Source organism: Caproiciproducens sp. NJN-50 (genome assembly GCF_004103755.1).
Taxonomy (GTDB): Bacteria; Bacillota; Clostridia; order Oscillospirales; family Acutalibacteraceae; genus Caproicibacter.
Window position 1 is genome coordinate 171603 of sequence record NZ_CP035283.1, and the last position, 452308, is coordinate 623910.

Genomic DNA, 452308 nt, shown 5'->3' on the forward strand with positions numbered 1-452308 from the left:
TTTGCGGAAGCGATGAGGCAGGTCGCCGCAAGACCGATCAGCAGAGGAGCGGCTTTTTCCCAGGGCATATGCTGGGAGGTTAGAAAAAACGCGAAAAAAGAACCCGGCAGCAAAAAGAGGTTTTTGATCCAGTGGTCGGGCCGTGCGATCTTAATATAATTTCTCAGTTCGGAAGGTCGATGCGTTTCCTGCATGAAATCAGATTCCATTCTCCGTTAAATTGATTGACCGGCTGATAGTGACCTCCGGGGCGGCTTCTCCGCCGTCCGTGCCCGGAGGCTTCGATTCCCCGGATCATCTTCCGTCTCATATCAGATTTTAATACTTCTTTTCCTTTCTTTCAACTAAAAGTATCATGAGTATTTTGCCGGCGCGCCGGAATCGGTCCCCGATCCCAGTGCGCCGGCGGGAGAGTTACGGAAAAAAGGGAACGGCCCGCCTCAGGCGGGCCGTTCCCTTTATATAGGAAGATATGTAAAGAATCTTATAATTGAATGAAGTGCAAGTCAGAATCTGGAAAAATAGGAGGATGAATCGCCGTCGCGGTTTCCCGCCGCCGCAAGGCGGATCGAAAGGCGCGTTTCCAAAAGCCGCAAACACGCCCTCCTGCCGCTCTTTTATGATTGCAGGGGCAAATTCACACGACGCTGAACAGCAGTTCTCCATAGGTCGGGTACGGCAGGTAACCGGAGCCGATCAGCGGCTCGACCTGGTCCGCGACGGCGCGGGTCTCGGACATCTGGGCGAATACGGTGTTGCGGAAGTATTCCGCCTCGTCCAGAGCATCCTTAAATTCCCGATCCGTGCTGGCGGCGGCTTCAAGAGCCTCCGTCTTCCTGTACAGGTCGGTGACCAGCGGAGCGAGTTTTTCCAAAAGTCCCTTTTCGAATCCGCAGCACAGATCCGGAGAAAGCTGTTTTTTGCTGTTTGCCGTTTCGCTCAGGTCTTTCATGTAGGCGGCGGCGGCGGGGAGAAGGTCCTTGCGGATCATGTCGGCCATGGCGAGCGCCTCGATGCTGACCTGTTTATAATAGTTCTCAAGCTGGATCTCATAGCGGGAGTAAACCTCCGTTTTCGTGAGGACGCCGTGCTTTTCAAACATCGCGACATTTTCGGGCTTAATATAGTACGGCAGCGCTTCCACGGTGGAGTGCAGGTTCAGAAGGCCGCGCTTTGCGGCTTCGTCGACCCATTCGGGCGCGTAGTTGTTGCCGTTGAAAATGATGCGTTTGTGCTTTTTAATGACTTCCTGGATCAGGGCGTTCAGTTCCGCTTTGAAATCGGACGCCTTTTCCAGACGGTCCGCGAAGCAGCACAGCGTATCCGCAATGATGGTGTTGAGCATCATGTTTGGGCAGGCGATGGAATCGGAAGAGCCGACCATGCGGAATTCAAACTTGTTGCCGGTGAAGGCGAACGGGGAGGTGCGGTTGCGGTCGGTCGTGTCCTTCGGGATTTTCGGCAGCACGTCGGTGCCGATCTCCATGAAGACGCGGTTCTTTTTGCCGCAGGGAGCGCCGCTTTCAATCGCGTTCAGGATCTCTTCCAGGTCCTCGCCGACAAACATCGAAACGATGGCGGGAGGCGCTTCATTTGCACCCAGGCGGTGGTCGTTGGCCGCGCTGGCGACGCTGATCCGCAGAAGGTCCTGGTGCTCGTCGACCGCCTTGATGACGGCGGCGAGGAAAAGCAGGAACTGCGCGTTTTCGCTGGGCGTTTCTCCCGGTTCCAGCAGATTTTCGCCCTTGTCGGTGGACATGCTCCAGTTGTTGTGCTTGCCGTTGCCGTTGATGCCGGCGAAGGGCTTTTCATGCAGCAGGCAGGTCAGGCCGTGCCGGATGGCGACCTTTTTCATCAGTTCCATCACAAGCTGGTTGTGGTCCGTCGCGACGTTGCTGGAGGTGAAGATCGGCGCCAGTTCGTGCTGAGAAGGCGCAACCTCGTTATGTTCAGTTTTCGCCAGGATGCCGAGCTTCCACAGCTCCTCGTTCAGGTCCGCCATGAAGGAGGCCACGCGGGGCTTGAGCGCCCCGAAGTAGTGGTCGTCGAGCTCCTGCCCCTTCGGAGGCTTTGCCCCGATCAGCGTTCTGCCGGTGTAGATCAGGTCTTTTCTTTTTTCGTACAGCGCCTTGTCGATCAGGAAGTATTCCTGTTCCGGGCCGACCGTGGTGGTCACGCGGGTCGCCTCGGTGTTGCCGAACAGCCGCAGGATGCGCAGGGCCTGTTTGTTCACGGCATCCATTGAACGGAGCAGCGGGGTTTTCTTGTCCAGGGCCTCTCCTCCGTAAGAATAAAAGGCGGTGGGGATGCAGAGGGAACTTTCCTTGACAAAGGCGTCGCTGGTCGGGTCCCAGGCGGTGTAGCCCCTCGCTTCAAACGTAGCTCTCAGCCCGCCGGACGGAAAGCTGGAAGCGTCCGGCTCGCCCTTGATCAGTTCCTTGCCGGAAAATTCCATGATGACCTTTTCCCCGTCCGTGGGAGAAATAAAGCTGTCGTGCTTCTCCGCGGTGATGCCGGTCATCGGCTGGAACCAGTGGGTGAAGTGGGTCGCGCCTTTTTCCAATGCCCATTCCTTCATGGCGTTTGCCACCACGTCGGCCACTCTCGGGTCAAGCGTTTTGCCCTTTTCCCTTGTCTCCTTAAGAGCCTTATATGCCGATTTTGGAAGCCTAGCTTGCATTACGGTGTCGTTGAACACCATGCTTCCGAACAATTCCGGAACATTGCCCATCAGAAATCCACTCCCTATATAAAATACGTTGACAATGAAAAAAGATGCTGTGGGGGCACTTACAGAAAGCCCCAACAACATCCTCGTTGTATATTCCTATTATATGGCGGTCAGGGCAAAAAGTCAATCTTTAATTGCCGGCAAATGCAAAAAGGAAAGAAAAAAAAGTCGGAAAGCGTCATTCAACCTCTTCTTATGAATTTTGGATAACAAATTCCGCCATTTCGGTAAAAATCTCAGAAACACTTGACTTTATCGGATAAACATTATATCATGGGAAAACGTACAAAAGTAAAGTATTTTTAAAAATAAGTTTATATTATTAACAAAGCCCTCCGTTTTCAAATTCAGACCAAAAGGCAAAAGAAAACGGTAAGTCTGTTTCCTGCAGGGAGGCTGAAGGAAAAATGCAAAATGAGGGGCAAATCAGAATTCCGTCCGGATGCGCGATCACGGGCGTGATTTCAAAAAGCGGCGAACGGTTCAGCGGCGAAACGGCCATCCGGTCCATCGAGCCGATGCATGACCGCTCAAACGGGCTGGGCGGCGGCTTCGCGGCCTACGGGATCTATCCGCAGAATCGCGATCTTTACGCGTTCCACGTCTTTTACGACAGCGCGCGCGCCAAAGACGAGTGCGAGGAAATTTTTCAGTCCAGCTTCGACGTGTCCGTCGCCGAAAAAATACCGACCCGCAAAATTCCGCAGATCACGGATGAACCGGCCGTCTGGCGCTACTTCGGCCTTCCGTACGACAAGCTGCTGCAGAGCACAGGCCTTGACGAGCGCGAATTCGTCGCGCGCTTTGTCATGAAGATCAACACGCAGATCACAGGGGCCTATGTGTTCAGCAGCGGGAAGAACATGGGCGTGTTCAAGGCGGTCGGCTTCCCGGAGGACGTGGGCCGCTACTACCGGCTGGAGGATTACGAGGGCTACTGCTGGACGGCGCACGGCCGCTACCCGACGAACACGCCGGGCTGGTGGGGCGGCGCTCACCCGTTCAGCCTGCTGGATTACACGGTGGTACATAACGGGGAGATTTCCTCCTACGACGCGAACCGGCGGTGGATCGAGATGTTCGGCTACCGCTGCACGCTGCTGACCGACACGGAGGTCATCACCTACATTATCGATTATCTGAACCGGCGTCAGGGAATGAGCCTGACTGAGACCGCCGACGTGATCGCCGCGCCGTTCTGGAGCGAGATCGACCGGATGAGCCCGGAGGAGCAGAAGCGCTACACCTATCTGCGGAATGTGTTTTCCGGCCTTTTGATCACCGGCCCGTTCTCGATCCTGCTCGGTTTTACCGGCGGCATGATGGCCTTGAACGACCGCCTGAAGCTGCGCAGCATGGTGGTCGGCGAAAAGGGCGACCGCGTGTACGTCGCGAGCGAGGAATGCGCGATCCGCACGGTGGAGCCGGAGCCGGACCGCCTGTGGTCCCCGCGCGGCGGGGAGCCGGTCGTCATCCGGGTCAACGAGGGGGTGCGGGTTTAATGGCGATCAACTATAAAATCCCGGAATACGACGTTCTGCGCGACCCGCAGCGCTGCATTGCCTGCCGTGTCTGCGAGCGCCAGTGCGCGAACGAGGTGCATTCCTTCGACCCGGATTCCGGAACGATGAAGAGCGACGAAAGCAAATGCGTCAACTGTCACCGCTGCGTCGCGCTCTGCCCGACGCATGCGCTGAAAATCGTCAAAAACCCGGACACGTTCCGCCTGAACGCCTACTGGGGGCAGAGCGACATCAGCGAAATTTACGCCCAAGCGGAAACCGGCGGCATGCTGCTTTCCTCCATGGGCAACCCGAAGCCCTATCCGATCTACTGGGATAAAATGCTGATTAACGCCTCCCAGGTGACGAATCCCTCCATCGACCCGCTGCGCGAACCGATGGAGACCCGGACCTTCCTCGGCAAAAAGCCGGACCGCGTCGAGCGCGGTCCGGACGGTAAGATCAAAACCGACGGCCTGCCTCCCCAGCTCAAGCTGGAAGTTCCGATCCTGTTTTCCGCCATGAGCTACGGTTCCATCAGCTACAACGCGCACGAGAGCCTCGCGCGGGCGGCGCGGGCGCTGGGGACTTTTTACAATACCGGAGAGGGCGGGCTGCACGAGGACTTTTACGAGTACGGCCCGAACACGATCGTGCAGGTCGCGTCCGGCCGGTTCGGGGTGCATCCGGACTACCTGAAGGCCGGCGCGGCGATTGAGATCAAAATCGGCCAGGGAGCGAAGCCCGGCATCGGCGGGCATCTGACGGGGGCCAAGATCACGGACGCCGTTTCCAAGACCCGAATGATCCCCAAGGGGACCGACGCGATTTCCCCCGCGCCGCATCATGACATTTATTCCATTGAAGATCTGCGCCAGCTGGTTTATTCGCTGAAAGAGGCGACCGAATATCAAAAGCCGGTAATTGTCAAGATCGCGGCGGTACACAACGTCGCCGCCATCGCGAGCGGCATCGCGCGCAGCGGCGCGGACATCATCGCGATCGACGGGTTCCGCGGCGGCACCGGCGCGGCGCCGACCCGCATCCGCGACAATGTCGGCATCCCGATCGAGCTGGCGCTGGCGGCGGTGGACGAGCGCCTGCGGCAGGAGAAAATCCGCAGCAATGTGTCTTTGATCGTCGCCGGCGGCATTCGGAATTCGGCGGACGTGGTCAAGGCCATCGCGCTCGGGGCGGACGCGGTCTATATCGCGACCCCGGCGCTGATCGCGCTCGGCTGCCACCTTTGCCGCACCTGTCAGGTCGGCAAGTGCAACTGGGGCATCGCGACCCAGCGCCCCGACCTGGTGAAAAGGCTGAATCCGGAGATCGGTTATCAGCGCCTTGTGAATCTGGTTTCAGCGTGGCAGCATGAAATCATGGAAATGATGGGCGGCATGGGTATTAACTCGATCGAGTCGATGCGGGGAAACCGCCTGATGCTGCGCGGCGTGGGACTGAACGACAGAGAGCTTGAGATCCTTGGAATCAAGCACGCGGGGGAATGAGCGATGAAACGGGTTTATGTAAACGAAGAATGGTGCCTGGGGTGCCATCTGTGCGAATACAACTGCGCGTTCGCCGCGACCGGCGAACGCGATATGGCGAAGGCGCTCAAAGGGATGGAAATCCACCCGAAGATCCAGATCGAGGGGGACAATCGGATCAGCTTTGCGGTTTCCTGCCGTCACTGCGACGATCCGATCTGCATGAAAAGCTGCATCGCGGGCGCAATTTCCCGAAGGGACGGCGTGATCCACGTGGACAAAGACAAGTGCGTCGGATGTTTTACCTGCATCCTGGTCTGCCCCTATGGGGCGGTGCTGCCCGCCCCGGACGGGCACGCGGTCCGGAAATGCGAGCTCTGCACCGACAACGCGTGCGGGGAGCCCGCCTGTGTCGCGGGCTGCCCCAACGGCGCCATCGTCTTTGAAGAGAGGTGAACCGAATGAAATATGTGATAATCGGAAATTCCACCGCGGCCGTCGGCTGCGTCGAGGGAATCCGTTCCGTCGATCAGGAGGGGCCGATTACGGTGATTTCCGACGAGCCGTATCCCGCCTACTCCCGCCCGCTGATTTCCTATCTGCTGCAGGGGAGCACGACGGAGGAGAAGATGAGGACCCGCCCCGCCGATTTCTATGAGAAGAACGGCGTGACGCTCCTGTCCGGAAAAAAGGCGGTCCGGATCGACGACGCCCGGAAGACGGTCGGACTGGAGAGCGGGGAATCGCTCCCTTACGACCGGCTGCTGATCGCGGCCGGCTCCCGGCCGTTTATCCCGCCGATGGCGGGGCTGGACCGGGTGGAAAAGAAATTCACCTTTATGAAGCTGGACGACGCGAAGGCGCTGGAAGCGGCCCTGACCCCGGAAAGCCGCGTGCTGATCGTGGGCGCCGGGCTGATCGGCCTCAAGTGCGCGGAGGGCATCCGAGGGCGGGCCGGTTCCATCACGGTTGTCGATCTCGCGGACCGAATCCTGCCGAGTATCCTTGACGAAACGGGCTCGAAGATGATGCAGGAGCAGATCGAATCGAACGGAATCGGCTTCCTGCTCGGAGACAGCGTCGCGGAGTTTGGGAAAGACCGGGCGCATCTGAAAAGCGGGAAAACGGTGGAGTTCGACCTTCTTGTCGTCGCCGTCGGCGTGAGGCCGAATACGGAGCTTGCCTCACAGGCGGGCTGCGAGGTCGGCCGGGGCATCGCCGTCGACGAGCGTTCCGCAACCAGTGTGCCGGACATTTACGCGGCGGGGGACTGCTGCGAATGCCGCGACATCACGACCGGGCAGCGGCGCGTCCTGGCCATCCTGCCGAACGCCTACCTGCAGGGGGAGGCGGCCGGAGTGAATATGGCCGGCGGCGAAAAGAGCTTTGCGAATGCCGTGCCGATGAACGCAATCGGCTTCTTCGGGCTCCACGTCCTCACGGCGGGCAGCTACGACGGGGAAGAAATCGTGGAAACCAAACCGGGCGTTTACAAAAAGCTGGTGGTGAAGGACAATCTGCTGAAAGGATTTATCCTGATCGGAGAAATCGCCAGGGCCGGAATTTACACATCCCTGATCCGGGAACAGACTCCGCTCGATACCGTCGATTTTGATCTTCTCAAACAGAAACCGCAGTTGATGGCGTTTACGGCCCGGCGCCGGGCGGAGAAACTCGGAGGTGCGAAATGAACCGGATTGACGCGGACGGAAGGGATTTTCGGGCGCTGAACGAGGAGATCCGCGCGGCGGCGGACCCGGACATCCTGGTTGAAAACTGCATGGGGCAGCGTTATATCGGCGCGGGAATGAGCGGGAAGAATCTGACGATCCGCGGAATTCCAGGCAATGCGATGGGATGCTATCTGAACGGGAGTTCCATTCATGTCTGCGGCAACGCGCAGGATCAGACCGGCGACACCATGAACGCGGGGACCATCGTGATCGACGGCTCCTGCGGCGATGCGACGGGCTATTCGATGCGCGGAGGAAAGATTCTGGTGCGCGGCAATGCGGGGTACCGCGTCGGCATCCATATGAAGGCCTATCGGGAGCAGAAGCCGCTGATCGTGATCGGCGGGGAGACCGGGAGTTTTCTCGGGGAGTACCAGGCCGGCGGAACCATCATCGTGCTGGGGATCGGCTCCAAAAGGAAAGCGCCGGTCGGAAACCTCTGCGGGACGGGGATGCACGGCGGGAAGATGTTTCTGCGCTGCGAGGAACTTCCCGCGGACCTTCCCCCTCAGGTGGCGGCGGCTCCGGCCACGGCGGCGGACCTTGAGGAGATCGGCGCATATCTGGACGAATTCTGCGCGGCGTTTTCGGTTGACAAACAGAGCTTGTTCGGCCGTCCGTTCTTCGTGCTGAGCCCGAATTCCAATAACCCCTATCAAAACCTTTACACGTTTAATTAATTTCAGACAAAGGCGGCGCGGCCCCGGAATCTTCCGGGGCCGCGCCGCCTTTGCCGTTCGTTCAGGAATTCTGCGCGTTCTTGATCCCCGCGAAATGAGCCGCGATCACGCGGTCGCACCAGGCGTCGAACTCCGGGTCCGGCACCTGCATCTCCGGGTGGGAAAGATAATATTCCACGCTGCTGCGGACGCCGTCCGCAAACCGGATGCCGGCCGAAAAGCCGGGCACCAGGCGTTTGATTTTGGAGTTGTCGAACACGGCGCAGTACGCCTTGTCGCCCAGCAGTTTGCCGAGCAGCTCCGGGTCGAACGCCGCGAGAAAATCCGATGGGATGTGGACCAGGTTCGGCTTGACGCCGAGCGCCGTGCCGATCGACTCCAGCGCGTCGTTCCAGGTGATCGCCTCGTCGCTGGTGATGTGGACCGCCTCTCCGATCGCGTGCGGATTGCCCAGAAGCCCGCAGAACCCCTTTGCGAAGTCGTCCGCGTGCGTAAACGTCCAAAGAGTCAGCCCGTCGCCGTGCACGATGACCGGCTTTCCTAAACGAATGCGCGAAAGCACCTGCCAGCCGCCCTTGCCGCCGAAAAAGGGCAGAGGGACTTTCCTGTCGCAATAAGTGTGGCTGGGACGCACGATGGTGACGGGAAAGCCATGGGACCGGTATGCCGTTGTGAAAAGCTCCTCGCAGGCGATTTTGTCCCGCGAATAGCGCCAGAACGGATTGCGCAGCGGCGTGCTTTCCGTGATGGGATACCGCACCGGCGGTTTCTGATAGGCACTGGCCGAGCTGATAAACAGGAACTGCCGGGTTTTCCCGGTGAAAAGGGAGATGTCCCGCATCGCCTGCTCCGGCTTCAGAACGGTGAAGTCCGCGACGGCGTCGAAGATTCTGCCGGAGAGCAGCCGCTCCATTTCCTCTTCGTCCGAAATATCCGCTTTCAGCAGTTCCGCGCCCGAGGGCGCGAGTTCCGGATGGCTGCCGCGCGTCAGCAGCGTCACCTGATCCCCGCGCGCCGCGGCGAGAGAGGCCGCCGAAGCGCTGATGACGCCGGTTCCGCCGATAAACAATACTTTCATCTTGCACACTCCTGTTTCCTGTATTATAATATAATAACATCGAAGGCTGCCGTCCCGGACATCCGGGAGGAAAGCGGTTTGTATATTTGCCCGTAAGGCTGCATAAAAATAAACAATTCTCAAGAATCGAAGAAAGGAAGTGACCGCGATGCTGAAAAATTTATCCTTTTTGAACATGCTGGTCTGGAATCTTGTCATTGCAGGGCTTTGGCATCTGGTCGTATTCCTGATCTGCATCAGAATGCCGAAATCCGCTTTTGACCCGGAAAAGGGGCGCTACGCGCCGAAACAGTGGGAACACGGCGGCCGCTGGTATCGGGATACACTGAAAATTCAGTTCTGGAAAGACAGGGTTCCCCAGCATATCGGGAAAAACGGATTTTCCAAGCAGCATTTGACGGAAATGTCGATCGACTATCTGGATGAATTCATCGTGGAGACCTGCAGGGGGGAGTGGATGCATCTGAAAAACTGCATCTGCGCCGTTGTCACGCTGCTCATCAACCCGCTGCTGGTCGGGATCGTCATGTCCTTTCTGATTATGCTGGCGAACGCCCCGTTTGCGGCCGTTCAGCGCTACAATCGTTTCCGTCTGCTGATCCTCCGGAAAAGACGCCTGCGGGACATCCGGTCTTCCCAGATGGAGCAGAACGCCGTCACCGCCTGATCCGAAACATTTTGTATTCTGTAAAACAGCCATGCCGTTTGCGGTACGGCTGTTTTTTGACTGCTGCCGGGGAAGGAAAATCCGATGAAAAAAATCCGTCTTCCCATTCTAGCCTGCCTGTGCTGGCTGCTGGCACGATTTCCGACGGTTCCTGCGTCCGCAGACTCCGCCGCCTACTTTTCCTATTCGATGAACCCCGTGTCCGCATCGGGAGAAGAACTGGTGCGCCTGGACGTGGCTGCCTACAAAACGGAAGAGACGGCGGCGGGGTTTCGGCTGAAGATACAATATGACGAGGACAAGCTCGATTATGTCAGCACCGAGACATCCGGCGCGGTCAAGAGCGGCACGATGCAGACAAACGGAGGTTCCGGCCTGGTCAGCAGCGTCTATGTCTGCAATACGGAAAACGGATACGCCCCCAAACTTTCCGGCACGGTCGCGTCCTTTGTGTTTCAGGTGGAGGCGGGTGCGAAGGCGGGAAACACGGCCCTGACCGTTTCGGCGGACCAGGTCTGCGATTATGATGGAGATTCCCTGGACGCGGACCAGGCGGAAACGAAGCTGAGCCTGAAGATTCTGCCTTCCCTTTCCTCAAAAGCCGCCCTGACCTCGCTTACCCCTTCGGCCGGAAAGCTCGAGCCGGATTTTTCGCCTTCGGTCCGCAGCTATTCTCTGGCGGTCGGCAGCGAGGTCAGCACCGTGGAGCTTCGGCCCGCCGCGGCGGACGGAGGAAAGGCCTCTGTCAGCCGGAAAACACTCAACGGGGCGGGAAAGGAGACGCAGATTGCCATCACGGTCACATCCGAGGACCGGTCGCAGACTGCGCAGTATCTGGTTACGGTCCAGCGTGCCGCAAAGGGAGACGGCGCCGTATCCGCAACGGGAGGAAAAGGGGGAGTCGAGAGCCCTGGCGCAGGCGGGGACCGCAAAAAGCCGGTATCGCTCCCGGAAGATGCGGGCGAAGTTCAAAACCAGGACGGCCCGGGCTCGCAGGTCCGGCCGCCGGAGGCGGAACAAGCCGCGGATTCGCCGCAGGCCGCTGCGGAAGCGCCGGGGAACGGGGAACAGAAATCTTCCGGGGACAGAACGCTGGTTCTGGTCGGAGACCGGATGCCCTCCTTTTTCACCGGGATGCTGGCCGCGGCCCTCTGCATCACGGTCGGCATTGCGATCAGCCTTTGGCTGCCGATCCGGCGGCAGCACTGAGACTCAGGCCTTGCCTGATAAATAAAAAACGCCGGATAGACAAATTCCTTCATTTTTCACACGAGGCCTAGGTCTTTTTTGTGAACTCCGTGTGGCAGACCGGGCAGGTGATCACGATTTTCCCCTTGCCTTTCGGCACACGCAAGGTGTTCTTGCAGCTTGGGCACCGGAAATACCGGTGCGTTTTTTTATCGTTCATCCGGTACAGGGTCCTGCCCCGCCAGCCTTCAAACCGGCCGGAAGCCGTGCGGAACCAATGGGTGATCCGGCCCCAGTACTTTAAAAACACGGCGTTTTCCTGATAACGGCGGGAAGTATTTCTGGAAAAGATCCGGAAAATTCCCCAGACCAGAAGCGCGAGAGCCAGAAAAGAAAGAATCGGCAGCCCGAGCAGTCTGGCCAGAAAAACCAGCACAAGATAAATCACAATCAGCCCGAGGCCGAGCTGGTCGGAGCCGTACCGCCCCGCCATCATCCGGCTGTACCAATAAGAGAAGCGCATAAGCCAGTTCAAACTTTCACATCCTTTCGCCGTGGAATTTCTATCATTATCATAGCATAGAAGCCCCGGAAAGAATTGAATAAACTGTAAAAACAAAGCTGCCGCGTCTCCTTTGCGGCAGCCTGAAACTTTATTGGATCACAACCGCAGTACCTTTCGGAATATGATCGTAAATCCATTTGGCGTTCTCCGTTTCCAGCCGGATGCATCCGTGGGACGCCGGGGTTCCGAGCTTCGCGGCCTCCTGCGGCTCCATGTCCTCGTTTTCATCGAACGGAAGGCTGTGGAACAGATAGGTCTTGTAAAAACGGGTCCAGTAATAGGCGCCTTCCTTTACCGCGGGATTGTAGAAGGATTCTCCGCGGTCGGTCACGGTAAAGGTCCCGGTCGGCGTTTCGCTGCCCTCCTCGCCGGAGGAACAGGCGAATTCCTTGACCAGCCGGTCCTTTGCATCCAGTACGCGGACTTTCTGGTCCTTCAGCGACACGTCGATTTTCAGCGGCTTTTGCGCTTGCTCCAGGGAAACGGCCGGGGTTTCCGGACCGCTGGAAGCGGGAGGCGCGGATTCCCGGCTCTGCGCGGGTGCGGACGACGCCGGAGAGGAGGATGCGTCAGCCTGGGAGGACGGCGGCGCGGAGGACTCCGGTTCGGCCGCCTTTGCAAACATGTCAAATTTCAGCCATTCGACGGCAACGGACATTCCCTCGCTGAACTGATCCGGCTTCAGCGAGGCGTAAGTCGCGCCCGCGCCCACGAAAAGAATCAGGGCAACGAGAAGAATGTGTTTCAGCGGTCCTTTTCCGCGTTCCTTCATCGGGAATCGGCACGTCCTTTCCTTTTTCGTCAGAATCCCGCCGCGTCCGGCGGCAAGTTCGAATTTCACTTCTTTTATTTATATTATAAAACCACGGACGCGGTTTTCCAACGTCCGTGAAAGAATTCATAATAATTTTACATATAGAGAAAAAATCGGACTGTTTTCGTTCGTTTACGACGGATTTGCGACCACGCCGAGAAAGAGGGGAAGGTCCGTCGAAGTGTCAACCACGGCGATGACGAACGGCCGGTCAAACTGCAGGACATGATCGGGCCGCGAGGATCCGGCCATGCCGACGGAGGTCACGGCTCCGGCTTTCAGACCCTTTTCGTCGGCCTGGATGAATGTTTTCTGCAGGACCGAATTGATAAACAGCTTGCCGCTTGGCGAACTGCCCATCGCCGAGAAATCCGCTTTCGCCGAATCGAACGCGTCGGAAAGGCCGAGCGATTTCAGCGCGTCGTTCAGGCCCAGCGTGCAGTCGAATTTGAATTTCGGCAGCGACGCCGAAGCAAATGCCTGCCCTCCGGAGCGCATCAGGCTCAGAAAGCTCTCTCCCGTCAGGCCCTTGAGATATTCATTCAGCGCCGTCCCGTTTTTTGGCAGGATCGCCGCGAAGGCGTAGCGCGGGTCCTTCAGCTGCTTGAGGATTCCCTCCGCCGCGCCGTCGCTCAGGTACGTTTCCATCGACCCCATCATTTTGGCGGTTTTGTCTCCGCCCGGCGCGTGAAACGTGTCGTCGGTGCATCCGTTATAAGCGTGTTCCCAGTCCTGCTCCAGATAGAGCGCGTTCATGAGAAACATCATGTCCGAGGGGTCGATCTTTTCGACCATTTTCTTGATGTTCCCGTCCGTGCTTTTGCTGACCCAGCCGTTGATCTTTCCGACGGAGGCGGGGTCCTCAAAGTCGAGCCGGAATGCATCCGAGCCGAAATAATCCGCGTTGGCCTGTAAAAACGGCTTTTCGACGGTCAGGCTTTTGTCCCGGTACCAGATCGAGTTGGCAAGCAGAAGCTTTCCTTCCGAGACGGATTTGAGGGCATTCTGCTCCGAAGCGAAATTTCGGTTCAGCGCCGAAAGATCCATTCCGCCGCCGAGCAGGGCCTCGAACTGGGAGAGCGTGTCTCCCTTTGCGCCGTTTGCCGTCATGCCGAGCGCGAGCGCGGCGGAAGCGGGCGAAACGAGGGAGTTTTTGTCGGCGGCGGCCGTCTTTTGAAAAAGTTTCACCGCGAAATCTGCCTGTGCCGAGACAAAATCGGAATCCGGTTTTGTCGGGATTTCCCGCTTTTGCGCGCTGATTCCCTCCATCAGGTTTTCCTTCGCCTCCACGGTGACGGTCGCCGGCTTCAGAAGCGGAGAAAAAGCCAGAACGCAGACAAGCGCGGCGGCCAGCGCGCCGGTGATCATCCAGCGTTTTTTTCGCGGTCGCCCTCCCGCCTGTTCCATCCGGCCGGCGGTTTCCCGCGTCCATTCTTCGGAAACATGGATGCGATTGCATTCTTCCCGGTATTTTTCCCTGTTATTCATCGTCAAAACCTCCTGTCAGCAGGTCTTTCAGCGCGGCGCGCGCCCGGTGCAGCCAGGAGGAAACCGTGTTTTCCCTCCTGCGCAGGATATGCGCGATTTCCCCGACGCTCAGACCCTCGTAATAATGAAGATAGATCACGTTCCGGTAGGGAACCGGCAGGCACAGGACCGCTTCCATCACTTCGGAGCCCCTCGCTTCGCCCGGCGGGTCCTCCGAAAGCGGGACCGCCCTCCGCTGCGCCGACCTGAGAAAATCCCGGCACTGGTTGACGGTCACCCGGATCATCCAGGCCTTTTCATGCTCCGGCGAAACGAATGCGCGGCGCGCGGTGATCCGTTTTAAAAACACCTCCTGTGCGATGTCTTCGGCGTCGGCCCTCGATCCGACATTGTGCAGGGCGATTCGCAGCACCATGCCGGAATACCGCTTCAGGAGTTCCTCCGCGCGAGTCTCTGCAGCCTCCATTCCTTTCTCCCCTTTCATTGATAATACGACGCGGAAGCCGGTTTTCTTGCGCCGCTGAAAAATTTTTTTGTTTTTCGTCCGGCCGTAAAAGCGGCCGGGCCCAGAGTTTAGAAATTATTTTCAGTTCGTTCATATTTAGGCTTGCAACGGGGCATCCCTATGGTATAAAATAAAGGGGTAAAAACAAGTGCGAACAACGAACGCAATTGATTTGGGCAAGGAAGTCCGACACGCTGTGCCGGCTTTTTTTGGCTTTATTTGAAATTTTGCCGCCGGGAGGTATGCGGAGTGGGCCATTACAGCAAAGAGGATATCTACAGGCTGGTGGAAGAAAACGACGTCACGTTCATCCGTCTGCAGTTTACGGACATCACGGGAATGATGAAGAACGTCGCCATCACAAAGAGCCAGTTGGAAAAGGCGCTGGATAACCAGTGCGTTTTCGACGGCTCTTCCCTGGACGGATTTGCGCGCGACGCGGAAGCGGACATGTGCCTGCATCCGGACCGCGACACGTTTACCATGCTTCCCTGGCGGCCGACCCACGACGGAGTGGCCCGCCTGATCTGCGACGTCTATTCCCCCGAAGGGGAGCCCTATGACGGGGACCCCAGGCAAATCCTGAAAAAGGAAATGAAAAAGGCCGCGGAGCTTGGGCTGGAATTCAACGTCGGCCCGGAATGTGAATTTTTTCTGTTTGAAATGGACGACTACGGCAGGCCGACCACGCAGACGCGCGACACCGCGGGTTATTTTGACCTCGGCCCGATCGACATCGGCGGCGACATCCGGCGCGAGATCTGCCTGACTCTGGAGAACATGGGCTTTGAGCTGGAGGCGTCCCACCACGAGGCGGCGGTCGGCCAGCACGAGATCGACTTTAAATACGACACCGCGCTCAAGACGGCGGACAACATCATGACGTTTAAGATGGCGGTCAAATCGATCGCGAAAGCCTCCGGCGGCTACGCCACTTTCATGCCGAAGCCGCGCTCGGACGTGAGCGGCTCCGGCATGCACCTTCACATGTCGCTGATGAGCGGCGGAAGGAACCTGTTCGACGGGCCGGACGATCCCTCGGAAAACGGGCTGAGCGAAACGGCATACCGGTTTATGGCCGGCCTTCTGGCCCATGCCGGGGCGCTGACGGCCGTGTGCAACCCGACCGTCAATTCGTACAAGCGGCTGGCCTCCGGCTATGAGGCGCCCGTGCACATCACGTGGTCCTGCCGCAACCGCAGCCCGCTGGTCCGCATTCCCTCCGCCAGGGGGAGGGGCTCCCGCATCGAATTCCGTTCCCCGGACCCGTCCGCCAACCCGTACCTGACGCTGGCGTGCTGCCTTGCGGCAGGGCTGGACGGCATTGAGAAAAAATTGACGCCGCCTCCCGCCACGGACCGCGACCTCTTCGATCTGCCCGACAGTACCGTTGCGGAAATGGGCATCGGGACGCTTCCGCTCAGCCTGATGGACGCGGCGGAGGAACTGAAAAAAGACCCGGTCGTCTCCGACGTTCTGGGGGAACACGCGCTGCGGAACTTCCTGCTGGACAAAAAGCGCGAGTGGGGCCGCTACACGCGCGCCGTCACCGACTGGGAAATCGAAAATTATCTTCAGAAATACTGATGACGCGCGGTGCCTTTTCACGGTTTCGCTGATTCCGCACGCTTTGCCCCGGTTAATACGCCGCTGCATTCATCCCGGCTATAGGGGCTCTGACCGCTCTCCCGCCAAACATGTCTTCCGGTTTCATTCCGGGCTGAATGGCGGGGCTTTTTTTATCCGGTCTTGAATTCGGCTGCGCTGCGCGTTAAAATAGGAGCATCATTGACACGGAAGGAAACGGATATGAGGGAACAAAAAAACATCCTTGCCGTACACGATATCTCCTGCGTCGGAAAATGTTCCCTGACGGTGGCGCTGCCGATCCTCTCCGCCGCGGGCTGCACGGTCAGCGTCCTTCCGACGGCGGTTCTGTCCACGCATACGGGGGGCTTTGCCGGGTTTACGTTCCGGGACCTGACCGGGGACCTTCCGGGCATTCTGGAACACTGGAAATCGCTCGGGCTCCGGTTCGACGCGATCTACACCGGCTACCTCGGCTCGTTTGAGCAGCTCCGGCTGGTCTCCCGGGTGGTCGCCGAATTCCGCGCGCCGGGCGCACCCGTCTGCGTCGATCCCGTCATGGCGGACGGCGGACGCCTGTATGCTTCCTTCGGACCGGATTTTCCGCAGGGGATGGCCGCCCTGTGCCGGAAGGCGGACCTGATCCTGCCGAACCGGACGGAGGCGGCGCTGCTGCTGGACGAGCCCTACCGGGACGGGACGCAGGAGCGGGCGGAGACGGAACAAACGCTGCGCCGGCTTTCGGCGCTCGGCCCTCGCCGCGTGGTGATGACCGGGGTCTCGTTTTCCCCGGAAAAAACGGGCTGTGCCTTTTACGACCGGGAAACAGATCGGGCCGGATACGCGTTCTCGCGGAAAATCGAGGGCTTTTACCACGGCACGGGCGATGTGTTCGCCAGCGCGATGATCGGCGCGCTGATGAACGGCCTGCCCCTGGAAGAGGCGGCGCGCGCGGCCGTGGATTTCACGCAGGGCGCGATCGCCCGCACCCATCTTGCCGGAACGGACGTCCGGTTCGGCGTGAATTTTGAGGAAGGCCTCCCCGCCTATGCGCGGATGATGAGTCAGGCCTGCCCGGAGGAATGAACCATGAAAAAGAATCCGTCTAAAATCGACATTATTAAAACGGTGATGAAGGACGTGGAAGAAGACGTCGGAAATGAGGAAATGATCCACCTGATCCTTCAGCGGCAGTTTTCCAAAAACACCGACAAAAGGGTGAACGAACAGCTGACCTTCGGGCAGCGGGCGGCGGACGCGATCGCGCGCTTTGCCGGGAGCTGGACCTTTATCCTGATTTTTACCGCCGTCATTCTGGTCTGGGTCGGCGCCAACGTCTATTTTCTCGCGAACCCCTACGACCCGTATCCATTCATCCTGCTCAACCTGGTGCTTTCCTGCATCGCCGCGGTGCAGGCCCCGCTCATTATGATGAGCCAGAACCGCCAGGAGGAAAAAGACCGGCAGCGCGCGGAAAACGACTATATCGTCAACCTGAAAAGCGAGATCATCGTCGAGGACCTTCACCGCAAAATCGACGAGCTGCTGAAAAACCAGAAGAAAATCCTGAACGGGGAAAAATCCGGACAGAAACAGACACAGAGCGCAAAAAAGAAAGGCGACGGGGATGAAGCATAAAATCCGCACGGAAGCGTTTGACCTGATGCAGTATTTTTACTCTTCGGCGCACGATCCGCTGATCCGGGCGCTGATCCGGTTTTCGGGGCGGCTGGACCCGGACGTGCTGCGGCGCGCCGTCGATCTTTCGGCGTCCTCCGTGCCGCAGATCCGCTGCGTGTTTTCGGCGGAGTCGCGCGGCTGGGAGGACCGGGGCTTTTCCGCGAACCGGATCGTCCGCGTGACGGAGGCCGGAGAGAAGAATGCGGCGGAACGCCTGCTGCTGGATACGATCAAGCTGGATTCGGAGCCGCAGCTGAAAATTCACCTGGTCCGCGGGCCGGGATCGGATACGCTCTGCGTCATTTTAAGCCATTTGGCCGCCGACGGCACGGGTTTTAAACAGTACCTGTACCTTCTGGCGTCGCTGTACCGCCGCTGTGCGGAAACCCCCGGGACCATCGTGCCGCCGGAACCGCTGGACCGGGGCGTCGGGCAGATCTTCCGCGGGATGGGCCTGACGGAGCGCCTCCGGATCCTGCGCGCCCCTATGGATTGCCGGAAGCAGGAAAAAGAAATGTATCTTCCGACCGAGGAGGAGCAGGGGGAGCCGGTCACCGTGCTGCGCCGCGCCGGCGGCGAGCTGTTTTCCGCTTTAAAACAGTACGCGAAAAAGGCGGGGGTCACCGTCAACGACGTTCTGCTGACCGCCTACGGCCGTGCGCATTTCTCGCTGACGGGATGCGCGGACCTTGAGATTCCCTGCCCGGTGGACCTGCGCAAATACCTGCCGGACGGCGCGCGCTGCGGAATCTGCAACCTGACCGGCAATTATGTTTGCCGCGTTTCCCCGGAAAAGGGAGAACTGTTCCGGGAAACGCTGAAAAGAGTCGCAGCCCAGATGTCTGGGCAGAAAGGGAGCAGGAACTGCCTGAAGGGCCCGATGCTTCTGGATTTTCTGTTTACCGTTCTGCCCTATCCGGCAAGGAAAAAGGTCTTTGACCGGAATTTTTCCATTCCGGTGATCTCCTTTACCAATCTGGGCGTTCTGGACGGGAAGCGGCTGGACTTCGGGAATGGAAAAATCGAGGACGCTTATCTGACGACGGCGGTCAAGCACCCGCCGAGCTTCCAGATTTCGGTCTCCACGCTCGGCAATTGCTGCACGCTGGGCAGCAGCCTGTACGCGACGGAAAAGAACCGCAGCGTCGCCGAGCGCTTCCTCGACGGGATGATTTCGGAATTGGAGCTGGCCGTCTCGGAAAATCCGCATAAAGCCCCGCCAAAGAGCCAGAATAATGCCGGAGGTGGTTCCCGTGCCAAAGGACAGCCAGCCGGACGGCAAAAAAAGCCGGCTTCGGAAAGCAAACGGGCAGACTCCCGTCACAAGGGAGAACAAAAATCAAAACAGGAGCGAAAAAAAGCAATCCGTTAAAAACAACGACGTTTGAAAGGGGAGCCGAGATGGCGAAAGCGGGAATGCGGCGCCCCGATTCCGGGGAGCCGACGCAGAGCAGCAAAAAGGCCCATATGCCGAAGAATACACATCCCGTGCCGGAACTGCAGGGCAGGGAAAAGCACGGGGAAAAGCGCGCGCGGCCAACGGAGTAAGGTGCGGTTTGGCCGGCGTTCCAGGGGGAAAAGCGGAGCCGCTTTTCCCCCTCTGCGCATCAGGGCGCATGGGCCGCCAAAACAAACGGATCCCGCACTCTCCCCTTGACAGAGCGGCCCGTATTTTCATGCTGGACCGGAGAGCTTCCGCGCTGTCGGCGGGAGTGTCCCCGGTCTCTCCCGCCCGGCGAAGCGAACGGCATTCCCATGCGGACCGGGAACCGGAGCTCCCGAACTGTCAGCGGGAGTGTCCCTAAACTCTCCCGCCAAACGGAGCAAATGATGCTATTCTTGCTGACAGGCGGGGCGTGCCTGCAGGCTCAGCCCGCCTGTCAGGGACGGATGTAGGCGTATCCCTCCTCCTGGCGGAGCGCCAGCTCCACCACGCCGGAAGGAACCGTTTGAGCCAGAGGAAGCAGATCGCCGGGTTCTATGTTCAGGCCGCGCATCGCGTTGCGGCAGCCCGCGAATCGGACCCCGGACCGGGCAAGCTCTTCCATGCGCTCCGTAAGCTCCGCCTGGGCAGCCGCCTGGGCGGTCAGCTGGCGGACGGCTTCGGAATTCGCCAGGATTTCGATTTCGAAGAGGACATGCTCCGCGCGCGCGTACTTCATCATGCTTTCCGCGTTGGAGAGGACCATCGGCCAGCGGCCGGATTCATCCACGTGAAAAATCACTTTTGGCATTTTTATCGCATCCCTTTCCTGTTTTTACCACTATAATACAAAGCCCGGAATTTTGCAAACACGGAAAGAAGCAATGTCCAGGGAACTTTTTGCCGGTTTTATGCTATAATAAGACGAAAAACAGAGAAACGACTGAATCGGGGGCGCCGCTATGGGCGAAATCGTAACCATCTATCGGATCAATTGCTTTTCCGCTCCGGAACCGGAATGGGAAGGCGAAAGCTGTTCCCTCCTGCCGTGGGGGGACCCGCCCGGCCTTCGCGGACAGGACGACGGAGGGCGGGAGTACGTCCTGCCGGAGCGTTACGCCGAGGGGATCGCCCCGGGCGGGAGCCCGGCGGTGTTCAGCGAGGAGGGCGTTCTGTGCGAACTGATGCTCCACAACGGCCGCCCGCTTCTGATTGACGGGGAAAAGCGCCGCGCCTGGCTGCTGGAGCCGGTCAGGAAAATCGCGTCTTACCGCCAGATGTCGGGCATGACGCTCTCCGAGCTTGCCGAGCGCATTTCCGTCGAACCGAAGCTCCTCTACGAGTGGGAGAATCTCGAGCGGGAGCCGGATGAGGAGGCCCTTTCCAGAATCGCGTCGATTCTGGGCTGCAAACCGTCGGATTTGCGTTAAAAATTTCTTTTGGCGCTTGCAAAGCGGAGTATTTTCGTCTATAATATAAATGCACATCAAATTAGTATACATTAAGGGCAAATGCCCTTTTCGTCGAACAAAACCGGAGAGGTGGAAAAATCAGTGCAGCTATTGGAAATCAGGGATCTGACGGTCAGCGTGGAGGGAAACCGGATTCTCCGCGGGCTGAATCTTGCCGTTGGCAAGGGGGAGGTTCATGTTCTGATGGGACCGAACGGCGCGGGGAAGTCCACGCTGGTCAACACCGTCATGGGGCACCCGCAGTACCACGTGGACGGCGGCTCGATCCTGTTTGAAGGAAAAGATATTACGAACGAGCCAGCGAACGAAAGGGCGAAAGCCGGAATTTTCCTGTCCTTTCAGAATCCGGAGGAGGTTCCGGGCATCTCGCTGGAAAATTTCATGCGGACCTCGCGCTTTGCCGTCACGGGCAAGCCGGTGAAGCTGTTCGCCTATAAAAAAGAACTGGCGCAGAAGATGGAGGAACTCGGCATGGACGACGAATATGCCTCCCGGTACCTCAACGTCGGCTTTTCCGGCGGGGAAAAGAAAAAGTCGGAGATCCTTCAGATGCTGATGCTGAACCCCAGGCTCGCGATTCTGGACGAAACGGATTCCGGCCTGGACGTGGACGCGGTCAAGATCGTTTCGCAGGGTGTGAAAAAGTTCCGGACAGGCGAAAACTCCCTGCTCATCATCACACATAACACCAAGATACTGGATTACCTGCCGGTGGACGCCGTGCACGTCCTGATGGACGGCAGAATCGTGCGGACGGGCGACCGGACGCTGATCGACCGGATCAACGCTTCGGGCTTCCAGGGCCTCGCGGCCCCCGCCGTCTGAGAACGCGGAGGGAAATAAAGTTGAACGCACTGCATAAAAGAAAAACACAGGTGGAGGACATCGACCGCACCGTCTACGACATCCGCGACAGGGTCGATCCCTCCTACCAGGTCGGACAGGGCCTGACGGCGAAGATCGTCAATGAGATTTCCGCCGCGAAGAACGATCCGGAGTGGATGCGCCTGTTCCGCTTAAAGTCGCTTCAGGTTTACAACCGCCTGCAGCTTCCTGGATGGGGCCCGCCGCTGGACGGGCTGAACATGGACGAGATCGTCACCTACATCCGCCCGAACACCGGGATGAAGGCCAAATGGAACGAGGTGCCGGACGATATCAAAAATACGTTCGAGCGCCTCGGAATTCCGGAGGCGGAGCGGAAATCGCTCGCGGGCGTCGGGGCGCAGTACGACTCGGAGGTCGTGTATCACAACGTGCGCGAGGAAGTAAGCCGTCAGGGCGTTGTCTACACCGACATGGAAAGCGCCATCCGCGACCCGGAATACGGTCCGATGGTCCGCAAGCATTTTATGAAGCTGGTTCCACCGGAGGACCACAAGTTCGCGGCGCTGCACGGCGCGGTCTGGTCGGGGGGATCGTTCGTCTACGTTCCGCCGGGCGTGAACGTGGAGATCCCGCTGCAGTCCTATTTCCGGCTGAACGCGCCGGGCGCGGGCCAGTTCGAGCACACGCTGATTCTCGTCAGCGAGGGCGCGAGCCTGCACTTCATCGAGGGCTGCTCCGCGCCGAAGTACAACGTCGCCAACCTGCACGCCGGGTGCGTGGAGCTGTTCGTCGGCAAAAACGCGCGCCTGCGCTACTCGACGATCGAGAACTGGTCAAAAAACATGTATAATCTGAACACCAAGCGCGCGGTGGTCGAGGAGGGCGGAACGATCGAGTGGGTGTCCGGCTCGTTCGGCTCCCACGTATCCTACCTGTACCCGATGAGCATCTTAAAGGGAGAGGGCTCCCGTATGGAGTTTACCGGCATCACGTTCGCCGGAAAAGGCCAGTCGCTCGACACCGGCGCGAAGGTGGTCCACGCCGCGCCGCACACCTATTCGAGCATCAATACCAAGTCGATCTCGAAGGACGGCGGCCGGTGCACCTACCGCAGCGCGGTCAATATCCTTCCGAACGCATACGGGTGCAAGTCGTCCGTCTCCTGCGAATCCCTGATGCTGGACGACCGCTCCCGCTCCGACACGATCCCCGTCATGGACATCCGCAACGACGACGTGGACGTTGGGCACGAGGCCAAGATCGGCCGCATCAGCGACGACGCGATCTTTTATCTGATGAGCCGCGGCATCTCCGAAGAGGATGCCAAGGCGATGATCGTGACCGGCTTTGCGGAGCCGATTGCGAAGGAGCTTCCGGTGGAGTACGCCGTCGAGATGAACAACCTGATTAAGCTGGAAATGGAGGGCTCCATCGGCTGACGGCCGGTGAAAGGGATGTTACCATGAATCTTACACTTGCAAAAGTCAATTCCCTGCCGGTCCCCACCTGGTTCCGGCTGGGAATCAACGATACGCAGCTTTCAGAGACGATCCCGGAGGTTCACCCTTACGAAGGGGAATATCTCTCTGCGGAGCGGCCTGAAAACGTTGAAATATCCTTTGATCCGTTCCCTGCGCCTGATCTTTCGACCGGCATGGGCGACGGGGCCAGAAATTTTACGGAGGACAACCGCACCTGCGGCGTCACCGTCCGGGTGCCGGACGGCGTAAAGGCGGGAAAGCCGGTTTTCCTTACGTTTCATCTGGACGAAACGAACCCGTCTGTTCTGGACGTCAACACCGTGATCGCCGGAGAGGGCAGCGAGGTGACCGTCGTAATGAGCTATGAGTCGCGGTCGGACTTTTTCGGCTTTCACGGCGGACTGACCCGGCTTTACGCCGAAAAAAACGCGGTGATCCGGCTGATTCAGGTGCAGATGCTCGGCGACGGGTGCCTGCACTATGACGACGTCGGCGCGCAGTGCGGCGAAAACGGGGAAGTCAGCGTGATTCAGGCGGAACTCGGCGGAAAAAATGCCGCTGCCGGGCTGAAAGCCGTCCTGAAAGGCAGAAAGAGCCGGCTGAATCTGGACACCATTTATTTCGGCGACCGCGGCCGTTCGATCGATATCAACTATGTGGCGCAGCACGTCGGAAGCGCCTCGCGCAGCGAGATCCACGCGAGCGGCGCGCTGCTGGACGAAAGCCGCAAGACGTTCCGGGGGACCATCGACTTTCTGAAGGGCGCGAAACGCGCGGTCGGGCACGAGAGCGAGTACAGCCTGCTGTTCAGCCCGAAGGTGGTCAACCGTTCCGCCCCGCTGATCCTGTGCGCGGAAGAGGACGTGGAGGGCCAGCACGCGGCATCCGCCGGAAAAATTGATTCCAACCGGCTGTTTTACCTGATGTCCCGCGGCCTGAGCGAGCTGGAAGCGAGAAAACTGCTGATCGAGGCGCAGTTCCGCCCGGTGACCGACCGGATCCCGGACCCCGCGCTGCGGAGCGCGGTTTCAGATTATGTGAAAGTGAGGCTGGAAGCCATTGAACCCGTATCTGAATGATTTTCCCATATTAAATGAAAAACGGGACGGCAAACGGCTTGTCTATCTGGACAACGCCGCGACTACCCAGAAGCCGCTTTCCGTGATCCGCGCCGTGGACGAATACTACCGTAGCTCCAACGCGAATCCGCACCGCGGCCTTTACGGGCTGAGCATCCGCGCGACAAAGATGTACGAGGATTCCCGCGCCGCGGTTCGTGAATTCATCAACGCGGAAAAAGACTGCGAGGTTCTGTTTACCCGCAACGCTTCGGAATCCCTGAACCTTGTGGCATACAGCTACGGGATGAATTTTATTAAAGAGGGCGACGAAATCGCCCTGCCGGTCTCCGAGCATCACAGCAATCTGCTGCCGTGGCAGATGGTGGCGAGAGCGAAAGGCGCAAAGCTCGTCTATCTGTACCCGGATAAAAACGGGCGCCTGACGGAACAGGAGCTTGACAAGATCGGACCGAAAACCGCGCTGGTGGCGGCTGCACACGTTTCAAACGTGCTTGGCACGGTGTATCCCGTGGAGGAAATCGTCCGCAGGGCGCATAAAGCCGGGGCAGTGGTCGTTCTCGACTGCGCGCAGAGCATCCCGCACTACCCGGTCGACGTAAGAAAGCTCGGTGTGGATTTCGCCGCGTTTTCCGGGCACAAGATGCTGGCCCCGATGGGAATCGGCGTGCTGTACGGAAAAGAGGAGCTGCTGAACAAAATGCCGCCGTTCCTGACCGGCGGCGAGATGATCGAGTACGTCAGCGAGCAGGACGCGACGTTCGCGCCGCTGCCGCAGAAATTTGAAGCGGGGACTCAGAACGTCGGCGGGGCGGTCGGGCTGGCCGCCGCGATCGATTATATCAATCAAGTGGGGTACGATACGATCATCAAAACCGAAGAGGAGCTTTTGGCCTATGCGCTCGACGGTTTGGCGAAAATCCCGCACTTAACGGTTTACGGCGACGCAAAAGCGGGCGAGCAGCGCTGCGGCGTGATCTCGTTCAACGTGGACGGCGTCCACCCCCACGACGTCTCCTCCATCCTGGATTCCGACGGCGTGGCGATCCGGGCCGGGCACCACTGCGCGCAGCCGCTGATGAAGTACCTCGGCGTGAATGCGACCTGCCGCGCGAGCCTGTATTTTTACAACACGAAAGAAGACATCGACGTTCTCCTTGAAGGCCTGAAAAAAGTCAGGGGGTGGCTCGGACTTGGGGATTGAGAACATCTACACCCAGATCCTGACGGAGCACAACAATTCGAACCGCAACAAGCACCACATCGAAAGCCCGACGGCGGTGCTCAAGGGGGTCAATCCGAGCTGCGGGGACGAGATCGAACTGGAGCTGCGGGAAAAGGACGGGGTCATCGAGGACGCCGCGTTTACGGGCGTCGGATGTGCGATCTCCCAGGCGTCGGCCTCCATCATGATCGACCTGATCAAGGGCCAGACCAAGGAAGAGGCGCTGCGGCTGGCAAACCTTTTTTTCGGCATGATCAAGGGGGAAGTGAGCGACGAGTCGCAGCTGGAAGACCTCGACGAGGCCATCGCCCTAAAGGACATCTCCCACATGCCCGCGCGGGTAAAGTGCGCCGTGCTGGGGTGGCACACGCTGGAAAACGCGATCCGCGGGGAAAAAGGATCCGATTAAAAAACAGAAGCGGAAGAAATCCGCTTCTGTTTTTTCATCCGTGCAGGGCTTTCGGGTTCCAGTGCCGGATCCGGTATAAATTGGTCCGTCTTTTAAAGATCGAGGCGAGATAAAGGAACGGGACGCCGAGCTTGATCAGAAGGGCCAGCCCGATTCTCCGAAGTCCGTACTGGACGCCGAAGATTTTGCCGATGCGGAAAGAGGAAAAAAAGCTGTAGAACCGGCGGACGGCGTGAAAAAACTCCTTTTGAAGTCCCCATGGGGTGAGCCGTTTCGGCAGAAACGTCACGTTCATCATGTCGAAAAGGGACCAGTCCTTTGTGAGGATGCGTCCCTCGCGCTCATATTGCTCGAATACCTTTGTGCCGGGAAACGGAGTCAGAACCGCCGGCTGAAGCTGGTACGCGTTGATTTTCCTGGCAAAGTCGACGCTGTGCCGCATCTCTTCCCTTCCGTCCGTGTCGATCCCGAGGACGATGCTGGCGATCAGGCGGATTTTATGCCGGGACAGAGCGGCCGCGCACTGTTCGATGTCCGCGATGCTCTGCCGCTTGTTGATCTCGTTCAGGGAATCCTGGTTCAGCGACTCGATTCCGACCAGCGCGCGGGTCAGGTGGGCCCTCTGGAGCAGGTCCAGCATTTCCTCGTCGTTCGCCATGTCCGTTCTTCCGAAGAAAAAGGTTTCTTTGAACACGAGGTCTTCCGCAATCATCCTGCGGCAGATTTCCTTGGCCCGCTCCTTGTTTGCCGTAAAGTTGTCGTCTTCAAAATTCATGTACCGGAACCCGAGCTTTTTGTAATATTTCAGCTCGCCGATCACGCTTTCAACGCTTCGCTCCCGATAGGGACGGAACATGCGCGAGGTGGTGCAGAACGAGCAGCAGAACGGACAGCCTCTGGTCGACAGGACGTTGGCGCATTCGCATTTCGTTTTCAGAAGGGAGTAGTCCGGATAAGGGGCCTCATCCAGATTTTTCAGGCAGGGCGAGCGGACGATCCGGTCCGTGATCTTTCCTTCGATCACGTCCAGGATCACTTTTTCCCCTTCTCCGACGATCACCTGGTCCGCGTGCAGGGCAGCCTCCTCCGGCAGTACGGAGGCGTGCATCCCTCCGATCAGCACACGGGCACTCGTCTCCCGGCGGATGCGGTCCGCCAGCAGATAGGCCCGCGGCGCGGTCGACGTCATGGTCGAAAGGCAGACGACGTCGGCATTCTGAAAGACGGAAAAATCCACGTCCTGATAAAGCTCTTCCCAGACGGAAACGTCGTGCCCCGCGTCTTTCAGGATGCGGCCGAGCACCAGCGGGCCGGTGATGGAATTGGAATGGCCGTACAGCGAGTTCCCCATCCTGTAAAACGCCGACCGCCTGACGTCGCCGGCGGGAGTTAAAAACACAACCCTCATTTTTAAGCTTCTTTCCTTAAAGCTGCAGAAAATCAAATCTGTTTTTTCATATCATAACAGACAGTTTAGTGCCTCGTGAAAACATTGTCAACCTACAAAAACGCAGGAGTGACTAAAACAGCACAATCTGTCATGAACGGCGGGGACGAACATCCGGCGACAAAAAGAAGCAGGAAAAATCCTGCTTCTGCTTTTTATGGGTGTTTTACTTTCAGTTTAGAGATGAGATTACAAAAGAAATCCAGAAGTTTTGAAAAAATGTTCTTAAGGAATTCACATCGAAGAAGGAGATTTGTATAGATTTTTGTCAGGATCATAACACCGGCTAAATTAATTGCGACGCCGATCGTGATACGGATGAAATCCTTGACTTTTTTCACGCTTCAGATTTCCATCGTCCCGACCAGACTCTTCATGGCGTCGATCGTCCGGGCCATCAGGTCGTCCAGGCTCCAGCCGAGCAGGTCCGCGCCCTGCTGGATGACGTCCCGGGAGCATCCCGCGGCGAAGGCCGGGGTCTTGAATTTTTTCTTTAACGATTTGAGCTGCATATCCGAGACGCTTTTGGAGGGGTGCATCAGGGCGACGGCGCCGATCAGCCCGGTCAGCTCGTCGGTGGCGAACAGGATTTTTTCCATGATATGCTCCGGTTTGACGTCGACCGTCAGGCCGTAGCCGTGGCTTGCGACGGCGTGGATCAGCTTTTCGTCGATTCCCCGTTCCCGCATGATTTCCTGCTCTTTGATGCAGTGCTGCTCCGGGTACTGCTCGAAATCAAGGTCGTGCAAAAGCCCGGCCACTTTCCAGAACTCCACGTTTTCAGGGTCGTACTCCTGCGCGAAATACCCCATGACGCCGGATACGACTTTCCCGTGGTGCAGGTGAAACGGGTCCTTATTGTATTCTTCCAGAAGCGTCTGCGCTTCTTCCAGATTCGGTATTTTTCCCATTTTTAACCTCCGATTTCCAATTTTCCGGCAATAATCCAATTATTTTACTCTCTATCCTATCCGGTCTTCCCCGATTTGTCAAGGGCAGACTGAGCCTGCGCGCACGCCCCGCCGTTTGGCACCATGCGAACCGCAGGTTTGGTCTGGCGGGAGAGTAGGAAGAGGCTCCCGGAATCGTTCTGCTCCGCAAAGCTGAAATCGTGGGCAGCGTGACGCTGCGTCTTCGGCCCGCCGGTCAGAACGGTAAAAATCCGTTTGTTTTGTTTGGGGCGGGACGGAGGCTGGCATCTCCCGACAACGAAAGCTGGAAACGCCGCAGGCGCGTCCTGGCAGGAGGACCTTGCCGACGAATATGGATTCTGCTATACTGAAGAAAAGAATCCGGAAAGCGGTGAAGAACATGTCAGAAAAGAAAAAGCCCCCGCAGGCGGCACCCGGCGGTGAGAAATCCTGTTTCGTTTACGACACGGAAATCGGCCCCCTTACGATTGCGTCCGACGGGGAGGCAATCACCATCGTGCATTTTGGGGCAGAACCGCGCGCGGCGCTCCGGCGCACGGAACTGACCGACCGCGCCGCCGCGGAGATCGCGGATTATCTGTCCGGAAAAAGGACCCGGTTCGATCTTCCGTTAAAGCCCGAAGGAACGGCTTTTCAGAAGCGAGTCTGGAACGCCTTATTGGACATCCCTTACGGGGAGACAAGGAGCTACCGCCAGATCGCGGAGCGGGCCGGCAGCCCGAAGGCTTTTCGCGCCGTGGGCATGGCAAACAATCAAAACCCGGTCGCCATCCTGATCCCCTGTCACCGCGTGATCGGGTCGGACGGCTCGCTGGTCGGGTATGCCGCGGGGCTTGAGATCAAAAAGCGTCTGCTGGCGCTGGAACAGACTCACGCGGAAGACCTTCCGGCCGCACCGGGAGGTCGGGGGGATGGCGGCCCGCTTCCCTATCGCCGCCGCGTGCAGTATTATGAAACGGACCAGATGGGGATCGTCCATCACTCCAACTATATCCGCTGGATGGAGGAAGCCCGCCTGGATTATCTGGAGCAGCTCGGCTGGGGATATCAAAAGCTGGAGAGCGGCGGCCTGACGATTCCCGTGACGGAGGTGTCCTGCTCCTATCGGAGTCCGGTGCGGTTCGGGGAAACGGTGCGGATCGACGTCCGGGTTTCCGCCTATCAGGGCGTCAGGCTGGCGCTGGAATACCGCATCACGGATCCGGAAACCGGAAAGTTTCGGGCCGCAGGCAGAAGCGGGCATTGTTTCTGCAACCGGGACGGCAGGCCGATCCGGCTGAAAAAGTTCAGCGAGGCGCTCGACCGCCTTCTTTCGAAGCTGTCCCGCGGGGAGGAGAAATGACGTCCGCGTTTTCTCCCGTGCGCCGGAATGAAACAGCGCCGGAATCCGGGCGGCTGCCGCAGCGCTCCCGGTTCAGTGACGGATAGCAATATTGCAGAATCGTTTGAAGGCGCCGGCGCGCCTTTTTCAGATGCCTGGACACCGTGGACGGCGACAGCCCCAGCTCCGCCGCGATTTCACTCACGTTTTTCCCTTCGCCGTAACACAGGCGGACGCACTGCATCTGCCGCGCGGTCAGCTCCCCCTGTGCCGCCAGCATCATGGTCCGCAGCATCCGCCTGTGCTGCCCCCCGTCGTCCAGGCCCTGCCTGTCCGGATTCAGCCTGTCCCCGAACAGATCGAGACTTAAATTGGATCCCCGCCTCATTCACGGTCTCCCCTTTCCAGCAGGTGTTCTCCCGTGTGGTGCAGTTCCAGATACATTTCTCCAAGCATGGAGGTCCGCCGGAGCAGCAGGACGGCGTCTTCCCCGGCAGCGTCTTTCAGCTGCTTCCGCAGGGGGCGCAGACGATCCTTGAGCCGCTGCGCCTCAAGCAGATATTCCCTTCCCCATTCGCAGTAATTCATAAAGCTCCTTTCTGTGCACGAAATGTGTAGCTGTTGGATCGTAAATTACGCCGATTGAAATATACCGGCGTTGTTGATTCCTATCATATCATGGGGGAATAGGGATTTCAATCATTTTTAGAACATTTGTTCTTAAATTCAAAGCAAAGGGCCATTCCTGGGACTCAGGCGTCCGGGTTATCCAAAAGCCCTTGAAATAACACGATATGTGTGCTATAATACGGAGCCAAAGGAGTGGTCCCAATTGCTGAATGAAAAGATCCGGCAGCTTCGGCGCGAGCGGGGCATGACCCAGAAAGAGCTGGCCCGGCGCCTCGGCGTTTCCCCGTCGGCCGTCGGCATGTACGAGCAGGGCCGGCGCGCGCCGGACAGCGCGCTTTTGCCGCGCCTTGCGTCGGTGTTGGAGTGCACTACCGACGAACTGCTGGGAACGGGATATTCCGGCGATGTTGGGGACGTCATCGACAGCTTTGCGCGCACGCTGGAACGACAGCCGGGGCTGATGTTCAACGGCGCGCCCATCAGCCGCAGCGACCGGGAGAAGCTCGCGAATGCCATCCGTGTCGCCGCCGCTCTGTCTTCGCCGGAAAAGCACGCCGCGGGGAGGTAAAAATGAACGGGATAGAAAAGCTGGCGCACCGCATCACCAAGCGGTTCGGGAGCAGTTCGCCTTTCTGCCTTTGCGACTGCATGGGCGTCCAGGTCCGCCGGCTGGACCTGCCGGAACGGGTGCGCGGGTTCTGTTTTCGCACGGAAGCCGGTCAGCCGATCATCGTTTTGCAGGAGACCCTTTCCAAGACGGAAAGCGGATATTGCTGCGCGCACGAGCTGGGGCATCTTCTTCTTCACCCCGGGTTGAACGCGCAGGTCGTCTCCGACCTGACAAATCTGTGCGCCCCGCGCTATGAGAGGGAAGCGGATCTTTTCGCGGCCTGTCTCCTGATTGATCCGAATTTTGAAGAGTGGAGCCAGACGTACAATCCGCTGACGCAGGAGCAGATTGCCAGGCTGTCCGGCCTTCCCCGCAGGGTGGTCGGCCTCCGTTTTGAAAAATAAACGGATTCGATGAAGTCTATGTTCAAGCGCGGGAAACGGATGATATCAGAGCGGGCGGGGAGGGAAGCTGCTATGAAAAAAATCCTACCGGTGCTCCTGGCGGCGTTTCTGCTGCTGTGCACCGGTTGCAAAACAGCGTCGAAACCGGAACCGGACAGGATCGCTGGCGTCTGGAAGGATTCTTACGGCCTGACGGAATACCGGTTTAACCAAAACGGAACCATGAAGATCGAAGCGCTGAATTTCGGATCCTTTAAAGGGACCTACAGCATTCAGGGCTCGCAGATCACGATGCAGTACAAGATCGTGGTAAAGAATGTCAAGGAAACCTATGATTATCGAATCGACGGGGACACCCTCTATTTGGACGATCAGGCGTTTAAGCGAAAAAAATAGGACCCAGCCTGACGACAAGGCCGCGCGGACGCAAAAGTGCTTTGCAGTCTGCAAAGCACTCCGAAGCCTTTTATTTTCTCAGTTCCCGGAAAAAATCGGTGAGTAAAGCGGAACATTCCGCCTCCAGCACTCCGCCGCGCAGTTCCGGCCTGTGATTGTACGGAAGTTCGAAAAGATTGACGACCGACCCGCAGGAGCCGGCCTTTGGGTCGTGTGCCCCGAACACGACGCGGCGCAGCCGCGCATTGACTGCGGCTCCCGCGCACATGGGGCACGGCTCCAGCGTGACGAACAGCTCGCACTGCCACAGCCGCCATCCGCCCAGCGCGCGGCAGGCCCCGCCGATCGCTTCCAGCTCCGCGTGGCAAAGGGCGTTTTTTCCGGCTTCCCGGCGGTTTCTTCCCGCCGCGACGATCACGCCTTCCCGCACGACAACGGCGCCGACCGGGACCTCCCCCTCGGCGCCCGCTTCCCGTGCCAGCCGGATGGCCTCGCTCATAAAATCCTCATCGCTCCGCATATACTTTACGTACCTGCAAGGACATATACCGAAGTGACCACGGCGTAGATCGTGACCATGATGACGCCCGGGTTGGAAAACATCGCGCCCAGCTTCTGGGAAAAGCGGAGCGGTGAAGCGGGGCCGCCGAAGCTGAAAAAGCGCTTGTCCCGGAACAGCAGATAAAGAAGGGAAAGCAGGCCGAGCGCAAGCAGGACAACTGCCCTTTTGTCTCCCACCGCCACGGCTTCCGCCTCGCCCCGGTACCGCTCGACCATCTGGATGGCAACCGCCGAGGCGTTGTTGACCGCGTGGACCAGGATGGCCGGAAGGAGGGAGTTGGTCCGGATCACGACGAATCCCAGAACAAGGCCGCACAGGAATGCGAAGACCGTCTGGGCCAGATTCCCGTGGTAGAGGCCGAACAGCGCCGCCGAAGCCACCACCGCGAATCCATCCCCGAAGCGGCGGAGCCCCTGCAGGATCATGCCGCGGAACATCATTTCCTCCACCATGGGAGGAATGACGACGACGCTCAGCACATAGAGGGCCAGCACGGCGGGATCGTCGTTCAGAGGCATGTCCGGAATCGTTCCGCTGAATCCCATGGCCTGTTCCAGGCTGACGATCATACTGGCCGGGAAATTGGCGAACATGCAGCCGGCGCTTCCCAGAAACACGCAGGCCAGGGTTTTGACCGCGCCCGCCCTTTCGAACGGGAGTCCCGCGGCGAGCGGAATCCTGCGCACGGCAAAATAGAACAGCACGGGGACGGAAATCCCCACCGCATAGCCCAAAGCGGAGATCAGGTAGTACAGTACGGGATTCAGCCCGCCGAAACTCGCGAAGGCGGGCTGATAGGGCTGCAGCATGCGAAAATAAAGGACGCCGCCGGTCGAAAGGACCGTGAGAAACACGGTCCCCAGAAACGCGGTCCAGCCGAGACGGTTGGCCTCCCTGCGGATCTGCCTCTTTTCTTCCTGCACGGCCAAATAATATCGCGGGTCCCCATAGAGCCCGAACGGGCCGTACGGCGCATCATATCTCATAGAAAATCTCCCAAGGTATTTGTATTAATCCGAAGAAAAAACATTTCCCCGGATCTGTATCTGGATCTTCATTATATCACAAAGCCCGGATAATATCATTATGGGCATGTGAACTTTCATTCTCCCTCATCGAAATTTCATCCTGAAATTTTTGCCAAGAGCCCATTCTGCGGTATAATGATAGTATCCGCCGATCAAGGGAGGAAATGCTTTGGATGTAGAGGAGATAAAAAAGCTGGACAAGCGTATCCTGGAAATACAGAATCCGTTTGGAAATGGCTTCCCCGCGCTGAGAAAGGTTTTCGAAGAGACTGCGGAGAAAAATCAGTGCCCCGTGGCAGACGTTGTCCGGCGCTACCTGATCTGGAAATGGAGAAAATGAGGGCGGATAATTGCCGGAGCGGCCGGCCGCATGGGCGGAGGCTCCGGTTTCAGAATGGAGACAGTGCGTACAGCGCGGTGAGGGCAGTTTAAATGCAGAAGGCCGCAACCCTCTGGGGTTGCGGCCTTCTGTTTGGCGTCCCCGAGGCGATTTGAACGCCTGGCCTTCCGCTTAGGAGGCGGACGCTCTATCCAGCTGAGCTACGGAGACAGAAAGAATTGCCAGTCTGCCTGTTTTCACCGAAACCGCAGACGCAAATCTCAATTATTATAAAACAGGCGGGCCGTTTTGTCAATGGCCGCCTGAGAAGTATCTTTCAAAATTAGTCCTGTGCGGAAAAAATCCCCGGCAAAACGCTGCCGGGGAAAATGTTTTGTTTCTAGCTGGTCCGTTTGACCGCGTCGGAGGAAAACATCTTTTTCAGCGTCGCCGGATCCGCAACTCCCGTGACCGTCATCCCGTTCAGGTACTGAAAATCCTTCACGGCCTGAGCGGTGGCCTCGGCGTAAAGCCCGGTGGGCTTGACGAACATATATCCCAGTTGCTCCAGGCGGTTCTGCATTTTCAGCACATCGTCGCTCTGCGTTCCGCTTTTCAGCGTCTGGTTCAGATTCAGATCCGTGCCGACCTGTGAAGCGGCAGAGGAGGACGGGGAAGACGAATCGGACGGTTCGGAAGACGAGACGCCCTGAAGCAGCTCCGGATGCACCGTCCCGGCCATAAAGCTGACCGCCTGGATCAGTTCCTCCCCCTGCAGGGTCATCATACCGGGATCCATCTCGTAGACCCGCTTCTCCTTGACCGCCGTCAGCTTGCCGTATTCCGCCGAAGCCTCCAGCTCCGCCTTGACGCCTTTCGCGCAGAAGATGTATTTCGGGTCGGCCGTCAGAAGGTCGGAAACCTTAAAGGTTCCGTCCTTTCCGCCGGAAGCGGAATTCGTCAGGCCGGCAGCCTCGACCAGATGCCCGGCGAGCATGTCGCCGGTGGCCGCGCTTCCCTTGGCGTCGTACAGATAGGCTGCGGTGACGGGAGTGTCGCTTTCGGGAATCGCGCGGGTAATGTCGTCGATGGTCTGGTAGATTCCGTCTGCGGTGTCCTTTCCCTGCTGATACCCTGTGCGCGCGCCCTTGAGGACGGAACCGACGTTGGAGTAAAGCCGTTCCAGGTCTTCCCGGCTTGTGGCGCCGCCCAGGGTCAGGACCGTCAGCCCCGCCTTTTCCATTGCCGACTTCTGTGATTCGGTCAGGGCATCCGCAAAGACGACGTCGGCCCCGAGGTCGTGGATTTTCTGCGCGTCGTCCGCCGTCACGACCGGCAGGACGGACAGGTCGCTCTGCGAGCAATCCGCGCTTCGTGCCTTCAGGCTGGCCTCGTATCCGACGGATAGAATCACGGAGGCAATGCTCGGCGAAAGAACCGCCGCCCCGGCGGGTTCCTTCTTGATGACCACGTCTCCGATTTTGGCGGGGTAGTCCTTGTCCCCGGCGCCGGAGGCAACATCGCTTGCGTGGCTGCAACCGGACAGGGAGGATATCGCAAGCATCGCGGTCAGGAATACGGCCAACAGTCTTTTTCCCATTTCTGACTCCTTTTCTTGTCTTAAGTTCACTCCGGCGCCCTGCCGCTGCGGATGCGCGCCTCAGCGGCGCGGATATACTGCTTCGCGCAGCGGGGCGAGCGCCCTCCGCGGCCGATCGCCCAGCGCTCGGCCCCCTCCTCAAGTTCTCTCATGTGGTTCCCAAGACCTCTGCGTTCCGCCAGAAGACGGACAATATCCAGGTATTCGTCCTTGCCGGGAAGGCTGAACCGGATGGAGAGGCCGAACCGGTCCGCCAGCGAAAGGCTCTCCTGAATGGTGTCCCCCCGGTGGATCTCGTCGCCCTCCCGGTCTGAAAATGTCTCCCGAAGCAGATGCCTGCGGTTCGAAGTCGCGTAGATCAGCGTGTTTTCCGGCCTTGCCGCAAGGCCCCCCTCCAGAACCGCTTTCAGAGAGGCGTAGGTTTCATCCTGCCGTGAAAACGACAGGTCGTCGATGAAGATGATGAACTTCATCGGCAGCTCCGCGATGCGGTCCGCCAGGACCGGAAAATCCGGCAGGGATTCCTTCGGCATTTCGATCATCCTCAGGCCTTTGGAATAATATGCGTTCAGGATCGCTTTGACGGTGGAAGACTTGCCCGTTCCCCGGTCGCCGTACAGCAGGCAGTTGTTCGCGGGGAGGCCCCGCAGGAACGCCAGTGTGTTGTCGATCGCCTCTCCGCGCTGCAGCTCGTAGCCCGTCAGCTCGGAAAGAGAGGTCGGGTCGGGGTGCAGCACGGGATGCAGCTCCCCGCCGCGCCAGATAAACGCCCGGAACCGCGCGTAAACGCCGCACCCGTTTTCACGGTGAAACCGGGCTGCCCGGTCCGCAAGCGGTCCGGAGCCGCCCCGAAGCGCGGCGGGCAGGTCTCCCGTTTCCCAGCGCGGCAGCCTCAGCGCGGGCAGATCGTCCGCGAAGCCGCACCCGGCGAGCAGCTGCTCCGGGGTGACGGACGCCGCCTGGAAAATGACGTCCAGGTCGCGCCCGGCCGCGGCATTCAGGACCTGAGGAATCTCCGCGCCGCGCGCCGCGGCCAGGGAAAATGCATTTTCGTCGCACAGGATTTCCTGCGCCAGGCAGCCGAGCAGGCCGCCGCTTCCGCCCTGCCCGCACAGGGCGGAAAAAAAGGCGCCCCACGCTTGTGCGAACGGTTCGCAGGAAAGGCCCGCCGCGTTCAGCAGGCGGCAGAGCGCGCGCGGCACCGGGCGTTCCAGAATTCCGCGGTATACGGAAAGGGAAGCCATGGAAAGCGCAAGGTTTCTGATCTGATTCATGGGGGCAACATCCTTTACCCGATCGGGACAGGCAGATTACAATCTGTAAAATCGGTTGATTTTTCATCTATTTTACGCTGTTTTGTCGCCGGCTGTCAAGTTCGCGGGGAGAAATCCTGGTTGCGGACAGCTCTCAAAGACATTATAATGGAAACAGATTCCATGGAAACCTGAAGAGAGGTATAAAATGAAACGAGTAAATCCCTTGTTTCCCGCGCTTCTTTTCCTCGCGGCCGCAGTTCTGTTCGGCGGCTGTTCGCATGGTCCGGACGCCGGCGTGCTCCTGCGCGAGGCGGAATCGAACGCGGACTCGATCCGGAGCTGTGACGCCGGCGTTGGTCAGGAACTGGTTTTTACGGCGGACGGCGCCCAGCACGCCGTTTCTTCTTCGAATCAAATCACTTATGCGGCGGAGCCGTTCGCGTTAAAATCGGTTCAGCAGACCCGGAACGACGGCGCGGACAGCACCGGCGAAACCTACACGGTGACCGAAGACGGGAAGCTCTGGTTTTACTGCAGGCCGAACGGCACGTGGCAGAAGACCGGCGCGGGGAATCTCGACACCTCCCCCGCCGCCCAGGTGGACATTCTCCGGATGCTGAACAGCGCCGAGGATCAGAAATACGTGCGGGAAACGACGATGGATTCCCGAAAGGTACATAAAATCGAGCTGAGGCTCAGCGGCGAAATCCTGCGCCCGGCGGTGGAAACGATCGCGGCCGTCACGGGGATGTCGGACGGCTCCGGGACGGTGGTCCAGACCCTTCTCAACAGCGCTCCGGATCTGTACGGGTACTGTTATATTGACGCCGGCACAGGGCAGCTTGTGAAAATCGAGGCCGACCTGACCGACGCGGCCAACCAGATTTTTCAGAAAATCGACGGAAGCAGCGTTTCCGTTCATGTAGTAAAATGCGAACTGTCGGGAAATATTTCCGACATTGGCTCCGCATCCTCCGTCGTGCTTCCGGACGGCGCGAAGAACGCCGCATCCGTTCAGGCCTATGGCTGACGATTTCCCTCTATGTGTGAATTCCCTTTCCTTTGTCCAAAAGCCTCCCGGCGCTGAATGAAAGCGCCGGGAGGTCTTTGTGTGGGAGAATATAGGTACGCAGCTGATAATTTCAGCGTAATAATGATAAAAAATAGAACCGCGGAGGGATGCCGATCAGCATGGAATTCCTGCCTGTTTCACATTGTAACGATCAGGTTGAACGGCCCCGGACCATGTGCTATAATATGGCATATTGAAACAGCTTTTATGCCGATTAAGGATGTTGATGCTATGTCAAGAATTAAAATGACCGTTATTGCACCCTATGAGGGACTCAAAGGGTTGGTCCTCACACTGTCAGGCCAATATCCTCAGTTTGATATTCAGGTCGTGGTCGCAAATCTTTGGCAGGGCGTTCAGGCCGCGGAAGCCCTCCATGTCAGCGGCGCCGATATCATCCTTTCCCGCGGAGGCACGGCGGAACTGATTGAACGGCATGTATCCGTCCCCGTTATCAGCATCGATATTTCCGGATATGATTACATCCGAATGATCACCTTGGCGAGCGGCTTTTCCGGGAAATCCGCCATGGTCGGTTTCCGCAGTATTACCGAAGGGGCACAATCCATCAAAAAGCTGATGGATAATCCGATCGATATTTTCACCATTGCTGATTCGGAGGAATTGTCGGCCCTGCTGGACCGGTTAAAGAGGGAAAATTACCAGGTTATCCTCGGGGACGTGGTCACCTCGGAGGAAGCGCACAAAATGGGGTTCACCTCGGTTTTGCTTACCTCCGGGGAGGAGAGTGTGAGAAAAGCCTTTTCGGAGGCGGAGCGGGTTTATCGGTACCTTCAAAAGGTCAGGTTGGATAATATCCTTGAAAAGCAAGTCCTGGCAAACGTTCCGATGTATTATGCGGTACTGGACCGGGACGGCGGCGCCCTGTTCCAAAAGCTGCCCGCCGATCAGTCGGATGCCATCCTGAAAAGACTGGCCGACGAAGCGGGGAACGTATTTCAGAACGAATCGAAACGTCAATCGCTTTTTCAGCTGGACGATAAGGTCTGGTCCATATCTGAAAATCAAATCCGCGATGGAAATGGAAGAACGTATGCGGCGTTTTATTTGTCCCTGTGCCCCGTTGAAATGAAAACGGTTCCGGGCCTGGCGATTTCGTCCCCGAAGACGCCCTCTGATTTTTCGATCTCCACTTTTGGCAGAAACAGCAACTACCTGAAAGGCACCTATGAAAAAGTGAAGGAATACACCGGACTTCACGTGCCGGTCCTGATTGTCGGAGAAATCGGAACGGGCAAGGATGCGCTGGCGGAGCTGATCCGCTTTGTCGGAGCGGAGGCTTCCCCGTTCCTCACATTGGATGGTGAAACCGCGAACTCCGCCAGCCTGATGAATTTTCAAAAAATTCTGAGGACAAACGATTCTGCGGCGGTCTATCTGCGGCAGCCCTGTCTGCTTAGCCTGGATAACCAGCGGCTTCTCCTCTCGATCCTCAGTGACCCTGGCTTTTTTGAAAGACATCTGGTTGTTTCGTCGTTTTGTGAACTGCCGGAATCGCTGGTCTCCTCGGACAGGCTGCTGGAGGCGCTGGGCAGGTTGCTCGGCAAATACCGCATTCGTCTTCCCAGCCTGCGGGAACGCCCCGGGGATATGAGAGATCTTGTCAGCAACTATATGAATGAAGCTAATTTTCAATTCGGAAAGCAGGTTGTGGCAATCGAAGACGAGGCGCTTCGATTGCTTGTAAAATTCAATTGGACCACAAATCTGGAACAGCTTCGCCGGGTAACGGATCAGTTGGTCCTTCTGGCGGATGAACCGACAATCCGGTCTGGCGTGGTTGCCCGCGTGCTCGGGGAGGAAAGCGATTTGAATCAGCCCCGCGAAGATATTCCGATTGCGGGCAAATCGCTGGATGATCTCGTGGACGAAATCATCCAGCGCGTGATCCGAGAGGAAAAGGGGAATATGGCAAGGGTCTCCTCCCGGCTCGGAATCAGCCGTTCCACGGTTTGGAGGCATATGAAAAAACAGAAATAAAAGTCTTTCGATCCGGCCGACAGCCGGCTGAAGGGCCGCGGCGGCAATCGTGAACGTTACGGGTGCGGGCGGCGCGGCCGGGATATGATTTTCCGGACATACCGAAATCTTCGCGCATTACACAACACCCTTTCCTGCGGGATGCTGATGGCAGAGCGCAGATTCGGGCATTTTCGTTTCTTGCAAGGTCCCCGATATGTTCAAATTCGTATCTTCCAAGGGAATATTAGCAAGTTTTGTCAAATAGCCATATTATGTACTGAATCCAAGAAAGGGGGAGACGAATCGATGTGTTGCTGGAACTGTGGCCGCTGGGGATCCTGCGGCCGCTGGGGCTGCTGCAGCCGTTGGGGGTGTGGCTGGCGCAACCGTGGCCGTTGGTGCAGGCGTAATTGGTTCTGACCTTTAAAAGATACGGGGGACGGCCTGCAAGGGCCGTCCCGAATGCTGGCAAGGATTTTTGCCCTGACAGGGACTGCACTTTCCCGTGAACGTCTCGGCACGCTGACCGCGCATTCGGATCGTCCGCAGACGGGCTGAGGACGGAAAGTTTCGCGTGGCTCCCAGTACTTTTTGTGAAAAAAGGCCGGGCGCGAAGAAAAGTCGCGCCGGCCTTTTTCGGCAGCCGCTTTGGACCGAATTCCTATTTGTCGAATTGAGGATTGAACGCGTAGAAATTCTTGGAGTCCAGGCTGTCGGTTACAATTCGCAGACCTTCGCCGAAACGCTGATAGTGAACGACCTCGCGCTCGCGCAGGAAGCGGATCGCGTCGCGCACGTCGGGATCGTCGTTGCAGTAGCGAAGAATATTGTCGTAGGTCAGACGGGCTTTCTGCTCCGCCGCCAGGTCCTCGTTGAGATCGGCGATCGAGTCGCCGGTGGAATCAAAGGTCGCCGCGCTGAATGGCACACCGGAGGCGTCCACCGGATAGATGCCGGTGGTGTGGTCGATGAAATAAGCATCAAACCCCGCTTTTTTGATCTGCTCCGGGGTTTGGTTGCGCGTCAGCTGGTAGACAATGGTTCCGACCATTTCAAGATGCGCCAGCTCTTCGGTGCCGACATCGGTAAGAATCGCTTTCAGTTCCGGGTTCGGCATGGAGTAGCGCTGGCTCAGATACCGCAGGGATGCCCCCATTTCTCCATGCGGCCCGCCGAATGGCTCCGTGTGATGTGTTTTTACCGGTAATAAAGACTGATGCGGTTCCGACCGCGGTCAAATACGATCTTTCGGATCAGGGAGCGCAGCAAGGCGTTTTTCTGTTCCGGCGTGAAATCATTTCCGCGCAGCAGAAGGATCAAATCCCGCCTTTGGCTCCGCTGCTCCGGCGCCGCGTCCGCCGGCCGGTTCAGCCGGGATTCCAGATTTCGGCAGGCGAGTTCGGTCTCCCTGTATTCCTTCGTGTACCCGGCAAGCGGTTCCACGCCGTTCAGATATGCTTCCCGCAGCCTGGAAAGGCGCCCGCGCTCTCTGTCGAGCCGGTGCTTTATCAGCACGCGCTCTTCCCCCTCATCCGAGGAAAAGGCTGAAATCCGCAGCGAGGTCACCTGCAGGTCGTTTGCAAGCATTGCCGTGACCATGGCTTCCAGCTTTCGCATGGAGATGCTGTGTGAGACCCTGCACGACCCGTGGGAATATCCACAGCACTGCATGCTGCCGGAGGAGGACGGAACCAGCAGCGAACCGCAGCTGGAACAGTGCACAAGCCCCCGCAGCATGCACGCGGGGGCGCTCCTGCGAAGGGCCGTCCCGGGCCGGAAGCGGCTCTGGGCCGCGCTCCAGAGTTCCGCCGGCACAATTGCCTCGTGGGAATCCCCTGTAAGAAGGGTTTCGGCTCCGGAGGAGCCGCGTCCCAGCGTCCCCTCCGGGTTCCACCTCAGCGCGCCGCGGTAAACGGGATTTTTCAGGATGTAGCGCACGGCCCTCGCTTCCCAGCGCCCTCCGCGCCGGGTCCGGATGCCCGCTGCGTTGAGTTTTTCCGCAATTTCGAGCGGCGGGGTCCCGCGAAGAAAATCGGCGTAGATCAGCCGGACCGCGGCGGCCTCGTCCGGCACCGTCACAAAGCGTTTCTCCTTCATCCGGTATCCGAACGGCGGGGCGGTGACCGGCTCTCCGCGCGAAATTTTTTCCCTCATGCCGCGGCGGACCTCCTCGGCAAGGTTGACGCTGTAATATTCGTCCATTGCCTCGATCATCGCCTCCACCAGAATGGAGGTCTTGTCGTCGCCGAGCGGTTCGCTGACCGACACGACGTCGATTCCCAGGCGGCGCAGCAGTGTCTTATAGAGGACGCTGTCCGCCCGGCTGCGGGCGAACCGGCTGAATTTCCAGAGCAGAACGCAGTCAAACGGCCGGGGGCGGCGTTTCGCCTCGGCGATCATGCGCTGGAACTCCGTTCGCTTTGCCGCGCCCCGGCCGCTCACGCCGTCCTCTTCCCGGAAAATATACTTCTCCGGAAGCAGATAACCGTTCTTCCGGGCGTAGTCCCGGATGCATTCGAGCTGGCTGTCCGGGCTGTACTCCATCTGATCGCTGGTCGAAACGCGGATATAGGCGGCGGCGGTTTTCATGAAAATCATCCTTCCGGCGGGAAAATCAGGGATAGGACGAACCCTGTGCCCCATACCATGGAAGCGGGGGTGGGCGCATGGGAAAGAAGCCGTTCCGGTTTACGGGCGAGAGCTATTCGGCGGATGGTTCCGGAACATATCATTTGAGGCGGGAAACAATGTTTGAGTCCGCCAGCGATTCGGAAGGAGATGAGTTCCGGGAAGTGTCCTCCCGTGAGGTCATGTCCCGGGAGGAGCAGCTCCGTCAGGACACAGAACGTCTCGGGAGAGCGGAGAGAGAATTTGCCGGGCACCCCTGAACGGGAGAAGCGGCCCGGACGCCAGTCTCATGCCCGGGCACCGGCAATGTGCAGGTAACGGATCCGGGAGAAGAAGTAGCCGTCCAGCGGTTTCAGGTAAACGTCGTAGGTATGTGCGGCGACGTAGATAGCGCCGTTTTCGACCGCGACCACAACGGGCGTATGATAAAAATGGTCGCCGCTGCCCAGCTGCACCAGGTCGCCGGGCTGAATGCCCGAGGCGTCGGTTTCCACGGCAAAGGGGCCGGTTCCGGTGTTGTTCCCGATGAGGAATTGGTACAGGAACCCGACTCCGCTCCAGGAAGCCGTGCGGTCGCCCGGGCTGTTGTAGTACCAGCCCACGTCTTTTGTATAGTTCATAACGCCGCATCCGGCGAAGACGCACTGGGAGGCGAAATTGGTGCAGTCTCCGCCCATCCCGTCGAAGCTGTAAAAGCGCGGGTTCCGGCTCAGGGCCCATTGTTTTGCGTAAGCGGCAACCTTCTCGCGGTCGTAGGAAATTTTTTTCAGCAACTGAATCCCTCCGATTCTTCGGCAACGCTTTTTTCAATCCTATGCCGCATCAAACGGAAAGTTTCCTGTCATACCCGGAGACCATGCGGCCCTCCATATTGCGATATGATCAGTTTTGCAAGCGCCGGGTTCGGAGTTGTAATTTTTACGGGGTACTGCAGTCTTTTCTCATAAATCCACATTTATTTTTCCTCCTCGTTTAGTTCCCAGGGCCACGGTTCCGCAATCCAGGCCCAACGGTTGGTGTTCTGGGTGGTTTCGTTGATCGGCCCGTAGGCCGCCTCGTATTTCGCCACAAGATCATCCGTGATTTTCCGGTATTCCTCCATCTTCGCGGCCGCGGTGCAGTCGCCCGGATGGGTATCGAGGTAGATGTGAAGTTCCCACATCGCAAACTGATTTGCGTTGATTTTGCGCATCAGATCTTGGCGTTCGTTCATTTTTTCATCCCTCCGCCCAAAAATGGTTTATTCAATTCGGGAAAAATTGTTCCGTAATCCAACCCCCGCTCAGCGGGATAGGTCGTATCGAACTGCTGGAATGGAACATATGCCATCGCGTATGGGGTTTCGTCCGGGAAACGCGTCCGGTTCTTCGTGCATCCCTGACCGCTGACAAAATTATTTGCTTTCATGGTCTGTGCCGGGGACACCATGCTGTTCATTTGATTCTGCATGCCGCTGTCCTTGGAGGTGGCCGGGGACACCATGCTGTTCATTTGATTCTGCATGCCGCTGTCCTTGGAGGCGGCCGGGGACACCATGCTGTTCATTTGATTCTGCGTGCCGCTGTCCTTGGAGGTGGCCGGAGACACCATGCTGTTCATTTGATTCTGCGTACCGCTGTCCTTAGAGGTGGCCGGGGATACCATGCTGTTCATTTGATTCTGCATGCCGCTGTCCTTGGAGGTGGCCGGGGACACCATGCTGTTCATTTTGTTCTGCATGCCGCTGTTCGAAGAGGTGGCCGGGGACACCATGCTGTTCATTTTGTTCTGCATACCGCTGTTCGAAGAGGTGGCCGGGGATACCATGCTGTTCATTTGATTCTGCATGCCGCTGTTTGTGGAGGTAGCCGGGGACACCACGCTGTTCATTTTGTTCTGCATGCCGCTGTTCGAAGAGGTGGCCGGGGATACCATGCTGTTCATTTGATTCTGCATGCCGCTGTTTGTGGAGGTGGCCGGGGACACCATGCTGTTCATTTTGTTCTGCATGCCGCTGTTTGTGGAGGTGGCCGGGGACACCATGCTGTTCATTTGATTCTGCATGCCGCTGTTTGTGGAGGTGGCCGGGGACACCATGCTGTTCATTTGATTCTGCATGCCGCTGTTCGAAGAGGTGGCCGTGGACACCATGCTGTTCATTTTGTCCTGCATGCCGCTGTTTGTGGAGGTGGCCGGGGACACCGCCCTGTCCGATTTGGGGTTCCACCCGCTTGAGTATTCGGAGACAACTCCGCTGTTGCTGCCGGTAACTGCCGGGGACACGGCTCCGCCCGATTTGGGATTCCGGCCGCTCGAGTATTCGGAAACCACCCCGCCGTTGCTGCCATACGTTTTTACGGTGTTGGCTTTCCCCGCCGCTTCCGGTGCGTTCTGGGCACTGTTATTATATTCTGACATCACATTATTTGAAGCTTTTCCATGGTCTAGCATAATGTTTCTCCTTTCGCGAAACTGGATGTTTCTTATCACATATTATGCAAAAGACAAAAGACGGTGAAGCGTAGAGAAATAAAACTGTCACAGGCTGGCGTTTTTTGCCAAATTTGAAAAATACAGTTAAAATCGGCCTTAAAAAATAAATTCCGAGACCGCAGGTAAGGAAAGGATTTCGATTCGACTTGTATAATCGGGCAGGATGTTATAAAATATATAAGTTATAGTCGGAAAAACGATGGATTATGGAGTTAAAGTATGGCGGAAAAAAAGAAAAAGTTCGGAAAGAATCTTTTTGTGGCAATCACCCTGATCCTTTCCATCAGCATCCTGCTGTATTTTCTGTTTACCATGGGCGGGGGGATCGAGACACTGGCTCGCATCTCGAAAACGCTTCGCCGTTCCTGGCTGCTCGCCGCAGTGCTGGCCGCGGTTTCCTGCTGGCTGCTGGAAGGCTATGAAATCAATTTGCTCTGCCGGCACCTGAAAAGCGGGTGGAGGTTTTCTGATTCCTTTTCGACGGGTATGATCGGTTTCCTTTACAGCGCGGTGACCCCGTTTGCCACCGGGGGCCAGCCAATGCAGATGTACACGCTCAGCAATATGGGGATGGACACCGGCATGGCCGGTTCCGTCGTCGCGGTGAAAACCCTGATTTATCAGGTCGTAATGGTTCTGTACGCGCTTTTGATGGTTGCGCTGAAGCTCCACTATTTTCAAACCAGCGTGACCAACTTTGCGTTTCTGACCGTGATCGGCCTTTTTACCAACTGCATTTTCATCGCGGTGGTGGTTCTGTTCATCGTCAGCGAAAAAACGACGGACCGGATCCTCCGTTCCTCGCTTTCCCTGCTGCACCGGATGAAGCTGTGCCGCCACCCGGAGGAGCGCTATCGGAAAATTCACAGCCAGCTTCAGGTGTTTCACGACGCTTCCAAGCTGATGGGGAATTCCGCGCCGCTTTACCTGAGCGTCATGGTTTCCACGGTGCTGCAGATCACGCTGAACAGCCTGATTCCGTTTTTTATTTACCGCAGCTTTAACATGCATGGGGCTTCTGTCACCACCATGGTCGCCGCTCAGGTTTTCGTGGCGATGGTTTCCGCGTTTGTGCCGCTTCCGGGCGGCTCCGGCGGAGCGGAAAGCAGCTTTTATCTGTTCTTCAGCCTTTATTTCGGGGCGACGGCGATTTTCCCCGCCATTCTGCTCTGGCGCATCATCACCTACTACGCGAATATTGTATTCGGGGGAGTTTTTGCTTACCTTGGGAGCAGAATGCAAAGGATGAAGCGTTTTCAATAAATTAACCGTTGACAAAGAGGAAAAGGGATGTTATACTGTGACTGTACTAACATTAATAATACAGTAGGTACAGCGAGGTGATCAGGATGTTCGTGCTGGATTATAAAAGCAGGCTGCCAATCTATGAGCAGCTCTACAGGTCCATTACGCGGATGGCCGCTCTCGGCGCGATGGAGCAGGGGGAAGCCCTGCCGAGCGTCCGGGCGCTTGCTCAGGAGCTCGGCGTAAATCCCAACACGGTACAGAAAGCGTATCAGATGCTGGAGCGGGACGGAATCATTTTTTCGGTGCAGGGCAAGGGGTCGTTTCTGGCAGGAGACGAGTCCGCCGTCAGGCTCAGAAAGGAACTGGCGTTGGGAAAAGTGCGCGACGCGGCGGCGGAAGCGGCCGCCTGCGGAGTGGCAAAAGAAGAAATTCTGGCGCAGATATCCGGCGCTTATGAGGGAAGGGAGGATCGCCATGATTGAGGTCGACAATCTGACAAAGGAATTCGGCGACAAAACCGCGCTGGATGGAGTGACGTTCACCATCGGCGGCGGCTCCGTTTTTGGGCTGGTCGGTTCCAACGGCGCGGGGAAATCCACGTTTCTGCGCACCTGCGCGGGCATTTATTTCCCGGACGGGGGGAAAATCCTGGTGGACGGCGGGGAACCGTTTGAACATTCGGAGGTCAAGTCCAAGATCTGTTTTATCCCGGATTACCCCTATTTTCTGCCGCAGGCCACGCTGACCGATATGGCAAAATTTTACGCGGGAATCTATCCGAAATGGGACGGGAAACGCTTTGAGGATCTCTGCAAGCTGTTCCCAGTCGGCAAAAAAGAGCGTATTTCCAACTTTTCCAAGGGAATGCAGCGCCAGGCCGCGCTGATCTGCGCGTTTTCGGCGCACCCGGAGTATCTTCTGATGGATGAAATTTTCGACGGCCTGGACCCGGTGATGCGGCAGCTGCTGAAAAAGCTGATTTCCGAGGAGGTTTCCGGGCACGGGATGACCGTGATCATCGCGTCGCACAATCTGCGCGAACTGGAAGACCTGTGCGACCATGTGGGACTGTTTCACAAGGGCGGAATCCTGTTCGAGAAGGACATCGACGCGCTGCGGCTCGGCGTGAGCAAGGTCCAGGCGGCGTTCCGCCCGATGCCGGACAAAAGCGCGTTTGAGCCGCTTGAGATCCTTCAGTGGGGAACGCACGGCTCGCTTTTGAATCTTGTGGTGCGCGGCGGACAGGAAGAAACGATGAAAAAACTGGAATCTTTGCATCCTCTTTTCGCGGAAGCGCTCCCGCTGACGCTGGAGGAGGTCTTTATCAGTGAAATGGAGGTGGCCGGCTATGACATCAACAACATCCTCTCCTGACGCATTCGCTCAGTTTCGCCAGACCTATTTCTGGTCGCTGAGAAAGAACTTCGGCATGGCGGCCCTTCTCGCGCTGCTTCTGTTTCTGGCAAATCCGCTGATTCTGCTGGTCACCCTGCCGGGCGAAGCGGATTCCCTGGCGCGGCAGGCCGGGTTGTCGCAGGCGGAGAGACTGGAAGACCTTTCGCGGAGCTATACCAGCGTGGCCAGCAGCGTGGCTCCGGTTCTCGCGGCGGCGATCGTCCTGCTGTTCTGCGCCATCCTCTGTATCAGCCTGTTCGGCTACATGCAGAAAAAGCGCAGCGTGGACCTTTTCCACGCGCTGCCGGTCAGCCGGGAATCCCTGCTGCTCGGCCGTTGGTGCGCGGGCCTGACCATTCTGTCTGTGCCTGTGATTCTCGATTTTCTTTCCCTGTGGATCATCGGCGCGGCCTACGGCGTTTCGGTGATGCCGGGGTATCAGACGCCGCTTGCGCTGATGCTGTGGGTTTTGCTGATGGGAGCGGCGGCGTTCACCTTCTGCATGTTCATGATGATCTGCACCGGCACGACGCTGGACGCGGTGCTTTCGGCCCTCGGCATTAACGCCGGTTATCCGCTTCTGATCTTCTGTGTCTACAAAATTGCCGGGATGCTGCTGCCCGGCTTTCCCGGAGACGCTTTTCAGCATCTGGCCGTCCTGACCGCCTTCGCACCGTTCGCCGCGGCGTTTGCCGCCGTGATGAAGCTTCAGTCCCTCTGGTTCCTGGTCTGGTGGCTCGCCATGACGGGGCTGCTGCTGAGCGGTTCCGTCCTGCTGTATCACAGGAGAAGAAGTGAGTCGGCGGAGGACAACTTCGCGTTCCCGCTGCCGAAACTTTTGGTCCGATTCCTGGTGACGGCGGTCGGAGGACTCGGGTTCGGCCTGTTCCTTTGCGGCACTGCGAACGCGAATACAAACTTTTTCATCGGCGTGATCTTCGGCTCTCTCGCGGCGCATGTGATCGTCGAGGCGCTTTATTCCCGCGGGTTCCACAGAATGAAAGGGAGCTTTGCGTGGTACGGCGTTTTTGCCGTTGCGTTTGTCGCTTTCTACGGGGTGCTGTGCACCGGGCTGTTCGGTTACGACACGCGGGTACCCGATGCTTCCCAGGTGGAAAGCATCGGAATCAATTCGGACAGCTACTGGACCGGGTCCGGCAGCCAGCTGGTTTACAATGAAAACTTCCGCAACCGGATCTATACATTGTCTCCAGCCATCCGTCAGGAGGAAAACATCAAGACGGTGGTCGGGATTCATCAGGATCTGATCCGGCAGTACCGCTCCGGGTCTGTCTATACCCTGAAGAAAAACATGGGCAACAGCCTGACGCTCTCCTATCGGATGAAAGACGGGAGCGTCTTCACAAGAAGCTACCGGAGCTATTCCGATCAGATGAATCTGGAGAAAATACTGGCTCCCGCCTATAGCAAGCTGAACGGCATGCGGGAATTTGTGGAGACCAGCGACCTGATCTTCTATCTGTCACCGGAAAACATTAAAAATGTCGAAGTTTATACCGGCAAGGTGGAAAGCAAAACTTTTGTGCCCGATGTGGAAAAAGCGAAGCAGTTTCAGGAAGCAATCCTTCAGGATTTTCTTGACGGAAAGATTAACCGCAGCTATGAATCGCCACAGCCGTCGGAATACCTCAATATCGGCGTGGATTACCGAGAAAATTTTGAACCGGGCGAAAAGCTGAAGGCGCTGCTCGGCGGATACGAGGGAAAAGTCAACCTTAACGGCGGGAACTATGTCTTTTCAGATGAAAGCTCGGCCACTTGGAAGCTCCTGAAGCAGTGGGGCTGGGCCTGAAAATTTTAAGAGTACAACGATATGCATCATAAAACTAACCGAAAGGACCGCGGGCATTTGCCCGCGGTCCTTTCGGTTTAAAAATTTTATAAATGAAATGCGTATTGAACCCCAAGCGAGGTCAGGGACAGGACAGCCCAGCAGGCCGCTCCGAGCAGGATCGGCTTTACGCCGCTGCGGATCAGCTTGATCAGATTGGTGTTCAGCCCAATAGCCGCCATCGCCATGACGATCATGAACTTCCCCGCCTTGGAAAGGAATCCGCAGAGAATCGCGGGAAGGGGCAGAAAGGTGTAAGCGACGGAAGCGGCGGCAAAGCCAAGCACGAACCAGGGGAAAATTTTTTTAAGATCGTAGCTGCCTTTGCCGGAGGCCGCACTTTTGCGGGAGGTGTAAAAGGCAAGCGCCAGCGTGACCGGAACGATCATCAGCGTGCGGGTCAGTTTGACGATGACCGCCAGATTGCCGGCTGCGTTGCTGAAGGAGTAGCCCGCCGCGACGACGGACGAGGTATCGTTGACCGCGGTTCCCGCCCACAGGCCGAAGCTGTGGTCGCTCATGCCCATCAGATGCCCGAGAAACGGGAACAGGAAAGCGGCGATTACATTGAACAAAAAAATGGTGGAAATGGAGTGAGCTACATCTTCGTCTTCGGCGCCGATCACGGGCGCGGTGGCTGCAATGGCGGAGCCGCCGCAAATCGCCGTGCCGACTCCGATCAGCGTCTTCGTATTGCCGTCCAGCTTCAGCGCTTTGCCGCAGAAAAAAGCGGTGGAAAAGGCGGCGGTCAGCGTAAACGCCATCAGGATCAAAGTCTGGCCGCCGACCTGGAACACGTGAAACAGGTTCATTTCAAAGCCGAGAAGTATGATCGAGTACTGGAGCAGTTTTTTGGATGTGTAGCGGACTCCCTCATCAAACAGGACGGGCCTTTTCCAGAAGGCCAGCAGAAGGCCGAACAGAATTCCGAACACAGGGCTTCCGACGACGGGAAATGCCGTCCCAAGCAGCCAGGCGGGAATCGCTATGACGACCGTCAGAACGATGCCGGGAATGGCAGCGGCTAATTTTTTCAAACAGTCCTCTCCTTTCTTTTCTTTCATCATACCCCTTGATTTATGATAAGTAAAATATTAATATCTGATTATATCAATAAGTGAAAGGTTGTGGAAGTTTGACACTTCGTCATTTTAAAATTTTTATTGCCGTCTGTGACAGAATGAATATGACTTCCGCCGCAAAAGCCCTGTTCGTGTCGCAGTCCGCCGTCAGCCAGGCAATTTCGGAGTTGGAAAAATTCTATGGGGTCCGCCTGTTTGACAGGCTGTCGAAAAAACTGTATCTGACCCCGGAGGGAGAAATGCTGCTCGGTTATGCTCGCCAGATGCTGCGCATGAACGAAGAAATTGAAACGAGCATGAGGACCATGGCCGGCAGCGGAATCGTGCGCGTCGGCGTGAGCGTCACGGTGGGGTCGACCATTCTGCCGGAGCTTGTGCGTCGGTATCAGGAGGCCAATCCCGCGGTGGAGGTAGAAGTGTATGAGGATAACACGGACCGGATAGAAAAAAGGATCTTGCGCGATACCACAGATATCGGCCTTGTCGAAGGCGAGATCAGGTCGCCGGACCTTTGCAGCCGCCCGTTTCTGGAGGACGAGCTGGTCCTGATCTGCGGGGCGCGGCACCGCTTCGCGCGGCTTTCCTCGGTCGGGCCGGAGGAACTGGAGCGGGAACCGTTTATCATCCGGGAGGAAGGCAGCGGGACGAGAAAAACGTTTGAGGACGGCATGAAGGCGGGAGGATTTTCTTTCCGGACGGCATGGACCTGCAACAATACGGACACCATCAAGGCGGCGGTCGCCGCGGGACTGGGAGTCTCCGTTATTTCACGCCGCACGGTTGAGGAAGAGGTGAAAACCGGTGTTCTCTGCGCGAGGAGGGTCGATGGAATCCGGTTTACCAGGCAGTTCAAAGTCGTTGTGCATAAAAATAAATTTCTGACTGAACCGATGGGGAAGATGATCAGCCATTGCCTGTCCACGGAAAAATGGCAGAAATAAAAAACGCCCGGTAAGCACGCAGCATACCGGGCATCAGCATTTGATTTCAGGGTTTGATCTGAGCCGCAACCTGTTCGGCGTACTCCCGCGCGGAGGAAAGGTCCTCCGGCGTCGGCATGAAGTTTACCCTCAATCCGTCGCCGACAAATTTGAATTTCAGATGTTCCAGCCGGCTTTTCATCATCGGAACGGCCTCGCCGCTCCAGCCGTAGGATCCGAATGCGCCCGCCGGTTTCCCGCGGGTATTGATCGGATCGATGCTCGCCAGCACATCCCATACGATTTTCGGGGCGTCCCGGTTAATGGTGCAGGAACCCACCAAAAGGGCGTCCGCCCGGTTGACAAGCTCCGCGGATTTTTCAAACGGCTCAAAAACAATGTCGACCAGCCGCACGTCGAGCGATTCATTTTTGCGCAGCTCTTCTGCGGCCGCACAGGCGAGCCTGCCCGTGTAGCCATAGGCGGACGCATATAAAATCCCGACAATTTTTTTCTCCCGGGGCGCGGGCGTGCTCCACCTGCGGTAAAGCTCTTTGCATTTCCGGATGTTGTCCGTCAGGCACGGCCCATGGCTGGTGCAGACCAGCTCGACGGGGAGCCCCTCGATTTTGTCGAGCCCCGCGAGGACGTTCTGCCCGAACGGTGCCATAATGCATTTGTAATAATTTTCAAATTCATCCCAGTATTGCTGCGGATAATGGACCGACGAGTCCTTCAGGGTCGGCTCACAGTAATGGCATCCCAGAAAATCGCAGGTGAACAGCACTTTCTCGGACGGCATCCAGGTGAACATGGTATCCGGCCAGTGCAGCAGCGGAGCGACGATGAATTCCAGTTCCCGTCCGCCAAGGTCCAGTTTGTCCCCCTGCTTGACAACTACGCTCTGAAATTCCCGGTTCATGATCGCGGTGAGGTTTTTCTTCGCAGAAAAAGTGGAATAGACGACGATGTTGGGATTCAGGTCCAGAAGTCTAGCGATGGAGCCGGAATGATCTGGCTCCGTGTGATTTACAATCAGGTAATCGATTTTTGAAATTTCCACTATGCTCTGAATGTTTTCAAGGTATTCATCGAAGAAAGATTCGAGAACCGTATCGACCAGAATGTTCTTTTCGCCGGTAATCAGGTAGGCGTTGTAGCTTGTTCCGTATTCGGCATGCATAATAATGTCGAAAACACGCATGCCCGGATTTAAAACGCCCACGGAATAGACGCTTTCCGTTAATTTCTTGACGCTCATAACAGCAGCAGACTTCTTTCCTCAGTCTTCAGGTTCAAACATGTCTTTTCCCGCTCCGCATTCCGGGCATGTCCAATCGTCCGGCAGGTTTTCAAACGCGGTTCCGGGTTTTACGCCATGCTCTGGGTCGCCATTCGCCGGGTCATATACATAACCGCACGCGGTGCAAACATATTTTTTCATTTTGCCACTCCTTACGTCAGTATCTTTTTTAAACATTATAAATGAGTGAATCTGTTTTGTCAATCGGAGCAGCTGCCATACGCCAGGTCCTCAAGAATTTCGCAAAGATTTTCAGGAAAAACTTTACAGCGACGGAGCTGGCTTGCGAGGTCCAGAACCTTGAAGAGATTTCTTGAGACGAAAAGCCCTACAAAGTCGTCTTCCGAACGGATGATTTTAATTCCATATCCTTTCCTGCGATCCCCATATACATAATACTTCAGGCAGATACCCGGGATATCTGCGCACCCCACAAATCTGAACATGCACCACCATCCTCTCTGTGAATATTGATCACCTTTTACCTGATTATGGTAATATGATAATTCACATAAAGGAGATTATCAAGCGAAAAAGCTCTAATTTTGGTGCCAAAATAAGAAATACGCAAGATATATCGTTCTTTTACAAAAGTAAAATGGATATTGTGTACAGGAATTAAAGTTAAATTTTACAATTTGTATAAATAAATGACAATAAATGCGCATAATACGCCAAGTAATGAACCGAGAATCGTGTCGGAAGGATAATGCACAAAGAGAAAGACCCTGGAAAAAGCAATTAACAGCGCAAGAATCAAAGCGGCCGTGCCGAACCGGCTGCTGAAAAGCCAGATGACGGTCGCGGCTGCGAAAGAAGAAGCCGAATGCCCGGACGGGCACGAATAGCCGCCCGGGGTGTGAATCAGCAGGCGCGCGCCTGGGCTTCGCACAAACGGCCTGGGCCTGCCGATGATCGGCTTTAAAATCTGACTGATGATATGCGCCAGCACCATGGAAAAAAACAGCATGAACGCAAAGCTGCGGGTATGCCTGTTGTACCCCAGAAGAATCGCGGCGGCCAACCAGACTGCGCCGGCATTGCCGATCCTGGAGAGCAGCGGAAAAATAAGATCGGTGATTCGGTTATGGCAGTGAGTTTGAACATATCTGATGATTCTGACATCCATTCCTGTTCCTCCGGTCAGAGTTGTTCAGTGATTATTATACCATATTTTCCGCGGCTTGCGAATATACTTATATAAAAAACAGGAGATGATACGGATTGGAATGGCAGAGCCTGACAAAAGAAGACTGTGCGGAAAAACTGAAAACCAGCCTGCGGAAAGGTCTCACGCCGCCGCAGGCGGCCGAGCGGCTGCGCGAGTATGGAAACAACGAGCTGACCCGGCCGAAAAGGAAAAGCCTGTTCCTCCGCTTTGTGGCTCAGCTTTCCGATTTTATGGTGATCATCCTGCTCATTGCGGCGGGCGTTTCGTTTGTGACCTCCTGGCTCCAGCGGGACAGCGACTATATCGACGCGATTATCATCCTGATTATTGTCGCGGTCGACGCGGTGACGGGGCTGATCCAGGAAAGCCGGGCGGAACGGGCGATCGAGGCGCTCCAAAGGCTTTCCAGCCCGAAGGCCCGCGTCATCCGGTCGGGAAAGGAATTCGAAATCCCGGCGGAGGAGCTGGTCCCCGGCGACCTTGTCGCGGTGGAAACGGGCGACCTGGTGCCCGCGGATCTCCGCCTGACCGAATCGGTGGACCTGAAGGCGGAGGAAAGCGCGCTGACCGGGGAGAGCCTCCCCGGGGAAAAGGACGCCGATTCCGTATATCCGGCCGGAACGCCGCTGGGCGACCGGCATAATTTTTTGTATTCCACCAGTTCCGTCACCGCCGGCCGCGGGCGCGGGATCGTCGTGGAGACCGGCATGAGCACGCAGGTCGGCAGGATCGCGCACATGATCGGCCGGGAGGCCGCGCCGCAGACTCCGCTCCAGAAAAAGCTGGCGCAGACGGGCCGCATGCTGGGCGCGGGCGCGCTCGTCATCTGCCTTGTGATCTTTATCATGGGGCTGATCCAGAAAATAGACCCGCTGGAGATGTTCCTGATCGCCATCAGCCTTGCCGTCGCCGCAATCCCGGAGGGGCTGCCCGCGGTCGTCACCGTCACGCTTGCCGTCGGAGTCCGGCGCATGGCGGCGAAACGGGCGATCGTCCGGCGAATGCCGGCGGTGGAGACGCTCGGCAGCGCAAGCGTGATCTGCTCCGACAAAACGGGCACGCTGACGCAGAACCGCATGACGGTCGTGGAGCTGCAGAGTGCAGCGGGCAGGCTCGCGGCGGATTCGGCGGAAGGCCGGCTGCTGCTGGAAACAGCTTCACTTTGCACGAACTGCGTCAGTTCCGGCGGCAAGCTCCGGGGGGATCCCACCGAGACCGCCCTAGTCCGCGCGGCGTCCGCCGATCCCGGCAGGCTGGAGCAGCGGTTTCCCCGCGTCAGGGAGTTCCCGTTTTCCAGCGAGCGCAAGCGGATGACCACCGTGCACCGTCTGCCGGGCGGGCGCTGCCGGATCGTCACTAAGGGCGCGCCGGACGTCCTGCTGCGGTACTGCTCGTCCGGAACCGAGGGGATGGAGCGCAGAAACGAGGAGATGGCGTCGCGGGCGCTGCGGGTGCTCGGCGTTGCCTGCCGTGACGCGGACCGCCCCCCGCAGAGTGCCGAGGAGGCCGAACAGGGCCTTGTTTTTCTGGGGCTGGTCGGAATGATCGACCCGCCCCGCCCGGAGGCGGAGCGGGCCGTCAGGATGTGCAAACAGGCCGGGATCCGCCCGGTCATGATCACCGGAGACCATGCGGCGACGGCTGCGGCGATCGCCGTCCGCCTCGGGATCGCGGAGAGCGCCGGAAATGTTGTGACCGGTCCGGAGCTGGACCGCATGTCCGACGCGGAACTGAGTGGAAAGGTCAGCCGTCTCTCCGTGTTTGCCCGTGTTTCTCCGGAGCATAAAGTGCGCATTGTCCGGGCGTTCCAGTCCCGCGGCGAGGTTGTGGCGATGACCGGCGACGGCGTCAACGACGCCCCGGCCCTGCGGGCGGCGGACATCGGCTGCGCGATGGGGATTTCCGGGACGGACGTGGCCAAGGCCGCTTCCGACATGATCCTGACCGACGACAACTTTGCCACGATCGTCGCGGCCGTCCGGGAGGGGCGCGGGATTTATCAGAATATCCGCAAAACCGTGCATTTTCTGATCAGCTGCAATATCGGGGAGCTTCTGACGGTGTTCGTCGGATTTTTGCTGAGGCTGCCCAGCCCTCTTCTCGCGATCCAGCTTCTCTGGGTGAACCTGGTCACCGATTCCCTGCCGGCACTCGCGCTCGGCGTGGAACCGATCGGCGGCGACGTGATGAACCAAAAACCCGTGCGCCGCGGCGAAAGCGTTTTTTCCGGGGGAATGGGTTACAATATTCTGGTGGAGGGCTGCTTGATCGGCTCGCTTTCCCTGCTGGCGTACAGCATCGGGCGCGCGTTTTTCGACGTGGACCCGGCGTCCCCGTTTATCGGGCGGACCATGGCGTTTGCCGTTCTGAGCCTTTCACAGGTGGTACATACGTTCAATATGCGCTCCGACAGCTCCGTGTTCCGCGCCGGTCTGTTTGCCAACCCAAAGCTGGTTCTGGCGGCCGTCGCCTGCGTCTTTCTTCAGGCGGCTGTCATCGCGGTGCCGCCGCTCGCGGCGGTTTTTAAAACGGCGGTGCTGACGGGCCGGCAGTGGGCGGTTGTGGCGGCGCTGTCGCTTGCGCCGCTCTTTGTGGTGGAGGCGGAAAAAGCCGCCCGGCAGCGTGCCGCTGCACCCGCGCCCCGCCGTTTTACCCGGAGAGAACCGAAAGTTTAGGCTGGCGGGAGAGTTGACAAATGCTCCCGAAACGGCAAAGTTGGGAACAGTCTGGAGAATTGTCCGGTGCTGCGGATTTTCCCTCTCAGAGAAAGCGCGGTCTCACTGGGCGGTTCGGAGGGTAAAGGCTCCCGCAGGGCCTTCGTGTCAGCCGTAGGTGCTTCCTGTCCGGAGGACCGGCCGTGGCTGAAAAGCTGGGAGCGGTTCGGAGAATTTGTTCGGCACTGCGGGTCCGCCCTCTCAGGAAAGCATGCCTCATTGGGCGGGACGGGGGATAAAAGCTCCCCTTACAGGACCCAAAAACGAACGGACCCCGCTGAAAGGGACATTGTCCCTTTCAGCGGGGTCCGCAACCATGAATGCCTCAGCGCTTGCGGTTGATATCCGCGGGTTCTTCAAATCCTCCGCAGCTGCCGCAGTCACCGCCGCAGCCGCCGTGACTCAGGGAATCCACCGAATGGAATCCCAGGAACGCGAGCGCGGCAACGATCAGACTGATCAGAATCCAGGCCGCCATTCGATCACCTCCCACGACAGAATCTGTATGATGAATTTTTCAGGGCGTTCCACGCGGGAACGCCCGCTGGTTAGCTTGAACTTACTGTCTGGATCCAGTGTATCACGGTTTCGTCCGGCTGTCAAGCGGAGGCTGTTTGGCGCCGGAGGAACTTTCGCGGTGCTCGAACAGGGTGGGAAGCTTTCCGGATTTTGTCAGCGTCTGGTACAGAATCATCAGCAGCGGAATATAGATCAGAATCCAGAAATTTTTGGCGACCAGGGCGAAATAGATGGCGGCCAGCATCGAAAGAGGGTGGATATCGATGGAGGACGAGACGATTTTCGGCTCGATGATCTGCCGGATGGCGGTGATGATCAGCCAGCACACAAGAAGGGCGCCGGCCGTGAAATAGTTGCCTGTGAAAAGGTAGAAGCAGGAAATTGGAATGTAGATCGTCCCAGGGCCGAGGACCGGCAGGATATCCGCGATGCCGGTGATTAGGCTGAATACGAGGGGATACGGCACGCCGAGCACGATAAAAACAATGAGTGTCTCCACAAACGTGATAAAATAGATCAGGAGATAGGAACCGATGTATTTTCCGCTGAGGCTGCGCCCGTTGCGGGAGTAATTGCGAAGGTCGTCCGCGCCGCCGGCCGTGAAAAGCCCAAGCAGCGAATTCTTGATTTTCCGCATGTCTTTGGAAAAAAAGTAAGTGGAAAAGATCATGACGATGAACATGGTGAAAATGGCGGGAAGGGAGGTTAGAAAGCCGAGGACGGCGCTGAGCGTTTTGGTCGCGAGGGAAAGGCCCGTCTGCGCCAGGTTCAGCATCTTCTCCTGGTTCTGCTGAAGGAATCCCGCGTCAAAATGATTGATGGCGTCGTTGAACTGCTGGATCAGGGAGCTGAACGGCGAGGTCAGAGGGCCCAGGTCCGACGGTTTCAGGGTGGAGATATAGGCGATCAGATTGCTGATTTCACGGATCAGCCACAATCCGATCAGGAACAGCAGGCCGAACAGGACCGCGTAGACCGCGAGAGTCGCCACCGCCGCGGCCGCGGTCTGGTGGAAATGAAGCCTGCGGCGCAGGCACTCGATCAGCGGCTGGGCCAGCAGGGCCAGCAGAAAGCCGGCGAGAAACGGAAAGGTGTATTTCAGTGTTGCCGCGAACAGAAGAAACCCGGCGGTATAACAGACCAGAAACACCAAAAGAGGCCTGATCCGGATCAGCTGGTGCTTGTCGAACAACGAAAAACCCCCTTGTCAATTGAATCGGAATAGAGTATATTCATTATAACGTACAAAAGCGGAAAAAGAAAGAAAAAAAGGGCGTTCCGCACCGGGCTGCGGAACGCTCTCACACCGGAACTTATTTTTCCCTGCCCAAAAGCCAATCCACAGAAACATTGAGGATATTGGCAAGCGCCGAAAGCTCGAAATCCGTCACATAACGAATCTGTCCTTCCAGTTTGGACAGGCCGGAAGCATTCATGTCGACTCCGTTGACCTGAAGCTGAGCCAAAAGCTCTTTTTGCTTCATACCCTGATTTTTGCGTGCCATTTCGACGCGCGCACCCACCAAGTTGCGGGTTCCAAGTGCTTGTTTGCGCAATCTCAATTCGTTCATCTCCTCGTAGCATATTTTGGTTTTGCATACACTTCTTTTTCACAAGACTGTGTTTGCCGGCAGGATTCGGCAAAACAGTTCTTTTCCGGGACCGAATCTACCAATTTTACCGACAGTGCTTAGTATAATATCTTTTTGTTATTATTGCAATAAAAAATGGATTTTTTTCACCTGATTCGCCATATTATTAGAAAAAGTTTATAATTTAGACTAAGTGCCAAAATACAATATTATTTTACCAGGGCATGATAAAATTATTCTTTATTAGGAACTTAAATTTGAGCTTTGCTTTGACTGGCCGGACACCGCAGAACGAACGGCCGTAAGTTCCGGCCATTTCCTGCTTACTGTCCTGCGGACGGCAGCCGGCCCGGCCGCAGGGGACCGGACGGACCCATGCCGCCGCTAAGCCTGTGACACGCCGTTGTGCGATTGTCTCAAGCTTTCGTGTCAATCTATAATATGTCGGCCTGAGGATTGGAAGTCACAGTAATTTTTGAATCATAATTTCGGGGGATGTTTTTTTGGAAAAGAACAGTGAAAAAAGTAAGAACCTGACCATGCTGACCGATTTTTACGAGATCACCATGGCGAACGGGTATTTCACGAACGGGTACCGGAACACCATTGTCTATTTTGACATGTTCTTCCGTGAAATACCGGACAGCGGAGGGTACGCCATTATGGCGGGCGTTCAGCAGCTTGTGGATTACCTGAAGAACCTGAAATTCACGCCGGAGGATATCGACTATCTCCACAACTGCAAAATCTTTAATGAGGAGTTTATCCGCTACCTGGAGAATTTCCGCTTCTGCTGCGACGTCTGGTCGGTGCCCGAGGGAATGCCGATCTTCCCCGGCGAGCCGATCCTCACCGTGCGCGGGCCGGTGATCCAGGCCCAGTTCATTGAGACCATGATCCTGCTGACCATCAATCACCAGAGCCTGATCGCGACAAAGGCGAACCGCATCTGCCGCGCGGCGGAGGGCAGGCCGGTCATGGAGTTCGGGTCCCGGCGCGCGCAGGGCGCCGACGGCGCGATCCTGGGGGCGCGCGCCGCTTACATCGGCGGCTGCTGCGGCACGGCCTGCACCATCTGCGACCGGGAATACAGCGTTCCGGCCCTCGGCACGATGGCGCACAGCTGGATCCAGCTCTTTGACACGGAGCTCGACGCGTTCCGCGCCTATGCGCGGGAATACCCGCAGAGCTGCACGCTGCTGGTCGACACCTACAATGTTCTCAAATCGGGCGTTCCCCACGCGATCCAGGTGTTCCGGGAGGAGATTCTGCCGCGCGGCTTCCGGCCCGCCGGCATCCGCATCGACAGCGGCGACATCACCTATCTTTCCAAGCGGGCCAGAAAGATGCTGGACGAAGCCGGCTTTCCGGACTGCAAAATCTGCGCCTCCAACTCGCTGGACGAATATATCATCCGGGATATGCTGATCCAGGGGGCGAAGGTGGACAGCTTCGGCGTCGGCGAACGCATGATCACTTCGTCCAGCCATCCGGTGTTCGGCGGGGTGTACAAGCTCAGCGGGGTGGAAAACAGGGACGGCGGCGTCACGCCGAAAATCAAAATCAGTGAAAATGTGTCGAAAATCACCACCCCGGGTTTCAAAAGGCTCTGGCGCCTTTACGACCGCGCGAGCGGCAAGGCGCTCGCGGATGTCATCACTCTTTCCGACGAGGTGATCGACGACACGCGCCCCTATGAAATTTTCGACCCGGATTTTGTCTGGAAGCGCAAGACTCTCCGGAATTTCAGGGCGGAGGACATCCGCGTTCAGCTGTTCCGGAACGGGAACAGCCTCACGGAAAAGCAGTCCCTGAAGGCTCTCCAGTCCTTCTGCTCCCGGCAGGTGGATACGCTCTGGGACGAGGTCAAGCGGTTTGAAAATCCCCACCGCTATTACGTCGATCTGTCCCGCAAGCTGTGGGATGTGAAGAGCAGGCTGATTTCCGAATATTCCTTCGAGCCGGACGCTTGACATTTTCAGCGGAATCGTTTAAAATACACAGTACTATGCGAGCAGGCCGGGCAGCCGCGGGCGCAGCGCGAAAGCGCGCGTGCGAGGAAAGTCCGAGCTCCACAGGGCGGAATAACGGCTAACGGCCGCCGGGGGCGACCCCAGGGAAAGTGCAACAGAAAGAAACCGCCGCATTTGCGGTAAGGATGGAAAGGCGGGGCAAGAGCCCACCAGCGCGCGGGAGACCGCGCGGCTCTGCAAACCCTATTCGGAGCAACACCGCAGAGGGACGTTGCGCGCCGGCCCGGCGCGTCCCGAGAAGGTGGCATCGAGCCGCGGTGGCGACACCCGGCCAAGATAGATGGCTGCTTAAGACAGAACTCGGCTTACAGGCCTGGTCGCATTCTTAAACACTGAAACCCCGCTGTTTTAGCGGGGTTTTTGTTGCTTCGGCGGTCTTCGGCCCGCGGCGTCGGGAAAAATACCGCCTTTTTATTGACACATATGTTCGATTGTGATATCATATCGCGTAGGATGGATGGAACGGAAAGGGGGATTGCGGCATGACGCGCTGCGGCTGGTGCGAATCGGACGATCTGTACCGCGCCTATCACGACGAGGAATGGGGAGTTCCCGTCCACGACGACCGGAAGCACTTTGAATTTCTGGTGCTGGAATCCGCTCAGGCGGGGCTGAGCTGGATCACCATCCTGCGCAAGCGGGAGGCTTACCGGACTGCGTTCGACGGGTTCGACCCGGAAAAGATCGCCGCCTACGGCGAGGATAAACTATTGGAACTGATGAAGAATCCCGGCATCATCCGGAACCGCAGAAAAATAGAATCTGCGGTGAACAACGCCCGCCGGTTTCTGGAAGTACAGAGGGAATTCGGAAGCTTCGACCGGTACATCTGGAATTTTGTCGGGGGAAAGCCGGTGGTCGGGCACTACGGGACGCTCGATGAAATTCCGGCGAAAACGGAGCTTTCAGAGGCCGTCAGCCGGGATCTGAAAAAAAGGGGGTTCCAGTTTCTCGGTCCGGTTATCGTCTATTCCCACCTGCAGGCGACCGGGCTGGTCAACGACCACCTGGATTCCTGCTTTCGGAAAAACTGTTCGGAACCGGCGGCAAAGCCGGGATGAACCGCGCGGGAGGCCTCTGCGGCGGAATATTAAGAAGGGGCGCGGGAGAGTTTCTCCCGCGCCCCTATTTTTCTGCGAGCCTCTTTTACCAGTCGGTCCGGTCCGGCGCGTCCGTTCCCCGGTCAGCCGGAAGAGGGGACAGCGGCATCTCCCAAAGCTGATGGTCCGTATGCAGCAGTTCGTGAGCCCGGTGCGACAGCGGTTTTTCCATGTAATCCCGGTACAGGCGCAGAACGGCCGGATTCTCATGGGAAAAACGGACCGCGTTGTTCCGGTCGAGACCGTAAAGGTTCTTCGCGCGCTCGCCGGCGGGTTCTTCCCCCTCCCGGATCGGCTGCCCGCCGCCGCCGGAACAGCCTCCGGGACAGGCCATGACCTCTACAAAGTCATAGCGGGCCCTGCCGCGCAGGACCGCTTCCACCAGCCGCCTCGTGTTCCCGAGACCGCTGACGACCGCGACCCGGAGCGGCGTGCCGTTCAGCTCGAAGGAGGCTTCCTTCCAGCCGTCCATCCCCCGAACCCCGCGGAACGCGTCCGGGTCCGGATTTTCCCCGGTGACCAGATAATACGCGCTGCGGAGCGCGGCTTCCATCACCCCGCCGGTCGCGCCGAAGATCACGCCCGCGCCGGAACCGGCTCCGAGCGGAGCGTCGAATTCCTCTTCTTCGAGCTCGTTTGCCCGGATGTGTTCCGCGCGGATCATGCGGTCCACCTCGCGCGTGGTCAGGACCACGTCCACATCCCGCTCCGTCCCCGCGCTGTTCATGGAGGGAAGGGCGGCCTCGTGTTTCTTTGCGATGCAGGGCATGATGGAGACGCAGCAGATGCGCTCCGGTTCCACATTCAGAAGCTTCGCGTAATAGCTTTTCGCAACCGCCCCAAACATCTGCTGCGGGGATTTCGCCGTCGAAAGCTGCCGGACAAGCTCCGGATACTGCGACTTGACAAACCGGACCCAGCCGGGGCAGCAGGAGGTAAACATCGGCAGGGGATTGTCCCCGCGCGTTTTCAGCCGTTCCAGAAATTCGCTGCCTTCCTCCATGATGGTCAGGTCGGCGCTGAAGGTGGTGTCGAAAATATAGTCGAAGCCCATATTCCGCAACGCGGCGACGAGCCGTTTGACGGTCGCCCGTTCCCGCGGCAGGCCCAGCGACTCGCCCCATGCCGTCCGCACGGCCGGGGCGATCTGCACGACCGTGACCATGTCCGGGTCCGCCAGCGCGGCGAACGCCTTCTCCGTATCGTCCCGCTCCCGCAGCGCGCCGACCGGGCAGTGCGTGATGCACTGTCCGCACAGCGCGCAGTCAGAATCCTCGATGCGGCGGTTGTAGGAAACGTCGACCGTCGTGCGGGACCCGGTGTTCGCGACGTCCCAGATCCCCATGCTCTGGATCCGGTCGCACACCTGGATGCAGCGCATGCATTTGATGCATTTGGAGAAATCCCGGATGAGGGGGAAATCCTTGTTCCACGGGGAATAAGGCAGCTCGCGCCGGTACGGCAGCTCCAGAATTCCCAGGTCGTTCGCCATGGCCTGCAGACTGCAGTTGCCGCTGCGCGCGCAGGTGGCGCAGTAGCAGTCGTGCTGGGAGAGGATCAGCTCCACATTGGTACGGCGCGCCTCCCGCACGCGGGGGCTGTTGGTGCGGATGACCATGCCCTCTTTTACCCTGTTGTTGCAGGCGGTCACCAGGCGGTCGGTTCCCTCCAGCTCCACCACGCAGACGCGGCAGGCCCCGATTTCGTTGATTCCCTTCAGATAGCACAGGGTGGGGATCGCAGCTCCGGCCGCGGAGGCGGCCGTCAGAATCGTGGCCCCTTCCTCCGCCTGAAAGGGAGTTCCGTTGATTGTGATATTTACCATTTCGCGATTCTTCCTCCCTTGAAAATCCCGTAGCCGAAGTGGTCGCAGCGCAGGCAGCGCGACGCTTCCTGCATGGCTTCCTCACTGGTCATGCCGTGTTCGATCGGCTCAAAGTCGCACGTCCTCTCCCCGGCGGGACGGAGCGTCATGTTCACCCTGCCGCAGGGGGGCCGGTCGCTGAGGTTCGGCTGGGGGATCTCCACCCCCGCCGTGATTTCGTGGTTGAATCCGAGATAGTTGTCGATGTTCGCCGCGGCGACCTTTCCGGCGGCAATCGCGCGGATCACGGTGGCGGGTCCGCTGGCGCAGTCGCCGCCCGCGAACAGATTGGCGACGTTTTCCACCTTGGCGCTGTTCTTTGCCTGGATGGCTCCGCGGCTGACCGGAACGCCGAACTCCGCGAACGGTTCGTACTCAATGCTCTGCCCGATGGCGACCACGATCAGGTCGCAGGGAAAGCGCAGCTCTCCAACGTCCGCGTTCCTCGGGGACGGGCGTCCGGCGGAATCCACTTTGCCGATGATCTGCGGCTTGAGCCACAGCGCGCAGGCGTTTCCGTTTTCATCCGCCTCTATGCGCGACGGGGCGTGCAGGCTCAGCACCTCGCATCCTTCCGCAAGGGCTCCCTCGACCTCCTCGGGCAGGGCGGTCATATCCTCCTGCCGGCGGCGGTACATGATCCCCACGCGGGAGGCCCCCAGACGCACGGCGGACCGGGCCACGTCCATCGCCACGTTTCCGCCGCCGATGACGGCGACGTTCCGGCCGCTGAAATCAGGATTGCGGCCGTTGCCGATTTCGCGCAGCATTTCGACAGCGGAAACGACCCCTCGGCTTTCCTCGCCCGGAATGCCCAGCTTTTTGTCGGAATGCGCGCCGATGGCGATGTAAACCGCGTCATATTGGCGCGTCAGCTCGGCGATCGGCAGACCGCGGCCCACTTCCACGCCTGTTTTCAGTTTCACGCCCGCCGACAGGATCGCGCCGATGTCCTGCTGAAGCATTTCGCGCGGCAGCCGGTAGCTGGGGATGCCGTAGCGGAGCATGCCGCCAGGCAGCGGCTGCTTTTCATAGACCGTGACGGAGTGACCCATCAGGGAAAGGTAATATGCCGCGCTGAGTCCGCCCGGCCCGGCGCCGACGACGGCGACCCGCTTTCCGGTGGAGTCGGCGCGCGCCGGCACGGGGACTTCTCCCGCATGGTCGGCCGCGTAGCGTTTCAGCCCCCGGATGTTGATGGAATCGTCGATCATGTTTCTGCGGCAGCGCGCCTCGCACGGATGCTCGCAGACGTATCCGCAGGATGCCGGAAACGGATTGTCCTTTCGGATCAGGCGGATTGCGTCCGCGCTTCTTCCTTCCGCCACCAGCGCGATATAGCCCGGGATATCCACCCCGGCCGGGCACAGCGCGACGCACGGCACGGGCTGGTTCAGGCTGCAGGTGCACCGGCCGTTCACGATATGCTCCACATAGTCCTCGCGAAAGCCGCGGACGCCGCGCAGCACCATTCCCGCCGCCTCCCAGCCGATCGCGCAGTCGGCGGTAGAGACGATCACGCGGGCGGTTTTTTCAATCAGGTCCAGCGTCCGCAGCGTTGCCCGGTGTTCCAGCACGTCTTCCAGAAGGGTTTCCAGCTGCGCCAGCCCAACGCGGCAGGGAACGCATTTTCCGCACGTCTGCGCCCGGCACAGTTTCAGAAAGGAAGCCGCCAGATCCACCGGGCAAAGCCCGGGCGGGCTTGCCACGATCCGGCGCTCCAGATCGCGGTAAAGTCCCTCCACCGCCGTCTGGGCTTTATCCGGCGTCGCTATCACCAGTCTGCTCAAAATTATTTCCCTCCAATTTTCCCCATCAATCCAAAAGCTCTAATTTGTTAAAAATGTAACGATTAATCCCGCGAATTTTTGTCAAAAAAATATCAAAGAATGTTTTAATTATAACGAATATCCCCAAAGATGTAAAGTATCGCAAAGAATTTTGTAACAAATCCAGGCATGCTAATTCTTCCATTTTCCCTGCGCGGACACGCGCCTGATGATTTTAAATCCGGGACATGATATAATTAAGGATCAGAAAGGGACAGGAGGAGATCGGAATGGCGGGAACAAGAAGAATGCCGGCGGAATGGGAACCGCACGAAAGGACGCTGATCCAGTGGCCGGTGCGCCGGTCGCTGATTCATCCGGAGAACAATGAGGAGGTCTGCGCCGGTTATGCGGCCGCGGCGCGGGCAGTCGCGGAGTTCGAACCGGTCACGGTCGTCGCGGCGGAGGACACCGCAGGGCGGGCCGAACGTCTCTGCGGCGGCAGGGCGGAAATCTTTACCGCGCCCCACAGCGACGCCTGGGTGCGGGACAGCGGCCCGACCGTCGTACTGGAAGAGGACGGCGCGCGGCTCGGCGTCCGCTGGCGCTTTAACGCCTGGGGCGGAAAATACGCTCCCTGCGAACCGGACCATGAGGCGGCGCGCGCCGTGCTGAAGCATTTGGGAATCCCGCGCGCGGACGCCCCGATCGTCCTGGAGGGCGGTTCGATCCACACGGACGGCGAGCGGACTCTTCTGACCACCGAACAATGCCTGCTCAATCCGAACCGGAACCCGGACCTCAGCCGCGAAATGATCGGGGAAACGCTGCGGGAATTTCTCGGCGTAAAGAAAGTGATCTGGCTGAATCGGGGCCTCGCGGGCGATGAGACGGACGGGCACGTGGACAATATCGCTTGCTTTGCCCGGCCCGGCACAGTCCTTTTACAGGTCTGCGACGATCCGGAAGACGAAAACTGTGAAATCACGGGGGAAAACCGTAAAATTTTAAATACCGCGCGGGATGCGGCGGGGCGCCCTCTGCAAGTGATCGAGATTCCCCAGCCGCCTGTGCGCTGCTTTGACGGGACCCGCCTGACGCTCAGCTACCTCAACTTCTATCTGGTCAACGGAGGGGTGGTTCTGCCCGTGTTCGGCGGGGATGCCAGGAAAACGGACGAGGCCGCGGTAAAGATCCTTCAGGAGGTTTTTCCGGATCGCAGAATCCGGACGGTGGACGGGATCCCGCTTGTGCGGGAAGGCGGGAATATCCACTGCATTACGCAGCAGATCCCGGCGGCGGGATCTGGCGGAGAGGAGAAGGCGGAATGAGAAATGTGACGGTGGCTGCGGTGCAGATGAGTTGCGGCGAATCCCCGGAAGAAAACCGGGACAGGGCGGAACGGATGGTGCGCCGCGCCGCGGAGCGGGGCGCGAACATCGTCTTGCTGCAGGAACTGTTTGAAACGCCCTATTTCTGTCAGTGCGAGGACGCGGCGGTGTACGGCTGGGCTGCGGAAACGGAGCGGAACCCCGCCGTGCGGCGTTTCCGCGCGGTTGCAAAGGAGCTTGGCGTGGTGCTTCCGGTCAGCTTCTATGAAAAGAAAAACAATGCCCGGTTCAACTCCGCCGCGATGATCGACGCGGACGGGAGCCTGCTCGGCGTCTACCGGAAAAGCCACATCCCGGATGGGCCGGGTTATGAGGAAAAGTTCTATTTCAGCCCCGGAGACACGGGATTTAAAGTCTGGGATACAAAATTTGGGCGCATCGGCGTCGGCATCTGCTGGGACCAGTGGTTCCCGGAGGCCGCCCGGTGCATGGCCCTTCTCGGCGCGGAGCTGCTTCTTTACCCGACCGCGATCGGTTCGGAACCGGAGGCCCCGGAGGTCGATTCCAAAGATCACTGGCAGCGGTGCATGGTCGGGCACGCGGCCTGTAATCTGGTGCCGGTCGCCGCCGCGAACCGGATCGGGAGGGAAACCTTCGGGTCCTCTTCCATCGAATTTTACGGCTCCTCTTTCATCGCCGGGCCGACCGGGGAAATCCTTGCGCAGGCTGGCCGCACGGAAGAGGCGGTTCTGACCGCAAAATTCGACCTGGACGCGCTCGAGGCGCAGCGGGCCGAGTGGGGCGTGTTCCGCGACCGCAGGCCGGAGCTTTACCGCCCGCTTCTGACGCTGGACGGCACGGGCGGAAGGGAATAATAAAAAACAGGGGGCGCGGCGAAAGCCGCGCCCCCTGTTGAAAATAATCGCGCCCTATTTTGCTTCCGAATATCCGAGAATGCCGGAAATCTCGTCGGCGGCCGCCTTGATGGCCGGCGCGTAATGCCGCACGAATTCGTCGCTGATGTGGAACACGGTGCCCGTCACGCTCAGCCCCGCCGCGATCTTCCCGGTGAAATCGCGCACGGGGAACGCGACGCACCGCGCCCCGATCTCGCATTCCTCGTTGTCGAACGTATAGCCCCTGCTGCGGGCCTGTCCCAGCGCGTCCAGGACGGCCTTAGGTTCCGTCAGCGTGTTTTTTGTGAAGCGCGTGAGCGTCTGTTCCCGAAAAAAGCGGTCGAGCTCTTCCGGCGAGCGGTTGAGCAGCAGCAGCTTGCCGACCCCGGTGCAGTGCAGCGGCGAACTGCTCCCGATCCTCTGGAGCGAGCGGACCAGATGGTCCGGCCCGTCCACCACCTCGACGTAAACCGCGCGGTTTTCCTGCTCGACGGCAAGACATACGGATTCCCCGCACCGCCGCGCCAGAGTTTCCATTACCGGCCTGGCGATCCGGTTGAGGGGACTCGCGTCGCGGATCTGCCCGGCCAGGCGGCACAGCCGGAAAGTGAGAAAATATTTCTGGCTCTCCGGGTCCTGCCGGACATAGCCCAGCTTCATCAGCGTGCGCAAAAAGCGGATCGCCGTGCTGGGAGGACAGCCGGTCAGTTCCGCCAGCCGCCTCAGCTGCACAGGCTCGCGGCAGGACGCCATCGTCTCCAGAATGAGGAAGACCTTTTCCACGGACTGGTTTTTTCCCGATGAGCCGTTGCGCTCAGAGAGTTCCTTTTTCATCAGATTTTGCAGAGATTTTCCGGTCTGCCGGCGAGGAAGGCCGTCACGTTGCCGAATTCGATCTTCGCTCGGCGCAGCATCGATTCCTCCGAGGCGAACGCGACGTGGGGCGTGAGAAGGACGTTCTTCGCGTGCAGCAGCGGGTAATCCTCCGGGATCGGCGGCTCCATGTCGAAGACGTCGATGCCCGCGCCCGCGATTTTTCCGCTGTTCAGCGCTTCGGCCAGCGCCTCGTTGTCCACGATCGCGCCGCGCGCGCAGTTGAGAAAGACGGCCCCCGGCCTCATTTGGCTGAACTGCTCTTTTCCGAAGGATTTTCTGGTTTCGGCGTTCAGCGGAAGATGAAGCGATACGATATCGCTGTTCCGCAGCAGTTCGCCGAGCCCGACAAACCGGATGCCGGCGGCTTTCGCCTCCTCCGACTCGTGGCGCGCACAGCCGAGCAGCTTTGCGCCGAACGCCCCGAACAACTGGGCCGTGCGGATCCCGATGCGTCCGGTGCCGACGATGCCTACCGTGCGTCCGCAGATTTCACGCCCGGTCAGCCCGGCCGAGGTTTTGCCGGTTCTGGCCGCCTGGTCCGCCGGGAGGATGTGGCGCAGGACGCCGACCGCCAGGCCGACCGCCAGTTCCGCAACGGTCTCGTTCGAGTATCCGGCGCAGTTGCAGACGGCGACGCCCTTCTTTTTGCAGGCCGCGAGGCCCACATGGTCGATTCCCGTGAAGGCTACGGCAAGCATCTTCAGCCTTTCGGCGGATTCCACCACTTCGTCGGGATACGGGTTGTTCGCGATCATCACGATGTCGGAGTCTTTGGACCGCTCCGCCAGCTCTTTTTTGTCGGTCGTCTTTTTGTCGTAGCAGACGAATTCATGTCCGGCCTTCGTCAGCTCCGAGGACAGCCCGCGGATTACGCTCTCCGGCACGCCAAGGGGTTCCAGCAAACTGATTTTCATGGTAGTCTCTTCCTTTTCATCCTTATTCGCCTTTGCAGTCAGACGTTTTAAGACCCCGCCGGTCTGATTGGATTCTGTTCCGCATACTGAAATTACATTCTGATATCTGCAATCATTGTAGCATGGCAGATTGATCCTGTCAATTTCCTTTCAGATCCGCGGTGCATATTTTCAAAAATCCTTCATAGAATACCAACGGGTGATGAAAATGGATTACTCTGGATACCATGAATTTCCTTTTCCCTCGAAACTGAGTGAAAACGAAGAGAAGCTGAAGACGTACTTTATGTCCCTGCCGGATGCGGAACAGCTGCGGCTGTTAAACGGGAGCCATTCCTATGAAGATTTTCGCGGCCGCGTCCAGAAAAGCATGCCCGCCGTATAAACGGTCCCCGGCCGCTTTTTGTTTTCTTCGTCCGAATCGGAACAGTCTTCGGCAAAAACCGCCGCCCCGGCCGTGCCGGGGAATTTTTTTTATCTTTTTTCCGGCAGCCGGCCCTATACCAGCGCGAAACGCCGGGGCGGATTTTCGGCGCTTCTGTTCAGGTAATCCGCCAGGATTCCGTCGAGGTTCATGGCGTCTTTCATTTCGTAAATCCCGGTTTTGTCCTGAATGAATTCCGCCGCATACAGCGCTCCCTCCGCGAACGCATCCCGCGAAAAACTCTGGTGCGAAATCTCGACCATGTCGTTCTTGCCGACCAGCATGACTTTGTGGCAGCCGACGATCCCGCCGGCACGCACGGAAGCGATGGGGACTTCGAGTTTTTCGCCGGGGGGCGAGGTTTCGCGAAGGCGGTCCGCAAGCTTTGCGGCGGTCCCCGATGGGATATCCGCCTTGCGGTTGTGGTGCATCTCAATGATTTCGACGTCGTAGCCGTTCAGGATCCGCGATGCAAGCTCGGTCAGGAACATCAGCGTGCTGACGCCGCGCGTGATGTTCGGTGCGTAGATCAGTCCGGCGCCGTACCGGTCCGCGAGCGCATAAAGCTCCGCTTCCTCCGCCTTGGAAAATCCCGTGGTCCCCATCACGACGCGGACGTTCAGGGAAAAGAATGCTTCCGCGTTCGCCAGCGCGGCGGACGGCGTGGAGAAATCAAGAACAAGATCCGGCCGGGTATTAAAAACGCAGGATTCGATCCGGTCGGAGGGGTAAACCTGAATGCCGGCGCTGCGGCAGCCGACGACTTCTCCGAGGTCCCGCCCGGCTTTGACGCTTCCGGGACTGCAGATCGCGGAGACGGGCTTTGCCTGATCTCCGGCAAGCAGATATCTGGCGATTTGGCTGCCGGCCCGCCCCAGCCCGGAGATACATACCTTCATCATTCCAAACGCTCCTTTCAAATTCAACAATTCCATTAAAAGTTGCAGGTTGTCTGAAAAAATCCAACAGTTCTCTCTTTTTGAAGCGATCGGGAAGAGAAGCCTGTTATTAACATGAATTACAAAAATTTACAAACAACTTTTTTATGAATGGTAAGTTGTCAATTGATATTATACGGGGATTGGTTTGAATTGTCAAATGAAAAAATTTCCATGATTTTGAAAAAACATTAAGATAGTCAAAATACATAGAAGCGGAGCGGGTAAATTTACCGCGCTCCGCCAGGATTGAACTCAAAAAATTACTCCGGAGTACCGGTCATCGTAATCCGTTTGTTTTTCGCAAAAGTGAGATCGTCAAATGTAAGATATGTTCCAATAACGTCATAATTTGATGAAAATGTTACGCTGTATTTATCTGACGACACAGACGATTCCGTCGAAATATTATCTGTCCTGACGTTTAACTCGGTAAGGTTTTCAAAGTCCATCGTATCATAATCAAACGACAAGGTTGGATCAGAGCATCCTGTAATTTTACCGGTAGTGAAATTATAGGTAAATGATGCGCTTAATGTTACAAAGCATTTTATTTTTATTTTGTCATCGTATACGGAAGACTTTGCAGACGCAATATAACTGTCTTCTTTTGAAATATGTCTGGTTGTAAATGCGTTAGGAACCCCCAAATTTGCTGCTTTGGTAATTGTGGTTTTAGAGAAACAGGATACGTTTTTTAAGGTATAAGATTCAATAGAATTATAATCTGAGGATTGATAGCTTTTGATGTTGTCGAGATAAAATGCATTACTGATGTCATCGCCGTTTTTATTGATAACAGCGTAAGAATTAGTTTCAGCAAAATAATCATTCATTAAAGATCCAAAGTTCTTTGTAGTTGACTTTGGTATTGCCGCAAAGACGGAAGTTCGTACAACTATTAAAGTGAAAAGACAAAAAATTGTAGATATCAATATTTTTTTCATTATAAATCCTCCAAATTCTAAATTGGTCGAATCTTTCTCCATATAATTTGAGAACCTTCCAGGAGGAAAAGCCAAATTACCGTGAAAGCAAGGCGAGCAGCGTAATCCAATAGAACAACAGACAGGTAGGGTTGAAAGGCAAAATGGATTAGCATGGAAAATATCAATGGACAGAATGTTCCGAGGGCGGCGTAGTGAAAGGCAATGAATTCGTGGACAATCAGCCAGCCGATATAACAGAGGAAAAGGAAGAAGAGTACCCGCCATCCCACTTCGCCGATTTGGTTGAGCCTTCCAAGCAAATGCATTTTTTGATAAATGCTTTTTGGCATGGATTTGTCGGCATATGGTTGCCCCATCGCAATAGACCACGTGCGGACCCACTGTGTCATGAATTCAACCAAAGCAAGTAAAATGGCGGCGACTGAAAACACAACGATTTGTTTCTTTTTCATTTGTTCTTCCCCCTTCAATTCAAGATAGTTATTCAGGAGTTCCTTCCAACTCGTCATAAACATGGCCGTAATCGTAAATTACCCCGTATGAAGTTCCTTTGACATCGAAACTACCTGTAAAGGTAACTGTGTATTTATCTGAAGATAAATGAGCTCCAGTAGACGTATTCTCGGTATACACACTCCATAACCGGTATTTTGAAAATCAACATGGAGCTTTGGGCTTGAGTATTCGGAGATTTTTCCGGTATTAGCATTGTAAACATAAGTACCAGTAATTGTATCCCAAACTTCAACAAATCGGTCACCTATATCAGCTGTTAGGGGGTGATAAAAGATATCAGAAATCGTTTTCTTCACAAATGATGAATTTGGTGAGGCACTACTATCGAATTTTTTAATTTCAGTATGCTTGCAAACAGAACTTACTTTATCACAAACAAATATTTCTATTGCTTTGAAATCTGATGAATGATAGTAATTTAAATTATTCTTATAGAAACTTTCGTTGATATCATTTCCTGTTCTATCCAAAACGCTAAAAGAGCTGTGATTCTTGAAATAATCTGTAAAAAAATCAATAAACCTTGTCGAAGGATTTGGGATTTTTATATTATCTATGGAAATTCTATTTTTTTCCGCAGCAAATGCCGGGGCGCAGGCCGTTATGGACAACGCGAAAACCAGAAGCAAACTGATTGATTTCTTCCAAGTCCTTAGCATTTTTCTACCTCCTAAGTTTTTAAGTAAATAGGTGTACAAAAAGGTGGTTGCTAGGGGAATAGTGTCATCTTTTTTTATGACCCATCGGTGTCATCCTCTTTCATATATGCACATTGAAATCGGTATGTATGGGATATGTAAATTTCCCCTTCTGCTTACATACCGTTTAAGAAGCCTGATTTGTTACACTTTTTTAAAAATTTTTATAAAATAATTTTTATAACCAAAATGGCACCGGCGGTTTTTAAGCCGCCGGTGCATGAGTGTATGTAAGAGAAATGAACGACTCTTATAATCAGATAAAAGATGGAAGGATAAAGATTATCCGCAATAGTCGCTGTCGGATTCAGTGATGTATTCCACGGTCCCGTTCCGGTACACCTGTGCGTTGATTTCGAAAATATAAGTGTATCCGCTGGAGACGTAATATGATTTATCAAAGTAGAAATTTGCTCCGCTTGCGCTCAGGCCCGTCCAGGCTTTGACCGTCGTCGTCCCGTTGCTGTTGACCCGTTTCAGCAGCGCGGTGGCGGTGATCTTGGATGTGCCGTCCTTTCCATGAATCGTAGATGTGCACTCAGCACGGTCGCCGTAGAAATTGACATTTGCAGTCGCAATATCTGTGTTCGTCCACATAATATGGATTCCCGAATCCGTTGTAGATGTGGTTGCTTTTGTTTTTTCCGAAGCGAATGCCGGAACTCCCGCCGAGAATACCATGGAAACAGCCAGAATCAGCGCGAAGATTTTCTTTTTCATAATGATTCTCCTTTTCTTTTATTTTTGGCTTCCTATAGTATTACCGTTTGAGACCCCCGATTTGTTACACTTTTTTCTAAAAAATTTTTAAAAATTTTTCCTATTCCATGCTTTCCGCTATTTTGACCAGTTCTTCAGGAGCAATTTTGGAACTTAATAAAAAACTTCTGGAATCATAGCTCCAGATCAAATAGGATTTATCATCAGGGGAATTGGCGATAAACAAAGATGCATTTTCGCCTTGAATTTTAATTTCTTTCCGTGTGGTATGTTCCGTATCGATCCCGGTATTTCCCCCTTCCGGCATTGGATATTGCCGCAAAAGGATGGTGTCGCCCTGAGTGTTTTGGTAGGTGACTTCGGTTTCAGAGCCGGTTTCCACCGTCCCCGCTTCAAAAAAGCCCTCCGGCAAATATTTGGGCTTTACGGCGGCAACGCCGGAAGACGGCTCGGAAGAGGAGTTTCCACCCTCCTGATAATGGATGTCGATATGGTCGGATTTCCAGTCCATGAAAGCGTTGAAAATGGCGTTCCGCGTGGCTTCGACGCTCAGAAGGCTCCCGAGGGCGACCGGGATGATGACGGCGAGAAGGACGGCGACCCGCTTTGCCGTTTTCCCGGCACGCCGGGCGATGGAACGGCGATAACTTTGATGGATTGCCTTTTCGATTTTGCTTTTGGCGGCGGGGGAAAGCTCGCAGCCGTCCGTCAAATCCTTTTCCGAAGGCAGGTCCCGCAGTTCCCTTTCAAAATCCTCGTTGACTGCCGCTTTCAGCATGGCTTCGAAAATCTGACGATTCAGTTCTGATCTATTCATGGCGGTTCCCACCTTCCTTCAGCGCGCGCAGCAGGGCCGTCTTTGCCCTGTGGACCCGGACCCTGACATTCTCCTTTGAGATGTTCAGAAGCCGGGCGATTTCGTCGTCGGAATATTCATAAACATATTTCAGCTTTAAAATATGACTCGATTTTTCGTTCAGCCCGGAAAGAGCCTCCACCAGCGTTTTGTAATTTTCCGCCGACAGCAGGGATTCATAAGGAAAATCTTCGGAGCCCGAGGGCAAATCGAATTCTTCCAGGTCGACCGGCCTCTGGCGCGCATCGGCCCGGAGCATGTCATAGCAGATGTCTTTCACTAATATACCGATGAGACCCCTCGTTTTGTTACAGTCTTCGAAAGAAAATTTCTGAAGTTTGTCAATAATCCTGAGAAAAGCCTGCGAAACGGCGTCCTCGGCTTTGCTCTGATCTTTCAAAATTCCGATGGCTATGTACATCATTGTTTTGTAATTTTGCCGATATAGCCGCTCCACCGCATCGCGGTCCGTTTCATTCTGGATTGTCATGCATAACAACATGGCTTTCTCTGCCTTTCTTCGGCATTATTATACCATCTTCGCGAAATATTTTTAAAAATTCTGATAAAAATCCCCGCGTCACGGAAATGCGGGACGCGGGGGAAAAACCGTATTGAACAAAAAAAAGAACGCTTCTCAGGAAATGCCGTTGACGAAAGCGTTGAACCGTTCGATCACGTTTTCATCGCCGACGATCAGCACCCGGTCCGACTCGCAGAATTCGTAATAGGGACCCGGCGAAAGGATGATGTCCTTCTGCTGCACCACGCCGATGATCGTCGCGCCGGTATTATGCCAGATCTCCAATTCCCCGATGCTTTTCCCGATGAGCGGGGATTGGCGGGGAAGGGGGATTTCCACCGGCGTGATCAGATCGGACCGCTTGTAGCGGTACATGTCGATGATCTGTTTGGTCAGGGTCAGAATTTCCTCGTCCATGCTGTTGCGCTTTTCCATCAGCTGGGCGAGCTTCAGGCGCAGATCGGCGACGCGCTCGTCATCCTTGAAGCTTTTGACGAACTTGATCGCGTTTTCCTTGGATAAGATCACGATTCCGCTGCCCAGCAGAATTTTCAGCACGCTTTTATCGGATAGGATGGACGTGGACCGCCGGATTGTTTCGGGCGAAACGTTATATTCCGTCGCCAGTGTGGACCGCCCCTTCAGGCGGGAGCCTTCCGGAATTTCACCCGACGCGATCCGGGCCGCCAGGTCCATTGCAATTTTCAAATATCTCGGTATGGTGTAGCTTTCCCAACCCGCCATGTTTCTCAGTCCTCCGTTTGGGTCCGGTTGATCCGCGATCCGGCTGTGCAACTGGAACCAAGACCGATTATAGCATGATTCCGCCCGGCGGGCAAATGATTTTTCATATTGCCGGAAAAACAGTCCGTTCTTGAATGGGCGGGGCCTTTATTGAGAGACGGTCGGCAGGCTTCCAAGGTTGTTGTCCTCCGAGCCGTCCGGAAGGGAACGCAGGTATTCGGTGCCTTTTTTCACGGCGACCGCGACGCCGCGGATCTGGTTCTCCCTGGTCATCCGCACGCCTTCCTCCCGGGTGATCTTTCGCCCGTCGGAAAGCTGGTACCCGGTGATTTTGCCGGAAGACTTGACCAACCCCGTAATGGAGAGCGCGTCCGCCTTCGGGTCCGGCGTGAATTCATTGATGGATTTCGGCAGCGGCCCGCCGCCTTCCATGTGGTCCTGTGCCATATGCAAACCTCCTTTTTTGGTACTGCTATTTTGTGCGGAAGCGGTGCGGTTTATTCCCGGCGGCGGAATTGCGTGCGGGCCGTTTCGGAGGGCATCTTGAAATTGCGGAGGAAAACCTTTACAATTGGGATATAATATCTATATAAAGAAAAGCAGCATCGCTGCGGTCCTGTCCGCTTTGAAAAGCCGTTCAAAGCGGCGCGTTCAGAATGAGAAGGAGGTATTTTCAATGTCCGATTTTCAGGAAATCCCGGTTTCACAGCTTTCGTTCAACCCGTTCACCATGATCGACAAGGAATGGATGCTGGTTTCCGCCGGCAGCGAGGAAAAGTGCAACACCATGACCGCCAGCTGGGGCGGGCTCGGCATCCTGTGGAACAAGCCGGTTTCCACCATTTATATCCGCCCGACCCGCTATACGCTGGAGTTTTTGGACCGGGAGCCCCGCTATTCGCTCTGCGTGCTCGACGAATCCCACCGCGCGGCGCTCAACTACTGCGGCAGCCACTCCGGGCGCGACGGCGACAAGATCAAGGCGGCGGGACTGACCCCGCTGTTCCAGGAAGCAGCCCCGTATTTCGCCGAGGCAAAGCTGGTCTTTCTCTGCCGCAAGCTCTATCAGCAGAATATGGACCCCGCTTGTTTCCTCGATCCGGCGATCGACAAGGCCAATTATCCGAAAAAAGACTACCACAGAATGTTCATCGGCGAAATTGAAAAAGTCCTGAAAAGGGTGTGACCTTGTCCGCCCTGAAAAAAGGTTTCCCGCTGAAACGGCTCTGGACGGCGCTGCTTTGCGCCGCGCTGGCGGTCCTTTCCCCGGCGGAGGCTTCCGCAAACTCCGGGCCCGTCCGGATGCAGGCTTCCCCGTCCTTTGCCGTTACCCCGCTTTCGGATTGCCCTGTGGCCGTGACGGGGGAAGACCTTTCTTTCGATTTTTCCTCACAGGAGAGAAGCGATTACAGCCCGCTGGCAAAAGCCTCCGCCCGCTATGAGATGAAGAATCCGTCTTCCGGCGCGCTGAACGTGCAGATGGCGTTCCCGATGATCGCAAGCCTTTCCGATCTGTCCCGGATGCAGGGAATCGGGATCCGGTCGGACGGCAAAGACCTGCCGTTCCGATTTTCCATCGGAGAGGAGCAGTCGGTCGATTCGCGCCCCCGCGCGTACTTTTCGGACGACGGGACGCTGGATTCGGCGGTTCTGCCCTCTTTCGGGGAGATTTTAAAAAGCGCGTCCAAGCCTTCCGGGACTCCGGAAGCGTTAAAGGGTCAGGGAACGCTGTACCGCTTTTCCTGCGCCGGTCTCGTCCGCCTGAAAGTCGGCCTGAAGGAGATGGGACAGAACGCCGCGGTCCTGACGACAGGCGTGAACGGTTATTCCCGGACGGATTCCGGCATCCTGCTGGACGGCATGTGCGAACCGGGGGCCGGCATGTCCGTTCTCGCGGTGGGGGATGTTTCCAGGCCGGACGTGAAAACCTACACGGAAAACGGGGAAAAGGAACTCGACGCCGAGGTGCGGACCACGGCGACAGAGCAGGACGCGGCCTCTTTCCTGCGGGAAAAGCTGAAAAACACCGAAGCCTATCGGGCGTATCCGACGGAGGAATTCCTATCCGAGCTGACCGCCGCGGCGCTGCGGGCCGCGGGAGACATCGCAAAGCAGGGAATCGCGTTCGGGGACGGGGAGCTGTACGACTTTCTGGCGAAGCAGCGGATTCTTCTGCTGACCTATGAGGTCCCGTTCCCCGCCGGAGGCGCGCGGCAGGTCTCTGTCCAATATCCGGTGAGCGGCGAAATGAACGCGGAAAAGACCGCTTCTCCGGTTTATTCCTACGGATACCTGCTTGATCCGGCGAAGAACTGGGCCAGATTCCAAAACCTGTCCGTCCGGGTCGTTCCGCCGAAGGAAGCGCCTTACGTGGTGAGGAGCAGCCTCCCCATGACCCGCTCGCAGGACGGCTCCTACACGGCAAAGTTCAATTCCCTGCCGGACGGCGACCTGACTTTTTCGCTTTATCCATCGGAAAAGCTCACGCCGAAGAACGGAGGATACCACACGGGACGCCATGTTCTTTTCCGGGCTTTCACGCTCGCGGCCGTGTGCCTTCTGTCATTCCTCTATTTCCGCTTCTTCCGCAGGCGAAAGAGAAAAACATAGAAAACCGGACGGCGTTTTCGCCGTCCGGTTTTCTGCGGTCCCGCTCCGATTTTTACGCCGCCTTTTGCTGCCGCACCTGTTCGGCCAGCCATTTTGCGCCGTCGATGACGGTATCGCCGTCCGAACCCGTTCTCTTTGCCGAAAGGAACGCCTCCGGCATTTTGGCTTTGAATTCGCTCTCCGTCAGGCGGTTGCCGCTGAAATCCACCCGATACGTTCCGTCGTCCTTCTCCGGGGAAAGATTGGTCCAGCCCCAGCTTTTGAAATCCGGCAGGGAGGAGAGCCGGTTGCCGGAAGCGTCCAGGCAGACCAGCCCCTTCCCGTTCGTCCCGTCTCCCTTGATTCCCTTGATAAAGTTCAGATCCGTCAGATCGTTGTCCGACAGATACAGCTGCGTGAGGAACGTTCCCGAAAGGCTTTGAACGCTTTCGATCCGGTTGTGGGAAAGGTCGAGGTAGAACACGCCGGTGTCGCAGCTTCCGATCTTTGCGATCCGGTTGTAGGAAAGATCGAGGACCTCGAACATGGTCCCGTTCAGCAGCGCGTCGACGTTCTCGACTTTGTTGTGGCTCAGGTTCAGATTTTTGATTCCCGCGTCTTTCAGCAGGCCGAGCGGCGAGACATCCGTGATCTCATTCCCCGAAAGGTCGAGCTGGTCGATCTGGATGCCCATTTTGCTCGAAAGCAGGATCGGGGCGGTCAGGGAGTACAGGTTATTCACCTTGTTTCCGTTCAGATACGCGCAGACCGGGTCCTCGCCGGTTTTTACCTTCAGGGCGCGCTTCACCAGCGGGGAAAGATCGGTGATCCGGTTGTTTTCCAGATGGATTTCGACGGCGTTCAGCCGGTCGATCCCCTGGACCGACCCGATCCCCTTTTTCTCCCAATGCGCGATGTAGGGCACGGACTGTGCCTCTTTGACCTGCAGCTTTCCATCCCCGTTTTCGTCCACGGGTGTCTTTCCATTTTCTTGGGGCGTTTTCAGAACCGCCTGGTAAAAGGCCTTGTCGGGGATTCCGTTCGCGTCGTTCGAGATGACCGAATCGGGGGATCCGGAGGAGGATGCCCCTCCGCTCTGCTGGCCGGAGGAAACAGGGACGGACGAGGACGATTCCTGCGCCGATGCGCTCGTGGAAATGGGCTGCTTGCCGCAGCCTGACGCCAAAACAAGAAAAAGAGCCGAAAAAACCATGGAAAAGCTGACGCGGACGATTGCTTTCATGGCGTGCGCCTCCTTGCAAAATCAGAAAAAGGCAGCGGTCCGGGCGCTCCGAAGCACCCGCCCGATGCCGGTTCGCCGGCCGGAACGCGGCTTGCTGCACCGATCTTTTAGATTACAACTGTTATCGCTTTTATCTGAAAACTTCCTCTCACATATACTTCGCACGTCCCGACCGGCGGGGGCGGCGTGATGCCGCACCCAACGGCCCGCCGTTCGGCGAACAGCAGAACAGTCGGCTGAGACGGGCGGGACGGAGGGAAGACACTCCCGTTTTTGGGAGATTCCTAGACCGTCCTGCGCCAAACTGAGCCTCCGGTTTTCGCCGTTCCGTATGGCAGGTCGAAGATGCGGCGGCACGCTGCCGCCCGCAAGGTTCAAAAAAGCGCCGGTACGGAATTGTGTCCCAATCCATACCCGGCGCCGACGTGCGAAGCAGGCTTTTCTCTCCCCTGTACAAAGATGAAAAAAGGAAGTATAATAACCTTGCATCGCGCGGTATTACCGCTGCGTATGGAGGGTGGCTCTCCGTATGCAGGGGACAGGGTGTTCCCGCACCCTGTTCCTGCTTTGCACTTTTTATTTTGCCTTGCAGGTACATTATACCTCCGTTTCCAAAATATTGCAAGGAGGCAAAGCCTCTTTCGCGGCTCCGCCGGGCACGGTTTGAGAAATTTTTGATTTTTTGAGCGTATCGCTGTCCCGCGGGGGAGGCGGACGGATAACAGGGCGGGCTCCGCCGGGCGGAACGGTGCGGGGAATCTCCCAAAGGCGCGCCGAAAATTTGGCTGACAGGCCGCTGTTCCAAGGAGGAATCAATGGATGACCGAAAAAATGACTCTGAATAAATTACGGGAAAATTTGGACTTTTTTAACAAAATGTATGACGCGGTGCGCCTCGTGGACCCGATTCGGAAGCGGGTAATGGAATGCCGCGGCAACAGCACGGGAGAAACCTGCGAGGTGTGTTACGACTATTGGGGAAACGGACGCATCTGCGAAAACTGCGTCTCGGTAAGGGCTCACCGCGAGCAGAAGAGCTTTATGAAGTTGGAGCACAGTCCCGGCGCGGTCATGCTACTGACCGCCCTGCCGGTTGAATCCGCCGAGCCGCCCGTGGTACTGGAGCTTTTGAAGAACGCGACGGACACCATGCTGATCGGTTCGGGCGAGTACAACAAGGGAGAGAAATTCTTCGACGCGGTCCGGGACATCAACAATATGGCGATCCGGGATGAACTGACATCCCTGTACAACCGCAGGTTTCTGGATGACCGCCTGCCGGTCGACATTGTAAGCGCCGTGGCGGAACAAAAGCCGCTGTCAGTGATTTTCGCTGACATTGATAACATGAAAACCGTGAACGATACGTATGGCCACGCGGCGGGAGACAAGCTGCTGCGGCGTGCGGCGGACACCATTCGGACCTGCATCCGGACCGGCGCGGATTGGGCGGCCCGCTACGGCGGAGACGAATTCGTGATCTGCCTGAAAAACACCGGCGGTGACGGCGCCCGCCGCATTTCAGAACGGATCTATCGTGATTTGGAAAAAACCATGATGTCTATAGGGGACTGTGATATTACGGTTATGGTTTCGCTGGGCGTTGTAACCATGCCGGCTTCCGGCCTGACCGCGAAAGAGCTTGTAGAGATGGCGGACAGGGAGATGTATCGGACAAAAGAGCAACATAAAAAGTCATCGTCCTGATCCGGGCGACGGCCGAATTGCCTGTTGCGGCGGAACGGTGCGGGAATCTCCCGGAGAACGGAAAAAACAGAGGAATATGCAGATGCAGAAAAATCGCCCGGCGCCGCCGAGGGCGATTTTTTATATAGTTATACATAATTAGAATTATTTATCTGAATTATTTTGTGAAAATTGATTCTTGATTGTCATTATAATAGGTGTATGATAATTCTTAGTTGATATTCGAATATCAAACAAAAAGCAGAGGGGACGTTAAAGAAGGTATTTGCTTAAAAAAGAATAAGCCATATGTGCCATTCATCTCCGATTCAAAATAACGAATTCAAGGGAGAGTAGTCTCATGATCACTTTTTTCGTATCTCTCATATTGCTGATCGTCGGATATTTTACATACAGCAAAGTAGTCGATAAGGTGTTTCAGCCTTATCAATCCCCGACCCCATGTGTTGCGCATCCCGACGGGGTGGACTTTGTGCCGATCAGCACGCCGAAGGCGTTTCTGGTCGAACTGCTCAATATCGCCGGCCTGGGGCCGATATTCGGCGCCCTTCTGGGCGCGCTTTGGGGACCCGTCGTCTATTTTTGGATTGTGCTCGGCACCATTTTCGCCGGCGGCGTGCACGATTTTGCGAGCGGAACGCTTTCCATGCGGCAGGACGGCGCTTCCATTTCCGAGGTTACCGGCAGGAACCTTGGCAAGGTGATGCTGCAGATCATGCGTGTCTTTTCCGTCATTCTGCTTGTCCTGATCGGCGCCACCTTCACCACGGGGCCCGCCGGTCTCTTTGCGCAGCTTACCCCGGCTTCCCTGACGAAGAACTTCTGGGTCGTGATTCTGCTGATCTATTATTTCCTGGCGACGCTTTTCCCGATCGATAAGATCATCGGTAAGCTGTACCCGATTTTCGGGGCGCTGCTTATTTTGATGTGCCTTGGCGTCATGGGCGGCATCCTGTTTACGGGGAATTATACCGTGCAGGAGATATCGATTGCCAACCAGCACCCCGCGAAGACGCCGATCTGGTCCATGATGTTTATCACGGTGGCGTGCGGCGCCTGTTCCGGCTTCCATTCCACGCAGGCCCCTCTCATCGCGCGCTGCGTGGATGACGAGCGCAAGAACCGCAAGATTTTCTACGGCGCGATGGTGGCCGAGGGCGTCATCGCCCTGATCTGGGCGACGGTCGGAATTGCCTATTACGGCGGGACGCAGGGCCTTTACGACGCGGGCAACGCGATTCACAACAATCAGTCCGCGATGGTTTACAATATCGGCAAAGGGCTGCTCGGCCCGGTCGGCGCAGTGCTTACCGTTCTTGGGGTCGGCGTGTGCCCGGTCACTTCGGCGGATACCGCGTTCCGCAGCGCGAGGCTGACGATCGCCGACTGGTTCCATATCGACCAGAAAAAGGTTTCCTACCGCCTTGCGATTTCGATTCCCCTGTTTGCGGTGGGAGCGCTGCTGACGCAGCTGGACTTCAGCGTCGTCTGGCGCTATTTTTCATATTCCAACCAGACCCTGGCCATGATTGTCCTCTGGTCCGCCGCCGCCTATCTCTGCAAATGGAAAAAGAATTCCATGGCTTCGCTCGTCGCGGCCGTGCCTGCGACCTTTATGTCGGCGGTGACCTGCACTTATTTCTTCATGGCGCCCGAATGTTTGCACCTTTCCACCGCGATCGCCTATCCGGTCGGAATCATCTTTGCCGTAGTCTGCGCGGGCATTTATGTCGTCAAAGGCGTGATTCCGAACTGGAACGGAAAGGAGACGCCTGCCGGCAGCGCCGAGGCCACCTGACAAAATTTATTTTCTTAACAGCTTGGGCCTGCTGAAAGACGAGCGGAGCGTGCCCTCACGGGACACGGGATTCGCCTCCGTCTTTCGGCAGGTTCCTTCTGCTTTCGGAGGGATTCCGACGGGGACATGCTCCGACTCGTATTTTTTTATTTTTTCGGTCAAGATCTGTGGACCTCGGTGGTATTACAGGTGAAAGGAGGGTGAGGGAATGGCGTTTTTGATGGAGCCGGAAATGGCGCTGGAGCGGTATGGAAGCATGGTGTACCGGCTCGCGCTTGCGCGGACGAGAAATTCGGCGGATGCGGAGGATGTCTTTCAGGAGGTCTTTCTGCGGCTGGTCCGTTCCGAGCCCCGGTTCGAGAATGAAGAACATCTGAAAGCCTGGCTGATTCACACGGCGGTCAACTGCGGCCGCAGCCTGTGGAAATCCATCGCGCGGCGCCGGGAGGAACCCCTTCCGCCGGATGGGGAGCTTCCGGCGCGGGAGGCGGAGGAAAACGCCGGGGTCTATTACAGCGTCATGCGCCTGCCGCCCAGGTACCGCACCGTGATTCATCTGTTTTATTACGAGGACATGCCGATCGAAGAAATCGGCCGCGCGCTGCGCATCAGCTATTCGGCGGCGGCAAAGCGGCTGAGCCGGGCCAGAGAGCTTTTGAAGCGCGACCTGATGAAAGGAGAAGAATATGAGGAGTTTTCGGAGCGAATACAAGACGGAGGCCAATCTCCGGCCCATTCCAAATGATCTGTTCAGCCGGACGGGAAAAGCGATGCGCCAGGCTCCGCGCCGCGGGAAAATCCGCTGGGGCATTCTGATCCCGGCCTGCGCGCTGGTCGCGTTCGGCTCCGTCACCGCCGTCGCTTACGGCATCCGGCAGTTCGCAAAGTTTCCGGAACCGATCTATCAAAAGAAAATCACTTCGTCTGTCCCGGCGGAGGTGGAGAACGCGGTGGGGAAAAGCATTCAAATGACGGCACAGGCGGACGGCCTCACGATCACCGTGAACCGGACGGCCTGCGACAACCAGAGGATGTATATCGCCTTCACGGTAAAAAGCACGGATTCGACGCCGCTTCAAGAGTCCACCGCGACCCGCAGGTCGCGGCTGCAGGAATTTGCCGAAGCGAGCGTTGGCGCCGGAGAAAAACAGTATAACTGCTTTACCTTCCGCACGGATGACGCCTCCGTTCCGGACACCGCGCAGTTTGAAGCGATTGCGGAAGGGGATTTTTCAGGACAAAACGGCAAGCAGGTGACTCTGTCGCTCAAGGATTTTACCGATGAGGTGAATTCCTGCGAAGACGCCGGGTTCCTGTTCAAGAATCTCGGCGAGCTGTACCGGAAAATGTCGCCGGAGCAGCCGGAGCATTTTCTCAAGACGGGACTGTTCGACGTTTACGCGGACAAATCACTGGTTGCGCCCAGCTGGACCATTCCGGCGGGGAAGCAGCATGTCGGATTTTCCAGCCTTTACCCCGGATCCTATCTTGACAACATCGGGTTCCACGAAACCGGGGAGTACGGCTGCCAGCAGAATCTGCTCTATCTCAGCATCACGCCCGGAAACAGCACGGAAGCATCCGGGCTGAAAGAGCTCTGCTTCCAGAACACGGAGACGGGAAACCCGGTCAATTTCGAGGATGAAATTATCACCGGGAACGGCGTGGAGCATGTGGGCTTTGACAGCGAGGAAGCCTATCAGAACGCGGTAAAAAAGGATAAGGACCAGAAACTTGCCCTGAACAGAGGGAGAATCGTCCTCGCGCTGAATCCGAGGCTGGACGACAACCGTCTGACCGGCGACTGCACGGTGAACGACCTGGACCATTACAGGATCGCCCGAAATTTCAAATCGAAAAGGCTGACGCGTTTTCCCGGCAAATGGGAAATTCCGTTCACACTTTCCTTTGCCGACACGTCGCGGACCTTCCATCCGGCTCAAAGCGGCACGACCCCGAACGGGCTGCATCTCACGGTCCAAAGCATCACGATTTCCGACCTGTCGATCTCTTTCTCCGGAACCTGCGCGGAGGGAGGGCAAAAAGCACTTTTTCCGAACACGCCCATCAAACTCTTCCTGAAAGACGGCTCGACCGTGACGGAGAGTGAAAATAAAATCGGCGGAAGCGTGGATCCCGACGGAGATTTTGAATTTTCCGGCAGCCTCGAAACGCTGGTCGACGCGAAGCAGATCGAGTCGGTCGAACTGTTCGGAGTCCGCGTGCCGCTCACAAAATAACAGCAAAGCCGTACAGAAAGCAAAACGAACTCCCGGAATTTTGTTCCGGAAGTTCGTTTTTTCATTTGGGCCGGCCTCTATGATTCAATTTTGAATTTGCCGACCAGCGATTTCAGTTCCCCGGCCTGGCCGCTCAGCTCCTCGCTGGAGGCCGCCGCCTCCTCCGCGGTCGCGGAAGTGGTCTGCACCGCGGAGGAAATCTGGTCCAGTCCCTGCCGGATCTGCCGGATGGAGCCGGTCTGCTGCGCGGTGATTTCCGCGACTCCCGCCATCAGCTCCGAGGTCCTGTGTACGCTGTCGCCCGCTTTGGAAAAGGCTTTCCCCGTTTCCTCCGCGACGGACGCGCCGTTGTTCACGCTGCGCAGGGAGGCTTCGATCAGAGCCGAAGTGCTCTTTGCCGCCTCGGAACTTTTCGCGGCAAGGCTGCGGACTTCATCCGCCACAACGGAGAATCCCTTTCCGGCCTCCCCGGCGCGCGCCGCTTCCACCGCCGCGTTCAGGGCGAGAATGTTGGTCTGGAAGGCGATGTCGTCGATGGTTTTCAGAATCTGGCCGATCTGCCCGGAAGAATTCCTGATCTCCTCCATCGCCTTCGTCAGTTCCGCCATCCGTTCGTTTCCGGTCCTCATTTGTTCGGAAGCGGCATCCGAAAGCAGCTTTGCTTCTTCCGCGCTGCCTGCGCTGCGCTCCACGCGCTCCTCCACTTCCGTGACGGAGGCGGAAAGCTCCTCCACGGAAGCAGCCTGCCCGGCGGCCCCCTGCGAAAGGGACTGGGAGCCGCCCGCCAGCTGCGCCGAACCCGCCGCGACTTCGTCGGCCGCTTCCGCAATGCCGGCGAAGGTATCCGAAAGCGTGCCGCGGATGTGCAGCAGAGACTGCCTGATTTTGGAAAATTCACCCTCGTAATCGCATTTCAGGTCGTAAATCAGATTTCCTTCGGCGATCCGGTCCAGCACGGAGGAAATTTCGTCGATATAACGGATGTACTCCCGGAGCCTGCCGACAATGTTGGAAATGGCGGAACCGACCTGTCCGACTTCGTCGGAAGCGTGAAGCTCCACGGAGACGTCCAGGTCTCCGTCGGCAATTTTCTGCGCCGCGCTTTGCAGCTTTTTCAGCGGCCTGACGATGGTGAGCGAAAGGAAAACCAGCAGGATGAGAAGCAGGAGAAGCGAAATCCCATATACGGCGGCCATGGTTGTCTGAACGGAGGAAACCGAGCTGTTGTACTCGTTTTCCGGCAGCCCCGTCGTAACCGCCCAGCCGGTTTTTCCGACCGCCGCGACATACCCGTAATTTTTGCCGCCCAAAGCGTCGTATTGGACGATTTCCGAAGTCCCGCCCAAGATGGCGGAGATCAGATTAGCGGGAAGCCCGGTTTTCGATATGCTTTTGTTATTCCAGTCCTGATTAGGCGAGCTGACAACCGTTCCGTTTTTGGAGGTCAGAATCAGAAATCCGTTCCGGCCCAGCTTGTATCCGCTCACAAGGTCGTTGAGCCTGTCCAGGGTGACGTCAAGTCCCGCAGCGCCGATGACCTTGTCGGTATCTTTCTGATAAACCGGGCATACGACGCTGACAATCTGCCGGTTTGTCGCCGCGTTCTGGTAAGGCTCAGTCAGGACTTCCCCTTTTTCGCTGGTCATTTCCCGGTACCACGATGCCTGTTCCAGATCAAACCCGGATGAGACCACCTGCCCGGTGGATTCCATCATCTGGTTCGAGTCGGCGTCGGCCACCCACGCCGCCACGATGTTATCCTGGTCCGTGTCCTGAATGTTCTGCAGCGTCTGCAGAACCGCCATGTATTCTTCGCTCTGCATGACGGAGGTCCCCTCCACCGTGTCGAGAAACAGAGACTTTACCTGCGTGCTTGCCGCAAGGCTTTCCGCCGATTTCATGTAGCCGGTGAAAAATTCGCTGATTTCACTGGAAACCGACTTTGACTGCGCGGAAAGCTGGACGCCGATGATCTGTGCAACGGATTGCCGCACGCTGTTCAGCACGAGCAAAGCGGCGGCGCAGAAAAAGCACAGTACGGGAATTCCGATCCAGGCCAGCATTTTAACCGTCAGACTTTTTCCGCCCCCAAAGTGGAATCTTCTCTTTTGCTTCAATTTTGAGTTCCGCTTTTTTTCCCTCTTCCATTTTCCCTTCATGGCTGGTTCTACTCCTTTTAGACTGAAATCAAGTTCTGCTCTTTCTTGAATTCTGTTACGGCAATTTTAAATGGATAATTATTTATCGGTTGAAGGGGAGAAAAATTTGATAATTTATCCAAAATAAGTGCTTTATTATAAGCCGGACACGCTTAAAAGGTGGGGGGCCTGCGGAAAAAAACACTCCCGCGAAGGGGAAAAAGGACCGATTTTCGTCGATATAAAATGGAATTCTGCTTGGCTTCAAAGCTGTTCTATGCAGGATGCTGAATTTTAAGAAAAACAAAAAAATCAGAAAAACCTCCGCGAGAAATCGCGGAGGTCACATTGAAATTCTTTATTCAATTAAAAACCGGCTCAAGACCCCGGAAAGCCCGGGCGGAATGCTCGCGGTCAGCATAAAGCCGTTTTCGGTGTATTCCTCGCTTTCCACGTTGCCGCTCTTTCGGATTTCGGCTTCCAGGCCGGATTCGGTGAAGGGAAGCAGCAGCCGGACCCTTAAAGACGGTTTCGGGAGCTTCTCCTCCATTGTGGCGAGGAGCTGATCCAACCCCTCGCCCGTCCGTGCGCTGACGCGCACCGCCTGACCGATCATCGGGATATCTCCGATGTCCGGGATCAGGTCGCATTTGTTCAGGACCGGGATGATGGGGCGATCCCCGCAGCCGAGTTCCGCGAGAAGCTTTCTTGTCACTTCCAGGTGGGCGGGAGCCTCCGGACTGGAGGCATCGCAGACGTTCAGGATGATGTCCGCTTCCACAGCCTGCTCCAGCGTGGAGCGAAACGCCTGCACCAGGTGATGGGGCAGGCGGCGGACAAAGCCGACGGTGTCGATCAGCATCACCGTTTCGCCGCCCGGCAGCCGTAAGGTGCGTGCCGTGGGGTCGAGCGTGCAGAACAGCATGTCTTCCGCCGGTACCCCCGCGCCGGTCAGCGCGTTCATCAGCGTCGATTTTCCCGCGTTTGTGTAGCCGACCAGCGCCGCGGTGACAAAGCCATCCTTTTTTCTTCGCCGGCTGATCTGTCTGCGGTGCAGTTCCACGTCGTGAATCTGCCGCGTCAGGGAATCGATCCGGCGGCGGATGTGCCGGCGGTCGGTTTCCAGCTGGCTTTCTCCGGGGCCCCGCGTTCCGATTCCGCCTCCCAGGCGGGAAAGCTCACTGCCGTGCCCCCCGAGGCGCGGCAGCAGATATTTCAACTGGGCGAGTTCCACCTGAAGCTTGCCTTCCCGGCTTTTTGCCCGCGCCGCGAAGATGTCCAGAATCAGCATGGTCCGGTCGATCACGCGCACTCCGCTCAGCCGCTCGGTGTTGCGGATCTGGGTGGGGGACAGCTCGCGGTCAAAGATGATAAGGTTCAGTTCGTATTTTTGTACAAAATCGGCGATCTGGCTCATCATTCCGCTTCCCACGCAGGTGGCGGCGTCCGGCGACGGCCTTTTCTGCGTCATCGCGCCGAATGGCTGCGCGCCCGCGCTGCGGGTCAATTCGTACAGCTCCGCCAGAGAGGACTGCGCGTCGTATTCCCCCGTGTCCACTTCAACCAAAAGGGCGCGTTCCTGTTTCTCCTTGTTTTCGTGCATTTTCGATCAGCCGCTCCTTTTCTGCGGTTTCTTCGTCCGTTTCCCTTGTCTTTTCTTCTGTGTCTTTATCAAAATACCGCAGTTTTGGGGAAATTGCAACCAATTTCTGTCGAAGCGGACGCTTCCCCGGGAATACGGTTATTGTTTCACGAAACGCCGGTGAAATCCGATTCGGCCGTCAAATGCGCGGGAAAAAATATTTCCAGCTTTTTTTGTGCCTCCGCTTCCCCGCAGGCTGGCAAAGAGAGAAAATGCGCGATGATTTTTGAATCCGCCGGGTCTTCCTCCAGACGGACCGAAAGGCCGAACGCGGAAAGCGCGGCTTCCAGACCTTCCTTCGTGCAGGTTCCGGGGAACACCGCGCAAAGCTTGAGCAGCGCCCCGCGCCGCGCCTCCGCGTCTCCGGAGGGCGGCAGCGCGAACGCGCGCTCCTTTTCCCGAAGTCCGTAATCGGAGGCCGTCGCGGCGTAGCTTTCGGCCTGCAGACTCAGAAGCTCCGCACACAGCGGGTTCAGCCCTTCGGCGTAGGCAGCGAGTTCAAAATCCACCGTCGTCGTCCCGTCCAGCCGGTAAAGCCCGGTTGGGGCGAGCTGGTTTTTCATCGATTCCAGAGTATCCAAAAAGCTATCCCCCCTGCGTCACGGTCACCGTTATGGTCCCGCAGACGGCCATCTGATTCTGTGAAACGGATGCCGTACCCACGCTGAGCGTGCAGTTGCGGATCATGCCGGTGGAAAACAGCGCGGCGTTCAGCGCGGCGGGGACGACCGGCTCCGAAACGCCGAGGCCGTCAAAATAATTTCGGACCGCCGTTTCGCACGCCGCGCTTACTTCGGAGGAGTCCAGCCCGGCTGCCGCGGTCACCGAGGCCGTCACATTGACCGGAAGCATTTGCGCCGCCGCCACGGTCACCTGCGTGCAGATTTCCCTCGCGGCGTTCAGGTCCCCCGAAATTTTGGCGACGACGGCGTCCGACGGGGCGCATCCCCTGCCGCCCAGATACAGCGCGACCGTCCCGGCGCCGTTTGCGCGCGGCACGACGCTGGCGGAATCGACCCCGTCGCAGGAGAGCGCGTAATCCCGGTAGTACGCCGCGTTCGCTCCGTTGGAAGCGGAGGCGCTGCTTTGCAGCAGGCGGGACCGCAGCGCGCTGTCACTCTCCTCATCCTCTCCGCCCGCAAAGGCGGAGGCATTGTTCACGGCCTGGATGCCGGTGGGGATCGTGACGGCGACCGTAATGCTTCCGGCCTCGGCGTTTCCCGCGCTGCCGCCTTCCTCCGCCTGGGCGGGCACGTCCACGCTCAGCGTGTTCGCTTTCAGGACGGCGGCCCCGGTCGTCACATACCGCACCGGGTTTGCCCCTGCTGTGGAGCAGACTGTTCCGGCCGCGACCGGCACGTCGAACCAGATCGCCGAGTCGCGGGAAAAGGTCAGGATGCCGTGCGCCTGCACCGGGTTTTTGCGCGAAAGCCCGCGCTCCTGCGCGCGGTATTCCAGCTCCTGCCCGTTCGCGGTCTGCGCGAAGGACTGGCGCTTGAGCCAATCGACCGCGGTCCCGATCGAGTAGATCTCTCCCGCCAATAACCGGATTCGGATTCCGATATCCGACGCGTCGTCGGGAGAGTACCCGGCGAGGTCCGTGAATTTTTTCTTCATGCGGGACAGAATCGCATCGTAGCTGTCCGTCAGAGCTTCACCTCCACATCGCGGCTGTCGCCGCCGTAAATCAGCGTGATTTTAACCTTGGAAGGGTCGTCCTCCGGAAAGGACGCCTCCGCCACGGCGAGCTGCGGCAGCCCCCGCAGCGCTTCCTGTGCCATGGAAAGAGCTTTTTCCTCCCGCAGCGGCGTGTCGGCCGTCAGCGTATGCAGACGGCTGCCGAGCGCGGGGTTGCAGGCAAACGACCCGAGCGGCACGGACAGCCGGATCCCGGCGCGCTGGAACAGCTCCTCCGCCCCGGTGACCGTTTTGGGCCTTCCGCTTTCGTCCGCGGCGAAATCGCCGCCGGAAAGTTCAAGATCCATCTTCCGCCTCCTTCTGAAAGACCTGCCCGTTGATGACAATGTCTCCGTTGTTCTTTAAATACAACTCCGCGCCGCCGGAGGAATACAGCAGCAGTTCCCCCGGCTTTAAGTCCCGGCCGGCAGCCATCGTCCCGATGCAGGCGTCCCCCGCGCTGGTCGAGACAATCACGGCCTGAGCCGCGTTCGGCGGCTGATAGGCGATTCCCCACGGCCCGGCGAACGGCAGACCGCGGTATTCATTCACGCCCTGGGCCGCGGCGCTTCCGGTCATTTTCGCCAGTTCGGCGGAGGGCTTCGCCGACTGCGCGGCGATGATTTTCTGCGAGATCCACATGGTCATTCCCTCCTCAGGGTAATTCTGGTGTGTTCTCCCTCCGCGTCGAGCAGGTAGCGAAGGGCAGAAACGCACAGGCTTTTTTCAAAACCGGACGGGGGTTCGGTGATCCGCGCCGGAGAAAGCAGCGGCGCGGAAACGGCGCCGGGGCAGTCCAGAACGCAGGTGAACGCGCTTTGCCCCGCCTTTTTCAACACGGCGGAGACGTCCGTTCCTGCGCTCAGGAAACGTCTGCGCGCTACGCTGAGCGCCGCCGCGTCATCGCTCCTTGCGGACAGCGTATAGGTTCCGCCGTCCGGGTCCATCATATACAGCTCCGAATACAGTTCGCAGTACCGGCCTCGTGCCAGCCCGGAGCTGAACCGGATTCCGCTTTTTCCGAAAACAAATTCATACTCCGGGGCGGAGCCGGAGGCGTCGAATATTCCGTTTGCGATTCTCGGCTCCGTTTTTAAAAAGCGGGAGCAGAAAGCCGCGGCCGCGGCCCATTCGCTCATTCCTTTGGTCACGGCCAGCGTTCCCGTAAAGGACTTTTCGTCCCCCAGGAATCGGGTGAAGCCGTAGGGGCGGATATGCCGGTCAAAAACGGTCGCGAGCGACGGATTGACATAATTCTGCGGCAACGCCTCGTTATCCAGCAGCAGCGCCGCGCGGCTGCGGCCGGACAGGGAGAGAGTGCCGCCCGTCAGATCCTCTTCCTGTTCGTCGACGATCCCGTCGAAGAAGATATTCCCCGTCTCGTCGTAAACCGTCAGCCCGGTCATTTGACCGCCGCCGGCAGGCAGCGGAAAGGTCCCCTCAAAACCGTCGGCCGGCGCGTCCGCGTCCCGGTCCAGCCGGATGCGGACAGGCGAGGGGAGAGTGATTTCTCCCGCGGGTCCGGTTGCAAGATAGATCACGGCACGATCACCGCCGTTCCCTCCCCGGGAGCGTTCGGCCACTGAATGTCCGGGTTGCACGCCTGAAGGGCATCCACGCTGATTCCGAAGGAAGCCGCGATGGAGAACAGGGTGTCCCCCGCTTTGCAGAGGTAGGTCTTCGGGTCGCTGACGACCGATTCCGACTCCGGGGCCGAGCCGTCCTCCCAGAATTCAAATTCGTAGCCGATGCGGTCCGGGCGCGGGTCCCCCTTCCGCGTCAGCGAGGAGAACACCGCCGAGAACGGCGCCATGCCCGGCAGAAGAAGCTGTCCCACGCCCTCTTCGGCGAAAACGGCGGAAAGCTTCTGAAATTCCTCCGCGCACCCGGAACCGGAGAAAGCGCCGCTTCCCCTGACGGTGCGGCTTCCCATCCCCAGATCCTGCAGCACATTCCCGGCGCGGGGAATCGGATATTTGCCGATGTTTTTCGCGCGAGCCACCGTCACGGTCTCCGGGTTGCGCGGCCAGATATAGTCCTTATAGCTCATCGGTGTCAGCCGCATTTTCACCCTCCTCCAGACTCAGATTTCGCGGAAACCTCAGACAGTCGCGCTCGATGGCCCTTGAAATTTCTTCCGCCGCGTTTTCCGTCACGATACCGCCTCCTCTGTTTTTTCTGCCGCCAGAATCAGAAGAGAGCGATGCGGCGGAAGAAGCCGTCCTCCTTTTTCCGTTTCGTCCTTCACCCGGCAGCCGGAATAGGCTTCCGTGCGCGCGGTCCCCCTGATCTCCACCAGAAATTCCCCCAGGCTTGAAAAAGAAATCCCGTTCTCCGGCAAAACATCGTACAGCGTCAGTTCATAGGAGGTTTCCCCTTCTCCGATCTCCGCCGGGCTTCCCTCGCCCCAGGAGCGGATTTCACATCCGTCCCTCAGAATTTTTGATTCGTAGCCCTTCGCGTGCGCCAGCGCGGTCCCGTCCGTGGAAAGCAGGACGATCTCCGTGTCCGCCGAGACGGGCAGCTCCTTCAGTACCGCCCATTCGTACAGCGCTTCTCCTCCCAGCACCGCGGTGCCCGACCGGCGCACGCTGTACGTCAGGCCGTCGGACACCAGGGTATCCCCGCTCGAAAGCCGGCAGCCCGCCGGCCCGGTGTAACGGTAGCAGAGCCCTGAATCTCCGCCGGTCAGGCTGCTGTCGGCACCGGACTGAATCTGAAGGGGACGGATGACCGCCTTGACCTGCGTCCCGTTCAGACTTGCCGTGGAACCGTACTTTTTCAGCATGGTTTCCACAGCCGAGTGCCTGCTCACGGCCGGATCCTTCCAAACAGAAAACATCCCGTGTCCGTAAGATAAGGGGCGGCTGCGGCCGCCGCCCCTTCCCATAGTCTCCGTGCGGATTCGGTGTTCCCGGTCCCCGAGGTCACCTTGACGTCCCCCGCGGAGAAAGACTCCACCCCGGTTCCCGCGTATGCCAGAATATACCGGTAAAACGCGAGAGCCGCGGCTGCCGCGGTGAGAACGTCGCGGCTTTCCTCTCCGCAGGATGCGCGCTCGCCGGCCCTGATTTCGGAAGCGGCGTCGGAACACAGCGCCTGATACGCGCCGGTGTCCTCTCTGCCGCACAGCATGGAGAACCGGGCAAACACATCCTCAGTGCGAATTTCAATCACAGTCAGGCTCCATAGGTCAGAATGCGGACCGCGCCGTCAAACAGCCTGGCGAAACCGGCCGTCACGCTGATGGCGGTACGTTCAAGCTGACGGTCGATCAGCCGGTCGGAATCGGTTGTCACGCCGCCCGCCTGCACCATTTCGAGCGCGCAGGTTTTGTCAAGGCCAATGACTTTACCGGATTCCATCTGCGGCGCGTGCAGCAGCTTTGCCCCCAGAGGGCTGATCAGTTTGCCGGTGCCCTGGAAGTTCAGCCCCGCGACCGCGTCCTTGAATTCGGATATGGACAGCAGGTCCTTTGTCGCGGCGGTCGACACGAGCAGCGTGTTCAGAGTATAGGGGGAAAGGCTGCTCCACAGGTTCACCAAGTCCCCGTAATCCGGAGCCGCGCCAGAGGCGGCTACCGTACCGGCGGGTTCGTTTCCGTCGTCGCCGTTGAGCAAAACGCCGATCGCGTCGGAAAGCTGGCTGCGCGCGATGGCCGACCCGATCTGCCGCAGCGTCACGGTGAACAGGTCCAGACGCTGGAAGCGCAGCGCCTCGTAACTCGCCGTCAACATCCTGCCGCGCTTGTTCAGGCGCACGAGCTGGCTTTTGATTTTGATATTGGTCTGCGGCAGCTGTGCGCCTTCCGCGACGGGCTTCAGGCTTTTGTCGTCCTCGGAGGGGTCCGACTCGATCGTCCGGTAATCCATCGAGTCGATCTGCGTCGTGGCCGCGACCAGTTCGGGCAGCAGGTTTGCCTGCTCCATGCCCTGACTCACCGCGCGGGAGATATATTCGGGGAACAGCGCGGAGGAGTCACCGGTCTGAAAGAACTTTTCGATTTTATCGGAGGCGGGGCCGCCCACCCTGATATCGAAGCGCTTGAGCTGGCGCTGGTAGGCGTCCAGACCCTCCAGCGGGGTGCCCGCGTAGTCGGCGGAGGGGTCCAGACCCTCCAGAGTCTGTGTAAAGGATTTTCCCGGTACGCCGTACATGCCTTTTTCCAGACGGATGGATTCGTATTTCACTTCACATTCCTCCTTTTAAAGAATAATGCCGCAGGTTTGGGCGGCTTCGTCCACGTCGGTGACGAGCAGGTTTCTTCCGCCGGTTTCCGCTGTCTTGATTTTGCCGCCCGCCGCGGCGCACAGGTTCTGGTACCCGACCGCCGGAGCCGTCCCGTCATAGGGCAGGCAGGCGTAGCCGGCGAGCTGAACCGCCGCGAAGCCGCAGCGTTCGTTTGCCGCCACGCCGCAGAATACGTCCCCATCCGCGCACGGGCCGGCGGTTCCGTTTGCCGTCAGTTTGACCGGAACGCCGGCCGTAAGGCCGTCTTCCGCTTCAAAGGTCACCATGGATTCCCGGAATCCGTTTAAAGACACGTTCATTTTTGTATCCTCCTTTATATTTTAAAAGCCGAGTTGCCGTCTGCCGGAATCTGTCTTTCCGCCCCGGCCAGTTGGGGCGTCAGCGGCACCAGACGCTCCGCGTCCCGGCGGAATGCCGCCGCAAAGCATTTCAGGTCGTCAAGGTCCATTCCGTCCGCCGCGCGCCGGAGGGCGCCGGTCGGAATTCCGGGCTTGGACAGCGCCGCGCTGCGCACAAAATCCTTCGTCAGCTCCTCCCGGTAAACGCGCCCGCAGGCGGCTTCCCGTTCCAGAACCGCGATTTTTTCCGTCAGCGCCTCTGCTTCTTCCCGCGTCAGCGAGACGGGCCCGCCGCGGCGCAGGGCCTTAAAAAGATCCTCCGATCCGGTCCCGGCCGCGTCGGAATAACTCTTGACGACGCCCGCTTCCCGCTGGGCGGGCACGGCGACGAACGACCATTCGTAGGCGTCGGTCGGGTCGTCCAGTATCGTGCAGCAGAGGGAGCCGCCGTAAGAGCGCCCGCGCTCGTGTTCACAGGAACCGGTTTTCAGGTCGGCGCCGCAGATGCTGCATGTCGCGCTTCGGACGGCGCACCCGACGCTGACCTCCTTTTTGATGCCGCTTTCAAGCCCGGCGATCAGGTCCGCGTTTTTTTCCGTGCGGGGCAGGTAAGCGCTTGCCTTCAGGTAAGTATAGGGCTCGCCCGCCGAGGTCCTGCGCGAGGGGTCGTTCTCCACGAGGCAGTCGAAGATACGCGCCGCCTGGTCCTCTGCCTTGCCGCTGTGGTTAAAGATTCCCGTCTTGCCTACGAACAGCCGAGAGAGCTTTTCAAGCGCGGGAATGGAAAAGCGCTCGCCGTCCCGGTCGATCTCGTTGTCGCACAGAACGATTGGAAAGATGTAGAGCTCATCCGCCGAGAAATCCCGGCGTGTAAAGCGATTGACCTTTTCAAGCGCGTCCGCGTCCGGAACCGATTTGTTTCCGGGCGTTTCCGAATTTTGCGCATAAGATTTTGTCAGAATACGAATTCCTCCTTTTCATAAAATAGAGTGAGTTTTAATAACCTGTCGTTGTTGAGATTTAACCCTTCAATTATTGTTGTTTTCTTTTTCGCCCTCAAGCCTTGACGACGAGGGCTGGATGGGATTTTTGCCGCTTTTGGTCGTGCTTTTTCAAATTCCGTTAAAGAAAGGCGTTCCTGTCGGGAGTGTCCCAAGACAGTCCCGTCAAACACAGAGAAGGCTTTGCGATGTTCTAAATGACGGGCCGTTCCGGCCGGATGGTCCGCTCAAGCTGGGCGGCGCGGGCGTTCTGATAGCGCGCCGCGGCGAGCTCGGTTGTGTCCTGGAGCGTGATGTCGTCCCACTCGACGGAAAATTTCGGCGGAAACCCGTTCAGCCGCAGCCACATGCTGCAGATTCTGTAAATAACGGGATTCAGAAGCCGCCGGTACGATTCCAGCTCGCTTGTCAGGATATCCGCCTGCTGGCTGGACATCCTTTCTGTGGAAGACCACGTCAGGCCGAGCAGGAACGGCGGAATCCCGAGCTTGGCGATAATCTGCTCCAGAATCTGCCGAACCGGGACCTCGCTGTCCGGAATCTTCACATCCGAGCCGATCGCCCGGATACTCACGTCGCCGACCGCGATAAAGTCGCTCACACTGTCTCCGCGCATCGCCCGCCCCCATTCCGTGGCGATCTGCTCCGCCCGCTCCCTGGCGAACGCCTGGTCCGCCGCGTCGGAATCCGGCTTGTAGGTCACCGCGAAGCGGACTGCGCCCAGACGTTCCCAGTTCACCCCGACGGTGTGGAAAATCTGGACCAGGATCCGGCTGACGAACGGCAGCCCCCGCAGAAGAGAGACCCCCTGCGCGCTGCCCGGCGGGGGGTTCAGCGCGGAGCAGAAAACCAGTTCCGGAAATTTCACCGGCACGCCGACTCCGTTTTCCCGTCGGCGCACCTCTACGGCGAGCGGCGACGCGGCGCGTAGCTCCACGTCGTCCAGAGAAGCGTTGTACAAAGCGCGCAGTTCCCCACCCTGCACCACCATCTCCCCGACCGCGTTCCCGTAGGTCAGAAGCTGGTCGAGATAAGTGGACAGAAAGCTCGAAATCCCCTGCCGGGCCCCGCCGGCCTGCACGGATTCAAGAAACCGGTTCAGTTCGCGCTGCGCTGTGCCGTCCGGGCAGAGGACCGTAAAATTGCCGACCAGGCGGAGGATCTTTTCAATCGCCGCGTCGATGATCGGCACCGCCTCGCGCAGCGCGTCGTACAGGCGGCGCTCCCCGGCGCACAGAGGCACATAGCTGGTCAGATCCGAGAACGGAGCGTTCCGCTCCGCCGTTTGGACCGCGCGAACCGCCGCGCCGTTTTTCTTATGGGAAAACAGCATGTTTTCCCTCCTTTTCTCTCGGTGCCGCGACGGCGAAAAATCCGTTGTCCGCGCGTGGAAGAGACGTGACAAAATAGCGTATGTCGTCCATCGCGTGGTCGTTTTCCTTCACCGGCACGTCCCCGTTTTTTCTTTCATCCCAGCGGTACAGCCCGAATTCCCGCTCCGCGTCCGCGCAGCAGCGGCAAACCCTGATTTTTCCCTGCTTGAGCGCGGCGGCGGTCCTGCGGATGCCGTCCAGCACGGCGTTGTCCGCCTTCCGCGCGCGGTATTTCCCGTGCCGTCGGATGACCTCCAGAAAGCTCGCGGCGGAAGGGTCGACTACCACGCGTTCGATGGTTCGGTTTCCGCAAAGCCGTTCCAGAGCGGCGTAATGCTCTTCGTCGGTGCGCTGCTCTCCGGTTTTTCGGGAGTCGTAATAGGACTCTTCGATGCGGTACCAGACGCCGTCCCGCAGCCCCCAAAGTCCCATGGAACAGGGGTTCGAGGTTCCGTAATCGCACGAGACGGCATAGCGCGAAAAGCCGCCGTCCGGCACGCCGTAGAACATGTTTTGCGTCATAAAGGGATAGATCAGCCCCTCTGCCGCAACCCATTTTCCAAGGACAAACCGCTCGTAAAAGGTGCCGGTGTAAAGAGACCGGTACCGCGAAAGAATTTTTCGGCTGAGGGACGGGTTGTCCTCCATTGTGAAATGCAGGCGCAGCGCGTTTTTTTCTTCCGCCTTTAAAATCCATTCCCTGTAGAACCAGTGCCGGGGGCTTTCCGGGTTGCAGCTGAACCAGAATTTGGAACCATCCACCGAGCAGCGCGCCAGCGCCTGCTCCACAAATGAACGGGGCATCAGCGCGACTTCGTCGAACAGCACGCCCGCGAGCGTCACCCCCTGAATCAGCGCCGCCGAGCCCTCGTCTTTTCCGCCGAACAGGTAGAACCGGTTTCTGCTTTTCCCAAAGGAAATGTCGATTCGATTTTCTCCCGCGTGGAGGACGCAGGAGAACCCGGCTTCCGTCAGCGCCGGCAGCAGGGTCGTCACCAGGTTCCTCCGCAGCGAGCGGATGGTCTTTCCGCAGAGCGCGAACGACCGCCCGTCGAACCGGGCGGATGCCCACAGCACGAACGAAAGGCCCAGGCAAAGCGTTTTTCCGCTGCGCACCGCGCCGTCGCAGATCACCGCGTCCCGCCCGGCGTGCGGCGATCCCGGGCACCACCAGCAGAGCGCTTCCCGCTGGCGCGTGGAAAAGGAGTTAAATTCCATCCTTTTTTTCCTCCCGCGTCTCCTGCGCGCATTTCTGCAGCGCGCGGTACAGTGGGGAATCCCCCGCGCCCTTTTCGCTCAGGCTGCGCAGACAGTCCAGCGCCCGGATTCGGTCGTAAAACTTGATTTCCAGACCGCCGTCCTTCAGGCGCCGGATCTCCGCGATGTTGCTGAAATCCATGGACTCCAGCTCCTGCGGGTCCGGCTCTTCTCCAAACAGCAGACGCACCGCGTCGTTGACGCTGCCGAACGCGAGCTTTTCGTACCCGCTTTTCAGGCTCGCGTGTTTTTTCCCGTTCCGAGTCAAAGATCAGGCCTCCTTTCATTCCACCGCCGCATCTCCTCCGACTTTTCGCTGAAAAGGCCAAATCGAAAAAAATTTCTTGACTTTTTCAATTACAGATGATACTGTGTATATATGATATATACAGTTAAAATACGCGGGCGGTGATGCGCACTGGACATCGTAATCAGCAATTCCGATGCAAGGCCAATCTATGAGCAGATCACCGCGCAGGTCAAAAACCAGATTCTTTCGGGCTCGCTGCGCCCGGGGGATCCTTTGCCGTCCATGCGGCTGCTCGCGCGCCGGCTTCACGTCAGCGTCATCACAACGCGCCGGGCCTATTCCGACCTAGAGGCGGAAGGATTTGTCGAGACGGTCGCGGGAAAGGGCTGTTTCATTGCTCCGAGGGACGTCGAATCCATCCGCGCCGAACAATGCCGCCGGGTGGAAGAATTGCTTCGCCGGGCGGTGGAGCAGGCGAGGCAGAGCGGAATTTCGGCGGAAGAACTGCGCGGGATTTTGGACCGCCTGTACGGCGGAGAAGATTAAAAGGAGATTTTTTATGGAACCGTTGCTGGAACTGAAGGGCGTGTGCAAAAGCTATCCATCGTTTTCGCTTCAGAATGTCGGTTTTACCGTTCCGGAAGGCAGCATTATGGGTCTGATCGGGGAAAACGGCGCGGGCAAAACCACGACCATCCTCCTGATTTTAAACGAGATTCGGCGCGGGGGCGGAACCATCCGGATTTTCGGGAAGGATAATATCGAGGACGAAACCGCCGTCAAGGAGCAGATCGGCGTCGTGCTGGACGAAAACTGCTTTTCCGGGGAATTCCGCGCCAGGGATGTCAATCTGATTCTGAGCAGAATATTCAGAACCTGGGACCGCGATCTGTTTTACCGGTATTTATCCGACTTTTCGCTTCCGGACGACAAAAAGATCAAGGATTATTCCCGAGGAATGCGGATGAAGCTGAATATTGCGGCGGCGCTCGCGCACCGGCCCCGCCTTCTGATTCTGGACGAGGCGACCAGCGGGCTGGACCCGGTCATGCGGAGCGACATTCTCGACCTTCTGCTCGACTTCATTCAGGATGAACGCTGCGGAGTCTTGTTTTCGTCCCATATCACCTCCGATCTGGAGCGTGTGGCGGATTCCATCACCTTTCTTCATGAAGGGAAAATTGTATTCAGCCGCGCGAAGGATGAGTTGGAAGAGCATATGGGTCTCCTGAAATGCGGCGCCTCCCAGTTTGAGCGGCTGGACCCGGCCGATTTTCTGCGCGTGCGCCGGGGAGCTTTTCAATGCGAGGCGCTGGTGGCCGACCGGGCCGCCGCCGGGAAAAAATACCCGGACCTTTTGATCGAGGCCGCGCCGCTCGATGAGATTATGCTTTTATATGCGAAGGGGGAAACGGCATGACCGGACTGATTCTGAAAGACCTGCTGTACTTGAAACAAACGGCGAAAGTGCTGATTTCCCTTCTCGTCTTTTATCTGGCTCTTTTTACCGCGACCGGATCGAAGGACTCCGCGTCCGGCATTCTTTCCGGCGTGGTTATCATGCTCACCATCATCCTGTCCTCCAACGCATTTGCTTACGACGAGGCCGCCAAGTGGAGGGTTTACGAGCTCAGCCTCCCCGTCGCGAAAAGCCGCATTGTTCTGGCGCGCTATCTGATCACGCTGATTTTTTCCACGGCTCTGGCTTTGCTTTCCCTGTTTTTGGAGCTGATTGTTTTCCGCGGCGTCACCATGGAAACCGCCGCCGCGCTGTTGGCCTCGTGGAGCCTGTCCCTGCTGTTCTGCGCCATCCTGTTTCCGGCGATGTACAAGTACGGCACTCAGAAGGCGCGCCTGCTCTTAATGGCGATCGTTCTTCTGCCGGTTCTGGGCCTGATGCTGCTTTCGAAGGCGAACCTGCCCGTGCCGAGTGAATCCGTTCTGCTGCTCGGAATCCGCCTGATTCCGTTTCTGTCTGTCGCGGCGTATTTTATTTCTTACTGGATTTCCTGCCGCGTCTTCGCCCGAAAAAAGGAGGGCTAAGGCATTCCTGGCTTTCCGGCAGAACATGCCGAAAATCGCGCGGATCAAGATTTTCCCACGGCGGGATCAAGCCGCGCCGGCTGCAAAGGAGGAAACGACGTGACCGGACTCATTCTGAAAGACCTGCTGTACCTGAAACGGACCGGCAGAGTGCTGATCGCCGTGACCGCGTTCTATCTGATCGTGTTCCTGGCCACAAGTTCGGGAAATGCGGCCTCCGCCATCCTGTCCGGCTTCATCGTGATGTTGCCGGTCATCCTCTCCGTCAACGTGTTCGCCTGCGACGAGTTTGCCAGATGGCGGCGGTACGAAGGGAGCCTCCCCGTCTCCGGGAGCCGGGTCGTCCTCGCGCGCTACCTGTTTGCGCTGATCTTTTCCACCAGCCTCACGCTGCTGTCGTTTGCGCTGGAGCTGTTCGTCGGCCTCACGCAGAAAGCCGCCCTGGCTTTTCTGGTTTCGTGGGGCGCTGCTCTGCTGTTCTACGCCGTCCTGTTTCCGATCTTTTATCGGTTTGGAACGCAGAAGGCCCGGCTGGTTCTGATCGGCGTCGTTCTGCTGCCGACCTTCGGCGTCGCCCTGCTCAGGCAGATGAACCTGCCCTTGCCGGGCGGGGCCGATCCGGAGCGTTGGCTGCCCCTGCTCCCGCTGCTCGCCGCCGCCCTGTTCCTGCTCTCCTTCCGGTTTTCCTGCCGCGTCTTTGCCCGAAGGGAAGACTGAACGGAAGCATCCCGGCTGCCGCCCGATTGCTATTTTATTAGACGTCACATCGTCTTGAACATAATATTTTCTGATTTTAAAGACTATTATTTCCAACGAAATAAGACAACAATTGCATAATCCGTCAAGCGGTGATAGAATAATAAAGATATCATATTTTAGATAACAGAGGAGAAAACAATGGCGGATTATGTGATTGTTACGGACTCTTCCTGCGATTTGCCGGACAAGCTCGCCAAGGAGCTTGAAGTGGTCGTCCTGCCCCTTTCCTTTCATATGGACGGAAAGGACTACCGCAATTACCTGGATGAGCGTGAAATGCCGATTTGTGAATTTTATTCACGCATCCGCGCCGGCGGGATGTGCACCACTTCCGCCGTGAATGTCGATGCCTATAAAAGCGCGATGGAGCCCCTGCTTCAGCAGGGGAAGGACATTCTGGATATCGCGTTTTCCTCCGGCCTTTCCGCGACGTATGGGTCCGCGAAGATCGCCTGCGAGGAGCTCGCCGAAAAATATCCGGACCGAAAGGTTTTCGCCGTGGACACCCTCGCCGCTTCGCTTGGCCAAGGTCTGCTGATCTCCCTCGCCGTGGAGCAGAAGCGCGCGGGCAAAAGCGTCGGGGAACTTCGGGACTGGGTGGAGCAGAACAAGCTGCATATCTGCCACTGGTTTACCGTGGATGACCTGAATCATCTCAAACGGGGCGGGCGCATCTCCGGCGCGACGGCGCTGTTGGGAACCGTGCTGAGCATCAAGCCGGTCATGCACGTTGACGACGAGGGCCACCTGATCCCGATGGGGAAAGTCCGCGGCCGCCGCGCCTCGCTGGACGCGCTTGCCGACCACATGGAGGAAACCGCGGTCGATCCTGCCTCCCAGACGGTTTTTATCAGCCACGGCGACTGCCGCGAGGACGCGGATTACCTCGCGGGGGAAATCAAGCGGCGCATGGGAGTCAAAAATTTTGTAATAGGAAACTGCGGCCCCGTCATCGGGGCGCATTCCGGCCCCGGAACCATGGCGCTCTTTTTCTTCGGCACCAGGCGCTGACCTCTCCCCCCTCTGCGGCGGTCTTTGGCCGTGCCTTTCCAAAGCCGTTTTTTCCCCGGAAGCGCAGCGCGCGCTTCCGGGGAATTTTTGTAATACGAAAACTCCCGGCTGTGCCGGGAGTTCCCAAAAAGCTTTAGCGGTGATAATAGTAAAAAACCTCCTTTTGATATAATAAAAGCTGCGGTCTGCCAACTGCAACAAAACATATCAAAAGGAGGCACATTCGACATGAAGACGAATGACATAGATAGTTTAAACCATACGAGCTGGAATTGCAAATACCACATAGTGTTTGCACCCAAGTATCGTAGAAAAGTAGCGTACGGAAATATGCGGGCTGAGATAGGAAAAATACTGCGGGAGTTATGTAACTGGAAACAGGTGGAAATCATGGAAGCAGAGGTGTGTCCGGATCATATACACATGTTGGTAAAAATACCACCGAAGATGAGCGTTTCCGGATTCGTAGGATTTATCAAAGGAAAGAGCACTTTGCTGATATTTGAGCGGCACGCGAATTTGAAGTACAAATATGGGAACCGGACATTTTGGTGTAGAGGCTATTTTGTAGATACGGCAGGGAAAAATGACAAAGCAATAGCTGAGTACATTAAAAAATCAATTGGAAGAAGATCAGGTTGAAGACCAGATGACGCTTAAGGAGTATGCAGACCCGTTTACGGGTAGCAAGTAACAAACTTTTGCAATTGGCAGACCGTACCAGCGCCTTGAGGCGCAGCCAGTAATACAGGGCTTTGCCCGCATATGAAGAACCCCCGGCTTTGCCGGGGGGTAACTATTTGCCGTCTGAGAAGATTCCTCGGCGTAAAGCCGGAGACCGGGTGAAACTGTAAAATTCATCCCACATTTACCCTGTATTTTTATACAAATCGCAGAAGTGAATAAATATGCAAAAATCACTTGATTTCTTGTATAATCGGCGTATAATAAAACACAGGAACGAACAGACGATGACGAGAGAAAAGGTGGCTGTGCACAATGAAACATAAAATCAAAAAAGTGGTGCTCGCGTATTCTGGCGGGCTGGATACCTCGATTATTATCCCGTGGCTGAAGGAGAATTTCGACGGATGCGAAGTAATCGCCGTCGCGGCCGATGTGGGGCAGGGCGCGGAGCTTTCCGGCCTAGAGGAAAAGGCGAAAAAGACGGGAGCCTCCAAGCTGTATATCGCGGACTTAAAAAAGCAGCTGGTGGAGGATTACATCTGGCCGACGCTGAAAGCGGACGCGAAATATGAGGAAGAATATCTTCTGGGCACGTCGTTCGCCAGGCCGCTGATTGCCAAGCGCCTGGTGGAAATCGCCAAGGCCGAAGGCGCGGACGCCATCGCGCACGGCTGCACCGGCAAAGGCAACGACCAGGTCCGGTTTGAGCTTGCCATCAAGGTGTTTGCGCCGGACATGAAGATCATCGCGCCGTGGAGAATCTGGAACATCAAATCCCGCGACGAAGAGATCGACTACGCGGAAGCGCACGATATCCCGCTGAATATCACGAGAGCGACCAACTATTCCAAGGACAAAAACCTGTGGCACCTGTCCCATGAGGGCCTTGACCTGGAGGACCCGGCAAATGAGCCGCAGTACGACCGGATTCTGGAGCTCGGCGTTTCGCCGGAACAAGCTCCCGATCATCCGGCCTATGTGACGGTCACGTTTGAAAAGGGAGTTCCGGTCAAGGTGAACGGCGAAAAGCTGTGCGGCGTCGATCTGATCGCAAAGCTGAACAAGGTCGGCGGGGAAAACGGAATCGGCATCATCGACCTTCTGGAAAACCGCCTGGTCGGCATGAAGTCGCGGGGCGTGTATGAGACTCCCGGCGGCACCATCCTGTACCATGCGCACCGCAAGCTGGAGGAGCTGTGTCTCGATAAGGACACGTTCCATTTCAAGCAGATTGTCGGTCAGAAATTTTCCGAGCTGGTCTATGACGGAAAATGGTTCACCCCTCTGCGCGAGGCGCTCTCCGCCTTCGTGGATTCCACGCAGGAACAGGTGACGGGAGAAGTCAAGCTGAAGCTGTACAAGGGCAACATCATCGACGCGGGAGCAACTTCCCCGTATTCGCTGTATGACGAGGAGATCGCCACATTCAGCGAGGACCACGTCTACAATCAGGCGGACGCGGAGGGCTTCATCAATTTGTTCGGCCTGCCGATCGCGGTTCAGGCGATGAAAAAGCAGCAGCGGTGACGCTGCACCCAATGGCCCGCTGTCTGGCTCAGAAAAATAAAATTAGCTGAGTTTGGCGGTACGGGGACGCTCCCGGAGCATCGCTCCGCCGAGCGGGCATATAAAAAATTTTCCGGCGCTTCCGGGGAGGGGCTGTTCCCCCTCCGGCTGCGCCGGACATGATTCTTACACCGGGGAGGCAAATCCATTGAAGCTTTGGGCGGGCCGGTTCCACAAGGAACTCGACGGCAAGGTCAACGATTTCAACTCCTCGATTTCTTTCGACAGCCGCATGGCCGAGGAGGATATCGAGGGGAGCATCGCGCACGCGGCGATGCTCGGCGAATGCGGCGTGATTGAACGGAGCGAAGCGGAAAAAATTCAGGCGGGCCTGAAGGGAATCCTCGCCGACCTGAAAAGCGGGGCGCTTTCGGTCGATCCGGCGGCGGAGGACATCCACACGTTTGTGGAAGGGGAGCTGACCGCCCGCCTCGGCGACACGGGCAGGCGGCTGCACACCGCGCGCAGCCGGAACGACCAGGTTGCGGTGGATCTGCGGCTCCACCTGAAAAAGCAGTGCGCCGGGCTGAAAAAGCAGATTGACGGCCTTGTTGCGGTCCTCTGCAAAAAGGCGCTGGAGCACAGCGGAGACGTGATGCCCGGTTACACCCACATGCAGCGCGCGCAGCCCGTCACGTTCGGGCATCATCTGCTCGCCTACGCGGAGATGTTCCTGCGCGACGCCGGCCGCCTTCAGGACGCGGCAAAGCGCATGGACTTCTGCCCGCTCGGCTCCTGTGCGCTGGCGGGAACCACTTACCCGATCGACCGGGAGCGCACCGCCTCTCTGCTCGGCTTTTCCGGTCCGACGCAGAACAGCCTGGACGGCGTTTCCGACCGGGATTTCTGCCTGGAGCTCGCCTCCTGCATCGCGATCGCGATGGTACACCTCTCCCGCTTTTCGGAGGAGATCGTTCTCTGGTGTTCGTGGGAATTCAAATTCATCGAACTGGACGACGCGTTTTCGACGGGGTCCAGCATCATGCCGCAGAAGAAGAACCCGGATATCGCGGAGCTGGTGCGCGGCAAGAGCGGACGCGCCATCGGCGATATGACCACGCTGTTCGCCATGATGAAGGGCCTGCCGCTTGCCTACAACAAAGATTTGCAGGAAGACAAGGAAGCGATTTTCGACGCGGTCGACACGCTTCGGATGTGCCTGACGGCGTTCACTCCGATGATCGAAACCATGAAGGTCCTTCCGCAGAATATGCGCGCCGCCGCCGCGAAGGGCTTCATCAATGCGACGGACTGCGCGGATTATCTGGTCGGCAGAGGGATGCCGTTCCGCACCGCGTACAAGATCACGGGGGAGCTGGTTGCCCTGTGCATCGAAAAGGGCCTGACGCTGGAAACGCTTCCGCTGGAGGAATACCAAAAGCAAAGCGGTTTATTTGAAGATTCGATTTACGGCGCGATTTCTTTGGAGCGCTGCGTGAACGGCCGAAAGGTCCTCGGCGGTCCCGCTCCTCAGAACGTGGAAGCGCAGGCGAACCGGATTTTGAAACTGCTGGAGGCGAACGGGGATGATTAAGGCGGGAATCGTCGGTGCAACCGGCTACGCGGGCGCGGAGCTGGCGCGGCTCCTCACGCAGCACCCGCAGGCAGAGCTTGCGGCGGCAAGCTCGGTCAGCTTTACGGGGAAGTGCCTCAGTGAAATCTATCCTGCGTATACCCGGCTCTGCGACATTGTCTGCGGCAATCAGGAAGAAGTCATTGAAAAAAGTGACGTTGTTTTCGCGGCCCTGCCGCACGGGCTTTCACAGGAGCTTGCGGCGGACTGTTTTGAAAAAGAAAAGGCGTTCATCGACCTCGGCGCGGACTTCCGGTTAAAAGACGAAGAGGGTTACAAAAAGTGGTATAAAGGGACATTCACACACCCGGAGCTGCACGAACAGGCGGTTTACGGATTGCCGGAGCTGTTCCGCGAGCAGATCAAAGGGAAAAAAATCATCGCGAATCCGGGCTGCTTCACCACAGCGGTCCCGCTCGCGCTGGCTCCGGCTCTCCTGGCCGGTTTCATCGAGCCGGACGGCATCGTCGCGGACTGTAAGAGCGGCGTGACCGGCGCGGGGCGCGGCCTCACGCAGAACACACATTTCGCGGAGCTGAACGAGGGTTTTTCGGCCTACAAGGTTGCAAATCACCGGCACAATCCGGAGATGGAACAAACCCTGCGCCTGATCTCCGGCAAAGACGTGGCGATCACGTTCGTGCCTCACCTTCTTCCCGTGAACCGCGGTATCCTCGCGACGTGCTACGCGCGCATCAGACCCGGCGTGACGGCGGAACAAATCCGCGCGGCATATGAGGCGCGGTATGCGCACGAATATTTTATCCGTCTGCTGCCCGATGGAAAGGTCGCGGATATCAAAAACGTCCGGTTGTCGAACTTCTGCGATATTTCTCTCCATTTTGACCCGCACGATTCCATGCTGATCGCAATTTCGGCGATCGACAATATGGTCAAGGGCGCGGCGGGGCAAGCGGTGCAGAACATGAACCTGCTCTTCGGTTTGGATGAGACAACGGGCCTCACGGCCCTTCCCCCCGCTTTTTAGGCGGGAAGACTCCTGAACGCAGAACGTGTGTCCCGGTTATTTCGCCAGACGCCGAATTAACATACTTAATGGTAGATACAATCATAGATTTATACAGATATTAATATATTCAGTCGGTTTCTGGGACGTCGGTGAGCCTTTCCGTGCGGTCAGGGATCGTACGGGAGGCAGTAAAAATGGCAGTACAGTTTGTGGAGGGCGGCGTCGCCGCCGCGCAGGGATTTACCGCAGGCGGAGTCCACTGCGGCATCCGGAAAAACACATTGAAACCGGACCTTGCGATGATTTTTTCTTCAGTTCCGTGTTCGGCCGCGGCGGTTTACACGCAGAACCTGGTCAAGGGCGCGCCGATCCTAGTGACAAAAGAACATCTGAAAGACGGGAAAGCCCGCGCGGTGATCGTCAACAGCGGCAACGCAAACACCTGCAACGCGGACGGCGTGGAAAAGGCGGAGCGGATGTGCAGAGCGGCGGCAAAGGCACTGTCCGTAGAGGACGGCGACGTGATCGTGGCCTCCACCGGAGTCATCGGCGTGCCGCTGCCGGTTGAGCCGATTGAAAGCGCCGTGCCGGAACTGGCGGCGTCTCTGTCGAAGGACGGCTCTCTCGATGCGGCGAAGGCGATCATGACGACCGACACCGTGGTCAAAAATCTGGCGGTTTCCTGCACTCTGGGCGGCAAAACCGTGAAGATCGGCGGCATTGCGAAGGGTTCCGGCATGATCCACCCGAACATGGGCACGATGCTCTGCTTCCTCACGACCGACGCGGCGGTTTCCGCTCCCGTGCTGGATGCGGCGCTGCGCGCGGCGGTGGACAAAAGCTTCAACATGGTCAGCATCGACGGGGACACCTCGACGAACGACACCTGCGCGGTCATGGCCTCCGGTCTTGCGGGGAATCAGGAACTGACGCAGGCCACCGGAAAAGACTATGAGACTTTTGCGGATGCCCTTTTGCAGCTCTGCACCACACTCGCGCGGATGCTGGCAAAGGACGGGGAAGGCGCTTCCCGGCTGCTGGTCTGCACCGTGACCGGCGCGAAAGACGAAGAGAACGCAAAAATCGCGGCGAAGGGCGTCATCCATTCCACCCTGTTCAAGGCGGCGATGTTCGGTTCGGATGCGAACTGGGGCCGCGTACTCTGCGCGCTCGGCTACTGCGGCGCACAGACGGATATCTCGAGGGTCGGGGTTTCGTTCTCCTCGAAGGCGGGCAGCATCGCAGTCTGCAAAAACGGCGCGGGAATCGAATTCAGCGAGGAGTCTGCGAAGAAAGTTCTCTCCGAGGACGAAGTAACTATTTTGGTGGAACTGGGAGACGGAGACGCGCAAGCCACGGCGTTCGGCTGCGACCTGACTTATGACTATGTGAAGATCAACGGGGACTACCGCACCTAAGCAGGCGCGTCTCCGCTGCCAACAGCCCGCCGCCCGGCGCGGGGGAGACCGTTCGCTTTGTTTGGCGGGACGGAGGTTAGAACCCCCCGAAAGCGAAAGTCAGGAACGCCGTAGGCGTGTCCCGGCTGGATGGTCGTCATTCATCGGATAATACCCCAAGTCTTAAAACGGAGGACAAAGCGACATGCAGATTTCAAATACGGACCGGGCGCAGGTGCTGGTGCAGGCCCTGCCCTACATCCAGACTCACGCCGGGCGTACCGTCGTTGTTAAATACGGCGGCAGCGCGATGGTGGACGAAACGCTGAAGGAAGCCGTCATGAGCGATATCGTGCTGATGCAGCTCGTGGGCATCCGCGTGGTCGTGGTCCACGGCGGCGGAAAGGAAATCAGCGCGATGCTGAAAAAGATCGGCAAGGAAAGCCGGTTTGTAAACGGCATGCGCTACACCGACCGCGAAACCGTCGATATTGTCCAGATGGTGCTGGCCGGCAAGGTGAACAAGGATCTGGTCCAGCTTCTGGAGCGGCACGGAGGGCGGTCCATCGGCCTGTGCGGGCTGGACGACGGAATGCTGACCGCAAAGAAGCTGGAGGAGGGGGAAGACCTCGGCTACGTCGGGGACATCACGAAGGTGGACCCCGCGGTGATCCGCAACGCGACGGAAAACGGCTATATTCCGGTGATTTCGACCGTCGCGGGCGGCGAAAACGGCGAGGTTTACAACATCAACGCGGATATCGCGGCGGCCCGCGTTGCGGCGGAGCTGAAAGCGGAAAAGCTGATCCTGATGACCGATGTGCGCGGGCTTCTCCGCGATCCGCATGACGACGGCACGCTGATTCCCGTCGTCAACGTCAGCGACGTGCCGAAACTGAAAAACGAGGGAATCATCGGCGGAGGAATGATCCCGAAAATCGACTGCTGCGTGGACGCCGTGCGCAGGGGAGTCGCGCGGGCCCATATCATCGACGGCCGGATTCCCCACTCGATTTTGATCGAGCTGTTCTCCGACGAGGGGATCGGGACCATGCTGTGCTGAAACGGAGGAAATTAATATGACCTTTGAAGAAATCGAACAGCAGGAACAGCGGAACATGATGCCTGTTTTTTCCCGTTTTCCGGTGGCGCTCGTCTCCGGAAAAGGCGCGACGGCAGTCGGTGTGGACGGGAAGGAATACGTCGATTTTACCGCCGGCATCGGCGTCAATTCGCTCGGTTACTGCGACCCGGAGTGGTCCGCGGCCGTCGCGGGGCAGGCTTCGGCCATCCAGCACCTGTCCAATCTTTATTACAGCCCCGTTCAGACGGCGGCGGCGGAAAAGCTGTGCGAACTCAGCGGCATGTCGAAAGTGTTTTTTGCGAATTCCGGCGCGGAGGCCAATGAATGCGCCGTCAAACTCGCACGCAAATACGGCCGGGATTTTCTCGGATCGAGCTGCACGGAGATCGTCACGCTGAAAAATTCATTTCATGGCCGCACCGTCACGACGCTTGCCGCGACCGGGCAGGATGAGTTCCACGCGTGTTTCACTCCGCTGACCTCCGGCTTTTCCTATGCGGAACCCAACATGGAAAGCGTCAAGTCCGCCGTGACGGAAAAGACCTGCGCCGTCCTGCTCGAGCTGATTCAGGGCGAAGGCGGCGTGGTGCCGATGCCGGAGCCGTTCGTCAAGGAGCTGCGCGCGTTCTGCACGGAGAAAAAGATCCTGCTGATGGTCGACGAGGTCCAGACCGGCGTCGGCCGAACCGGGGCTTTCTACTGCTACCAGAATTACGGCATTCTGCCGGATGTCGTCACCAGCGCGAAAGGCATCGCCTCCGGGCTGCCGCTCGGCGCGTGCCTGTGCGCCGAGCCGTTCGCAAACGTCCTCGGCCCCGGAACCCACGGCTCGACCTTCGGGGGAAACCCGGTCGCCTGTGCCGGCGCGCTGGTGGTGCTCCGCCGCCTCGCCTCGCCCGAATTCCTGAGCGGCGTAAAGGCGAAGGGAAAATATCTTTCCGAAAAGCTCGCGGAAATGCCCGGCATTGCTTGTGTGCGCGGGATGGGCATGATGATCGGCGCGAAGCCGTCGCACGGCGCCCCCGGCGAAATCGCCGGAAGATGCGCGGAACGCGGGCTTTTGATCCTGACCGCGAAGGATGTTCTGCGCCTGCTGCCGCCTCTGGTCATCACCAAGGAGGAAGCGGACCGGGGGCTGGCGATTCTGAGGGAAGTGCTGGACACATTCAAATCATAAATACGACAGGAGGGACCGTTATGAACCATTTACTGAAAATGATGGATCTGACCGCGGGGGACATCACGGAGATCCTGAATCTTGCGGATCAGCTCAAGTATGAACAGAAGCACGGCATCGCGCATCCGCGCCTCGCGGGCAAGACGCTCGGCATGATCTTTGAGAAGGCGAGCACGCGCACGCGCGTCTCGTTCGAGGTCGGCATGTATCAGCTCGGCGGGCTGCCGATTTTTCTTTCGTCCGACGACCTGCAGATCGGCCGCGGGGAGCCGGTGCAGGACACGGCCCGCGTACTGTCGCGGTATTTAAGCGGCATCATGATCCGCACCTACAAGCAGTCGGAGGTCGAGGCGCTGGCCGCCAACGGCACGATCCCGGTCATCAACGGCCTGACGGATTATTCCCACCCGTGCCAGGTGCTTGCGGACCTGATGACCATCCGTGAATACAAAGGCGCGCTCGAGGGGCTGAAGCTCTGTTTCATCGGCGACGGAAACAACATGATGAATTCGCTGATCGTCGGCGGACTCAAAATGAAGATGGAAGTCGCGGTCGCCTGCCCTTCCGGTTATAAACCCGCGCAGGATGTCTTGGACTTTGCCGTGACTCACCCGGCGTTCAGCATGACGAACGACCCGGCCGAGGCCGCGAGGGGCGCGGACGTCGTCATTACGGACGTCTGGGCCTCGATGGGGGAAGAAGCCGAGGCAGGAAAGCGCCGGAAGGATTTCGCCGGATACCAGATCAATGCGGAGGTTTTGAATGCCGCCAAGCCGGACGCGGTCGTTCAGCACTGCCTGCCCGCCCACCGCGGGGAGGAGATCACGGAAGAGGTTTTTGAAAGCCACGCGAAAGAGATTTTCGACGAGGCGGAAAACCGTCTGCACGCGCAGAAGGCCGTGCTGGTCAAGCTGCTGGGGAAATAGCTTCGGAGGATAAGGCCGGACCGGTTTCGGCCCGATTCCTGTCTGTGAGGTGACTGCGATGGAAATCAGACAAATGCGGATTCAGGACTATGAGGAGGTCCGCCGCCTTTGGGCCGGCATGCCGGGGATCGGCCTGCGCGGGCTGGACGATTCAAAAGACGGAATTTCCGGATTTCTTGCGCGAAATCCCAAAACCTGCTTTGTCGCTTTGAACCGGGGTGAAGTGATCGGAGTGATTCTCTGCGGAAACGACGGCAGAAGAGGGTATATTTACCATCTTGCGGTTTGTCCCTCCTGCCGCGGAAAAGGAGTCGGCCGGTCCCTGGTGGGTGCCGTGGTCGGCGCGCTGAAAGAGGAGAGGATCAATAAGGCGGCGCTTGTCGTGTTCCGCTCGAATGACCTTGGGAACCATTTCTGGAGCTCCATCGGTTTTGAAGAGCGGGAGGACCTGATCTATCGGGATGCGGTCCTTGACGAATCGAGGGATATCTGACGGGGATGTCCCCTGCGGCGGCTTTCCACGCTGCCCGGACAAAAGAACAGAACCCGCCCGGTCCGTGCCGGAAGCCGCAAAAGAGCGGAACGCAGAAAATGCGCTCCGCCCTTTTTTCAGGTTTTCCGCGTGTCACCGCGCCAGCACGCCGTTGTCGGACGACTCCAGAATCAGGATGTCTTCCTCGTAGCCGGTCTTGGCGTTGACATACACCAAGACGCGGTCGCCGTTTTTGCCGGTGCACTGGAATTCCCAGCACAGCACTTCATTCAGGCCGGGAGTCGGGATCAGCGCCAGCCGGCTCAGGTTGACCGTCAAATTCGGGCTGACCTTTTTCTGCGCGTCGGCTGAGGAAAGCGATGCTTTCAGAGTGCGGGAAGTGTGGTTCATGAGATAGCCCGTCGCCTGAAAGCGGACGATATCTCCGTTGTCCAGTGCGACCCCCACCTTGACCAGGTCCGGATAGCACAGAACGCCGTCCTGCAGATAGGCGTAGTTGATCATGCAGATTCCGTCGTTGATCACGTAATAGCTTTCCTTCATGTTCTGGATGCCCCTGCCGTCCAGAAACGCGCGCGCCTTTTCGGAGGCCGCCTTGTAGTCGAGCGTCTTCGTTCCGACCGCGCGGGTGTTCGCCATCTCGGAGACATAGCCGCCCGCCTTGGTGACGGAAATCCGGATGCCGCCGTCGTTGGCCGTAAAATTATAGGTCGGCATGTTTCCCGCCGTATCCTGCGAGTGGGACAGTCCGGACTGCTGCAGGCCGGTAAAATCCGCCGCGATATTCTGCGCGTTGCCCTGCGGGATCGTCTGTTTCCCCTGCGTCAGTTTCGGTTTCATCTGGCTGACATGGTCGGAAAACGGGCCGTCGTAAATCAGCGACGGGAAATTCGTAAAGTCCTGCTCCGTATTTTTCAGGGAATCGTTGAAGTTTTCAGAGCTGAAATCCGGGTCCACGTCCTGAAGGTCTTTCTGCAGCTTTTTTGCATAGGCCTCCAGATTTTCCATCGATTTGAATTCATCGGAGCTGATCGGCTTTCCCTCCGAGATCTTTTTCGACAGGCTCATCGAAAAATCGCCGACCTGAGTGATGAACCTGCTCACATTGTCGATGGAGTTTTCCGTCAGCGGCAGAACGGAGATCGCCGCTTTCGCCATGCCGGATTCCCGCATCAGCTTCGCGGCCAGGCCGTTCTGTTCTGTCGCGGTGTTGGCGTATACCGCCTTGTTCAGAGTGATCTGGATATTGTCCACGCAGTCGCGCAGGTCGCTCAGTGAGCGCGTGTAGCCGTACTGTAAATCCCTTCTGTAACGCTCCGCCTGGGAATAGCCGTATACCGTCGCTCCGCCGAGAGCGCAGATGATGGTCATGACAATCGCAAGCGTCGCGATCCGCTTTTTTTTCATAGTTTCACCCCTGCGCTTATTTTCAGACCGAAAGGCTGCAAATATACGCTTTTTGTGAAGGAGCCGGCAAATCTTCCTGACTTCACAGCTCCTTTCGTCTCTTTAGTCAAATCCGATAATTTCGCTGTTGGGCTTTTGAAAATCCTTGTGGTTGTTCCTGAATCTTACTGTTTTTAATTTTTAGCACTGTACATTCCCTGATTGCTGGATTATAATGGATGTTGTTAATTATAATAAAAATTAATATTCTTTCAAGTATGTTTTATACAGGATGACTGTGTTTACCCCGACAGGGCCGCACGCGGGGTGACGGGGCCGGAGCTCCGGCGTCCGTGACCTGCGGCGGTCCGTTCTTCGAAGGCTGTGTTGTAAGAAAAAACTTTGGGAAGTGATTCTGATGCCGGATTCAGAAAACAGTCAGTCGAGGGACGGCCTTTCCGGGCGGCTGTTTTACGGTGCGGGCCGGAGCGGCAGGGAGCGGCGCCGGTTGGAGGAATGGCTGAACGACGCGATCAAAAACGATCGGTTTGAGATATATTACCAACCCCTTTACACCGTGTGCGACGGCAGCTTTACCGAGGCGGAAGCACTTCTGAGGCTCAAGGGCCCCGACGGCGAATATATCCCGCCGGACGAATTTATTCCCGTGGCGGAGGAGACCGGCCAGATCATCGAAATCGGATGGATGGTTCTGAAACGCGTCTGCAGCTACATTAACTATTTGCTGTCCTGCCGCATCGATGTCGACACGATTTCCGTCAACCTTTCCGTCGTGCAGCTGATGGGCGAGGACGCCGTGCCAAGCCTTTTGAAAATCATCCGAGACAGCGGAATTTCGCCGAATCGCATTCTGTTTGAAATCACGGAAAGCATTCTCATCAGCAATTATACACTGATCGCGGAGAAAATCCGCGAGCTGAGCCGCACCGGCATTCAGTTCGCTCTGGACGATTTCGGGACGGGGTACTCCAACATCACCAATGTGATCGACCTGCCGTTCGACGTGGTCAAGATCGACAAAAGCCTGATCTGGGATTCGATGAAAAACCGCCGGTGCAACATCATGATCCGGGAACTGACCCGCACGTTCCGCAACATCAATCTGCTCGTGACGGCGGAGGGCGTGGAGACCGAGGAGCACGACCGATTTGTCCGCCAGTGCGGATGCGATAAAATCCAGGGCTTCCGCTACGCGAAGCCGATGCCGGTCAGCCGCGCCGCGGACTATTTCGGGCGCTGCGCCGTTTAGCGGGGATAGTCAGGATGCCGCTCTTTGGAGCGGCGTTTTTTTCCCTATGCGGATTGTTTTTTCCCGGCCCGTCGCCCGTTTTCCCTTGATATTTCCATCGCTCGCAAGTATAATAAAAACAATTGCCTATCCAATCTTTGGAGGAAGTGGAACAATTCTTATGGATATTCGGAAATTTTACCGGATGATAAAAGGGAGGACCGTCGCGTTCTGCGGCATCGGCGGAAGCAACCTGCCGCTTGCGGTCGCGTTTGCGAAGCAGGGAGCCGTTGTTACGGCGAGGGATAAACGGACGGAGGACAAGCTGGGCGAAGCGGCTGAAAAGCTGACGGAAGCCGGGGTCCGGCTCAGATGCGGCGAGGACTATCTGAAAGACCTCGATGAGGAAATCGTTTTTCGCACGCCCGCCATGCGTTACACCCTTCCGGAGCTGGATGCCGCGCGCGCGCGGGGGGCCGCCGTCACCTCCGAGATGGAAATTTTCTTCGAGACCTGCCCGTGCCAAATCTTTGCCGTGACGGGCAGCGACGGAAAGACCACGACAACGACCGTGATTTCAAAAATTCTTGAAAGCGCCGGAAAAAGGGCGCACCTCGGCGGAAATATCGGCGATCCCCTGCTGCCCCGCGTGGAGCAGATGGCGCCGGAGGACGCCGCGGTCGCGGAGCTGTCCAGCTTCCAGCTCATTTCGATGCGCCGCAGCCCTGATGTTGCTGTCGTGACGAACGTGACGCCGAATCATCTCGACGTACACAAGGACATGCAGGAATATATCGATGCCAAGCGAAATATCATTCTGCATCAGGACGCGTTCGGCCGCGCGGTTCTGAACGCGGACAACGAGATTACCGCCTCGTTCGCACGGGATGTGCGCGGGCAGTGCCTGCTGTTCAGCCGCAGGCATCCGGTGGAACACGGCGCTTATATGGATCCCGACGGCGAGATCTATTTTGTGAACGGGATGCAAAAAACGCGCGTCATGAACGCTTCCGACATTAAAATTCCGGGAAAGCACAACATTGAGAATTACCTCGCGGCGATCTGCGCCGTCTGGGGTTACGCGGGGGTCGACGACATCGCCCGCGTCGCGAAGAATTTTGCCGGCGTGGAACACCGCAACGAACTGGTCCGCGAATTCGAGGGCGTGCGGTACTTCAACGATTCCATCGGCACAACGCCGAGCCGCACGATCAGCGGCGCGCTTTCGCTGTTCGATCAGCGCATTCTGCTGATTGCGGGCGGCTACGACAAAAATATTCCGTTCGAACCGCTCGGGCCCGTCGTCGCGGATAAGGTCAAGGTTCTGGTGCTCATCGGCCAGACGGCGGACAAGATCGAAAGGGCGGTGGTTTCCGCGCCGAATTACAGACCGGAAAACCTGAAAATCTTCCGTGCGGACACGCTGGAAGAAGCGGTGAATCTCTGCCAGAGAGAGGCCGAAAGCGGCGATGTCGTTTCTCTTTCCCCGGCCTGCGCCAGTTTCGGCATGTTCCCGAATTACGAAACGCGCGGCGAAATTTTCCGCGAGCTTGTCAACGCGCTGAAGTAGGGAATCCGAACGATGGGAGGAGTGGCTTTTTGAAGGAGCTAGAACAGCTTGTGTTCCGCCTCTGCGCGGCCCCGGGAACTCCGGGCGGGGAACTGCCCGCCGCAAAGGCCGCGGAGGCGGAACTTTCGAAAATCGCAAAGGTGAGCATCAGCCGGATGGGCAATCTGACGGCTGAATTCGGCGACCCGGGCGCAAAGGAGCATGTTCTGCTCGACGCGCACCTGGACCAGATCGGACTGATCGTCACCGGGATCGATGAAAACGGATTCCTGAACGTCGGCCGGTGCGGCGGGGCCGACGCGCGCGTGCTGCCGGGGACCGCGGTCACTGTGTATGGAAAAGAGACGCTTTGCGGCGTCGTCTGCTGCACTCCGCCCCATTTGCAGGAGGGCGGGGAGGACAAGGTGGAGCCGGTCGATAAAATGGCGGTGGACGTCGGCCTGACCCGCGGCACGGCGGAAAAACTGGTCCGCCCCGGAGACCGCATTCTGTTTTGCACACAGCCGAAGCGCCTGCTCGGCGCGAGAGTCTCCGCGGCGGGGCTGGACGACCGCGCCGGCGTTGCGGCTTTTGTCCGCTGCGCGCAGATTCTGTCCGGTGAACCCCTGCGCTGCCGGGTTACCGTCCTTTGCAGCACGCAGGAGGAAGTCGGGGGAGCGGGCGCGAAAATCGGCGCGTTTTCCGCGGAGCCCACGCAGGCTGTTGCAGTGGACGTCAGTTTCGCTTCTCAGCCCGGGATTCCGGACGTCAATCTTGGAAAACTCGGCGGAGGGCCGATGATCGGCATCGCCCCGGTTCTGGACAAAAAGATCACGGATTCGCTGATCCGGCTGGCGGAAAAGAAAAAAATGCCCTGGACCCGCGAGGTGATGGGAGGAAACACCGGCACCAACTCGGATGAAATCGCGACTTTGGGGCGGGGCGTGCCGACCGGCATGGTTTCCATTCCGCTGCGGTACATGCACACTCCGGCGGAGGTCGTCGATCTGAACGATATTGAAAACACGGCGCAGCTGCTCGCCGCGTATCTGCGGGAGGTGGGGAAGTGAGCCGGTTTGAACTGCTCCGGGAGCTTTGCGCGGCGCACGGGATTTCCGGGCGCGAGGACGCGGTGCGGGAGATCGTCCTGCGGGAGATCGGGCCGCTTGCCGATTCGGTCGAGGTCACCCCGCTTGGGAATGTGATCGCGTTCAAAAAAGGAGAAAAAAGGCCGAAAACCACGCTGATGCTTGACGCGCATATGGACGAGGTCGGGCTGATGATCACCGATTATACGGACGCCGGACTGCTGAAATTCGCGGCGGTCGGCGGAATCGACCGCCGCGTTCTGCCGGGAAAAACGGTCTGGATCGGGGGCAGGCTTCCCGGCGTGATCGGCATTAAGCCGATCCATCTCCTGGAGGGGGACGAAAAAGGAAAGAGCGTTCCGCTCAAGGATCTGTACATCGACATCGGCGCGGGCAGCCGGGAGGAGGCCGAGAGACAGGTCAGGCCCGGCGACGCGGCGGTATTCGACTCGGTGTTTGACCTTTCGCACGGCATGGTGAAAAGCAAGGCGCTGGATGACCGTGCCGGCTGTGCGCTTCTGATCGAGCTGATGAGAGACGGGCTCAAATACGATACGACGTTTGTGTTCTCCGTGCAGGAAGAGGTAGGATTGAACGGCGCAAAAACCGCTGCATTCGCAGTCGCGCCGCAGGCGGCCATTGCGGTGGAATGCACCACGGCGGCAGACGTCGCGGGGGTCGAGCATGGCAGGGATGTCTGCCGGCTAGGGGACGGCCCGGTCCTATCGTTTATGGACCGCCGAACCGTCTATGACCGGGACTATTACAGGATGGCGTTCGAAGCGGCGGAAAGCGCGGGAATCAATTGCCAGCCCAAGCGCGCCGTCGCCGGGGGCAACGACGCGGGGGCCATTCATTCCTCTCGCTCCGGCGTCCGGACGGCGGCTGTGTCACTGCCGTGCCGTTACCTGCACTCCCCGGTCGGCGTCATCGCGCAGGAGGACTACGAAGAAGCAAAAAAGCTGCTTGCCGTTCTGGCCGAAAGGATCGCTGAAACAGATACCGTATGATAAAACTCATAGAATCAAAAAATGACATCACCGCTTCCGAGGACAATCCATTCGGATGTAAAATCCGGTCCGTGGCGGAGGCCTATGGGATTGAAGAGGCTTTTGCCCAGTTCTGGGTTCAGGACGGCGGCTCCTCTCTGGCGAAGCTGGACGATACCGCCGTGCTGGAAGACCGGGAATCGGACTGGGACGAACTGGCCGGATTCCTTCGGATGCTGGACGTGAAGACCGTTTCCTGTTCGGAAAAGGCCGCCGGATGCCTGGGGTTCCCGGTGTCATCACGGGGGGAGATTATGCTGCTGCGCGGGACGGCTGACAAAAACCATTCGTCAGAGGCGGAGCGAAACCCGGGTCCGCGCGAGATTTACGCTCTGCTGTGCGCGGCGCGCAGCGATACCTTTGTTCCGCCGGAATTTGAGCCGTTTTATATGGATCTGTCCTATCGCACGCGGCACGGCGCCGCCATGTCCATTGGAATCCGCTCCGGCGGAGTGCTGGTGGCCTGCGCTCTCTGTTCTTCCATGACGGAACGCGCCGCGGTTCTTTCCGCCGTTGCTGTCCTGCCGCAGTTCCGGCACAAGGGATTTGGCCGCTCGGCGGTCACCGCGCTGACGGGCCTGCTGAACCGCGAGAGGATCTTCCTTCTCAGGGCGGATGGCGCGAATGAGGAATTTTACCGGTCCATGGGCTTTGTACCCAGCGGAAGATGGGCCGAGATACACTTTTAAGGAGGATTCATGAAAGAAAAACGCTTTGAAGTTGTTTATTCCCAGGGAACTCTGGAAACGCTGAAAATCATTCGGGATACCCGGACCGGCGTGCAGTACCTTGCGATGCAGTCCGGCTATGCGGGTGGGCTGACGCCGCTTCTGGACCGCGAAGGGAAACCGGTTTTGACTTCCCCTGACGCGGAGGGCGAACACTGAAAAGTGGGAGACACACGAAGAAATAGAAATAGGAGTCGATCTTTTGTATCCTTTTTTTAAAATCAGTCAGAGAATTCTTGATTCGGCGGAATGTGCTGAAAAAATGATCCGGCCGCAGGTGGAATGGATCGACCGGACGACGGAGTACAATCAACAGAAAATGCTGGCCGCGTTTATTAAAAACGGAGTGAGCGAAAGCCATTTTGCCGCTTCTACAGGATATGGCTACGGGGACCGCGGACGCGACGCGCTGGACCGTGTCTTTGCGGACGCGCTCGGCGCAGAGGACGCACTGGTCCGCCACAATTTTGTCAGCGGCACGCACGCCCTGACCGTTGCGCTGTTCGGCGTGCTCCGCCCCGGCGACACGATGCTGAGCGTGACGGGCCTTCCCTATGACACCCTTCGCTCGGTCATCGGTCTGACCGGAAACGGGATCGGATCGCTGAAAGAATTCGGCATCCGGTATGAGCAGGTCGAGATGACTCCGGACGGAAAGCCGGATTATGGAGAGATCGAACGCAGGGTTCACCCCGGAATCCGTATGGTTTATCTGCAGCGTTCCCGCGGGTACAGCCTGCGTCCGTCGCTGTTTGTCGAGGAAATTGAAAAGATAGCGAAAATTGCGAAAAAGAAGGCACCGGACTGCATTGTAATGGTTGACAACTGTTACGGGGAATTCGTGCAGAATGAAGAGCCTGTTTCTCGTGGGGCAGACCTGATGGCGGGTTCCCTGATTAAGAACCCGGGCGGTGGGGTCGCGCCGACCGGCGGGTATATTGCCGGGAAAAAAGAGCTTGTGGAAAAATGTGCCTACCGTCTGACCGCGCCGGGCGTCGGCCGGGAAGTGGGGGCAACGCTAGGCAACAACCGGGAACTTTTCATGGGTGCGTTCCATGCTCCCCATGTGACGGGAGAGGCACTGAAAACCGCGGTATTCACCTCGGCATTGTTCCAGCTTCTGGGGTATGAAGTAACGCCGAAATGCGATGAGCCTCGCGCGGATATCATTCAGACGTTGCTTCTGGGAAGCGAGAAAGCTTTGGTTGCCTTTTGCCGCGGCGTACAGCGCGGCGCGCCGGTGGATTCGTTTGTGATTCCGGAGCCGTGGGATATGCCCGGCTATGACTGCAAGGTTATCATGGCGGCGGGAGCGTTTACGCTGGGCGCCTCGATCGAGCTTTCCGCAGATGCTCCGCTGCGCGAGCCTTATGCCGCCTGGATGCAGGGCGGACTGAATTACCACAGCGGCCGTCTCGGCGCGATGCTTGCCGCTCAATCAATGTTGGACGAGGGCGTATTGAAGGATTGACCCCTTGCCAAACCGCTGCTTTTGCGGTATAATACAACAATCCGGTTTTTCCGGGCCTTACGCGGGTGTGGTGGAATTGGCAGACACGCAAGATTTAGGTTCTTGTGGATTATTCCATGCAGGTTCAAGTCCTGTCACCCGCACCACAGGCTATAAAGTCGCATGAATGCTGAATTATTCAGTGGTTTGTGTGACTTTTTTTCTTTGCCTGTTTGACCTTAAATTTTCGTCCATACGACACTTGTACGACACCTGTACTGAGTTTTAGCCCTTTGCGCAGTACGTCCATTTCATTGTGAACATATATTTCCGATGTCATTTTAATGTCTTTATGCCCCATGATTTTCTGAATCGTATAGATGTCTACGCCTCTGCGGCGAAGTACTGTTCCAAATGTATGCCGCAACTCGTGCGCCGTAAGCTCCGGCACGTCTGGATGGGCTACGTGAAGCGCATCCATAAACCGCTTTAACTTTTGTGACCATGTATTTGGGCTTTGTACGGAGCCGCTACGGCCTGGGAAAATGTAATCCCCGTTATGTGGCAGAGAACCTATGAATTCCGCGCAATCATTATCAATCGGAATTACCCGATAGCTTTTCCATTTTGGAGGGTTTGTCTTAATTGTTTCAAGCTTACGATCTTCTTTTCCCTGAACGTCAGCAATCGCCCGGTTTACAGATATAGTTTTTTCGGCAGCATTAAAATCTGCCCATTTTAGCCCGAGCAGTTCTCCACGACGTAGGCCAGTGCAAAGCGCAACATATACTTCCGGCATGCTGAGTTTTGCAGAAGATTTTACAACCTCAATTTGCTTATCAGAATATACCTGTTTGACGTTCTTTTTTTTATGGCTTTTTACAACCGTGTGGCGAGTCGGATTCTTTTGGCATACATCATTTTCAATCGCAGTTTCAAATATACCGTTTAAACACATATGAAGCTTTTTCAGCACGGACTCTGAAAAATGTGAATTGCTATCAAAAAATTCCTGAATGTTAACCGGCTTTATGCTTTTAATATCAGCCTTACCAAAAAAAGGTATTAGATGATTATTTACATTCTGCTCGTAAGTCATATGGTAAGTATTAATATCCACGTTGGGCTTTTTATAGATTTCCAGCCACTTTTTTGCCCACTCGGAAAATGTTACGTCCTTTTCAATAAATGCTTCTCCGGTCTGCTCCGCTACCTTCTGAGCGATTATCCATTCTTCGCCTTGCTGGTTTGCATCGGCTCTGCTTGTATCGCTGTAGAAGCTCTTACGGATCGGATCACCGTTCAGACTATGACCGACTGTCTTTTTAACCTCGAAATATTTGCCGTGATTCGGCTTTTCTTTTTTTGGTCTGCCCATGTTGCTACCTCCTGACGGCCATTTTTTGGACTTTGCTATATATAGTAATTAAAAATCTATATGTTGTGTTGCAAGATTATGGGAAAAGTGCTAAAATAAGCGGGAAATTAAAAACATATGTTCTTTTGTAAAACAGGAGGATGCAATGGAGGATGAAGAAATTCCGAGAAGACTTGCAGAAATACTTAAGGAAGCAAATTTAGAATCGCTTGAAAGCATTAAAACAAAAGCTATTTGTCTGACTGATGGTCTACCTTGTACCGAGCATAGTCTAGCAATTCCTTTTGTTTCTCGAGAGGTAATTTCTTAACCAACCGAATTATTTCATTGGATAGCTCGTCACGTTCTGTGACGGGCTTATTTTTTTGCTCTTTTCCAAACAATAAGAAGTCCGCGCTTGTCTCTAAATATTTGACAGCCTTTGCAAGCATATCTCCGTTTGGAATAGCTTTCCCGTTTTTCCAACGACCGATTGTAGCTTCTGGAATGCCTGTATCTTTAGACATGCGGTAAGGCGTTATGCCCTTGGATTCCATCAGATTAGTAAGCCTTTGTGAAAATGACATAAAAATTCGCTCCCAACATTAGCACTAATACCAACAAAAATGTTAGTAAAACCTCTTGACTACTAACATCAATGTTGGTACAATAGCATTGTAATAAATGATTACTCAATCAGACAACAACAAAGAAAGCACTTCTGAAATTGGCATTTCAAAAAGCGCGATAACAATTTGTCCTCAACACGCAAATTGTAAATGATTCGCTAAGATATGTCAATAGAGAAAATTGGAAAGAAAGTGATTTTCTGCCAATTAACCAAAACCACAAATGAATTTTGTGTAGTTTGGGACGTCAACACCGTGCGGCGTGACCGTACTCCGGGGCCGGAACCGGAAAGAGTCTCCCGGCAGGCACCCGGCGGATTGGCCTGTATCCGGTCCGCTATCCAGAAAATTAGAAGGAATGGGGCCAGAGTTTAAATAGTTCGTTGTGCAATAGCGGCGTTTCGGCAGCGCGGGCGCCGCAGAAAGGAGGGCAAATGGTAATAGGCGAAAAAAATTGCGATCAAATCGTCATTACTTCCGATAACGGCGAAGTGATCGCGGTAATTTCAGACGGAGAAATAATTGAACTTAAAGGTTATCGGGTTACGCTATCCTAAATTATTATTTTTGCTGCAGTCTGGATTTGAACACGGAGTTTTTACGTTGTTAATTTTTCTTACATGATAATCTTCGTAATTCCCTTTTTCAATTGATTTAACAAATTGCTTCCGGTTCATGTTGCGGTTTGTTTGATTATCATGAAAAGTTTGATTTCTGCCATTAGAATCTTCCGCGTTTACTGTAACTCTTGGATTGCTCAATATACCACCTCCATTCCGCCACAATTCTACTCCGGAAATGAAAATCTTACAAGAAAGGAAGTATTGCGTGAAAAAGTTTTTTAGTGAAAACTGGATACCCATTCTTGTATCAGCGGCCACAACCATTTTAATCCGTTTATTGCTAAATTGGTAGCTACACTAACCAAAATCGGGATCCAGGCATTCTTTATCCAAAGCTCTTTATTCCTGCGCTTTTTAACGTCAAAATACATTAATCCATCAGGCGTTATCCGGATGTTATGCGGACCGTCGCTAAACCAACCGAATTTGATTAAACCATCATTTTTTAAAGCAAACATCAAATCTTTTACGTCAGGCCCTAATGCATCAGTAAGCAGTTCATAAAGACTTTTATCATCCGGATTTTCAATTCCGCCCGCATGATTCAACAAATATCTTAACGCATATTCTTCCTCTTTAATTGTCAACCGTATCATCTCCAATTTGATTTTACATCAGCAAAAATCCATTTTCAAGAAAGGAATGATTCTCACGATTAGAAAAATCAAAAATAAAATCTGGGACCGCTCTTCCGCACAGGAATACATTCAGAAGGTCAACCGTGGCAGAGCAAAATTCGGCCTAACCTATCTTTCGGCTTGCGATTATCTCGGCCTGAATCCGAATAATGCGGCTACGATGAAAGGAATGATTTGAACGAACGAAATTATCAAGATCAACCGCACGGACCTCACTGTCAAAGAATACCACGGTCAACGTGTCGTTACCTTCAAGGATATCGATGCTTGCCATAGCAAGCAAGAAGGAGCTGCCCGGAAGCGGTTCAACGAAAACAAGCAGCATTTTGTAAAAGGCACGGACTTTTTTGAAATCAGTCGTTCCGATGTCGGTGACGATTTCGGACGGACATACGGATTCAGCAACAAGGCACCTAAAGGAATCATCATCACCGAATCCGGTTATCTCATGCTTGTTAAATCCTTTACAGACGATCTCGCTTGGGCGGTTCAGCGGCAGCTTGTGAATACATACTTCCGCAAGGTGCCGACGGCAGATTTAAAACTTCAAATGCAGCAGGAACGCGTTCATGCAATGTCGATGAATGCAAAGACACGCGCTTTGAAAGTGCTCATGAAGACAATCGGCGATAAGCATCTTTCCGCAATCGCCGCGCAGGTGTTCGGCCTGACTACCATTGAAGAAGTAACCGGACAAAAAATTGGCGCTCGCCCGGAATGCGGAAAGCTCTACAGTGCCCAGGATATTGCGGATGAAGTTGGAAGCAACCGGATCACCGTTGGCAAGAAAGCCACGGCGGCAGGGCTGAAAACGGACGAATATGGCATTACCACACTGTCAAAATCCGAACACGGGCCGAAGCAGGTTCCGACATTCATGTATAACGAGCGAGGCAGGGCGAAGGTAAAGGAGTTGTTCAGCAATCATGGAAATCCCTAATGAAGTCCTTAGCCGTTTTTCAGAACTTGATGATCTTGTTCATACCTATCCACGCTCGATACCGGTAGATATTGCCGCAAAATTCCTTGGCATTTCCGGCTATTGCCTCCGGTCCTGCCTGATGGGATACAATCCAATTGGCCTGGGCTGGAAGGAAAGCGGAAAGGCAAACAGGGGGTTCAATATCCCAACCGGAAAATTTTACGCATGGTATCACAATCTGGACGCGAGAAAGGAGGCGTGACTTTTGGAAGGGCTTAATATCCAGATCAGACTAAAGAAAATTCATTTAACCCAGCGCTGGCTTTTGCAGCAATTACACGAACGCGGATTTGGGTCCCTTTACGAGCCTCTTCTTTCGAGCATTCTTAAAGGGATATATACCGGACCGCTTGCAGATTCAGTGATTTCCGCCTCTGAGGATATTTTAAAAGAACAGGAACCGTAAATCCAACGACGTTCAAAAGCCACTCCATTATTTTTAAGGAGATGCTTTTATGAACAATCCGCAAACAGCCGCAACCAATTTTGAGCTGATCGAAGCTCAATCAGCCTATATGAAATCGCTCCGCAGAAACGCACATAAGCGAACCGTGCGGGCAATTAAGGCAGCAATTAAAGCCTCCAAACTGCAAGGCAATGTCTGGATGGAAAGTCTGCTGAAAAGATGTCTGCGCATTTACCGCACGGGGTACGACCTATGAAGCCTGTTTGTATCGCCGTGACGCTGATCCTTTGGGCCGGGTACGCTTTTGGGCACGACAAGAAGCCAGTCCCGCGCTGGAACCATATCGCAATCCATTTGATTTATGCAGCATGTCTGATCGGGGCGGTGAGGATGCCGTGAGTAATGTGATTCCGTTCCCAGTGGACCAATCCGAACATTACACCATCGACTATGATCCGGTTTCCCACGCCGTGGATATCCCACTAGTGCCTGATGAAGTAATGCCGGCCGTCTGCATCCTGGTTGTTTTTATTGAACTGCTGATTGGCCAGGGCACATTGACCGCAGATGAAATTTTACAGGTTGTGCTACAGGCAACCGAATTTTGTGAAAAGAATTGAAATACCGCCGAGAGGCGGGGAAGGAGGGAAAAGCATGGAGAAAAATGTTAAGGAAACAAAGTTTTGCGTTTGCCCGAAGTGTGGCAAGCAATGGCATTTACCCGAAGCAAAATACTGTGGAAACTGCGGAGCGAAATTAAAGGAAGCCTCTGCGAAAGGCTCCCTTTAGTTGCTGGATTACTTGTACGGCTTGCCACAATCAGGACAGAATTTGTAGGTGTTGTCTTCGATTAATGCCTCGCAATTAGGACATTTTCCGATCATAGGAGACCCGCAGTAAGGGCAAAACTTTTTCATCTCAGTAATTTTTGACCTTCCAGCTACAATTTCCGAACCATACATTTGATGATAAGTGCAATTTTTTGAGCTGCAAAGAGCATAGTGCATCATCAATATCACCTCCCTTCCGACAATATTCTACTGCGGAAAGGGAAAATTTACAAGAATAGGAGGAAATCTGATGGAAGAACTGAAACCGTGCCCGTTCTGCGGGGGCGAAGCCTGGCAGGAAGTTAATTCTAAAAAAGCATGGACGAGATGTGCTCAATGCGGAGCAACAACGGCCGGATTCCAAGACTTCCACAATACGGACGGAAGTATCATCGACCGGCGAGTGATGGCTGCCGGGGCTTGGAACCGCCGCGCCGCCCCGGAAAACAAACCGCTGACGCTCTACCAACTCCGGCAGATGGACGGGGAACGCGTATGGACACAGTTCCGAGGGCTGGGCATGTACGGGCTTGTCGCCTACCATTCAGACCCGGATGGTGACGACGGGGATGATATTTACATCACAAATAATCTTGGCGGCCGGAGTACATTTGAAGAAATTTTAAGCCAAGGCGGAATGGTTTACGCCCGCCGCCCGGAAGGAAGCGAAACAAAATGAAATTCATTACCCGCCTTATCTCCGCCCACCATATCCGCAAGGCCCTGCGCTGGAAACAACAGCGGATCCACAGCAACCGTGACGCATACCGGCTTGGATTCCGCAGAGCGGAGAAGTATCATGTATGACCCGTGCGCCCGCTGCCCGTGCATCCTGCGGCAGGAAGTTTGCCGAAAGTTCTGCACGGCCTATAAAGCTGCTGTCGAAGCAGACGTACATAGCGGGATGGTGCAGATGGGCAGAGACCTACATGATCGGATTGCCAGAAAGGACGGCCATAAATGAAGTGCAATCACAACTGTTTTCACTGCGAATATCCGGATTGCGTTTGCGGGTATGACCGTATTTCTCCAGAAGTCAGAGATATTAACAACGCCCTGTTCGGGTGGGACTTTGAAATACGTAAGAAACGAGTAAACGAATTATTAAAGCATGGGTACTCGGAGGTCTGGATTAAAGCGGCTATGAATTTGACTAATGGTGAATTCCAAGCCTGTATAAAAAGCGCCGCCAAGCGGCTGGCACCCGCATGACGGCAAAACGATAAATCTACACCGCTATTATAGGCGGAGAAAGAGAGTTTGTCAAATGAAAGCTTACAAGGGCTTTAATAAAAATTTACAGTGCCGTGGGCACCAATATGAGATCGGGCGGACCGACGAGGAGCCAGATGCAGACCTTTGCGAGACGGGGTTTCACGCCTGCGAAGATCCAATTGACGTTCTGGGATACTACGCGCCTGGTGCCGGAAGCCGGTATTGCGAGGTTGACCTCGATGATGTAACCGGTCAGCGTAAAGATGATTCTAAGCGAGTAGGAAAGAAAATCACGGTTGGCGCGGAGATTGGTATTCCTGGGCTGGTAAAAGCCCATATCAAATATGTCAAAGCGCATACCACATTCGAGCATACGGACCCGAAACAGGCCACTGCGGGCTATCGTGGCGCTGCCACTGCGGGCGAATCCGGCGCTGCCACTGCGGGCTATTGTGGCGCTGCCACTGCGGGCAAATCCGGCGCTGCCACTGCGGGCAATTATGGCGCTGCCACTGCGGGCAATTATGGCGCTGCCACTGCGGGCTATTGTGGCGCTGCCACTGCGGGCAAATCCGGCGCTGCCACTGCGGGCAATTATGGCGCTGCCACTGCGGGCAATTATGGCGCTGCCACTGCGGGCAATTATGGCGCTGCCACTGCGGGCGAATCCGGCGCTGCCACTGCGGGCTATCGTGGCGCTGCCACTGCGGGCGAATCCGGCGCTGCCACTGCGGGCGAATCCGGCGCTGCCACTGCGGGCGAATCCGGCGCTGCCACTGCGGGCGAATCCGGCGCTGCCACTGCGGGCAATTATGGCGCTGCCACTGCGGGCGAATCCGGCGCTGCCACTGCGGGCTATTGTGGCGCTGCCACTGCGGGCGAATCCGGCGCTGCCACTGCGGGCAATTATGGCGCTGCCACTGCGGGCTATTGTGGCGCTGCCACTGCGGGCAAATCCGGCGCTGCCACTGCGGGCAATTATGGCGCTGCCACTGCGGGCAATTATGGCGCTGCCACTGCGGGCAATTATGGCGCTGCCACTGCGGGCGAATCCGGCGCTGCCACTGCGGGCAATTATGGCGCTGCCACTGCGGGCGAATCCGGCGCTGCCACTGCGGGCTATCGCGGCGCTGCCACATCCCGCGGCTCGGTGTCCGTCGGAGAAAACGGCGTCGGCCTGGTCCGCGGGGATGGCGTAAAAGCAAAAGGCGGTCTCGGGGCCGTTCTGGTGATCTGCGAGGAAAACAAGGACGATTGCGGCATCAAAACGTGGAAAGCCGTTGTAGTAGACGGCAAGAAGATCAAAGCTGATACATACTACCAGCTGAAAAACGGCGAACTTCTGGAGGTAGTGAAATGAGCAAAGTAAATCAGCTTGTCCTTGACTGTGCGGCTAAAGTGCTCCGTATCAATGAGACAACGGAAGCGGAAATACATTTTGAAATCGACGGTACTGGAATTGAGTGCTGGGGATACAAGCACGGGTATGATAATGCTCCTAAAGTTGGGAATTATCCAGAACCTGATTTTGTCCCGCTACCAACGCCAGCAGAAAACGGAACTACATCATTTGTTGGGAAAATTTATATAGCTGATGATCTTTTCGCAGACGCAGAAACACAGCTTCGCGCCCTGCTTGAATCCCTGAACGCGCTGGAAAAGGAACTGCTCACGAAGGAGGAAAAATAATGGCATCGCTTTATGAAATCAATCAGACCTATAAGGCGTTTTTGGATCAGATTGCATCCGGTGATATTCCAGAGGAAGCCATTGCTGACACGCTGGAAGCGCTCGATGGAGAGTTTGACGATAAAGCGGACAATATTGCATGTTACATAAAATCGCTTCTGAGCGATGCACAGGCTATCAAAGCAGAAGAAGACGCGCTTGCAGAGCGCCGAGAAGCCAAAAAGCATAAGGCTGACAGCCTACAAAACTACCTTTATCAGCAATTCAAACTGCGCGGAAAGGATAAATTGGAAACGCCTCGCAACGTTCTTAAAATCCGAAAGAATCCACCTTCGGTGCAGATCGACGATGAGGACGCCTTTATCGAGTGGGCCAAAACTCAGAAAGACACGGATATGCTCACCGTAAAAGACCCGATCATCAACAAAACATCCGTCAAAAACGCGCTGAAAGCCGGGGCCGAAGTCCCTCACGCGCAGCTCGTGGCAGGCGAAAAATTGTCGATTAAGTGAGGCGTGAAATGAATATCTACGAAAAAATCCTCGCGATCATGCAGGATGTCCAATATCTTGCCAAAGACGATCATGTCGAATTTGGAAAAACCAATTACAAGGCGCTGTCTGAGGAAAAAGTAACAGCCATTATGCGCGCCGAGCTTATCAAGTACAACCTGATTGTCTATCCATTCCAGCAGGACTCCAACCGCGCGGGCAGCATCACCCACGTTGACACAAAATACCGGATGGTAAACGTGGAGGACCCGAAAGAATTTATCGAAATCGCTTCCGCTGGCGACGGTGCGGACTCGCAGGATAAAGGTTCAGGCAAGGCCATGACATACGCCTTTAAGTACATGTGGCTTCGTGTATTTGCACTTCCAACCGGGGAGGACCCCGACAAGATTTCAAGTGCCGAATTGGATGATAAGGCCGAAAAAGAGGCAGAAAAAGCCCAAAAAGCCGCTCCTCAGTACATCGGCGAGATCAAGCAGACCGTCATACTCAAAGAGTTGCACCGTACCGGATGGAACGCAAAAGAAATGTTGGCGTACCTCGGCAAGAAGTTCCCGCACGACGTGCCCGATACCATCGGCCACATTACAGAAGCACAGTTTACGTTTATCGTGAAAGCTCTGGAAAAGCGCCCGGATAAGGACGCTGAACCGGCATGAGGATACAGTTTGACCGTGCACGATGGGCGCAGGACGGCGATGGTTTTTGGCTCTCACTCCGCACCAGAGCATCGGAGCAGGCGAAGATGTTTCTCGACGATATGCAGAACGGAAAGCTCTATGATGCTGAGATAAAAATCCACCGTGAAAAACGGTCGCTCGACGCCAACGCCTATGCATGGCTACTCATGGATAAACTCGCATCAAAACTCCATATATCTCCGGAGGAAATCTATCGCCTATATATTCACGATGTAGCCGGTAATTTTGTTATCCAGCCGGTTCGGGAAGATATGATTGAGCGATGGGATAAGATATGGTGCTCCGGTCACGTTGGCCGCATGACGGACGATCTCGGGGAGTGCAAGCATACGCCGGGATACCACAATATCCGTTGTTACCTCGGCTCCTCGGATTATGACTCCGCGCAAATGTCGCGCTTGATCGAGCTTATCGTTGACGATTGCAAAGCGCAGGGCATCCAAACCGATACGCCGGAGGAGATCGCAAAGAGGGAGGCGCTATGGACTTAGAACAAACAGCAATAAAACGGATTCAGTATGCCGCCGAGATTTCTGAAACGTACTATAATGCTCCGCTGATTGTTACATATTCCGGCGGCAAGGATTCAGAAGTCAATTTGGAACTAACAAAAAGGGCTGGAATTGATTTTGAAGTTCAACACAATCATACCACGGCGGATGCGCCGGAAACCGTGCGGCATGTCCGGGAAACATTTCACAGGTTGGAATTGGAAGGTATTCAATGCACGCTAAATCTTCCACGGTATAAATGGCAACCGGCTAGCATCTGGGGACTGATTCCGTCTTTTGGACCTCCAACACGAATCTTTCGATGGTGTTGCAAAATTTTCAAGGAATCTGGCGGTAAAAATCGTTGTGTTACTACTGGGGTACGCTGGGATGAAAGCACAGGCAGAAAGGCTAACCGTGGAGCGCTTGAAGCGGGAAGAGACAATTTATTTTTTGATGATAATGACGAATCGCGCAAAGATTTTGAAGCGTGTCCAATAAAAGGCACCACAACAATAAATCCAATAATTGAGTGGAAAAATTCAGATGTTTGGAGCTTTGCAAGGTCTGAACATTTATGTATGAATCCGCTTTATGAATGTGGCTTTTCTCGCGTTGGGTGTGTTGGTTGCCCGATGGCGCAGAAGCATCGTTACGATGAATTCCGAAGATACCCAAAGTATGAATTAAATTATCGTCTCGCATTTGGAAGAATGATTAAAAGGCGAAAAGCAGCCGGAAAACCTACGCAATGGAAAACCGCAGATGAAGTTTTTGATTGGTGGATGGAGGACAAAAACCTTGACGGTCAGATTGAATTTGAAGGGGTGAAATGACAATCAAAAAGGAAGAATTTTGTATTGTTCCTCCCGGCCCGTTTTGGACGAATGAGCGCCGCCCAGGTTTTGCCCGCCATGAAATTTTTTTCGGGCCGTACCGTCAGAAGTCAATCAAACTCGGCCTTGTCGTTTTTTTGACTCACGAAATGCACAACACGGGGCCGTATGGCGTACATAACAACCACGAAAACGACCTGATTTTGAAACGTGCAGGGCAACGCGCCGCAATGAATTATTACGGATGGGATACGGCACGGTTTATAAACGAATTTGGTAAAAATTATTTGTAACGCCGCTTTACGGCTGAAAGGATAATGAATGGCACCTAGAAACCTGCTAGGCAATGTTTTTGGCAGACTTACCGTAATAAGCAAAGCAAGCAATAACATTCACGGGAAGGCTCAGTGGTTATGTAAATGCGAATGCGGGAAAGTCAAAATAGTTTTAGCAGATAGTTTGATTTCTGGGAAAACTAGGAGTTGTGGATGCCTGCAAAAAGAAATTGCTCCACTTAATAATCCACCAAAACATGGTATGTCAAGAACGCGCCTATGGACTATTTGGTGCGGAATGAAAAGTAGATGCTATTATCCAAAAAATATCGCTTACAAAGATTACGGTGGGCGCGGAATAAAAGTATGTGACGAATGGCTACATGATTTTTTATCTTTTTTCAAATGGTCTATGAAAAACGGATATGCTGAAAATTTGACAATTGATCGCATCAATTACGATGGAAACTATGCGCCTTCAAATTGTAAATGGTCAACATATGAGGAACAGGAAAACAACCGAAGGGATACGGTTTTTCTAACGATATCAGGAATAAAGCTTCCTGTTTCTGAATGGGCCAGAAAAGTGGGCATTTCAGCAGCAACACTACGGTGGAGAATTGACAACGGATGGAAAGAAAATGAAATTTTGATGCGCCCAAATTTGAACAACAAAAACATTAGGAGGCAAATGTAATGCTTAACTCCGTGAATCTTCAAGGCAGATTTATCGCAACGCCTGAGCTGAGACACACACCGAACGGTATTTCCGTTACATCATTTTCTCTAGCAAATGATATTGGATACGGTGAGAAAAAGAAAACCGCATTCATCGATTGTGTCGCTTGGCGCGGTACCGCTGAGCTAATTTGCAAGTGGTTTCAGAAGGGCGACATGGTAATTGTACAGGGTTTCATCCAGACGCGGACCTACACGGACAAGGATGGCAATAAGCGCAAGGCCGTGGAGATCGTCGCTGATGCGGTTCATTTTGCGGAGCCGAAGCGCGACAGGGATTCCAATAGCGGCAACAAAAATACATATGAACCCGCGCACGGATCAGCGGATATTGACGCCGGAGAAGATATGGGAGATTTTGAAGAAACACCGGTTCCGGATGATCTCCCGTTTTGAGGCGGCGCCATGAACATCATTGACTATATCCCCGTCGGTTCCGCCAACGCGATCAGCCGCAAGCAGCTCTGCGCCGTAACAGGGCTGCCGGACCGGCTCATGCGCCGGGAGATCGAGCGGGCGAGAAAAGATTACGCGATACTCAACATTGACGGCTCCGGGTACTTCCGCCCAGCAGATGGCGAGGCTTATCTTACCGAGAGATGGCTCAAGCAGGAGCGCAGCCGGGAACGGCATGTCAGGGATGCCACTAGAGGGGCCGAGAAAGCGCTTTTAGGTTCAAACCGTGAGTTGATACCGGTACACTCCTACGTGAGGCGTAAGCGCCGTGGAGAGGACGAGAGGCCGCAGATTGAGGGACAAATGAGACTTTAGAAGGTGAGAAATTGCCGAACCGAATTTTAAAAGAATCAATTTGCACAAGCGACAGCATAGACCATCTGAGCATCGAGGCGGAACGTCTCTTTTATCGACTAATCGTAAATTGTGATGATTTCGGACTGCTGGATGCCAGGCTCCCAATCGTCAAAAGCAAGTGCTTCCCGCTGAAATCATCTGATATCACAGACGATCAACTGAAATCATGGCTTTCCGAATTGGAAGCGCAAAATATGATCTTTTTCTATGAAAACTCCGGCCATGAATACCTGAAAATGTCAAGCTGGGAGCGGCACCAGCAGACCAGAGCACACCGCTCGAAGTGCCCGCTCCCCAATGATGAAAGAAGCCACATGAAATCAGATGATATCATCGGAAATCAGATGTTTCAAAAATCGCCCGATACACGATACACGATACACGATACACGAAATACCCCTATAGCCCCCACAGGGGGCGAGAAAGAGGGACCTCAAGGCGAGAGCCTACCGGTTCAAACGGCCACAGGAGCGGAGAAATTCGCTGGCCGCTCCATGACTCTCGAGGATCGCTTTAATCGCTTCTGGAAAGCATATCCAAAAAAAGTTGGCAAGGGCGCGGCTGAACGCTCGTTCAAAAAATACAAGCCAAACGAAGTTTTGCTTGTTGCCATGTTGGAGGCCCTGAAGCTTCAACGACGATCAGATCAGTGGCAGCGCGACGGCGGGCAATACATCCCGAACCCGGCGACCTGGTTGAATCAAAAGCGCTGGGAAGATGAAGCCCATCCGGGCAGAAAGGACGATTTTTTACCATGATCATGAATATTGAGGCCGAGCAATCTCTGATCGGCAGCATCCTTCTCGGAGGGGCCAAAACGATGGCGGAGATTCAGTTGATCATCGAGCCAACAGACTTTCAGGTTCCGGAAATGCAGACGATCTACGCGGCATGCCTAAAGCTGTATTTGCAAAACAAGCCGATTGATGCTGTTTCCGTGCTAGCGCTGACTGGGGAAGAATACAAAACCACCATCATCCCCGCCGCTCAGATTGTACCTTCCGCCAGACATGCCGCAGAGTACGCGAGGATCGTCCGTGAGGCCGCGCAAAAGACACGGGCTTATAGTTTGACCATTGAGCTTGCCGACGATTTACAGCGCAACACAGAGGCGGGGGAATGCCAGCGGAAGGCAGAGGAAGTTTTGAAATGCTTCGATGAGCCGAAACAGGAGGACACCGTTTCCGCCGAGGAAATGTATATGCGCTTCTTCGACCGGCAGGATAGCCCGAGGGAGTACATACACACCGGATTCTCAAGACTGGACAAATACACTTACATCGAGCGGGGGGATTACATCATCGTCGGTGGCCGTCCGAGCGCAGGGAAAACCGCTTTTACCCTCCAGATGATGCGGAATATTTCCAGAAAATACACCACAATTTATTTTTCGCTTGAAACAAATAACGAAAAGCTCGGGGACCGGCTGATTGGCGGGTTCAATGAGGTCTCACTTTCAGGAATCAAAACCAATTCAATCACCGACGAGGAATGGCAAAGGATTACAAATGGCTACAATGAATTTAAAAAATTAAATTTTTACACAGTCCGAGCAGCGGGGTATTCCCTAGCACAAATTCAGGCAAAGGCATTACAACTTCACGCGGAGGTAATTTTCATAGATTACGTTACCCTGATCCGGCAAAGCGGCGAAAGCCTCGTGGACAGGGCCACAAAGATTTCAATGGGCCTGCACACCTTAGCCCAGCGGAACGGGATCACAGTCTTTGCCCTCTCGCAACTCAACCGCGCCGGTAAAGCCGCGCCTGATATGACGGCCCTAAGAGATTCCGGCCAGTTCGAGCAGGATGCCGATGATGTTTTTCTTATAGAGTACGACGAGGATAAACCGGAGGAGCGCGTTTTGAAGATCGCAAAAAATAAGGAGGGGCGCTGCGGTTGCATTCAACTGGAATTTCAACCGAAGATTCAGAAGTTTTCGGAGGTTGAGACAAGATATGACGAAACTTGAGGCCCTGAAAGCCTGTGTTTGGCTTGAATGCATCGTAGAGTCTGGTAATCGCAGCAATATTTTCGAACGCGAAGAGGCAATTAAAAAGATCAGGGGAATTCAATCCATGCTGGCAAGGCTCCCGGATGAGGCGGAAGAATGAGCACTGTATTTATTCCAGGATTTAAATTTGGAAATCAAAGGCATAGCAAATACAATGCCGTTAAGACAACGGTTGATGGAATTACATTTGACAGCAAGGCCGAGGCGAAGCGGTACACAGAGCTAAAGCTAATGCTTCGGACCGGCCAGATCAAGAGTTTCAATCGGCAGCCGTCGTTTATCCTCTCTGGCGGGATCCGCTACCGCCCCGATTTCATAGTGTGGGATGGGTCTAGGGTATGGGTTGAGGATGTCAAGGGGATGGAAACCGCAGCATTCAAAGTCAAGGCTGCGGAATTCCGGGAAAAATATCCATATTTTGAACTGAGGATCGTCCGATGAAGCAATACACCGAAGTCTGTTATCACTGCCACCGCGAGTATCCATCCTGTGAAATCCGTACTTGCCCGGTAAAGCAAAAGCCGGTATGCCGGTACTGCTGCATGAAGTGTGGAAAGCATACGGAAGTTGGTACCGGAATCGGGTGCGAATTGATTGAGGCGAAAAAATGAAAGATAGTCGAATATTTGATGCTGAAATTTCTGCATTTTTTCATTCTTATTTAACTTTTCCAAAGCAAGATTACAATACGTTTGGAACACTTACCCAGCAAGCGCTACGGGATGCAGTACATGTTCTTTTGACAAATCGAGTATTTTCTTCAAAAGAGGAAATGAAATCCGAGGCTCTCAAAGATTTTGGGGTAATTTTGCCAAATGAAATATTTATAGGGTGAACATCAAATGAAAAGTAAACAGCGTCATTCCGGCGGCTCATACCGCCGTATGAAAACGATGATATCTTATCACGCAAAGGCCGGGAAAGACCGGCAGAAAGCGAGGAAAAAGCATGGAGAGAAATTATGTAATTGTATGCAATGAACATAAGCCACTTTTACCTGAAACCCTCTTGTTTTGGGGATTCCATACGGAAGATTCGGAAGAGCGCAACTTTGGGGGCTATACAATCCAGATTGACAAATGCGAACGGTACACCCGTGAAGAGTTGGAATCATGGCGTGGGTACTTGAAAAAAGAATATCCGTTTTATGATGAAATCAAGCCGCACAGTTTCCGCAAACATAGCGAAGTACTGATTAGCATTGAACAGCTTGAAAAAATGGGATACCGCGAAATGCACGTAATGTGCCAGTAAGGAGAAAAACAATGCTGAACATTGAAGAGATCAAGGCCCGTGAGCAGGCGGCAACGCCGGGGCCGTGGATTTCGATATTTGACATGAAAGGCTTTACCGTTTTTGATATGATCGGTGAAAAAGGCAAAATGATAGCGAGACTGTTTAATTCAAACAAAAAATACAAACGCCCAGATGCGGATTTTATCGCCCACGCCCGCACCGATATTCCGGCGCTGATAGAAAACAACGCCGCCAAAGACCAGCAGATCGCCACGCTGAAAAAGGCGCTTATGCAGGCTATCCGAGAGGGGCATACGGATTTATCTCCCGCATCGCATCAAAAGCTGTTTGACCATTACGTTCAGGCGCAGGAACAGGAGGGAAAGAAATGAAAGTTGAAGAAATTGTACACAATTACGGCTCAAAAAGCTCTATAAAGAGCAAACAACAGTTCTCGGAATATAGATGCCCCACATGTGGACTTATCCTGCTCGCGCACCCGAATTTCTGCGGGAAGTGTGGTACTCTCCTCGAATGGCCGGATGGGGTAAAAAAGCAATTTGAGGATTGGCAAAAGGAGGCCACAGATCATGCCTGACCTTACGCCGCTTGAAGCGGCTGAAAAGCTAGAACAGTATGCAAGAAGCGCGCACCTATTTGGATGTATTCCAACGTTTGACAAAGGGGAAGAAGTATTTAATTTTGCCGCCTCCTACCTACGCAAAATCGCCGCAGGAAAGTATAAGCCGGTGGTGCATGGGCACTGGATTGGTGGCTACGCGCACAAAGACAATGTATGGACTTATACACAGCCAAAATGCAGTAATTGCCACAATACGGTAACGGGCGGTACAACAAAATATTGCCCTTCCTGCTCCGCTCTGATGGGTGGAAAGGATGATAGCCATGAGACCGATTGATGCAGACAAAATTGAATTTCTTGGGTTAAATAATCGTGTGTGCCCGGACTTATCTGCAATGGATGTTATAGACGAGCAGCCGACCGTTGACGCTGTTCCGGTGGTGAGATGCTTTGACTGCCAATATCGAAATACGGTTCAATGCCCAGCATATCGGAAACTGGATGATACCGGAGAAATAATTACGCCGCAATATGTGAGATTTTGCAGCTACGGCGAGAGAAAGGACGGAGAAAAGTGAAACCAATTTATGAACCAAAAGCACGGGCGAAAGAATACGGCGATCTTGCAATCAACATTTACACAGGCTGCCCACACAACTGTTTTTATTGCTTTGCGCCGTCTGTATTGCATAGGAGCCGCGAAGATTTTAGCGGTCATGTGGAGCCACGCAAGGATATTGTGAGAGCCGTAAAGCGTCAACTTGAATCGGAGCATATCACTGGAAAACTGATTCATCTGTGCTTCACTTGTGACCCGTACCCGCTGGGCTATGATTCTTTCTCAACACGCGAAATTATCAAAGCCATAAAAGCGGCGGGCAACCATGTTCAGATTCTTACGAAGAATGGAACTGACGCGATACATGACTTTGACCTTTTAGACAGAGAAGATTGGTTCGGCGTTACATACGCGGGCTACCCGAATCTCACGGACGGCATTTCGCCCGCAGAGCCGGGCGCTGGCACTCCATTCTGGCGCTTGCAGGCTTTGAAAGGCGCGCACGCCGCAAAAATTAATACGTGGGTATCCTGCGAACCGGTTCTTAGCGCGAGCGACGTTCTTCTCCTGATTGAAAAAGGCAATTATATTGACAAATTCAAGATTGGGAAAATGAATTATCATCCGTCAAATATCGACTGGAAAGCATTTGGAGAAGCGGCAGAAGCGGCATGCAAGAAGTATGGCAGGAATTATTACATCAAAGAAGATTTGAGAAAGGAAATGGAAAACCATGCCTGACCTTATCCAGCAAATCCGCGATACATACTCCACAGATAAAGCCGCAGCGCTCAATATGTTGCCTGAACTGTTTCAACAGTACGACGAGGGGAAGATCGTGGAGTTGCCGTGCAAAGTGGGGGATAAGGTTTTTGTTAGAGCCGACACATGGGGAAATACATGGAATTTCGTGACGGTCGATTACGGAAAGCTTTTGGTCGGAGAAATTATCGGAATTGTCAAGACCAGAAAGCAAACGCTCATGAAAATTCAAGTCGAGCATCATGTTTCGTGGAAGAAAGAACGTAAGCGGTATCCGGTCGGCGCAATTGGAATAACTGTCTTTCTAACTGAGAGTGAAGCGAAGGAGCATCTTAAAAATGTGCAAAAAGGATTTTAGTGAATACAAAGGAAAAAGATATGGACGTCTTATAGTAACTGATGTTATTTATGTTCATGGAAGCAAAACGCGTTTCAAATGCAAATGTGATTGTGGAAAATCGTTTGAAACGAGTGCAGACAACATCTTGAGGGGACGTACGCGGAGTTGCGGATGCTTGAGACATGAGGTTAGAATTTTCAATGGGGAAAAATCGGTAATACATGGTTTTGTAGGGCACCCGCTTTATAGCGTACATAATTCGATGATAGAGCGGTGTGAAAACCCAAATAACCACGCCTATAAAAACTATGGCGGAAGGGGAATTCAGGTTTGCAAAGAATGGCATGACATGGGTGAATTTGGAAGATGGGCGTTGGCTCATGGATACAAGCGAGGGCTATCTATTGATCGTATTGACAACGACAAAGGTTATTCACCAGAAAATTGCCGTTGGGCCACAATGAAAGAGCAAGGGAATAATAGAAGAACTTGCTTAAACTACAGACACACCCGTGAAGCAGCCGAAGCCGCGTTGAAGGAGCGTAAATCATGATTTTCCCTGACCGTCTTCGCCAGCTCCGCGAGGAATCCGGGCTGTCGCAAAGGCAACTTGCCGATAGAGCCGGATTATCACTGACAATGATCCGTTTTTATGAATACGGAAAAAGCGGCCCTCCTGGATACTCTCTATTCCATCTGGCCGACGCTCTGCATGTCTCAATGGATTATCTTTACGGAAGAACCGATAGGAGGGATGTTGATTGACGCGAGAACAGCTTGAGAACTATCACGACATCATTGTCCGCTTGAAAGACCTGAAAACGACAATCGTCACAGACTCGGTAAAGGGTTCGCTTGACGAGTATCCATACATAAACCACTCAGTTACGCTCCACGGGGTCCGCAGAGACGAGAAAGCACGGCAAGAGGTGAAATTACTCGAACAGGAAAAAGATGCCATAGACGGGTTTATAGACGGCATTGAGGACGTGCGCGTTCGTAACATCCTTGATTGGAAGTATCGCAAGGGTTTTGGATGGAATGAAATAGCGGCGCACAGTGGAAGAAGCATTAGCGCCGAAAAAGAATATTCGCGCAGATTTTTTAAAAGAAATTTGCAAAAGTGACCATTGTGACGATAGTTACGATATAATTAAAAATGAAGAGTTGTAAGAGCGTTTACAAGGAAACATTTATCCATATCGAACTCGCCTCCCGGCGGCGGGAATAATAGCCGGGTCCTCCCAAGCGCCGCTCGACTTGCTACGGGCGGCGCAGATATGCCAGCATAAAGGCCAATTCAAACGGATTGACTGCGGCGTGTTAACCGGATGCTGACACTACATACCCGCCGGAAGGCTTGTCAGGCTGTATCGATCCAACCGAGGCGCACGGTTTCGGCGGGCGCGCTTGAATATTCTAGCGTATCGCTTCGGCGGTGCGCTTTTGTTTTGGTGAACTATGAAATATCATTACATACCAGAATTCAATTCGTATCTATTTGGGGCAGCGGAGGCCAGAGCCGATCGTTATTGGAGGGATAGACTTGGATATTCCAGAAAGACGGCAGGAGATATACAAAGCAATCCTGAATCTGAAAAGCAAGCCGTCCCTCGCAAGGGAGGAACGAGCGGAACTGGCGGAGCTGCAAGCGGAATGGAATAGGCTGATATGGTGCGGGAGAAAAGCATGAACATACCTCAATGGGGCTATTTAATAATACTCATTGTTATGATAGTTTTCTTTAGGAATAAATAGTAAAGCGAGGTGAGAGGCGGTGAGTTCCAAACTTACAGCAAAACAGCAGAGATTCATTGATGAATATTTAATTGATCTGAACGCTACGCAAGCCGCCATTCGCGCGGGATATAGCCCCGTAGCGGCGACGGTTCAAGGAAGTCGCTTGTTAAGCTATGCTAATATTCGTGCTGAAATTGATAAGAAAATGCAGGTCCGCAAGGATGAAACGATTGCAGATCAAAATGAAGTTCTCCAAACGCTCACCCGAATCCTTCGCCGTGAGGAAAAGGAAAACACCGTTGTAGTCACGAAAAAGCATAAAAGTTCTTATGACTCCAACGGTAAGAAAAAGATCGTTGACGAGGAAACACCTGAAATCGTTGAGATACCGGCAAAGCTTTCAGACGTTAACAAGGCCGCTGAACTTCTCGGGCGGCGCTACGCTCTCTTTACTGACAATACGCGGCTTGACGCAGATGTCGGGGTGACAATCGTTGATGATATCCCAGAATCAAGTAAAGCTGACTGATATTATCGCCCCTGCGTTCTACCCGGTCCATCATGATATAAAGCAAGGCAAGCACACCTATTACAAATTAGACGGCGGGCGCGGCTCTACAAAGTCCTCATTTGTGAGCGAAGAAATCATAAGCGGCATGATGCGGGATGCGGCACAGGGCAAGTACACGAATGCAGTAGCTTTTCGCAGGTACAAAGAGAATCTTCACGATAGTGTTTATGAGCAGCTTATATGGGCGATTGATAAATTGGGCGTATCGGGATACTGGAAAGATACAATATCACCGCTGCGCCTTACTTATATTCCAACCGGCCAGCAGATCCTATTTCGCGGCGCTGATAAAGTCAAAAAATCGAAGTCAATCAAAGTTTCAAAAGGCTATATTAGATATCTATGGTTTGAAGAACTGGACGAATTCGAAGGATCTGAAAAGATCAGGAGTATCCAGCAGTCGGTTGTTCGTGGTGGAGAACAGTTCACAGTATTCTACACTTACAATCCGCCAAAGTCTCAAAGGAACTGGGTAAATGATCCGGTTGAATTCTCCATGCCCGACATGCTGCAACATCATAGCAATTATTTAACCGTTCCCCCTGCGTGGCTAGGAGAGCAGTTCATAGTTGACGCGGAGCACTTAAAAGAGGTTAAGCCAGAAGCATACCGGCATGAATACCTGGGCGAAGTAACCGGGACCGGCGCGGAAGTGTTTACAAACCTGACGCAACGCACGATTACCGACGAAGAAATCAAGAGGTTTGATAGGATTCATCGTGGCCTTGACTGGGGATATGCTTCGGACCCGTTCGCTTATGTGGCTTGCCAGTACGACAAGACGCGCAAGCGACTTTTTATTTTCGATGAAATATATCAGGTTAGATTAAGCAATGGCGCATCTGGAAAGCTCGTGAAGCAGCATAACCCATTGAATCAGGAAGTAACGGCAGATAGTGCCGAACCGAAAAGCATAGCGGATTACAGAGAAGCGGGAATTCGCATTCGCGGGGCAAAGAAAGGTCCAGACAGTGTTGACTATGGTGTCAAGTGGCTTTCGGATGAATTGGAAGAAATCATAATTGACCCGGACCGCTGCCCTAACACATGGCGTGAGTTTTACGGCTATGAGCTGGACCGGGACGCAAACGGGAATTTCAAGGCAGGGTATCCCGATAAAGATAACCATACGATAGATGCCGCACGGTACGCAATGGAAAGCGAAATGCATCGCGGCGGAACAACAATAGGGTGGTGATTAAATGCAGGATTTAAACGCAATCAGAAAGTACATTCAGAATACAGAGGGCGAATATGCGCACTTCGCGGTAGTGGCGCAAGAGGGATTCGACTATTATTCCAACCATGACAAAATCAAGAATACCGGTGCCGCCGCAATTGACGAAGTAAACGGCTATCTGAAATTGATCGGAGCGAACCCTCTACATAGCGCGGACAACCGCGTATCGCTGAATCGCCACCGCCTTGTAGTAGATCAAAAGATTGGTTATTTATTCTCTGAACCGCCGCAGATTGACGTACCGGAAGACGATAGCGGAACGGGTGATGATCCGCTACTCAAACAGGTTCAGGATACGATGGGTACGCAGTGGCCGAAAGTAATTCGTCAGCTTGGCCTTGATGCTTCCAACACGGGCAAAGGATGGCTTGAATATTGGTCAGGCAAGGACGATACAGGCAAGAATGTATTCGACTATTGGTATATTAACCCGCTGACAGTTCGGCCCATATACGACCGCTCAACGGCAAAGAAAAAGCTATTGTATTTGATTAGGGCTTATGCGTTTCTAGACGCTGGCGGTAATCCGGTAACGCGCTATGAGTTTTGGGACGATCAGGAAGTAGCATATCTCATTAAGCCGGAAGCAACAGCCGAATGCAAGGCACCTACGATTGACTTTGAGACGCTTCCCGACGGAACGTATAACATTCAGCCGCACGACTACGGCAGGATACCGTTTATTGAGTTCCAGAACAACGCTCACGCCGACAACGACCTTATCATGTACAAAGATATCATCGACGCGTTGGATAAGCTCGTGAGCGGCTTTGCAAACGATATTGACGATATTCAGGAAATTATATGGGTGCTAAAAAACTATAACGGCGAGCGTGAAGTTACGGCATACAATCAGGATGGTAGCCCAAAGCTTGACAATGATGGGAATCCAATTAAGCGCCCGGTTGACCCTGTGCAGATGATGAAACTGAAAAAGTTTGTATCTGTAGATGGAGATAACGGCGGCGGGGTTGAACCGATTCAGGCACCTATTCCTTTCGAGGCTCGTTCAAAGTTCCGCGAAATCCTCAACGAAGAATTCTGGTTTTCTGCAATGGCAGTCAATCCGAACCCCCCGACTTCGGGCGATCAGTCAGGGGTGTACATTTCATACCTTTATGGGCAGTTGGAGGAAAAGGCCGGGTTAATGGAAACCGAGTTCAGGACCGCAATTGATGAATTTTTGAAAGCGATTCTTCACTATCTCGGTTCTGATGAATCCACACAATTCAACCAGACGTGGAAACGGACAAAGCCGCAGAATGATACAGAGATTTCAGCAATTATCGCGCAGACGCCGAACACGGTCATGTCGGACGAGACTAAGACCAAGGTTCACCCGCTGGTTGATGACTGGCAGGCAGAGCGGGCGCAGATCGAGAAGGAGCAGCAGGAGCGAGAAAAGAACCTGCTCGACCAATACAACCAGCAGGCGGGCGCTCCGGGGCAGGAAAAGCCTCCCGGAAAGCCGGAGCCGAATGCAAATGATGGGGGTGAAAAGGAATGACGAATAAGACTTTTTTTGATGGCCATTCAGAAAAAACTTATACGCAGGAAGAATTAAAAGATGCCATTAACAAGGCGACCTGTGAAGCGTATGAGCGCGCTAAAACTGAATCCGAAAAGATTCGAACCAAATATAACGCCCTGTTGTGCATACTGCGTGGTTTGGACGATGCTTTCGGCGACGGTGATCTCTGATGCCGTCGTACTGGGAGCAGCGCTCGATTGACAGCATAGGCCGCATGGAGAAAGCCGTAAACGGTCAGCTCCCGGACCTCATAGCATCGTTTGAGCAGGCCAAGCGCGACCTCAACGGCACCGTGTTCCGCTTCTATGTCCGATATGCGAATAACAACAAAATCTCGCTGGACGAGGCGCAGAAGATCCTTTCTCTTTCCGAGTTGCGGGAGTTTCGCGGCGACTTGGCGGAGTTTGAAAAACTCGCAAAGGATTCCATCGGCACGTTCAACCTTCAAGTTGACAACCTGTCCGTGAAAGCCCGCGTGACCCGCTATGAGGCGCTCCTGACACAGTGCGACGCCACTCTGCAAAAGCTTTATCAGGAGCAGCGGCAGCAGATTGAGAGCACGGCAACACAGATTTACACTGAGGAGTATTACCACAGGCTTTTCGACATTGAGCAGTACACAGGTTTTCAATTCAAGTTTTCAAAACTGGCAGACAGCGCAATTCGAAAAGTGATTGAGCAGCCGGTTTTCGGAATGGATATTTCAGAACACCTATGGCGGCAGGACATTGATACAGGCTTTAAGATCCGGCAAACATTAACAAATATGTTTGTCACTGGCAGACCTCCGCAAGACTTTTCCGAAGAACTTCAAAAGCAGATCGGCGCTGTTCGCGTTGATAAGCAAGGCAATGTAACCGGAACCGGCAAGAAATACGAATCTTACCGACTTCTTTACAATGAATCGTCGCACGTTACCGGTCAGGCCAATTATCAGGCATATGTGGACGATGGCATAGAGAAATATGAAATCGTCGCAGTGCTGGACAAGGCAACATGTAATATCTGTGCTCCACTTGATGGCAAGACATACGATCTATCAAAAAAGATTGAGGGCATTAATTACCCACCTTTCCATGTGAATTGCCGGTGCGTTGCCGCGCCGCATGTCGATGTTGAAGGGTTCGACAGTACACGAATAGCCCGTGACCCTGAAACAGGCAAATCCTATCAGACAACAGCGCAGACATATGAAGAATGGGCGAAAGGAAAAGGCATATGAAGTATTGCCCCTACAATTTAAAAATTGAGCAAGTCACTGAAAATACATATGAGTACAACGATGATAATCTCAATACAATGCATACCCAAAGCTATTAGAAAAGCAAGACCGTATGCCATGCATTGGGAAAGATTGTGGTGCTTTTTATGATGGCCATTGTCACTATAGGGGATGAAAGGCGGTGATCCGCTTATCTCGCTTGCCGCGTAACGGCTGAATAAATAAAAAGGATTGATTATTATGTCAGAAGATATTACCCGTGCAGACCTTGAATATATGTTCAATACGGCGGCTGAAAAGTTTTTCAAAGAATTCAAGGCAGCAAGAATTGAACCGGTCATCAACATAAATTCCGGTTCTACTTCCGTAAAAGAAATCAGCAAGCAGCTTGCGCAGATGTTTCGGGAATCAGCGGATTCCGCAGCGGGCGGGTGCTATTCGGAAACTTTTTCTCGCGCAACAATGGCCAAGCAAATCAAGAGAAGCGAGCTTATAAAAGAAATTCACGATGCGGTTATCGAAAGTTTGTCATCTAGCATCACAATTGATCTGGATGTCCCTTCTGCTTCTTGCAAAATCGGGTATCCTGTCAATGCTGCTGAACGGGCGGCAGAGAACGTGATAAAGCGATATATTGGTGATATTCAGGTTATTGATTGAAAACGTCCCGCCTTACGGCAGGGCGTTTTTTAATACCAAATTATCCGTGGTGCGCGGAACAAAATAATGCACACCGCAATGCGGGGACTGGCCCGAGAAAAAGGATAGCGGGTAAGGAGTTACAATGCTCGAATGGCTAAAAACAATCTTAGGTGATACGTACACCGAAGATATTGACAAAAAAGTATCTACCGAAATCGGCAAAGGATTTGTTTCCCGCACTGATTTCAACACTGCAAACGAGGCAAAGAAGACCCTTGAAGGTCAAATCGCCGACCGAGACAAACAGATCAAAGGCTTTGAAAAGTTGGCCGGTGACAATGAAGCCTTGAAAACGCAGTTGACACAGGCGCAGGAAGCAAACAAGACAGCCAAAACCGATTATGAAGCCAACCTGAAAAAGGTCACGCTTGACAGCAAGGTTGAAACTGCTTTGCTTGGCGCAAAAGCCAAAAGCACAAAGGCCGTCCGCGCTTTGCTGGACGAAAGCAAAATTTCAATTGACGGGGATAACGTCCTAGGCCTGAATGAACAACTTGAAGCCTTGAAAAAGGATTCGGCTTATTTGTTCGGGGACGCGCAGACGCAGAATCCGCCGCCGCCGGTAAAAGGCGATCCGCCTAAGACCGGTGATAATGATATGGCACAATGGGCAAAAGAGGCAGGAGTAAAACTGCCGAAAACATAAGGAGCTGAATATTAAATGGCAATCAACAGTTTTTCTGAAAAAGTAACAAAGTTTATCCCTATCCTTGACCTGATTTACGAGCAGGCTTCCGTAACGTCCGACATGGACGATGCGACGCTTGCGACGCAGTTCGTTGGAACCAACAAAATCAAACTGCCGAAGATTTCCGTTGACGGTGCTGGCAACTACGACCGTGATACCGGATACACTCAGGGCGCGGCTTCCGTAACCTGGGAGGAACACACACTACAGTATGACCGTGGCCGTAAGTTCCGTATCGACGTGATTGACAATGATGAAGTAGCGTTCGACCTTTATCGTCAGGTAGCGTCTGAATACGTGAGAACGAAAGAGGTTCCCGAAATTGACGCTGTTCGCTTCGCTGAAATCTACTCGGCGGCTACTCGCTCCGGCACCCTTGCGACAGTAGCAACAAAAGACCTTACGTCTTCCGACAGCATTATTTCCTTGTTCGATGTCGCGGAATCCGCCATGAATGAAAAAGATGTTCCGCAGGAAGGACGCGTTCTGTACGTCACCAACGAAGTTTACCGGATGCTGAAATCCGATGCTGCCATTTCCCGCCGTATCGACGTTGGTCAGGCGAATACAGACATTGACCGCCGCATTGAAATGCTAGACGGAATTACGCCTATCGTGAAAGTACCGCAGACCCGTTTCAACAGCCTTATCCAGTTGAATGATGGTACTACGGCTGGCCAGACTGCGGGCGGGTTCCAGACGATTACGGGCAACAAACCGATCAACTTCGTGTATGCATTGAAGTCCGCGATTCATGCGGTGATTAAGCGCAATGCCGACAAGATCATTACTCCTGATGCGAACCAGTCCGCCGATGCTTATGACATCTTCTATCGTATGCACCATGACCTGATTGTCAAGGACAACGAAACCGCCGGTATTTACATTCATACCAAGGCAACCGCACAGGCGTAAGGGGGAAAATAATGACTTACGTTAAGCGAAGGGGAATGGTTCTTCTTGTGGACGATTCCCAGGTAACGAAATACACCGGAGAAGGATTCGAAGTGCTGAACCCGGACGAGCAGAAAAAGGAAGCCGGTGCAAAGGATGGCAAAAACAGTAAGTGATGTATTGACGGAGTGGACGGCGCGCGGCTATATAGCAACATCGCCGTCCGCCGATGATACGGCGAAATACACATCTTTCATCAATCAGGCCCTGCAAAGCATTTGCGCATACTGCAAACTTCCGCAAGACATGACCGGCTTACCCGATGGCTTGTTCTATGCGTGGGTTGAAATCTCATGGTCAATTTTTAAAGGCGGCGTATTCCAGCAATCAAGCGGTACAGTTAAGTCGGTTTCAGAGGGCGATACGTCGGTAACGTTCAATACGGATACGAACAAAGCAACGGCTCCGATTATTGACTATTCTTCCACGTTAAACGCATTCAGAAGGTTGTGGTAGTATGAATTTACCAATAGATACTATCGCAAGCTGTAAATCGGTCATGCAAGCACAGTGGGACGATTACGCGACGGTGACACGGGATGTAGATGTAAACCAGTCTACAGAGACACAAACGGTTTACGAAAACATTTTATGTCACCTGTCCGAAAAGTCTGCGCCGGTTCTCAATACCGACAATGCGGCCGCAATGACGGAACCCGTTTTTACTTTGCTTGTCGATACTGCCGTAACGCTTAAGCAGAGCGATTCAATTACGGTGTTGCACAAAGGTCAAACGTTTACCGGACTTGCTGGGCTTCCGTTTAACCGCACATTCTCGAACAGCGTTGTGCTATCCGGGGTGAAAATATCATGAGCGTTATTGGATTTCAGCAGTACATGGAGCAACTAAAGCAATTGGGAGCTGACCTTGACGATAGCGCACAGCGCGTTTTGTCTCAAATGAACGCAAAGGCAATGGCAGAAACGATTAAGCAGACACCCGTAGGGAAATACCCAAAGGGAAGCGGCAAAGTAGGAGGTACGCTACGCAAAGGTTGGATTAACGGCGGAACTCATAAAGTAGGAAACGGGCACGAGAGCAAATATCACAATAGTGTGTACTATTCGCTTTATGTAAACAATGGGCACCGCATCGTCAGCAAAAAAGGCGAAACGACCGGATGGGTAGATGGAATTAGGATGCTGGAATACGGCCAAAATTCCGCTCAAGAATCAGCGCAATCTATTTTCAATAAAGAAATTCAGCGAGTAAAGAAGAAAGGCGGGTGGTAATGTGACTATTCCAACCAATATATGGTTTAACCCGAGTTTGAACGCTCGGAGGCTTGCAAGCACATTAACCATCGCTGACAATCTTTTGATAGGGACCGCCGTTGTTATGGCAAACCTGTTTCCGACTATGAAAGTTGATATAGGGAACCGAAAGTCCGGGGTAAGCCCTCCTGAGCTTGCGGTTAATCTTTATCAGCAGCAGAATTCAAAGCGGCTGGCAGACACAGACGAATTTACTTTTGGCCTTGAAATAACCTATATTCCAAAAGATTCAACAGATCGTGCTGAGATTTCTCACACGATTTTTTTATTGCTTCAAAACCTTGACGTGATTCCTTCCGACATCGGCACGTTTCGGATGCTTGATAAAAGCTCGGACATTACCGACGGATTAGGACACGTGACCGGAAACGTCACGGCGTGGGAGATCCTGCCTGACGATTCCGCAATTATCCAGAAAGCTACAAAGGAGGTTAACATATGATCCAGATTTTACCCGGAACAAACGTTACAGTTCAGGCTGGGGAACGTGCGGCGGAGCTTGTCGCAACTGGTATCGTTGCTATGCCATTCGCCTTGAATTGGGGCGATACGGTGACGGAGATCAATGCCAGCGATGACACGCTTTATTCGCTCGGATACAAACGCTCTGATTATACCGGCGCTGGAATGAAACTCGTTGCCGAAGTTCTTCACAGTGCAGATAAATTGATTCTTTATCGGTCGAATACCGATGGCGGTGTAAAGGCTACTGGAACAGTAGTAACCGGAATTACGGCAACAGCAAAGTATGTCGGTACCCTTGGCAATGACATCACTGTGACGGTAACGGCAAGCGGCGAGTCCTGGGTGATCAAAACATTGGTTGGAACTACTGAGATTGATTCTCAGATAGTTACCGATGAATCGGAATTCGTCGCAAATGATTTCATTTCAGTCTCAGGCACCGGCACGCTTGCGGCGGCTTCGGTCAAACTGACCGGCGGCACAAACGGTACTCCACGCTCCACAGAGGCGGATTTGTGGCTTGCAGAGATGGAGAAGTACACATTCAATGTAATCGCCTACTGCGGAAGCACGGCGGCAACAATTACCGCGCTTCGCGCATTTGTAGCGGATCAGAGAGCAAAGAACAACATGATTCAGGCCGTAATGAGCGGCGTTGCTGCGGACAATGTTGCCATTTACAATAATACCGTGGGCGGAGGCCCTGACGATTACGATCTGTCTGCGTTGGAGGCATGCTCCACAATTGCGGGACTGGTTGCCGAAGTCGGGATTACAGGCAGTTTGACCCACCACCAAATCAGTTGGTGGACAAAAGTTAGTCCCAGCCTTACGCATACGCAGCAGGAAACCGCCGTGCAGAGCGGGCAGCTGATTGTCGCATTGATTTATGGTGTCCCCACCGTCGTGTATGACATCAATTCACTGGTTACATACACCGACGAGGCCCCGAAGGATTTCCACAAAGGGCTGATTATGCGGACGCTTGACAACTACGCTATGAATCTGCAAAAGCTCCTGGACACGAAGTGCATCGGCAAGATCAGGAACAGCGTAGAGGGTCGCGCTCAGATCAAAGCGAAAGTCGTAAAACTCACTACTGAAAATTATCTGAATCCCGGTTATCTGGAAGATTTCACCGCAGACGATGTAACAATCAATGCCGGAACCGATTCCGACAGCGTTGTTGCAACGGCAAACATCAAAGTCGCTGATACGGTGGATAAGATTCAGATCACCGTTATTGCGTAAGGAGGCGTAAAGAATGAACAAAGAGAATTTACAGGATATTCCTTCTGGCCATGATGGGAAAGCGTACTTTACGCTGGACGGTGACCGGCTGGAAGCATTCCGAATCGCAAAGATTGAGGGCCGTGTAGAAACCACCAAAGAAGATAAAATGTTTCTCGGCTCCAGAACGCAGCAGCATGCCGTAAGAGGCATGAATATTACGGGGGACTTATCTTATTACAATGTGTCAAACGCGTTCGCAAAGGCGTGGAGAAACTACAAAAACGGCGGAGACGTACCCGATATTGAATTGCAGTATTACTCCGATGCCGGTACAGACAACTCAAACCGCGTCGAGGTTCAAATGACCGGCGTTATCCCGGATAAAATTTCATTTGGCATTCTGGACGATTCCAGCACCGACGCACAAAAATTGGACTGTACCTATACCGCGAACGATTTTGATGTACTTTAAGGAGGACATATGGATAAAACCCTAGAAAGCTTCTTGCACCCGCACAGAAAACCTAATTTGAAAGTCCGACTGAAAGGATTCGATGAAGAATTTGAATTTCGGCAGCTTTCTGCAAACGAGGGAATCGAAGTTGCAAAGGATTCGGCAAGCAAAGATTTACCCGGTTCTTTGCCGCTTGTTCCGACGATGGCCGCCGCTATGGTAAAACCGAATCTGCGGAGCAAGGAACTGCAAGACGCGCTCTCCGAAAAATGCGGCCACAAAATCATGGAGCCTTATGACGCATTGATCGAACTGATTACCGATTCAGAACTTGCCGAACTGATGAAAGCGTATAGCGATTTCGTCAATGCAAATGCTGACTTCATGGACGGGGTAAAAGAAGCAAAAAACGCATAGAGGGAAGCTGCCGGGGACATGGTGATGGAATGTGGGCTTACGCTCACTTGGTATTCCAGAACCACAGCATTTTACCGGCGACTTTCCTCAATCTTCCTGTTGTTGACCTGACCATGCAACGTGCGTTTATAGTAGCAAGTGACCTTGTGGCGCAAGAACACATGAGAGAGAAATAAAAGCGGTGGGAGTTAACCCGCCGCTTTATTCGTTGTAAGTTAGCGTTATTGTTTTTGCAACCATTGAACCATTGTACACCGGAGCAGAAACAGGAACAACACTGATTATATTTTCAGCAGAAATATTATTTTCCTTAATAAAACTATTCACCATTTTATCAAGGTTTGTGTGAAACATAGTTTGCTTAAATGTTTTTACCTTAACCATATATTCCCATCTCCTTTTATAAAAGGATATCACAAAAAAATCACCATGTAAAGGGGTGATAGCTTGGCAAATACATTAGAATCCATTATGCGGCTTACAGATCAGTACACCGCAACTATGAGCAAAATCATTAATTCCGCGCAGCAAGGCGAAAAAGCGACAGAAAACGCATCTAAAGGCGCAAAAACGCTTGGGGAAGCGTTTCGAAACATCCAACCACAAACTGTAAGCGCGGCAACTGGAATTACAGGCATAACCGGAAAACTTGCAACCATGATTTCTACGGTTTATCTCGCCCGTAAAGCGTTCGGGTTTTTAAAAGAATCTATCCAGACGGCGGCGACACAGCAAATCCAGCAAACTACACTCCAATCACTGATGGGAAACAAGCAGTTAGGTACAGACCTTTATCAGTTTGTTTCAGCATACGCCAGCAAATCAGCTCTTGACCGTGAAAATTTATCTTCTGCAACAACTTCTTTTTTGGCGTACACCAAAAATATTAATCAGCTTCAACAGCTTCTTGACCTGACTCAGCGCCTTTATTTGTTCAACCCGGCGCAGGGAGCCGAGGGCGCAGTATTTGCTTTGAAAGAAGTCTTGTCCGGTCAGACAATGAGCCTTAGAAACCGATTTAACATGACTGGAATTTCAGCCGATACAATTCAGAAAAACTTTCAAAAAGGCGATATTGCTGGGACGATTTCCTATCTTGACAAAGAATTTAATAAATTTGGTGCTACGCAAGGCGTTGTTGATGCGAATTTTAAAAGCCTTTCTGTACAGGCAGAATTATTCAAAACAAACCTAATGTCGGCTATTGGGGACCAATCTAATGGAGCTGTACAAAGCTTATCCGGCACATTCCAGCAACTAAACGCAGATATGGACGCTGGAAAATTTCAACCATTTTTTAACGTTATGGCGCAGGGAACGCAAATGCTTGGACAAGGACTTTCATGGATTGCACAAAACGCCTATATTTTGGTCCCTGCCGTTGGCGGAGTAGTAACTGCACTTGTAGTATTTAATTCCGCTATGATGGTTGCCCGGACGGTTGCACTATTAACCGGAACAACAGTTAGTCTTGTGGCTGGTCAATGGATTACGGCGGCTGCGCTTATTGCAGGAGCAGCGGCAACGATTGGGATAGCTTCTTCACTTTCAAAGCAAAATGACGATTTGAAAAAATCTGCCGCGACGTTATCTGATGTTAAATCTTCCGCAGCAAAGTTCGCCGCCGAACAAAAAAAGCTCGGCGCTTCCACACTTGGAAATTCTACGCAATTTGGATCCATTCCTACCACAATAAATAACAAAGACCCGATCAAAGTATCCGGCACGGTAGAAATCGAAAAAGAAAACCTGAAATATGTCTTTGAGGCATCGGCGGCTAAGTTCTTCGCGACGTTCAACGCGCAGAAAATTGAACCGTCCGTAAACATTGCGAACCAAACGGTAAATAAAACCGCTGACCTAGACGAGGTAGACGGCTATCTAGGGAATCTTCTCGCAGGTCGCGCTTCTGCCTCCGCCGGAGGTAAAATGCTATGACATTTCATTACTATGTGTCCTTCGGAGGGTTCTCCCTTTACGCGGTGGAATCCGTCCAAGACAAAAACGGGCGTGATCTTGAAACATACGACGGGGTAGGGGCGGGGAAGTTTAATGTTCCAAATGCGAAAGACCCGGAAACGTGGTCTATTCAATGCCAACTATATGAGAATGCGACAGAGGCTTCAAAGTATAACCAATGGAGAGCATCAGAAATATTCAATGCATGTAAATCTTTGCTAGGAAACACAACAGACCCTTCCCGCCTTGTCATAACAAACATTCGCAATTCATCCGCTAACCTGTCAGTATTGGCCTGGTTCAAATCCTATGATTCGCAGGAAACCTCTCCGGGGGTTTACACCGTCACATTTGAACTGGAGGAATACAAGCCTGTCGGCGTGAAAACGACGAACATACCGACGGTAGCGCGTCCCGGAAAAGTGCCAACTCCGCCTAAAGTAACTCTTTCATCAAGCAATACGGCATATAAAAATTATAAAAAGACCGGCGTCGGAACAAAAACAGACGCGGAGATTTATAAAAGCAAAGCGGCTATTCAGGAAAAAAAGCACGATTATCTTACCCTAAAAAGCAGTGGGAAGCCGGTAACAAATGCGGCGACAGTAAAGCCTGGAACGATTTACGCGCCAAAGACCGTGAATAATATTTCCCCATACTCCGGCGCAACTGGCAACAGTGTGAGCGCCAAAGCACAGTTGCAGGGCGTAGCCGCCGTTGTGAGTGGCGCAGGTACGGCAATCAAAAACGCTTATTATGATGCTGTCAGTTGGCTTGACAAGAAGCTGAACGGGTGATGCTATGCTGACGATTAACGGCGAAGATGTATCCGAAATTGCATGTAATGTCAAATATGAAACACGCTGGAACGACGGGGCCGGGAAGTTTACGTTTGAATATCCTGCGGCGCTTGGGAAACTTTACCCAAACGGTTCAACAGTCATTTTCTATTTCGGCTCCGTCAATGTGTTTTACGGGTTCCTTTTTTCCACAAAAAAAGACAACAAAAAATATTCCTGTACGGCATACGATCAACTGCGCTATTTTAAAAGCTCAAATTCAATCATCCGGCCTAACGGAACGACGCTGACAAGCTGGGTAAACACGGTAGCCTATGATTGCGGGGACCGGATCAGGCTTGGCACGATAGAAAGCACGGAATATCAGCTTGGAAAGTATCTTTATGACAACAAATCCCACCTGGATATGATCTATATGTCGATTCAAGACAACCTTGTCGGGAATGGATATTGGTACGTCTTCCGTGACAGCTTCGGCGCGCTGGAACTGCGGGATATTTACAATCTTCGGCTGCCTATCATCATCGGGGACGGATCGCTTGCGAAGGATTACGAATACGAAAAGTCGATTGACAGCGACACCTATAATTTCGCGGTTGTGGCAAAAGACGATTCCAGTAAAGGGGTACGGAATACTTACGTTGCAAAGGACGATAGCACCATTAAAAAATGGGGTAAACTGATGATCTATGACAAGGTTTCCGCAGACCTGAACGACGCGCAGCTTGCTTCCCGTGCCAACCGGCTTCTCGGGATCAAAAACCGTGAGACTGAAACGCTGGAAAACGTCGATTGCGCCGGAGATTCAAGGGTAATGGCCGGAAACAGTATCCGCGTGGTTATTTCATCCATTGGCCTTGACGCCTGGGCTGTTGTAGATCACGCGGTACATGAATACAAAAGCACGGAACATACGATGAAACTTGACCTAATGTTTTCATATGCAGGAACGGCGGTGAGCTGATGGACTTATACAACGCGATCAAACAGATTGTTGATGAATATCTGGCTGTCTATCAGCCGGCAGATTTAGTTTATGGAATTTGGGGCGCATCCAGCGTGAAGATTGACGGAAAGCCTATGTCTGTACCTATTGACATGGTGGACGTACCGGAAGGAACAACCGTCACAATTGGGAAACGCGTCACGCTGATGATGAAGCAGGGCGGTCAAAAGTACGCATTGATCGGGGTGTTGGGATGAGTGTTTTAAAAACCTACGGATTAGAAACAGAAGATATCTTCCATCCATCAAAAACGTGGAAAATAGACGGGGACCATATCTATGGCACGGCTGACGGAATCGATGCAGTGTTACAGGCCGTACAACTCATTTTATCCGTAGAGCGATTCGAGTATCCGATTTATTCAACGGACTACGGGATGGAATCGTCAGACCTGATCGGAAAAAGCCGTGAATATGTCAGCGGAGATTTGCAGCGCAGAATATCTGAAACGTTGGCAGAGGACGACCGCATAACCGGAATTTCTAATTTCGATATCACGTTTTCCGGTGAAACCGCAACAGCCACATTTACCGTAAATACCATATTCGGAAATATAGAAAATCAGGAGGTGACGGTGCAAAATGGCTAGTCTTCCGTCTATAGATGATTACGATTACAACACGATTTTATCTGAAATGCTTGCGCTGGTCCCTGACACGGTTGACAAACGGGAAGGAAGTATTATTTATAACACTTTGTCCCCCTGTGCGTTCCTGATGGCGCAGCAGTCCTATATGATTGCCTACCTGATGGCCTTGATGTTTGCTGACACGGCGGAAGAGGAATGGCTGGACCGGGTTGTTACAGATTTTGGCGTTACGCGCGAAGCAGCTACTTACGCCGTTCGGCAGATCAATTTATTTGACAGCTCCGGCGCGGCAATGGATGCGGCAATAGGCAACCGATTTCAAATTAACGATGTTTCATTCGCGCTGACTGAAAAAATCACCACAGGCCAATATAAGGCCACTTGCGAACAGGCCGGTTCTTCCGGCAATCTGTATTCCGGGGCAATTCTTAACGCAGACAACATCAATAATTTTGGGAGCGCCACATTGATAGCGACTCCCTTAATTTCCGCCCGTGATGATGAAACGGACGATGATTTAAGGACAAGATTTTATGAAAAGGTCCGCCAATCCGCTTTTGGCGGCAACATTGCGGATTATGAAGAAAAAGTCCTTGCAATTGATGGAGTGGGTGCCGTTGAAGTATTTCCGGCGCATATCATGGGGACCGCCGGAGCCGTTGGACTCGTCATAGGCGACGAAGACGGCAAAACCGCATCAAGCACATTAGTGAATACCGTTCAGACCGAAATGGGAACGGACGGCGACGGGATCGCCCCAATCGGGCATACGGTTACGGTCGAAACATCAACGGATCTGACGATTGATGTTTCCGCCGAGATACAGATCAAGACCGGATCTAGCTTCGCCACAATCCAGCCTGTGGTTGTTCAGGCGATCACAGATTATATTAACGCTGTCGGGTTTAAAGACCCGACAATTTTTTATGCCAAACTTCAAGCGGCGATCCTAGACAGCCACAGCGATATTGTAGATATCGGCGCGGTTACGATCAATGGAGCAGCACAGAATCTTGCATTGTCAAAAACATTCGCGTCGTATCAGGTTCCGGTGGTCGGCACGATCACGGTCACGGAGGTGTCTGGCTGATGTTTTACGATGAACAGTCAAATTATCTCAACCAGCTCCCGGAACGGCTGCAAGGAATTGTTGAGGTCAACGCGATAGCCGGGTCGGTTGATTTTGAAATCGACAAGCTGTCCGCCGCCGTAAAAAAGGCAGTAAATAATAAGTTCCCGTCAACCGCAGACGAAGACGGATGCGCACGATGGGAAAAGATACTGAGTCTATCCGCGCCGCTCAATGGCACGTTACAGGCCCGCAGAGACGCAATCAGGGCAAAGATCATAACAAAGCCTCCAATCAATCTCATGGTATTAAAATCCATTGTTGAGGCTTACATGGGCCTTGAAGTTGATGTATCGCTCGATGGGTATCAGGTACACATTAAGTACCGCGGCGAGTCCAGAATTGCCGACCTCAATCCTCTGTACGCTACCATGTGGAAAACGATACCGGCTAACATGCTGGTGGATATTGCTTATCTCTATACGATATGGGATGAACTGGATGCGCAAAGCCTGACATTTGACGAGCTGGACGCTAAAAATTTGACTATGAATGCTTTTGAGAAAGGAGAGTGGATTTCGTGAACGCAATCACTGAATTTTTAGGGACGGACGGAGCGACACGGGCGAATTTCAATAGCCGAATCTCAGAAATGAACACTGCGTGCGTCCAGACTTATACTTACACCAAATCCAGCGGCGTATATGCCTTGTCAGGATCAGGACCAAACGGAAAATTTTATGCCAATGACGATTACGCGGAAGGGGACACGTTTACGGTCAACGGTACGGCGGTCACGGCGCAGTTGCAGAACGGGGACAGCTTGCCGGACGAATTTTTCAAGGCCGGGGCGACAGTGCCGTTCATCTACGACGCGGAGAATGCAAAGCTAAATTTTAAGCAGTCCGGAGGTACGAAATTAAATCTGTTTGTGCAGCCGGACGAACCAGAGAATAAAAATGGTATCTGGATTGAAGCGCCCGAAAAACATTCCGTAAACAGGATCACAGACAAAAACAGCTTTACCATTGGCGGAGAGATCAGGACGTATGATAGCTCACTGAACGCTGGAACTGCATTTAATACAGTAAGTAATCTTGATAGGACGGTTGCTCTTTCATATAATGGCGATATCTATCAAATACGAGGGCATTTACTTGGTGCAACATTATATTTGTATATTTATCGTTGGAATCATTCCACAAATACGGTATCAACTGTTTATTCTCATACTATAACTTTATCCAGTTCTGGTTCAGCTCCTGGCATTTCCGCCGTTATTGCCTGTATCTCTGGTACTACCTTATATGCGGCGGTATCCTGTGTTTATGATGATACCGTTGGAACGATTATCTGCAATTTTGATTTAACAACACAAATAGGGACTACAACAACTGATGCAGCACATGATTTATTAACAGGCCAAACAGGAAATGTTAGCTATATGTTTCCTTCTGGTCAAGTGGGAGCTAAAGGCACCATTGTCTATTTTGTCTATAGGGCTAACTTTCCAAATACTCCTTCTTATTATACTGCTTTGCTTTCTTTTGATTTTGCTACAAATACACATCATACTATAAAAACAATCAGTTCAAATACTACATCTCAAGATAATGAAAAATCATTATCCGAAGGTGTCCTAGTCGATGACAAAATTTATTATCAGTGCTTTACTGATTCATCCGATACTTCACAAACCACAATCCGAATTTTTGACACGACAACAAACACTGAAACAACACAATCATTAGGCGGGTCGTTGCATCCGCTTCCTTCAATTTATGGTATAACTGCTTATCAAAACAAACTGTATTTGCGTTGTACTGATTCAACTGCATCATTGCATGAATTTGAAATTGGAGTATGGACAAACCGGACAATTTCCCCATTTGCTACTGCAATTGTCGCTGTTATTCAAATCGGCACATCATTAGCGGTTTTATATTCTTCAGGAAATATCCAGTATTACGACTTTGCTTCTGAAACGCTTGCGGAAAATACGCTGGCGATTTTGGACGGAATCAGCCGAAATACGCAGTTAATTTCTACCAGCAAAATGAATGTTCCGTTTCGTTTTCAAGATGCCTGGTGGTATTCAACCGATTTCAACGAATACCCGACATACATCGGTGACGGGTCCGCATGGACAAAGTATAAGAATTAGGAGGTCTTACAATGGCTTATCAATCATGGCGGGTTTGGGATGGTACGTCTGCTTTAGCCGGTGTTCCACAGGCCACGCCGGAAGCTCTGACAAAGGCGTACAGCCTTGACAGCACAAAGCAACTTATCATCTACAAGGACGCGGACGGGAACGAGGGCAATGTCAGGGTATACGCCTCGACGGTATCCACGGAAACCATTCAGGCGGATTTTGACGCGGAAGTGGCGCGGCAGGAAGCGGAGGCCGGTAATAAAACGGATTTACAGAAACTACAGGAGCAGGTTGCCTATACTCAGGCGGCGCAGCTTGCAATACAGGCTTATATAGCTCAGCAGGGAGGTACAACATGACTTGTAAAGCAATGATCGAAATTTTGTTTAATACGGGGCTGTTTTCTACGGTATACAAATTGTTGATGGTCATTAACTGCTGGATTTCAGGGCTGATTTCGCTGACCGATGCGCAAGATCTGTGCACGGCATGCGGGTTCACTTTTACCAAACCGGCCGCTACGGGCCAAACGGTCCTTACGGACGGCACCGCTGCATATACGCTGGTATCTTTGATTACAGACTATCACGACAATGCTTATTCAAAATCGATATCGATGGAGATCGAAATACATAGCTTGATCGATACTTTGCAAAAGGCCGGCTATCTTACGACAGATGAACAAACATCCCTGAAAGGGCTGGAATGGTAATGCAGAAATTCGCCGCGTGGATACGGCGGCACAAAACAAAATTTATTGATACCGGAATCGCATTAGGGCTTGTGCTTTTGGCATGGGCCTATTTTAATGCGCCGGTCAATATCAACCGCATGACAGCCGCAGACTGGCGGGATACGCACATTCAGAAAATAGGCGCGGTTACAATTCAAAAGCTGGAATCGAACGGGGCGTACCAGGACATTCGGGAAGTCGACGCGCTGCCAGGAATCGGCCCGGTTAAAATGATACAGATTCGGCATTACTTTACCACATGGGATACGGCAAAGGCCGACGTATGGTATTGGGGGCTGCTGGCAGGGCTGATTTTAACATTCGGCTGCGGGCTTGCGCGGCATGTTGTCAGATCGAACAAGCGGGAGGCAGCGCGGAGGCTGGAACGACGGTTAGGGCTGGATGATAAAAACGTGAAGCGGTGATAATGTGGGGGCAATTGAAATCGGAACGATCATTGCAATTGTCGGGTGCTTTGTCGGCCTCGCTGGATGGCTGAACGGAAGAGACAAGCGCATCGCGGACGATGGGGAATGGAAAGGCTCCGTCAACGCGAAACTGGATTCTATCCATAACGATATTTCCGGCGTTGGAAAAGATATTTCAGAAATAAAAAGCGCGCAGGTTGAGGCAAATAAAAAACTGGAAAACCATGAAACCCGAATTACTGTCCTTGAAAGTAAAGTGGACGGAAAGGAAAAAACAGCATGAATTATACTCTTGGAATTGATGTATCCCACCACAATGGCATTTTAAGCCTTGCGAAGCTCAAAGCAACGGGGCACTGTCAGTTCGCGATCATCCGCGTCTGTCACGGCACGACGATGGACCGGCAATTTTCCACGAACCTCGCGGCCTGTAAGACGCTGAGAATCCCGTATGCCTTTTATTGGTATGCGGAATCCGCGACGGTTTCCGGAGCGCAAGCGGAGGCAAGATTTGTCCTGTCGAAGATTGCAGGAACATCGCCGTTGTTCGTCGCCTACGATGCCGAATGCGACGCGCTTGCGGCGCTGGGAAAGAATCAGACCACGGATACCGCTTGGGCCGCGCTGGAGCTTGTGAAGAACGCTGGATATGATCCGTGGGTTTATAGTAACGAGAGCTGGAAGCGGAATGAGATTGATATCCAGTACCTGAAAAACAAAGGCGTAAAATTTTGGTACGCACGGTACACCGGGCAGAACCCGGACGAAGCAAGCTATGCCTCTCTGTGCGACATGTGGCAGTATTCCAGCACCGGCAAGCTCTCCGGGAACGGCTCGCAATATATAGACCTCAACATCTGCTACAATTCAGCGCTGAATGTGAAGATCGGCGGCGGGGGGATCACGGTCGGTTCTTCTTACTGCGATACGACGATGGACATTAAGATCAAGCGCGGCCAGACTTACACTTTGGCCACTGGTTCTAAAAACGTCACGACCGGAAATAGCACGGTGATTCAGACGGCGGGACAGACCGTCTCCGGAGGGAAGTATCTCACCACTCTGAAAGCCGCAGGGGCCGTTGGGCAGGGAGCCGGGGTATTCGTCAACGGCGTAAAGAAGTTCGTCGCGACGGTCGTATGAAGCGGCACATGAGGAAACGTACAACCCACAAGCTTATTACCAATGCGGTCCATCTGGCATGTCTCGCGGCGGCGGTCTACATCTTTGCCGTCTGGCGGACCGGAACGGTCACGGATGCCCCGCAGATGCTTCAATACGTCGCGTGGGTAGAGATCGTCAACCTGTCGCAATATGCCGCGAAAAGCGGATATGACCATCATTGCGGCGTGTTCGATAATCCTGCAATTCAGGCGGCGGTTCAGGGCATGCAGACCGGCGACCTGTCACAGGCCGCGCAGGTGATCTCCGCAGCGCAGGACAGCCAGACCGATTCTGGCGGAAATAATAACATGGCCGGTTAACCCGGCGGAAAGAGGTACATATGACAATCGATATTACTCAGGTCATTGTTGCGATCATCGGAGTGGTGGGCACCGCACTCATGGGCGCTATCACTGCCTACCTGGTCCCCTGGCTGAAATCAAAGCTCACGGCCAATCAGATATCTGTGATCTCCGGGCTGGTCTACAATGGCGTTAAGGCGGCGGAAACGTTATTCACGGAAAGCGGCAGCGGGGAAAAGAAATTTCAATACGTCATGGATTCGGTCAAGGCGTTTTGCGAAAAGTACCGCATCACTTTTGACGAAACCGCCGTGAAGAATGAGATTCAATCTGTCTGGAAGGATTTATTCAGCCACGATACTGAAAGCGGGGCGGTCGCGTCCGGCACCACGGGCGCGAAATAACATACAGATATGATTATGCCCTCCTGACCGTGATGGTTGGGAGGGCATTTTTTATTTGTATTTGCGCTCTAATTCAAATATCGCCCATCTTAGCACTGCCGCTGTATCTGGGCCTTTGCGCTCAATCTGATGGAGCAGGGCATACAGACGTTCAATGCGTTTTTGTTCAAGAGTCATAGGTTTTTCCTTTCTGCCCGTCTGGCCGTTAGCGAAGCCTGTATAATTTATTCGGATATGTCGATAGCAAAATCTTTAATATTCCATCCCATTGACTTTATGCAAGATTCAGCGTTTTGCCTGATATGGCTTCTTTGCTCTTTGTCCAGAAATCCAATAACGAAATACGGATTACTTTTAAAAACCGCAACAATATTTCCCCTGTCATAATAAACTCTAATCATACTGTTATCCTTTCTGCCGGGAACGTTGCCCGGCGCGGCGCTATAATGAATCGTAAATTTCTCTGAGCGTTGCTCGAATCTCATAATTTTTTACTGGATGCCAAACACCTTTGTATAGCCACATTGCAACACAACTTTTAACTTCGATATTTGGACCTGTCATGCTGGGACCGTTGGTTTCGGTTAATGCAATGATTTTGTATTGCTTCCCGTTGCGCTCAAGCACAAACGGAATATTCTTCTGTTTCTTCATCATATCTAACAGCCCCGCGCGATTCTAATTCATCAGTAATGACGGCAAATACCAACCGCTCGTTTGCTTCCATTGCGGTACCGTTCATGAGCGTAAAGCAATTTAAAAGCATTTCCGTACCCTGCTCTTTTATGTTTGCCTTTATTAGTTCCATCCTTGACCGCCCCTCTCTTAATTTCTGTACTCATTATAATACTAATAACGTTATTAGTAAACAATAAATACTGCCAAACTTATAATAGCGTTATTAGTAAGATTGACTAATTGCGTTATTGGTGCAAAAATGATATGCTATGGTAGAGGTGAGAATGTGGAAAAGCGTAAACGCGATATGAAAAAACAAACAGAATGGAGCCGCAACTATAATGAGAAATCATATGATCGGCTGTATATTACCGTTCCCAAAGGGCAAAAGGCAGAATTAAAGGCTTATGCAGCTTCGCAAATGTCTGAAGAATATCCGAATGGCGAAAGTCTAAATGAATTTGTAATTATAGCGATTAATGAGCGCATAGAGCGCCTTGACATTGACAAGATTTTAAATAGAAAACATGATCCAGATGTCGTAAAGCGTGTAATGGGCGCAATTGAGAATAAAAAATAGCCCACACCGAAGCATGGACTATTGCAATCTGGAATAATGCGGCTATAATGGAAGTTGCAAAGGGTCACGGACGGTTATCCTCCGTTCTTAGGAAAAAGCTCTTTCAACGCTTGGGGCACAATACCCCGAGAATGGAGGTGATTGCATGGAGATTCTCTATGCGGCTATCTTCCTTGTCGTAGCGACGGGATACATAATCGTAGTCGCGCAACAGGCAAAAAAATAACCGCCCCCGGTTCAAAGGTTAGCGGTTATTATCGCGCTTTGGGCTGTCTACTTCGGTAGATGGCCCTTTGCTTTATCTTCATTGTATGCGTGGCATTCCGATTTGTCAAGAAAATTTTATGTGTCTGTTTCGCATCTATCAGGGAAGTTGCGGAGGATATAGGAGGGGCAAACTCAGTGATTTATAACCCGATTTTGTACGACACTTGTACGACATAAAAAGCTATTTATTTCTTACGGATTCTTATGTACTATTTTAAGAATGGCTATCCAATGCGGAATTTTGAAGAAATTTATAGAAATATTCAACGCGACTTAAAGATTTAGGTTCTTGTGGATTATTCCATGCAGGTTCAAGTCCTGTCACCCGCACCATGCCGAGTGTTCTTATAGTATTTGAAAGTGCTGTAAGAACACTCGGCTTTTTATATGCTTATCCTGCCATTTGCGCTTGGGAGTAGCTTACGGCTACTCCTTTTCTTGTCTGTATCAGAACATCCGGTTCCTGTAGAGATGAAACATCCGGTATTTCAATGGAGCCGATACAATTATAATGAATAGTCAGCTTCTGGACGTATACGCCGTTTACCTTCTCAGCCTGATGGACTTCAATGTGATCGATCAGTTCGTTCAGCATACGCGGTGTGAGCTTTCTGGCTCTGGTATATTTACGCACAGTGGCAATGAACATATCCGTGCCCACAGATTGACGGCTTTCTTTATCAAGCTCGGCCCTCAGCGTTTTTATCCGCCCTGCTAATCCGCTCTGCTCATCTTCATACTGCTTGGTCATTTTTGAAAACCGCTCGTCGGAAATTTTCCCGGCCACATTGTCCTCATACATTCGATCAAACAGTCGGTCAATCTCTTTATCGCGGGCCAACAGAGCATTGTATCCTTTTTGCTTTTTCTGCCGCTCAAGTTCCACCGTTTGCTGAGAATGTCCCATAACCGCTTTGACAAATTCATCTTCATACTTGCTCGCAAATTTTGTGAGCCTGTGGATTTCTCCCAGTACGACCTGTTCCAGAAAGTCGACACGGATATAATGGGTAGAAGCACAAGTACCCCGATTACCTTTGTAATTGGAACAGTTGAAATACTTGATGTCCGGGTTGCCCTGATTGAAGTGGTAATGCAGATTGTGACCGCAGTCGGCACAGACAAGCAAGCCGGAAAACATATTGGTTTCTCCCTCATTGGTTTTCCGCTTACGGATTTTGCCGCGCTTCTGCTGTACTTTTTCCCATGAAGCGCGGTCAATGACCGGATCATGCACATCCTTAAAGATAACCCAATTGTCACGGTCGTTCTCAATTCGCTTCTTATTCTTGTAGGATTTGCTGTACGTCTTGAAATTGAGAACGTCCCCGCAATACTCCTGTAAGGAAAGAATCTTCGTGATAGTTGAACTGTTCCATTTCGTGGGCGGTGCGTCTTTATGCTTGCCAGGGCGGTTGACACCTCGTGTTTGCCAATAAGATATTGGAGTCAGGATGCTATCCGTCGCATCCATCGAATCATCCGGTGCAGCGGCCTCCGGTTTTCGGTCTGCCGGATTGGATTGATACGTATTTGCTCTATCCGTATTTGATTTTTTAGGGATATTAGTTCCCTTAGTATTTAATTGCGCGGGATTTTCCGTATCCGGTTTTTCCATATCCGGGGTATCCAGATACGGCTTTTCCGTATCTGGTGAATCCGTATCTGGGAAAGGCGTACCCGGCGGCTTGCGCGGCTGCTCATAGATGGTATATTCGGTATCCGTGATGCGCCCGTCTTTGCCGCGAAGCTGTTGGCGCTCCATATAGCCTGCGTTTTCCAGCTCCTTGAGTGCTTTTCCGATGGCGTCCACACCTTCCCGGCAGATGGAGGCAAGGCCCCGCGTGGTGTAATCCCAATCGTCCGGAAGGGAGAGCATCATGGACAGCAGCCCTTTCGCTTTCAGGGACAAGGCCCTGTTCTTCAGGTGATGGTTGCTCATAACCGTGTAGTCCCGCGTCCGCTCCACACGAAAAACCGCCATTTTGTATCACTCCCTTCCATGTGACCGGCTTAATCGGTAATCGTGAAGTTTAATATCAGTTCATGGGAAACGGTTCGCGTATTCACCCAGGCTAAACCGAATTTAGCGGTAAGCGCCAGATTCCCCAACGCTCCGTTCGCGCCGAGCGTTCCCAACGGGACTTCCGACGCGAGATCACCCGTATAAACAGGCGTTTCCCGGTCAACCGCCGTCCAGCCCGAACCGGATGTTTTGCTGATTCCCACGCCGAGCGCGATTCCGCTTCCGGTCTGCGCCGCGGTCAGGCTGTTCCAGTCCAAATAGGACGTGGGGGCGGCGTCACCGATGCCGGATGTCGCTTTCAGGTCCGCGACGGAAACCCGGACGGGGAAAGTGGAATGGTTGGTAATCGGAATATCTGGCGCGGTGAACGGCGTGTTGCTGTTTGGGTCGATTGAATAGCCGATACTGACCGGATGTGTGACAGATACCAGCTCGTCCACAGGATAATGAGCAACGGATAAAATATTCTCGGCCTTGTCTACGGCGGCAATATGAATGTAAAAGCTGCCTCCGGATGGACGGGAAAAAGTATAGCTGTTTGATGTCGTTGTAATGCTCCCGTCCGGGACGGTATCGGGACTGTTGTCCACTACGATAGAATAGTCTTTCATCCCTGTTTTCAAAGAAGCGGAAACAACCGGGGAATCGTATTTCACGCCGTCGTTCTGCCCTGTGGCCTCCACATAGTATTGATAGCCGGTCGCGTTGTCCTGAGAAGAATAATTGACGGTGTACTGTGTCCGTTCGGAATTGTGCGTAACGCCAGAAATGGTCGGTTCATCCGGCGCGTCCAAATCCTGACCTTTATGATCGTTCCAGCTTGTGTCGGTCGTAATCTGAGCGAGGTAAAACAGGGTGTCGGCCGTAACGCGCTGTTCGTCAGACGTAGCTTCACCGTTGGAATGGCCAGCCTGAATCATGGCACAGTTCGACCAGCTTGTCAGATAAAAGGTGTTGGTGCCCTGCCCGCCGGAGCCGGTGGCCTCCGCGCTATTTTGGTAAGTGTAGGGCTGCTGATACGTCATCCAAACATCCCCGAAAGCAAGTTGATTGGAATGGGACATCGGGACGTTCAGGACCGTACCGACGTCCCCGATTTTCCACGGGTAATTGGTGAGCAGGCCCTTTTTGGCAACTTTGATCTGTGTGCCGCCGAGTACCGTGTATTTTGGGATGGTCTGAATATTGCAGTAGTGAGCAAGCTTGTAGAAATTCGGCATTGAAATTCGGTCGTTGCTCACCATTGTGTCATGCCCGAACAGGACGCCTCGACCGGTTTTGATAAAGGCATCAGTTTTACTCTCCGCAGTAACAGATAAATCCTGACTGCCGTTGGAATCCCACGCTCCGAAATACAGCACGTCGTATTTGTAGCTGCCGTCCGCGTTTTTCAGATAAGCGTCCGGGCTGGCGTTGAAATCCGAGATCGAAACAGCGTCCACGGAAATGAGGCCCTTGCCGTAGCCTTTGGAATCGTACTCGTTCGGCGTTTCCATCCACATTTTGAGGGATGCCGACTTCGGCAGGGTGTAGCTTTTGCCCTGCCACGTTGTAAAGGAAACGGTCGGCGTGACAACAGGATAGATGTTCAGAACCTTCGCGCGATCTTTTGCGGGAATGCTCTGAAAGGTTGATTCATGCGCGGATTTGGAATAGAGCATATAGCTGTATGGCTGGCTTTTGTCGCTGTTTGTCCAGTTCAGCGCCACATAGTTCCCGGGCGGGTTCGGCGTCGCGGTCAGCGACAGAACCGATGCGGCGGAGGCCGCGAATGCGGGTGAAGCGCCGGACAGCAGAATCCCGGCAGTAAGCAGAGGGACGAGAAAAAGCCGCCTGAATGATTGCTTCAAATAGAAACCCTCCTTTCGGCGTGGAAGGTTGGCCGGGAAAATCCCGGCCAATTCCCGCGCTTCTGTTCTTATGTGAGCTGGAACTGGAAAACAAGCTGATGGTTTGCCGTGTACGCCCCGTCGAACGCAAGACCGTAGTCCGCCGTCAGGGACAGCGCGCCGGAAGTGTTCGGATTCAGCGTTCCGACCTGTAATGGCGAATCGCTCACCGCCCAATGGGTGGATGTGCTGTACCCGCTGTTCCAGCCGGAATTGCCTTTTGCCGCAATGCCGAGCGCGATGTACTTTTTGGAATCCGCGAGGTTGAGCGAACGCCACGCTTTTGCGGACGGATCGACGTCGGTGAAGGTAAGAGAGCCACCCGAAGCGGCTTTCAGGGATTCCACCGTGGCAATCACAGCGACTTTGGTGTTGTTGGTCACTTTGATGTCAGGCGCGGTAAAGGTTTCGGCGTCCGGGCTGATGGCGTAGGCCACGTTGATCGGGTGTGTGACAGAAATAGTCAGCGGCGAGATGGAGCCGTTGATCGTCACATTCCCCGTAATGTTGCCTGTGCCGGTGTCGGTTTTGTCGGCGGCGAACGCCGGGACTGCCGCCGTCACGCCGAGCACGGCAAAGGTGATGATACCTGCGAGGACCTTTCTGAGTTTGCTTTTCATTGAGAAGCCTCCTTATGAACTTTTATATCAACCGGACTATCCGGCTGATTACGAAACGGAAAGACGGATTTTGTAGTAGGCCATTCCGAGGTAAGCCTTGGTATCCTTGTTGTAATACCGGATGGTCGCCGTCACACTGTGATTCCCGGATGAAACCTGACGGGACAGGGTAAGCCCGTCGATGTGCTGCCCCGGATAGATCGGCGCGGATTTCGCCACGGTTTCGCCGTTCAACACGATTTCACACTGCATAATGACGGTATTGGAAGACGGATTCTCCACTTCCCATGTACCGGAAGTCCCTTTCGACCCGTTGAGGAAGGACGCCTGTGCGCTCACCTTGTCGGTGACGGTGACTTCCTGTTTTTGAAGTCGGGACAGGATTTCCTGCCGCGACGGGGTGCTGCTACTCCCCGGCTCCGCGCTTCCGGCATCGTCCAGAGACGGAGCGGACGACGAGGGAACGGAACTGGAAGGCGGCGGGTTCGGACAGGGGTGCTGATTTCCGCAGCTTCGCAGCAGGAGAAGTAATAGAAGCAGCAACAGCAATAGAAGCGCAAGAATGTACGGCCATTTGCGTTTTCGCTTTTCATCCTCCTTTTTACCTTTGCTTTCGTTGATTTTTTCAGTTGTCATGCGGTTTCCTCCATTCATTCAGACATGAAAAAAGGCGTCCCTTTCGGAACGCCTGAAACGACGGTTATTATCTTTCCTGATCTCGCTGCCGCTTTTTCTGCCATCCGTCCAGCAGCCGGATAATGACCTGTTCCATCTGCTGCGGGGTATACGACTTGGGGAAATATTTTTGGAGCTTATCCGCTTTGATGGTCAGATCGTTTTTCTCCGGCTTCTTTTCCTCCGACATGATCGCCAGCATACTGTCTTCGTTCAAGTGGCCCTCCGCGCTGAACTTTTTCAGCCGCTGGGCCTGCGAGAGCGAGGGGGTGGCCTGTTCGCTTTCGATGGTGTCGAGCAAAAGCGTCTGTTCCTCCGGTTTGAGATACGACAGCTCCACGGCGGGGGTCATGGCAATTTTCTTGTCGTCCACCATCTGCTGAAGCTGCGGCGTCAGCTCGTTCAGCCGGATAAAACGCTGCACCTGCCTGCCGCTTTCACCGGCTTCTCTCCCCACAAGTTCAGCACTTTCTAAAGTTTCCAACTTCCCGACAACTTGTCGGGAAGTTAAATCCGTCCTCGCACCTTGCCGTTTTATGGCCTCTAACTTCATTTTATACGCTTTAGCCCGTTCGCTCGGCAGGATGTTTTCACGCTGAATATTGCTGTCAACCATAATAATGGTCGCGGCGTCATCATCCAGAGTGCGGACAATGACCGGCATGGTGGGAAGCCCCGCCAGCTCACAGGCGTGTTTGCGCCGGTGGCCGGAAATAAGCTCATAGCCGCCGTCCGCGCGGGGACGGACAATGGCGGGAACCAACACACCGTATTCCTTAATACTCTCCACGGTTTCTTTCATGGAATCATCGTCCCGCACCTGAAACGGGTGGTCGGGAAACGGGTACAGTTCCGAAAGCGGCATATCCGTGACCTTTTCGCGTTTGGCGTCCTCACGGGTTTCCTCCGTGGAGAAAATATCATCGTAGCTGTTCAGACTTATGTTTTTGGCGCTGCTTTTCAATCTTCAACACCTCCTTTGTCAGCTCCCGATACGCCTCGGCAACCTTACCCTTTGGGTCGTGGGCGAAAATACTCCTGCCCTCCGCGCTGATCTCAGCGGCGCGGACTGAATGTGGAATCTCCACGTCGAATACTTTCAGCTTTGAGCCGTAGGTGTCCCGCAGCAGGGCGCTGATTTCTTTGGCATAGTTGGTACGGCTGTCTACCATCGTCAGCAGAATACCATCGATTTTGAGCTTCGGATTGATCTGCCGCCGCACCTTGTTGATTGTCTGCAAAAGCTGTTCGAGGCCCTTGGCCGGAAGGTACTGCGCTTGAACGGGAATGAGCACGCTGTCGGCTGCGGCCAGAGCGTTAACGGTCAGCATTCCCAGTGAGGGCATACAGTCCAAAAGCACATAGTCGTATTGCCGTTTTACGCCGTCCAGATACTGCTTCAGGATTTTTTCACGGCTCATGGCATTGACGAGCGATACCTCCATACCGGAAAGCTCGATATTGGCGGGCATGAGATCAATGCCCTCGTCGTGATGAAGAAGGCCCTCTTTGGGGTCAATGGCTTCTTCGGTGAGAACCTTGCCCATTACCGTTGCCAGCGTCACGGATAGTTGATCAGGCTGGGGATTACCCAAACTGATTGTCAGAGAGCCCTGTGGGTCGCTGTCCACCAGCAGCACCTTTTTTCCTTCCTGCGCCAGCCCGATGCCAAGATTGGCGCAGGTCGTGGTCTTACCGACACCGCCCTTTTGATTGGTGACGGCAATTACATTGGTCATGTGACTTTTCACCTCCTGAAACAAAAAAGGACGTTCCCTTTCACGGAACGCCCTTAAAATATGATGAAGTTATTCAATTTTTAGGAGTAAATACTGCTTCTTAATTGCCCGTAAGCCCTTGATATTACTGACTTTTTTGAATAAATGCCGTAAGAATACTCGCACCAAATCATTACTCAAAAAGTGATACAATGATAGCCACCTTGAAAAAGGTGGCTTTGTTGTTTTTATGGCTATTTCACTGGACTTTCTGGGTCTTTGACCCTGAAAAGGTGCTCGCTCCTGCGGCATAAGCCTTGATTTTCCACTGTTGACTGCAATCGTTATCACTGATTTTTGCACACCTTTGTTGGGGTGTGCATTTTTGTTATGGGGGTGCGCAAAGTCCTTTTTATGGTACCGGTCAGGTAATATAATTAGAAAGTGGAAACATGCTCTTGCAATTGTTCGACATGTAGAATATACTAAACTCTATACTGGTACAAGGTGGTAAAACAATGGAATATATTACAGCACAAGAAGCTGCTGATAAGTGGAGCATTACAAGGCGGCGTGTCCAGATTTTATGTGTTAACGGACGAATCGAAGGTGCTATAAAAATGGCAAATTTATGGCTGATACCTAAAGATGCAGAAAAACCCGCCGATGGCAGATTGCTGAGATATAAAGACCGTGGATAGTTTAAAGATTAAATGAAATGTGGAGGAAATGATATGCCGGAATCTTTAATAGAAATGCTTCCAAAAATTGTAGCGGAAGGAAAAAAAGAAGTCGAGCAAATTATGGAACGCTTAGAAAGTCCTTATAAACTAGGACTTCAAACAAATGAATATGTCGTTCCGTCAAAAGCACAGGGCGACTTATTTAATGTAGTAAAATATCCGCAGGAGCAGCAGGAATGGACAAACCGTCTTATTTATGGAGACAACCTTTTAACTATGCAGGCGTTGCTTGCAGGCGATGAAGAAAGCGGGCTTCCTTCCATGCGTGGAAAAATTGATTTGATTTATATTGACCCGCCGTTTGACAGCAAGGCGGATTACCGAACAAAAATCAAGCTTCCAAGCGGTGACCTAGAACAGAAACCTTCAGTAATTGAGCAATCAGCATATGCTGATACTTGGAAAGATGGTACAGTTAGCTACTTAAGAATGTTATATCCTAGATTGGTATTAATTAAGGAGCTGATGTCAGAAAAAGGAAGTCTTTATGTTCATTTGGATTGGCATATTGGACATTATGTTAAACTGCTTTTAGATGATATTTTTGGGAAGCAAAATTTTGTCAATGAAATCGTTTGGGGATATAAAGACATTGGTTCACGTGCGGTATCATATTTTAAGAAAAAACATGATGTGCTTTATCTGTATCAAAAGTCTGATAATAGGATATTTAATATCCAAAGGCAAAAATTATCAGATAGTACCATGCAACGATATGGTTCATACTTTGATAAGAATGGTTATATTACTTATAGATGGCTGAAAAATAATAATCCTGGCGTTTTTGCAAAACTAAAAGGTCAACCAGAAAATTTAGATCAGCCTTGGCTTGATATTAACAATGGGCAACCTTTATCAGATTGGTGGGATGATATTTCCCCGCTTAAGAGCCATTTTAACGAATCTACAGGCTACGATACTCAAAAACCGGAAGCACTTCTTGAACGAATTATAAAGTCATCCTCAAATGAAGATTCGATTATTGCGGACTTTTTCGCAGGCTCCGGCACAACAGGTGCAGTTGCCGAAAGACTCGGACACCGATGGATTATGTCTGATTTGGGAAAACCAGCTTGCATGATTATGAGGAAACGGCTTGTTGATATGAATGCAAAGCCATACTTATATCAGGCGGTTGGAGAATATCAAAAAGAGGTTTTTGCATCTAATAAGATTTATAAACGTGTGGGAGATTTGGCCACTGTAGTTTTGGGCCTTTATGGAGCAATACCATTTACAAAGGAACAATGTCCTTCGCGTAATCTTGGCTACATAAAAGGCGGGAAAACACTTGTAATTGTCGACTCCCCCAATAAACTGACTGGTGCCTCGAGCATTAAAAAGGCTCAAGAGCTACGTGAAACTTATCTCGGTGGGTGGGATAAAGTCATTGTACTTGGCTGGAATTTTAGCTTCGATATTGGGCGCATCTTGCAGGAATTGCAAAATAAAGATAATCGTATTGAAGTGCAAGTTATTCCTCCGGATTTACTTGAAAAGTTGACAAAAAAGTCAGGATATGAAAAGCTAGTCAAAAGCGGTGAAATCCGTTTTTCAAGTCTACAGTATCTTACAATTAAGTCCGTACAAAAGATTGACTACGGAGAAGATACAGAGAAACTCACAATCATGCTCGATAATTATATTCTTCTGTCACCGGACGCTCTGCCACTAGAGGATAAGTACAAACAGGCTCTACAAGAAATTATGGCAAATGACCCTCTTTCCCTCATTGAATACTGGAGTATTGACCCAGATTATGATGGAGAGACTTTTGTAAGCGTTTGGCAGGATTACAGAGAAAACGAAGATACGGATAGTGATGCGTTTAAGGTAGTAAATCAGACAACTCTTACGGTAACAAAGAAACAAGGGAAACGCACAGTATGTGTAAAAGCAGTCGACATATTTGGCTTTGAAAGCATAGCCACACAGGAGGTACAGTAATATGCCTAACATGAAAAATACTGGTACCGGAGACATCCCTCTCAAATTTGCGATACGATTGACGCAAATTGTGAATGAATCGTATGAATCAGGCGAAATGCTTGAAAAAGTTACAGCGGTAACAAAAGATTTACTCAGATATTGGTTTAACCCTGCTTTTACTGAAACACGGCCATATAATTTTCATGTGGGACAGCGGCAAGCAATTTTAAATATCATTTATGTACATGAAATTCTAAAGGCAAAAAACGTATTTAATATGTACGAAATGGTAGATGATGAATTGCTTGCAGAGCTTGGTGTTGCGGAAGTCAGCGCTGAAAAATATAACTGTCCAAAATATGCTGTTAAAATGGCAACAGGTACTGGTAAAACATGGGTTATGCACGCACTTATGATTTGGCAGTATTTGAATGCAAAACATGAGGACATGCCATCAGACCTATATTCAAAAAACTTTTTACTTGTAGCTCCGGGCTTGATAGTATATGAGCGGTTGCTGGACGCTTATCTTGGTAAAGAAAATGAGGATGGAATCCGAAACTTTGAAACTTCTGATTTTTATAAATTTCAGCAGTTACTTATTCCAGATGCCTACAAAAATGCTCTTTTTGCCTTTATTCAGAATAATGTGGTTAAAAAAGAGGAAATCGGTAAAAAGATAACCGGGGATGGCATGGTTGCAATTACAAACTGGCACTTGCTGGCTGGCGGGGATGAAGAATCCGAAGACGAAAATGATGATCCGTTTGCTAATCCGGCCGCTATCATAAAAGACCTGTTGCCAATAACGCCGGGTACAACCGCTGGACATACTCTTGAATCGCTGGACAACCGTTATTTTAGCGGAAGTGAAATTGAATATCTTTCGAACCTTAAGGATATTGTCGTATTTAACGATGAAGCGCATCATATCCATGAAAACAAGGTGGACGGTGAAGATATTGAGGTTAAGTGGCAGCAGAGTCTGTTGAAAATTGCTGAACATAAAGGTGACCAATATACACAGGTGGACTTTTCTGCTACACCCTATAATGAAACAGGTGGGGGCAAAAACCGGACAAAGCATTATTTCCCGCATATTGTGGTGGATTTTGATTTAAAAACTGCCATTCGGAAAGGGCTTGTTAAGACAATTGTATTAGATAAGCGCAATCAAATTGCATCACAGGATCTTGCGGAGCTGGATTTTAGGGCTGAACGGAACGGAAATACAGTTATTGGACTCTCCCAAGGACAAAAAGTGATGCTTCGCGCAGGTTTGCAAAAATTGCAAATTCTTGAGCAACAGTTCTTGGAATATGCTGATAAAAAGAAATATCCTAAAATGCTCGTCATGTGTGAAAATACACAGGTATCCCCTTTTGTTGTAGATTACCTCAAAAATTACGAGGGTTTGGCGGAAAATGATATACTACAGATCGATTCGGATAAAAAGGGTAATATTCCTCCTGATGAGTGGAACGAAATCAAGCAAAAGCTTTTCAATATTGATGCCTTATCAAAACCTAAGGTTATTGTTTCCGTTCTCATGTTGCGTGAAGGCTTTGATGTGAACAATATCTGCGTCATTGTACCTCTGCGTGCAAATTCGGCTTCTATTCTATTGGAGCAGACGGTTGGCAGAGGCTTACGGCTTATGTGGCGTGAACCTGATTATCAGGATATTAAAGAGGAAAACCGAATCCGCTTACTCAAAGAAAAAAAATCTCCAACGAATTATTTCGATATTCTAAGTATTGTAGAGCATCCGGCTTTTATGGATTTCTATAACGACTTAATTGATGATGGCTCTGTTATAGAAGTCGATGAAATGAAAAATGATAAGAAGAGTATTGTCGGAGATATTATCGACGTGCCATTAAAATCGGATTATAAGGGGTATGATCTCTTTTTCCCAATTATAATAAAAGATAAAGAAGAAACCATAGTCAGTGGTAAACTGTCTTTGGATAAAATGGAAAGTTATCATACATTTTCTTTCGATACTCTTAAGAAATTTACATCTCAGAAAGATGATACTTTTTACTCAGAAGAGATAACGGTTAAAACAAGGTTTGGCAACTACATTGTCAGTGCACAGGTATTTGATGCAAAAAGCTATAATGATTTTATTGCAAAAATCATTGGAGCAATTTCAACGTCCATTGAGCGTGTAGGTATACGTAAAAAAGAAAGCTTTCCCTTTATGCAGATAAATACTGCCGAACTTGCCGGAGTAATAGATACCTATATTCGCACTAAATTGTTTGGAAAACTTTTCAATCCTTTTGAAGATAACAATTGGCGTGTGCTTTTGCTTAGAAAGTCCTTGATTGTGGAGCATGTTATTAAAGAAGTTAGCAAGGCAATTTATGAGATGCAGAATAACATTGAAGTAAAAGATGCAGTTATATTAAAAAAATATTTTTCAGAAATTGGTTCCATGAAAATGCGTGAGAATTATTCTATCCCAGTTGCAAAGTCCATTTATGAAAGGCTGCCGTATCCAAGCAACAAGGGTGAATATGAGAGAGCGTTTATGGAGTATTGCGACAATGATTCTCAAACTGAATCTTTAATAAAAATTAAAGAGAATTATCATACTTTTGCGTATTTAAATTATATCCGAGATGATGGTATGATTTCACACTACTTCCCCGATTTTATGGTCAAGCTCGGCGATAAAATTTATCTTGTTGAAACCAAAGCGCAGAAGGATGCAAATAATGTAAATGTACGCAGCAAAGAAAAATCTGCGCTTGACTGGATAAGAAAAATAAATGAACTAAAGCCAGAAGACCGAATGAATTGTAAGTGGGAATACGTTCTCGTAAGCGACTCGCTATTTTATCAATTCAAAAACAATGGCGCGTCAATCTCAGAGATTCTTGAATATGCAAAATTAACTCAGAATACAACGGATAACGGGCAAATAGCATTTTTTAATGAAGGAGCAGAATAACTATGCCAGATATAAAATTTGAGATAACAGAATCGCTTGGTGTTTTATCAGAAAACGCCAAAGGGTGGAAAAAAGAGCTCAACCTTGTCAGTTGGAATGAACGCGATTCCAAGTACGACATTCGCGACTGGTCGGAGGGACACGAGAAGCTTGGCAAAGGGGTTACTTTGACCGGTGAGGAAATCAAGAAATTGCGGGATATTTTGAACGGGATAGAGCTGTAAATATAATGTGGGGGTGTAATAATGCCAACAGCAAATAATTTTGATGAATTATTTAAAATGCTAAATAATGAAGATGTCTTGTATGATCAACTAATTGGGCAGACGATTGATTACACATGCCCCAACTGCAATGAAGTTGTGAAGCTTAAGCTGCTTAAGGGGGAAAAAGCTATATGTCCCTCTTGCAAAAAAGAAATAAGCGTAAAGCTGGATATTAAGTAGCTTTGAAATTTATTAGATATCATAATAATAAAGTTAGGAGAGATGATCATGTCAAAAATGAAAATTGCAGATTTTTATTACGGCGCGGTGTTGTCCATGCTCTTTAACAGCCATATCAAACCGGCGCTAGTTGAGGGTGACGATGACAGGCAGATTTATGATCTCACTACCAATACTGGAGAATGCCGATTTTTTATTAAATATCGCGCCGATAAAGAAAATCGCAAAACCGAGGATTATAGTAGCTGGGTGTTTAACCTAACCAACAGTGACAAACAGGAAATACTGAGTTACATAGATAATGGTTATAATCTCGTGCTCGCTCTTGTCTGTGGCGTAGCTGGGCTTTCGGACAGTGAGATTGCAGTTATTGATAAAGATCAAATAAAAGAACTGCTGGCTCTTGGTAAAAGTTCGATTACGATCAGCATTAAAAAAGGTGAACACGCTTTCAGAATTTCTGTTGGCGGCGGCAGAGAAAATGCTATGAAAATCAAAACAAATCGCTTTGAAGAATTATTTTAAGGGGAGCATCTGATGGATAAATTTCAATTGAGAAATTATGATTTTGACATATGCCCTAAAACGGATAATCCTATTATACGGGGAGACTGCGACAATTGTAAATACTATGCTGGTTTTCAAATGGCTAATGGTTTTCCTTGCGTAGAATGCACCTACAATTATTCGGAAGAGGAGTAGTGCACAGTGAGATATGGTATCAGAAAGCCAAGTCTCAATAAAATGATAAGTGCCCGGACAAGTCCGAAACGGTTTATCCGGCATAATCTCGGCTTAAAGGCACCTCGTGGCTATGGTTGGATAACTAATCCAAAGAAAGCCGCATATAACAGGGTTTATAATCGGACTTCAGTTAGCGTTTTTAGCTTATTTAAAAAGTTATTCAAATGATAGTAATATTTTGCCATAATCCAAATGTATTATGAATACGATAAATGCCTAACAAGCCGTTTCCCAGCTTACTAGGCATTTTTTGTGCCAAAATTAATATTATTGCCAGTTTATAAAAAAATATACAAATTTTAGCTTGACATTTTTTTCGGTTTGTTTTAGAATATAAAGCATCATCTGATTGGAAATAATTCCTTATTGTTTGATCCCCCAATTTTATATTACTAAATATTCTATTTAGACTTAAGCGAAACTTACATATTTATAGTTACCAATTGAACAGTTCTTAGTGTATTTTGCACTATAATTCTGTTTATTTGATACTATAAGATATGTAGGTTTTTTATTTTGTCAAAAATTGAAGGAGGAAAATCAGATGGAGAAACAAAATGTATTTTGTAAGAAAAATCACAAGAGGCTTTTAGATGTTCAAGCGGGTTCCCGATTAATTATCAGGATTAAGTGTAGTAATAGCAGATGTAAATGTAAAACGACTTGCGAAAAGAAAGAGATTATTCGCATTGGCAATCTGCAAAATGCGTGGCCCGTTGAATATATCCCTCACCGGTGCCCTGTTTGTGGGCAAAGACTCTTTGATACTTCATCAGACAGCTGTGGGAAAGTGACCATTAAATGCATCCGATGCCGGAACATTGTTGACATATCAATTGGCGATATTAAAGAATCCGCTTACGCGGCATAAAATCGAGTACACATTTTTTAGTGAGCGAGCAATCAGAGCATAACAAAAACTATAGCTAACAAAATTAAGTAATTATATCATGAAAAGGAGAAGATAGTATGGCTAAGGAACAACAGAATGTAACCTCTCTTAAAATTAAAGGCAAACCCAAATGCCCAATTTGCGGACGACCGCTTAACTTCGTTTATGATGATGTAGGATATGGTCACATTAATGAAAAGTGCAAAAACTGCGGTAGGAGCGCAATTGTAGACCTATCAACATTGTTAGCGGTTCCTGCTTAAAATATTGTACTGAGCAACCGGAGCATAGCAAAGCTATAGCTACCAAACGCCAGACAAGAACGTAATTGTTTTTGTCTGGCGTTTTTTAATTTTTATATCAAAATATTAACCATACCAAGGAGCCGAATGAGCTACCAAGGCTCCCTACAAAATAGAAAATTAAAAACATACTTCGTACAGAGCACCATCCGATAAACCGAGATAGGAGCCTGACAAGTAGCTGTAAAGCTATGCGTCAGACTCCTTTTTTTGTTTTCAGCTGCTTGTCATGCTCTTGAAAAAATTCAAGAGCTATAAAAATCATTGCAGATACGTCCCAAATAAGCAAACAGACGTGTTTTTAAGCAGTTGTGTATTAGCTCTTGAAATTAAAAAATTCAAGGAGCTAATGACATGAAAATCACGTACAAATTTGCAACTGGTGAAGCAACCACAATTGAAGTATCTGACGAAATTGGAGAAATTCTGATCGACCTTGACCGTAAGGAGTACAACGTCAATCACAAAGAAACCCGCCGCCACACCTCATTGGACGGCCTCGATTTTGAAGGGAAGCTGTTTGCCGATGACATTGACATTCCACACCTGCTGGAGCAAAAAGAAACTGTCCAAATGGTGCGTGCTGCCGTGGAACAGCTCAAACCCAAACAGCGTGACTTGATTTACGCGTTGTATTTGTCGGACAAGCCAGTTTCACAGGCCGAATACGGCAGGCAACTCGGCATTGCTGAAACCAGCGTTCAGCAGAATGCCAGAAGGACAAAACAGGCTCTCAAAGAAATCCTTGAAAAAGTGTAGGGGTCAGGCCCCTGCCCTGGCCTAAGTTATGGAGGGTAACAAAACACATCCCTCCAGAAAGAGGTGAACGGTGTGAAACATGAACTCAAGATCAGCGTTTCAAAAAAGCCGCAGACCGGTGGCATCGTCCGATGTCGTAACGTGACCCTGCGTGAGCATGCGCTGCGCCGCCTGTTTGGCGAAAAACAAAAGCTGATCGTTTTGATTCCTGGCGACAGCGTAGAATCGCTGTCAATCAAAGAAATTGAACCACAAGGAGGTATGACCCATGAGTCAAATAAAACTACTGCTCAATGTTGCATCTGATTTGCGCAGCTTAGCAGACAGCCTGCAAGCCGTGGCCGGTGCCACTGATCAGGATGAACCAGCACCGGAAACAAAACCTGTCAAGGAAAAGGTATCACCACTCGCGCCTAAAGAATCGCCCGTTACGATTGAGCAGGTGCGCGCAGTACTAGCCAATAAGAGCCGCTCGGGTAAAACGGCTGCAGTCAGAGATTTGCTTGGTAAGTTCGGGGCCGCAAAGCTCAGTGAAATTGAGCCGGACAAGTACCCTGCCCTGTTGCAGGCGGCGGAGGAACTGTAATGGGTCAGCATGGCAAAATAAATCGCGACGCGACAGTTGGGACGACACGGCAAGGCAAAGAGCGCGTGAAATGAACGAGAGGAGGAATAACCCATGGCAGCAACAGCAAGAGCAGTAACCGTCATACAGCCTACGGTTATTCACCGGATTCCATTCAGCGCGGAGAACCGTACCGCACGAAAACGTGTGGCCGCCTATGCCAGAGTATCCACTGACAATGAAGAGCAACTTTCCAGTTACGAGGCACAGGTTGACTACTATACCCGATATATCCACGATAATGAAGAATGGGATTTCGTGGAGATTTACACCGATGAGGGTATTTCAGCCACCAACACCAAAAAACGTGACGGTTTCAAACGCATGATTGCGGATGCACTGGCTGGAAAAATTGACCTCATCCTCACAAAATCAGTTTCCCGGTTTGCCAGGAACACCGTTGATACCCTCACAACCGTTCGAAAACTGAAGGAAAAGGGCGTTGAGGTATATTTCGAGAAAGAAAATATTTACACGCTCGACAGCAAAGGTGAACTGCTGATTACCATCATGTCCAGCCTTGCACAGGAAGAATCGAGGTCAATCAGCGAAAATGTTACCTGGGGCCAGCGGAAACGCTTTTCCGACGGCAAAGTCAGCCTGCCATATAAGCACTTTCTCGGATATGAGAAAGGCGAGGATGGTTTACCAAAGATTGTAGAAGCGGAAGCCCAAACGGTGCGCTTGATTTACAAGCTATTCATGGAAGGCAAAACGCCGTCTGGCATTGCCAAGCACCTGACAAAAAGTGGTGTACCTACCCCATCCGGAAAAAGCAACTGGCCATCTAGCACGGTGGAGAGCATCCTCACCAACGAAAAATACAAAGGTGACGCTGTCCTTCAAAAAACATTTACAGTGGATTTCCTTACCAAGAAGATGAAGGTAAATGAGGGTGAAGTTCCCCAGTATTATGTAACGAACAGTCACCCGGCCATTATTTCGCCCGAGTTGTTTGATTTGGTGCAAAATGAAATGAAGCGGCGCAAATCCACGGCAGGCCATCAAAGCGGTACGGGGTGCTTTTCCAGCAAAATCATCTGCGGTGAATGCGGCGGAGTTTACGGCAGCAAGGTGTGGCACTCCACCAGCAAATATCGCCGCACAATATGGCAGTGTAACAACAAATTCAAAAATGCGGAACCCTGCAAGACACCCCACCTGTATGAATCCACACTGAAGCAGGCATTCGTGAATGCTTTTAACAGCCTGATTCAAAACAAAAGTGAAATTCTGGACGGTTATGATACCATTATTCAGTCTCTGACCGACAATACCGCTCTGGATGCCGAAAGCGCCGCCCTTCAAGAGGAATGCGATGTGGTGATGGAACTGATACGAAAATGCGTGGATGAAAACGCCCACAGCGCCATCGACCAGTCCGATTACCAGCAACGATATACCCCGCTGATTGAACGTTACGAAACCGCAAAGGGCAAATTTGAAGCGGTGAATGAACAGCGGCAGGAGCGCACGGTAAAGCGCGAGAAAATGGCTGGGTTTATCCAAACACTGAAAAAGAGCGCTACTCTCCTCACTGAATTCGATGAGGAACTATGGTACGCGACAGTGGACAGGATTATCGTTCAATCCGAGCACGAAATTACCTTTCAATTCAAAGACGGCACCGAGCTGCCGTGGATAATTTAAGATTTTTAAAATACAACTCCCGCAGGGCTGGCAGTAACGTCAACCTTGCGGGAGCTTTTGTCATTTATGGGGATTTACCAATTGAAACCATGTGGTGGTTATTGCTTCGTTACACTATATATAAATGATATAATTTCTCGTTGCCTTTATTTGAGGAAACTTAAGGTGCAGGCATGCACCGCACGAGCTGTGAGCATCTGACAACGGTAAAAAGGGGGTGATAATTACGAAAAGAAAAATTGAAATAGGCAACATTCAGAAATGGGAAAAATCATCAAAGGCAAATGAAAAACGGCAAGCGCAAAAGGAACGTATCCGGGAGGCTTACAAAAATGGCACTACGGTTGAGGTGATTCCCGCAAAAGCGGAGCAAAAATCAGATAACATGAGACGCTTGCGGGTAGCCGCATACTGCAGAGTTAGTACGGATGAAGATGCCCAAGCCAGCAGTTATGAACTACAGCTTCAGCACTACCGGGAGATGATAATGAATAATCCCGATTGGGAGCTGGTGGATATTTATGCTGACGAGGGTATCTCTGGTACCTCAACAAAAAAACGTGCTAATTTTTTGCGCATGATTGATGATTGCTATGCTGGAAAAGTAGATATGATCATTACAAAAAGTGTAAGCCGCTTTGCAAGAAACACACTGGACTGTCTGGACAATGTGCGTAAGCTAAAAGCGCTTGATCCTCCGGTTGGCGTATTTTTTGAAACAGAAGGCTTTAATACTGCTGAAAGCAAAAATGAATTTACACTTGGCATTATGAGCCTTGTCGCTCAAGGAGAATCAGAGCAAAAAAGCGCAAGCATACGGTGGTCTATTATCCAGCGCTTTAAGAAAGGAATACCCATAATTCCAACGCAATGCTTATTAGGTTATGACAAAGATAAATTTGGCAATTTGTTCATTATCCCTGAAGAAGCAGAGGCTGTAAAATACATATTTGCCTGTTATCTGGATGGCTTGAATGCTCGTGAAATCGCAAATGCCCTAACAGAATCCCATGTACCCACAGCAAAAAACAATGCAGTCTGGAGTTCAAGCGCGGTATTAAGCATATTGCGCAATGAAAAATATTGCGGAGATGTACTGATGCAGAAGACCTATACGGTCGATTGTTTCACGCACAAAGCGGTAAAAAATACGGGTCAGGTTCCGCAATACAGACTGCGTGACCATCATCCTGCCATTGTGCCCCGTGATGACTGGCTTCTGGTGCAGGAACAGCTAAAGCATCGGAGGCATTCCTCCCAAAAGAAAGAAGTTCCCATTGAAAAGAAGTTTTATGTTCATCGTGTCAAGGGTGGATTGCTTCGTGGATTTGCAATAATCAATCCAAAATGGGACAACCGTGAAGTAGCTCTGTTTTTACAGAAAATTAAAAAATGAAAGAGGTCAATACAATGTTCAAAGAATTTAATCAGTTTAGTTTTAATGTTATCGATGTTACTCTTAAAGGCGAATCCGACATACTTATCAATACAAAAGGAATCACTATCAGCAGGGGCGTTGTTGAAGAAATGGGCTACCCGTCTCATGTGCGCATGATGATTGACAATGAAAACAAAGTTTTTGCTATTCAGGCTTGCAAACAGACCGATGAGAATGCGTACAGATTTTCAAAACCAAAGGGCGAACAGAAAAAGCCAGTTTATTGCCACATTATAGCCATTAGAAATATTATCCGTGATTTGATGGCAGACAGCTGGTCGGAAAAAGATTCTTATCGCATAAAGGGAATCTATTACAAAGATGCCAAAGCTATGGTTTTTAATTTAAAGGCTGCAACCCGGCAGGAACCTTATTCTGCACCCAAGAAAGATTAATAGCTTTTTGTATTGTTAGCAGCAGCCGCCTGAATCGAATTTCGGGCGGCTAACTGTATGTTTGGTTCCCATGTTTTCGATACACTTTTTAGCGATACCTATACATTTTAGCGAAAGGTATAGGCATTGCTAAATTGTATCAAACTTTACGCCCTTAGACATGCGGAGTGTCCTTATAGGATCTGAGTATCCTTATAAGGACACTCCGTTTTTTATCCGGCTTTTGCTTGGGAGTAGCTTAGTGCTACTCCTTTTCTCGTTTTTAGGCGTACATCCGCTTCTGGGATGCTCTCGCGCTCCGGTACGGTAAAAGCTCCGATGCAGTTGTAAAAAATTGTGATGCGTTGAACAGTCTGCCCTCCGACCTTTTCGGCGTGATATACGTCGATGTGGTCGATCAACTCCGTCACCATCCGCTGTGAAAGCTCCCGGGCGTCGGTATACCGGCGAATTGTTTCCAAGAAATTGTCGGCGGTCATGAGCTGCCCGCCCGCTTTCCGCAACTCCGATTTGAGCGCCTTAACTTTGGCGGCGTTCTCTCCCTGCTCCTGCTCATACCGTTTGGCCATTTTGGAAAACCGTGCATCGTCGATCTTGCCAGACACGTTATCTTCGTAGAGGCATTCAAAGAGCACATCCAATTCCTTGTCTCGCGCCAGCAGGCCGTCGAGCTCCCTTTGCCGCAGCGAGCGTTCACATGCCGCCGTCTTTGCCGAATGTCCGATTATCTCTTTTACGAAATCATCTTCATACTCGTCGGCAAACTGTGTGAGACGGTGTATTTCCTGCAAAACCACCTGTTCCAGAAAATCCAACCGAATGTAATGGGTGGATGTACATTTCCGGTATCCGGTGTTATGGTTGCAGCAGCTAAAAAATTTGATGTCGTGGTTGCCCTGATTGAAGTGATAGTTGAGATTGCCGCCGCATTCAGGGCATTTCAGCAGTCCCGAGAATATGCTTCGTTCGCCGCTGACCGTCGGTTTCTTCCGACGGGTGCCGCGCCATAAGCTCTGAACCTTCTCCCATGTTTCCCGGTCAATGACGGCTTCGTTGACGTTGGAAAATACGACGCGGTTTTCCTCGTCGTTGGCGATACGCTTTTTCATCTTGTACGACTTGGAATAGGTTTTGAAGTTGATTACATCTCCGCAATACTCCTGCATGGTCAGAATTTTTCTGATTGTGGTATGCCCCCATTGCGTGGGCGGAACGGAGCTTTTCGTCCCGCCGCGATTGATTCCCTTGCTTTGCCAGTAAGACATGGGATTGAGGATTCCGTCCCGCGCCAGCGCGGCGGTGATTTCAGAAAGGCCGTATCCGTCAAGCGCCATCTGGTAGATGCGGTGAACGACAACGGCTGCTTCCTCGTCCACAAGCCAGCGTTTCGCGTTATCCGGGTCTTTCATATACCCGTAGGGCGGGGGCGAAAGCGGAACGCCGGAATTGCCTTTGAGCTTATTGACAATGCGGCGCTTTTTGGAAATATCTTTCGCGTACCACTCGTTCATGATATTGCGAAACGGGGTAAATTCGTTATCGCCTTCGTCGCTGTCCACCCCATCCGAAACGGCAATCAGCCGCACATCGTGGGCGGGAAAGAATTCTTCAGTATAATAGCCGACTTTCAGATAATCGCGTCCGAGGCGGGAAAGGTCTTTCACAAGAACAGCCGAGATATAGCCCGCTTCAATCGCTTTTATCATTTGCTGGAATCCGGGGCGGTCAAGGGTCGTTCCGCTTATCCCATCATCAACGAAAAACTGAATATCCTCGTACCCTTTTTCCTTCGCCACTTTTTTCAGAATGGCTTTCTGGTTCGTGATGCTGTTGGATTCGCAATCAAGATTATCGTCGCGGCTCAAACGGCAGTACAGAGCGGCGGTATCCATGTTGTGCTTCTTATTGTTTGACTGTTTCAAGACAGCCTCCTTTCCGGCAGTCAAACAAGCAGTATTTACACTTATAGTATACCGCTTCCGTCCGCCCGTGTTAAGGATGTCGCCGCCGCACAAACCCGTTCTGTATCAGCTTCCATGAGCTTTAACAGAATCGCCGCGATTGTTTCGCCTCGGTCTTTATATACCGGAGTCACAACAAAGTTGATTTTGTCGACCTGATAGGTATATTGCTCTGCTTCTGATCCTTCCGGCATACTGTCTCCTTCCCATAGCTATGTAAATATTTTTAAGCCTCCCCGTGTCCCGTGGGGAAACACCAAAGGGCAGCACCATAGCCGGTGCTGCCCTCTAATCTTGCTCCACACTTCGGGCCAAGTTCGAGGTGTTGACAAACCCCATCATTCGGGACGAAGCCATGAGAAATCCAGGGGGAACAGGCAAAAAAAGAAGCGCCTTGGGACTTATCCCAGGCACTTAACCATGCGCTTTAGGTTTAAGGCGGTTGCCGACAAGAGGCAGTGATCTTCCGCCGCCTCGATTCCCCGTCTGAACAGACGTCTTAAGTTGTGCATCCATTTCTGGGCCGCAAAGCTGCCCTCACACCAAATCTGGCGCAGACTCAGGATATGTTTGTGGGTGAATGTACCATCCGTGTCCCGCTGCTTTTTTACGGATTCCTCAAAAATATTCTTTCGGATCGCGCGGCTTTGATGGCTGCCACTTACACACTTGCTTAGCATCGGGAGGCCCGGCAGTTTTTCTTTTCGGCTCTGTATACCCGGCAGACGTTGTAGTGCTCCCTCTCAAGATTCCGCAGGGTCAGTTGTTTTCCAGCAGGGCAAATAAAGCAGTCCTTTTCCGCATCATACTGAAAATTCTCGCGCCTGAACTCCACCTTGTAGGTTGCCCCGCCCGTTGCTGCGGGCGTGTACAGCCAGATGCCCATATCGTCCATCGCCCGGTAAATCATGCTGGTGCCATAGGCGCTATCCGCGCCGGCTGCTTGAATATCCAGTCCCAAATGCTTCCGCATGTATTCAATGCGTCCCAGGTATGGCTCCGAATCGTTCACATTTCCCGGTGTCACTGCCACATCCACCACAATTCCGTGAGCGGCATCCACGCTTTGATGATCCAGGTAATGCATTCCTTCCGGTTTTCCGGGCCGCTGCAGCATTTCAGCGTCCGGATCGGTGGTGCTGACCGTCTTTTGCACCTTTTCGCTTTCCTTTTTCTCACGCCCCGCGCGCTGCGGCTTGATGGCGCCGGATGACTCCAGCCGCGCACGTTCCTCCACTTCATACTGATCCAGCCGTTCCATATAGTCCGTTGTCTCGCGCTGGGCCAGTACTTTTGTATTCGCCTTAAATGAGGCATTCGCTTTTACATGCGTGGAATCCGTCAGAATGATCTTTCCATCCACCAATCCCTTTTCCATGCATAGATGCAAAATATGTTCAAACAGGTGACGGTCACCTCTTTTCCATGAAACCGTCTGCGCCGATTCTGGGAAATTGTAGAATGATCGGGCACCCGATCATCCAAATCCAACCCCAGGAACCACCGGTAGGCCATATTCACCTGAATCTCCTGCTCAATGCGACGCTCCGATTCGATACCGTACAGATATCCCACCAGTAGATATTTTACCAGCACTACCGGATCGATTCCGGGCCTGCCGTTATCCGGGCAGTACAAATCCCGAACCTCGTCGTAGATGAAGCTGAAATCCACGGCGTTTTCCAGCTTGCGCAAAAAGTGCTCCTGCGGCACCAGGTCCTCAAGGGTGACACAATGCATTTTTATCTGTATCCCGTCTCGCTCCGTCAGCATTCCCAAACACATCCCACTGCTTTTTCTTTGCCTACATTATACCATTTTTGCCTCTCCTTTTGGAACTTTGTCAACACCTCGAACTTGGCACGAAGTCGCTGAAAATATCTCAGAATGTGACAAACCCAACGCGCAGCGGCGCCATGCAGAAGCTGACCAACTTGACGCCGGGTACGGTTTATACGCTGTCCTCATACGTAAAGGCTACAGACACAAGCGGAGGCAACGGAGCCTGCCTATATGTTGCTTTTTTCGATAGCAATGGTAACGGTGCCGGACCTGTAGCCGAGAGTAAGGGAATTTCCAAATCGACAGGAAACGAATGGCAAAGGCTTTCTGTGACCTTTACGGTTCCGACAAACGCAACCCGGGTAGAGGTATACGGCGGTTTGAGCTATGCGAACGGGACCGCCTGGTTTGACTGTCTCCAACTGGAAATTGGAAGTGCTGCCAACACCTACAACATGCTGGAAAACGGGGATTTCAATTATTACAATGAAAGCTACCAGCCCACAAGCTGGGGAACAACAAATTTTGCTTCGGGTGACGGCGTGTCCAACGGTTGGCTTCAGATTAACGGAGGAACAGCGATTGCCAAAAATATTTATCAGGATGTTTCCATCAATAAGCCCGCCAGCCAGGTAACATTTTCCGTATCCGGCGAATCTGAGGCTGATTCTGTCCCCTTAGGTGACAGCTCAACTTCCGGACGCTATTATGCGATTGATCTCGGACTCTTTTATTCGGACGGGACCCACGAATGGCAGTATATCAACTTTAATCCGGATACCAGCGGGATACAATATAACAGTGGGCCAATTTCTGCGTCCAGCCAACATCAGGGAAAGACCATTACCAAAGTAACCTATGACATCATTTATTACAATAACTCAAATACCGCATTATTTAAAAGATTGACCCTGAATTTTGATCTGTCGAAAACGACCAACGAATACAACAGCAATGGGAACCTGACAAAGACCACTCAAGTCAATCAGGGTTCCGCTACCTATACATATCAGAATAACGAGGTAACGACTGCCATCCAGCCGGACGATACCGGAGGCGTTTACACTTATGGCGGGAACGGGCATCCGGACGCTCCTCCCAAACCTCGCTGGGCAGCGTCTACTCGCATGATGACTATGGGAATGTCACAGATACGAAAACCGGAACCGTCAGCGGCGGAGCATTGGCCGGCGGGTCTTTCCTTGAAACCTCTCAAGCCTATGATTCGACCGGAAACTATGTGGCTTCCAGCACGGACGAGCGCGGAAAAGCAACCGCATATAACGTAAATTCGACAACCGGATTGCTCACATCGGTTGAAGGTCCCCAAAAAGAAGACGGCACCGATGGGACCCAAATCACTTATTCTTATGATTCCCTTAAACAGCTGACCGGCGTCTCCGCTGCGAATGGGAGCCAGACGGTCCAAAATCGATACGGATACGATGCTGCGGGCCGTCTGACGCAGATCACGCATAACGGATTCAATTATACCATCGATCATGACGGTTACGGAAACGCGACAATATTTAATGCAGGCTCAAGAAACCTTCTCACCAAAATCTTTGCTTCCGGAAACGGGAATCTTCTTTCGTTAAAGTATAAGAATAACTCCGGCGATTTTGTATGGGGATACAATTACGACTCGCAGGACCGCGTGACCTCCGTTACGAAAAACGGCGCGACCGCTTATCTTTATCTCTACGACGCCCGTGGAAATCTCGCCAAGGTAACGGATCAAACGGTCTACGGAGGATTGACCACCACCTATTCCTATGACCCCAGCAATTACCTGATCAAAAGGGAATCTTCCAGCGGCGACACAATCGAATACAGCTATGACGATAAGAACCGCCCGAACGGCGAATCGTATGTGTTTGACGATCAGAATGTTTCGACCGGCTACACCTACGGCAACGATAACCTGAAAGGCGTTACGAATCTGTCGACGGGCGACGTCGTTTCGCACGCTTACGATTCGCTGAACCGTGAAATAGAAACCTCCATTCATTCCCCCGCGCCGCTTATGCCTTATCTTACAGCTCAGCGCACTTATGTCAGCGTCCCGGACAGCTCCAATAACAGGACGTCTTCCCTCATCGCCGATTATACAAATGCCACAGCCCCTTCGGATGGCGGCACGGCAACCGAACTTTCCCAATATAATTATACCTATGACAACAATGAAAATATTAGGACGGTAACGGATCAGGACGGGAACGAAACCCGGTATACCTACGACCAGTTGAACCAGCTCGTCCGCGTGGACGACCAGAAGAACAGCGTCAGCACGACTTACAGCTATGACGGAGGTGGAAACATCACCGGGACAAGCTCCCACGCTTACACCACGGGGACCCTTGGGGCTTCCACCGGGAGCACCTCCTATGCCTATGGGGACTCCGACTGGAAGGACCTGCTGACCGGCTACAACGGTCAGGGAATCACCTATGACGGCATCGGAAACCCACTGACCTATCGGAACGGGATGTCCTTTACCTGGGAAGGTCGGGAGTTGGTTTCAGCCGTTGCAAATAATCATCATGCGAGCTATACTTATGACGACAGCGGAATCCGCACTCAAAAGGTCGTCGACGGAACGATCACCGATTACTTTACGGAGAACGGCAGGATTCTGGCCCAGCGCAGCGGCGACGACGTCATGTGGTTCCAGTACGACAGCGACGGGACGCCGGTCGGCTTCACCTCCGGGGACGACGCCTACTACTATACCAAAAACGCGCAGGGCGACATCACCGGAATCGCCGGAGTCGACAACGGCGAATACAGGCTGCTGGTGGAGTATGACTATGATGTTTGGGGCAAGCTGCTCAGCACCACCGGAGAAAAGGCGGACACGCTTGGGGTGCAAAACCCGTTCCGTTATCGCAGTTACTACTACGACAACGAGACGGGACTCTACTACCTCAACAGCCGCTACTATGACCCACAGACCGGGAGATTCATCAGCGCGGATGATGCCGAAACTTTGCAGTCATCCCAGGGTGATGTACTTGGAACAAACTTATTTGCATATTGCGAGAATAATCCTGTGATGAATAGTGATCCGGATGGATATCTTTCTATTCCAGCTTGGATTGTTGGTACGTCATTGGACGTATTGTTTCTTGCTCTAAACTCCGCGATGATGGCGGGATATCTTTCTTTTAGTGGAACGATCTATGCCCTTGCAAGAAACCCATTTACAAAGAAACTTGCAATAAATCTAATTACGGATAAAGTAATTCCCGTGTTTGTCAGGGGCTTTTATAATCCAGCATTAACACTGATGCGAAAGGTAATGTGGAGGATTGCCGGGGTGACATTTCAACTGGGTAAAGGTAAGGGAATTGATTTCCTAGTAAATTCATTGAAAAACGGCGCGATGAATCATTTAGCTTCATTTGTTACAAGTATGTTATCTTGGGGTGGGATAATATCAATGGCTTTTGATATGGCAGATGGAAATTGGGATGGATACGTTACGGTTTAAACGAGGTAAGGTATTATGGGTAATATGAAAATTGAATGTTATCATAAAATAGGAATTACTATTTTGCTAAAAATTGATGATGATATGGTCGAATTTAAGGATGATAAAAAGAGCAAATCATTTATTAACTTAATTTTAGAAAATGGAAATCATGAAATAACATTTACCAAAGATTCATTTCTGAATCATTGGTATTGGTGGTTAAACATCTTTAATCCAATTTATGTGCTTTTGTTTCTGAAAAATGTAACAAAAGGAAATTTGGGGTATGACGATGATTTCGCCTCTTGTACAGTTCATTTCACTGTCACCAATAACAAGGATATGAGTTTAAAAGCTGAACTAATTTCTCAAGAACACAACAAAAATGGAAAACAGGGGGACTATTTTAAATTTAGTAATATAAAAGGCAAAAATGTTAATATTAAGTCTATAAAGACTAATAGGATGGAAAAAATCTTAATAAAAAGATGGCGCATTTCAAAAGGATTTCCTATTCCTTTTTACTGTATCTTAACTTATATAGCTTTAGCCATCAAGATGGTTAACAGTGAATTAGCATCCAACATTCCAATTTTTATTTATATTCTGTTTTCTGCTATTTATTCTGTATACGCTTTAATTTCGGTATTCAAGAAAAGGAGTGTTGAAGAAAATTTGAAAGGTGCTAAATAGAACACAAAAATACTACAGTACTATCATCCTGATGGTGCAGTACCCTTTTTATTAAAAGCAAGGACTGGTTTCACTTATACAAAACATCTAATACTGTTATCTCTATCACCGGAATCGCCGGAGTCGAAAACGGCGAATACAAATTGCTGGTGGAGTACGAGTATGACGCCTGGGGCAAGCTGCTCAGTGTTACAGGGGATGAAGCGGACACCATCGGCGTGCAAAACCCCTTCCGGTATCGCGGTTACTACTATGATTCCGAAACCGGGCTTTATTACCTCAACAGCCGCTACTATGACCCGGAAACAGGAAGGTTCATCAACGCGGATGATGTCAGCGTCTTAGGGGCAACACAGGGAGATGTGCTTGGGGCAAACCTGTTCGCGTATTGCGGAAATAACCCCGTTGTGAATAGTGACCCAAATGGAAATTTAAGAATCCCTGCATGGTTTGTGGGTACAGCATTAGATGTCGCGTTCGCTGCTTTGAATGCCGCAATGATGGCTGGGTATCTTTCGTTTAGTGGTACTATTTATGCACTTGCACGAAATCCTTTCATTAAAAAACTTGCAATAAATTTAATCACAAGCAAGGTGATTCCTGTGTTCGTTAGGGGATTTTATAATCCAGCATTAACGTTGATGCGAAAGGTAATGTGGAATTTTGCTAAAGTCTCCGTCCAATTTGGGAAAAGCATGGGTGAAGATGCTCTGATCAATAAATTAGCGAGAGATGCAGTCAACAATTTGATTTCATTTACTTCAAGTATGACTTCTTGGGGTGGAATAATATCAATGGCATTCGACATGGCTGATGGCAACTGGGATGGGTATATCACAGTGTGAACGAGGTAAAGCCTTTATGTGCAATCTTGATATTGAATGTTTCCACAACGCAAAGACTCCAATTTTACTAAAGGTTGATGGCGTTCCCATCAACCTTCAAACCAATAACACGAAGTCCGCTACCTGTTTGATGCTGGAGAATGGCGATCATAAAATAACGATCACAAAGGATTCTTTTATCCTTCATTGGTATTGGTGGCTTAATATATTAAATTTAGTTTACATTTTTATACATCTAAAGAATATGACAAAGGGAAATTTGGGATATGATGATGATTTTGCTTCTTGCACAATCAACTTCGTCGTAAACAATGATAAGGGCGCGAGTTTGAAAGCCGAGCTATTCCTGTGCGAATATGATAAAGGTGGAAAAAAAGGAAATTATTACGAATGGGGAAACATTAAAGGTCATAACATCAAAATCAAAAATGTTTGTGTCAACGAGATGAAAAAAGCACTGATCAGTCGATGGCGCATAGCGAAAGGGTTTCCATTTATCTTTTACTGCATCTTAGTTTATGTCATCTTTGCAATCAAGATTGCAAACAAAGAACTGACCTTTGACGTGCAAACTCTTATCTTTCTTCTGGCTTCTGCTGCCTATTCAATTTTCACTGTTATTTCGGTCTTTAGGAAAAAGAGTGTAGGAACTAATTTGAAAAATTCCCATCATCGTTAATGCCTATATGGATAATAGGCAATATGGAAAGGGCGGTTGAAATTAAAGTCTCAGTCGCCTGTGATCGTACTGTTATTTAAACAGTCCTGTCTGGACCTTGGGGTTTATTTGGGGTTTATGCCTGCAAAAACCGGCCTTTGACTACCAAAGCTGGCGAAATAAAAATTGCAAAAAACTGCATAACACCGCCATTTGTTAACGTTCACCACATTGTACTGAAATAGAATTTTCGGTTTCAAGTGTCCTGTCACCCACACCATGCGTAATGATCCTCGAGTGGTCATAACGACAAAAGCAGGCTGATGATATGTCAGTCTGCTTTTGCGTTGTAGCTTTAGCGAATAACAACTGCCAGCTATGCTGTGAGCATAAAAAATCTTTAGATGCAAGAAAATCTCCTTTTGTTAGAATAGATGCAGGTCTGCCAACCGCATGAAAGAACAAAAGGAGGTTTTGTGGGACGCTTGCCTGTAATATGCCTTTTCAGGGGCTTGTGCATACCGCGCGTTCAACGCGTGGTTTTGATTAAGCACAATAATCCACCAGTAAAAGAAATTTAGATTACATTATCATGATCTGAGTTTTTATATGATTTGAATCACGGTCCCTCGTTGTGCATTCGCGACATAAATCAAAGGAGGAATTAGGCGAATGTCACAACCAACCTCTGGGGTATACCATTAAAATAATATACCTTGTCACGAAGAAAAAGTCTATACTTTCTTGAAAAAATCTCTATAATTTAAGTTGCGAAGGGGGCTATTGAATGTTCAATCAAAGTGAAGCCGAAGAGCAGCGTTATCTTGAAATGATACTAATTAAGCTTAGAAAAGCGTTTCAAGATATAGATGATAAGATTACAAACCAGGCTCACGAAATCCGTGAAAAGAAAAAATATATCTGGGAAAATCTTTCCCAGCTTGACTCAGTGGAAAAAGCGGACAACCGGATTGCTGTGAATAACGCGATCACTTTCGGTGAAAACGCGATTCTACAAAGGCAAAAACTCTCCAAGCTGATCGACTCGCCCTACTTCGGAAGGGTCGATTTTATCAGGGATGGAAAAAACAATGAAAACACTTTTTATATCGGGATTCATAACTTTGCGGAAGAAAGCGGAAATAAAATATTGATTTATGATTGGCGGGCCCCAGTTTCCAGCTTGTTCTACGACTTTGAGGCCGGACCCGCCTATTATATAGCGCCGGCAGGGAAAATGGAGGGGAGAATCACTCTAAAACGGCAGTATAAAGTCAAAGGCGGCCAGATGGAATACATGATCGAAAGTTCCCTCAATATCGACGACGAGGTTCTGCAAAAAGAATTGAGCCAGACCTCCAGCGAACATATGAAAAATATCGTTGCAACCATTCAAAGGGAGCAAAACGCCATTATCCGGAATGAACAGTCGAGGGTATTGATCATACAGGGTGTGGCGGGCTCCGGCAAAACCTCCATCGCCCTGCATCGGGTGGCCTTCCTGCTTTATCGCTTTAAAGACACGCTGACTTCAAAAGACATACTGATTATTTCTCCGAACAAAGTTTTCGGTGATTATATCTCCAATGTCCTGCCGGAACTTGGAGAGGAAGAAATCGCCGATATCGGATTCGAAGAAATCGCGGGTAAGGAGATCACAGGCAGGATAAAATTTCAGACTTTTGAAGAGCAAGTATCCGACTTAGTTGATAACCCTGACAAAGAACTGATTGGTCGCATCCAGTATAAAGCGTCGGCAGATTTCGTGAATTCGCTCAAATCCTTTTTGGGACATGCGGATACAGAATACTTCCGTCCAACCGACCTCAATATCGGCTCGATTGCCGTCGGTAAAGAAGAGCTGCAAAAAGGCTATGAAGCGATGAAGAGGCTGCCGGTCAGGCAGCGCCTCGAAAAAATGGCTGCTAATATTATCACCAGAAGCAAAAATGAGATGGGAAAGAAAATCAAAGCGGCAACCACGATACAGGTGAAAGCGGCTATCATGAAAATGTTTGAATTTCAGGATACGCTGTCTCTCTATTGTCATTTCTTCCATACGATCGAAAAGCCGGGGCTTTTTCAGTTTAAGCGAAAAAACACTTTGGAATTTGCCGACGTCTTTCCTTATGTTTATGTAAAAATATTCTTTGAGGGGGCCGAAGGGGATTACCGGCGAATCAAGCATGTATTGATTGATGAAATGCAGGATTATACGCCAATACAATACGAAGTCCTGGCGAAACTGTACCACTGCAAAATGACGATTTTGGGTGATGCCAGCCAGTCGGTCAATCCTTATAGTTCGTCGACGATGGAAGCAATCAGGAGCATTTACCAAGATGCCGATTGTGTGGAGCTCTGTAAGAGCTACCGCTCCACGACCGAGATCATGAATTTTGCTCAAAAGCTGAAGCGGAACGATCAATTGATCTCTATCGAGCGGCACGGGGAAGAACCGACTGTCGGGAAATGTTCCTCCGCGGATACCCAATTTCGCCAGCTTAAAAAGAAAATTTCACAATTTGCCGGGTCCAATTACCAGTCCCTGGGGATCATCTGCAAGACGCAAAAACAGGCGGCTGAGCTATACGGACAGATTAAGGATCAATTTCCCAAAGTCAGTTTATTGAGTTTCAGCAGCACGGAGTTTCAGGACGGTGTGACAGTGACAACGGCCCACATGGCGAAAGGTTTGGAATTCGATCAGGTAATCGTCCCATTCGCAGATGCTTTCACCTATCGGACGGAAATGGATCGGAGCATGCTGTATATTGCCTGCACCCGGGCAATGCATAAGCTGGACCTGACATATTTTGGCGACCTTTCGCCGTATTTAAAAGGGTAAGGCTTTTGCTTTTAATAGGGCTTCAAGCTCAGAGTCCGCTCTGAACTTCGTATTGGGCCGCAAACTGTATCCGGAAGGGGAGAATGAATTTCGCGTGCAGTCTAAGCGCAAACTGCACGGTGTGTATTCAAGGGGACCGCCAGCCGCCGCGTAACATTGATGTGATACCAAACCGCGATTTGCTCTGCCGCAGTCAAAAGATGGCAGGCCGTCATCGGCAATTAGATGCCGGAAAATAGCAAGGAGGTCCGGCCAAAATGCTGGCCGAACCTCCGAACTGCGTGAAAAAATACGGCTCCGAAGAGCGTATTTGGGGCTTTACCGCCGCTTTGAGAAGCAGTCGCTGCAATAAACCGGACGGCCTGAAGACGGCTGAAACGGTACTTTGCAGGGCTTTCCGCAAGAAGCGCAGACCGCGTCATACATTTCGCGCCGGGAATGCCCGGAATTTTTACGGGCATCGCGGCAGGATTTACACCTTTGCGGTTCGTTCGTGAATCCCTTTTCTTCGAAGAAATCCTGCTCGCTTGCAGTGAATACAAATTCTTGGCCGCAGTCTTTACAGATTAGCGTTTTGTCCTGATGATTCAATTGGCATTCCTCGTTTTAAAAAAATATGCCCGACTACACTGGTCAGGCACTTACACTCAGTATAGATGAAGCAAAGATAATTGTCAAATGTTTTTTATGAGGTCTTTAAATTTCCGCGCAGCGCGACCGCAGGGAATGATTGCTGCCGGATCACATGGAAGAATCGTAATATCTTCATAACCCGTCCGGCTCCCCGCGGTCCCGGCCTTTTCCGAGAAGAGGGAGCAGCTTTGCGGAGAGCAGGGAGACGAGCGGCGCCGTCAGGACCACGGCGGTGCTTCCGGTCAGCGCCTGCAAAATCTCCGCTGTGATCGAATTGGAATTCATCACCTGAAAATACGGCATGTTGTAGGTGTAGATCTGGACCAGCATAACCAGGGAGGAGCCCGTGAACGCGAGGATCAGCGTGTTGGCCATGGTGCCCAGCATGTCCCGGCCCACATTCATGCCGGAGGCGAAAAGGGCCTTTCCGTCGGCCTGAGGGTCCCTCGCATGGATTTCGTTGACGGCGGCGGCCACCGAGATCGCGATGTCCATCACCGCCCCGAGCGATGAGATCAGCACGGCGGCGAAGAACAGGCTGCCCACCTTCAGCCCGCTGTGGGAGGAGATTGCCAGAAGCGAGTCCGTGTCCGCGAACGTGTATCCGGAAGTCCGCGTCAGCATGCCGAACAGGGCTTCGATCCCGGAAGCGGCGGCCACGCCGCCCACCGTGCCGAGGATGGCGACCAGGCTTTTCCACTCGAAGCCTCCCACCAGAAAGAGTGTGACGCAGGCCGTGACGGCGGCGAAGATCAGCGCCGCGGCCGCGGGCGCCACGCCGATATAAAGCAGCGGAATAAAAACAAAGACCGTGCTTGTTACCGTAAACCCGATGGCGAGGACGGACTTGAACCCGCTTCTGCCGCCCGCCCAGCACAGAAGCAGGACGAAAATGCCCGCCAGGAGATAGAGGAAAGGCGTCCTGTCCGGAGAATTGACATTGACGTTGATGGTTTTTCCGTCGCCGGTTTCACTGACGGATACAATGACGGTCTGGCCGGGTTTCACGTAATAGTTCGTGTCGTAATTCAGATTGTTGATGACTGGAAAAGTGCTGCCTTTGCGGCCGCCGGTCAGAAGCCGCACTGTGATGTTCTGCGAACCGATCAGCAGACCGGGATGCTTCTCATCCTTTTTGGCTTCTTCGGACTCCACGGAGACCACTTTCGCTTTCTCGAACGAGATCTTGTCGTTGCCGGACAGGCTGTAAGGGTCGTAATAGGCCTGGTGCCGGCTCGCGGCGTATGCGACGAAAAGATAGGCGCACAGCAGAAGCAGTGAGGCCCCCGCTTTCCAAAAATTTTTGATCGGAATGTTCGGCACGCCGGTTTTCCCCCCTTGCTTTAATAAAGAGGACAACCCCATTGCACGGATTGGTGTAATGAGGCTGTCCGAAAAGATGCCCGCCTCGTTTTACGGGCCTTGAAGCGTCAGCCGCGGGCCGCTTTTTTCCGGAGAATCATGACGGCGCTGAGGAGCGCGGCCAGCAGGGCGACGGCGGCAATTGCGAAGACGGCGCTGTCGCTGCCTTTCCTGTCGCCGGTTTTCGGATTGGAAGCTGTTCCGGCCGGCTTGACGGAGGCCGCCGCCGGAGCCGCCGCTGATTTCGTGATCGTGTAGGTGTCGATCGGCGTATCGGAGCTTGTGGCGTAGGTCGAAAGTGAGATCGCGCCGTCCGTCACGCTGACGTAAGTGTAGGTCGGCACGTTGTTCTGCCAGCCGAACGCGCTGAAGGAGTGGTCGGCGGTCGTGTTGTATTTGTAGTATTTGCTGCCGCTGCCGGAGTCGAGGGTGAAGTAGACGGTGCCTTTGGGATTGGTCACCTTGTTGGTCTTGACCGTATTCACGGGGGAACCGCCGTACATCTGGAACGAGCGGGTATAGTAGTGGTCGTGGCCGTTCAGCACAACGTCGACCGCGTATTTATCCATCAGCTTTGTCCAGTTGTTGCGCATGAACATGACGTCGTCGTCGGAGCTGGTCGCCCCGTCGTGGTTCGCCTCGCTGTAGGGGGCCTGATGGAACGAGACGATCTTCCATTTCGCGTTCTGGTTGGCGCTGATCGCCTGCTTCATAAACGCATCGTGCGCGGAGACATCATAGAAATTGTTGCCTTCCAGAACCATGAACAGGGTGCTGCCGTACCGGAACCAGTAGTCGCCGTTGTTGTCCGGGACATTGTTGGTCTGGGTCTGCCCGAGCGTCGAAAGGTTGGGCTGGTTGTAATGGAAGCTGTAATACCTGCCCATCTGGAAATCATGGTTTCCGGAATACGCCGCGAGAAGGTGCGTCTGAAGGTAATTGACAGATGATTCCGGGTTGAAAAACGCTTTATACTCCTGCTGCTGGGTATAAAGATGGTCGTAGTCGTTCACCTGGTCGCCCATGGAGAACAGGAAGTTGACGTTCGGGAATTTCGAATAGACTTTATTCAGCGTGTTTGCCCATCCGGCCTGGTCGTTGGCGAGATTTCCGCTCGCGCCGACCTGCGGGTCGCCGAACGCCGCGAAGGAAAATCCCTTTGCCGTGCTCTTTGTTTGGAATGTATAAACGGGGCTCCATGTCGTCCCGTCCCCCACGCGGTACGAATAGGAGGTGTCCGGCGCAAGGCTCCCGACCGTCACCTGGCTGGAATATTCATCAGTCAGGGCGGCGCCGCCGGCGTCTGTGAAGGAACTGACCGGATGGTCGGTGTTGCCGGGATTGTCCAGAACGCCTTCGGTGGCTGTCACCAGTTTCGTCGACGCCTGTTTGGCGGCATTGGCTGGAAAGCTGCCGCCCTTTACATCTCCGGTTTTGGCGATCTGAAGCTCGCCGGCGGCGGAACTGCCGCTGATCCAGCAGAAACGGGTTTCCGAATCGCTGCTGCCGACCCCGACGGTGATGTTGTAGGGCGAACCGCCCGCCTCTGCGGCGTGCGCGGCGGTGCCCTGCGCGACGGTGCCGCACAGGACCGCCAAAGAGCACAGGGCCGCCGCCATGGCCCGAATCGTTTTTTTGTTCGTAGGCATGGAAATTTACCTCCTCATATTTCAGACATTTTTATTGTCGATAAAATTGTACCGTATCTTCATTCTTGGAAAGTTATGCCGGTGTTAAAGCCGGTTTAATATTTGAGGAAGGAGCGTTTTTCCGCTTTTTCAGTAAAAAGAAGTCTGCCCCGGATGTTTTTCGGAATCCGCCGGTCCGGTCATTTAACCGGATTTTAAACAAACAGCGTTTGATCGCCGCGCCATGCCGTGCTACGATAAAGATTACGGAAGGGTGGGAGTCGATGAAAATAAGATCACCAAAGTTTTCCCGGCGCTTCCGGCGCATCGGAAGCGCCGTCCGGCGGGGAGCGGACCGGCTGAAAAGAGAGGCGTTCCGGAGAACTGCCCTGTTAAAGGAAGCGGCTTTTCGGAAAACCGTCCTTCTGAAAGAGGCGTCTTTCCGGCAAAATGCCTGGCATGCCGTCTTTTTCCTCAGCCTGTGCGCGTTTGCCGTTTGCTGCGGCATTCTGTTCCACCGCCTGTACACCCTGCCGAAACAGTCGGATGAGGGGCTGGCAAAGGCCCGGTCGCTCTATCGCGGCGCTTCCTCGTCGGTGCCGCAGAGTTCCTCCTCTGCTTCCTTTTCTTCCGCGCCGGAGGAGAAAAAGCTTTCTTTTTCCGAGCTTCAGGCGGCGAACCGGGATGTGAAAGGTTGGATCACGATCCCCGGCACGGCTATTGACGACCCGGTGCTTTGCCCTCCGAAGGACCGGCCGGATTATTACCTGACGCACGACTGGGAGGGCAATGAGACGAAATACGGAAGCATTTTTCTGTATTCAGGTTCTACAAGTCAAAAGAACATCATCCTTTACGGGCACAGCATGAAAGACGGAAGAATGTTCGCGCCTCTGCTGGATTACCAGGAACCTCGCTTTTATGACCTGCATCCCGTGATTCAGTTCCGCCTTGGGAACGATACGGCCGCCTGGAAGATCTTCGCGGTCATCAAGGTCAATACGGACCCTTCGCAGGGAGAGCCGTTCGATTACCAAAAAACCAAATTTGCTTCCCCGAAAGATTTTTCGGACTTTCTCGGCCGGGTGCGGATCCGCTCCGTGCTCAACATCCCCGTTGATCTGAAAACATCGGACACCCTTTTGACCCTTTCCACCTGCTCGTATGAGTTCGACGGATTTCGCACCGTGATTTTTGCAAGGCGGCTCCGGCGGGGGGAGAATGCGTCCGTGGACACGCCGAAGGTTTCCGAAAACGCCGGCGCGCTCTATCCGGATTGCTGGTACGCAAAATTCGGCGGAAAAAGGCCGTAAACATTTTGCCGCTGATACCGGCGTTTATTCCCGAAAAGGGAAGGTTTCTCTTTTCAGATAAAATCAGGAAAAATAAATATTGCAATTAATGATTGATAACGCGGGAGCGGCATGCTATAATCGTTACGTTGCAAAGTTCAGGCTCATAATTGAATATTGAAATACTCCATATAAGTCCACAGATACGGTGTGGACGTTTCTATGTGGCAACCGTAAATTGCCTACGCTATGGTGTTCTTATTTGTCGTCGGACAGGGCAGCCGAAGAAAGGTCGCTCTGTCGGCTTTTGTCATTTTGTCTGCAGGCAGGCTGGGAACACCGTTCCCGGTCTGCTTTTTTATTTTTACAGGGGGCTGGAAGATGAACGAAACATATGAACTTCACGTCGCGGGCCTGACGAGGAAGCTGCCGGTGATCAGAATCACCGATTCCCTGTCGATCGCGAGCTTCGTCATTCTCGGGGACGCGGAGCTGGTGATCCGGGCGGCGCAGGAACTCAGCGGGAAAATTCCGGAAGTGGATTACCTGATCACCGCGGAGGCAAAGGGAATCCCTTTGGTGCAGGAGCTTGCGCGTCTTCTCGGCATGAGCCGGTATTTCGTGGCGAGAAAGAGCATCAAGCCTTACATGACGGATCCCGTCGTCACGGAAGTCTACTCGATCACGACGCAGGCAAAGCAGATCCTGTGCCTTGAAAAGGAGGAAAGCGAGCTGATCCGGGGAAAGCGGATCCTGATCGTCGACGACGTGATCAGCACGGGGGATTCCGTCAAGGCCATGGAGGCGCTGGTGAAAAAAGCCGGAGGCAAAATCGCAGGAAAAGCCGCAATCCTCGCGGAAGGGGATTCGGCGAACCGCAGCGATATCATTTTTTTGGAAAAGCTGCCCGTGTTCCCGGTCAGGCCGTCCCGGTGAGCCTTAGGCACGAATTACGATAGGAGATAAAAAATTTGGGTTTCTCGATTAAAAATATCAGCTATCAATACAAACCGAATGCGGAGGCGGTCCTGAAGGACGTCAGCTTTGAAATCCGCGAAGCGCAGGTGACCGCGATCGTGGGGCCGAGCGGATGCGGCAAGACAACTCTGGTGAATATCCTGAGCGGCGTCATCCCCGAACTGATGCCGATGGGCGTTTATGAGGGCAGCTTCGACGTGGGAAAGGACATCAGCATTTCCGTTGTCAGCCAGTCCCCTGAAAACCAGCTGTTCGGCTACGGCGTGGAGGATGCGATCTCGTTCGGAATCGAAAATATGGGGCTGGAGAGCGGGAAAATCGCGGAGCGCGTGGAATACGTTCTGGACCTTCTCAACATTCAGCACCTGAGGCGGCGCTCGGTCGCCACATTGTCCGGCGGTCAGCGCCAGGCTGTCTGCATTGCCTCCGTGCTGGCGATGCGCCCCGACATTCTCATTATGGACGAGCCCGTCAGCTCCCTGGACCCGGAGGGGAAGAGAATGATCCAGTCGATCCTGAACCAGCTGAGGGAAACCGGGCAGACCACCGTGATCGTGGACAACAATCTCGACTGGTTTTCCGGAATTGTCGACCATGTCATCGGGCTTTCCGAGGGGCGCGTTGTGTTTAACGGGACGAAAGACGAATTTTTCAGGGATTTCGCGATTCAGGAAACGCTTGGGGTGACGGTTCCCCAGGAAGTCGAAATCTACCGAAGGCTCTCGGAAAAGATAGAGGGACTGGAGCTGTTCGACACCGTGGACGGAGCGAAGCGGGTTCTGGGCCGCTATCTTCCGTCGGGGAAACCGCGGCCGATTCCGGCCGCATCGTCGGATGACGGGGATGAAATTCTCAGGGCGGAGGGAATCAGCAAGACCTTTCAGGACGGTTTCCACGCGCTGATTGACGTGAGCGCCGGATTCGGGCCCGGAAAGGTGATTTCGATCATCGGCCAGAACGGTTCCGGAAAAACCACTTTTGTCAAACATCTGAACGGCCTGTACCGGCCCACCGAGGGGACGGTCCGGTACAAGGGGGTCGGGACCGCCGGCAAATCGGTCGCGCAGATCAGCCGCGACATCATCCTGGTGTTTCAGAACCCGGAGCACATGCTGTTTGAGGAATCGGTGATGAAGGAGCTGACGTTCTGCGCGCGTGCCCAGGGCGTCGAGTTTTCCGAGGCCGAAGCTCTGGACGTGCTGGAGCGGTACGGGCTGCTCGAGGTGAAGGACGAGCTTCCGCTCAATCTTTCCATGGGCAAAAAGCATCTGCTGACCATTCTGTCCGTCCTTTTTTCCAGTGCGGAGGTCGTGATCCTCGATGAGCCGACGCTCGGAATGGACCTGCACATCAAAAGTCAGCTGGAGAACATCATCCGGAACTTGGCACAAAGAGGCAAAACGGTCATCATCATCAGCCACGAGATCCCGCTGGTCTTCCAGGTGTCCGACCGGATCCTCGTGCTCAACAACGGCGTGAAGCTGGCGTATGCTTCCAGGGCCTCCATGGCGGAACGGGATGAACTTTTTGAAAAAATCAACATCTCGCTACCGCCCGTTGTGCTGCTGTCGAAATACTTCGGTTTTTCCGAGGTTTGCTGCGATGTCGGCTCCTTTGTCGGAGAGGCCGCCGGCAGGATTTCCGCCTGCCGTTCTGATGCGGCATGGAGGGATCAAGAATGAATGATTTTTTACAATATGTGGAGATGGATTCCTTTCTGCACCGGCTGGACCCCAGAACTAAATTCTTCTTTTTTATCGTTATTTCCGTATTGACTTCTTTTGTGAAAAGCGGCGTATCGCTTCTTTTTCTGTTCCTCGTTTTTTTGGTCATCTGGGGGACCAGCCATATCGGAAAATACATTGCCGTTCTGGCCGCGAAGGTAAAAGTCCTTCTTTTGTTTATCTTCCTTCTCTGGCTTGTTCTGGGCGCCTTTACGGTGAACATCGGTCCCGTATTGTCCCGCCGGGCATTCTCCCTGTTCGGCAGGGACTGCATATTCAGCCTGGAATGGTTCGACCTTTACAAAGGCGCCGTCTTTGACATGCGGGTCTTTCTGATGATCTCCGTATTTTATACGGTGATCCTGTCGACGAATTTCAGCCAGATCATCTCAGGCCTCCGTTTGTGGAAGGTGCCTTATTCGGTTGCTTTCGGGGTCGGGCTTGTCTTTCAGATCATCCCCATGATCATCAAGGAATTCGACACGATCATGGAAGCGCAGAGTTCCCGGGGACTGGAAGTGGAAAAGTGCGGCGCGTTTGCGAAAATGAAAAATTATGTGATCGTTTCTCTCCCGCTTCTGTTCCGCGTGTTGGGAAAGGGACACAGTATTTCGCTTGCCATGCATTATTACAAGCTCGACTTTAAGGTCAGGCGCTCCTCCTATAAGGTGATCCGGCCCACCTGGAGGGATACGGCCTTTGTTGCCGTCACGGTTGTCTCCACCGCCGCGGCGGTTGTTCTGCAAATCATGTTCTACATCAAACTGTAAGAAAAAGAGGAGAGCAATTATGATTGCCAAATGGGAAAATCTGACCCGGGACGAAATCGCGCAGCTTGACAAATCCAGGACGATTGTACTGCTGCCGACAGGCGCGACGGAGCAGCACGGCCCCCACCTTCCCGTGGGAACGGATTCGATCATCCTTTCCGCGCTGATCGACCTTATCGTAGAGAAGCAGGACTTCGACGAGGGAAATCTCATTTTTGCCCCGCAGCTCTGCGTGGGAAAAAGCAATGAGCATATGGGCTTTCCGGGCACCATCACCTTTGGAACGCAGACCTATTACTCGCTGCTGCACGATATCGCGGCAGCCGTTTCAAAGAGCGGGTTTCAAAAGCTCGTGCTGTTCAACAGCCACGGCGGGAACACGGACATGCTGAATCTGATCAGCCGGGACATGAGGATCGACTTCGGGCTGGACGTCTTTGTTTTTGACTGGTGGTTTACGCCGTTCTGGAACAAGGGGCTGAAGGGCCTGAAACAGTCGGGGACCTACGGCGTTTTTCACGCGTGCGAGCTTGAAACGTCTCTGATGCTTGCCATCAGGCCGGAAACGGTGCATATGGAGCTTGCGGTGGACGAGGACCCTGTGGAGAGCCTGAGGGACAACGATTATGTTACCATTCTGGGTCCGTACACGGCTGGCTGGAAGACAAGCGATGTGACGAAAAGCGGCGTGATCGGGGCGCCGACCTATGCGACGGCGGAAAAGGGCAAAAAGCTGCTCGACTATGCGGTCGGGGAGCTTCACAATATTTTTGCGGCATTTTTAAAAACAATTTATTAAGGAGAGTAGTTATGGCTACAAAAAGGAAATTCTCGTTCGTCAACATCATCTTTTTCGCAATTTTCGGAGTTTTTACAGGGGTTCTGTGGGCATACGGCAGCCCGATCCCCCTGATTCCGGGCGCGGTCCATTTCAGAACGTTCGCATTTGTCATCGTGACCATCGGGTTTCTTTTCGGGCCCGTCACCGGCTTCTTCTCCGGCTATATCGGCACGCTGGTCTGGTCGCTTCTGGGCGGGTACTTCATCGCGCCCCACACGCTGCTGGCGGACGGAATCACGGTTGGGCTGAGCGCGGCGCTTCCCGCGCTGATTATGCTGAAGAATAAGACCCTTGACGAGTACATGGAAAACAAGAAGGGGTTTATCGGGAAATCGATGTTCTGGTCTCTTCTGTTCGGCTGCCTGATGATTCTCACAACGAGCTTTTCTCTCTCTTTCTTTTCCGGGCTGGGTTACTGGTACTGCGTTGTCTGGATCGGCATTGCGGATGTTGTGCCGATTGCGCTCACCCCGTTCGTCGTCGTTCTCCTGGCGCCAAGACTGCAAAAAATACAGACGATTATTCCAAGGATCTGAGTTCCTTCGCTCTTTCATGGCAAAGTGCAAAAAAGTTTCCCGCCTTTTTAAAGCGGAAATTTACAACAGAGGTCCCCTGCAGCCATTCCTGCTGCAGGGGACCTCTGTTGTAAGCAATGTGCCGAAAAGAACCGGTCGCCGGAGGGCAATCCGATGCGGCAAATTCTCCTGACGTATGGACCGGAGATTTTCCTTAAGGACAGTCAAAGGGGAGAACTGGTGCTTTGGATCTCGTTAAGCAGGTCTGAAATCTCCTTGATTTTCTCTTTGACTTCCAGCATCCTGTCCTTCGGAATATTGTGGGTCATAAAGACGTCCTTGATCTTTTGGGCGGAATCGTAAAGACTCTGGTTGACGGCGACAAATTCACCGAACACATTGCTGTTGCTTGCGTTTTTGAATTGTTTGATGTCGTTTTTAATGTACTGTACAATCTCCTGCGGTTTTGAAAAGACGCCGGAAGCCGCAGGGTAAGGCTTTACCATCTGAAGAAAATACTTGTTTTTCGCGTTGATGTTATATACATAGAGCAGTTCCGTTTGATCAAAGCTGAAACGGATAAAACTGATGATTCCGTGCAGGCTGGTCACGTTGGCCCCCATCTGTGTCAGCTTTATATCGATTTCTTCCTGATCGGCAGACAAATTATTCATAGACTGCATCCCCCTCACCTCCTATTATAGCAAATAAAACAAAATAAGATAGAGGGTTGACAAAATAATTGACACGATCATCAAAGGCATGCCGTATTTCGTGAAGCGTGCAAAGGTCAGCTTGTAGCCGTGCTTTTCCGCGAGCCCGGCCACGACCACGTTGGCCGAGGCGCCGATGAGCGTGCCGTTTCCGCCGAGGCAGGCGCCGAGGGAAATCGCCCACCAGAGAGGCGAGATGTTCATGCCCTGGGCTCCCATCGCCTTGATAAGCGGGATCAGCGTTGCCACGAGAGGAATATTGTCCAGAACGGAGGATGCCAGCGCGGAAAACCAAATGATGATGATTCCGGTCAGCAGCAGATTATTCTTTGTCAATTGCACGATGACGGTCGCCAGGCTGTTGATCAGGCCGACCTTTTCCAGGGAACCCACGAGGATGAAAAGGCCTCCGAAAAAGAACAGCGTCGGCCATTCGATGTTTAAGAAGACTTCATCGACGCTTTCGCGGCTCAGCAGCAGGAGAAGAGCCGCGCCGCTCAAAGCGACCAAAGCGGAAGGGTAATTGAGCTGCTCGTGGAAAAAGAAGCCGAGGATCACAAGTACCAGCACGGCCAGGGACTTTTTCAGCAGGGAAACATCCTTGATCGATTTTTTTTCGTCGAAGCTGAGAATTTCCAGCTTCTTTTCCTCGCTGACCTGAAGCTGTTTCCGGAACAGAAAATAAAACAGGAAGAAGGTGACGGCGAAAATGATGACGACAATGGGCCCCAGGTTCGCAAGAAAGTCCATAAAGCCCAGGCCGGAAGCGCTTCCGATCATGATGTTCGGCGGGTCCCCGATCAAAGTCGCTGTGCCGCCCAGATTCGAAGCAATGACCTCCGGAATCAGAAAGGGAATGGGGTCGAGCTCCAGCGTGTCCGTGATGACAAATGTCATCGGCACGATCAGAAGAACGGTTGTGACATTGTCCAAAAAGCTGGAGATCACGGCGGTGATCACGCTCAGGCTGAGGATAATTTTCCAAGGGTCCCCTTTCACCCTTTTGGCCGCGAAAATGGCGAGGTATTCGAAAACGCCCGTATCCTTTACGATGCCAACGATGATCATCATGCCGACCAGAACGCCCAGCGTGTTAAAGTCAATGTAGCTCAGAGCCTCGTCAAAGGTCAAAATCCTCAATAATAGAAGGAGAGATGCGCCGGCCAGAGCGGCGATGGTCCGATTTACCTTTTCGCTCATGACCAGCGCCATGACAATGACGAAAATAGTTAAAGAGGCGATCAATTCCATAGATGAAGATTCCTTTACTTAATTTATGTTCGTGTGTTCCAGAAACCGTTCATATGATTGAGCAGAGCGCGTATTCACGGTAAATCGCTAGCAGGGACAGGGTTTCATGGAATCGTTTATTAGAAATCTGCACCCGGATTCATTCAAAAGATTCAAGTTGCCAATCCTGCAGGTCTGTCCGCGCTTTTTGAATGATATCATAATACATACGTCCCTTCAAACTGCTTCCAATAGCGGATAAAAAAACAAAAAACACCGGGCACTCCGCTAAAATGAATTGCAGATTCATCAAAGGGAGGTAAGACCGATGGCTTTTCTAAAGATACGAATTATAGCTTGAACATCCCAAAAATCCGTTGCGGATATTCCGAGATCTCATGCCCGTTTTAACCGGTTCGTTCAAACTCCGCCAAGTGTTTTGCTGTTTTAGGCAAGGAGTGAGATCGATTCGGGAGACACACCTTCATATGCCATCCTGTATTTGCCGTTCTCAAAAAAGATGAATAGAAAGCTTCATGAATGTGTCTAATCATAGCAACACAAATTCCATTTGTAAAGGCTTTTTATAACATTTGTAACTGTAGCTTGTTTGTGCGTTGGAGATGTTTCTGTTTTTAGTCAATTTTATAATCAGCCTGGCCGCTGCTGATTCTGCGGGTTCCGCTCATGGCGTCGGAATGCGGTTTCCGTTTGGAACTGGCCGCAGCGCCCTGCCTCCCGGACACACCGGGCCCGAATTTTAGAAAATACTTTTCATCCTATGGCCTCAATGATATAATATTGATAAAAATCAGGATCACATCAATTTCAGAACTGTGTGGGGGATACAGGATGGGAACTTCAAAAGTATATTTTGCCGATATGCACGCTACCCTGAACGAGAACCTGCTTCAAAAGCTGAAGAGGCTGATGATAACTGCGGGCGTTGGGCAAATTGATTTTAATAGAAAATATGCCGCGATCAAAATCCATTTCGGCGAACCGGGAAATCTTTCTTTTCTTCGCCCGAATTACGCAAAAGTGGTGGCCGATGTTGTCCGGGATCTTGGCGGCAGCCCCTTTTTGACCGACTGCAATACCCTTTACGTCGGAGGCCGGAAAAATGCGCTGGATCACTTGGATTCCGCGTATGGAAACGGCTTTTCCCACGATTCCACCGGGTGCCATATCCTGATCGCGGACGGGCTGAAAGGGACTGACGAGGTGCTGGTACCAGTCGAAGGCGGGGAATATGTAAAGGAAGCCAAGATAGGGCACGCCATTATGGATGCGGATATCATTATTTCACTGACTCACTTTAAGGGACACGAGTCGACCGGGATCGGGGGCACATTGAAAAACATCGGTATGGGCTGCGGGTCGCGCGCAGGAAAAATGGAAATGCACAGCAGCGGAAAGCCCCATGTGGATCAGGAGGCGTGTGTCGGCTGCGGATCGTGCAGGAAAAACTGCGCCCACGGCGCCATTTCCATCGAAAACCGAAAGGCTTCCGTTAACCATGACTTATGCGTCGGCTGCGGAAGATGCATCGGCGTTTGCCCCATGGATGCTGTCTTGCCTGCCTCCGACGAATCCAATGATATTCTGGACAAAAAAATAGCCGAGTATTCCTACGCGGTGCTGCATGACCGCCCTCAGTTCCACGTCAGTCTGGTGGTCGATGTCTCTCCGTACTGCGACTGCCATGCGGAAAACGATATCCCGATCGTGCCGGACGTAGGGATGTTTGCGTCTTTTGATCCGGTCGCGCTTGATCTCGCGTGCGCCAGGGCCGTCAACCGGCAGCCGGCCCTGCCCGGCAGTCTGCTGGAGAAAAGCGAAAAGGTCCATCAAGACCATTTTGCCGATGTTCACCCAACAACGGACTGGAATGTTCTGATCGACCACGCGGTCAAGCTGGGACTCGGAAACCGGGATTATGAACTGGTAAAGATATAAGCGATAAAAATAAGAAAATCTGCGGCGCAACCGGCTTTTGCCGGCGGCGCCGCAGACTTTCTATAAATCGATAAAAATTATTTCTCTATCGCCGTGTTCGTTTATTCCAAGTCGGTGTCAAGCAGACAACCTGAAGGGAACTCCGGAGAGCACCAGCCCTGCGGCTCGTTGGATGGATCGAACGGATCGCTCTCAACGTTCAGATTCCTAATATCTTTTTCTTTCATACCTTGTGCCTCCTTTTTATTTTCTATTAATACTATAGAATAGAGTTTGAGAGAAATCAATAGTAACAATAACGATTATTGTTACTGATTTTTGAGCTGTTTTATCTATATTTAAGATACGCGGTTTTCTGACGAAATATCTTGACAAAGACACGGTAAAATGTTATAGTATTCAAGCGCTGTAAAAAATCATATCCAAGAATACATGTGCTGGCGTAGCTCAGTTGGTAGAGCAGCTGATTTGTAATCAGCAGGTCGGGGGTTCAAATCCGTCTGCCAGCTCCAGTTCAAAAGGAGCTTTGCTTTCCAACAAGGCTCCATATACGGAGGAGTTCCAGAGCGGTCAAATGGGGCAGACTGTAAATCTGTTGCTTTACGGCTTCGATGGTCCGAATCCATCCTCCTCCACCAAAAATCAGACAGGCCCTTTTGGCTTGCCTGATTTTTTATGCAGAAAGGATGGATTCGGAAGGCCGTAAAGAAAACGTGCCGGCGGCACGTTTTTAGGCCGTGGACTTTTACCGTGGTATAGAATTCCGATAACAGCAGCAAACGTGACGATGGTTTTGCTTTTTCCCATTCCATCCTCCTCCACCAAAAATCAGACAGGCCCTTTTGGGCTTGCCTGATTTTTTATGCAGAAAGGATGGATTCGGAAGGCCGTAAAGAAAACGTGCCGGCGGCACGTTTTTAGGCCGTGGACTTTTACCGTGGTATAGAATTCCGATAACAACAGCAAGCGTGACGGTGGTTTTGCTTTTTCCCATTCCATCCTCCTCCACCAAAAATCAGACAGGCCCTTTTGGCTTGCCTGATTTTTTATGCAGAAAGGATAGATTCGGAAGGCCGTAAAGAAAACGTGCCGGCGGCACGTTTTTAGGCCGTGGACTTTTACCGTGGTATAGAATTCCGATAACAGCAGCAAACGTGACGGTGGTTTTGCTTTTTCCCATTCCATCCTCCTCCACCAAAAATCAGACAGGCCCTTTTGGGCTTGCCTGATTTTTTATGCAGAAAGGATGGATTCGGAAGGCCGCAGAGGCGGCGTTATCCGGGTTCTTCCAGGCGCTCTAAAGGCTATTTAAAATAGCTTGGAAACTTCGCTTTGGCCCTGTCGGCTATATTTGATATCGTTTCGAGATGATCCGCCATCTTTTTCTGTGCCAGCAGCATATTTTCCGCCTTGATCGCTTCGACGATCGCGCGGTGCTGATCGATCAGCGCCGGAATTCTGTGATCGAACGCAACATCGAAGTTCCTCCATCTCGCGATATGAAGCATGTCGTCGGCCAGCATCTCGACGAGGGAATACCGGCCGACGCTGTCGATCATCGTTTTATGGAAATCCGAGTCGATCCACGGAAATTTCCCGTTGTAATCCGGTTCATTGCGGCATTTTTCCTGCTCGGCCAGATTCGATTCCAAAGCATTCACAAGGGCGGCCCGATCCTTCTTTTTCAGAGAGGTGAACATCTCGTAAATAACTTCTTTTTCCACCGCGGTGCGCAGCATGAGAAGATCGGAGATATGATTCAGATCAATCAGGCTGACATATGTCCCGCGCTGAGGATAGATTTCAATAAACCGTATTTGCTGAAGGCGGACAAAAGCGCTCCGGATCACGGAACGGGAGACATTGTATTTCTGAGACATCTGGTTCTCACTGATCATCTGCCCCGGTTCCAACTGCAGCTTGATGATGCTCCTTCGTATTTTTTTGTACACTTCATCCGCAGTATAGGGCTGAACGTTTCTTGGCTTTATATTTTCATTCATCTAATTATCCCGCTCTCTTAAAATAAGATCCTATTCCCTTTCCTTAGTTTACTATATGAAAAGAAAAAATGGAATAGGGAAAATATGTTTCGGCTTACTCATGGACCGGCTGTGTGCGGACCACAGGGGAAATTCCGTGCAGAACGGCCTTCAATTCCGGATTTATCGGTCAAAATGCCTTTTTATAATCCAAATATAGGATGCGATTTATGGAAAATGAACAGTTATAATCGGCATATTCTATCCAAAATGGCTATTTACATCGGGAGCATCTATTGGTACAATAGATTTGCAAAACAAACTTGTAGACATGTATACTTATCGACATGTATGGCTAACGAAGGTAACACCTTCAAATCGAAATGGGATAATTAGCAGATAATATGTATACAAGTATACTTATCGACATGTATGCCATTCTGCGCCCTGATATGTCAAAAAAATAACAATATCGGGCGAACGATAGCAGGTGAGGAATTTTTATGTTTACATTGGGCGTTGATATTGGATCGACCACTGCAAAGGCGGTCATTTTAAAGGACGGGAAAGATATCGTTTCTTCCTCCATTGTGGTTGCCACAGTGGGCACGGACGGTGTTTCCCGCGCCATGGAGAATGCGCTTCGGGAGAGCGGAGTCAGACGGGAAGAGATTCGGTTCACGGTCGCCACGGGGTACGGAAGAAAAACCTTCGCGGGCGCCGACCTGCAGCTGAGCGAGCTGACCTGCCACGCCGTAGGCGTTCATCGCGAATTCGGCGATGTCAGAACGGTGATCGACATCGGCGGACAGGATGCGAAGGTGTTGTCGCTGAACGAGGAGGGGCGCATGGCCAACTTTGTCATGAACGATAAATGCGCGGCGGGAACCGGAAGGTTCCTGGACGTCATGGCCAATATCCTCCATCTTGATATTTCACAGCTTGAGGTGGAAGCGGCCAGGGCGGTTCATCCGGCGAATATATCCAGCACCTGCACGGTGTTTGCGGAGTCGGAAGTCATCTCTCAGCTTGCGTCGGGCGTCCGGATTCCGGACCTGGTGGCCGGGATCTGTCAGTCGGTTGCCGCGCGCGTTGCCTCTCTGGTCAAAAGGGTGGGAGTGCGCGAGCAGGTTTGCATGAGCGGCGGAGTGGCGAGAAATGCAGGCGTTCGGAATGCCATGGAAAAGGAACTGGGGGTCAGAATAGTGTACAGCGAACATGCCCAGCTCATGGGCGCTCTTGGCGCGGCGCTGTATGCTTATGATAAAGTTCAAAACGACAATTTATGAAGGAGGTTTTCATTGATGGGTGAAGAAGTTAAGAAGAAAAGACCTGCGCCGGACCCGAATTCGGCAAAGTACAAATTGGGTCAGATTGCGGCCAAGGCTTACAGCGACTGCATGGAGGCGAAGGCGCGGGGCGAGATGGTCGGGTGGTGTGCAAGCAACTTCCCCGTGGAGATACCGGAAACCCTGGGCCTCTCCGTCTGCTATCCGGAAAATCAGGCCGCAGCCATCGCCGCGAGAGGCGGCGGCGAGCGGATGTGCAGCGAGAGCGAGGGGGACGGTTATTCCAACGACCTCTGCGCTTACGCAAGGGTTTCCCTTGCGTACATGAAACTGAAGGACGCGCCGGAGCAGAACATGCCGATGCCGGACTTCGTCCTTTGCTGCAACAACATCTGCAACTGCATGATCAAATGGTATGAGAATATTGCCAGGGAACTGGATATCCCCATGATCATGATCGATATCCCGTTCAACCCCGATTATGAGGTGTCCGACGCGGAGACCGAGTACATAAGAGCCCAGTTCTGGGGTGCGATCCATCAGCTGGAGAAGATTACGGGCAAAAAGTGGAGCGACGAACGGTATAAGGAGGTCATGGAGATTTCCGGGCGCTCCAGCCGCGCCTGGCTGGCGGCGACCTCCTGCGCCAAGTATCTTCCTTCGCCGTTCAACGGCTTCGATCTTTTGAACCACATGGCGGTCATGGTGACCGCGCGCGGCAAAAAGGAAGCAGCGGAAGCGATGGAAACTCTTTTGAAAGAATACGAAGACAACCATGAAAAAGGCGACTCGACCTATCACGGCGAAGAAAAGTACCGCATCATGTTCGAAGGGATTGCCTGCTGGCCGTGGCTGAGGGTTACCTCGACAGGCCTAAAGAGCAGAGGCATCAACATGGTAACCACCATCTACGCGGATGCGTTCGGGTTCATCTATGACGATTTCGACGGCATGTGCCGCGCCTATGCGAGAGTCCCGAATGCAATGAATCTTGAACTTTCCAGGGATAAAAGGATCAAACTCTGCAAAGACAATCACGTGGAAGGCCTTCTGGTGCATACAAACCGCTCCTGCAAGCTTTGGTCCGGGTTCATGGCGGAAATGAGCCGGCAGATCGGCAGGGCCTGTGACATCCCGGTGGTCAGCTTTGACGGCGATCAGGCCGATCCGCGGAATTTCTCCGAGGCGCAGTACGACACGCGCGTTCAGGGCCTGATGGAAATTATGGAAGCAAACAAAGGAGGCCGTTCAGATGGCAATCGATGAATTATTGGCTCAGTTTCATGAAATTGCTGCGTCTCCGAGAAAGCAGCTCGGCAAGTACCTTGCGCAGGGCAGGAAAGTCGTCGCTTGCGCGCCGGTCTACACCCCGGAGGAGATCATCCATTCCATGGGCCTTGTCCCGATGGGCGTGTGGGGCGCGGAGATGGAGGTCCATGAGGCCAAGAAATATTATCCCGCGTTCATCTGCTCCATTATGCAGACGGTGCTTGAGCTTGGGATCACGGGAAAATTTGAGGGGATTTCCGCGATCGTCATTCCCTCGCTGTGCGACTCTCTCAAAAGCCTGGGCCAGAATTGGAAATATGCCGTCCCCGGCATTCCGTTCATCCCCATGACCTATCCGCAGAACAGAAAACCGGATTACGGCGTCAAATTCACGAAGGCGAGCTATGAGAAGGTCATCAGTGATCTCGAGATTGCGACCGGCGCCAAGTTTTCCGAAATTTTGCTCGCGGAGTCCAACCGGATCTACAACGAACACAATGCGGCGATGCGCGAGTTTGCGGAAACGGCTGCGGACCATGCGATCACCGCGGTCCAGAGGAGCGATGTCTTTAAGAGCGCCTGGTTCATGCTGAAGGAAGAACACACGGCGTTGGTCAGGCAGCTGACGGCGGAGCTGAAGAAAGCCCCTGCGGACGAAGGCAAAGTCCGCGTGGTGACGAGCGGCATCCTCGCCGATTCCCCCGGCCTTCTGGAGATTTTCGACAAGAACGGGATCAAGATCGTTGCGGACGATGTTGCCCAGGAGTCGAGACAGTACCGCACGGACGTGCCGGAGAAGCCGAATCCGCTGGATGCGCTCGCGCAGAAGTTTGCCGATATGGACAACTGTAGCGTGCTGTATGACAGGGACAAAAAGCGAGTTGGTTTCATTGTCGATCTGGCCCAAAAACACAACGCGGCAGGTGTGATTGTCCTGATGACGAAGTTCTGCGATCCGGAAGAGTTCGATTATGTTCCGATCAAGCGGGCCTGCGACGCCGCCGGCCTCAGAAATGTGAACATCGAAGTCGACTGCCAGATGGTGAACTATGAACAGGCCGGCACCATGCTTCAGGCATTCAAGGAAATGGGCTGAAAACGCGTCCTCAATGATTACGTCGGCTTTCAAAATGATGAATGGGGTAGAATTAACAAAAGGAGTAGAATTGCCATGATCAATAAAAATAAGATGCCGGTCGCGATTGGCGTAGCGTTTGTCTGGTTTACCACGCAGTTCGGCGGAGGCTTTGCCTCGGGCGCCCAGCTGTATTCTTACTTTGTCAAATTTGGAATTTGGGCACTGATTACACCGGTTCTCGCACAGGCTTTCGGCGCGTTCTTCCAGTGGTACGGCCTTCGCTATGCCAAGAGGCACGAGACCTATGATTATCGTACTTTTACCGATAAGTTTTACGGCGATTTCGGAGAAAAAGCCAGACCGATTTTTTCGAACCTGTACGAGCTCGTTTACCTGTTCACCATCTGCCTGGCCCCGTCGGTGGCCTTTGCGACGGGCGGCGCGACGCTGCACGCGCTGACCGGCATTCCGTACATTGTCTGCACCGTGATCATCGGCCTGATTATTTTCGTACTGACTATTTATGGGACCGACCTTGTCCGGGCGGCGGCTTCCACCGTTTCGGTCGTGATCATCGCGGGCCTGCTGCTGGTCTATGTTCCCAACATCTTTGCGCAGTGGGGAACGATCTCGGCCAACATCGGCCAGATGGCCGCCGCTCCCGCACCGGCGGGCCCGGCGTTTTGGAGGTGCTTCGTGTACGCAGCTTTCCAGCTGGCGTCGATCGGCCTTCTGATGCAGCATGCCGAGCCGTTTAAAGACGAGAAGGAAGCCAAGAAATCAATGGTTTACGGCTTTATCGTCAATGCCTTCATCATTTTCATGTGCACGGTCGGCCTGATTGCCATTGTCAACAACCCGGATCTGAAAACCGCTCAGGTTCCGACCCTGCTGATGGTCCAGACGGGCGTCGGCGCCTCGTTCCTCACCCCGGTCATCTCGATCCTGATCATTCTCGGCGCGGTGTCGACTGCCGTCAATATGATCGCGGGCGTGATTGCGCGCTATGTCAACGCCTGGAACAGGAAAGACGCCTCGCCGGAAGTGTCCAAGCAAAATCTGATGAAGCGCACCATTATCATCGCGGTGATTTTCACGCTGCTGACCTTTGCGATCGCGCAGTTCGGTCTGATTCCTCTCGTCAACACGGGATACGGATATCTTGGCTATCTGACGATTATCGTTGTCGTTGTCCCGTTTGTTGTCCACATGATTATGACGAAGAATGGGAAAATCGACGCGGAATACAAGAAAAACTGATTGAAAGCTACATTTATGATACAAGGAGATAGATCAATATGAGCAAACCGTTGGAAGGAGTCCGGGTCGTCGAACTGGCGAATTTTATCGCGGCGGCGGCCGCCGGACGGTTTATGGCAGATCTCGGCGCCGACGTCGTCAAGATTGAAGCGGCGAAAGGGGACCCGCTCAGATATACGGCGCCGTCCGAGGGCAGGCCGCTCGACATGGTTGAGAACACCACGTGGGACCTTGAGAACGGCAACAAACGCTGCATCTCTCTCAATATGAAGGACCCCGCCGGCAAAGAGGCTTTTTTCAAGCTCCTTGACACGGCCGATGTCCTGATCACCAACTGGAGAGTCCAGGCCCTCCAGAAGCTGGGACTGGACTATGACAGCCTGAAGGGCAGGTATCCGAAGCTGGTTTACGCCATCTGCACCGGATACGGCGAATACGGCCCGGACAGGAACCTTCCGGGGTTCGATTTCACGGCGTTTTTCGCCAGGGGCGGATATCTCGATTCGCTTCGCCAGAAAGGCACCGTCCCGATGAACGTTGTCCCCGGGCTCGGCGACCACAATGTCGGTATGAACCTGGCGGCCGGGATCCTGGCGGCTCTGTATCAGGCAAAAATCAAAGGAGTCGGAGAAAAGGTTGAAACATCCCTTTTTGAAAGCTCGATCTATAACATGGGCATGATGGTTGAGGCCTCCAATTACGAAGGCATCGCGCAGCAGTACCCGATCGACGTCAGGAAATCCGCCAACCCCTTCAATGCGGCGTGGAGGACCAAGGACGACCGTTTCATTCAGACCTGCATGCCGGATTACAATACATACTACAAGGCGTTTATCACGGCTGTCGGCAGGGAGGATCTTGTGGGCAGCGAGAACTATTTCCCGATTCTGACCTGCCAGGAGAAGGGCCTCACTTCCGAGGTTTACGATATTGTCATGGATGCGTTCAGCAAGAAAACCGTCGAGGAGTGGAAAGAAATTCTGGTGGCGGCCGACGTTCCGTTCTCCGTTGCCCAGAACTGGGTGGAAATCAGGAACGACAAGCAGGCCGAGGCAAACAACTGCTTCTACGACATGAAATACCCGAACGGCCATATCAGAAGACTGGTCAGGCTGCCGGTCAAGTTCCAGGAAATGGGCGTCCCGGATTACAGGCCGGGGCCGATGATCGGCGAGCAGGGGCCGGAGATCCTGAAAGAACTGGGATACGATGACGGGCAGGTCAGGGATATGTTGGAAAAGGGTTCTCTGTATGTCTGGAAAGATGAACATAAGAAGTAGAGATTAGTGAAGCGGCAAAACGGACTGTTGTCGATGGAGACGGACCCTTCGAAGACGGTCCGTTTTGCTTGAATTCACGATTCCGCAGGTGAGAACGATGGAACTTATCAGTAAAACAATCGGCGAATGCTTAAAAGAGCGCGTCCATCTCAGCGGAAGGTGCACAGCGATTGAAATGGGCGGCTTTCACTGCACGTTTGAGCAGCTGGATCGGTTTTCGGACTTTGCCGCGGCCCGGATGGAAGAAGACGGGGTCGGAAAAGGGACCCATGCGGGGATCTGGTGCGCCAACGGTCCGGATTGGGTGCTCGCTTTTCTGGCGCTTGCGAAGATCGGCGCCGTGCCCGTGCTGATCAACACCTGCTTTCGGGACGCGGAGGTCACACGCGTCCTCAATTACGCAGATGTGGAGGTCCTGTACTACGGTGCAGGCAATGAAAGCCTGATCGAGAGGATCAGGAGAAAAACAGCGAGAGTAAAAAAATTTATTCCCATTGGGGAAAAGGGAGCCGGAACCTGGGCGGGCAGCCTTGTCGGAACCGCCCCTCCGCCGCCGGCCGATTTGAAAAGGGTGGAAGGGAAAAAGAAAGCGGTGAGACCGGAGGATCCGGCCTGCATGATTTTTACTTCGGGAACCACGTCCTTCTCCAAGGGAGTGCTTCTCAGCCATTACAGCCTGGTGAACAATTCCCGTGCCATGGTCGAAGCCATGCATTGGAAGGAAGACGATAAAATGTGCCTTACGGTCCCTCTGTTCCACTGCTTCGGGATCACGGCCGGAATCCTTGCCTGCCTGCTCAGCGGCGCGGAAATGGACCTGCTGCCCTGCTTTAAAACGGCCTACGTATGGGATGCGCTGGAACGCGGGCGCTGCACCATCCTGAACGGCGTCCCGAGCATGTTCCTGGCGCTGATCCGGAAGTCGGAGCATTGCGGACGGCGCGCCGACACCCTCAGGTCCGGCATCATCGCGGGTTCCCCCGTCACGCCGGAAGAATACGCGGAAATCTGCCGCAGGTTCCCCCAGATGCATCTGCAGCCTTCGTACGGCCAGACGGAAACTTCGCCGTGCGTGACGATCGCCGGCTGGGATGATCCCGGGGAAAAAAAGGGCGCGTCCGCCGGAAGATTGATCGACCATGTCAGCGCGCGCATCGCCGACCTCAAAACCGGCGGCGTTCTGGGGCGGGATCTCGACGGCGAAATTCAGGTGAAGGGGTACAATGTGATGCTTGGGTATTACAGGCTTCCGGAAGTGACGGCCGGAGCCTTTACCGAAGACGGCTGGCTCAGGACGGGAGATATCGGGAACTTTGACGGCTCCGGGGAGCTTCACGTCACCGGAAGGCTGAAAGAAATGATCATCAGGGGCGGAGAGAACATCTCTCCGCGTGAAATAGAGAGAGTCATCAAAAGGCTGAAATGGGTGGATCAGGTCAAGGTCGTGGGCGTCCCGGCCGACGTGCTTCAGGAGGAGATCGCGGCGTGCATCATACCGAGGCAGGGGTGCGGCATCAACAAGGATGAACTTGTGGATTTTTTAAAGCCGCGGCTGGCGCGGTATAAAATGCCCGCTTATATTTTAGAATTTGACGGTTTCCCAGTGAATGCGAGCGGCAAAATCGATTTAAAGGGCCTGAAATCAAAAGCGGCGGCCATGGCCGGCGAAGAAAAACGCGTCCGGAAAGACGGCGGCTGCGCGAAAATGAAATTTTAGCTAAACGGCGGATGGCCTTATTTACAGCAGGAGGAAAGAAATATGGCAGATGCGTATTTTACAGAGCAACATGAATTGATCAGGAAGTTGGCGAGCGAATTCTCCGAGAAAGAATTTACTAAAGATGTATTGGATCAGGTGGAGGCGACCGGAGTTTTTCCGGAAGAGCTGCTCGATAAAATGGCCGCGGCCGGATTTTTCGGGATCAAGATCCCGAAGGAGCTGGGAGGGCAGGGCGCGGACGCGCGGGCCTATGTCCTGGTGATGGAAGAAGTCGCGAGGGTGTCGGGCATCGCCAGCATCTATGTGTCGACTCCGAACTCCCTTTCGGGCGGCCCGCTGCTCCTCGCGGGCAACGACGAACAGAAGGCGAAATACCTGACCCCGGTCGTGACCGGGAAAAAGAAGCTGGCGTTCGCCCTCACGGAGCCGGGAGCGGGGTCCGACGCGAGCGGGATGGTGACCTCCGCGGTGAAGGAAGGGGACCATTACATCCTCAACGGGCGCAAATGCTTTATCACAATGGCTCCTCTTTCGGACTACGCCGTCGTCTTTGCAAAAACCGATATGAAAAAAGGAAACAAGGGGATTTCGGCGTTCGTGATCGATATGAAGGCGCCGGGCGTGAGCTGCGGCAAGCCGGAGGACAAAATGGGCATCGTCGGATGCGCGACTTCGGATATTATCTTGGAAAATGTCGCCGTGCCGGAAGCCGACCGCCTCGGGGAAGAGGGGGAAGGCTTCAAAATCGCCATGAAGACGCTGAACACCGGCCGCCTGGGCGTCGCGGCCCAGTCGATCGGCGTCGCGCAGGGGTGTCTTGACGCGGCGGTCGAGTACGCCAAGGAAAGAAAGCAGTTCGGCAGGCGGATCGGGGACTTCCAGGCGATCGGGTTTATGATCGCGGAGATGGCCACCAAGCTTGAGGCGGCGAAGCAGCTTACCTACAAGGCGGCGTATCTGATGGACACCAAACAGGACGCCACACTCAATGCGTCCATGGCCAAATATTACGCTTCCGAGGTCTGCAACGAGATCGCGGCCAAAGCGGTGCAGATACACGGCGGATACGGCTTCATCAAAGATTATAAGGTGGAGAGGATGTATCGCGACTGCCGCGTATTCACGATCTACGAGGGCAGCAGCCAGGTCCAGGAGATCGTCATCAGCAGGCAGCTGCTGAAGAAGTAAAAGGGGGATAAGCGAACATGAAGATATTGGTATGTGTCAAGCAGGTCCCGGACACGAATGAGGTGAAAATCGATCCCGTGAAGGGAACCCTGATCCGTGAGGGCGTTCCCAGCATCCTGAATCCGGACGACGCCAACGCGCTGGAAGCGGCGCTCCGGATCAAGGACCGGGACCCGGGCACGCGGGTCGCGGCACTGACCATGGGGCCGCCGCAGGCCGCCTATATGCTGAGGGAATGTCTTGCGATGGGCGCGGATGAGGCTTATCTGCTGAGCGACCGCGCGTTCGGAGGGGCGGACACCTGCGCGACTTCCACCACCATCGCGGCCGGAATCCGAAAGGTGCCGGGCGTGGACATCATCTTCGCCGGCCGTCAGGCCATCGACGGCGACACCGCTCAGGTGGGGCCGCAGGTCGCGCAGCGCCTGGGGATCCCGGTCGTCACCTATGTTCAGGACATCCGGCTGGGCGACGGCAAAGCGACGGTCCAGAGACAGATGGAAGACGGATACGAAAGGATCGAAGTCAGAACGCCATGCCTCCTCACCTGCGTCAAGGAATTGAACGAGCCGAGATATATGTCGGTCGGCCGGATCGTGGATGCCTATCAAAAGGAGATCGCGGTGTGGGATCATGCCGCGGTGGGACTTGACGGGAAGGACTGCGGGCTGAACGCCTCCCCGACGCAGGTGTTCCGCTCCTTCACGCCGCCGCAGAAGGGGAAGGGTGAGATGCTTGCGGGGTCGGTCGGCGAGATGGCGAAGTCCCTGATCGGCAAACTGGATGAAAAGCATCTGATCTAACATAGGAGGATGAAATCGACATGGCAGTGGAAGTATTAAAGGATCAATGCAGAGGATGCACAAAATGCGTGAAGTCCTGTCCTTTTGAGGCGATCACGATGGAAAACAGGATCGCCGTGATCGGCCCCGCCTGCACGGGCTGCGGCCAGTGCGTCGAAGCGTGCCCGTTTCACGCGATCGAAAAGACGGAGGACGGCAGGGCGGCCGCGGATTTAGGCGCCTATCGCAACGTGTGGGTCTTTGCGGAGCAGCGGGAAGGAAAGCTGATGCAGGTGGCTGTGGAGCTGCTGGGCGAGGGGAGAAAACTTGCCGGCGCCCTGGGCTGCGAGCTTTGCGCCGTGCTCTGCGGCTCCGGGGTGGAGCCGCTCGCGGGCGAACTTTTCGAGTACGGCGCCGACAAGGTCTATTATGCCGACGCGCCGGAGCTGAAACAATATACCACCGACGCATACACCAAAGTCATTCAGGAAGCCATAGAAAGATACAAGCCGGAGATCGTGCTTCTCGGCGCGACGCACATCGGGCGGGATCTTGGCCCGTGCCTTGCGGTCCGCTGCCAGACGGGCCTCACGGCGGACTGCACAAAGCTTGAGATCAATCCGGACACCAAGAAAATCATGCAGACCCGCCCGGCGTTCGGCGGGAACCTCATGGCCACCATCCTCTGCCCCAGCCACATGCCGCAGATGTCGACGGTGCGCCCCGGCGTGATGGAAAAGGCGGTCAGGGTACCGGGCAGAAAGGGCGGGCTGATTCGGCTTGACGTGCATTTTGCCGAAGGGGATATCCGGACTAAAGTGCTGGAGGCCGTTAAGACTGTGCGGGAAGCCGTGTCGCTCACCGACGCGGACATCATCGTATCCGGAGGAATGGGTCTCGGCAATGCCGAAGGGTTCCAACTCCTGAAACAGCTTACGCAGCGGCTCGGCGGCACGGTCGCATCCTCCAGAGCCGCGGTCGACGCGGGATGGATCGACCACGCGTACCAGGTCGGGCAGACCGGGACGACCGTGAAGCCGAAAATCTATTTTGCGTGCGGCATATCGGGCGCGATTCAGCATGTTGCCGGCATGCAGAATTCGGGGATGATCGTCGCCGTCAACACCAATGAAAACGCTCCGATCTTCGACATTGCCGATATCGGAATTGTCGGGGACCTTTATCAGGTGATCCCTGCCATCATGGAAGAGCTCGACAAGCGGCCGGTTTAAGTTCGGTTAAACAGGCAAGGCGGTCCGGCGGCTCCAGGGTGGAGCGGTTCAGGCAGAATAAACCATTTTGAATTACGTAAGGAGGAAAAATGAAAATGAAAACCCCATTTTTTACCGAAGACCATGAAGACATCCGCGAAATGGCCCGCGACTTTGCGGAAAAGGCCCTGGCGCCCATCGCCGCCGACGTTGACAAAAACGACGCGTTTCCGCGGGAGGTTGTGGAGACCATGGCCGGGATGGGCTTTCTCGGCCTGAAAATCCCGGAGGAATACGGCGGGTCGGGCATGGATATGCGCAGCTATGTTTCCGTGATGGAGGAAGTGGCCAGAAAGTGCGCCACCGCCACTATTTACATCTCCTCCGCGAATTCCCTTTCCACCGCGCCCATCATCCTTTCCGGCACCGAAGAGCAGAAGCGGAAATATCTGCCGGGAGTGGCTTCCGGAGAAAGCATCATCGCGTTCGGCCTCACCGAGCCGGGCGCCGGCTCCGACGCCGCGTCCCTGGCAACCAAGGCCGTGAAGGACGGGGACGACTATATCCTGAACGGGCGCAAGTGCTTTATCACCTTCGCTCCGGTGGCAGACTATACCACGGTTTATGCCAAGACCAGTCCGGAGAAGGGCGCGAAGGGCATCACCGCTTTCCTCGTGGACATGAAGCTGCCGGGCGTTTCTACGGGAAAACCGGAGGAGAAGATGGGCCAGCGCGGCGTGCCGGTCAGCGACGTGGTGCTGGACGACGTCCGCGTTCCGGCGGACTGCATCCTCGGCGAAGTCGATATGGGTTTCATCAACGCCATGAAGACGCTGTCCGTCGGCCGCGTCGGTGTCGCTTCCATGTCGCTGGGCATTGCGCAGGAGGCGCTGGACCTCGCCGTGGAGTACACCAAGGCACGTGTCCAGTTCGGCAAACCGCTGGCGAAAAACCAGGCCCTGCGGTTCATGATGGCGGATATGGAGACCAAGCTCAACGCCGCCCGCATGCTCACCTACAACGCCGCCTGGATGATGGACAGCAAGCAGGACGCCACCAAGGCCGCCTCGATGGCCAAGTATTACGCCGCAGAGTCCGCCTTTGACATTGTGAACAAATCCCTGCAGCTCCACGGCGGCTACGGCTATTCCAAGGAATACGAGATCGAGCGCCTCTACCGCGATATCCGTATCACCAGCATTTACGAGGGCAGCTCCCAGGTGCAGCAGATGGTCATCGCGGGGCAGCTCCTGAAATAAAGCTCTGACCGCGCCGCAGTGTTGCGGAGGACGGGGAAAACGGGGAGAGAATATGGATAAAAAGGAAAATCCGTCCGCCGCCTGCGCGGCGAGGTGGGTCTATTTGCTGGCCGGCACGGTCAGCATGCTGTTCGCCGGAATCATCTATGCCTGGTCGATTTTAAAAGCGCCGCTGGCCGAGGCCTTCGGATGGACGCCGTCCGGCCTGGGATTGAATTTTACGCTGACCATGTGCTTTTTCTGCATCGGAGGCGTGGTTTCCGGCTACCTGACCAGACGGACGTCCCCGAAAGTTCCGGTGATTGCGGGAGCGCTTCTGTTCTTCTTCGGATTTATGATCGTGTCCCGCATGTCGGGCGGCGGGATCGCCTTACTGTACCTTTCTTACGGCGGCATGGGCGGGTTCGGAATCGGGATGGCCTACAACGCGGTCATTTCAACGACCAGCGCCTGGTTCCCGGACAAGAGGGGGATGTGCTCCGGCTTCCTGATGATGGGCTTCGGGCTCAGTGCCCTGCTGCTGGGCAACCTGGCCGGCAGAATGATCGGCGCGGGGTCCGTCGGCTGGAGAAACACCTATTTCATTCTGGGCGCCGCCATCGGGGCCGTGCTCCTGCTGACCGGCCTGATGATCCGTCTCCCGCCTTCCGGCATGCGGTTTCCGCAGCCGAAAGCGGCCCGAAAGGCGGAGCCGGAGGAAAATTTTGAGCGGAAGGATTACACCACGGCCGAGATGGTCCGGCGCGCGACCTTTTGGAAGTTTTTTCTCTTCTGCATCACGACGAGCGCGGTTGGCAGCACCGTCATCAGCTTTGCAAGGGACCTGACCATGTCCGTCGGGGCCGCGGCGACTCTGGCGACCGCGCTCGTCGGCGTTCTGTCGGTCTGCAACGGACTGGGTCGGATTTTTGCGGGCTTTTTGTTCGATGCGCTGGGCCGCCGCCGCACCATGCTCGCCACGAGCGCCATTACCATTCTGGCCGCCGCCGTTCTGCTGGTTTCGGTCCTGAACCGTTCGCTTGCCCTTGGGATCGCGGGGATCTGCCTCACCGGCGTTTCTTACGGCTGTTCCCCCACCATCACCCCCGCTTTCGTCGGAACATTCTATGGGATGAAGCATTTGGCGGTGAATTTCAGCGTCGCCAACCTCATGCTCATTCCGGCCTCCTTTACCGCGACGCTGGCCGGCTCGCTGGTTGCTTCAACCGGCTCCTATGTGCTGCCGTGCGCCGTTCTTCTCGTCTTTTCAGTGGTTTCTCTGCTCCTGTGCCTCGGAATCAAGCGGCCGTGACTTTTTCCCTTTCGGGCTGTTAAGCTCCCGGAAACATACCAAAAGTGTAAAAAGCGCCTTGGAGACGGAAGCCGTCCCCAAGGCTGTTTTTTTCCGGCATGGATTTCTCCGCTGAAAGCAAGCTGATTTTTTCCTGTAAAAAAAGACGGTTTGGATTGCCATCGCTTTTTTACAGGAATATAATAAAACGTAAAAAGGATTGTTTCCTGAGTGTGCCGCGATTTTTCCCCCTGTCGGCGCATTGCAGTAAAAAATTCAATTGGCTGAAATACGAGGACGATAGGAAGAGGATACATAGCGTTGAATAACCAATATGAGGAACGACTTGGCACGGGCCGCATGCTGCCGCTGATTTTTCAAATGGCACTGCCGTCCGTTGTGGCTCAGCTGATCAATCTGCTGTACGGCATTGTTGACCGTATCTATATTGGCCATATCCCCGCGGCCGGGACGGATGCTCTGGCGGGCGTCGGCGTTACCAATTCCGTTATCATTCTGATTTCCGCGTTTTCTCAGATCGTTGCCGGCGGCGGGGCGCCGCTTGCTTCGATTGCGCTCGGGAAAGGGGACCGTGAGCGCGCCGAAAAGATTCTTGGGAACGGCTTTGTCATGCTGCTGGCTTTCACGGCGATAACGGTGTCGCTGTCCTATCTTTTCATGGAACCGGTCCTGCGCCTGACCGGCGCGTCGGACCGTACGATCGGATACGCGACGGAATACCTTTCCGTTTATCTGACCGGCACCCTGTTCGTGCAGATCACGATCGGCCTGAACAATTTTATCAGCTGCCAGGGAAGGCCGGGCGTTGCGATGTGGTCCGTGCTGATCGGCGCGATTCTGAACATCACGCTGGACCCGGTGTTTATTTTCGTATTGAATATGGGGGTGGCGGGCGCTGCGGTTGCAACGGTGATCTCTCAGTTCTGCAGCGCGGTGTGGGTGACCTCATTCCTGTTTTCCAAACGTGCTTCCCTGCGGATCCGGCCGAAATATTTAAAGCCGGACCGAAAGGTGATCCGCTCGGTGTTTTCGCTCGGCGTCTCCCCGTTCATCATGGCAAGCACGGAAAGCCTGATCGGATTTGTACTGAACGGCAGCCTTGCGAATTTTGGCGACATTTATGTCAGCGCGCTGACCGTCATGCAGAGCGCCATGCAGATTGTCAGCGTGCCGCTGACAGGGTTTGCGCAGGGCGTCATTCCGGTTATCAGTTTTAATTACGGCCACGGGAATCCGAAGCGGGTGAAGGCGGGTTTCAAGATTTTGCTGGCCACCATGTTCTCCTGCAACTTTGCACTGATCCTTTTGATGATTCTATTTCCGTCCGCGATCGCGAGGCTGTTTACCGACGACGCGGCGCTGATCGGCGTTGTTGCGAAAGTCATGCCGGTATTCCTCGCCGGAATGAGCATTCTCGGCCTGCAGCGCGCCTGCCAGAATATGTTCGTCGCGCTGGACCAGGCGAAAATTTCCGTCTTTATCGCGCTGCTGCGAAAAGTCATTCTGCTGATTCCGCTTGCGCTGATCCTGCCGCATTACATGGGCGTTATGGGCGTCTATTCCGCGGAAGCGATCGCGGACGCTACGGCGGCGATCCTCTGCACCGTGATCTTTTCAGTGGAATTTCCAAAAATTCTGGCGTCAATGACAGCCTGAGAATCATCGCGGACTGAAAAACGTGCGGCCGGAAAGTTTCCAAAGCTGCGTGCCGGACTCAAGTTTTAACGGTTGGGAGAGTGTACAATATGGAAATATTGATTCGAAAATACGAAAAGAGCGATGTATCGAAGATGGTGAAAATCTGGAATCAGGTTGTCAATGACGGCGTCGCCTTTCCTCAGATCGAACCTCTGGATGCGGAAGACGGCGAAAAGTTTTTTAAAGCGCAGTCTTACTGCGGCGTTGCGGAAGATCCGGACGCCCGGGAGGTGATCGGATTGTACATCCTGCATCCCAACAACATAGGAAGATGCGGACATATCGCAAACGCAAGCTATGCTGTCGGTCGTGACGCCAGGGGCCGCCATGTGGGTGAAAAGCTTGTGATTGACAGCATGAAGCAGGGGAGCGGACTTGGATTCAGAATATTGCAGTTCAATGCCGTGGTTCAGTCGAACGTCAATGCCAGGCATCTTTACGAAAAATTGGGGTTTCATCAACTGGGCTTGCTGCCCAAGGGGTTTCTGATGAAGGACCGCACCTATGAGGACATTGTCCTTTATTACCATGAGCTGTAGCGGATAACAATGGCGAAAATATGAAATGCCTGTTGCAAGAGAGGGCGAACCGCAGAAGCCTGTGGTTCGCCCTTGCCTGCTTTTCAGCCCGGCTCCGCCCGAAGAACAAAAAGTCTTCGTCATCTCTGAATAATGAGCTTGACAGCACGGCGGATTCTGATTATACTGTTGTATATGAAACTGTCATAGATACAACATTACTGGACAAAAAGGACAGGAAAGAAATGAGAAATGAGAAAAATAAGAATCGGAATGGAACTTCGGTCGCTGAACAATCTGATCCGGCGCTATTTTGAGTTTTCCTCCCATAAAAAAGAAATTGAAACCGTTACCGGCAACAACGGATGGATCATCGGCTTCCTGTCAGAGAATGAGGGCAGGGAGATCTACCAGAAGGATTTGGAGGACCGTTTCACCATAACCCGGTCGACGGCTTCGAAGGTACTCAGCCTGATGGAGCGGAAAAACCTGATCCAGCGGCAGGCAGTCACCCAGGACGCGCGCCTGAAAAAGATTGTTCTCACGGAGAAAGCAAGGAAGATCGCAGGGCTTATGTGCAAAGATGCGGAAAGGATGGAACGGACGCTGCTGCGGGGATTCACCCAGGAAGAAACGAAAATGCTGTACTCTTATCTTGAAAGAATGAAAAAAAACATATCGAATACCAGGAAGGACCGCTAAGGAGAATTTTCCATGATAAAAAAGCTTTTATCCAGCGTGGGGGAATACAAAAAGGACACGATCCTCGCGCCGGTTTATGTTACGTTTGAATCCATTTTAGAAATCGTGATTCCCACCTTGATGGCGTATCTGATCGACAACGGAATCAGCAAAAACAATATGTCCTATGTCCTCTGGATGGGGTTGGTGCTGGCGGCCGCCGCGATGCTCTCGCTGCTGACCGGATTTCTTGCGGGCCGCAGCGCGGCGATCGCCTCCGCGGGCTTCGCGAAGAATCTGCGCGGGGATATGTTCCACAACGTTCAGGAATTTTCATTTTCCAACATCGACAAATTTTCGACCGCCAGCATTATCACACGCCTGACCACCGACGTCACCAACGTGCAGATGGCTTATCAGATGCTGATCCGCCTCGCGGTCCGCGCGCCGATGGTGATCGCGTTTTCCCTGATTTTCTCCTTCCGGATCGATGTCCATCTGTCCCTGATTTTTCTCGCGACCATTCCGGTGCTCGGCTTTGGCCTGTGGCTGATCATGTCGCATGTGCACCCGATTTTCGTGCGGGTGTTCAACACCTACGACAGGCTGAACAGCGTCGTGCAGGAAAATCTGCTCGGCATCCGGGTCGTCAAATCCTATATCCGCGAAGAACATGAGGAAGAGAAATTCGCCGGCATTTCACAGTCCATTTTTCAGGATTTTACAAAAGCGGAAAAGCGGCTGGCGTTCAATATGCCGCTGATGCAGTTCTGCCTTTACGTCAGCATGCTTCTTCTCTCCTGGTTCGGCGCCAGGGAGATCGTCGCCTGCGGCAACAATCCCGTTCAGGGGCTTTCGACGGGCGAGCTGACCAGCCTTGTCACCTATGCGATGCAGATTCTCATGAGCCTGATGATGCTCTCCATGGTGTTTGTCATGATTATCATTTCGCGCGCTTCGGCCGAGCGCATCGTCGGGATTTTAAGCGAGGAAAGCGACCTGAAAAACGGGGAAAACCCCGTGCGCGAGGTCAAAGACGGGTCGGTCGCCTTTCAAAACGTCACGTTTTCCTATGCGAGAAAGGCCGACAAGCCGGTCCTGGACGGGATCAGCCTTTCCATTGCGTCCGGGGAAACCGTAGGAATCCTCGGCGGCACCGGCTCTTCCAAGTCGAGCCTGGTGCAGCTCATCCCCCGGCTTTACGATGCCACGGGCGGAAAAGTGACCGTCGGCGGCGTGGACGTGCGGGACTACGACCTGAAAGCGCTCCGCAACCAGGTGGCGATGGTGCTGCAGAAGAATGTCCTTTTTTCTGGCACCGTCAAGGACAATCTGCGCTGGGGCAACGAAAGCGCGACGGATGAAGAGATGGTTCACGCCTGCAGGCTCGCTCAGGCCGACGGGTTTATCCGGGAGTTCCCGGACGGGTACGACACCTATATCGAAGAGGGCGGCACCAACGTCTCAGGCGGGCAGAAGCAGCGGCTGTGCATCGCGAGGGCGCTGCTGAAAAAGCCGAAGATCCTGATCCTCGACGACTCCACCAGCGCGGTCGACACCAAGACCGACGGGCTCATCCGCCAGGCCTTCCGGGAGGAGATCGCAAACACGACGAAGATCATCATCGCGCAGCGCGTCTCGTCCGTTCAGGACGCGGACAAGATCATCGTCCTGGACGACGGCAGAATCGACGCGGCCGGCACGCATGAAGAGCTGCTGAAAACCTGCGAAATTTACAGGGAAGTTTATGAATCCCAGAATCAGGGAGGTGTTCTCGATGAGTGAAATGCCGGCGGAAAACGCTTTAAAAGACCAAAACAGGCCGCCGGTCCGGCGGTTCAAGCCGGGCACGATCAAACGGCTGTTTTCCTATATGGCCGTTTACAGGCTTCATCTGATTTTTGTCGTTGTCTGCATTCTGGTCAGCGCGGCCGCGAACGCGGGTTCCTCGCTGTTCCTGCAGACCCTGATCGACCGCTACATCGTTCCGCTGCTCGGGCGGCCGAATCCCGTCTTCACGGGACTTTTGCACGCGCTTGCCATGATGGCCTGCATCTACGCGGCGGGCACGCTCGCGACGCTGCTTTACAACAGGATGATGGTCGTCGTCGAGCAGGGCACGCTGAAAAAGATCCGCGACGAAATGTTCACCCACATGCAGACCCTGCCGATCCGGTACTTTGACACGCACACCCACGGCGACGTGATGAGCCGTTACACCAACGACACCGACACGCTGCGCCAGGCGATTTCCCAGAGCCTCCCGCAGATGTTTTCCTCCGTCGTTTCCGTGTCGGCCGCATTCCTCTCCATGCTTTATCTCAGCGTCGGGCTCACCGCTTTCGTCGCCGTTTTCGCCGTTGTCCTGCTGAAGGTCATCCGAGCCATCGTGGGCAGAAGCGGAACCTATTTCATGAAGCAGCAGCAGTCGCTGGGCGGCGTGAACGGCTATATTGAAGAAATGATCAACGGGCAGAAGGTCATCAAGGTCTTCTGCCACGAGGAAAAGGCCAAAGAGGAGTTCGACAGAAAGAACGAAGAGCTTTGCTATTGCGCGACCCAGGCGAACATCTACGGCAACGTCACCATGCCGGTCGTCGGCAATATGGGCTATATGCTCTACGTACTTCTCGCCATTGTCGGGGGCGCGGCGGGGATTGCGGGGATTCCGAACCTGGGCCTGACCGGAGTTCACGCGCTGACGATCGGAACGATCATCTCTTTTCTCACCCTGTCCCGCAGCTTCATCAACCCGATCGGCCAGATTTCCATGCAGTTCAACATGGTGGTCATGGCACTGGCCGGCGCTTCCAGGATTTTTGAACTGATGGATGAGGAGAGCGAGCAGGACAGCGGTTACGTCACCCTTGTCAACGCCAGAGTGGAAGACGACGGGACCGTCGCGGAGTGCGAGGAGCGCACGGGGAACTGGGCGTGGAAGCATCCTCACGGAGACGGCACGGTGACTTACACGCCGCTCCGGGGCGACATCCGCTTTTTCGACGTGGATTTCGGCTATGAAGAAGGAAAGACCGTTCTGCACGGCATCACGCTCTATGCGGAGCCCGGCCAGAAAGTGGCTTTCGTCGGAGCGACCGGCGCGGGAAAAACGACGATCACGAACCTCATCAACCGCTTTTACGACATTGCCGACGGGAAGATCCGTTACGACGGCATCAACATCAACAAGATCAAAAAATCGGACCTCCGCCGTTCGCTCGGCGTCGTCCTCCAGGACGTGAACCTGTTTACAGGGACGGTGATGGACAATATCCGTTACGGCAAGCTGGACGCGACGGACGAGGAGTGCATCGCCGCCGCGAAGCTGGCGAACGCCGACGGATTTATCCGCATGCTCCCGGAGGGGTACCAAACCGTGCTGGAGGGCGACGGAAGCAGTCTTTCCCAGGGGCAGCGGCAGCTCATTTCCATCGCCCGCGCCGCAGTGGCCGACCCGCCCGTCATGATCCTCGACGAGGCGACGTCCTCCATCGATACCAGAACCGAAGCCATCGTTCAGAAGGGAATGGACGCGCTGATGAAGGGAAGAACGGTGTTCGTCATCGCCCACCGGCTTTCCACCGTGCAGAACTCCGACGTCATCATGGTGCTGGAAAATGGACGCATCATCGAGCGCGGGAGCCATGAACAGCTCATTCAGGAAAAAGGGAAATACTATCAGCTTTACACGGGCGCCTTCGAACTGGAATAAACGCCGCGCCTCTGTGATTTTTCCCTGAGATATTCTGAAAAAAACCGCTGCGTTTCAATTTCGACAGCGGCTTTTTTATGGTCAGAATCGGTTGTGATTTTCTGTCCCGGATGTTATGATAAAAAAAGCGGGAGGGGGGCCTTGGATGTTTGAGATTCGCAAAGCAGTTCCGGAGGACGCGCTGGGAATTACGATTGTTAACGTGTATACGTGGAAAACAACCTATACGGGGCTGATGCCGGACGATGTGATCGACGCGCGGATTGCGGAGCTGATGGAAAGGACCGAAAAATGCCGGACCGAGATAGAGGAAAATGACAATTTCATGGTTGCGTCCGTTGAAAACAACATCATCGGCTTTTGCCGCTGCGGAATCTCCAGAAACCCGGCGTATCGGGATTCGGGGGAAATCTATGCCATTTATGTCCTGCGCGGTTTCCAGGGGACGGGCGCGGGAAAGGCCCTGTTTTCGGCGGGCGTGCGGGAGCTTACCGCCGCGGGGTGTTCTTCCATGATCGTCAACTGCCTTCAGGGCAATCCTTCGCTGGGCTTTTACCGGCATATGGGTGGAAAAGTCGTTGCGCAAAGACGGGATGAAATCAAGAACAGAACCATCACGGAAGATATGATCTATTTCAATCTAAAATAAACGGAAAGAATATGGAGCGCGACGATGACGCATTCAAAGGCTTTTTACGGGAATCTGACGGCGATTCTTACGATTCTGATTTGGGGAACGACATTCATTTCCACCAAAATACTGCTGCGGAGCTTCACTCCGATTGAGATTCTGCTGATGCGGTTTCTTCTTGGGTACGCCGCTCTCTGGCTCATGCGTCCCCGCTGGTTCTCAATCAAGCCGCTTCGGCAGGAAATTTTGTTTCTGCTGGCGGGGCTGTGCGGGGTCACGCTCTATTACCTGTTTGAGAACATTGCATTGACGTATACGCTGGCGGCGAACGTCGGTGTGATCGTTTCGATCTCTCCCTTTTTTACCGCCCTGCTCGCTCATTTTTTATTAAAAGGCGAAAAGCTGAGAGTCCCCTTTCTGATCGGTTTTCTGACGGCGATCCTTGGAATTTCGCTGATCGATTTCAATGGGGGTTTCGTTTTAAAAATAAATCCGTTCGGGGATTTCTTGGCGTTATGTGCGGCGGCCGTCTGGGCGGCCTATTCGATTTTGATGAAAAAAATCAGCAATTTTCAGTATCCGACCATCGAATGCACGCGCAGGGTGTTTTTTTACGGGATCCTTTTGATGATTCCTGCAGCCTGCGCTTTTGGAGTCCATGTTGAGATCAAAGAAATGTTCACCCGGGTCAATCTGTTCAATCTTCTGTTCCTGGGCCTGGGGGCTTCGGCCCTCTGCTTTGTGACATGGAATCTGGCCGTCAACGCCCTGGGCGTCGTGAGGACCAGCATCTATATTTATCTGGTGCCGGTGATTACGATTACCGCGTCGGCCCTGATCCTTCGGGAACGGATCACCTGGATCGAAATCGTGGGAGCGGCGTTTACCATGGCCGGCCTCTTCGTTTCCATGGCGGGATCGAGGGAGAAGGTTCCGGAGCTTCCGCTGAATTCCAGAGGGACCTCCCTGTAGAAATGAAAAGAAATTCGAGGTGATTGTATGAGCGACATTCATATCGATCCAAGAGTATATCACGAGAAGCCGGCAAACGTCCGCCTTCCGAAGGAAATGGCTGTCTATGAGCTGCTGGACAGGCTTGAAATCCCCTATGCGCGCCTGGATCATGACGCGGTGGGGCATGTGGAATCCTGCGGGGAGATCGGCAGGATTCTGGGAGTCGAAATCTGCAAAAACCTGTTTCTGTGCAACCGTCAGAAAACGGAGTTCTATCTTCTGATGATGCCGGGCAGAAAGGAGTTTCATACGAAGGTTCTTTCCCAGCAGACCGGCAGTTCCCGCCTTTCCTTCGCGGGGGAGGAGTTTATGCAAGAATACTTGAACGTCACTCCCGGTTCCGTCAGCGTCATGGGTCTGATGAACGACCGGGAGAACCGGGTCAGGCTGCTGATGGACCGCGACGTTGCGGAATCGGAATTCATCGGGTGCCACCCCTGCATTAATACGTCCAGCCTGAAGATCAAAACAAAGGACCTATTTATAAAATTTTTCCCCTTTTCAGGCCATGAGCCGACGATTGTGACACTTTAGAAAAGGAATCGCCGATTTTGTTATCTTTGCGGCGGGCCTGAAAGGCTCGGCGCCGGGACGCAATGCGGCGGGGAGGTACCCTATGTTGAACTTAGAGAAAGCGGAAGAAAAAATCTCAGAAGAACTGTCCGGACTGGCCTGTGATTCCGAAGCGTACTGGGGCTATGACAAGAATTATATGGATCAGTTCAGAAGATATTATAACGTCACGGCGGATTTTATCCGGTCCAATCCGGTCCGTGTTTTAAAAGAGGGAGACCGAACCGTCGGATTTTTCGGGCTCCAGAGCAACGAATCGAACTGGCAGCTTGAATTTTTCTACGTTTGTGCCGCTTCCATTGGAAAGGGATACGGGCGGAACTTGTGGAATGAACTGCTTGCTTTTTGCAGGGAAGAAAGGATCGGCCGGTTCGAGTTCGTAACCAGCCCGCAGGCGGTGCCGTTCTATGAGAAGATGGGCGCGAGGGTCGTCGGGGAAGAGGCGTCGCTGCTAAAAAAGGGGCGAACGATCCCCAAACTGCTGTATTCGCTGGAAGAATAAGGCCCGGATACGAAGGGGAAATCTCCGTAAAGTAGTTTAACTTTAAAAAGGCTGACACCCCTTGGGGTGTCAGCCTTTTGGCCTGGAAAGATGACGCAGTGCCGGTCCTTCTGTGAAAAAGAAAGTCCTTACTATTTTCCCAGGGCTTGTCTGCCGGCCGTGTCGGCGTCCCTGACGGCCTGCATGAATCTTTCTTCGGTCGGGTTTCCGGGGGCATAGGTCCACTCGACAACCGAGGACGCTTTTTTTGCGACGACCGGAAGGTCGGCCTGGGTCAGGCCGATTTCAGCCATTGTAACCGGCAGCCCGACGCTTTTGTTAAACGCGAGAATCCGGTCCCGCTCCTCGAACTGGCGGTCGTAAGTGAGAAGGCACAGCACGCCGAACGAAACGATCTCGCCGTGCAGGTGTTTTTCGCACGCCGGAACCAGCGAACTGCCGTAATAGACGCAATGGGCGAGCGAACTGTTGTAATAATAATCGTCTTTGGGATCGGGCTGATTCTGGTGTACGGTACAGTTCGATACGATGCCGGTGAGCATGATGATATCCAGCGCAACCTGCTCAAGCGCAAACGAGACCTTGTTGTTTTTGCAGTCTTCAAGAGCCTGCGTTCCGAGGCTGAGAAGCGGCGAGGTGCACGTTTTTGCAATTCCGAGCCCCAGAAGCGGAAGATGATGAAGCTTCTTGTCGCGGCAGGCAAACACGACTTCGTATTCCTTGGAAAGCGCGTCACCGATCCCGGCCCAGAACATGTCATACGGTGATTCGGCGATGATCCTCGTGTTGATGAACGTGTGGCAGGCGGGCTGTTTCTGATAATAATACTCTTTGAAGGAGCCGTCCTTGTTATAAATCACGCTCAGGTTTGTGCAGCTCGCGCAGTTGGAAGCAAGCGTCGGAAAGGTGAAAACCGGTTTGTCCAGCATGTCACCCAGGGTTTTGACCGTGTCGCAGGCCCTGCCGCCGCCGACCCCGAACAGCATCTCCGCCTGCTGAACGAGCGGGTCCTTCTTCAGATTTTCAACGTTTTCAAAACTGGAGTCTCCGCCGTACCACAAAAAACCGAGGAGGCTGACGTCCGAACCGGCCACGCCCGCCCGGATCGCTTCCTTTGCCTTTGCCATTGCCGTCTTTCCGCCGATGACAACCGCTTTTTTGCCGAAGTTTCTTGTGATGAAAGGAATTTCACGATAACAGTCTTCTCCAACGCTGTAATGGGGTAAATAGATGTTCTGGTTTGCCATTGTCAAGACTCCTTTTTATCGTTTTAAGTGAAAAATAAAAACAAAACGAGCGATTCATCCCATTAGGACGAATCGCTCGTGATACCACCTAATTTCGTATGAAAGCGTTACTTTCATACCTCACACAGCACGGATCATTTAAGATCGATGCCGCTTCCCATTTCTACGGCGGGCTTCCGTCAGAGCCTAATCAGAAGCACGGCCTCCTTTTGGTCTGCAGCTCCAAGATGATTTCGATTTCTCCGCCGGCGAAGCGATCCCACCATCCGCTTCTCTCTTTGCCCGGTAGGGGAGAACCTACTCTTTCTTTTCTCAGCTTTTTTATTTAATTTGTTCTTTATCATAGAACAGTTTTCCGCGTTTGTCAAGAACGGTTTGGGATGCTTTTTGCTTACCCGGCGCCGCCGCCGGGCCGAAATGGAGTGCGAAGCGGCAGCACGGAAAAGAAACTTTGTAAGATTCAGAAAATTCCCGGAAAAAGTTTATATAATTTGAAGGGCACAAACTTTTGTGAATCATTCGTATTGATTTTCTTTAAAAAGTATGCTACAATTCCTTTATCATATTGTTTGGCGATGGAGCCGGCGATTCCTTTTCAGGGAATTGTCGGTTCTGTTTTTTTATTGCGGGAAGGGTCCTGAGGCGCCTGATCCGACCCGCGGGAATTGAAAATAGGGGATGTTTTTGATGAACCACGGTGACGCAGCCTGGATGCTGACAAGTTCCGCCCTGGTCCTGCTGATGACGCCTGCTCTCGCGCTGTTTTACTCCGGCATGACAAAAAGAAAAAATACGGTCAATACCATTATGAGCTGCATTCTGACCATGGGCCTTTCCGCGGTGCTCTGGGTCCTTTTCGGGTTCTCTCTTTCCTTCAGCGGAGACGTGGGGGGATGGATCGGGAACCTGAACTGGGCGGGCATGAATTTCAGCGCGATGAACGATTCGACCTATCCGCCGGATACGCTGATCTTCGCAATCTTTCAGATGATGTTCGCGGTGATTACCCCGTCGCTGATCGTCGGGGCCGTGGTGGAGCGCATGCGGTTTTCCTCCCTGTCCGTCTTTGTGGCGGTCTGGTCCGTTCTGGTCTATTACCCGATGGCGCACATGGTTTGGGGCGGCGGGTTCCTGATGAAGATCGGTTCGGTCGACTTTGCGGGGGGAAATGTGGTCCACATCACTTCCGGCGTCAGCGCGCTCGTCCTTTCCATTCTTCTGGGCAAGCGAAAGAACTATGGGAAGATTTCCTATCATCCGCACAACGTGCCGTTTGTTTTCCTCGGCGCGGCGCTGCTCTGGTTCGGATGGTTCGGGTTTAACGCCGGCAGCGCCGGGGCCGCGAATGAGCTGGCGGCGCATGCCTTTCTGACGACGAACACCTCCGCCGCGGCCGCGATGCTGACCTGGATCCTTGTGGAAAAAGTGAAAAGCGGGATGCCGACTCTGGTTGGGGCGTCCACAGGGCTGGTAGTCGGCCTGGTTGCGATCACACCGGGCTCCGGTTTCGTGCCGGTCTGGGCCTCCCTTGTGATCGGCGGCCTTGCGAGCCCGATTTCCTATTTCTTTATTTCGGTCGTCAAAAGAAAATTCGGCTATGACGACGCGCTTGACGTGTTCGGCTGCCACGGTATCGGCGGCATCTGGGGCGGAATCGCGACCGGTCTGTTTACGCAGACCTCCGTCAACTCTTCCGCGAAGTGGAACGGCCTGTTCTTCGGCAGCGCGGATTTATTCCTGCGGCAGCTGGCCGCCATCGGCGTGGCGATCCTGTTTGCGGTTGCCGGCACGCTGATTTCAATTGCCGCGGCGAAGCTGGTGACGAAACGGATCCGTGTTTCCGCGAAGGAAGAGGAGATCGGTCTGGACATCGTGGAGCATGGAGAACCCGCTTATCCGGCGTTCAACGGCATGGATTAGCTGATTTGGAGGAGAAAAATGAAGAAGATTGAAGCATATATCCGGCCGGAGCAGCTGGAAGACATCAAGGAAGCGCTGAAATCGCTGAACGTCAACGGCATCAGCGTGACGCAGATCATGGGTTCCGGGTGTCAGCGCGGGTACCGCGAATTCGTTCGCGGCACGGAGGTGGACTACAATTTTTTAAAAAAGATCAAAATCGAACTTGTCGTTTCGGACTCTCGCCTGGAGGAGATCCTTGACAAGATCGTGGAAACCGCCAAGACCGGTCAGGTCGGCGACGGTAAAATCTTTATATCGGAAATTCAGGACGCTCTGCGCATCCGCACCGGCGAGCGCGGAGAAGCGGCCCTTCGATAAAGCTGCCAAATGGAAAGAGGTCAGCCTGACTATTCGGCTGGCCTTTTTTGTTTGATTAAGATCGTGAAACGTCCCGGCTTGCAAAGGGCGACCGCCCTTTTTTCATCATTGAAGTCGGCCCTGGGATAGAATATAATAAGACTGGACCGGCTGAAATTTTAAAAATTGGAATGTTTCTCACTGATTTTAAAAAGAAGCATGAACCTTTCTATTGCCTTTGCGGAGGGACATGATATGGGGCATCTGGGCTTTTCTTACGTTGGATTCATTTTTTTGCTGATGCTGACCATTCCCAACCTGATCTGGACAAAGCACCGGCCCAAAGGATACAGCAGCAGACAGGAAAGTCCGGTTTTGCTGGTTTTTGAAAAAGCGGGACAGGTCTGCGTGACCTGCACAGCGCTGATTTTTACCGATTTGAATTTAAACGGATGGTCTTTGTGGGATTTTTGGCTGGCCGCGGCGGCTGCTTTGATGATTCTTTACGAATTCTGGTGGGTCCGCTACTTTAGAAGTCATCAAACACTGAAAGATTTTTACAGCGGCTTTTGGGGGGTACCCGTCGCGGGCGCCACATTGCCGGTCACCGCGTTTCTGTTCCTTGGAATCTACGGAAAAGTGGTCTGGCTGATCCTCTCCGCCGTGGTTCTGGGGATCGGCCACATCGGCATCCATTTGCAGCACCGGAAAGAAATACAGCCGTAATCAGGAAGATTGAGTCATCGGGGAGCGCGGGCGGAGCGGTCGCCGATTCCGGCGTGAAAGCAAACGAAAAGAAAGGAATCCTGTCGTTATGAGTAAAATGTATGAAATATTCGGAAACGACGCCTATTCCATGACCAGAAAGCTCATGGAGGCGGCGGAAGTGATTAAAAAAATTCCATCGGGCGCCAACGTTGCGCTCAAGCCGAATCTTGTGGTATCGAAGTCGCCCGATTCCGGAGCCACCACCCACGCCGGAGTGCTGGCCGGGGTGATTTCGTATCTACAGGACCATGGGATCCGGGACATCAGCGTCATTGAGGGTTCCTGGGTCGGGGACAGCACGGGCCGCGCGTTCCGCGCCGCCGGATACGAAGAGGTGGGCCGGAAATACGGCGTGCCGCTTTACGACCTGAAACAGGATCAGACCCGGACGGTCCAGACTCCCCTGAGGCCGATGGAGATTTGCGGCCGGGCATTGGACGCCGGATATCTGATTAATCTGCCCGTTCTCAAAGGCCACTGCCAGACGGCAATGACCTGCGCGCTGAAAAACTGCAAGGGCTGTCTCCCCGACCGGGAGAAGAGGCGTTTTCATGCGGAGGGGCTGATGAAACCGATCGCCGCTTTGGCCAGTGCCCTGCGGCCGCCCCTCACGATCGTGGACAGCATCTGCGGCGATCTGGATTTTGAAGAGGGAGGAAATCCCGTTTACACCGGACGCATGATTCTTGGGGAAGATCCGGTTCAGCTGGACGCCTACGGGTGCCGTCTGATGGGGCTTCCTCTTTCCGAAGTTCCGTATATCGAGCTGGCGGAGCAATGGGGAGCCGGTTCTGCGCAGGTGTGCGGGGAGGATATCTTGCGCCTGAACGAACCGTCCCAGGGCGGCCGTTATCCCAAGCCCTCCGCGAAGGTCGCGCGGCTTACTGCCGGCGTGTGTCAGGACAGCGCTTGCTCGGCCTGTTACGCCAGTCTGGTCCGCGCGCTGTATTCCTGCGGCGGAAGCCATGGGACTCCCATTGCCATCGGGCAGGGCTGGAAGGGCAGAGAATTTCAGGGCCTGGGCATCGGCCGCTGCTGCGACGGCGCCTCCAGGCAGGTGAAAGGGTGCCCTCCCACCGCGGATGCGATTGCTGCCGCGCTCACGGGGAAAGAATAAAACCGCCCCGGTCTGCCTGCGACGGAAATCAGCCCGACTCGATTTTTGAGACGGCGTGTTTTGATACGGAGCGGACATAAGGAAAACCTAAGAGGGATGATATATGATTAATTCAAGAGAATTTGCCGCGATGCTTGGAATCTCGCAGTCCACCGTTTCCAGAGCAATGAACAACAGCCCGCTTGTGCCCTTGGAAAAGCGCCAATATATTCAAAAGATGGCCGGGCAGTACGGCTTTGCTCTGAACAATCAGGCGCGGGGGCTGAAAACCAGAAAGACAGGAATCATCGGAATCTTATTTCCCACCTTTTTTGAGAGCCTCAGCAAGAATATGATGTTTGCCTATGTCTACGATGTGGTGCAGCGGGAACTGATCAAAAGCGACTATGATATCATGATGGTGTACGATTACGATGAACAGGCCGGCATGAACGCATTCGAGCGGATTGTGAAAAGCCAGAAAGTGGACGGATTTATCACGCTTCGTTCTATTTTATCCGAGCGCGACAGGGAACTGATCGAGCAATATCATATCCCCTGCGTCGCCGTTTATAACGCTCAGGAGGAAGGGGCCAATTTCCTGCTGGACGGATATGATGCCGGACGTCAGGCCGGGGAATTTTTTGGAGAACTGCGGGATTATCATTATGGATATGTTACAGTCCCGGTGTCGGAAAAAGAAGCGCAAAAGCGCTTAAATGGATTGAAAGACGGTCTTTCGCGGCGGAATAAAACAGTGGATCCGGATCGGATTCTGGAGTGCAGCCTTTCCATGGAGGCTGCTTACCGGGCGGTGATGGGGCATCGGGACCGGTTCATGGAAGGGAAAAGCGCCATGTTGGTTTATAACGACATGATGGCGATCGGAGTCGTCAATGCGCTGAAGGATCTTGGGATTCCCGTTCCGGGACAAGTCCAGGTCATCGGAATGGATGATCTCCCAATCGCTTCCTGGATTCACCCTTCGCTGTCGACTCTCCACGCGCCGATTTATGAAATGGTGCACAGCGGTTGCTCCATTTTATACCAGATGATTCATGGGCAGGAAGTGGGACCTGTGAACCAGAGTTTCCGCTATTCTTTCATTCACAGGGAGACGACGGAAGCTTTTTTGGCGGAGTAAACTGGAAACGAATCTGTGGAGTATCAACAAAACGGAATGATATATGTTGTAAAAAAGATAAAAAGAATGAACTTACATTGACAGGAAATGTGAAAAGTGATATATTTCAATTAATGAATACGTAGTCATTAGCACGGTACTGACAAATATTACCCTTGTCGTGCCACGCGGAAAAGGGCCGGGAAAAAACAACGGAGGCGCAGTAGCGCGGAAAGAGGAATCAGTAATCCATGAAGAAACCAAACGTACTTTTTATCACGACAGACCAACAGCGCTATGACACGATTGCGGCTCTGGGGAACCGGGAGATTTATACCCCGCACCTGAACTGGCTGGCGGACGAAGGGATCTCCTTTACGAACTGCTATTCCGCCTGTCCGCTGTGCATGCCGGCCCGTGCCACCATCATGACCGGGCTGCAGGCGCAGCATCACGGCCTGACCGGCAACGACAGCAACGTGCTTCCAATGAAAGGCCGCGCAACCCTGCCCGGAATACTGACGGCGAACGGCTACCAGACCAGAGCGGAGGGAAAAATGCACTTTGCGCCCATGCGCGCCTGCTATGGATTTGAACACATCGAACTGCCGATGGACTACTTCAACGAGAAGCGTCGGGAGGGAAAAGCCAGCACCCGGCTGCACGGCGTCGGGGAGAACGAGGTGGAACCCGTCATCAACTGCATGGAGGAGCGGGAGACGCTGACTCACTGGATCGCGGACCGATCGGTCGACTTCGTCGAGAACCGCGATCCCACAAGGCCATTCTTCCTGTGGACCAGTTTTCCGAAACCGCACCCGCCCCTCGATCCTCTGCTGCAATATTGGAAGCTGTATGAAGACGCTCAGATTGCCCCGCCCGAAGTGGGCGACTGGGCGACAGACCTGAGCAGGGCCCCTCTGGGGTTTTACCGGGCCACATTTGCCCTGAACAACAGCTGGCGGATGACGGAGGAACAGCTGGTCCGGTCCAAAAAGGCTTATTATGCCTGCATCACGCAGATCGATTACAATCTGGGGATTCTTTTCGCGCGGATGAGAGAGCTGAATCTGCTGGAAAACACCTGGATCATTTTCACCTCGGACCACGGCGACATGATGGGAGACCACCGCATGGGTGCAAAATACAATCATCTGGAAGGGTCCTGTCATGTGCCGCTCATCATCAAGCCGCCTGCGGAATTCGGCAGCTCCGTAAAGGAATTTGCCGGGCAAAGGTGTGAAAAAACGGTCACTCTGGCCGATCTCATGCCAACGATTCTAAGCATCTGCGGCGCGGAATATAACGGGGAGACGGACGGAACCGACCTGCTGCGGTACCGTAAAACTCCGGAGGACAGAATCTTTTTCGGGAGCTGTGAAAACCGGTATTTTGCGGTGATCGACAAGGGTTGGAAATATCTTCAGACGAACTGCAACGGCGACGAACTGATGTTCCACCTGGAGGAGGACCCCAAGGAACTGCACGATCTTTCAAAAGACGAAGCGTTTGCCGAAAAGAAAGAGGAACTGAAAGCTCTCCTGATCCGGGAGGTGGAGAGGAGCAACCCGGGGCTGGTGGAAAACGGACGGCTCAAAGTAAAAGATCATTTGAATACCATAGGGGACGTCCCCCGCTTTCCGGGTCTGAACACAACGGTTTTCCCGAGAGATTCCTTCCATTAAAGCGCAAAAAATGCCGCCCCAAAGGGGCGGCATGAAAGAGGGAGGAGTATTGAAAAAGTATATAAAGTCCTCGTAAGAGGAACTTATTGTTCGTCTGCGGGCCTGTGGTCCGGTATTCCGTCCTTGCCGCAGGCCCCGCGCAGTATATTTTTTCGATTTTCGTTTTCCTTTTGGAATGATACTAGTATAGGCGGACTTTGTTACCCGCTTATGAAACCTCTTTGAAGTTTTATGGGATTTTTTATGAATAAATCATAAACATTGCCCTCCGGGCTGCGCCGGACGGCTTTCCCGCCGCGCATAACAAAAGCAGTCCTGCCCAAACGGGCGGGGCTGCTTTGTGGATTATTGGTCTGTCGATTGATCTCATTTTAATCGGAGCAACGGCATAAAGATATCGTCGACGATCTCCGTTATGGCCGCGTCGGAAATTTCCTGCTTTGCGATCAGCTCGAACCGCAGCAGATCCCACGGCAATGAGATGATCCGGGGCGTCAGCTTTTCAAGGCGGACTTCTCCGCGAAGTTCGGCGTTTTTCAAAATCCCCATCAAAGCCTCCGCCACCTTGTCCTTGCTTTCCGCCCTCGATCGGATGGCCTGGGACATAGCCGCCCTTATCGTGTTCCACATCAGTGGTTCCATCATAAGCCCCCGGATCGTCTGCGCGCCGATGGATTTCATCGGTTCTGAAAGCCCGCGCAGATAGGCGTATATGTCGTCGCGCAGGCTGCCGGTATTCGGAATCTCCGTTTTGATTTTGGGCATATATTTTCGCAGGGCGGCCATCACGAGCTCCGTCTTATTGGCCCAGCGTCGGTAAAGTACGGCCTTATTTGTTCCCGCCCGTGACGCGATGCTTTCCATCGTCAGATGCGCATAGCCGGTTTTGTCGAGTTCATCCATCGCGGCCTGCAGGATTGCCTCTTCCAGGACTTCCCCGCGGCGGCGCGTGTCCCTTTTTTGTTCATCCATCGTTTATTTTTTCCTCCAAGCCTCAGCGCTTCCCGGGACTCTGTTGTAAAAATGCATACAGGAAACGTGAAAGTTTCTTATTTCTATGTGGAGCATGCCACTTGAAAAAACTCTGCGCTTATTCTATCATGTTCGCATAAGAAACGCAAACGTTTTTTAAACAGCAAGGAGGACTTCTCATGAGTGAAACGGAAGGAAAACCGGCAAAAGAAAAACTCGATCCGGCCGTGCTCAAAGTTGCCATCATTCTGGTTGTCGGTGCGCTTGCGCCGCTGTTTGATTCGACGATGATCAATGTGGCGATCCATACCATTGCGGCGGATATGAAGGCGGACATTTCCGTCGTGCAGTGGATCACGACGGGATACGTTCTGGCGATGGGGCTGGCCGTCCCGATTTCGGGATGGACCACCAAACGATTTGGATGCAAACGATCCTACACGCTCAAAGGGCTGTCCCTCATCAGCGTCGAGGGCATCGACGCCATCCGCGAGGCGGTCAGAGAGCTGGAGCGCGCCGGTTATATCGTCCCGCTCCAGAGCGCGCAACGAAAAAGGCCAGCTCATGGGTGCCGAGTATGTTATTTACGAACAGCCGCATCTGCCGGGTCAGCCGCCTGCGCCGGAAAAGCCTATGTTGGAAAATCCAACGCAGGATAAGCCTGCATTGGATGCTCCTGCGCAGGGAAATCCAACGCAATTAAGAACTAACTTATCAAGTACCCAAAAATCAAATACGCATGGAGCAAATCCTTATCCATCAAATCCGAGCCGGGCGGGAAACCCCGGATCGGATGGGATCGGATACGAGGACGCGGCGCAAATCCGGGAAACGGTCAAGGAGAACATCGAGTACGATTTTCTTCTTCAGAACCGCAAAACCGACCGGGAACGGCTGGACGAGATCGTCGATCTCATCGTGGAAACGCTCTGCTCCGCCAATCCGACGATCCGCATTTCCAGCGACGATTACCCCGCAGCTCTCGTCAGGGAAAAGTTCCTGAAGCTGAACAGCGCGCATATCGAGTACGTTTTCGACTGTCTGGACAAAAACACCACCTACGTCCGGAACATCAGGAAATATCTGCTGGCGGCGCTGTTCGACGCGCCCAGCACGATGGACAACTACTACTCGGCGCTGGTCAAGGGACATTCGATTAGTACCTCTGGCAGACCGTAGAAAATAAGCAAAAATTCATTTCGCAGATCATGACCAGCAAAAGTCCTGTCCGCTCCTGCGAGGACATTGACGAAACGGCGCTCTCCTACGCCGAAATCAAGGCGCTGTGCGCCGGGGACGAGCGGATCAAGGAAAAGATGGACCTCGACATGGACGTGGCCAAGCTGAAATTGATGAAAGCCAACCATCAGAGCCAGCAATTTCGGTTAGAGGACAATCTGCTCAAATACTTCCCGGAGGAAATTGAGCGCAACAAAGGTTTCATTAAAGGTCTGGAAGCGGATATGGCGACGCTGGAAGCGCACCCGCACCCGAAGGACGGGTTTGCCGGAATGGTGGTATGGAGCGATTCCCTTACCGACAAGGACAACGCCAGTGCCGCCATTCTGGAGGCCTGTAAGGAGGTCAAGGGATTGGAGCCGATGGAGATCGGAAATTACCGGGGCTTTACCATGTTGCTGTCCGTGGAGGGGTTCGGACAGGATTTTATTCTTACCCTCAAAGGGCAGATGACCCACCGGGTAACTCTTGGTAAGGACGCGCGCGGCAATCTGATCCGTATCGACAACGCGCTTTCCGATATGCCGAAGCGGTTGCAGAATGTTCACGCACAGCTTGAAAATCTCCATTTGCAGATTGCGGCGGCAAAGGCTGAGATTGGCAAGCCGTTCCCGCAGGAGGCGGAGCTTGCGCAAAAGAGCACCCGCCTCGCGGAGCTGAACGCGCTGCTGGACATCGACAGCCGCGCCCCCGCCCAGCGGCAGGCGTCGGAGGTCATGGCGAAAAGCGAAAGTCCCTCCGTGCTGGAGAGCCTGAAAACGCCCTGCGTCTGTGGGACTGGAAAAAAACTGAAACATGAATTGGCACGATAGAGAAACGGCCCCGGTACGGAATTATTTTGTGTCTGAGCCGTCGTTCCGGGCGGCTGCGGCTTTTGCCTTGCGTTTCTGCTTTTGCTCGGTTTTCTTCCGGCGTTTTTCATCTATTTCATGCAGCCAGATGCTGACCGGCACTTTCCACGGCTCGCTTTTATTGGGGATGTTTTTCACAAGGCTGCGCGGGTTCAGGCCGAGGCATTGTTCAACCGGCATTTCTTTTTCGCGTCCTGCCACATCTGTTCGCTGTATGCCATTTTTTCACCCCGCTTTACGTTAAATATCTTATCACATAATACTTGATTTTGAAATCAGGAGGTTTCATATGAATACGATACCCGTATACAAATATCCCGCCGCCTATGCGCGGGGACATGGAGAGATAGAACAATACCGCGCGTCCCACAAGGCGAACATTGCCTGCCGGGATGCCATTGATGACGCCATCCGGGACAATTACCGCAATAATTGTCTCGGCAGCGACACCGCAAAACAGGTCATTGCCGAGTTTGGGTTTGACCGCACTCTCTATGTGCTTGCAAACACGGTCCGGGAGAAAGATTGGGATGGGCGCATTGACCGCAGAAATAAAGATTGGGCGCGGACGATTCCTGTCTTTGACGATGAGAACGGCTTTGGGGATAATCGAAACCTGGAATTTATCGTAGATAGAGCGCACCCCGGTCTGGTAGACCTTTTCATCAACCAGGCGCGGCGTGAATACCTGCTGACCCAGCCCCTGACCAAAGAGGACATTCAGTCGGAGGCCGCGCGGCTGCTCCGGCGTCTGCAAGCCGAGCGAGAACCGAACAGTCCCGGCGGTACGCATTTTATGGCGCAGCTCTCGCCGGATTTTCTGCTTCGCGCTTCCACCAAAGATCAGGACCGTCTGTTTGCTATGCTGCCATTCAAGTCCCTGACCTTCTCCGCGCTCAAGGATCGGAAAGGGCTTTTCGCGTTCATCCGGAAGGATGAAAACCGCGACCAGCCCCTCCGTCTGCCGAAACCGTCCGTCAGAAAGAAACTGGAGAGCAACCGAACGGCCCCGACGCCGCCCACCACAAAGCGGGATGCCCCGGAGCGTTGACGATGGCAAAACGAGAACGGGAGATTCAGCTCAAATTCCGCGTGACCCCGCAGGAGCGGGAGCTGATCGAGCAGAAGATGGCGCAGCTCGGCACCCGGAACATGGCAGCGTATCTCCGCAAGATGGCGATGGACGGCTATATTGTCAGGCTGGAGCTGCCGGAGCTGAAGGAGGTGGTTTCCCTCCTGCGCCGGTCCAGCAACAACCTGAATCAGCTCACCAGGCGCGTGCATGAAACGGGCCGCGTTTACGACGCGGATTTGGAGGATGTCCTCCAAAATCAGGGGCGGCTGTGGAGGGCGGCGAACGATATTCTCGCCGCATCCTTGCAAAAGAACGCCCACTGCGTTATGGTAGAATTAGGAAACGAAAGGGAGGTCGAAAAGATGAGATGATATTGAAAATACTGGTCGCCCCGGTTATCGTGGCGCTGACCCTGCTCGTCTGGATTTGCTCCGCCTTGCTGTACTGCTCGGCGTGGGTGTTCGGCCTCGCAGGGACACTGCTCGGTATCTTCGGGGTGCTGGCGATGATTGCCTTATTTCAAGTCAATCGTATTTGTGAGAACAATCACCTTGATACAGCGGTTCTACTGTACTGCCGGAATAGTCCTTAATCTCACCACTTGTTAAAGCATCTTTCAAATCCAGATATCTTTTTTCACCATTCACTTCGACCAGTGCCCAAACACGGGTAAATTGATTTCCAAATTCTTCTGCATATTCCACAAAGCCTTTCAGTTTATCAACTGAATCTGCAAGGTGAGTGCCGTGAGGATCAATCAGATACGGCTTTACATCACTGCCGACTTTCTCAAAGAAGATAAAGTCGGGGTGCATGGCCCTCTTGCCGCCCTTGGCCGTATCTTGATACATAACAGAGAGAGCATGGTCGCTGCCGTTACTCGGATTACGGTACCATGCGATTGCTCCGCGTCGCAGTTCTCTTGCAACAACAGCTTTTTCCAGGATATCCAACTCAAGCGGAGCAAGATGCGTTGTCGGATTATTCATAACGTGCTTCGGATAGCTATCCTGGTCACCGTCATAAATATCCTCAATCGGCTTAACGAGCTTAACAATTCTCTGAATACCGTTGATATACATCTTTGCAGAGAAATCTGCACGTGCCGCTTCTCCGAGCGCCGCGACAACCAGATCATACTTGTGCTGCAATTCATCGAGAAGTTCTCTTGCTTTTTCCGTTACGGCAGAAACGATTGCAGGAACGCTGGCCGCTGCCGCAATACTAATATTCGCTTCTCGATTAGAAATGCCTTTGCCATGTTCCTGGGCAAAATATTTATTTGTCAGAGCCAGCTCAAAGGAAGAGTCTGCCTTTTCTCTTGCGTGTCTTACAGCATAAGCATCGGCGGTATCAGTTCTTGTGTTTGTAGAAACGCTGGTTTCATCAAACATTTTGAAAACGACATCGGTGCTTTCAATTTTGGATAGCGCATTCTTCGCCTTCTCAAATTCATCTTTGAATGTCAGTATGGAATCGTTCAGCTCACGGAGCAATTTGTCCATCACATAATCTTCAGCGTCCAGATCAACCTCGTACTTGAGAAGAAGCCCGGTATAGTCCAGTAACCCCTTAATATAATTTCGCTTCTCGGCGCTGCGCTTTCTTGACATGATGGATTCAAATGCGTCATCAACACCAAGATCCGAGTCCCACTCCACCGTAACGGGATTGACGATAACCTTCCGTCCGGAATTGCCGGAGCTGGAACCATCGTCCTCACCGCCGTCTTTTGTAAGCCGATCAACAACTTTCTGAACAGTCTGAGGATCAAAATGCGGCAGGAAACAGGATACAGAATTCAGCGTATCAATATCCACACGCCTCGCAAGCGGAGTACGCACCATACGTCCAATGAGCTGTGAGATATAGGTATCGTCGCTATGCGGTCTCATGGAGTAGATAACCTCTGCACGTGGGCAGTCCCACCCTGTTGAAATTGCCTCTTTTGCAAACAAAACAAGAATATCTACATTCTCCTGAACTGACTCAGGTGCTACATACGGAATATCAAAGCTACCGATATGTAAATTTGCGTGTTCTCCAAACACATTTGCAAAAGATTTGTTCGGGTCTATGAAATCCAGCTTTGAGGCGATCTCGGAACAAAGACTATTCAATACCCGTTCACTCACATTATCCGGTACCTGTACGACCATTAGCGCCACAATTTCAGGCGCATCTGGGTTCTGTGCACACCAACCCGCCCATGCCTGTCTGGAGTTGTTCAGAGCAGTGCAGGCATCGCTGAGATACATACTGCTAACGGGGTCTTTCGCAGCCGGAACACGAATTAGAATGGTATCTTTCAAAAGGCCGGATTCCTGCACATCACGCGGTTTAATGCTGGTCATTGGAAATGCCACACGGTCTTTCTTGCCGTTCATAGCATCCTGGAAGCGTTTGATTGTCGCGGACAACCCGATAACAACCGGCATCGGACCGAGAGAGCCAAATCCGTCAATCAGTTGGGAATAAATTGTTGCCTTATCCCGATCTGTAACTGCTGAGGAGCCAAGTCCTCTGTGCGCTTCATCGAGTACCATGTAGACATGCGTATTTGACTGGTATGTGTTTTGCAGGAGCTGCCAGAAAGTCAGATGCTCTCCGCCCTTGACAAGCATACCCGTTTTCGCCAGCTTTTGTCGGTTTAGAAAGTACACATGACCAGCGTCTAACTGAAAATGATTATCAGTAAAGGTGTTCTCAATAGTCTCAATGAGGGATGGATCAAGATCTGTCGCCGCCTTGAATTTATCAATCGTCTGGTTATTCAGCGCAGGAGAATCCGTAACCCAAAGGACACAAGCCTTCGGGTCTCTCTGAATACCGAATTCCTGTGAGCCATTGAAGATAGCTTCGATAGCGGAGGCAGCCATAACCGTCTTACCGCTGCCGGTGACAGCATAAAGGCCGCAGCTTGTTGGCTGATTGGCACCGTAATAGGTGTCGCAAGCAGCAGTTATTCGCTTGAGTAGGTCACTAACGCCCTCAATTTGGAAAGGCTTTAATTCGTATTTCATGCTTCTTCACCCCTCGCTTGAGATTTCAAAGGAACGCAGATACGATTCGTAAAGCTGCGTTACGTTCCTGTCCGGGAAAGCAGCGCACATATCTCTGTACCGAGCGTCGTGGTCGGTCACAATGAAAAGGGTCTTTACTTCAGGCTTTTTCTGTACCTCACGGGTAAAGGCACCAATGTAACGATAATTAAAGAGAACAGCATAATTCTCAGAGATGTCGTATTTTTTCCCGTGTTGGATAACACGGCCTTTGCTGCCCGCTTTCATCCATAACAGCGGTGCGATCTCGTTAAATGCCATATCTGCCTGAACAACGGACGGTTCCAGGTAATCCAAATCAAAGAAGATAGCGTTTTCCTTAAATCCATCTGCCTTGTTTATACCAACAAGTTCTGGGTATAGGGGCTTTTTGACTTTTTTATACATTTTCCCTCGAACTTTTTCATCTGTCTCCGGGTCAAAAACATCTCCCTCAAAGGGTTCGTATTGATCTGTTTCGCATCCGTAGTTTCCGTCGATACTTACTCCGTTAATCGTTACCTTTTTCACTCCCCTGCAGGCCATGTGGTTTTCTTTTTTATTATCCTGGCTGGCGGGAATATTTCTGGGACTGCTGATCTACGCTTTCAACATTATATTCGAAAATAGATTTTTAGGAATTCTATGCGGCGCTTTTTTTGTGTTTCTTGATACGGCTGTAAGAAGCCAGGCAAAACTGGTTTGGTTTTCCCCTATATCCTGGGCAATGTTGGATAATATCAACATTGGCGAAAAAGTAGCGACGCCAAATATTCAATATGTCCTAACAATGTACGCTGTTTTAATTCTATTCCTCGGCATAACAGTGATTGTAAAAAGTAAGAAACAGGCGATTGAAGTCATGCCGCCTATTTAAGAGAAGGTGTAATAATGGAAGGCAATTTCATCGAAATTAATAATGTAAGCAAATCCTTTCAAGAAGCGAAGGTCCTGAAAAACATATCGGTATCTTTCAGCCGGGGTAAAATTCATGGCCTGATCGGTCGTAACGGGTCAGGAAAGACCATGTTGCTAAAATGTATTTGCGGTTTTGTAAGACCATCCTCTGGGGAAAGATATCGATGTTCCGGAAAGCATGGGGATCATTATTGAAGCACCGGGCTTTCTACCCAATTACAGCGCATACGAGAATTTGCATCTACTGGCTATGATTAAGAATCGGATCGGCAAAAAGGAGATTCATGAGGCTATCCGACGCGTGGGGTTAGATCCTGTCAGTAAAAAACGTGTCGGCAAGTATTCTTTGGGAATGAGGCAGCGCCTCGGCATCGCGCAGGCGATCATGGAAGATCCGAGTATTCTTATTTTGGATGAGCCTATGAACGGTCTTGACAACCACGGCGTGGAGGATGTGCGAAAATTGCTTATGGATCTGCGGGATGAGGGAAAAACAATTCTGATCGCCAGCCACAGTGCCGAAGATATTGACGTTCTATGCGATACCGTTCATGAGATGGATGCCGGTGTGATGCAAACGGTAAGATGATTTTTCAATAAAGAAGGGCGTATTTTGGCAGAGGGTGAATTGTCAAGTGAAGTGCAACAGATAAGAAGAAATGACTTCAGCAGGAGTTTTCCAATTCAAACATTTACGCGGGCGGTCGTTGAGACGCTCCATGACAAATGCCACGGCTTCTGGGGTAAGTTCTGTAAAACGGGTTCCTCTGGGGAAAAACTGACGAATCAATCCGTTCGTATTTTCCACAGTTGGCTTCTGCCACGGAGAGGCTGGGCGAGTGTAATAATACAACGCTTCAAAGCGGCTCTCAAATTCACGGTGGCAGTTGAATTCGATCCCTCGATCCGACGTTACCGTGCGGAGCGGAACCTTTCCGCCTTCAAAGAAGAACTCAAAGCCCCGCATGACTTCTTCCCGTCTGATGTTGCGCAGGACGGCCAGGCAGCAGTATCGACTTTTTCGGTCGGTCACATTCAGCAAATAAGCGCGTTTTGCTTGTCCGAACCCGATCGTGTCAGCTTCCCAGTCTCCAAGTCTCTTTCTGCGTAGAGCTTCTTTGCTTCTCTCCCGGATTTCCCGCGCCCCGGCCTTGTACCCACGAGTTTCTCCATGCTGACGGCCATAGTGACGCAGTTTCATCGTAAGTTGTACGGAACGTGGCAGCAAGTCCGCGCGTAGCGACCGATATATGCTGCTGTGCGAGATTTTCATGTCCCGGTCATCCGGATAGTCTAACCGGATTCTTCCGGCAATTTGTTCGGGCGACCATGACAATTCAAGCTTTTCGGATATGTAAGCTGTCAGACGTGGGTTTTGATACAGCCTCTTCCGGCGGCATTCCATTCGCCGTTCAAGGTACCGGGCCCGTGCCGGAACGCTAAGATATTTTTGTCCCGAACGGTTCCTCTTGATCTCCCGGCTGATTGTGCCCGGATCCCTTTGCAACCTGCGTGCAAGCTGCCTCATACTGATCCCGTTATTCCACAATTGGGCTATCAATGCGCGCTCTTTTGGTGTAAGATGGTGGTAGTCCATAAAAAGCCTCTCCTTCAGTGGTGTCTTTTCAACTCCTACTGTATCATGGATTTGGCTTTTTGTGGACTCTTTCTACCCTCCTGTTGCACTTGCTATTTTAATTCACCAGAGTACAGAAGACGCAGATACGGACGAAGGGTACGGAGAAACCGTTTTTTCTTATTGCTTGGCTGTGGATTGGTAATGACGGCGGCGCTCGGATTTATCAATGCCATTCAAAAAAATCTTATCACGATACCACGTAGTGATCAGAGCATTCAAAAGAAGATCATTGACGTACCGTACATCAGTCAGCAGGGTACTTTGGCGACAGGGTGCGAATTGGTCAGTTCCATGATGATTTTAAAGTATTACGGCTATGACGTCACAGCGGACGAGATCATAAGACGGACACCTCAGTCGGATTTAACACAGTCAAATAATGGGCTGACAGGAGCTCATCCCTCTGAGGCGTTTATTGGGGATCCCCACTCTCCCAACGGATTTGGCTGTTATGCGCCGGTGATCGCCTCCGTGATGAATTCGTTTTTTGAAAGGGATGGAACCAAGAAAGCCGTTGATGTGACAGGTACGGATTTGGAATCTTTGATACATAACTATATTGAGCATGACACTCCTGTTATCATCTGGGCGACAAGCAATATGAAGCAACCCAGGGCGGGAAAAAGCTGGACTATAGAAAATACCGGAGATACTTTTCAATGGATTTCGGGGGAGCATTGCCTCGTGCTGGTTGGATATGATCAGGACAGTTACTATTTCAATGATCCTTATGAATCAAACGGCTTGATTGCCTTTGAAAAAGGCATAGTAGAGGACCGTTTTCAAACGTTGGGACAGCAAGCGGTCGTGGTGAGTTCTTGAAGTTATAACTGATCGAGGTGACAGGACTTGAAGGCAGTGCAGTTCAGGGCCGCGTTCCGCGTGCCCCTGCTCCGGGAGTCAGAAGAGGTTTCCTGTTTTTGGTCCTCCGGGCTGCACCGGCAGGTTCTCGCCTGCCGCGCACAACGAAAAAGGCCGCCCGGCCACAAGGGCCGGACCGCCTTTTTGGTCGAGGTGACAGGACTTGAAGGCAGTGCAGTTCAGGGCCGCGTTCCGCGTGCCCCTGCTCCGGGAGTCAGAAGAGGTTTCCTGTTTTCGGTCCTCCGGGCTGCACCGGCAGGTTCTCGCCTGCCGTGCACAACGAAAAAGGCCGCCCGGCCACAAGGGCCGGACCGCCTTTTTGGTCGAGGTGACAGGACTTGAACCTGCGACATCCTGCTCCCAAAGCAGGCGCGCTACCAACTGCGCTACACCTCGAAAATTCATTTGGCTTTCCCAATTATAGGGGAAACAGTCAGGGATGTCAAGATGGTGCCGGCTGTAAATAGAAAATGAAATTTTTCTAAAATTTTGATTCAAAGGTCATGGTTTGTCTATATCTATGCTATAATGAAACCATAAGCATTAAGGAATGAAAGTACAGGAGGGCTGAACTTGAAACTCAGAACTTATCGCCGCCGCGGTATTGCGGCTTTATTGGTTTGCGCTCTGGCGCTTCAATTGACCGGGTGTGCAGCATCCGGACGTCTGACGTCCGCCGTTCCATCGTCTGCTGTGACGCAGGCTTCTTCCCGGGTGCCCTCCTCTTCTTCCGCTGCGGAGTCTTCGCCCTCCTCTTCTTCCGCTTTGCTGAATTCGTCGTCGGCTTCTTCGGCCTCGTCTTCCGTCCGTAAACAGACTGCATCCGTGAAAAGTGAAGTGAAAATTCCCCTGCAAGTATCGGAGACGAAAAAATCGCAGACGGTGGAACGGAAAAGCGTGCAAAAACGCGCCTTTTCGTCGGGCGGCTACTCTACGGTGGCCCAGACCGGCGGCTACCAGTCCTTGAAGACCGATGCGGAAAGAACCCTGTATCAAATGATCGGGGACAGTGTGTATCAGGTGGCGGTTTCAAAAACGGAACAAGGTTATGCTCCGACCGGGCAGATCGCCGTTCCGGGAAAGCTGACGGAGGCTCAGATCCGTTTGGTGACGACGGCTTATCTGGACGATCATCCCGAGGTATTCTGGATCGCCAATGCTTATTCATATGGATACCGGAACAACCAGACGATTTTGCAGCTTTACTCAGAGTTGACGCAGAGCGAATGCAATACCGCCCTTCTGGCATTCAATGGAAAGATACAATCCATCGTTCAGTCGATTCCATCCGGCCTGAGTGAATTCGACCGCGAAGAATACCTGTTTGATTACATAACGAATGCCTGTACCTATGACAGCGCGGCGGTAAATGACAGCAGCGACTGGAAAGCCTTTACGGCCTATGGCACCTTGATGGACGGAAAGTCGGTGTGCGAAGGTTACTCCAGAGCCATGCTGCTGCTCTGCGGTTATGCCGGCCTCTCCACCGTTCTGATCCGAGGGACCGGCAGCGGTGTTGGCCACATGTGGAATGGGATTAAAATCGACGGGAACTGGTATCACATCGACCTGACCTGGTGCGACAGCACGAAACTGATCTATAACTATTTCAATATTGATGATCAGACGATCAAACTGACGCATGTCATTGCACCTGCCGCTTCCTCTTTGACGGATGCCCAGATCTGCGGTGACAGTTCGATCTATAATCTGACCCTTCCCGTTTGTTCTTCCATGAAAGAAAATTATTTTATTGAAAAAGGAATTGTGATTTCAACGCTGAATGATTCCGGAGACAGCGCGGTTGTTTCCGCTATCGCGGCGGAAATGAAATCCAAAAAAGCGACGCTGGCATTCCGAATTGCTTCCGGCGATTACGATGGGACGGTAAAAGGGCTGACTTCCGCGTCGCCGTTCAAAATGGCGGCTTATCTTCAGAAAGGCGCCGCGGCTGCAGGGGTATCCCTGAACCCGAAGGATATCTCTTACGTGACGGATCAATCCGATTCGGGCTTGAATGTCTTTGTCTCTTACCAGTAAGGACGGCCTTAAAAAGAAAGCTGCAAAAAAAATGAAAAAAAGGGTTGACAAGAGGAGGTTGTTTTGGTATTATAGTGAAGCGCCTTGCGAAAGGGGCGCTGCGGAAAGAGGGTCTGAAAGGGCCGGGAAGCCGCATGGGACCTTGAAAATTAAACAACGAGAGACAGAAGAAGGAACCCGTAAAGGACGAGAGTGAAAAGTACTTTCGGACAAAAAGAGACGGAAAACTCTTTCAAAAAAATCACAAGCGATACGTTAGTGTATCGGACTTTAAGAGCCGAAGACGCTCTAAAAGAGATATAAACGCCGGAAGGCGAATATATACCAAATTTTAGAGAGTTTGATCCTGGCTCAGGACGAACGCTGGCGGCGTGCCTAACACATGCAAGTCGAACGGAACCATTTTTGAGCTTGCTTAGAGATGGTTTAGTGGCGGACGGGTGAGTAACGCGTGAGGAACCTGCCTTTCAGAGGGGGATAACGTCTGGAAACGGACGCTAATACCGCATGATATTCCGGAGTCACATGGCACTGGAATCAAAGGAGCAATCCGCTGAGAGATGGACTCGCGTCCGATTAGCCAGTTGGCGGGGCAACGGCCCACCAAAGCGACGATCGGTAGCCGGGCTGAGAGGCTGAACGGCCACATTGGGACTGAGACACGGCCCAGACTCCTACGGGAGGCAGCAGTGGGGGATATTGCACAATGGAGGAAACTCTGATGCAGCAACGCCGCGTGAGGGAAGAAGGTTTTCGGATTGTAAACCTCTGTCCTCAGGGACGATAATGACGGTACCTGAGGAGGAAGCTCCGGCTAACTACGTGCCAGCAGCCGCGGTAATACGTAGGGAGCAAGCGTTGTCCGGATTTACTGGGTGTAAAGGGTGCGTAGGCGGCACTGCAAGTCAGGTGTGAAAACCATGGGCTTAACTCATGGATTGCACTTGAAACTGTGGTGCTTGAGTGAAGTAGAGGCAGGCGGAATTCCCGGTGTAGCGGTGAAATGCGTAGAGATCGGGAGGAACACCAGTGGCGAAGGCGGCCTGCTGGGCTTTAACTGACGCTGAGGCACGAAAGCATGGGTAGCAAACAGGATTAGATACCCTGGTAGTCCATGCCGTAAACGATGATTACTAGGTGTGGGGGGTCTGACCCCTTCCGTGCCGGAGTTAACACAATAAGTAATCCACCTGGGGAGTACGACCGCAAGGTTGAAACTCAAAGGAATTGACGGGGGCCCGCACAAGCAGTGGAGTATGTGGTTTAATTCGAAGCAACGCGAAGAACCTTACCAGGTCTTGACATCCAACTAACGAAGCAGAGATGCATTAGGTGCCCTTCGGGGAAAGTTGAGACAGGTGGTGCATGGTTGTCGTCAGCTCGTGTCGTGAGATGTTGGGTTAAGTCCCGCAACGAGCGCAACCCTTGTGATTAGTTGCTACGCAAGAGCACTCTAATCAGACTGCCGTTGACAAAACGGAGGAAGGTGGGGACGACGTCAAATCATCATGCCCCTTATGACCTGGGCTACACACGTACTACAATGGCCGTTAACAACGGGAAGCGAAGCCGCGAGGTGGAGCAAAACCCCAAAAACGGTCTCAGTTCGGATCGCAGGCTGCAACCCGCCTGCGTGAAGCTGGAATTGCTAGTAATCGCGGATCATCATGCCGCGGTGAATACGTTCCCGGGCCTTGTACACACCGCCCGTCACACCATGGGAGCCGGTAATACCCGAAGTCGGTAGCCTAACCGCAAGGAAGGCGCCGCCGAAGGTAGGATTGGCGACTGGGGTGAAGTCGTAACAAGGTAGCCGTATCGGAAGGTGCGGCTGGATCACCTCCTTTCTATGGAGACATGAGTCATGAACAATGGCTCAGACATCCTAGGTCGGTTACGGAAGACGACTTCTGAACAATCGTTGTTTAATTTTGAAGGCCCCAAGCTGAGCTTGGAGGCACGGCCCGCCGGTGAGAACCGGCAGGAAAGTGCCTTTAAGTGGCGGGACAGTCTGAAAAGGCTCCCGGAATCAGTGTAGGGAACTTCAGTGAGAGAGAACTGAGAAGAACCAGACAGTTGAATCACTTCCATATGGGGGTATAGCTCAGCTGGGAGAGCGCCTGCTTTGCAAGCAGGAGGTCAACGGTTCGATCCCGTTTATCTCCACCACGGACAGACGTCCGTTTCGTCGCGCACAGAACGGGCTGGAAACAGCCGGCAGAGTGCCCGCGCAACAGAAGGAAGTCCGAAAAGTGAACAGGGTGAAGGGTAAGAACCTGAAACCGGCGTTGGAAATGCGAAGGATTGGGGATCAAACCTCTAGCCAGAGCGTCCGACAACAAAATATGGGCTTATAGCTCAGCCGGTTAGAGCGCACGCCTGATAAGCGTGAGGTCGGTGGTTCGAGTCCACTTAAGCCCACCAGCGCACGACAGTGCGCTCGGGATTAATCCATACGAGAACCACATAAGCCATTCAGGCAGAGTGTGACTCGAGGATTAAGCCCACCAGCAGACTGAGTCTGCATGCACGGCCCGCCGTGAAGAAAAGAGCGGGAGACAAACTGAATCGGGCGGGACAGTCGGAAGACGCTCCCAAAAGGTTCACAATTACATATGGTATTTTGAATCCGCGACCGTGAGTCAGGGAAACCGACGGGCGAGAGCGCGACGAGAGACACTGTGTGTCAATACATATGATGTTCCGGTTCATGAAAGTGAAAAGGAATGTTGTGTGTAATCTGCAGGCTGGTAAAGGTCGCGGCAGGTAAGGTTCTTTGAACTGAAAGCTGACCCGCGACGTGCGTCAACCTCAGGTTGTACCTTGAAAACTGAATAAAGCGAGAAGCAGATAAAGCGAGAAAAGTTGTTATTCTAAAAGATTAATCTGATAGAAAAACTACAATTTTGAAGAACCAAAAAATCACATGGTCAAGCTACAAAGAGCGCAAGGGGAATGCCTTGGCACTGGGAGCCGAAGAAGGACGCGGCAAACTGCGAAAAGCTATGGGGAGTCGTAAGCAGGCTTTGATCCATAGGTGTCCGAATGGAGCAATCCGGCCGGAGTTATGTCCGGTCACCGTAAAGTGAATTCATAGCTTTACGGGGGGAACCGCCTGAACTGAAACATCTAAGTAGGGCGAGGAAGAGAAATCAATTGAGATTCCGCAAGTAGTGGCGAGCGAACGCGGAAGAGGCCAAACCGGAGGCAGCAATGCCTTCGGGGTGTGGACAGCCAAAGAGTCTGCGATCCCGAGCAGAACGGCATGGAAAGGCCGACGAGACAGTGTGAAAGTCACGTATGCGAAGGGAAAGCGGAGCGGGCTGTATCCCGAGTACTGCCGGACACGAGAAATCCGGTGGGAACGTGGGGGGACCACCCTCCAAGCCTAAATACTACCCAGTGACCGATAGTGAAGAGTACTGTGAAGGAAAGGTGAAAAGGACCCCGGAAGGGGAGTGAAAAAGAACCTGAAACCTTGTGCTTACAAGCACCGAGAGCCCGTCAACGGGTGATCGGGTACCTTTTGTAGAATGGTCCGGCGAGTGAATGTAACTGGCAAGGTTAAGTCCTTAAGGGACGGAGCCGCAGGGAAACCAAGTCTGAACAGGGCGCATGAAGTCAGTTGTATTCGACCCGAAACCGGGTGACCTACCCATGTCCAGGTTGAAGTGGGGGTAAAACCCCATGGAGGACCGAACCGACTCCCGTTGAAATGGTAGCGGATGAGGTGTGGGTAGCGGAGAAATTCCAATCGAACCCGGAGATAGCTGGTTCTCTCCGAAATAGCTTTAGGGCTAGCCTCGTATCAGATTACCGGAGGTAAAGCACTGAATGGTCTAGGGGCCGAAAGGCTACCGAAGCCTATCAAACTCAGAATGCCGGATAATCGATATACGGGAGTCAGACGGTGTGAGATAAGTTTCATCGTCAAAAGGGAAACAGCCCAGACCCACAGCTAAGGTCCCCAAACACGGTTAAGTGGCAAAGGATGTGGGGTTGCACAGACAACCAGGATGTTGGCTCAGAAGCAGCCATTCATTAAAAGAGTGCGTAATAGCTCACTGGTCGAGTGACCCTGCGCCGAAAATTCAACGGGGCTAAAATCGTGTACCGAAGCTTGGGATGCTCAGTCATTCTCCATAACCTCAATTAGCGAAAGTGAAGAAGGAATCTGGCGGCGCGCAGCGACGCGAAATTACTTAAAAGCTGAAAAGGATTGAGAGCGTGGAGAATGGCTGAGCATGGTAGGAGAGCGTTGAATGAGAGTTGAAGTCGGAGCGGAAGCGCCGGTGGATTTCATTCAAGAGAGAATGCCGGAATGAGTAGCGAGAAATATGTGAGAATCATATTGGCCGAAAGTCTAAGGTTTCTGGAGGAAGGTTCGTCCGCTCCAGGTGAGCCGGGAGCTAAGGTGAGGCCGAAAGGCGTAGCCGATGCACATACGGTTGACATTCCGTAGCCGCAGAAGGATTTAAGTAAGATGACACCTGCAAAGGGCATGACCCGGGCGTTGGTTGACCCGGGCGCAAGGGACCGAAATTTAGTAGGGAAGCATGCTTAGAGCAGGGCGAGAAAAGTCTTATGGGATATCCGATGCGCCCGTACCGCAAACCGACACAGGTAGACAGGAAGAAGATTCCAAGGCCAACGGGAGAAGGGTAGTTAAGGAACTCGGCAAATTGACCCCGTAACTTAGGGATAAGGGGTGCCTCAGAGATGAGGCCGCAGAGAATAGGCCCAGGCGACTGTTTAGCAAAAACACAGGTCTCTGCCAAATCGAAAGATGACGTATAGGGGCTGACACCTGCCCGGTGCTGGAAGGTTAAGAGGAGATGTGCAAGCATTGAATTGAAGCCCCAGTAAACGGCGGCCGTAACTATAACGGTCCTAAGGTAGCGAAATTCCTTGTCGGGTAAGTTCCGACCCGCACGAAAGGTGTAACGATCTGGGCACTGTCTCAATTACCCGCCCGGCGAAATTGTAGTACCGGTGAAGATGCCGGTTACCCGCGACAAGACGGAAAGACCCCATGGAGCTTTACTGCAGTTTAATATTGGGTTTCGGTAATTTATGTACAGGATAGGTGGGAGACTTTGAAACTCTGGCGCCAGCTGGAGCGGAGTCGTCCTTGGGATACCACCCTTAAGTTGCTGAAATTCTAACCTGCGGCCGTGAATCCGGCCGGGGGACATTGTTAGACGGGCAGTTTGACTGGGGCGGTCGCCTCCAAAAGCGTAACGGAGGCGCTCAAAGGTTGGCTCGGCACGGACGGAAACCGTGCGGGAGAGTGTAAACGCATAAGCCAGCCTGACTGCGAGGATGACGGTCCGAGCAGAAACGAAAGTTGGAGTTAGTGATCCGGCGGTATGAGAGTGGAATTGCCGTCGCTCAACGGATAAAAGCTACCCTGGGGATAACAGGCTGATCTCCCCCAAGAGTCCACATCGACGGGGAGGTTTGGCACCTCGATGTCGGCTCATCACATCCTGGGGCTGTATTCGGTCCCAAGGGTTCGGCTGTTCGCCGATTAAAGTGGTACGCGAGCTGGGTTCAGAACGTCGTGAGACAGTTCGGTCCCTATCTGTCGTGGGCGCAGGATATTTGAGGAGAGCTGTCCTTAGTACGAGAGGACCGGGATGGACGCACCTCTGGCGCACCAGTTGTCATGCCAATGGCACAGCTGGGCAACTATGTGCGGATCGGATAAACGCTGAAAGCATCTAAGCGTGAAGCCGACTCCAAGATTAGATATCCCACAGCATAAGCTGGTAAGGCCCCTTGTAGACTACAAGGTTGATAGGCTGCGTGTGTAAGCACGGTAACGTGTTCAGCTTGGCAGTACTAATAGGCCGAGGGCTTGACCATATTTTTGGTTTGCCCGTTCAAGTTCGCTTTTCCCTTCTCAGTCTTTATTCAGTTTTGAAGGTACGATATGTATCTGAAAAAACAGTGCGGGAAAACCCCGTAAGCCGATGGCATGATCGCCGGAGGCGCGTGCCGACCGCATGGTCTATGCACCATTAGCTCAGTTGGTAGAGCACCTGACTCTTAATCAGGGTGTCCCGGGTTCGAATCCCTGATGGTGCACCAAAAGGTAAGCCGGAAAAGGGGTCAGGGACCCTGACTTCCGGACCGGCCGAAAGTGTCGGATTTGATATGGCCCGTTGGTCAAGTGGTTAAGACAGCGGCCTCTCACGCCGTTAACGTGGGTTCGAATCCCGCACGGGTCACCAAGATTTCTAGAATTCTAAAGCGGATTCGAACTCGAGAGGGTCTGAGCGTTAAGAAGTTTTGCCGGTGGTAGAACTTTAGCGAAGAGTGGTGAAGCGCGAAAGTGCAAGCCGGAAGGATGCGGAGCATCCGGTCGAATCCCGCACGGGTCACAGGATTGGTGTTTGATAATTCAATAGGTTGGAATTTAGTTGGTGCCGATTGCGATGAGGGTACACCCGTTCCCATTCCGAACACGGAAGTTAAGCTCATTTGCGCCGAAGATACTTGGCTGGTAACGGCCCGGGACAATAGGTGGTGCCAACATTTTCATATTCCTCGTTAGCTCAGCTGGTAGAGCATGCGGCTGTTAACCGCAGGGTCGTTGGTTCGAGTCCAACACGGGGAGCCAAAATCAGCAGTTCATGCAGAGCATGGGCTGCTGTTTTTTTCTTGCGGCTTTAGCAATAAAAGAACCACTAGCTTTGCAGGTGAGATGAGAATCTTTAGATACAAGAAAATCTCCTTTTGTTAAAATAGATGCAGGTCTGCCAACCGCATTAACAACAAAAGGAGATTTTGTCATGAAAGACATACAAAGTTTATCACATTCAAAGTGGAGATGCCAGTATCATATTGTATTTGCTCCAAAATATCGCGGAAGGGAAATATATGGGCAGATAAAAGCGGGGCGATGTATCCAGGTTGGGCGCACCCGGTGCGGCGGAGTCACTTTTGCAACAATATGGTTTCAGCCGCGGCCGCCGTAGGCGAGTCCGGACCGGACGGCTCTGATCGAATTTGGGCCGTTGGTTTGTTTCCATCTGCTCTGTTGCCAGCCGGTTTGGACTTTATGATATTAGGGCTGACTCAGATACATATTGGGCGGAGCATTATATTCGTCCAGAACATAAAATGTCTGAATGCTGGAAACACCCTCCATTATACTGAGCTGCCCATGATATTTTTGAAGATTTTCCGAAGAAGTTGCAAATATTTCGATTAAAAAGTCAAACTCTCCTGTTAGATACAAACAATGGCTCACATACGGCAGGGCGGAGACCTTTTGAAAAAACACTTTATGGTACCTTGAATGCTCCATGGCGATGCCGACCAGCATATGAATATTTAATCCGAATGCTTTTGGATTCATTTGCACCGTATAACGCAAAATAACATTATTTAATAATTTATGTATTCTCTCGTTTACGGCTGAGGTTGACAAACAAACCTGCTGTCCGATCATTGCAGCCGAGGTTCTTGAATTTTCTGATAGAAGATCCAAGATTTTATAATCGATTGCATCCAAGCGATCCCACTCACTCTCTTCTTATCAAATTGGTTATGATGCCCTAGTTATATTTTTGTCGGATTGCCCATGCGGTTGATATACAAGGCAACAAGAGGGATGGGAAATTAAATACCCCTACCGCTGCAATTGTTAACTTAATTAGCTTAAGGCCGCATCTCCTTTTGAACATTACAAGCATACACTTTTTAATTTTAAAAAAGTATATAACTTAAGGGATCATTAGTCAAGATGAAATTTTGTCAAAAAATTGCAATATAACATAAAAGTGATCCACATCAAAATAATTTTTTGTGGATCACTTTTATGTTAGCTTTTTTATTTTACAGCAGCGTGCTGGGATTTGTGTAGTCGAGCTTCAATGCGTCCGAGACGCCGGCAAAGGTACATTTGCCGTCATAGCAGTTTAAACCGCTCATCAATCCTGCGTCCTCTTTCAACGCGGCCTTCAGTCCTTTATTCGCGATCTTCAGTCCGTATGGAAGCGTTGCATTTGCCAGGGCCAGCGTAGAGGTGCGGGATACGGCGCCCGGCATATTGGCAACACAATAATGGACAATTTGATCGACAAGGAAAACGGGATCGTCATGCGTGGTGGCATGGGAGGTTTCGAAGCATCCTCCCTGATCAATAGCGACGTCGACTAAAACCGCGCCGGGTTTCATCAGTTTCAGGTCATCCCTGCGTACCAGTTTGGGCGTCGCTCTTCCCGGAAGCAAAACCGCGCCGATCACGACATCCGCTTTTGAAATTGCCGACAGAACGTTGGCACGGGTACTGTACAATGTGGTGATCTTTCCGAAGAAAATATCGTCCAGATACGCAAGCCGTTTGGCGCTGATGTCAAGCACCGTTACATTTGCCCCCATGCCGACGGCCATTTTGCAGGCGTTTGTACCTACGCCGCCGCCGCCCAGGATCACGATGTTGCCGCGCTCCACTCCAGGAACGCCGGCCAGCAGCGTGCCCCTGCCGCCGAATGTTTTTTCCAGATATTTTGCGCCCTGCTGAACGGAAAGCCGCCCCGCGATTTCACTCATGGGGAGCAGACAGGGAAGACCGCCATTGGCGTCAAAAATCGTTTCAAATGCAACAGCCCGGACTTTTGACTTTAATAAAGCCTCTGTGAGAGGACGATCTGCGGCTAAATGAAAATAGGTGTAAATAGTCTGGCCTTCTCGAAAATACGGATACTCTTTTTGGATGGGTTCCTTTACTTTGTAAATCATGTCGGCTTTTTCCCACACATCCGCTGCTTTGCCCAGGATCTGCGCGCCGGCGTCCCGGTATTCTTTGTCGGTAAAACCGGAGCCCAGGCCCGCGTTTGTCTCTACCAGCACGGTGTGGCCCGCATCGCAAAACGCTTTTGCGCCGTCCGGTGTCATACCCACGCGGAATTCGTTGTTTTTAATTTCTTTTGGCAAACCGATAATCATGGAAAGTCCCCCTTTAAAATATATTGTTGCAATGCTTTCTTGAAGCATATCGGAAGCGTAAACATCAAGAGCCAAATCCGCTGCAAAGGAAACGCCGGTCCCATTGCCCTTGCACGGCTTAACTTTCTTTGACTGAAAAATGAGCCTTTGTCATTTTGATGACGACACCGGACAGACCCAGCAATGCGATCAGGTTTGGTATCATCATAAGGCCGTTAAGCGTATCTGAAATGTCCCATACAACGCTGAGGTCCATGGTGGAGCCGAAGAAGACCATAAGGACGTAAATCACCCGATAGATGGGAATGGACTTGCTCCCGAAAAGATATTCGCAGCAGCGGGCTCCATAGAGCGCCCAGCCGACGATGGTGGTGGTCGCGAAAAGGATGAGGCCGATCGCAATGATCACGCTCGCCGCCTGATTGCCGAACACGGTCGCAAACGCGGTTGCCGTCAGGTCGCTTCCGACTTTGCTGCCCCATGGGATCGACCAGGTTACCGCTCCGGAGGCATCCTTGGAAACGCTTGACGAAAGCACAGCAAAAGCGGTGAGGGAGCATATGACGATGGTATCGACGAAGACCTCAAAGACGCCGTACATCCCCTGCTTCACCGGGTTGGTTTCACTTGTGGCCGCGTGGGCGATCGGCGCGGTGCCAAGCCCCGCCTCATTTGAGAAAATTCCGCGCCCAGCGCCGTATTTCACGGACTGGACGATAGTGACGCCGAATGCGCCGCCCATCACGCCCGACGGAGAAAATGCGCCTTTGCAAATCGCGGCCAGAACCAGGCCCAAATAGTTGATATGGCCAAATACGACCACAAGCGCGGCAAGAATATAAATAATTGCCATAAATGGCACGAGCTTTTCCGCAAACGCGCCAATGCGCGAGATGCCGCCGATGACGACCAGTCCGACAATCACTGCGAGAATGATTCCGATGACAATGCTGATGGTGGACGAAGACCCCTTTGCATCTGGATGGAAGCTTTGAATGGCGGTGTTGATCGAAATGGCAATTGTATTGCTCTGCGTGATATTCCCGGTGCCGATGGCCGTAAGAGAACCAAGGATTGAGAACACTACCGCGAGCCATTTCCAGTTCTTCCCGAGTCCGTTCGTTATGTAGTACATCGGCCCTCCGACCCAGTCGCCCTCTTTGTTCCTCTCCCGATACTTTACGGCGAGTGTTACCTCAGAGTATTTGGTGACCATGCCTACGCAGGCGGCAACCCACATCCAGAATACCGCTCCGGGCCCTCCGAGGGCGATGGCCCCGGTCACCCCGGCGATATTCCCCGTGCCGACCGTAGAGGCCAGCGCGGTAGAAACTGCCTGAAACGGGGTGACCGAGCCTTTGTTCCTTTCCTGCTTTTGGAAGATCCTGCCGAAGGTGTTGCGCATGATATAGCCGAATTTCCGAAACTGGATAAATCCCGTGCGGATACTGAGATATAATCCTGTTCCGATGAGCAGGATAAGCGTCGGTATGCCCCACACGATGCCATTTAACCAGCTATTTGCGGACAAAATTGCTTTTACAAATGAGTCCAATGGCTTTTCCTCCTCGTTTTACCGATTTTCGTTCAAAACAGCGTCCCCGCTCCGCAAATGAGAAATCCATGGGATTCCGAGCGAACACACCATAGAACTGCTTGTTAAAATGCTGTCAATTTGTATAATATTTTTATTAATATGATCGATTTTTTATCTGGTTAAGTTATACAACACGCGATCCGGATTGTATAGTAAGGATTTTTTTTTAAACAAAATAAAATAAAATAAACGGAAATTTTTATTGCTAACAGGAAAATTTACAAAATGGTTACGCGATTGGCCACCGAAGGTCCCTCCACACAGAAAGACATTTAGGTAACATGCTCTTTGCAAATGGCGGCCGTACCAGCGCCTTAGGCGCGGCAGTGAAATAGAACTTTTACCTGCATATAAAAGAACCCCCCCGGCTGTGCCGGGGGTGACGATGTAATAACTCCCGTATGAGAGCGTTCCTTATCATACGGGAGTTATTTGTAATATATTTTATATTTCCCAGGGCTCGGCTAAAACACAATATTTGCCTCAGCCGATGCCGCCGAGAATGGCGCCGGCGATCAAAGCAATCAGCGCGCAGACGCAGTACACATATTTTGCCAATGGATAGAACCAGCCGCCGATCGGCTTTTTGATCCCCTCGCTGACGCTTTCGAGAGCGAACTTCTTTCCGGCGACCCACAAAAACATGACGCCGGCCAGCAGAGCCCCCAAGGGGCAGATGTAGATGGACACGACGTCCATCCATCCGGATACAATCGCCTGGATGCACAGCGCTCGCTGGCAATCGTTTCTTTTAAGGTTCCCCGCAACACTTGCATTTGTGTGGGAATCGTTATTTCTATGAAATAAACTGACAAGCGGGATGCATCCTTATTGCTCATCTGCTTCCGGCTTGTTCTTCGCCTTTAATTTGGCCGTATAACCTTTAAAGATTTCCAAGAACTTTGGACTCAACAGCAAAAGGGCGATCATATTTGGAATTACGATAAAGCCTACCGCCATGTCGGCGAGGTCCCAGATCTGTTCAACTTCCAGAGTAACGGAAAGGATTGGCAGCGCGAAGAACAGCCATTGGAGATATTTGACGGATTTTTCACTGAACAGGAATTCCACACAGGTCCGGAACTCAACAAAAAAGCCGATATAGCTGGAATAGGTAAACAGAACAACCGCGATACAAAGTATGATAATGCCGATTTGGCCCCAGGTGCTGCGGAATGCGTCAAAGGTAAGCACGACCCCTGAGTCGCCGCAGCTCCATACGCCGCTGCACAGAACGGTAAGGCTTGTCAGAGTACAGATGATGATCGTATCAATGAATACTTCCAAAATGCCGTACATACCCTGATGGGCCGGGTTGTCTGTCTGAGCGGTTGCATGAACAGTCGTGGCGGTGCCCATGCCGGCCTCATTGGAAAAAATGCCGCGGGAAGCGCCCCGCGCCATTGATAGGGAAATAGTCGAACCCGCAAAACCGCCAACGGCCGGCGCCGGAGAAAAGGCGTACTGGAAAATCATGCCGAACGCATGGGGAATCGCACTGGCGTTGCTGCAGATGACAACAAGACATCCTATAATATAAATAATAATCATAGGAGGCACAATTTTTCCGCAGAAATCACCGATCACTTTAATGCCGCCGGAAAGGATGACGATAATGCTGATTCCGACAACGATAATTCCGCAAAGGATCATCGGAACGTTGAACACATCTTTTACGCAGGATGCCAGCGTGTTGGTCTGTACGAAACAGGCGTCTGTCAGAACGTCGATAAACAATGCGACAGCATAAATGCCGGCCAATACAGGGCCTAGTTTGCCAAGGCCGGATTTCATATAGTGCATTGGGCCGCCGTAATATTCGCCGGAAGGGCTCTTTTTACGGTAGGCTACGGCGAGAGTCACCTCCGTCATTTTTGTCATCATTCCAACGATGGCGATGATCCACATCCAAAAAACAGCGCCCGGTCCGCCGATGGCAATGGCGGCGGCGACACCCGCAATATTGCCGCTGCCGACCGTTCCGGCCAAAACCGTGCTGAGCGCCTGGTATGGTTTTAGCTCTCCTTCACCGGCGTTTTCATTGCTATTCTTTTTGAACACTTCACCGATCGTATGTTTCCACCAGGTTGGAAGGTGCAGAATTTGAAAAAATCCGGATCTGATCGTGAGATAGAGGCCTACGCCAACCATCAGAATCATAAGCGGAGTTCCCCAAAGAAATCCAGTTAGATTATACAAGGCTTCCCACATAATAGCTCCTCCTTAAGTTCCCAAGCATTTTTGCTTCACTGTCCGTTAAAAGCTCGGATACAGGCCATCCCATACGATTCTGCGATAATTTTCCGTGTCGGTATCACCCTCCGTGGAAAAGCAGAGAATCCTGGAGCTTTTGTCCAACCGGAGCTGATCTCTCAGCCAGTCCAGACTTTTATTTTGCAATACTTCCGTCACAAAGCCCATTGTTGCGGCACCGCTTTCGCCGGAGATTACCCGAGGGTCGCTCCCGATTGGATTGCCCAGGACCCGCATTCCTTTGGCTGCGGCATAATCCGGCATAGAAACAAAATTGTCCGCGTGGTCGTGCAGAACTTTCCAGCCTATCGTGCATGGTTCCCCGCACGCAAGCCCTGCCATAATCGTATTCATCTCGCCTTTGACAAAGTGCAGCGTGCCGTCATCCGCCTTTGCCGTTTGGTAAATACAGTCCGCTTTATTGGGTTCAACAACCGTAATAATCGGCCTGTCCTGATCGCCGTAAAGGTCCGCGAAAAATCCGGTGACGCCGCCGGACATTGCGCCGACGCCCGCCTGAAGGAAAATGTGAGTGGGGTTTTCACCGTTTAGCTGCTGAACGGCCTCATAGGCCATTGTTGTATATCCTTCCATAATCCAGCCCGGAATATCTTCATACCCCTCCCAGGCGGTATCCTGCACCATGACCCAGCCGTACTTTTCCGCCCCTTCGTTGGCCAGGCGCACGGCGTCGTCATAGTTCAGATCGGTGATGGAAGCGTCTGCTCCAAGAGCCTGGATGTTCTTTAACCGTTCAGGCGCGCTTCCCTTTGGCATGTAGACCACGCTTTTCTGCCCCAGGCGGTTGGCCGTCCATGCCACACCTCTGCCGTGATTTCCATCCGTCGCGGTTACAAAAGTGATTTCGCCGAGTCTGTCGCGAATGTCCTTGCTGATCATTCTGGAATAGGGAAGCTCACTGATGTCCATAGAGAGCCTTTTGGCAATGTAATTTCCAATCGAGTAACTGCCGCCCAACACCTTAAAGGCGTTCAGACCAAATCGGTAACTTTCGTCCTTAACGTGGATACTGGCAACTCCAAGCTTTTCTGAGAGAGACTTCAAATTTGCCAGCGGAGTCATCGAATATTCCGGAAAGCTTTCGTGGAATGCGTGAACTTTTTTTGCTTGCTCCGGGCCGAAGCGTTTGACAGGGTACAGGCCGCTGCCTGCTTTACGTTCGTAATGCACGGATTTGAAACACTCGTTCATCTATCTTCCCCCTATTTTCCATTTTTTGCTGGCATTTGTTTACGTGTTTTGAACCCCTCCTTCTTCATTTCGGCAGGATTGCAATTACTTCGATCTCTATGGCAGCTCCTTTTGGCAGTCTTGCGACCTCCACCGCGCTGCGCGCCGGATAGATGCCGTCAAAAAACAAGGCGTATACGCCGTTCATTGCGGCAAAATCATTCATGTCGCTGAGGAACACGGTGGTTTTGACGACCTGGTCCATCGTTGCCCCCGCAGCGGCCAGAACGCTCTTGCAGTTTTCAAGGGACTGGCGGGTCTGGGCCTCGATCCCCTCCGGAAATGCGCCGGTCGCGGGATCGATCGGCAATTGGCCGGACGTTATGACCAGACCTCCGGCCCTGATGCCCTGAGAATAGGGACCGATGGCGGCAGGCGCTTTTTCGGTATTGATTTTTTGCTTCAAATGGTTCACCTCCTTTGGTACAATAAAATATTATCACCATAATAAAATATTGTCAACAGATTTGTAAAAATATTTATAAACGACATTCTTCAATTAGAATTATTATGAAATACCACGATTTTGATGGACTCTTTTCCGAGGGCGATAGGCTGTTTAAGAAAATTTTATTGATTTGCTTTATTATTGGTGTTATATTTTTATTAGAACGATCTTAAAAGGGGTGATATTTGCCCATTGACACTATTGAAAAGGAAGAGATTTTGTGACTTCAGATGTGATCCGCCGATATACGTTACTGGTTGAATTTCTGGGCCATATGCTGGGGCCGGACTACGAAATCGCACTGCATGACCTTTCCTGCAAGCAGCCTTCCATTGTGGCCATTGCCAACGGGTCCATCAGCGGGCGCGGCATCGGCGCGCCGCTGACCAATGTGGCAATGCAGCTCATTGCGGAGAAAGCGTATCTGACCCAGGACTGGAAGCTGAATTACCGCGGGCTTTCCGCCAACGGCAAAGTCCTGCGCTGCTCGACCTTGTTTATCAAGGATGAGAGAGGTGCGCTGGTTGGGTTGCTTTGTATCAATTTTGACGACAGCCGTTATCGGGATCTTTCCGAAAAAGTTTTTTCACTCTGTCATCCCGATGATTACGCTTCCAAGAACATTGCGATCAGCGCCACGGAGAGTGTGGAGCACGAGACGTTTTACGATAATATTTCTTCCGCCATGGAGGACGCTTTTCTGGCAGTCACGAGCAATGCCAATATCCCGACCGACCGGCTGAATCAAGAGGAAAAGCTTGAAATTATCAAGCTTTTGGACAAGAAAGGCGTTTTTATGCTCAAAGGGGCCATTCCGGTTGTGGCCAAACATCTCTCCTGTTCCCAGGCCAGCATTTACCGTTACCTCAGCAAAATCAACCAGGAAAAACATTCGGACGAGGGTCCCGCCGAGTAATTTCAAGGCATTTGTAACGGCAGGGATACGCCTGAAGTGAGGGAAGTCATGCCCCCCGGCACAGCCGGGGGGCATGACTCAATGTTCTAAAGCCTTTTGCGAAAGCAAAGCTTACCCTTTCTCGTTACGGACGAAGATCGAAACACTCTCGCCTTTCGTTTGCCGCAACTTTTCTGTAAAATAAAACAGCCCGCAAAGCTACGCGCTGCTGCGTGCCTTGCGGGCCGTCTTTTGTTCTGCTCAGTGCTGGGCGGGTCCAAAGACCTGCTCTTTCAGCTTCATGCCGGTGGGGGTAGCCGCTAAGCCGCCCAGTGCTGTTTCGCGCAGCGATGCCGGCAACGCACTGCCCACCTCGTCCATCGAATCAATGCACTCGTCCACCGGTATCTCAGAGCGTATACCGGCAAGCGCCATATCTGCCGAAGAAAAAGCGATCATCACACCAGACACATTGCGTTTGATGCAAGGGATTTCGACCAGCCCTGCCACCGGATCACACACCAGACCCAGCTGGTTTGCAATGGCAATGGCACAGGCATCTGCCGCCTGCTGCGGGGTACCGCCCTGCAGCTCTACCAGCGCGGCCGCAGCCATGCCCGCCGCACTGCCGCACTCTGCCTGGCAGCCGCCCTGTGCGCCGGCAAGGCAGGCGCGCTGGGCGATCACGATGCCAAACGCAGCAGCAGTAAAGATCGACATCACGATGTCTTTTTTGGGCATTTTTTTATCTTCGTACAGCGATACTAGGCACCCCGGCAAAATACCGCAGCTGCCTGCCGTCGGGGTCGCTACGATCTTGCCCATCGCCGCATTGCAGCCGGACACCGCGAGTGCGCGGCTCATGGCTCGCGTCATAAACACGCCGCTCAAGCCGCCCGCTGTGCGCTCAGAGTAGAACATCATCTTAAAGCCCTCGCCGCCGGTCAGCCCGGAGGTGGAACGTTGGTTCGGTCCCTGCCCCTGCAATACAGAATCACACATTACATCGAAGCTCTGCTCCATTTGGGCATAAACCTCTTGCTCTGTTTTTTCCATCTGCTGGGCTTGGTCCGCCAGCACAAGTTCGCTGATTTTTTTATTTTGTGCCGCCGCTGCGGCAAGCAGTTCTTCTATGGCTTGATACAGCAACATGAAAATTTCTCCTTAACTCTGCCGCCGTGGGCGTTACACGGAGCGAATCAGCAGCACATTGATCACGTTTTCGATGCCCCTCATATCGTCGATCATGCCCTGAGGAGGCATGCCGTCAATTTCGATGGTCATCATTGCTTCCCCGCCTTTGACGGGACGTGACAGTCTGAAGTTGCCGATGTTCACTTCTTTGTATTTTTCCTTCATCAGGTTGGTCACAGCGGCGATCAGGCCGGGTTTGTCGCGGTGCAGCACCAAAATGGTGTTGTGTTCTCCGGTAAAATCGACCCGCATACCGTTGATGTAATCCACCCGGATATTGCCGCCGCCGATGCTTGCACCCTGCACGGTGCATTCCTCGCCGTTTTTGCCTTTGATGTAGATACGTGCAGTATTGGGGTGTGCGCCCGGGATATCAGTGGGTACAAACTCGTATTCAATGCCGCGCTGCTGTGCAATGTCAAGCGCATCGCGGATTTCCGCCGAGTAGCTTTTGTAGCCCATGATACCTGCCATCAGCGCACGATCGGTGCCATGCCCTTTATAGGTATGTGCAAACGAGCCGGAAAGCTCGATGCGCACCTTTGCAGGCGAGGCCTGGTTCATCACCTTGTTTGCCACCCTGCCCAGTGCCACCGCGCCCGCGGTGTGCGAACTGGACGGGCCGATCATGGTGGGGCCGATAATGTCAAATACATTCATTTTGGTACCTCCAAAGCAAATTACCGCAAGCGCCGTTTTATGCTTTGATCCATTTTTCGTAGATGCTGTTGACAATAACGCCGATCGCGTTATCGCCGGAGACGTTGCAGGCGGTACCGAAGGAGTCCTGCGTGATGTACAGTGCAACCATGATGGCGCAGATGGGACCGTTCGGGTCACCCGCTTCCACGCCGAAAATCATGTACAGAAACGGAAGCGCGGTCATGATGGAGCCGCCGGGAGCGCCCGGGGAAGCAACCATTGCAACACCGAGGGTCATGAGAAACGGAATGACGGTCGCAAGGCTGATGGGGATCTGGTTCATCAGGCAAACTGCGGTTGCGCAGGCAGTGATGGTAATCATGGAACCGCACATATGGATGTTGGCACACAGGGGTACCACAAAGTTGCGGATCTGTTCGCAGATGCCGTCCGCCTCTGCACACTGCAGGTTAACCGGAATGGTTGCCGCGGAGGACTGGGTGCCAAGCGCAGTGGTGTACGCCGGGATCTGGTTTTTCATAAGAGTGAACGGGCTTTTTTTGCTGATAGCGCCCGCGAGGGAGAACTGCAGCACAAGATAGATGAGGTGCATGCAGATGACCACAAGGAAGACCTTCCACAGAACGCTCAAAATAGCAAACGTTTTGCCGGATTTGGTCATATCCACGAAGGTGCCGCAGATGTAGAGCGGCAGCAGCGGAATGATAGCGGTGTGCAGCACTTTGTCGATGATGCCGGAAAAATCCTTCATGGTGTTATACAGCGTATCGCCGATTTCCTTGCCGCGCATGGTGGAAAGGCAAAGGCCAAGCACAAACGCCAGTACCACCGCCGAAAGCGTATCCAGCAGAGGCGGGATTGCGATGTTGAAGTAAGACGAGAGCGAATTGTCTGCCGTTGCCGCGATCTGCTTCAGCACGTTCGCACTGATAAAGTGCGGGAACAGGTTACTGGAAACAATATAGGACGCGGTGCCGCTGATGAGCGTAGACGAATACGCGATGCAGACAGTGATAATCAGCAGCTTGCCGGCGCCCTGGGACAGATCCGCAATGCCCATGGTGACGTAAGCAACGATCATCAGCGGAATGATAAATTTCAGGAACGTGCTGAATATCCCCGATGCCGTCACCACAATACGGCAGATCGACTCAGGCAAAAACTGCCCGATTAAGATACCTAGGATAATCGCAATGATCAATTTTGGTACAAGGCCCATTCCCTTTTTCATTATGTATCCCTCCGTTTTTCAAAACTCACCTTGTCAACCGCAGAAGGCATGTCTTTTTAAACAGTTTCTGCAATTGACTTCTTCGAATATATAGTGTAACATGACTATACGTATAAATCCAATTCATACTTCTTATAGATGAGTTTAATAAAATTCATAATAACTGGAGGCAATTGCGCAGATGGAAATAAGGCAGCTGAATACCTTTCTAAAAGTGGTGCAATTACAAAGCTTTTCCAAAGCTGCGCAGGAGCTTGGCTACTCTCAATCCGCCGTCACCATTCAAATCCAGATCTTGGAGCGAGAGCTGGATACCCGCCTTTTTGACCGCATGGGCAAAAAAGTGACCCTTACCTTGCCGGGCAAGCAGTTTTTGACCTATGCCACCAACATTCTAAACCAGGTTTGCGAAGCACAGGCGGCTTTGGGCAAATCAGAATCTCTGGAACACACACTGCATATCGGTACTATCGAATCGCTGTGTTTTTTTAAATTTCCTACTATTTTGCAGTATTTTTATAAAAATCATCCGCACATCTCGATCAAAATTACTACGGCTTCCCCCACGGAGCTGATCGAAATGATGGAACATAATCTCGTGGACATTATTTACATTTTGGATCGCCCGCTTTACAACAACAACTGGGTAAAGGTGATAGAACAGCAGGAGTACATCGTTTTTGTTTCGTCGCCGCGCTCCCCACTGGCAAAACAGTCCGCCCTGACCCTGGAAGATTTGCTGGGCGAGCGTTTTTTCCTCACCGAAAAAGGGGACAACTACCGTTACGGGCTGGAGCAGCACCTTGCCTCCCGCAATCTTTCCCTCACCCCGTTTTTAGAGGTGGGTCACACCGAGTTTATTATGAATATGGTGAAGCACAATCTTGGTCTGTCCTTTCTGCCGCACTTTGCCGTTAGCGAAAGCGTGCTGCGGCAGGAGCTTTCTATTTTAAATGTTACGGATTTTCAGATGTCGATGTCGCGTCAAATCTTTTATCACAAAGAAAAGTGGCTGACCGAAGAAATGAAGGAATTTATCCGGCTTGCAAATCTCGGCATGGTGTAAGCCCTAAAAAATCCTATTTCTGCAGCGTTTGCTCCTTTTGCCGCACAGCACAAAGCCGCCGGATTTTTCTATCCGGCGGCTTCTGTCTGGAACTTCTGTTTTGAGATGATATCGATTCCGGTTTCAGCGCATTATCTGTTCACCCAGGAGGCTATTATTTTTTCAGAGTTCACAGCAATCTCTTCAATCACTTCTTTCACAGAGAGGATGTCGTGAATCCGACCGATGCACTCGCCCGCGGGGATCGCGCCGTCGCCGACGTCGCCGCTCAGGTAAGCCTGCCTTTGCCGTTTGCCGTTCACAAACGGCAGGATCTCCTGCAGGGTAAGCGGATGATCGGAGGAATTTTCCAATTCCATGAGCTGCTTTATCGTCTCGTTTTTAATATCCCGGGAGGCGTTCTTGATGGAGCGCTGGACGATCGCGGTGCTGCGTTCGTCCAGGTCCACAAAGAGCTGTTTAAAATTCTGATGAATCAGGCATTCGTTGGTTGCCACAAAGCGGGTGCCCATTACGACGCCTTCCGCCCCAAGCGCCCGCGCCGCCAGATAGCTTCTGCTGTCGCAGATGCCGCCGCCCGCAATGACGGGCACGCTGACAGCGTCGACCACGCTGGGAATCAGCACCATGGTGGAGACATCATCCATGCCCGGATGGCCGCCGCACTCAAAGCCGACAATGGATACCGCGTCGACGCCGGCGGCTTCCGCCTTTTTGGCGAAGCGGATCGCCGTGGACTTGTGGATGACTTTGACGCCGGCTTCCTTCAGCATGGGGACATACGGCTTGGGATCGCGGCCCGCCAATTCGACCACCGGAACCTTTTCTTCGGCCGCGACGGCGAGAAAATCGTTCGTCATTTCGCCCGCGACCTGTACGGGCAGCATGGAAATGTTCAGGGCAAAGGGCTTATCCGTAAGGGAACGCAGCCTGCGGATGCCTTCTCTCAACTCCTCTTTGGACGTGTACAGGGAGGAATTCAAAGTGCCAAGCCCGCCCGCATTTGAAACTTCGGCCGCAAATTCCGGGACGGCGAGCCATTGCATGCCGCCTTGAACGATGGGGTACTCGATGCCGAACAGATCACAGATTTTAGATTTCATCATCTTTGTCTTCCTTTCACAATGACACACGTATTCTATTCAATACGGAAAAATCAGACAGCCGACCGGGTAGGCCACGCAGGAGAGCAGCAGAATGCTGACGGCGGCGAGAGACCAGCCGTATTTCATCTGGTAGCCCACGGAAACCCATCCTCCTCCCGACGCAAGCCCGCCTGCCGGGCAGCAGCTTGGAGTGGACAGCGAAATATTGCCGCCCCCGGCGATCAAAAGCGCAAGCACGATGGGGTTGACTCCCGCAACGCTCATCGCGATCGGTATGATGACGGCATACATGGAAACGGTAAGCGTGTTTGAGAGAAAATTGGTCATAACAATGATAAAGACGGCGACGCAGAGCACGAACAGGAATGCGGGCATGCCGCCGAGAAGCGGTTTCAGGGAATTCATCATCCACGTTGTGACACCGCAGTTTTTCAGCCCGAACAAATATGCCGTACCCATGACTGCGGCCATCATGAACACCGAATTCCACGTTACGCTCCGGACGGCTTTGCCCATGTCGATCAAAGGCTTTCCGTCCACATGAATCGCGCAGAGCAGCCCGGCGGCGGCCAGCGCCGGGACTCCGGTTCCAAGGCTCTTCATATAACCGCCCAGATCTTTCATTCCCGCCGCGGTGAACAAATCCGGGCAGAGCCACACCACAATGACAAGTCCGTAAACAAGGGCTACAATGATTTCCTGCTTGCTGATTTTCGGAACGGATCTTCGCAGAGAGTCGATATCCAGATTTTTCAGCTTGCTTACATCCGGCTTCATCCAGTAGCGGAAAATGATCCAGAAGACCGCGAAGAACGCGATTCCGGCGGGCAGCATCATTTTTGTATACGCGGCGTAGGACACGGAGAGGTTGAAGTCGTTTTTAATGTACTCGAAAACCATCGGAATCAGGATATGGGAAACCGGAGTGATGAACATGGTCCCCTGCGCCACAAACAGAATTCCGATCATGGTGGCCTTTACCAGACTTTCACCTTTCCGGTAGTCGGTCATCCGGAAAATTTCCTCTGCCAGCGCCATATACAGAATGATAATGGGCGAGCTGGTGGAAAACAGGCATACGATCAGAATCGAGAGGAAGAACATAAACATGATGCGCCAGGGGTTCCCGCTGCAGGAAGGACGCGTGATAAACCACAGGGCGACCCTGCGGGTCAGGCCGGTTTCCGCCATAATGGCATTCAGCAGAAAACAGGCCACGACGAACGGGACCATTTCGCTTCCCCAGGTCTTTGAAAACAATTCGCTGGATTTGCAGATGCCGGTGGTCCCCATCATGCCTACGCAGAGCAGACTCGGCCACCCGGAACCCTCGGTACACCAGAGCCAAAGGGTGGCGAAAAAGACACCGACCACGCCCATGCCCGCTTTGGTAATCGGTTCGGGCGCCGGAAGGATGAACTGAAACAGCGCCCATACGAGAGCCGCAATCGAAAGGTTGCGGTGCGTGGAACAGCTGAATATTGATCGATAGCCGGCCATTCTTCCTCCTCCTCCAAATTCAGGATAACATCTCCGAGGGCGCAGCCGCCCCGGTTATGCATGGTAAGGAAACATAAGATTGCACAGAGGGTAACCGATCGCGGCCATAATGACCAGTGTCACAGCCGCAAGGACCCAGCCGTATTTTCCCTGATAGCCGGCCGGCGTCCAACCGGCTCCGGATGCGAGGCTTGCGGCCGGGCAGGCGGACGGAGTCGCGAAACCCGCGTTGCATGCGGAGGCGATCATCAGGGCGATCGCGATCGGGTTTACGCCGGATACGGTCATGGCAATGGGAACTAGCACCGTGTACATGGAAGACACCAGCGTGTTGGACATCAGATTTGTCATAATGACGATCCAGGCCGTCGCAAACAGAACGAAGATCGGGGGGGACATCCTAGACATCAGAGGGCCGAAGGTCTGGCCCAGCCAGGTGGTGACGCCGCAGGATTTAAGGCCGAACAGGTAGGCCGTGCCCATGACGGCCGCCATCATGAAAACCGAACCCCAGGCGACGCTTTTGCAGGCCTTCTGGACGTCGAGGACCGGTTTGTCGTCGATCCGGATCATCGCCAGCACGCCGACGGCCACCATCGCGGGGATCGCCGTACCAAGGCTCTTCATATATTTACCCAAAACAGTCAGGCCTATCGCCGTAAACAGATCCGGGCAGAGCCAGACAATGATTACAATGCCGTAGACGACGGCTGAGATGATCTCCTGGGCCGATACTTTCGGCATTGTAGCACGAAGCGCCTCGATATCGAGATTCGCCATTTTTTCAACATCCGGTTTCATGATAAAACGGAAGATGAGCCAGAAGGCGATGAACCAGATCAGGCCGCAAAGCATAAAGATCGAAGAAAACTGCGCATAAGTGACGTCTACGCCAAAGTCTTTGTTCATGTAACCGAAAATGGCCGGGATCAGCACGTGGGAGATCGGAGTCATGAACATGGCGCCCTGAGCCATCCAGAAGATGCTGATCATGGTAGCCTTCGGCAGCTCGTCACCTTTTTGGTAACCCGTCATAACGAACATTTCTTCCGCAATGGCCATGTACAAGATGACAATCGGTGAACTGGTAGAAACCAGGCCGATCAACAGGCAGGACAAAAAAAGCATGAACATGATCCGCCAGGGTTTGCCCTTGCAGATTCGGCGGGTGATAAACCACATTGCGAATCTGCGGGTAAAGCCCGTTTCCGCCATTGCGATATTGAGCAGGAAACAAGCCACGACAAAGGGAACCATGGAATTGCCCCAGGTCTTTTCGAACAAATCGGTCGCGCTGCAGACTCCGGTGGTGCCCATCATGCCGACGCAGAGAATGCTGGTCCAGCCGATTCCCACCTTGATCCACAGGAAAAGCGTCGCGAGGAAGATCCCGGCGACTCCCATGCCGGCTTTTGTGATCGGCGCCGGCGCCGGAAGGATAAACTGGAAGACGGCATAGATGGCGATTGCGAGCAGCATATTCCTGGTCCAGGTCTTATCGGTCTTGATTTTTTGGATTGCTTCTTGCATGAATACATTCCTCCTCAATTGGTGTAAAAAAGCTCATTTGGGGTTCTTTTTGCATTCAGCGGCGATTTTCCACTTCTCTTTCAGCACATGAACCTTCTCTTCGTTCCAACCGTAGCGGGCAAAGACCTCCGCGCTGTGTTCGCCGAGGTCGGGGGCCCGCTTCATCTCCATCGGCGTTTTGGAAAACTGCATCCATGGCCCGCGCGCCCGTATTGACTTCACGTTCCTGAAGCTGGGCTGGGTCGGAATTTCGACCAGACTGCCTCTTTCCCACAGCACCGGATCGTTCGCGACCTCGTGAGTGGATTTGATCTTGCAGCAGGCGACTCCGTTGCCTTCCATCCGGCTGATTGCGTCGTCGATCCTGTCAAACCGGCTCAGCCACCCCTCGATTTCGGGCACCAGCTCCCTGATGTTTTGAGCCCGGAGCAGAACGGAGCAGAAACGGGGGTCGTCGATCAGGTCGGGCCTCTCCATTGCGGTGCACAGCCTTTTCCACATGGAAGGGGTGTACGCGGCAATCACGACGCTTTGACCGTTCTTGCCGAGGTAAATGCCATAGGGAGCCATCGTTTGGTGGTGCCGCCCCGAGCGCGTGGGATAAGCGTCCAGCGTCGCCGCGTTTTCAAGGGTGCTGTTGCAGCTCACCAGGCCGTCCAGAAGCGAAATATCTATGTATTGGCCCTCTCCCGTCAGGTTCCGGTAATACAGAGCGGTTACAATTGCGCCGTACGCGTTGAAGCTGCCGACATAGTCGCCGATCGTGACTCCCTGCTTTACGGGCGCTCCGTCCGGCTCGCCGGCCAGATCCATCAGCCCGGACATCCCCTGGGCGATGATGTCGAAGCCCGGCTTTTTTGCATATGCCCCGGTTTGCCCGCACGCGGAAATGGAGCAGTAAATGAGCTTGGGATTGATCTGAACCACATTCTCGTAGTCCAGGCCAAACCTTTTCATGTTGCCCGGTTTGAAGCTCTCCACCAGGATATCCGCATCCCGGATCAGACTTCTGGCCATCTCCTGAGCTTCCGGGTCGTCGAGAGCCAGCTCCACGGATTTTTTTCCGCGGTTGAACCAGATATACTGCAGAGACTGGCCCTCGATTCGGGGCGCGATCGCGCGGCTGTCGTCCCCCACGAAGGGGCGCTCGATCTTGATCACCTCGGCGCCCAGGTCCGCAAAAATTGCGGCGCAGCAGGGGCCGGCCAGATTGTTGCTGAAGTCCAGAACCCTGATTCCTTCAAAAACCCTGCGCATCTCTTCTCCCTCCTTCATTCAGGAATGCAGGATGTCGCTCGCGATGACCATCCTCTGAATCTGGTTGGTCCCTTCAAAGATCTGGTAGATCTTCGCATCCCTCATCCTTTTCTCGACCGGATATTCCCGGCTGTATCCGTAGCCTCCCAGCACCTGGACCGCGTCGGTGCAGACCTCCATTCCCGCGTCCGCGGCGAAAGCCTTGGAGGAGGAGGAGAGCCTTGCGTCGAAAATCCCGGCGTCCGCGCAGCGGCAGGAATACCAGACCATCTGGCGGGCCGCTTCCAGCTTCATATACATGTTTGCAAGCATAAAGGAAATCCCCTGATTTTTGCAGATGGGCCGGCCGAATGTCGTCCGTACTTTTGAATACTCCACAGCGCACTCATAGGCATACTGTGCGTTTCCCACCGCGCCGGCGCCGGCCGTGGGACGGGTGTAGCCGAGGGAACGCTTGCAGATCGACATTCCCTCTCCCTCGGCGCCGATCATGTTTTTGAGGGGAATCCGCACGTCTTCGAAGACAACGTCGTTGGTGCAGGAGGTTCTGTAACCCATTTTATCCTCGTGCTTGCCGATGGAAATGCCCGGAGTGTCGCGGGGAACCAAAAAGCAGGCGATCCCCTTGGCGCCCAGAGAGGAGTCCGAGGTCGCGAAGACGGTATACAAATTGGATACTTCCCCGTTTGAAATAAAGCCCTTTCGGCCGTTGATGACGACCGAGTCCCCGTCTTTCACATATTTTGTTTTTACCGCCGCGGCGTCGGAACCCGCGTTCGGCTCGGTCAGGGCAAAGGACATCAGGCCTCCGTTAGTCAGAATGTCGGCCGCGATTTTCCAGTGATATTCGTTTCCGGCCACCTTGATGGGGACGATGCCCATGTAAGCGCCCGCAACGGTGCCTGAAAAACCGGCGTCGCCTCTTGCCAGCTCTTCCTTGATGAGCGAATATGTAAAAATGTCCCCGCCGCATCCGCCGTATTTTTCCGGCAGGGTATAGGTTGTCAGTCCCATTTCAAAGGCTTTCCGGTATAGTTCCTTTGGAAACGTGCCGTCTATTTCGCATTCCTTGGCGGTCGGAATGATTTCCTTATCGGCGAATTCCCTGACCATGAGCTGCAGGTCGCGCTGTTCTTCGGTCAGAAGATAGAAATGATTGGTCACGATGATTTCACTCCTTTATTCAGATTACTGCTTTTTAAATTTCCCGGACCACTTTGCTTCCATGGCGTCGATCTTATTTTTATCCCAGCCGTACTCTTCCAAAATCTCATAGTTGTGTTCCCCAAGATCGGGTGCCCGCTTCATTTCCGCCGGTGTTTTGGAAAAACGGATCCAGGGGCCGCGGGTCTTGACGCTTTTGATTTTCTGGAAGCTGGGCTGCGTCGGAATTTCGACAAAAGTGCCGCGTTCCCAAAGGACCGGGTCGTGCACCACCTCGTAAGTCGAACGGATCTTACAGCAGGCGACTCCGCCGTCTTTCATGATTTTTACAGCGTCGTCGATATTGTCGAACTGACGCAGCCATTCCTCCAAAACGGCAACCAGCCTCTTCAGGTTCCTGACGCGCATTCCGCTCGTTGCAAAGTCGGGGTCCTCCAGCATCTCGGGCTTGCCGATGGAGATACAGAGTTTGTTCCACATGCCGGCGGTAAACGCGGCGATGATAACGCACTGATTGTTTTTGCCCATATAGATGCCGTAAGGCGCCATTGTGCCGTGGTGCGGACCGGAGCGGGTGGGATGAGCTTCCAGATTCGCGGCATTTTCAGCGGTCGTGTTGCAGCTGATCAGGCCGTCCAGAAGGGAAAGGTCGATATACTGTCCTTCCCCAGTGCGAAGGCGGTGATACAGCGCCGCCGAAATAGAGCCGAACGCGTTAAAGGCGCCCACATAATCCCCGATTGTCACGCCGTTTTTCACGGGCATCCCGTCCGGATCGCCACACAGGTCCATCAGACCAGACATCCCCTGCGCGATAATGTCAAAGCCCGGCATGGTGCGGTACCCTCCAGTCTGGCCGCAGGCGGAGATGGAGCAATAGATGATTTTCGGGTTCACCTTGGCAACCTTTTCATAATCCAGATTGAATTTTTTCATCAGTCCGGGTTTGAAGCTTTCAATCACCACGTCGGCGTCCTGAATGATCCTGTAAAGGAGCTCTTGGGATTCAGGGTCGTCCAGAGCCAGCTCAATCGATTTTTTGCCCCTGTTGCACCAGATGAAGGTAAGCGACTGCCCTTCGATTCTCGGATTGATACCCCGGCTGTCGTCACCGGCAACCGGCCGTTCCACCTTCAGAACATTCGCGCCCAGGTCGGCAAACATCGCCGTCCCGCAGGGTCCCGCCACGTTATTGGTGAAATCCAGTATTTTAACACCCTCAAAAATTCCCGCCATGATGACATTCCTCCTTCTGTTTATCACGGATTTTGAATTTCTTTTATTTTCCGTTGAACTGTGGTTTCCTCTTTTCAAGGAAAGCCGTGACGGCTTCCCGGTAATCTTCGGTCAGCTCGCACTCGCCCTGGCATTCGACTTCGGCCTCAAGCCCATCCGCGAACGAACCGAACTGCGCGCGGTTGATCATCGCCTTGATGTTGCCGTAAGCCACGGTAGGGCCGTTTGAGTACTTCTCAACATACTGCCGCACGCGGCTTTCAAGGTGATCTGACGGAACCGCTTCTGTAAAAAGTCCCCAGTCGGCCCCTTCTTTTCCCGTGAATTTTCTTCCCGACATCAGCAGGTCCGTAGCTCTTACGGTACCCGCCGCGCGGGTGAGAAAATAAGTTGTACCCGAATCGGGAACAAAGCCGATATTGACGAAAGCAAACAAGCATTTTGACTGTTCGTCGATGATTTGAAAATCACAAGCCATTGCCAAAGCAAGGCCGGCCCCCGCGACGGCGCCTTCGATCCAGGCGATGACGGGCTTGCGCAGATTGCGCAGGCGGAGGTTGGTTTCCGCTCCGGCGCGGCACACCTGCCTTGTTCCCCTGACTCCGGAGTCGATCCGGGTTTTCATGGCGTTCAAATCCCCGCCGGCGCTGAAATTGCCGCCGGCCCCCCGGATCACGACCGCTCGGACCTTTTCGTCATAATCGCATAGGTCGAAGCATTCCTTTAACTCGCGGTGGGTGTCGATATTGATCGGATTGCGTTTTTCGGGATGGTTCAGCGTAATGTAGCCTACCTGATCTTTAACTTCGAACAAAACGTGTTGAAACATCTGTTTTCAACTCCTTTCGCAATGGTTTTGCCTGATTCCCTTTTCTCGGGCAGCAGGTTTTTCCGTTTTGATGCCGTCAAAGTTTTTCATCAGTCTCTTAATATGGAGCAAATACGGTGCCAACAATCGGTTTCCATTCATATTCGCTTTTCTCCCTAAATTGTTTGTTAATTATCTGTCAATATTACACAAGGATATTTGGCCGGTTGAAAGAGGGAACTTTGTCGGAAAGCCAAAGGATTTTCTGCGTTGATAAAAAATGCGCAATTTCTGCACACGGTGCGCGCAGAAATTGCGCATTTGCCTGATTTTTCAGCAGAACCGGAAGGGCTCCGCCCCGGAGAAACTGCGCGGACGGGAAACACAGCCGCTGCCTGCTGCCGCTCGCGGATGAATCACAAACATAAGTGTAATATATAGGAATTGCGCAATTTATAAGCGCGATATATAATGAAAGCAGAAAAAATAATGAAAAGCCGGATGAAATATGTTGTTTCCCCAGAAAGAGGTGCATCAAATGCTTTTCCCGGACGTGACTTGCACCGTTTCGGAATCGCTGAAAAAGAACAGAGAGTACGGACTTTACGACGTTCTGGAGCTGGACGGAATGATCGTGATTACCCTGTTCCGCCAGAATCACAAAATTCAAGTGAACGGCATCATCGAAAACAGAAAGATCGACCAAAATAAAATTTTCCGTTTTATCGAATGCTGCTGGGACCGGATTTTTGCCGGGGAGAAATTCAGCAACTTTTTCTGGGAGGGCTGCTATTACCACATGACCAGCAAAAAACAGGCGAAACCGTTTCTTGCCTTTACTCTGGTGATACGAGAGGGATCGCCTTTTCCGGAAAAAGACCTGCTCTGGCTCGATGTTTATGAAAAGCTGAATTATCAGCGAACACTGATTGAAAATGAGGCTTTTCAGAATAAAAATCTGTATGATAACCTGTTCGAAGGAGTCCCCTTCGCCATCGCGGCCCTGAATTTGAGCGGAAAGGTCTTGCGGATGAATCCTTCGGCAAGCCGGTTGTTCGGCGTTTGCCAGGATCATGCTTTTGTGCTGGCCAGGCCGGAGCAGAATAAAATCCTTCAGGCTATGATTCATCAGGCGATTCTGACAAACGACCGGCAAACCAATCAGGAATTTGTGTTTGGACAGGATGACGACATCCGCGTGCTTTCCCTTTCCGTCAGCCCGCTGCAGAACAGCAAGAATCAAACTGCCGGGGTGATTGTTCTGGCCAGTGACAAAACCGAAAAACGGCTTTTAACCGCGGAGGTTGAGCAGCTCAAGCAATATGGCTTTTTAGGAGAATTTTCGATGGGGCTGGCCCATGACATCAAGAATCCCCTGATGATTATCAACGGGTGTGCCAAGAAAATTCCGCAAAATAACCAACAGGGCGAACATCTGAGGAACATCATCTCTTTTCAGGTCGAGAGAATTAACGAAGTAATCAGCGAACTGATGACCTTGGGCAGTTCCATGCGGGATCCGGCTGAGGCAATGGTGGATTTGAATGTTGTCCTTCAGAATTGTCACACGATGGCGACCCGTCAGCGAACCGGACCTCAAGCCGCGATCAGGATGGATCTGGCTCCGGATCTTCCGCAGTTTTATGCCAAGGAGGTCCATTTGCGCCAGATATTTTCCAATTTGCTTGTCAATGCGATGGACGCCGTGGGCGACGACGGCAACATACTGATGAAAAGCCGCAGTGACGAGAACCAAATCCAGGTCGTCATCAGCGACGATGGATGCGGAATTCCCCGCGAGCTTCAAAAGAAAATATTTATTCCTTACTTTACGACCAAACGAAACGGGACCGGCATGGGTTTGTTTATTGTCAAACGAATTTTGGAACAATATGGCGGCAGCATCAGCATTGAATCGGAGCCGGGGAAGGGCACTGTCTGCCGCGTAAGCCTCCCAATCACTCATAAGGGCCCGGAATGCGCAAAATCGCAGGAATAATGTTGCCGTTTGCGGCGCAAAAGTGATTTTTATCTGACTCCCTAGAAAGATGTGATCCTGATGAAACAGCTTATTTTAGTGGCGGATGATGAGCCTATCATTTGTCAGATGGTACAAGAAGAATTAAAGTCTGCCGGTTACGATGTTTTGACGGCGCAAAACGGGCAAGAAGCGGTTGACCTTATCAACGGCAACCCGGTGGATCTTGCAATTTTGGATGTCTACATGCCGGTCCACAGCGGATTTCAGTGTCTGCAGGAGCTGCGCCGGAAGAATCCCGTCATGCCGATTATTATGATCACAGCGTATGCGACGGTGGAAAATGCCGTGGAGGCGATGAAATACGGAGCGAACGACTATATCGGGAAACCCTTCGACTGCGCGGAACTTGCTGAGAAAGTGCAGCGCATTCTGCGAACCAACGAACGGAAGAAGTCGGGGAAAGCAATCTCCACTGAGCTGATCGGTACGAGCTGCCAGATGGCGGAGCTGCGGCATAAAATCAAAAAGGTTTCCTGCAGCAACGCCACTGTCCTGATTACCGGTGAAAGCGGAACCGGGAAAAGCGCCATTGCCAAGGAGATCCACCGGACAGGCACGCGAAGCGCAAGCCCTTTCGTTCACGTCGACTGCGCCTCTTTGCCCGAAAGTCTGATGGAGGATGAATTGTTCGGACATGAGCGCGGCGCCTACACAGGAGCAATCGGGCAGAAAAAGGGAAAATTCGAACAGGCTGAAGACGGAGATCTGTTTCTTGACGAAATTGGAACGCTTCCGCTTCCCCTGCAGGCGAAACTTTTGAATGTTCTGCAGGAACGCTATTTTTTCAGGATCGGCGGGTCGGAGAGGATTGAGGTCCACTCCCGCATTTTAGCGGCAACAAATGAAAATCTGGAAGAGGCCGTTTACTCGGGAAGGTTCCGCAAAGATCTGTATTATCGTCTGAACGTGGTGGAAATCAAATGTCCTCCGCTCAGACAGCATCGTGAGGATATCCGTATCTTAGCGGAATACTATTTTGACGTGTTTTGGAAGCGGAACCGTGGGGAAGAAAGCCTGCCTTCCATTGACCCGGAGATCTACAAGGCCATGGAGGGATATGACTGGCCCGGCAATGTGAGGGAACTGGAAAATGTGATAGAAAGCATCGCGGTTTTAAGTGAAGGAGATAAAATCGGGTTGGCGGACCTGCCGGTAAATTACCAGCAGGAATGCCATTTGGGCCAAGGCGGAAAACAGGGAAAGGAAAGGCTTTCATTGAAGGAACAGGAAATTATGCTGATTATTGAAGCCCTGGAACGCAACAATGGAAACCGGACCAACACGGCGAAAGAGCTTGGGATATCCCGCAGGGCACTCCAATACCGGATCAAAGAGCTGAATCTTCTGGACCCGTGATCCGCCTCCCACGAAAACTTCATGCATAGTATTTCTTGATCCATATCGATCATGCCGTATGAAATTCCCTCTGCTTTATTATCCCAATAAAAAATCCGTCGGTGCATTGCCGGCGGATTTTGTTTATTTTACGGGGATGCTGCCGCAGCTTTCCAGGGGATGGTAAACAACCGGAAATTCGACGAAAAACGGTTCCTTGTGTTTGCCCTCCAGCAGCTCCAGCAAAAGATTCAGGCATTTTTCAGCCATATCCTCCATGGGGACCTGCACGTTGGAAATGGATATGACCGAATTTTCTTCGAGATCGCGGTCCCCGTTGCCGATGCTGATACATTCGAGATCCCGGGGAATTTTGATCCCTCTAAGAAAAAAAGTGCGAAGCGCCCCCGCCGCCATTGCATCCGAGCCGAAAAAGATGCAGTCGGGCATTTCTTTTTGCTCAAATAATTTCATGGCGGCCAGATATCCGCCGCGCATGGAATTTTGCTCGTAAATAATGGGCATCGCCTCCATGCCAAATTCCGCTATGGTCTGGAGAAAGGCGGTCGTCCGCAGCCACATTTCCGCAAAGACCGGCTCGGAGGTGATGATGGACGCTCTTTTATGCCCCCGCAGCGCAAAGATCCGGGCGGGCAGGCTGCCCAGCGTAAAGTTGTTGATCGTGGCGGCGCAGAATTTCACGGAGCTCCGGTTATAAAGCACGGTCGGGATGAGCGGGGTCATTCCCTCCAGGTATTCCATGTCCTGCTGAGAGGCGTTGCAGATGATGGCCCCGTTGAACATGCTGAGATTCTGCTGGGAAGCCGCCCGGCACAAATTCCCGTTTTCATACGGCCGGATAATGATATCGATGCCGCGCCCAATGCCGAGCACAGCGCGCTGCAAGCCGTGAAGAAATCGCACCATCATGGGCGCGCGAAAATCCGTGGCCCAGTAAAGCGCGACCACCGTGTTCTTTTCCCCGGCCGAGCGGAGCCTGCGCGCGGCGAGATTGGTCTGATACCCAATCTTCTTTGCCGCGTCCATTATTTTCCGCTGTGTGGCCTGCGAGATGTTTCTCTGGTCCCCCTCTCCCCTCATCACAACGGAAGCGGTCGTTGGCGAGACGCCGGCCAGAGCCGCCAGTTCTTTTAGTGTCGGCAATGGATTCCCTCATTTCAATCGATGTTTGTCCTGTACAATTTAATTATAAAATCTTTGTAGAAAAAATCAATAAAATTCGGATTGACATTTGTTAAATAGTAAACTAATATAGAGAGTATCGTTATACTATAACGATACTCTATTAATATTATACATTAAAGGAGGTATTTTGTTGAATAAAGTTATCGTTGGGGGTGGCCAGGGATTCTGGGGCGACAGCAATGATGCTGCGATACATATGGTGAAGAAGAGCAACATCAATTATATGGCCTGCGATTACCTGGCGGAGCTGACGCTTTCCATTATGGAACGGCAGAAGCTGAAAAATCCGGAGCGCGGCTATGCAGGAGATTTTATCGGCCTGCTGGACCAATGCGGGAAGGAGGCGTTCGACAGAAAGATCCGCATCATATCAAACGCGGGCGGGATGAACATCGAAGGCGCCGTAAACGCGATCAGGCAGGTGGCCGAACGGCAGGGAATGCACGGCTACAAGATCGGATACGTGCAGGGCGACGACATGAAGTCCCAGATTCCGGAGCTGCTCCGGCAGGGGGTCGATTTCAAGAACATCGACGATGTCGGCGACTTTAAGGACATTCAGGGCGACATTCTCAACGCCAACGTGTATTTCGGCCATGAACCGATCGTGGAATGCCTGGAGGGGGGCGCGGACGTGACGGTGACCGGACGCGCGGCGGACTCCGCCCTGTTTCTCGCCCCGTGCGTGCATGAGCTCGGATGGAGGGCGGACGACTGGGAGAATCTGTCCAGGGGCATCATGGCCGGCCATTTGCTGGAATGCGGCGGCCAGGGCGCGGGAGGAAATTATCAGTACGACTGGCGCGGCGTGCCCGACATGGATCAGCTCGGCTTCCCGATCGCTGAAATCGGCAACGACGATTTTATCGTTACGAAAGCGCCGGGCTGCGGCGGCGTCATCTGCGAACAGTCCGTGAAGGAACAGTTCCTCTACGAGGTTCACGATCCGGCCAACTACATTACCCCGGACGTCAATGTCGACATCAGCCATGCCACTTTGACGCAGGCCGGGGAGAACCGGGTCCGCGTCGGGAATGTTCACGGCAAACCCCGCCCCGATACGCTCAAGCTCAGCATCGGCTATCACGCCGGATACAAAGTCGTCACCTATTTGAGCTTTGCGTGGCCGGACGCCTATGAAAAGGCGCAGTATGCGGCTGAGATCCTGAGAAAAAAGATGGAGCGCAAGGGGATGAAATACGAGGACGTGAACGTGAGTTATGTCGGGCTGAACGCGCTGCATCTCGGCGTGGCCGACATGAGCGGGGACCTGATCAAAAACCAGAATGAAGTCGTGCTGAGGATCGCGATCCGGACGAAGGAAAAATCGGAAGCCGCAAAGATCATTCCGGAGATTTCCCCGCTGCAGCTCAACGGCCCTCCGGGCGCCAGTTTCTTCGGCGGCCGCTCCCATGTCCAGGAGGTCATCGGCCTGTGGCCGACGCTGATCCCGCGCGACGCAGTGAAACTGACGTCCCGCATTGTGGAGGTGAAATGACCATGAAGGAAATTTATCTGAAGGAGATCGCGCACGGGCGCAGCGGCGACAAGGGCGACACAAGCAACGTCTGCGTCTTTGCCCGCAAACCGGAATACTATGCGATCATCAAGCGCGAGGTCACGGTGGAAAAAGTCCGCGAATACTTCGGCGGCATGGTGAAAGGAAGCGTCACCCGTTACGAGGTGCCCTCTCTGAACGGCTTCAACTTTGTCATGAAACACGCTCTCGGCGGCGGGGCGACCCTTTCCCTCCGGCTCGACAGCCTTGGCAAATCCATGGGCTCCGCTTTCATGCGGATGAAAATTCACGTCGGCGACGAAGAGGTGTAACCATGGAATCTTTGACAGGTGCGCTGGAAAATTTGACGGTGCTCGACCTGACGCGCGTCCTGGCGGGGCCGTTCTGCACCATGATGCTGGCCGACATGGGCGCCAATGTGATTAAAATCGAGATACCGAAGCGCGGGGACGACACCCGCTCCTATCCTCCTTTCAAAAACGGGAAAAGCCTTTATTTCGCCAATATCAACCGGAACAAAAGGGGGATTACCCTGAATCTGAAATCGGAGGAAGGAAGGGAGATTTTTAAGGAGCTGACGAAAAAGGCCGACGTCGTGATCGAAAATTACCGTCCCGGCGTCATGGATAAGCTCGGCCTGGGATACGAAGAGCTGAAAAAGATCAATCCCCGCGTCATTTACGCCGCCGTTTCCGGGTTCGGCTGCTACGGCCCGTATTCGCAGCGCCCGGGCTACGACATCATCTCGCAGGGAATGGGCGGCCTGATGAGCATCACGGGCCAGCCGGATGATCCCCCGACCCGCGCGGGAAACGCCATGGGCGATATCCTCGGCGGACTGAATGTGGCCATCGGGATTTTGGCCGCGGTCAACGCGCGCACGCTCACCGGGCGGGGGCAGCGCGTGGACGTGTCCCTGGTGGATTCGGTCGTGGCGGCGCTGGAAAATACGGGAGAGCGATACCTTGCTTCCGGTGAAATTCCGAAACGGCTGGGCAACCGTTATGCCGCGGTTTCCCCCTACGACACGTTCAAGGCGAAGGACGGCTATTTTATCCTCGCCTGCGGCAACCAGAAGCTGTACGAGATTCTGTGCAGGGAGATCTTAAACAGGCCGGACCTGATCGAAGACCCGCGTTTTCTCGACCTGCCGCTCCGCATCCGGAACCAGGATGACCTTCAAACGGTCATAGAGGACTTTTTCAAGGACTTCACCGTTCGGGACGCGGTCGACCTGGTGCTCTCGAAGGGCGTTCCGGCCGGGCCGATCCTGGATATCAAAGCAATTCTGAACGATGAACATATCGCGGGGGCGCGGGAAATGTTTGTTCCGCTGCACGATCCGGCCATCGGGGACATCACGGTCAACGGCGACGCGATCAAACTGATGGATACCAAGCCGGGCGTCCGCACCCCCGCGCCGGCGCTCGGACAGCATAACCGGGAGATCCTGCACGGACTGCTTGATTACAGCGACCGGCAGATTTCATTGCTGACGGAAAAAGGAGTTTTATAGTCCTTCTGTTTTACTAAATTATGGGGAGGAGAAAATCATGCCGCTGGGACTTCTTGGCTTTTTAACCATCTTAGTGATTCTTTTCCTGATTTTAAGCAAAAAAGCATCCACCTTAACCTGCCTGATCGCGGTGCCGATCCTGGCCTGTATCATTGCGGGGCACGCGGATAAAATCGGTACATACAGCGTCGACGGAATGAAGAGCGTCGTCGCGACCGGCGTGATGTTCATTTTCGCGGTCCTGTTTTTCACCACCATGTCGGATGCGGGCGCGTTTGACCCGATCGTAAAAGGAATTTTGAAAATCGCGAAAAACGATCCGGTCAAAATCTGCGTCGGAACGGTTGTGCTGACCTGCGTGACCCATTTGGACGGTTCCGGGGCGACAACTTTTCTTATTACGATTCCGGCGCTGCTGCCGCTTTACAAAAAGCTGGGCATGCGTCCCTGGATTTTAACCACCCTTTGCGCGCTGGCGGCGGGCACCATGAACATGCTGCCCTGGGGCGGGCCCACGATCCGGGCCGTAAGCGCTTTGCATTCTTCGCTGGACCAGGTCTTCACGCCGATGCTGGTTCCCATGCTGTGCGGACTGCTGAGCGTCTTTGCGATTTCCGTCTATCTCGGAAAGAAGGAGAGGAAACGCCTGGCGTCCGGGACTCCGGCCGGGGATGTGTCGCTCGAAGAAGCGCAGGCGGCGAAAGCTCTTTCCGGCAATGCCGGCGATTTGGCCCGTCCCAAACTGTTCGTCTTCAATATTATCCTGATTCTGGTTACCGTTGCGGTTATGGTTTCCTCTTTGCTTCCGCCCGCGCCGACTTTCATGATCGCGCTTGTGATCGCGATGGTCGTCAACTATCCCGATATCAAGCTGCAGGGCAAAATCATCAATTCCCATGCGGAAGCCGCGCTGATGATGGCAAGCGTCCTTTTCGCCGCCGGTTCCTTTATCGGGATCATGGGCGGCTCCGGGATGCTGGATGCAATGGCAACCAGCCTGGTGCACATCATCCCGCAGTCGCTGGGAAGCAAGATCCCTCTCATTATCGGTTTGATCGCCATGCCGGCCAGCCTGCTCTTTGATCCGGATTCCTACTACTTCGGAGTGATGCCGGTGCTGGCTTCCGCCGTGCAGAAGATCGGCTTGAATCCCGCGCTGGTTGCAAGGGCGTCGATCGCCGGTCAAATGACGATCGGATTCCCGCTGTCGCCGCTGACCCCGTCGACCTTTCTCCTGATCGGCTTAGGGGAGATCGACCTTGGGGAACATCAGAAAAAAACGTTCCCATGGGCGTATGCGGTCTCTCTTGTTATCCTTTTGGTCGCAGTCATCACCGGGGCGATTACTCTGTAAATACGCTTGCCACAAAGCGAAAAATCCCTCCGGCAGCCCGGACCTTGGCGGAGCACAGGGAGAATTTTTCTCCTGTCACAGGCTTGTTTGCGTGTGACAGGAGGATTTTTTCCGGATCAGCGGGAAGCGGCCGCCGTTCATTTTGAGAGGGCATTTCCTTGACTCGGAACAAAAACAATGATATGATAATAATAATTTTAAAGGCCATGAAGGCCTTGCCTTGCATCGCATGAATTTAATTCTGGGATGAACCCGGTCAAAGATGCCACTCTTTGCCGGGCTTTTTGTATTTCCGCAACTTCTGAGAGGGAAAGAAAGATTGGAATGAAACTGAATGAATTCCTGAAACAGAATCCCCGCTTTGCCCTGGCGTTTTCCGGCGGGACGGATTCCTCCTATCTGTTGTACGCCGCCAAAGCCGCGGGATGCGACGTCCGCCCCTATCTGGTCAAGTCGCCGTTCCAGCCTCAGTTCGAGCTGGACGACGCGCGCAGGGTCGCGGAGCCGCTCGGCCTCACACTGACGGTGGTCGGCTTTGATATTTTGCAGGACCCGGATGTCAGAAAAAATCCGCCGGACCGCTGTTATTTTTGCAAACGAGCCCTTTTTACCCGCCTTCGGGAACTGAGCCGCTCCGACGGATGCGAACTTCTGTGCGACGGCACAAACGCTTCCGACGATGCGGGCGACCGCCCCGGCATAAAGGCGCTTCGGGAGCTTGGCGTCCGTTCGCCGCTGCGCGAATGCGGGCTGACGAAGCCGGAGATCCGGAGGCTTTCGAGGGAGGCGGGACTTTTTACCGGGGACAAGCCGGCTTACGCCTGTCTTGCCACACGCATTCCGGCCGGAACGGAAATCACAGCGCCGTTGCTGCAAAAGATCGAACGCGCCGAAGAATCCCTTTTTGCGATGGGTTTTTTCGATTTCCGCGTGCGGTATTTCAACGGCGCGGCGAAATTACAGCTTCCCGGGGAACAATTTCAAATCGCGATGGAGCGGCGGGCGGAAATCGTGTCGGCACTCGAGTCGAATTTCGACGCCGTCCTGCTGGACCTGAGCCCGAGAAAAACGGAGGATAAAATATGGAACAGCAGCGGACTTTAGAAATTCTGAACAGGGTGAGCCGCGGGAAAATCACGCCGCAGGAGGCGCTTCTGGAGCTCAGGATGGAACCGTTTGAAGATTTGGGATACGCAAAAGTTGACCACCACCGGGAGCTCAGGCACGGAGTGCCGGAGGTCGTTTACGGAGCCGGAAAGACGGCGGACCAGATCGGCGGCATTGTCGCCGCCCTGAAGGAGCACGGGGACCACAACATCCTCATCACGCGCCTGACGCCGGAAAAAGCCGGCGAGGTCAGCAAAAGGGTGCCGATTGATTACGATCCGGTGTCGCGCATCGGGATCTGCGGGCGGAAGAGCGAGATCACCGCATCCGGCACGGTCGTCATCGCAACGGGGGGGACAAGCGATATCCCAGTGGCGGAGGAAGCGGCCGTCACCGCCGAGGCGCTGGGAAACCGCGTGCAGCGGCTCTATGACGTCGGCGTGGCGGGACTGCAGCGCCTGCTTTCCAAAATGGACATTCTCATGAGCGCCCGGGTCATCGTTGCCGTCGCCGGAATGGAGGGGGCCCTTGCCACCGTGATCGGCGGGCTGGTCGCGTGCCCTGTTCTCGCCGTCCCAACCAGCATCGGCTACGGGGCGAATTTCAGCGGCCTTTCCGCCCTGCTTTCCATGCTCAACTCCTGCGCGGGCAACGTGAGCGTCGTCAATATCGACAATGGTTTCGGGGCGGGTTATCTCGCCAGTTTAATCAATCACATCGGAGGGAACCAGGAATGAAACTTTATCTGGAATGCAATATGGGGGCGGCCGGCGATATGCTGATGGCCGCGCTTCTGGAACTGCTGCCCGACCGGCAAAAATTTCTGGACCGGATGAACGGCCTTGGCATTCCCGGCGTCAGGGTCGAATGTATGCCGGCGGTAAAATGCGGCATCGCGGGCAGCCACATCAAAGTTTCAGTCAACGGCGAAGAGGAAACGGTGCAGGATGTTCCCATGGAGGCCGGAGAGGAAATTTCCGCCGTAGAGGAGGAACATCACCACGGGGACGGGGATCACGGGCATCATCCTCACGGGCATTCCGGCCATGACCACAGCCATGGCCATGGACACCATCATTTCAGCTATGAGGATGTCCGCGGGCTGATCGGCGCGCTTGACCTGCCCGATCAGGTGAAATCCGACGCGCTGGCGGTATATGCCCGGATCGGGGAGGCGGAATCGAAGGTGCACGGCGTTCCCATGGACCAGATCCATTTCCACGAGGTCGGCTCAATGGATGCCGTCGCGGATGTAGTCGGCTGCTGCCTTTTGATTCACATGCTGGGCGTTCGGGACATTTCGGCTTCCCCGGTGCATGTCGGTTCCGGATTTGTTCGGTGCGCGCACGGGATCCTGCCGGTTCCGGCTCCCGCCACGGCCTGTATTCTGAAGGGCGTGCCAATTTACGGCGGCAGGATCCGGGGCGAGCTGTGCACGCCGACCGGAGCCGCGCTTCTGCGCCATTTTGTGGGACGGTTTGGAGAAATGCAGCCGATGCGGGTCGATCGGATCGGCTGCGGCATGGGGTCCAAGGATTTTGAAGCCGCGAACTGCATCCGGGCATTTTTGGGCGAGGCGGACGGCCGGCAGGATGAGGTCGCGGAAATCAGCTGCAACCTCGACGACATGACGCCGGAGGCGATCGGGTATACGTCGGAGCTTTTGATGAAAAGCGGGGCGCTGGACGTCTTTGTCACGCCGATCCAGATGAAGAAGAACCGGCCCGCGTCGATGCTGACCTGCCTGTGCAGGCCGGAAGACCGGGAGAAGATTTCAAAGCTGATGCTGCTGCATACGACCACGCTGGGAGTCCGATACACGACTTGCCAAAGGAGCATCCTGAGTACCTCAATCGGCGCGGTGGAGACTCCTTACGGAAGAATCAGGGTAAAATACGCCGATGGGAACGGAATCCGGAAGAGCAAGCCGGAATATGAGGACGTGAGGGCGTCAGCGGAGAAATTCGGCGTTCCGTTCGGCGAAGTCTACCGGCAGGCCGCCGCCGCTCAGGGAAAAGAGGACGCTGAATGAATATTGCCTGTTCGCCCTGGCTGAAGCTCAGGGAAACGCTGACCCCCGAAGACCGTGATCAAATTGAAGACTTGCAAATGCGATGCGGCCGGGCGGAACCGGTCGCCCTCAAGCTGGAACTGGACTACAAGCTTGCGGCCGCTTTGAATCGTCCGGAGGACAGCGCCATTCGCGACGTGAACGAGTTCCTGTACTTCGACGGTCAGAGGCTGGCCGGCTATCTTGGAATCTGTAGTTTCGGCGGGCCGGGAATGCCGCTGGAGGCGACCGGCATGGTGGCCCCGGAGGAGCGGCGGAGGGGGATTTTCACCACATTGTACCGGCTGGCTCTGGCGGAGGGAAGACGCAGGAGTTCCGCGGGCATGCTTGTGCTGTGCGACAGAAAGTCGGATGCCGGACGGAAATTCATTGAGAAAATCGGGGCGGCTTATCACCATTCCGAATACGAAATGGTTCTGAATCAGGCCTGGGAGGCGCCGGGCGGCGGGAAATTATGCGGGGTAACCCTGCGGAAAGCAACGAACGCGGATGCCCGCGAAATTGCCGAACAGGATTCCGTCTATTTTTCCGACGAAGCGCCGGAATCGGAAGCCGGTCCTGGCGCGGACCGGCCGGATGTCCCGTCCGGGGAAATTCGCCTGCCGGAAGAGGAAGAGAAGAAAGGGTTTGTCATCTGGCTTGCGGAGAGAGACGGACGGTCCGTCGGCAAAGTGAACCTGGAGCTTGGGTCCGGATCCGGCGGAATCTATGGGCTGGGCGTGAAACCCGAATTCCGTGGAAGAGGGTTCGGCCGATCCATTTTGCTTCAGGCGGTCGAAAAGCTGAAAGAAGCGAACGCAAAGAAGATTTTGCTCCAGGTGGCCGCCGATAACGCGAAAGCTTTAAACCTTTACACCTCCTGCGGGTTTTGCGAAACGTCAACCATGGATTATTTTAAAGCGGATTTATAATTTGCCTGTCGGCGTACGGAAGACACAGCGGGTACAAAAATAACACCAAAAGGGCGGGGCCGGAATTCCGGCCCCGCCCTTTGCCGCAGCCAGCGGCTTTATTTCATCAGATGCATATCGTCTTTGAGGAGCACGTCGTGGGCGCCGCCCTCCACGATGCTGACGGAGGAGACCAGCGTCAGGCGGGCTTTTTTCTGGAGCTCGGGAATGGAAAGCGCACCGCAGTTGCACATGGTGGAGCGGACCTTGTTCAGCGTCAGGGCGACGTTGTCGTGCAGATTGCCTGCGTACGGGACGTAGGAGTCGACCCCTTCCTCAAAGCTCAGCTTTTTTTCGCCGCCCAGGTCGTAGCGCTGCCAGTTGCGCGCGCGGGCGGAACCTTCGCCCCAGTATTCCTTCATGTAATTGCCGTTGATCATCACCTTGTTGGTCGGGCTTTCGTCAAAGCGGGCGAAATAGCGGCCCAGCATGCAGAAATCGCAGCCCATCGCAAGGGCGAGAGTCGTGTGGTAATCATAAACGATGCCGCCGTCGGAACAGATCGGCACATAGATGCCGGTTTCCTCAAAATATTCGTCCCGTGCCTTTGCGACCTCAATGACGGCGGTCGCCTGCCCGCGGCCGATTCCCTTGGTCTCGCGCGTGATGCAGATGGAACCGCCGCCGATCCCGATCTTCACAAAATCGGCGCCCGCCTCCGCGAGGAAGCGGAATCCGTCGCGGTCCACCACGTTGCCGGCTCCGATTTTGACCGAATTTCCGTACGTCTTCCGCACGTAGTCGATCGTGCGCTTCTGCCATTCGGTGTATCCTTCGGAGGAATCGATGCAGAGGATATCCGCCCCTGCCTCTACCAGGGCGGGAATCCGTTCCTCGTAGTCGCGCGTATTGACGCCGGCTCCGACCACGTAGCGCTTGTGGGAATCCAAAAGCTCCAGCGGATGCCCTTTGTGGGAATCATAGTCCTTGCGGAACACGAACGCCGCCAGTCTGCGCTCTTTGTCGAGGATCGGAAGGGCGTTGAGCTTGTTGTCCCAGATGATGTTATTGGCTTCCTTCAGACTGACGCCTTCCTCGGCATAAATGATTTTATCGATCGGCGTCATGAAGGTGAAGACCTTTTCCTCGGGAGACATGCGGCTGATGCGGTAATCGCGGCTTGTCACGATGCCGAGAAGATGGCCGTTCGGCGTGCCGTCGTCCGTTACCGCCACGGTGGAGTGCCCCGTTTTTTCCTTCAGGTCCAGGACATCGGCGAGCGTCTGGTCCATCCGGATGTTGGAGTCGCTGACCACAAAGCCCGCTTTGTAGCTTTTGACGCGTCCCACCATTTCCGCCTGCTTTTCAACGGGCTGGGAGCCGTAAAGGAAGGAAATCCCTCCCTCCTTGGCCAGCGCGATCGCCATACGGTCGTTGGAAACCGACTGCATGACGGCGGAAACCAGAGGAATGTTCATGCTCAGCTCCGGCTGCTCGCCCTTTTTAAAACGCACGACGGGCGTTTGCAGCGAGACGTTTGCGGGCACGCATTCCGCGGAGGAATAGCCCGGCACCAGCAAATACTCGCTGAAGGTGTGACAGGGCTCTTCATAAAAATAAGCCATTTGATCTTCTCCTTATCTCTGATTGTTCCTGGACAGCTTTCGCGGCGGCCGGCAGGATCGCGCCGGAATCAAAGCGCCGGATCATCTGCTTTAACGCTTCCCCGCCTAGCATCGGGTTTTCTCATTATTATATCACGGATCGCCGGTTTGTAAAGGGATACGTTCCGCCGGGGGGCGGCATGAAGTCCTCTTTGGTGGAAATTGACAAGGCACCGCGAAGCTTATATAATGATAACAGGATTTTTAGTTGCAGTCCGAAAGGCAGGGGCGCCTTTCTCCGCATCCGGGGCTTTCCCCCGTTCCGCCGCTTTAAAAAAGCCGCCGGAGCCGCGGCGCCTGGACGACGCTCGGAACAATCACCGATTCGGCCAGCTCATCCGGTGGCCGCGGTCGGTGTTTTTAGATGAAAGGGAGTTTTCATGATGAGGCGCAGGGACCGTGAAGTCAAAGACCTGAATGAGATCGTCCGGATCGTCGGCCAATGCGAAGTTTGCCACATGGGACTGGCGGAGGATGGCCGTCCCTATGTCGTCCCTCTGAGCTTCGGTTTCGACGTCAGGGGAGACAGCGTTACTTTCTATTTTCACTGCGCCTCCGAGGGACGCAAGATCGATATCATCAAGCGAAATCCAAAAGTATGCCTTCAGTTCGACTGCGGGCATCGCCTGATTGCAGCGGACAGGCCCTGCGACTGCTCCACGGAGTATGAAAGCGTCATCGCTTCCGGCGCGGCCGAGTTCGTCACGGACCGGGAGGAAAAGGTTCGGGCGCTGACGCAGCTGATGAAACACTATGAAACGGGGGAGGCCTTCGAATTCGACAGCCGGATGGTCGACCTGGTCACCGTGATCAAAGTGCCGGCCGATCAAATCAGCGGCAAGAGGAAAAAGTCTTAGAACGGAGAAAACTTCATTTTTTCGGACAACATCTGCTTTATTGCCAGACGGCGCGGCCGAAAGCGGGACTTAGGAATTTATTTAAAAGAGGCGGAGTTTATGATCCGATTCAACTGTGATTACAGCGAAGGCGCCCATCCGAAGGTTCTGGAGCTTCTTGCCCGGACCAATCTGGAGCAGACGGCCGGCTATGGGGAAGATCCTTACTGCATGCAGGCGGCCGAATTGATCCGGAAGAAATGCGGATGCCCGGAGGCCGGAATCCAATTCACTGTCGGCGGAACCCAGGTCAACAGCATTGTAATCGCCGCGTCGCTGCGGCCCCATCAAGGGGCGCTCTGCGCCGATACCGGGCATATCAACGTCCATGAGAGCGGCGCAGTGGAAGCCACCGGCCACAAGGTTCTTCCTTTGCGTGGAATGGACGGGAAAATCACCGCCGCTCAGATTCAGGCGGCCTGCGACGATCATTTCGGCGACGAAACCCATGAGCACATGGTTCAGCCGGGCCTGGTCTACCTCTCGTTCTCAACGGAGCTTGGGACGATCTACTCCAAACGGGAACTGACCGAAATCAGCGGAGTCTGCCGCAGGAACGGACTGCTTCTTTATGTGGACGGCGCCCGTCTCGGCTACGGCCTGGCCGCGCAGGGCTGCGATCTCGATCTTCCCTCGCTTGCCGGGCTCTGCGACGCGTTTACCATCGGCGGCACCAAGGTCGGCGCGCTGTTTGGCGAGGCGCTGGTGATCCGCAGCGCGGCACTGAAAAAAGACTTCCGCTACATCCTCAAGCAGAGGGGCGGCATGCTCGCGAAAGGCCGTCTGCTGGGCATTCAGTTTTTAGCGTTGCTGGAGGACGATCTCTATTTTGATATCGCCGCCCATGCCGACCGGCAGGCGATGGACATCCGCCGTGCCTGCGCCGAAAAGGGCTGGAAGTTTCTCTCTTCTTCTCCTACGAACCAGCAGTTCCCGATTCTGCCGGACAGGGCGCTCGATATTTTGCGGCGGGATTATGAAGTGTCCGATTCGGGACGAATCGACGAGACGCACGGCGCCGTCCGTTTCTGCACCAGCTGGGCGACCCGTGACGAGGATGTGGACCGGCTGGTGAAGGATATCCGGGGAATGTAAAGCGTTTCAGCTTTACAAGGAAAGAATCGCGTTTGATTTCTGTGATGCCGCCGACAAATTGATACAAGGAGTATTATGATGTTTCAATATCACAAATATCACGCGCTCGGAAACGATTATATCGTGCTGAATCCGGGCGAAATATCGTTTGAACTTACCCCGGAGCGCATCCGTCTGATCTGCGACCGGCATTTCGGCGTCGGTTCGGACGGCATCCTGCTCGGTCCGCTGCCGCGGGACGGCGCCGGGCCGGACCTCAGAATCTACAATCCGGACGGCGGGGAAGCGGAAAAAAGCGGGAACGGGATCCGTATTTTTTCGCGCTACCTGATCGATAAAAAGCTGGTCGCGGCCGACCGCTTTGAGCTGAAGACGCTCGGCGGGCCGGTGCGGGTGGAGAAGCTGAAACCGGACGGCAGTCTCCTTCGCGTCTCCATGGGAACCGTCACGTTCCGGAGCTCCGAAATCCCGGTCTCCGGGCCGGACCGCGAAGTAGTCGGTGAGGAGATGGAATTCGGGAAAAAGCGGATGAAAGCGACCTGCGTCTCCATCGGCAACCCGCACTGCGTCATCCCGGTCAGGGCCGTTTCCCCGGAGTTGGCCTGCGAGCTCGGCCCGGACGTGGAAGGCGCGCCGCAGTTCCCGAACCGCATCAACCTCCAGATTTTGCAGGTTTTGGACCGCAGAAATATCAAAATCGAAATCTGGGAGCGCGGGGCGGGCTACACGCTGGCATCCGGGACGAGCAGCTGCGCGGCGGCCTGCGCGGCGCACAGGCTCGGCCTGACGGACGAGGAAGTGACCGTCCATATGCCGGGCGGCGAGATCACCGTGAAGATCGGCGGCGACTGGTCCGTCCTGATGACCGGCAGTGTCAGCAGCGTGTGTGAAGGCGCTCTTTCCGGTGAGTTTTTAAACGCGCTCTCAAAGCTGCCGTAAGACGCCCAGGGACTGTTTGCATTTATGTCAAGCGGGAAGGGAATCGGAATGAAAATCACAATTTACAGCTGCAGTTCGGAAGAAGAAGGATATTTGGAGGAGCTCCGGAGAAAATACGGTGTCGAGCTTTTTCCGACCAAAAAGCCCCCGACGGCGGAAACCGCCGCGCTGGCCGGGGGCAGCCAGTGCATCAGCATCGTCACGACGGCAATGGACGAAGAGCTGCTGAAAATCTACCATAACGCCGGGGTACGCTTCATTTCAACCCGCAGCATCGGGTACGACCATATCGACCTGAAAGCGGCCGAGAGGCTCGGGATGCATATCGGCAACGTCAGCTATTCGCCGAACAGCGTGGCGGACTACACCGTGATGCTGATGCTGATGGCGATCCGCAGGGTCAAGGCCATCCTTCTCAGAAGCGCGAATCAGGATTATTCCCTGCGCGGCCTCCAGGGGCTGGAGATGCACAACCTGACCGTCGGCGTGATTGGGACCGGACGCATCGGCAGGACGGTGCTGCAGAACCTGACCGGCTTCGGCTGCCGGCTCCTCGCCTACGACCTGCACCCGAACGATTCTGTGAAAAAAATTGCCGGGTATGTTTCTCTGCCGGAGCTTCTGCGGCAGAGCGACCTGATCACCCTGCACATGCCCGCGACCGAGGAGAATTTCCACATGATCCGCCGGGACACTATCCTGCAGATGAAGGACGGCGTCATTCTTGTCAACACGGCGCGGGGCTCGCTGATCCATACGGGGGATTTTCTGGACGCTGTGGAAAGCGGCAAGATCGGCGGAGCCGCGCTGGACGTGGTGGAAGGGGAGGAAGATCTGTACTACAAAGATCTGAAATCCAAGGTTCTGGACAACCGCGGCCTCGCGCTGCTCAAATCATACCCGAATGTTCTGGTGACGCCGCACATGGCGTTTCATACCAATCAGGCCGTGAAGGATATGGCGGAGAATTCCGTCAAGAGTTGTGTCCTGTTTTCCAAAGGGGAAGAAATTCCCTGGCAGATCATTTGATCCAAAAAATTTATTTAATAAGGTATCTTTTGCATTTTTTAAAGAAATAGATTCATTTTTGTTAAATTAAAGAAGTTTTTGTGCTATAATAATCTTTTGATGCAAGTTTTTTAACTGCACGGAAAATTGATTAGGGTAGGGTGAACAAAAATGGATCGAGAACAATGGGGATCAAGATGGGGTTTTGTGCTTGCGGCGGTCGGCTCGGCGATCGGGCTCGGAAACATCTGGAGGTTTCCTTATGTCGCTTATAAAAACGGCGGCGGGGCTTTCCTGATACCGTACATTTTCGCGCTGCTGACCACAGGCCTTTCCTTTGTCGCGCTGGAGTTTATCATCGGCAAGAAATACCGCGGCTCCGCACCGCTTTCTTACTTCCGGATCAACCGTCATATGGAATTTGTCGGATGGTGGCAGTTTGCGATCAGTTTTGTCATCATGACCTATTATGCCGTCATTCTTGGCTGGGCTCTGAGCTACATCGGGTTTTCCGCCACACTGGCCTGGGGAACGGATACCAAATCTTTTCTTTTTAACTCCTATCTGAATGTTCTTCCAAGCGCTTCCGTGACAAACCTGGGCGGGATTGAATGGAGAGCGCTGATCCCTCTGCTGGTGATCTGGGTCGTCACGCTGGCTATTTCTTACCGCGGCGTGAAAAAGGGCATTGAGAGCGTCAGCAAAATCGCGATCCCGGCTCTTGTGGTTCTTTTCCTGATCTTTGTGGTCCGCGCGGTCACCCTTCCTGGCTCCGCGCTTGGCCTGAATGCTTTTTTCCAGCCGCAGTGGGACCAGATCCTGAATCCGGAAATCTGGAAGGCGGCCTATTCCCAGATTTTTTACAGCCTCTCGCTTGCGATGGGGATTATGATCACTTACAGCAGCTATCTTCCGGAAAAGACCGATACCACGAACAATGCCTTTATCACGGCGTTCTCCAATTCGGGCTTTGAGCTGCTTGCGGGCTTCGGCATTTTTGCGGCGCTCGGCTTCATGGCGAACAATTCCGGCGTGGCGGTCAAGGACCTCGCCGCCGGCGGCATCGGCCTCGCGTTTGTCGTGCTGCCCCAGATCATTAACCAGCTTCCTTTCCCCCAGTTCTTCGGCGTCGTTTTTTTTGTCTGCCTGCTGATTGCGGGCATCACCTCTCTGATCTCGCTACTGGAGGTCTGCATCTCCGCCGCGTCGGAAAAATTCGGGTGGGACCGGCGCCGCTCCGTTCTGCTCATCGGCGGCCTGGCCACCCTGGTCTCCGTCGCGTATACGACGCGCGGAGGGATGTATCTGCTGGATGTCGTCGACAACTTCGTCAACGGGTTCGGCGTGCTTCCGTCTGCGGTCGTTGAAATCGTTTTGGTCCTGTGGGTCTTCCGGCAGATGAAGCCTCTGATGGAGGAAGCGAACCGCTATTCCCAGATCAGGCTCGGCGGCTATTTCAAAATCGCGCTGGGGCTGATCACGCCCGTCATGCTGGTGGTGATCCTCTTCAGCTCGCTGGTCGCCAACATTGAAACTGTCTACGGCGGATATCCGGCGGACTTTGTCGCCGTCTTCGGCTGGGGCATGGTGATCCTGATGCTGGTATTTGCCGTGCTGATCCCGCGCCTTTCCTGGAAAGAGAAAAGCGTACTGAAAAAGGAGGAGAAAGAATGAGTGCGTCCGCAATTGTGATGATGATCGTTGCCGTGTGCGTCATTTGGGGAGGTCTCGTAGCCAGCGTAATCCACGCTGTTCGTCATTCCTGACCGGATGACCGTCTGTGCCGGAGGAAAGGAGATGATTCCATGTCTCTTCCGAACATCGTAGCCGAATGGAAAAAGATTGCCTGGGTCGCGGATTTCGCAATCCCCCTGGCCGTATTTTTATTCGTTTATTTTCTCCGCGGCACTGCGGTCAATTGGATGTTCCGGCCCGTGAAGAGGCTGAATGCCGGGAAAAAATGGCCCGTGGAGCTGGAATGCAGCTTTCAAAAGCCGCTCCGTGCGCTGATCGGCCTGTTGGGACTGTACGGCGCGCTGTGGATATCGCCGGCCGTTCCTCACAGCGGAGCCGTCTGGGAAATTGTGGTCAAGTGTTTTCGCAGCCTTCTGATTCTGCTGCTGGCGTGGGGATTCGGCCGCCTGTGCAGCAGCCGTGAGCTGGCCGGCGGGCTGCTGCTGAAAAAGCTCGATGTGAACACCGACGGCGTCCTGTTCCCGTTTCTCTCCAAAATTCTCCGGTTTCTGATTTTTTGCCTGGCGCTGCTGATCGTCGCCCAGGAATGGAATTACAGCATCAGCGGCCTGCTGGCGGGGCTGGGCCTCGGCGGCCTGGCCTTTGCCCTGGCCGCACAGGACATGCTTTCCAACCTGTTCGGGGGGCTGGTCATCTTTCTGGACCGCCCGTTTGCGATCGGCGACTGGATTCAGGCCGGCGACGTGGAGGGAACCGTCGAAAGTATCAATTTCCGCAGTGTAAAGGTCCGCACCTTTTCACAGGCTGTCGTTACGGTCCCCAATTCCAAAATGGTCGACCGGCCGGTTGCCAATTACAGCCGGATGGGAAAACGGAAGGTCAGCTTTACGGTCGGACTGAGGTTCGGCACGACGGAAGGGCAGATTCGCTCCTGCGTGGACCGGATCCGGGCCATGCTTCTTGCAAACGAGGAGATCGACCCGGAAACCGTGATCGTCACCTTTAGCGAGATCGGCAAAGGCAGCCTGGACCTGATGCTTTATTTTTTCACAAAGACGACCGATTGGCAGAAACATCTGAAGGTCCGGGAGGATATCCATTACGGCATTCTGAGGATCCTCGAGGAAGAAAAGACGGAAATCGCTCTTCCGGCCAGCACCGTTCGCTTGGAGCGGGAGGAGTAAAAGGAAGAAAGGCGGAATGATCCGTCCTTGCGGAATGGGTCCCTTTGGGACCGGCGGGCCGCCTCGAAGGGGACGGCCCGTTTTTCAGTCGGTTGAATCTGCTTGGGATTGATGCTATACCGCACACAGCCCATGCTGCAAATATACTTATGCAGAAGAGAGCGGTTCGCGTTTCGCCGCCGCTTCCACCGCTGCGGAATCGGGGAGACGAACAGATGTCAAGTTTAGTGTTCAGCTTTAATACGGTCGCACCCGTCTTCTTGCTGGTGGCGATCGGCTGGCTGGCCAGAAAAGTCGGGCTGGTCGGCGAGCATTTTGTCGATGAGGCGAGCAAACTCAATTTCAGAACGGGTTTGCCTGCTCTTTTATTCCTGAGCATTTATCAGACCGAGGGCCCTTCTCTTTTTAACTGGAAGTTTATCGGATTTATGACCGGAGGGTGTATGGCATCCGCCCTCGTCCTTTGCCTCTTTGTCCCAAAGTTTATCCGGGACAGGAAAAAAGCCTCCGCATTCATTCACTGCGTTTTTAAGCCGAATATGATCGTGCTCGGGTTTCCTTTGGCGCTGATGGCCTTTGGCAAGGAGCACTCCGCCGCGATATCAATGCTGATGCCCGTATTGGTTCCGGCGAATAACATCGCCGCCGTGCTGATTCTCTGCGCGCTGGACCCGGAAGAGCGGGACCGGACCGATTCGCTCTGGAGATCTGTGGCCGGCATTGTAAGAAATCCGATCATTCTGGCTGCTGCCGCCGCGATCCTTCTTCAGCAGTTTCAGGTTCCGCTGCCTTCTTTCCTTCTGAAGCTGCTGAGTTCCCTGTCCGATATGGCAACGCCGTTTGCCCTGATCACCCTGGGGGCCCAGATGACCATGAAGGCCGCCCTCTCGGACCGCGGATACGTGATATCCGCCACGGTTCTGAAGGTGCTGGTTACGCCGCTGGTGATCGTCCCGATTGCCTATTTTTTCGGATTCCGAGGCTATGAGCTGGCGGCGGCTTTTATCGTGTCCGCCTCGCCCAGTGCCGTCAACAGTTACATGCTGGCCCGTGAGATGCGCTCCGACGAGGTGCTGACGGGAGAGATTATTCTTGGCACCACTTTCTGTTCCATGTTTGTTATCTTTATCGGGATTTATATGTTGAAAGCTTTTGCCGTCATTGCGTAATACGGCGGAGACATCTTTTGAGGCCGGGAATATTCAAGGCATGAAAGGGATAAAAATACAGAAGAAAGATTTAAACAGACGACGCGGCAAACCGCGAAAACATTCCAAATCTGCAATCAAACCGGAGGTTGAACCATGAATTACAGCGATCTGGTCAATACTGCGGTGGAAACCGGTTATCTGCTGGTTGTCAACGGCGGGGAGATCTACCGCGCCGAGGAATCCATGCAGAGGATTTTCCGCGCCTACGGAGTCGAAAGCGGCGAAGTTTTCACCATTCCCACATTGATCGAGGTGACCGTCAGCACCCCTGACGGAAGACCCATTACCCGGATCAAGCGCGTTCCGCAGCGGACGGTGAATCTGGACCGCGTGGAGCAGGTGAACGCGCTGTGCCGCCATATCTGGAACGACAAGCCGCGGTTTTCTGAAATCCGGGCCGAATTGGACCGGATTGGAAAACGTCCGGTCCTCTCGTTCCCGATGCAGACGCTCGCCTATGCGCTGATCGCGTCGGCCTTTACGCTGTTTTACGGGGGTTCCCTGCCGGACGCCGGGGTTGCCCTTTTCTGCGGCAGCGCCATCCGGCTGACCACCCGCTTTCTGGAGAGGTTTCGGGTCAATTCCTTTTTTGTCAACGTGGCGGCGAGCTTTATAGCTGCGGCGATCGCGCTCGTGGCGGCGAGCTTTAACGTATACCTGAGCTATGACAAGATGATCATCGGGTCCCTGATGAACCTGGTACCGGGCATCGCCATCACGGATTTCATGCGCGACATCATCGCGGGCGACCTGATGGCCGGAATCCTGCGCCTGACCGAGAGCGTTCTGGTCGCGACTGCCATCGCCATCGGCGCGGGCATTGCCCTCACGGCCTCACGCATGCTTTTGGGGGTGTAAGGGATGAAACTCCTCTGGGAATGCCTGTGGGCTTACGGCGCGTGCGTTGCCTTCTGCTTCCTGTTCAACATCCGGGGGCGCACGCTGATCTTCTCTTCCCTGGGCGGTTTGCTCGGCTGGCTGACCTTTTCTCTCTCCTTTCCGCTCCATAACGACATCATGCAATATTTTGCCGCGACCGTCCTGACAGCGGCTTATTCCGAAAGCATGGCCCGCATTGTAAAAAAGCCGGCCACCGAATTTCAGATCGTTGCGCTGCTGCCTTTAGTCCCCGGAGGAGGCATTTTTTACACCATGGAATACTGCGTCATCGGCAATAATTCCATGTTCATCAGCACGGGCCTTCACACCCTGGGGATCGCGGGGGCTCTTGCGATGGGCGTTTTGCTGGTTTCCACGGTTGTCCGCCTGATTCACATTGTTCGGACGCACCGCGAATGGTGAGCAAGACAAAAACGACAGTGCCGCCCTTTTGAAGGGGCACTGTCGCTTTTTGCAATCCTGGGGTCAAGCCATATGGATCGTATCAAGCTGCTGGAAATCGGGATAGCCTTCTTCCGCATGTTCGGACACGTCCAGACCGGCCAGCTCTTCTTCCGCACTGACGCGGAGGCCGACGGTCGATTTCAAAACCTTGAAAAGCACGAAAGTGGTTGCCAGGACCCATGCGGCGACACACAGAACGCCGAGAGCCTGCACGCCGAGCAGACGGACGCCGCCGCCGTAAAACAGCCCTTTGCCGGTGTCGAACAGTCCGACCATCAAGGTTCCGAAGACGCCGCAGGTGCAGTGGCAGCTGATGGCGCCCGCCGGGTCGTCGATTTTCAGGACTTTTTCATAGAATTCGATCGAAGCGACCACAAGTACGCCGGCCAGCAGCCCGATCACGAGGGCTCCTTCGATGCTGACATAAGCGCAGCCCGCGGTAATTGCGACCAAGCCGCCAATTGCCCCGTTGAGAGACATGCTGACGGACGGCTTTTTATGCCGGATCCAGGTGTAGATCATTGCGGAGCATGCGCCTGCCGCAGCGGCGATATTGGTTGTCATCGCGATTGTTCCGATCGCAGGGATGTTGAGGACGCCCTTGTCGTCGACCGCAAGTGCCGACAGGGTGGAACCGGGGTTGAATCCGAACCAGCCAAACCAAAGGATAAAGACGCCGAGGGCGGAAAGGGCGATGCTGTGGCCGGGGATGCTGTTGGGCTTGCCATCCTTGGAGTACTTCCCGATGCGGGGCCCAAGCATTGCGGCGCCGACCAGAGCGGCCCATCCGCCGATGGAGTGGACGACCGTGGAGCCCGCAAAATCTTCGAAGCCAATCTGAGCCAGCCAGCCGCCGCCCCAGATCCAGTGACCCGCGACCGGGTAGATGACCAGAGAGATTACCGCGCTGTATATGCAGTAAGCGATAAATTTGGTGCGCTCCGCCATGGCGCCGGAGACAATCGTCGCGGCCGTGGCGCAGAAGACGGTTTCCCACAGGATGAAGGCGTCCGTTGGAATGCCGGATGTCATTCCGGCGTGATCGATCGCACCGAAAAAGCCGGAGCTTCCGAACAGTCCGCCGACGCTTTGGCCGAACATCAGGCCATAGCCGATGAAATAAAATACGATGGAACCGATGCAGAAGTCCATCAGGTTTTTCATCATGATATTGGCAATCCCTTTGGAACGGGTCGATCCGCCTTCCAGCATGGCAAAACCGGCCTGCATGAAGAACACCAGAAACGCGGAGATCAGAGTCCATACCGTGTTAATCGAGGACAGAAGCTCTGAAGGAAGCGACGCTGCGCTCACCGCAGTCAAAAGAAAATTCTGAAATCCAGTTTGCATGACAGCCCAACTCATAAATACCCTCCGTTCATAGATGCGGTTTATCGCCCGGATGCAGCACTGAAAAGCGGATTTTCGACCATAATCAGAAAGGCGCCGGACCATTTTAAGGTCCGGCGCCTTTGCCGATGCTGCCGAATGAGATCGGCGGATAATATGAATCTGGTCGAATGCAGGACGGCTGCCAACGTCCAGTGCTGTTTTTCACTTGGGCTAACCTGATGATTTATTATATCCCATGACTCGCGGTTTTGCAAGTTTAAATCTAGATTATGCGTAAATTTTGTAGAGTCAAATAAAAATTACAGAAAGAAATTCTGACAACTGTACAAATTTTCAGGAATATAATATTATCTTCCTTTGCTAAATGCAGGATTTTTAAAATAAAATTCATTATCATGGTTTCTTTATTCTCATCGAACCATGAAGGAAAGGTCCCGCCGTCAGATTTTAACCACACCGGCGATGGTCAGATTTGACAATTTCCTGTTGTTTTTAAGATCCAGGTAAAGCGGGGCGGCACTGTCACCGCGTATGACCTTGACCTTTGGGCGCAGACAGCAGTCCTCGTAGTTTTCCACAACAATCGCGGTAAGGCCGTTGCTCAGCAGGACGCAGGTGCCCAGAGGAAACGCGGCGACTTTTCTCGTGAACAGCGATACGAACTCCAGGTCGAAAAGCTTTCCCGCCCCGCCCATCAGGAATTCCATCACTTCCGAAGGCATCATGGCCGCTCTGTAGGGACGGTCCGACGTCATGGCGTCAAACACATCCGCGATTGATATGATGCGGCTGAACTGATGAATTTCCCTGCCGGAGATCCCATCCGGGTAGCCGCTTCCATCCAACCGTTCATGATGCTGCCGAATGCCGACGAGCGAGGAGATGGGCAGGTCGAGGTTCGCGTTTCGGAGGTACTCGTAACCCAGAGCGGGATGCTTTTTAACCGTTGCAAATTCCTCCGGGGTCAGAGGGCCCGGTTTATCGATGATGTTCTTATCGATAAAGACCTTGCCGATATCGTGCAGAAGAGCGCCCAGCCCAAGTTTGTAAAGAGAATTTGGGTCCATGCCGAACGCCACGCCCACGACGATGGAAAGAACGCCGACGTTGACGGAATGATAATAAGTATAATTATCGTATGACTTCAGGTCAATCATATTGACCATGACATTTCTGTTCTTTATGATCTCTTCCACGATGCCGTGAACGATTGCTTTTGCGTTTTCAGCCGTGTTCTGGCTGATCCCCGTCGATGTCAGGCTTTGGACAAAGATATCCCTGACCGCTTTGGCCGCAGAGTTTCTCAGCTCGTCATCAATGACGTTCTTGATTTCGATCTCTTCCGACAGCTTATCGTCAATATAAACACCCTGGAAACCATTCATCGAGATTCGTGCGATGTAGGATTGCTTCAGCGACTGTCCCTCTTGCAGCAAAAGGCTGCCGTCCGTTCCATATAAACCTCTTGCAAGCACCATGCCTTCACGCAGACAAAGTGTGGGGATATATCTCATATATTTGCCCCCGCAAACAATAACTTCGGTTTTCGGTATCATTTCGGCATAAAATACCAAAATACCCTATTATATATATTAGCCTTTTTAAGCCATATTTCAATAGGGACAGAGTAAAACTCTTAAGAAAATTTAAATCAAAGAAGGAACCGCAAAGCGAAGTTCCTGCGAAAGTTTTCCGCCTGACGGCGGTCAGCGGGCTTTGTTCAGCACAGCGTTTTCTCAAAAGCGATCCTTTCGCTGCCGTCGCTCAGATAGATGACCCCGCAGTATTGAAACCGATTTTTCTGAAGCAGCTTCCGCATGGGCAGGTTCCTTTCGTGCGTGTCCACTCTGATGCTGTATATGCCTTTTTCCAGGCAAAGCCGCTCGGCGTATTTTATCATGTCCGATCCGATACCGAACCCTTTTTTTTTGCCGTCGACAGCGATCCGGTGAATCACCGCATAGGCTTGATCCATGATCCACTGTCCTTCGTAAATTGAGTCGTATGTTTTTTCTCCGTCAAAAGAAATTGCCGCGGTTGCGGCAATTTTCTCATTTTTTAGCAGCACGTAACTGCTCCCGTGCCCGATATCGCTGCGGATACTGCCGGCGTTTGGATAGTTGTTCTGCCACTGGTTTACCCCGAGCGTTCTCAAAGAAGCTTGTGCCTGCCGGATGATACTCATGATCTCTTCTATATCGGACTCTGTGGATTTTCGGAATTCCATTTCACGCTTCATCCTTTTTTAAACGGATGGTCCCCGCGGCGGAACCATTAAAAATTGCAGACCGGTTCTCAGCTCCAGACGCGGAATCAGGTCATCTGATTTCGCGCTGGATATCCAAAATCTCAGCCTCGGTGTTTTCCTCAATAAAATGGATCACATGCTCCATTATGCTGTCCGCCTGTGCGACGGTTCCAACCGCGCAGGCAATTCCCAGGAAAATGGTTTGGCAGGTATCCTGTTCTCCGGTTTCGGAGATGGAAATATTGAATTTGTTCCGCGCTTTTGCAACGATGCTTTTCACGACCATGCGCTTCTGTTTAAGAGAATGGACCCATGGGGCGTAAAGTTTGACGGTCGCCGCTCCGATGATCATCCGCTGTTCTCCTTTGGCCTGTCTTCGGCGGGGACAGAATCAATTCTCTTTCACAATAAACTCCTGAATTTTCTTTAGGATCTCCCTGTCGTCGGAATGAATCCTCAGTTCGACAGGCTTTGTCAAGTTCAGGCTGAAGATGCCCATTACGGATCTCGCATCGAGAATGCGGACTCCATCGACCAGCTCGCAATCCGCGTTTTCTCTGGAAATAATGGAAGAAAACCTTTTCACCTTTTCAATGCTGTCAATCAGTATTTTTACAGTAATCATCAGTGTATACCAAACTTTCTTACTTCATTAAATGGCTGTCATTGACCCGATCGATAATTTTCTGCTTAAAGTTGATCACTTCGTGTTCGTACTCCTGATCCATCAAAGGGGAGTGGATCATAAAGTCGGCGGTTGCTTTGTTGTTTGCGATGGGAATATCATAAACCTGCGCAATTCTCAAAAGAGCTTTCACGTCGGGATCATGCGGCTGTGCCTCCAGCGGATCGGAGAAAAACACCACGAAATTGATGATGCCCTCCACAATTTTAGCGCCGACCTGCTGGTCCCCTCCCAGGGGGCCGCTGTTGTACCCTTTGACCGGAAGCCCCGTCGTCTCTGCGACCAGCCTGGCGGTTGTCCCGGTCCCGCATAAACTGTGATTTTTTAGGGTTTCCCTGTTCTTTGAGCACCAATCGATCAATTCCCGCTTTTTCCCATCATGGGCGATTAAAGCGATGGTCTTCTTTTTACCAATTGTAAAAGTGACGAATTCGTTATCCATTCTTTATCCCTATCCTGTTTTGTTTTTTTATGAATCTGATTTTTTGATTTCTTCAAATAGCTTTTTTATTATACCATATCTTTTGACGCCGTATCATACCTGTTTTGCGCGTTTTCTTCAAGAAATTTTGTCCGTCGTTCCGTTCCGGACAAATCAGCTGCGACGATTCCGATCCTTGGAACAATTTCGCCGGATTTCTCCATCCCAATCCGCGGCTGGCTACCGCAAAACCATATTTGACATAACGAAATTTTTACTGTCACATATTGCTGTTTTGAACCTCCTATAGTATTTCTAATAAGGAGAAAGCTCATATAAACTGATCCGAAGCAAAGCCGACCGGGACCCCTCGGAGCCGTTCTAAGCAATATATTTGGCCGCTCCGCGTTATTTAATATCAGTTTGATATGCACCTTTGATTTTTGCTGATAATTCTTCTTTTTCGCGCTCCGGGATAAATGCGTGTTCCAGGGCTGTCAGATTCAGCTGCAGCATGGTATTGTAATCAAAAAATCGGTATTTTTGACCCAGCAGCATGTATTCTTCGGTCAGGTTGGTATTGGATACGGTCCGGTTATCCGTACTGATGGAAATCGGCACGTGTTCTTTCCAAAACAGTTCAAACGGATATGCTCCCCAATCGGTTGAAGCTCCGGTCTGGAAATTGCTTACAGGGCACATTTCCAATATAATATTTGCTTTTGCGCATCGTCTTCTTATAGCCGTATCCTTTTGAAGGGCAATGCCGTGCCCGATTCTGCTGGCCCCCATTTGAACGGATGTTTCCACATTTTCCGCGCTGCCGCATTCTCCGGCGTGTATCGTGGCCTTTAATCCATAATCAAGAGCAAGGCGAACAAGAGAACGGTAATTCTCCGGCGGAAAGCTGCTTTCACTTCCGGCCAAATCGATCCCGGCAACTCCCTCCGATTTCATGTCGTGGGCTGTTTCCACTACCAGACGGTTGTTTTCTTCCGTATCGCCGCGCATAAGGCACAAAAGCGCACGGCTTTTCACCCCGTAAATTTTCTCTCCCTTTTTTAGGCCCTCAAGGACTGACCCGACGGCCTCTTCGCAGCTCAGACCCCTTCGGCAGCAGCTTATGGGAGAAAATCTGACTTCCATGTAAACGACGTTCTCTTCGGCCGCCTGACGAATCAGATCGAACGATGCCAGGGATAAAGCGTATTTTGACTGGAGATACGGCAGAATGCTTTGGAAGCATTTTAAATAGTCGTCCAGACTGCCGCAATCCGGCTGCACCCGGACCATACCGGCAAATTTCCGAATATCCGTGGGAAAGGGATTTCCTTCTTCCGCCGCAATTGACTCCAATGCGGCCAGGCTTACCGAGCCGTCGAGATGACAATGCAGTTCCACTTTGGGAAGATTTTTTACGGTATGATAATCCATTTGCATTTTTTAAACCCGCTCTCTGTAAAACGCCTTGCGCCGGACCCTCATGGCTTGTTCATGATCAGGCTCATAACTTCGTCGATGGATTTTCCGCTTTCCTGAATCTTTTGATAAAGCATTTCAACCTCGGATTTTTTCTTTTGGTCCAGCAGATCTTTCTTTAGGGACTGAAGCGCGCTGATCCTGTCCTGATGGGTTAAAATCTGAGCGTCGATTTTCGCTATCTTTTCATTAAAAGACTCCTGCACGGTTTTCTTTTTACCACGCGGCAATATAAACACCCCTTTCTTTTTCCTTACAGTATATCATATCACATAATAAATTCAATAAGTTAAAAAACCGCCTGAGTCAGGCGGTTTTTTAATATAGCAGAGAAAAAACAGAACGCCGGGAATTCGAAACAACGGATGGTTTTTAAATTCGAATTAGAAAAGTTGGCTGGCAGAGAGCAATTTTTAAGAAGGGGACGGGGTTAGTTGCGGGAGAAAGAATAATTACCCCCTGCAACTAAACTTTGAAAGGACGGCAAAAGAAATGGTCTATTCTGTCAGCGACTACAAAATTGAAATCGGCGAGCCAGTCACAACAGGAGAACCGCAGCTCAGTGCGGTTTCTAATGTGGAAAGCATGGAGATGAAACTCAAGGGCACTACAAAAGCATGGAATCCGATGGAACTGAAGGGCTGGACCCGAAATATGGTAACCGGCAAGACCCTGTCCTTCACCTTTAAGGGAAAGCGCAGCTACGGCGACGCCGGCAATGATTTTGTAGCGAATAAATTGACCGCAACCGGAAGCGGCTGCGCCGCTGTTTTAAAAATAACATTTCCCAACGGCGATGCGCTTGCCTGCGACGGACTGGTCGACATCACTTCCTCGTTCGGCGGCGCTTCGACCGACATGGATTCGATGGAATGGACGTATACCGTGGACGGCAAGCCGAATTACCAGGCGGCGGAGGTCTGAACCGCAACGGATGCCCGGCCTCTTTGAAAAATCCGATGGATTTCGGATCGGCCTGAACTCCGATTGAAGGAAGGATGAATCAATTGAATATCACGCTTGACGATTACATGAACGAATCCCAGCCCCGCGTCACGATTTTCGGAAAGTCCTACGAGGTGGAAAGCGACTTCAGAAAAGTTCTCGGTATGCAGCGCTTTGCCTCCGGATTGAAAGGCGACATCGATTCGATCCGCAAATTTCTTGCCTTTACATTGGCGGGCGGAGAAACGGCGGCCGACGAGATCCTTTCACATAACATGTCGTTTTCCCTGCTTCAAAAGCTGGAGATTGCCGTTTTGGCTGCGATGACCGGAAAAAAGCCCGAAGAGCTGGAAGGGCAGGTGGGAAAAGCGCAAAAGTCCGCCTTTCGCCCCGGTGAGCACGGCAAAAAGGAACGGGTTTGATCTGGGCCATGATTATGGCCTGATCTATGCGTCCTTCGCCGCGTCTTACGGGATTCGGCTGGGATTGCCTCCAACGCGGATGAGCTGGGAAGAATTCGCCGTCCTTTTGACGAACCTTCCGGCGGAGAGCCAGCTCGCGCGGGCAGTCGCAGTCCGCACCGCCGAAGGTGGCGCGCTCAATGCGCTTTCAGCCGCGCAGAGAAAGCTGCGGGACGATTGGTACGCCTGGATCAACAGCCAAACGCCGGCCGAGGAAAAAGCGGAGGACGGAAAACGGCTGCAGGACTATTTGAAATCAATATTTTGTGAAAGGAGGGATTAGAATTGGACGACAATACGGAAGAAATATCCTTATCGTACCAGCTGGATACGGGCGAGCTCATCAAGGAAGCCTTGGAAGCCGGCAAAGAAGCAGGCGAAGCGCTGAAGGAGGCTGTTTCGGAGTCGCTGTCCGACTTAAAGGACAGGATCCTGGAGAAATTGAATGCCGCTTTGGATGTCGCGCTGCCGGGCCTTTCGGACGGATTCAAACGGGTTTCCGATTCTCTGAAGGATGCCGATTCCAATTTTCAGGACTTTGCCGGCGGACTTTCCGCAAATCTCGGACCTGAGCAGTCTCAGATGGTGCAGGGCTTCGCAGATAAAATACAATCAGCAGTCGATACGGCGACCGGGGCCGCCGGCCTCTTCGGCTCCGCGATGGACCAGATCGGCGGTGCGCGCGATACTCTGTCTAAAGTGAGTCAGGGCATCGGTGAATTCAAATCGGCGGGAAGCGGGCTGGAGGGGGTATCCGCGGCATTGCAGGGCATGTTTTCCCTCGGGCCCCAACAGTTGATTTTCACGGCAATCGCTGCGTTAATCACGCTGGCGGCCGTCATTATTAAAAACTGGGGGCCGATCAGCGCCTTTTTCCAGAGCCTGTGGAATACGCTTCAGGCGGGGGCCAGGGCGCTCGGAACCTGGTTTACAACCGTCTTTCAGAACTATTTTCTGGATGCCTGGAATAAAATCAGGACATCCATCAGCGGGATTCCGGCTTTCCTGGCAAACCTGTGGAACAGACTGATTGTGGGAATCACCAGTCTGTGGACCACGATTTCCGGCATTGTCAAAAAAGCGGTACAGCCGCTGATTCAGGCGATTCTAACGCCATTTAACGGGCTGCAGGCGAATTTTACCGCTCTTTGGAACGGGGTGCGGAAAATTTTCACAGACGCATTCACCGTCCTGAAGAACGTTCTGACGGTTCCGATCCTGGCGATCTGTAATCTGATCAGCGGCAATTTCGGAAAAATCGGTCCGGATCTTCAGAAGATCTGGACCGGCGTCCAGAACGGCATCCGGCAGGTCTGGAGCGGAATTCAGCAGTACTTCACGGGCCTGTTTAAGACGATCGGAAGCATTTTTACAGCCGCATGGAACGGATTGTTTACGACGGTAACCACTGTATTGAATAAAATCAAAACCGGCGTTACGACCGTTTGGAACGGAATCGTCGGGTGGCTCCGCTCGCTTCCGGCGACGCTGATGCAAATCGGCTCCAACATGTTTACCTTCATGAAAAACGGAGTGGAAGGCACGGTCGGGACGGTCGAAACCGCCGTCAGAACGGGGATCGGCAAAGCAATCGACTGGATCAAGAGTCTGCCGGGCGAGGCGCTTCAATGGGGCAGGGACCTCATCAATGGAATCGCCAACGGAATCAAGGACGCCGCAAAAGCGGTGGAGAACGCCGTCAAGGGCGTTGCGCAGAACATCCGTGATTTTCTGCATTTCAGCGTGCCGGAGGAAGGCCCGCTGGTCGACTTCGAGAACTGGATGCCGGACATGATGAAAGGGCTCGCTTCCGGAATCATGGAAAACAAATCGCTGGTTGCCTCAGCTCTGCAGGATCTGACAGGCTCCATGTCTCTGAGCCTGAAAGCGGTCCCGGCAGGGGGGAGTTCAAGCGCGGCGCGCTCGTCCGGTTTTCTTCCGGGCTCCGGCGGCGCCGGACCCGTCATTGACTATCACCCGATATTTCAAAGCCCCAAGGCACTCAGCTGCGGCGAGGTTGCCAGACGGGAGCGCCAGAACGCTCAAAGGCTGTCGCTATTATTTCGGAGGCGCTGAATGGAACTGATCTGTGACAATGAAAAAGGAGAAAAACTCAGACTCGGCAGTACAGGCCCCTTCTGGCTTGTTTCCGTAAGCGGCCTTGGCTCCGATTTCAACGTGTATACGTCTAAAAGCAGCGGCCAGGATGGGGAAAACTACAACGGCTCCGACGCTCAAAAGCGCAACATTGTGCTGACGCTGGAGCTGAGCCTGCAGGGCTACGAAGAGCAGATGGAAAAGCTCTATTGTTTTTTTCAGAAGGACCTGCCCGGCACACTGACTTATGACGGCGGCAAACCCAGGAAGATCCGCTACTATGTCGAAAAGGTGGAGCCGGAGCCGGAGACCTTTATGCCCACGGGCAGTTCCCCGTATGAAACGAGGAATGTCACGGTTTCCCTGATCTGCCCCGACCCTCGCTTTTACGCTCTTGACGACCAGCTCACGCAGCTTGCAGTCTGGCAGGGCAAGATGAAATTCCCGCTCCGTTTGCCGCTGCAGCTCAACGCTTCCGGCCAATCTGTCACGCTTACCCTGGACGACAGCGTGAAGGATTATGACAAGATCGGGATCACCGGTCACACAGTTCAGGACGGAAGCGGTGACCCGTCGCCGGATCATGTGAGGGCGATTCACGGCGCAACCACCCTGACCGTCTCGGACGGCGGAAGCAATTCGCGCATCATTCCCCTGCCCAAGGAGCTTTACAGCCTGCCGGACGGGACGGCGGACAGCTATGACATGGTGAGCGGAAGCGGAATGCAGAAGGTCGGTGCTGTTGTTCTGAATGGGAGTGAACCTTGGATAAAGGCAGATGTAAGTACCGGTACGATCGGAGTGTTTACGCTAAATGTATCTGATGCGATATTGTCTTCCAGCAAAGACAGCATACTCTGTGATCATTTTACTTCCGTTGATTTAGCTGGAACGAATACAAATCTTGTTATAAATGGAATATCACTGAACAATACGGCTCATCAAATCCGCATCGCCACCGACATGACGTCGGATTTAGCGGCGTTTCAATCCTGGCTCGCCGCAAACCCTGTCACCGCTCTTTATGCCATTGCCGTATCACAGCGGGTCAGCGGGAAGGAATCCGTACCGGTTTACCGCCCGACGGCCGTTTTGTCGCTTGATGCCGGGACGCTTTCCGTGCGTGCCATTGGCAGGTTCACCGTGACGGAGAAGGTCAACACCTTGATCGGCAACGTCCGCAACGACAGCGCCGTCCCGATGGGTCTGACGGTCACGCTTCGAGCTTCCGGAACCGTCGTCAACCCGTCTCTTTACGACATCGGCCGGCAGGAGCTCATGCAGGTCAACATTACGATGCACACGGGCGACGTCGTTATCATCACCACGGCAGACGGCGACAAGCGGGTTAAACTGATTTCCGGCGGCGTGACCACGAACATGAACAATAAAATGCTTTATCCCCCTAAATGGCTGCAGGCGCGCCGGGGAGACAATCTTTTCCGGTACAACGCGGACGAGGGGATCAACAATCTGAGCGTGTCCATCCTGAGCACACAGGCATACTGGGGGGCATGAGCATGGAGCTTTACATTTACAGTCCGGAAATCGAGCTGCAAGGCGTGGTCGACGGCTTTTCCTCCTTCCGCTGGCGACAGAGGTTCTTTGAACCGGGCGAATTCGAACTGCACTGTGCGGCCACGCCGAACAACCGCGCCTTGCTTGCCGGCGAGAATATCATTCATCGGCTGGATCGCTCGGAGGCCGGAATCATCGAGAGCGTCAAGATCGATGCGCCGGACGGCGGCACGGGCGACGAGATCGTCGCGGCGGGCCGGATGGGTTCCTCCATGCTGGACCGGCGGATCATCATGCCGGCGATCAACTATACGGGCGCGGCCGAAAGCGCCATGCGGAAGATCGTGTCCGACAACGCGATCAGCATACGGCCTCTGCCGCACCTGGCACTCGGGGCTGCTGCCGGCTTGACGCCGGCCTGCGCGTTTCAGGTGGAATGGAAAACCGTCCTCACGGTCTGTGAGGCGCTCGGCAAAGCCGCCCCGCTCGGTTTTCGGGTCCGGCTGGATGTCCCGAACAAACTGTGGGTGTTTGAGGCCTACGGCGGAACAGACCACAGCGTCACGCAGGCAGTCAACCCGATCGTGCTGTTTTCCGACGAATTCCAGAACATCAGCGGAGCGGCTTACACGCTGGATCATACCGGCTATTCCAATTATGCGATTGTCGGCGGAGAGGGCGGCGGTGCCGACCGGGTGATCGCCGAGGTCGACCGGACCGGCGGAGAGCCGCGCCGGGAGCTTTGGGTGGATGCGAATGACCTGAAAAGCTCCGCGGACACGGAGGATTGTTTCACGGGGGACGGATCTGCGGCGGCCTTTGCGCTCTCGCATACGCCGTCAAACGTCGGTTCCGTGACGGTCGGCGGCACGTCGGCATGGAACCGCATGGACAAAATATAAAAATTAGGAGGTCTTACAATGGCTTATCAATCATGGCGGGTTTGGGACGGCGCGTCTGCTTTAGCCGGGGTTCCACAGGCCACGCCGGAAGCTCTGACAAAGGCGTACAGCCTTGACAGCACGAAGCAGCTTATCATCTACAAGGACGCGGACGGGAATGAGGGCAATGTCAGGGTATACGCCTCGACGGTATCCACGGAAACCATTCAGGCGGATTTTGATGCGGAAGTGGCGCAACAGGAAGCCGCAGAAGAAACGGCAAATCAGCTGAAAATTGAAGATCGTGTGGCTGCTTTGGAAACGGCACAGATCGCGGCATTGGGGGTGTAAATCATGAGTGGATACGCTCTGTTTTTCGATGTGCAATACAAGCTTTATCAGTCCGACAACACGAAAGGTGTTTCGAAAGATCAGCTGAAAACAGCGGTAACGAAAAGCTATATTACTAACGACCAATACAAGACGATCACCGGCGAAGATTACAGCGCGGATCATTCAGACATGAAAACCACGGCAGGCGCATAACAGGGGACCGCTCCAAACGGGGCGGCCCTCTATTATGCGCCTGAGTCCGCGTGAATAAAGACCATAGGCATAGAAAAACGGCGGCTGATGTTTGGAATATTTCTTTTGAAATATCCGGACCTCAGCCGCCGTTCGGTTGCAATTTGTCGAATTAAAATAGTATACTTTACAAACAAGGAAAGAAATGGCACTGGCACGCCGCGGAAGTCCCGGCGCGAGGCGGAATTGCCGTGGATCAAAATCACTTTTGGGGGTTGGCGCATAAAAACGGTAATCCTGACCGGCCGCCTGGGGACGCGCATCAGCGAGGAATCCTATCTGAAGCCGAAGCCGATTCTCTGGCATATCATGAAGCTGTATTCTTTTTACGGCTTCAACGACTTTGTGATCTGCCTGGGGTACAGGGGGTACATCATCAAGGAGTATTTCGCGGATTATTACCTGCATATGTCGGATGTGACGTTCGATTTCGCAAACGGCGTGTTCGACGTGGCTGTGGACGTGCGCGAGGGCAGCCCCACGTTCGGACGGTATGCCGCCGCGGAGCTGACACCCGAAAACGGGAGGATGCTGCTGGTGCCTCAGGGCTTCGCGCACGGGTATATGACCCTGTGCGGCGACACGGACGTTCTCTATTTTGTCAGCGAGTTCTATGCGCCGGGCAGCGAAAGGGGCTATCGGTTCGACGATCCGGCGTTTTCCATCGCCTGGCCCGCGCGGGGAGGGCCTGGTGCTCTCCGCGAAGGACGCGTCGTGGCCGTACCTGCCGTAGATGCGGGTACGGTCTGAGGTGAATTGTCAAGTGAAGTGCAACAGATAAGAAGAAATGACTTCAGCAGGAGTTTTCCAATTCAAACATTTACGCGGGCGGTCGTTGAGACGCTCCATGACAAATGCCACGGCTTCTGGGGTAAGTTCTGTAAAACGGGTTCCTCTGGGGAAAAACTGACGAATCAATCCGTTCGTATTTTCCACAGTTGGCTTCTGCCACGGAGAGGCTGGGCGAGTGTAATAATACAACGCTTCAAAGCGGCTCTCAAATTCACGGTGGCAGTTGAATTCGATCCCTCGATCCGACGTTACCGTGCGGAGCGGAACCTTTCCGCCTTCAAAGAAGAACTCAAAGCCCCGCATGACTTCTTCCCGTCTGATGTTGCGCAGGACGGCCAGGCAGCAGTATCGACTTTTTCGGTCGGTCACATTCAGCAAATAAGCGCGTTTTGCTTGTCCGAACACGATCGTGTCAGCTTCCCAGTCTCCAAGTCTCTTTCTGCGTAGAGCTTCTTTGCTTCTCTCCCGGATTTCCCGCGCCCCGGCCTTGTACCCACGAGTTTCTCCATGCTGACGGCCATAGTGACGCAGTTTCATCGTAAGTTGTACGGAACGTGGCAGCAAGTCCGCGCGTAGCCACCGATATATGCTACTGTGCGAGATTTTCATGTCCCGGTCATCCGGATAGTCTAACCGGATTCTTCCGGCAATTTGTTCGGGCGACCATGACAATTCAAGCTTTTCGGATATGTAAGCTGTCAGACGTGGGTTTTGATACAGCCTCTTCCGGCGGCATTCCATTCGCCGTTCAAGGTACCGGGCGCGTGCCGGAACGCTAAGATATTTTTGTCCCGAACGGTTCCTCTTGATCTCCCGGCTGATTGTGCCCGGATCCCTTTGCAACCTGCGTGCAAGCTGCCTCATACTGATCCCGTTATTCCACAATTGGGCTATCAATGCGCGCTCTTTTGGTGTAAGATGGTGGTAGTTCATAAAAAGCCTCTCCTTCAGTGGTGTCTTTTCAACTCCTACTGTATCATGGATTTGGCTTTTTGTGGACTCTTTCTACCCTCCTGTTGCACTTGCTATTTTAATTCACCCTGAAATAAACCTACGGCAGAGCGCTGTTGGGATTGGCGCAGCCCGGCGACGGCTTATATCATGTACCGCGAGAGTTCGTCCCATGCCGGCGTATCTATTCCCGCTCTCCGCTTCAGGCTGCGGAAATCGTCGTAGAGACGCCGCATCTCCGATTTTGCAGCCATGGCATGGTCGCTTGCTGCCAGCCTTCCGACCGGCGTCGCGGCCATCAGCCTCAGCATCAGGCGGCATTTAAGACGATGATTGGTCACGAAATCCTCGTCCTCCTTCGGTTCAACGGGATATCCGCACGCTTCCACGACGCGGTAGCCCTCCTGCACCGCGTCGATCGTCCGGTCCAGGAAATACCGGTTTCCCGCGATTTTCCGAAGATCGCCGCCGGCAGCGTAGCAGGCGAAGCAGATCGGCAGGACAAAGGCGGCGTGGCATTTGAGCCAGGCGTCCATGTTCTCGCTGATCCGGAGCCGATAGGACGTCTTAGCAAAAGCCTGTTCCAGTGTCGGGCGCCATGAATCATCCCCGCCGAGCGAGCCGGCCGTCATGCTGCTTTCGAGCTTAGGGGCAGCGAAATGGATGCTGACCACCCTTCCGTTTTCGCGTCTGCCGCCTGTGCTCTGAAAAGCAAAGATCACCCGCTTGGGCATCCCGCTGCGTTCCTCGATGGTCCGCCGGGTCTCCTCCGCCGTCGCGTTGTTGCCGACGAGAACGAACAATCCACAGCTTTCATTTTCGCACAGCTGCGGCAGAATGCCGTCCAGTTGCTGACGCTGCATCACCACGAACACGATGTCGTAGTCGTCGCCTTTCCCAAGATGGTCCGTCAGCCCTACCTGATCGACGGTGGTATGAAACTGCAGATAGTGCCGGATCACCAGTCCGTTCTTTCCAAGTTCCTCCAGCCGGCTTCCCCTTGCCAGCAGGGTCACATCGTTGCCGCCGCGGTGCAGGACGTGGGCAAGGTAGCTCCCCAGCACGCCGGCTCCGTACACAAGAATTTTCATTTGCATCCTCTCCGCCTTTCACGTTGGAGTGTCCTTCCGTATGGAAATACGGTCATCCTGATCCTGTTTATCCGACGATTTCCTTTTGCATTATACCGCAAAACGGGTCATATATGCTTCAATGACGTCGCAGGCGTTTTCGCATCCGTCTTCCTGAGCAAGCCGCCGCGCAATCCGCGCCGCGTTTTGCCGCAGCCGCGCGTCTTCGAGAAGCTCCAGCGCCCGCGTGAACCGTTTGGCGGTCAGTCCCTTTCGCGCGAGGGGCCTCGGGCCCGCTCCGGCCCGGTATACGCGGTTGCCCCAGAACTGCTGGTCCCCCCCGAAATAGACAACCAGCGTGGGTTTGCCCGCCCGAAGGCCCGCGGCGGTAGTCCCGGCTCCGCCGTGATGCACCACCGCCTTCACACGCGGAAACAGCCAGCCGTGCGGCACGGCGTCCACGCCGTACACATTCGGCGGAAGCCCCGCCGCGTCAAATTTTCGCCAGCCCGAGGAAAGGACGGCCCGCTGCCCGGTGCTTTTCAGGCTTTCCAGCACGATATCCTGCAACTCCGCGAAGGACCCGCCGACCATGCTCCCGAAGCCGATGTAAATCGGCGGGTCCCCGTTTTCCAGGAAGCGGAGCAGCCCTTTTTCCACTGGCGCGGCCGCCCGTTCCTCTAAAAACCAGAAACCGGTGAGATGCAGATGCTCTCCCCATTCCTTCGGCCTGGGCGCAAGGACTTCGCTGTAGGCGCAAAGCGTCTCGACGGGCCTGCCGGACAGCGTGCGGTAGGAACGGCCCGCCCATTTGGAGAGCCCCAGCCCGGCCCGCCAGCCGTTCAGTTCCTGATTGGTAAAGATGGAAAAACCAACGCCTGATAAGTCATAGGTCAGTCTGTTATACCATCTTCCGAGCGGCAGCGCGGGCATACCGGGCATGGGATTGTCGCCCGTCCGGTCCGCGGGCCAGAAATTCACCCGCATGCAGGGAATTTTCAGGCTTTCGGCGGCGTGATAGGCAAGGCTCCCCAAAAAAGTGTAGAGGATGAGGTCTGCGCCTCTGCACGCGTCGTAGACATCGTCGAGAATTTCCCGCTTATTCCGATTCAGCAGCGCGGTGAGGCCATTCATGTAGGCTATGCCCGATACGCCGTCGCCGATCAGCAGCTTCATCATCCGATCTTCATCCCCGCGGATAGGGAAAAAAGAAAAGCCGAGTTTTTCCACGTCCTCCCGAAACCGCGGAAAAGCCGCGACCCCGAGATGGTGTCCCCGCCTGCAAAGCGCTTGCCCCAACGCAAGGAATGGCTGTATATCTCCCCGCGATCCGATGGTTATCATCGCAATGTCCATCTGTTCCCACCCTCCTGTCAAAAACGTCAGAGCGTGTGGCTGCCGCAATATAATCGCCAGCCCGGCCTCCCGGCACGTGTTCAAGATTTTCAAAAAACCGCCCGCCCGGACGCGGGCGCGGCACCCCTGTCTACGCCCCATGCGAAAACAGCCGCCGGACTGGCAGAACACCAATCCAGCGGTTGTTTTCATATCGTTTTATACCCGTTCTGTTTCGTGACCGGCCCGCTTACGGCTTTACGCGGGATCCGCAGCGCCCGTGTGGCGTTTAAAATCGCGATTACCGCAACTCCCACGTCGCCGAAAACGGCCGCCCACATGGTCGCGATCCCAAGCGCGCCGAGCACCAGGATCACGGCCTTGACCCCGAGCGCGAAAATGATGTTCTCCCAGACGATGCGGTGTGTTTTCCGCGCGATTTGAATCGCCTCAGGCAATTTTGAGGGTTCGTCGGTCATCAGGACGACGTCCGCCGCCTCAATGGCGGCGTCGGAACCCATTCCTCCCATGGCGATGCCGATGTCCGCCATGGCGAGGACGGGAGCGTCGTTGATGCCGTCGCCGACGAAAGCAAGCTTTTTGCCGGACGCTTTTCCCCGTTTGATTTCTTCGAGCTTTTCTACCTTCTGCTGGGGCAGAAGATCCGCATATGCCTCGTCCAGCCCGACCTCTTCAGCGACCTGTTCTCCGACCGATTTGCTGTCGCCCGTCAGCATAACCAGGCGCTTTACGCCGGCAGCCCGGAGCTGCTCCGCCGCGCGGCGGCTGTCTTCCTTGATTTCGTCCGCAATCAGGATATACCCGGCATAAACGCCGTCGATCGCAATGTGGGCCACTGTTCCGGGTTCGCGGGGCTCGCTGCACGAAATCCCCTCGGCATCCATCAGCTTTCTGTTTCCCGCCAGAACCGTTTTGCCGTCAATCGTTACGCGAATGCCCTGGCCGGGAATCTCCGCAGCTTCCGCGATTCTCTTCCGGTCGATTTCCCTGCCGTAAGCCTGCCGGATGGAAAGCGCGATGGGATGGTTGGAATCCGCTTCGGCGTGAGCCGCCACATCAAGCAGGGTCTCCCGGCTGACGGCGCCGGCGCTCTCTATCTTAGAGACCTGAAAAACGCCCTTCGTCAGAGTGCCGGTCTTATCGAATACAAACGTGTCGACGTTGTATAGAGCCTCGAGATAATTGCTGCCCTTGATCAGGATGCCGTTTTTGGAAGCGCCGCCGATCCCGCCGAAAAAGCTCAGAGGGATCGAAATCACCAGCGCGCAGGGGCAGGAGACTACGAGGAAAACCAGAGCGCGGCCGATCCAGCCGGTAAAAGGACCGTGCAGGACAAGGGGAGGAATGATCGCCAGCGCAAGAGCCGCAAAGACTACCGCGGGGGTGTAGACCCTTGCGAACTTCGTAATGAAGTTTTCCGTCACGGCTTTTTTGCTGCTCGCGTTCTGTACCAGGTCGAGGATCTTTGCAATCGTGGAATCGGAATATTCCCTGGACACCTCGATGGTCAGAGCCCCGCTTTGATTAATGGAGCCGGACAGCACCGTGCTGCCGGGTTCCACGTCCCTCGGCAGGGATTCCCCAGTGAGCGCGGAGGTATCCAATGAGGAACATCCGTCGGCGACCGTGCCGTCGATCGGCACCTTTTCTCCCGGCCTGACAAGTATGCGATCACCGACGCCCACTTCCTCCGGAGCTACCCTGCGTACCTGCCCGCCGTCGATCAGATTGGCGTAATCGGGACGGATATCCATCAGGGAGGCAATGGACTTTCTGGACCGGCTGACCGCGAGACGCTGGAACAATTCCCCGACCTGATAGAACAGCATGACGGCGACGCCCTCGGCGAATTCCCCGATCGCGAAAGCTCCGATCGTCGCCACGCTCATGAGAAAATTCTCGTCGAAAATCTGGCCCTTGGAAATATTCCTTACCGAGCGCAGCAACACCTCTCCGCCCACAAGAAGGTAGCTTGTAAGAAAAAGAGAAAAGTTCAGCCAAAACGGTTCTTTCACCAGAATGGCGATCCCGTAAAAGACTGCCCCCGCAACCAGCAGGGCGCGATAGACCCGTTCTTTTTTTCCGTCGGAAGCAATCTCGTCGGGCTTCGCTTCACTGTAGGCGATCTCCGCGTCGGGTTCCACGCGCCTTGCGATTTCCGCAGCCTGCCGGATGATGCCCGGCAGTTCTCTCCGATCATCCGCTTCAATGGTGAGCCGCCCCGTTACGAAATCCATGGAAGCGGCATGGACTCCGTCCATCCGCCTTACTCCGTCCTCAATTTTCTGCGCACAGTCCGCGCAGCACAGTCCGCTCAGAAAGATTACCTTTTGCCCGGGGACCCGCGGCGCTTTTTCACGGACGACAGTGTCCGAGTCATGTCTTTTGATGATCGAGCCCGCCTGTTCCAGCACGCCTTCCACGAATTCCTCCTGTGCGATCTCGATGGACAAAGTCTCGTTTACGAAATCGACCGACGCGGCGCTCACGCCCGGAAGTTTACCGATGTCGCGTTCAATTTTGGAGGCGCAATTGGCACAGCACAGCCCTTGCAGGATAAATTCTTTTTTGATTGCCGCATCCATTTCATCACGCTTCCTTTCAGATTCAGGCGACGCCATTTTTTATCACAACATCCGGATCGTTCGTCTCCACGATCTTTTTGATCTCCTCGAACAGGCTGTCGGCTGTGGCATCCGGTTTAAAATCAATTGAAAGAATTGTGGTCTCGGGATCGACGGCCGCCTTTTGCACTCCGCCAAGCTGATTGATGCCTTTTTCGATTTTTGCCGCGCATTTCTCGCAGCAAAGGCCTTCCAGAAGATACTGTTTTGACATAAACACACGCATCCTTTCCCGTTTCGATCTACTTTTCGGTTACGTGGGATAATCCTTCCCGGAAAATGTGCATGACATGGTCGTCGTCGAGCGAATAATAGACGACCTTGCCGTCGCGGCGGTATTTGACAAGCCTCGCCTGCTTCAAAACCCTGAGCTGATGCGAAATGGCGGACTTGGTCATACCCAGAAGCGCCGATATGTCGCATACGCACATTTCAGCCGACGACAGGGCGCACAACACTCTTACGCGGGTGGAATCCCCGAATATCTTAAACAGATCCGCCAGATCATAGAGGTTTTCCTCGTCCGGCATTTCCGCGCGTACCCGGTTTACCACGTCCTCATGGATGATGGTGCAGTCGCAGCGGTCATCTTCCGCCCTATACTCGCTCATGGTTACCCTCCTGATAAAGGATTGATGGAACAGTTGATTTACTGTTCAACTATATTATATGACGCATACCGAAAATGTCAACAAAAACAGGCATAAAAATTATAAAATTAGAATTGCGGAGGATCCTTAGGAGTTCCCGAACCGTAAAGGTAAGTGCCGGAGCAAATGCTGACCCTTGACCGCTCGGATTTTTAAAAGGGAGAGATCCATTGGATCACGGCATCTTCCGCTTTTTTCAGAAGGGGCCCCTGAGAGATCGAAAGCCATTTTTATCCGGAGGGAATGAAATGGCGCCGCCGATCGCAGCCCTGATTTTAAGCTGGGGACTGCCGGGCGTGATCGGCGGTCTCGGATTTGTAAAATTTGCGACGGGTATCATCACGGGATTATATCAGGCCATATTGCTTCATTTTTCTCCATAAGGTTGAACGGCTGATATGGAGTTCGGACGCGACCTTGTTTCTGTTTCCCCTGTTTTTCTCTAAAAGCTGGGAGATGATGCACGCTTCCGCATTCTGGTAATGGGTCGGCTGAACAGGAGGGCAGTGGTAAACAACAGTCGGGAATGTTTGTTTCAGCTGGCTTTTTACATAGTCTTCGCCGATAATTTTGTAGGTTGAATATAAAACAAGCCTTTCGCAGAAAGCTGAAAGCTGAGGAAGATTCCCCGGCCAGGGAAAATCCTGCAGCACTTTCTCCGCTCCATGAGAAAGCGTGTTGAGCCTGGAATACTGGGAGGCAAACTGATGGATATAGAGAGACGCATAAACAAGAATATCTTCTTTGCGCAGCCTTAAAGCGGGGATATGAAGGGCAAAGCTGCACAGCAGATAGTAAAGGTCAGGGCTGAAGCGGCCGGCCTCCGTTTCGACCTGCAAATCGTTTTGGGAAGTCATAATAATCCTCAGGTCGTATGTGAAACTCTTTTTTAATCCTTCGTGCAAAATATTTTTCGTCCTTATGAAATGATAGAGAAACTCCTGATTTTCCAGGGACATGCGTTCAATGTTCTGGAGAAGCAGGGTCCCTTTGTCGGCCTGGACGAAAGGGCTGGAAGAAATATCGTTATGGTTGGAGCCCTGCAGAAAACCGAGAAGCAATTGCCTTTGGCTTTCATCCTTGTAACAACTGCAATCAATGCTGACGAATGGCCCCTGCTTGCGTTCGCTTTCCAGGTGGATGCATTCCGCGAGGGCCTCTTTTTCTGTGCCGATTTCTCCATACAGAAGCAGTGGGGACTCGGACGCCGCCAAAAGGCGGCATCTGTGAATCAGTTCCTTCATGGCTTTCGAGACGGCGGGAAGGTCGGAAAAGGTGGTTTTAGCCACCAGCCTGCTCTGATGCATGTCTCTTGCAACCAAGGAGCCGGTATTGACGACGGTTTTAACTGCCTGTATGGAAAGGATAGCGCCTTTTACCATATAGTCCACAACAATCGGAATTAAATTGCAGATTTGATCGGAATCGTTTATTTTTAAGAATACAGAGTGGAGAGAACGTCCATCGGATAAGACCTGTTTTAGCAGTTCCGAATTGATATTGGGAATTACGTTGCATACAAATTCCTTTAAAATTTGGTTGCGGGGAAGGTGAATGGTATTTTCCGCGATTCGGTTTAAATTTGTAATATAGCCGTCTGCATCCATTTTGATAATTCCATTAACGGAGTAGTCCAATAAAGTGGACAACTCCGCCTGGTCCCTTTTTTTCATTTCCAAAGCGGAAGAAACCTGTTCAGCGACACGCAGCGCCTCCAAAATGGAATCTTTGGATCCGGAAATATTGATGCTTGGCATATTTACGGACTCAGCGTAATGGCATACCGCCTGTCCGCCGATGACAATATCAAATCGATTGGTTTTGACGTAGTCGACAAATCTTGGTACTTCCTGCGGGTCGGTAATATAGAACGGCTGGATCGTGGCGTGGAACAATTCGGCCAGGGTATCCACATTGGGAAAAAGGCTTCTCGAACCGATAATCGCAATACGGACGCTGAGTTTTTGAATCATATTTTGTGCTTTTTTGATCAGAGATGCCATTTCCTGGCCGGTCATTCGTATGGAAACGACGGGGATATCTGTGGCGCTCTGCACATATTGGGCTTCCATGCCGCGGGCTATAATCAAATCGTATTGTCCCGGAAGCAGGGAACGGACTTTTCGTATGATCTCTTCCTTGCCGCTGTTCGTACAGATTTCCATATGAAACGTATTCGATTCTTTCGCGATCGTTTCGGCAATATCCGTAATATCCTGATTGGGTGAAAATAAGAGATAGCGGTTCAAAACAATAACCTCCCGTCTTGGGAATGGTATGGGAATACCGTCCGCATTCCGGATTTTATCTGACCAAGATCCATTATAAACATTAAAACGTCGGCAGTCAATAAAACAAATAAAACAGTATTTCAAGACAAATGTATTGATAAACAGCGATAACAGGATTATTTATAAAAAAGAAATGGAACGTTGTCGTTTCTGAACATTGTATCTAAGCCGTTGAATTGTTAAAATCATATTAATCAAGGCGCCTGAGATCAGAAAGCAGTACCGAAGGAGGTACTATGAAAAAAGGAACTCACATTAAAGTACAGCACATTGTCTGGTCCGATGCTTCGGATGACGAATTGTTGTTTTTGAAACAGCTGGGCCTGAAATACGTCTATGCATATTTTAAGGACGAACACTGCAATTATAATGATATGATGCGCTTTCAGGAACGGCTGAGCAGCTATGGACTTTCTATCACAGATGCAGGCAATCTGTCAATTTATAAATGTCCTTCTATTCATCTTGGCCTGCCAGACCGTGACGAATGTATCGACCGTTATATCGAGTTCACCCGCAATCTGGGCAAGCTTGGGATTCGAGTCGGCTACATGAGCTGGGATCCTGACAAAATTTTTACAAGCCGGTATGCCGTCGGAAAGTATTCCAGAGGATGTGTAACCAGAATCGTTGATGAAAAGGATATCCCGAAGACTGTAAACCTGTTTGGAAGAGTCTACACAGAAGAAGATATCTGGGACAACTGCGCCTATTTTCTGAAGCGTGTCCTGCCGGAACTGGAGAAAGCGGACGTTCGTCTGGCTTTTCACCCAAATGATCCGCCGATCCCGTCCATAAACGGAGTACATAACCTTTTGTGGAGGTCGCAGGAATACCGCAGATTGTTTGAACTTGCGGAAAACAGCCCTTATATCGGCATGAAACTGTGTACCGGCTGCTGGCTGGAAACCGGAGCTCAATTCGGAAATCTTCTGCAGGATCTGAGGGAATTTGTAAGTCAGGGAAAAGTGTTTGTCGTCCATTTCAGAAACGTCAGCGGAACACTGCCGTACTTTGAAGAGACGATGATCGAAGACGGATATACCGATCTGCGCCCGGTTATGGAAGAACTGGTGAAGCTGGATTATACAGGAACCGTTTCCATCGATCATCCCCTCAGTTTTGTCCCATCCTGCGGAGGAGAAAAATCCGGAGTTGCTTATATGCTGGGGTATTTGAAATCCATGCTCTCCAGCGCCCAGAAAGAAGTCAACGGGCCAATGGAGAAGAATAAAGCAAATCAGTAAATTTGCCCTACAAAAATATTCAAAGATTTTGGAGGAGGAAACAGCAATGAATAAAAAGATCCTTTCTTTTGTAGCAGCGGCGGCTGTTGCAATAGGTGCTATGACAGGCTGCTCGGGAAACGGAGCCGCGTCCACCGGAACTTCGTCCGCGGCCAAAGCGGGCTCGGCGTGGCCGGCCAAACCGGTGTCGATCTATGTACCGGCAAAAGCCGGTGCCGGCACGGACATGCACGCGAGAATCTTGGCACAGTACATTCAGAAAAAGACCGGAAAATCGGTAACGATCGTCAATCAGCCGGACGGCAGCGGCACGGTCGCATTTGAAAGCGTGAGGAACGCAAAACCGGACGGAAACACTTTGTTGTTTTATCACAGCAACCTTGTGGCCGCCTATTGGACGGGAACCTACGACCATACCTATGAAGATTTTACCAACGTCTGCATTACCACGGATAACGGAAGCCAAGCTTTCGTTGCGGCTCCTGACGCGCCATATAAGGATTTGAAAGAGCTGGTCGAGTATGCCCAAAAGAATCCCGGCGGGGTTAAAACCGGCGTGCAGCTGGGCGGCGGCAGCCATATCACCATGGCGACCTTTGAAAACGAGGCGGGAATTTCCCTCAAGCTGGTGGAGGCCGGATCCAATGCGGACAAGCTGACTGCGATGGCAGGCAAGCAGCTCGATTTCACCGTTCAGGATCTGCTGACCGCAATACAGTACGAAAAAGCCGGGAAAATGAAGATCCTTGCGGTCGGAACCAAAGACGAGAATTATCCTCAATATAAAACCTGCGAGGAAGAAGGATATCCAGAAATCGGCCAGCGGACCTATTATATGCTCCATGGGCCGAAAGGGATGGATCAGTCCGTCGTCGACGCAATCAACGATTATGTGAAATCTTTTGCGGAAGACCCTGAAAGCCAAAAAGCAACGGAGAAAATAGGCGGCACGCTTCATTACGGAAATCAGGAAGAGACCAAGGCATGGCTGAAATCCGAATCGGAACGGTATGACAAAGCCACCGCCGCGATCGGCACAAACACGAGACATAAATAAGGGATTGGTTAAGTTATGACGAAAAATAAGGTCACCGGTCTTTCCTGTGCTGCAGCTGGAATCATTCTGACGATATTGTCCATGCAGTTCAGCAGTAAAATACAGCTGAATGAACCGGGCCCCAGTCTGTTCCCCTTAATCGGCAGCGTCGGCTTGATCGTATGCGGAGCCGGCATCTTTTTGGAGAAACAGAAGGACAGCCAGCCTTTCTTAAACAGGGAAGGCTGGATCCGGGTCGGTTCCCTGTTCGGCGTGATGCTCCTCTATGTGGTTTTAATCAAGCTGTTGGGCTTTATGGTTCCTATGCCCTTGTTCCTGTTTGTAATGATTATGATTCTGGCTAAAAGAGAAAAACGGCCAAAGGCCTATATGGCCGCCGTTGTTTCCGTTCTGGTCAGCGCGGCAATCTACTATGTATTTACCCAATTGCTCAAGGTTGAACTGCCGGCCGGCAGTTTGTTTCAATAGGAGGTTCTGGCGATGGAATATATCTTATCTTCGTTCGTGTTTTTGATGCAGCCGGTAAACCTTTTGACAATCCTGCTGGCCGCGGTCGCGGGAATGATTCTGGGGGCAATCCCCGGTTTATCCGGGGGCCTGGGCATTACCCTGATGCTTCCCGTCACTTTTGCCATGGAACCGAAGCTGGCGATTGCGATGCTGACCAGCATTTGGATCGGAGGAGTTACAGGCAGCTTTATCGCCGCGGTCCTGGTCGGGATTCCCGGTTCTGGCTCTTCCATTCCGACCTGCTTTGACGGGTACCCGATGACGAAAAACGGGCAGGCGGTCAAAGCATTGGGAATCGGCATTATCGCGTCGTTCATGGGAACCTTTTTTTCGACGCTGATCGCGGTCTGGCTGACTCAGATGATTGCAAACCTCGCCCTGAAAATGGGCCCGTGGGAATATTTTTCCCTCTGCTTCTTCGCGATCATGCTCGTGGTATCTCTTTCAAAGGGCAATATGTTCCGCGGTCTGGCTTCCGCTTTTATCGGAATACTTTTGGCGTGCGTGGGCACTTCCCCGCTGGACGGAAGCTTCCGTTTTACCTTTGGTTCCAGCAATCTGATCGGCGGGCTCAGCCTGGTCGGCGTCATGATGGGGCTGTTTGCGGTGGAGCAAGTGGTTGTGGCGCACGGCAAAGGGCAAAAGGACATGCCGGAGGTGGACCTGAAGCACATCAGGGGGCTTGGGGTGTCCTTGCAGGAAATGAAAGAGCATGTCAAAACCATTGTCCGCGGTTTCCTGATCGGGCTTTGGATCGGGTTCCTGCCGGGTATGGGATCCTCGCTTGCGGCTATGGTATCCTACGGAGCGGCCAAGAGCGCCTCCAAAACGCCGGAGAAATTCGGCACCGGCTACTCAGACGGCGTGTGGGCTTCCGAGGTTGCGAATAACGCGGGCATCGGCGGAGCGATCATTCCTCTGATTGCCCTGGGCATTCCGGGGGACGGAACCGCCGCTCTGCTGCTGGCGGCTCTGATGATCCAGGGGCTGTCGCCCGGGCCGCTGCTTTTGACGTCCAATCCGGACATCGCCTATATCATCTTTGCGGCAACTCTGCTGGCCGCCGTCCTGTGTCTGTTTGTCCAGTTCGGCACGATCCGGTTGTTTCCAAGGCTGCTGAAGCTGCCGTACCATTACCTGTTTTCCGTCATTCTGACGATGTGCTTCATCGGAGCGTATACGGATTCAAACAACGTCTTCAATATTTACATTATGGTCGCACTGGCGCTGTTAGGAATTTTGGCCGAATGGGGCGGCCTTCCAAGCGCGCCCATGCTGCTTGGGTTTATTTTGGAGCCCATGGTGGAGCAGAATTTCAGAAAGGCGGTCACTTACTCGGACCACGGCGGTTACGCTGAATTTTTTACCCGCCCGGCAAGCTGTTTGATCCTGGTTCTTACCTTTGTAAGCCTTTTGTGGCCGGTTGTCAAGGCGTATTTTCAGAAAAAGCGGCTTTCCAAGGAAGCCAAAGCCTAAAGGACTTTAAATATTGAAAAACCCGGAAGGCGGTATGGTTACCATCACCGCCTTCCTCGCCGTATTGCGATGAAGCTCCGAAAGGGGAAATTCTTTGAAAAAGTACTATTTGGCCGTTGACATCGGCGCTTCCAGCGGCAGGCATGTGCTTGCATGCCTGGACCACGGAAAATTCCGGCTGGAGGAAATCTACCGGTTTCCCAACAGCCTTAAAAATCAGGACGGGGCCTTTTGCTGGGATCTGGGACTTTTGTATCGGGAAATTTTAAACGGGTTGAAAAGGTGCCGGGAGACCGGGAAAATTCCTTCCTCCATGGGGATCGACACATGGGCGGTGGACTTTGTGCTGCTGGACCGCGGCGGAAATATTCTCGGACAAAGCGTGAGCTACCGGGACGACAGAACGAAAGGCATGGATCAGATCGTCGACCGAAAAATATCCCCGGAAGAGCTGTATGAGAGGACCGGAATACAAAAGCAGCTTTTCAACACCATTTATCAGTTGATGTCGATCCGGGAAAAGCATCCCGAGCAAATGGAAAGCGCGAAAAATTTCCTGATGATTCCGGATTACTTCAATTTTCTGCTCACCGGCGTGAAGCTGGCGGAATATACCAACGCTACCACGACCCAACTGGTCAATGTTGCGACAAAAACGTGGGACAGCGATCTGATTCGTTTGCTTGGGTACAAGCCGTCTCTGTTCCCGCCGGTTTCTCTGCCGGGAACAACAGTCGGCCTTCTTTCACGGCAAGTGCGGGAAGAAGTAGGCTTCGACCTGAAGGTGGTTCAGGTCGCATCGCATGATACTGCTTCCGCAATTGTGGCGGTGCCGGCAAAGGAGAAAAGCTTTCTTTATCTCAGCTCCGGCACGTGGTCGCTCGTCGGGATTGAAAATCGGGAACCCTTATGTACCGGCGAAAGCAGGGAAGCGAACCTGACGAATGAAGGAGGCTACGCGGATCGCTTTTTGTTGCTGAAAAATGTGATGGGCCTTTGGATGATTCAATCGATCAGACGCGAATGGGACGGCCAAATTTCCTTTTCCCGGATCTGTGAGGAGGCGGAAAAGGAAAAAGATTTTCCCTCAAGGATTGATGTCAACGACGGACGTTTTTTTGCTCCGGAAAGCATGATCTCCCAAATTCGCGAATGCTGCAGGGAAACAGGGCAGCGGGTTCCGCAAACGATAGGGGAAATAGCGTCGGTCATCTATAACAGCCTTGCCGAAAACTATGAGGAAGCGGTCTCCGCGCTTGAAAGGGCTGCCGGAGAAAAATATCATTCCATTTATATTGTGGGCGGCGGTTCTCAGGACCATTACTTGAACCAGCTTACGTCAGACGGATCCGGTCTGGCCGTTTATGCCGGTCCGACGGAAGCCACCGCGATCGGCAATATTATTGTGCAGATGATAAAAGAGAGAGAGCTCTCCGGTCTGGAACAGGCGAGGGAGATCGTATCCCGTTCCTTTCCCGTTCAGCCGTTCAGGCCGCGATCAAAGATCAGAGAAGGGAAACTGTGACAGATGGAAGAGAGATATCAGTCCGCGAAAAGAAGCTATGCGGAAATAGGTGTTGATACCGACGCCGCGATGGAAACGCTGAAAAAAATACAGATCAGTCTGCATTGCTGGCAGGGAGACGATGTTCAGGGGTTCGACCAAAAGCGCCCGCTTTCCGGAGGCATTCAGGCAACCGGAAATTATCCCGGAAAAGCGGAGACCCCTCTAGAGCTGATGCAGGATATGGATAAGGCGCTCAGCCTGATTCCAGGCCGGCATAAAATCAATCTGCACGCAAGCTATGCAATTTTTGAAGAAGGGGAATTTGCCGACCGGGATCAGCTTCAACCAAGACATTTCAGAAAATGGGTGGAATATGCGAAGAAACGGAACCTGGGCCTGGACTTCAATCCGACCTTTTTTTCTCACCCGATGGCGGATTCCGGAATGACCCTTTCGAATCCGGACGAAGCGGTCAGGAATTTCTGGATCCGCCATGGCCAGGCGTGCATCCGAATTTCCCAGTACTTTGCCGAAGAGCTCGGCCAGCCCTGTGTAATGAATATCTGGATTCCGGACGGCCTCAAAAACATACCGGCGGATCGAACGTCGCCGAGAGCGAGATTTAAGGATTCTCTGGACCAGATTCTTTCCATCAAGTATGATCGTTCCAAAGTGCCGGTCTGCCTGGAGTCGAAAGTCTTTGGAATCGGGCTGGAATCTTATACCGTCGGTTCCAGCGAGTTTGCCATCAACTATGCGGCCCGCAACAGCATCGTTTGCCTCATGGACAACGGGCATTATCATCCGACGGAAAGCGTATCGGATAAGATTTCATCCATGCTGCTGTTTCATGACAAAATTGCACTTCATATCACAAGGCCGGTTCGCTGGGACAGTGACCATGTGGTGCTGTTCGACGATGAAACCAGGGAAATTGCAGAAGAGATTGTCCGAAACGATGCGGTCGGGCGCGTGTTTCTGTCACTGGATTTCTTCGATGCCAGCATCAACCGGATCGCGGCGTGGGCTGTGGGAATGAGAAGCCTGCAGAAAGCGCTGCTTTACGCTCTGCTGAGCCCGAATCAATTGTTCGCCGAGCTGCAGAAAGCCGGACAGTTTACCAAACTGATGATGTGTCAGGAAAGGCTGAAAACCCTCCCGATGGGAGATGTCTGGAATTTTTTCTGCAGGAACAGCGGCGTCTGCACAGAGGACGCACTCCCTGCGGAAATAGAACGATATGAAAAAGAAGTGCTGTCGAAAAGGGGGATGCATCATGAAAGTATTGGACGCTGATTTTGCCAAGGGCTTTATCCATTTATGTGAATCCGGATTTAAACGGGGATGGCATGAGAGAAACGGCGGCAACTTATCGTACCGGATAAAGCCGGACGAGGTGGAACGAATTAGTGAAGAGCTGAATGAAAAAGGTCCCTTTTTGCCGACCGGAACGAAAGTGCAGGAACTGGCCGGAGAATATTTTATGGTGACAGGTTCAGGAAAGTATTTCGGTAATGTTCCGCTGGAACCTGAAAACAATATTGCAATCATTCAGATCGATCAAAGCGGGGAAAACTGTCAAATCAAATGGGGCCTTTGCAACGGGGGCGTGCCGACCAGCGAGCTGCCTTCCCACTTGATGAATCATAACGTGAAAAAGCGCGTGACGGATGGTTCCTACCGTGTTATTTACCATTGCCACGCGACGAATATTATCGCTTTGACCTTTGTGCTTCCGCTGAAAGATGAGATATTCACAAGAGAACTTTGGGAGGCTGCAACAGAATGTCCGGTAGTTTTTCCATCCGGGGTCGGCGTCGTAAAATGGATGATTCCGGGCGGAAGGGAAATTGCTTTGGAAACTTCAAAACGAATGGAAGAATATGATGTTGTCATTTGGGCGCATCATGGACTCTTTTGCTCCGGAGAAGATTTCGACCAGGCCTTCGGGCTTGCCGACACGGTGGAAAAGGCCGCAGAGATCCTGGTGAAAACTCTCTCCATGGTTTCTCAAAAAAGGCAGACAATCCAGCCGGAGGGTTTCAGGCAGCTGGCAAGAGCGTTTCAAGTTGACCTTCCCGAAAAATTTTTATACGAGAAATAGGAGCGGTCAGATGAAGAAAATTCAAGCATTCACGATGAAACTTTATCCCGGCATGACGGAGGAATATAAAAAGCGGCATCAAGAGATCTGGCCCGATATGGTACGGATGATTCATGAATACGGAGGGAGCAACTACAGCATTTTTTTCGATGAAGCCACAGATACGCTCTTTGCCTGCATTGAATTGACTGACGAGGCAAAGTGGAAAGAATCGTCTCAAACGGCGATCTGTAAAAAATGGTGGGAATTTATGGCCGATCTTATGGAAACAAACCCGGATAACAGCCCCGTTTCCTATCCGCTGAATTTGATGTTTCATTTGGCCTGAATGCATAACCGGCAGGATGTAAATTTTATTACGGAATCGGACGGTCTGGAGTGAGGAAGATTCCAATACCCGAATCTGATCCGCCTGGGGAGCCTGTTACAGGGATCAAAGGCATTTCGTTATCCATGAAAGCAAGGTAGCCAAACAGAATATTGATTTGCGGCACAGGAAAAAGGAAATTTCCTGTGCCGCTTTTTGTGTCCTATGAAAATATCCCGGCTATAACGAGATATTACAGTTTGAAGACAAAGTATCAAGGAAGAGGGCACTGCCTTTTCAGCGGACCTGCTCCCTGAGAATCTTTAACGTTTATTGCACTTTATGATAAAAATAGCAACGCGTGGTCCGCCTTTGAAGAAATCTACAAAAAGACGCTGTTTAACAATTCCAGCATCTTTTGTCCCGGAGGGGACAGTTCCTTTTTGCTGATGCACGCTGCTACAATATTATAAGAATATTTCTTTTCCCAGGATGCGATGGCGATTCCGGGCTCCGCTTCAAACAGGCTTTTGGAAATCACTGCCGCACAGGACTCCTGCCGCACAAGGTCCAAAGCAGTTTCCGGCTCATCGATATAAAAAATAACAGGACGTTCCACGGAGTTTATTGTTAACGCGTTTATGCAAAAATCATGCATGATTGTTTCTGGAGTTGGCAAAAGCAGCGGCAGGTCTTTCAACTCTTTATTGGCCGGGAGGATCAGCACCAGCTCTTCGTTTTTTAAAATTTTGTAATCAATCTCCGGGGATGAAGAAACTCGTGCAGGGAAAACCGCGATGTCAAGTTTATGATTCAAGATCAGTTTTTCAGCTGCCTCTGTCGTATGGGTTTGAACGTTCAAAACAACATCGGGAAAGAGCTTGTGAAACTCAGGCACTGCCTCCTCGTAAAATTTATATTTGATGCTGTCACATAAGCCGCATAAGCTGATATGAACGGGCGCATATGGCATATGATTCGAATTTTGCAGAAGATCCATGGCGTCACTTTTTAACTTCATGATAATATGAGCGCCGTTTATATATAGCTTGCCCGCATCTGTAAGCTCCATTTCTCCATGCCGGTATTCAAAAAGCGGAGGAAGGCCATCAATTTTCAATTTTGCCAGCTGCTGGCTGAGCGCCGACTGGGTCAGATACAATTTGTCCGCTGCGCGCGTGAGGCTTTTTTCTTCGGCGATTGCAAGAACATATTCAATTTGTCTGGAATCAAACAAATTCATCCCTCCCCGACTTTTCCCACTTTTCAATATATGACTGGATTTCATCACTTAAACGGAGAGTCGCAGGTGCCAGAGTTTCAATTTCCAGATGTGCCACTAAGTAAATAAAATACTGTATTGATTCTGTTATTTCAAAATCATTTCGAAGATAAATGCCATTTACGAAACTGCAGGGAGGATCGTTGGAAAAGTATGACATCCCTTCGTTGGCAAGACAGACATTCCGAGGCAGAAGAGTGACGCCGTTTATCGTTCGTGCCATATTGCGGGCCAGAATGCTGTTGCTTGTCTGATAGATGGTGATCGGCACAAAGCCGGCTTGAGACGACAGTTTGTGGATCAGATAAGAACTGAAAGTGTTGGGATTAAATCCTATAAAAGGGACATCCCTGAAGCGTGAAAGGGAAACGCGCATGCATGCATCCTGCCCGTCACGGACTCCGCCCTCAGCCAACGGGTGATTGGAAGAAATCGCGATCAGGCGTTCTTCTTCAATAATCGGCAGGAATCTCAGATTCTGGTCAATGGACTCCGTGCTGTCGCTTACTCCCAGGCAGATATCGATTTCACCATTCCGCAGCATTTTCAGCAGATCCATAAAATACCCTTCCTGATAGTCGATTGATACATTGGGATACCGGTGGTAAAATCCTGGATATGCCCGGCTGAATAAAATAGAGCCGGCGTGAGGCGTTGAGCCAAAAGTAAAATGTTCGGACCGCGCAGAATTTTGCGTCAGAATCATTTGATAGGTACGGTGTTTGACCTGGACGATCTGCCTCGCGTAACTCACATAGATTTGCCCTGCCGGTGTCAGAACCAAATTTCTGCCGCGATAAAACAGGGCTTTCCCAATCTGCCGCTCTATATTTGCGAGGCATTTGCTTAGGGCGGGCTGGGAAATATTTAGAATCTGCGAAGCTCTCTTCATGGACTGACAGTCTGCAATCGCCGTAATACATTCCAGTTGCCGGATGTTCACATGAATCACTTCCCCATAACCTATAACTTATGCTAATATAGTATATAACAATTTGTACATTGTGAAATATACTTTATTACATTATACTAAATAATAGTCCATAATTAATGAAAATAAATTTTACTAATTGGTTTAAATATACCAATTATTCAAGCGGCTGGTACGACAGGGTCAAACTTGAAGCATGATTATTTCTAATAATACAGGCAAAATTGCTGTAAGAAACAGGGAACAGTTATGTCAAAAAGCGGAGTTTTTCCGCTGGTAAATAAATCTCTAAAAGGGGAATGAGTTTTATGAAAAAAACAATCGCACTGGTTTTGACGGCAGCGATCCTTACCGCTTCCGTATTTTCCGGCTGCAGCGGAAGCGGCTCTTCCGCAAATTCCGGGACCAAAAGCGTCGGTTCTACCGGTACTGCGGCAGTCGACTGGCCGAAAAAATCTGTTTCTCTGACGGTCCCTGCATCCGCGGGCGGCGGCACAGACGTCCAGGTGCGGCTCCTCGCCACCGCCTGGAACAAAAGCATTTCAAATCCGAGCGTCGTTACCAACTACGACAGCATCGCCGTTGGAATACAGACTGTTTCCGATGCGAAAAATGACGGCTATACACTTCTGACGACACATTCCGGCTTTTTCTGCAATTACATCACCGGCACGCTGGACGTGAACCCGCTCACGGATCTGACTACGATTGCCTGCATGAATGATATGGGTACCCAATGCCTGATTGCGAGCACAAAAGCGCCGTATAATACCTTTACTGAAATGGTCGAGTATTCGAAGAGCCATCAGGTGACTGCGGCTGTTTCCACCAATGGTGCTTCGCAGTTCATGATGGATCTGGTTCAGCAGGAAACAGGTGCAAAATTCAACTATAAGGAATCCGGCACGGAAACCGAAAAGCTCACAAACCTTGCGGGCGGTTTTATCGATGTCGGCGTCTGCACGCTGGATCACGCGATTTCCTATGAAAAGGCAGGGAAAGTCAAGGTCCTGGGCAGCTTCTGTGCGGATGGAAAACACGTGGACGAATCCTTGGGAAACAGTTTTAAGTCTTTTCAGGATATGGGCTATAAGAATATTTTCTGGGGAACTTACATGCTGGTGATGGGACCTAAGGATATGGATCCGAATCTCGTCGAGGCGATCAACGCTTCTCTCAAGGGCGTTGTCAATGACAGCGATTATAAAACCGGTATTGAAAAACAGGGTGGCACCGTTCAGTGGATGAGTGTCAAAGACAGTCAGGCAGAAGTTAAAAAAGAATTTGAAACCATTGTAAAGCTGGCAAAAGCGAGCAATTGTTACGTACAGGGTTAATTTAAAAAATCAGAGGTAAATAGAATGACACTGAAGAAAGATCAAATTGCCGGGACCATTTTTATTTTATTTGCCGTTGTCCTTTTTCTGAACACCGGCAGCATCCGGGTGGTCGCAAACATGGATGAGCCGGGCGCTCGCGCCTTCCCGTACTTTGTGGAAGGGCTGCTGGTTGTGTGCTCTCTGGGTATCATGTTCGGCAAGACCAGGAAGGAGAAAGAATCGGAAAAAAACAGGGAGCCGTTTTTGGACATGGCCGGCTGGATCCGCCTTGGAATGGCCATAGGGGTGATGCTCCTTTACGCTGTGGCGCTTCAGATCATCGGATTTATCGTTGCGACTCCTCTTCTGACCATCGGCTTCATTTATACCCTGCGCAGCGGCCGGAAAGTCTCCCTTGCCACATCGATTCTGATTGCCGTGCTTACCACAGTGGTAGTTTACTTTGGATTCACCAAGGGGTTCAATATCCCGCTGCCAGAAGGAATACTGTTCAGCCTTTAGATTTCGCCGTTAACAGTATCCTGAGGAATTACTTTAACAAAGAAACTTTTATGATACGAGGAGGTATCATGGATTGTCAATCATTATTTCTTCTTTGTTGATCTGCCTGCAGCCCGCCAACTTTGCGATGATTGTAGTTTGTGCCGTTGCGGGCATTATCTTCGGGGCCATTCCGGGCCTGTCCGGCGGGCTTGGCATCACATTGCTGCTGCCGCTGACATTTGCGCTCAACACCAATATTTCATTCTGTATGCTGCTGGGCATGTACGTCGGAGGTGTTTCAGGCTCTTTTGTGGCTGCCGTGATGCTGGGCATTCCGGGTTCTAACTCTTCCATCGCGACCTGCTTCGACGGTTATCCCATGAGTCAGAAGGGTGAAACCGCCAAGGCGCTTGCGATCGGCATTATAGGATCGTTCATAGGAACTTTCTTTTCGGTCCTGATTGCCATCGGATTAAGTCCCGTGATTGCAGATCTCGCGCTGAAATTGGGAGCGTGGGAATATTTCAGCCTTTGCTTTTGCGCGATCACTCTTGTGGCGGCTTTGTCCAAGGGAAACCTGTTCAAGGGATTGATCGGCGCTACCGTCGGCCTGATTCTCGGGATTGTCGGCACCGATCCGGTAACAGGGCAAATCCGCTGGACCTTCGGCATGACCGGTTTGTCCGGCGGCGTGGATATCATCGCAGTCATGCTGGGCGTATACGCCCTGCAGCAGATTGCGGTCGACTTTGCAAAGGGAAGCCAGAGCCTGCCCGACGTGGGCAAAATGAATTTAAAAGGCCTTGGTCTAACGAAGGACGACCTGAGGCCCGGTGTCATGATCAAGTCCTTCCTCATCGGCCTTTGGATCGGTTTCCTTCCCGGGATGGGTTCCGGCCTTTCCAATATGGTCGCCTACAGCCAGGCAAAAACCAGCAGCAAATATCCTGAAAAATTCGGGACGGGGATTCCGGACGGCATCTGGGCTTCGGAAGTTGCAAACAATGCCTCGATCGGCGGCGCGCTGATTCCGATGATAGCGCTCGGGATTCCGGGCGACGGTGCCACGGCGCTTCTGCTGAGCGCGCTGATCCTTCACGGCCTGCAGCCAGGCCCGCTGATGATGCAGTCTTCGCCGGGAGTCACTTATATGATTTTTATGGCTTGTCTGGTCGCGGCAATTATTGTACTGCTGTTGGAGCTTGTGTTTAAACGGTGGTTCCCGCTGCTGCTGAAGGTTCCCTATCATTACCTGTACAGCGTCATTATCGTCATGTGCTATGTAGGCGCGTTCACCCAGACCAATACCATGTTCAATGTTTATATGATGGTGGCCTGCGCCATTCTCGGAATCGGCCTCATGATTGCCGAGATTCCGATGAGCCCGCTGATTCTCGCCTTTATTCTCGGTCCAAACGTGGAAAACTACTTCCGCAAGGGAATGAGCTACGGCGGAAACAGCATTGCGCCGTTTTTCACCAGGCCGGTTTCCTTAATCTTCTTATTGATCGCGTTCCTTGTAATGCTGAGTCCCTACATCAAGGATTTCAGATCCAGAAGAAAACAGGCGGCATGACAAGCGCTTTTCCTGAAAACCCTACATAATTATATTTCAATTTCATTATCTGGGTCCCATAAGACGGCTCTGCCGGACCACCGGAGTCCGACAGAGCTTTTATCGTTAAAACATTTTTCTGATGGAGGGCTATCGATTATGTTATCACCATTATCAGTTACATTATCACCGGAAGAATATATGCGAGGCTGCTGTGACCGGCCATGGGAATGGGCGATTCGCCCTTTCCGGGTGACGCCGCACGTTTACTACGTGAGCGGGAACACCTGGGTCGGCTGTTACCTGTTTGACACCGGAGACGGCTTGATCCTGCTGGATACCGCCATGCAGCCCAGCCTATACATGCTGTTGAGTTCCATTGATGCCTTAGGCTATCATCCCAAGGACATTAAGACCATCCTGCTCAGCCATGCGCATTATGACCATTGCGGCGGGGCCAAAGGAATGCAGGAACTGACCGGTGCTAAAACATATCTCGGGGAGCGCGACCTTGAATTTATGGAGCATCCGGAACTGATCTACCCTGACAGATATCCGTATAACCGCTTCAACGTTGACGAACTGTACCGCGACGATAAGCCCATTCAGCAGGGAAGGTTCACCATTCATACATTGTCCACACCCGGACACACCCCGGGATGCACCAGCTTCTTTTTTGAAGATACAGACGAAAGGACCAACAGGACCTATCGCTGTGCCATGCACGGCGGCGTTGGGCTGAATACGCTGGCCGACGACTATTTTATCACCACAGGCCAACCGGTCACGCTGCGCAGGGAATATCGGGAAAGCATAATCAAATGCAGCAGATATCAGGTGGATATTGCGATCGGTTCCCACCCCAATCAAACGAATATGCTGGAGCATTTAAAGAAGAACAGCGGCTGCGAATATCCGCAGTACGACCAGGACGCATGGATGAAAATGATCCGTTTCCGCCTTTCCCAGCTTACTGGCATTGAGTCTGAGTCAAAGCTTGAATTCTAAGAAGGCTGCCGGTAGTCCCAACATAGAAATGCGTATATGCCATTTTATTTTCAGGAGGAAATCATGAATAAATTCAATACTCCAATTGTAACAAAGATGCAGGTGATTCCAGTCGCAGGATATGACAGCATGCTGATGACGCTGAGCGGCGCTCACGCATCCTGCTTTACACGGAATCTCGTGCTTTTACAGGACAATACCGGTCATACCGGAATTGGTGAGATTCATGGCGGAGACTATACCTGCAGCGCGCTTCGCGGTGTCGCGGAGCTGGTGGAAGGGCAGCCGGTTGTAAAATACCGGTCCGTTCTGGACAAAATTCATAAAGCAGCTTCCCGGTCCGGGGAGGATGACGGAGAAGGAATCCAAAGCCTTGATATCAGCAAACTGAAATTTGTCGTTAAAGCGGAATGGGCCATCGAGTGTGCCCTGCTCGATCTGCTGGGACAGTATCTGGGAGTTCCCATGTGTGAGCTTCTTGGAAACGGCAGGCAAAGAGATCAGGTTGAAACCCTGGGTTATTTATTTTATGTCGAAGATAAGGATAAAGCACCCCGGATGAACTATCTGGATGAAAGCCAGAGTAAAGACCCCTGGTTTCGTCTGCGCCGAAAGAAGATGATGACTCCGGAGAGGATCGCTCTGCAGGCGGACACGCTGCACGGCAAATACGGTTTTCAGAATTTTAAGCTGAAAGGCGGCGTGCTTCCCGGCGATCAGGAAATGGAAGCGGTGCGCGCGGTAAAAAAAGAGTTTCCGCAGGGCCGCGTAAACATCGATCCGAATGGGGCCTGGAGTCTGAAGGAGGCTGTGGAATACTGCCGGGATATGCATGGGATACTGACTTACGTGGAAGATCCCTGCGGCCCCGAGCAGGGATTCAGCGGGCGTGAAATTCTGAGCGAATTCAAAAATGCAACCCATTTCCCGGTTGCGACTAATATGATCGCTACGGATTGGAGGCAATTTTATCATGCGGCGACACTGAAAAGTGTCGACATCGTATTGGCGGATCCTCATTTTTGGGGATTCGGCGGAAGCGTGCGCATGGCGCAGATTCTTCAGGAATGGGGCCTCACCTGGGGAATCCACTCCAACAATCATTTTGACATCACTTTGGCTGCCTACGCGCACGTGGCGGCGGCCGTACCCGGTAAGCCCGCTCCGATCGACACGCACTGGATCTGGCAGGACGGTCAAAACTTACTTAAAGATACGCCCAAGATTCGGAACGGGTTCCTTGAAGTCCCTGAAGGGCCGGGCCTTGGGGTAACGTTGGATACTGAGCGGGTTGAACAGGCGAACAAGCTTTACAATACTCTTTCAAGCCACGACCGGGATGATTCCGTAGCAATGCAGTATTTGATCCCGGGCTGGAAATTCGATTCCAAAAAGCCTGCGCTGGTCCGTCCGTAAGCGACACGGACAAAACCGAAAAGAACCAGGGGTTCTCTTCGGCCAATCAGATAACGGTATGAAGATTTTGGGCAAAGCCGATTAGTGCAGCCGCCAGCGTATAATTGATCGCGACCTCCGGCAGGGATAACGGCCATCGCCGGTTACATGAACGCCGGTCGGGCTGCCACTGGAATATCCGCCAGCGGGATGTTTGAACTCCAGCCTTGAATCGGGCCGCAATGCCTGTCCGGCTTTTAAGAGAGTCTTATGTCATGCATAACCTGTAAGTAAATAGCGTTTTTTCTGTCTGCTTACAGGTCGTTCCTTCTTTCAGCGCGTGGTTTTGATTCCTAACCGCCCGTATCGCCTGTGGCGATACGGGCGGTTTCATCTGCTGTTCGAAACGGGGCAGAAATTCTTGCTTAGACTGAAAACTGATACCCCAGTCCGCGTACGGTTTTCAAAAATACGGGCCTGTCGGGATTATCCTCGATCTTCATGCGCAGATGCCGGATATGTACCATGATGGTGTTGTCGTCCACGACCCGGTTCCCCCAGACATGATTATAGATCTGCTCTTTTGTAAGGATGCGGTTGAGGTTGCTCAGAAAATATTTCATCATCATGTTTTCCCGGCCCGAGAGCACGATTTCCGTCCCGTTTTTCATCAGGCGCATCTCGTCGCACAGGTATTGGAACGGACCGGCTTCGAGAACACCCTGCAGCCGTCTGCCGTCGATGCGGGACCGCCGGAGGCAGGCCTTGACCTTTGCGGTCAGGACGGGGGGGCTGAACGGTTTGGTGATATAGTCGTCCGCGCCGATTTCCAGCCCGAAGACCTTGTCGCAGTCTTCCTTTTTGCCGCTCAGTATGATCACCGGCGTCGTAATGCCGTGCGAACGTATTTCGCGCAGGGCCGAAAATCCGTCCATGCCGTCCATCATCACGTCGAGGAGAATCAGGTCGAATGTCTGCTTCCGCAGCATCGTCAGGGTATCCGAACCATTTGCGGCCTGAAAGGAGATCATTCCTTCGCTTTCCAATATTCTGGAGATTAATCTGCGGACGGCCTCTTCATCGTCGGCGATTAAAATTTTGAAATATTCCAATGCATACCACTCCTAATTTACATGATAGCATAAAAACCCCAACCTTAATATCTTTTAAGATAAATATTGGAAAAGTTTAAGATTCACAATTTATAATGACACTGTTGAAATGAGTTATTGAAAATAGATAAATCATGCTGCCGCTTTACCCGCTGAATTCGCTTTTAGGAGTATAGTTAGAAAAAATAAAGGCGGTGTGAAGGGAATGATCAAAAAAATCGGCGACACGGTGATCGCCGGCGTCGCTGCGGTTCTGATCCTTGTTTTGGCCTATGCGCTGTATACCGTTTACAACACCTACGTTACGACGGTGATCGAACAGCAGCAGCAACAGCTGCTGAACATTTCACGGTCCGTCTCCACAAGCATGGATCTGTCTATTTCGGAGCAGCTGACGGATATCACGATCCTGACGGGGACGCCCGGGTTTTCGGATTCCATGCGCAAATATTACCAGACCGGAGATATGAACGGACTGCAGGAGTATTTGCTGGCGTACATGTCGGGGCAGCGGCACGAACTTTCCGACGTTTACCTGATCGACAGGAACTGCAAAGTCATTTTCAAACACGGCCAGTATCCGTTTCATACGAAGATCGATGAAGCGAAACTCAATTTTCGGCGGCTTGCAGACCGCGGACTCACCGGAATCGGCTCGGTTTTTGAAATCGAGCCCCACCACTTCGGAATGACTCTGATCAACAGCATTTACATCGGCGATAGCTATATGGGAGCCGTCATCGGCATTGTCGATCTTCGGAATATCTATGAACAGTACGTCGCGCCGGTCGACAGGCAGGGGAAGGGCTACCTGATGGTTGAGGACCAGGCCGGCAACATCATCATGCATCCGCAGTCACAGATGATCGGGGTAAATTACTGGCAGGAAAGAAAGGCGCTTTCCGGTTCCCCGGCGTACCGCGCTTTTCTCGGGCTGCTGGACCAGGAACAGGCATGTGAGGAGGGGACTGCATTATACCGGACCGGCCCCCGGGAGCGGAGCACCTCGGGAGATCAGGACGAAATCGCGGCTTTTTCCCACATGAACGTCGGGGATACCTCCTGGTGCGTCCTCGCCGTCATGCCGCGGCGGGACGCCATGGAGCCGGTCGAGCAGAACCTGAGCCGGTTCGGTTTTCTCGCGATGGCGGTCTTTCTGCTATTTGCGCTGTGCACCACTGCCATTTACCGTCTGCAGAAAAAGCATCAGAAGCTGGAAATGAAAGCCCAGTACCTCAAAGACCTCAACACCACGCTGGAGGAGCTGAGCGAAAGCAGGGAGCAGATCCGGCATTACCAAAAACTGCAGTCGGTCGGCGCCCTCGCGGGGGGAGTCGCCCATGAGTTCAACAATCTTCTGACTCCGATCCTCGGGTATTCCGAACTGCTGCTGAGAAGGCTCAGAGAAAAAGACGAGTCTTACGGGGATGTCGAACAGATCCACGAAGCGGGCCTGCGCGCGAAAGAAATCGTGGAACAGCTGCTGCCGTTCTACCGAAGAGAGAACGATACGACCGCTTATGCGCCGGTCAGCCTGGACGCGGTGCTTACGGACGCGGTCAAAATGGTGCGCGTCATTCTGCCCGGCACCGTCGTTCTTCAGGAACGGTTGCAGAAAACGGGAGCCATGGTTTTCGGGAACGCGACGCAACTGAATCAGGTCCTGCTGAACCTTTGCTCCAACGCCAGCCAGGCGATGGAACCGGACGGCGGAACGCTGACCGTTGCGAATGAAATCATTCCGGTAGACTGCGTTTCCTCCGCCGACGGGAACCTTCGCGGAAGCGACTGCTACGCCCGAGTCACCATTGCGGATACCGGCTGCGGTATGAGCGAAGAAGTTTTAAAACGGATTTTCGAACCGTTCTTTACCACAAAGGAAATCGGAAAAGGGACGGGGCTGGGCCTTTCGGTGGTTCACAACATCATTTCGGGTCACGGCGGTTCGATTCGGGTGAAAACCGCCGTAGGAGCCGGCAGTATGTTCATCCTTCTCCTGCCGGTTATGGACCGGCCGGCGGGCGGCTTTGATGAGGAACCCCCGTCTTTGCCGCCGGTCGGGGACAAAGGGCACGGGACCCGCTCGATTCTGGCGCTGTGCGGCGAAAGGAAGGCTGCCGGTCTGCTTAAAAAGGGATTTGAAAGGAACGGATGGAAGGTCGATGCCCGGACGGATCCGCAGGAGGCGATGCGCCTGCTGAAGGAGACCACGGACAGTTATGATGCGCTGATCGTGGACGACAGCCTGTCCGGGTACAGGGGGACGGCTTTCGCGGAACAGGCCAGACTGCTGCAGTTCGCCGGTCCGATCGTCCTGACGGCCGGGATGCCGGACAGGGAGGTGTTTCTGATGAAAAAAAGAAAAATCCTGGATGACGTCGTCTTGAAGCCGTTCGATTTTTCCGATCTGTATGAGCGGATCCTTCGGCTTCTGGAATAGAAAACATCCGGCGGAAAGGGGATTTTCCCCTTCAGATAAAACAACATAGGAGGAATATTGATGAAAAGTGCAAAAAAGCAATGGCCCGTTTATCTCTGCACGGCTTTGCTGCTCCTGTCGGCGACGGCCTGCAGCTCGGCGGCAGCGCCCGCCGGCTCCGGCTCGACGGCGCCGGCTGCCTCCGGAAGCGGTTCTTCCGAAGCGTCCGTTCAAACCACGGATTACCCCAAAAAAGCGATGGAATTTGTCGCTCCGTCCGGAGCCGGCAGCGGATGGGACCTGACCATTCGGACGGTGGCGAAGTGCCTTCAGGACACGAAGCTGGTATCGGTTCCGATGCCTGTCACCAACGTGACCGGCGGTGGCGGCGGGGTCGCGCTCTCCTTCCTGGAGCAAAACAAAGAATCCGATAAAATCCTGGCGGTCTATTCGCCTCCGCTTTGTCTGATCCATCTGAACGGTTCCACCCCGCTGAACTACAAGGACAACACGACTCCGATCGCAAGGCTGATCACCGATTACGGCTGCTTCGCGGTCGCCAAGAATTCCAAATATAACTCCATCACCGAAGTCATGGACGCCCTGAAGAAGGACCCGAAATCGGTCAAGATCGGCGGTACTTCCTCGGCCGGTTCCATGGACCACGTCCAGTTCCTGAAGGTCGCCAAGGCGGCCGGCATTCAGGATCTCGACAAAATCGACTATATCAGCTTCCAGGACGGCCAGGCGACGGCGGAACTGATGGGCGGCCATGTCGATCTTGTGACAAGCGGAATCAGCGACACGGTCGGCCTTGTTGAAAGCGGCTCCGTCAAAGTGCTCGCCATCACGGCCGACAAGCGCGTCGGGACAGGGGTCATCGCGCAGATGCCCACCTGCGTTGAGCAGGGGATCAATGTTACATTTTATAACTGGCGCGGACTTTTCGGACCCAAAAATATGCCGGACTCGGCGTGCCGGTACTGGGAGGACACACTGAAGAAGATGAGCGAAACCCAGGAATGGAAAGAAAGCTGCGCGAAATACGGCTGGGATCTGGCGTATGCGAATTCCGAGGACTTCATGAAGTTCCTTGATCAGGAAAACGAAGGATATGCGTCCCTGCTCGATTCGATCGGCATGCTGAAAAACAAGTAAACGGGACCGCGGTCCTGAAAACCGCGTCCCCGGAGCCGGTGCGCCGGCCCAGTATCGAATGGGCCTGCACCGGCGGCGCCGGGGACACAGAGGAGGATCCTATGTTTATCAATATCAATATTCTGGCGGGGCTGGCAAGCATGCTGTTCGGCCTTGTTTACATGGTCCTGACGCTTCAGATACCGCACGCGACAATCGGGAACGCGTTTGCGCCGGCCATTTTCCCGATGATGGTCGGAGCCGCATTGTTCGTAAGCGGGATCGTCCTGATGACATCCGAGCTGAAAAAGGAACGGAGCGGGGGACAAACCGCGGAAAAAATCGAACTGAAATTCCACGGTTTTCGCACAATGAGGTTTGAGAACCGCATGATCCTGATCACCGTGCTTGCCGCTTTGCTCTATGCGCTGGTTTTCAATACTTTGGGATACGTCCTTTCGACGATCATTTTTCTGGGTATCCTGCTGTTCACCCTTAACGGCCGGAAAAAGTGGAAAACGAATCTGTTGGTCACACTGGTATTCAGCGTGGCGGTTTATGTCATCTTCACGCAGTTCCTTTATATTCCGCTGCCTGCCATGCCATTCGTCGATCTGTAAGGAGGAGTCTCTTTGAGTCAGATTTTTGCAAACCTTTGGTATGGGTTCGGCGTTTCCATGCAGCCGGCGAACCTTCTGCTTGTCACACTCGGCGGCGTTCTCGGCACCGTCATCGGCATGCTGCCCGGCCTGGGCCCGGCGACGGGCGTTGCGGTGCTGCTGCCCATGACCTATGCGATGAACCCCACCGGGGCGATGATCACCATGTGCGGGGTCTATTACGGAGCCATGTACGGCGGGTCGCGCGCGTCCATCCTGATCAACACGCCGGGGGACGGCGCGGCGATCGCCTCCACCTTTGACGGGTATCCGATGGCCATGCAGGGCCGCGCCGAGGCCGCGCTGGCCATCTCCGCCATCGCATCTTTCATCGGCGGCATGATCTCGAATCTTTTTATTACGTTTGCGGCGACGCCGATCGCGATGCTCGCGCTGAAATTCGGCCCGTCGGAATATTTTCTGCTGATGCTCGCCGCCCTGGCGATGACGGCCTCGATGAACAAGGGGAATGTCCTCAAGGGCTTTATCGGGATGTTCTTCGGCCTGGCGATTTCGACGGTGGGCCTGGACGCGCAGTCGGGAGTGGAACGCTTTACCTTCGGCAATCTGTCCCTTCAGTCCGGAATCGATTTCCTGGTCGTTATCATCGCGATGTACGCGCTGGGCGAGGTTTATAAAAGCTATAAGGATATCAGCGAAGGCAAAAAGAAGATGCAGACCAAATTCAAGCGGATCTGGATCACCCGAGAGGACTGGCAACATTCCTGGAAGGCGATTTTCAGGAGCTGCCCGCTCGGCTTCGTCATCGGGGCTCTTCCGGGGGCCGGCGGAACCATGGCTTCGCTGGTTTCCTACAATCTGGAAAAATCTCTTTCCAAACATCCGGAGGAGTTCGGGAAGGGAGCGATCGAAGGGCTTGCCGCGCCGGAGTCGGCCAATAACTCCGCCTCCGTGGGCGCCCTGATCCCCATGCTCACCCTGGGGGTCCCGGGTTCCGGCACCACCGCGGTCATGATGGGGGCGCTGCTGATGCTCGGGCTGCAGCCCGGCCCCTTGCTGTTCGAGCAGCATCCCGACGTGGCGTGGGGGCTGATCGCCAGCATGTTTATCGGCAACCTGATCCTTGCGCTTGTCAACATCCCGCTCGCCGGAGGGCTGGTCCGCGTGCTGTCCATTCCCCCGAAGGTCCTTTATCCCATCGTCATGGGCCTGGCCTTTATCGGGTGCTATGCGATTTCCAACCGGCTTTCCGATTTTTATCTGCTGATTATCTTCAGCCTTGTCGGCTACTTCTTCATGAAAGTGAATATCCCGACGGCTCCGATGATTCTTGCCGTGATCGTCGGCAACACCATGGAGGTTTCGTTCCGTCAGGCGCTTGTCGTATCCAACGGCTCGTACGGGATCTTCCTGTCATCGGCGGTGGATAAGATCCTCGCCGTCATCGTTGTGGTCAGCATTGTTTATCCGCTTGCAAAGACAATGGTGAACGGCATGCGGCGGAAAGAGACAGCTCATGCTTAAGCGGCATTTGGAGGTTTCACTATGAGATTAAAGCAAACGGCGGTGTCCGGAACAATGGAGTCGAGCGACGTGATGGTGACGCTTGCGCCGAACGGAGGCGGAGGAATCGAGATCGAACTGAACAGCCCGGTGGAAAAGCAGTTCGGCCGGGAGATGCGGGATGTGATCCGCGAAACTTTGAAGGGGCTCGGAGTGAAGGACGCGAAAGTGAAAGCGGTGGACAAAGGCGCGCTGGACTGTGTGATCCGGGCGAGAGTGAAGACGGCCGCCTACCGGGCGAGCGGAGAGAGCGAATACATATGGGAAGGTGCGCGGAAATGAAACAGCTGAGGCGGACGATGCTTTATGTGCCGGGGAACAATCCCGGCATGATCCGGGACGCGGGCATTTACGACGCGGACTGCATCATGTTTGATCTGGAGGATTCCGTGTCCGTCGCGGAAAAGGACTCGGCGCGCTTTCTGGTCTACGAGATGCTTCGGACCATCAAGTATCCGGGCAGGGAGCTGATCGTGCGGGTCAACGCGCTGGACACCCAGACGGGGATCGACGATCTGGAGGCCATGGTGCGCACCCGGAAGGCGGCGATCCGGCTGCCGAAGACCGAGTGCGCCCGGGATGTGGTGTTCTGCGACCAGCAGATCGGACGCGTCGAGAAGGAAAACGGCATTCCCGCCGGCTCCACCCGGATGATGGCGGCGGTCGAAAGCGCGAAGGGGGTCCTGAACGCGAGGGAGATCGCCCTGGCCAGCCCCCGGCTGATCGGGATCGCCATCGGGGCGGAGGATTACGTGACCGACCTGAAGACGAACCGCTCGCCGGAGGGGATCGAGCTGCTGTTCGGCCGCAGCATGGTACTGCTCGCGGCGCGGGCGGCGGGGATCGACGCCATCGACACGGTCTATTCCGACGTGAACAACGAAGAGGGATTCCGGAAAGAAGTCGCCCTGGTCAGGCAGCTCGGCTTCGACGGCAAGAGCATCATCAACCCGCGCCAGATCAAGCCGGTCCATGAGATCTACACCCCGTCCGGGAAAGAGATCGAAAAATCCCTCGCGATTATGGATGCGATCGAGGAGGCCCACAGAAAAGGCTCCGGCGTCATCGCGCTGAACGGGAAGATGATCGACAAGCCGATTGTGGCCCGCGCGCGGCGTGTGCTGGATCTGGCGCAGGCCTCGGGTCTGCTCAAGGGGGAGGGAAATGACATTGAAGACTGATTTGGAACAGATCCCGCACGCGGATGAGCTGAACCTGACGGGCGGTCTCTTTGCGCCGGACGGAGTCAAAAGGGACACCGATACGCATCTTGAAAGGGAAAAAAACCACAGCAAGGTGGTCGGCAGCCTGGAAGAGGCCGTCCGGCTGTCCGGGCTGAAAAACGGGATGACGATCTCCTTTCACCACCATTTCCGCAACGGCGACTATATTGTCAACATGGTCCTGGACAAACTGGCCGAGATGGGATTCCGCGACATGGTGCTGGCGGCGTCTTCCCTGACCGACTGCCACGCGCCGCTGATCCGGCACGTCAAAAGCGGGGTGATCCGCCGCATCGAGACCTCCGGCCTGCGGGGAGAGCTGGGCGAGGCGGTGTCGAAAGGCCTGATGGACGTCCCGGTGGTGTTCCGGTCGCACGGCGGCCGGGCCTACGCGGTCGAGACCGGGAAGCTGCCGATCGACGTCGCGTTCCTGGGGGCTCCTTCCTGCGATCCGTACGGCAACGCGAACGGGTACTCGCGCGAAAACGACAACGGGATCATGTGCGGGTCCATGGGGTACGCCAAGTGCGACGCCCAGTATGCGGAGAAGACGGTCGTCATCACCAACAACATCGTTCCCTACCCGAACACGCCGTTCGGGATACCGGAGTCGGATGTGGACTACATCGTCGAGGTCCCGGAAATCGGCGACCCGGATGGGATCATGTCCGGCGCGACCCGTTTCACCAAAAATCCGAAGGAGCTTCTGATCGCGGAGACGGCCGCGGGCGTGATCGAAGCGAGCGGGCGGTTTCAGGACGGCTTTTCCATCCAGATGGGAAGCGGCGGGGCTTCCCTGGCGGTCGCCAGGTTCCTGCGGGAGAAAATGCTGGCTCAAAAAATCAAAGCGAGTTTTGCCTTGGGAGGAATCACGGGCTCGGTGGTCGATCTCTATGACGAGGGCCTGGTCAAGAAGATCCTGGACGTGCAGAGCTTCGACCTGAAGGCGGCGCAGTCGCTGAAGAACAACCGCTTTCACCAGCAGATTTCCGCGTCGTATTACGCGAGCCCCGGCAACATGGGGACGGCGGTCAACCAGCTCGACGTCGTCGTCCTGTCGGCTCTCGAAGTCGACTGCGGTTTCAACGTCAATGTCCTGACCGGTTCCAACGGCGTGATCCGCGGCGCGATCGGAGGCCATCCGGACACGGCGTTCGGCGCCTCCGTCTCCATCGTGGTCGTGCCCCTGACCAGGGGGCGCATCCCCTGCGTAGTCTCCAAAGTCAACACGGTCGTGACCCCGGGAAGCACGGTCGACGTGGTGGTCACGGACCAGGGGACCGCCGTGAATCCGCGGAGGAAGGAACTCGCCGGGAGGCTGGCTGCCGCCGGCCTGCCGGTCTGCACGATCGGGGAGCTCCGGGAGCGGGCGGAGCGGATCGTCGGAAAGCCGGAGCCGGTCGAGTACACCGATCGGGTGGTCGGCGTCGTCACGTATCGGGACGGCTCCGTCATCGACCTCATCCGGCAGGTGAAGGACTGACGCCGTTTTTCAAAGAAGTGAGAAAAGACCGGCTGGAAAGCGATTTCCCGCCGGCCTTTTTAAAATGGGAGGGTTTACGCTGGAAATTTTATTTGGAAATCCGTTTACCGGAAGGCTGCTGTGCCGGACAAAGGAATTTCTGAACCGGTCCGGCCTGGACTATGAAGACGGGATCGAATGCACGGTCGACGCCGTGGAAAACGGCGAAATCCTGGCGACCGGCTCCCGGCAGGGAAATGTCTTGAAATGCATCGCCGTGTCCGGAGAGCGCAGGGGAACGGGCCTGTCGTCGGTGATTGTGACGAACCTGGTGAAAAACGCGGCGCTGGAATCTATCTTTCATCTGTTTCTGTATACGAAACCGGAGAACCGGAGCGTCTTCGGCGGCCTCGGGTTTTATCCGATCGCCGCCACCCGTGACGTCCTTCTGATGGAAAACGCCAAAGACGGCGTCCGGAAATTCGTCGAGGGGCTGGAATGTCCCGTGAAGGAAGGAAAAATCGGGAGTATCGTCGCAAACGCCGACCCGTTTACCAACGGGCATCTTTATCTGACCGAGGCGGCGGCCAGATCCTGTGATCTGGTGCATCTGTTCATCCTGTCGGAGGACCGGTCCGAGTTTTCCGCGGACGTCCGTCTCCGCCTCGCGAAACAGGCGGTGGCGTCCCTTCCGAATGTCGTCGTGCATCCGACGGGGAGTTACCTGATCTCCGGCGCGACCTTTCCCGACTATTTTATCCGCGACAAAACACGGGTGAAAGAAATCTGCGGAGAGCTCGACCTCGCCGTTTTCCTGCAGCAGTTCGCGGGACCGCTTCATATTTCCTGCCGCTTTGCCGGCTCGGAGCCTTTTTCCCCCGTGACGGAAAGCTACAACCGGGCGATGATCCGCGCCCTGCCCCGGGGAGGAGTCAGCGTGGTCATCGTTCCGCGGCTGGAACGGGAGGGGGAGGCGGTCAGCGCGGGGCGCGTCCGCGAACTGCTGTGCCAGGGAAACCTGCGGGCTGTCCGGGCTCTTGTGCCCGCTTCAACCTATCAATATCTGGAGGGACGGCATGGCGGTTCGACGTGAGGAAGAAATGCCGGAGGAAAGTCCGGCAACCCTGAAAGAAATTTTGTACGCGCGCGAACTGCGCACGAACTGCCAGCGCCGACTCCTCGCTGAATTCGGCAGGCCGCTGGTCAGCTTTACCCTGAACATCGCGGGCGGCCGCAAAGCGTTTCCGCTGGCGGAGCGCACGTTCCGGGAGGGAAAGTGGCTGATTGCACGGGAACTGGAGCGGGCCGGAATCCCGGTTGCCGTTTACAGGGAGGACTGCGGCAGGACAGGTTATGCCGGCTTTTACGCAGTGGACGCCGGCGCGGAGCGGGTCAAGCGGCTGGCGGCCGCGATCGAGGAAAGCGGCCCGCTCGGACGGCTGTTCGACATCGATGTGCTGCGCCGGGACGGGACGAAAATCTCTCGGGAGGACATCGGGCTTCCGGAGCGCACATGCCTGATCTGCGGAAAGCCGGCGCTGCTCTGTTCCCGCAGCGCCGCCCATCCGGTTGAAGAAGTGGTACGTAAAACGCAAGAGATCATGCGAAGCTGCTTTCAGGAGCAGTATGCGGGCCGCGTCGCGCAGTCGGCCGTCCGGGCGATGCTTTACGAGGTCGCGGTGACGCCGAAACCGGGGCTTGTGGACCGGGAGGGGAACGGCGCGCATCGGGACATGGATATCTTCACCTTTTTCGACAGTATTTCGGCCCTTGCGCCGTGTTTTCGGAGATTTGTCCAAGAGGGGCTCGACTTCCGCGGGGAGCCGCGGAAACTGCTCGCGTCCTGCCGGTATTCTGGGCTGCTGGCGGAGGACGCCATGTTCCGGGCGACGGGCGGGGTCAACACCCACAAGGGGCTGATTTTTTCGTTGGGCGTCCTGTGCGCCGCGATGGGATATCTGCATGGGAACGGCCTGCCGGAGGACATGGACGCCGTTTTGGAGGCCTGTTCGGAAATCGCTGCCCCGGCGCGCGGCGAGCTCGAAAAAGCTCCGAAAGGACCGCCGACTCATGGGGAAAAAGCGTATTCGGAGTGCGGGTTTTCAGGCGCGCGGGGAGAGGCGGCGAAAGGATTTCCGCACGTGAAAAGCATTGCGCTTCCTCTGCTGCGGTCCCTGCGGAAAGCGGGCCTCTCCCCGAATGACGCCGGCGTCGCCGTACTCCTGCATCTGATTTCCCGGGTCGACGATACCAATGCGGTATCCCGTTCCGGCCTCGCGACCTACCGGGCGGTTCAGTCGGAGGTCCAGAAATGCCTGAGCGAAACATCGGAGCCGAAGGAATTGCTGAATTTGGCCCGCGGGCTGAATGAAAAATTCATCTCGCTGAATATCAGCCCGGGAGGCTGCGCTGATCTGCTTGCCGTTACATTTTTTCTTTCCTTTCTCTTCCCCGGACCCCAATGAGACCAGAGGCGGACCAAATGAGTTTCAAAGAATACGAAGACCCGTTCAAACACTTAAAAGAAGAGTAAAAAAGTAACGCCAATGTGCGTCTGGCGTTACTCATTTTACACCTTTAGGTGCCGCTGGTATGATGCCCATTTCTAAATACTTTGTCTTGAGACTGAAAGCTGAGCTGTTTTGATGGCTGCGCCGGATCAGCCGGAGGGCGTTCCTTCACTGAAGTCCAGCAGGACCTTCAACATTGTCCCGGAATTCCGATCAAAGTCGGAAAACGCCCGGGCTGCTTGTTCAAAGAGATAAATGTCGGTGACGACTTTACCAGGGTCGGCCTTCCCCTCCCGGGTCAGCCGGATCACCCGCAGGAAATCCTCATTCCGCGCGTTCCGGGAACCAAACAGATTCAGTTCCTTTTTCTGAAGGATAGTAAAGTCAAAATCCGCGTGCTGTTTTCCCACACCGATCTGCACCACTCTGCCGCCGTAAGCGGAAGCGTCCACACAGTCCTGAAAAGTCGATGGGCTTCCCACGGCTTCCACCGTGACATCGAAGCCGTCCCGGCCGGTGACGGAAGCGACCTGCTCCCTGAAATGTCCGCTGCTGTCGTTCAGAACCGTCCCCGCGAACCCAAACCGGGTCTGCGCGTAATCCAGCTTCGCCGGAGCGATGTCGGCAAGATAAACCTCGCCGCCCGCCAGTTTGGCGGAAAGTGCCGCCAGGACTCCAATCGTCCCGGCTCCCACGACCAGGACCCTCTCTCCGGGCTTCAGCCCCGCCCTGGCGATACCGTGATAGCCGATGCAGAACGGTTCGACCAACGCCAGCAGTTTCGGGGAGATTCCCCCGCCGTCAAAAAGGCGTTCTGCCGGCATGGTGAAATATTCCGAAAAGGCCCCGTCCCTCTGCACGCCCATCGTTTCGTTCGTTTCACAGCAGTTGACCAGCCCGCGGCGGCAGGAATAGCAGCGGCCGCAGTTGAAATACGGATTCGCAGTCACGATGCTCCCCTTTTTCAGACCCGCTGAATTCGGGGCGATCTCCACGACCTCGGCGGAAAACTCGTGCCCTGGAACACGGGGATACGAAGCATAGGCCATGCTGCCGCGGTAAGTGCTGAGGTCGCTTCCGCAGATTCCGCCGTACAGCATTTTCAGAAGAGCGTCCCCTTTTTCGGGATGGAATTCCGGTAACGGTCCCTCCCGGACCTCGACCTGATACGGTTTTTGAATGAATAAGTATTTCAAAAGCTTCCCCCCGATGTATGAAAGATTTGTCTGTCACAAATTTCCCCTTTTTTATATCATATAACCCGGAGACCGGGACTGTCAAGGCGAATAAGTCATGAGCTTTGCCCTCAGTTTTCTCCGCTCGGCCCGGCGGCAAGGATTCCCTTTAGCCATTCCACGCAGAGAGGTGCCCACGACGCGATGTGCGGGTCCGCGAAGCGCGATTTTGCCGTTTCCTCCACTTCCGGGGTCGCCAGCGAAAGTCCGTGAACGCCCCGGTCGTAAAGATGGAGTTCACAGGGAATCCCCTGTTCCAGCAGCGCCTGAGCAAACAGAACGGAGTTTTCGGCCGGAACGTCCCGGTCAGAAACGGTATGCCACAGGAACACCGGCGGCATGTCGGGACCGACCCGGCGCTCCAGGGAAAACCGATCCTGATCCCTCCGGTCGGGAAACAGGCGGTCAAAGCTCTCCCGGTGGGAAAACCGGCCGGAGGTGATGACCGGATAGCCCAGAACCACCGCGTTGGGTCTGTGCGAGAGCCTGACGTTTTCACTCGGGAAAACCGTGCGGTCGTTCCAGAAGGCCCCCAGACTTGCCGCAAGATGTCCGCCGGCCGAAAAGCCGCATACGGCAATCCGGTCCGGGCGGATGCAAAGTTCCGCCGCGTGCCCGCGCAGCTCCGAGACCGCCCAGGAAAGATCCATCAGCGGGTGTGTGCGGAGCGGAGGGTTCTCCACCGTGTACCGCAGGACGAAAGCGTGAAAACCGTTTGCGGAAAACATCCGCGCGACCGGCCCGCTCTCACGCGGCGACAGCCAGGAGTAGCCCCCTCCCGGGCAGATGACGACCGCCGGCAAAGCCCCGCCGGTTTCGGCGGGAAAGCAGGTCAGTTCCGCAGCGCCGTCGGGTTTATGCAAAATCTGTTGCAACCGTATTCCCTCCTCCGGAAGCGAATTTTTTGGCGAACGGCCTCATGGCGTGAAATTCACGCCCGGTCGTACCGGAAATATTCCTTTGCGTTTTCGTAGCAGATTCCCCGGATGATTTTTGTAAGATAGGAAAAATCACACGGGTATTCGCCATTCTCCACCCAGGTGCCGAGCAGGTTGCAGAGAATCCGGCGAAAATATTCGTGGCGCGTGTAGGACAGAAAACTGCGCGAATCCGTTACCATCCCGACGAAATTGCCGAGGACGGAAAGATTTGCCAGGCTTGTCATCTGGCTTTCCATGCCTCCCTTGGAGTCGTTGAACCACCATGCGCCGCCGTGCTGGAGCCTGCCCCGGACGCCCGGACCCTGGAAGCTGCCGATCACGCTGTCGATCATGGCGTTGTCGTTCGGGCTCAGCGAGTAAAGGATCATTTTCGGCAGGGCGCTCTGAGAATCCATGGCGTCCAGCAGCCGGATCAGTCCTTCGGCGCAGGCATAGGAGCCCATGCAGTCGTTGCCCGTATCCGGGCCGAGCAGCCCGTACAGGGAGGTCCTGTTGTTCCGCAGGGCGTTGTAATGGATCTGCATCGCCCAGTCGTATTTTACGTACTGTTTTCCGAGAAAAAGCAGCAGGGCGGTCTTGTACGCTTCGATCTCTTCCACGGTCAGTTCTCCGCCGGCCAGTGCCTTTTGGAAAACGGCGTCGGCCTTTTCGGCGCCCTCATTCCGGCAGAAGACGTATTCCAGCGCGTGATCGGAGGCGCGGCATCCCATGGAGTCAAAGAATGCGATGCTTTTTTCAAGCGCGGCAAAAAGATCGGCAAGAGTGCGGATTTCAATTCCGTGCGCCTGCGACAGCGTGCGGATATACGCCGCAAATTCCGGCTTCTCCACGCGGATCGCCTTGTCGGGGCGGAACGACGGAACCACCTTGAAGGCGCAGGAAGCATCCCCGCTGATTTTTTGATGCCAGGAAAGATCGTCCGCCGGATCGTCGGTGGTGGCGATCACTTCAACATTGGAAGTCCGGATGATTCCCCGAACGGAGAGGGAGTCCTCCTTCAGCTTCCGATTGCACAGGTTCCAGATTTCCTCCGCCGTTTCGCCGGAGAGAAAGAGGCTGCATCCGAAATAACGCTTCAGTTCGAGCTGGGTCCAGTGGATCATCGGATTGCCGATCGCGAGCGGGAGCGCTTCGGCAAATTTTTGAAATTTTTCACGGTCCGAGCTCCGGGTTCCGGTAATGTATTTTTCATCGATGCCGCACGCGCGGATCAGGCGCCATTTATAATGGTCTCCGCCCAGCCAGACCTGCGCGATATTGTCGAATCTGCGGTTCTCAAAAATTTCCTTCGGGCTGATGTGGCAGTGGTAGTCGATGATGGGAAGTCCTTCGGCCGCTTCATGATACAGACGTTTGGCCGTATCGGTTAAAAGCAAAAAATCTTCGTCTAAAAACGGTTTCATTTCTTACTCCTTATGATGAATTATAAAGTTTTGGCCCGCTTCCCGCGGACCGCGGCATCTTTGATGACGGTTAGCAGAAGCATTGCAAGCAGAGCTGCCCCGATCGCTGAAAAACCGCTTTCGATCCCGTGACGCTGCGCGACCGCACCGACGACGGCGGGCATCAGAATCGCGCCGAGAGTCGCCGTGGAGATGCAGGTTCCAACCGCCAGGGTGGAAGAAGTGCAGGAACGGTCAAGAGTGGAAAAGACTGTCGGGTAAAAGCCGGACATGCTCAGCCCGGTTCCGGCCAGCGCGAGCAGGATCAGTGCAGGATTTTTGAGGAGGATCATCAGGACGAACAGGACGAGCTGCGCCGCGGCCATCCGGACCAACAGCCGCGTTTTGCCGACCCGTCCTGAAATGCCGGCGCAGAACGTTCTTCCGGCCATCATCATCACCCAGAGAACGGATGCCGTGCTTTGCGCCGCCGCGGCTGAGAAAACGCCGCTTTCCTGAAAATAAGTGACAAGCCATCCGACGATGGACGATTCGGAACACAGGTAAAAAAACAGAATCGCCGTGTTCAGCCAGAAAGAGCGGGAGCGGAGAAAGCCGTAATCCGCTTTTTCCCTGCGGCCGCGCCCTGCGTCGGAAAGGCCGGATTTCCAAAGCAGAACAAGCGAAACGGCCACGGCGCAGGCAACGGCCCAGACGGACGGGCGCCAGCCGATCCGCAGCCGGGTTTCGGCCAGAACGGCCGCAAGAGGAGAAAGAAGAGCCCCCGCGGCAAAGACGGCGTGAAGCAGATTCAGCGAGGCCGTCCGGTCGGCCGAATTTTCAGAGACAACGACGTTGCAGATATTGCCGAGGGTTCCCCGCCCGATGCCGGTCCCCAGAAACGCAAGGAGGAGGAAAACCGGGTTGCCGGTCAGGGTCATCACGGCCAGCCCGGCTGCGGACCAGAAACAGAGAAATACCGTCGACTTTTTTCGCCCGATCAGGCAGGGCAGAAGCCCTGCGGCGCAGCTCGCGGCGAAGTTCCCCGCCTGATGCGCGGAAAGAACGGAACCGCACAGAAGATAATCCATGCCGTAATCCGCTTTCATCGACGGCAGAACCGCTCCCAGCAGGGTGCTGACCATCCCGCTGGAAAAGAAGCTGAAATAAACGGCCGCCTGAAGACAGGGGTCATTCGACTGCATCTTCCAGCGCTGTGCCAGTGTCATCACGGCTCCCCCTTTCTCTCAGGTCAGAGCAGACCCGGGATCCAGAGGGAGATGGCAGGAATAAAGGTGACCAGCATCAGCGCGACGACCATGGCGGCGTACATCGGCAGCATGGCCAGCGTTGCCTTTTCGACTGAAATTTTTCCGATGCTGCAGCCCACGAACAGCGCGCCGCCGACCGGGGGAGTGCACAGGCCAATGGCAAGGTTCAGGATCAGCATCACGCCGAATTGGACCGGGTTCATCCCGAACTGCTCCACGACCGGCAGCAGGATCGGCGTCATGATCAGAATCAACGGCGCCATATCCATAAAGCAGCCGAGGATCAGCAGCATAAGATTGATCAGCAAGAGGACGATCACGCGGTTGCTGGTCACGGAAAGGAGCGCGTTTGAAACCAGCGCCGGAACCTGAAGATAGGCGAGCACCCAGCCGAACGCGCCGGCGGAAGCGATCAGGCTGAACACCACGGCAAGCGTGCGCACTGTGTTCATCAGCAGACGGGGGATCTGCCTGAGTTTCAGTTCGTGGTAGACAAAGACAGAAATGAGGAAGGCGTAGATGCAGGCAAACGCGGCGGATTCGGTCGCCGTGAAAATGCCGGAGACAACGCCGCCCATAATGATGACGATGGTGCCGAGCGCGAGCAGCGCGTCGCCGGTGATCTTCAGCGCCGTGCGGAGCGATACTTTTTCCCCCTTCGGGTACCGGCGCTTTACGGCAATGATTCCGCAGACGATCATCAGGCAGACACCGAGCAGAATGCCCGGAATGATGCCGCCCATGAACAGAGCGCCGATGGAAACGCCGCCCGCAGCAAGGGAGTAGATGATCATATTGTGGCTCGGGGGAATCAGCACGCCCTGGCAGGCGCTGGTTACAGTAACGGCTACGGAGAAGTCCTTGTCGTAACCCGCGTCGGTCATCATCGGAATTTCGATGCAGCCGAGGGAGGAAACGTCCGCGACGGCGGAGCCGGAGATGCCGCCGAAGAACATGCTCGCAAGCACATTGACGTGGGCCAGACCGCCGCGCAGCCGGCCGACAATCACGTTGGCAAATTTCAGCAGCCGGTCGGAAATGCCGCCGGCTCCCATGATTTCACCGGCGAAGATGAAGAACGGAATCGCCATCAGCGAAAAACTGTCGACGGATTTGCTCATCTGCTGAACCAGCGTCATAACGGGAACCTGTATGTAGAGCAGCGTGAGGGTCGTGGAAGCTGCAAGGGCAATGGCAATCGGCATTTTGCAGACGATGAATATTAGAAAGCTGATTGCCAGAATTGCAATCGCAAGATTTGTGTCCATCCTATTATTGATCCTCCTTGCTCTGGGTCAGGTCCCTGTGGCGGAACCGGTCCAAATGGAAAACTTCGATCAGCGAATAATAGCAGATAAAGAAACCGGCAGCCGGAATCATCAGGTACATGCTGCTTGCGGGCCACTGCGTGGCCGGCAGCGTGGAGTCGGAAGTGCTCTGGATCAGCATCACTCCGTAAACGATCAGCATAATGCCGAACAGGAAGGTGACGATGTTGTTGATGAAGGCCAGGATTTTCTGAAAAGGCTTGGGAAACAGTTTAAAAAACAGCTCAATGCCGATGTGGAGATGCTTTTCGACCCCGATTGCCATGGAAATGAAGGCCATCCAGACCATCAGCAGCAGGGAGACCTCTTCCGACCAGGCGATGCTGAAGCCGAGAAATTTTCTGCAGACGACCTGCGCGCTGACGATAAGGACGATGACAAGCAGTACGACTTTGGAATATTCCAGCAAAATCCGGTAAACAAAATCGCAGCAGTAGGAAATTCCGTTCATCAGGGCGGTCAGCGGATTCTTTTTTGAGCTCATAGATTCCTCCTTATGGGTGACGGGCATGGGCTGCCGCCGGGCGGCCCGTGCCGGAATTGCCGGTCCTTATTTTGTTGCCTGGATCTGATTGACGGTGTCCATGTAATCCTTCGCGTATTTTTCGTAGAGAGGCTTCATGGCGTCCTGGAATTTTTTCAGCTCGTCCGGGGACAGCTCCGTAATGGTCGCGCCGGCAGCTTTTACCTTTGCCTGGGAGTCTTTTTCGGATTCGGCCCACAGCTGGCGTTCCACCTGGGAGCATTCCGACGCGCAGTCCTGAAGGATCTGTTTGTCTCCGTCGGAGAGTTTTTCCCAGGTCTTCTGCGAAATAAGCTGCATTTCCGGCAGACGGCTGTGGCCGTCTTCCAGCAGATACCTGGCGACTTCATAGTGCTTGGTGGATTCATAGGAAGGCCAGTTGTTCTCAGCGCCGTCGACCACGCCGTTCTGCAGGGCGGAATAGACTTCGCCGTAATCCATCGGGGTCGGGCTGGCTCCCAGGGCCTTGACCATATCCATCATCAGAGCGGATTCCTGCACACGGATCTTTTTGCCCTTGAGGTCCGCCATCGTTTTGACAGGCTTCACGGTGTAGAAGTTTCTGGCGCCGGCGTCAAACCAGGAAAGGCCGACCATCTTGGAGCCGGAGATTCCGTTCAGGAATTTCTTGCCGATGTCTCCGTCGAGGACCTTCCACATCTGATCGCTGCTGGAGAACAGGTAAGGAAGCGAAAGAATGTTCAGTTCCTTGTCGAATTCGGACAGAACGCTCAGGCTGGCGCGGGTAAAGTCGAGCCCGCCGTACTGAACTTGCTCCACGCCGGATTTCTCATCGCCCAGCTGTGCGTTGTAGTACACCTGGATGTTGATTCTGCCGTTTGATTTTTCCTTGACCAGCTCGGCAAACTTTGCGTCCGCTTTTGAGGCCGGATGTGTCGGCGCCTGAATTTCAGAATACCGGAATGTATAAGTCTGACCGCCGCCCGCCGTGGACACCGCCGCGGAAGAACCGGCCGCGGAGCCGGCTGCGGAAGAAGTACCGGAAGTTTTTCCGGAGCAGCCTCCCAGGAAAGCGGTGCAGGCCATGGCACCGGCAAGAATTACAGAGATACCTTTTTTCATTCAGAACTCCTCCATTCAAAATTTCGTTTTAACCAAAGGGATTTTTCTCTGCCAATACGGAAAATGCGAAAACAGAATTCCTCCCCTCCTGTATTTCTATAACATCAACTGCCTTTTGCAGGGCGGGTCACAGGGTAACTCCGTTTTTCCAAATGGCGATCTCACCGAAGCCGTTTGCTTCGCTACGGGTCGGCTGCCCGTTCGCCGTTAAAAGAATCAGCTGGATAAGCTCCTCCAGCGCGTCCTGCCTTTCCCGGCCGGAGGCCAGTCCGCCGGCGTCGAAGTCGATCCATCCGCTCTTTTTTCGGAAAAGCTCCGTGTTGGTCGAAAGTTTCAGAGTGGGAACCGCCGTTCCGAACGGCGTTCCCCTGCCTGTTGAAAACAGGACCATCTGGCAGCCGGCCGCCGCAAGCGCGGAAGCGGAAACCAGGTCGTTTCCGGGAGCGCAGAGCAGGCTCAGGCCGCTTTTCCGGATTCTTTCACCGTAGGGAAGCACATCTTCCACTGTTGCGGAGCCGCCCTTCTGCACGCAGCCGAGCGATTTTTCCTCCAAAGTCGTGATTCCTCCGGCCTTATTCCCCGGAGAGGGATTTTCATAAACCGGCTGTCCGTTTCCGGTGAAATACGCTTTAAAATTCCGGATCAGCCCGACGGTTTTTTCAAAGACTTGCCGGTCGCGTGCGCGGTTCATCAGGATTCTTTCCGCGCCGAACATCTCCGGCACCTCCGTCAGCACCACGGACCCCTTCTGGGAAACCAGAAAATCGCAGAACGCGCCGATCAGCGGATTCGCCGTGATGCCGGAAAGTCCGTCAGACCCCCCGCACTTCATGCCAACGCGGAGCTCGCGGATCGGCACGGATTCCCGACGGTCCCCCGCCATGCGTTCGTCCAGGCTGCGCAGCAGCCGGACGCCTTCCCCGATTTCGTCCCCGACGTCCTGTGCGGCCAGAAATTTTATGCGGTTTTTATCAAAGCCGCCCAGTTCTTCCAGAAATCCGGCGAGCGTGTTGTTTTCACAGCCGAGGCTCAGGACCAGGACGCCGCCCGCGTTCGGATGGCGCGTCAGATCGGCAAGGATGCGCCGCGTCGCGGAAAGGTCGCCGCCCAGCTGGGAGCAGCCGAAGCTGTGCTTGAAAACGCGGACGTCGCCTGCGTGGACCGTCGCCTGCGTTTCGCGGAACAGGCGGACGATCTGTTCTCCCGTTCCGTTGACACACCCGACCGTCGGGATCACCCAAAGCTCGTTGCGGATGCCGACGCCTCCGCCCGCCCTCCGGTAACCTTCGAACCGAAGTCCCAGGTCCGGGACCGGGCCGGGCTCAGGAGCCTTTTCGTAGCAGTACGCGTCGGAGGCGGTGTCGAGCGCCGTTGCCATGTTATGGGAATGGACCCACGATCCGCGCGGGACATCCCGCAGCGTTTTCCCGATCGGATACCCGTATTTGACGACGTTCGCGCCGCGCGGCAGATCCGTCAGTGCGAATTTGTGCCCTCTGGCAATTTCGGCGGGCAACCTGATTTCGGCGCCGCCGACCGTTATCGTTTCACCTTTTTTAAGGTCTTCCAGCGCGACCGCCACATTGTCTCTTTCGTGTATTTTCAGAGCTCTATTCATACGGCGCCTTCAAAGAATCGCTTCCACGGCTTTTTTCATGCCGTCCTTTTCAATGGCGGAAAGATAGCCGGCCACCGCCTCCGTCAGGCCGGGGACCTGGTTCAGATCCCGCTTCCAGACCGGCTCAAAGGAGAGAGCGCCGCGCACCAGCGTGCGAAGGGAGGCGTCAGTCCCGTCGAAGGAAGACCAGAGTCCGCCCATCAGGGCCAGCACGTTTTCCTCGTCCTGGAGCGCGATTTTTTCTTCACCGCGCCTGCCGCGGTAAAACTCCAGAAGCGCCGCGAGCGAAAAGACCAGATGCTTCGGCAGGGATTTGGTTCTGGTGAGATACTCCAGCACCGAAGGAAGGACCCGCGTCTCATATTTGGAGAAGGAATTCAAAGCGATGCTTATCAGATAATGCTTGACGAACGGGTTGCGAAAACGTTCCAGCACCGCTGCGGCGAACTCCTCCAGCTCCTGCCGGGGGAGGTCAAGAGTCGGGATGATCTCACGCTCGAGGGCCTGGGAGAGGAACTTTCCCGCCACGGCGTCGTCCACCGCTTCCCCAACCGTGTTCAGCCCAAGCAGATAGGCGACCGGAACCAGCGTGGTATGCGCGCCGTTCAGGATGCGCACCTTCCGTGTGCGGTACGGCGTCATGTCTTCCACGATTTTTACATTCAGCCCGGCTTTTTCAAATGGAATTTCCTGCGCGATCCATTTTGGGCCTTCGATCACCCAGAGGTGGAACAGCTCGCCGATATCGACAGCGTTATCTATGTATCCGAGCTCTTTTGTGATCTCCTTGATCGTGTCTCGCGGGTAGCCGGGGACAATCCGGTCCACAAGGCTGCAGCAGAAAGTGTTCGAACGGTTGATCCATGAAACGAAACCCGCTTCCAGGTTCCAGAGCTCCGCGTACTGCAGAACGTATTTTTTCAACCTTTCGCCGTTTCGGTCGATCAGCTCGCACGGGATGATCAAAAGGCCCTTTTTTTCTTCCCCGTGGAAAATCCGGTAGCGCCGGTACAAAAACTGAGTCAGTTTTGCCGGGTAACTTGCCGGCGGAGCGTCGTTTAAAGCGCACGCGGGGTCGAAAGCGATGCCGGCCTCCGTCGTGTTGGAAACCACCAGCCGCAGTGTTTCGCATCCGGCCAGCGAAAGGTAGGAATCGAAGCTTTCAAAAGGATTGATCGCTTCGGTGACGCACTCGATCACGCTGTGCTCCCGGGTCGCCTCACTGCCCCGCATGCCCTGAAGAAAAAGGGTGTACAGGCAGTCCTGCTCGTTCAGAACGCCGACGTTTCCCTGCTGCAGCGGCTGTACGATCGCAACGCCCGCGTCAAAGCCCGCTTCCCGGTTCATCCGTTCAATCTGCCAGTCGACGAACGCCCGCAGAAAATTGCCTTCACCGTACTGCAAAACCCGGATTGGGTGTTTTGCCCTGTCCGGGAACATCTTTTGTGAGATTCTTTCCAAATGCTGTTCCTCCCGTCTGGATTCAGTTCGTTTTCCTTTCACTGCGGCAGGAATTTCCATTTGCGGAAAGTCCCGCCGCCCGCGCCCGCAACATGGCGGGAGAATCCCGGTCCGCAGTCCTGTTCCAGGCGGGTGCCGGTGGCCCTCTCCTTCCGCTTGCGTAAGGGACTCTCTGACATGTATACGTGATGTATACATCATATCTTAACGGAATCTTTACCCATTGTCAATAATATTTTCACACAAATTTTGATATTTTGTTTATTAAATCCAACCAAACCGTGGACCAACGGGCGCGCGAAATCCCTTCCGGCCTGTCTTAGGGCATTTATCTTCTTTTTTGTTTGCAAATTCACAGGTTTTATGGTATGATATTGAAAATCAATCATGTTGTATACAATATGTATCCGAAGGTGCGGACTGTGGAAACGACGAGTTTAAGTTTAAAAGAAAAGGCTTATGCCATCATAAAGTCGAAAATCGCGTCCTGCGAATATCTGCCGAACACTTTTCTGAACGAAGGGTTCCTTCAAAATGAGATCGGCGTCAGCAGAACGCCGATTCGGGATGCCATCAGCCGGCTGGAGCAGGAAAATCTGGTCAGAATTATCCCCAAAAAGGGGATTGTCGTTTCCGACCTTTCCATAAATGAGATCAGCTCCGTCTATGAAATCAGAGCGCTGATCGAACCGTTCGCCATCACAAAGTACGGGGATAAGGTGGACAAGGAAATCCTGCTGCGCTACAAGAATGATTTTTCCGGTATGCAGGACGCGCCGGATTCGCTGTACCGGATGGACGACCGGATGCACCGCATTTTCATTTCCGCCACGCAGAACCGGTATCTGATCCAGATGTACGACAATATTCTTGTCCAGAACGGACGGATCAGGATCCTTTCCGGCAACAGAAATGAATCCAGAATTGCCCAGTCGTCCGCCGAACACGTTAAGATTCTGGAAGCGGCGCTGTCGGACCGTTTTGACCTTGCGGCCCAATTCATGATGGAACATCTGCAGGCCGCGAAAAACGCCGCGTTCGCTTTGGTTGTTTCCAACGGAGGATGGGAGATCCCGCAGCCAAGGGGAGAAGAGTGAAAGTGACAAAGACATGCAGGGAGGGCGTTCCCCGGTGGGAACGCCCTCCCTCAGATTGTAGTTTAAGTGAATGACAACCACCAGCTATGCTGATGAGCACAAGAAAACCTCCTTTTGTTAGAACAAATGCAGGTCTGTCAACCGCATGAAAGAACAAAAGGAGGTTTTGTCATGTTGACCTTGCACCCGTCCGTGGGCTTGTTTCCCTGCAACGCAGGTGCGCGGCTAACTTGGACCAAGTTGCGATTCACGCGAACACCTGCGGCGTGTACCCGTCCAAAATCACGGCTCTGCGAAAGGATTATGGCTTTCTCATTAGCTCATTTTGCAAAGCCTTATAATTTACACTTCTTCATTAGAAGTGGTTAAGGTTTTTGGAAGCCGCATCAGCATTCAGTCTTTCTTTTAGAGTTAGAATATTGTTTTCAATCTGCCTTATAACCTTGATAAATTCCTCGTCGCTTTTTCCCGTCGGATCGTCCAGCCCCCAATCCTCCCTGTGTTTACAGGGCAGATAAGGACACTCGACGCCGCAGCCCATCGTAACGACAACATCAACCGGGGAAAGTTCTGACAGCAGCTTTGAACGCTGTGCTTTTTCCATGTCTATCCCATAAAGCTGCTTCATCAGGCGAACAGCATCCCGGCTGATTTGCGGCTTTGTTTCCGTTCCCGCCGAATAGCTTTCAAAAACATCACTCGCAAGACGTTTGCCCAATGCCTCCGCAATCTGGCTGCGACAAGAATTGTGGGTGCAGATAAACGCAACTTTTGTCATATCCTACCCCCTTTAAAGCGCCAACAGACGGTTGCCCTTGATTTCCCCGGCGCTCCGCGCAATCAGTGCAAAGTTACCGTCCGCGTGTTCATCAATCCGGTTGAGCCATCCCACCTCGCTTGCCGCTTTTGCCGCCAGCATTGGATCGACGGTGTTCGTACCATAAAGGCACTGATTCACGATCCACCATTTTGCGGCGATGCCCGCCCGCTTCAAATCGTCCTCTAAGCGCAGCGCCTCATAAAAAGGGGTCGCTTCGGGCAGGGTCACAATAAGCACCTCGGTTTCGTCGGATTTCAGCCGGGGCAGCAGCCGCTTTGCCGATTCGGGGATTTCGCCCTTGGTACGCCGGATCTCGTGGTTGTAGCTCTGCGTGGATTCCAGTAAAAGCAGGGTGTGGCCCGTGGGCGCAGTGTCAATGACCACGACCTGATCGTCGGCCTTTTCCACTTCCTCCGCAAAGGCGCGGAACACGGCGATCTCCTGTGTGCAGGGGGAACGCAGATCTTCCTCCACATAGGCGATATCCGCGTCGCTCATGCCTGACGCGCGGGCTTTGGCAAGTACTTCGGACTGATACTTTTTCAGTTCTTTGGCTTCGTCGATATGGCTCATGGAAACGCCGCTGGTTTCGTCCAGCACAAATTTCAGGTGCGCGGCGGGGTCTGTGGTGGTGAGGTGGACTCTCTTTCCGCGTTTCGCAAGGCCCAGCGCAACGGCGGCGGCAACGGTGGTTTTGCCTACGCCGCCCTTGCCCATCGTGAAAATGACGCGCTTGCCGTCCGCCGCGAGTTTGTCTATCACGTCGTTCAGCGAGGGGATGTGGACGGAATTCAGCGTTTCCGTATATGCGGTTACATGATCGGTATGCAGCAGGGCGCGCACGTTTTCCAGCCCCGTGACGTTATAGGTCCGAAGGGGCACCATGAAACGAGGAAATGTCCGCAAGCCTTCCGGCATCGCGGCAAAGGCGGCACGCTGCTTTTCATACAGGCTGGAAGACAAGGCGTCGCTGTGTTCCATCAGCACGCCGTTGACAACCAGAATCTGATTGCGAACGCCCAGCGCGGAAAGCTCGCCGGAGGCCCGCTCTGCCTCCTTGAACGGTGCGGTTTCGGGGCGGGTGACGAGGATCAGTGTGGTCAGCTCTCCGTCTGCCAGCGTTTCCACGGCCTGTTTGTAGATTGCTTTCTTGCTCTCCAAGCCGGAAAGCTGGCCCAAACAGGATGCGCCGTGTGTGCTTTGGCTGATGAAATCACTCCATGCGGATGGAAGCTGGAGCATCCGAAGGGTGTGGCCCGTGGGGGCCGTGTCGAAAATAATATGGTCGTATTCCTGCTGCACCTTACCGTCTGTAAGCAAGCCGGAAAATTCGTTAAACGCCGCGATTTCTACCGTACAGGAGCCGGAAAGCTGTTCTTCCATGTTGGCGATTGCCGACTTAGGCAGTTTGCCGCGATAAGGCGCGATCACGCTTTCCCGATATTCGGCGGCGGCCTGTATGGGGTCGAGGTTCGCCGCAATTAGATTCGGGATGTCGGGGATGGGCGTTCCTTTGTTTGTCAGTTCCATCGAAAATACGTCCTGTAAGTTAGAGGCCGGATCAGTACTGATCAGCAATACCCGCTTTCCGCTGTCTGCCAGCGATACTGCGGTGGCACAGGCGATGCTGGTTTTTCCAACGCCGCCCTTTCCGGTGAAAAAGAGGTACTTCGTCAGGGGAACCGTCAAGGGACGAAAAAGCTCCATCAGCAGCAGCCTCCCTTGCAACCGCAGCCGCCCGGCTTCTTCCGGGTGATTTTTACCTTTACAGGTTTGCTTTGTTTCGCCAGCATACCTTCAGGAAAGTCGAGCAGCTTCGTAAATTCCTCGTTGGTGGGGTATCGGCCTGTAATCACAATTTCGCCGTCTACCGTAACGACGGGCAAGCCTTCCGGGCCGTGGGCATTGACGTAGGCGTTGACGGCCCGGTCGGTGACGAACTCTTTCGGCGCACTGCTGAGGTTGAAGCGTTCGACGGCCACGCCGTGCCTTTTCAGCGTGTCCAGCACGGTGGAAATACGCAGCAGTTCGGGATCAACGCCGACGCCGCAAAGTCCGGTCGGGCAGCACATGGCAGGTTCAAATATCTTCATTTTTTTCATAGCAGACAACTCCTTTTGATATGATTAGTTGTTAACAGCCGCCGGTTGGGGGAACCAACGGCGGGTTTTGTTGATAAAACGCACCAGCAGAAGCATGACCGGAACTTCGGTCAGTACACCGACCGTGCAGGCAAGCACCACCGGAGAATCGGGACCGAAAAGAGCAATCGCTACCGCTACCGACAATTCAAAAAAATCCGAGGCCGCAATCAGGGAAGCCGGTGCCGCGATGTTGTGCGGCTGCTTCGTCCATCTGCACAACAGATAAGTGAAACTGGCAGAGATCAGGTTTTGTAGAATCAGCGGAACCGCGATCAGCAGAACGTACAGGGGCTGTTCCAGAATAATGTCACCCTGGAAAGAAAAGATGATGACCAGAGTCAGAAGCAACCCTAAAGTCGTTATGCCGTCAAACTTGGGAACAAAGTTTTTATTAAAATACGGTTCGCCTTTTTTCCTAATCATAAGGACGCGCGTGAGAGCGCCGCCGGCCAACGGAACAACGACGAATAAGAGGATGGAAAAGACAAGTGTACCCCAGGGAATATGGATGTCATTCACGCCGAGCAATAGTTGCACCAGCGGCACAAACAGCACGAGGATCAACAGGTCGTTGACCGAAACCTGCACAAGCGTATGGGCCGGGTCGCCTTTTGCGAGATTGCTCCACACGAACACCATTGCCGTGCAGGGCGCGGTTCCCAACAATACGGTCCCTGTCACGAAATCTTGCGCCAACGCTGCGGGGATGAAAGATTGAAAGACGACCTTCAAAAACAATGTCGCCAGCCCGAACATGAGGAAAGGCTTGATAACCCAGCTGCTGCCGCTGGATATAAGGATACCTAAGGGATGCTTCCCAACGTCCTTTATGGATTGAAAATCAATCTTCATCATCATAGGGTAGATCATAATCCAGATAAGGACAGCGATGGGGAGATTTTGGCCCGCATATTGAAACTTTTCCAAAACTGCGGGGATAGCCGGCAGGAATTTCCCGATCAGGATGCCCGCCGCCATGCACAGCAGCACCCAAATGGTCAGATATTTTTCAAAGAAGCCGATGCCCTGTGTTTTTTGTTCGCTCATATTGCATTACCCGATTCCTTCTGTAGCTCCATTTCGTCCTTGCGGGACTTGGCGATAAAGTGCGTTTCCAGATTCGCGGGAAGCCGATGGACTTCGTGCTCCGGCTCTCCCTGTTCTGGGCTATAGACTTCACGAAGAATGGCGTCATACGATAAGCTTTTTGGGTGGCGCTTTATATTTCGGTGCTTTTATATACCCATACGCGGCAGTCAACAGTATCTCCGCAAAATCCCGCAGTCCTCGCAGAGCGATTCCTTTAATTCAACGGCAATGCCATTTCCGTTTATGCGAATAGTGGGAGAGCTAATAAATCGATATGGGACTGCCAACTCCCTCGTTGCAATGTTCACCTGATTGACCTTGACCTCGTATCCGGCCGCATCCAATACGACGGCAGCATTGGAGTACTTCGTCCAAAGCCTTTTCTGTATCCTGACACCGGCCGCAAACGGTCGTGCCCAGATACAAAAAATCAATGGAAATCGGCTTTTTCGGCTGGGTCTACCCACAACAATTTCCGGAGGAACAACGATACTTACTCATTTTTATTACATCCTTTCCGGCAGTCTGTGTTTTCCCTGCAAATGCAGTTTTCCTTATCCGATGTGATGTCGTGGAAGAACTGCTGTGTTTCACTGACGGTATCTGCGTCCAGCGAGTAGTAAGTCCATTTACCTTCCTCTCTGCCTTTGACAAGCCCGCACTCGCACAGGATCTTCATGTGATGGGACAGAGTGGATTGGGACATCTCGAACTTTTCTAAAATCTTGCAGGCGCAAAGCTCGCCGCAGGAGAGCATATCCACGATCATGGCTCTCTTGGGATCGCCCAGCGCCTTGAATACCTTTATATGTTCCAGATACTTTTCCATATTGGTGCCTCACATCTATAAACTTCGATGTGACTATTATATGCGCCAAATCGAAAAGTGTCAATATAAAATTGTGTTTCCTACCAAAAAGAACTTCGGGCCAAGTTCGAGGTGTTGACAAACCCCATCATTCGGGACGAAGCCATGAGAAATCCAGGGGGAACAGGCAAAAAAAGAAGCGCCTTGGGACTTATCCCAGGCACTTAACCATGCGCTTTAGGTTTAAGGCGGTTGCCGACAAGAGGCAGTGATCTTCCGCCGCCTCGATTCCCCGTCTGAACAGACGTCTTAAGTTGTGCATCCATTTCTGGGCCGCAAAGCTGCCCTCACACCAAATCTGGCGCAGACTCAGGATATGTTTGTGGGTGAATGTACCATCCGTGTCCCGCTGCTTTTTTACGGATTCCTCAAAAATATTCTTTCGGATCGCGCGGCTTTGATGGCTGCCACTTACACACTTGCTTAGCATCGGGAGGCCCGGCAGTTTTTCTTTTCGGCTCTGTATACCCGGCAGACGTTGTAGTGCTCCCTCTCAAGATTCCGCAGGGTCAGTTGTTTTCCAGCAGGGCAAATAAAGCAGTCCTTTTCCGCATCATACTGAAAATTCTCGCGCCTGAACTCCACCTTGTAGGTTGCCCCGCCCGTTGCTGCGGGCGTGTACAGCCAGATGCCCATATCGTCCATCGCCCGGTAAATCATGCTGGTGCCATAGGCGCTATCCGCGCCGGCTGCTTGAATATCCAGTCCCAAATGCTTCCGCATGTATTCAATGCGTCCCAGGTATGGCTCCGAATCGTTCACATTTCCCGGTGTCACTGCCACATCCACCACAATTCCGTGAGCGGCATCCACGCTTTGATGATCCAGGTAATGCATTCCTTCCGGTTTTCCGGGCCGCTGCAGCATTTCAGCGTCCGGATCGGTGGTGCTGACCGTCTTTTGCACCTTTTCGCTTTCCTTTTTCTCACGCCCCGCGCGCTGCGGCTTGATGGCGCCGGATGACTCCAGCCGCGCACGTTCCTCCGCTTCATACTGATCCAGCCGTTCCATATAGTCCGTTGTCTCGCGCTGGGCCAGTACTTTTGTATTCGCCTTAAATGAGGCATTCGCTTTTACATGCGTGGAATCCGTCAGAATGATCTTTCCATCCACCAATCCCTTTTCCATGCATAGATGCAAAATATGTTCAAACAGGTGACGGTCACCTCTTTTCCATGAAACCGTCTGCGCCGATTCTGGGAAATTGTAGAATGATCGGGCACCCGATCATCCAAATCCAACCCCAGGAACCACCGGTAGGCCATATTCACCTGAATCTCCTGCTCAATGCGACGCTCCGATTCGATACCGTACAGATATCCCACCAGTAGATATTTTACCAGCACTACCGGATCGATTCCGGGCCTGCCGTTATCCGGGCAGTACAAATCCCGAACCTCGTCGTAGATGAAGCTGAAATCCACGGCGTTTTCCAGCTTGCGCAAAAAGTGCTCCTGCGGCACCAGGTCCTCAAGGGTGACACAATGCATTTTTATCTGTATCCCGTCTCGCTCCGTCAGCATTCCCAAACACATCCCACTGCTTTTTCTTTGCCTACATTATACCATTTTTGCCTCTCCTTTTGGAACTTTGTCAACACCTCGAACTTGGCACGAAGTGAACAATAGCAGGATGGAAGGGGGTAGCACATGGTTAAAAACCATCGAGGGGGCGCTGGAGAAAAATATGGCGACAACTTTCGTCACTGGAATAGAGATCCGTCCAGGTCGGACTGCCGTCCAGACCGCATATGATTAACGCCATGATCCTCCAGCTCTATTCCCAAGTCACCATCGGCACCGGAAACAACGTGGACACCACCGCTTTTTATCCAGCAGGTGTCGGGCATAAGCTTTATGCAGAAGCTGGGCGTTTATCTGCAACTGTTCGGCCCCTGGCTGGGGACGGAAATCCTTTCCATCGTTGCGACGGTTGTTGTCTATGGGAGGCTTTTCGAGATCGTACTGTACTGGGTTTTCGCGCCGATTCCTTTCGCCACATTTGCAAGCGATGAACTGCGTGGAAGCATCGGTATCAACTTTGTCAAGATGTTTATCGCCCTGGTTCTTCAGGGTGGTTTTATCGTGTTGGCCGTGTCCATGTATCTGATGCTGATAAAAAGCGTGACGATTGAGACTTCTGTAAACGGAGTTTTCACCATGATGGGGTACTCAACAATTCTTGTGTTCACGCTCGTAAAGACTGGCTCGATTTCCAAACGGCTTTTAGGAACCTTTTAAAAGAGGAGGCGTCATATGATCGTTCCAATTCCCGATGATATTTACAGCTATGAGCATAAGGTTGCCGGGAACTTCACCAAGAGACAACTGGTTTGCCTGGGCATTGCGCTGGCGGTCATCGTTCTCATTTTTGTTCCGGTATTCTGGAAAACCGGAAATCCCAGGCTGTCCACGCTGTTAAGCGCGTCCGCAGCCGTACCTGTCCTGTACGGGGCCATTCACGAAAAGGACGGCCAGCACCTGGAACAAATTCTCCGGTATCGCTACCGGCAGCATCATAAATTTCCGCAGAAACGGAAGTTTGTCATGACAAATCTTTATGAAACGATTCAGCAGAATCAAAAGGAGTATGATGCGGCATATGAAAAACTTCAGGAGCAAGACGGTCAGAAGGCCGAGAAAGGCCATCATTGGCTCCATGCTGCCCTGGCCCAAAAGAAACACCGCCCAGGAAAGCGTTCCGTTTGAGTCCATATATGACGACGGGATCTGTGATCTCGGAAATCACAAATTCAGCGCGACCTGGGCATTTGACGACACCAACTACAGCAACACGGAGGATTCATCCAAAGTCGTTACCTTCGGCCATTACTGCCAGTTTTTGAACTCGTTTGACGAGACGGCCCAGCTTCAGGTCAGTGTTCTGACAAAACCTCTTTCCCGTTCCCGCATCAGGCTGGACGTGACAGCGCCGGACAGCGCTGTCCCCGATTTAAAGCAGTGTGTGAGTGGATATAATGATTTTATGCACTGCCGCTTCATCAGCGACAATACTTACTGACTGCGTCGTTCGACTATGACAGTTGCCGGCCCGTGTATAACATCTATTCGGAAGGTCAGGACAAGGAATGGACCTTATTAAGCTCTTCTGAAGTAAAATCCGAGGCCACACAGAATTTTGCCGCGCGTTCCGGCCTGGTTTCCAATGAAATCCCCGTTTTGACATTCCAATTGACCCACATGCATCAGTTTATGAAAGCAGTCCAGGAAAAAGGCTATCAGTTCCGCGAGAATCGGAGGGAAGCCCACCGCAGTTACGATATTACGGACCGGAACGGCAATGTGGTGGGTTATATCGGGAAGGACAAAAAAGTTTCAATCGTCTCGGATGACAAGCGGATAAAGCGATCTCTGTCCGGCGCCTACTTTGACACGAATCCAGACAACAGAAATTTATTGCCCGGCTTTTTCGAAAAATTAAAGGAGAGGCTAAAGGGAATTGGAATGGCCTTGAAAGTGGTTTTTACGCCAAAGGGACGCCACTATGCCATTCATAACCGGCGCGACCAGGAAATTGCAACAGTCAACGAAAAGCACAGGGTTTTTTACAACAAGTACGCATCCGCGGAGGAGAGGGCCAGGATTGATGAGATGGTGGAAGAATTGAACTCGGCGCTCGGATTCAATGAGCAGCCGGATTTAAAACAACAAAAAGAACCCATATCAGCCGCGACACCCCAAGAACTAGGTCCAGAAAGAAGGCTACGGTTAACTTTAGGGAATTAAGACCTTTTACCAGGATAACTCAGTGGTATGATAGAGCAGTCTCAAAACTTGCAGGATGGCGGATTCGACCTGCAAAACTGGAATAGAAAATTCGCGAACGCGCTTGAAAGAATAGAAAACCGGACTTATTTCCTCAAGTTAAAACAGTCCGGAAACTACACGAATGGAGTAACTAGATGGAACACAGCGAACATTATTGGCCTACCTGTATCGCTTTCCCTTTCGATGAGCCCCGTAAACAATGCACAAAAAATAGGGGGCAAATTTGGAAAATAAACTATTGAATTTTACCAAAACAATTGTTAAACTAAAAACAGTAAAAAATGCAAACGATATCATAGGAGAAAAACGGATGGTGACCCTGAAAGATGTTGCAAAGCTGGCCGGTGTTTCTCCCTGCACAGTTTCAAGGGTATTGAGCCGCAAGGCGCCCGTGCAGGAAAAGACCAGGCAGCGTGTTCTGGAAAGTATTAAGGAACTGAATTATTTTCCCAATTTATCTGCCAGGGCGCTGAAAGAGGGAAAAACGAAGACGATTGGATTCTTTATCCCCAATCTTCAGAATCTGATTTATCCGATCCTTGCCGTTGCGATTCAGGCCGAGGCGTGGAAGCATGGGTATTCGGTCATCTTCTGCGATACGCAGGAAAGCCAGAAAATTGAAAAAGAATATGTGGAGAAGCTGAAAGGGACTGCGGTTGACGGTTTCATTTTTTCCACCTCGCTGGTGGGGAAAAACAGCAGAACCATCCTGAGCCTGAAAGAAGAGGGCTACCCGGTGGTTTCCATTATGCGTGACAACGACGTTACGACGAATACATTTGTTTCAGATAATAAATACGGCGGCTATCTGGCCGCCCGGTATCTGATAGAAAAAGGGCATCGAAACATCGCGACGGTCTATGGGAATCCGCTGCTTGCTCTGTACCCTCAGCGGACGGAAGGATTTTACGAAGGCTTGGCCAGATCCGGCATGGAGCCGAATCCGGATCTGGCCTGGCAGTGTGACTGCAAGCAAAAATACGAAGTGCAGCGTCTGGTTGCTCAAAAGCTGAAGGAAGGGTACCGGCCGGATGCCATTTTTGCCCAAAGCGACCCGATTGCGATCGACGTTAAGATCGCGATCACATCTTTTGGACTGAAAGTCCCGCAGGATATCGCTGTGATTGGATTCGACAATGTGGGCTATTCCGAAAATTTCGACCTGACCACGGTGGAGCAGCCGTTCATTCAAATTGCGAACGATGCGACGGCCCATTTGATCGACATCCTGGAACAGCGCGCCAGCCCGGTGCAGCCGGAAAAAGTTTATCCCGTGCGGATCATTGAGCGGGGCAGCGCCTGATGGAAAGAAGAACTCCCGGATGAGTTTTCCGAAAGAAGAATATCCGGGTAAATGCAAACGTTATCATGCAAACGTTATCATGGCAAAATAAGTGTAAAAACTTATTTCAATATTTTATTTTTGGAGGATTTATGTATGAAAAGGAAACGGCCGACCATTCAAACGGTGCCCATGATGGAGTACGGCGGCTATATTTTCAGGCGAGCGCCGAATGAGGCGTCCGCGACGAAAACACATTTCATGAGGAGAAGGCACTGTGGAACGAATCGTTAATGCAAAGACCGGACTTTATGCCATTTTAGGCGACCCGATTGAACATTCCATGTCTCCCGTCATTATGAACAAGGCGTTTCTCAGAAACGGGATGGACCGCGTGCTTGTTGCAATGCGCTGCAATACGGAGAATGTGGACTGTGTCATGAAGGCGCTGCGCAGCATCGATTTGAAAGGCTATGTGGTCACCATGCCTTTGAAGGAACGGATGAGCGGCTACCTTGACGGGCTGCGGGATGAGGCGGCGATTACCGGAGCGGTCAACTGCATCTGCAATGAGAATGGAAAGCTGATCGGATACAACACCGACAGCATAGGCTTTTGGAACGCCGTCATGGAAAAGAACACCGCCCGTAAGGCCATCCGCAAGGTCTTTGTCCTGGGAATGGGAGGGCTTGCCAAGGCGGTGGTCGCACAGACGGCTCTTCAGGGCGTAACCGACATCGTCGCAACCAATCATATGGAGGAAGAAAGGTTTGTCAAAAGCTTTCGGGATTTTTTGGACCGCCTGAAAATCAAAATACCGGAAGCGACGGTCCGGATGATCCCCTGGGATCTTGCGGCGTGGCGGAACGAACTGGAGCGTTCGGACCTGATTGTCAACGCTACGTCCAACGGCATGAACAACCATGGCGACCTGGAGCAACAGTTCCCCTATGAAGCCGTGGAGCCGGACAGCATTTTTTTCGATGCAATTTACAGCCCGCTGAGGACCCGGTTCCTGGAGTCGGCGCAGCAGAAGGGTCATGTGATCGTGGAAGGCCTCAATCTATTGGTTCATCAGGGGGTGTGCGCCTTTCAGATCTGGACGGGCAAGGATGCCGATCCGTCGGTGATGTATCAGGATGCGTTCAATTTCATCCTGCATGGTTAGAAACAGCGGCGGGCATCCGGATGAACAGAACAAATTAAGAAAAAACGAATTTAGGAGGATTATCATGAAAAAGATTTTAGCGGCGATCCTTTCGGCAGCGATGATTTTTTCTCTGACTGCCTGCGGCGCGTCCTCTGCTTCATCCGCCGCCGGCGCTTCTTCGGCTTCCAGCGCGGGCGCAAGCAAAGCAAGCGGCACGGGCAAGGCGAAATATGTTTTAAAGCTGGGAGACTCCCAGGCTGAGACCCATCCTCAGAGCAAGGCGTATCACTGGTTTGCAAACCGTGTTTCCGAGTTGACGAACGGGGAAGTCGAAGTACAGGTGTTTGTCAATTCCGCACTGGGAACTCAGGCGCAGTGCGTGGAAGGCCTCAGCCTGGGAACGGTTGAGATCGCAAAGAATATGGCCACCGGTTTTTCTACCTATGTTCCGGAAATCCAAATTTTCGACCTGCCGTATATGTTTAAAGACAAAGAGCACTTCTTGAAGGTGCTGGACAGCGATATCGGCGCGCATTATTTAAACGACGTGCTTGGTAAGGCCGGCCTTGTCGGGCTGTGCTATTTTTACGCGGGGTCCAGATGCTTTTACACGACCCGGAAAGTGGAGAAGCTGGCCGATCTGAAAGGCATGAAAATCCGTGTGCCCGACGGTCCGATTTACCAGGACATGTGTAAAGCGTTCGGCGCTTCCGGAACCCCCATACCCATGGGCGATATTTATACCGCCTTGCAGACGCATGTGGTTGACGGCGCTGAAAACGCCACGATTGTGTATGATACGTCGAAGCATTACGAACCGGCGACTTATTTTCTTGAGGACGACCACATTATGACTCCGGACATTGTCGCGATGAGCAAAAGCTACTTGGCTTCCCTTCCCGAGGCGGACCAGAAGGCGATTCTGCAGGCCGGAAAAGAAATGGCCCAGGAAGAACGCAAACTGTGGGATGCGCAGGAAGCGTCTTCGCTGCAGGTGATGAAGGATCATAAGGTAACGATCACAAAACCGACGGATGCGCAATTGGCGGAATTCCGCAAAGCGGCGCAGACGGTCTGGAGCAAATATGAGAGCGTCGTTGGAAAAGAATGGATCGATAAGGTCCAGGCCATGCAGAACAGCTGAGGTTTTCATCCGACCCGAAAATAGAAATGGCCATAGGCGTTTCCGGCTTTTCGGAAGCGCCCATGGCCGGAATGGAGGAATTACGATGGTCCGCTTTTTTAAAGGACTGCGCACGTTTGAAACGTCCGTCACGGTGATCACGATGATGGCCTTTACCGTCGTAGGCTTTCTGCAGGTGTTTTTCCGGGTGTTCCTGAAGAGCCCGATCAGCTGGTCCGAGGAACTCTGCCGCTATCTGTTTATCTGGTCGACCATGCTGGGCGCGGTGCTTGTGTCCGCGAACGACGAGCATTTCAAGGTCGATATGCTAGTCAATCTGTTTCCCGAAAGGATCCGGTCGGCCAGCAGATATTTTTCCTATCTGCTGGTCACGGTGTTCTCTGTGGTCCTGATCTTTTTCGGGATCAAGCTGATGATCGTCAACCATATCAGGGTTTCCGCCGCTCTCGGCATCAATATGAGTTATGTTTATCTGATTCTGCCGCTGAACGGAGCTCTCGTGATTCTTCATGTTCTGGAAAGCATCTATCTGGAACTCACGAAGAAACGGAAAGAGGTCGTATCATGCTGACGGTTTTTATTATCATGTTTGCGGTCATGCTGCTGGGCGTTCCGATTGCCTATGCGATCGGCGCGGCGGCCGGGTTTGGAATGCTGACGATCGGGCATGTTCCGCTGACCATTGTCCCTCAGACCATGTTCGGCATGCTGGATACGTTTGCCCTGCTTGCGGTCCCCTTTTTCATTCTGGCGGGGAATCTGATGGACAAGGGCGGCATCTCCAAAAAGCTCATCGATCTGGCGAGCTGCATTGTCGGGCATATCCGGGGCGGCCTGGGCATGGTGTGCATCCTCGCGTGCATCCTGTTCGGGGCGATTTCCGGCTCCGGCGCGGCCGCGAGCGCCGCGATCGGCTCCATCACGATCCCTTCCATGAAAGAGAAAGGATACGACAAGGAGTTTGCCGGCGCGATCACCGCCGTTTCCGGCCCGCTGGGGATCATCATCCCGCCCAGCATCGTGATGGTCATCTATGCGATGACCGCGAACGTGTCCGTCGGGGATATGTTCCTGGCCGGCTATATCCCGGGAACGATTCTGGGAATTGCCATGATGGCTGCGGTATACCTCATTGCGAGGAAAAAACACTATCCCGCGGGCGAACGTCCCACTTTGCGCGGATTCGTGCATTCCTTCCTGGATTCCATCTGGGCTCTGTTAATGGTTGTCATTATCATCGGCGGCATTTTCTCCGGGCTGTTCACGGCGACCGAGGCGGCCTGTGTCGCGGTTGTTTATGCGCTGCTGGTCGGCATGTTCGTGTATAAGGGGCTGAAGCCGAGGGACCTTCCGGATATCTTCAAAAGGAGCGCGGCCACTTCCGCCGCCGTCATGTTCTGCGTTGCCGCCACGAATGTTCTGGCCTGGCTGCTGACCAACGAGCAGCTGCCACAAAAGGTTGCGGCCGCGATGGGAGCCGCCGTGCACAGCAAGGTCCTCATTCTGCTGATGGTCAATGTGATTTTCCTGATTCTCGGCATGATCCTGGACTCCACGCCGGCCATTATCCTGGCCGTGCCGATCCTCCTCCCGATCGTGACGCAGTACGGGGTCGACCCGCTGCATTTCGGACTCATCACGACGGTGAATCTGGCCATTGGCATGAGCACGCCGCCGGTCGGCATCACCCTGTTCGTTTCGTCCGGCATCGCGGGGACCTCGCTTACGAAAATGGTGAGGCCGATGCTCCCGATCTGGATCACGATGTTCGCGATCCTGATGCTCATCACATTTATCCCGGAAATTTCACTCGCCCTGCCGAATTTGTTCCACTGAGGATTACATATTTATGGAAACACTGGATTTTTTCTCAAGGGAAATTCCCTTGTTCTCTTTCAATACCATCATTGTCGGAAGCGGCTGCTCGGCTTTGAACGGCGCGGATACCCTGTACGACCTTGGCGTGCGCGATATTGCGATCGTCACGGAAGGAATGAAAATGGGCACGTCCCGCAACACCGGCTCCGACAAACAGACTTATTACAAGCTTTCCCTTTCCGGGGCGGACCCCGACTCTGTCGCCGATATGGCGGAAACGCTGTACGGCGGGGAATGCATCCAGGGGGAGACCGCTTTGGTCCAGGCGGCGCTTTCCACCCGGTGCTTTTTCAAGCTGGTCAATATGGGGGTCCCTTTTCCCCACGATGAATTCGGCCAGTATGTCGGGTATCGGACGGACCATGACGCCTCGCAGCGGGCCACTTCCTGCGGGCCCCTGACCTCGAGAAAGATGACGGAGAGGCTGGAAAGCGCGGTTCGGGAGAAAAAGATCCGCGTCTTTGACGGATACCGTATCGTGCGCCTGCTGACGAAAGAAAAAGACGGAGAGAAGTCGATTGCCGGAGCCGTGGCGGTTCAGGCCGATTCCGGCGGCCAGGAGTTGCGCTTTATTCTGTTTGAATGCGAAAATGTCATTTACGCGACGGGCGGGCCGAGCGCCGTCTATTTCAGCAAGGTGTATCCGGAAAGTCAGACCGGTTCGCACGGAGCGGCCCTCCTCTGCGGGGCGAAAGCCTGCAACGTGACGGAGTGGCAGTACGGAATCGCGTCCACAAAATTTCGATGGAACCTTTCCGGAAGCTATCAGCAGGTTTTGCCTCGCTATTTCTCGGCCGGTCCGGATGGAGAGGACCCGAAAGAATTTTTGCGGGACTACTTTGCCTCTCCGGAAGAAATGCTGACGGCGGAGTTCCTGAAGGGCTATCAATGGCCGTTCGATCCCAGAAAACTTTCCAGAGGGGGCTCCTCGCTGATCGATCTGGCGCTGTTTGTGGAAACGAAGATCCGGGGGAGACGCGTTTTTCTGGACTACACGCAAAATCCCTCCGCGGCGGCACAAAGGGACGGGACCTTTGATTTTTCCCTTCTTTCGGAGGAGGCTTATTCTTATCTGAAGAAGTCGGAAGTCCTGTTCGGCACGCCGGTCCGGCGCCTGATGAAAATGAATCGTCCGGCGTATGAGCTCTATCGGGACCATGGGATCGACCTGGCAAAAGAGCCTGTGGAAGCGGCGGTTTGCGCCCAGCATAACAACGGAGGACTGTGCGCCGGGCTGTGGTGGGAATCCAACATCAAGGGGCTGTTTCCGGTCGGGGAGGCGTGCGGCGACTTTGGGGTTTACCGTCCCGGGGGGACCGCGCTGAACGCGACGCAGGTCGACTCGCTGAGGGCGGCTCAATACATCCGCGCGAAGCGCTCCGGCCTTTGCCATGACAGGCCGGAATTTCTGGCCGCCACAAAGAAAGAGCTCTCCGGGCTGTTTGAGCTCTGCGGCCGGATCCGGTCGAAAAGCTCGCAGAAGAAGGATTATCGGGTCCTTCGGGCCAAATATCAAAGGGAAATGGATGAATGCGGAATGATGATCCGCAGCGAAGAAAAGATTTCCAGGCAGATTGAAAAGTGCCGCGGCTACCTTGAAAATCTGGGTCTGGATACGGAGGCGGACTCCCCGGAGGAGCTCCGCGAAGCTTTGATCAATCAGGATATTCTGATCACGCAGATCGTGTATCTGACCGGAATGCTGGAATATATCCGGTCCGGAGGGAAATCGAGGGGTTCGTATCTGATTCAGCGGGAGGAGCTGGATTTGTCTTCCTGCAAAAACGACGGAATCCCCGTGCAGCTCGACAACGGAGCGAAAAAGGACGTCATTCAGAAGGTCTGGCTCCGCGAAGGGAAAGTATGGACGGAGGAAGTGGCCAGAAAGCCGGTTCCGCAAAAAGACACATGGTTTGAGGTTGTATACAGGGATTATCTTTCCGACCGGATCATCGGGAAAGGAGAAAAGGTGGAATGAAGCACCGGACTTTTCATTACCGGTCTCTGGAGGAACTGCGGCAAACCTGCGAAGCACTGGACCTTTCCCTTCCTTTTTGCGAGGATTTGTCCGTTTTGAAATCGCCGTGCCGCTTTGGAAATGTCGTTTTGCCCAACCGCCTTGGAATCGCCCCCATGGAAGGGGCGGATTCCGATCCAGACGGAGCGCCGACCGGATTGACGTACCGGCGGTACCGCCGGGAAGCGGAAGGCGGCGCCGCCCTGATCTGGATGGAGGCGGTGGCCGTTGTGCCGGAGGGCCGGTCCAGCCCGAAGCAGCTGATGCTGACCCCGAAGACGCTGAGCTCGTTTCAGCGTCTGGTGGAACAGATCAGGGAAGCCGGGATGAAACGGAACGGCTATGCGCCTTATCTGGTCATGCAGGCGAACCACAGCGGCCGGTACGCCAAGCCCAACGGCGCCCCTCAGCCGATGATCGCCTACCACCATCCCGTTTATGAAAGACAAAAAAAGCTGGACGACGGCTGCATCGTTTCGGACGATTATCTCCGCTCGCTGGAGGAGAAATTCGGGGAAGCGGCCTTCCTCTGCAAACAGGCGGGCTTCGATGCGATGGATGTCAAATCCTGCCACGGATACCTGTTTGCCGAACTCGCTTCCGCATACGTCAGAAAAGGAGCTTACGGAGGACCGTTTGAGAACCGGTTCCGCCTGCTGTTCCATTCTGTCCGGAACGCGAAGCAGGCGGAGGATCAAGGCTTTCTGATCACGTCGCGGGTCGGGATTTACGACGGTTTCGCGTATCCTTACGGATTCGGGATGGCCGGAGACGGCAGCCTTTCCCCGGATTACCGGGAAGCGGTGAAACTGGTTGGCGTGCTTTCCGGAGAGCTTGGCCTTCCCATGGTCAACATCACGATGGGAAACCCTTACCAGAACACACATGTCACGCGTCCGTATGACCGTGGCAAATACATCCCCGCGGAGCATCCGCTGGAAGGGATCGCACGCATGATCGGAGGGACGGCCGAAATCAAGAAAGCGTATCCTTCTCTTGCGGTGGCGGCGTCCGCGCCGTCCTACCTGAGGCAATACGCGGCGGAATATTCCGCGGGCGCCGTTGCGGAAAACCGGTGCGACCTGATGTGTTTCGGAAGGATGGCCTTTGCAAACCCGGGCTTTCCCAACCAGATCCTGAAGGAGGGGCGGCTGGACGCGAAAAAAGTGTGCGTCACCTGCGGGAAATGCGGAGATCTGATCCGCGCGGGCCTGCCCGCCGGGTGCGTGGTCCGGGATCCTTCCGAGTACCTGAAATACTATTTACGATATCAAACGGAGGCAAAATAAAGTATGGAAATCAATAAAAAAGTCGCCATCGTCACCGGCGCGAGAAGGGGAATCGGGCTTGGAATCTCCAAGGCGCTCGGCCGTGCCGGCTACCATATCGTGATGGTGGCGCTTTCTCCGGACGCTTCGGAAGCCCTGGAATCCGTGAAGAAGGAGGGGGGTTCCTGCGAGTATGTCAGCTGCGACGTGTCGGATGAAGAGGCGAGGATCCGACTGATCCGCCGGGTGAGCGAGCAGTACGGCAGGATCGACGTTCTGGTCAATAACGCGGGCGTCGCCCCGGAAGTGCGGATGGACGTTCTGGAGACCACGACGGAAAGCTACGACCGCCTGATGAAGATCAACGCCCGCTCGGCTTTCTTTATGTGCCAGCACGCGGCAAACGCGATGATCAGCTTTTTGCAAAAGGGCGGCCTGAAGGACTATTCGCCGCGCATTGTCAACACCTCTTCCGTATCGGCCTACACCTCTTCCACGTCCAGGGGAGAATACTGCGTCTCCAAAGCGGCGATCTCCATGGTGACGAAGCTGTTTGCCGACCGCCTGGCCGAGTACTCCATCCCCGTGTTTGAGGTGCGGCCGGGCATTATCCTGACGGATATGACAAAATGCGTTCAGGATAAATACCGGAGCATGATCGAAGGCGGCCTGACGCCGATCAAACGGTTCGGCACCCCGCGGGATGTGGCCAACTGCGTCCTTGCGGCCTGCAGCGGGCTGCTGGATTTTTCCACCGGCCAGGTCTTGAATGCGGACGGCGGATTTCACATCAGAAGGCTGTAAAAGCGATGAAAATACAGCCGGAACAGGAGAAGAGAATGAACTGCTTTGGGATCAATCTTTGGAATTGGGTGAACGGTCTGGGGCGGGAGTGCAGCAGGCTGCCGGAAAAAATCGCGCGGATGGGCTTTACCGCGATCGAACTGCCCATGACGCAGCCCGGGCTTGACCTCGAGCTGAAACAGGAAATTGAGGCGACCGGACTGGAAACCAGCCTGTGCGCCGCTCTGGGGCCGGGCAGGGACCTTTCCAATTTTGACGCGGCGGTGCGCGCTTCCACCATGGAATACCTGACCGGATGCCTTCTGACCGCCGAGAGCCTTGGCTGCCACATTTTTGCCGGTCCGCTTTATGCCGGTGGCGGGAAGCGCCACCGCCTCCCGCCCGGCGAAGCGGTGCGGGAATGGGAACTGGCCGTCGCGGGGCTGAAAGAACTGGCCCGGCGGGCGAAGGAGCACGGGGTGAGGCTTGCGCTGGAACCGCTGAACCGGTACCGCACCAGCGTAGTGAACACCGCCGCGCAGGGCCTGAAATTGGTCAAAGACATCGGTGAGGAAAATGTGGGGATTCATTTTGACACGTTCCATGCCGGAATTGAGGAAAACGATCTGCCCGGTGCGATCGAGTCCGTGCTGAAGGCCGGGAAAATGTACCATTTCCACGCCTGCGCCAATAACCGGGGGGCGCCGGGCCAGGGCTTTTTCCCATGGACGGAGATTTTCGGCCTGCTGAAGGATTACGGATACGAGGGGCATATCACGATGGAGACATTCGCTCCCGGCGGACTGGACAGCGGCTGGGTCCAGCTGGGGGAGGGGCCGGACCAGCTGGCGGAATTTGGCATCGCTTATCTGAAAAAAGTTTTTTCGAAATAGCGGCCCCCGGACGGAAATAAGCCGGAAATTAGAAACTCAGGCCGCTCGGAAAGGAGATTTCATATGTCGGATCTGTTCCTGCTGGACGGAAAAAATGCTTTGGTGACCGGATGCGCCGGGGGAATCGGGGCGGGAATCGCCGTCGGTCTGGCGAAAGCGGGAGCCGATATCATAGGACTGGATCTCGCTGATCTCTCGGAAACCGAAAGGAAGGTCAGGACGCTCGGAAAACGGTTTTTCCCGTATCGGGCGGATTTGTCGGAGGAAGCCTCCATAGACTCCGTCTGGAATCAAATCACGGAGGAAGCCGGGACCGTCGACATCCTTTTCAATAACGCCGGAATGCAGCACCGGGAATCCGCCCTGTCCTATCCGGCGGATGTGTTCGACCGGGTGCTGGCCGTCAATCTGAGGGCGCCCTACCTTCTTGCCCAAAAGGTCGCAAACCACCTGATCGGCAGAAAGTGCGGGGGAAAAATCATCAACACCGCTTCCCTGTTTTCTTCTTTCGGCGGGTGCGACGTGGTTGGGTATACCTGTTCCAAGCACGGGGTCCTGGGCATGACGAGAGCGCTGTCCAACGAATTTTCCCGTTATGGGATCTGTGTGAACGCCATCGCCCCGGGGTACATCGCAACGGATCTGACCAGGGCCATCTGGTCGGATCCGGAGAAGAAAAAGCCGATGGACGAGAGGCTTCCCATCGGGAGATGGGGGACGCCGGAGGATTTTGAGGGGGTGGCAGTGTTTCTGGCGTCGCACGCTTCCGACTATATCACCGGCACGATGATCCCGGTGGACGGCGGGTACACCGCCCGGTAAAGCGGAGGAAAGGGTCCTGCAAAACCTGATTTTCAGGTTTTGCAGGACCCTTTTTGTGTTTGCTTTAGCAGGGTTTCCAAACATCTTGCCGTTTGGGGAACGAAATCCCGCGCGCTACGCGCGTGGGATTAAAAGCTTAAGCAGAGAGAATTATGGTTCTGATATAATGACGAGTGTTCAAGCTGTCAGAAAACAGAAGAAAGGTGATGATGGCGGATTCGACCTGCAAAACTGGAATAGAAAATTCGCGAACGCGCTTGAAAGAATAGAAAACCGGACTTATTTCCTCAAGTTAAAACAGTCCGGAAACTACACGAATGGAGTAACTAAATGGAACACAGCGATACAATCATCGGCCTGCCCGTCTTGATTTCCGCACGATACCGCATTGTGCTGGACCAGGGACTTTGCAGAAAACGCGGCATCCCGGAGAATGGGCCGGTTCTGACGAAGATTGAAAAGGAATCCATTTTTATTTATCCTGATGTTTCGGAAATCCCCGAAACGGAGCGGAAATACGTTACGATCGGCCGGTTTAATTTACCGGCGCTTTGGGCGAAACAGAACCGGGCGAGGATTGGTCGGTATGCGTTCCTGACGGTCACCGAATCCGGTCTTCAAGTGCGGATGCTGCCATCAACGCCGCGGCAGTGCCTGCAAAACCGCGTTTACGGAGTCCCAATCCGGATTTACGCAGGAAATTTTATTTATATTCCAAAGGCGTTCTGGTTTCATTACGGCATTCAGCCGGATGGCGGGAACGTTGTTCGGGAGGAAGCCGACGAACTGCTGCTTTTCCGGAAATTCCGGCCGGAGCTGTTCCCGGATATTTTATCCCGACAAATTCACATGGGAAAGATTCATGTCAGGGCGAAATGGATGAGGAAAAGCAATCTTGCCGTTGGGGATGCCCTCTGGCTTTACGGAACTTCCGAAGGTCCTGTCGCATCCGCTCGGCCTGCTTATGAGAATTTGGGAGACCCGTTGACATAAAATCAGGCGGAGAGTATAATAATATCAATGGCAGGGATCTGCCAAAATGTTTTCTGCTACCCGATATGCAGATGAAACAAGGTCGGGTCAAAATGTTTGTTCGAGCTCTACCTTGAAAAGGGTAGGGCTTCAACTTGTTCTGGGAGGCCTTTATGAAAACAGTACACTTTTATTTTATCTCGGATACATATTTTTCAACTTTTCCCGACGACAAGTTAATGCAAAACAAAGGAATGATTGCCGGACAGCCTCATAACAGGCATTGCTTTTTCTCCTTCACGAGGAGACCTGCCTGCTATTTTGATGTGGTTGGCCAAACCCTCATCTATTTTAGCAGGCCTTTTTTGTTCGGCTAAAGCCATCTTCGATTCCGCCAGCCAAACCTGTGGCTTATTTCGATTAGACAAAAATAAGATGCCAATGTGTAGTTGGCATCTTATTTTGCACCCGTTTTTGGGCTCAGTTTTGCAGTTTGAGTCAGATTAGATAGTTGCGGATCAGTTTGACCAGATCGTCGTAACCGCCCAGAAACGTCGTTATCGTATTGCGGAAACCACCATATTTTTCAAATTCTTTCGGCTTCATTTCGTCCTCATAGAAGGATTTACGGAAATCTCCCATTTTCATCAGTTCATCCATATATTGCTTCGGCACAGGATCGCCGATGCGGTTCTTCACTTCAATATCACAGGCATTTAGGCGCTTTTGCCATTTATAGTTGATGGTCTGGCACAGGTCACCGCCAATCAGCTGGGACCAGTGGTAATGGTTGCGGTTGGCCGCGCTGAGTAAACGGGTGACGTAGCCGCGTTCACGATAGATACGATAAGCCTCTTTGATAACGGCAACTCCGACCCATTCGAGCGCTTCTGGATTGCAGACCAGCCCATTCTTGTTGACATATTCTTTCATCCAGTCATCCGTGCGGCCGATCATGATCGTACAGACGGGAGCCATCTCCTCACAGGGTAGATGTTCGGCTTTTCTGCGGGCCAGGCCGCGTTCAACGGCTTCTGCGACGCCAACCGCCTGCGCAACGGTAAACGAGACAGTTGCGTTGATCGAAATGCCGCGGTAAGTCACCTCCTCCATCGCTTTCAAGCCGGCAGCCGACGCGGGAATTTTGACCTGCATGTTATTGCCCAGCGCATTCAAATGGCAGGCCTGTTCGACCATCTTTTCGGCGCAGCGATAATATTTTGCATTCACCTGAATGGAAAGGCGGCCCTTTTTTCCCTTGTTCTGTTCAAAAACAGGCAACAGCTTTTGGCTGCGCTCGCGCCCTACTTCGTCGATCAACAGCCAGGCAAGTTCGTCTTCGGTGGCATCAGGATGTTCCGTAATCAGATTCTTGATTTGCGGTTCCCAGTAAGCCAGCTCGCTTTTCACGACCGCCCCGACGATAATAGGATTGCTGGTCGCGCCGGTAATCCCGCGCTCAAGGCCATAGTTCAGTTCTTCTTCCCCGCAGGAGTCCATCCAGATATCAGTGCAGGGGAATTTCACAACGGTTTCATGAAGTTTACCCTTGTATGTGCTCATACCATTCACCCAATCCCTCTCTTTTATTCTTTTGCCGTATGATCCCAGGCATCGCGAAAAACGCCAAGGCCGTATGTAGTGAAAGGATGTTCAAAGCTCTGCCTGTACACATCGAGGCCGCAGGTCACAATATCGGCGCCAATGGCGGCATAATCGGAGATCTGTTTGCCATTGCGCACGGCGGCGACGATAATCTCGGTTTTATAATTGTAATTCCGGTAAATATCGACAATGTCGGAGATGTAGTTGATTGCATCGTCACCGCTGTTCTCTTTCCAGCCGACGAACGGCGAAACAAACTTGGCTCCCAGTTTCGCGACAGGAATGGCCTGCGAAGGTGAAAAAACAAGGGTGACATTCGTGCGAATTCCCGTTTTTTCCAACTTCTTTGCGGCAATCAAACCCTGTTCACAGCAGGGAATTTTAATGATATAATTTTTCGAATAGCTGCTGACCTCTCGCGCGGCGTTAACAATCTCTTCCCACTTTTCCAGGTGCGGATTGATTTCAAAGGAGATGGGAAAATCCTTCCCCTCCAGACCGCTCTCTTTCAGCCATGACGCAACATCGCGCACACAGGACAAAAATGGTTTGCCGGAAAGCTTGATGTGTTTGGGATTGGTTGTTACGCCGTCGATACAGTAGTTTTCGTAGGCATATTTGATTTCGTCCAGCTTAGCGCTGTCCAAAAAATATTTCATTTTCAGTTCCTTCTTCCGTTTAATCGTATATTTTGTCTTCCATGGAGGCAACCTCTTTTGAAGCGTTCTTCAGAAAGTCTTTGCGCCACTCTTCCAAATTGTCCGTAAACCCGGTGTTCAAAAACTTTTCCGCCATCGTGATGCCGAGCTCCGGCGCCACAATCCAGCCGCCCATCGTCATGATATTAGCATCGTTGATTGCACGGCATTTTTCGGCTGCATAAACACTTTCGCAGGCGACCGCGTAAACCCCTTTAAATTTGTTGGCAACAACGGCCATGCCAGCACCGGTTCCGCAGATCAGAATCCCTTTTTCATATTCGCCTCTCTGGATTTTTTTCGCAAGGATGGGTGCTACCTTAAAATAGGGCATCGGCTGGTCAACGGACCTTGTGCCGCAGTCCTCCACCTCATAGTCCTGTTCTTCCAAATAGGTTTTCACGGCCTCTTTCAGAGCAAAACCGGATTTATCCGAACCGATAATGAATTTTTTCATCATGCATCCTCCTCTAAAATTAGAATGTCTTCCGTAACAACCTTTTTTCCGCTGATTTCATAGGTCAGATATGGATAATTCCCGGTATGGGTGAGGCTTTCAAATCCGTTTTCCGTCACCAGGATCGTATTTTCGGATTTCGCTCCCTGCACCGACGGGTTCCAGCCATAGGCCTCGCCTGCGCGGATCACATGTCCCACTTCGGCCGTGCCTTTCAGTTCCCGCGGCATGTAGCCGGTTAGCCCTCCCTGATGGTGGAGTTTCCATTCGTCTTTCCAACCTTTTTCAGCGTAGGCGCTCACCGCTTTTGAAAACACCGAGCTGATTGTCACGCCTGGGATCGTATTCGCACAAAGGACCGCATATGTGTGGTACCATATTTAATAATCAATATTGATGGGGGTAAAACCGTGAAAATTACTAAATTGACAACTTATTCCGTGCATGCAAACCAATTTCGAAATTTTAATTATTTAAGAATAGACACAGACGAGGGTATTCACGGGATAGGCGAATTTTTCTGCGTAGGAGCCGATCAATGCATTCGGGATATGACAGATTACGTATCCGAATGGGTTCTCGGCCAAGACCCTCTTGATCGTGAGCGGATCCAAAAACGGATTCTCAATTATTCACGTTTTCCCGGCGGTTCTGTGCTGCATACGGTCGCAAGCGCAATTGATCTTGCTTTATGGGATATCGCCGGAAAAATAGCCGGGCTTCCTGTTTATAAAATGCTTGGCGCTGTTCGAGACAAAGTTCCGGTATATTGTCACGCTTACGGGAAAAATTCCAAAGATGCTTTAGATAAATTAATGCCTCGAGTAGAAAAGTACGGCTATAAAGCATGTAAAAATATGGTTTCGTCAATTGGATACTTTCCAACAGGACAAGCTGAAAACAATTTAATTGAAATGTTTAGTGGTATGCGTAAGAAACTGGGCGATAATTTTGAAATAGGGATTGATATGCTAAGCAAAATTTACTCACCGGCTGAAGCAAAACGCTGCATAAAGTCAATTGAGCCCTTCCGTCCATTTTTCGTAGAGGAACCAATCCGGCCCGAAAATATGGAGAATTGGTCAGAAATCTCCGGAGGAAGCACGGTGCCTATTGCAACCGGTGAACAAATTTTTACTATCTATGACTACGAACGTCTTCTTCGTCTTCACGCAGTGGATATTTTACAACCAGATATCCTGCTGGCAGGTGGTTTCACAGGGCTTCGGAAGATAGCTGATCTTGCTGAGCCTTCCTTCCGGGTTTTGAGCCCTCACAATCCATTAAGTCCTCTGGCAAATTGTATAAACGTTCATTTCTGCATGTGTACTTATAATACAACATTCTTAGAAAATGAACCGCGAGAAGAAGGTATGGACGCTGAACTTTGTACCGAAGTTTTACATGTCCATGACGGATTTATCCAACCGACCGATAAACCGGGCTGGGGCATGGATTTGAATTATGACTTTTTAAAAACGTTAGAGCCAATTGTATGGTCAAGAGTTGATTTAAGTAAGCCCGCAGCATACACCATGAGCGGGGCACCACATATTATGTAAAAAATATAAGACTTATTGGAAATCAGACCTTTTTAGATATATAATAATGAGCTGGTATGCCAGAAACATAAGTTTCCGACAGCCAGCTCATTTTACGCGTGTGCGGATTCCAGTATACTAAGCAAAGCGCCTTAAGATTCACATTTCACTTAACACAAGGCTTTTTTTCGTTCCTTATTTCTAATATTTTATTCATAGCCTGCTTTTCTATATATTGAATATTATAAACGCAATTTAAATATATACGTCCAGCTTCAGTTAATTCGAGCGTATCTTTTTTGCGGATAAACAATTTGGTGTGAAGTTCATCCTCTAGCTTGGACAGCTGTTGGCTCAAAGCTGGCTGTGATATAAATAATCTCTCAGCAGCTTTAGATATGCTTTTTTCTTCGGCTATTGCGGCAAAATAGTTGGCATTTCGAATATCCATTTCTGTCTCCTATATTTGTTGTGTCTCTGACGCATCTTCCATGACTAATTGAATAAAATACTTTTCTGCGTCACTAAGCGAGTGCCTTTTATTTATTAAAAATCCGTGGGCTAAATAAATTGGAAACGATGTAGCGAAAGTTCTCGCATTTTCTATCTTTTGAGCATAAAAAGAAGGAAGTATTCCTATTCCATATCCCTTTTGAATCAATTGAATAATAATTGCCGGACTATTTGTCTCGTAAATTATACTTGGATTAAATTTCGCATTTTCGAATAGCAGCTCGGTTTGTCTTCTTGCTTCTGTCCCGTGATCATACAGAATAAATACTGAATCTTGAAAATCACGAATATCAACGATTCCATCATATTGATCAGTTTTACATTTCTGAAATGATAAAACATTATGTGCATAAGCTGGATGAAACTCCGGTACAACTAAAACTAAGGGTTCCTTTATATCATAAGATATTAGATTAAATTTCTTTTTGTCTTCTTCCTCATAGCTGCAAAAGAGCAGATTAATTTCTTCTCTTTCTAAAAGTGCCTTACCATGTTTCGGATATGTATGTATAATTCTCAGTTGAACATTCGGATAACGTTTATGGAATCTTTCGAATATCTTCATAACCATGCTTTCACCCCTTTGTGGCGTAGCCCCTATAAGAAGTTTTTCCGTATATCCAGAATTTAGATTGCAAATTTCCTGCTTTGCGGATTCATATACTTCTATAATCTTCTTTGCTGCAGCGATATATACTTCTCCTTCTTCCGTTGGTGTGAAGCAATTCTCATGATGATCAAAAAGCGGGTATCCAATTAAATCTTCATAACACTTTAAATATTTCGATAGCGCAACTGCTGAGATGCCTAAAGATGCAGCTGCCTTTCTCAGTGTCTTTTCACTTGACAATGCAATCACATATTTTAAGTATTTAAGTTTCATTTATGCCTCACACAGTTTCAATATTTTAGCGTCAAGGTTTGAAACAGCTCCGCTCTACGGGAATTGATGAAACTAATAATGGTCTTTTGGTAAACTATTTTTACTTGGGCGATAGCGGTTATCAATATTAAGAATTCTTCTCACCGCCAATTACTGAACAGAAGAAAACTGCGCGTCGCCGAAGAAATATAAGCCGGTGAAAAACGACTTGCTTTTTCAGAAATTTGGCATATACTTTTCAGTATGTGGATAAAGAAAATAGCATCCATCGAGGGCTAGCCATCATCGAAATGATTAGTCCCCATCCGCCATAAGGGTACAACAAACCCATTTGACTTGTGAATGCCGGTGTACGTGGTTTATTTTACTGCGTATTTCGGATAGATGTCAAGTTTGTACCCTTATTGGATGGTGAGGGTGCCGCGTTCCGCGGACCTCTGCGCGAGGCGAGAGGTGAATGCAAAAGCGTCCGTGGTCTACGGGGCTGCACCGGCTGGTTCTCACCCAGTCGCCTCGCAGATGAGTATAAAAAAAGAACCCGGCGAAGAACCGGGTTCTTACAGAAATGGTCGAGGTGACTGGATTCGAACCAGCGGCCTCTACGTCCCGAACGTAGCGCTCTACCAAGCTGAGCCACACCTCGAAAGAAACGGCCCCGAAAATAACGGAGCCTGGCTGCGGAAGAAGGATTCGAACCCTCACAAACAGAGTCAGAGTCTGTCGTGCTACCTTTACACAATTCCGCATCAACCTGCATTGAAACAGCAAGATTTATTATATTCAAATCCCGCGCGTTTGTCAATCCCTTTTCGGGATTATTTGAGAAATCCCGACCAATCTTTTCGTAAAAGAATTTTTATGAATCAAAGTGGAACTCGTTGTGCCGTAAGATTAGACGATGTAGAGGATGGATGACGGACCGAACCTCTTTTCAATTTCCAGGCGCAGAAATTCCTCCGCTTCCGCCCTCACTTCCGGCCGGTAACAGTATTTTCCCTTTCCCCGCCCCGTCATCCGGCCGGAGTCGAACAAATCGGGCCCCTTTGGAAATCCTTCCGTGTTGATGGCCCGGTGGACATAGCTGTAGGTCATGAAGATGACCTCGATCCCGATGCCGCGCTTTGCCCGTTCGGAAAGCTCTGACGAAAGAGTTTCCAACAGCTCCAGATATTGTTTTTTCCAGTCGTCCAGCAAAATCACCGGAGCGATCAGAAGACCGGTGCGGTATCCCGCATCCGCCATTTGATTGAGCGCGTGAATTCTCTGTTTCAGCGGCGAAGTCCCGAGCTCGATCGTTCGGATGACTTCCTGCGGGTTCACGCTCATCCGGAATATCGCTCTGCCGTGGTGTTTCAGCGGCAGGAGCGGTTCCACCATGCTGAATTTCGTTGGAAATGTAATGAACCCCTTCTCTTGTTCGGCAAATCTCTCGATGGTCCATTCCAGATTGTGTGTGACGGTGTTTTCCAGCACCAGATCGCTGTTGCTGCCGATTTCGAACGTCAGGTCTCTTTCAGCCCGCAACGCGGTTCTTTTCAGCTTTTCGAGCATTTCCTCCCGATTGACGAAGAGCCGCAGATAGGAGCATTTGTTGTAGTTGCAGACAAGGTAGCAGTACAGGCACATGGCACTGCAGCCGGAAGACGTGTAGGGAACGAGAAAATCGGAGGTCTTTGCATTCGGAACGTAGCGGTGCGTTTTCCGCACCCCGACGATCAGGAGACGTTTCAGGTCCCGGAACGCGGAATTCGGCTGTGTGCGCAGCTCGTCGATCCGGTTGTGGCTTTCGACCGGGACCCACGGAACTTCGGAGTATTTCTTTTTCAGCGCTTGTCCCAGCTTATAGGAAAGCGCGTCAGGCTCGTAATAAACTTTCTCGGGGAACATAAGCGCCGCCCCTTTCTTTCCGTTTAGTATGAGTGAAAATCGGCGGTTTATGATTCATGACGCCTTTACATCGGTTTCAGGCTTTGATAAACTGAGGAAGGCCAAACAGGGAAAGGAAGTCTTCCAGGATGAAATTAAATACGCCGGGCTTTTCAGCCCCGCTGGAAAGTGCCGCCGATATGGAAGAGACGATTCTAAAGGCTTCGCGGGAGGAAACGGAATGCTCCGGCCTGATTTTTTCCGGCCAGTCCGCCGCGGAAGCGTCTTTTTCCGGCGTCGATTTTCGCCGGTGCCGCTTTTCCGGCTGCCGGTTTTCGGACTGCCGGGCGGAAAGGCTGTCTTTTATCGACGCCGTGTTCGTATCGTGCGATTTTTCCAACGCGGTTCTGGCGGACAGCCTGTTCCGCCGCGTTGAATTCAAAGGCTGCAGGCTGGTCGGCACCGATTTTTCCCGTTCCGTCTGGGAGCAGGCGACTCTGAAGGACTGCACGGCGGACTGGATCGGTCTGTCGGGTTCCAAGCTGAAGCATGTGAAATTTCAAGGCTGCAAGATGGAAAACGGAGTTCTGCAGGAGTGCGCCCTGAGCAGCGTCGAATTTTCGAGCTGCCGTCTGCGGAAGGCCGAATTCCTGCATACCTCTCTTGCGGGGATCGACCTGACCGGCGATGAGATCGAGGGGCTTGCCGTATCGGGTCCGGAGCTGCGGGGGGCCGTCGTCACTCCGCTTCAGGCGTGCGATCTGGCCCGGTATCTGGGTCTCGTTATCCGCGCGTAACAAAAAGGCCGGGGCAAACGCTCCGGCCGGAAGACTCACGCTTTTACGCGGAACAGATCCTCCGCGTTTTTTTTCGCAAGATTCAGGATGTCCTGGGGATTTCCGCCTCGTATCTCAGCGACTTTCTCCGCGACACAGGCGATCAGGGAGGAGTCGTTCCTTCTGCCCCGGAACGGGACGGGGGCGAGGTAGGGACAGTCGGTTTCGAGCAAAAGCCGGTCCGGCGGCAGACTTTTTACCACCTCGACCGGAACGCGGGCGTTTTTAAAGGTTACGGAGCCGCCGACGCCGATGTACATCCCGAGCCGGACGGCCTCGGCCGCCATTTCCGCGCTGCCGGAAAAGCAGTGGATCACTCCTTGGGGGCGGTGACGGCGCAGAAGCTCCATCGTGTCGCCGTGCGCGTCGCGGTCGTGGACGATGACCGGCAGCCCGTGCCGTTTCGCCAGAAGGATCTGGCGCTCGAAAAGTTCCTTTTGGACCTCGCGCGGCGCGTTTTCCTCAAAGTGATAGTCGAGGCCGATTTCTCCGACCGCGACGATATGCGGATCGGAAAGAAGTGCTTCCAGCGCCTTCTCCCATCCGTCCGGGGCGTTTTTCGCCTCTTCCGGGTGAATTCCCGCGGCGGCGGAGAAATAGCCGTACTTTGCCGCCAGGGCGATCGCCGCACGGGAGGACGGAAGGTCGGCACCGCAGTCCACCACATGGCAGACGCCCTTTTCCGGGAGAGAGGCGAGCAGCTCGTCCCGGTCCGTGTCGAACGCCTCGTCGTCGTAATGCGCGTGGCTGTCGAAAATATTGGAGTATTTCATATGTCCTCCACAAGAACGATTTCAGGACTGAGCGCACGGAGCGGCATGCGCCGCCTTTCCCGTACCTTGCGTCGTAAGTTGCCAAAAGCCGGGAGAATCGAAAGACTCCCCCGGCGGGAAACGCTGAAGATCAGTATCGTGCGAAACGCGGGGGCGTGCGCAGCCGCGGGCCGCTAACGGATCTTGCTGCCGGCGGGGACGCCGTCGACAAAGACCACGCGGACTTCGTCCTCGCCCGCGTCGGCGGCAAGGATCATCCCTTGGCTCTCCACGCCGCAGAGCTTGGCGGGTTTCAGGTTGGAAACGACGATCACCGTATGCCCGACCAGATCCTCCGGCTTGTACCACTGTGAGATGCCGGAAGCGACCGTGCGTCCGCCCATGCCGTCGTCCAGGGTCAGCTTCAAAAGCTTTTTGGAGCGCTTGACCGGTTCGCAGGCCGTCACTTTCGCGGCGCGCAGGTCGACCTTCGCGAACTCGTCGATGTTGATCTGCGCGATTCCCTCCGGCTTTTCGTCCGGCTCCGCCTTCGCGCTTGCGCGGTCCGCCGGATTCGGAATCAGCTTGTTGAGCTCCTCGATTTCCTTGTCCACATCGATGCGGGGGAACAGGGTCTCGCCCTTCCTTACAACGGTGTCGGATGGGAACACGCCCCATTTCCCGGCGGACTCGTAGGTGACGGCGCCGCCTGAAATGCCGAGCTGTTCCTGTATCTTCGGCGCGGTGTCCGGCAGGAAGGGAGCGAGCAGGACCGACACGATGCGGAGCGATTCGCACAGGTTGTAAAGCACCGCCGCGAGGCGGGCCTTTTTGCTTTCCTCTTTGCCGAGCGCCCAGGGTGCCGTTTCGTCGATATATTTGTTCGTGCGGGAAATCAGCTTCCAGATCTCCGTGAGCGCGTTCGAGAACTGGTATTTGTCGATGGCCTCGTCGCATTTACCGCGCAGGGCGAGCGCCGTTGCTTTCAGGTCCTCGTCCACGGGAGCCTCTTCGCGCTCCGACGGAATCTTTCCGCCGAAATACTTTTCCGCCATCGCGGCCGTGCGGGAAAGAAGATTTCCGAGATCGTTCGCGAGGTCGGAGTTGATGCGATTGATCAGCGCCTCGTTGGTGAACAGACCGTCGGCGCCGAACGGGATCTCGCGCAGCAGAAAGTAGCGGACCGCGTCCACGCCGTAGCGGGAGCAGAGGATCGTCGGGTCGACCACGTTGCCCTTGCTCTTGCTCATCTTGCTTCCGTCGCCGAACAGGAGCCAGCCGTGGCCGTAGACCTGCTTCGGCAGAGGAAGGCTGAGCGCCATCAGCATCGCCGGCCAGATGATCGTGTGGAAGCGGACGATCTCCTTGCCGACGAACTGAACGTCCGCGGGCCAGTATTTTCGGTACGCGGAGTCGTCGTCGGAATCGTATCCGAGCGCGGTGATATAGTTGGTCAGCGCGTCAAGCCAGACGTACACCACGTGCTTCGGGTCGAAGGTGACCGGGATGCCCCAGGAAAAGCTGGTGCGGGAGACGCAAAGGTCTTCCAGCCCCCGCTTGATGAAGCTGACCATTTCATTCTTGCGGCTTTCCGGCTGGATGAAATCCGGATGCTCCTCGTAGTACTTTAAAAGCGGTCTGGCAAAATTGGACAGGCGGAAGAAATAGGCCTCCTCGCTGACGATTTTCACCTCGCGGCCGCAGTCGGGGCATTTTCCTTCCTTCAGCTGCGTCTCGGTCCAGAAGGATTCGCAGTCCGTGCAGTACCAGCCCTTGTATTCTCCCTTGTAGATCTGTCCGCGGTCGTAGAGGTCCTTGAAGATTTTCTGGACGGCCTTCACGTGGTAGCCGTCCGTCGTGCGGATAAAGCGGTCGTTGGAGATGTTCAGCAGTTTCCAAAGGTCTTTGAAAACCTGCGCCGTGCGGTCCACATATTCCTTCGGCGTGATTCCCTCTTTTTCCGCTTTCTGTTCGATCTTCAAACCGTGTTCGTCCGTCCCGGTCAGGAACATCACGTCGTACCCCTGCATTCGCTTGTAGCGCGCGATGGCGTCGCTGGCCAGCGTGCAGTAGCTGTGTCCGATATGGGGCTTGCCGGACGGGTAATAGATGGGCGTCGTGATGTAAAAGGTCTTTTTCTCCATTTTTTCAGCCTCCGGGAACTTTGTTTTTATTATTATACCATTCTGTTCCATAAAATAAAAGAAATTTCACCCGCCATATAAAAAACGGCGGGTTTCCCCACCGTCCCAGGCCGCCGGGAAAGCCGCGCAACCGCGAAATTGCGCCGCAATTTTGCTTACGGCGTTGGCTGCGCCTACACACCCATTCCTACAAAGCCAATGAATGGGGTTCCCAAAGCGATGAAAGAAGGCCCGCACTGCGAATTTCACAGTCGTGGCGCCGTAGGCGCGTAAGGCGCTTTGCGCCCTCCCTCATTTGCGGCGCTTGCCGCCTTGTCTTGCACGATTTTCAACGGCCTGCATGTTTTTCGACAAACTGACTCGGTTCAGTCCGAATCGCTTCCGGAAGAATCTTCGTCCCCGTAAAGAAATTGCCTCAGAATCGTGCAGTTCTTTTCCAGGTCGAGCGAAACGACCTTCCCGATCCCCTTGACCGAGACGGTGTCGTCAAACGTATCCGTCGCCGGGATCTGCTGGGTTTCCGTTTCGTAGCCGGAAAGAGACGCTCCGATGGAAGCAAGGTACAAAAGCTGGCTGTCGCTCAGATTCGTCTTCACATACGGCAGATAATCGTAGACGATTTTGTTGGCGCTCACCAGATTCATGGATTTTATTTTCCGGATCATGAGCTCGACCACCTGCCGCTGGCGGGCCGTGCGCCCGTAGTCGTTGCTCCCGAAGCTGTCGGTGGCGTAGCGGATTCGGGCGTAGTAAAGACAGAGCTTTCCGTTCAGATGATGGGTGATCGACTTCTCGCCGGCGGCGGGATAGGACAGATGGCTGCCCATGTTCTCGTTTTCCGCCTGACAGGCGGCTTTGGACATCGGAACGTCCAGTCCGCCCATCTTGTCGATCACGGCGGCAAAGTTATCGAAATCGACGGAAACATACTGGTCGATGTTGATCCGGTAGTTGTTTTCCAGCGTCTGCATGGTCAGGGCGACACCGCCGTTTGAATAGGCGGCGTTGAGCTTGTTTTTGCCGACGGTCGGAATTTCAAGGTAGGAGTCGCGCAGAAAGGAGACCAGACGGATGGTTTTTGACTTGCTGTCGATGGACATCAGCATATTGGTGTCGGACCTGCCGTCCGAGCCGTCGTCGTTCTCATCCACGCCGAGCAGCAGAATATTCATCACGCTGTCGTCCGATTTGACGTTCCAGGCCGGCGCGTCGCTGGGCAGCTGCGTATAGTTTGCCAGCTGCGAGCTTGTCACGTCGGAACGGTCCAGGCGGGACGCCAGGAGATGAAAATATAAGAATCCGCCGCCCATGGCGGCCAGCGCGACGGAAAAAAGCAGGATCAGTATTTTTTTCAGGCAGCCTCCCTTTTTGCGGCGACGGCGGCGGGAGCGGGAACGCATGGAGGAATCGCTGTAGATGTCCCGGTCCACCACGTTGTAGCGGTCGATTTCCTGCGTGTCCCAGGAAACGGCGCGGCGCGCCGGCTGCCGGTTTGAAGCGCGGCTTGTTCCAAGAGGGTCGGTGCGCCGCGCCGGGCGGCCCGTAGGTTGTCTGCTCATACTGTACCTCGCTGTACCTAAAATTATTTTCATCAAGCCACTTTCACCTATTGTATTGCAAAGCGGACAGGTTGTCAACGCGGGGAAAAAGCGGAGCACCGGATGAAAATCCAATGAAGACGGAGAAAATACTGTATTTTCGTCCCGCTGTTTGCTATAATATAAAGAACTGGGAGGGCTTGCCATGAAGAAAAAACCGGAAGCCGTAAAGCCTCATGCGATGATCGTCCGCATCCTCGCCGGCGTCTGCGCGGTCCTGATTATCCTTTCCGCCTTTTTTTTCGCTTTCTTTTCATAAGGCGTTTGAAAAGACGGCCCCTTTCCGGCCGAATGTCTTTCCGCGTCAAAACGCTCGGAACCGGGGAAACCCCTCCCGTGCCCGCTTTTGACTGAAAGGGCTGAAAAAGCCGCCGGGGAAAGAAAATCGCCGAAGAAAACCAATGAATCCTATCGAGGTATTTATAGAAATGGATCAGCTTGTTACATCGCTCATTGATACCTTTCGGGGAATTCCTGCGGAACTCCTTGTTTTTTTAATTTCCCTGCTGCCTCTTCTTGAACTGAGAGGAGGCATCCTCGCGGCCGGCCTGCTGCACGTGGGCATGGTAAAGGCCTTTCTCCTGTGCCTCGCGGGCACACTGCTGCCGGTGCCTTTTATCCTGCTCTTTTTCCGGAAGATTCTGGAATGGCTGCGCAACACGGGATTTGTCCGCCTGGTGCGGCGGCTTGAGGATAAAATGAATCGCAAGAGCAAACAGATCGAAAAATACAAGACCTTCGGCCTGCTGCTGTTTGTCGCCGTCCCGCTGCCCGGGACCGGCGCGTGGACGGGTTCCGCCGCCGCCGCCCTGATGGGCATGCGCTTTCGGGACGCTCTGCTTTCCGTCGCGCTGGGGTGTGTCGTCGCGGACGCCATCATGTGCCTGCTCGCCTACGGCGTTCTCGGCTCGATCTGGTGAGGAAAGGATCTGATTCCATGCGACAGGCGGATCTTGCCGTCGTGGGCGGGGGCGCCTCCGGTCTGGCGGCGGCCCTCGCCGCGGCGGCGTCCGGAAAACGGGGCTCCGCCGTCGTCCTGGAGAAAAATCCGCGCGTGGGGAAAAAGCTGCTCCTGACCGGCAACGGCCGCTGCAACCTGACCAACCGCGGCGCGGGGGACGGCTCGCATTACCACGGGGACGCGGGGGCGCGCGAGGTGCTGGACCGCTTCCCGCCGGAGCGGATTCTGGAGCTGTTCCAAAAAGCGGGCCTGCTTTGCCGGGAACTGGACGGCGGGCGGATTTATCCATACAGCTTGCAGGCTTCGTCGGTCCTGAATGTTCTGCGGAGGAACCTGGATCGTTTCGGCGTGGAAGTCCTGTGCGGCTTTGACGTGAAAGACATCCGAAAATCGGACGGCGGGTTTCTCCTCTCTTCGCCGGAAGGGGACCTGCCTGCTCGGCGGGTGATCCTCGCGGCGGGCGGCTCGGCCTGCCCGCAGTCCGGCTCGGACGGCGGTGGATACTCACTGGCAAAAGCCCTGGGCCATACAGTTGTCCCGGTGTATCCGTCGCTGGCGCCGGTCAAAACGGACCCCGCGCGGGTCCGTCCCTTAAAGGGCGTGCGCTGTCCGGTGTCGGCGGCGTTTCGGACACGCGGCCAGGTGGTCCGCGCTTCCGCCGGAGAGGTGCAGTTCACGGAAAACGCGCTGTCCGGCATCTGTATCTTTGAGCTTTCCCGCTGCTTTGGGGATCTGCGCGCACCGAAGGACGCGGAAATCGCGCTCGATCTTTTTCCCGGGTATTCATTGGAACGCGTGACGGGATTGCTGCGTGCCGCGGCGGAGGGGGCGGGGGAGCTTTCCGCGCCTCAGCTTTTGGAGGGCTTTCTGCCCAAGGCGCTGTGTGTTGAGCTTTCCAGATACGCGTTTGGCGGCGCGTCCGGGGTGCTGCGGTGGGAGGATCTCGGCCGGCTGGCCTCGGCGGCGAAGGACTTCCGTTTCCCGGTCCGGGGGACGTTTTCCTGGGACCGGGCGCAGGCAACGGCGGGAGGCGTCCCGCTTTCGGAGCTGACGGAGAGTCTGGAGTCGAAAAAATGCCGGGGGCTGTACCTGTGCGGCGAGCTGCTGGACGTCGACGGCGACTGCGGCGGCTTTAACCTACACTGGGCGTGGGCCAGCGGTTTGGCCGCCGGGAAAGCGGCGGCGGATTCTCTGCGTGAAAAGAGATGATGGATTTTGGAAGGCGAAGTTCTGATCGATGTCCTGATGTTTGTGTTCACGGGGTTTATTCTTCTGGTCGGCTGGCTGGTCCGGAACCATCATTCTGAATACCCGGATACGTTTTGCGGATACCATGTGGGAAAAATCGCCATGAAAAGCAACAAGGCCTGGACCGACGCGAACCGCTGGTGCGGCGATTTGCTGTTAAAATCCGGCTTCGTCTTTCTTTTGCCGGACCTTGCGGCTTCCTATCTGTTCCATATCCTGCGGGCGGAAGAGACTCTTTGGGGTCTGCCCTTTTCCTATCTGATCGCGGCGGTCTTGGTCCCTGCGATTCTCGGCATTGCGGTCACGGAGGGCCGGCTTAGGAAAAGATATCGTCCGGATGGAACGCTGAAAGAGGAGAATAACCAATGAATTGTACTTATTATGTCGTCGATGCGTTTGCCGGCAGGGTTTTCAAAGGGAACCCCGCCGGGGTCTGCATCCTGAATGAGTTCCCGGGCCGGGAGGCCATGAGGAACATCGCGGCGGAAAACAATCTGTCCGAAACCGCGTTTGTGGTAAAGCGGAACGGTTGTTATGACATCAGATGGTTTACCCCCGCGGAGGAGGTCGACCTGTGCGGCCATGCGACGCTGGGCTCGGCTTATGCGATTTCGCGGTTTGTCGAGCCCGGCGCTGAAAAGATGGAGTTCCATTCCATGAGCGGGACCCTGTTTGCGGAACGCCGAGGGGATGTTTTTACGCTGGATTTTCCTTCGCGGCCGCCGAAACCGGTCGAAACGCCGGACGGCCTTCCGGAGGTTCTGGGAGCCGGGGTGCGGGAAACCTTTCTGTCGCGCGACCTGGTTGTTCTGCTGGATTCCGAGCGGCAGGTGAGGAACCTGAAGCCGGATTTTGCGAAGATGGGGAACCTCAAGGGCGGGATGGGAGTTCTCGTCACCGCGAAGGGGGAAAGCACGGATTTTGTCTCCCGGTGCTTCTTTCCGGCGGTCGGCGTGCAGGAAGATCCCGTCACCGGCTCGGCGCACTGCAGCCTGATTCCGTTTTGGGCGGAACGCCTTGGAAAGAGCCGGATGACGGCGGCGCAGCTTTCCGCGCGGGGAGGCCTGCTTTCCTGCGAATTGTGCGGGGACCGCGTGAAGATCGGCGGCAGGGCCGCGCTGTATCTGACGGGGGAGATTACGTTTTGATCTATCGGATTTCCGAGCTTCGGCTGGAGCTGGACGGCTCGCCGGAGGACCTGAAAAAAGAGGCCGCGAAACGCCTGCGTGTCGCGCCGGAGGCGATCCGTTCCCTGAGCTTGTTCCGCAAATCGGTCGACGCGCGGAAGAGGGACGACGTCCATTTTGTCTGCACGGCGGAGGCGGACTGCCCCTCGGCGCGGGCGCCGCGCGACCACCGGGTGACGAAAGCGGTGCCTTACCGGTATGAGCTGCCGGTTTGCCGCGCCCTGGAACAGCGGCCCGTGGTTGTGGGATTCGGCCCGGCCGGCATGTTCGCGGCGCTGATCCTGGCACAGGCGGGCCAGCGCCCGGTCGTGCTGGAGCGCGGCTCCCGCGTGGAAGAGCGGGAGAAACTGGTTTCCCGCTTCTGGCGGGATGGGACGCTGGACCCGGAGTGCAACGTGCAGTTCGGAGAAGGGGGCGCGGGAACCTTTTCGGACGGGAAGCTGAACACCGGCACCAAGGACCCGCGCATCCGCAAGGTGCTGGAGGAATTCGCCGCCGCCGGCGCGCCGCGTGAAATCCTCTGGGAGGCGAAGCCGCATATCGGGACGGACCGCCTGCCTCGGGCGGTCCGGGGAATCCGGGAGCGGATCCTGTCGCTCGGCGGGGAGATCCTTTTCGACACGCGGATGACCTCCCTGCTGCGGAAGGACGGGCGTGTTTCCGGCGTGGAATTCCGGACGCGGCGCGGCGCGCCGGAACGGCTCGAAACCGGAGCGGTGATCCTGGCGGTCGGGCACAGCGCGCGGGACACCTTTGAAGAGCTGTTCGCCGCGGGTGTCCCGATGGAGCCGAAGGCGTTTGCCGTCGGCGCGCGGATCGAGCATCCGCAGAGCCTGATCGACGCCGCGCAGTACGGGAAATTCGCGGGCCGCCCCGCGCTTGGGGCGGCGGATTACAAACTCGCCGTCCATCTGGAAAACGGGCGGGGCGTGTACACGTTCTGCATGTGCCCGGGCGGGCAGGTCGTCGCGGCGGCCAGCGAGCCGGGGCGGCTGGCGACCAACGGAATGAGCCGTTTCGCCCGCGACGGGGAAAACGCGAACGCCGCCCTGCTGGTCGGCGTGGGGCCGGAGGATTTCGGGGCGGACGGCCCGCTCGCGGGCGTGGAACTCCAGCGGAAGCTGGAGGAGGCCGCGTTTCGCCTGGGGGGAGGGGAGTACCGCGCCCCCGTGCAGCGCGTGGAGGATTTTCTGGAGCGCCGCGCCTCCGTCCGGCCGGGCGATGTCGTGCCGACCTACCGTCCCGGCGTGACGCCCTGTTCGCTGGACGGCTGCTTTCCTGATTTCATCGCCGATTCCATGCGCGAAGGCATCCGGCGGATGGACGCCCGCCTGCGCGGCTTTGCATTCCCGGATGCGGTTCTGACGGCGGTGGAAAGCCGTTCCTCATCGCCGGTGCGCATCCTGCGCGGGGAGGAGGACGGGCAGTCCCCCGCGCTTCCGGGTCTGTATCCGTGCGGCGAGGGGGCCGGCTACGCGGGGGGCATTGTCTCCGCGGCCGTGGACGGCATCCGGTGCGCGGAGCGGATCCTGAAGCAATTGTCCTGATTCGGTATTTCCATCACGGCTTTCGAAGGGATGGCGTATTCTTTGGCTGGACCTTTATGCCTGGATTTTTAATCGTCGCGGGTTGACGGAAAGAGAAGACGGGGGCCGCCGGAATTTTCCGGCGGCCCCCGTCTTCAGCCGCGTCTTTTCTCTGTCTGTCGGGCCGGGTGCATGTTATGGATTCATCAGATCGGCCGCTATAATGCTGAATGCCTTGACGCCGTTGACCAGCCCCATCTCGTCAAAATCAAACTCGGGGCTGTGAAAAGAACCGGCGCAGCGAACAATATTCGTAAAGTAACAGGATTGCCCTCCCTGCCGCTGAACGCGCTCCGAGAGATAAGAGTAGTCTTCGCTGCCCATAAGTCCATCGGGAGCTGAAAGGGTGGGAATTCCCGCTTCCTCCCGTACGATTTTTCTCACCCTTGCCGCCAACTCGGGAGAGTTGACGGAGCATTTTGCAACCCCAACAAATTCGGTTGCTGCCTTGCAGCCATGCATTTCGGCGGAAGCACTTATGATGCGCCGGGTGTAGTCCTCCATGTATTGATTGGCTTCCGGAGAGCCGCCGCGCACCTCCAGTTCCAGCTTCGCATGGTCGCAAATCATGTTTCGGCCGCTGCCGGCTACCAGCTTTCCGACATTAATCCGGGTTGAAACGCCGCCGAAGCGGGGGATGGCATGCAGATTCAGAACCGCGGTTGCCGCCGCCAACATGGCGTTTTTGCCCTTTTCAGGGGACAGTCCCGCATGCGTGGCTTTGCCCGAAAAGGTGACATCCATTTTCGTGGTCGCCAGCGTGGTGCCGCGCCCCGCGCCGATAGAGCCTGCGGTTGCATCCGTTCCGCCGCTGAGATGAGCGCCCAGGACGTAGTCCACCCCGTCGAGATGGCCGTTTTCCACAATGGATTTTGCCCCCCGGACTCCCTCCTCCGCGGGCTGGAAGATCAGCTTCAACGTACCGTGCAGCTGCCCCCGGATCGCGGCTAGGATTTTCGCGGTTCCCAAGCCGATCGTGGTGTGGCCGTCGTGGCCGCAGGCGTGCATGACGCCCGGATTGCGGGAGGCAAAGCCCTCCGTGTTGGGCAGGTGGGAAGCGTTGCGCGTTTCCGTCAGCGGAAGAGCGTCGATGTCGAACCGCAGCGCGACCGTGGGCCCTTCCCCGCAGCGGAGGATTCCAATCACGCCGGTAAAGCCGCCATGCGTGGCCGGCAGGAATTCCGGGTCGGCGCCCTGTTCCACGGCCCGCCGGTACTGGCGCTCCAGCTCTTCCTCCGGTGGGAGTCCCATGCGGCTTGCCGCATCGCAGACGTCACGGCCCGCCAGAACCTCGTCGAACCCCAGGTCCTTCAGCCCGCGCGCGACGAGGGAGGAGGTGCGCATTTCACACCACCCAAGCTCCGGGTACCGGTGCAGGTCGCGCCGCCGCTCCGAAAGGACGGGCTTCATTTCTTCAGCCATCTGAATAATTTCATTATACATTACCGTTTCTCCTTTTGCCTGTCAATTTGTACAGACGGATTAGCCTCCGGTTTTGCGTCCAATTCTTGTGGCGGGCTTAAAATGCGGGAAACACCGTCATGACCCAGAAAACGTTGACGACGCACATCAGAATGGCGGGCAGCCAGCTCATTTTCAACATGGTTTTCTGGTCGTATCCGCCGAGGCCCATCACCATGGAGACGGTCGGCGTCGCCATCGGGGTCATAAAGGCGGTCAGGGAGGCGATCCACACCAGCATGATCAGGCCGAGCGGGTTGCACGCCAGGGATTTGCTGGTGATGATCGCGATCGGAATAAAGATATTCACGACGGCCACGTTCATCATAAACTGCGTCAAGATGAAAGGCGTGATGAAGAAGAGCAGGCCGATCACATAGTTGTTGCGGGAATTCCCTACCATGCCGGCCAGGAAATTGCCGACGAGGGAGCCGGCTCCGGTGGTTGTCAGCGCGCTGCCGAGGGCGAGCATGCCGGCATACAGAAGCACCATGCCGCCCAGGCCCATCGCCTGGTAGGCGTCCCTTGGCCGCAGGATGCCGGAGGCGACCATGATAACGGCCCCGATGGTCGTAATCTCCCAGGAAGGAATGTTATGCAGGGGCTGTGTCAGCAGCATGATGACAATCCCGAAAAACGACACATACCCGAGAATCTCCTGTAAGGGGGAAAGCCTGCCGTCCCCGGCGGAAAATTTGCTTTCCACCGTGCTGATTTCCAGCACCGGCTTTTCCGGGGCCAGCCTGGGGGCGAAAAAGATGGCATAGAGGATAATCAGGATCATGCCCGGCAAACGGGCGATCATGGGATCCAGCATTTTGAACAGGTAAGCGGTGTAATGATAAGATTCCAGATAGCCGTTGTTCGTCAGGTACATCACCGCGCTGTTGCCAAACGGCAGGATGGAAACGGTGGAGATGGAGACGATGCCGATCGGGAAAATCATTTTGGACCGACTGTACCCCATTTCATCGCAAATGGCGCACGCCAGTGGAAACACAATGCTGAAGCATGCCATGGAGCTTTGGATGAACTGGGTCAGAACAGCGATGATGAGCACATACCCTGCCAGGATTTTCGTAAAGGAGCCCTTGCTGATCCTTGCCACCAGATGAGACATTCTGGAGACCATCTGCGTGCGGCTGAAGCCCGCCGAAACCACGAACATGGTTGCCATGATGATCGTGTTGGAGTTTGAAAACCCCGACAGGGCGGTTTCAGGATCAGTGCACCCGGTCAGCACCAGCAGGAGCATGCTTATGACCGCCGTGGTCGCCATGCTGAATTTACCTGCGATGAAGCTGACAAGCGTGGCGGCAAAGATCAGCAGACATATGATGAGCTGTGTAGTCACGATATCCTTCCTTCCTATCCCTTTTTGTTTGCGCAGCGCTGCACTACAAAAATTAATAAAAATATGATATCATGCTGGAAAGATATTGTATAATATAAATCATTTATGCGGATATCGGCTTTTATTATGGTCCTTACCAGGGAAGGAAATGGTATTTATGAATCTTCAGCAGCTGAAGCTTATCATTGCCGTGAGTGAAACCGGTTCTATTTCAAAGGCGGCAGGCAAGATGTTTCTTTCGCAGCCGAATGCCAGTGAAACCATCAAGGCACTGGAAAAAGAGCTTGGTTTTTCCATTTTCTGGCGGGCTCACACGGGGATTTCACTGACGCGCAAGGGAGAACAGTTTTTGGAGCACGCGCGGATTATGGTTCATCACGCGGATCAGATGTATGAGATCGGCCGCGGCAGTCCGCCGCATCGCTTTTTTCTCGGCGTCTCCAGCTACACCCCCTTGATTGAGGCGTTTCTCGCTCTGTGCCGGAAGTGCGGGCATGAGCCGAAAGCGGAGCTGTCCTGCCGGGAGGTGGATGTTTCGGGCGGGCTTCATTCCCTTTACCAGCTGAGTTTGGATTTGCTGGCGATCGTTCTCTCAACGCAGAACTTAGACACCGTCCGCGAGACGGCCTCCGGCCATAATCTGTCCATGATGGAAATCTGTGACCTTCCGGTGAATGTCAATCTGCGCCGGGAGCATCCGCTGGCTGAGGCTGGGCCGCTGGATCTCGAGAGGCTCCGAAATTATCCATATGTCGATTATTTTTCACAGAGCGTGCTGGATATGGTAAACCAGCTTATTGTAGTGGGAAAAAAGATCCGGTTTAAATCCTGTATCAAAGTGGACGAAAGAAATCTCCGCTGCCAAATTGTCGGCACCACCGACGCTTTCAGCATCGGATGCCGGCTCCCGAAGGAAATCCTGAATCAGTTCGGACTGGTCAGCTTCCAGCTGCCGGTTGAACCGATGAAGCTTGTCGTCATTTTCCGCCGAGGGGAGCAAATGAACGCGGATATCCAGCAGTATATCCGGTTACTGAAAATGGAGATGGATGACCTGATCTGAGAACGGCCGTCCGAAAGAGGATGGCGCGCCGGACAGAACAAACGGAGACATTTCCCGTGTGCCGCGGGAAATGTCTCCGTTTGTTGCCTGATCCGCTCAATTGTACCCTATCCGGCCTGAACGTTCCGGATCCGGCCCATGACCAGCTCGTCCACATAGGTTCCGTCCCGGATGACCGACTTCCGTTTTGTGCCTTCCACTTCGAACCCCATCTTTTTGTAAAGATGGATGGCGCGCTCATTGTCCGCGTAAACGCCGAGTTCGACCCGCACCAGCATCAGCCAGTTGTCGGCCAGATCCAGCGCGGTTTTCATCAGCGCGGCGCCGACGCCCTGATTTTGATAGTCCCTGTGGACCATGATGTTCAGGGTGGCCGAGTGGCGCATCCGGGGGCTCGAGATGACATTCAGTCCGACTGTGCCGATCACTTTTTCCCTGCCGCTTTCCTCGGGAACGACGGCGGCAAACTGGTGGCTGTCCGGCCCAAGCCCGGCGATGAATCTCTCCGTCTCTTGGATCCGCCCGGAAGGCACCGCCAGCGTGTTGTAAAATACTTCCGGCATTCTGCGCATTTCGTTGAGGCTCTCGGCGTCTTCCTTCCGAATGGGCCTGATGATAAAATCCGGCATGAAAAATTCCTCCTGTCCCGCCTGCCGAATCAGGCTTTGATCAGATCGACCAGCCAATCCGCCTCCGGCATCGGCACCGAAGGGAAACAAACGGCGTTTTCCGCCGCGCTTTCCATTGCGGAGAAAAAGCAGAGCGCGAGGCTCCGGGGGTCGCCCGCCCGAATCTCGCCCGCCTTCTGCCCGGCTCTGACCGTCGGCACGAACCGGTCGGCAATATTCATCTCCCGGACCGTTTCCTTCATTTCCTCCGTCAGGTAATCGGCGGTAAGGGCCTGCCTTGCAAGAAGGAAAACTTTCGCCGTCGCGGGCGAGATCGCGAAATAGGAAAGCGCGGCCTCCGCGATCTCATGAAAAATCTGAATCGGGCTCAAAGGAAGAAGAAGGTATTCCTCCATCATCCGGATCCCGTCCAGAGCGGTTTTCAAGTGTTCCAAATAAAGCCGTTCCTTCGTGTCGTAGTAGTGGAACAGCAGCCCGGAACTGATGCCGAGCGCACGGGAGATCTCACGCGTGCTGGTTCCCTCGTAGCCGCGCCGGATAAACAGGTTCAGGCTGCAGTCGAGAATTTCCTTGCGGCGGTTTTCCTTCTGTCTTTGCCGAAGGCCCATGGGAAGGCCCTTCTTTCCTGATAATTTAAGCATATGCTTAGCAATTTTACCTCAGCATAACAGGCTCATCAAATTTTGTCAATCTTTGATATTTATGGTATCCATAATATTTTGAATAATTTATCAGATAAATTGCAGTATTCTCTTCCTATTTCATACTGCTTGTGCTACAATACCCGTTAAACAAGCTGAAAGACGGGAGTGTTCTTCTTGGAATTTTCCAAACGGATGCGTCACTTTGAAACGGGCGTTTTTTCCGCGCTGTCTGAGATGAAGCGGGAAAGGACCGCGAAGGGAGAATCGGTGATCGATTTCAGCATCGGTTCGCCGAACATTCCTCCGGCCCGGCATGTGGTCGACGCGCTGTCGCGGGGCGTTCAGGACCCAGGCAGCTATGAATACGCCATCACGGACGGCGAAGAGCTGCTGGATGCCGTCTGCACATGGTACCGGCGCCGATACGGAGTCGAACTGGAGCATTCGGAGATCACTTCGCTGTTGGGCTCGCAGGACGGGTTGGCGCACCTTTCGCTCGCCATTGCCGACCCGGGCGACCTCGTTCTGGTGCCGGACCCCGGCTACCCGATCTTCGGGGACGGGCCGCTGCTGGCCGGGGCGGAGCTGTACCGGATGCCGCAGAAGGAGGAAAACGGCTGGATCGTCGACCTGAACGCCGTGCCGGAGGAGGCCGCCAAACGCGCAAAGCTGATGGTGGTTTCCTATCCCAACAATCCCGTAACCAGCATCGCGCCGCCGTCCTTTTATCGGGAACTGGTGGATTACGCGAAAACCTACGATATCATCGTGCTTCACGACAACGCTTACAGCGAACTGGTTTTCGACGGCGCCCGATGCGGCAGTTTCCTTGAGACCCCCGGCGCGAAAGAAGTCGGAATCGAGTTTAATTCGCTTTCCAAAACCTATGGCCTGGCGGGCGCGCGAATCGGTTTTGCCGTCGGGAACCGGAGTGTGATTTCCAAGCTGAAGGCGCTCAAATCCAATCTGGATTACGGCATGTTCCTGCCGGTTCAGAAAGCCGCCGTTGCGGCGCTGACCGGCCCTCAGGACTGCGTGGAACGGACAAGGGCCGCCTATGAGCGCCGCAGGGACGTGCTGGTGGAGGGCCTGAACGCCGCCGGATGGGAAATTCCAAAGCCGAGGGCGACGATGTTTGTCTGGGCGAAGATTCCGGCGCCGTATTCGGACAGCGCCGCGTTCGTCGGCGACCTTTTTCAGAAGACCGGCGTGCTGGTGACGCCCGGCTCGGCGTTCGGGCCTTCCGGGGAAGGGCACGTCCGCATGGCTCTGGTCCGAAGCGAAGAGGAAATGGGGCGGGCGGTCAGAGCGATCGAACGGAGCGGAATTCTGAAGCAGGGATGATCCTGCTCAGAGAGAACGGCCGAAAGAAACGCAGGACGCCTCCCGAAAACGGGAGGCGTCCTGCGTTGAGGTTGTGAAGCCGGATTGTGGGGAAAGGTGATGCCCTATTCGTAGCGCAGAGCCTCGATCGGGTCGAGCTGGCTGGCTTTCTTTGCCGGATAATACCCGAAGAAAACGCCGATCAGCATGGAGAACCCGACGCTGATGAAAATGATCGGGATGGAAATCACCAGCTTCATTTTCAGCAGCGCGACCCCGACCGCCGCCAGTCCGATTCCCGTAATGATGCCGATGATTCCCCCGATGACGCAGATGATGACCGATTCGGTGATGAACTGCATCCGGATGTAGCTGCTGCGCGCGCCGAGCGCCTTGCGCGTCCCGATTTCCCTTGTGCGTTCGGTTACGGAGACAAGCATGATGTTCATGACGCCGATGCCGCCGACGACCAGCGCGATTGCCGCGATCGCCGCAATGGCGATGGAGATGGTGTTCATCATGGAGGTGACGGAGGAAAGCATGTTCTCCATATTGTAGGCCGTGCAGGTGTACTTGGAATTGTTGGCGTACAGATGCTGCATGTAAGTCTTGATCCGGTCCGTAAACGCGTGGGTGTCGTTGACGTTTTTCAGCTTGATCTCAAAATCGGAGTAGTTCTGGTTTTCCGACGTCTCCTTGGCCACGGTCACGGGGATATACATCGTTGTGCGGATGTCCTTATCGGCGACGCCCATGCCGCCCATGCCCTGCTGGACGTATTTGTAAACGCCCACGATCGTGTAGGAGTCCACGCCGTTGTCCGTATCGACGTTGATTTTCTTTCCAAGCGGGTCGGTGCCGCTTCCGAACATGTTGGAGGCCAGCTTGTCGGAAACCACCGCGACCCTGCGGCTTCCGTCGATGTCGCGGTCCTGCAGGAATCTCCCCTTCTGGACGTCGACGTTCTCGACCGTGCCGAATCCGGGATTGACGCCATAGACGGTGACGTTTGCGTACTGATGGCCGTCCTGCACCTTTCCGGCGCCGACGTCGGTGTCGTACACCGCGATCTCGCTGATTTCATTGGAGAATTTCTTCTGCACCTGGTTGATCTGGTCCATGGTCAGAAGATCGCTGTCGTCGATTTTGTCCGACGAGCCGGAGCCGCTCATCTGGCCGTAGATGCTGTCGTTGTCGTTCGGCGCGACATAGACGTAGATATTGTTCGCGCCCAGGCCCGCCATGGTGTCGGAAACATTGTTGGTCACGGCGTCGCCGATGGAGACGATCGCAATGACGGAGCCGATGCCGATGATGATGCCGAGCATCGTCAGGAAAGCGCGCATTTTATTCGATTTCAGTCCCGCGATCGCGAGGACGATGTTTTCTTTCAGAAACATGTTATCCCGCCGCCTTTCCGGAACCGGGCCTGTCGTCCACGATCATGCCGTCGTGCAGCGTCACGACCCGGTTGGTCTCTTCCGCCAGCTCCGGGTTATGCGTAATCAGGACGATCGTTTTTCCGTCCTTGTCATGCACTTTGTGGAACAGGTCCATCACCAGACGCCCGGTCGTGGAGTCCAGCGCGCCCGTCGGTTCGTCCGCGAGCAGGATGGCCGGGTCGTTCGCCAGCGCGCGGGCAATGGCGACTCTCTGCTTCTGCCCGCCGGAAAGCTCGTTCGGCTGATGGTCCATGCGGTCCCCCATGCCGACCAGCGCCAGAAGCTCCTTGGCCCGATCGATGCGCTTTCTGCGCTCCAGGCCCGCGTAAAGCATCGGCAGCTCCACGTTTTTCAGCGCGTTGTTGCGCGGGATCAGGTTAAAGGTCTGAAAGACAAACCCGATCTTTTTGTTGCGCACGTCGGAAAGCTGGTTGTCGCTCATCTGCCGGATGGGGATGCCGTCCAGAACATATTCGCCGGAGGTCGGGCGGTCCAGCACGCCGATCATGTTCATCAGAGTGCTTTTGCCGGAACCGGAGGCGCCGACGATGGAGACGAAATCCCCTTCTTCCACTTCCAGCGAAATATTCTTGAGGATGTGCAGCTCGTTCGGCGTTCCGATATAGTAGTTTTTCACAATGGAATCCATCCGGATGATTGTACGGCTCATTCCTTGGCCTCCCCGGCCAGCTGAACCGTGTCCCCGGAACTGATGCCGTCCGGGTTGCCGATGACCAGCAGCCCGTCTTTCAGCCCGGAGCCGGAAATCTCGATGGAAACATCGGTCTCAAGGCCCGTTGTGACGGGAACCTCTTTCGCCTTGTAAAGCGTTCCGGCCTTCTCCGCCACCATAATGACGCTGCCGCCGCCCTTTTGCAGCAGTGTATCATAGGGAACGACGAAAATATCTCTCCTCTCCTGAACAACGATGTCCATGCGGGCCTTCATGCCGATGCGCAGGGAAGAATTCTTGTCGTTGATCTTTACCTTCGCGGCGTAGGTGACGTTCCCGGTCCCTTCCGTCGAAGAGGTGGCCGCCGGTGCGATGGAGGCGACGGTCCCCTTGATCTTCGCGTCGCCCGTGGCGTCGGTCTGGACCGTCACGGGATTTCCCGCTTTCACCGAGGGCGCGTCCATCTCTTTGATCTCCATGTCGACAATCAGATTATCCGTATTCGCGATGGTGAACATCACTCCAGTCGGAACGGCGCCCACCGACGCGCTTTTTGCGGTGACGGTGCCGTCCGCCGGGGCGGTGATGACGGAATCCTCAAGGTTCTTTTTCAGTTTTTCGAGGCCTATGTCGGCGCTTTTGTCGTCCGCCTTGCTGACCGCGCTGTCGTAGGAGTCCTTCGCGTTTTTCAGATTCTGATCCGCCTGGTTCTGCGCGAGCGTCAGGGATTTCTGCGCCTTTTCGTAATCGCTCTGCGCCTGGTTCAGCTCCGACTTGGACGCCTGCCCGTTTTCATACAGCAGCTTCTTGTAATTGTATGTGTCCCCGGCGGTTTTCAGCGCGGCCTCGGCCACGACCACATCGCTGTTCAGCCCGTTGTTGTTCAGGTAGAGGGCGTTGTCGTACGCCCTCTTGGCCTGGGCCAGGGCCACCGCCGCGCTTTTGTCGGAATCCGCCGCGGTGTACTGCTGCTGCTCGATATCCTGCTCCAGCGTGGCTGTGTCCAGCACCGCCAGCACATCGCCCTTTTTCACCTTGTCGCCGACATCCGCGCTGATGGTCTTGACCGGATATGTCAGGGTCGTGTAAACATTGCTGGAATCGTCGCTGTGGACCGTGCCGGACACGGCGACCGTGTCCTGGAGGGTTGTTTTTTCGAGCTTTGTGGTTGTGATATTGGTATGTATGTCCTTCGTCTTGGCGCGCAGGGAAAAGGAATATGCCCCGAAAGCCAGGACCAGCACCGCGACCGCCAGGATCACAGCTACTTTTTTAGTAAATTTGAACTTTTTCCGCTTCATTGGTTCAGCTCCCTGTCGAGAATCCTTTTTTCATGTTGGTATAGCTCAGGTAAGAGGTATACAGGGTATTCCGGTCGGTGGCCAGCGTGCTCTGCAAGGTGTTCAGATCGCTGGTCTTTGCGTTGACCGACTGCTGGCTGGAGTAGCCGGCCGCAAACGCTTTCTTTTCCGTATCCAGCGCCTGCTGCGCCCGCTGCACCTTGTCAAGGTCCTGCTGATAAACCGTGTAGGCGCTGTTGAGCGAATCGTACAGCTTTTTAAACGCCGCCTTCTCGGATTCCTTGGTCTGCTCCGCCGCGATTTTGGCGTTTTCCACGTCGTGTTCGCTCATTCCGGTACTGGAGTATCCATATTTCCGATCTAAAGCATCATAATTTAGATTCGCCTGTCTGATTTTGGAGTTGAGCCCCATCATGACAATCAGATCCGCGTCGTAATTGATATTCGGGATGCCGCTGAGATCGAGGCTGTCATTTGCGACCGGCTTGACGGTCATATTGACGTCGTCCGGCAGGTTCAGAAGCGTGCGCAGGGCCGTCCGGTCCCGGTCGATCTGGCGGTCTAGCTGAACGAGGGTGTTCTGGGTCTGAAGATACGTGTCCTTCAGGCCGTCGCATTCGTTCTGGGCCACAAATCCGGCCGAAAGGGAGGAGAGCGCCACATTGTACGCCTTTTCCGCGTTGACCGCGGCCGTCTGCGCCGAAGAGTACTGGTCGTAATCCGCGCAGTAGGCGAGATAGCTGTTCTGCGCGCTCAGCACCGCGTTGCTGACGTTCTCGCTGTACTGGGACAGGGCGATGTCGTACTGATCGTCTAAATACTCCTCGTCTCCGCCGTCATCCTCCTGCTCTTCCTTGTTGTCTTTTGCAGCCTTCAGGCTATTTTTGTAAGTTTGCAGATCCAGATTGTAGGTCGTCATGATGTCCTCGATGCTGTCGAGCGAGACCACCACCGCCTGCTTCTGGCCGGAATCCTGCGCCGTGTCTTCCGCGGCGTAGGCGGGAACCGAAATGCCCGCCGACAAGAGGAGCGTCAGCAGAAGGGCTATTTCTTTTTTCATCATTTTACTCCTTTCCGATCGTGCCGAATTTCTATCTTACAATAAGGTTAATCATATAAACTAAATATACCTCTTATTTTTTGTGTGTCAATCAGAAACAGCCCATTGAAAAAATGAATTTACAATTTATTAACAGGTTGGTCAAAAATAAAAAGCAACCATTCTTGTATTAATACCTTAATACAAGAATACGCTGATTTGAACCTTTGTCAACGGGTTTCGGAAATTTTCCTGATTTTGATGAGAATCGCATGAATTTCATTTTGCATAGCAAGAACAAGTTGGTGATCTTTCATAGCCCGGTTTTTCCATTCCCGGAGAACTGTTTCCCCGGTCGGATCAAAAAACCGCCCGGGGCGAAACGGGGAGAGGATGGTGGCGACTCCCGCTCCGCCCCGGCGGCCGCAAGGCACAAAAAAACGCCGTACACGGATTCTTCATCCATATACAACGCTGTCGAACGCACGCGGACCGCACTTTTCCCCCTGTACAAAACGACAAAGCAGAGGTATAATGGGATACGCAGCGTGCTGATGATTCAGTTGCGTATGGAGGGTGTTTCTCCGTGCGCAGGGGGCGGGTGGTGGTGCACCTTCCCCTGCGCTGCACTTATTGTGCCTTACAGCCAAATTATACCTCTTTTCGCCGTGAAGTCAAGGAAAAATCCCGATTTATATTTTGCGCGGAAAAGGGGGGCCGGGCGCGAACGCGCCCGGCCCCCTTTTTCCCTGCGTGCGGTCATGCCGATTTTGCCAGCATCTGGACCAGCACCGTGATGTCGTCGTCGTGCCCGTCGGAACGGTTTGAAATCGCCTTTGAAACGATCGTTTCCGCCAGCTCCTGCGGCAGGCGGCCGTTCCACTGTTCCGTTTCCCGGCAGATCCACTCCGTCCCGGAGGAAAGGGCGCCGTCGGTCATCAGAATGAGAAGGTCGCCTTCAGACAGGGTCTCGGCGGATTTTGCAAACCGGGTTTCGTTCAGGATCCCGACCGGCAGGCTTGGGGTGTCGATCACCACCGCGTGCCCGTTCTGCCGCAGGATCGCGGACGGCGCCCCGGCCTTGAACAGGTCGACGCTCCCGCTGAACAGGTCGACCGCGGCGATGTCCATGGTGGCGAGGGATTCGTCGCCGGACTTAACCAGAAGCGCCGAGTTCACGATCTTCAGCGCCGCGTCGAACCCGATTCCCGCCTTGATCAGGCGCGTCATGATGCCGCAGGCCATCGCGCCGTCCACGGCCGCCCGTCCGCCCGTCCCCATCCCGTCGCTCAGGATGGCGATCTGGCGGCCGTTGCCGTCGGAAAATGTTTCAAAGCTGTCGCCGCAGAGTTTTCCGTTTCCGCAGACGTGCTGGGCGCAGCCGGACTTGACGCGGTAGGAGGGGAGCTCCGACATCTGGATCCGGCACTTTCCGCCCGCGGAGGTCACGCACGGCGGCTGGAACGTGCGGGTGCAGGTGCGGGAAATTTCCGCGGTCAGTTCGGCCTTGTTCAGGCGCGCGCCGTCCACCGGCCCCGAGACGATCTCGACGGACATGCGCCCGAACCGGTCCGTCCGGCAGCTCACGTCGAACGGCTGGATCCCGGCGAGGCGGAGCGTCTCCTCCACCTTTTGCGCCGCCGTGTAGTCAAATTTGTCGTAAAGCTCAAGCTCCGAAGCCATTTCCTCCAGCATGCTGCTGGTCGTCTCGAACTGGACCGCGACCACGTCGCGGACCTGCTGGGCCCGCGCCTCCGCCGCCGCCCGGACCACGAATTCGCCGTAATTGCGGTTTACGGCATCCGTCATCAGATTCAGGCGGCTGCAGTGGGAGGCGAACGGCGCGGCGAAATCTTCCCGCTGGATCTGTCTCTTCTCCCTGAGCTTGTCCGTCAGATCGTTAAAAGCGTTCATGCTGTCGGTGAAATTCCGGTCCCAGCAGTAGGCGTTCAGGCCGCAGGTCCGGCATACCTCGTCCACGGCCCTGTGGTAAACGCTGCTGACATCGGGAGAACAGGCGACCTGCAGCTTTTTGGAGACTTCCTCGACGGATTCCGAAACGCTTCCGAGGGCTTTCGCCGCGAAATCCAGCTTCATGATCACCGACCGGCGAAGGCCCTCCGTCCGGGGCGTGTCGTCGCTGCGCGAAAAGATTCCCACCAGGCCGCTGCCGGTTTTCGCGGGCAGCAGCATGTAGATCACCGTCGCAGCCATCACCTCGTAAAGCCCGTTCACGACGGCGGACTGGTTCCCGACCTGAAGCGAGGCGACCGTGTTCGCCGCCACAAACGCGCAGGCGGAGGCGAGGCGCCCCACGGGGGAGAACAGCCCCGCCATCAGGCCCCCCAGCGCGTAGGCGCCGGAAAGGTAGTTCAGGCCCGTGGTGGAGAGGCTGAACGCGATTCCAGCCGCCACTCCGGCGACGCTGCCGCCGCTGATCCCGCCGTACCTTGCCGCGAACAGAATCGCCAGTACGGCAAGGACCCGGCCCGCGGAAATCCCGCCGACGGTCAGCCCGGACAGGGAAAGGATGAGAAGCCCTGCCGAAAACGCGGCGCACGTGATTTCCTGAGAGCTCCACTCACCAGGGCTGCGGCCGGATTCCCAGGCGGCAACCGACCGGCTGAGGAAATAGGCCGCGGCCCCGGCCAGCATGGCCTCCGCCACATACATGGCGGCCGTCGCCGCGCCGGAACCGTTGACCAGCGCGACGGACATGCCGGTCGCCAGCACCGGCAAGGACGAGACCACGGGCGCGAACGCGGGATGCGAACGGAGCCGCACAAGGTCGTTCAGCGTCCACCGGATTGCCGCGGCGGCCAGCAGCGCGGCCAGATAGTGCACGGGAACCGTGACCGCGGAAGGGAGCAGATACCCTGCGGCGCTGCCGAGGATCACGCTCCACAGGACCGAATAGGGCATCGCCGCCGCCGCCGCGACGCCGAAGGGCGCGTACTGCCCGAAAACGGTCCCCCGTGCGAGAAGCAGTCCCGCCGTGAAGGCCGCGAGGTGCCGCGCGGCCGTCCTGGCCGGAGCCGCCGCCGCCGTGGAGAGACGGACCCGGCGAATGTTTTCTTTTGCCATGGTATGATCACCGCCATCGTTTATTGGAACAACTTGTCCCTAAATTGACCTGAGTCTATTATACGATTTGTATTTAGATCATCTTGTCATAACATGATGTAGAATAATGGCGAAATGGATCATAACAGAACAAATTTTCATTTATTGGGATTTTTATGGCAACCAAATGGAAACTGTGATAAAATAGGGAATAAAATAACTCAGGGAAAGGTCGATCATCATGGAATACCAATTTTCCAGGCGCGTGCTGGAACTCAGGCCGTCGGCAATCCGGGAAATTTTCAAATATGCGTCGGACCCGCGGGTCATTTCGCTCTCCGCGGGGAATCCCGCGCCGGAGGCGTTTCCGACCCGGGAAATTTCGGAGATTTCCGCGGAGCTTCTGGCCCAACGCCCGATCGACGCCCTCCAGTACGGGACGACGGAAGGCTACACGCCGCTGCGGGATCATCTGAGGAAGTATCTGAAGGAAAAGCTGGGAATCGGCGCGGAGGGCGACGACCTGATCATCACGAGCGGCGCGCAGCAGATCATGGACCTGTTCACGAAGTCCATTGTGGACGAAGGGGACACCGTCCTGTGCGAGGCTCCGAGCTTTATCGGCGCGCTGAACACCTACCGCTCCTACCGCGCGGTGCTGCGCGGCGTGCCGATGGAGCCGGACGGCATGAGCCTTAATGGGCTGGAACAGGCATTAAAGGAAGAAAAGCGGGTAAAATTCATTTACACCATTCCGAATTTTCAGAACCCGACCGGCGCGACCATGAGCCTTGAAAAGCGCCATGGGATTTATGAGCTGGCCAAAAAATACGGCGTGATGATCCTGGAAGACAACCCTTACGGCGACCTGCGCTTTTCGGGAGAGGACGTTCCCGCCATCAAATCCTTCGACACGGAGGGCATCGTCCTTTACGCGGGGACCTTCTCCAAGGTCGTGGCTCCGGGCATCCGCGTCGGGTACGCCGTCGGGCCGAAGCCGATCCTTCAAAAGATGATCGTCTGCAAGCAGGGGGAGGATGTCCACACCAACAACTGGGCGCAGATCCTCTGCCATGAGCTGATGACGAAATACGATTTCGACGCGCACCTGCTGCGTCTGAAAGAGGTTTACCGCAAGAAATCGAAGGTTGCCGTCGACGCGATGAACCGCTGGCTCCTTCCGAAAATCACCTATCTGCCGATCGAGGGCGGCCTGTTTTTCTGGTGCACCCTTCCGGAAGGGACCGATATGCTGGAGTTTGTCAAACGCGCGATCGAGCACAAGGTGTGCGTCGTCCCCGGCAATTCCTTCCTGACGGACGAATCGCAGCCGTGCCGGTCGTTCCGCATCAATTACACCACGCCGACCGACGAGAACCTCGTGCGCGGCATTCAGCTTTTGGGGGAAGTCGCAGACGACATGATCCGCTGAAAGCATCAATCTATGGAGGCGTCAGTTTACATGGAACCGGAAAAGACCGAAACCGCAAAAAAAATAATCTTCAGCGCGATCCAGCCGAGCGGCACCATCACGCTCGGCAATTACCTCGGCGCGCTGAAAAACTGGATTGAGCTGCAGGACGAATACGACTGCATTTACGCGCTGGCCGACCTGCACACCATCACGGTGCGGCAGGAGCCGGCCAAATTCCGCCGCAACACGCTGGAGGCCTACGCGCTGCTGCTCGCCTGCGGCATCGACCCGCAGAAAAGCCCGTTTTTTATTCAGAGCCAAGTGCCGGAGCATGCGCAGCTTGCGTGGGTCCTGAACTGCTACACCCAGTTCGGCGAGCTGCAGCGCATGACGCAGTTCAAGGATAAATCGCAGAAACACCCGGACAACGTCAACGCCGGCCTGTTCACTTATCCGAGCCTGATGGCCGCCGATATCCTCCTCTACCAGGCGGACCTGGTCCCGGTCGGAGTCGACCAGAAACAGCACATCGAGCTGACCCGCAATATTGCGGAACGCTTCAACGGCCTGTACGGCCAGACGTTCAAGCTGCCGGACGGGTATATTCCGGAAACGGGCGCGAAGATCATGTCCCTTCAGGACCCGACCCGCAAAATGAGCAAATCCGATGAAAACGTCAACGCCTCCATCGCGGTTCTCGACAGGCCTGAGGATATCGTGCGCAAGTTCAAGCGCGCCGTGACCGACAGCGAGGCCTGCGTGCGCCGCGCGCCCGGAAAAGACGGAGTCAACAACCTGATGGGCATTTACTCCTGCGTGACGGGGAAGAACGACGGGCAGATCGAGGCGGAATTTGCCGGCAGGGGCTACGGCGACTTTAAAACGGCGGTCGGCGAAGCGGTCGTGGAGCATTTGAGGCCCATTCGCGAGAAATTCGACGAATACATCAAGAACAGGGATTACCTGGAACAATGTTATTCCGAAGGAGCGCGGAAAGCGGAGGCGATCGCCCGCAGAACCCTGCGCAAGGCGATGAAAAAAGTCGGCTTCCTTCAGTAGAAGCCGGATCATCCGAAATCAGGAATCCCCCCGTCCGGCGTCCGGACGGGGGGATTCCTCAATATTTGTTTTGTTTTAGGCTCCTGACGTAGAAGAACTGAAGGATCAGGGAGGCGGTGAGCAGCTCGGCACACTCCCTGGTGCCTGTTCCCGTGACGGCGTTGTGAATCGCCGCGGCGACCGCGGCCGCCGAAAATGCCCACGCCAAAACCATCAATGCTCTGTTTCGCTGCATGAAATCCCTCCCATTCCGGCGGAGCGGCCGTTATCGCCTGAGGTAATCGAGGTTTCCCACCGTTTCGCCGTTCTGCCGGTAAACGCGAGGCACCCGTTTGGACACGCCGCACACCAGCTCATAGTTGATCGTTCCAACCTGCGCGGCCAGCTCGTCCACGGGGAGAGCGACTTCGCCGTCGCGGCCGAAGACGGTGACTTCATCCCCGGCCCGCACGCCCGGAATGTTCGTCACATCCAGCATCAGCTGGTCCATGCAGACCCGGCCGATGATCTTCGCCCGCCGCCCGCTCACCAGCATCTCCGCCGACTGAGACAGGACCCTGGGGTATCCGTCCGCGTATCCGACCGGCACCGTTGCAACTTTCGTTTCTTCACTTGAGGTAAACTTTCTCCCGTAGCTGACCGAGGTTTGCGCGGGGATCGTCTTGACCAGGGAGACAACGCTCTTCAGCTGCATTGCGGGAATCAGCGGCACGGGATTCCGGATGCGGTCCGACGGCATCAGCCCGTACAGGATCACGCCGGGGCGAACCATGTCGAGCTGCATTTCCGGGTAGTCGAGGATCGCGGCGGAATTCGCGCAGTGGCGGATGCGGAACCGAATCCCGCGCTGCTCCAGCCGGCCGATCCCGTCGAGAAAATTGCGGTACTGCATCTGCGTGTAGACGCGTCCGTCTTCCCCTTCGTCGGCGACCGCAAAGTGGGTGAAAATCCCTTCGGGATCAATTCCGGGAAATTTGCACGCGCGCTCGACTTCGTCCAGAGCTCCGGCATCGCGCTCCGGCTGCTGGTACAGAAAGCCGATCCGGCTCATGCCGGTGTCGAGCGAAACGTGCACTTTCACGGTCACGCCGGCTTTTACGGCCTGTCCGCTCAGCGCGGCCGCGTACTCGCCGCCGACCAGCGCCTGGGAAATATTCAGCCGCGCAAGCTCCGCCGCCGCTTCGGGCGGCGTATAGCCGAGGATCAGCACCGGCAGTTTCGCGCCCGCCCTGCGGAGCTGCCGCGCTTCCTCCAGATTGGAGACCGCGAACCAGTCCGCACCCAGCCTCCCGTACACTTCTGCGAGCCGCTCGGCCCCATGGCCATAAGCGTCCGCCTTGACCACGCAGCAGATTTTTGTTTTACTGCGCAGCCTTTTCCGGATTTCGCTGTAATTATGTTCGACGGCATCCAGGCTGATTTCCGCCCAGGTCCGTTTCAGAATATCATCCGTCATAGCGATTGCCAGCTTTCAGACTTCGTATTATTTAAAGTATTTTACGCCGGATTCGAACAGCTTCTGATCTTTTTCGCCCGGCACATTTTTGTAGAGATTTTTGCCCATCCGCTCGGAGTGGCTCATCTTGCCGAGAATGTGCCCGTCCGGGCTGGTGATGCCCTCCACGGCGCTGACCGAGCCGTTCGGGCTCCATTCGGCCGAGCCGCTGGGAACACCGTCCGGCGCGCAGTACTGGGTCGCAACCTGTCCGTTCGCGATCAGGGCATCCATCCCACCGTCCTCCGCGACGAAACGCCCTTCCCCGTGGGAGATCGGAACCGCGAACACGTCGCCCGCGTTCACCCCCGCGAACCACGGGGACTTGACGGAGGTCACGCGCGTGTAGACCATGCGCGAAATATGCCGCCCGATGCTGTTGAACGTCAGGGTCGGCGCGTGTTCCGACGGGGCTGTGATTCTGCCGTACGGGACCAGGCCCAGTTTAATCAGCGCCTGGAACCCGTTGCAGATGCCGAGCATCAGGCCGTCCCTTTCGGTAAGCAGCTGCTCAACGGCCTCCGCGACGCGCGGATTGCGGAAGGCCGTCGCAATGAACTTGCCGGAGCCGTCCGGCTCGTCGCCCCCGGAGAAGCCGCCGGGAATCATGATGATCTGGGAGAGGGAAATCGCTTCCGACATTCGCCGGATGGTCTCCTCGATATCATTCGGCGTCAGATTGCGCACCACCAGAACCTCCGGCAGGGCGCCGGCCCTTTCGAACGCGCGGGCGCTGTCATACTCGCAGTTTGTACCGGGGAACACCGGAATGAACACGCGCGGCTTTGCCGCCTTGATTGCGGGAACGGAGGAATTCCGGCTTTTAAACAGAGGAATATCGCGGATTTCAACTTCCGGAGCCGCTGTTGGGAAGATGTTATCCAGCGTTCCGTTCCACGCGGCGATCAGCCGGTCGAGGTCCAGCGAACACTCGCCGAGTTTCACCCGCGGCTCCTCGATCGTGTCACCCAGCGTGAGAAAAGCCTGATCCAGCAAGGGAGTCTCTCCGCTCACTTCCACGAGAATCGCGCCGGACGCCGGTGCGAACAGGCAGCGGTGATTCAGAACCGCCGGATGAAACCGGAAGCCGATCTTGTTCCCGAAGCACATGCGCGCAATCGCCGCCGCCGCTCCGCCCTCGCGGACGACCGACGCGGAAAGCACGCCGTTTTCCCCGATCAGGCGGGTCACGGAGGCGTAATAGGATTTCAGCTTCCGCCAGTTGGGCAGCAGGGTGTCCGGGTCCTCCGGCAGAGGCAGCAGCAGAACGCGGGAACCGGCCTTTTGGAATGCCGCCGAGACGGTTCTGCTCTTTTTCGTCATTGTGACTGCAAAGCTGACCAGTGTGGGCGGAACGTGGATCTCCTCAAAGGTTCCGCTCATGCTGTCCTTGCCGCCGATGGCAGGAATGCCGAGCCCGATCTGCGCGGAAAACGCGCCGAGCAGGGCGGCGGCGGGTTTGCCCCAGGTCCTGGGGTCGTCCGTCATCCGCTCAAAATACTCCTGAAAAGTCAGGCGCGCTTTGAGCGGGTCGGCGCCGGCCGCCGCCAGCTTCGACAGGCTTTCCACCACCGCGTAGGCCGCCCCGTGGAACGGGGAGAAGCGGGAGACGCCGGGGATGAAGCCGTAGCTCATCGCCGTCGCGTCGTCGCTTTCGCCGGAAACCGGCAGCCCGGCCACCATGGCTTCCTCCGGCGTGAGCTGATAGGTTCCGGCGAAGGGCATCAGCACGGTTTCGGCGCCGATGCTGGAGTCAAAACGCTCGGAAAGCCCTTTCTGGCCGCAGACCTCCAGCCGGGAAAGGTTGATTTCAAACGCCTGCTCCAACGGGAGATCCGCGAGGCATTCCGGAACCTTAGCGCGGTAGTTGCCCTTCGGGTCCACGGCGGAAATCAGGGCGTCGGCGTTCTGAGTCACGCCGTTCGTGTCGAGAAACGAGCGGGCGAGATCGACGATCCTGTCGCCGCGCCACGTCATGCGAAGCCGGGAGGTTCCCGTCACTTCCGCGACGGCGGTCGCGCTCAGATTTTCACGGGCCGCGGCTTCGATAAAGGCACCCAGGTCGCCGGGGTCCAGCACGACCGCCATGCGTTCCTGCGATTCGGAAATGGCAAGCTCCGTCCCGTCAAGTCCCTCGTATTTTTTCGGAACCCTGTCCAGGTCGATGTCGAGCCCTTCCGCCAGCTCGCCGATTGCGACGCTGACGCCGCCTGCGCCGAAATCGTTGCAGCGTTTGATCCTCCGTGCGACAGCCGGGTCGCGGAACAGGCGCTGGATTTTGCGCTCGGTGGGCGGATTGCCCTTCTGCACCTCCGCGCCGCAGACCTCGATGGACTGCTCCGTGTGCGCCTTGGAGGAGCCGGTGGCTCCCCCGCAGCCGTCGCGCCCGGTCGCGCCGCCCAGCAGGACGATCACGTCGCCCGGAACCGGAACGCCGCGCACCACGTTTTCTTTTGGGGAAGCGCCGATTACCGCGCCGATTTCCATGCGCTTCGCAACGTAACCGGGGTCGTAGAGTTCCGTCACCTGACCGGTCGCCAGACCGATCTGGTTGCCGTAGGAGCTGTAACCCTGTGCCGCGCCGGTCGTGATCTTGCGCGTCGGCAGCTTGCCTTTCCGCGTCTTTTCGAACGGAACGCGCGGATCGCCGGAGCCCGTGACACGCATGGCCTGATAGACGTAAGCCCTGCCGGAGAGCGGGTCGCGGATCGCGCCGCCGAGGCAGGTCGCCGCGCCGCCGAACGGTTCGATTTCCGTCGGGTGGTTGTGGGTCTCGTTCTTAAACTGCACCAGCCATTTCTGCACCTGCCCGTCCACCGTGACAGGCACCTCGACCGAACAGGCGTTAATTTCCTCGCTCTCGTCCAGATCGGGGAGCAGGCCGCGTTTCCGCAGCAGCTTCATTCCGATGACGGCCATGTCCATCAGGGAAACCGGTCGGTCGGTCCTTCCGTAGACCTCGTCCCTTGCGTGATAGTATTCCGCGAGTGCATCCTCGATCGCCATGCTGAGCGCGGAACGCTCGACCGTAATCCTATTCAGGCGGGTCAGAAACGTCGTGTGGCGGCAGTGGTCGCTCCAGTAGGTGTCGATCACGCGCAGCTCCGTCACGCTGGGGTCCCGCTTCTCGGCGTCGCGGAAATAGTTCCGGCAGAACAGAAGGTCTTCCCGGCTCATGGCAAACCCCATGGACTGATGATACTCAAAAAGCCGCCCTTCGTTCCAGGAGATGAATCCTTCCACACGAACGACATCCTCAGGCGCCTTTGCCTCGGATTCGAGTGTTTCCGGCTTGCTCATGGAAGCAAGGCGGCTTTCAACCGGGTTAATCAGATAATTTTCGATTTTAATCAGGTCCTCGTGGCGCAGACCCTTGACCGCAACGAGCTTTGCAGTGGTAACCTGAGGCCGCTCGCCCTGTGTCAGCAGCTGAACGCACTGGGCGGCGGAATCCGCCCTCTGGTCATACTGTCCCGGCAGATATTCCATCGCGAAAGCTTCGTAGCCTTCGGGCAACGGATATTCCTCTTCATACACGAGGTCCACGTTCGGCTCCGAAAGGATCGTATCCCTCGCCGCGGCGTATTCTTCTCCCTTGATTCCGGAAAGGTCGTAACGGTTGACAATTTTGACGTCCTCCACGGCGGTAAGCCCCAGGTTTTCCATCAAATCCGTCCTGAGCTGCCGTGCTTCCCCATCAAATCCAGGCCGCTTTTCCACAAAAACACGGATGACTTCTGACATTTTTTCCCCCATTCCGCCGGACAGCCGGCTGAATTTCGATCCGATCCCTGATTCAGATTTCATACAGCTTATTTTAGCATAACCGGCGTGGATAGGAAAGGGCGAAATGCACCAATTTTCGCCTTTCGCCGTGAAAGGGATTGACGTTCCAAAGCCCGGCGGAAAACGGCCTACGAAATTTTTGCCGCCGCCTGCATCAAAGCTGAGGCGAGCTTTCCGGCGGAAGCAATGCTGGAAGATTCATTTTCGACCACGACCGCAAAGGCAAGCGGGGTTTTTGCATCGGAGGAGAAGCCGACCATCCAGCAGTTTGGTTTTTTCCCATTACCGACCTCCGCCGTCCCGGTTTTCGCACAGACCTTCATGCCGGGAAACAGGGAGTCGCCGTATTCCGAAGTGACGTTATAGCGCAGGTAGGTGGTCAGTTTCGAAGCTGTTTCGGCGCTGACCAGCGGTTCGCCCGTCTGCGCCGAACCGGTCTTCGTGTGAATACCGAGGGAATTGCTCACGTTCTGGATCAGATACGGCTGTGTATAGGTTCCGCCGTTCGCAACCGCGCCCATCAGAAGCATCATATGGTAAGGGTTGGCGAGGTCTGTGAATTGCCCCACGCCGGACCAGCCGAGTTCCTGCGGCTGTGCGCCGCTTACGCTGTAAGTGCTTTTGGCAGAGGGGATTCCCTCCAGAGAGAAGGAGCGGTTGAAGCCCATTTTATTTGCCATGGCGGTCATCTCATCCGCGCCAAGCTCAATGGCGATCTGGGAAAACGCGACGTTGGAGGACTTTGCGAGCGCTTTCTTGAAGCTGAGCTTCCCGTAGGCCCTGACGTCGGTGATCTTATTCCCGTTGATGGTCACGCTGCCGCTGCAGTTCCAGGTGCGCTCGTCCAGATCCGGAATTTTTTCGATGGCGGCGGCCGAAGTCACCACTTTGAAAATGGAACCGGGCGTCAGGGAGGAGGAGAGGACCTTATTCACAAACACGCCGTTATATTTGCCCGTTTTGTCGGTCGTCAGGTCCTTCGGGGGATTCGCGGGGTCGTAGTCCGGCGTGCTGACCATGCAGAGCAGCTCGCCGGTTTTATAGTTATAAAGGGTGGCCGCGCCGTTCCGGCTGCCCAGCTTCTGCCGGGCCAGCTTGCACAGGCTGCTGTCAAGCGTCAGGCGGATGTCGCTTCCCGCCGTTTTTCCGGTGGGGGTGGCAAGGCCCGTCACGGGATTGTAGCCGGACAGCTCCGCGCGGAAGCTGTACTGCACACCGGTGGAAATATAGCCCGCCGTGTCCCCGACCGCGTGCAGCATCGCCCGGCGGACGGTTTCGTCCGAGTTGTAGACGCGCTTGCCGTTTGAGGTTTCGGCGAGGACCGTGCCGTTCCGGTCCAGTACCCGCCCTTCGGCGGATACCGAGCTTTCGCCGGAAATGTGCTTGTTGAACGGCTGAACGGCCCAGTTGCCGCCGTTTACAAAAAGCCCGTAAAGGAATACGCACAAGCCGGCGAGGAAGCCGATGCACAGGAAATACAGGATAAACGAACGCGTTCCGGTCGTCCTCATGATTTTTTCCTCCTTCTCGCCGCGTAGGTGCGTTCATCCCCGGCCTTGATGAACGCGAGCAGCCCCCAGACGGACACCATGCTGGAGCCGCCCATGCTGACGAACGGGAGCGTGACCCCGGTCAGGGGGAGGACGTCGGTCGCGCCGAAGATGTTCAGGCAGGTCTGGAACAGCAGCATGCCCGCCGCCGCGCAGGAGGAGATGGAGTAAAGCGCGGAGCGGCTGCGGGTCGCGTCGGAGCGCGCGTAGAGCAGAAGGCCCGCGATCGACAGCACCACGACCAGCGCCAGGATCAGGCCGAGTTCCTCGCAGAGCATGCCGAAAACCAGGTCGCTCTGGGCGGCAAACACCGATTTCAGGCTGCCGCGCCCCAGCCCGACGCCGAACAGGCCGCCGGAAGCGGAATAGCTCAGCACCCTGGTCTGCTGGTAACCCTCGTCGCCCGCGTGTTCCCACACGTGCCCCCAGACCGCGAACCGCTGCGCGACGTAGGGCCGGAATTTCAGGATCAGAAACGCGCCGAGGCCCGCCACCGCGCAGATCAGCGCGATGGTCCGCAGGCTGCCGGAACGCATGAAAGCGATGATCAGAAACGTCACGAAGAAAATGCAGGCCGTGCCAAAATCCTTCATCAGGAACAGCGCGCCCATGCACACGGCGGAAAAGCCGATGAATCCCGTCAGGTTCTGGGCGGTCTGGAGCCTGTCCAATGTGGAGGCGCCGACAAAGATAAAGGCGATTTTGACCAGCTCCGACGGCTGCAGGGTGACCGGGCCGAGCTCGATCCAGTTTTTCGCGCCGTTATATTCCCTGCCCAGAACCAGATTGGCCGCGAACAGCAGCAGGGCCAGTACGCCGATTGCGGCGCGCCAGCGCATCGCCCGGTCGAGGTCCCCCAAAAACCAGATCATGAGGCAGAACAGCACGATCCCCGCCGCCAGCGCCGCGAGCTGGACCCAGGTGTTTTTCACGCCGGTCCCGCTCAGCAGAAGAATGCCGACGCCGCTGCTGAAAAAGGCGATGGTTTCCAGCTCGAAGCTGACCCGCCCCAGAACCTTGATCGAAAAGAAATAAAGTCCCCATTCCAGGAGCAGAAGGATCCCCAAAGGAATCAGCGGCAGAACGTCCGGCTTTGCGCCGGCAAAACAGGCCTGTCCGCCCAGAAGGAGCTGGGCGACCGTCACCGCGCGCATCAGAGAGGAAGGGGAGGCGGCCGGCCTGCGCGGGCGTTTGGACGGCTTCAGGCCGCTGACGTCCGCGGTGCGTTTGAGCATCAGGGCGGTGGAACCCATCGCGATGGAGTCTCCCGGGAGGACGGACGCGTTCTGACGGACCTTTGTCCCGTTGATGAACGTGCCCGCCTTGGAATTGGTATCGGTTACGAGCCAGCCGCTTTCGCGGCGGAACAGGACCGCGTGCGCGCGGCTGACGGTCGCGTCGTCCAAAATGATGTCGCAGCTGCGGCTGCGTCCGATGGAATTTTCCCAGTACAGGACCGGGATTACCTCATGCGTCGTCATATCTTCCAGAACAACGACGGGGTCCTCGCGCCTGCGCCCGGTCCGCAGGGAAGAAAAGCAGCGGAGCGCCACGACGGTGCCGATCAGCGCGACGGCGACCCGGGCCGCAAACAAAAGGATGGATTCTGCGCTGCCAAGTGCGGATAGAATCGAATTCAAGAAAGGACCTCCTTTCGGTTCATGAAATATTATAGCGATATTCCGCCGCAAAGTAAACGGGGAGCCGCCCGGATGCGGAATCAGAGGACGGCCCCGTGTTTTTACTGCTTCAGCACTCCAAGATGGCTCATCAGCTTGGGAAGGCAGGCTTCAAATTCCAGCCCGAAGCCGCCGTCCCTTCCGCTTTCCCTTGTTCTGCGGATGCAGTCCGCCGTAAAGTCGACGGCAAGCTGCATGGCCGCGCTTTGATGCATCCCCCGAAGCAGCCCGGCGATCATTGCGGCGCCGAACAGGTCCCCGGCACCCGGCCACTCTCCGCCGATGCGGTGTGAAAATGCATAACTGGCGTTTCCGCTTTCGGAGTCATAAACCGCGGAACCCATCAGGTCCGGGCTGAACCAGACCCCTGTCGCGACCGCGCTTTTCGCCCCCAGGGAACACACGCCGCGCAGTACGTTTTCCACCGTCTTTCGGTCCCAGGGGCCCCGGTGCTCCCGTTCCCCCAGCAAAGCCGCAGCGTCCCCGACCGGAAGGATCGCAAGGCCGGCCTGCGCGCAGAACCGCCGGGCCAGCTTTGTTTCTTCCGGCGCGGGCCCGGATCTGTTTTCTCTTCCGTTCCACCCGGAAGATCCCAGCAGGACCAGATTATCCTTTTCCCGGAATGCGTTCAGAAAATGAGAAAAAACGCCGGCCTGCTTTTCCGTTTCGGGAAATCCGAAGATCACGGCGTCGAACGAATATCCCAGTTTCTTCCATTGATCCGCACAGGCGGGAAGCTCCCCGCTCAGGTCCCTCCTGAGGTCCTCCGCCGCCGGCGACGGTTCAAAACAGGCCGGAGCCAGACAGACCTCGATCCCGGCGGCGGCAAGGACCGGCAGCGCCGCCGCCATGGAACGCCTCCCTGTCCCGCATACGGTGCCGACCAGCGCCGCGCGTTTCCTTTCGTTCATCATTATCCCTCCAAACCGTAATACTTTTACAATAAACGGAGGGGAGAAGGGATTCAAGGAGAAAAATGCAGATTGACAAAAAGAAAACGGCCACCGAAAAGGTGGCCGCGCTTCATTTCCGCTCCGCAATCTCTCCCGCCCGTTTGTAAATACTGTGCGGCGGAATCCATCCGCGCACCATCGAAAGGGGATAAACGGTCGTTTCCCTGCCGACGATCGTCCCGGGGTTCAAAACGGAGTTGCATCCGATCTCCACATGGTCGCCCAGCATGGCGCCGATCTTGCGCAGGCCCGTCTCAATCCGCTCGCTGCCCGTGTGGATCCACACGTCGGTTTTGTCGGATTTAATATTGGAGGTGATGGACCCGGCGCCCATATGCGCCTTGTACCCCAGAATGGAGTCTCCGACATAGTTATAATGCGGAACCTGAACGCCGTCGAACAGAATCACGTTTTTCAGCTCCGTGGAGTTGCCGACGACGCAGTCGGCGCCGACCAGCGCGTTTCCCCTGACGAATGCGCATTGGCGCACTTCGGTGCGGGGGCCGATGATCGCGGGCCCGTGCAGATAGGCGGAATCGAACACGGCGGCGGTCCGGTGCACCCAGATGTTCTCCCCCCGGCGTTCGTATGCTTCCGCGGACAGGCTGCCGCCGATCTGGAGGATCAGCTCCCCGATTTTCGGCAGCGCCTCCCACGGGTAGCCCAGCGTGCTCAAAAGAGGCGCCGCGGCGGTATGGGACAGATCAAACAGGCTGCAAATTTCAGCGGGTTCAAACATATTCATGATCTCCTTTGTTTCACGATCCGTCCCTATTATAATACTTTTCCGAGTCCGGTCAATCCTCAGCCGTCCCCGGACACCATCTTTTTCAGTTCCAGCAGGTCGCTGGTGGTGATGCCGCCGTCCCCGTTTAGGTCCGCCGCGCGGCGGAGATCGGATTTCAGCGTGCCGGAGCCCGTCAGGTAGCTGTAAAGCGCCCTGCAGGCCGCGCCGTTCGGGGAGCCGCAGCGCGTCAGGTCCCCGGGAATGATGGCCGTGACACGGTTCTGAAGGGTGCCGTCTGGATTTTCAACGGTCAGGACATCTCCCGTGCAGACGGCTCCGCTTTGCCGGGCGCTGCCTGCGGAACTCTGAACCGTCAGCCGGGAGCCGGCTACGCCCTGTTCCGAAAGCTGGTCCTCCAGATCCGACACCGTGACGGGTCCGCTGAATTCGTAATAACCGCCGTTTCCCGGTAAGGCCGTCTCCGCGGTTGAAGAAGCGGAGGACTCCGGTAAGCCCTGAGACGATTCCGGCTCGCTTCTTTCTTCTTCGGAAGAGTTTCCGGCGGAAACTTCGGAGGAGCTTCCCGCGGATTCCTCGGAGGATGGCCCCGCCGGGCTTTCCGGATTGACGTTGACGAACGACTGATACAGATTTCCCGCATGATCGTATATTCTGACGATGTCGCCGTCGTCCAGCGGCCCGGATGTTCTGGGATTGCCGTCTTTGTCCGTCACGGTCACGGACACTCCGGGGTCGAAAGCCAGCATTTCTTCCCTGACCGACTCGACCGTTGCGCCGTCCCCGAACCAGTGTTCCGTATATCCGGAGGGAACGTTCTGATTTGCAGTTTGTTGTGCGTGAATTGCAGCGGATGGAATCACGGCCAGAAAAAGGAGGATCACTAAAATGGACAAGAACCCCTTTTTTTCGATCGTTTTCTTCATAATCTCCCATCCTTCCCCGTCTGATCGTACCACTCTTTCGTTTCAGGCATAATGATTTGTGGAATACATTCACTTTGATAAATAACATATGAATTTTTTGAGATTAGATTATGCAAAAATACAGACGGAGTTTCTTATGATGGAAGGGTAAAGACGGCTGGAAGTGCGACCGGCCCTCTTGGCATGAAAGGAGCTGGAACTTAATAAATCGATCCACGCGATAGAGGTATTTTGGGGGCGCGCTGTTTCCGGAGGCAGATAAGCCATGTAAAAAAGGCAAAAACCGGCATTCGCCGGTTTTTGCCTTTTTGGGGAGGAGTTGTATTGAAAAGGTGTGGCAGATCCTGCCACGAGACTTGTAATCATAGATTATGGTCGAAATCAGAAAATGAATGTGATAAATTACCATCTTTCATTTCTTCGCTTACAGTATAACGCCATGGTTCTTTGATGTCAACGGCTTTCCCGAATTCGTCAGAAGAATCTACTCTTTGTATAAAACGTAGGAATAAATAAAACATTTTTAGTAATTATTCACTACGCGCCGAATCAGGTCTGCAACGGTTTTCCGCAATCTGCAGGCGTGGCTTGTATTATGCGGCGGGCGATGGTACACTAGACGGATAAAGGAAAGCAGAACGGAGAAAAAAATGGAACTGGAAAAAAATCAGATAATTGAACTTGCGATAACGGGATATACCTCTGAAGGCAACGGCGTCGGACGGTATCGCGGTATCGCCGTTTTTGTTCCGCAGGCGGCCGCCGGGGACCTGCTGTCGGTCAAGATCGTAAAGACTGCCAAAAACTACGCGTTTGGCAGGGTGGAAAAGATCCTTTCCCCTTCCAAGGACCGGATCCCATCGGATTGCCCGCAGTTTTCCCGGTGCGGGGGATGCGCATTCCGCCACATCAGCTACGAGGCGGAGTGCAAAGCCAAGCAGCAGCGCGTTCAGGACGCGGTCGAACGGATCGCCGGATTCCACTTTGCCGTGCTGCAGCCGATTATCTGCGCGGACCGTCCGGACCGTTACCGCAACAAGGCTCAGCTGCCGGTCGGCGGCGGGCCGGGCGGAGAAATCAACCTGGGCTTTTATGCTTCCCGGAGCCACCGAATCATCGACTGCGGCGAATGTCTGCTGCAGCCGGAGGTGTTCGCGGCGGCGGAGGACGCGTTCCGAGAATGGGAAAGACAGACCCGGGAGGATGTCTATGACGAAAAAACCGGCAGGGGGCATCTCAGGCACCTTTTCCTCCGTCTGGCGGAAGCTACCGGAGAAGTGATGGCATGCGTCGTGGTAAATGGAAACGGCGTTCATCGTGAGCCGGAGCTTGTGGAACTGCTGAAAAAGAAGGTCCCGGGCCTGAAGAGCGTTGTCGTCAACAACAACCGCGAGCGCACCAACGTGATTCTCGGCCCGAAGTGCCGCACGGTCTGGGGACAGGATACGATCACGGACGAACTGTGCGGGCTGAGGTTTCGCATTTCGCCGCTGTCCTTTTATCAGGTAAACCGCAGACAAGCGGAACGCCTTTACGGGCTGGCGGCGAAATACGCGGGACTGAGCGGCGGGGAAACCGTGCTGGACCTTTATTGCGGTACGGGGACCATCGGGCTTTCCATGGCGAAGAACGCCGGAAAAGTCGTCGGGGTGGAGATTGTGCCGCAGGCTGTGGAAGATGCGAAACGCAACGCGGCGGAGAACGGGATCGATAACGCCGAATTTGTCTGCATGGATGCCGCAAAGGCCGCGGATATGCTGAAAAACCGCGGGGAAAAACCGGACGTCGTCATTCTCGACCCGCCTCGCAAAGGCTGTGACGAAGCGCTGATCGGCTGCGTGGCGCAGATGGCGCCGCAGCGCGTGGTTTACGTCTCCTGCGATCCTGAAACGCTGGCGCGGGATCTGAAGCGTTTCGCTCTTCTCGGATATAAAACCATGCAGGTTACGCCGGTCGATTTGTTTCCCCGCACCGCGAATTGTGAAGTTTGCTGCCTGCTGACGAAACAGGCGTTATGAGATGATAGACGTCTGTATGGATGAAGAGGCTGAAAGGAGACGGCCGGGTTGAAACAAATAGAAAACAGAAGGAGTATCCGTAAATATCAAAATAGAAAAGTTGAAAAAGAAAAGATTGTTCAAATACTGGAAAGTGCCAGGCTGGCACCCTCCGGAAGCAATACGCAGCCTTGGACATTCATTGTCGTGGAATCGGAGGATACGAAAGAAAAGCTGACCATTGCCGACCATAATCAAACCTGGATGATGACGGCTCCAATCTTTATTGTGTGCGTAGCGGATATTCGGTGCCGCATTTCCGCGGATGCTGGGATCAGGCTGGATGAGAACAGCGCTGAGCCGGAACTTAAGCAGATTATTCGGGATACTGCAATCGCTATCGGGCATCTACTGCTTGAAGCGGAAAATCAGGGACTGGGGGCCTGTTGGACGGCATGGTTTGAACAGGGCGATGTCAGGCCTATTCTGAACATACCGGAAGATAAATATGTGTGCGGGATCATTACGGTGGGATATGGCGGCGAGACGCCAAAACGGCGGCCGAGAAAAGCAATGGAAGAAATCGTAAGATATGAAACATGGTGATGATACAGTTGGAAGAAGCGGCTGCGCGATTGAGTTGTACAGAAGGTCGAAGCCGCCGTGCCGTCCATGAAAACAGGTCTCCAGACCGAAAATTCCGAAGATTGGAGAATGAGCATGGAAATTAAAAAATTGATATCCTTTATCGAAGAGTCTGAAAAGCTGAAATCTGTTGTTCGGACGGCATGGACAAGCGATGGGCGCAGAGAAAGCACCGCCGAACACTCCTGGCGTCTTGCCCTTTTTGCCGGCGTTCTGTCTGATTCTTTCCCTGAACTGGATTTGTCAAAAATTTTGTTGATGAGCCTGATTCACGATATCGGTGAAATTTATGAAGGTGACATTTCCGCCGCGTCATGTCCCGACAAAAGAGCAAAATATGCGGCGGAATACCAGGCGGCCCAATCCGTTTTTGCAATTCTTCCGGAGCCGCAGGCCGGCCGGCTGATGGATATCTGGATGGAATACAATGACAACTCCACACCGGAGGCGAAGCTGGTGAAGGCTTTGGACAAAGCGGAAACGATCATCCAGCATAACCAGGGGAATAATCCGCCTGATTTTGATTATCAATTCAATCTGGAATATGGCAAGGAATATTTCCAATCCGACGATAGATTAAAGCCGCTTCGGTCAATGATCGATGAAAAGACGAGACAAAGGATGGCGATAGGACGGCCCGGCTTTTGAAAGCCTGGACAAGGTGGAGGCGGGATGAGTGAAAGAATATTCGATCGGGCGGACAGGGCACGTTCTTCGCTATCATGATCTTCCCGGCAAAGAGATGCCGATCCTTTTTATCCACGGACTCGGATGCGCGGGCTCGTTCGATTATCCCGAGGCTGCCGTTCAGGGTTCCCTGAGGAATCACCGCCGTATTCTCGTCGATCTTTTAGGCGCCGGTTACAGCGACAAGCCTGACGACTTCGGCTATGCCGTCGAGGATCATGCGGAATACCTGCTGGAATTCATCGACCATTTGAACCTTGGCCCGTTTATCCTGTTCGGCCATAGCCTGGGCGGGGCGATTGCCATTGCCCTCGCGGACAAATGCAGGGACAGGCTTCATCAGATTATTTTAAGTGAATCGAATTTGGACAAAAGCTCTCAAGGATCGACGAGCGGATACATCGCCGGGTTTAAGATGGAGGACTTTATCGGTCAGGGATTCAGCGGGCTGATAAAGGACAGCCGCGAAAACGGAAACGGAATGTGGGCGGCGTCCATGTCCGCATGGCTTCCTAAGGCGGCCTATTTGATCTCTAAATCGGCTTCCGAGGGAGGAAATCCGTCATGGAGAAGCGTATTATATTCGCTGGGGTGTCAGAAGACTTTTATTTTTGGCGAAAATTCTCTGCCTGACCCGGATGTGCAGGTCCTGAAAGAGCACGGCGTCCAAATTGAAATCGTGAAACAGGCCGGTCATTCCATGGCGTGGGAAAATCCGGGGGGATTGGCCTCCGCCATCAGCCGGGGGATTCAGTCCGCAAAATAGCCGGGTCCCGGCAGCCGCACGCGTTCTTAAATAAAAAGGCGGGCTGAAAATCATGTTTTTCAGCCCGCTTTTTTTGGTGACCGTTGCTCCCCGACGATCTGGGGATACTGTGCTTGCAAAAGCGGCGGCCATTATCGGACTGTAACCCGATAATGGCCGTTCTTGAGGGGGCTCTTATAAACTTTTCGGGTGGAGACTGGGGAGATTAAACGTCCTTGCGCACCATGTGGGTTACGCGAAGAGTGCTTTCGCTGGCGTGGTCGGTGAAAAAGGCCTCGTAGGCTTCCAGGGGCGGCTTCTTTCCGACGGCGATACCGATGGCGGCGGCGATCAGCGAGCAGCCGCAGGAAACGATGAAGACCGGAAGACCCAAAGGCGTCCCTTTAATCATGCAGAATATATAAACCACCATGCCGACGATCATGGAGGCAAAGGCGGCGAGGTTGTTCATGCGCTTCACGTACAGCCCCAGCCAGACGGAGGCGAAGAACATGGTGCCGAATGCGCCGTACACGTAGGTGAATCCGTTTGCGAGAAGGGTAAACTGGCCGATCGCGCAGAGAACGGCCAATACGCCGAGGGAGAGGATCGTGATGCGGAGCTGCTTGGTGGTTTTTTCGTCTTCTTCGCCGGAAGCCTCTTTCCCCTGCAGGACGCGCTTGATGTCGTAGATCAGCGAAGTGGAGCAGTGGAGCAGCATGGAGTTGGCGGTCGATACGGCCGCCGCGCAGATGGCGGTCAGGGCCAGCGCGCCCAGGACCGGGTTGATGTTGCTTTTAATCAGGCGCGGGAACATGTAGTCGCTTGTGATGCCCTGTGGCAGGCTGGGCATGAGCATTTTTCCTCCCATGCCGATCACGACGAGGGGAATAAAGACAAAAACGAGGAGAATCAGAACGATAAACATTTGCTCCGCGGCGGTTTTCGCATTGCGGGGCGCCATAAAACGTGAGACCCAGTGAGGCGCGACCGTGGACCCGAAGCAGTTGGATAAAAAGTAGGAAACCAGGGTGCTGGCGCCGAAAGTGCCCCATGAGCTGCCGAGAATTCCCTTTTCGAGCGGAGCGCCGCCTTCCAGGGTCGGGGCGGTGGTGGTGGCGAAATTCTGGATGATATTGCCGATTCCGCCGCAGTTCTGCAGAACCGCAACCATTGCGGCGATGACGCCGATCAGAATGAGCGCGGCGTTGAGGGTATCGGTCGCCGCGACGGATTCAAACCCGCCCATGCAGGTAAAAATCAGAAGGATCATGAAAAACAGGACCGCGAAATTATATGGGATTCCCGTAATAGTTGAAAAGACGATCCCAAACCCCTGGACCTGAATGTAGGAAAAGACAAAATAGCCGATCAGCTCGATCACGGCGGAGAAAATCTGGATGGGGCTTTTTTCGGTATAGGGGTCGTAGCGCAGATGCATATATTCGGGGAAGGTGCGGCACGGAACCTCTGGGCGGCGGATCTTGTAAGCAACCAGCGGCATCAGGGCCGTGGCCAGGAACCAGCCGGCGACCCAGCCGAAAACGGCGCTGACGCCGCGGGAATAAATATTGCCGGGCACGCCCATGACGGACGCCACGGAGAGCCAGGTGGCCATCGTCGTGCCGACTCCGAGCAGAAGGCCCATTTTGTTGCCACCGGTTGTGAAATCGGTCATGGTCTCGACTTTTTTGCTGCTGACCAGGGATGTTACGATAATAAAGGCAAAATATAAAATAAATACCCAAATATAAATACTCATCGGAATTCCTCCCTCATTTTACTACACGAAAGCCTCTGGCTTATTTTTTTGTATCCGGCGCTTTCTTCGCATCCGGATTGCAGGTAAACAAATGGCCGGTTGCGCCCAGCCGGGAGAGACCTGTCCTTTCGATTACGATGGCAACGCCGAGGTAGATGATAAGACCGGCAATAAGGACAAGGATCCATGCGATGAAGGGAAACAGGGAAACCATAAGAACTCCTCTCTTTCATTCATGATTTGTTTTGCTCCGCATCGTGCGATGCAGGCTGCCGCTCCAAGCGGCCGCGGAAATGACGGTATGGTTCTGCGAATCGGAACATTGAATGTTGTTTTGAAAGGATGGCCGCCTCAAGCGTCCGGGAGGACAACCCGCCAGCCGCCTTCCTGCTTTCCCGCCTCCTTATGTTTGATCGTATTGATACACCTGACATTTAAAGCAAATTCAATGCCAGTATGTTGATTGGGGAAATTTTGATCCGATCCGATTTCAATCGATTGATTCCCAAATTGTAAATATGATATAATAATTTGCGGCAAACGGACCTGAGTTTGATGAATGTTTAAAGAAAGCGGGTGGAATGGTGGAAGTAAACGAGTTCTATGAAATGATGCTGGACAACATTCCGTATGGGATCTATATTTTGGATGCAAAGGGTAAGTACATCTATGTCAACAGCACCTATGTACGGACTCTGAACATGAGCAAGGCTGAACTGCTGACTTACAACGTGCACGACTTTCTTAAAACCGGTCTGATCACCTTCTGCATCTCGGACATTGTTTACCAGAAAAAGCGGCATGTCGCGATGTTTCAGGATATTCACAGCGTGGGAAACCAGGGGAACACTTCCTTCCGGCAGCTGGTGATTTCCAATCCCGTCCTCGGCCCGAACGGAGAGGTGCAGAACATTATCGCGCTGTGCAAATCGCTGGATTCCCTGAACGAATTCTACAATGAGGCCGCCATGAGCAACGGGGTGTCTTCCTTCGCGCGGCCTGTGCAGCCGATTCCCAGCGGCGAGTCGGTGATTGCCGAGAGCAAGGCGATGAAGGATATTCTCGCCATGGCGAAAGAAGTGGCAAATGTGGACGCCTCGATTTTGATTACGGGGGAGTCGGGGACCGGCAAGGAGGTCATCGCCCAGTATATCCACCAGAGCAGCAGGCGCTCCGGCAAAAAAATGGTTGTCATCAACTGCGCGTCTCTGCCGGAAAACCTGCTGGAAGCCGAGCTGTTCGGCTATGAGAAGGGCGCCTTCACCGGAGCGTCCCCCAATGGGAAAGCCGGGATGTTCGAAATGGCGGACGGCGGCACGCTTTTTCTGGATGAGGTCAATTCCCTGCCCTACTCCCTGCAGGGAAAGCTGCTGCGGGCCATTGAAACGAAAAATATTCAGAGGATCGGTTCCACTCACAGCAAGCAGGTGGATTTCCGCCTGATCTCCGCGACCAACGAGGACCTCTGGAAAGCCGTCGCGGAGAAGCGGTTCCGGGCCGATCTGTTTTTCCGTCTCAACGTGATCCCCCTGCCCCTTGTGCCCCTGCGGGAACGCAGGGAAGACATCGTTCCCCTAGCCCTTCATTTTTTGAATTATTACAACAATAAATACAACAAAAATAAGAATTTTACGGAAGCGACGATCGCGAATATTCTGGAATACCCCTGGTATGGCAACGTGCGTGAATTAAAGAATTTTGTGGAACGTTCCGTTGTGATGAGCGCCGGTGACTATATTGAAATCAACGACATTGGCGCAATCGCGGCAAACTCTGACTTTTCATCGATCCATCGGCCCCTGATCCCGCTTCAGAGCGCTCCCACCCGTTTTGACACCATGATGCAGCAGGGGGTTTCACTGGAGCAGTATGTTTCTCAGTGCGAGTGCGAATACCTGAACTTCGCGATGGAACGCTTTCAGAGCACTTATGCCGCCGCCAAGGCGCTGGGAACGAGCCAGTCCGCCATTATGCGCAAGAAAAGGAAATACCATCTGAAGTGATCCGGCCGCTCCGAAGCGCGGAGGATTGATTTCAATTTCAGCGGTCGGAACAGCCCGGCTTTTGGGATATCTTGATGACGGAAAAAGAGGAACCGTGCAGAATGATCTGGAATTCTGCACGAATTTTTTATATTATTACAGATTCGTATTGTACTATGTTTCTATAAAATTAAAATTCCTTCAGGCTTCCGGCGGAGGCTGAATTTTCCGCCGGAAGCCGCCCGGCCGCATCCAATCGTCAATCCCTGACAGTCAGACGCGGATAATGCATCCGTCACCCTGCGTGAGTCCTCCGCAGATTGCGCAGGCTGCGATCCCGCCGCCTCTGCGGCGCAGCTCCATGCCGGCGTTCATCATGATGCGTGCGCCGCTGGCCGTATTTGCGTGGCCGATGGCGATTGCGCCGCCGTTGACGTTCAGTTTTTTCATGAGGGATTCGTAAACTCCAGCGTCGAATGTATCCAACGGATAATGTGCGATCATGGAGACAGCGCGGGCGTAGTCGTCCTCCAGAAATGCCTTGCAGGCCAGAAGTTTGCAGGAGACCAGTGGAACCGCGGCAAATGCCTCGTTGATTTCGATGACATCCAGGTCCTCCAGGGAGAGCTTCTGGGCATTCAGCAGCTTCTTAATGGCGAGCGCGGGAGCCACCGGCAGCAATTCCGGAGCGGCGGCGATGGAGCAGATATCGACAACCGTATAGAGAGGCTGAATGCCCAACTCCTCTGCCTTGCTCCGCTTCATCAGGATCTGGGCGGCGGCGCCGTCGTTCAGGCCGGGGGCGTTGCCCGCGGTAATCGTCGGGTTCCCGAAGATCGTGGGCAGCTTGGCCAGACTTTCCATGCTGATTTCCGGGCGGTACTGCTCGTCGATCTCCAGTGTGTGGCTTTCGGCCTTTTTGCCCTTTTTAACGGTGTATTCGATGGGGAACATAACGGATTTATAAAACCCGTTTTCATATGCCCGGCCGTATTTCTGGTGGCTTGCCAGCGCCAGCTCATCCTGCTCTTCGCGGGTGACATGATAGACCTGGGCCACATTTCCGGAGTCCACGGAAACGGGAGCGTAATCCTTGTAACCCAGCGGGAACAGGGGATCTTCCAACTGCAGGCCGCCGGTCTTGACGCCGGCCCATCTCATGTTGCGGGCCAGATAGGGGACCGTGCTGAAGCTGGTGGCGCCGCCGGCAAGGGCGGTCTCGGCCTCTCCCAGAAGAATGCGGCCGGCGGCATAGTTGGCGGCGGACATGGCGGAAACGCAGGCCTTGTCCAGAGTGACGGAGGGCGTGGTCGCGGGCAGGCCCGCTTTCAGGAGCGACTGGCGCGCCACGACGGGAGTATACGGGTCTTTGCAGTTGGTCGTATCGCCGCACCCCCACCACACCTCGTCGATGCTTTCCGGCGCCAGGCCGGCCTGTTCAATTGCGGCCTTCATGGCGGCGGCGCCCAGATCGTAGATGTCCACATTTTTTAAGCTTCCCCCGAAGCGTCCGAAAGGGGTCCGCGCGGCGCTCACTACAACAATTTCTTCTTTCATTTTCATGGCTGTTTCCTCCTCGGTTTTTATTCTTGAAGCGACTGTGTGCACAGAAAGGCTTGATTTGCCGGGCGATCCCGGCACGCTGAACACAATCTCCGTTTTATACCTCGCAAAATCCGTGCCAATTGGAGCAAATAAACCGGATCAGAATTTTTTTCCGCGGATATTTCCGCCGAAGGCCCTGTTTGGAACCTCGTTTCCCGCCCGGATGCAAGATGTTCGAGATAGCTCGGGGGATTCCGTACCACTTTGCCCGTGGAGAGCCGGCGGGCCCTGACGGCGCCGCCGGAAACCGGAATCGAATCGAATACGCCTTGACAAACTCAAATCGACTTGTTGTTAAGTCGATTCAGACTTAAAAGCCCGGACGAGACGCCTGAATCGTTTTCCCTCATCCGCGATTCGAGACGGGTCCGGGCAGGGAAAAGAAAAGCAAGAACGCGCTGTGGCCGGCAAATTGAAATTATTGCTTGGATTCGGGGCACTGAAAAATAAAAAGTCCGTTCCTTATTTGCAATTGGCACGGTATTTGCAGGTTGTTTTCACTGTAGAACGGATTTGGCGGACAGCCAGTTCTCAATTCAATTTTTTGAAGGAGGATTTTACGATGGGTAAACTGAGTGGAAAGTATGCTGTTGTAACAGGCGGAGGACAGGGAATCGGCAGGGCGATCGTGGAGGCCTATCTGAAAGAGGATATCGCGGGGCTCGTGATCATCGACTACAACGTCGAAGTGGCGAACAAAACGAAAGCGGAAATCGATCCCGACGGGAGAATCACCGTTGTCTCCTGCGATATTTCGTCGAGGGAGAGCGTCGAAACGGCGTTCCAGGAAGTTTTCAAAGTGCTGCCGCAGGTTGATATCCTTGTCAACAACGCGGGGATTACGCGCGATGCCATGCTTCATAAGATGAAGTATGAGGATTTCGCGCGCGTTCTGCACACCAATCTTTTCGGCGGGTTTTCCTGCACGCAGATGGTCGCCCCCGGGATGCGCGAGCGCAACTACGGCAAGATCATCTTTATCGGGTCCATCAATTCCTACGGACAGATCGGGCAGTCCAATTACGCCGCTTCCAAAGCCGGCATCCTGGGACTGGCCAAATCAAACGCGAAGGAGCTTGCCAAACACAACGTCACCGTCAATGTGATCGAACCCGGCTACATCAAGACGGATATGCTGAAGACGGTTCCCGAAAAGATCATCAGCACCTGGCTTGACCTGATTCCCATGCACCGCATGGCCGATCCTTCCGAGCTGGCGCCGGTGGCCGTGTTCCTGGCAAGCGACGACTCGAGCTTTGTGACCGGCAATGTCATCCGTGTCTGCGGCGGAGCGAAAATGTAAGTTGGCGCGGACTGCCGGCAGGCAGCGGCGAAATCATTGAAAGACATTCAAAAAGGGTGATAAAATGGCGAAAATAGTATCGGTAGAAGAGGCGGTTTCCCATGTCAAGAGCGGGGACACTGTCGCCGTCAACGGGATGATGTGGGTCGGCGGCAGCAAAAAGTTTTACGAGGCACTGGAAAACCGTTTCCTTGAAACAAAAAGCCCGACGGACCTTACGCTTTTTTCTTCCTGCGGCATCGGACATACCATGGCATCGGGCACAACCCCAGAGCTTGCCAATCGTCTGGCTCATCCGGGGATGGTCAAAAGGATTGTTACCTCACATATCCAATCCTTTGTTGATTTTCTGCCGATGATCAGCAACAATCAGATCGAGGCATACATCATTCCTCAGGGGACCATCGCCGAAATGTTCCACAGTGCCGCCCGGCGGTCCGCCGGAACCTTCACAAAGATCGGCCTGAAGACTCATGCCGATCCCCGCTACCAGTGCGGAGCTTTGAATGAGATCTCGAAAGACAAGCTGTGTGAGCTTGTGACCTTTGACGGGGAGGAATATCTTTTTTACAGAAATATTTATCCCGACGTCTGCCTGATCCGCGGAACGACCGCCGATGCCAATGGGAACATTACCTTTGAGCATGAGGCGGCGATTTACGATCCCTTTGCCACAGTTCAGGCCGTGAAAAATAACGGCGGCATTGTCATCGTGCAGGTCGAGCGCATCAACGGCGGCTTTGCCAGTCCGCAGCTTGTCAAGATTCCCGGCCGGCTGGTCGATTACGTCTATGTTGATCCGGACCAGATGCAGACGGCAAACGTGGTTTACAACGGGATTTACAGCGGTGAAATCCGCGCCCCGCTGAACGCGATTGATTCCTCTATCACCGAAGATACGAAGAGCGCTTCCGACCGTCCGCCGGCAGTCAGGGTCATCACCCGCCGCGCGGCGATGGAACTGAAAAAAGGAGATATTGTCAATTTGGGAATCGGCATGGCCTCTTCGATCGGCCTGGATGCCCAGGAGATGAATCTGATCGATTTGAACGATATCACCTTCACCATTGAGCTCGGGCTGTTCGGGGGTGTTCCGGCAGGCAGCGCTTCCTTTGGGGCGACTCTGAATCCGGACGCGATGTACGACCAGGCGTCCCAGTTCGAGTTTTATGAGGGAGGCGGCCTTGACATCGCGTTTGTGGGCGCGCTGGAAGTGGATCGGCACGGCAACGTGAACGTGATTCAGTCCGGGAAAAAAGCGATCGGCGTGGGCGGATTCAACTATGTCACCGCTACCCCGAAAACAGTTGTTTACTGTACGAAATTCATGAGCCGCTCCAATTACAGCAAAGGCGAGGATGGGCGGTTTGTCCCTGTCAACGGAGGCTTCAAGAAGATTGTCGGCGAAGTGGAATACATCAATTTTAACGGTGAAATCGCCACGAAAAATCACCAGAGAGCGCTCTATATCACCGAGCGGTGCGTTTTCGAGCTGCTGGACGGCGAACTGGTGCTGACGGAAATTTCCCCGTTCGTGGATCTGCAGAAAGACATTCTTGATTTGCTGCCGTTCCGGCCGAAGATCAGCGAACATCTGAAAAAAATGCCGAATCTTTGTTTCGAATTTTAAGGTTCGCAGGAAGTGCGGGGTGACTTATGACAATTGATGAGCTTAAAATCGGAGATTCCGCCAGCGTTAGCAAGACGGTCTCGGAGAGCGATGTGTATCTGTTCGCGGGCATCACCGGCGATTTCAATTCCGCCCACGTGAATGAGGAGGCTGCCAAAGAGGGCGTTTTTCACAGACGCGTCGCCCACGGGATGCTGACGGCCAGTTTTTTCTCCACGGTTCTCGGCACGAAACTTCCGGGACCGGGGAGCATTTACCTGGGGCAGGAGGTCCGATTCGTGAAACCCGTCTATCTGGGAGATACGATTACGGCCTCCGTGACCGTGTCCGAGATCAATCCCGAAAAGCGAATTGTAAAGCTGGATACCGTATGCAAGAATCAGGAGGACGTCGTCGTGGTCGAAGGCCGTGCCATTGTTCGCCCGCCGAAAAAATGAACGGCTGAACGTTCCTTGAATCCCCCTGACCGGGCGAGAATCGGTTGGTCTGACGTGCGGTCCGGGGGAAGATTTATAAAAAGGAGGAAAAACATGAGACTGAAAGACAGAGTCGCGGTCATTACCGGAGGCTCCAGAGGAATCGGTAAGGCGATTGCCAGGCGGTTTCTAGAGGAGGGCGCGGCCGTGGTCATCACCGCCACCAACGAAGACACGCTCCGCAAAACGGCTGAAGAGCTGGGCAAACTGGGTAAGATCGAAGCCATCCGTATGGATGTTTCTCAGTTTGACGTTGTTCAGGAAACATTCAAAAAAATCATTGAAAAGTACGGACGGGTGGATATCCTTGTGAACAATGCGGGGATCCCCTCCGGACCGAGAGGCAGCGGCGCTTCTTTCCTGCAATATAACGTCACCTCGACCTCGGGCGCGCAGCTGATCGATATGCCGGAAGAGCGCTTTGATCAGGTGATCTCCGTGAACTTAAAAGGCGTGTTCGCATGCTCCAAAGCGGTGGTGGGGAGCATGATCGAGCGCGGATCAGGCCGGATCATCAACATGTCGTCGGTAACGGCGCATAACGGCAGTTTCGGACAGACCAACTACGCGGCGTCAAAGGCGGGAATCATCGCCATGACGCAGACGTGGGCAAAAGAGCTCGGCCGGTACAACATTACGGTAAATTCGGTCGCGCCCGGATATACGATGACGGAAATGATTCAGGCAACGCCTGAAAAAGTCCTCAATATCATCAAAGAAAAAACTCCGCTCAAGAGGCTGGGCAAACCGGAAGAGATCGCCGCCGCATGTGTCTATCTGGCCTCCGACGAGGCGGGGTTTGTCACAGGAACAGTGCTGAAGGTGGACGGCGGAATCGTGCTGTGATACGCCGGCCGATTCGGTTTCTTTTAGTCGGATATGGCCATATAGAAATAAGCGGGAAGAATGGCCTTCGGATGAACTGATTTGACATTGAGACCGCGCCGGATTTTGCGTAAGCCCCCAGACTGATGGAAAAAGTATCAGTCTGGGGGCCTTTTATATCCGGTTCCCGCATCCGCTGGGAAAACCCAAAACGGCGATTTAATAAAAATCAGTTATAATCTGTGTAGTAGAACCATATTTTGGTTTAGAATGACAAGAACAATGTACAATATAAACAATAAAGTCAGAGTAAACGCAATTATTATGCCAATTTACGCGCACCGCATGAAGTGATATAATTATTTTGTACAGAGGAGGTGAGGGAATATGGAAATTATTCAGGACATTCATCTTGCGCAAAAGCAGGTTCTTGCGCCTGCGCTTCGGCAGTCGCTTGAAATTTTGGGGATGAACAATCAGCAGCTTGACGAATTCATCGAAAATCAGCAGCTTGAAAACCCGGTTCTCGACCGGGGGGAGTCTGCGGCGTTTTCAGAACAGTGGAACTCTTTTACGGCGCAGTGTCATGCCTCGGGGCGAAAAAAAAACACGAACTCATGCGAGGATATTCTTTACAGCGACATACCGGCGGAGCAGCCGGAAACCCTCGAAAAGTATCTGACTGAACAGCTTGTCGCCGGCAAGATGACCGACATGGAATATCGCCTGGCAGTCTATATGATACGCGGGATCGATTCCAACGGGTATCTTGGGGCAACGCTCCAGGACATATGCAAGGCCACCGGTGCCGGGCTGCGGCAGGCCGAGAGGTGCCTTGCGATCATACAGGGGATGGAACCCGCCGGGGTCGGCGCCAGGAATCTGGAAGAATGCCTTCAGCTCCAGCTCAGGCGCTCCGGTCTGCTGGATCGTGATCTTGAGGAACTCATCGCACACCATCTCAGGGACGTGGCAAACTGTCATATCAATAAGATCACGCGCGAAATGCATCTTTCGCGGGCCAGGACCGAAAAGCTGATCGGGATTCTGAAAACGTTGAACCCACGGCCTGCAAGCTGCATCGAAGAGAGCGAGATCCAGTACATTATTCCGGATGTCATTGTGAAGAAGGAAGAGGACGGGCTGAAAATATCGTTGAATGACAGATGGATGCAGCCGCCGGCTCTGAACGGTTATTACTTATCCCTGGCCGCTTCCTGTGACGACCCCGAATTGAAGAGCTATTTAAATGAAAAGATTTTTCAGGCGAAATTTGTCCTGAGCAACATAGAGCGGCGCAGAAACACCGTTATTTCCGTCATGCGGATCATTCTGGAACAGCAGTATAACTTCTTCCGAAGCGGCGGAAGCCTTGCGCCTCTGAGCATGCAGTTTGCGGCGTCCGCGCTGGGAGTTCACGAATCCACGATCTGCAGGGCGGTGAAAGACAAATATGTCCAGTGCGGCAATGGCACTTTTCCCATGCGCGCCTTTTTTGTGCGGCGCGTTTGCAGAGAGAGCGGATCCGAGGGAAAAGAAGAGGTTTCGAACTCCGGCATTAAAGAGGTGATTGACGGAATCGTCCAAAAGGAAAACAAACAGTCTCCGCTGAGCGATGCGGACATATCCGAGCGCCTGAAAGATATGGGTATTTGCATATCGCGGCGCACGGTTGCAAAATATCGGGAGGAAATGGGGATCCCCAATGCCTTTGTCCGAAAGAGCCTTGGAAAAGACGGGCCTTCCCAGGAAGATCCGCTTTGCGAAGAAAGTTCCGTTTTGACGATCCTTCCCCGGATGTCCCAGAAAAACAGCGGAAAAGCCCAAAAAGCTGCGCAGTATGGCCGTACATAGCTTGCCGGGCCGATGGATCGACATAAAAGACCGTTTTGGAAAAACAAGGGCATCAGGCAATAGTCCTGATGCCCTGTCGCTATATGTAAAGGCCAAATTGAGCAGTCTGCGGACGGAGGGCTGTTCCCCGTCGCGGCCGACGATCGCCCGAAAGCTTATTCTTCTCCATAAACAAACCGTTTGCCGCGCAGGAACGACGCCACGGCGGCCACGGCGGAGAGCGCCGCGGAAATATAGAAAGCCAGCCGCAGGCTGGACATCACGGCGGGAGCAATGGCATTCGGGAAGAAATCGCTTCCCAGTATCAGGGTTTTGGTCGCATTCGGCAGGCTT

The 452308-nt window shown here is 53.9% G+C and carries 453 protein-coding genes, 12 tRNA genes, 3 rRNA genes, 1 other RNA gene, 10 pseudogenes, 1 riboswitch and 1 other annotated feature (2 of these 481 only partly in view); of the genes and pseudogenes, 296 read left to right on the plus strand and 183 right to left on the minus strand.

All coding sequences use genetic code 11. From position 1 onward, the window contains the following. Together EQM14_RS00780 and EQM14_RS00785 are read right to left on the minus strand one after the other, a co-directional pair. Positions 1–209, minus strand: partial view of a UbiA prenyltransferase family protein gene (locus EQM14_RS00780; RefSeq protein ID WP_128741169.1) — the 5' end (the start) only. It extends 763 nt beyond the left edge of the window; only the first 209 of its 972 coding nucleotides appear in the window; its start codon is at positions 207–209; its stop codon lies off the left edge, out of view. Between the two features lie 428 nt (positions 210–637). Further along, positions 638–2731: a glutamine synthetase III family protein gene (locus EQM14_RS00785; protein WP_128741170.1), complete on the minus strand. Its 2094-nt coding sequence runs from the start codon at positions 2729–2731 to the stop codon at positions 638–640. 407 nt (positions 2732–3138) lie between these two features. Between EQM14_RS00785 and EQM14_RS00790 the strand changes: the two genes are divergently transcribed. The 5 genes from EQM14_RS00790 to EQM14_RS00810 are packed head-to-tail and all read left to right on the plus strand — an operon-like array spanning position 3139 to position 8133. Beyond that, positions 3139–4233 carry a class II glutamine amidotransferase gene (locus EQM14_RS00790; RefSeq protein WP_128741171.1) on the plus strand — a complete coding sequence of 365 codons (1095 nt, stop codon included), beginning with the start codon at positions 3139–3141 and terminating at the stop codon, positions 4231–4233. After that, positions 4233–5741 carry a glutamate synthase-related protein gene (locus EQM14_RS00795; protein ID WP_128741172.1) on the plus strand — a complete coding sequence of 503 codons (1509 nt, stop codon included), beginning with the start codon at positions 4233–4235 and terminating at the stop codon, positions 5739–5741. The genes EQM14_RS00790 and EQM14_RS00795 overlap by 1 nt, the downstream gene beginning before the upstream one ends. A 3-nt stretch (positions 5742–5744) precedes the next feature. Next, the gene (locus tag EQM14_RS00800; RefSeq protein WP_128741173.1) at positions 5745–6176 is read left to right on the plus strand and encodes a 4Fe-4S dicluster domain-containing protein; all 432 of its coding nucleotides are present in this window, start codon (positions 5745–5747) and stop codon (positions 6174–6176) included. A 5-nt stretch (positions 6177–6181) separates the two neighbouring features. Next, a complete protein-coding gene (locus EQM14_RS00805; RefSeq protein ID WP_128741174.1) occupies positions 6182–7411 on the plus strand; it encodes an NAD(P)/FAD-dependent oxidoreductase in 1230 nt (409 codons plus the stop codon). Continuing rightward, positions 7408–8133 (plus strand): glutamate synthase, encoded by a 726-nt coding sequence (locus EQM14_RS00810; protein WP_128741175.1) that lies wholly within the window; start codon positions 7408–7410, stop codon positions 8131–8133. Before EQM14_RS00805 ends, EQM14_RS00810 begins: the two co-directional genes overlap by 4 nt. 61 nt (positions 8134–8194) lie before the next feature. On the opposite strand, the gene EQM14_RS00815 is transcribed toward EQM14_RS00810, so the two are convergent. Then, on the minus strand, positions 8195–9211 hold the full coding sequence (locus tag EQM14_RS00815; RefSeq protein ID WP_128741176.1) for an SDR family oxidoreductase: 1017 nt from the start codon (positions 9209–9211) through the stop codon (positions 8195–8197). A 148-nt stretch (positions 9212–9359) separates the two neighbouring features. Here EQM14_RS00815 and EQM14_RS00820 point away from each other — a divergent pair, with 148 nt between their 5' ends. Together EQM14_RS00820 and EQM14_RS00825 are read left to right on the plus strand one after the other, a co-directional pair. Continuing rightward, positions 9360–9878 (plus strand): hypothetical protein, encoded by a 519-nt coding sequence (locus EQM14_RS00820; protein ID WP_128741177.1) that lies wholly within the window; start codon positions 9360–9362, stop codon positions 9876–9878. An 84-nt stretch (positions 9879–9962) separates the two neighbouring features. Beyond that, the gene (locus EQM14_RS00825; RefSeq protein WP_128741178.1) at positions 9963–11087 is read left to right on the plus strand and encodes a cadherin-like beta sandwich domain-containing protein; all 1125 of its coding nucleotides are present in this window, start codon (positions 9963–9965) and stop codon (positions 11085–11087) included. Between the two features lie 67 nt (positions 11088–11154). Here EQM14_RS00825 and EQM14_RS00830 read toward each other — a convergent pair whose 3' ends face one another. The 4 genes from EQM14_RS00830 to EQM14_RS00845 form a co-directional block, all read right to left on the minus strand. Beyond that, positions 11155–11601: a hypothetical protein gene (locus EQM14_RS00830; RefSeq protein ID WP_243112571.1), complete on the minus strand. Its 447-nt coding sequence runs from the start codon at positions 11599–11601 to the stop codon at positions 11155–11157. A gap of 118 nt (positions 11602–11719) precedes the next feature. After that, on the minus strand, positions 11720–12403 hold the full coding sequence (locus EQM14_RS16490; RefSeq protein WP_205703183.1) for a L,D-transpeptidase: 684 nt from the start codon (positions 12401–12403) through the stop codon (positions 11720–11722). Positions 12404–12577: 174 nt separating this feature from the next. Next, complete coding sequence (locus EQM14_RS00840) at positions 12578–13933, minus strand: serpin family protein (RefSeq protein WP_128741179.1); 1356 nt, start codon at positions 13931–13933, stop codon at positions 12578–12580. Next, positions 13926–14399 (minus strand): RNA polymerase sigma factor, encoded by a 474-nt coding sequence (locus EQM14_RS00845; protein ID WP_128741180.1) that lies wholly within the window; start codon positions 14397–14399, stop codon positions 13926–13928. The genes EQM14_RS00840 and EQM14_RS00845 overlap by 8 nt, the downstream gene beginning before the upstream one ends. Before the next feature lie 288 nt (positions 14400–14687). Between EQM14_RS00845 and EQM14_RS00850 the strand changes: the two genes are divergently transcribed. The 5 genes from EQM14_RS00850 to EQM14_RS16185 all read left to right on the plus strand — a co-directional run bounded on the left by EQM14_RS00850 (position 14688) and on the right by EQM14_RS16185 (position 19253). After that, a complete protein-coding gene (locus EQM14_RS00850) occupies positions 14688–16025 on the plus strand; it encodes a glutamine synthetase family protein (RefSeq protein WP_128741181.1) in 1338 nt (445 codons plus the stop codon). A gap of 222 nt (positions 16026–16247) precedes the next feature. Next, the gene (locus EQM14_RS00855) at positions 16248–17111 is read left to right on the plus strand and encodes a pyridoxamine kinase (protein ID WP_128741182.1); all 864 of its coding nucleotides are present in this window, start codon (positions 16248–16250) and stop codon (positions 17109–17111) included. A gap of 3 nt (positions 17112–17114) precedes the next feature. Further along, positions 17115–17663: a DUF1003 domain-containing protein gene (locus EQM14_RS00860; protein WP_128741183.1), complete on the plus strand. Its 549-nt coding sequence runs from the start codon at positions 17115–17117 to the stop codon at positions 17661–17663. Further along, entirely contained in the window at positions 17653–19077 is a 1425-nt protein-coding gene (locus EQM14_RS00865) for a hypothetical protein (protein ID WP_128741184.1), read from the plus strand. The genes EQM14_RS00860 and EQM14_RS00865 overlap by 11 nt, the downstream gene beginning before the upstream one ends. A 29-nt stretch (positions 19078–19106) precedes the next feature. Further along, the gene (locus tag EQM14_RS16185; RefSeq protein WP_164918903.1) at positions 19107–19253 is read left to right on the plus strand and encodes a hypothetical protein; all 147 of its coding nucleotides are present in this window, start codon (positions 19107–19109) and stop codon (positions 19251–19253) included. A gap of 332 nt (positions 19254–19585) precedes the next feature. Here EQM14_RS16185 and EQM14_RS00870 read toward each other — a convergent pair whose 3' ends face one another. Next, positions 19586–19939 carry a DsrE family protein gene (locus EQM14_RS00870; protein WP_128741185.1) on the minus strand — a complete coding sequence of 118 codons (354 nt, stop codon included), beginning with the start codon at positions 19937–19939 and terminating at the stop codon, positions 19586–19588. 151 nt (positions 19940–20090) lie between these two features. Here EQM14_RS00870 and EQM14_RS00875 point away from each other — a divergent pair, with 151 nt between their 5' ends. The 6 genes from EQM14_RS00875 to sufU all read left to right on the plus strand — a co-directional run bounded on the left by EQM14_RS00875 (position 20091) and on the right by sufU (position 25622). Next, complete coding sequence (locus EQM14_RS00875; RefSeq protein ID WP_128741186.1) at positions 20091–20558, plus strand: helix-turn-helix domain-containing protein; 468 nt, start codon at positions 20091–20093, stop codon at positions 20556–20558. A gap of 81 nt (positions 20559–20639) precedes the next feature. Further along, positions 20640–21425: a Fe-S cluster assembly ATPase SufC gene (sufC, locus tag EQM14_RS00880; RefSeq protein WP_128741187.1), complete on the plus strand. Its 786-nt coding sequence runs from the start codon at positions 20640–20642 to the stop codon at positions 21423–21425. A gap of 29 nt (positions 21426–21454) precedes the next feature. After that, positions 21455–22867 carry a Fe-S cluster assembly protein SufB gene (sufB, locus tag EQM14_RS00885; RefSeq protein ID WP_128744188.1) on the plus strand — a complete coding sequence of 471 codons (1413 nt, stop codon included), beginning with the start codon at positions 21455–21457 and terminating at the stop codon, positions 22865–22867. 23 nt (positions 22868–22890) lie between these two features. After that, positions 22891–23988: a SufB/SufD family protein gene (locus tag EQM14_RS00890; RefSeq protein WP_128741188.1), complete on the plus strand. Its 1098-nt coding sequence runs from the start codon at positions 22891–22893 to the stop codon at positions 23986–23988. Next, complete coding sequence (locus tag EQM14_RS00895) at positions 23969–25192, plus strand: cysteine desulfurase (RefSeq protein ID WP_128741189.1); 1224 nt, start codon at positions 23969–23971, stop codon at positions 25190–25192. Before EQM14_RS00890 ends, EQM14_RS00895 begins: the two co-directional genes overlap by 20 nt. Continuing rightward, positions 25182–25622, plus strand: coding sequence for a Fe-S cluster assembly sulfur transfer protein SufU (gene sufU / locus EQM14_RS00900; RefSeq protein WP_128741190.1), 441 nt, complete (start codon positions 25182–25184; stop codon positions 25620–25622). The genes EQM14_RS00895 and sufU overlap by 11 nt, the downstream gene beginning before the upstream one ends. A gap of 34 nt (positions 25623–25656) precedes the next feature. On the opposite strand, the gene EQM14_RS00905 is transcribed toward sufU, so the two are convergent. Together EQM14_RS00905 and EQM14_RS00910 are read right to left on the minus strand one after the other, a co-directional pair. Further along, complete coding sequence (locus EQM14_RS00905; protein WP_128741191.1) at positions 25657–27030, minus strand: B12-binding domain-containing radical SAM protein; 1374 nt, start codon at positions 27028–27030, stop codon at positions 25657–25659. A gap of 383 nt (positions 27031–27413) precedes the next feature. Continuing rightward, positions 27414–27980: an HDIG domain-containing metalloprotein gene (locus tag EQM14_RS00910; protein WP_128741192.1), complete on the minus strand. Its 567-nt coding sequence runs from the start codon at positions 27978–27980 to the stop codon at positions 27414–27416. A gap of 400 nt (positions 27981–28380) precedes the next feature. On the opposite strand from EQM14_RS00910, the gene EQM14_RS16855 reads away from it, so the two are divergent. Next, positions 28381–29343 carry a YbgC/FadM family acyl-CoA thioesterase gene (locus EQM14_RS16855; RefSeq protein WP_326974940.1) on the plus strand — a complete coding sequence of 321 codons (963 nt, stop codon included), beginning with the start codon at positions 28381–28383 and terminating at the stop codon, positions 29341–29343. Here the strand turns inward: EQM14_RS16855 and EQM14_RS00925 are convergent. Further along, complete coding sequence (locus tag EQM14_RS00925) at positions 29288–29710, minus strand: sigma-70 family RNA polymerase sigma factor (protein WP_128741193.1); 423 nt, start codon at positions 29708–29710, stop codon at positions 29288–29290. The genes EQM14_RS16855 and EQM14_RS00925 overlap by 56 nt on opposite strands. Continuing rightward, positions 29707–29910, minus strand: a complete 204-nt coding sequence (locus tag EQM14_RS00930) for a hypothetical protein (protein WP_128741194.1) — start codon at positions 29908–29910, stop codon at positions 29707–29709. The genes EQM14_RS00925 and EQM14_RS00930 overlap by 4 nt, the downstream gene beginning before the upstream one ends. A 244-nt stretch (positions 29911–30154) precedes the next feature. Here EQM14_RS00930 and EQM14_RS00935 point away from each other — a divergent pair, with 244 nt between their 5' ends. The 3 genes from EQM14_RS00935 to EQM14_RS00945 all read left to right on the plus strand — a co-directional run bounded on the left by EQM14_RS00935 (position 30155) and on the right by EQM14_RS00945 (position 31362). Then, positions 30155–30520 carry a helix-turn-helix domain-containing protein gene (locus EQM14_RS00935; RefSeq protein WP_128741195.1) on the plus strand — a complete coding sequence of 122 codons (366 nt, stop codon included), beginning with the start codon at positions 30155–30157 and terminating at the stop codon, positions 30518–30520. A 2-nt stretch (positions 30521–30522) separates the two neighbouring features. Continuing rightward, positions 30523–30966 carry an ImmA/IrrE family metallo-endopeptidase gene (locus EQM14_RS00940; protein ID WP_128741196.1) on the plus strand — a complete coding sequence of 148 codons (444 nt, stop codon included), beginning with the start codon at positions 30523–30525 and terminating at the stop codon, positions 30964–30966. Between the two features lie 72 nt (positions 30967–31038). Beyond that, complete coding sequence (locus EQM14_RS00945) at positions 31039–31362, plus strand: DUF5640 domain-containing protein (protein ID WP_128741197.1); 324 nt, start codon at positions 31039–31041, stop codon at positions 31360–31362. 70 nt (positions 31363–31432) lie between these two features. Here the strand turns inward: EQM14_RS00945 and EQM14_RS00950 are convergent, their stop codons facing one another. Both EQM14_RS00950 and EQM14_RS00955 read right to left on the minus strand, forming a co-directional pair. Further along, on the minus strand, positions 31433–31882 hold the full coding sequence (locus tag EQM14_RS00950; protein ID WP_128741198.1) for a nucleoside deaminase: 450 nt from the start codon (positions 31880–31882) through the stop codon (positions 31433–31435). Between the two features lie 5 nt (positions 31883–31887). Beyond that, positions 31888–32910 (minus strand): CPBP family intramembrane glutamic endopeptidase, encoded by a 1023-nt coding sequence (locus EQM14_RS00955; protein WP_128741199.1) that lies wholly within the window; start codon positions 32908–32910, stop codon positions 31888–31890. Between the two features lie 211 nt (positions 32911–33121). Here EQM14_RS00955 and EQM14_RS16190 point away from each other — a divergent pair, with 211 nt between their 5' ends. Continuing rightward, positions 33122–33292 (plus strand): hypothetical protein, encoded by a 171-nt coding sequence (locus EQM14_RS16190; RefSeq protein ID WP_164918904.1) that lies wholly within the window; start codon positions 33122–33124, stop codon positions 33290–33292. Positions 33293–33425: 133 nt separating this feature from the next. On the opposite strand, the gene EQM14_RS00960 is transcribed toward EQM14_RS16190, so the two are convergent. The 3 genes from EQM14_RS00960 to EQM14_RS00970 form a co-directional block, all read right to left on the minus strand. After that, positions 33426–33502: transfer RNA gene (locus EQM14_RS00960), tRNA-Arg, on the minus strand. A 169-nt stretch (positions 33503–33671) separates the two neighbouring features. Further along, a complete protein-coding gene (locus EQM14_RS00965) occupies positions 33672–34871 on the minus strand; it encodes a peptidoglycan-binding protein (RefSeq protein ID WP_128741200.1) in 1200 nt (399 codons plus the stop codon). Between the two features lie 26 nt (positions 34872–34897). Continuing rightward, positions 34898–36145, minus strand: coding sequence for an ATP-binding protein (locus EQM14_RS00970; RefSeq protein WP_243112573.1), 1248 nt, complete (start codon positions 36143–36145; stop codon positions 34898–34900). A gap of 187 nt (positions 36146–36332) precedes the next feature. On the opposite strand from EQM14_RS00970, the gene EQM14_RS00975 reads away from it, so the two are divergent. Both EQM14_RS00975 and EQM14_RS00980 read left to right on the plus strand, forming a co-directional pair. Continuing rightward, positions 36333–37157: a hypothetical protein gene (locus tag EQM14_RS00975; protein ID WP_128741201.1), complete on the plus strand. Its 825-nt coding sequence runs from the start codon at positions 36333–36335 to the stop codon at positions 37155–37157. 273 nt (positions 37158–37430) lie between these two features. Continuing rightward, the gene (locus tag EQM14_RS00980) at positions 37431–39200 is read left to right on the plus strand and encodes a sigma-54-dependent transcriptional regulator (RefSeq protein ID WP_164918905.1); all 1770 of its coding nucleotides are present in this window, start codon (positions 37431–37433) and stop codon (positions 39198–39200) included. Between the two features lie 643 nt (positions 39201–39843). Here EQM14_RS00980 and EQM14_RS00990 read toward each other — a convergent pair. Both EQM14_RS00990 and EQM14_RS00995 read right to left on the minus strand, forming a co-directional pair. Beyond that, positions 39844–40359, minus strand: a pseudogene (locus EQM14_RS00990) (manganese catalase family protein); the annotation flags it as partial. A gap of 20 nt (positions 40360–40379) precedes the next feature. After that, positions 40380–41771, minus strand: a complete 1392-nt coding sequence (locus EQM14_RS00995) for a recombinase family protein (protein WP_164918906.1) — start codon at positions 41769–41771, stop codon at positions 40380–40382. Positions 41772–41848: 77 nt separating this feature from the next. Between EQM14_RS00995 and EQM14_RS01000 the strand changes: the two genes are divergently transcribed. After that, a complete protein-coding gene (locus EQM14_RS01000; RefSeq protein ID WP_128741205.1) occupies positions 41849–42070 on the plus strand; it encodes a hypothetical protein in 222 nt (73 codons plus the stop codon). Between the two features lie 27 nt (positions 42071–42097). Here EQM14_RS01000 and EQM14_RS01005 read toward each other — a convergent pair whose 3' ends face one another. From EQM14_RS01005 to EQM14_RS16555, 4 genes and pseudogenes are all read right to left on the minus strand, one after another. Next, entirely contained in the window at positions 42098–42583 is a 486-nt protein-coding gene (locus EQM14_RS01005) for an amidase domain-containing protein (protein WP_128741206.1), read from the minus strand. A gap of 80 nt (positions 42584–42663) precedes the next feature. Then, positions 42664–42765, minus strand: a pseudogene (locus EQM14_RS01010) (manganese catalase family protein); the annotation flags it as partial. Then, positions 42766–43023, minus strand: a complete 258-nt coding sequence (locus tag EQM14_RS01015; protein ID WP_128741208.1) for a spore coat protein CotJB — start codon at positions 43021–43023, stop codon at positions 42766–42768. It lies immediately after the preceding pseudogene. After that, positions 43020–44240 carry a spore coat associated protein CotJA gene (locus tag EQM14_RS16555; RefSeq protein ID WP_243112574.1) on the minus strand — a complete coding sequence of 407 codons (1221 nt, stop codon included), beginning with the start codon at positions 44238–44240 and terminating at the stop codon, positions 43020–43022. The genes EQM14_RS01015 and EQM14_RS16555 overlap by 4 nt, the downstream gene beginning before the upstream one ends. Positions 44241–44501: 261 nt before the next feature. Between EQM14_RS16555 and EQM14_RS01025 the strand changes: the two genes are divergently transcribed. From EQM14_RS01025 to EQM14_RS01040, 4 genes are all read left to right on the plus strand, one after another. Then, entirely contained in the window at positions 44502–45545 is a 1044-nt protein-coding gene (locus EQM14_RS01025; protein WP_128741209.1) for a lysylphosphatidylglycerol synthase transmembrane domain-containing protein, read from the plus strand. Between the two features lie 86 nt (positions 45546–45631). Next, positions 45632–46012 (plus strand): GntR family transcriptional regulator, encoded by a 381-nt coding sequence (locus EQM14_RS01030; protein WP_128741210.1) that lies wholly within the window; start codon positions 45632–45634, stop codon positions 46010–46012. Next, positions 46005–46904, plus strand: a complete 900-nt coding sequence (locus tag EQM14_RS01035; protein ID WP_128741211.1) for an ABC transporter ATP-binding protein — start codon at positions 46005–46007, stop codon at positions 46902–46904. The genes EQM14_RS01030 and EQM14_RS01035 overlap by 8 nt, the downstream gene beginning before the upstream one ends. Next, positions 46879–48738: an ABC transporter permease gene (locus EQM14_RS01040; protein ID WP_128741212.1), complete on the plus strand. Its 1860-nt coding sequence runs from the start codon at positions 46879–46881 to the stop codon at positions 48736–48738. The genes EQM14_RS01035 and EQM14_RS01040 overlap by 26 nt, the downstream gene beginning before the upstream one ends. An 86-nt stretch (positions 48739–48824) precedes the next feature. On the opposite strand, the gene EQM14_RS01045 is transcribed toward EQM14_RS01040, so the two are convergent. Further along, on the minus strand, positions 48825–49814 hold the full coding sequence (locus EQM14_RS01045; protein ID WP_243112575.1) for a YeiH family protein: 990 nt from the start codon (positions 49812–49814) through the stop codon (positions 48825–48827). Between the two features lie 98 nt (positions 49815–49912). On the opposite strand from EQM14_RS01045, the gene EQM14_RS01050 reads away from it, so the two are divergent. Continuing rightward, positions 49913–50800 carry a LysR family transcriptional regulator gene (locus tag EQM14_RS01050; protein ID WP_128741213.1) on the plus strand — a complete coding sequence of 296 codons (888 nt, stop codon included), beginning with the start codon at positions 49913–49915 and terminating at the stop codon, positions 50798–50800. A 46-nt stretch (positions 50801–50846) separates the two neighbouring features. Here EQM14_RS01050 and EQM14_RS01055 read toward each other — a convergent pair whose 3' ends face one another. From EQM14_RS01055 to EQM14_RS01070, 4 genes are all read right to left on the minus strand, one after another. Next, complete coding sequence (locus EQM14_RS01055) at positions 50847–52040, minus strand: FprA family A-type flavoprotein (protein ID WP_128741214.1); 1194 nt, start codon at positions 52038–52040, stop codon at positions 50847–50849. A gap of 21 nt (positions 52041–52061) precedes the next feature. After that, positions 52062–52223, minus strand: coding sequence for a rubredoxin (gene rd, locus EQM14_RS01060; RefSeq protein WP_128741215.1), 162 nt, complete (start codon positions 52221–52223; stop codon positions 52062–52064). A gap of 59 nt (positions 52224–52282) precedes the next feature. Further along, positions 52283–52528 carry a DUF6514 family protein gene (locus EQM14_RS01065; protein ID WP_128741216.1) on the minus strand — a complete coding sequence of 82 codons (246 nt, stop codon included), beginning with the start codon at positions 52526–52528 and terminating at the stop codon, positions 52283–52285. Between the two features lie 185 nt (positions 52529–52713). Beyond that, on the minus strand, positions 52714–53211 hold the full coding sequence (locus EQM14_RS01070) for a phosphatase PAP2 family protein (protein ID WP_128741217.1): 498 nt from the start codon (positions 53209–53211) through the stop codon (positions 52714–52716). Positions 53212–53306: 95 nt separating this feature from the next. Between EQM14_RS01070 and EQM14_RS01075 the strand changes: the two genes are divergently transcribed. Then, positions 53307–55928, plus strand: a complete 2622-nt coding sequence (locus EQM14_RS01075; protein ID WP_243112576.1) for a calcium-translocating P-type ATPase, PMCA-type — start codon at positions 53307–53309, stop codon at positions 55926–55928. Positions 55929–56292: 364 nt separating this feature from the next. On the opposite strand, the gene EQM14_RS01080 is transcribed toward EQM14_RS01075, so the two are convergent. From EQM14_RS01080 to EQM14_RS01090, 3 genes are all read right to left on the minus strand, one after another. After that, complete coding sequence (locus tag EQM14_RS01080; protein WP_128741218.1) at positions 56293–56445, minus strand: FeoB-associated Cys-rich membrane protein; 153 nt, start codon at positions 56443–56445, stop codon at positions 56293–56295. A 102-nt stretch (positions 56446–56547) separates the two neighbouring features. Further along, entirely contained in the window at positions 56548–57678 is a 1131-nt protein-coding gene (ytvI, locus tag EQM14_RS01085; protein WP_128741219.1) for a sporulation integral membrane protein YtvI, read from the minus strand. Between the two features lie 121 nt (positions 57679–57799). Next, positions 57800–58057, minus strand: a complete 258-nt coding sequence (locus tag EQM14_RS01090) for a helix-turn-helix domain-containing protein (protein ID WP_321173055.1) — start codon at positions 58055–58057, stop codon at positions 57800–57802. Between the two features lie 560 nt (positions 58058–58617). Here EQM14_RS01090 and EQM14_RS01095 point away from each other — a divergent pair. The 3 genes from EQM14_RS01095 (at position 58618) to EQM14_RS01105 (ending at position 61172) form a co-directional block, all read left to right on the plus strand. Beyond that, on the plus strand, positions 58618–60051 hold the full coding sequence (locus EQM14_RS01095) for a nicotinate phosphoribosyltransferase (protein ID WP_128744194.1): 1434 nt from the start codon (positions 58618–58620) through the stop codon (positions 60049–60051). Positions 60052–60089: 38 nt separating this feature from the next. Next, positions 60090–60435: RNase P RNA component class A (gene rnpB, locus EQM14_RS01100), an RNA gene on the plus strand. 158 nt (positions 60436–60593) lie between these two features. Beyond that, a complete protein-coding gene (locus tag EQM14_RS01105; RefSeq protein ID WP_128741220.1) occupies positions 60594–61172 on the plus strand; it encodes a DNA-3-methyladenine glycosylase I in 579 nt (192 codons plus the stop codon). A gap of 85 nt (positions 61173–61257) precedes the next feature. Here EQM14_RS01105 and EQM14_RS01110 read toward each other — a convergent pair whose 3' ends face one another. Both EQM14_RS01110 and EQM14_RS01115 read right to left on the minus strand, forming a co-directional pair. After that, positions 61258–63036 carry an NADH-dependent [FeFe] hydrogenase, group A6 gene (locus tag EQM14_RS01110; protein WP_128741221.1) on the minus strand — a complete coding sequence of 593 codons (1779 nt, stop codon included), beginning with the start codon at positions 63034–63036 and terminating at the stop codon, positions 61258–61260. Then, positions 63030–64865 (minus strand): NAD(P)-binding protein, encoded by a 1836-nt coding sequence (locus EQM14_RS01115; protein WP_128741222.1) that lies wholly within the window; start codon positions 64863–64865, stop codon positions 63030–63032. Before EQM14_RS01115 ends, EQM14_RS01110 begins: the two co-directional genes overlap by 7 nt. Before the next feature lie 269 nt (positions 64866–65134). Between EQM14_RS01115 and EQM14_RS01120 the strand changes: the two genes are divergently transcribed. Further along, positions 65135–66175, plus strand: a complete 1041-nt coding sequence (locus tag EQM14_RS01120; protein WP_128741223.1) for an agmatine deiminase family protein — start codon at positions 65135–65137, stop codon at positions 66173–66175. Beyond that, a complete protein-coding gene (gene aguB, locus EQM14_RS01125; RefSeq protein ID WP_128741224.1) occupies positions 66172–67050 on the plus strand; it encodes an N-carbamoylputrescine amidase in 879 nt (292 codons plus the stop codon). Before EQM14_RS01120 ends, aguB begins: the two co-directional genes overlap by 4 nt. Positions 67051–67104: 54 nt before the next feature. On the opposite strand, the gene EQM14_RS01130 is transcribed toward aguB, so the two are convergent. Together EQM14_RS01130 and EQM14_RS01135 are read right to left on the minus strand one after the other, a co-directional pair. Beyond that, the gene (locus EQM14_RS01130; protein WP_128741225.1) at positions 67105–67905 is read right to left on the minus strand and encodes an IclR family transcriptional regulator; all 801 of its coding nucleotides are present in this window, start codon (positions 67903–67905) and stop codon (positions 67105–67107) included. After that, positions 67905–68861: a 2-hydroxyacid dehydrogenase gene (locus EQM14_RS01135; protein WP_128741226.1), complete on the minus strand. Its 957-nt coding sequence runs from the start codon at positions 68859–68861 to the stop codon at positions 67905–67907. Before EQM14_RS01135 ends, EQM14_RS01130 begins: the two co-directional genes overlap by 1 nt. 208 nt (positions 68862–69069) lie before the next feature. On the opposite strand from EQM14_RS01135, the gene EQM14_RS16195 reads away from it, so the two are divergent. Continuing rightward, positions 69070–69246, plus strand: a complete 177-nt coding sequence (locus EQM14_RS16195) for a hypothetical protein (protein ID WP_164918907.1) — start codon at positions 69070–69072, stop codon at positions 69244–69246. A 113-nt stretch (positions 69247–69359) separates the two neighbouring features. On the opposite strand, the gene dapB is transcribed toward EQM14_RS16195, so the two are convergent. The 9 genes from dapB to EQM14_RS01180 all read right to left on the minus strand — a co-directional run bounded on the left by dapB (position 69360) and on the right by EQM14_RS01180 (position 75677). After that, positions 69360–70187: a 4-hydroxy-tetrahydrodipicolinate reductase gene (gene dapB, locus EQM14_RS01140; RefSeq protein ID WP_164918908.1), complete on the minus strand. Its 828-nt coding sequence runs from the start codon at positions 70185–70187 to the stop codon at positions 69360–69362. Between the two features lie 299 nt (positions 70188–70486). Beyond that, the gene (locus EQM14_RS01145; protein ID WP_128741228.1) at positions 70487–71170 is read right to left on the minus strand and encodes a hypothetical protein; all 684 of its coding nucleotides are present in this window, start codon (positions 71168–71170) and stop codon (positions 70487–70489) included. Between the two features lie 17 nt (positions 71171–71187). Next, positions 71188–71625 (minus strand): hypothetical protein, encoded by a 438-nt coding sequence (locus EQM14_RS01150; protein WP_128741229.1) that lies wholly within the window; start codon positions 71623–71625, stop codon positions 71188–71190. 78 nt (positions 71626–71703) lie between these two features. Continuing rightward, complete coding sequence (locus EQM14_RS01155; protein ID WP_128741230.1) at positions 71704–72348, minus strand: hypothetical protein; 645 nt, start codon at positions 72346–72348, stop codon at positions 71704–71706. 321 nt (positions 72349–72669) lie between these two features. Beyond that, positions 72670–73107 (minus strand): hypothetical protein, encoded by a 438-nt coding sequence (locus tag EQM14_RS01160; RefSeq protein ID WP_128741231.1) that lies wholly within the window; start codon positions 73105–73107, stop codon positions 72670–72672. A gap of 100 nt (positions 73108–73207) precedes the next feature. Beyond that, a complete protein-coding gene (locus EQM14_RS01165; RefSeq protein ID WP_128741232.1) occupies positions 73208–73924 on the minus strand; it encodes a DUF4367 domain-containing protein in 717 nt (238 codons plus the stop codon). Next, positions 73917–74453, minus strand: a complete 537-nt coding sequence (locus EQM14_RS01170; protein WP_243112577.1) for an RNA polymerase sigma factor — start codon at positions 74451–74453, stop codon at positions 73917–73919. The genes EQM14_RS01165 and EQM14_RS01170 overlap by 8 nt, the downstream gene beginning before the upstream one ends. 147 nt (positions 74454–74600) lie before the next feature. Continuing rightward, positions 74601–75230, minus strand: coding sequence for a TrkA C-terminal domain-containing protein (locus tag EQM14_RS01175; RefSeq protein WP_128741234.1), 630 nt, complete (start codon positions 75228–75230; stop codon positions 74601–74603). 147 nt (positions 75231–75377) lie between these two features. Then, entirely contained in the window at positions 75378–75677 is a 300-nt protein-coding gene (locus EQM14_RS01180; RefSeq protein ID WP_128741235.1) for a DUF3892 domain-containing protein, read from the minus strand. A gap of 229 nt (positions 75678–75906) precedes the next feature. Between EQM14_RS01180 and EQM14_RS01185 the strand changes: the two genes are divergently transcribed. After that, positions 75907–76416, plus strand: coding sequence for a flavin reductase family protein (locus tag EQM14_RS01185; protein ID WP_128741236.1), 510 nt, complete (start codon positions 75907–75909; stop codon positions 76414–76416). A gap of 2 nt (positions 76417–76418) precedes the next feature. Further along, a complete protein-coding gene (locus EQM14_RS01190) occupies positions 76419–77840 on the plus strand; it encodes a hypothetical protein (protein ID WP_128741237.1) in 1422 nt (473 codons plus the stop codon). A 52-nt stretch (positions 77841–77892) separates the two neighbouring features. Here the strand turns inward: EQM14_RS01190 and EQM14_RS01195 are convergent, their stop codons facing one another. Further along, a complete protein-coding gene (locus EQM14_RS01195) occupies positions 77893–79062 on the minus strand; it encodes a leucine-rich repeat domain-containing protein (protein WP_128741238.1) in 1170 nt (389 codons plus the stop codon). 819 nt (positions 79063–79881) lie between these two features. Here EQM14_RS01195 and EQM14_RS01200 point away from each other — a divergent pair. The 4 genes from EQM14_RS01200 (at position 79882) to EQM14_RS01215 (ending at position 84807) form a co-directional block, all read left to right on the plus strand. Further along, complete coding sequence (locus tag EQM14_RS01200; RefSeq protein ID WP_128741239.1) at positions 79882–80769, plus strand: GGDEF domain-containing protein; 888 nt, start codon at positions 79882–79884, stop codon at positions 80767–80769. Positions 80770–81109: 340 nt separating this feature from the next. Further along, positions 81110–82567 (plus strand): carbon starvation CstA family protein, encoded by a 1458-nt coding sequence (locus EQM14_RS01205; RefSeq protein ID WP_128741240.1) that lies wholly within the window; start codon positions 81110–81112, stop codon positions 82565–82567. Between the two features lie 208 nt (positions 82568–82775). Beyond that, positions 82776–83312, plus strand: coding sequence for an RNA polymerase sigma factor (locus EQM14_RS01210; RefSeq protein ID WP_128741241.1), 537 nt, complete (start codon positions 82776–82778; stop codon positions 83310–83312). Then, a complete protein-coding gene (locus tag EQM14_RS01215; protein WP_128741242.1) occupies positions 83254–84807 on the plus strand; it encodes a DUF4179 domain-containing protein in 1554 nt (517 codons plus the stop codon). Before EQM14_RS01210 ends, EQM14_RS01215 begins: the two co-directional genes overlap by 59 nt. 77 nt (positions 84808–84884) lie before the next feature. Here the strand turns inward: EQM14_RS01215 and EQM14_RS01220 are convergent, their stop codons facing one another. The 16 genes from EQM14_RS01220 to EQM14_RS01295 form a co-directional block, all read right to left on the minus strand. After that, the gene (locus tag EQM14_RS01220) at positions 84885–86966 is read right to left on the minus strand and encodes a methyl-accepting chemotaxis protein (protein ID WP_128741243.1); all 2082 of its coding nucleotides are present in this window, start codon (positions 86964–86966) and stop codon (positions 84885–84887) included. 337 nt (positions 86967–87303) lie between these two features. Further along, the gene (gene hflX / locus EQM14_RS01225; RefSeq protein WP_128741244.1) at positions 87304–88548 is read right to left on the minus strand and encodes a GTPase HflX; all 1245 of its coding nucleotides are present in this window, start codon (positions 88546–88548) and stop codon (positions 87304–87306) included. A 146-nt stretch (positions 88549–88694) separates the two neighbouring features. Beyond that, the gene (locus EQM14_RS01230; protein ID WP_128741245.1) at positions 88695–89168 is read right to left on the minus strand and encodes a hypothetical protein; all 474 of its coding nucleotides are present in this window, start codon (positions 89166–89168) and stop codon (positions 88695–88697) included. A gap of 4 nt (positions 89169–89172) precedes the next feature. Beyond that, positions 89173–90204: a baseplate J/gp47 family protein gene (locus EQM14_RS01235; RefSeq protein ID WP_128741246.1), complete on the minus strand. Its 1032-nt coding sequence runs from the start codon at positions 90202–90204 to the stop codon at positions 89173–89175. Positions 90205–90233: 29 nt separating this feature from the next. Further along, positions 90234–90572, minus strand: a complete 339-nt coding sequence (locus EQM14_RS01240; protein WP_128741247.1) for a histidine kinase — start codon at positions 90570–90572, stop codon at positions 90234–90236. Further along, a complete protein-coding gene (locus EQM14_RS01245) occupies positions 90562–90906 on the minus strand; it encodes a hypothetical protein (protein ID WP_128741248.1) in 345 nt (114 codons plus the stop codon). Before EQM14_RS01245 ends, EQM14_RS01240 begins: the two co-directional genes overlap by 11 nt. 2 nt (positions 90907–90908) lie before the next feature. Continuing rightward, positions 90909–91805 carry a hypothetical protein gene (locus tag EQM14_RS01250; protein ID WP_128741249.1) on the minus strand — a complete coding sequence of 299 codons (897 nt, stop codon included), beginning with the start codon at positions 91803–91805 and terminating at the stop codon, positions 90909–90911. After that, on the minus strand, positions 91802–92329 hold the full coding sequence (locus tag EQM14_RS01255; RefSeq protein WP_128741250.1) for a LysM peptidoglycan-binding domain-containing protein: 528 nt from the start codon (positions 92327–92329) through the stop codon (positions 91802–91804). Before EQM14_RS01255 ends, EQM14_RS01250 begins: the two co-directional genes overlap by 4 nt. A gap of 87 nt (positions 92330–92416) precedes the next feature. Beyond that, positions 92417–93079: a hypothetical protein gene (locus EQM14_RS01260; protein WP_128741251.1), complete on the minus strand. Its 663-nt coding sequence runs from the start codon at positions 93077–93079 to the stop codon at positions 92417–92419. After that, complete coding sequence (locus EQM14_RS01265; protein WP_128741252.1) at positions 93076–93441, minus strand: hypothetical protein; 366 nt, start codon at positions 93439–93441, stop codon at positions 93076–93078. Before EQM14_RS01265 ends, EQM14_RS01260 begins: the two co-directional genes overlap by 4 nt. A gap of 2 nt (positions 93442–93443) precedes the next feature. Then, complete coding sequence (locus EQM14_RS01270; protein WP_128744195.1) at positions 93444–94421, minus strand: phage major capsid protein; 978 nt, start codon at positions 94419–94421, stop codon at positions 93444–93446. Positions 94422–94469: 48 nt separating this feature from the next. Beyond that, a complete protein-coding gene (locus EQM14_RS01275) occupies positions 94470–94814 on the minus strand; it encodes a hypothetical protein (protein WP_128741253.1) in 345 nt (114 codons plus the stop codon). 14 nt (positions 94815–94828) lie between these two features. Next, entirely contained in the window at positions 94829–95530 is a 702-nt protein-coding gene (locus tag EQM14_RS01280; protein ID WP_243112578.1) for a hypothetical protein, read from the minus strand. Positions 95531–96047: 517 nt separating this feature from the next. Then, positions 96048–97187: a serine/threonine protein phosphatase gene (locus tag EQM14_RS01285; RefSeq protein ID WP_128741255.1), complete on the minus strand. Its 1140-nt coding sequence runs from the start codon at positions 97185–97187 to the stop codon at positions 96048–96050. Continuing rightward, positions 97171–98445, minus strand: coding sequence for a PBSX family phage terminase large subunit (locus EQM14_RS01290; RefSeq protein ID WP_128741256.1), 1275 nt, complete (start codon positions 98443–98445; stop codon positions 97171–97173). Before EQM14_RS01290 ends, EQM14_RS01285 begins: the two co-directional genes overlap by 17 nt. Continuing rightward, on the minus strand, positions 98435–98752 hold the full coding sequence (locus EQM14_RS01295; RefSeq protein WP_128741257.1) for a hypothetical protein: 318 nt from the start codon (positions 98750–98752) through the stop codon (positions 98435–98437). The genes EQM14_RS01290 and EQM14_RS01295 overlap by 11 nt, the downstream gene beginning before the upstream one ends. Before the next feature lie 150 nt (positions 98753–98902). Between EQM14_RS01295 and EQM14_RS01300 the strand changes: the two genes are divergently transcribed. From EQM14_RS01300 to EQM14_RS01365, 14 genes and pseudogenes are all read left to right on the plus strand, one after another. Beyond that, complete coding sequence (locus EQM14_RS01300; protein ID WP_128741258.1) at positions 98903–99280, plus strand: GntR family transcriptional regulator; 378 nt, start codon at positions 98903–98905, stop codon at positions 99278–99280. 13 nt (positions 99281–99293) lie between these two features. Further along, positions 99294–100154 carry an ABC transporter ATP-binding protein gene (locus tag EQM14_RS01305; protein ID WP_128741259.1) on the plus strand — a complete coding sequence of 287 codons (861 nt, stop codon included), beginning with the start codon at positions 99294–99296 and terminating at the stop codon, positions 100152–100154. Then, a complete protein-coding gene (locus tag EQM14_RS01310; protein ID WP_128741260.1) occupies positions 100151–100777 on the plus strand; it encodes an ABC-2 transporter permease in 627 nt (208 codons plus the stop codon). Before EQM14_RS01305 ends, EQM14_RS01310 begins: the two co-directional genes overlap by 4 nt. Before the next feature lie 99 nt (positions 100778–100876). Further along, on the plus strand, positions 100877–101494 hold the full coding sequence (locus tag EQM14_RS01315) for an ABC-2 transporter permease (protein ID WP_164918909.1): 618 nt from the start codon (positions 100877–100879) through the stop codon (positions 101492–101494). 180 nt (positions 101495–101674) lie between these two features. Further along, on the plus strand, positions 101675–102547 hold the full coding sequence (locus tag EQM14_RS01320) for a DegV family protein (protein ID WP_128741262.1): 873 nt from the start codon (positions 101675–101677) through the stop codon (positions 102545–102547). 228 nt (positions 102548–102775) lie between these two features. Further along, positions 102776–103241, plus strand: a pseudogene (gene tnpA / locus EQM14_RS01325) (IS200/IS605 family transposase). A gap of 305 nt (positions 103242–103546) precedes the next feature. Beyond that, positions 103547–104761, plus strand: a complete 1215-nt coding sequence (locus tag EQM14_RS01330; RefSeq protein ID WP_128741263.1) for an argininosuccinate synthase — start codon at positions 103547–103549, stop codon at positions 104759–104761. Between the two features lie 187 nt (positions 104762–104948). Continuing rightward, positions 104949–106334 (plus strand): argininosuccinate lyase, encoded by a 1386-nt coding sequence (argH, locus tag EQM14_RS01335; RefSeq protein WP_128741264.1) that lies wholly within the window; start codon positions 104949–104951, stop codon positions 106332–106334. After that, positions 106327–107361, plus strand: coding sequence for an N-acetyl-gamma-glutamyl-phosphate reductase (gene argC / locus EQM14_RS01340; RefSeq protein ID WP_128741265.1), 1035 nt, complete (start codon positions 106327–106329; stop codon positions 107359–107361). Before argH ends, argC begins: the two co-directional genes overlap by 8 nt. A 176-nt stretch (positions 107362–107537) precedes the next feature. Continuing rightward, positions 107538–108761, plus strand: a complete 1224-nt coding sequence (argJ, locus tag EQM14_RS01345; RefSeq protein ID WP_128741266.1) for a bifunctional glutamate N-acetyltransferase/amino-acid acetyltransferase ArgJ — start codon at positions 107538–107540, stop codon at positions 108759–108761. A 184-nt stretch (positions 108762–108945) separates the two neighbouring features. Beyond that, positions 108946–109803, plus strand: coding sequence for an acetylglutamate kinase (gene argB, locus EQM14_RS01350; RefSeq protein WP_128741267.1), 858 nt, complete (start codon positions 108946–108948; stop codon positions 109801–109803). A gap of 16 nt (positions 109804–109819) precedes the next feature. Next, entirely contained in the window at positions 109820–111001 is a 1182-nt protein-coding gene (locus EQM14_RS01355; RefSeq protein ID WP_128741268.1) for an aspartate aminotransferase family protein, read from the plus strand. 20 nt (positions 111002–111021) lie between these two features. Continuing rightward, positions 111022–111927, plus strand: a complete 906-nt coding sequence (argF, locus tag EQM14_RS01360; protein WP_128741269.1) for an ornithine carbamoyltransferase — start codon at positions 111022–111024, stop codon at positions 111925–111927. A gap of 58 nt (positions 111928–111985) precedes the next feature. Beyond that, complete coding sequence (locus EQM14_RS01365; RefSeq protein WP_128741270.1) at positions 111986–112420, plus strand: GNAT family N-acetyltransferase; 435 nt, start codon at positions 111986–111988, stop codon at positions 112418–112420. A gap of 132 nt (positions 112421–112552) precedes the next feature. Here the strand turns inward: EQM14_RS01365 and EQM14_RS01370 are convergent, their stop codons facing one another. Then, entirely contained in the window at positions 112553–113827 is a 1275-nt protein-coding gene (locus tag EQM14_RS01370) for a PepSY1/2 domain-containing protein (RefSeq protein WP_128741271.1), read from the minus strand. 397 nt (positions 113828–114224) lie between these two features. Between EQM14_RS01370 and EQM14_RS01375 the strand changes: the two genes are divergently transcribed. The 8 genes from EQM14_RS01375 to EQM14_RS01410 all read left to right on the plus strand — a co-directional run bounded on the left by EQM14_RS01375 (position 114225) and on the right by EQM14_RS01410 (position 121086). Then, positions 114225–115076: an EAL domain-containing protein gene (locus EQM14_RS01375; RefSeq protein ID WP_128741272.1), complete on the plus strand. Its 852-nt coding sequence runs from the start codon at positions 114225–114227 to the stop codon at positions 115074–115076. Between the two features lie 160 nt (positions 115077–115236). Beyond that, complete coding sequence (gene murD, locus EQM14_RS01380) at positions 115237–116625, plus strand: UDP-N-acetylmuramoyl-L-alanine--D-glutamate ligase (RefSeq protein ID WP_128741273.1); 1389 nt, start codon at positions 115237–115239, stop codon at positions 116623–116625. 29 nt (positions 116626–116654) lie between these two features. Continuing rightward, positions 116655–117674, plus strand: a complete 1020-nt coding sequence (locus tag EQM14_RS01385; protein WP_128741274.1) for a M20/M25/M40 family metallo-hydrolase — start codon at positions 116655–116657, stop codon at positions 117672–117674. After that, on the plus strand, positions 117671–118702 hold the full coding sequence (locus EQM14_RS01390; protein ID WP_128741275.1) for a M42 family metallopeptidase: 1032 nt from the start codon (positions 117671–117673) through the stop codon (positions 118700–118702). Before EQM14_RS01385 ends, EQM14_RS01390 begins: the two co-directional genes overlap by 4 nt. Next, the gene (locus EQM14_RS01395; RefSeq protein WP_128741276.1) at positions 118699–119430 is read left to right on the plus strand and encodes a GNAT family N-acetyltransferase; all 732 of its coding nucleotides are present in this window, start codon (positions 118699–118701) and stop codon (positions 119428–119430) included. Before EQM14_RS01390 ends, EQM14_RS01395 begins: the two co-directional genes overlap by 4 nt. 9 nt (positions 119431–119439) lie before the next feature. After that, on the plus strand, positions 119440–119628 hold the full coding sequence (locus EQM14_RS01400; RefSeq protein WP_128741277.1) for a DUF6440 family protein: 189 nt from the start codon (positions 119440–119442) through the stop codon (positions 119626–119628). Between the two features lie 43 nt (positions 119629–119671). Further along, on the plus strand, positions 119672–120940 hold the full coding sequence (locus tag EQM14_RS01405) for a methionine gamma-lyase family protein (protein WP_128741278.1): 1269 nt from the start codon (positions 119672–119674) through the stop codon (positions 120938–120940). A gap of 61 nt (positions 120941–121001) precedes the next feature. Then, positions 121002–121086 (plus strand) — tRNA-Leu (locus tag EQM14_RS01410). 32 nt (positions 121087–121118) lie between these two features. Here EQM14_RS01410 and EQM14_RS01415 read toward each other — a convergent pair. The 4 genes from EQM14_RS01415 to EQM14_RS01430 form a co-directional block, all read right to left on the minus strand. Further along, positions 121119–122297: a tyrosine-type recombinase/integrase gene (locus tag EQM14_RS01415; protein WP_128741279.1), complete on the minus strand. Its 1179-nt coding sequence runs from the start codon at positions 122295–122297 to the stop codon at positions 121119–121121. Between the two features lie 230 nt (positions 122298–122527). Beyond that, positions 122528–122863 (minus strand): helix-turn-helix domain-containing protein, encoded by a 336-nt coding sequence (locus tag EQM14_RS01420; RefSeq protein ID WP_128741280.1) that lies wholly within the window; start codon positions 122861–122863, stop codon positions 122528–122530. A 590-nt stretch (positions 122864–123453) separates the two neighbouring features. Further along, positions 123454–123666, minus strand: a complete 213-nt coding sequence (locus tag EQM14_RS01425) for a hypothetical protein (RefSeq protein ID WP_128741281.1) — start codon at positions 123664–123666, stop codon at positions 123454–123456. Between the two features lie 80 nt (positions 123667–123746). Next, complete coding sequence (locus EQM14_RS01430; protein WP_128741282.1) at positions 123747–124115, minus strand: hypothetical protein; 369 nt, start codon at positions 124113–124115, stop codon at positions 123747–123749. 55 nt (positions 124116–124170) lie between these two features. On the opposite strand from EQM14_RS01430, the gene EQM14_RS16200 reads away from it, so the two are divergent. Genes EQM14_RS16200 through EQM14_RS01455 form a run of 7 tightly spaced genes read left to right on the plus strand, consistent with a single transcriptional unit; the run spans position 124171 to position 126174 of the window. Then, positions 124171–124344: a hypothetical protein gene (locus EQM14_RS16200; RefSeq protein ID WP_164918910.1), complete on the plus strand. Its 174-nt coding sequence runs from the start codon at positions 124171–124173 to the stop codon at positions 124342–124344. An 18-nt stretch (positions 124345–124362) separates the two neighbouring features. Beyond that, positions 124363–125106, plus strand: coding sequence for an ORF6N domain-containing protein (locus EQM14_RS01435; RefSeq protein WP_442861483.1), 744 nt, complete (start codon positions 124363–124365; stop codon positions 125104–125106). Further along, positions 125093–125350 (plus strand): hypothetical protein, encoded by a 258-nt coding sequence (locus EQM14_RS01440; protein ID WP_128741284.1) that lies wholly within the window; start codon positions 125093–125095, stop codon positions 125348–125350. The genes EQM14_RS01435 and EQM14_RS01440 overlap by 14 nt, the downstream gene beginning before the upstream one ends. A 3-nt stretch (positions 125351–125353) precedes the next feature. Beyond that, complete coding sequence (locus tag EQM14_RS01445) at positions 125354–125554, plus strand: hypothetical protein (RefSeq protein ID WP_128741285.1); 201 nt, start codon at positions 125354–125356, stop codon at positions 125552–125554. Between the two features lie 49 nt (positions 125555–125603). After that, positions 125604–125810 (plus strand): hypothetical protein, encoded by a 207-nt coding sequence (locus EQM14_RS01450; protein WP_128741286.1) that lies wholly within the window; start codon positions 125604–125606, stop codon positions 125808–125810. Then, entirely contained in the window at positions 125807–125953 is a 147-nt protein-coding gene (locus EQM14_RS16205) for a hypothetical protein (RefSeq protein WP_164918911.1), read from the plus strand. Before EQM14_RS01450 ends, EQM14_RS16205 begins: the two co-directional genes overlap by 4 nt. After that, on the plus strand, positions 125950–126174 hold the full coding sequence (locus EQM14_RS01455; protein ID WP_128741287.1) for a hypothetical protein: 225 nt from the start codon (positions 125950–125952) through the stop codon (positions 126172–126174). Before EQM14_RS16205 ends, EQM14_RS01455 begins: the two co-directional genes overlap by 4 nt. 177 nt (positions 126175–126351) lie before the next feature. Here the strand turns inward: EQM14_RS01455 and EQM14_RS16915 are convergent, their stop codons facing one another. Beyond that, positions 126352–126564: a double zinc ribbon domain-containing protein gene (locus EQM14_RS16915; protein WP_128741288.1), complete on the minus strand. Its 213-nt coding sequence runs from the start codon at positions 126562–126564 to the stop codon at positions 126352–126354. 70 nt (positions 126565–126634) lie between these two features. On the opposite strand from EQM14_RS16915, the gene EQM14_RS01465 reads away from it, so the two are divergent. From EQM14_RS01465 to EQM14_RS01660, 44 genes are all read left to right on the plus strand, one after another. Beyond that, the gene (locus tag EQM14_RS01465) at positions 126635–127063 is read left to right on the plus strand and encodes a Lar family restriction alleviation protein (protein WP_128741289.1); all 429 of its coding nucleotides are present in this window, start codon (positions 126635–126637) and stop codon (positions 127061–127063) included. Then, complete coding sequence (locus EQM14_RS16810) at positions 127060–127191, plus strand: hypothetical protein (RefSeq protein WP_256372434.1); 132 nt, start codon at positions 127060–127062, stop codon at positions 127189–127191. Before EQM14_RS01465 ends, EQM14_RS16810 begins: the two co-directional genes overlap by 4 nt. 460 nt (positions 127192–127651) lie before the next feature. Beyond that, positions 127652–128959 carry a DUF7666 domain-containing protein gene (locus EQM14_RS16495; protein WP_205703184.1) on the plus strand — a complete coding sequence of 436 codons (1308 nt, stop codon included), beginning with the start codon at positions 127652–127654 and terminating at the stop codon, positions 128957–128959. Further along, positions 128956–129288 carry a hypothetical protein gene (locus tag EQM14_RS01475; protein WP_128741290.1) on the plus strand — a complete coding sequence of 111 codons (333 nt, stop codon included), beginning with the start codon at positions 128956–128958 and terminating at the stop codon, positions 129286–129288. The genes EQM14_RS16495 and EQM14_RS01475 overlap by 4 nt, the downstream gene beginning before the upstream one ends. Beyond that, on the plus strand, positions 129288–129800 hold the full coding sequence (locus EQM14_RS01480) for a siphovirus Gp157 family protein (RefSeq protein ID WP_128741291.1): 513 nt from the start codon (positions 129288–129290) through the stop codon (positions 129798–129800). Before EQM14_RS01475 ends, EQM14_RS01480 begins: the two co-directional genes overlap by 1 nt. Before the next feature lie 8 nt (positions 129801–129808). After that, positions 129809–130459: an ERF family protein gene (locus EQM14_RS01485; protein WP_128741292.1), complete on the plus strand. Its 651-nt coding sequence runs from the start codon at positions 129809–129811 to the stop codon at positions 130457–130459. Then, positions 130456–130992: a hypothetical protein gene (locus tag EQM14_RS01490; RefSeq protein WP_128741293.1), complete on the plus strand. Its 537-nt coding sequence runs from the start codon at positions 130456–130458 to the stop codon at positions 130990–130992. The genes EQM14_RS01485 and EQM14_RS01490 overlap by 4 nt, the downstream gene beginning before the upstream one ends. Further along, entirely contained in the window at positions 130983–131828 is an 846-nt protein-coding gene (locus tag EQM14_RS01495) for a phosphoadenosine phosphosulfate reductase family protein (RefSeq protein ID WP_128741294.1), read from the plus strand. The genes EQM14_RS01490 and EQM14_RS01495 overlap by 10 nt, the downstream gene beginning before the upstream one ends. Beyond that, positions 131825–132121: a hypothetical protein gene (locus EQM14_RS01500; RefSeq protein ID WP_128741295.1), complete on the plus strand. Its 297-nt coding sequence runs from the start codon at positions 131825–131827 to the stop codon at positions 132119–132121. The genes EQM14_RS01495 and EQM14_RS01500 overlap by 4 nt, the downstream gene beginning before the upstream one ends. 28 nt (positions 132122–132149) lie before the next feature. Beyond that, a complete protein-coding gene (locus EQM14_RS01505) occupies positions 132150–132800 on the plus strand; it encodes a hypothetical protein (protein ID WP_128741296.1) in 651 nt (216 codons plus the stop codon). Continuing rightward, positions 132800–133237, plus strand: coding sequence for a single-stranded DNA-binding protein (locus tag EQM14_RS01510; RefSeq protein ID WP_128741297.1), 438 nt, complete (start codon positions 132800–132802; stop codon positions 133235–133237). The genes EQM14_RS01505 and EQM14_RS01510 overlap by 1 nt, the downstream gene beginning before the upstream one ends. 9 nt (positions 133238–133246) lie before the next feature. Beyond that, positions 133247–133612: a hypothetical protein gene (locus tag EQM14_RS01515; RefSeq protein WP_128741298.1), complete on the plus strand. Its 366-nt coding sequence runs from the start codon at positions 133247–133249 to the stop codon at positions 133610–133612. An 11-nt stretch (positions 133613–133623) separates the two neighbouring features. Further along, positions 133624–134412, plus strand: coding sequence for a hypothetical protein (locus EQM14_RS01520; RefSeq protein WP_128741299.1), 789 nt, complete (start codon positions 133624–133626; stop codon positions 134410–134412). Next, entirely contained in the window at positions 134409–135626 is a 1218-nt protein-coding gene (locus EQM14_RS01525; RefSeq protein WP_128741300.1) for a replicative DNA helicase, read from the plus strand. Before EQM14_RS01520 ends, EQM14_RS01525 begins: the two co-directional genes overlap by 4 nt. Beyond that, positions 135613–135768, plus strand: coding sequence for a hypothetical protein (locus EQM14_RS16210; protein ID WP_164918912.1), 156 nt, complete (start codon positions 135613–135615; stop codon positions 135766–135768). The genes EQM14_RS01525 and EQM14_RS16210 overlap by 14 nt, the downstream gene beginning before the upstream one ends. Next, a complete protein-coding gene (locus EQM14_RS01530) occupies positions 135765–136109 on the plus strand; it encodes a DUF1064 domain-containing protein (protein WP_128741301.1) in 345 nt (114 codons plus the stop codon). Before EQM14_RS16210 ends, EQM14_RS01530 begins: the two co-directional genes overlap by 4 nt. A gap of 166 nt (positions 136110–136275) precedes the next feature. After that, positions 136276–136503 (plus strand): hypothetical protein, encoded by a 228-nt coding sequence (locus tag EQM14_RS01535; protein WP_128741302.1) that lies wholly within the window; start codon positions 136276–136278, stop codon positions 136501–136503. A gap of 113 nt (positions 136504–136616) precedes the next feature. Then, complete coding sequence (locus EQM14_RS01540; protein ID WP_128741303.1) at positions 136617–136922, plus strand: hypothetical protein; 306 nt, start codon at positions 136617–136619, stop codon at positions 136920–136922. 11 nt (positions 136923–136933) lie between these two features. Then, positions 136934–137296: a hypothetical protein gene (locus tag EQM14_RS01545; RefSeq protein WP_128741304.1), complete on the plus strand. Its 363-nt coding sequence runs from the start codon at positions 136934–136936 to the stop codon at positions 137294–137296. Beyond that, positions 137293–137502, plus strand: a complete 210-nt coding sequence (locus EQM14_RS01550) for a hypothetical protein (protein ID WP_128741305.1) — start codon at positions 137293–137295, stop codon at positions 137500–137502. Before EQM14_RS01545 ends, EQM14_RS01550 begins: the two co-directional genes overlap by 4 nt. Continuing rightward, positions 137495–137824 (plus strand): hypothetical protein, encoded by a 330-nt coding sequence (locus tag EQM14_RS01555; RefSeq protein WP_128741306.1) that lies wholly within the window; start codon positions 137495–137497, stop codon positions 137822–137824. The genes EQM14_RS01550 and EQM14_RS01555 overlap by 8 nt, the downstream gene beginning before the upstream one ends. Beyond that, complete coding sequence (locus EQM14_RS01560) at positions 137811–138065, plus strand: hypothetical protein (RefSeq protein ID WP_128741307.1); 255 nt, start codon at positions 137811–137813, stop codon at positions 138063–138065. The genes EQM14_RS01555 and EQM14_RS01560 overlap by 14 nt, the downstream gene beginning before the upstream one ends. Next, positions 138062–138787 (plus strand): radical SAM protein, encoded by a 726-nt coding sequence (locus EQM14_RS01565; protein ID WP_128741308.1) that lies wholly within the window; start codon positions 138062–138064, stop codon positions 138785–138787. The genes EQM14_RS01560 and EQM14_RS01565 overlap by 4 nt, the downstream gene beginning before the upstream one ends. Next, positions 138780–139166, plus strand: coding sequence for a hypothetical protein (locus EQM14_RS01570; protein ID WP_128741309.1), 387 nt, complete (start codon positions 138780–138782; stop codon positions 139164–139166). Before EQM14_RS01565 ends, EQM14_RS01570 begins: the two co-directional genes overlap by 8 nt. After that, positions 139147–139701: a hypothetical protein gene (locus tag EQM14_RS01575; RefSeq protein ID WP_128741310.1), complete on the plus strand. Its 555-nt coding sequence runs from the start codon at positions 139147–139149 to the stop codon at positions 139699–139701. The genes EQM14_RS01570 and EQM14_RS01575 overlap by 20 nt, the downstream gene beginning before the upstream one ends. Then, on the plus strand, positions 139698–139913 hold the full coding sequence (locus tag EQM14_RS16920) for a helix-turn-helix domain-containing protein (protein WP_128741311.1): 216 nt from the start codon (positions 139698–139700) through the stop codon (positions 139911–139913). Before EQM14_RS01575 ends, EQM14_RS16920 begins: the two co-directional genes overlap by 4 nt. After that, positions 139910–140275: a hypothetical protein gene (locus tag EQM14_RS01585; protein ID WP_128741312.1), complete on the plus strand. Its 366-nt coding sequence runs from the start codon at positions 139910–139912 to the stop codon at positions 140273–140275. The genes EQM14_RS16920 and EQM14_RS01585 overlap by 4 nt, the downstream gene beginning before the upstream one ends. Positions 140276–140694: 419 nt before the next feature. Next, a complete protein-coding gene (locus tag EQM14_RS16215) occupies positions 140695–140841 on the plus strand; it encodes a hypothetical protein (protein WP_164918913.1) in 147 nt (48 codons plus the stop codon). 84 nt (positions 140842–140925) lie between these two features. Continuing rightward, positions 140926–141417 carry a terminase small subunit gene (locus tag EQM14_RS01590; RefSeq protein ID WP_128741313.1) on the plus strand — a complete coding sequence of 164 codons (492 nt, stop codon included), beginning with the start codon at positions 140926–140928 and terminating at the stop codon, positions 141415–141417. Then, on the plus strand, positions 141386–142657 hold the full coding sequence (locus EQM14_RS01595; protein WP_128744196.1) for a PBSX family phage terminase large subunit: 1272 nt from the start codon (positions 141386–141388) through the stop codon (positions 142655–142657). Before EQM14_RS01590 ends, EQM14_RS01595 begins: the two co-directional genes overlap by 32 nt. Positions 142658–142661: 4 nt before the next feature. Continuing rightward, positions 142662–144206 (plus strand): phage portal protein, encoded by a 1545-nt coding sequence (locus EQM14_RS01600; RefSeq protein ID WP_128741314.1) that lies wholly within the window; start codon positions 142662–142664, stop codon positions 144204–144206. Further along, positions 144203–144400 (plus strand): hypothetical protein, encoded by a 198-nt coding sequence (locus EQM14_RS01605; RefSeq protein ID WP_128741315.1) that lies wholly within the window; start codon positions 144203–144205, stop codon positions 144398–144400. The genes EQM14_RS01600 and EQM14_RS01605 overlap by 4 nt, the downstream gene beginning before the upstream one ends. Then, on the plus strand, positions 144400–145452 hold the full coding sequence (locus tag EQM14_RS01610; protein ID WP_128741316.1) for a minor capsid protein: 1053 nt from the start codon (positions 144400–144402) through the stop codon (positions 145450–145452). Before EQM14_RS01605 ends, EQM14_RS01610 begins: the two co-directional genes overlap by 1 nt. A 240-nt stretch (positions 145453–145692) precedes the next feature. Beyond that, positions 145693–146112: a hypothetical protein gene (locus EQM14_RS01615; RefSeq protein ID WP_128741317.1), complete on the plus strand. Its 420-nt coding sequence runs from the start codon at positions 145693–145695 to the stop codon at positions 146110–146112. A 124-nt stretch (positions 146113–146236) separates the two neighbouring features. Next, entirely contained in the window at positions 146237–146800 is a 564-nt protein-coding gene (locus EQM14_RS01620) for a phage scaffolding protein (RefSeq protein WP_128741318.1), read from the plus strand. A 15-nt stretch (positions 146801–146815) separates the two neighbouring features. Continuing rightward, positions 146816–147757 (plus strand): hypothetical protein, encoded by a 942-nt coding sequence (locus EQM14_RS01625; protein ID WP_128741319.1) that lies wholly within the window; start codon positions 146816–146818, stop codon positions 147755–147757. A gap of 11 nt (positions 147758–147768) precedes the next feature. Then, a complete protein-coding gene (locus tag EQM14_RS16220) occupies positions 147769–147912 on the plus strand; it encodes a hypothetical protein (protein ID WP_164918914.1) in 144 nt (47 codons plus the stop codon). After that, on the plus strand, positions 147893–148252 hold the full coding sequence (locus EQM14_RS01630; protein ID WP_128741320.1) for a hypothetical protein: 360 nt from the start codon (positions 147893–147895) through the stop codon (positions 148250–148252). Before EQM14_RS16220 ends, EQM14_RS01630 begins: the two co-directional genes overlap by 20 nt. 1 nt (position 148253) lies before the next feature. Then, complete coding sequence (locus EQM14_RS01635; protein WP_128741321.1) at positions 148254–148610, plus strand: hypothetical protein; 357 nt, start codon at positions 148254–148256, stop codon at positions 148608–148610. Further along, positions 148607–149029, plus strand: a complete 423-nt coding sequence (locus tag EQM14_RS01640; protein ID WP_128741322.1) for an HK97 gp10 family phage protein — start codon at positions 148607–148609, stop codon at positions 149027–149029. The genes EQM14_RS01635 and EQM14_RS01640 overlap by 4 nt, the downstream gene beginning before the upstream one ends. A 1-nt stretch (position 149030) precedes the next feature. Further along, positions 149031–149513, plus strand: a complete 483-nt coding sequence (locus EQM14_RS01645) for a phage tail terminator family protein (RefSeq protein WP_128741323.1) — start codon at positions 149031–149033, stop codon at positions 149511–149513. After that, a complete protein-coding gene (locus EQM14_RS01650; protein WP_128741324.1) occupies positions 149510–150787 on the plus strand; it encodes a phage tail sheath N-terminal beta-sandwich domain-containing protein in 1278 nt (425 codons plus the stop codon). Before EQM14_RS01645 ends, EQM14_RS01650 begins: the two co-directional genes overlap by 4 nt. Before the next feature lie 13 nt (positions 150788–150800). Continuing rightward, positions 150801–151241 (plus strand): phage tail tube protein, encoded by a 441-nt coding sequence (locus EQM14_RS01655; RefSeq protein WP_128741325.1) that lies wholly within the window; start codon positions 150801–150803, stop codon positions 151239–151241. Between the two features lie 9 nt (positions 151242–151250). Beyond that, positions 151251–151640 carry a hypothetical protein gene (locus EQM14_RS01660; RefSeq protein ID WP_128741326.1) on the plus strand — a complete coding sequence of 130 codons (390 nt, stop codon included), beginning with the start codon at positions 151251–151253 and terminating at the stop codon, positions 151638–151640. A gap of 201 nt (positions 151641–151841) precedes the next feature. On the opposite strand, the gene EQM14_RS01665 is transcribed toward EQM14_RS01660, so the two are convergent. After that, positions 151842–152024: a hypothetical protein gene (locus tag EQM14_RS01665; protein ID WP_128741327.1), complete on the minus strand. Its 183-nt coding sequence runs from the start codon at positions 152022–152024 to the stop codon at positions 151842–151844. A gap of 63 nt (positions 152025–152087) precedes the next feature. Between EQM14_RS01665 and EQM14_RS01670 the strand changes: the two genes are divergently transcribed. From EQM14_RS01670 to EQM14_RS01740, 15 genes are read left to right on the plus strand one after another with little or no spacing between them, the layout of a single operon-like run. Then, entirely contained in the window at positions 152088–153578 is a 1491-nt protein-coding gene (locus tag EQM14_RS01670; RefSeq protein WP_128741328.1) for a hypothetical protein, read from the plus strand. Beyond that, a complete protein-coding gene (locus tag EQM14_RS01675; protein ID WP_128741329.1) occupies positions 153575–154396 on the plus strand; it encodes a hypothetical protein in 822 nt (273 codons plus the stop codon). Before EQM14_RS01670 ends, EQM14_RS01675 begins: the two co-directional genes overlap by 4 nt. 4 nt (positions 154397–154400) lie before the next feature. Then, positions 154401–155363 (plus strand): XkdQ/YqbQ family protein, encoded by a 963-nt coding sequence (locus EQM14_RS01680; RefSeq protein WP_128741330.1) that lies wholly within the window; start codon positions 154401–154403, stop codon positions 155361–155363. Continuing rightward, positions 155363–155602, plus strand: a complete 240-nt coding sequence (locus EQM14_RS01685; protein WP_128741331.1) for a hypothetical protein — start codon at positions 155363–155365, stop codon at positions 155600–155602. Before EQM14_RS01680 ends, EQM14_RS01685 begins: the two co-directional genes overlap by 1 nt. Further along, positions 155599–155994 (plus strand): DUF2634 domain-containing protein, encoded by a 396-nt coding sequence (locus tag EQM14_RS01690; protein WP_128741332.1) that lies wholly within the window; start codon positions 155599–155601, stop codon positions 155992–155994. The genes EQM14_RS01685 and EQM14_RS01690 overlap by 4 nt, the downstream gene beginning before the upstream one ends. 46 nt (positions 155995–156040) lie before the next feature. Continuing rightward, positions 156041–157084: a baseplate J/gp47 family protein gene (locus EQM14_RS01695; RefSeq protein ID WP_243112580.1), complete on the plus strand. Its 1044-nt coding sequence runs from the start codon at positions 156041–156043 to the stop codon at positions 157082–157084. Next, positions 157084–157647 carry a putative phage tail protein gene (locus EQM14_RS01700; RefSeq protein ID WP_128741334.1) on the plus strand — a complete coding sequence of 188 codons (564 nt, stop codon included), beginning with the start codon at positions 157084–157086 and terminating at the stop codon, positions 157645–157647. The genes EQM14_RS01695 and EQM14_RS01700 overlap by 1 nt, the downstream gene beginning before the upstream one ends. Next, the gene (locus EQM14_RS01705; RefSeq protein ID WP_128741335.1) at positions 157644–159227 is read left to right on the plus strand and encodes a hypothetical protein; all 1584 of its coding nucleotides are present in this window, start codon (positions 157644–157646) and stop codon (positions 159225–159227) included. The genes EQM14_RS01700 and EQM14_RS01705 overlap by 4 nt, the downstream gene beginning before the upstream one ends. An 11-nt stretch (positions 159228–159238) precedes the next feature. Further along, positions 159239–159577 (plus strand): hypothetical protein, encoded by a 339-nt coding sequence (locus tag EQM14_RS01710; RefSeq protein ID WP_128741336.1) that lies wholly within the window; start codon positions 159239–159241, stop codon positions 159575–159577. Continuing rightward, entirely contained in the window at positions 159574–159930 is a 357-nt protein-coding gene (locus tag EQM14_RS01715; protein ID WP_128741337.1) for a hypothetical protein, read from the plus strand. Before EQM14_RS01710 ends, EQM14_RS01715 begins: the two co-directional genes overlap by 4 nt. Next, the gene (locus EQM14_RS01720; RefSeq protein ID WP_128741338.1) at positions 159924–160376 is read left to right on the plus strand and encodes a ComEA family DNA-binding protein; all 453 of its coding nucleotides are present in this window, start codon (positions 159924–159926) and stop codon (positions 160374–160376) included. Before EQM14_RS01715 ends, EQM14_RS01720 begins: the two co-directional genes overlap by 7 nt. 4 nt (positions 160377–160380) lie before the next feature. Further along, positions 160381–160662 (plus strand): hypothetical protein, encoded by a 282-nt coding sequence (locus EQM14_RS01725; RefSeq protein WP_128741339.1) that lies wholly within the window; start codon positions 160381–160383, stop codon positions 160660–160662. Next, a complete protein-coding gene (locus EQM14_RS01730) occupies positions 160659–161522 on the plus strand; it encodes a GH25 family lysozyme (RefSeq protein WP_128741340.1) in 864 nt (287 codons plus the stop codon). Before EQM14_RS01725 ends, EQM14_RS01730 begins: the two co-directional genes overlap by 4 nt. Before the next feature lie 8 nt (positions 161523–161530). After that, entirely contained in the window at positions 161531–161863 is a 333-nt protein-coding gene (locus tag EQM14_RS01735) for a hypothetical protein (RefSeq protein ID WP_128741341.1), read from the plus strand. Positions 161864–161883: 20 nt separating this feature from the next. Continuing rightward, positions 161884–162249, plus strand: coding sequence for a phage holin, LLH family (locus EQM14_RS01740; RefSeq protein WP_128741342.1), 366 nt, complete (start codon positions 161884–161886; stop codon positions 162247–162249). Between the two features lie 441 nt (positions 162250–162690). Here the strand turns inward: EQM14_RS01740 and EQM14_RS16225 are convergent, their stop codons facing one another. Together EQM14_RS16225 and EQM14_RS01745 are read right to left on the minus strand one after the other, a co-directional pair. Continuing rightward, positions 162691–162906 carry a hypothetical protein gene (locus EQM14_RS16225; protein ID WP_164918915.1) on the minus strand — a complete coding sequence of 72 codons (216 nt, stop codon included), beginning with the start codon at positions 162904–162906 and terminating at the stop codon, positions 162691–162693. Beyond that, positions 162869–163057: a hypothetical protein gene (locus EQM14_RS01745; RefSeq protein ID WP_128741343.1), complete on the minus strand. Its 189-nt coding sequence runs from the start codon at positions 163055–163057 to the stop codon at positions 162869–162871. Before EQM14_RS01745 ends, EQM14_RS16225 begins: the two co-directional genes overlap by 38 nt. Before the next feature lie 156 nt (positions 163058–163213). Here EQM14_RS01745 and EQM14_RS01750 point away from each other — a divergent pair, with 156 nt between their 5' ends. After that, positions 163214–163507 (plus strand): hypothetical protein, encoded by a 294-nt coding sequence (locus tag EQM14_RS01750; protein WP_205703185.1) that lies wholly within the window; start codon positions 163214–163216, stop codon positions 163505–163507. 658 nt (positions 163508–164165) lie between these two features. Here the strand turns inward: EQM14_RS01750 and EQM14_RS01755 are convergent. The 7 genes and pseudogenes from EQM14_RS01755 to EQM14_RS01780 form a co-directional block, all read right to left on the minus strand. Continuing rightward, complete coding sequence (locus tag EQM14_RS01755; RefSeq protein ID WP_442861484.1) at positions 164166–165230, minus strand: DUF4368 domain-containing protein; 1065 nt, start codon at positions 165228–165230, stop codon at positions 164166–164168. Further along, positions 165210–165758: pseudogene (locus EQM14_RS16560) on the minus strand (helix-turn-helix domain-containing protein); the annotation flags it as partial. The pseudogene EQM14_RS16560 and the gene EQM14_RS01755, both read right to left, overlap by 21 nt. A gap of 29 nt (positions 165759–165787) precedes the next feature. Next, the gene (locus EQM14_RS01760) at positions 165788–167650 is read right to left on the minus strand and encodes a DUF5057 domain-containing protein (RefSeq protein ID WP_128741345.1); all 1863 of its coding nucleotides are present in this window, start codon (positions 167648–167650) and stop codon (positions 165788–165790) included. Between the two features lie 68 nt (positions 167651–167718). Further along, complete coding sequence (locus tag EQM14_RS01765) at positions 167719–168309, minus strand: hypothetical protein (protein WP_128741346.1); 591 nt, start codon at positions 168307–168309, stop codon at positions 167719–167721. Between the two features lie 48 nt (positions 168310–168357). Further along, positions 168358–168945 (minus strand): hypothetical protein, encoded by a 588-nt coding sequence (locus tag EQM14_RS01770; RefSeq protein WP_128741347.1) that lies wholly within the window; start codon positions 168943–168945, stop codon positions 168358–168360. Between the two features lie 67 nt (positions 168946–169012). Beyond that, the gene (locus EQM14_RS01775) at positions 169013–169948 is read right to left on the minus strand and encodes a ParB/RepB/Spo0J family partition protein (RefSeq protein WP_128741348.1); all 936 of its coding nucleotides are present in this window, start codon (positions 169946–169948) and stop codon (positions 169013–169015) included. After that, the gene (locus EQM14_RS01780) at positions 169905–170723 is read right to left on the minus strand and encodes a ParA family protein (protein WP_128741349.1); all 819 of its coding nucleotides are present in this window, start codon (positions 170721–170723) and stop codon (positions 169905–169907) included. Before EQM14_RS01780 ends, EQM14_RS01775 begins: the two co-directional genes overlap by 44 nt. Positions 170724–171220: 497 nt before the next feature. Between EQM14_RS01780 and EQM14_RS01785 the strand changes: the two genes are divergently transcribed. The 13 genes from EQM14_RS01785 to EQM14_RS01850 all read left to right on the plus strand — a co-directional run bounded on the left by EQM14_RS01785 (position 171221) and on the right by EQM14_RS01850 (position 183587). Beyond that, positions 171221–171403 carry a DNA-binding protein gene (locus EQM14_RS01785; RefSeq protein ID WP_128741350.1) on the plus strand — a complete coding sequence of 61 codons (183 nt, stop codon included), beginning with the start codon at positions 171221–171223 and terminating at the stop codon, positions 171401–171403. A 33-nt stretch (positions 171404–171436) separates the two neighbouring features. Next, on the plus strand, positions 171437–173392 hold the full coding sequence (locus EQM14_RS01790; protein ID WP_128741351.1) for a site-specific DNA-methyltransferase: 1956 nt from the start codon (positions 171437–171439) through the stop codon (positions 173390–173392). Position 173393: 1 nt separating this feature from the next. Continuing rightward, a complete protein-coding gene (locus EQM14_RS01795; RefSeq protein ID WP_205703186.1) occupies positions 173394–176336 on the plus strand; it encodes a DEAD/DEAH box helicase family protein in 2943 nt (980 codons plus the stop codon). A gap of 2 nt (positions 176337–176338) precedes the next feature. Further along, entirely contained in the window at positions 176339–176560 is a 222-nt protein-coding gene (locus tag EQM14_RS01800; protein ID WP_128741352.1) for a YdbC family protein, read from the plus strand. Between the two features lie 21 nt (positions 176561–176581). Then, entirely contained in the window at positions 176582–176782 is a 201-nt protein-coding gene (locus EQM14_RS01805; RefSeq protein ID WP_128741353.1) for a hypothetical protein, read from the plus strand. Positions 176783–176830: 48 nt separating this feature from the next. After that, positions 176831–177307 (plus strand): hypothetical protein, encoded by a 477-nt coding sequence (locus EQM14_RS01810; RefSeq protein ID WP_128741354.1) that lies wholly within the window; start codon positions 176831–176833, stop codon positions 177305–177307. Positions 177308–178495: 1188 nt separating this feature from the next. Continuing rightward, positions 178496–178681, plus strand: coding sequence for a hypothetical protein (locus EQM14_RS01820; RefSeq protein WP_128741356.1), 186 nt, complete (start codon positions 178496–178498; stop codon positions 178679–178681). 393 nt (positions 178682–179074) lie between these two features. Next, positions 179075–179479, plus strand: coding sequence for an RNA polymerase sigma factor (locus EQM14_RS01825; RefSeq protein ID WP_128741357.1), 405 nt, complete (start codon positions 179075–179077; stop codon positions 179477–179479). A gap of 72 nt (positions 179480–179551) precedes the next feature. Next, positions 179552–179785, plus strand: a complete 234-nt coding sequence (locus tag EQM14_RS01830; RefSeq protein WP_128741358.1) for a hypothetical protein — start codon at positions 179552–179554, stop codon at positions 179783–179785. Further along, complete coding sequence (locus EQM14_RS01835; RefSeq protein WP_128741359.1) at positions 179748–180065, plus strand: rRNA biogenesis protein rrp5; 318 nt, start codon at positions 179748–179750, stop codon at positions 180063–180065. Before EQM14_RS01830 ends, EQM14_RS01835 begins: the two co-directional genes overlap by 38 nt. 93 nt (positions 180066–180158) lie before the next feature. Beyond that, positions 180159–181754 carry a recombinase family protein gene (locus tag EQM14_RS01840; RefSeq protein ID WP_128741360.1) on the plus strand — a complete coding sequence of 532 codons (1596 nt, stop codon included), beginning with the start codon at positions 180159–180161 and terminating at the stop codon, positions 181752–181754. A gap of 217 nt (positions 181755–181971) precedes the next feature. Continuing rightward, a complete protein-coding gene (locus EQM14_RS01845) occupies positions 181972–183150 on the plus strand; it encodes a recombinase family protein (RefSeq protein ID WP_205703187.1) in 1179 nt (392 codons plus the stop codon). A gap of 14 nt (positions 183151–183164) precedes the next feature. Then, positions 183165–183587: a hypothetical protein gene (locus EQM14_RS01850; protein WP_128741361.1), complete on the plus strand. Its 423-nt coding sequence runs from the start codon at positions 183165–183167 to the stop codon at positions 183585–183587. Between the two features lie 212 nt (positions 183588–183799). Here the strand turns inward: EQM14_RS01850 and EQM14_RS01855 are convergent, their stop codons facing one another. From EQM14_RS01855 to EQM14_RS16925, 3 genes and pseudogenes are all read right to left on the minus strand, one after another. After that, the gene (locus EQM14_RS01855; RefSeq protein WP_243112581.1) at positions 183800–185509 is read right to left on the minus strand and encodes a recombinase family protein; all 1710 of its coding nucleotides are present in this window, start codon (positions 185507–185509) and stop codon (positions 183800–183802) included. 41 nt (positions 185510–185550) lie between these two features. After that, positions 185551–185742 (minus strand): hypothetical protein, encoded by a 192-nt coding sequence (locus tag EQM14_RS01860; protein ID WP_128741362.1) that lies wholly within the window; start codon positions 185740–185742, stop codon positions 185551–185553. 207 nt (positions 185743–185949) lie between these two features. Beyond that, positions 185950–187321: pseudogene (locus tag EQM14_RS16925) on the minus strand (IS1182 family transposase). A 59-nt stretch (positions 187322–187380) separates the two neighbouring features. On the opposite strand from EQM14_RS16925, the gene EQM14_RS01870 reads away from it, so the two are divergent. The 6 genes from EQM14_RS01870 (at position 187381) to EQM14_RS01895 (ending at position 195849) form a co-directional block, all read left to right on the plus strand. Further along, positions 187381–188619: a carbohydrate binding domain-containing protein gene (locus EQM14_RS01870; protein WP_326975646.1), complete on the plus strand. Its 1239-nt coding sequence runs from the start codon at positions 187381–187383 to the stop codon at positions 188617–188619. Then, a complete protein-coding gene (locus EQM14_RS01875) occupies positions 188571–190823 on the plus strand; it encodes an RHS repeat-associated core domain-containing protein (protein ID WP_128741364.1) in 2253 nt (750 codons plus the stop codon). Before EQM14_RS01870 ends, EQM14_RS01875 begins: the two co-directional genes overlap by 49 nt. Positions 190824–190838: 15 nt before the next feature. Continuing rightward, positions 190839–191498: a hypothetical protein gene (locus EQM14_RS01880; protein ID WP_128741365.1), complete on the plus strand. Its 660-nt coding sequence runs from the start codon at positions 190839–190841 to the stop codon at positions 191496–191498. Positions 191499–191647: 149 nt separating this feature from the next. Further along, positions 191648–192343: an RHS repeat-associated core domain-containing protein gene (locus tag EQM14_RS01885; protein ID WP_243112730.1), complete on the plus strand. Its 696-nt coding sequence runs from the start codon at positions 191648–191650 to the stop codon at positions 192341–192343. Between the two features lie 16 nt (positions 192344–192359). Next, entirely contained in the window at positions 192360–193022 is a 663-nt protein-coding gene (locus EQM14_RS01890) for a hypothetical protein (RefSeq protein WP_128741367.1), read from the plus strand. A gap of 766 nt (positions 193023–193788) precedes the next feature. After that, positions 193789–195849: a HelD family protein gene (locus tag EQM14_RS01895; protein ID WP_128741368.1), complete on the plus strand. Its 2061-nt coding sequence runs from the start codon at positions 193789–193791 to the stop codon at positions 195847–195849. A 318-nt stretch (positions 195850–196167) separates the two neighbouring features. Here the strand turns inward: EQM14_RS01895 and EQM14_RS01900 are convergent, their stop codons facing one another. The 3 genes from EQM14_RS01900 to EQM14_RS01910 form a co-directional block, all read right to left on the minus strand. After that, positions 196168–196440 (minus strand): zinc-ribbon domain containing protein, encoded by a 273-nt coding sequence (locus EQM14_RS01900; RefSeq protein WP_128741369.1) that lies wholly within the window; start codon positions 196438–196440, stop codon positions 196168–196170. A gap of 174 nt (positions 196441–196614) precedes the next feature. After that, on the minus strand, positions 196615–197805 hold the full coding sequence (locus EQM14_RS01905; RefSeq protein WP_164918917.1) for a YibE/F family protein: 1191 nt from the start codon (positions 197803–197805) through the stop codon (positions 196615–196617). Positions 197806–197912: 107 nt separating this feature from the next. Further along, the gene (locus EQM14_RS01910; protein WP_128741371.1) at positions 197913–199493 is read right to left on the minus strand and encodes a purple acid phosphatase family protein; all 1581 of its coding nucleotides are present in this window, start codon (positions 199491–199493) and stop codon (positions 197913–197915) included. Positions 199494–199756: 263 nt separating this feature from the next. Between EQM14_RS01910 and EQM14_RS01915 the strand changes: the two genes are divergently transcribed. From EQM14_RS01915 to EQM14_RS01940, 6 genes are all read left to right on the plus strand, one after another. After that, a complete protein-coding gene (locus tag EQM14_RS01915) occupies positions 199757–200785 on the plus strand; it encodes a class B sortase (RefSeq protein WP_128741372.1) in 1029 nt (342 codons plus the stop codon). A gap of 146 nt (positions 200786–200931) precedes the next feature. Further along, positions 200932–201034: riboswitch (purine riboswitch) on the plus strand. Positions 201035–201145: 111 nt separating this feature from the next. Beyond that, the gene (locus tag EQM14_RS01920) at positions 201146–201700 is read left to right on the plus strand and encodes a phosphoribosyltransferase family protein (protein WP_128741373.1); all 555 of its coding nucleotides are present in this window, start codon (positions 201146–201148) and stop codon (positions 201698–201700) included. 35 nt (positions 201701–201735) lie between these two features. Next, positions 201736–203424 carry an ABC transporter ATP-binding protein gene (locus EQM14_RS01925; RefSeq protein ID WP_128741374.1) on the plus strand — a complete coding sequence of 563 codons (1689 nt, stop codon included), beginning with the start codon at positions 201736–201738 and terminating at the stop codon, positions 203422–203424. Beyond that, positions 203421–204236 carry an energy-coupling factor transporter transmembrane component T family protein gene (locus EQM14_RS01930; protein WP_128741375.1) on the plus strand — a complete coding sequence of 272 codons (816 nt, stop codon included), beginning with the start codon at positions 203421–203423 and terminating at the stop codon, positions 204234–204236. The genes EQM14_RS01925 and EQM14_RS01930 overlap by 4 nt, the downstream gene beginning before the upstream one ends. 19 nt (positions 204237–204255) lie before the next feature. Beyond that, entirely contained in the window at positions 204256–205035 is a 780-nt protein-coding gene (locus EQM14_RS01935) for a creatininase family protein (RefSeq protein ID WP_128741376.1), read from the plus strand. Positions 205036–205046: 11 nt separating this feature from the next. After that, entirely contained in the window at positions 205047–205613 is a 567-nt protein-coding gene (locus EQM14_RS01940) for an aminotriazole resistance protein (RefSeq protein ID WP_128741377.1), read from the plus strand. 203 nt (positions 205614–205816) lie between these two features. On the opposite strand, the gene EQM14_RS01945 is transcribed toward EQM14_RS01940, so the two are convergent. Together EQM14_RS01945 and EQM14_RS01950 are read right to left on the minus strand one after the other, a co-directional pair. Then, entirely contained in the window at positions 205817–206266 is a 450-nt protein-coding gene (locus EQM14_RS01945) for a hypothetical protein (protein ID WP_128741378.1), read from the minus strand. Between the two features lie 24 nt (positions 206267–206290). Next, on the minus strand, positions 206291–207556 hold the full coding sequence (locus tag EQM14_RS01950) for an ArsB/NhaD family transporter (protein ID WP_128741379.1): 1266 nt from the start codon (positions 207554–207556) through the stop codon (positions 206291–206293). Positions 207557–208387: 831 nt separating this feature from the next. Between EQM14_RS01950 and EQM14_RS01955 the strand changes: the two genes are divergently transcribed. Next, complete coding sequence (locus EQM14_RS01955; protein WP_128741380.1) at positions 208388–209494, plus strand: DUF362 domain-containing protein; 1107 nt, start codon at positions 208388–208390, stop codon at positions 209492–209494. A gap of 101 nt (positions 209495–209595) precedes the next feature. Here the strand turns inward: EQM14_RS01955 and EQM14_RS16815 are convergent, their stop codons facing one another. Further along, on the minus strand, positions 209596–209721 hold the full coding sequence (locus EQM14_RS16815; RefSeq protein ID WP_256372435.1) for a hypothetical protein: 126 nt from the start codon (positions 209719–209721) through the stop codon (positions 209596–209598). Between the two features lie 209 nt (positions 209722–209930). Between EQM14_RS16815 and EQM14_RS01960 the strand changes: the two genes are divergently transcribed. Continuing rightward, positions 209931–210006, plus strand: a tRNA-Thr gene (locus EQM14_RS01960). 40 nt (positions 210007–210046) lie between these two features. Beyond that, positions 210047–210132 (plus strand) — tRNA-Tyr (locus EQM14_RS01965). A 4-nt stretch (positions 210133–210136) separates the two neighbouring features. On the opposite strand, the gene EQM14_RS16230 is transcribed toward EQM14_RS01965, so the two are convergent. From EQM14_RS16230 to EQM14_RS01970, 3 genes are all read right to left on the minus strand, one after another. Beyond that, on the minus strand, positions 210137–210301 hold the full coding sequence (locus tag EQM14_RS16230; RefSeq protein WP_164918918.1) for a hypothetical protein: 165 nt from the start codon (positions 210299–210301) through the stop codon (positions 210137–210139). 208 nt (positions 210302–210509) lie between these two features. Then, entirely contained in the window at positions 210510–210674 is a 165-nt protein-coding gene (locus EQM14_RS16235; RefSeq protein WP_164918919.1) for a hypothetical protein, read from the minus strand. A 124-nt stretch (positions 210675–210798) separates the two neighbouring features. Further along, the gene (locus tag EQM14_RS01970) at positions 210799–211497 is read right to left on the minus strand and encodes a GntR family transcriptional regulator (protein WP_128741381.1); all 699 of its coding nucleotides are present in this window, start codon (positions 211495–211497) and stop codon (positions 210799–210801) included. Between the two features lie 482 nt (positions 211498–211979). Between EQM14_RS01970 and EQM14_RS01975 the strand changes: the two genes are divergently transcribed. From EQM14_RS01975 to EQM14_RS02070, 20 genes are all read left to right on the plus strand, one after another. Then, positions 211980–212765, plus strand: a complete 786-nt coding sequence (locus tag EQM14_RS01975; RefSeq protein ID WP_128741382.1) for an acyl-CoA dehydratase activase — start codon at positions 211980–211982, stop codon at positions 212763–212765. 15 nt (positions 212766–212780) lie between these two features. Continuing rightward, positions 212781–214031, plus strand: a complete 1251-nt coding sequence (locus EQM14_RS01980; RefSeq protein WP_128741383.1) for a 2-hydroxyacyl-CoA dehydratase subunit D — start codon at positions 212781–212783, stop codon at positions 214029–214031. Further along, positions 214018–215130 carry a 2-hydroxyacyl-CoA dehydratase subunit D gene (locus EQM14_RS01985; protein ID WP_128741384.1) on the plus strand — a complete coding sequence of 371 codons (1113 nt, stop codon included), beginning with the start codon at positions 214018–214020 and terminating at the stop codon, positions 215128–215130. Before EQM14_RS01980 ends, EQM14_RS01985 begins: the two co-directional genes overlap by 14 nt. 75 nt (positions 215131–215205) lie before the next feature. Beyond that, complete coding sequence (locus EQM14_RS01990) at positions 215206–216372, plus strand: YkvI family membrane protein (protein WP_128741385.1); 1167 nt, start codon at positions 215206–215208, stop codon at positions 216370–216372. A gap of 38 nt (positions 216373–216410) precedes the next feature. Continuing rightward, a complete protein-coding gene (locus tag EQM14_RS01995; protein WP_128741386.1) occupies positions 216411–217652 on the plus strand; it encodes a CaiB/BaiF CoA transferase family protein in 1242 nt (413 codons plus the stop codon). 97 nt (positions 217653–217749) lie between these two features. After that, positions 217750–219369 (plus strand): class I adenylate-forming enzyme family protein, encoded by a 1620-nt coding sequence (locus tag EQM14_RS02000; RefSeq protein WP_128741387.1) that lies wholly within the window; start codon positions 217750–217752, stop codon positions 219367–219369. 42 nt (positions 219370–219411) lie between these two features. Then, complete coding sequence (locus EQM14_RS02005; RefSeq protein WP_128741388.1) at positions 219412–220560, plus strand: acyl-CoA dehydrogenase family protein; 1149 nt, start codon at positions 219412–219414, stop codon at positions 220558–220560. A gap of 17 nt (positions 220561–220577) precedes the next feature. Continuing rightward, positions 220578–221363 (plus strand): electron transfer flavoprotein subunit beta, encoded by a 786-nt coding sequence (gene etfB, locus EQM14_RS02010; protein WP_128741389.1) that lies wholly within the window; start codon positions 220578–220580, stop codon positions 221361–221363. Between the two features lie 20 nt (positions 221364–221383). Then, the gene (locus EQM14_RS02015; RefSeq protein ID WP_128741390.1) at positions 221384–222574 is read left to right on the plus strand and encodes an electron transfer flavoprotein subunit alpha; all 1191 of its coding nucleotides are present in this window, start codon (positions 221384–221386) and stop codon (positions 222572–222574) included. A 95-nt stretch (positions 222575–222669) separates the two neighbouring features. Continuing rightward, positions 222670–223812 carry an acyl-CoA dehydrogenase family protein gene (locus EQM14_RS02020; RefSeq protein WP_128741391.1) on the plus strand — a complete coding sequence of 381 codons (1143 nt, stop codon included), beginning with the start codon at positions 222670–222672 and terminating at the stop codon, positions 223810–223812. A 52-nt stretch (positions 223813–223864) separates the two neighbouring features. Next, positions 223865–225103 (plus strand): MFS transporter, encoded by a 1239-nt coding sequence (locus tag EQM14_RS02025; RefSeq protein ID WP_128741392.1) that lies wholly within the window; start codon positions 223865–223867, stop codon positions 225101–225103. Between the two features lie 300 nt (positions 225104–225403). After that, positions 225404–226759, plus strand: a complete 1356-nt coding sequence (locus EQM14_RS02030) for an MATE family efflux transporter (protein WP_128741393.1) — start codon at positions 225404–225406, stop codon at positions 226757–226759. Between the two features lie 89 nt (positions 226760–226848). Continuing rightward, complete coding sequence (locus EQM14_RS02035; protein WP_128741394.1) at positions 226849–227340, plus strand: GNAT family N-acetyltransferase; 492 nt, start codon at positions 226849–226851, stop codon at positions 227338–227340. 231 nt (positions 227341–227571) lie between these two features. Continuing rightward, complete coding sequence (locus tag EQM14_RS02040; RefSeq protein ID WP_128741395.1) at positions 227572–228021, plus strand: MarR family winged helix-turn-helix transcriptional regulator; 450 nt, start codon at positions 227572–227574, stop codon at positions 228019–228021. Between the two features lie 12 nt (positions 228022–228033). Further along, the gene (locus tag EQM14_RS02045) at positions 228034–229785 is read left to right on the plus strand and encodes an ABC transporter ATP-binding protein (RefSeq protein WP_128741396.1); all 1752 of its coding nucleotides are present in this window, start codon (positions 228034–228036) and stop codon (positions 229783–229785) included. A 1-nt stretch (position 229786) separates the two neighbouring features. Continuing rightward, positions 229787–231712 (plus strand): ABC transporter ATP-binding protein, encoded by a 1926-nt coding sequence (locus tag EQM14_RS02050; protein ID WP_442861485.1) that lies wholly within the window; start codon positions 229787–229789, stop codon positions 231710–231712. Positions 231713–231857: 145 nt separating this feature from the next. Next, positions 231858–232361 (plus strand): GNAT family N-acetyltransferase, encoded by a 504-nt coding sequence (locus EQM14_RS02055; RefSeq protein WP_164918920.1) that lies wholly within the window; start codon positions 231858–231860, stop codon positions 232359–232361. 24 nt (positions 232362–232385) lie between these two features. Further along, entirely contained in the window at positions 232386–233315 is a 930-nt protein-coding gene (locus tag EQM14_RS02060; RefSeq protein WP_128741399.1) for a DMT family transporter, read from the plus strand. 27 nt (positions 233316–233342) lie between these two features. Next, entirely contained in the window at positions 233343–233891 is a 549-nt protein-coding gene (locus tag EQM14_RS02065; RefSeq protein ID WP_128741400.1) for a prolyl-tRNA synthetase associated domain-containing protein, read from the plus strand. Positions 233892–233973: 82 nt separating this feature from the next. Next, the gene (locus EQM14_RS02070; RefSeq protein WP_205703188.1) at positions 233974–234432 is read left to right on the plus strand and encodes a GNAT family N-acetyltransferase; all 459 of its coding nucleotides are present in this window, start codon (positions 233974–233976) and stop codon (positions 234430–234432) included. Between the two features lie 131 nt (positions 234433–234563). Here EQM14_RS02070 and EQM14_RS02075 read toward each other — a convergent pair whose 3' ends face one another. Further along, positions 234564–235679: an iron-containing alcohol dehydrogenase family protein gene (locus EQM14_RS02075; protein WP_128741401.1), complete on the minus strand. Its 1116-nt coding sequence runs from the start codon at positions 235677–235679 to the stop codon at positions 234564–234566. A 60-nt stretch (positions 235680–235739) separates the two neighbouring features. Further along, positions 235740–236002 (minus strand) — a binding site (T-box leader). Positions 236003–236357: 355 nt separating this feature from the next. Here EQM14_RS02075 and EQM14_RS02080 point away from each other — a divergent pair. From EQM14_RS02080 to EQM14_RS02105, 6 genes are all read left to right on the plus strand, one after another. Next, a complete protein-coding gene (locus tag EQM14_RS02080; protein WP_128741402.1) occupies positions 236358–237599 on the plus strand; it encodes an ammonium transporter in 1242 nt (413 codons plus the stop codon). Between the two features lie 18 nt (positions 237600–237617). Continuing rightward, positions 237618–237959: a P-II family nitrogen regulator gene (locus tag EQM14_RS02085; RefSeq protein WP_128741403.1), complete on the plus strand. Its 342-nt coding sequence runs from the start codon at positions 237618–237620 to the stop codon at positions 237957–237959. A 234-nt stretch (positions 237960–238193) separates the two neighbouring features. Further along, positions 238194–238664 carry a hypothetical protein gene (locus EQM14_RS02090; protein ID WP_128741404.1) on the plus strand — a complete coding sequence of 157 codons (471 nt, stop codon included), beginning with the start codon at positions 238194–238196 and terminating at the stop codon, positions 238662–238664. Positions 238665–238752: 88 nt separating this feature from the next. Then, positions 238753–239823, plus strand: coding sequence for a DUF362 domain-containing protein (locus EQM14_RS02095; RefSeq protein WP_128741405.1), 1071 nt, complete (start codon positions 238753–238755; stop codon positions 239821–239823). Between the two features lie 103 nt (positions 239824–239926). After that, positions 239927–240946: a LacI family DNA-binding transcriptional regulator gene (locus EQM14_RS02100; RefSeq protein WP_128741406.1), complete on the plus strand. Its 1020-nt coding sequence runs from the start codon at positions 239927–239929 to the stop codon at positions 240944–240946. A 230-nt stretch (positions 240947–241176) separates the two neighbouring features. Then, on the plus strand, positions 241177–242610 hold the full coding sequence (locus EQM14_RS02105; protein ID WP_128741407.1) for a sulfatase-like hydrolase/transferase: 1434 nt from the start codon (positions 241177–241179) through the stop codon (positions 242608–242610). Between the two features lie 366 nt (positions 242611–242976). Here EQM14_RS02105 and EQM14_RS02110 read toward each other — a convergent pair whose 3' ends face one another. Beyond that, positions 242977–243582: a TetR/AcrR family transcriptional regulator gene (locus tag EQM14_RS02110; protein ID WP_128741408.1), complete on the minus strand. Its 606-nt coding sequence runs from the start codon at positions 243580–243582 to the stop codon at positions 242977–242979. 179 nt (positions 243583–243761) lie between these two features. Here EQM14_RS02110 and EQM14_RS16580 point away from each other — a divergent pair, with 179 nt between their 5' ends. The 3 genes and pseudogenes from EQM14_RS16580 to EQM14_RS02120 all read left to right on the plus strand — a co-directional run. Further along, the gene (locus EQM14_RS16580; protein ID WP_243112585.1) at positions 243762–244241 is read left to right on the plus strand and encodes an MFS transporter; all 480 of its coding nucleotides are present in this window, start codon (positions 243762–243764) and stop codon (positions 244239–244241) included. Then, positions 244216–244668: pseudogene (locus EQM14_RS16240) on the plus strand (DUF6017 domain-containing protein); the annotation flags it as partial. The gene EQM14_RS16580 and the pseudogene EQM14_RS16240, both read left to right, overlap by 26 nt. 56 nt (positions 244669–244724) lie before the next feature. Then, positions 244725–245633 (plus strand): annotated as a pseudogene (locus EQM14_RS02120) (DEAD/DEAH box helicase); the annotation flags it as partial. Positions 245634–245654: 21 nt separating this feature from the next. Here the strand turns inward: EQM14_RS02120 and EQM14_RS02125 are convergent. Next, a complete protein-coding gene (locus tag EQM14_RS02125; protein WP_243112586.1) occupies positions 245655–245852 on the minus strand; it encodes a hypothetical protein in 198 nt (65 codons plus the stop codon). Positions 245853–245961: 109 nt separating this feature from the next. Here EQM14_RS02125 and EQM14_RS02130 point away from each other — a divergent pair, with 109 nt between their 5' ends. Together EQM14_RS02130 and EQM14_RS02135 are read left to right on the plus strand one after the other, a co-directional pair. Further along, positions 245962–246723 (plus strand): DUF3849 domain-containing protein, encoded by a 762-nt coding sequence (locus EQM14_RS02130; RefSeq protein WP_128741409.1) that lies wholly within the window; start codon positions 245962–245964, stop codon positions 246721–246723. A gap of 2 nt (positions 246724–246725) precedes the next feature. After that, positions 246726–247118: a plasmid mobilization protein gene (locus EQM14_RS02135; protein WP_128741410.1), complete on the plus strand. Its 393-nt coding sequence runs from the start codon at positions 246726–246728 to the stop codon at positions 247116–247118. A 153-nt stretch (positions 247119–247271) separates the two neighbouring features. Here the strand turns inward: EQM14_RS02135 and EQM14_RS02145 are convergent, their stop codons facing one another. Both EQM14_RS02145 and EQM14_RS02150 read right to left on the minus strand, forming a co-directional pair. Beyond that, entirely contained in the window at positions 247272–249770 is a 2499-nt protein-coding gene (locus EQM14_RS02145; RefSeq protein WP_128741411.1) for a DEAD/DEAH box helicase, read from the minus strand. Positions 249771–249776: 6 nt separating this feature from the next. Continuing rightward, positions 249777–250319: a hypothetical protein gene (locus EQM14_RS02150; protein ID WP_128741412.1), complete on the minus strand. Its 543-nt coding sequence runs from the start codon at positions 250317–250319 to the stop codon at positions 249777–249779. Between the two features lie 13 nt (positions 250320–250332). Here EQM14_RS02150 and EQM14_RS02155 point away from each other — a divergent pair, with 13 nt between their 5' ends. Then, positions 250333–250665, plus strand: a complete 333-nt coding sequence (locus tag EQM14_RS02155; RefSeq protein WP_128741413.1) for a hypothetical protein — start codon at positions 250333–250335, stop codon at positions 250663–250665. Between the two features lie 14 nt (positions 250666–250679). Then, positions 250680–251295: pseudogene (locus EQM14_RS02160) on the plus strand (ATP-binding cassette domain-containing protein). 42 nt (positions 251296–251337) lie between these two features. Here the strand turns inward: EQM14_RS02160 and EQM14_RS02165 are convergent. Next, on the minus strand, positions 251338–252303 hold the full coding sequence (locus tag EQM14_RS02165; protein WP_128741414.1) for an IS30 family transposase: 966 nt from the start codon (positions 252301–252303) through the stop codon (positions 251338–251340). A 183-nt stretch (positions 252304–252486) separates the two neighbouring features. On the opposite strand from EQM14_RS02165, the gene EQM14_RS02170 reads away from it, so the two are divergent. Beyond that, positions 252487–253167, plus strand: a complete 681-nt coding sequence (locus EQM14_RS02170; protein ID WP_164918921.1) for a C39 family peptidase — start codon at positions 252487–252489, stop codon at positions 253165–253167. A gap of 359 nt (positions 253168–253526) precedes the next feature. Here the strand turns inward: EQM14_RS02170 and EQM14_RS02175 are convergent. Continuing rightward, positions 253527–253602 (minus strand) — tRNA-Pro (locus EQM14_RS02175). 177 nt (positions 253603–253779) lie between these two features. Between EQM14_RS02175 and EQM14_RS02180 the strand changes: the two genes are divergently transcribed. The 10 genes and pseudogenes from EQM14_RS02180 to EQM14_RS02225 all read left to right on the plus strand — a co-directional run. Continuing rightward, the gene (locus EQM14_RS02180; protein ID WP_128741416.1) at positions 253780–255246 is read left to right on the plus strand and encodes a transglutaminase domain-containing protein; all 1467 of its coding nucleotides are present in this window, start codon (positions 253780–253782) and stop codon (positions 255244–255246) included. Positions 255247–255574: 328 nt separating this feature from the next. Next, a 16S ribosomal RNA gene (locus tag EQM14_RS02185) occupies positions 255575–257093 on the plus strand. Positions 257094–257339: 246 nt separating this feature from the next. Further along, positions 257340–257415: transfer RNA gene (locus EQM14_RS02190), tRNA-Ala, on the plus strand. A 178-nt stretch (positions 257416–257593) separates the two neighbouring features. Further along, positions 257594–257670: transfer RNA gene (locus EQM14_RS02195), tRNA-Ile, on the plus strand. Between the two features lie 504 nt (positions 257671–258174). Then, positions 258175–261114: ribosomal RNA gene (locus tag EQM14_RS02200) — 23S ribosomal RNA — on the plus strand. Between the two features lie 149 nt (positions 261115–261263). Then, a tRNA-Lys gene (locus EQM14_RS02205) sits at positions 261264–261339 on the plus strand. A 68-nt stretch (positions 261340–261407) separates the two neighbouring features. Next, positions 261408–261482: transfer RNA gene (locus EQM14_RS02210), tRNA-Glu, on the plus strand. A 188-nt stretch (positions 261483–261670) separates the two neighbouring features. Then, a 5S ribosomal RNA gene (gene rrf, locus EQM14_RS02215) occupies positions 261671–261786 on the plus strand. The 16S, 23S and 5S rRNA genes sit together here with 5 tRNA genes alongside, the layout of an rRNA operon. Before the next feature lie 9 nt (positions 261787–261795). Further along, positions 261796–261871: transfer RNA gene (locus EQM14_RS02220), tRNA-Asn, on the plus strand. Between the two features lie 172 nt (positions 261872–262043). Next, positions 262044–262145 (plus strand): annotated as a pseudogene (locus EQM14_RS02225) (IS200/IS605 family transposase); the annotation flags it as partial. 173 nt (positions 262146–262318) lie between these two features. Here EQM14_RS02225 and EQM14_RS02230 read toward each other — a convergent pair. From EQM14_RS02230 to EQM14_RS02260, 7 genes are all read right to left on the minus strand, one after another. Beyond that, positions 262319–262768, minus strand: a complete 450-nt coding sequence (locus EQM14_RS02230) for an Lrp/AsnC family transcriptional regulator (protein WP_128741417.1) — start codon at positions 262766–262768, stop codon at positions 262319–262321. Between the two features lie 323 nt (positions 262769–263091). Further along, positions 263092–264204, minus strand: a complete 1113-nt coding sequence (gene ald, locus EQM14_RS02235; protein WP_128741418.1) for an alanine dehydrogenase — start codon at positions 264202–264204, stop codon at positions 263092–263094. Positions 264205–264322: 118 nt separating this feature from the next. After that, positions 264323–265759 carry an alanine/glycine:cation symporter family protein gene (locus tag EQM14_RS02240; RefSeq protein ID WP_128741419.1) on the minus strand — a complete coding sequence of 479 codons (1437 nt, stop codon included), beginning with the start codon at positions 265757–265759 and terminating at the stop codon, positions 264323–264325. 525 nt (positions 265760–266284) lie between these two features. Then, positions 266285–266491, minus strand: a complete 207-nt coding sequence (locus EQM14_RS02245; RefSeq protein ID WP_205703189.1) for a hypothetical protein — start codon at positions 266489–266491, stop codon at positions 266285–266287. Between the two features lie 138 nt (positions 266492–266629). Continuing rightward, a complete protein-coding gene (locus tag EQM14_RS02250; protein ID WP_128741420.1) occupies positions 266630–268012 on the minus strand; it encodes an alanine/glycine:cation symporter family protein in 1383 nt (460 codons plus the stop codon). A 45-nt stretch (positions 268013–268057) separates the two neighbouring features. Continuing rightward, positions 268058–269266: a diaminopropionate ammonia-lyase gene (gene dpaL / locus EQM14_RS02255; RefSeq protein ID WP_128741421.1), complete on the minus strand. Its 1209-nt coding sequence runs from the start codon at positions 269264–269266 to the stop codon at positions 268058–268060. Between the two features lie 64 nt (positions 269267–269330). Then, positions 269331–269711, minus strand: coding sequence for a RidA family protein (locus tag EQM14_RS02260; protein ID WP_128741422.1), 381 nt, complete (start codon positions 269709–269711; stop codon positions 269331–269333). 262 nt (positions 269712–269973) lie between these two features. Between EQM14_RS02260 and EQM14_RS02265 the strand changes: the two genes are divergently transcribed. After that, positions 269974–270669 carry a helix-turn-helix transcriptional regulator gene (locus EQM14_RS02265; protein ID WP_128741423.1) on the plus strand — a complete coding sequence of 232 codons (696 nt, stop codon included), beginning with the start codon at positions 269974–269976 and terminating at the stop codon, positions 270667–270669. A 240-nt stretch (positions 270670–270909) separates the two neighbouring features. On the opposite strand, the gene sdaAA is transcribed toward EQM14_RS02265, so the two are convergent. From sdaAA to EQM14_RS02280, 3 genes are read right to left on the minus strand one after another with little or no spacing between them, the layout of a single operon-like run. After that, positions 270910–271800, minus strand: coding sequence for an L-serine ammonia-lyase, iron-sulfur-dependent, subunit alpha (gene sdaAA / locus EQM14_RS02270; protein WP_128741424.1), 891 nt, complete (start codon positions 271798–271800; stop codon positions 270910–270912). Between the two features lie 33 nt (positions 271801–271833). Beyond that, positions 271834–272502 (minus strand): L-serine ammonia-lyase, iron-sulfur-dependent subunit beta, encoded by a 669-nt coding sequence (gene sdaAB / locus EQM14_RS02275; protein ID WP_128741425.1) that lies wholly within the window; start codon positions 272500–272502, stop codon positions 271834–271836. 37 nt (positions 272503–272539) lie between these two features. After that, a complete protein-coding gene (locus tag EQM14_RS02280) occupies positions 272540–273736 on the minus strand; it encodes a dicarboxylate/amino acid:cation symporter (RefSeq protein WP_205703190.1) in 1197 nt (398 codons plus the stop codon). Between the two features lie 181 nt (positions 273737–273917). Between EQM14_RS02280 and EQM14_RS02285 the strand changes: the two genes are divergently transcribed. Continuing rightward, complete coding sequence (locus tag EQM14_RS02285; protein WP_128741427.1) at positions 273918–274802, plus strand: LysR family transcriptional regulator; 885 nt, start codon at positions 273918–273920, stop codon at positions 274800–274802. A 131-nt stretch (positions 274803–274933) separates the two neighbouring features. Here EQM14_RS02285 and EQM14_RS02290 read toward each other — a convergent pair whose 3' ends face one another. Genes EQM14_RS02290 through EQM14_RS02320 form a run of 7 tightly spaced genes read right to left on the minus strand, consistent with a single transcriptional unit; the run spans position 274934 to position 283424 of the window. After that, complete coding sequence (locus EQM14_RS02290) at positions 274934–275908, minus strand: NAD(P)H-dependent flavin oxidoreductase (RefSeq protein ID WP_243112587.1); 975 nt, start codon at positions 275906–275908, stop codon at positions 274934–274936. A 36-nt stretch (positions 275909–275944) separates the two neighbouring features. Continuing rightward, positions 275945–277408, minus strand: a complete 1464-nt coding sequence (locus tag EQM14_RS02295; protein ID WP_128741428.1) for an SLC13 family permease — start codon at positions 277406–277408, stop codon at positions 275945–275947. Between the two features lie 54 nt (positions 277409–277462). Beyond that, positions 277463–278938 (minus strand): SLC13 family permease, encoded by a 1476-nt coding sequence (locus tag EQM14_RS02300; RefSeq protein ID WP_128741429.1) that lies wholly within the window; start codon positions 278936–278938, stop codon positions 277463–277465. A gap of 33 nt (positions 278939–278971) precedes the next feature. Beyond that, positions 278972–280195, minus strand: coding sequence for a CaiB/BaiF CoA transferase family protein (locus tag EQM14_RS02305; protein ID WP_164918922.1), 1224 nt, complete (start codon positions 280193–280195; stop codon positions 278972–278974). Positions 280196–280213: 18 nt separating this feature from the next. After that, on the minus strand, positions 280214–281359 hold the full coding sequence (locus EQM14_RS02310; RefSeq protein WP_243112588.1) for an acyl-CoA dehydrogenase family protein: 1146 nt from the start codon (positions 281357–281359) through the stop codon (positions 280214–280216). A 24-nt stretch (positions 281360–281383) separates the two neighbouring features. After that, positions 281384–282595, minus strand: coding sequence for a CaiB/BaiF CoA transferase family protein (locus tag EQM14_RS02315; RefSeq protein WP_128741431.1), 1212 nt, complete (start codon positions 282593–282595; stop codon positions 281384–281386). 43 nt (positions 282596–282638) lie between these two features. Beyond that, positions 282639–283424 (minus strand): enoyl-CoA hydratase/isomerase family protein, encoded by a 786-nt coding sequence (locus EQM14_RS02320; protein WP_128741432.1) that lies wholly within the window; start codon positions 283422–283424, stop codon positions 282639–282641. 517 nt (positions 283425–283941) lie between these two features. On the opposite strand from EQM14_RS02320, the gene EQM14_RS02325 reads away from it, so the two are divergent. Continuing rightward, a complete protein-coding gene (locus EQM14_RS02325) occupies positions 283942–285402 on the plus strand; it encodes a two-component system sensor histidine kinase NtrB (protein WP_164918923.1) in 1461 nt (486 codons plus the stop codon). Positions 285403–285462: 60 nt separating this feature from the next. Beyond that, positions 285463–286800 carry a sigma-54-dependent transcriptional regulator gene (locus EQM14_RS02330; protein WP_128741434.1) on the plus strand — a complete coding sequence of 446 codons (1338 nt, stop codon included), beginning with the start codon at positions 285463–285465 and terminating at the stop codon, positions 286798–286800. Between the two features lie 123 nt (positions 286801–286923). Here EQM14_RS02330 and EQM14_RS02335 read toward each other — a convergent pair whose 3' ends face one another. Next, positions 286924–287943, minus strand: a complete 1020-nt coding sequence (locus tag EQM14_RS02335) for a LacI family DNA-binding transcriptional regulator (RefSeq protein ID WP_128741435.1) — start codon at positions 287941–287943, stop codon at positions 286924–286926. A gap of 172 nt (positions 287944–288115) precedes the next feature. Between EQM14_RS02335 and EQM14_RS02340 the strand changes: the two genes are divergently transcribed. The 8 genes from EQM14_RS02340 (at position 288116) to EQM14_RS02375 (ending at position 296463) form a co-directional block, all read left to right on the plus strand. Then, positions 288116–289483 (plus strand): acyclic terpene utilization AtuA family protein, encoded by a 1368-nt coding sequence (locus EQM14_RS02340; protein ID WP_243112589.1) that lies wholly within the window; start codon positions 288116–288118, stop codon positions 289481–289483. Between the two features lie 2 nt (positions 289484–289485). Then, positions 289486–289815, plus strand: a complete 330-nt coding sequence (locus EQM14_RS02345; RefSeq protein ID WP_128741437.1) for an AtuA-related protein — start codon at positions 289486–289488, stop codon at positions 289813–289815. 2 nt (positions 289816–289817) lie between these two features. Next, entirely contained in the window at positions 289818–291020 is a 1203-nt protein-coding gene (locus tag EQM14_RS02350) for a CaiB/BaiF CoA transferase family protein (protein WP_128741438.1), read from the plus strand. Positions 291021–291057: 37 nt separating this feature from the next. Beyond that, on the plus strand, positions 291058–292374 hold the full coding sequence (locus EQM14_RS02355) for a CitMHS family transporter (RefSeq protein WP_128741439.1): 1317 nt from the start codon (positions 291058–291060) through the stop codon (positions 292372–292374). A gap of 324 nt (positions 292375–292698) precedes the next feature. Beyond that, entirely contained in the window at positions 292699–293478 is a 780-nt protein-coding gene (gene larE, locus EQM14_RS02360) for an ATP-dependent sacrificial sulfur transferase LarE (protein WP_128741440.1), read from the plus strand. Next, a complete protein-coding gene (larB, locus tag EQM14_RS02365; RefSeq protein ID WP_128741441.1) occupies positions 293457–294218 on the plus strand; it encodes a nickel pincer cofactor biosynthesis protein LarB in 762 nt (253 codons plus the stop codon). Before larE ends, larB begins: the two co-directional genes overlap by 22 nt. Next, entirely contained in the window at positions 294215–295513 is a 1299-nt protein-coding gene (larC, locus tag EQM14_RS02370) for a nickel pincer cofactor biosynthesis protein LarC (protein ID WP_128741442.1), read from the plus strand. Before larB ends, larC begins: the two co-directional genes overlap by 4 nt. Further along, a complete protein-coding gene (locus EQM14_RS02375) occupies positions 295510–296463 on the plus strand; it encodes a GNAT family N-acetyltransferase (RefSeq protein WP_128741443.1) in 954 nt (317 codons plus the stop codon). Before larC ends, EQM14_RS02375 begins: the two co-directional genes overlap by 4 nt. Before the next feature lie 98 nt (positions 296464–296561). Here the strand turns inward: EQM14_RS02375 and EQM14_RS02380 are convergent, their stop codons facing one another. After that, positions 296562–298067, minus strand: a complete 1506-nt coding sequence (locus EQM14_RS02380) for an IMP dehydrogenase (protein WP_128741444.1) — start codon at positions 298065–298067, stop codon at positions 296562–296564. Positions 298068–298486: 419 nt separating this feature from the next. Here EQM14_RS02380 and EQM14_RS02385 point away from each other — a divergent pair, with 419 nt between their 5' ends. From EQM14_RS02385 to EQM14_RS02430, 10 genes are all read left to right on the plus strand, one after another. Further along, a complete protein-coding gene (locus EQM14_RS02385) occupies positions 298487–298963 on the plus strand; it encodes a pyridoxamine 5'-phosphate oxidase family protein (RefSeq protein WP_128741445.1) in 477 nt (158 codons plus the stop codon). Positions 298964–299062: 99 nt separating this feature from the next. Continuing rightward, positions 299063–300097, plus strand: coding sequence for a threonine aldolase family protein (locus EQM14_RS02390; protein ID WP_128741446.1), 1035 nt, complete (start codon positions 299063–299065; stop codon positions 300095–300097). Between the two features lie 78 nt (positions 300098–300175). Beyond that, on the plus strand, positions 300176–301036 hold the full coding sequence (dapF, locus tag EQM14_RS02395; protein WP_330546165.1) for a diaminopimelate epimerase: 861 nt from the start codon (positions 300176–300178) through the stop codon (positions 301034–301036). A gap of 48 nt (positions 301037–301084) precedes the next feature. Further along, positions 301085–302065 (plus strand): D-isomer specific 2-hydroxyacid dehydrogenase family protein, encoded by a 981-nt coding sequence (locus EQM14_RS02400; RefSeq protein WP_128741448.1) that lies wholly within the window; start codon positions 301085–301087, stop codon positions 302063–302065. Between the two features lie 150 nt (positions 302066–302215). Beyond that, the gene (locus EQM14_RS02405; RefSeq protein WP_128741449.1) at positions 302216–303718 is read left to right on the plus strand and encodes a sodium-dependent transporter; all 1503 of its coding nucleotides are present in this window, start codon (positions 302216–302218) and stop codon (positions 303716–303718) included. Then, a complete protein-coding gene (locus EQM14_RS02410; RefSeq protein WP_128741450.1) occupies positions 303715–303810 on the plus strand; it encodes a methionine/alanine import family NSS transporter small subunit in 96 nt (31 codons plus the stop codon). Before EQM14_RS02405 ends, EQM14_RS02410 begins: the two co-directional genes overlap by 4 nt. Positions 303811–303849: 39 nt before the next feature. After that, a complete protein-coding gene (locus tag EQM14_RS02415) occupies positions 303850–304923 on the plus strand; it encodes a mechanosensitive ion channel family protein (protein ID WP_128741451.1) in 1074 nt (357 codons plus the stop codon). Positions 304924–305138: 215 nt separating this feature from the next. Next, positions 305139–306092 (plus strand): AEC family transporter, encoded by a 954-nt coding sequence (locus tag EQM14_RS02420; RefSeq protein WP_164918924.1) that lies wholly within the window; start codon positions 305139–305141, stop codon positions 306090–306092. Between the two features lie 135 nt (positions 306093–306227). After that, on the plus strand, positions 306228–306992 hold the full coding sequence (locus EQM14_RS02425) for a threonine/serine exporter family protein (RefSeq protein WP_128741453.1): 765 nt from the start codon (positions 306228–306230) through the stop codon (positions 306990–306992). 3 nt (positions 306993–306995) lie between these two features. Continuing rightward, entirely contained in the window at positions 306996–307436 is a 441-nt protein-coding gene (locus tag EQM14_RS02430; RefSeq protein ID WP_128741454.1) for a threonine/serine exporter family protein, read from the plus strand. A 63-nt stretch (positions 307437–307499) separates the two neighbouring features. Here EQM14_RS02430 and EQM14_RS02435 read toward each other — a convergent pair whose 3' ends face one another. From EQM14_RS02435 to EQM14_RS02470, 8 genes are all read right to left on the minus strand, one after another. Then, on the minus strand, positions 307500–308843 hold the full coding sequence (locus tag EQM14_RS02435) for an ammonium transporter (protein ID WP_243112590.1): 1344 nt from the start codon (positions 308841–308843) through the stop codon (positions 307500–307502). 428 nt (positions 308844–309271) lie between these two features. Beyond that, a complete protein-coding gene (locus EQM14_RS02440) occupies positions 309272–310345 on the minus strand; it encodes an HD-GYP domain-containing protein (protein WP_128741455.1) in 1074 nt (357 codons plus the stop codon). 206 nt (positions 310346–310551) lie between these two features. Beyond that, the gene (locus tag EQM14_RS02445; protein WP_128741456.1) at positions 310552–311058 is read right to left on the minus strand and encodes a GNAT family N-acetyltransferase; all 507 of its coding nucleotides are present in this window, start codon (positions 311056–311058) and stop codon (positions 310552–310554) included. Between the two features lie 91 nt (positions 311059–311149). Further along, positions 311150–311431, minus strand: coding sequence for a DUF503 domain-containing protein (locus tag EQM14_RS02450; RefSeq protein WP_128741457.1), 282 nt, complete (start codon positions 311429–311431; stop codon positions 311150–311152). Positions 311432–311470: 39 nt separating this feature from the next. Next, complete coding sequence (locus EQM14_RS02455; RefSeq protein ID WP_128741458.1) at positions 311471–311704, minus strand: HPr family phosphocarrier protein; 234 nt, start codon at positions 311702–311704, stop codon at positions 311471–311473. A 19-nt stretch (positions 311705–311723) separates the two neighbouring features. Next, positions 311724–312206, minus strand: coding sequence for a methylglyoxal synthase (locus EQM14_RS02460; protein WP_128741459.1), 483 nt, complete (start codon positions 312204–312206; stop codon positions 311724–311726). 387 nt (positions 312207–312593) lie between these two features. Beyond that, a complete protein-coding gene (gene add, locus EQM14_RS02465) occupies positions 312594–313625 on the minus strand; it encodes an adenosine deaminase (protein ID WP_128741460.1) in 1032 nt (343 codons plus the stop codon). 41 nt (positions 313626–313666) lie between these two features. After that, on the minus strand, positions 313667–313894 hold the full coding sequence (locus EQM14_RS02470) for a hypothetical protein (protein ID WP_128741461.1): 228 nt from the start codon (positions 313892–313894) through the stop codon (positions 313667–313669). A gap of 262 nt (positions 313895–314156) precedes the next feature. Here EQM14_RS02470 and EQM14_RS02475 point away from each other — a divergent pair, with 262 nt between their 5' ends. From EQM14_RS02475 to EQM14_RS16930, 9 genes are all read left to right on the plus strand, one after another. After that, positions 314157–314588 carry a phage tail tube protein gene (locus EQM14_RS02475; RefSeq protein WP_128741462.1) on the plus strand — a complete coding sequence of 144 codons (432 nt, stop codon included), beginning with the start codon at positions 314157–314159 and terminating at the stop codon, positions 314586–314588. 74 nt (positions 314589–314662) lie between these two features. Next, positions 314663–315031 (plus strand): hypothetical protein, encoded by a 369-nt coding sequence (locus EQM14_RS02480; RefSeq protein WP_128741463.1) that lies wholly within the window; start codon positions 314663–314665, stop codon positions 315029–315031. After that, positions 315003–315353 carry a Gp15 family bacteriophage protein gene (locus tag EQM14_RS02485; protein WP_128741464.1) on the plus strand — a complete coding sequence of 117 codons (351 nt, stop codon included), beginning with the start codon at positions 315003–315005 and terminating at the stop codon, positions 315351–315353. Before EQM14_RS02480 ends, EQM14_RS02485 begins: the two co-directional genes overlap by 29 nt. A gap of 2 nt (positions 315354–315355) precedes the next feature. Beyond that, on the plus strand, positions 315356–317146 hold the full coding sequence (locus EQM14_RS02490; protein ID WP_128741465.1) for a phage tail protein: 1791 nt from the start codon (positions 315356–315358) through the stop codon (positions 317144–317146). Then, positions 317147–318685, plus strand: coding sequence for a phage tail domain-containing protein (locus tag EQM14_RS02495; RefSeq protein WP_128741466.1), 1539 nt, complete (start codon positions 317147–317149; stop codon positions 318683–318685). It abuts the gene before it with no gap. Between the two features lie 2 nt (positions 318686–318687). Continuing rightward, a complete protein-coding gene (locus EQM14_RS02500) occupies positions 318688–319587 on the plus strand; it encodes a siphovirus ReqiPepy6 Gp37-like family protein (RefSeq protein WP_164918925.1) in 900 nt (299 codons plus the stop codon). A gap of 18 nt (positions 319588–319605) precedes the next feature. Continuing rightward, positions 319606–319917: a hypothetical protein gene (locus EQM14_RS02505; RefSeq protein ID WP_128741468.1), complete on the plus strand. Its 312-nt coding sequence runs from the start codon at positions 319606–319608 to the stop codon at positions 319915–319917. A gap of 3 nt (positions 319918–319920) precedes the next feature. Beyond that, entirely contained in the window at positions 319921–320112 is a 192-nt protein-coding gene (locus EQM14_RS02510) for an XkdX family protein (RefSeq protein ID WP_128741469.1), read from the plus strand. A gap of 261 nt (positions 320113–320373) precedes the next feature. After that, positions 320374–320901, plus strand: a complete 528-nt coding sequence (locus EQM14_RS16930; RefSeq protein ID WP_442861486.1) for a dTDP-4-dehydrorhamnose 3,5-epimerase family protein — start codon at positions 320374–320376, stop codon at positions 320899–320901. A gap of 9 nt (positions 320902–320910) precedes the next feature. Here EQM14_RS16930 and EQM14_RS02520 read toward each other — a convergent pair whose 3' ends face one another. From EQM14_RS02520 to EQM14_RS02550, 7 genes are all read right to left on the minus strand, one after another. Next, positions 320911–321876: an IS30 family transposase gene (locus tag EQM14_RS02520; protein WP_128741470.1), complete on the minus strand. Its 966-nt coding sequence runs from the start codon at positions 321874–321876 to the stop codon at positions 320911–320913. Between the two features lie 161 nt (positions 321877–322037). Next, a complete protein-coding gene (locus tag EQM14_RS02525) occupies positions 322038–322985 on the minus strand; it encodes a ketopantoate reductase family protein (protein WP_164918927.1) in 948 nt (315 codons plus the stop codon). Between the two features lie 90 nt (positions 322986–323075). Beyond that, complete coding sequence (locus EQM14_RS02530; RefSeq protein WP_164918928.1) at positions 323076–324320, minus strand: glycosyltransferase; 1245 nt, start codon at positions 324318–324320, stop codon at positions 323076–323078. A gap of 188 nt (positions 324321–324508) precedes the next feature. Beyond that, a complete protein-coding gene (locus EQM14_RS02535; RefSeq protein ID WP_128741473.1) occupies positions 324509–326905 on the minus strand; it encodes a heavy metal translocating P-type ATPase in 2397 nt (798 codons plus the stop codon). A gap of 22 nt (positions 326906–326927) precedes the next feature. After that, the gene (locus EQM14_RS02540; RefSeq protein WP_164918929.1) at positions 326928–327158 is read right to left on the minus strand and encodes a heavy-metal-associated domain-containing protein; all 231 of its coding nucleotides are present in this window, start codon (positions 327156–327158) and stop codon (positions 326928–326930) included. A 28-nt stretch (positions 327159–327186) separates the two neighbouring features. After that, positions 327187–327555 (minus strand): ArsR/SmtB family transcription factor, encoded by a 369-nt coding sequence (locus tag EQM14_RS02545; protein ID WP_128741475.1) that lies wholly within the window; start codon positions 327553–327555, stop codon positions 327187–327189. Positions 327556–327941: 386 nt separating this feature from the next. Further along, positions 327942–329843 (minus strand): sigma 54-interacting transcriptional regulator, encoded by a 1902-nt coding sequence (locus tag EQM14_RS02550; protein ID WP_128741476.1) that lies wholly within the window; start codon positions 329841–329843, stop codon positions 327942–327944. A gap of 278 nt (positions 329844–330121) precedes the next feature. Here EQM14_RS02550 and EQM14_RS02555 point away from each other — a divergent pair, with 278 nt between their 5' ends. The 8 genes from EQM14_RS02555 to rhaM all read left to right on the plus strand — a co-directional run bounded on the left by EQM14_RS02555 (position 330122) and on the right by rhaM (position 338114). Further along, a complete protein-coding gene (locus EQM14_RS02555; protein ID WP_128741477.1) occupies positions 330122–331132 on the plus strand; it encodes a mannonate dehydratase in 1011 nt (336 codons plus the stop codon). A gap of 46 nt (positions 331133–331178) precedes the next feature. Then, positions 331179–332189 (plus strand): tripartite tricarboxylate transporter substrate binding protein, encoded by a 1011-nt coding sequence (locus EQM14_RS02560; RefSeq protein WP_128741478.1) that lies wholly within the window; start codon positions 331179–331181, stop codon positions 332187–332189. Between the two features lie 15 nt (positions 332190–332204). Further along, a complete protein-coding gene (locus EQM14_RS02565) occupies positions 332205–332657 on the plus strand; it encodes a tripartite tricarboxylate transporter TctB family protein (protein ID WP_128741479.1) in 453 nt (150 codons plus the stop codon). A gap of 12 nt (positions 332658–332669) precedes the next feature. Next, positions 332670–334175: a tripartite tricarboxylate transporter permease gene (locus tag EQM14_RS02570; protein WP_128741480.1), complete on the plus strand. Its 1506-nt coding sequence runs from the start codon at positions 332670–332672 to the stop codon at positions 334173–334175. Between the two features lie 94 nt (positions 334176–334269). Further along, a complete protein-coding gene (gene rhaB, locus EQM14_RS02575; protein ID WP_128741481.1) occupies positions 334270–335700 on the plus strand; it encodes a rhamnulokinase in 1431 nt (476 codons plus the stop codon). Between the two features lie 3 nt (positions 335701–335703). Beyond that, positions 335704–336978, plus strand: coding sequence for an L-rhamnose isomerase (locus tag EQM14_RS02580; RefSeq protein WP_128741482.1), 1275 nt, complete (start codon positions 335704–335706; stop codon positions 336976–336978). Then, positions 336959–337786, plus strand: a complete 828-nt coding sequence (gene rhaD / locus EQM14_RS02585; RefSeq protein WP_128741483.1) for a rhamnulose-1-phosphate aldolase — start codon at positions 336959–336961, stop codon at positions 337784–337786. The genes EQM14_RS02580 and rhaD overlap by 20 nt, the downstream gene beginning before the upstream one ends. 10 nt (positions 337787–337796) lie before the next feature. Next, positions 337797–338114, plus strand: a complete 318-nt coding sequence (gene rhaM, locus EQM14_RS02590) for an L-rhamnose mutarotase (protein WP_128741484.1) — start codon at positions 337797–337799, stop codon at positions 338112–338114. Positions 338115–338475: 361 nt separating this feature from the next. Here rhaM and EQM14_RS02595 read toward each other — a convergent pair whose 3' ends face one another. Both EQM14_RS02595 and EQM14_RS02600 read right to left on the minus strand, forming a co-directional pair. Then, a complete protein-coding gene (locus EQM14_RS02595) occupies positions 338476–339330 on the minus strand; it encodes a LysR family transcriptional regulator (RefSeq protein WP_164918930.1) in 855 nt (284 codons plus the stop codon). After that, on the minus strand, positions 339323–340327 hold the full coding sequence (locus EQM14_RS02600; RefSeq protein ID WP_442861466.1) for a LysR family transcriptional regulator: 1005 nt from the start codon (positions 340325–340327) through the stop codon (positions 339323–339325). Before EQM14_RS02600 ends, EQM14_RS02595 begins: the two co-directional genes overlap by 8 nt. Positions 340328–340614: 287 nt before the next feature. Here EQM14_RS02600 and EQM14_RS02605 point away from each other — a divergent pair, with 287 nt between their 5' ends. The 5 genes from EQM14_RS02605 to EQM14_RS02625 all read left to right on the plus strand — a co-directional run bounded on the left by EQM14_RS02605 (position 340615) and on the right by EQM14_RS02625 (position 346108). Further along, the gene (locus tag EQM14_RS02605) at positions 340615–341643 is read left to right on the plus strand and encodes a Bug family tripartite tricarboxylate transporter substrate binding protein (protein WP_164918931.1); all 1029 of its coding nucleotides are present in this window, start codon (positions 340615–340617) and stop codon (positions 341641–341643) included. Positions 341644–341667: 24 nt separating this feature from the next. Continuing rightward, positions 341668–342147, plus strand: a complete 480-nt coding sequence (locus EQM14_RS02610) for a tripartite tricarboxylate transporter TctB family protein (RefSeq protein WP_128741488.1) — start codon at positions 341668–341670, stop codon at positions 342145–342147. Positions 342148–342220: 73 nt separating this feature from the next. Continuing rightward, complete coding sequence (locus EQM14_RS02615; protein WP_243112592.1) at positions 342221–343705, plus strand: tripartite tricarboxylate transporter permease; 1485 nt, start codon at positions 342221–342223, stop codon at positions 343703–343705. Between the two features lie 180 nt (positions 343706–343885). Further along, a complete protein-coding gene (locus tag EQM14_RS02620; protein WP_164918932.1) occupies positions 343886–344692 on the plus strand; it encodes an MBL fold metallo-hydrolase in 807 nt (268 codons plus the stop codon). 63 nt (positions 344693–344755) lie between these two features. Further along, positions 344756–346108: an enolase C-terminal domain-like protein gene (locus EQM14_RS02625; RefSeq protein ID WP_128741490.1), complete on the plus strand. Its 1353-nt coding sequence runs from the start codon at positions 344756–344758 to the stop codon at positions 346106–346108. A gap of 404 nt (positions 346109–346512) precedes the next feature. Here the strand turns inward: EQM14_RS02625 and EQM14_RS02630 are convergent, their stop codons facing one another. Beyond that, positions 346513–347199 (minus strand): response regulator transcription factor, encoded by a 687-nt coding sequence (locus tag EQM14_RS02630; RefSeq protein ID WP_243112593.1) that lies wholly within the window; start codon positions 347197–347199, stop codon positions 346513–346515. Between the two features lie 205 nt (positions 347200–347404). On the opposite strand from EQM14_RS02630, the gene EQM14_RS02635 reads away from it, so the two are divergent. The 9 genes from EQM14_RS02635 (at position 347405) to citX (ending at position 358088) form a co-directional block, all read left to right on the plus strand. Continuing rightward, complete coding sequence (locus tag EQM14_RS02635) at positions 347405–349639, plus strand: sensor histidine kinase (protein ID WP_128741491.1); 2235 nt, start codon at positions 347405–347407, stop codon at positions 349637–349639. 60 nt (positions 349640–349699) lie between these two features. Further along, positions 349700–350776 (plus strand): tripartite tricarboxylate transporter substrate binding protein, encoded by a 1077-nt coding sequence (locus tag EQM14_RS02640; RefSeq protein ID WP_128741492.1) that lies wholly within the window; start codon positions 349700–349702, stop codon positions 350774–350776. A 101-nt stretch (positions 350777–350877) separates the two neighbouring features. Continuing rightward, positions 350878–351375 (plus strand): tripartite tricarboxylate transporter TctB family protein, encoded by a 498-nt coding sequence (locus tag EQM14_RS02645; protein WP_128741493.1) that lies wholly within the window; start codon positions 350878–350880, stop codon positions 351373–351375. A 12-nt stretch (positions 351376–351387) separates the two neighbouring features. After that, positions 351388–352899, plus strand: a complete 1512-nt coding sequence (locus tag EQM14_RS02650; protein ID WP_243112594.1) for a tripartite tricarboxylate transporter permease — start codon at positions 351388–351390, stop codon at positions 352897–352899. A 21-nt stretch (positions 352900–352920) separates the two neighbouring features. Beyond that, positions 352921–353220 (plus strand): citrate lyase acyl carrier protein, encoded by a 300-nt coding sequence (gene citD / locus EQM14_RS02655; protein ID WP_128741494.1) that lies wholly within the window; start codon positions 352921–352923, stop codon positions 353218–353220. Then, the gene (gene citE / locus EQM14_RS02660; protein ID WP_128741495.1) at positions 353217–354119 is read left to right on the plus strand and encodes a citrate (pro-3S)-lyase subunit beta; all 903 of its coding nucleotides are present in this window, start codon (positions 353217–353219) and stop codon (positions 354117–354119) included. Before citD ends, citE begins: the two co-directional genes overlap by 4 nt. Beyond that, entirely contained in the window at positions 354103–355644 is a 1542-nt protein-coding gene (gene citF, locus EQM14_RS02665) for a citrate lyase subunit alpha (protein ID WP_128741496.1), read from the plus strand. The genes citE and citF overlap by 17 nt, the downstream gene beginning before the upstream one ends. Before the next feature lie 64 nt (positions 355645–355708). Next, positions 355709–356716, plus strand: coding sequence for a [citrate (pro-3S)-lyase] ligase (citC, locus tag EQM14_RS02670; RefSeq protein ID WP_128741497.1), 1008 nt, complete (start codon positions 355709–355711; stop codon positions 356714–356716). Next, a complete protein-coding gene (gene citX, locus EQM14_RS02675) occupies positions 356700–358088 on the plus strand; it encodes a citrate lyase holo-[acyl-carrier protein] synthase (protein WP_128741498.1) in 1389 nt (462 codons plus the stop codon). Before citC ends, citX begins: the two co-directional genes overlap by 17 nt. Positions 358089–358282: 194 nt before the next feature. Here citX and EQM14_RS02680 read toward each other — a convergent pair whose 3' ends face one another. From EQM14_RS02680 to EQM14_RS02720, 9 genes are all read right to left on the minus strand, one after another. Next, entirely contained in the window at positions 358283–359329 is a 1047-nt protein-coding gene (locus EQM14_RS02680; protein ID WP_128741499.1) for a zinc-binding alcohol dehydrogenase family protein, read from the minus strand. A 110-nt stretch (positions 359330–359439) separates the two neighbouring features. Continuing rightward, positions 359440–360243, minus strand: coding sequence for an alpha/beta hydrolase (locus tag EQM14_RS02685; protein WP_128741500.1), 804 nt, complete (start codon positions 360241–360243; stop codon positions 359440–359442). A gap of 56 nt (positions 360244–360299) precedes the next feature. Next, positions 360300–361712 carry a glucuronate isomerase gene (uxaC, locus tag EQM14_RS02690; RefSeq protein WP_128741501.1) on the minus strand — a complete coding sequence of 471 codons (1413 nt, stop codon included), beginning with the start codon at positions 361710–361712 and terminating at the stop codon, positions 360300–360302. A gap of 20 nt (positions 361713–361732) precedes the next feature. Further along, positions 361733–362920, minus strand: coding sequence for an MFS transporter (locus EQM14_RS02695; RefSeq protein ID WP_128741502.1), 1188 nt, complete (start codon positions 362918–362920; stop codon positions 361733–361735). A gap of 23 nt (positions 362921–362943) precedes the next feature. Continuing rightward, entirely contained in the window at positions 362944–364230 is a 1287-nt protein-coding gene (locus tag EQM14_RS02700) for a TRAP transporter large permease (RefSeq protein ID WP_128741503.1), read from the minus strand. 4 nt (positions 364231–364234) lie between these two features. Continuing rightward, entirely contained in the window at positions 364235–364774 is a 540-nt protein-coding gene (locus EQM14_RS02705; protein WP_128741504.1) for a TRAP transporter small permease, read from the minus strand. Between the two features lie 66 nt (positions 364775–364840). Further along, positions 364841–365896, minus strand: a complete 1056-nt coding sequence (locus EQM14_RS02710; RefSeq protein WP_205703191.1) for a TRAP transporter substrate-binding protein — start codon at positions 365894–365896, stop codon at positions 364841–364843. 127 nt (positions 365897–366023) lie between these two features. Then, positions 366024–367514 carry a UxaA family hydrolase gene (locus EQM14_RS02715; protein ID WP_128741505.1) on the minus strand — a complete coding sequence of 497 codons (1491 nt, stop codon included), beginning with the start codon at positions 367512–367514 and terminating at the stop codon, positions 366024–366026. Positions 367515–367523: 9 nt separating this feature from the next. Next, the gene (locus EQM14_RS02720; RefSeq protein ID WP_442861467.1) at positions 367524–368975 is read right to left on the minus strand and encodes a tagaturonate reductase; all 1452 of its coding nucleotides are present in this window, start codon (positions 368973–368975) and stop codon (positions 367524–367526) included. Between the two features lie 422 nt (positions 368976–369397). On the opposite strand from EQM14_RS02720, the gene EQM14_RS02725 reads away from it, so the two are divergent. Next, positions 369398–370072, plus strand: coding sequence for a GntR family transcriptional regulator (locus tag EQM14_RS02725; RefSeq protein ID WP_164918933.1), 675 nt, complete (start codon positions 369398–369400; stop codon positions 370070–370072). Between the two features lie 355 nt (positions 370073–370427). Here EQM14_RS02725 and EQM14_RS02735 read toward each other — a convergent pair whose 3' ends face one another. From EQM14_RS02735 to EQM14_RS16940, 7 genes and pseudogenes are all read right to left on the minus strand, one after another. After that, positions 370428–370850 (minus strand): arsenate reductase ArsC, encoded by a 423-nt coding sequence (locus EQM14_RS02735; RefSeq protein WP_128741508.1) that lies wholly within the window; start codon positions 370848–370850, stop codon positions 370428–370430. A gap of 12 nt (positions 370851–370862) precedes the next feature. Continuing rightward, on the minus strand, positions 370863–372599 hold the full coding sequence (arsA, locus tag EQM14_RS02740) for an arsenical pump-driving ATPase (RefSeq protein ID WP_128741509.1): 1737 nt from the start codon (positions 372597–372599) through the stop codon (positions 370863–370865). Next, positions 372599–372994, minus strand: coding sequence for an arsenite efflux transporter metallochaperone ArsD (gene arsD, locus EQM14_RS02745; RefSeq protein ID WP_128741510.1), 396 nt, complete (start codon positions 372992–372994; stop codon positions 372599–372601). Before arsD ends, arsA begins: the two co-directional genes overlap by 1 nt. 24 nt (positions 372995–373018) lie before the next feature. After that, complete coding sequence (gene arsB / locus EQM14_RS02750) at positions 373019–374083, minus strand: ACR3 family arsenite efflux transporter (RefSeq protein WP_128741511.1); 1065 nt, start codon at positions 374081–374083, stop codon at positions 373019–373021. Positions 374084–374292: 209 nt separating this feature from the next. After that, on the minus strand, positions 374293–374592 hold the full coding sequence (locus EQM14_RS16935; RefSeq protein ID WP_442861468.1) for a DUF2703 domain-containing protein: 300 nt from the start codon (positions 374590–374592) through the stop codon (positions 374293–374295). Positions 374593–374618: 26 nt separating this feature from the next. After that, on the minus strand, positions 374619–374954 hold the full coding sequence (locus EQM14_RS02760; RefSeq protein ID WP_128741512.1) for an ArsR/SmtB family transcription factor: 336 nt from the start codon (positions 374952–374954) through the stop codon (positions 374619–374621). A gap of 190 nt (positions 374955–375144) precedes the next feature. Next, positions 375145–376516 (minus strand): annotated as a pseudogene (locus EQM14_RS16940) (IS1182 family transposase). Between the two features lie 333 nt (positions 376517–376849). Between EQM14_RS16940 and EQM14_RS02770 the strand changes: the two are divergent. The 16 genes from EQM14_RS02770 (at position 376850) to EQM14_RS02840 (ending at position 391011) form a co-directional block, all read left to right on the plus strand. After that, positions 376850–377233: a hypothetical protein gene (locus EQM14_RS02770; protein ID WP_128741513.1), complete on the plus strand. Its 384-nt coding sequence runs from the start codon at positions 376850–376852 to the stop codon at positions 377231–377233. A 15-nt stretch (positions 377234–377248) separates the two neighbouring features. Beyond that, entirely contained in the window at positions 377249–377701 is a 453-nt protein-coding gene (locus EQM14_RS02775; RefSeq protein ID WP_128741514.1) for a PrgI family protein, read from the plus strand. Continuing rightward, the gene (locus EQM14_RS02780) at positions 377652–378014 is read left to right on the plus strand and encodes a hypothetical protein (protein ID WP_128741515.1); all 363 of its coding nucleotides are present in this window, start codon (positions 377652–377654) and stop codon (positions 378012–378014) included. The genes EQM14_RS02775 and EQM14_RS02780 overlap by 50 nt, the downstream gene beginning before the upstream one ends. 32 nt (positions 378015–378046) lie before the next feature. Beyond that, the gene (locus EQM14_RS02785) at positions 378047–378739 is read left to right on the plus strand and encodes a hypothetical protein (protein WP_128741516.1); all 693 of its coding nucleotides are present in this window, start codon (positions 378047–378049) and stop codon (positions 378737–378739) included. A 352-nt stretch (positions 378740–379091) separates the two neighbouring features. Further along, positions 379092–380084 carry a LacI family DNA-binding transcriptional regulator gene (locus tag EQM14_RS02790; protein ID WP_128741517.1) on the plus strand — a complete coding sequence of 331 codons (993 nt, stop codon included), beginning with the start codon at positions 379092–379094 and terminating at the stop codon, positions 380082–380084. 135 nt (positions 380085–380219) lie between these two features. Then, the gene (locus EQM14_RS16250; RefSeq protein ID WP_164918934.1) at positions 380220–380357 is read left to right on the plus strand and encodes a hypothetical protein; all 138 of its coding nucleotides are present in this window, start codon (positions 380220–380222) and stop codon (positions 380355–380357) included. Next, positions 380341–381231 (plus strand): shikimate dehydrogenase family protein, encoded by an 891-nt coding sequence (locus EQM14_RS02795; protein ID WP_128741518.1) that lies wholly within the window; start codon positions 380341–380343, stop codon positions 381229–381231. Before EQM14_RS16250 ends, EQM14_RS02795 begins: the two co-directional genes overlap by 17 nt. A gap of 64 nt (positions 381232–381295) precedes the next feature. Beyond that, a complete protein-coding gene (locus EQM14_RS02800; protein ID WP_164918935.1) occupies positions 381296–382357 on the plus strand; it encodes a TRAP transporter substrate-binding protein in 1062 nt (353 codons plus the stop codon). 85 nt (positions 382358–382442) lie between these two features. Beyond that, a complete protein-coding gene (locus EQM14_RS02805) occupies positions 382443–382928 on the plus strand; it encodes a TRAP transporter small permease (RefSeq protein WP_164918936.1) in 486 nt (161 codons plus the stop codon). Then, positions 382922–384193: a TRAP transporter large permease gene (locus EQM14_RS02810; RefSeq protein WP_243112596.1), complete on the plus strand. Its 1272-nt coding sequence runs from the start codon at positions 382922–382924 to the stop codon at positions 384191–384193. Before EQM14_RS02805 ends, EQM14_RS02810 begins: the two co-directional genes overlap by 7 nt. A 13-nt stretch (positions 384194–384206) precedes the next feature. Further along, complete coding sequence (locus EQM14_RS02815) at positions 384207–386213, plus strand: FAD-dependent oxidoreductase (protein ID WP_128741522.1); 2007 nt, start codon at positions 384207–384209, stop codon at positions 386211–386213. Beyond that, entirely contained in the window at positions 386210–387541 is a 1332-nt protein-coding gene (locus EQM14_RS02820) for an oxidoreductase (RefSeq protein ID WP_128741523.1), read from the plus strand. Before EQM14_RS02815 ends, EQM14_RS02820 begins: the two co-directional genes overlap by 4 nt. Before the next feature lie 3 nt (positions 387542–387544). Then, positions 387545–388324, plus strand: coding sequence for a 3-ketoacyl-ACP reductase (locus EQM14_RS02825; protein ID WP_128741524.1), 780 nt, complete (start codon positions 387545–387547; stop codon positions 388322–388324). Between the two features lie 5 nt (positions 388325–388329). Then, positions 388330–389196, plus strand: coding sequence for a sugar phosphate isomerase/epimerase family protein (locus tag EQM14_RS02830; RefSeq protein ID WP_243112597.1), 867 nt, complete (start codon positions 388330–388332; stop codon positions 389194–389196). Positions 389197–389259: 63 nt separating this feature from the next. Next, positions 389260–390018 (plus strand): SDR family oxidoreductase, encoded by a 759-nt coding sequence (locus tag EQM14_RS02835; RefSeq protein WP_128741525.1) that lies wholly within the window; start codon positions 389260–389262, stop codon positions 390016–390018. 330 nt (positions 390019–390348) lie between these two features. Continuing rightward, positions 390349–391011, plus strand: coding sequence for a hypothetical protein (locus EQM14_RS02840; RefSeq protein WP_128741526.1), 663 nt, complete (start codon positions 390349–390351; stop codon positions 391009–391011). A 215-nt stretch (positions 391012–391226) separates the two neighbouring features. Here the strand turns inward: EQM14_RS02840 and EQM14_RS16255 are convergent, their stop codons facing one another. The 5 genes from EQM14_RS16255 to EQM14_RS02860 all read right to left on the minus strand — a co-directional run bounded on the left by EQM14_RS16255 (position 391227) and on the right by EQM14_RS02860 (position 394082). Beyond that, positions 391227–391373, minus strand: a complete 147-nt coding sequence (locus EQM14_RS16255; RefSeq protein ID WP_164918937.1) for a hypothetical protein — start codon at positions 391371–391373, stop codon at positions 391227–391229. Positions 391374–391488: 115 nt separating this feature from the next. Continuing rightward, positions 391489–392553 (minus strand): transaldolase family protein, encoded by a 1065-nt coding sequence (locus tag EQM14_RS02845; protein WP_128741527.1) that lies wholly within the window; start codon positions 392551–392553, stop codon positions 391489–391491. A 23-nt stretch (positions 392554–392576) separates the two neighbouring features. Beyond that, positions 392577–393254 (minus strand): transaldolase family protein, encoded by a 678-nt coding sequence (locus tag EQM14_RS02850; RefSeq protein WP_128741528.1) that lies wholly within the window; start codon positions 393252–393254, stop codon positions 392577–392579. 19 nt (positions 393255–393273) lie between these two features. Beyond that, entirely contained in the window at positions 393274–393750 is a 477-nt protein-coding gene (locus tag EQM14_RS02855) for an RpiB/LacA/LacB family sugar-phosphate isomerase (RefSeq protein WP_128744209.1), read from the minus strand. After that, entirely contained in the window at positions 393750–394082 is a 333-nt protein-coding gene (locus EQM14_RS02860; protein WP_128741529.1) for a hypothetical protein, read from the minus strand. The genes EQM14_RS02855 and EQM14_RS02860 overlap by 1 nt, the downstream gene beginning before the upstream one ends. Positions 394083–394160: 78 nt before the next feature. Between EQM14_RS02860 and EQM14_RS02865 the strand changes: the two genes are divergently transcribed. Then, entirely contained in the window at positions 394161–395312 is a 1152-nt protein-coding gene (locus tag EQM14_RS02865; RefSeq protein WP_128741530.1) for a mandelate racemase/muconate lactonizing enzyme family protein, read from the plus strand. 145 nt (positions 395313–395457) lie between these two features. On the opposite strand, the gene EQM14_RS02870 is transcribed toward EQM14_RS02865, so the two are convergent. The 5 genes from EQM14_RS02870 to EQM14_RS02890 all read right to left on the minus strand — a co-directional run bounded on the left by EQM14_RS02870 (position 395458) and on the right by EQM14_RS02890 (position 398574). Continuing rightward, positions 395458–395742: a LysR family transcriptional regulator gene (locus EQM14_RS02870; RefSeq protein WP_128741531.1), complete on the minus strand. Its 285-nt coding sequence runs from the start codon at positions 395740–395742 to the stop codon at positions 395458–395460. Positions 395743–395751: 9 nt separating this feature from the next. Beyond that, positions 395752–396687, minus strand: a complete 936-nt coding sequence (locus EQM14_RS02875) for a LysR family transcriptional regulator (RefSeq protein WP_128741532.1) — start codon at positions 396685–396687, stop codon at positions 395752–395754. 566 nt (positions 396688–397253) lie between these two features. Beyond that, positions 397254–397330 (minus strand) — tRNA-Pro (locus EQM14_RS02880). Positions 397331–397359: 29 nt separating this feature from the next. After that, positions 397360–397433: transfer RNA gene (locus EQM14_RS02885), tRNA-Gln, on the minus strand. Between the two features lie 145 nt (positions 397434–397578). After that, a complete protein-coding gene (locus EQM14_RS02890) occupies positions 397579–398574 on the minus strand; it encodes an SPL family radical SAM protein (RefSeq protein WP_128741533.1) in 996 nt (331 codons plus the stop codon). 128 nt (positions 398575–398702) lie between these two features. Here EQM14_RS02890 and EQM14_RS02895 point away from each other — a divergent pair, with 128 nt between their 5' ends. Beyond that, the gene (locus tag EQM14_RS02895; RefSeq protein WP_128741534.1) at positions 398703–399350 is read left to right on the plus strand and encodes a pentapeptide repeat-containing protein; all 648 of its coding nucleotides are present in this window, start codon (positions 398703–398705) and stop codon (positions 399348–399350) included. Positions 399351–399385: 35 nt separating this feature from the next. Here the strand turns inward: EQM14_RS02895 and EQM14_RS02900 are convergent, their stop codons facing one another. The 3 genes from EQM14_RS02900 to EQM14_RS02910 all read right to left on the minus strand — a co-directional run bounded on the left by EQM14_RS02900 (position 399386) and on the right by EQM14_RS02910 (position 403844). Next, positions 399386–400162, minus strand: a complete 777-nt coding sequence (locus EQM14_RS02900; protein ID WP_128741535.1) for a TatD family hydrolase — start codon at positions 400160–400162, stop codon at positions 399386–399388. A 173-nt stretch (positions 400163–400335) separates the two neighbouring features. Beyond that, positions 400336–402285, minus strand: a complete 1950-nt coding sequence (gene metG, locus EQM14_RS02905; RefSeq protein WP_128741536.1) for a methionine--tRNA ligase — start codon at positions 402283–402285, stop codon at positions 400336–400338. A 365-nt stretch (positions 402286–402650) separates the two neighbouring features. Then, positions 402651–403844 carry an LCP family protein gene (locus tag EQM14_RS02910; protein ID WP_128741537.1) on the minus strand — a complete coding sequence of 398 codons (1194 nt, stop codon included), beginning with the start codon at positions 403842–403844 and terminating at the stop codon, positions 402651–402653. 440 nt (positions 403845–404284) lie between these two features. Here EQM14_RS02910 and EQM14_RS02915 point away from each other — a divergent pair, with 440 nt between their 5' ends. The 5 genes from EQM14_RS02915 to EQM14_RS02935 are packed head-to-tail and all read left to right on the plus strand — an operon-like array spanning position 404285 to position 408826. Continuing rightward, the gene (locus tag EQM14_RS02915) at positions 404285–404803 is read left to right on the plus strand and encodes a COG2426 family protein (protein WP_243112598.1); all 519 of its coding nucleotides are present in this window, start codon (positions 404285–404287) and stop codon (positions 404801–404803) included. 17 nt (positions 404804–404820) lie between these two features. Then, positions 404821–406053 (plus strand): NAD(P)/FAD-dependent oxidoreductase, encoded by a 1233-nt coding sequence (locus EQM14_RS02920; RefSeq protein ID WP_128741539.1) that lies wholly within the window; start codon positions 404821–404823, stop codon positions 406051–406053. A gap of 6 nt (positions 406054–406059) precedes the next feature. Continuing rightward, on the plus strand, positions 406060–406461 hold the full coding sequence (locus EQM14_RS02925) for an SdpI family protein (RefSeq protein ID WP_128741540.1): 402 nt from the start codon (positions 406060–406062) through the stop codon (positions 406459–406461). Next, positions 406458–407240 (plus strand): PhzF family phenazine biosynthesis protein, encoded by a 783-nt coding sequence (locus EQM14_RS02930; RefSeq protein ID WP_128741541.1) that lies wholly within the window; start codon positions 406458–406460, stop codon positions 407238–407240. Before EQM14_RS02925 ends, EQM14_RS02930 begins: the two co-directional genes overlap by 4 nt. After that, the gene (locus EQM14_RS02935; protein WP_128744210.1) at positions 407240–408826 is read left to right on the plus strand and encodes an NAD(P)/FAD-dependent oxidoreductase; all 1587 of its coding nucleotides are present in this window, start codon (positions 407240–407242) and stop codon (positions 408824–408826) included. The genes EQM14_RS02930 and EQM14_RS02935 overlap by 1 nt, the downstream gene beginning before the upstream one ends. 174 nt (positions 408827–409000) lie before the next feature. On the opposite strand, the gene EQM14_RS02940 is transcribed toward EQM14_RS02935, so the two are convergent. After that, entirely contained in the window at positions 409001–410308 is a 1308-nt protein-coding gene (locus tag EQM14_RS02940) for an amidohydrolase (protein WP_128741542.1), read from the minus strand. A gap of 76 nt (positions 410309–410384) precedes the next feature. After that, positions 410385–411680: an SLC13 family permease gene (locus EQM14_RS02945; protein WP_164918938.1), complete on the minus strand. Its 1296-nt coding sequence runs from the start codon at positions 411678–411680 to the stop codon at positions 410385–410387. Positions 411681–411837: 157 nt separating this feature from the next. Here EQM14_RS02945 and EQM14_RS02950 point away from each other — a divergent pair, with 157 nt between their 5' ends. Then, positions 411838–412743, plus strand: a complete 906-nt coding sequence (locus tag EQM14_RS02950) for a LysR family transcriptional regulator (RefSeq protein ID WP_164918939.1) — start codon at positions 411838–411840, stop codon at positions 412741–412743. 107 nt (positions 412744–412850) lie between these two features. Here the strand turns inward: EQM14_RS02950 and EQM14_RS02955 are convergent, their stop codons facing one another. Both EQM14_RS02955 and EQM14_RS02960 read right to left on the minus strand, forming a co-directional pair. After that, entirely contained in the window at positions 412851–413372 is a 522-nt protein-coding gene (locus tag EQM14_RS02955; RefSeq protein ID WP_128741545.1) for a GNAT family N-acetyltransferase, read from the minus strand. A 29-nt stretch (positions 413373–413401) separates the two neighbouring features. Next, positions 413402–413980 (minus strand): TetR/AcrR family transcriptional regulator, encoded by a 579-nt coding sequence (locus EQM14_RS02960; RefSeq protein ID WP_164918940.1) that lies wholly within the window; start codon positions 413978–413980, stop codon positions 413402–413404. Positions 413981–414190: 210 nt separating this feature from the next. On the opposite strand from EQM14_RS02960, the gene EQM14_RS02965 reads away from it, so the two are divergent. Further along, positions 414191–415360, plus strand: a complete 1170-nt coding sequence (locus EQM14_RS02965) for an aminotransferase class I/II-fold pyridoxal phosphate-dependent enzyme (protein ID WP_128741547.1) — start codon at positions 414191–414193, stop codon at positions 415358–415360. A gap of 104 nt (positions 415361–415464) precedes the next feature. Here the strand turns inward: EQM14_RS02965 and EQM14_RS02970 are convergent, their stop codons facing one another. The 5 genes from EQM14_RS02970 to EQM14_RS02990 form a co-directional block, all read right to left on the minus strand. Beyond that, the gene (locus EQM14_RS02970) at positions 415465–416739 is read right to left on the minus strand and encodes an ABC transporter permease (RefSeq protein ID WP_128741548.1); all 1275 of its coding nucleotides are present in this window, start codon (positions 416737–416739) and stop codon (positions 415465–415467) included. A 1-nt stretch (position 416740) separates the two neighbouring features. After that, positions 416741–417451 (minus strand): ABC transporter ATP-binding protein, encoded by a 711-nt coding sequence (locus tag EQM14_RS02975; RefSeq protein WP_128741549.1) that lies wholly within the window; start codon positions 417449–417451, stop codon positions 416741–416743. Then, the gene (locus EQM14_RS02980; RefSeq protein ID WP_128741550.1) at positions 417448–418755 is read right to left on the minus strand and encodes an efflux RND transporter periplasmic adaptor subunit; all 1308 of its coding nucleotides are present in this window, start codon (positions 418753–418755) and stop codon (positions 417448–417450) included. Before EQM14_RS02980 ends, EQM14_RS02975 begins: the two co-directional genes overlap by 4 nt. 4 nt (positions 418756–418759) lie before the next feature. Next, positions 418760–419818, minus strand: a complete 1059-nt coding sequence (locus EQM14_RS02985; protein ID WP_128741551.1) for a hypothetical protein — start codon at positions 419816–419818, stop codon at positions 418760–418762. 735 nt (positions 419819–420553) lie between these two features. Further along, positions 420554–422878, minus strand: coding sequence for a SpoIIE family protein phosphatase (locus EQM14_RS02990; RefSeq protein WP_128741552.1), 2325 nt, complete (start codon positions 422876–422878; stop codon positions 420554–420556). A gap of 220 nt (positions 422879–423098) precedes the next feature. Here EQM14_RS02990 and EQM14_RS02995 point away from each other — a divergent pair, with 220 nt between their 5' ends. Together EQM14_RS02995 and trpS are read left to right on the plus strand one after the other, a co-directional pair. Further along, entirely contained in the window at positions 423099–424289 is a 1191-nt protein-coding gene (locus EQM14_RS02995; RefSeq protein WP_128741553.1) for an aminotransferase-like domain-containing protein, read from the plus strand. 30 nt (positions 424290–424319) lie between these two features. Next, positions 424320–425330, plus strand: a complete 1011-nt coding sequence (gene trpS / locus EQM14_RS03000) for a tryptophan--tRNA ligase (protein WP_128741554.1) — start codon at positions 424320–424322, stop codon at positions 425328–425330. A 58-nt stretch (positions 425331–425388) separates the two neighbouring features. Here the strand turns inward: trpS and EQM14_RS16260 are convergent, their stop codons facing one another. The 8 genes from EQM14_RS16260 to EQM14_RS03035 all read right to left on the minus strand — a co-directional run bounded on the left by EQM14_RS16260 (position 425389) and on the right by EQM14_RS03035 (position 436464). Then, on the minus strand, positions 425389–425565 hold the full coding sequence (locus EQM14_RS16260) for a hypothetical protein (protein WP_164918941.1): 177 nt from the start codon (positions 425563–425565) through the stop codon (positions 425389–425391). Positions 425566–425595: 30 nt separating this feature from the next. Continuing rightward, a complete protein-coding gene (gene alr / locus EQM14_RS03005; RefSeq protein WP_128741555.1) occupies positions 425596–426786 on the minus strand; it encodes an alanine racemase in 1191 nt (396 codons plus the stop codon). A 27-nt stretch (positions 426787–426813) separates the two neighbouring features. Continuing rightward, positions 426814–430569 (minus strand): phosphoribosylformylglycinamidine synthase, encoded by a 3756-nt coding sequence (locus EQM14_RS03010; RefSeq protein ID WP_243112600.1) that lies wholly within the window; start codon positions 430567–430569, stop codon positions 426814–426816. 170 nt (positions 430570–430739) lie between these two features. Next, on the minus strand, positions 430740–432122 hold the full coding sequence (locus EQM14_RS03015; RefSeq protein WP_128741556.1) for a penicillin-binding transpeptidase domain-containing protein: 1383 nt from the start codon (positions 432120–432122) through the stop codon (positions 430740–430742). Beyond that, entirely contained in the window at positions 432119–433801 is a 1683-nt protein-coding gene (locus tag EQM14_RS03020) for an FtsW/RodA/SpoVE family cell cycle protein (protein WP_128741557.1), read from the minus strand. The genes EQM14_RS03015 and EQM14_RS03020 overlap by 4 nt, the downstream gene beginning before the upstream one ends. A 101-nt stretch (positions 433802–433902) precedes the next feature. Next, positions 433903–434754, minus strand: a complete 852-nt coding sequence (locus EQM14_RS03025) for a hypothetical protein (RefSeq protein WP_128741558.1) — start codon at positions 434752–434754, stop codon at positions 433903–433905. Between the two features lie 109 nt (positions 434755–434863). Further along, on the minus strand, positions 434864–435532 hold the full coding sequence (locus EQM14_RS03030) for an acyltransferase (protein ID WP_128741559.1): 669 nt from the start codon (positions 435530–435532) through the stop codon (positions 434864–434866). 65 nt (positions 435533–435597) lie between these two features. Further along, positions 435598–436464, minus strand: coding sequence for a dockerin type I domain-containing protein (locus EQM14_RS03035; RefSeq protein WP_128741560.1), 867 nt, complete (start codon positions 436462–436464; stop codon positions 435598–435600). 650 nt (positions 436465–437114) lie between these two features. On the opposite strand from EQM14_RS03035, the gene rlmD reads away from it, so the two are divergent. The 4 genes from rlmD to EQM14_RS03060 all read left to right on the plus strand — a co-directional run bounded on the left by rlmD (position 437115) and on the right by EQM14_RS03060 (position 440559). Continuing rightward, a complete protein-coding gene (rlmD, locus tag EQM14_RS03045; protein ID WP_128741561.1) occupies positions 437115–438482 on the plus strand; it encodes a 23S rRNA (uracil(1939)-C(5))-methyltransferase RlmD in 1368 nt (455 codons plus the stop codon). 48 nt (positions 438483–438530) lie between these two features. Beyond that, positions 438531–439067 carry a nitroreductase family protein gene (locus tag EQM14_RS03050; protein ID WP_128741562.1) on the plus strand — a complete coding sequence of 179 codons (537 nt, stop codon included), beginning with the start codon at positions 438531–438533 and terminating at the stop codon, positions 439065–439067. Between the two features lie 114 nt (positions 439068–439181). After that, positions 439182–439754: an HD domain-containing protein gene (locus EQM14_RS03055; RefSeq protein WP_128741563.1), complete on the plus strand. Its 573-nt coding sequence runs from the start codon at positions 439182–439184 to the stop codon at positions 439752–439754. Between the two features lie 28 nt (positions 439755–439782). After that, entirely contained in the window at positions 439783–440559 is a 777-nt protein-coding gene (locus tag EQM14_RS03060) for an alpha/beta fold hydrolase (RefSeq protein ID WP_128741564.1), read from the plus strand. Positions 440560–440764: 205 nt separating this feature from the next. Here the strand turns inward: EQM14_RS03060 and EQM14_RS03065 are convergent, their stop codons facing one another. Both EQM14_RS03065 and EQM14_RS16265 read right to left on the minus strand, forming a co-directional pair. Further along, complete coding sequence (locus EQM14_RS03065) at positions 440765–442300, minus strand: sodium:solute symporter family protein (RefSeq protein ID WP_128741565.1); 1536 nt, start codon at positions 442298–442300, stop codon at positions 440765–440767. 40 nt (positions 442301–442340) lie between these two features. Continuing rightward, positions 442341–442514: a hypothetical protein gene (locus EQM14_RS16265; protein ID WP_164918943.1), complete on the minus strand. Its 174-nt coding sequence runs from the start codon at positions 442512–442514 to the stop codon at positions 442341–442343. Positions 442515–442881: 367 nt separating this feature from the next. Here EQM14_RS16265 and EQM14_RS03070 point away from each other — a divergent pair, with 367 nt between their 5' ends. Next, complete coding sequence (locus EQM14_RS03070; protein WP_128741566.1) at positions 442882–444303, plus strand: sigma-54 interaction domain-containing protein; 1422 nt, start codon at positions 442882–442884, stop codon at positions 444301–444303. Positions 444304–444555: 252 nt separating this feature from the next. Here the strand turns inward: EQM14_RS03070 and EQM14_RS03075 are convergent, their stop codons facing one another. After that, entirely contained in the window at positions 444556–445845 is a 1290-nt protein-coding gene (locus EQM14_RS03075; RefSeq protein ID WP_128741567.1) for a thiolase family protein, read from the minus strand. Between the two features lie 604 nt (positions 445846–446449). On the opposite strand from EQM14_RS03075, the gene EQM14_RS03080 reads away from it, so the two are divergent. From EQM14_RS03080 to rpoN, 5 genes are all read left to right on the plus strand, one after another. Beyond that, positions 446450–447190: an SDR family NAD(P)-dependent oxidoreductase gene (locus tag EQM14_RS03080; protein WP_128741568.1), complete on the plus strand. Its 741-nt coding sequence runs from the start codon at positions 446450–446452 to the stop codon at positions 447188–447190. 64 nt (positions 447191–447254) lie between these two features. Continuing rightward, complete coding sequence (locus EQM14_RS03085) at positions 447255–448820, plus strand: CoA-transferase (RefSeq protein ID WP_128741569.1); 1566 nt, start codon at positions 447255–447257, stop codon at positions 448818–448820. Between the two features lie 26 nt (positions 448821–448846). Next, on the plus strand, positions 448847–449257 hold the full coding sequence (locus EQM14_RS03090; RefSeq protein ID WP_128741570.1) for a MaoC family dehydratase: 411 nt from the start codon (positions 448847–448849) through the stop codon (positions 449255–449257). 93 nt (positions 449258–449350) lie between these two features. Then, a complete protein-coding gene (locus EQM14_RS03095; RefSeq protein ID WP_128741571.1) occupies positions 449351–450142 on the plus strand; it encodes an SDR family NAD(P)-dependent oxidoreductase in 792 nt (263 codons plus the stop codon). A 366-nt stretch (positions 450143–450508) separates the two neighbouring features. Continuing rightward, positions 450509–451975 (plus strand): RNA polymerase factor sigma-54, encoded by a 1467-nt coding sequence (rpoN, locus tag EQM14_RS03100; protein WP_128741572.1) that lies wholly within the window; start codon positions 450509–450511, stop codon positions 451973–451975. Positions 451976–452130: 155 nt separating this feature from the next. On the opposite strand, the gene EQM14_RS03105 is transcribed toward rpoN, so the two are convergent. Further along, positions 452131–452308: the final stretch of an MFS transporter gene (locus EQM14_RS03105; protein ID WP_128741573.1), read on the minus strand. 1538 nt of this gene lie beyond the right edge of the window; 178 of the gene's 1716 nt are visible here — the last part of the coding sequence; its start codon lies off the right edge, out of view; it ends in the stop codon at positions 452131–452133.

What these genes read in the sequence shown, in the direction of transcription:
- EQM14_RS00785 (WP_128741170.1), bottom strand. Translation starts at nt 2,731, where the DNA reads ATGGGCAATGTTCCGGAATTGTTCGGAAGCATGGTGTTCAACGACACC.
- EQM14_RS00790 (WP_128741171.1), top strand. Translation starts at nt 3,139, where the DNA reads ATGCAAAATGAGGGGCAAATCAGAATTCCGTCCGGATGCGCGATCACG.
- EQM14_RS00795 (WP_128741172.1), top strand. Translation starts at nt 4,233, where the DNA reads ATGGCGATCAACTATAAAATCCCGGAATACGACGTTCTGCGCGACCCG.
- EQM14_RS00800 (WP_128741173.1), top strand. Translation starts at nt 5,745, where the DNA reads ATGAAACGGGTTTATGTAAACGAAGAATGGTGCCTGGGGTGCCATCTG.
- EQM14_RS00805 (WP_128741174.1), top strand. Translation starts at nt 6,182, where the DNA reads ATGAAATATGTGATAATCGGAAATTCCACCGCGGCCGTCGGCTGCGTC.
- EQM14_RS00810 (WP_128741175.1), top strand. Translation starts at nt 7,408, where the DNA reads ATGAACCGGATTGACGCGGACGGAAGGGATTTTCGGGCGCTGAACGAG.
- EQM14_RS00815 (WP_128741176.1), bottom strand. Translation starts at nt 9,211, where the DNA reads ATGAAAGTATTGTTTATCGGCGGAACCGGCGTCATCAGCGCTTCGGCG.
- EQM14_RS00820 (WP_128741177.1), top strand. Translation starts at nt 9,360, where the DNA reads ATGCTGAAAAATTTATCCTTTTTGAACATGCTGGTCTGGAATCTTGTC.
- EQM14_RS00825 (WP_128741178.1), top strand. Translation starts at nt 9,963, where the DNA reads ATGAAAAAAATCCGTCTTCCCATTCTAGCCTGCCTGTGCTGGCTGCTG.
- EQM14_RS16490 (WP_205703183.1), bottom strand. Translation starts at nt 12,403, where the DNA reads ATGAAGGAACGCGGAAAAGGACCGCTGAAACACATTCTTCTCGTTGCC.
- EQM14_RS00840 (WP_128741179.1), bottom strand. Translation starts at nt 13,933, where the DNA reads ATGAATAACAGGGAAAAATACCGGGAAGAATGCAATCGCATCCATGTT.
- EQM14_RS00845 (WP_128741180.1), bottom strand. Translation starts at nt 14,399, where the DNA reads ATGGAGGCTGCAGAGACTCGCGCGGAGGAACTCCTGAAGCGGTATTCC.
- EQM14_RS00855 (WP_128741182.1), top strand. Translation starts at nt 16,248, where the DNA reads ATGAGGGAACAAAAAAACATCCTTGCCGTACACGATATCTCCTGCGTC.
- EQM14_RS00860 (WP_128741183.1), top strand. Translation starts at nt 17,115, where the DNA reads ATGAAAAAGAATCCGTCTAAAATCGACATTATTAAAACGGTGATGAAG.
- EQM14_RS00865 (WP_128741184.1), top strand. Translation starts at nt 17,653, where the DNA reads ATGAAGCATAAAATCCGCACGGAAGCGTTTGACCTGATGCAGTATTTT.
- EQM14_RS16185 (WP_164918903.1), top strand. Translation starts at nt 19,107, where the DNA reads ATGGCGAAAGCGGGAATGCGGCGCCCCGATTCCGGGGAGCCGACGCAG.
- EQM14_RS00870 (WP_128741185.1), bottom strand. Translation starts at nt 19,939, where the DNA reads ATGCCAAAAGTGATTTTTCACGTGGATGAATCCGGCCGCTGGCCGATG.
- EQM14_RS00875 (WP_128741186.1), top strand. Translation starts at nt 20,091, where the DNA reads ATGGGCGAAATCGTAACCATCTATCGGATCAATTGCTTTTCCGCTCCG.
- sufC (WP_128741187.1), top strand. Translation starts at nt 20,640, where the DNA reads ATGCCCTTTTCGTCGAACAAAACCGGAGAGGTGGAAAAATCAGTGCAG.
- EQM14_RS00890 (WP_128741188.1), top strand. Translation starts at nt 22,891, where the DNA reads ATGAATCTTACACTTGCAAAAGTCAATTCCCTGCCGGTCCCCACCTGG.
- EQM14_RS00905 (WP_128741191.1), bottom strand. Translation starts at nt 27,030, where the DNA reads ATGAGGGTTGTGTTTTTAACTCCCGCCGGCGACGTCAGGCGGTCGGCG.
- EQM14_RS00910 (WP_128741192.1), bottom strand. Translation starts at nt 27,980, where the DNA reads ATGGGAAAAATACCGAATCTGGAAGAAGCGCAGACGCTTCTGGAAGAA.
- EQM14_RS16855 (WP_326974940.1), top strand. Translation starts at nt 28,381, where the DNA reads ATGTCAGAAAAGAAAAAGCCCCCGCAGGCGGCACCCGGCGGTGAGAAA.
- EQM14_RS00925 (WP_128741193.1), bottom strand. Translation starts at nt 29,710, where the DNA reads ATGAGGCGGGGATCCAATTTAAGTCTCGATCTGTTCGGGGACAGGCTG.
- EQM14_RS00930 (WP_128741194.1), bottom strand. Translation starts at nt 29,910, where the DNA reads ATGAATTACTGCGAATGGGGAAGGGAATATCTGCTTGAGGCGCAGCGG.
- EQM14_RS00940 (WP_128741196.1), top strand. Translation starts at nt 30,523, where the DNA reads ATGAACGGGATAGAAAAGCTGGCGCACCGCATCACCAAGCGGTTCGGG.
- EQM14_RS00945 (WP_128741197.1), top strand. Translation starts at nt 31,039, where the DNA reads ATGAAAAAAATCCTACCGGTGCTCCTGGCGGCGTTTCTGCTGCTGTGC.
- EQM14_RS00950 (WP_128741198.1), bottom strand. Translation starts at nt 31,882, where the DNA reads ATGCGGAGCGATGAGGATTTTATGAGCGAGGCCATCCGGCTGGCACGG.
- EQM14_RS00955 (WP_128741199.1), bottom strand. Translation starts at nt 32,910, where the DNA reads ATGAGATATGATGCGCCGTACGGCCCGTTCGGGCTCTATGGGGACCCG.
- EQM14_RS00965 (WP_128741200.1), bottom strand. Translation starts at nt 34,871, where the DNA reads ATGGGAAAAAGACTGTTGGCCGTATTCCTGACCGCGATGCTTGCGATA.
- EQM14_RS00970 (WP_243112573.1), bottom strand. Translation starts at nt 36,145, where the DNA reads ATGAATCAGATCAGAAACCTTGCGCTTTCCATGGCTTCCCTTTCCGTA.
- EQM14_RS00975 (WP_128741201.1), top strand. Translation starts at nt 36,333, where the DNA reads ATGAAACGAGTAAATCCCTTGTTTCCCGCGCTTCTTTTCCTCGCGGCC.
- EQM14_RS00980 (WP_164918905.1), top strand. Translation starts at nt 37,431, where the DNA reads ATGTCAAGAATTAAAATGACCGTTATTGCACCCTATGAGGGACTCAAA.
- EQM14_RS00995 (WP_164918906.1), bottom strand. Translation starts at nt 41,771, where the DNA reads ATGAAAACCGCCGCCGCCTATATCCGCGTTTCGACCAGCGATCAGATG.
- EQM14_RS01000 (WP_128741205.1), top strand. Translation starts at nt 41,849, where the DNA reads ATGGGAAAGAAGCCGTTCCGGTTTACGGGCGAGAGCTATTCGGCGGAT.
- EQM14_RS01015 (WP_128741208.1), bottom strand. Translation starts at nt 43,023, where the DNA reads ATGAACGAACGCCAAGATCTGATGCGCAAAATCAACGCAAATCAGTTT.
- EQM14_RS16555 (WP_243112574.1), bottom strand. Translation starts at nt 44,240, where the DNA reads ATGCTAGACCATGGAAAAGCTTCAAATAATGTGATGTCAGAATATAAT.
- EQM14_RS01025 (WP_128741209.1), top strand. Translation starts at nt 44,502, where the DNA reads ATGGCGGAAAAAAAGAAAAAGTTCGGAAAGAATCTTTTTGTGGCAATC.
- EQM14_RS01030 (WP_128741210.1), top strand. Translation starts at nt 45,632, where the DNA reads ATGTTCGTGCTGGATTATAAAAGCAGGCTGCCAATCTATGAGCAGCTC.
- EQM14_RS01035 (WP_128741211.1), top strand. Translation starts at nt 46,005, where the DNA reads ATGATTGAGGTCGACAATCTGACAAAGGAATTCGGCGACAAAACCGCG.
- EQM14_RS01040 (WP_128741212.1), top strand. Translation starts at nt 46,879, where the DNA reads ATGACATCAACAACATCCTCTCCTGACGCATTCGCTCAGTTTCGCCAG.
- EQM14_RS01055 (WP_128741214.1), bottom strand. Translation starts at nt 52,040, where the DNA reads ATGAGCGTCAAGAAATTAACGGAAAGCGTCTATTCCGTGGGCGTTTTA.
- rd (WP_128741215.1), bottom strand. Translation starts at nt 52,223, where the DNA reads ATGAAAAAATATGTTTGCACCGCGTGCGGTTATGTATATGACCCGGCG.
- EQM14_RS01065 (WP_128741216.1), bottom strand. Translation starts at nt 52,528, where the DNA reads ATGTTCAGATTTGTGGGGTGCGCAGATATCCCGGGTATCTGCCTGAAG.
- EQM14_RS01070 (WP_128741217.1), bottom strand. Translation starts at nt 53,211, where the DNA reads ATGGATGTCAGAATCATCAGATATGTTCAAACTCACTGCCATAACCGA.
- EQM14_RS01080 (WP_128741218.1), bottom strand. Translation starts at nt 56,445, where the DNA reads ATGGCGGCCTGGATTCTGATCAGTCTGATCGTTGCCGCGCTCGCGTTC.
- EQM14_RS01090 (WP_321173055.1), bottom strand. Translation starts at nt 58,057, where the DNA reads ATGAACGAATTGAGATTGCGCAAACAAGCACTTGGAACCCGCAACTTG.
- EQM14_RS01095 (WP_128744194.1), top strand. Translation starts at nt 58,618, where the DNA reads ATGCTGACCGATTTTTACGAGATCACCATGGCGAACGGGTATTTCACG.
- EQM14_RS01105 (WP_128741220.1), top strand. Translation starts at nt 60,594, where the DNA reads ATGACGCGCTGCGGCTGGTGCGAATCGGACGATCTGTACCGCGCCTAT.
- EQM14_RS01110 (WP_128741221.1), bottom strand. Translation starts at nt 63,036, where the DNA reads ATGGTAAATATCACAATCAACGGAACTCCCTTTCAGGCGGAGGAAGGG.
- EQM14_RS01120 (WP_128741223.1), top strand. Translation starts at nt 65,135, where the DNA reads ATGGCGGGAACAAGAAGAATGCCGGCGGAATGGGAACCGCACGAAAGG.
- aguB (WP_128741224.1), top strand. Translation starts at nt 66,172, where the DNA reads ATGAGAAATGTGACGGTGGCTGCGGTGCAGATGAGTTGCGGCGAATCC.
- EQM14_RS01130 (WP_128741225.1), bottom strand. Translation starts at nt 67,905, where the DNA reads ATGAAAAAGGAACTCTCTGAGCGCAACGGCTCATCGGGAAAAAACCAG.
- EQM14_RS01135 (WP_128741226.1), bottom strand. Translation starts at nt 68,861, where the DNA reads ATGAAAATCAGTTTGCTGGAACCCCTTGGCGTGCCGGAGAGCGTAATC.
- EQM14_RS16195 (WP_164918907.1), top strand. Translation starts at nt 69,070, where the DNA reads ATGGATTACTCTGGATACCATGAATTTCCTTTTCCCTCGAAACTGAGT.
- dapB (WP_164918908.1), bottom strand. Translation starts at nt 70,187, where the DNA reads ATGATGAAGGTATGTATCTCCGGGCTGGGGCGGGCCGGCAGCCAAATC.
- EQM14_RS01145 (WP_128741228.1), bottom strand. Translation starts at nt 71,170, where the DNA reads ATGAAAAAAATATTGATATCTACAATTTTTTGTCTTTTCACTTTAATA.
- EQM14_RS01150 (WP_128741229.1), bottom strand. Translation starts at nt 71,625, where the DNA reads ATGAAAAAGAAACAAATCGTTGTGTTTTCAGTCGCCGCCATTTTACTT.
- EQM14_RS01155 (WP_128741230.1), bottom strand. Translation starts at nt 72,348, where the DNA reads ATGCTAAGGACTTGGAAGAAATCAATCAGTTTGCTTCTGGTTTTCGCG.
- EQM14_RS01160 (WP_128741231.1), bottom strand. Translation starts at nt 73,107, where the DNA reads ATGAAAAAGAAAATCTTCGCGCTGATTCTGGCTGTTTCCATGGTATTC.
- EQM14_RS01165 (WP_128741232.1), bottom strand. Translation starts at nt 73,924, where the DNA reads ATGAATAGATCAGAACTGAATCGTCAGATTTTCGAAGCCATGCTGAAA.
- EQM14_RS01170 (WP_243112577.1), bottom strand. Translation starts at nt 74,453, where the DNA reads ATGACAATCCAGAATGAAACGGACCGCGATGCGGTGGAGCGGCTATAT.
- EQM14_RS01175 (WP_128741234.1), bottom strand. Translation starts at nt 75,230, where the DNA reads ATGGCGGGTTGGGAAAGCTACACCATACCGAGATATTTGAAAATTGCA.
- EQM14_RS01180 (WP_128741235.1), bottom strand. Translation starts at nt 75,677, where the DNA reads ATGGCACAGGACCACATGGAAGGCGGCGGGCCGCTGCCGAAATCCATC.
- EQM14_RS01185 (WP_128741236.1), top strand. Translation starts at nt 75,907, where the DNA reads ATGTCCGATTTTCAGGAAATCCCGGTTTCACAGCTTTCGTTCAACCCG.
- EQM14_RS01195 (WP_128741238.1), bottom strand. Translation starts at nt 79,062, where the DNA reads ATGAAAGCAATCGTCCGCGTCAGCTTTTCCATGGTTTTTTCGGCTCTT.
- EQM14_RS01200 (WP_128741239.1), top strand. Translation starts at nt 79,882, where the DNA reads ATGACCGAAAAAATGACTCTGAATAAATTACGGGAAAATTTGGACTTT.
- EQM14_RS01205 (WP_128741240.1), top strand. Translation starts at nt 81,110, where the DNA reads ATGATCACTTTTTTCGTATCTCTCATATTGCTGATCGTCGGATATTTT.
- EQM14_RS01210 (WP_128741241.1), top strand. Translation starts at nt 82,776, where the DNA reads ATGGCGTTTTTGATGGAGCCGGAAATGGCGCTGGAGCGGTATGGAAGC.
- EQM14_RS01215 (WP_128741242.1), top strand. Translation starts at nt 83,254, where the DNA reads ATGAGGAGTTTTCGGAGCGAATACAAGACGGAGGCCAATCTCCGGCCC.
- EQM14_RS01220 (WP_128741243.1), bottom strand. Translation starts at nt 86,966, where the DNA reads ATGAAGGGAAAATGGAAGAGGGAAAAAAAGCGGAACTCAAAATTGAAG.
- hflX (WP_128741244.1), bottom strand. Translation starts at nt 88,548, where the DNA reads ATGCACGAAAACAAGGAGAAACAGGAACGCGCCCTTTTGGTTGAAGTG.
- EQM14_RS01235 (WP_128741246.1), bottom strand. Translation starts at nt 90,204, where the DNA reads ATGAAGAAAAAATTCACGGACCTCGCCGGGTACTCTCCCGACGACGCG.
- EQM14_RS01240 (WP_128741247.1), bottom strand. Translation starts at nt 90,572, where the DNA reads ATGGATCTTGAACTTTCCGGCGGCGATTTCGCCGCGGACGAAAGCGGA.
- EQM14_RS01245 (WP_128741248.1), bottom strand. Translation starts at nt 90,906, where the DNA reads ATGTGGATCTCGCAGAAAATCATCGCCGCGCAGTCGGCGAAGCCCTCC.
- EQM14_RS01255 (WP_128741250.1), bottom strand. Translation starts at nt 92,329, where the DNA reads ATGCGGCTGACACCGATGAGCTATAAGGACTATATCTGGCCGCGCAAC.
- EQM14_RS01270 (WP_128744195.1), bottom strand. Translation starts at nt 94,421, where the DNA reads ATGTACGGCGTACCGGGAAAATCCTTTACACAGACTCTGGAGGGTCTG.
- EQM14_RS01275 (WP_128741253.1), bottom strand. Translation starts at nt 94,814, where the DNA reads ATGAACGTGTCTTTAAACGGATTCCGGGAATCCATGGTGACCTTTGAA.
- EQM14_RS01285 (WP_128741255.1), bottom strand. Translation starts at nt 97,187, where the DNA reads ATGCTGTTTTCCCATAAGAAAAACGGCGCGGCGGTTCGCGCGGTCCAA.
- EQM14_RS01290 (WP_128741256.1), bottom strand. Translation starts at nt 98,445, where the DNA reads ATGGAATTTAACTCCTTTTCCACGCGCCAGCGGGAAGCGCTCTGCTGG.
- EQM14_RS01305 (WP_128741259.1), top strand. Translation starts at nt 99,294, where the DNA reads ATGGAACCGTTGCTGGAACTGAAGGGCGTGTGCAAAAGCTATCCATCG.
- EQM14_RS01310 (WP_128741260.1), top strand. Translation starts at nt 100,151, where the DNA reads ATGACCGGACTGATTCTGAAAGACCTGCTGTACTTGAAACAAACGGCG.
- EQM14_RS01320 (WP_128741262.1), top strand. Translation starts at nt 101,675, where the DNA reads ATGGCGGATTATGTGATTGTTACGGACTCTTCCTGCGATTTGCCGGAC.
- EQM14_RS01330 (WP_128741263.1), top strand. Translation starts at nt 103,547, where the DNA reads ATGAAACATAAAATCAAAAAAGTGGTGCTCGCGTATTCTGGCGGGCTG.
- argC (WP_128741265.1), top strand. Translation starts at nt 106,327, where the DNA reads ATGATTAAGGCGGGAATCGTCGGTGCAACCGGCTACGCGGGCGCGGAG.
- argJ (WP_128741266.1), top strand. Translation starts at nt 107,538, where the DNA reads ATGGCAGTACAGTTTGTGGAGGGCGGCGTCGCCGCCGCGCAGGGATTT.
- argB (WP_128741267.1), top strand. Translation starts at nt 108,946, where the DNA reads ATGCAGATTTCAAATACGGACCGGGCGCAGGTGCTGGTGCAGGCCCTG.
- EQM14_RS01355 (WP_128741268.1), top strand. Translation starts at nt 109,820, where the DNA reads ATGACCTTTGAAGAAATCGAACAGCAGGAACAGCGGAACATGATGCCT.
- argF (WP_128741269.1), top strand. Translation starts at nt 111,022, where the DNA reads ATGAACCATTTACTGAAAATGATGGATCTGACCGCGGGGGACATCACG.
- EQM14_RS01365 (WP_128741270.1), top strand. Translation starts at nt 111,986, where the DNA reads ATGGAAATCAGACAAATGCGGATTCAGGACTATGAGGAGGTCCGCCGC.
- EQM14_RS01370 (WP_128741271.1), bottom strand. Translation starts at nt 113,827, where the DNA reads ATGAAAAAAAAGCGGATCGCGACGCTTGCGATTGTCATGACCATCATC.
- EQM14_RS01375 (WP_128741272.1), top strand. Translation starts at nt 114,225, where the DNA reads ATGCCGGATTCAGAAAACAGTCAGTCGAGGGACGGCCTTTCCGGGCGG.
- murD (WP_128741273.1), top strand. Translation starts at nt 115,237, where the DNA reads ATGGATATTCGGAAATTTTACCGGATGATAAAAGGGAGGACCGTCGCG.
- EQM14_RS01395 (WP_128741276.1), top strand. Translation starts at nt 118,699, where the DNA reads ATGATAAAACTCATAGAATCAAAAAATGACATCACCGCTTCCGAGGAC.
- EQM14_RS01400 (WP_128741277.1), top strand. Translation starts at nt 119,440, where the DNA reads ATGAAAGAAAAACGCTTTGAAGTTGTTTATTCCCAGGGAACTCTGGAA.
- EQM14_RS01415 (WP_128741279.1), bottom strand. Translation starts at nt 122,297, where the DNA reads ATGGGCAGACCAAAAAAAGAAAAGCCGAATCACGGCAAATATTTCGAG.
- EQM14_RS01420 (WP_128741280.1), bottom strand. Translation starts at nt 122,863, where the DNA reads ATGTCATTTTCACAAAGGCTTACTAATCTGATGGAATCCAAGGGCATA.
- EQM14_RS16200 (WP_164918910.1), top strand. Translation starts at nt 124,171, where the DNA reads ATGATTCTCACGATTAGAAAAATCAAAAATAAAATCTGGGACCGCTCT.
- EQM14_RS01440 (WP_128741284.1), top strand. Translation starts at nt 125,093, where the DNA reads ATGGAAATCCCTAATGAAGTCCTTAGCCGTTTTTCAGAACTTGATGAT.
- EQM14_RS01450 (WP_128741286.1), top strand. Translation starts at nt 125,604, where the DNA reads ATGAACAATCCGCAAACAGCCGCAACCAATTTTGAGCTGATCGAAGCT.
- EQM14_RS16205 (WP_164918911.1), top strand. Translation starts at nt 125,807, where the DNA reads ATGAAGCCTGTTTGTATCGCCGTGACGCTGATCCTTTGGGCCGGGTAC.
- EQM14_RS16915 (WP_128741288.1), bottom strand. Translation starts at nt 126,564, where the DNA reads ATGATGCACTATGCTCTTTGCAGCTCAAAAAATTGCACTTATCATCAA.
- EQM14_RS01465 (WP_128741289.1), top strand. Translation starts at nt 126,635, where the DNA reads ATGGAAGAACTGAAACCGTGCCCGTTCTGCGGGGGCGAAGCCTGGCAG.
- EQM14_RS16810 (WP_256372434.1), top strand. Translation starts at nt 127,060, where the DNA reads ATGAAATTCATTACCCGCCTTATCTCCGCCCACCATATCCGCAAGGCC.
- EQM14_RS16495 (WP_205703184.1), top strand. Translation starts at nt 127,652, where the DNA reads ATGAAAGCTTACAAGGGCTTTAATAAAAATTTACAGTGCCGTGGGCAC.
- EQM14_RS01475 (WP_128741290.1), top strand. Translation starts at nt 128,956, where the DNA reads ATGAGCAAAGTAAATCAGCTTGTCCTTGACTGTGCGGCTAAAGTGCTC.
- EQM14_RS01480 (WP_128741291.1), top strand. Translation starts at nt 129,288, where the DNA reads ATGGCATCGCTTTATGAAATCAATCAGACCTATAAGGCGTTTTTGGAT.
- EQM14_RS01485 (WP_128741292.1), top strand. Translation starts at nt 129,809, where the DNA reads ATGAATATCTACGAAAAAATCCTCGCGATCATGCAGGATGTCCAATAT.
- EQM14_RS01490 (WP_128741293.1), top strand. Translation starts at nt 130,456, where the DNA reads ATGAGGATACAGTTTGACCGTGCACGATGGGCGCAGGACGGCGATGGT.
- EQM14_RS01495 (WP_128741294.1), top strand. Translation starts at nt 130,983, where the DNA reads ATGGACTTAGAACAAACAGCAATAAAACGGATTCAGTATGCCGCCGAG.
- EQM14_RS01500 (WP_128741295.1), top strand. Translation starts at nt 131,825, where the DNA reads ATGACAATCAAAAAGGAAGAATTTTGTATTGTTCCTCCCGGCCCGTTT.
- EQM14_RS01505 (WP_128741296.1), top strand. Translation starts at nt 132,150, where the DNA reads ATGGCACCTAGAAACCTGCTAGGCAATGTTTTTGGCAGACTTACCGTA.
- EQM14_RS01510 (WP_128741297.1), top strand. Translation starts at nt 132,800, where the DNA reads ATGCTTAACTCCGTGAATCTTCAAGGCAGATTTATCGCAACGCCTGAG.
- EQM14_RS01515 (WP_128741298.1), top strand. Translation starts at nt 133,247, where the DNA reads ATGAACATCATTGACTATATCCCCGTCGGTTCCGCCAACGCGATCAGC.
- EQM14_RS01525 (WP_128741300.1), top strand. Translation starts at nt 134,409, where the DNA reads ATGATCATGAATATTGAGGCCGAGCAATCTCTGATCGGCAGCATCCTT.
- EQM14_RS16210 (WP_164918912.1), top strand. Translation starts at nt 135,613, where the DNA reads ATGACGAAACTTGAGGCCCTGAAAGCCTGTGTTTGGCTTGAATGCATC.
- EQM14_RS01530 (WP_128741301.1), top strand. Translation starts at nt 135,765, where the DNA reads ATGAGCACTGTATTTATTCCAGGATTTAAATTTGGAAATCAAAGGCAT.
- EQM14_RS01535 (WP_128741302.1), top strand. Translation starts at nt 136,276, where the DNA reads ATGAAAGATAGTCGAATATTTGATGCTGAAATTTCTGCATTTTTTCAT.
- EQM14_RS01540 (WP_128741303.1), top strand. Translation starts at nt 136,617, where the DNA reads ATGGAGAGAAATTATGTAATTGTATGCAATGAACATAAGCCACTTTTA.
- EQM14_RS01545 (WP_128741304.1), top strand. Translation starts at nt 136,934, where the DNA reads ATGCTGAACATTGAAGAGATCAAGGCCCGTGAGCAGGCGGCAACGCCG.
- EQM14_RS01550 (WP_128741305.1), top strand. Translation starts at nt 137,293, where the DNA reads ATGAAAGTTGAAGAAATTGTACACAATTACGGCTCAAAAAGCTCTATA.
- EQM14_RS01555 (WP_128741306.1), top strand. Translation starts at nt 137,495, where the DNA reads ATGCCTGACCTTACGCCGCTTGAAGCGGCTGAAAAGCTAGAACAGTAT.
- EQM14_RS01560 (WP_128741307.1), top strand. Translation starts at nt 137,811, where the DNA reads ATGAGACCGATTGATGCAGACAAAATTGAATTTCTTGGGTTAAATAAT.
- EQM14_RS01570 (WP_128741309.1), top strand. Translation starts at nt 138,780, where the DNA reads ATGCCTGACCTTATCCAGCAAATCCGCGATACATACTCCACAGATAAA.
- EQM14_RS01575 (WP_128741310.1), top strand. Translation starts at nt 139,147, where the DNA reads ATGTGCAAAAAGGATTTTAGTGAATACAAAGGAAAAAGATATGGACGT.
- EQM14_RS16920 (WP_128741311.1), top strand. Translation starts at nt 139,698, where the DNA reads ATGATTTTCCCTGACCGTCTTCGCCAGCTCCGCGAGGAATCCGGGCTG.
- EQM14_RS01595 (WP_128744196.1), top strand. Translation starts at nt 141,386, where the DNA reads ATGATATCCCAGAATCAAGTAAAGCTGACTGATATTATCGCCCCTGCG.
- EQM14_RS01600 (WP_128741314.1), top strand. Translation starts at nt 142,662, where the DNA reads ATGCAGGATTTAAACGCAATCAGAAAGTACATTCAGAATACAGAGGGC.
- EQM14_RS01605 (WP_128741315.1), top strand. Translation starts at nt 144,203, where the DNA reads ATGACGAATAAGACTTTTTTTGATGGCCATTCAGAAAAAACTTATACG.
- EQM14_RS01610 (WP_128741316.1), top strand. Translation starts at nt 144,400, where the DNA reads ATGCCGTCGTACTGGGAGCAGCGCTCGATTGACAGCATAGGCCGCATG.
- EQM14_RS01615 (WP_128741317.1), top strand. Translation starts at nt 145,693, where the DNA reads ATGTCAGAAGATATTACCCGTGCAGACCTTGAATATATGTTCAATACG.
- EQM14_RS01620 (WP_128741318.1), top strand. Translation starts at nt 146,237, where the DNA reads ATGCTCGAATGGCTAAAAACAATCTTAGGTGATACGTACACCGAAGAT.
- EQM14_RS01625 (WP_128741319.1), top strand. Translation starts at nt 146,816, where the DNA reads ATGGCAATCAACAGTTTTTCTGAAAAAGTAACAAAGTTTATCCCTATC.
- EQM14_RS16220 (WP_164918914.1), top strand. Translation starts at nt 147,769, where the DNA reads ATGACTTACGTTAAGCGAAGGGGAATGGTTCTTCTTGTGGACGATTCC.
- EQM14_RS01630 (WP_128741320.1), top strand. Translation starts at nt 147,893, where the DNA reads ATGGCAAAAACAGTAAGTGATGTATTGACGGAGTGGACGGCGCGCGGC.
- EQM14_RS01635 (WP_128741321.1), top strand. Translation starts at nt 148,254, where the DNA reads ATGAATTTACCAATAGATACTATCGCAAGCTGTAAATCGGTCATGCAA.
- EQM14_RS01640 (WP_128741322.1), top strand. Translation starts at nt 148,607, where the DNA reads ATGAGCGTTATTGGATTTCAGCAGTACATGGAGCAACTAAAGCAATTG.
- EQM14_RS01650 (WP_128741324.1), top strand. Translation starts at nt 149,510, where the DNA reads ATGATCCAGATTTTACCCGGAACAAACGTTACAGTTCAGGCTGGGGAA.
- EQM14_RS01655 (WP_128741325.1), top strand. Translation starts at nt 150,801, where the DNA reads ATGAACAAAGAGAATTTACAGGATATTCCTTCTGGCCATGATGGGAAA.
- EQM14_RS01660 (WP_128741326.1), top strand. Translation starts at nt 151,251, where the DNA reads ATGGATAAAACCCTAGAAAGCTTCTTGCACCCGCACAGAAAACCTAAT.
- EQM14_RS01665 (WP_128741327.1), bottom strand. Translation starts at nt 152,024, where the DNA reads ATGGTTAAGGTAAAAACATTTAAGCAAACTATGTTTCACACAAACCTT.
- EQM14_RS01675 (WP_128741329.1), top strand. Translation starts at nt 153,575, where the DNA reads ATGACATTTCATTACTATGTGTCCTTCGGAGGGTTCTCCCTTTACGCG.
- EQM14_RS01680 (WP_128741330.1), top strand. Translation starts at nt 154,401, where the DNA reads ATGCTGACGATTAACGGCGAAGATGTATCCGAAATTGCATGTAATGTC.
- EQM14_RS01685 (WP_128741331.1), top strand. Translation starts at nt 155,363, where the DNA reads ATGGACTTATACAACGCGATCAAACAGATTGTTGATGAATATCTGGCT.
- EQM14_RS01690 (WP_128741332.1), top strand. Translation starts at nt 155,599, where the DNA reads ATGAGTGTTTTAAAAACCTACGGATTAGAAACAGAAGATATCTTCCAT.
- EQM14_RS01695 (WP_243112580.1), top strand. Translation starts at nt 156,041, where the DNA reads ATGCTTGCGCTGGTCCCTGACACGGTTGACAAACGGGAAGGAAGTATT.
- EQM14_RS01700 (WP_128741334.1), top strand. Translation starts at nt 157,084, where the DNA reads ATGTTTTACGATGAACAGTCAAATTATCTCAACCAGCTCCCGGAACGG.
- EQM14_RS01710 (WP_128741336.1), top strand. Translation starts at nt 159,239, where the DNA reads ATGGCTTATCAATCATGGCGGGTTTGGGATGGTACGTCTGCTTTAGCC.
- EQM14_RS01715 (WP_128741337.1), top strand. Translation starts at nt 159,574, where the DNA reads ATGACTTGTAAAGCAATGATCGAAATTTTGTTTAATACGGGGCTGTTT.
- EQM14_RS01720 (WP_128741338.1), top strand. Translation starts at nt 159,924, where the DNA reads ATGGTAATGCAGAAATTCGCCGCGTGGATACGGCGGCACAAAACAAAA.
- EQM14_RS01730 (WP_128741340.1), top strand. Translation starts at nt 160,659, where the DNA reads ATGAATTATACTCTTGGAATTGATGTATCCCACCACAATGGCATTTTA.
- EQM14_RS01735 (WP_128741341.1), top strand. Translation starts at nt 161,531, where the DNA reads ATGAGGAAACGTACAACCCACAAGCTTATTACCAATGCGGTCCATCTG.
- EQM14_RS01740 (WP_128741342.1), top strand. Translation starts at nt 161,884, where the DNA reads ATGACAATCGATATTACTCAGGTCATTGTTGCGATCATCGGAGTGGTG.
- EQM14_RS16225 (WP_164918915.1), bottom strand. Translation starts at nt 162,906, where the DNA reads ATGATGAAGAAACAGAAGAATATTCCGTTTGTGCTTGAGCGCAACGGG.
- EQM14_RS01745 (WP_128741343.1), bottom strand. Translation starts at nt 163,057, where the DNA reads ATGGAACTAATAAAGGCAAACATAAAAGAGCAGGGTACGGAAATGCTT.
- EQM14_RS01765 (WP_128741346.1), bottom strand. Translation starts at nt 168,309, where the DNA reads ATGAAAAGCAAACTCAGAAAGGTCCTCGCAGGTATCATCACCTTTGCC.
- EQM14_RS01770 (WP_128741347.1), bottom strand. Translation starts at nt 168,945, where the DNA reads ATGACAACTGAAAAAATCAACGAAAGCAAAGGTAAAAAGGAGGATGAA.
- EQM14_RS01780 (WP_128741349.1), bottom strand. Translation starts at nt 170,723, where the DNA reads ATGACCAATGTAATTGCCGTCACCAATCAAAAGGGCGGTGTCGGTAAG.
- EQM14_RS01785 (WP_128741350.1), top strand. Translation starts at nt 171,221, where the DNA reads ATGGAATATATTACAGCACAAGAAGCTGCTGATAAGTGGAGCATTACA.
- EQM14_RS01790 (WP_128741351.1), top strand. Translation starts at nt 171,437, where the DNA reads ATGCCGGAATCTTTAATAGAAATGCTTCCAAAAATTGTAGCGGAAGGA.
- EQM14_RS01795 (WP_205703186.1), top strand. Translation starts at nt 173,394, where the DNA reads ATGCCTAACATGAAAAATACTGGTACCGGAGACATCCCTCTCAAATTT.
- EQM14_RS01800 (WP_128741352.1), top strand. Translation starts at nt 176,339, where the DNA reads ATGCCAGATATAAAATTTGAGATAACAGAATCGCTTGGTGTTTTATCA.
- EQM14_RS01805 (WP_128741353.1), top strand. Translation starts at nt 176,582, where the DNA reads ATGCCAACAGCAAATAATTTTGATGAATTATTTAAAATGCTAAATAAT.
- EQM14_RS01810 (WP_128741354.1), top strand. Translation starts at nt 176,831, where the DNA reads ATGTCAAAAATGAAAATTGCAGATTTTTATTACGGCGCGGTGTTGTCC.
- EQM14_RS01820 (WP_128741356.1), top strand. Translation starts at nt 178,496, where the DNA reads ATGGCTAAGGAACAACAGAATGTAACCTCTCTTAAAATTAAAGGCAAA.
- EQM14_RS01825 (WP_128741357.1), top strand. Translation starts at nt 179,075, where the DNA reads ATGAAAATCACGTACAAATTTGCAACTGGTGAAGCAACCACAATTGAA.
- EQM14_RS01835 (WP_128741359.1), top strand. Translation starts at nt 179,748, where the DNA reads ATGAGTCAAATAAAACTACTGCTCAATGTTGCATCTGATTTGCGCAGC.
- EQM14_RS01840 (WP_128741360.1), top strand. Translation starts at nt 180,159, where the DNA reads ATGGCAGCAACAGCAAGAGCAGTAACCGTCATACAGCCTACGGTTATT.
- EQM14_RS01850 (WP_128741361.1), top strand. Translation starts at nt 183,165, where the DNA reads ATGTTCAAAGAATTTAATCAGTTTAGTTTTAATGTTATCGATGTTACT.
- EQM14_RS01860 (WP_128741362.1), bottom strand. Translation starts at nt 185,742, where the DNA reads ATGCCGGAAGGATCAGAAGCAGAGCAATATACCTATCAGGTCGACAAA.
- EQM14_RS01880 (WP_128741365.1), top strand. Translation starts at nt 190,839, where the DNA reads ATGGGTAATATGAAAATTGAATGTTATCATAAAATAGGAATTACTATT.
- EQM14_RS01890 (WP_128741367.1), top strand. Translation starts at nt 192,360, where the DNA reads ATGTGCAATCTTGATATTGAATGTTTCCACAACGCAAAGACTCCAATT.
- EQM14_RS01895 (WP_128741368.1), top strand. Translation starts at nt 193,789, where the DNA reads ATGTTCAATCAAAGTGAAGCCGAAGAGCAGCGTTATCTTGAAATGATA.
- EQM14_RS01910 (WP_128741371.1), bottom strand. Translation starts at nt 199,493, where the DNA reads ATGCCTACGAACAAAAAAACGATTCGGGCCATGGCGGCGGCCCTGTGC.
- EQM14_RS01915 (WP_128741372.1), top strand. Translation starts at nt 199,757, where the DNA reads ATGAAAATAAGATCACCAAAGTTTTCCCGGCGCTTCCGGCGCATCGGA.
- EQM14_RS01920 (WP_128741373.1), top strand. Translation starts at nt 201,146, where the DNA reads ATGAACGAAACATATGAACTTCACGTCGCGGGCCTGACGAGGAAGCTG.
- EQM14_RS01930 (WP_128741375.1), top strand. Translation starts at nt 203,421, where the DNA reads ATGAATGATTTTTTACAATATGTGGAGATGGATTCCTTTCTGCACCGG.
- EQM14_RS01935 (WP_128741376.1), top strand. Translation starts at nt 204,256, where the DNA reads ATGATTGCCAAATGGGAAAATCTGACCCGGGACGAAATCGCGCAGCTT.
- EQM14_RS01940 (WP_128741377.1), top strand. Translation starts at nt 205,047, where the DNA reads ATGGCTACAAAAAGGAAATTCTCGTTCGTCAACATCATCTTTTTCGCA.
- EQM14_RS01945 (WP_128741378.1), bottom strand. Translation starts at nt 206,266, where the DNA reads ATGAATAATTTGTCTGCCGATCAGGAAGAAATCGATATAAAGCTGACA.
- EQM14_RS01950 (WP_128741379.1), bottom strand. Translation starts at nt 207,556, where the DNA reads ATGGAATTGATCGCCTCTTTAACTATTTTCGTCATTGTCATGGCGCTG.
- EQM14_RS01955 (WP_128741380.1), top strand. Translation starts at nt 208,388, where the DNA reads ATGGGAACTTCAAAAGTATATTTTGCCGATATGCACGCTACCCTGAAC.
- EQM14_RS16815 (WP_256372435.1), bottom strand. Translation starts at nt 209,721, where the DNA reads ATGAAAGAAAAAGATATTAGGAATCTGAACGTTGAGAGCGATCCGTTC.
- EQM14_RS16230 (WP_164918918.1), bottom strand. Translation starts at nt 210,301, where the DNA reads ATGGGAAAAAGCAAAACCATCGTCACGTTTGCTGCTGTTATCGGAATT.
- EQM14_RS16235 (WP_164918919.1), bottom strand. Translation starts at nt 210,674, where the DNA reads ATGGGAAAAAGCAAAACCACCGTCACGTTTGCTGCTGTTATCGGAATT.
- EQM14_RS01970 (WP_128741381.1), bottom strand. Translation starts at nt 211,497, where the DNA reads ATGAATGAAAATATAAAGCCAAGAAACGTTCAGCCCTATACTGCGGAT.
- EQM14_RS01975 (WP_128741382.1), top strand. Translation starts at nt 211,980, where the DNA reads ATGTTTACATTGGGCGTTGATATTGGATCGACCACTGCAAAGGCGGTC.
- EQM14_RS01980 (WP_128741383.1), top strand. Translation starts at nt 212,781, where the DNA reads ATGGGTGAAGAAGTTAAGAAGAAAAGACCTGCGCCGGACCCGAATTCG.
- EQM14_RS01985 (WP_128741384.1), top strand. Translation starts at nt 214,018, where the DNA reads ATGGCAATCGATGAATTATTGGCTCAGTTTCATGAAATTGCTGCGTCT.
- EQM14_RS01990 (WP_128741385.1), top strand. Translation starts at nt 215,206, where the DNA reads ATGATCAATAAAAATAAGATGCCGGTCGCGATTGGCGTAGCGTTTGTC.
- EQM14_RS01995 (WP_128741386.1), top strand. Translation starts at nt 216,411, where the DNA reads ATGAGCAAACCGTTGGAAGGAGTCCGGGTCGTCGAACTGGCGAATTTT.
- EQM14_RS02000 (WP_128741387.1), top strand. Translation starts at nt 217,750, where the DNA reads ATGGAACTTATCAGTAAAACAATCGGCGAATGCTTAAAAGAGCGCGTC.
- EQM14_RS02005 (WP_128741388.1), top strand. Translation starts at nt 219,412, where the DNA reads ATGGCAGATGCGTATTTTACAGAGCAACATGAATTGATCAGGAAGTTG.
- etfB (WP_128741389.1), top strand. Translation starts at nt 220,578, where the DNA reads ATGAAGATATTGGTATGTGTCAAGCAGGTCCCGGACACGAATGAGGTG.
- EQM14_RS02015 (WP_128741390.1), top strand. Translation starts at nt 221,384, where the DNA reads ATGGCAGTGGAAGTATTAAAGGATCAATGCAGAGGATGCACAAAATGC.
- EQM14_RS02020 (WP_128741391.1), top strand. Translation starts at nt 222,670, where the DNA reads ATGAAAACCCCATTTTTTACCGAAGACCATGAAGACATCCGCGAAATG.
- EQM14_RS02025 (WP_128741392.1), top strand. Translation starts at nt 223,865, where the DNA reads ATGGATAAAAAGGAAAATCCGTCCGCCGCCTGCGCGGCGAGGTGGGTC.
- EQM14_RS02035 (WP_128741394.1), top strand. Translation starts at nt 226,849, where the DNA reads ATGGAAATATTGATTCGAAAATACGAAAAGAGCGATGTATCGAAGATG.
- EQM14_RS02040 (WP_128741395.1), top strand. Translation starts at nt 227,572, where the DNA reads ATGAGAAAAATAAGAATCGGAATGGAACTTCGGTCGCTGAACAATCTG.
- EQM14_RS02045 (WP_128741396.1), top strand. Translation starts at nt 228,034, where the DNA reads ATGATAAAAAAGCTTTTATCCAGCGTGGGGGAATACAAAAAGGACACG.
- EQM14_RS02050 (WP_442861485.1), top strand. Translation starts at nt 229,787, where the DNA reads ATGCCGGCGGAAAACGCTTTAAAAGACCAAAACAGGCCGCCGGTCCGG.
- EQM14_RS02055 (WP_164918920.1), top strand. Translation starts at nt 231,858, where the DNA reads ATGTTTGAGATTCGCAAAGCAGTTCCGGAGGACGCGCTGGGAATTACG.
- EQM14_RS02060 (WP_128741399.1), top strand. Translation starts at nt 232,386, where the DNA reads ATGACGCATTCAAAGGCTTTTTACGGGAATCTGACGGCGATTCTTACG.
- EQM14_RS02065 (WP_128741400.1), top strand. Translation starts at nt 233,343, where the DNA reads ATGAGCGACATTCATATCGATCCAAGAGTATATCACGAGAAGCCGGCA.
- EQM14_RS02070 (WP_205703188.1), top strand. Translation starts at nt 233,974, where the DNA reads ATGTTGAACTTAGAGAAAGCGGAAGAAAAAATCTCAGAAGAACTGTCC.
- EQM14_RS02075 (WP_128741401.1), bottom strand. Translation starts at nt 235,679, where the DNA reads ATGGCAAACCAGAACATCTATTTACCCCATTACAGCGTTGGAGAAGAC.
- EQM14_RS02080 (WP_128741402.1), top strand. Translation starts at nt 236,358, where the DNA reads ATGTTTTTGATGAACCACGGTGACGCAGCCTGGATGCTGACAAGTTCC.
- EQM14_RS02085 (WP_128741403.1), top strand. Translation starts at nt 237,618, where the DNA reads ATGAAGAAGATTGAAGCATATATCCGGCCGGAGCAGCTGGAAGACATC.
- EQM14_RS02090 (WP_128741404.1), top strand. Translation starts at nt 238,194, where the DNA reads ATGGGGCATCTGGGCTTTTCTTACGTTGGATTCATTTTTTTGCTGATG.
- EQM14_RS02095 (WP_128741405.1), top strand. Translation starts at nt 238,753, where the DNA reads ATGAGTAAAATGTATGAAATATTCGGAAACGACGCCTATTCCATGACC.
- EQM14_RS02100 (WP_128741406.1), top strand. Translation starts at nt 239,927, where the DNA reads ATGATTAATTCAAGAGAATTTGCCGCGATGCTTGGAATCTCGCAGTCC.
- EQM14_RS02105 (WP_128741407.1), top strand. Translation starts at nt 241,177, where the DNA reads ATGAAGAAACCAAACGTACTTTTTATCACGACAGACCAACAGCGCTAT.
- EQM14_RS02110 (WP_128741408.1), bottom strand. Translation starts at nt 243,582, where the DNA reads ATGGATGAACAAAAAAGGGACACGCGCCGCCGCGGGGAAGTCCTGGAA.
- EQM14_RS16580 (WP_243112585.1), top strand. Translation starts at nt 243,762, where the DNA reads ATGAGTGAAACGGAAGGAAAACCGGCAAAAGAAAAACTCGATCCGGCC.
- EQM14_RS02125 (WP_243112586.1), bottom strand. Translation starts at nt 245,852, where the DNA reads ATGCCGGTTGAACAATGCCTCGGCCTGAACCCGCGCAGCCTTGTGAAA.
- EQM14_RS02130 (WP_128741409.1), top strand. Translation starts at nt 245,962, where the DNA reads ATGAATACGATACCCGTATACAAATATCCCGCCGCCTATGCGCGGGGA.
- EQM14_RS02135 (WP_128741410.1), top strand. Translation starts at nt 246,726, where the DNA reads ATGGCAAAACGAGAACGGGAGATTCAGCTCAAATTCCGCGTGACCCCG.
- EQM14_RS02145 (WP_128741411.1), bottom strand. Translation starts at nt 249,770, where the DNA reads ATGAAATACGAATTAAAGCCTTTCCAAATTGAGGGCGTTAGTGACCTA.
- EQM14_RS02155 (WP_128741413.1), top strand. Translation starts at nt 250,333, where the DNA reads ATGTGGTTTTCTTTTTTATTATCCTGGCTGGCGGGAATATTTCTGGGA.
- EQM14_RS02165 (WP_128741414.1), bottom strand. Translation starts at nt 252,303, where the DNA reads ATGGACTACCACCATCTTACACCAAAAGAGCGCGCATTGATAGCCCAA.
- EQM14_RS02170 (WP_164918921.1), top strand. Translation starts at nt 252,487, where the DNA reads ATGACGGCGGCGCTCGGATTTATCAATGCCATTCAAAAAAATCTTATC.
- ald (WP_128741418.1), bottom strand. Translation starts at nt 264,204, where the DNA reads ATGATTATCGGTTTGCCAAAAGAAATTAAAAACAACGAATTCCGCGTG.
- EQM14_RS02250 (WP_128741420.1), bottom strand. Translation starts at nt 268,012, where the DNA reads ATGTGGGAAGCCTTGTATAATCTAACTGGATTTCTTTGGGGAACTCCG.
- dpaL (WP_128741421.1), bottom strand. Translation starts at nt 269,266, where the DNA reads ATGAACGAGTGTTTCAAATCCGTGCATTACGAACGTAAAGCAGGCAGC.
- sdaAA (WP_128741424.1), bottom strand. Translation starts at nt 271,800, where the DNA reads ATGTTGCTGTATCAAGCCATAGAAGAACTGCTTGCCGCAGCGGCGGCA.
- sdaAB (WP_128741425.1), bottom strand. Translation starts at nt 272,502, where the DNA reads ATGAATGTATTTGACATTATCGGCCCCACCATGATCGGCCCGTCCAGT.
- EQM14_RS02280 (WP_205703190.1), bottom strand. Translation starts at nt 273,736, where the DNA reads ATGAAAAAGGGAATGGGCCTTGTACCAAAATTGATCATTGCGATTATC.
- EQM14_RS02285 (WP_128741427.1), top strand. Translation starts at nt 273,918, where the DNA reads ATGGAAATAAGGCAGCTGAATACCTTTCTAAAAGTGGTGCAATTACAA.
- EQM14_RS02290 (WP_243112587.1), bottom strand. Translation starts at nt 275,908, where the DNA reads ATGATGAAATCTAAAATCTGTGATCTGTTCGGCATCGAGTACCCCATC.
- EQM14_RS02295 (WP_128741428.1), bottom strand. Translation starts at nt 277,408, where the DNA reads ATGGCCGGCTATCGATCAATATTCAGCTGTTCCACGCACCGCAACCTT.
- EQM14_RS02300 (WP_128741429.1), bottom strand. Translation starts at nt 278,938, where the DNA reads ATGCAAGAAGCAATCCAAAAAATCAAGACCGATAAGACCTGGACCAGG.
- EQM14_RS02305 (WP_164918922.1), bottom strand. Translation starts at nt 280,195, where the DNA reads ATGCGCAGGGTTTTTGAAGGAATCAGGGTTCTGGACTTCAGCAACAAT.
- EQM14_RS02315 (WP_128741431.1), bottom strand. Translation starts at nt 282,595, where the DNA reads ATGGCGGGAATTTTTGAGGGTGTTAAAATACTGGATTTCACCAATAAC.
- EQM14_RS02320 (WP_128741432.1), bottom strand. Translation starts at nt 283,424, where the DNA reads ATGTTTCAACACGTTTTGTTCGAAGTTAAAGATCAGGTAGGCTACATT.
- EQM14_RS02325 (WP_164918923.1), top strand. Translation starts at nt 283,942, where the DNA reads ATGCTTTTCCCGGACGTGACTTGCACCGTTTCGGAATCGCTGAAAAAG.
- EQM14_RS02330 (WP_128741434.1), top strand. Translation starts at nt 285,463, where the DNA reads ATGAAACAGCTTATTTTAGTGGCGGATGATGAGCCTATCATTTGTCAG.
- EQM14_RS02345 (WP_128741437.1), top strand. Translation starts at nt 289,486, where the DNA reads ATGAAGGAAATTTATCTGAAGGAGATCGCGCACGGGCGCAGCGGCGAC.
- EQM14_RS02350 (WP_128741438.1), top strand. Translation starts at nt 289,818, where the DNA reads ATGGAATCTTTGACAGGTGCGCTGGAAAATTTGACGGTGCTCGACCTG.
- EQM14_RS02355 (WP_128741439.1), top strand. Translation starts at nt 291,058, where the DNA reads ATGCCGCTGGGACTTCTTGGCTTTTTAACCATCTTAGTGATTCTTTTC.
- larE (WP_128741440.1), top strand. Translation starts at nt 292,699, where the DNA reads ATGAAACTGAATGAATTCCTGAAACAGAATCCCCGCTTTGCCCTGGCG.
- larB (WP_128741441.1), top strand. Translation starts at nt 293,457, where the DNA reads ATGGAACAGCAGCGGACTTTAGAAATTCTGAACAGGGTGAGCCGCGGG.
- larC (WP_128741442.1), top strand. Translation starts at nt 294,215, where the DNA reads ATGAAACTTTATCTGGAATGCAATATGGGGGCGGCCGGCGATATGCTG.
- EQM14_RS02375 (WP_128741443.1), top strand. Translation starts at nt 295,510, where the DNA reads ATGAATATTGCCTGTTCGCCCTGGCTGAAGCTCAGGGAAACGCTGACC.
- EQM14_RS02380 (WP_128741444.1), bottom strand. Translation starts at nt 298,067, where the DNA reads ATGGCTTATTTTTATGAAGAGCCCTGTCACACCTTCAGCGAGTATTTG.
- EQM14_RS02385 (WP_128741445.1), top strand. Translation starts at nt 298,487, where the DNA reads ATGATGAGGCGCAGGGACCGTGAAGTCAAAGACCTGAATGAGATCGTC.
- EQM14_RS02390 (WP_128741446.1), top strand. Translation starts at nt 299,063, where the DNA reads ATGATCCGATTCAACTGTGATTACAGCGAAGGCGCCCATCCGAAGGTT.
- dapF (WP_330546165.1), top strand. Translation starts at nt 300,176, where the DNA reads ATGTTTCAATATCACAAATATCACGCGCTCGGAAACGATTATATCGTG.
- EQM14_RS02400 (WP_128741448.1), top strand. Translation starts at nt 301,085, where the DNA reads ATGAAAATCACAATTTACAGCTGCAGTTCGGAAGAAGAAGGATATTTG.
- EQM14_RS02405 (WP_128741449.1), top strand. Translation starts at nt 302,216, where the DNA reads ATGGATCGAGAACAATGGGGATCAAGATGGGGTTTTGTGCTTGCGGCG.
- EQM14_RS02410 (WP_128741450.1), top strand. Translation starts at nt 303,715, where the DNA reads ATGAGTGCGTCCGCAATTGTGATGATGATCGTTGCCGTGTGCGTCATT.
- EQM14_RS02415 (WP_128741451.1), top strand. Translation starts at nt 303,850, where the DNA reads ATGTCTCTTCCGAACATCGTAGCCGAATGGAAAAAGATTGCCTGGGTC.
- EQM14_RS02420 (WP_164918924.1), top strand. Translation starts at nt 305,139, where the DNA reads ATGTCAAGTTTAGTGTTCAGCTTTAATACGGTCGCACCCGTCTTCTTG.
- EQM14_RS02425 (WP_128741453.1), top strand. Translation starts at nt 306,228, where the DNA reads ATGAATTACAGCGATCTGGTCAATACTGCGGTGGAAACCGGTTATCTG.
- EQM14_RS02430 (WP_128741454.1), top strand. Translation starts at nt 306,996, where the DNA reads ATGAAACTCCTCTGGGAATGCCTGTGGGCTTACGGCGCGTGCGTTGCC.
- EQM14_RS02435 (WP_243112590.1), bottom strand. Translation starts at nt 308,843, where the DNA reads ATGAGTTGGGCTGTCATGCAAACTGGATTTCAGAATTTTCTTTTGACT.
- EQM14_RS02440 (WP_128741455.1), bottom strand. Translation starts at nt 310,345, where the DNA reads ATGAGATATATCCCCACACTTTGTCTGCGTGAAGGCATGGTGCTTGCA.
- EQM14_RS02445 (WP_128741456.1), bottom strand. Translation starts at nt 311,058, where the DNA reads ATGGAATTCCGAAAATCCACAGAGTCCGATATAGAAGAGATCATGAGT.
- EQM14_RS02450 (WP_128741457.1), bottom strand. Translation starts at nt 311,431, where the DNA reads ATGATCATCGGAGCGGCGACCGTCAAACTTTACGCCCCATGGGTCCAT.
- EQM14_RS02455 (WP_128741458.1), bottom strand. Translation starts at nt 311,704, where the DNA reads ATGATTACTGTAAAAATACTGATTGACAGCATTGAAAAGGTGAAAAGG.
- EQM14_RS02460 (WP_128741459.1), bottom strand. Translation starts at nt 312,206, where the DNA reads ATGGATAACGAATTCGTCACTTTTACAATTGGTAAAAAGAAGACCATC.
- add (WP_128741460.1), bottom strand. Translation starts at nt 313,625, where the DNA reads ATGCAAATGGATTATCATACCGTAAAAAATCTTCCCAAAGTGGAACTG.
- EQM14_RS02475 (WP_128741462.1), top strand. Translation starts at nt 314,157, where the DNA reads ATGGTCTATTCTGTCAGCGACTACAAAATTGAAATCGGCGAGCCAGTC.
- EQM14_RS02480 (WP_128741463.1), top strand. Translation starts at nt 314,663, where the DNA reads ATGAATCAATTGAATATCACGCTTGACGATTACATGAACGAATCCCAG.
- EQM14_RS02495 (WP_128741466.1), top strand. Translation starts at nt 317,147, where the DNA reads ATGGAACTGATCTGTGACAATGAAAAAGGAGAAAAACTCAGACTCGGC.
- EQM14_RS02500 (WP_164918925.1), top strand. Translation starts at nt 318,688, where the DNA reads ATGGAGCTTTACATTTACAGTCCGGAAATCGAGCTGCAAGGCGTGGTC.
- EQM14_RS02505 (WP_128741468.1), top strand. Translation starts at nt 319,606, where the DNA reads ATGGCTTATCAATCATGGCGGGTTTGGGACGGCGCGTCTGCTTTAGCC.
- EQM14_RS02510 (WP_128741469.1), top strand. Translation starts at nt 319,921, where the DNA reads ATGAGTGGATACGCTCTGTTTTTCGATGTGCAATACAAGCTTTATCAG.
- EQM14_RS02520 (WP_128741470.1), bottom strand. Translation starts at nt 321,876, where the DNA reads ATGAACTACCACCATCTTACACCAAAAGAGCGCGCATTGATAGCCCAA.
- EQM14_RS02525 (WP_164918927.1), bottom strand. Translation starts at nt 322,985, where the DNA reads ATGAAAATTCTTGTGTACGGAGCCGGCGTGCTGGGGAGCTACCTTGCC.
- EQM14_RS02530 (WP_164918928.1), bottom strand. Translation starts at nt 324,320, where the DNA reads ATGGACATTGCGATGATAACCATCGGATCGCGGGGAGATATACAGCCA.
- EQM14_RS02535 (WP_128741473.1), bottom strand. Translation starts at nt 326,905, where the DNA reads ATGGATGCGGCAATCAAAAAAGAATTTATCCTGCAAGGGCTGTGCTGT.
- EQM14_RS02540 (WP_164918929.1), bottom strand. Translation starts at nt 327,158, where the DNA reads ATGTCAAAACAGTATCTTCTGGAAGGCCTTTGCTGCGAGAAATGCGCG.
- EQM14_RS02545 (WP_128741475.1), bottom strand. Translation starts at nt 327,555, where the DNA reads ATGAGCGAGTATAGGGCGGAAGATGACCGCTGCGACTGCACCATCATC.
- EQM14_RS02555 (WP_128741477.1), top strand. Translation starts at nt 330,122, where the DNA reads ATGAAAAAAGGAACTCACATTAAAGTACAGCACATTGTCTGGTCCGAT.
- EQM14_RS02560 (WP_128741478.1), top strand. Translation starts at nt 331,179, where the DNA reads ATGAATAAAAAGATCCTTTCTTTTGTAGCAGCGGCGGCTGTTGCAATA.
- EQM14_RS02565 (WP_128741479.1), top strand. Translation starts at nt 332,205, where the DNA reads ATGACGAAAAATAAGGTCACCGGTCTTTCCTGTGCTGCAGCTGGAATC.
- EQM14_RS02570 (WP_128741480.1), top strand. Translation starts at nt 332,670, where the DNA reads ATGGAATATATCTTATCTTCGTTCGTGTTTTTGATGCAGCCGGTAAAC.
- EQM14_RS02580 (WP_128741482.1), top strand. Translation starts at nt 335,704, where the DNA reads ATGGAAGAGAGATATCAGTCCGCGAAAAGAAGCTATGCGGAAATAGGT.
- rhaD (WP_128741483.1), top strand. Translation starts at nt 336,959, where the DNA reads ATGAAAGTATTGGACGCTGATTTTGCCAAGGGCTTTATCCATTTATGT.
- rhaM (WP_128741484.1), top strand. Translation starts at nt 337,797, where the DNA reads ATGAAGAAAATTCAAGCATTCACGATGAAACTTTATCCCGGCATGACG.
- EQM14_RS02605 (WP_164918931.1), top strand. Translation starts at nt 340,615, where the DNA reads ATGAAAAAAACAATCGCACTGGTTTTGACGGCAGCGATCCTTACCGCT.
- EQM14_RS02610 (WP_128741488.1), top strand. Translation starts at nt 341,668, where the DNA reads ATGACACTGAAGAAAGATCAAATTGCCGGGACCATTTTTATTTTATTT.
- EQM14_RS02620 (WP_164918932.1), top strand. Translation starts at nt 343,886, where the DNA reads ATGCGAGGCTGCTGTGACCGGCCATGGGAATGGGCGATTCGCCCTTTC.
- EQM14_RS02625 (WP_128741490.1), top strand. Translation starts at nt 344,756, where the DNA reads ATGAATAAATTCAATACTCCAATTGTAACAAAGATGCAGGTGATTCCA.
- EQM14_RS02635 (WP_128741491.1), top strand. Translation starts at nt 347,405, where the DNA reads ATGATCAAAAAAATCGGCGACACGGTGATCGCCGGCGTCGCTGCGGTT.
- EQM14_RS02640 (WP_128741492.1), top strand. Translation starts at nt 349,700, where the DNA reads ATGAAAAGTGCAAAAAAGCAATGGCCCGTTTATCTCTGCACGGCTTTG.
- EQM14_RS02645 (WP_128741493.1), top strand. Translation starts at nt 350,878, where the DNA reads ATGTTTATCAATATCAATATTCTGGCGGGGCTGGCAAGCATGCTGTTC.
- citD (WP_128741494.1), top strand. Translation starts at nt 352,921, where the DNA reads ATGAGATTAAAGCAAACGGCGGTGTCCGGAACAATGGAGTCGAGCGAC.
- citE (WP_128741495.1), top strand. Translation starts at nt 353,217, where the DNA reads ATGAAACAGCTGAGGCGGACGATGCTTTATGTGCCGGGGAACAATCCC.
- citF (WP_128741496.1), top strand. Translation starts at nt 354,103, where the DNA reads ATGACATTGAAGACTGATTTGGAACAGATCCCGCACGCGGATGAGCTG.
- citC (WP_128741497.1), top strand. Translation starts at nt 355,709, where the DNA reads ATGGGAGGGTTTACGCTGGAAATTTTATTTGGAAATCCGTTTACCGGA.
- citX (WP_128741498.1), top strand. Translation starts at nt 356,700, where the DNA reads ATGGCGGTTCGACGTGAGGAAGAAATGCCGGAGGAAAGTCCGGCAACC.
- uxaC (WP_128741501.1), bottom strand. Translation starts at nt 361,712, where the DNA reads ATGAAACCGTTTTTAGACGAAGATTTTTTGCTTTTAACCGATACGGCC.
- EQM14_RS02695 (WP_128741502.1), bottom strand. Translation starts at nt 362,920, where the DNA reads ATGACACTGGCACAGCGCTGGAAGATGCAGTCGAATGACCCCTGTCTT.
- EQM14_RS02700 (WP_128741503.1), bottom strand. Translation starts at nt 364,230, where the DNA reads ATGGACACAAATCTTGCGATTGCAATTCTGGCAATCAGCTTTCTAATA.
- EQM14_RS02705 (WP_128741504.1), bottom strand. Translation starts at nt 364,774, where the DNA reads ATGAGCTCAAAAAAGAATCCGCTGACCGCCCTGATGAACGGAATTTCC.
- EQM14_RS02710 (WP_205703191.1), bottom strand. Translation starts at nt 365,896, where the DNA reads ATGAAAAAAGGTATCTCTGTAATTCTTGCCGGTGCCATGGCCTGCACC.
- EQM14_RS02715 (WP_128741505.1), bottom strand. Translation starts at nt 367,514, where the DNA reads ATGAATAGAGCTCTGAAAATACACGAAAGAGACAATGTGGCGGTCGCG.
- EQM14_RS02735 (WP_128741508.1), bottom strand. Translation starts at nt 370,850, where the DNA reads ATGACAAAAGTTGCGTTTATCTGCACCCACAATTCTTGTCGCAGCCAG.
- arsA (WP_128741509.1), bottom strand. Translation starts at nt 372,599, where the DNA reads ATGGAGCTTTTTCGTCCCTTGACGGTTCCCCTGACGAAGTACCTCTTT.
- arsD (WP_128741510.1), bottom strand. Translation starts at nt 372,994, where the DNA reads ATGAAAAAAATGAAGATATTTGAACCTGCCATGTGCTGCCCGACCGGA.
- arsB (WP_128741511.1), bottom strand. Translation starts at nt 374,083, where the DNA reads ATGAGCGAACAAAAAACACAGGGCATCGGCTTCTTTGAAAAATATCTG.
- EQM14_RS02760 (WP_128741512.1), bottom strand. Translation starts at nt 374,954, where the DNA reads ATGGAAAAGTATCTGGAACATATAAAGGTATTCAAGGCGCTGGGCGAT.
- EQM14_RS02770 (WP_128741513.1), top strand. Translation starts at nt 376,850, where the DNA reads ATGCAGAAGCTGGGCGTTTATCTGCAACTGTTCGGCCCCTGGCTGGGG.
- EQM14_RS02775 (WP_128741514.1), top strand. Translation starts at nt 377,249, where the DNA reads ATGATCGTTCCAATTCCCGATGATATTTACAGCTATGAGCATAAGGTT.
- EQM14_RS02780 (WP_128741515.1), top strand. Translation starts at nt 377,652, where the DNA reads ATGCTGCCCTGGCCCAAAAGAAACACCGCCCAGGAAAGCGTTCCGTTT.
- EQM14_RS02790 (WP_128741517.1), top strand. Translation starts at nt 379,092, where the DNA reads ATGGTGACCCTGAAAGATGTTGCAAAGCTGGCCGGTGTTTCTCCCTGC.
- EQM14_RS16250 (WP_164918934.1), top strand. Translation starts at nt 380,220, where the DNA reads ATGAAAAGGAAACGGCCGACCATTCAAACGGTGCCCATGATGGAGTAC.
- EQM14_RS02800 (WP_164918935.1), top strand. Translation starts at nt 381,296, where the DNA reads ATGAAAAAGATTTTAGCGGCGATCCTTTCGGCAGCGATGATTTTTTCT.
- EQM14_RS02805 (WP_164918936.1), top strand. Translation starts at nt 382,443, where the DNA reads ATGGTCCGCTTTTTTAAAGGACTGCGCACGTTTGAAACGTCCGTCACG.
- EQM14_RS02810 (WP_243112596.1), top strand. Translation starts at nt 382,922, where the DNA reads ATGCTGACGGTTTTTATTATCATGTTTGCGGTCATGCTGCTGGGCGTT.
- EQM14_RS02815 (WP_128741522.1), top strand. Translation starts at nt 384,207, where the DNA reads ATGGAAACACTGGATTTTTTCTCAAGGGAAATTCCCTTGTTCTCTTTC.
- EQM14_RS02820 (WP_128741523.1), top strand. Translation starts at nt 386,210, where the DNA reads ATGAAGCACCGGACTTTTCATTACCGGTCTCTGGAGGAACTGCGGCAA.
- EQM14_RS02825 (WP_128741524.1), top strand. Translation starts at nt 387,545, where the DNA reads ATGGAAATCAATAAAAAAGTCGCCATCGTCACCGGCGCGAGAAGGGGA.
- EQM14_RS02830 (WP_243112597.1), top strand. Translation starts at nt 388,330, where the DNA reads ATGAAAATACAGCCGGAACAGGAGAAGAGAATGAACTGCTTTGGGATC.
- EQM14_RS02835 (WP_128741525.1), top strand. Translation starts at nt 389,260, where the DNA reads ATGTCGGATCTGTTCCTGCTGGACGGAAAAAATGCTTTGGTGACCGGA.
- EQM14_RS02840 (WP_128741526.1), top strand. Translation starts at nt 390,349, where the DNA reads ATGGAACACAGCGATACAATCATCGGCCTGCCCGTCTTGATTTCCGCA.
- EQM14_RS16255 (WP_164918937.1), bottom strand. Translation starts at nt 391,373, where the DNA reads ATGGCTTTAGCCGAACAAAAAAGGCCTGCTAAAATAGATGAGGGTTTG.
- EQM14_RS02845 (WP_128741527.1), bottom strand. Translation starts at nt 392,553, where the DNA reads ATGAGCACATACAAGGGTAAACTTCATGAAACCGTTGTGAAATTCCCC.
- EQM14_RS02850 (WP_128741528.1), bottom strand. Translation starts at nt 393,254, where the DNA reads ATGAAATATTTTTTGGACAGCGCTAAGCTGGACGAAATCAAATATGCC.
- EQM14_RS02855 (WP_128744209.1), bottom strand. Translation starts at nt 393,750, where the DNA reads ATGAAAAAATTCATTATCGGTTCGGATAAATCCGGTTTTGCTCTGAAA.
- EQM14_RS02870 (WP_128741531.1), bottom strand. Translation starts at nt 395,742, where the DNA reads ATGGATATTCGAAATGCCAACTATTTTGCCGCAATAGCCGAAGAAAAA.
- EQM14_RS02875 (WP_128741532.1), bottom strand. Translation starts at nt 396,687, where the DNA reads ATGAAACTTAAATACTTAAAATATGTGATTGCATTGTCAAGTGAAAAG.
- EQM14_RS02890 (WP_128741533.1), bottom strand. Translation starts at nt 398,574, where the DNA reads ATGTTCCCCGAGAAAGTTTATTACGAGCCTGACGCGCTTTCCTATAAG.
- EQM14_RS02895 (WP_128741534.1), top strand. Translation starts at nt 398,703, where the DNA reads ATGAAATTAAATACGCCGGGCTTTTCAGCCCCGCTGGAAAGTGCCGCC.
- EQM14_RS02900 (WP_128741535.1), bottom strand. Translation starts at nt 400,162, where the DNA reads ATGAAATACTCCAATATTTTCGACAGCCACGCGCATTACGACGACGAG.
- metG (WP_128741536.1), bottom strand. Translation starts at nt 402,285, where the DNA reads ATGGAGAAAAAGACCTTTTACATCACGACGCCCATCTATTACCCGTCC.
- EQM14_RS02910 (WP_128741537.1), bottom strand. Translation starts at nt 403,844, where the DNA reads ATGAGCAGACAACCTACGGGCCGCCCGGCGCGGCGCACCGACCCTCTT.
- EQM14_RS02915 (WP_243112598.1), top strand. Translation starts at nt 404,285, where the DNA reads ATGAATCCTATCGAGGTATTTATAGAAATGGATCAGCTTGTTACATCG.
- EQM14_RS02920 (WP_128741539.1), top strand. Translation starts at nt 404,821, where the DNA reads ATGCGACAGGCGGATCTTGCCGTCGTGGGCGGGGGCGCCTCCGGTCTG.
- EQM14_RS02930 (WP_128741541.1), top strand. Translation starts at nt 406,458, where the DNA reads ATGAATTGTACTTATTATGTCGTCGATGCGTTTGCCGGCAGGGTTTTC.
- EQM14_RS02940 (WP_128741542.1), bottom strand. Translation starts at nt 410,308, where the DNA reads ATGTATAATGAAATTATTCAGATGGCTGAAGAAATGAAGCCCGTCCTT.
- EQM14_RS02950 (WP_164918939.1), top strand. Translation starts at nt 411,838, where the DNA reads ATGAATCTTCAGCAGCTGAAGCTTATCATTGCCGTGAGTGAAACCGGT.
- EQM14_RS02955 (WP_128741545.1), bottom strand. Translation starts at nt 413,372, where the DNA reads ATGCCGGATTTTATCATCAGGCCCATTCGGAAGGAAGACGCCGAGAGC.
- EQM14_RS02960 (WP_164918940.1), bottom strand. Translation starts at nt 413,980, where the DNA reads ATGGGCCTTCGGCAAAGACAGAAGGAAAACCGCCGCAAGGAAATTCTC.
- EQM14_RS02970 (WP_128741548.1), bottom strand. Translation starts at nt 416,739, where the DNA reads ATGTTTCTGAAAGAAAACATCGTCCTCGCGATCGCGGGACTGAAATCG.
- EQM14_RS02975 (WP_128741549.1), bottom strand. Translation starts at nt 417,451, where the DNA reads ATGAGCCGTACAATCATCCGGATGGATTCCATTGTGAAAAACTACTAT.
- EQM14_RS02980 (WP_128741550.1), bottom strand. Translation starts at nt 418,755, where the DNA reads ATGAAGCGGAAAAAGTTCAAATTTACTAAAAAAGTAGCTGTGATCCTG.
- EQM14_RS02985 (WP_128741551.1), bottom strand. Translation starts at nt 419,818, where the DNA reads ATGATGAAAAAAGAAATAGCCCTTCTGCTGACGCTCCTCTTGTCGGCG.
- EQM14_RS02990 (WP_128741552.1), bottom strand. Translation starts at nt 422,878, where the DNA reads ATGGCAAAAGAAAACATTCGCCGGGTCCGTCTCTCCACGGCGGCGGCG.
- EQM14_RS02995 (WP_128741553.1), top strand. Translation starts at nt 423,099, where the DNA reads ATGGAATACCAATTTTCCAGGCGCGTGCTGGAACTCAGGCCGTCGGCA.
- trpS (WP_128741554.1), top strand. Translation starts at nt 424,320, where the DNA reads ATGGAACCGGAAAAGACCGAAACCGCAAAAAAAATAATCTTCAGCGCG.
- EQM14_RS16260 (WP_164918941.1), bottom strand. Translation starts at nt 425,565, where the DNA reads ATGCAGCGAAACAGAGCATTGATGGTTTTGGCGTGGGCATTTTCGGCG.
- alr (WP_128741555.1), bottom strand. Translation starts at nt 426,786, where the DNA reads ATGACGGATGATATTCTGAAACGGACCTGGGCGGAAATCAGCCTGGAT.
- EQM14_RS03010 (WP_243112600.1), bottom strand. Translation starts at nt 430,569, where the DNA reads ATGTCAGAAGTCATCCGTGTTTTTGTGGAAAAGCGGCCTGGATTTGAT.
- EQM14_RS03015 (WP_128741556.1), bottom strand. Translation starts at nt 432,122, where the DNA reads ATGAGGACGACCGGAACGCGTTCGTTTATCCTGTATTTCCTGTGCATC.
- EQM14_RS03025 (WP_128741558.1), bottom strand. Translation starts at nt 434,754, where the DNA reads ATGATGAACGAAAGGAAACGCGCGGCGCTGGTCGGCACCGTATGCGGG.
- EQM14_RS03030 (WP_128741559.1), bottom strand. Translation starts at nt 435,532, where the DNA reads ATGTTTGAACCCGCTGAAATTTGCAGCCTGTTTGATCTGTCCCATACC.
- EQM14_RS03035 (WP_128741560.1), bottom strand. Translation starts at nt 436,464, where the DNA reads ATGAAGAAAACGATCGAAAAAAAGGGGTTCTTGTCCATTTTAGTGATC.
- rlmD (WP_128741561.1), top strand. Translation starts at nt 437,115, where the DNA reads ATGGAACTGGAAAAAAATCAGATAATTGAACTTGCGATAACGGGATAT.
- EQM14_RS03055 (WP_128741563.1), top strand. Translation starts at nt 439,182, where the DNA reads ATGGAAATTAAAAAATTGATATCCTTTATCGAAGAGTCTGAAAAGCTG.
- EQM14_RS03065 (WP_128741565.1), bottom strand. Translation starts at nt 442,300, where the DNA reads ATGAGTATTTATATTTGGGTATTTATTTTATATTTTGCCTTTATTATC.
- EQM14_RS16265 (WP_164918943.1), bottom strand. Translation starts at nt 442,514, where the DNA reads ATGGTTTCCCTGTTTCCCTTCATCGCATGGATCCTTGTCCTTATTGCC.
- EQM14_RS03070 (WP_128741566.1), top strand. Translation starts at nt 442,882, where the DNA reads ATGGTGGAAGTAAACGAGTTCTATGAAATGATGCTGGACAACATTCCG.
- EQM14_RS03075 (WP_128741567.1), bottom strand. Translation starts at nt 445,845, where the DNA reads ATGAAAATGAAAGAAGAAATTGTTGTAGTGAGCGCCGCGCGGACCCCT.
- EQM14_RS03080 (WP_128741568.1), top strand. Translation starts at nt 446,450, where the DNA reads ATGGGTAAACTGAGTGGAAAGTATGCTGTTGTAACAGGCGGAGGACAG.
- EQM14_RS03085 (WP_128741569.1), top strand. Translation starts at nt 447,255, where the DNA reads ATGGCGAAAATAGTATCGGTAGAAGAGGCGGTTTCCCATGTCAAGAGC.
- EQM14_RS03090 (WP_128741570.1), top strand. Translation starts at nt 448,847, where the DNA reads ATGACAATTGATGAGCTTAAAATCGGAGATTCCGCCAGCGTTAGCAAG.
- EQM14_RS03095 (WP_128741571.1), top strand. Translation starts at nt 449,351, where the DNA reads ATGAGACTGAAAGACAGAGTCGCGGTCATTACCGGAGGCTCCAGAGGA.
- rpoN (WP_128741572.1), top strand. Translation starts at nt 450,509, where the DNA reads ATGGAAATTATTCAGGACATTCATCTTGCGCAAAAGCAGGTTCTTGCG.